At 39.7% G+C, this 461373-nt stretch carries 391 protein-coding genes and 1 tRNA gene (1 of these 392 only partly in view); 231 read left to right on the top strand and 161 right to left on the bottom strand.

The genetic code is table 11. The annotated features are described in order from the left end of the window. From FBD94_RS09115 to FBD94_RS09085, 7 genes are all read left to right on the top strand, one after another. A protein-coding gene (locus FBD94_RS09115; RefSeq protein ID WP_169472259.1) for a SusC/RagA family TonB-linked outer membrane protein crosses the window boundary here: on the top strand, window positions 1-3225 show its 3' portion. Its footprint begins 129 nt before the window's first position; 3225 of the gene's 3354 nt are visible here — the last part of the coding sequence; its start codon lies beyond the left edge, outside the window; the stop codon is at window positions 3223-3225. A 13-nt stretch (window positions 3226-3238) separates the two neighbouring features. After that, window positions 3239-4891 (top strand): RagB/SusD family nutrient uptake outer membrane protein, encoded by a 1653-nt coding sequence (locus FBD94_RS09110; RefSeq protein WP_136879971.1) that lies wholly within the window; start codon window positions 3239-3241, stop codon window positions 4889-4891. A gap of 129 nt (window positions 4892-5020) precedes the next feature. Continuing rightward, window positions 5021-7834: a SusC/RagA family TonB-linked outer membrane protein gene (locus FBD94_RS09105; RefSeq protein WP_136879970.1), complete on the top strand. Its 2814-nt coding sequence runs from the start codon at window positions 5021-5023 to the stop codon at window positions 7832-7834. Window positions 7835-7845: 11 nt separating this feature from the next. After that, window positions 7846-9507, top strand: a complete 1662-nt coding sequence (locus FBD94_RS09100) for a RagB/SusD family nutrient uptake outer membrane protein (protein WP_136879969.1) — start codon at window positions 7846-7848, stop codon at window positions 9505-9507. A gap of 25 nt (window positions 9508-9532) precedes the next feature. Beyond that, the gene (locus FBD94_RS09095; protein WP_136879968.1) at window positions 9533-12664 is read left to right on the top strand and encodes a SusC/RagA family TonB-linked outer membrane protein; all 3132 of its coding nucleotides are present in this window, start codon (window positions 9533-9535) and stop codon (window positions 12662-12664) included. A 6-nt stretch (window positions 12665-12670) separates the two neighbouring features. After that, entirely contained in the window at window positions 12671-14443 is a 1773-nt protein-coding gene (locus FBD94_RS09090) for a RagB/SusD family nutrient uptake outer membrane protein (protein ID WP_136879967.1), read from the top strand. 20 nt (window positions 14444-14463) lie between these two features. Continuing rightward, window positions 14464-15903 (top strand): arylsulfatase, encoded by a 1440-nt coding sequence (locus tag FBD94_RS09085; RefSeq protein ID WP_235884417.1) that lies wholly within the window; start codon window positions 14464-14466, stop codon window positions 15901-15903. A 49-nt stretch (window positions 15904-15952) separates the two neighbouring features. On the opposite strand, the gene pafA is transcribed toward FBD94_RS09085, so the two are convergent. The 8 genes from pafA to FBD94_RS09045 form a co-directional block, all read right to left on the bottom strand. Next, window positions 15953-17611 carry an alkaline phosphatase PafA gene (pafA, locus tag FBD94_RS09080; protein ID WP_136879966.1) on the bottom strand — a complete coding sequence of 553 codons (1659 nt, stop codon included), beginning with the start codon at window positions 17609-17611 and terminating at the stop codon, window positions 15953-15955. A gap of 19 nt (window positions 17612-17630) precedes the next feature. Continuing rightward, the gene (locus FBD94_RS09075) at window positions 17631-19580 is read right to left on the bottom strand and encodes a phosphodiester glycosidase family protein (RefSeq protein WP_136879965.1); all 1950 of its coding nucleotides are present in this window, start codon (window positions 19578-19580) and stop codon (window positions 17631-17633) included. Window positions 19581-19604: 24 nt separating this feature from the next. Then, window positions 19605-20924, bottom strand: a complete 1320-nt coding sequence (locus FBD94_RS09070) for an IPT/TIG domain-containing protein (protein WP_136879964.1) — start codon at window positions 20922-20924, stop codon at window positions 19605-19607. 19 nt (window positions 20925-20943) lie between these two features. After that, window positions 20944-21882, bottom strand: coding sequence for a phosphodiester glycosidase family protein (locus FBD94_RS09065; protein WP_235884415.1), 939 nt, complete (start codon window positions 21880-21882; stop codon window positions 20944-20946). Between the two features lie 30 nt (window positions 21883-21912). Further along, complete coding sequence (locus FBD94_RS09060; protein ID WP_136879963.1) at window positions 21913-23193, bottom strand: RagB/SusD family nutrient uptake outer membrane protein; 1281 nt, start codon at window positions 23191-23193, stop codon at window positions 21913-21915. 18 nt (window positions 23194-23211) lie between these two features. After that, window positions 23212-26499 (bottom strand): SusC/RagA family TonB-linked outer membrane protein, encoded by a 3288-nt coding sequence (locus tag FBD94_RS09055; protein WP_235884414.1) that lies wholly within the window; start codon window positions 26497-26499, stop codon window positions 23212-23214. A gap of 240 nt (window positions 26500-26739) precedes the next feature. Beyond that, on the bottom strand, window positions 26740-27858 hold the full coding sequence (locus tag FBD94_RS09050) for a FecR family protein (protein WP_136879961.1): 1119 nt from the start codon (window positions 27856-27858) through the stop codon (window positions 26740-26742). Window positions 27859-27933: 75 nt separating this feature from the next. Continuing rightward, complete coding sequence (locus FBD94_RS09045; RefSeq protein WP_136879960.1) at window positions 27934-28506, bottom strand: RNA polymerase sigma-70 factor; 573 nt, start codon at window positions 28504-28506, stop codon at window positions 27934-27936. 186 nt (window positions 28507-28692) lie between these two features. On the opposite strand from FBD94_RS09045, the gene FBD94_RS09040 reads away from it, so the two are divergent. Further along, the gene (locus FBD94_RS09040; RefSeq protein WP_136879959.1) at window positions 28693-29736 is read left to right on the top strand and encodes an NAD(P)-dependent alcohol dehydrogenase; all 1044 of its coding nucleotides are present in this window, start codon (window positions 28693-28695) and stop codon (window positions 29734-29736) included. Between the two features lie 105 nt (window positions 29737-29841). Here FBD94_RS09040 and FBD94_RS09035 read toward each other — a convergent pair whose 3' ends face one another. The 4 genes from FBD94_RS09035 to FBD94_RS09020 form a co-directional block, all read right to left on the bottom strand. Then, window positions 29842-30729: a hypothetical protein gene (locus FBD94_RS09035; protein ID WP_136879958.1), complete on the bottom strand. Its 888-nt coding sequence runs from the start codon at window positions 30727-30729 to the stop codon at window positions 29842-29844. Between the two features lie 166 nt (window positions 30730-30895). Continuing rightward, the gene (locus tag FBD94_RS09030; RefSeq protein ID WP_136879957.1) at window positions 30896-31813 is read right to left on the bottom strand and encodes a bestrophin family protein; all 918 of its coding nucleotides are present in this window, start codon (window positions 31811-31813) and stop codon (window positions 30896-30898) included. Window positions 31814-31873: 60 nt separating this feature from the next. After that, window positions 31874-32221: a DUF4180 domain-containing protein gene (locus FBD94_RS09025; protein ID WP_136879956.1), complete on the bottom strand. Its 348-nt coding sequence runs from the start codon at window positions 32219-32221 to the stop codon at window positions 31874-31876. A gap of 31 nt (window positions 32222-32252) precedes the next feature. Next, window positions 32253-32894, bottom strand: a complete 642-nt coding sequence (locus FBD94_RS09020; RefSeq protein ID WP_136879955.1) for a DUF6266 family protein — start codon at window positions 32892-32894, stop codon at window positions 32253-32255. A 438-nt stretch (window positions 32895-33332) separates the two neighbouring features. On the opposite strand from FBD94_RS09020, the gene FBD94_RS09015 reads away from it, so the two are divergent. Together FBD94_RS09015 and FBD94_RS09010 are read left to right on the top strand one after the other, a co-directional pair. Next, window positions 33333-34079 carry a hypothetical protein gene (locus tag FBD94_RS09015; RefSeq protein ID WP_136879954.1) on the top strand — a complete coding sequence of 249 codons (747 nt, stop codon included), beginning with the start codon at window positions 33333-33335 and terminating at the stop codon, window positions 34077-34079. Window positions 34080-34095: 16 nt separating this feature from the next. Beyond that, window positions 34096-34971, top strand: a complete 876-nt coding sequence (locus tag FBD94_RS09010; RefSeq protein ID WP_136879953.1) for a DUF808 domain-containing protein — start codon at window positions 34096-34098, stop codon at window positions 34969-34971. A gap of 48 nt (window positions 34972-35019) precedes the next feature. Here the strand turns inward: FBD94_RS09010 and FBD94_RS09005 are convergent, their stop codons facing one another. Further along, the gene (locus FBD94_RS09005; protein ID WP_136879952.1) at window positions 35020-35280 is read right to left on the bottom strand and encodes a hypothetical protein; all 261 of its coding nucleotides are present in this window, start codon (window positions 35278-35280) and stop codon (window positions 35020-35022) included. A gap of 281 nt (window positions 35281-35561) precedes the next feature. Here FBD94_RS09005 and FBD94_RS09000 point away from each other — a divergent pair, with 281 nt between their 5' ends. Then, a complete protein-coding gene (locus FBD94_RS09000) occupies window positions 35562-37037 on the top strand; it encodes a tetratricopeptide repeat protein (RefSeq protein WP_136879951.1) in 1476 nt (491 codons plus the stop codon). On the opposite strand, the gene FBD94_RS08995 is transcribed toward FBD94_RS09000, so the two are convergent. Next, window positions 37030-37698, bottom strand: a complete 669-nt coding sequence (locus FBD94_RS08995) for a 1-acyl-sn-glycerol-3-phosphate acyltransferase (RefSeq protein WP_136879950.1) — start codon at window positions 37696-37698, stop codon at window positions 37030-37032. The two genes, FBD94_RS09000 and FBD94_RS08995, sit on opposite strands and share 8 nt — an antisense overlap. Further along, complete coding sequence (locus FBD94_RS08990; RefSeq protein WP_136879949.1) at window positions 37695-38516, bottom strand: alpha/beta hydrolase; 822 nt, start codon at window positions 38514-38516, stop codon at window positions 37695-37697. Before FBD94_RS08990 ends, FBD94_RS08995 begins: the two co-directional genes overlap by 4 nt. 307 nt (window positions 38517-38823) lie before the next feature. On the opposite strand from FBD94_RS08990, the gene FBD94_RS08985 reads away from it, so the two are divergent. After that, window positions 38824-39270 (top strand): DinB family protein, encoded by a 447-nt coding sequence (locus tag FBD94_RS08985; protein ID WP_205945864.1) that lies wholly within the window; start codon window positions 38824-38826, stop codon window positions 39268-39270. Window positions 39271-39306: 36 nt separating this feature from the next. Here the strand turns inward: FBD94_RS08985 and FBD94_RS08980 are convergent, their stop codons facing one another. Next, complete coding sequence (locus FBD94_RS08980; protein ID WP_136879947.1) at window positions 39307-41115, bottom strand: serine hydrolase; 1809 nt, start codon at window positions 41113-41115, stop codon at window positions 39307-39309. A 167-nt stretch (window positions 41116-41282) separates the two neighbouring features. On the opposite strand from FBD94_RS08980, the gene FBD94_RS08975 reads away from it, so the two are divergent. Beyond that, on the top strand, window positions 41283-41588 hold the full coding sequence (locus FBD94_RS08975; protein ID WP_136879946.1) for an ArsR/SmtB family transcription factor: 306 nt from the start codon (window positions 41283-41285) through the stop codon (window positions 41586-41588). Between the two features lie 15 nt (window positions 41589-41603). Further along, window positions 41604-42710: an NADH:flavin oxidoreductase gene (locus tag FBD94_RS08970; RefSeq protein ID WP_136879945.1), complete on the top strand. Its 1107-nt coding sequence runs from the start codon at window positions 41604-41606 to the stop codon at window positions 42708-42710. A gap of 65 nt (window positions 42711-42775) precedes the next feature. Here the strand turns inward: FBD94_RS08970 and FBD94_RS08965 are convergent, their stop codons facing one another. The 5 genes from FBD94_RS08965 to FBD94_RS08945 all read right to left on the bottom strand — a co-directional run bounded on the left by FBD94_RS08965 (window position 42776) and on the right by FBD94_RS08945 (window position 49266). Continuing rightward, window positions 42776-44569: a cytochrome-c peroxidase gene (locus FBD94_RS08965; protein WP_136879944.1), complete on the bottom strand. Its 1794-nt coding sequence runs from the start codon at window positions 44567-44569 to the stop codon at window positions 42776-42778. Between the two features lie 71 nt (window positions 44570-44640). Further along, window positions 44641-46122, bottom strand: coding sequence for an alkaline phosphatase PhoX (locus FBD94_RS08960; protein ID WP_136879943.1), 1482 nt, complete (start codon window positions 46120-46122; stop codon window positions 44641-44643). 97 nt (window positions 46123-46219) lie between these two features. After that, the gene (locus FBD94_RS08955; RefSeq protein WP_136879942.1) at window positions 46220-47740 is read right to left on the bottom strand and encodes a hybrid sensor histidine kinase/response regulator; all 1521 of its coding nucleotides are present in this window, start codon (window positions 47738-47740) and stop codon (window positions 46220-46222) included. Window positions 47741-47755: 15 nt separating this feature from the next. Further along, complete coding sequence (locus tag FBD94_RS08950; RefSeq protein ID WP_136879941.1) at window positions 47756-48196, bottom strand: response regulator; 441 nt, start codon at window positions 48194-48196, stop codon at window positions 47756-47758. A gap of 17 nt (window positions 48197-48213) precedes the next feature. Continuing rightward, window positions 48214-49266 (bottom strand): sensor histidine kinase, encoded by a 1053-nt coding sequence (locus FBD94_RS08945; RefSeq protein WP_136879940.1) that lies wholly within the window; start codon window positions 49264-49266, stop codon window positions 48214-48216. 220 nt (window positions 49267-49486) lie between these two features. On the opposite strand from FBD94_RS08945, the gene FBD94_RS08940 reads away from it, so the two are divergent. From FBD94_RS08940 to FBD94_RS08900, 9 genes are all read left to right on the top strand, one after another. After that, complete coding sequence (locus tag FBD94_RS08940) at window positions 49487-50035, top strand: RNA polymerase sigma factor (protein WP_136879939.1); 549 nt, start codon at window positions 49487-49489, stop codon at window positions 50033-50035. Between the two features lie 165 nt (window positions 50036-50200). Then, window positions 50201-51010, top strand: a complete 810-nt coding sequence (locus FBD94_RS08935) for an SDR family oxidoreductase (protein WP_136879938.1) — start codon at window positions 50201-50203, stop codon at window positions 51008-51010. Between the two features lie 4 nt (window positions 51011-51014). Further along, on the top strand, window positions 51015-51932 hold the full coding sequence (locus FBD94_RS08930) for a helix-turn-helix domain-containing protein (protein ID WP_136879937.1): 918 nt from the start codon (window positions 51015-51017) through the stop codon (window positions 51930-51932). A 10-nt stretch (window positions 51933-51942) separates the two neighbouring features. Continuing rightward, entirely contained in the window at window positions 51943-52275 is a 333-nt protein-coding gene (locus tag FBD94_RS08925) for a nuclear transport factor 2 family protein (protein ID WP_136879936.1), read from the top strand. Between the two features lie 177 nt (window positions 52276-52452). Further along, window positions 52453-53478, top strand: coding sequence for a FecR family protein (locus FBD94_RS08920; RefSeq protein WP_136879935.1), 1026 nt, complete (start codon window positions 52453-52455; stop codon window positions 53476-53478). Between the two features lie 90 nt (window positions 53479-53568). Then, on the top strand, window positions 53569-56859 hold the full coding sequence (locus FBD94_RS08915; RefSeq protein WP_136879934.1) for a SusC/RagA family TonB-linked outer membrane protein: 3291 nt from the start codon (window positions 53569-53571) through the stop codon (window positions 56857-56859). Window positions 56860-56869: 10 nt separating this feature from the next. Further along, window positions 56870-58237: a RagB/SusD family nutrient uptake outer membrane protein gene (locus FBD94_RS08910; protein ID WP_136879933.1), complete on the top strand. Its 1368-nt coding sequence runs from the start codon at window positions 56870-56872 to the stop codon at window positions 58235-58237. An 83-nt stretch (window positions 58238-58320) separates the two neighbouring features. Then, on the top strand, window positions 58321-59571 hold the full coding sequence (locus FBD94_RS08905) for a YdcF family protein (RefSeq protein WP_136879932.1): 1251 nt from the start codon (window positions 58321-58323) through the stop codon (window positions 59569-59571). 70 nt (window positions 59572-59641) lie between these two features. After that, the gene (locus FBD94_RS08900; protein WP_136879931.1) at window positions 59642-60544 is read left to right on the top strand and encodes a DUF5996 family protein; all 903 of its coding nucleotides are present in this window, start codon (window positions 59642-59644) and stop codon (window positions 60542-60544) included. Between the two features lies 1 nt (window position 60545). Here the strand turns inward: FBD94_RS08900 and FBD94_RS08895 are convergent, their stop codons facing one another. The 6 genes from FBD94_RS08895 to FBD94_RS08870 all read right to left on the bottom strand — a co-directional run bounded on the left by FBD94_RS08895 (window position 60546) and on the right by FBD94_RS08870 (window position 67646). After that, the gene (locus tag FBD94_RS08895; protein WP_131610390.1) at window positions 60546-60818 is read right to left on the bottom strand and encodes a UBP-type zinc finger domain-containing protein; all 273 of its coding nucleotides are present in this window, start codon (window positions 60816-60818) and stop codon (window positions 60546-60548) included. 163 nt (window positions 60819-60981) lie between these two features. After that, complete coding sequence (locus tag FBD94_RS08890; RefSeq protein WP_131610391.1) at window positions 60982-61392, bottom strand: response regulator; 411 nt, start codon at window positions 61390-61392, stop codon at window positions 60982-60984. Beyond that, window positions 61382-62461 carry a hybrid sensor histidine kinase/response regulator gene (locus FBD94_RS08885; RefSeq protein ID WP_131610392.1) on the bottom strand — a complete coding sequence of 360 codons (1080 nt, stop codon included), beginning with the start codon at window positions 62459-62461 and terminating at the stop codon, window positions 61382-61384. The genes FBD94_RS08890 and FBD94_RS08885 overlap by 11 nt, the downstream gene beginning before the upstream one ends. Window positions 62462-62474: 13 nt before the next feature. Then, a complete protein-coding gene (locus FBD94_RS08880; protein ID WP_136879930.1) occupies window positions 62475-64631 on the bottom strand; it encodes a sensor histidine kinase in 2157 nt (718 codons plus the stop codon). Then, window positions 64628-65344: a hypothetical protein gene (locus FBD94_RS08875; protein ID WP_131610394.1), complete on the bottom strand. Its 717-nt coding sequence runs from the start codon at window positions 65342-65344 to the stop codon at window positions 64628-64630. The genes FBD94_RS08880 and FBD94_RS08875 overlap by 4 nt, the downstream gene beginning before the upstream one ends. After that, the gene (locus FBD94_RS08870) at window positions 65331-67646 is read right to left on the bottom strand and encodes an Rv1355c family protein (RefSeq protein ID WP_131610395.1); all 2316 of its coding nucleotides are present in this window, start codon (window positions 67644-67646) and stop codon (window positions 65331-65333) included. The genes FBD94_RS08875 and FBD94_RS08870 overlap by 14 nt, the downstream gene beginning before the upstream one ends. A gap of 118 nt (window positions 67647-67764) precedes the next feature. Here FBD94_RS08870 and FBD94_RS08865 point away from each other — a divergent pair, with 118 nt between their 5' ends. The 3 genes from FBD94_RS08865 to FBD94_RS08855 are packed head-to-tail and all read left to right on the top strand — an operon-like array spanning window position 67765 to window position 72783. Next, entirely contained in the window at window positions 67765-68220 is a 456-nt protein-coding gene (locus FBD94_RS08865; RefSeq protein WP_169472257.1) for a response regulator, read from the top strand. A 59-nt stretch (window positions 68221-68279) separates the two neighbouring features. After that, window positions 68280-71762: a PKD domain-containing protein gene (locus FBD94_RS08860; RefSeq protein ID WP_169472256.1), complete on the top strand. Its 3483-nt coding sequence runs from the start codon at window positions 68280-68282 to the stop codon at window positions 71760-71762. A 1-nt stretch (window position 71763) separates the two neighbouring features. Continuing rightward, window positions 71764-72783, top strand: a complete 1020-nt coding sequence (locus FBD94_RS08855; RefSeq protein ID WP_136879928.1) for a PorP/SprF family type IX secretion system membrane protein — start codon at window positions 71764-71766, stop codon at window positions 72781-72783. Window positions 72784-72793: 10 nt separating this feature from the next. On the opposite strand, the gene rpoN is transcribed toward FBD94_RS08855, so the two are convergent. Further along, a complete protein-coding gene (gene rpoN / locus FBD94_RS08850; protein WP_131610398.1) occupies window positions 72794-74266 on the bottom strand; it encodes an RNA polymerase factor sigma-54 in 1473 nt (490 codons plus the stop codon). Window positions 74267-74616: 350 nt separating this feature from the next. Here rpoN and mscL point away from each other — a divergent pair, with 350 nt between their 5' ends. From mscL to tsaB, 9 genes are all read left to right on the top strand, one after another. Continuing rightward, window positions 74617-75048, top strand: a complete 432-nt coding sequence (gene mscL, locus FBD94_RS08845; protein WP_136879927.1) for a large conductance mechanosensitive channel protein MscL — start codon at window positions 74617-74619, stop codon at window positions 75046-75048. Window positions 75049-75269: 221 nt separating this feature from the next. Further along, a complete protein-coding gene (locus tag FBD94_RS08840) occupies window positions 75270-76043 on the top strand; it encodes a LiaF transmembrane domain-containing protein (RefSeq protein WP_131610400.1) in 774 nt (257 codons plus the stop codon). 11 nt (window positions 76044-76054) lie between these two features. Continuing rightward, window positions 76055-76420 (top strand): DUF4288 domain-containing protein, encoded by a 366-nt coding sequence (locus tag FBD94_RS08835; protein WP_131610401.1) that lies wholly within the window; start codon window positions 76055-76057, stop codon window positions 76418-76420. After that, complete coding sequence (locus tag FBD94_RS08830; RefSeq protein WP_235884413.1) at window positions 76417-77463, top strand: sensor histidine kinase; 1047 nt, start codon at window positions 76417-76419, stop codon at window positions 77461-77463. Before FBD94_RS08835 ends, FBD94_RS08830 begins: the two co-directional genes overlap by 4 nt. Then, on the top strand, window positions 77456-78193 hold the full coding sequence (locus tag FBD94_RS08825; RefSeq protein WP_131610402.1) for a LytR/AlgR family response regulator transcription factor: 738 nt from the start codon (window positions 77456-77458) through the stop codon (window positions 78191-78193). The genes FBD94_RS08830 and FBD94_RS08825 overlap by 8 nt, the downstream gene beginning before the upstream one ends. Before the next feature lie 112 nt (window positions 78194-78305). Then, on the top strand, window positions 78306-78464 hold the full coding sequence (rpmH, locus tag FBD94_RS08820) for a 50S ribosomal protein L34 (protein WP_015807371.1): 159 nt from the start codon (window positions 78306-78308) through the stop codon (window positions 78462-78464). 63 nt (window positions 78465-78527) lie between these two features. Next, window positions 78528-78941 (top strand): ribonuclease P protein component, encoded by a 414-nt coding sequence (locus tag FBD94_RS08815; protein WP_136879926.1) that lies wholly within the window; start codon window positions 78528-78530, stop codon window positions 78939-78941. Next, window positions 78928-79158 carry a membrane protein insertion efficiency factor YidD gene (yidD, locus tag FBD94_RS08810; RefSeq protein ID WP_131610404.1) on the top strand — a complete coding sequence of 77 codons (231 nt, stop codon included), beginning with the start codon at window positions 78928-78930 and terminating at the stop codon, window positions 79156-79158. Before FBD94_RS08815 ends, yidD begins: the two co-directional genes overlap by 14 nt. A 37-nt stretch (window positions 79159-79195) precedes the next feature. Further along, window positions 79196-79882 carry a tRNA (adenosine(37)-N6)-threonylcarbamoyltransferase complex dimerization subunit type 1 TsaB gene (tsaB, locus tag FBD94_RS08805; protein WP_136879925.1) on the top strand — a complete coding sequence of 229 codons (687 nt, stop codon included), beginning with the start codon at window positions 79196-79198 and terminating at the stop codon, window positions 79880-79882. On the opposite strand, the gene FBD94_RS08800 is transcribed toward tsaB, so the two are convergent. Both FBD94_RS08800 and FBD94_RS08795 read right to left on the bottom strand, forming a co-directional pair. Then, window positions 79883-81325, bottom strand: a complete 1443-nt coding sequence (locus FBD94_RS08800; protein ID WP_136879924.1) for a DUF5723 family protein — start codon at window positions 81323-81325, stop codon at window positions 79883-79885. Between the two features lie 14 nt (window positions 81326-81339). Next, window positions 81340-82914 (bottom strand): hypothetical protein, encoded by a 1575-nt coding sequence (locus tag FBD94_RS08795; protein ID WP_136879923.1) that lies wholly within the window; start codon window positions 82912-82914, stop codon window positions 81340-81342. Between the two features lie 109 nt (window positions 82915-83023). Between FBD94_RS08795 and FBD94_RS08790 the strand changes: the two genes are divergently transcribed. The 3 genes from FBD94_RS08790 (at window position 83024) to FBD94_RS08780 (ending at window position 86644) form a co-directional block, all read left to right on the top strand. Then, on the top strand, window positions 83024-83410 hold the full coding sequence (locus FBD94_RS08790; protein WP_131610408.1) for a DUF423 domain-containing protein: 387 nt from the start codon (window positions 83024-83026) through the stop codon (window positions 83408-83410). A gap of 2 nt (window positions 83411-83412) precedes the next feature. Beyond that, complete coding sequence (priA, locus tag FBD94_RS08785) at window positions 83413-85887, top strand: replication restart helicase PriA (protein ID WP_136879922.1); 2475 nt, start codon at window positions 83413-83415, stop codon at window positions 85885-85887. A 100-nt stretch (window positions 85888-85987) separates the two neighbouring features. Further along, window positions 85988-86644 carry a protein-L-isoaspartate(D-aspartate) O-methyltransferase gene (locus FBD94_RS08780; RefSeq protein ID WP_131610410.1) on the top strand — a complete coding sequence of 219 codons (657 nt, stop codon included), beginning with the start codon at window positions 85988-85990 and terminating at the stop codon, window positions 86642-86644. A gap of 7 nt (window positions 86645-86651) precedes the next feature. On the opposite strand, the gene smpB is transcribed toward FBD94_RS08780, so the two are convergent. Genes smpB through FBD94_RS08765 form a run of 3 tightly spaced genes read right to left on the bottom strand, consistent with a single transcriptional unit; the run spans window position 86652 to window position 89651 of the window. Beyond that, on the bottom strand, window positions 86652-87101 hold the full coding sequence (smpB, locus tag FBD94_RS08775) for an SsrA-binding protein SmpB (RefSeq protein WP_169472255.1): 450 nt from the start codon (window positions 87099-87101) through the stop codon (window positions 86652-86654). A 23-nt stretch (window positions 87102-87124) separates the two neighbouring features. After that, complete coding sequence (locus tag FBD94_RS08770) at window positions 87125-88996, bottom strand: Nramp family divalent metal transporter (protein WP_136879921.1); 1872 nt, start codon at window positions 88994-88996, stop codon at window positions 87125-87127. A gap of 1 nt (window position 88997) precedes the next feature. Beyond that, window positions 88998-89651, bottom strand: coding sequence for a metal-dependent transcriptional regulator (locus tag FBD94_RS08765; protein WP_131610413.1), 654 nt, complete (start codon window positions 89649-89651; stop codon window positions 88998-89000). 137 nt (window positions 89652-89788) lie between these two features. Between FBD94_RS08765 and FBD94_RS08760 the strand changes: the two genes are divergently transcribed. Then, window positions 89789-90259, top strand: a complete 471-nt coding sequence (locus tag FBD94_RS08760; RefSeq protein WP_015807383.1) for an Lrp/AsnC family transcriptional regulator — start codon at window positions 89789-89791, stop codon at window positions 90257-90259. A gap of 166 nt (window positions 90260-90425) precedes the next feature. Here the strand turns inward: FBD94_RS08760 and ung are convergent, their stop codons facing one another. After that, window positions 90426-91103, bottom strand: coding sequence for a uracil-DNA glycosylase (ung, locus tag FBD94_RS08755; protein WP_131610414.1), 678 nt, complete (start codon window positions 91101-91103; stop codon window positions 90426-90428). A 90-nt stretch (window positions 91104-91193) separates the two neighbouring features. Between ung and FBD94_RS08750 the strand changes: the two genes are divergently transcribed. Beyond that, complete coding sequence (locus FBD94_RS08750; RefSeq protein ID WP_131610415.1) at window positions 91194-91733, top strand: DUF2892 domain-containing protein; 540 nt, start codon at window positions 91194-91196, stop codon at window positions 91731-91733. 44 nt (window positions 91734-91777) lie between these two features. Here FBD94_RS08750 and FBD94_RS08745 read toward each other — a convergent pair whose 3' ends face one another. The 6 genes from FBD94_RS08745 to FBD94_RS08720 all read right to left on the bottom strand — a co-directional run bounded on the left by FBD94_RS08745 (window position 91778) and on the right by FBD94_RS08720 (window position 98001). Next, window positions 91778-91993 (bottom strand): hypothetical protein, encoded by a 216-nt coding sequence (locus FBD94_RS08745; protein WP_131610416.1) that lies wholly within the window; start codon window positions 91991-91993, stop codon window positions 91778-91780. A gap of 86 nt (window positions 91994-92079) precedes the next feature. Then, a complete protein-coding gene (gene lysS, locus FBD94_RS08740) occupies window positions 92080-93801 on the bottom strand; it encodes a lysine--tRNA ligase (protein WP_136879920.1) in 1722 nt (573 codons plus the stop codon). A 127-nt stretch (window positions 93802-93928) separates the two neighbouring features. After that, on the bottom strand, window positions 93929-95842 hold the full coding sequence (locus FBD94_RS08735; protein WP_136879919.1) for an AMP-dependent synthetase/ligase: 1914 nt from the start codon (window positions 95840-95842) through the stop codon (window positions 93929-93931). Between the two features lie 80 nt (window positions 95843-95922). Then, window positions 95923-96249, bottom strand: a complete 327-nt coding sequence (locus tag FBD94_RS08730) for a HesB/IscA family protein (RefSeq protein WP_131610419.1) — start codon at window positions 96247-96249, stop codon at window positions 95923-95925. A 68-nt stretch (window positions 96250-96317) separates the two neighbouring features. Further along, complete coding sequence (gene iscU, locus FBD94_RS08725; RefSeq protein WP_131610420.1) at window positions 96318-96731, bottom strand: Fe-S cluster assembly scaffold IscU; 414 nt, start codon at window positions 96729-96731, stop codon at window positions 96318-96320. Window positions 96732-96789: 58 nt separating this feature from the next. Then, the gene (locus tag FBD94_RS08720) at window positions 96790-98001 is read right to left on the bottom strand and encodes an IscS subfamily cysteine desulfurase (protein ID WP_136879918.1); all 1212 of its coding nucleotides are present in this window, start codon (window positions 97999-98001) and stop codon (window positions 96790-96792) included. A 124-nt stretch (window positions 98002-98125) separates the two neighbouring features. Between FBD94_RS08720 and mce the strand changes: the two genes are divergently transcribed. The 8 genes from mce (at window position 98126) to FBD94_RS08680 (ending at window position 103805) form a co-directional block, all read left to right on the top strand. Continuing rightward, window positions 98126-98530, top strand: coding sequence for a methylmalonyl-CoA epimerase (gene mce / locus FBD94_RS08715; protein ID WP_131610422.1), 405 nt, complete (start codon window positions 98126-98128; stop codon window positions 98528-98530). Between the two features lie 3 nt (window positions 98531-98533). Beyond that, window positions 98534-98821: a hypothetical protein gene (locus FBD94_RS08710; RefSeq protein ID WP_131610423.1), complete on the top strand. Its 288-nt coding sequence runs from the start codon at window positions 98534-98536 to the stop codon at window positions 98819-98821. Window positions 98822-98916: 95 nt separating this feature from the next. Continuing rightward, window positions 98917-99165, top strand: a complete 249-nt coding sequence (locus tag FBD94_RS08705; protein WP_084292318.1) for a type B 50S ribosomal protein L31 — start codon at window positions 98917-98919, stop codon at window positions 99163-99165. A gap of 70 nt (window positions 99166-99235) precedes the next feature. Continuing rightward, window positions 99236-100411, top strand: coding sequence for a GlmU family protein (locus tag FBD94_RS08700; RefSeq protein ID WP_136879917.1), 1176 nt, complete (start codon window positions 99236-99238; stop codon window positions 100409-100411). Window positions 100412-100464: 53 nt separating this feature from the next. Further along, a complete protein-coding gene (gene tpiA, locus FBD94_RS08695) occupies window positions 100465-101226 on the top strand; it encodes a triose-phosphate isomerase (RefSeq protein ID WP_131610425.1) in 762 nt (253 codons plus the stop codon). Beyond that, window positions 101226-102065 (top strand): 50S ribosomal protein L11 methyltransferase, encoded by an 840-nt coding sequence (prmA, locus tag FBD94_RS08690; protein WP_131610426.1) that lies wholly within the window; start codon window positions 101226-101228, stop codon window positions 102063-102065. The genes tpiA and prmA overlap by 1 nt, the downstream gene beginning before the upstream one ends. A gap of 13 nt (window positions 102066-102078) precedes the next feature. Beyond that, window positions 102079-103446 (top strand): UDP-N-acetylmuramate--L-alanine ligase, encoded by a 1368-nt coding sequence (locus FBD94_RS08685; protein WP_136879916.1) that lies wholly within the window; start codon window positions 102079-102081, stop codon window positions 103444-103446. 29 nt (window positions 103447-103475) lie between these two features. Then, complete coding sequence (locus FBD94_RS08680; RefSeq protein ID WP_090786203.1) at window positions 103476-103805, top strand: helix-turn-helix domain-containing protein; 330 nt, start codon at window positions 103476-103478, stop codon at window positions 103803-103805. Window positions 103806-103807: 2 nt separating this feature from the next. Here the strand turns inward: FBD94_RS08680 and FBD94_RS08675 are convergent, their stop codons facing one another. From FBD94_RS08675 to FBD94_RS08660, 4 genes are all read right to left on the bottom strand, one after another. Beyond that, window positions 103808-104956, bottom strand: coding sequence for a GNAT family N-acetyltransferase (locus tag FBD94_RS08675; protein WP_394347784.1), 1149 nt, complete (start codon window positions 104954-104956; stop codon window positions 103808-103810). Window positions 104957-104997: 41 nt separating this feature from the next. Next, window positions 104998-105192 carry a hypothetical protein gene (locus FBD94_RS08670; protein ID WP_090786207.1) on the bottom strand — a complete coding sequence of 65 codons (195 nt, stop codon included), beginning with the start codon at window positions 105190-105192 and terminating at the stop codon, window positions 104998-105000. Between the two features lie 401 nt (window positions 105193-105593). After that, on the bottom strand, window positions 105594-108551 hold the full coding sequence (locus FBD94_RS08665; protein WP_235884412.1) for a ligand-binding sensor domain-containing protein: 2958 nt from the start codon (window positions 108549-108551) through the stop codon (window positions 105594-105596). After that, on the bottom strand, window positions 108535-109314 hold the full coding sequence (locus FBD94_RS08660; protein WP_136879914.1) for a LytR/AlgR family response regulator transcription factor: 780 nt from the start codon (window positions 109312-109314) through the stop codon (window positions 108535-108537). Before FBD94_RS08660 ends, FBD94_RS08665 begins: the two co-directional genes overlap by 17 nt. A gap of 194 nt (window positions 109315-109508) precedes the next feature. On the opposite strand from FBD94_RS08660, the gene FBD94_RS08655 reads away from it, so the two are divergent. Next, entirely contained in the window at window positions 109509-110240 is a 732-nt protein-coding gene (locus tag FBD94_RS08655; protein ID WP_136879913.1) for a ferritin-like domain-containing protein, read from the top strand. Between the two features lie 17 nt (window positions 110241-110257). Further along, window positions 110258-111109: a ferritin-like domain-containing protein gene (locus FBD94_RS08650; protein WP_136879912.1), complete on the top strand. Its 852-nt coding sequence runs from the start codon at window positions 110258-110260 to the stop codon at window positions 111107-111109. A gap of 46 nt (window positions 111110-111155) precedes the next feature. Here FBD94_RS08650 and FBD94_RS08645 read toward each other — a convergent pair whose 3' ends face one another. The 3 genes from FBD94_RS08645 to mqnC form a co-directional block, all read right to left on the bottom strand. Continuing rightward, window positions 111156-111770, bottom strand: a complete 615-nt coding sequence (locus tag FBD94_RS08645; RefSeq protein ID WP_136879911.1) for a putative toxin-antitoxin system toxin component, PIN family — start codon at window positions 111768-111770, stop codon at window positions 111156-111158. Beyond that, window positions 111757-111927 (bottom strand): hypothetical protein, encoded by a 171-nt coding sequence (locus FBD94_RS25910; RefSeq protein WP_169472254.1) that lies wholly within the window; start codon window positions 111925-111927, stop codon window positions 111757-111759. Before FBD94_RS25910 ends, FBD94_RS08645 begins: the two co-directional genes overlap by 14 nt. 140 nt (window positions 111928-112067) lie before the next feature. After that, on the bottom strand, window positions 112068-113192 hold the full coding sequence (gene mqnC / locus FBD94_RS08640; RefSeq protein WP_131611960.1) for a cyclic dehypoxanthinyl futalosine synthase: 1125 nt from the start codon (window positions 113190-113192) through the stop codon (window positions 112068-112070). 114 nt (window positions 113193-113306) lie between these two features. On the opposite strand from mqnC, the gene FBD94_RS08635 reads away from it, so the two are divergent. Beyond that, complete coding sequence (locus FBD94_RS08635; protein WP_131611944.1) at window positions 113307-114551, top strand: M16 family metallopeptidase; 1245 nt, start codon at window positions 113307-113309, stop codon at window positions 114549-114551. After that, window positions 114544-115818, top strand: a complete 1275-nt coding sequence (locus tag FBD94_RS08630) for a M16 family metallopeptidase (RefSeq protein ID WP_136879910.1) — start codon at window positions 114544-114546, stop codon at window positions 115816-115818. The genes FBD94_RS08635 and FBD94_RS08630 overlap by 8 nt, the downstream gene beginning before the upstream one ends. A gap of 12 nt (window positions 115819-115830) precedes the next feature. On the opposite strand, the gene FBD94_RS08625 is transcribed toward FBD94_RS08630, so the two are convergent. The 3 genes from FBD94_RS08625 to FBD94_RS08615 are packed head-to-tail and all read right to left on the bottom strand — an operon-like array spanning window position 115831 to window position 121620. Continuing rightward, entirely contained in the window at window positions 115831-117726 is a 1896-nt protein-coding gene (locus FBD94_RS08625) for a DUF3857 domain-containing protein (protein WP_136879909.1), read from the bottom strand. After that, entirely contained in the window at window positions 117726-119726 is a 2001-nt protein-coding gene (locus tag FBD94_RS08620) for a DUF3857 domain-containing protein (RefSeq protein WP_131611937.1), read from the bottom strand. The genes FBD94_RS08625 and FBD94_RS08620 overlap by 1 nt, the downstream gene beginning before the upstream one ends. 58 nt (window positions 119727-119784) lie before the next feature. Beyond that, entirely contained in the window at window positions 119785-121620 is a 1836-nt protein-coding gene (locus FBD94_RS08615; protein WP_131611935.1) for an outer membrane protein assembly factor BamB family protein, read from the bottom strand. 313 nt (window positions 121621-121933) lie between these two features. On the opposite strand from FBD94_RS08615, the gene guaB reads away from it, so the two are divergent. Next, a complete protein-coding gene (gene guaB, locus FBD94_RS08610) occupies window positions 121934-123403 on the top strand; it encodes an IMP dehydrogenase (RefSeq protein ID WP_131611933.1) in 1470 nt (489 codons plus the stop codon). 56 nt (window positions 123404-123459) lie between these two features. Here the strand turns inward: guaB and FBD94_RS08605 are convergent, their stop codons facing one another. From FBD94_RS08605 to FBD94_RS08590, 4 genes are all read right to left on the bottom strand, one after another. Beyond that, entirely contained in the window at window positions 123460-124173 is a 714-nt protein-coding gene (locus FBD94_RS08605) for a hypothetical protein (protein ID WP_131611931.1), read from the bottom strand. Window positions 124174-124215: 42 nt separating this feature from the next. Further along, window positions 124216-126093: a sensor histidine kinase gene (locus tag FBD94_RS08600; RefSeq protein ID WP_262710987.1), complete on the bottom strand. Its 1878-nt coding sequence runs from the start codon at window positions 126091-126093 to the stop codon at window positions 124216-124218. Window positions 126094-126377: 284 nt separating this feature from the next. After that, a complete protein-coding gene (locus FBD94_RS08595; RefSeq protein ID WP_136879907.1) occupies window positions 126378-127151 on the bottom strand; it encodes an HAD-IIA family hydrolase in 774 nt (257 codons plus the stop codon). Between the two features lie 72 nt (window positions 127152-127223). Further along, a complete protein-coding gene (locus FBD94_RS08590; RefSeq protein WP_136879906.1) occupies window positions 127224-128126 on the bottom strand; it encodes an aldo/keto reductase in 903 nt (300 codons plus the stop codon). Between the two features lie 141 nt (window positions 128127-128267). Here FBD94_RS08590 and FBD94_RS08585 point away from each other — a divergent pair, with 141 nt between their 5' ends. Together FBD94_RS08585 and FBD94_RS08580 are read left to right on the top strand one after the other, a co-directional pair. Then, window positions 128268-128924, top strand: a complete 657-nt coding sequence (locus tag FBD94_RS08585) for a FadR/GntR family transcriptional regulator (RefSeq protein WP_131611924.1) — start codon at window positions 128268-128270, stop codon at window positions 128922-128924. 3 nt (window positions 128925-128927) lie between these two features. Next, entirely contained in the window at window positions 128928-130154 is a 1227-nt protein-coding gene (locus FBD94_RS08580; protein ID WP_136879905.1) for an MFS transporter, read from the top strand. A gap of 25 nt (window positions 130155-130179) precedes the next feature. Here FBD94_RS08580 and FBD94_RS08575 read toward each other — a convergent pair whose 3' ends face one another. Then, window positions 130180-130689 (bottom strand): Lrp/AsnC family transcriptional regulator, encoded by a 510-nt coding sequence (locus FBD94_RS08575; protein ID WP_449415942.1) that lies wholly within the window; start codon window positions 130687-130689, stop codon window positions 130180-130182. A 126-nt stretch (window positions 130690-130815) separates the two neighbouring features. Between FBD94_RS08575 and FBD94_RS08570 the strand changes: the two genes are divergently transcribed. The 7 genes from FBD94_RS08570 (at window position 130816) to FBD94_RS08540 (ending at window position 140749) form a co-directional block, all read left to right on the top strand. After that, window positions 130816-131865: a PLP-dependent cysteine synthase family protein gene (locus FBD94_RS08570; protein ID WP_136879904.1), complete on the top strand. Its 1050-nt coding sequence runs from the start codon at window positions 130816-130818 to the stop codon at window positions 131863-131865. 30 nt (window positions 131866-131895) lie between these two features. Then, window positions 131896-133605, top strand: coding sequence for a protein-disulfide reductase DsbD family protein (locus FBD94_RS08565; RefSeq protein ID WP_136879903.1), 1710 nt, complete (start codon window positions 131896-131898; stop codon window positions 133603-133605). 344 nt (window positions 133606-133949) lie between these two features. Further along, entirely contained in the window at window positions 133950-135203 is a 1254-nt protein-coding gene (gene fabF / locus FBD94_RS08560) for a beta-ketoacyl-ACP synthase II (protein WP_136879902.1), read from the top strand. Window positions 135204-135358: 155 nt separating this feature from the next. Continuing rightward, window positions 135359-136987 carry an acyl-CoA carboxylase subunit beta gene (locus tag FBD94_RS08555; protein WP_136879901.1) on the top strand — a complete coding sequence of 543 codons (1629 nt, stop codon included), beginning with the start codon at window positions 135359-135361 and terminating at the stop codon, window positions 136985-136987. A 101-nt stretch (window positions 136988-137088) separates the two neighbouring features. Next, window positions 137089-138051 carry a thioredoxin-disulfide reductase gene (gene trxB, locus FBD94_RS08550; protein WP_131611911.1) on the top strand — a complete coding sequence of 321 codons (963 nt, stop codon included), beginning with the start codon at window positions 137089-137091 and terminating at the stop codon, window positions 138049-138051. 147 nt (window positions 138052-138198) lie between these two features. Further along, entirely contained in the window at window positions 138199-140103 is a 1905-nt protein-coding gene (locus FBD94_RS08545) for a beta-N-acetylhexosaminidase (RefSeq protein WP_136879900.1), read from the top strand. A gap of 22 nt (window positions 140104-140125) precedes the next feature. Continuing rightward, a complete protein-coding gene (locus FBD94_RS08540; protein ID WP_136879899.1) occupies window positions 140126-140749 on the top strand; it encodes a hypothetical protein in 624 nt (207 codons plus the stop codon). A 22-nt stretch (window positions 140750-140771) separates the two neighbouring features. Here the strand turns inward: FBD94_RS08540 and FBD94_RS08535 are convergent, their stop codons facing one another. Both FBD94_RS08535 and FBD94_RS08530 read right to left on the bottom strand, forming a co-directional pair. Further along, window positions 140772-141404 carry a response regulator gene (locus tag FBD94_RS08535; RefSeq protein ID WP_136879898.1) on the bottom strand — a complete coding sequence of 211 codons (633 nt, stop codon included), beginning with the start codon at window positions 141402-141404 and terminating at the stop codon, window positions 140772-140774. Window positions 141405-141415: 11 nt separating this feature from the next. Further along, window positions 141416-144316, bottom strand: a complete 2901-nt coding sequence (locus FBD94_RS08530) for a ligand-binding sensor domain-containing protein (RefSeq protein ID WP_235884411.1) — start codon at window positions 144314-144316, stop codon at window positions 141416-141418. A gap of 177 nt (window positions 144317-144493) precedes the next feature. Between FBD94_RS08530 and FBD94_RS08525 the strand changes: the two genes are divergently transcribed. Next, entirely contained in the window at window positions 144494-144856 is a 363-nt protein-coding gene (locus FBD94_RS08525) for a VOC family protein (protein WP_136879897.1), read from the top strand. Window positions 144857-144875: 19 nt separating this feature from the next. Then, window positions 144876-145733: a helix-turn-helix transcriptional regulator gene (locus FBD94_RS08520; RefSeq protein WP_131611901.1), complete on the top strand. Its 858-nt coding sequence runs from the start codon at window positions 144876-144878 to the stop codon at window positions 145731-145733. Between the two features lie 151 nt (window positions 145734-145884). Here FBD94_RS08520 and FBD94_RS08515 read toward each other — a convergent pair whose 3' ends face one another. Both FBD94_RS08515 and FBD94_RS08510 read right to left on the bottom strand, forming a co-directional pair. After that, window positions 145885-146481: an NRT1/PTR family MFS transporter gene (locus tag FBD94_RS08515; RefSeq protein WP_136879896.1), complete on the bottom strand. Its 597-nt coding sequence runs from the start codon at window positions 146479-146481 to the stop codon at window positions 145885-145887. Next, on the bottom strand, window positions 146468-146965 hold the full coding sequence (locus FBD94_RS08510; protein ID WP_131611897.1) for an RNA polymerase sigma factor: 498 nt from the start codon (window positions 146963-146965) through the stop codon (window positions 146468-146470). The genes FBD94_RS08515 and FBD94_RS08510 overlap by 14 nt, the downstream gene beginning before the upstream one ends. A 147-nt stretch (window positions 146966-147112) precedes the next feature. On the opposite strand from FBD94_RS08510, the gene FBD94_RS08505 reads away from it, so the two are divergent. The 4 genes from FBD94_RS08505 (at window position 147113) to rpmA (ending at window position 149905) form a co-directional block, all read left to right on the top strand. Further along, window positions 147113-148498 (top strand): dicarboxylate/amino acid:cation symporter, encoded by a 1386-nt coding sequence (locus FBD94_RS08505; protein ID WP_136879895.1) that lies wholly within the window; start codon window positions 147113-147115, stop codon window positions 148496-148498. Window positions 148499-148543: 45 nt separating this feature from the next. Next, window positions 148544-149068, top strand: coding sequence for a hypothetical protein (locus tag FBD94_RS08500; RefSeq protein WP_131611893.1), 525 nt, complete (start codon window positions 148544-148546; stop codon window positions 149066-149068). An 82-nt stretch (window positions 149069-149150) separates the two neighbouring features. Next, a complete protein-coding gene (rplU, locus tag FBD94_RS08495; protein WP_090780463.1) occupies window positions 149151-149462 on the top strand; it encodes a 50S ribosomal protein L21 in 312 nt (103 codons plus the stop codon). Between the two features lie 56 nt (window positions 149463-149518). After that, window positions 149519-149905, top strand: a complete 387-nt coding sequence (gene rpmA, locus FBD94_RS08490) for a 50S ribosomal protein L27 (protein WP_131611891.1) — start codon at window positions 149519-149521, stop codon at window positions 149903-149905. Between the two features lie 197 nt (window positions 149906-150102). Here the strand turns inward: rpmA and FBD94_RS08485 are convergent, their stop codons facing one another. Next, entirely contained in the window at window positions 150103-150471 is a 369-nt protein-coding gene (locus tag FBD94_RS08485; protein WP_136879894.1) for a helix-turn-helix domain-containing protein, read from the bottom strand. A gap of 207 nt (window positions 150472-150678) precedes the next feature. On the opposite strand from FBD94_RS08485, the gene FBD94_RS08480 reads away from it, so the two are divergent. Next, window positions 150679-151641 (top strand): response regulator, encoded by a 963-nt coding sequence (locus FBD94_RS08480; protein ID WP_136879893.1) that lies wholly within the window; start codon window positions 150679-150681, stop codon window positions 151639-151641. Window positions 151642-151644: 3 nt separating this feature from the next. On the opposite strand, the gene FBD94_RS08475 is transcribed toward FBD94_RS08480, so the two are convergent. Next, entirely contained in the window at window positions 151645-152613 is a 969-nt protein-coding gene (locus FBD94_RS08475; RefSeq protein ID WP_136879892.1) for a polyprenyl synthetase family protein, read from the bottom strand. Window positions 152614-152644: 31 nt separating this feature from the next. Further along, complete coding sequence (rnr, locus tag FBD94_RS08470; RefSeq protein WP_136879891.1) at window positions 152645-154777, bottom strand: ribonuclease R; 2133 nt, start codon at window positions 154775-154777, stop codon at window positions 152645-152647. Window positions 154778-154878: 101 nt separating this feature from the next. On the opposite strand from rnr, the gene FBD94_RS08465 reads away from it, so the two are divergent. Further along, complete coding sequence (locus tag FBD94_RS08465) at window positions 154879-155757, top strand: mechanosensitive ion channel family protein (protein WP_136879890.1); 879 nt, start codon at window positions 154879-154881, stop codon at window positions 155755-155757. Here FBD94_RS08465 and FBD94_RS08460 read toward each other — a convergent pair. After that, window positions 155754-157454: an ABC transporter ATP-binding protein gene (locus FBD94_RS08460; RefSeq protein ID WP_136879889.1), complete on the bottom strand. Its 1701-nt coding sequence runs from the start codon at window positions 157452-157454 to the stop codon at window positions 155754-155756. The genes FBD94_RS08465 and FBD94_RS08460 overlap by 4 nt on opposite strands. Before the next feature lie 87 nt (window positions 157455-157541). Between FBD94_RS08460 and FBD94_RS08455 the strand changes: the two genes are divergently transcribed. Continuing rightward, complete coding sequence (locus tag FBD94_RS08455) at window positions 157542-158852, top strand: nicotinamide mononucleotide adenylyltransferase (RefSeq protein ID WP_136879888.1); 1311 nt, start codon at window positions 157542-157544, stop codon at window positions 158850-158852. Here the strand turns inward: FBD94_RS08455 and FBD94_RS08450 are convergent. Together FBD94_RS08450 and FBD94_RS08445 are read right to left on the bottom strand one after the other, a co-directional pair. Then, entirely contained in the window at window positions 158849-159292 is a 444-nt protein-coding gene (locus FBD94_RS08450) for a GNAT family N-acetyltransferase (protein WP_136879887.1), read from the bottom strand. The two genes, FBD94_RS08455 and FBD94_RS08450, sit on opposite strands and share 4 nt — an antisense overlap. Beyond that, on the bottom strand, window positions 159292-159783 hold the full coding sequence (locus FBD94_RS08445) for a YajQ family cyclic di-GMP-binding protein (protein ID WP_090780478.1): 492 nt from the start codon (window positions 159781-159783) through the stop codon (window positions 159292-159294). The genes FBD94_RS08450 and FBD94_RS08445 overlap by 1 nt, the downstream gene beginning before the upstream one ends. 98 nt (window positions 159784-159881) lie before the next feature. On the opposite strand from FBD94_RS08445, the gene FBD94_RS08440 reads away from it, so the two are divergent. The 9 genes from FBD94_RS08440 to FBD94_RS08400 all read left to right on the top strand — a co-directional run bounded on the left by FBD94_RS08440 (window position 159882) and on the right by FBD94_RS08400 (window position 172429). Beyond that, the gene (locus tag FBD94_RS08440; protein ID WP_136879886.1) at window positions 159882-160640 is read left to right on the top strand and encodes a histone H1; all 759 of its coding nucleotides are present in this window, start codon (window positions 159882-159884) and stop codon (window positions 160638-160640) included. A gap of 112 nt (window positions 160641-160752) precedes the next feature. Beyond that, complete coding sequence (gene ppk1, locus FBD94_RS08435) at window positions 160753-162810, top strand: polyphosphate kinase 1 (RefSeq protein WP_136879885.1); 2058 nt, start codon at window positions 160753-160755, stop codon at window positions 162808-162810. A gap of 5 nt (window positions 162811-162815) precedes the next feature. Beyond that, window positions 162816-163697, top strand: coding sequence for a Ppx/GppA phosphatase family protein (locus tag FBD94_RS08430; RefSeq protein ID WP_131611870.1), 882 nt, complete (start codon window positions 162816-162818; stop codon window positions 163695-163697). Window positions 163698-163766: 69 nt separating this feature from the next. Further along, entirely contained in the window at window positions 163767-164336 is a 570-nt protein-coding gene (locus FBD94_RS08425) for an RNA polymerase sigma factor (protein ID WP_090780486.1), read from the top strand. A gap of 68 nt (window positions 164337-164404) precedes the next feature. Then, window positions 164405-165595 (top strand): FecR family protein, encoded by a 1191-nt coding sequence (locus FBD94_RS08420; protein WP_136879884.1) that lies wholly within the window; start codon window positions 164405-164407, stop codon window positions 165593-165595. Between the two features lie 75 nt (window positions 165596-165670). Then, complete coding sequence (locus FBD94_RS08415) at window positions 165671-169051, top strand: SusC/RagA family TonB-linked outer membrane protein (protein WP_136879883.1); 3381 nt, start codon at window positions 165671-165673, stop codon at window positions 169049-169051. Window positions 169052-169066: 15 nt separating this feature from the next. Then, window positions 169067-170491 carry a RagB/SusD family nutrient uptake outer membrane protein gene (locus FBD94_RS08410; RefSeq protein ID WP_169472253.1) on the top strand — a complete coding sequence of 475 codons (1425 nt, stop codon included), beginning with the start codon at window positions 169067-169069 and terminating at the stop codon, window positions 170489-170491. A gap of 3 nt (window positions 170492-170494) precedes the next feature. Next, complete coding sequence (locus FBD94_RS08405; protein ID WP_136879881.1) at window positions 170495-171259, top strand: DUF4465 domain-containing protein; 765 nt, start codon at window positions 170495-170497, stop codon at window positions 171257-171259. A gap of 6 nt (window positions 171260-171265) precedes the next feature. Further along, window positions 171266-172429: a thioredoxin family protein gene (locus FBD94_RS08400; RefSeq protein WP_136879880.1), complete on the top strand. Its 1164-nt coding sequence runs from the start codon at window positions 171266-171268 to the stop codon at window positions 172427-172429. Window positions 172430-172544: 115 nt separating this feature from the next. Here the strand turns inward: FBD94_RS08400 and FBD94_RS08395 are convergent, their stop codons facing one another. Beyond that, window positions 172545-173840: an epoxide hydrolase family protein gene (locus FBD94_RS08395; protein ID WP_136879879.1), complete on the bottom strand. Its 1296-nt coding sequence runs from the start codon at window positions 173838-173840 to the stop codon at window positions 172545-172547. A gap of 368 nt (window positions 173841-174208) precedes the next feature. On the opposite strand from FBD94_RS08395, the gene FBD94_RS08390 reads away from it, so the two are divergent. From FBD94_RS08390 to FBD94_RS08380, 3 genes are all read left to right on the top strand, one after another. Further along, window positions 174209-175480 (top strand): epoxide hydrolase family protein, encoded by a 1272-nt coding sequence (locus tag FBD94_RS08390; RefSeq protein ID WP_136879878.1) that lies wholly within the window; start codon window positions 174209-174211, stop codon window positions 175478-175480. A 27-nt stretch (window positions 175481-175507) separates the two neighbouring features. After that, window positions 175508-176224, top strand: a complete 717-nt coding sequence (locus FBD94_RS08385) for a hypothetical protein (RefSeq protein WP_136879877.1) — start codon at window positions 175508-175510, stop codon at window positions 176222-176224. 85 nt (window positions 176225-176309) lie between these two features. After that, window positions 176310-177272 (top strand): alpha/beta fold hydrolase, encoded by a 963-nt coding sequence (locus FBD94_RS08380; protein WP_205945863.1) that lies wholly within the window; start codon window positions 176310-176312, stop codon window positions 177270-177272. A gap of 25 nt (window positions 177273-177297) precedes the next feature. On the opposite strand, the gene FBD94_RS08375 is transcribed toward FBD94_RS08380, so the two are convergent. Then, window positions 177298-177741, bottom strand: a complete 444-nt coding sequence (locus FBD94_RS08375) for a LytR/AlgR family response regulator transcription factor (RefSeq protein WP_136879875.1) — start codon at window positions 177739-177741, stop codon at window positions 177298-177300. 349 nt (window positions 177742-178090) lie between these two features. Between FBD94_RS08375 and FBD94_RS08370 the strand changes: the two genes are divergently transcribed. Next, a complete protein-coding gene (locus FBD94_RS08370; RefSeq protein WP_136879874.1) occupies window positions 178091-179482 on the top strand; it encodes a sigma-54-dependent transcriptional regulator in 1392 nt (463 codons plus the stop codon). A 4-nt stretch (window positions 179483-179486) separates the two neighbouring features. Here FBD94_RS08370 and FBD94_RS08365 read toward each other — a convergent pair whose 3' ends face one another. The 10 genes from FBD94_RS08365 to FBD94_RS08320 all read right to left on the bottom strand — a co-directional run bounded on the left by FBD94_RS08365 (window position 179487) and on the right by FBD94_RS08320 (window position 187891). Continuing rightward, entirely contained in the window at window positions 179487-180401 is a 915-nt protein-coding gene (locus FBD94_RS08365; protein WP_136879873.1) for an alpha/beta fold hydrolase, read from the bottom strand. Between the two features lie 145 nt (window positions 180402-180546). Then, window positions 180547-181308: a LytR/AlgR family response regulator transcription factor gene (locus tag FBD94_RS08360; protein ID WP_136879872.1), complete on the bottom strand. Its 762-nt coding sequence runs from the start codon at window positions 181306-181308 to the stop codon at window positions 180547-180549. Continuing rightward, window positions 181289-182308 carry a sensor histidine kinase gene (locus tag FBD94_RS08355; protein WP_136879871.1) on the bottom strand — a complete coding sequence of 340 codons (1020 nt, stop codon included), beginning with the start codon at window positions 182306-182308 and terminating at the stop codon, window positions 181289-181291. Before FBD94_RS08355 ends, FBD94_RS08360 begins: the two co-directional genes overlap by 20 nt. A gap of 104 nt (window positions 182309-182412) precedes the next feature. Beyond that, window positions 182413-182883, bottom strand: coding sequence for a 4'-phosphopantetheinyl transferase family protein (locus tag FBD94_RS08350; protein WP_131611849.1), 471 nt, complete (start codon window positions 182881-182883; stop codon window positions 182413-182415). Next, window positions 182870-183133: an acyl carrier protein gene (locus FBD94_RS08345; RefSeq protein ID WP_131611847.1), complete on the bottom strand. Its 264-nt coding sequence runs from the start codon at window positions 183131-183133 to the stop codon at window positions 182870-182872. The genes FBD94_RS08350 and FBD94_RS08345 overlap by 14 nt, the downstream gene beginning before the upstream one ends. Beyond that, a complete protein-coding gene (locus FBD94_RS08340) occupies window positions 183126-184403 on the bottom strand; it encodes a beta-ketoacyl-[acyl-carrier-protein] synthase family protein (RefSeq protein WP_136879870.1) in 1278 nt (425 codons plus the stop codon). Before FBD94_RS08340 ends, FBD94_RS08345 begins: the two co-directional genes overlap by 8 nt. Next, on the bottom strand, window positions 184396-184842 hold the full coding sequence (locus FBD94_RS08335; protein WP_131611843.1) for a 3-hydroxyacyl-ACP dehydratase FabZ family protein: 447 nt from the start codon (window positions 184840-184842) through the stop codon (window positions 184396-184398). The genes FBD94_RS08340 and FBD94_RS08335 overlap by 8 nt, the downstream gene beginning before the upstream one ends. A 150-nt stretch (window positions 184843-184992) precedes the next feature. Further along, window positions 184993-186045 carry a type III polyketide synthase gene (locus FBD94_RS08330; RefSeq protein ID WP_136879869.1) on the bottom strand — a complete coding sequence of 351 codons (1053 nt, stop codon included), beginning with the start codon at window positions 186043-186045 and terminating at the stop codon, window positions 184993-184995. Continuing rightward, window positions 186042-186758: a methyltransferase domain-containing protein gene (locus FBD94_RS08325; protein ID WP_136879868.1), complete on the bottom strand. Its 717-nt coding sequence runs from the start codon at window positions 186756-186758 to the stop codon at window positions 186042-186044. Before FBD94_RS08325 ends, FBD94_RS08330 begins: the two co-directional genes overlap by 4 nt. Further along, window positions 186752-187891: an NAD(P)/FAD-dependent oxidoreductase gene (locus tag FBD94_RS08320; protein ID WP_136879867.1), complete on the bottom strand. Its 1140-nt coding sequence runs from the start codon at window positions 187889-187891 to the stop codon at window positions 186752-186754. Before FBD94_RS08320 ends, FBD94_RS08325 begins: the two co-directional genes overlap by 7 nt. 324 nt (window positions 187892-188215) lie before the next feature. Here FBD94_RS08320 and FBD94_RS08315 point away from each other — a divergent pair, with 324 nt between their 5' ends. Both FBD94_RS08315 and FBD94_RS08310 read left to right on the top strand, forming a co-directional pair. Continuing rightward, a complete protein-coding gene (locus tag FBD94_RS08315; protein ID WP_136879866.1) occupies window positions 188216-188452 on the top strand; it encodes a hypothetical protein in 237 nt (78 codons plus the stop codon). A 26-nt stretch (window positions 188453-188478) separates the two neighbouring features. Beyond that, window positions 188479-189639: an ATP-binding protein gene (locus FBD94_RS08310; RefSeq protein ID WP_136879865.1), complete on the top strand. Its 1161-nt coding sequence runs from the start codon at window positions 188479-188481 to the stop codon at window positions 189637-189639. Window positions 189640-189656: 17 nt separating this feature from the next. Here FBD94_RS08310 and FBD94_RS08305 read toward each other — a convergent pair whose 3' ends face one another. From FBD94_RS08305 to FBD94_RS08285, 5 genes are all read right to left on the bottom strand, one after another. Continuing rightward, window positions 189657-190640: a PorP/SprF family type IX secretion system membrane protein gene (locus FBD94_RS08305; RefSeq protein WP_136879864.1), complete on the bottom strand. Its 984-nt coding sequence runs from the start codon at window positions 190638-190640 to the stop codon at window positions 189657-189659. A gap of 1 nt (window position 190641) precedes the next feature. Continuing rightward, window positions 190642-191592: a T9SS type B sorting domain-containing protein gene (locus tag FBD94_RS08300; protein ID WP_136879863.1), complete on the bottom strand. Its 951-nt coding sequence runs from the start codon at window positions 191590-191592 to the stop codon at window positions 190642-190644. 18 nt (window positions 191593-191610) lie between these two features. Then, window positions 191611-192375 carry a hypothetical protein gene (locus tag FBD94_RS08295; protein ID WP_136879862.1) on the bottom strand — a complete coding sequence of 255 codons (765 nt, stop codon included), beginning with the start codon at window positions 192373-192375 and terminating at the stop codon, window positions 191611-191613. 27 nt (window positions 192376-192402) lie between these two features. Beyond that, window positions 192403-194073 carry an immunoglobulin domain-containing protein gene (locus tag FBD94_RS08290; RefSeq protein ID WP_169472252.1) on the bottom strand — a complete coding sequence of 557 codons (1671 nt, stop codon included), beginning with the start codon at window positions 194071-194073 and terminating at the stop codon, window positions 192403-192405. Between the two features lie 403 nt (window positions 194074-194476). Then, window positions 194477-195943: an aminotransferase-like domain-containing protein gene (locus tag FBD94_RS08285; RefSeq protein WP_136879860.1), complete on the bottom strand. Its 1467-nt coding sequence runs from the start codon at window positions 195941-195943 to the stop codon at window positions 194477-194479. A 141-nt stretch (window positions 195944-196084) separates the two neighbouring features. Here FBD94_RS08285 and FBD94_RS26590 point away from each other — a divergent pair, with 141 nt between their 5' ends. From FBD94_RS26590 to FBD94_RS08245, 8 genes are all read left to right on the top strand, one after another. Next, window positions 196085-196567, top strand: coding sequence for a MauE/DoxX family redox-associated membrane protein (locus FBD94_RS26590; protein ID WP_136879859.1), 483 nt, complete (start codon window positions 196085-196087; stop codon window positions 196565-196567). Further along, window positions 196521-197501, top strand: coding sequence for a helix-turn-helix transcriptional regulator (locus tag FBD94_RS08275; protein ID WP_136879858.1), 981 nt, complete (start codon window positions 196521-196523; stop codon window positions 197499-197501). Before FBD94_RS26590 ends, FBD94_RS08275 begins: the two co-directional genes overlap by 47 nt. A 160-nt stretch (window positions 197502-197661) precedes the next feature. Further along, complete coding sequence (locus FBD94_RS08270; protein WP_136879857.1) at window positions 197662-198312, top strand: Crp/Fnr family transcriptional regulator; 651 nt, start codon at window positions 197662-197664, stop codon at window positions 198310-198312. A 104-nt stretch (window positions 198313-198416) separates the two neighbouring features. Then, the gene (locus tag FBD94_RS08265; protein WP_136879856.1) at window positions 198417-198776 is read left to right on the top strand and encodes a hypothetical protein; all 360 of its coding nucleotides are present in this window, start codon (window positions 198417-198419) and stop codon (window positions 198774-198776) included. Between the two features lie 150 nt (window positions 198777-198926). Beyond that, a complete protein-coding gene (locus tag FBD94_RS08260) occupies window positions 198927-199415 on the top strand; it encodes a MauE/DoxX family redox-associated membrane protein (protein ID WP_136879855.1) in 489 nt (162 codons plus the stop codon). Between the two features lie 93 nt (window positions 199416-199508). Further along, entirely contained in the window at window positions 199509-199736 is a 228-nt protein-coding gene (locus tag FBD94_RS08255; protein WP_136879854.1) for a hypothetical protein, read from the top strand. A gap of 62 nt (window positions 199737-199798) precedes the next feature. After that, the gene (locus FBD94_RS08250) at window positions 199799-200032 is read left to right on the top strand and encodes a hypothetical protein (RefSeq protein ID WP_136879853.1); all 234 of its coding nucleotides are present in this window, start codon (window positions 199799-199801) and stop codon (window positions 200030-200032) included. A 49-nt stretch (window positions 200033-200081) separates the two neighbouring features. After that, window positions 200082-201140 carry a hypothetical protein gene (locus tag FBD94_RS08245; RefSeq protein ID WP_136879852.1) on the top strand — a complete coding sequence of 353 codons (1059 nt, stop codon included), beginning with the start codon at window positions 200082-200084 and terminating at the stop codon, window positions 201138-201140. Here the strand turns inward: FBD94_RS08245 and FBD94_RS08240 are convergent. The 5 genes from FBD94_RS08240 to FBD94_RS08220 all read right to left on the bottom strand — a co-directional run bounded on the left by FBD94_RS08240 (window position 201132) and on the right by FBD94_RS08220 (window position 209528). Then, complete coding sequence (locus tag FBD94_RS08240) at window positions 201132-202640, bottom strand: TlpA family protein disulfide reductase (protein ID WP_136879851.1); 1509 nt, start codon at window positions 202638-202640, stop codon at window positions 201132-201134. The two genes, FBD94_RS08245 and FBD94_RS08240, sit on opposite strands and share 9 nt — an antisense overlap. 220 nt (window positions 202641-202860) lie before the next feature. Further along, complete coding sequence (locus FBD94_RS08235) at window positions 202861-204240, bottom strand: RagB/SusD family nutrient uptake outer membrane protein (protein WP_136879850.1); 1380 nt, start codon at window positions 204238-204240, stop codon at window positions 202861-202863. A gap of 10 nt (window positions 204241-204250) precedes the next feature. After that, window positions 204251-207556, bottom strand: coding sequence for a SusC/RagA family TonB-linked outer membrane protein (locus FBD94_RS08230; protein WP_136879849.1), 3306 nt, complete (start codon window positions 207554-207556; stop codon window positions 204251-204253). A gap of 207 nt (window positions 207557-207763) precedes the next feature. After that, window positions 207764-208870, bottom strand: a complete 1107-nt coding sequence (locus FBD94_RS08225; RefSeq protein WP_136879848.1) for a FecR family protein — start codon at window positions 208868-208870, stop codon at window positions 207764-207766. A gap of 61 nt (window positions 208871-208931) precedes the next feature. Continuing rightward, window positions 208932-209528: an RNA polymerase sigma-70 factor gene (locus tag FBD94_RS08220; RefSeq protein WP_136879847.1), complete on the bottom strand. Its 597-nt coding sequence runs from the start codon at window positions 209526-209528 to the stop codon at window positions 208932-208934. Between the two features lie 639 nt (window positions 209529-210167). Here FBD94_RS08220 and FBD94_RS08215 point away from each other — a divergent pair. Continuing rightward, the gene (locus FBD94_RS08215) at window positions 210168-210530 is read left to right on the top strand and encodes a helix-turn-helix transcriptional regulator (protein WP_136879846.1); all 363 of its coding nucleotides are present in this window, start codon (window positions 210168-210170) and stop codon (window positions 210528-210530) included. 54 nt (window positions 210531-210584) lie between these two features. Here FBD94_RS08215 and FBD94_RS08210 read toward each other — a convergent pair whose 3' ends face one another. Both FBD94_RS08210 and FBD94_RS08205 read right to left on the bottom strand, forming a co-directional pair. Then, on the bottom strand, window positions 210585-211808 hold the full coding sequence (locus FBD94_RS08210; protein WP_136879845.1) for a FecR family protein: 1224 nt from the start codon (window positions 211806-211808) through the stop codon (window positions 210585-210587). A 48-nt stretch (window positions 211809-211856) separates the two neighbouring features. Next, window positions 211857-212432: an RNA polymerase sigma factor gene (locus FBD94_RS08205; RefSeq protein ID WP_136879844.1), complete on the bottom strand. Its 576-nt coding sequence runs from the start codon at window positions 212430-212432 to the stop codon at window positions 211857-211859. Window positions 212433-212660: 228 nt separating this feature from the next. Here FBD94_RS08205 and FBD94_RS25905 point away from each other — a divergent pair, with 228 nt between their 5' ends. Next, complete coding sequence (locus FBD94_RS25905; RefSeq protein WP_169472250.1) at window positions 212661-212837, top strand: hypothetical protein; 177 nt, start codon at window positions 212661-212663, stop codon at window positions 212835-212837. A gap of 45 nt (window positions 212838-212882) precedes the next feature. Further along, complete coding sequence (locus tag FBD94_RS08200; protein ID WP_136879843.1) at window positions 212883-213332, top strand: DinB family protein; 450 nt, start codon at window positions 212883-212885, stop codon at window positions 213330-213332. A gap of 29 nt (window positions 213333-213361) precedes the next feature. Here FBD94_RS08200 and pgl read toward each other — a convergent pair whose 3' ends face one another. The 6 genes from pgl to FBD94_RS08170 form a co-directional block, all read right to left on the bottom strand. Then, window positions 213362-214087 carry a 6-phosphogluconolactonase gene (gene pgl, locus FBD94_RS08195; protein WP_136879842.1) on the bottom strand — a complete coding sequence of 242 codons (726 nt, stop codon included), beginning with the start codon at window positions 214085-214087 and terminating at the stop codon, window positions 213362-213364. Beyond that, window positions 214087-215598 (bottom strand): glucose-6-phosphate dehydrogenase, encoded by a 1512-nt coding sequence (gene zwf / locus FBD94_RS08190; RefSeq protein ID WP_136879841.1) that lies wholly within the window; start codon window positions 215596-215598, stop codon window positions 214087-214089. Before zwf ends, pgl begins: the two co-directional genes overlap by 1 nt. Before the next feature lie 12 nt (window positions 215599-215610). After that, window positions 215611-217026, bottom strand: coding sequence for an NADP-dependent phosphogluconate dehydrogenase (gene gndA / locus FBD94_RS08185; RefSeq protein ID WP_136879840.1), 1416 nt, complete (start codon window positions 217024-217026; stop codon window positions 215611-215613). 3 nt (window positions 217027-217029) lie between these two features. Next, a complete protein-coding gene (locus tag FBD94_RS08180) occupies window positions 217030-217794 on the bottom strand; it encodes an ROK family protein (protein WP_136879839.1) in 765 nt (254 codons plus the stop codon). Between the two features lie 575 nt (window positions 217795-218369). Further along, a complete protein-coding gene (locus tag FBD94_RS08175; protein ID WP_131611507.1) occupies window positions 218370-218567 on the bottom strand; it encodes a hypothetical protein in 198 nt (65 codons plus the stop codon). A 43-nt stretch (window positions 218568-218610) separates the two neighbouring features. Further along, the gene (locus tag FBD94_RS08170; protein ID WP_136879838.1) at window positions 218611-219003 is read right to left on the bottom strand and encodes a hypothetical protein; all 393 of its coding nucleotides are present in this window, start codon (window positions 219001-219003) and stop codon (window positions 218611-218613) included. A gap of 90 nt (window positions 219004-219093) precedes the next feature. Here FBD94_RS08170 and FBD94_RS08165 point away from each other — a divergent pair, with 90 nt between their 5' ends. Beyond that, window positions 219094-219630: an NADPH-dependent FMN reductase gene (locus FBD94_RS08165; RefSeq protein WP_136879837.1), complete on the top strand. Its 537-nt coding sequence runs from the start codon at window positions 219094-219096 to the stop codon at window positions 219628-219630. Here FBD94_RS08165 and FBD94_RS08160 read toward each other — a convergent pair. From FBD94_RS08160 to FBD94_RS08150, 3 genes are read right to left on the bottom strand one after another with little or no spacing between them, the layout of a single operon-like run. Further along, on the bottom strand, window positions 219627-220628 hold the full coding sequence (locus tag FBD94_RS08160) for a 2-hydroxyacid dehydrogenase (RefSeq protein WP_136879836.1): 1002 nt from the start codon (window positions 220626-220628) through the stop codon (window positions 219627-219629). The two genes, FBD94_RS08165 and FBD94_RS08160, sit on opposite strands and share 4 nt — an antisense overlap. Window positions 220629-220663: 35 nt before the next feature. Continuing rightward, window positions 220664-221284, bottom strand: coding sequence for an alpha/beta hydrolase (locus tag FBD94_RS08155; RefSeq protein WP_136879835.1), 621 nt, complete (start codon window positions 221282-221284; stop codon window positions 220664-220666). 15 nt (window positions 221285-221299) lie between these two features. Next, the gene (locus FBD94_RS08150) at window positions 221300-222235 is read right to left on the bottom strand and encodes a ring-cleaving dioxygenase (RefSeq protein ID WP_136879834.1); all 936 of its coding nucleotides are present in this window, start codon (window positions 222233-222235) and stop codon (window positions 221300-221302) included. A 70-nt stretch (window positions 222236-222305) separates the two neighbouring features. Here FBD94_RS08150 and FBD94_RS08145 point away from each other — a divergent pair, with 70 nt between their 5' ends. The 8 genes from FBD94_RS08145 (at window position 222306) to FBD94_RS08110 (ending at window position 235994) form a co-directional block, all read left to right on the top strand. Beyond that, window positions 222306-224843, top strand: a complete 2538-nt coding sequence (locus FBD94_RS08145) for a BamA/TamA family outer membrane protein (RefSeq protein WP_136879833.1) — start codon at window positions 222306-222308, stop codon at window positions 224841-224843. A gap of 93 nt (window positions 224844-224936) precedes the next feature. Further along, window positions 224937-225551, top strand: a complete 615-nt coding sequence (locus FBD94_RS08140) for a sterol desaturase family protein (RefSeq protein WP_136879832.1) — start codon at window positions 224937-224939, stop codon at window positions 225549-225551. A gap of 67 nt (window positions 225552-225618) precedes the next feature. Further along, window positions 225619-225969 (top strand): c-type cytochrome, encoded by a 351-nt coding sequence (locus FBD94_RS08135; RefSeq protein WP_131611529.1) that lies wholly within the window; start codon window positions 225619-225621, stop codon window positions 225967-225969. A gap of 199 nt (window positions 225970-226168) precedes the next feature. Then, window positions 226169-226732: an RNA polymerase sigma-70 factor gene (locus tag FBD94_RS08130; RefSeq protein WP_136879831.1), complete on the top strand. Its 564-nt coding sequence runs from the start codon at window positions 226169-226171 to the stop codon at window positions 226730-226732. 69 nt (window positions 226733-226801) lie between these two features. Next, entirely contained in the window at window positions 226802-227941 is a 1140-nt protein-coding gene (locus FBD94_RS08125; RefSeq protein ID WP_136879830.1) for a FecR family protein, read from the top strand. A 216-nt stretch (window positions 227942-228157) separates the two neighbouring features. After that, a complete protein-coding gene (locus tag FBD94_RS08120) occupies window positions 228158-231637 on the top strand; it encodes a SusC/RagA family TonB-linked outer membrane protein (RefSeq protein WP_169472249.1) in 3480 nt (1159 codons plus the stop codon). A gap of 11 nt (window positions 231638-231648) precedes the next feature. Next, complete coding sequence (locus FBD94_RS08115; RefSeq protein ID WP_136879828.1) at window positions 231649-233082, top strand: RagB/SusD family nutrient uptake outer membrane protein; 1434 nt, start codon at window positions 231649-231651, stop codon at window positions 233080-233082. Between the two features lie 101 nt (window positions 233083-233183). Next, window positions 233184-235994 (top strand): M16 family metallopeptidase, encoded by a 2811-nt coding sequence (locus FBD94_RS08110; protein WP_136879827.1) that lies wholly within the window; start codon window positions 233184-233186, stop codon window positions 235992-235994. Window positions 235995-236055: 61 nt separating this feature from the next. On the opposite strand, the gene FBD94_RS08105 is transcribed toward FBD94_RS08110, so the two are convergent. The 4 genes from FBD94_RS08105 to FBD94_RS08090 all read right to left on the bottom strand — a co-directional run bounded on the left by FBD94_RS08105 (window position 236056) and on the right by FBD94_RS08090 (window position 239158). After that, entirely contained in the window at window positions 236056-236553 is a 498-nt protein-coding gene (locus FBD94_RS08105; RefSeq protein ID WP_136879826.1) for a hypothetical protein, read from the bottom strand. Between the two features lie 145 nt (window positions 236554-236698). Next, window positions 236699-236989, bottom strand: a complete 291-nt coding sequence (locus FBD94_RS08100; RefSeq protein ID WP_136879825.1) for a chaperone modulator CbpM — start codon at window positions 236987-236989, stop codon at window positions 236699-236701. An 11-nt stretch (window positions 236990-237000) separates the two neighbouring features. Next, window positions 237001-237939 carry a DnaJ C-terminal domain-containing protein gene (locus tag FBD94_RS08095; RefSeq protein ID WP_136879824.1) on the bottom strand — a complete coding sequence of 313 codons (939 nt, stop codon included), beginning with the start codon at window positions 237937-237939 and terminating at the stop codon, window positions 237001-237003. Window positions 237940-238018: 79 nt separating this feature from the next. Next, on the bottom strand, window positions 238019-239158 hold the full coding sequence (locus FBD94_RS08090) for an ROK family protein (protein WP_205945333.1): 1140 nt from the start codon (window positions 239156-239158) through the stop codon (window positions 238019-238021). A 217-nt stretch (window positions 239159-239375) separates the two neighbouring features. Here FBD94_RS08090 and FBD94_RS08085 point away from each other — a divergent pair, with 217 nt between their 5' ends. The 15 genes from FBD94_RS08085 (at window position 239376) to FBD94_RS08015 (ending at window position 258651) form a co-directional block, all read left to right on the top strand. After that, the gene (locus FBD94_RS08085; protein ID WP_235884410.1) at window positions 239376-240758 is read left to right on the top strand and encodes a Gfo/Idh/MocA family oxidoreductase; all 1383 of its coding nucleotides are present in this window, start codon (window positions 239376-239378) and stop codon (window positions 240756-240758) included. Between the two features lie 49 nt (window positions 240759-240807). Next, window positions 240808-244236, top strand: coding sequence for a DUF1080 domain-containing protein (locus FBD94_RS08080; RefSeq protein WP_136879823.1), 3429 nt, complete (start codon window positions 240808-240810; stop codon window positions 244234-244236). A 2-nt stretch (window positions 244237-244238) separates the two neighbouring features. Beyond that, window positions 244239-245714, top strand: coding sequence for a Gfo/Idh/MocA family protein (locus FBD94_RS08075; protein WP_235884409.1), 1476 nt, complete (start codon window positions 244239-244241; stop codon window positions 245712-245714). A gap of 15 nt (window positions 245715-245729) precedes the next feature. Then, the gene (locus FBD94_RS08070; protein WP_131611551.1) at window positions 245730-246815 is read left to right on the top strand and encodes a Gfo/Idh/MocA family protein; all 1086 of its coding nucleotides are present in this window, start codon (window positions 245730-245732) and stop codon (window positions 246813-246815) included. 173 nt (window positions 246816-246988) lie between these two features. Next, complete coding sequence (locus FBD94_RS08065; RefSeq protein ID WP_131611553.1) at window positions 246989-247558, top strand: RNA polymerase sigma factor; 570 nt, start codon at window positions 246989-246991, stop codon at window positions 247556-247558. A 55-nt stretch (window positions 247559-247613) separates the two neighbouring features. Beyond that, window positions 247614-248645 carry a FecR family protein gene (locus tag FBD94_RS08060; protein ID WP_136879822.1) on the top strand — a complete coding sequence of 344 codons (1032 nt, stop codon included), beginning with the start codon at window positions 247614-247616 and terminating at the stop codon, window positions 248643-248645. 156 nt (window positions 248646-248801) lie between these two features. Further along, window positions 248802-251987, top strand: a complete 3186-nt coding sequence (locus tag FBD94_RS08055) for a TonB-dependent receptor (RefSeq protein ID WP_235884408.1) — start codon at window positions 248802-248804, stop codon at window positions 251985-251987. Between the two features lie 10 nt (window positions 251988-251997). Continuing rightward, complete coding sequence (locus FBD94_RS08050) at window positions 251998-253584, top strand: RagB/SusD family nutrient uptake outer membrane protein (RefSeq protein WP_131611559.1); 1587 nt, start codon at window positions 251998-252000, stop codon at window positions 253582-253584. A gap of 3 nt (window positions 253585-253587) precedes the next feature. Further along, window positions 253588-254409 carry an endonuclease/exonuclease/phosphatase family protein gene (locus FBD94_RS08045; protein ID WP_136879820.1) on the top strand — a complete coding sequence of 274 codons (822 nt, stop codon included), beginning with the start codon at window positions 253588-253590 and terminating at the stop codon, window positions 254407-254409. Between the two features lie 400 nt (window positions 254410-254809). Then, window positions 254810-255670, top strand: coding sequence for a sigma-70 family RNA polymerase sigma factor (locus FBD94_RS08040; protein WP_136879819.1), 861 nt, complete (start codon window positions 254810-254812; stop codon window positions 255668-255670). A gap of 105 nt (window positions 255671-255775) precedes the next feature. Further along, window positions 255776-255952, top strand: a complete 177-nt coding sequence (locus tag FBD94_RS08035) for a histone H1 (RefSeq protein WP_131611565.1) — start codon at window positions 255776-255778, stop codon at window positions 255950-255952. A 59-nt stretch (window positions 255953-256011) separates the two neighbouring features. After that, window positions 256012-257115: a DNA polymerase IV gene (gene dinB, locus FBD94_RS08030; RefSeq protein ID WP_136879818.1), complete on the top strand. Its 1104-nt coding sequence runs from the start codon at window positions 256012-256014 to the stop codon at window positions 257113-257115. 58 nt (window positions 257116-257173) lie between these two features. Beyond that, window positions 257174-257395, top strand: coding sequence for a hypothetical protein (locus FBD94_RS08025; RefSeq protein ID WP_235884407.1), 222 nt, complete (start codon window positions 257174-257176; stop codon window positions 257393-257395). A 127-nt stretch (window positions 257396-257522) separates the two neighbouring features. Next, window positions 257523-258173 (top strand): hypothetical protein, encoded by a 651-nt coding sequence (locus FBD94_RS08020; RefSeq protein ID WP_136879816.1) that lies wholly within the window; start codon window positions 257523-257525, stop codon window positions 258171-258173. 76 nt (window positions 258174-258249) lie between these two features. Further along, window positions 258250-258651 carry an OsmC family protein gene (locus FBD94_RS08015; RefSeq protein WP_136879815.1) on the top strand — a complete coding sequence of 134 codons (402 nt, stop codon included), beginning with the start codon at window positions 258250-258252 and terminating at the stop codon, window positions 258649-258651. A gap of 63 nt (window positions 258652-258714) precedes the next feature. On the opposite strand, the gene FBD94_RS08010 is transcribed toward FBD94_RS08015, so the two are convergent. Further along, on the bottom strand, window positions 258715-259080 hold the full coding sequence (locus FBD94_RS08010; protein ID WP_131611575.1) for a response regulator transcription factor: 366 nt from the start codon (window positions 259078-259080) through the stop codon (window positions 258715-258717). A 150-nt stretch (window positions 259081-259230) separates the two neighbouring features. Between FBD94_RS08010 and FBD94_RS08005 the strand changes: the two genes are divergently transcribed. Together FBD94_RS08005 and FBD94_RS08000 are read left to right on the top strand one after the other, a co-directional pair. Then, window positions 259231-260601, top strand: a complete 1371-nt coding sequence (locus tag FBD94_RS08005; protein WP_136879814.1) for an exonuclease domain-containing protein — start codon at window positions 259231-259233, stop codon at window positions 260599-260601. An 86-nt stretch (window positions 260602-260687) separates the two neighbouring features. Then, window positions 260688-260761: transfer RNA gene (locus FBD94_RS08000), tRNA-Arg, on the top strand. A gap of 200 nt (window positions 260762-260961) precedes the next feature. Here the strand turns inward: FBD94_RS08000 and FBD94_RS07995 are convergent. Then, window positions 260962-262641, bottom strand: coding sequence for a recombinase family protein (locus FBD94_RS07995; RefSeq protein ID WP_169472248.1), 1680 nt, complete (start codon window positions 262639-262641; stop codon window positions 260962-260964). Window positions 262642-262961: 320 nt separating this feature from the next. On the opposite strand from FBD94_RS07995, the gene FBD94_RS07990 reads away from it, so the two are divergent. The 8 genes from FBD94_RS07990 (at window position 262962) to FBD94_RS25900 (ending at window position 275958) form a co-directional block, all read left to right on the top strand. Continuing rightward, a complete protein-coding gene (locus tag FBD94_RS07990; RefSeq protein WP_136879812.1) occupies window positions 262962-264191 on the top strand; it encodes a hypothetical protein in 1230 nt (409 codons plus the stop codon). Further along, complete coding sequence (locus FBD94_RS07985; RefSeq protein ID WP_136879811.1) at window positions 264188-264640, top strand: three component ABC system middle component; 453 nt, start codon at window positions 264188-264190, stop codon at window positions 264638-264640. Before FBD94_RS07990 ends, FBD94_RS07985 begins: the two co-directional genes overlap by 4 nt. Further along, window positions 264637-266511 (top strand): DUF3732 domain-containing protein, encoded by a 1875-nt coding sequence (locus FBD94_RS07980; protein WP_136879810.1) that lies wholly within the window; start codon window positions 264637-264639, stop codon window positions 266509-266511. The genes FBD94_RS07985 and FBD94_RS07980 overlap by 4 nt, the downstream gene beginning before the upstream one ends. A 315-nt stretch (window positions 266512-266826) precedes the next feature. Further along, entirely contained in the window at window positions 266827-267276 is a 450-nt protein-coding gene (locus FBD94_RS07975; RefSeq protein ID WP_136879809.1) for a hypothetical protein, read from the top strand. 82 nt (window positions 267277-267358) lie between these two features. Beyond that, complete coding sequence (locus FBD94_RS07970; protein WP_136879808.1) at window positions 267359-269395, top strand: McrB family protein; 2037 nt, start codon at window positions 267359-267361, stop codon at window positions 269393-269395. After that, window positions 269395-270666 (top strand): McrC family protein, encoded by a 1272-nt coding sequence (locus FBD94_RS07965; protein ID WP_136879807.1) that lies wholly within the window; start codon window positions 269395-269397, stop codon window positions 270664-270666. Before FBD94_RS07970 ends, FBD94_RS07965 begins: the two co-directional genes overlap by 1 nt. A gap of 207 nt (window positions 270667-270873) precedes the next feature. Next, window positions 270874-275637 carry an AAA domain-containing protein gene (locus tag FBD94_RS07960; protein WP_136879806.1) on the top strand — a complete coding sequence of 1588 codons (4764 nt, stop codon included), beginning with the start codon at window positions 270874-270876 and terminating at the stop codon, window positions 275635-275637. A gap of 156 nt (window positions 275638-275793) precedes the next feature. Then, entirely contained in the window at window positions 275794-275958 is a 165-nt protein-coding gene (locus tag FBD94_RS25900) for a hypothetical protein (RefSeq protein WP_169472247.1), read from the top strand. Window positions 275959-276133: 175 nt separating this feature from the next. Here FBD94_RS25900 and FBD94_RS07955 read toward each other — a convergent pair whose 3' ends face one another. Next, window positions 276134-277033: a DUF2971 domain-containing protein gene (locus tag FBD94_RS07955; protein WP_136879805.1), complete on the bottom strand. Its 900-nt coding sequence runs from the start codon at window positions 277031-277033 to the stop codon at window positions 276134-276136. Window positions 277034-277281: 248 nt separating this feature from the next. On the opposite strand from FBD94_RS07955, the gene FBD94_RS07950 reads away from it, so the two are divergent. After that, complete coding sequence (locus FBD94_RS07950; RefSeq protein WP_136879804.1) at window positions 277282-277467, top strand: helix-turn-helix domain-containing protein; 186 nt, start codon at window positions 277282-277284, stop codon at window positions 277465-277467. A gap of 1392 nt (window positions 277468-278859) precedes the next feature. Here FBD94_RS07950 and FBD94_RS25895 read toward each other — a convergent pair. After that, the gene (locus tag FBD94_RS25895; RefSeq protein WP_165503649.1) at window positions 278860-279024 is read right to left on the bottom strand and encodes an alpha/beta fold hydrolase; all 165 of its coding nucleotides are present in this window, start codon (window positions 279022-279024) and stop codon (window positions 278860-278862) included. Window positions 279025-279043: 19 nt separating this feature from the next. Here FBD94_RS25895 and FBD94_RS07940 point away from each other — a divergent pair, with 19 nt between their 5' ends. The 4 genes from FBD94_RS07940 (at window position 279044) to FBD94_RS07925 (ending at window position 284588) form a co-directional block, all read left to right on the top strand. Beyond that, window positions 279044-279310: a hypothetical protein gene (locus tag FBD94_RS07940; RefSeq protein WP_136879803.1), complete on the top strand. Its 267-nt coding sequence runs from the start codon at window positions 279044-279046 to the stop codon at window positions 279308-279310. Between the two features lie 203 nt (window positions 279311-279513). Beyond that, window positions 279514-280842, top strand: coding sequence for a serine/threonine protein kinase (locus tag FBD94_RS07935; protein WP_136879802.1), 1329 nt, complete (start codon window positions 279514-279516; stop codon window positions 280840-280842). 229 nt (window positions 280843-281071) lie between these two features. Next, the gene (locus tag FBD94_RS07930) at window positions 281072-284308 is read left to right on the top strand and encodes a CheR family methyltransferase (RefSeq protein WP_136879801.1); all 3237 of its coding nucleotides are present in this window, start codon (window positions 281072-281074) and stop codon (window positions 284306-284308) included. Window positions 284309-284402: 94 nt separating this feature from the next. After that, a complete protein-coding gene (locus FBD94_RS07925; RefSeq protein ID WP_131610438.1) occupies window positions 284403-284588 on the top strand; it encodes a CsbD family protein in 186 nt (61 codons plus the stop codon). Window positions 284589-284620: 32 nt separating this feature from the next. On the opposite strand, the gene FBD94_RS07920 is transcribed toward FBD94_RS07925, so the two are convergent. Continuing rightward, on the bottom strand, window positions 284621-285913 hold the full coding sequence (locus tag FBD94_RS07920) for a paraquat-inducible protein A (protein ID WP_131610439.1): 1293 nt from the start codon (window positions 285911-285913) through the stop codon (window positions 284621-284623). Continuing rightward, on the bottom strand, window positions 285903-287219 hold the full coding sequence (locus tag FBD94_RS07915; protein WP_131610440.1) for a paraquat-inducible protein A: 1317 nt from the start codon (window positions 287217-287219) through the stop codon (window positions 285903-285905). The genes FBD94_RS07920 and FBD94_RS07915 overlap by 11 nt, the downstream gene beginning before the upstream one ends. A gap of 117 nt (window positions 287220-287336) precedes the next feature. On the opposite strand from FBD94_RS07915, the gene FBD94_RS07910 reads away from it, so the two are divergent. Continuing rightward, window positions 287337-288068, top strand: coding sequence for a DUF421 domain-containing protein (locus tag FBD94_RS07910; RefSeq protein ID WP_235884406.1), 732 nt, complete (start codon window positions 287337-287339; stop codon window positions 288066-288068). 6 nt (window positions 288069-288074) lie between these two features. On the opposite strand, the gene FBD94_RS26585 is transcribed toward FBD94_RS07910, so the two are convergent. From FBD94_RS26585 to FBD94_RS07885, 5 genes are read right to left on the bottom strand one after another with little or no spacing between them, the layout of a single operon-like run. Then, window positions 288075-288161: a hypothetical protein gene (locus tag FBD94_RS26585; RefSeq protein WP_394347786.1), complete on the bottom strand. Its 87-nt coding sequence runs from the start codon at window positions 288159-288161 to the stop codon at window positions 288075-288077. Window positions 288162-288194: 33 nt separating this feature from the next. Next, window positions 288195-291149: an FAD-binding and (Fe-S)-binding domain-containing protein gene (locus FBD94_RS07900; RefSeq protein ID WP_136879800.1), complete on the bottom strand. Its 2955-nt coding sequence runs from the start codon at window positions 291147-291149 to the stop codon at window positions 288195-288197. A 32-nt stretch (window positions 291150-291181) separates the two neighbouring features. After that, window positions 291182-292711 carry an L-piperidine-6-carboxylate dehydrogenase gene (amaB, locus tag FBD94_RS07895; RefSeq protein WP_136879799.1) on the bottom strand — a complete coding sequence of 510 codons (1530 nt, stop codon included), beginning with the start codon at window positions 292709-292711 and terminating at the stop codon, window positions 291182-291184. A 14-nt stretch (window positions 292712-292725) separates the two neighbouring features. Then, on the bottom strand, window positions 292726-293631 hold the full coding sequence (locus tag FBD94_RS07890; RefSeq protein ID WP_136879798.1) for a DUF1338 domain-containing protein: 906 nt from the start codon (window positions 293629-293631) through the stop codon (window positions 292726-292728). A gap of 7 nt (window positions 293632-293638) precedes the next feature. Next, window positions 293639-294700, bottom strand: coding sequence for a saccharopine dehydrogenase family protein (locus FBD94_RS07885; RefSeq protein ID WP_131610445.1), 1062 nt, complete (start codon window positions 294698-294700; stop codon window positions 293639-293641). A 76-nt stretch (window positions 294701-294776) separates the two neighbouring features. Here FBD94_RS07885 and FBD94_RS07880 point away from each other — a divergent pair, with 76 nt between their 5' ends. Continuing rightward, a complete protein-coding gene (locus FBD94_RS07880; RefSeq protein WP_136879797.1) occupies window positions 294777-295673 on the top strand; it encodes a LysR family transcriptional regulator in 897 nt (298 codons plus the stop codon). A gap of 89 nt (window positions 295674-295762) precedes the next feature. On the opposite strand, the gene FBD94_RS07875 is transcribed toward FBD94_RS07880, so the two are convergent. Continuing rightward, window positions 295763-295972 (bottom strand): hypothetical protein, encoded by a 210-nt coding sequence (locus FBD94_RS07875; RefSeq protein ID WP_136879796.1) that lies wholly within the window; start codon window positions 295970-295972, stop codon window positions 295763-295765. A 30-nt stretch (window positions 295973-296002) separates the two neighbouring features. Here FBD94_RS07875 and FBD94_RS07870 point away from each other — a divergent pair, with 30 nt between their 5' ends. Next, on the top strand, window positions 296003-296590 hold the full coding sequence (locus FBD94_RS07870) for an exodeoxyribonuclease III (protein ID WP_205945862.1): 588 nt from the start codon (window positions 296003-296005) through the stop codon (window positions 296588-296590). A gap of 33 nt (window positions 296591-296623) precedes the next feature. On the opposite strand, the gene FBD94_RS07865 is transcribed toward FBD94_RS07870, so the two are convergent. The 3 genes from FBD94_RS07865 to FBD94_RS07855 all read right to left on the bottom strand — a co-directional run bounded on the left by FBD94_RS07865 (window position 296624) and on the right by FBD94_RS07855 (window position 298541). Then, window positions 296624-297058, bottom strand: a complete 435-nt coding sequence (locus tag FBD94_RS07865) for a DUF1810 domain-containing protein (protein ID WP_136879795.1) — start codon at window positions 297056-297058, stop codon at window positions 296624-296626. Window positions 297059-297109: 51 nt separating this feature from the next. Beyond that, window positions 297110-297952 carry a biotin/lipoyl-containing protein gene (locus FBD94_RS07860; protein WP_136879794.1) on the bottom strand — a complete coding sequence of 281 codons (843 nt, stop codon included), beginning with the start codon at window positions 297950-297952 and terminating at the stop codon, window positions 297110-297112. 136 nt (window positions 297953-298088) lie between these two features. Beyond that, window positions 298089-298541 (bottom strand): Lrp/AsnC family transcriptional regulator, encoded by a 453-nt coding sequence (locus FBD94_RS07855; protein WP_136879793.1) that lies wholly within the window; start codon window positions 298539-298541, stop codon window positions 298089-298091. Window positions 298542-298688: 147 nt separating this feature from the next. Here FBD94_RS07855 and rocD point away from each other — a divergent pair, with 147 nt between their 5' ends. The 9 genes from rocD (at window position 298689) to FBD94_RS07810 (ending at window position 307901) form a co-directional block, all read left to right on the top strand. Next, complete coding sequence (gene rocD, locus FBD94_RS07850) at window positions 298689-299948, top strand: ornithine--oxo-acid transaminase (RefSeq protein ID WP_136879792.1); 1260 nt, start codon at window positions 298689-298691, stop codon at window positions 299946-299948. A gap of 6 nt (window positions 299949-299954) precedes the next feature. Then, window positions 299955-300932 (top strand): arginase, encoded by a 978-nt coding sequence (locus tag FBD94_RS07845; RefSeq protein ID WP_136879791.1) that lies wholly within the window; start codon window positions 299955-299957, stop codon window positions 300930-300932. A gap of 189 nt (window positions 300933-301121) precedes the next feature. Further along, entirely contained in the window at window positions 301122-302408 is a 1287-nt protein-coding gene (gene kynU, locus FBD94_RS07840) for a kynureninase (RefSeq protein WP_136879790.1), read from the top strand. Window positions 302409-302433: 25 nt separating this feature from the next. Next, the gene (locus FBD94_RS07835; RefSeq protein WP_235884404.1) at window positions 302434-303411 is read left to right on the top strand and encodes a tryptophan 2,3-dioxygenase family protein; all 978 of its coding nucleotides are present in this window, start codon (window positions 302434-302436) and stop codon (window positions 303409-303411) included. Window positions 303412-303661: 250 nt separating this feature from the next. After that, window positions 303662-304033 (top strand): hypothetical protein, encoded by a 372-nt coding sequence (locus tag FBD94_RS07830; RefSeq protein ID WP_136879789.1) that lies wholly within the window; start codon window positions 303662-303664, stop codon window positions 304031-304033. A gap of 52 nt (window positions 304034-304085) precedes the next feature. Next, the gene (locus FBD94_RS07825; RefSeq protein WP_235884403.1) at window positions 304086-304334 is read left to right on the top strand and encodes a hypothetical protein; all 249 of its coding nucleotides are present in this window, start codon (window positions 304086-304088) and stop codon (window positions 304332-304334) included. A 203-nt stretch (window positions 304335-304537) separates the two neighbouring features. Then, complete coding sequence (locus FBD94_RS07820; RefSeq protein WP_136879788.1) at window positions 304538-305164, top strand: YceI family protein; 627 nt, start codon at window positions 304538-304540, stop codon at window positions 305162-305164. Between the two features lie 30 nt (window positions 305165-305194). Further along, on the top strand, window positions 305195-306574 hold the full coding sequence (locus FBD94_RS07815) for a hypothetical protein (protein ID WP_235884402.1): 1380 nt from the start codon (window positions 305195-305197) through the stop codon (window positions 306572-306574). Window positions 306575-306626: 52 nt separating this feature from the next. Further along, on the top strand, window positions 306627-307901 hold the full coding sequence (locus FBD94_RS07810) for an acetyl-CoA hydrolase/transferase family protein (RefSeq protein ID WP_136879787.1): 1275 nt from the start codon (window positions 306627-306629) through the stop codon (window positions 307899-307901). A 42-nt stretch (window positions 307902-307943) separates the two neighbouring features. Here FBD94_RS07810 and FBD94_RS07805 read toward each other — a convergent pair whose 3' ends face one another. Beyond that, window positions 307944-308996: a response regulator gene (locus FBD94_RS07805; protein WP_136879786.1), complete on the bottom strand. Its 1053-nt coding sequence runs from the start codon at window positions 308994-308996 to the stop codon at window positions 307944-307946. Next, entirely contained in the window at window positions 308993-310243 is a 1251-nt protein-coding gene (locus FBD94_RS07800; RefSeq protein ID WP_136879785.1) for a PAS domain-containing sensor histidine kinase, read from the bottom strand. The genes FBD94_RS07805 and FBD94_RS07800 overlap by 4 nt, the downstream gene beginning before the upstream one ends. Before the next feature lie 174 nt (window positions 310244-310417). Between FBD94_RS07800 and FBD94_RS07795 the strand changes: the two genes are divergently transcribed. The 3 genes from FBD94_RS07795 to FBD94_RS07785 all read left to right on the top strand — a co-directional run bounded on the left by FBD94_RS07795 (window position 310418) and on the right by FBD94_RS07785 (window position 315570). Continuing rightward, complete coding sequence (locus FBD94_RS07795) at window positions 310418-311800, top strand: NAD-dependent succinate-semialdehyde dehydrogenase (protein ID WP_131610459.1); 1383 nt, start codon at window positions 310418-310420, stop codon at window positions 311798-311800. Window positions 311801-311979: 179 nt separating this feature from the next. Next, window positions 311980-314643 (top strand): ATP-binding protein, encoded by a 2664-nt coding sequence (locus tag FBD94_RS07790; protein WP_136879784.1) that lies wholly within the window; start codon window positions 311980-311982, stop codon window positions 314641-314643. Between the two features lie 39 nt (window positions 314644-314682). Beyond that, a complete protein-coding gene (locus FBD94_RS07785) occupies window positions 314683-315570 on the top strand; it encodes a universal stress protein (protein WP_136879783.1) in 888 nt (295 codons plus the stop codon). A gap of 54 nt (window positions 315571-315624) precedes the next feature. Here FBD94_RS07785 and FBD94_RS07780 read toward each other — a convergent pair whose 3' ends face one another. From FBD94_RS07780 to FBD94_RS26240, 3 genes are all read right to left on the bottom strand, one after another. Beyond that, window positions 315625-316413 carry a DUF6920 family protein gene (locus FBD94_RS07780; protein ID WP_136879782.1) on the bottom strand — a complete coding sequence of 263 codons (789 nt, stop codon included), beginning with the start codon at window positions 316411-316413 and terminating at the stop codon, window positions 315625-315627. 20 nt (window positions 316414-316433) lie between these two features. Continuing rightward, entirely contained in the window at window positions 316434-316931 is a 498-nt protein-coding gene (locus FBD94_RS07775; protein WP_136879781.1) for a universal stress protein, read from the bottom strand. A 180-nt stretch (window positions 316932-317111) separates the two neighbouring features. Then, on the bottom strand, window positions 317112-318398 hold the full coding sequence (locus FBD94_RS26240) for a DUF6266 family protein (protein ID WP_235884401.1): 1287 nt from the start codon (window positions 318396-318398) through the stop codon (window positions 317112-317114). Window positions 318399-318727: 329 nt separating this feature from the next. Between FBD94_RS26240 and FBD94_RS26440 the strand changes: the two genes are divergently transcribed. Further along, the gene (locus FBD94_RS26440; RefSeq protein ID WP_262710967.1) at window positions 318728-318850 is read left to right on the top strand and encodes a hypothetical protein; all 123 of its coding nucleotides are present in this window, start codon (window positions 318728-318730) and stop codon (window positions 318848-318850) included. 109 nt (window positions 318851-318959) lie between these two features. Here the strand turns inward: FBD94_RS26440 and FBD94_RS07765 are convergent, their stop codons facing one another. Beyond that, the gene (locus FBD94_RS07765) at window positions 318960-320408 is read right to left on the bottom strand and encodes a sensor histidine kinase (protein WP_136879780.1); all 1449 of its coding nucleotides are present in this window, start codon (window positions 320406-320408) and stop codon (window positions 318960-318962) included. A gap of 202 nt (window positions 320409-320610) precedes the next feature. On the opposite strand from FBD94_RS07765, the gene FBD94_RS07760 reads away from it, so the two are divergent. Beyond that, window positions 320611-321294 (top strand): potassium channel family protein, encoded by a 684-nt coding sequence (locus FBD94_RS07760; RefSeq protein WP_205945295.1) that lies wholly within the window; start codon window positions 320611-320613, stop codon window positions 321292-321294. Here FBD94_RS07760 and FBD94_RS07755 read toward each other — a convergent pair. After that, window positions 321291-324059: a hybrid sensor histidine kinase/response regulator transcription factor gene (locus tag FBD94_RS07755; RefSeq protein WP_136879779.1), complete on the bottom strand. Its 2769-nt coding sequence runs from the start codon at window positions 324057-324059 to the stop codon at window positions 321291-321293. The genes FBD94_RS07760 and FBD94_RS07755 overlap by 4 nt on opposite strands. 336 nt (window positions 324060-324395) lie before the next feature. Between FBD94_RS07755 and FBD94_RS07750 the strand changes: the two genes are divergently transcribed. From FBD94_RS07750 to FBD94_RS07720, 8 genes are all read left to right on the top strand, one after another. Further along, window positions 324396-325724 carry a sugar porter family MFS transporter gene (locus FBD94_RS07750; protein WP_136879778.1) on the top strand — a complete coding sequence of 443 codons (1329 nt, stop codon included), beginning with the start codon at window positions 324396-324398 and terminating at the stop codon, window positions 325722-325724. Between the two features lie 12 nt (window positions 325725-325736). Further along, window positions 325737-326648, top strand: a complete 912-nt coding sequence (locus FBD94_RS07745) for a carbohydrate kinase family protein (RefSeq protein WP_169472246.1) — start codon at window positions 325737-325739, stop codon at window positions 326646-326648. Window positions 326649-326823: 175 nt separating this feature from the next. Next, window positions 326824-327081, top strand: a complete 258-nt coding sequence (locus tag FBD94_RS26110) for a carboxypeptidase-like regulatory domain-containing protein (protein WP_205945861.1) — start codon at window positions 326824-326826, stop codon at window positions 327079-327081. Next, window positions 327036-329855, top strand: coding sequence for a SusC/RagA family TonB-linked outer membrane protein (locus FBD94_RS07740; protein WP_205945860.1), 2820 nt, complete (start codon window positions 327036-327038; stop codon window positions 329853-329855). Before FBD94_RS26110 ends, FBD94_RS07740 begins: the two co-directional genes overlap by 46 nt. Before the next feature lie 24 nt (window positions 329856-329879). Further along, window positions 329880-331631, top strand: a complete 1752-nt coding sequence (locus tag FBD94_RS07735; RefSeq protein ID WP_136879776.1) for a RagB/SusD family nutrient uptake outer membrane protein — start codon at window positions 329880-329882, stop codon at window positions 331629-331631. 69 nt (window positions 331632-331700) lie between these two features. Further along, window positions 331701-333866, top strand: coding sequence for a glycoside hydrolase family 32 protein (locus FBD94_RS07730; protein ID WP_205945859.1), 2166 nt, complete (start codon window positions 331701-331703; stop codon window positions 333864-333866). A 10-nt stretch (window positions 333867-333876) separates the two neighbouring features. Then, on the top strand, window positions 333877-335364 hold the full coding sequence (locus tag FBD94_RS07725) for a glycoside hydrolase family 32 protein (RefSeq protein ID WP_136879775.1): 1488 nt from the start codon (window positions 333877-333879) through the stop codon (window positions 335362-335364). 37 nt (window positions 335365-335401) lie between these two features. Beyond that, the gene (locus tag FBD94_RS07720) at window positions 335402-336937 is read left to right on the top strand and encodes a glycoside hydrolase family 32 protein (RefSeq protein ID WP_136879774.1); all 1536 of its coding nucleotides are present in this window, start codon (window positions 335402-335404) and stop codon (window positions 336935-336937) included. Between the two features lie 389 nt (window positions 336938-337326). On the opposite strand, the gene FBD94_RS07715 is transcribed toward FBD94_RS07720, so the two are convergent. Then, the gene (locus tag FBD94_RS07715; RefSeq protein ID WP_169472245.1) at window positions 337327-338349 is read right to left on the bottom strand and encodes a serine hydrolase domain-containing protein; all 1023 of its coding nucleotides are present in this window, start codon (window positions 338347-338349) and stop codon (window positions 337327-337329) included. A gap of 241 nt (window positions 338350-338590) precedes the next feature. On the opposite strand from FBD94_RS07715, the gene budA reads away from it, so the two are divergent. Then, on the top strand, window positions 338591-339391 hold the full coding sequence (gene budA, locus FBD94_RS07710) for an acetolactate decarboxylase (RefSeq protein WP_136879772.1): 801 nt from the start codon (window positions 338591-338593) through the stop codon (window positions 339389-339391). On the opposite strand, the gene FBD94_RS07705 is transcribed toward budA, so the two are convergent. From FBD94_RS07705 to FBD94_RS07695, 3 genes are all read right to left on the bottom strand, one after another. After that, on the bottom strand, window positions 339388-340221 hold the full coding sequence (locus FBD94_RS07705) for a helix-turn-helix domain-containing protein (RefSeq protein WP_136879771.1): 834 nt from the start codon (window positions 340219-340221) through the stop codon (window positions 339388-339390). The two genes, budA and FBD94_RS07705, sit on opposite strands and share 4 nt — an antisense overlap. Before the next feature lie 68 nt (window positions 340222-340289). Continuing rightward, window positions 340290-341303 carry an SDR family NAD(P)-dependent oxidoreductase gene (locus FBD94_RS07700; protein ID WP_136879770.1) on the bottom strand — a complete coding sequence of 338 codons (1014 nt, stop codon included), beginning with the start codon at window positions 341301-341303 and terminating at the stop codon, window positions 340290-340292. Between the two features lie 30 nt (window positions 341304-341333). Continuing rightward, window positions 341334-342497 (bottom strand): adenylate/guanylate cyclase domain-containing protein, encoded by a 1164-nt coding sequence (locus FBD94_RS07695; RefSeq protein ID WP_136879769.1) that lies wholly within the window; start codon window positions 342495-342497, stop codon window positions 341334-341336. A gap of 185 nt (window positions 342498-342682) precedes the next feature. On the opposite strand from FBD94_RS07695, the gene FBD94_RS07690 reads away from it, so the two are divergent. Both FBD94_RS07690 and FBD94_RS07685 read left to right on the top strand, forming a co-directional pair. Next, window positions 342683-343561 (top strand): helix-turn-helix domain-containing protein, encoded by an 879-nt coding sequence (locus FBD94_RS07690; RefSeq protein WP_136879768.1) that lies wholly within the window; start codon window positions 342683-342685, stop codon window positions 343559-343561. A gap of 74 nt (window positions 343562-343635) precedes the next feature. Then, a complete protein-coding gene (locus FBD94_RS07685) occupies window positions 343636-344418 on the top strand; it encodes an alpha/beta hydrolase (protein WP_136879767.1) in 783 nt (260 codons plus the stop codon). Between the two features lie 76 nt (window positions 344419-344494). Here FBD94_RS07685 and FBD94_RS07680 read toward each other — a convergent pair whose 3' ends face one another. From FBD94_RS07680 to FBD94_RS07665, 4 genes are all read right to left on the bottom strand, one after another. After that, entirely contained in the window at window positions 344495-345148 is a 654-nt protein-coding gene (locus FBD94_RS07680) for a hydrolase (protein ID WP_131610470.1), read from the bottom strand. Between the two features lie 65 nt (window positions 345149-345213). After that, window positions 345214-345681 (bottom strand): nuclear transport factor 2 family protein, encoded by a 468-nt coding sequence (locus tag FBD94_RS07675; RefSeq protein ID WP_131610471.1) that lies wholly within the window; start codon window positions 345679-345681, stop codon window positions 345214-345216. A gap of 10 nt (window positions 345682-345691) precedes the next feature. Continuing rightward, a complete protein-coding gene (locus tag FBD94_RS07670) occupies window positions 345692-346396 on the bottom strand; it encodes an NADPH-dependent F420 reductase (RefSeq protein WP_225874764.1) in 705 nt (234 codons plus the stop codon). Window positions 346397-346456: 60 nt separating this feature from the next. After that, complete coding sequence (locus FBD94_RS07665; protein ID WP_136879766.1) at window positions 346457-347056, bottom strand: Crp/Fnr family transcriptional regulator; 600 nt, start codon at window positions 347054-347056, stop codon at window positions 346457-346459. Window positions 347057-347195: 139 nt separating this feature from the next. Between FBD94_RS07665 and FBD94_RS07660 the strand changes: the two genes are divergently transcribed. Next, window positions 347196-347714, top strand: a complete 519-nt coding sequence (locus FBD94_RS07660; protein ID WP_136879765.1) for a GNAT family N-acetyltransferase — start codon at window positions 347196-347198, stop codon at window positions 347712-347714. Between the two features lie 73 nt (window positions 347715-347787). Here FBD94_RS07660 and FBD94_RS07655 read toward each other — a convergent pair whose 3' ends face one another. Genes FBD94_RS07655 through FBD94_RS07640 form a run of 4 tightly spaced genes read right to left on the bottom strand, consistent with a single transcriptional unit; the run spans window position 347788 to window position 350429 of the window. Continuing rightward, a complete protein-coding gene (locus FBD94_RS07655) occupies window positions 347788-348339 on the bottom strand; it encodes a dihydrofolate reductase family protein (RefSeq protein WP_136879764.1) in 552 nt (183 codons plus the stop codon). A gap of 15 nt (window positions 348340-348354) precedes the next feature. Then, window positions 348355-349584: an exo-beta-N-acetylmuramidase NamZ family protein gene (locus FBD94_RS07650; protein WP_136879763.1), complete on the bottom strand. Its 1230-nt coding sequence runs from the start codon at window positions 349582-349584 to the stop codon at window positions 348355-348357. Window positions 349585-349604: 20 nt separating this feature from the next. Then, the gene (locus FBD94_RS07645; RefSeq protein ID WP_136879762.1) at window positions 349605-349961 is read right to left on the bottom strand and encodes a VOC family protein; all 357 of its coding nucleotides are present in this window, start codon (window positions 349959-349961) and stop codon (window positions 349605-349607) included. A 42-nt stretch (window positions 349962-350003) separates the two neighbouring features. Next, window positions 350004-350429: a DUF1801 domain-containing protein gene (locus FBD94_RS07640; RefSeq protein WP_136879761.1), complete on the bottom strand. Its 426-nt coding sequence runs from the start codon at window positions 350427-350429 to the stop codon at window positions 350004-350006. 75 nt (window positions 350430-350504) lie between these two features. Between FBD94_RS07640 and FBD94_RS25890 the strand changes: the two genes are divergently transcribed. The 6 genes from FBD94_RS25890 to FBD94_RS07615 all read left to right on the top strand — a co-directional run bounded on the left by FBD94_RS25890 (window position 350505) and on the right by FBD94_RS07615 (window position 355286). Further along, the gene (locus FBD94_RS25890; RefSeq protein WP_169472244.1) at window positions 350505-350654 is read left to right on the top strand and encodes a hypothetical protein; all 150 of its coding nucleotides are present in this window, start codon (window positions 350505-350507) and stop codon (window positions 350652-350654) included. 22 nt (window positions 350655-350676) lie between these two features. After that, window positions 350677-351546, top strand: coding sequence for an ATP-grasp domain-containing protein (locus FBD94_RS07635; protein WP_136879760.1), 870 nt, complete (start codon window positions 350677-350679; stop codon window positions 351544-351546). Between the two features lie 188 nt (window positions 351547-351734). Beyond that, entirely contained in the window at window positions 351735-352007 is a 273-nt protein-coding gene (locus tag FBD94_RS07630) for a cupin domain-containing protein (RefSeq protein ID WP_205945858.1), read from the top strand. A 422-nt stretch (window positions 352008-352429) separates the two neighbouring features. Then, on the top strand, window positions 352430-352741 hold the full coding sequence (locus FBD94_RS07625) for a hypothetical protein (protein ID WP_136879759.1): 312 nt from the start codon (window positions 352430-352432) through the stop codon (window positions 352739-352741). An 11-nt stretch (window positions 352742-352752) separates the two neighbouring features. Next, window positions 352753-353985 carry an epoxide hydrolase family protein gene (locus tag FBD94_RS07620; protein WP_205945857.1) on the top strand — a complete coding sequence of 411 codons (1233 nt, stop codon included), beginning with the start codon at window positions 352753-352755 and terminating at the stop codon, window positions 353983-353985. Window positions 353986-354071: 86 nt separating this feature from the next. After that, window positions 354072-355286, top strand: coding sequence for an epoxide hydrolase family protein (locus tag FBD94_RS07615; protein WP_136879757.1), 1215 nt, complete (start codon window positions 354072-354074; stop codon window positions 355284-355286). A 65-nt stretch (window positions 355287-355351) separates the two neighbouring features. Here FBD94_RS07615 and FBD94_RS07610 read toward each other — a convergent pair whose 3' ends face one another. Together FBD94_RS07610 and FBD94_RS07605 are read right to left on the bottom strand one after the other, a co-directional pair. After that, complete coding sequence (locus FBD94_RS07610) at window positions 355352-355975, bottom strand: FMN-dependent NADH-azoreductase (RefSeq protein WP_136879756.1); 624 nt, start codon at window positions 355973-355975, stop codon at window positions 355352-355354. Between the two features lie 12 nt (window positions 355976-355987). Beyond that, on the bottom strand, window positions 355988-356365 hold the full coding sequence (locus tag FBD94_RS07605; RefSeq protein ID WP_136879755.1) for a DoxX family protein: 378 nt from the start codon (window positions 356363-356365) through the stop codon (window positions 355988-355990). 115 nt (window positions 356366-356480) lie between these two features. Between FBD94_RS07605 and FBD94_RS07600 the strand changes: the two genes are divergently transcribed. The 5 genes from FBD94_RS07600 to FBD94_RS07580 all read left to right on the top strand — a co-directional run bounded on the left by FBD94_RS07600 (window position 356481) and on the right by FBD94_RS07580 (window position 361838). Next, window positions 356481-356849 carry a winged helix-turn-helix transcriptional regulator gene (locus FBD94_RS07600; RefSeq protein ID WP_136879754.1) on the top strand — a complete coding sequence of 123 codons (369 nt, stop codon included), beginning with the start codon at window positions 356481-356483 and terminating at the stop codon, window positions 356847-356849. Window position 356850: 1 nt separating this feature from the next. Further along, window positions 356851-357714, top strand: a complete 864-nt coding sequence (locus FBD94_RS07595; protein ID WP_136879753.1) for a helix-turn-helix domain-containing protein — start codon at window positions 356851-356853, stop codon at window positions 357712-357714. Window positions 357715-357821: 107 nt separating this feature from the next. After that, window positions 357822-359183: a TolC family protein gene (locus tag FBD94_RS07590; RefSeq protein ID WP_205945855.1), complete on the top strand. Its 1362-nt coding sequence runs from the start codon at window positions 357822-357824 to the stop codon at window positions 359181-359183. 16 nt (window positions 359184-359199) lie between these two features. Further along, window positions 359200-360249, top strand: coding sequence for an HlyD family secretion protein (locus FBD94_RS07585; protein ID WP_136879752.1), 1050 nt, complete (start codon window positions 359200-359202; stop codon window positions 360247-360249). After that, complete coding sequence (locus tag FBD94_RS07580) at window positions 360246-361838, top strand: MFS transporter (RefSeq protein WP_136879751.1); 1593 nt, start codon at window positions 360246-360248, stop codon at window positions 361836-361838. Before FBD94_RS07585 ends, FBD94_RS07580 begins: the two co-directional genes overlap by 4 nt. On the opposite strand, the gene mug is transcribed toward FBD94_RS07580, so the two are convergent. The 3 genes from mug to FBD94_RS07565 all read right to left on the bottom strand — a co-directional run bounded on the left by mug (window position 361828) and on the right by FBD94_RS07565 (window position 363746). Continuing rightward, on the bottom strand, window positions 361828-362340 hold the full coding sequence (gene mug, locus FBD94_RS07575; protein ID WP_136879750.1) for a G/U mismatch-specific DNA glycosylase: 513 nt from the start codon (window positions 362338-362340) through the stop codon (window positions 361828-361830). The two genes, FBD94_RS07580 and mug, sit on opposite strands and share 11 nt — an antisense overlap. Next, on the bottom strand, window positions 362330-363289 hold the full coding sequence (locus FBD94_RS07570) for an aldo/keto reductase (RefSeq protein WP_205945854.1): 960 nt from the start codon (window positions 363287-363289) through the stop codon (window positions 362330-362332). Before FBD94_RS07570 ends, mug begins: the two co-directional genes overlap by 11 nt. Before the next feature lie 106 nt (window positions 363290-363395). After that, window positions 363396-363746, bottom strand: coding sequence for a VOC family protein (locus tag FBD94_RS07565; RefSeq protein WP_136879749.1), 351 nt, complete (start codon window positions 363744-363746; stop codon window positions 363396-363398). Between the two features lie 71 nt (window positions 363747-363817). Between FBD94_RS07565 and FBD94_RS07560 the strand changes: the two genes are divergently transcribed. From FBD94_RS07560 to FBD94_RS07520, 9 genes are all read left to right on the top strand, one after another. Then, on the top strand, window positions 363818-364384 hold the full coding sequence (locus FBD94_RS07560; RefSeq protein WP_136879748.1) for an RNA polymerase sigma factor: 567 nt from the start codon (window positions 363818-363820) through the stop codon (window positions 364382-364384). An 84-nt stretch (window positions 364385-364468) separates the two neighbouring features. Then, window positions 364469-365569: a FecR family protein gene (locus FBD94_RS07555; protein ID WP_131610490.1), complete on the top strand. Its 1101-nt coding sequence runs from the start codon at window positions 364469-364471 to the stop codon at window positions 365567-365569. Window positions 365570-365685: 116 nt separating this feature from the next. Continuing rightward, complete coding sequence (locus tag FBD94_RS07550) at window positions 365686-369087, top strand: SusC/RagA family TonB-linked outer membrane protein (RefSeq protein ID WP_136879747.1); 3402 nt, start codon at window positions 365686-365688, stop codon at window positions 369085-369087. Between the two features lie 12 nt (window positions 369088-369099). Continuing rightward, a complete protein-coding gene (locus FBD94_RS07545; RefSeq protein WP_136879746.1) occupies window positions 369100-370599 on the top strand; it encodes a RagB/SusD family nutrient uptake outer membrane protein in 1500 nt (499 codons plus the stop codon). A gap of 11 nt (window positions 370600-370610) precedes the next feature. Next, entirely contained in the window at window positions 370611-371324 is a 714-nt protein-coding gene (locus FBD94_RS07540; RefSeq protein ID WP_136879745.1) for a DUF4843 domain-containing protein, read from the top strand. Between the two features lie 12 nt (window positions 371325-371336). Continuing rightward, window positions 371337-372893, top strand: coding sequence for a PKD-like family lipoprotein (locus FBD94_RS07535; protein ID WP_136879744.1), 1557 nt, complete (start codon window positions 371337-371339; stop codon window positions 372891-372893). 84 nt (window positions 372894-372977) lie between these two features. Beyond that, on the top strand, window positions 372978-374018 hold the full coding sequence (locus FBD94_RS07530; protein WP_394347785.1) for a redoxin domain-containing protein: 1041 nt from the start codon (window positions 372978-372980) through the stop codon (window positions 374016-374018). Between the two features lie 12 nt (window positions 374019-374030). Continuing rightward, window positions 374031-375323 (top strand): TlpA disulfide reductase family protein, encoded by a 1293-nt coding sequence (locus tag FBD94_RS07525; protein WP_136879742.1) that lies wholly within the window; start codon window positions 374031-374033, stop codon window positions 375321-375323. Between the two features lie 257 nt (window positions 375324-375580). Further along, on the top strand, window positions 375581-377239 hold the full coding sequence (locus tag FBD94_RS07520; RefSeq protein WP_136879741.1) for a glycoside hydrolase family 43 protein: 1659 nt from the start codon (window positions 375581-375583) through the stop codon (window positions 377237-377239). A 45-nt stretch (window positions 377240-377284) separates the two neighbouring features. Here the strand turns inward: FBD94_RS07520 and FBD94_RS07515 are convergent, their stop codons facing one another. Together FBD94_RS07515 and FBD94_RS07510 are read right to left on the bottom strand one after the other, a co-directional pair. Continuing rightward, complete coding sequence (locus FBD94_RS07515) at window positions 377285-378058, bottom strand: response regulator transcription factor (protein ID WP_136879740.1); 774 nt, start codon at window positions 378056-378058, stop codon at window positions 377285-377287. A 1-nt stretch (window position 378059) separates the two neighbouring features. Further along, the gene (locus FBD94_RS07510; RefSeq protein ID WP_205945853.1) at window positions 378060-381209 is read right to left on the bottom strand and encodes a ligand-binding sensor domain-containing protein; all 3150 of its coding nucleotides are present in this window, start codon (window positions 381207-381209) and stop codon (window positions 378060-378062) included. A 325-nt stretch (window positions 381210-381534) separates the two neighbouring features. Here FBD94_RS07510 and FBD94_RS07505 point away from each other — a divergent pair, with 325 nt between their 5' ends. The 14 genes from FBD94_RS07505 to FBD94_RS07440 all read left to right on the top strand — a co-directional run bounded on the left by FBD94_RS07505 (window position 381535) and on the right by FBD94_RS07440 (window position 405694). Beyond that, a complete protein-coding gene (locus FBD94_RS07505) occupies window positions 381535-383103 on the top strand; it encodes a family 43 glycosylhydrolase (protein WP_136879738.1) in 1569 nt (522 codons plus the stop codon). Window positions 383104-383109: 6 nt separating this feature from the next. After that, window positions 383110-384300, top strand: a complete 1191-nt coding sequence (locus FBD94_RS07500; protein WP_136879737.1) for a glycoside hydrolase family 130 protein — start codon at window positions 383110-383112, stop codon at window positions 384298-384300. Further along, window positions 384297-385529: a glycoside hydrolase family 88/105 protein gene (locus FBD94_RS07495; protein ID WP_131610502.1), complete on the top strand. Its 1233-nt coding sequence runs from the start codon at window positions 384297-384299 to the stop codon at window positions 385527-385529. The genes FBD94_RS07500 and FBD94_RS07495 overlap by 4 nt, the downstream gene beginning before the upstream one ends. Before the next feature lie 36 nt (window positions 385530-385565). Then, on the top strand, window positions 385566-386702 hold the full coding sequence (locus FBD94_RS07490) for an aldose epimerase family protein (RefSeq protein ID WP_136879736.1): 1137 nt from the start codon (window positions 385566-385568) through the stop codon (window positions 386700-386702). 442 nt (window positions 386703-387144) lie between these two features. After that, window positions 387145-388524 (top strand): IPT/TIG domain-containing protein, encoded by a 1380-nt coding sequence (locus FBD94_RS07485; protein WP_136879735.1) that lies wholly within the window; start codon window positions 387145-387147, stop codon window positions 388522-388524. A 24-nt stretch (window positions 388525-388548) separates the two neighbouring features. After that, a complete protein-coding gene (locus tag FBD94_RS07480; protein ID WP_136879734.1) occupies window positions 388549-391608 on the top strand; it encodes a SusC/RagA family TonB-linked outer membrane protein in 3060 nt (1019 codons plus the stop codon). Between the two features lie 11 nt (window positions 391609-391619). Next, window positions 391620-393698, top strand: a complete 2079-nt coding sequence (locus FBD94_RS07475) for a RagB/SusD family nutrient uptake outer membrane protein (RefSeq protein ID WP_136879733.1) — start codon at window positions 391620-391622, stop codon at window positions 393696-393698. Between the two features lie 19 nt (window positions 393699-393717). Continuing rightward, on the top strand, window positions 393718-394725 hold the full coding sequence (locus FBD94_RS07470; protein WP_136879732.1) for a DUF4973 domain-containing protein: 1008 nt from the start codon (window positions 393718-393720) through the stop codon (window positions 394723-394725). Window position 394726: 1 nt separating this feature from the next. Further along, window positions 394727-395728, top strand: a complete 1002-nt coding sequence (locus FBD94_RS07465; protein WP_205945852.1) for a glycoside hydrolase family 43 protein — start codon at window positions 394727-394729, stop codon at window positions 395726-395728. Between the two features lie 31 nt (window positions 395729-395759). Beyond that, window positions 395760-398207, top strand: coding sequence for a glutaminase family protein (locus tag FBD94_RS07460; protein WP_136879731.1), 2448 nt, complete (start codon window positions 395760-395762; stop codon window positions 398205-398207). Between the two features lie 8 nt (window positions 398208-398215). Continuing rightward, window positions 398216-401548, top strand: a complete 3333-nt coding sequence (locus tag FBD94_RS07455; RefSeq protein ID WP_136879730.1) for a SusC/RagA family TonB-linked outer membrane protein — start codon at window positions 398216-398218, stop codon at window positions 401546-401548. 11 nt (window positions 401549-401559) lie between these two features. After that, complete coding sequence (locus FBD94_RS07450) at window positions 401560-403488, top strand: RagB/SusD family nutrient uptake outer membrane protein (protein ID WP_136879729.1); 1929 nt, start codon at window positions 401560-401562, stop codon at window positions 403486-403488. Between the two features lie 20 nt (window positions 403489-403508). Beyond that, entirely contained in the window at window positions 403509-404615 is a 1107-nt protein-coding gene (locus FBD94_RS07445; protein WP_136879728.1) for a glycoside hydrolase family 88/105 protein, read from the top strand. Window positions 404616-404626: 11 nt separating this feature from the next. Then, complete coding sequence (locus FBD94_RS07440) at window positions 404627-405694, top strand: glycoside hydrolase family 43 protein (RefSeq protein ID WP_205945851.1); 1068 nt, start codon at window positions 404627-404629, stop codon at window positions 405692-405694. 5 nt (window positions 405695-405699) lie between these two features. Here FBD94_RS07440 and FBD94_RS07435 read toward each other — a convergent pair whose 3' ends face one another. Beyond that, window positions 405700-407055 (bottom strand): sulfatase-like hydrolase/transferase, encoded by a 1356-nt coding sequence (locus FBD94_RS07435; protein WP_136879727.1) that lies wholly within the window; start codon window positions 407053-407055, stop codon window positions 405700-405702. A gap of 229 nt (window positions 407056-407284) precedes the next feature. Here FBD94_RS07435 and FBD94_RS07430 point away from each other — a divergent pair, with 229 nt between their 5' ends. Both FBD94_RS07430 and FBD94_RS07425 read left to right on the top strand, forming a co-directional pair. Continuing rightward, window positions 407285-407824: a discoidin domain-containing protein gene (locus FBD94_RS07430; RefSeq protein WP_136879726.1), complete on the top strand. Its 540-nt coding sequence runs from the start codon at window positions 407285-407287 to the stop codon at window positions 407822-407824. 33 nt (window positions 407825-407857) lie between these two features. Then, window positions 407858-410077 (top strand): PVC-type heme-binding CxxCH protein, encoded by a 2220-nt coding sequence (locus FBD94_RS07425; protein ID WP_136879725.1) that lies wholly within the window; start codon window positions 407858-407860, stop codon window positions 410075-410077. Between the two features lie 21 nt (window positions 410078-410098). Here FBD94_RS07425 and metQ read toward each other — a convergent pair whose 3' ends face one another. The 3 genes from metQ to FBD94_RS07410 are packed head-to-tail and all read right to left on the bottom strand — an operon-like array spanning window position 410099 to window position 412318. Next, window positions 410099-410917 carry a methionine ABC transporter substrate-binding lipoprotein MetQ gene (metQ, locus tag FBD94_RS07420; protein ID WP_317131564.1) on the bottom strand — a complete coding sequence of 273 codons (819 nt, stop codon included), beginning with the start codon at window positions 410915-410917 and terminating at the stop codon, window positions 410099-410101. 14 nt (window positions 410918-410931) lie between these two features. Beyond that, on the bottom strand, window positions 410932-411588 hold the full coding sequence (gene metI, locus FBD94_RS07415) for a methionine ABC transporter permease MetI (RefSeq protein ID WP_136879724.1): 657 nt from the start codon (window positions 411586-411588) through the stop codon (window positions 410932-410934). Further along, complete coding sequence (locus FBD94_RS07410; RefSeq protein WP_136879723.1) at window positions 411581-412318, bottom strand: methionine ABC transporter ATP-binding protein; 738 nt, start codon at window positions 412316-412318, stop codon at window positions 411581-411583. Before FBD94_RS07410 ends, metI begins: the two co-directional genes overlap by 8 nt. 287 nt (window positions 412319-412605) lie before the next feature. On the opposite strand from FBD94_RS07410, the gene FBD94_RS07405 reads away from it, so the two are divergent. Both FBD94_RS07405 and FBD94_RS07400 read left to right on the top strand, forming a co-directional pair. Then, window positions 412606-413166, top strand: a complete 561-nt coding sequence (locus FBD94_RS07405; RefSeq protein WP_136879722.1) for an STM3941 family protein — start codon at window positions 412606-412608, stop codon at window positions 413164-413166. Beyond that, a complete protein-coding gene (locus FBD94_RS07400; RefSeq protein ID WP_136879721.1) occupies window positions 413150-413470 on the top strand; it encodes a peroxiredoxin family protein in 321 nt (106 codons plus the stop codon). The genes FBD94_RS07405 and FBD94_RS07400 overlap by 17 nt, the downstream gene beginning before the upstream one ends. 62 nt (window positions 413471-413532) lie before the next feature. Here FBD94_RS07400 and FBD94_RS07395 read toward each other — a convergent pair whose 3' ends face one another. Continuing rightward, window positions 413533-413976, bottom strand: coding sequence for an SRPBCC family protein (locus FBD94_RS07395; protein WP_136879720.1), 444 nt, complete (start codon window positions 413974-413976; stop codon window positions 413533-413535). Window positions 413977-413986: 10 nt separating this feature from the next. After that, entirely contained in the window at window positions 413987-414268 is a 282-nt protein-coding gene (locus FBD94_RS07390) for a hypothetical protein (RefSeq protein ID WP_136879719.1), read from the bottom strand. A 171-nt stretch (window positions 414269-414439) separates the two neighbouring features. On the opposite strand from FBD94_RS07390, the gene FBD94_RS07385 reads away from it, so the two are divergent. Both FBD94_RS07385 and FBD94_RS07380 read left to right on the top strand, forming a co-directional pair. Continuing rightward, on the top strand, window positions 414440-415309 hold the full coding sequence (locus tag FBD94_RS07385; RefSeq protein WP_136879718.1) for a universal stress protein: 870 nt from the start codon (window positions 414440-414442) through the stop codon (window positions 415307-415309). Next, window positions 415302-415952, top strand: coding sequence for a phosphoribosyltransferase (locus tag FBD94_RS07380; protein ID WP_136879717.1), 651 nt, complete (start codon window positions 415302-415304; stop codon window positions 415950-415952). Before FBD94_RS07385 ends, FBD94_RS07380 begins: the two co-directional genes overlap by 8 nt. 164 nt (window positions 415953-416116) lie before the next feature. On the opposite strand, the gene FBD94_RS07375 is transcribed toward FBD94_RS07380, so the two are convergent. Continuing rightward, window positions 416117-416641: a YciE/YciF ferroxidase family protein gene (locus FBD94_RS07375; protein WP_136879716.1), complete on the bottom strand. Its 525-nt coding sequence runs from the start codon at window positions 416639-416641 to the stop codon at window positions 416117-416119. 180 nt (window positions 416642-416821) lie between these two features. Between FBD94_RS07375 and FBD94_RS07370 the strand changes: the two genes are divergently transcribed. Next, window positions 416822-417079 (top strand): hypothetical protein, encoded by a 258-nt coding sequence (locus FBD94_RS07370; protein WP_136879715.1) that lies wholly within the window; start codon window positions 416822-416824, stop codon window positions 417077-417079. A 5-nt stretch (window positions 417080-417084) separates the two neighbouring features. Beyond that, window positions 417085-417375 carry a hypothetical protein gene (locus FBD94_RS07365; protein ID WP_136879714.1) on the top strand — a complete coding sequence of 97 codons (291 nt, stop codon included), beginning with the start codon at window positions 417085-417087 and terminating at the stop codon, window positions 417373-417375. Here the strand turns inward: FBD94_RS07365 and FBD94_RS07360 are convergent. From FBD94_RS07360 to FBD94_RS07340, 5 genes are all read right to left on the bottom strand, one after another. Further along, complete coding sequence (locus FBD94_RS07360; RefSeq protein ID WP_131610525.1) at window positions 417372-417521, bottom strand: lmo0937 family membrane protein; 150 nt, start codon at window positions 417519-417521, stop codon at window positions 417372-417374. The genes FBD94_RS07365 and FBD94_RS07360 overlap by 4 nt on opposite strands. A gap of 56 nt (window positions 417522-417577) precedes the next feature. Beyond that, window positions 417578-417781: a KTSC domain-containing protein gene (locus FBD94_RS07355; protein ID WP_136879713.1), complete on the bottom strand. Its 204-nt coding sequence runs from the start codon at window positions 417779-417781 to the stop codon at window positions 417578-417580. 43 nt (window positions 417782-417824) lie between these two features. Continuing rightward, window positions 417825-418070: an Ada metal-binding domain-containing protein gene (locus tag FBD94_RS26435; RefSeq protein WP_136879712.1), complete on the bottom strand. Its 246-nt coding sequence runs from the start codon at window positions 418068-418070 to the stop codon at window positions 417825-417827. Between the two features lies 1 nt (window position 418071). Next, on the bottom strand, window positions 418072-418797 hold the full coding sequence (locus FBD94_RS07345; RefSeq protein ID WP_136879711.1) for a 2OG-Fe(II) oxygenase: 726 nt from the start codon (window positions 418795-418797) through the stop codon (window positions 418072-418074). A gap of 103 nt (window positions 418798-418900) precedes the next feature. Then, a complete protein-coding gene (locus FBD94_RS07340) occupies window positions 418901-419101 on the bottom strand; it encodes a hypothetical protein (protein WP_136879710.1) in 201 nt (66 codons plus the stop codon). A gap of 140 nt (window positions 419102-419241) precedes the next feature. On the opposite strand from FBD94_RS07340, the gene FBD94_RS07335 reads away from it, so the two are divergent. The 11 genes from FBD94_RS07335 to FBD94_RS07285 all read left to right on the top strand — a co-directional run bounded on the left by FBD94_RS07335 (window position 419242) and on the right by FBD94_RS07285 (window position 434892). Next, window positions 419242-419445, top strand: coding sequence for a hypothetical protein (locus FBD94_RS07335; RefSeq protein ID WP_131610530.1), 204 nt, complete (start codon window positions 419242-419244; stop codon window positions 419443-419445). Between the two features lie 80 nt (window positions 419446-419525). Then, window positions 419526-420131, top strand: a complete 606-nt coding sequence (locus FBD94_RS07330; RefSeq protein ID WP_136879709.1) for an RNA polymerase sigma factor — start codon at window positions 419526-419528, stop codon at window positions 420129-420131. 50 nt (window positions 420132-420181) lie between these two features. Further along, window positions 420182-421387, top strand: a complete 1206-nt coding sequence (locus FBD94_RS07325; RefSeq protein WP_136879708.1) for a FecR family protein — start codon at window positions 420182-420184, stop codon at window positions 421385-421387. A gap of 195 nt (window positions 421388-421582) precedes the next feature. Next, a complete protein-coding gene (locus tag FBD94_RS07320) occupies window positions 421583-424960 on the top strand; it encodes a SusC/RagA family TonB-linked outer membrane protein (RefSeq protein WP_169472243.1) in 3378 nt (1125 codons plus the stop codon). A gap of 4 nt (window positions 424961-424964) precedes the next feature. Further along, on the top strand, window positions 424965-426608 hold the full coding sequence (locus FBD94_RS07315; protein ID WP_136879706.1) for a RagB/SusD family nutrient uptake outer membrane protein: 1644 nt from the start codon (window positions 424965-424967) through the stop codon (window positions 426606-426608). Window positions 426609-426620: 12 nt separating this feature from the next. Continuing rightward, entirely contained in the window at window positions 426621-427994 is a 1374-nt protein-coding gene (locus FBD94_RS07310; RefSeq protein ID WP_136879705.1) for a glycoside hydrolase family 28 protein, read from the top strand. Between the two features lie 13 nt (window positions 427995-428007). Beyond that, window positions 428008-430197: a GH92 family glycosyl hydrolase gene (locus FBD94_RS07305; protein ID WP_169472242.1), complete on the top strand. Its 2190-nt coding sequence runs from the start codon at window positions 428008-428010 to the stop codon at window positions 430195-430197. A 1-nt stretch (window position 430198) separates the two neighbouring features. After that, on the top strand, window positions 430199-430888 hold the full coding sequence (locus tag FBD94_RS07300) for an SGNH/GDSL hydrolase family protein (RefSeq protein ID WP_136879703.1): 690 nt from the start codon (window positions 430199-430201) through the stop codon (window positions 430886-430888). Window positions 430889-430906: 18 nt separating this feature from the next. Beyond that, window positions 430907-432901 (top strand): FAD-dependent oxidoreductase, encoded by a 1995-nt coding sequence (locus tag FBD94_RS07295; protein ID WP_136879702.1) that lies wholly within the window; start codon window positions 430907-430909, stop codon window positions 432899-432901. A 58-nt stretch (window positions 432902-432959) separates the two neighbouring features. Continuing rightward, the gene (locus FBD94_RS07290) at window positions 432960-434165 is read left to right on the top strand and encodes a DUF763 domain-containing protein (protein ID WP_136879701.1); all 1206 of its coding nucleotides are present in this window, start codon (window positions 432960-432962) and stop codon (window positions 434163-434165) included. Window positions 434166-434319: 154 nt separating this feature from the next. Further along, on the top strand, window positions 434320-434892 hold the full coding sequence (locus tag FBD94_RS07285; RefSeq protein WP_136879700.1) for a hypothetical protein: 573 nt from the start codon (window positions 434320-434322) through the stop codon (window positions 434890-434892). Window positions 434893-434896: 4 nt separating this feature from the next. Here FBD94_RS07285 and FBD94_RS07280 read toward each other — a convergent pair whose 3' ends face one another. Next, window positions 434897-435256, bottom strand: coding sequence for a winged helix-turn-helix transcriptional regulator (locus FBD94_RS07280; RefSeq protein WP_136879699.1), 360 nt, complete (start codon window positions 435254-435256; stop codon window positions 434897-434899). Between the two features lie 81 nt (window positions 435257-435337). Between FBD94_RS07280 and FBD94_RS07275 the strand changes: the two genes are divergently transcribed. The 4 genes from FBD94_RS07275 to FBD94_RS07260 all read left to right on the top strand — a co-directional run bounded on the left by FBD94_RS07275 (window position 435338) and on the right by FBD94_RS07260 (window position 439272). Then, on the top strand, window positions 435338-436216 hold the full coding sequence (locus FBD94_RS07275) for an NAD(P)H-binding protein (RefSeq protein WP_136879698.1): 879 nt from the start codon (window positions 435338-435340) through the stop codon (window positions 436214-436216). Window positions 436217-436357: 141 nt separating this feature from the next. Beyond that, the gene (locus FBD94_RS07270; protein ID WP_136879697.1) at window positions 436358-438094 is read left to right on the top strand and encodes a GMC family oxidoreductase; all 1737 of its coding nucleotides are present in this window, start codon (window positions 436358-436360) and stop codon (window positions 438092-438094) included. Between the two features lie 15 nt (window positions 438095-438109). Continuing rightward, entirely contained in the window at window positions 438110-438727 is a 618-nt protein-coding gene (locus FBD94_RS07265; protein WP_136879696.1) for a gluconate 2-dehydrogenase subunit 3 family protein, read from the top strand. A 104-nt stretch (window positions 438728-438831) separates the two neighbouring features. Continuing rightward, entirely contained in the window at window positions 438832-439272 is a 441-nt protein-coding gene (locus FBD94_RS07260; RefSeq protein ID WP_131610545.1) for an SRPBCC family protein, read from the top strand. Window positions 439273-439405: 133 nt separating this feature from the next. On the opposite strand, the gene FBD94_RS07255 is transcribed toward FBD94_RS07260, so the two are convergent. Continuing rightward, entirely contained in the window at window positions 439406-440359 is a 954-nt protein-coding gene (locus FBD94_RS07255; RefSeq protein WP_136879695.1) for a bifunctional helix-turn-helix transcriptional regulator/GNAT family N-acetyltransferase, read from the bottom strand. 132 nt (window positions 440360-440491) lie between these two features. Between FBD94_RS07255 and egtB the strand changes: the two genes are divergently transcribed. Continuing rightward, on the top strand, window positions 440492-441643 hold the full coding sequence (gene egtB / locus FBD94_RS07250) for an ergothioneine biosynthesis protein EgtB (RefSeq protein ID WP_136879694.1): 1152 nt from the start codon (window positions 440492-440494) through the stop codon (window positions 441641-441643). 8 nt (window positions 441644-441651) lie between these two features. Then, window positions 441652-442623 (top strand): L-histidine N(alpha)-methyltransferase, encoded by a 972-nt coding sequence (locus tag FBD94_RS07245; protein ID WP_131610548.1) that lies wholly within the window; start codon window positions 441652-441654, stop codon window positions 442621-442623. 12 nt (window positions 442624-442635) lie between these two features. Here the strand turns inward: FBD94_RS07245 and FBD94_RS07240 are convergent, their stop codons facing one another. Both FBD94_RS07240 and FBD94_RS07235 read right to left on the bottom strand, forming a co-directional pair. After that, window positions 442636-443226: a pentapeptide repeat-containing protein gene (locus FBD94_RS07240; RefSeq protein WP_136879693.1), complete on the bottom strand. Its 591-nt coding sequence runs from the start codon at window positions 443224-443226 to the stop codon at window positions 442636-442638. Between the two features lie 3 nt (window positions 443227-443229). Continuing rightward, entirely contained in the window at window positions 443230-443778 is a 549-nt protein-coding gene (locus FBD94_RS07235) for a TetR/AcrR family transcriptional regulator (protein ID WP_131610550.1), read from the bottom strand. A gap of 73 nt (window positions 443779-443851) precedes the next feature. Here FBD94_RS07235 and FBD94_RS07230 point away from each other — a divergent pair, with 73 nt between their 5' ends. From FBD94_RS07230 to FBD94_RS07215, 4 genes are read left to right on the top strand one after another with little or no spacing between them, the layout of a single operon-like run. After that, a complete protein-coding gene (locus FBD94_RS07230) occupies window positions 443852-444109 on the top strand; it encodes a hypothetical protein (RefSeq protein WP_136879692.1) in 258 nt (85 codons plus the stop codon). A 46-nt stretch (window positions 444110-444155) separates the two neighbouring features. Then, window positions 444156-444593, top strand: coding sequence for an RrF2 family transcriptional regulator (locus FBD94_RS07225; RefSeq protein ID WP_131610552.1), 438 nt, complete (start codon window positions 444156-444158; stop codon window positions 444591-444593). Between the two features lie 45 nt (window positions 444594-444638). Further along, the gene (gene hmpA / locus FBD94_RS07220) at window positions 444639-445850 is read left to right on the top strand and encodes an NO-inducible flavohemoprotein (protein WP_136879691.1); all 1212 of its coding nucleotides are present in this window, start codon (window positions 444639-444641) and stop codon (window positions 445848-445850) included. A gap of 11 nt (window positions 445851-445861) precedes the next feature. Further along, the gene (locus FBD94_RS07215; RefSeq protein WP_136879690.1) at window positions 445862-446254 is read left to right on the top strand and encodes a group III truncated hemoglobin; all 393 of its coding nucleotides are present in this window, start codon (window positions 445862-445864) and stop codon (window positions 446252-446254) included. A 69-nt stretch (window positions 446255-446323) separates the two neighbouring features. Here the strand turns inward: FBD94_RS07215 and FBD94_RS07210 are convergent, their stop codons facing one another. Together FBD94_RS07210 and abc-f are read right to left on the bottom strand one after the other, a co-directional pair. Next, window positions 446324-447196 (bottom strand): pirin family protein, encoded by an 873-nt coding sequence (locus FBD94_RS07210; protein WP_136879689.1) that lies wholly within the window; start codon window positions 447194-447196, stop codon window positions 446324-446326. 90 nt (window positions 447197-447286) lie between these two features. Further along, window positions 447287-448882, bottom strand: a complete 1596-nt coding sequence (gene abc-f, locus FBD94_RS07205) for a ribosomal protection-like ABC-F family protein (RefSeq protein WP_136879688.1) — start codon at window positions 448880-448882, stop codon at window positions 447287-447289. Window positions 448883-449111: 229 nt separating this feature from the next. Between abc-f and FBD94_RS07200 the strand changes: the two genes are divergently transcribed. The 3 genes from FBD94_RS07200 to FBD94_RS07190 form a co-directional block, all read left to right on the top strand. Next, the gene (locus tag FBD94_RS07200; protein ID WP_136879687.1) at window positions 449112-450524 is read left to right on the top strand and encodes a L,D-transpeptidase family protein; all 1413 of its coding nucleotides are present in this window, start codon (window positions 449112-449114) and stop codon (window positions 450522-450524) included. Between the two features lie 155 nt (window positions 450525-450679). Continuing rightward, window positions 450680-451792: a family 20 glycosylhydrolase gene (locus tag FBD94_RS07195; protein WP_136879686.1), complete on the top strand. Its 1113-nt coding sequence runs from the start codon at window positions 450680-450682 to the stop codon at window positions 451790-451792. 552 nt (window positions 451793-452344) lie between these two features. Then, window positions 452345-461373, top strand: a 9029-nt coding sequence (locus FBD94_RS07190; RefSeq protein ID WP_169472241.1) for a Calx-beta domain-containing protein, incomplete at its 3' end; no start/stop codon positions are given.

Here is a 461373-nt window from a genome sequence, read left to right as displayed (position 1 = left end):
CAGAAGGAGACTAAGTTCTCATTTGATATTAAAAAGATAAAATTATCTAAGGCACTCGAAAGGATCGAGGTAGCCAGTGACTACCGTTTTTTTTATAATGCCGGGCAGATTCCATTAGATAAAATGGTTGCGCTGATCACAAATGGCAATAAGGGTATTTCAGAGATTCTTCATTCCATGCTGCAGCCTGTAAATTTGCGGTACCAGATTTTACCTAATAATGTAATTGCTTTAACGACATCGGGTGACCTCAAATTTCTTACTGTAAATGGATTTGTGAAAGACAGTAAAGGTGAGGGACTTCCCGGTGTTTCCGTAAAAGTAAAAGGAACAAATACAGGAACTGTAACAGATAGTAATGGCAAGTTCAGGATTGATGCGCCTGATAATTCAACTCTGGTAATTACCTATATAGGATTCCAGACTCAGGAATTGCCTTTGAAGGGCAGAAATAATTTGGACATAACCTTATTGGATGAGTTAAAAAGCCTTACTGAAGTGATTGTTGTTGGATATGGTACCCAGAAAAAGACATCGACAACAGCAGCGGTATCGACACTCAAAGGAGAGACAATCGCTCAGAACCCCGTTGCAAGTATCAATAATAGTATTGCAGGCCGTGTTTCCGGAGTTATTGCTTTTCAAGGCAGCGGAGAGCCGGGAGTTGATAAGGCAACAATCCAGGTAAGGGGCATCGGAACTAAAGGTAATAGTGATGCATTAACTGTGGTAGACGGGATTCCAAGAAGCTTTTCAGAGCTGAACCCTAATGAGATTGAGAGTATAACGATATTGAAAGATGCGGCAGCGATCGCGCCCTTTGGATTAGCCGGAGCAAACGGGGTAATTTTGGTTACAACAAAAAGAGGTAAAGAAGGCAAAGTTTCATTAGGTTTTAGTTCCTGGTATGGTGTGCAACGGCCAACTCAATATCCTGATTATTTAAATTCATTTGATTTTGCCTCTACTTTAAATATAGCCAATAAAAATGCAGGATTAAAACCAGCATATACAGATGCTGAATTGCAGAAATTTAAAGATGGCTCTGATCCGGATCATTATCCTGATGTAGATTGGATGAGAGAGGTTATTGATTTTGGTGCACCGATGGCCAATCAGAATCTGACATTCTCTGGTGGATCGGATAAAGTCAGGTTTTTTAGCTCTTTAGGTTATTTGTATCAGCAAGGTTCAGTTAAAACCATAAACTATTCAAAATATAACCTATCATCAAATGTGGATATTAATGCGACAAAGTCGACCATCATATCCCTTGATTTGAAAGGCAGACTTGAAATCACGAAGAACCCAGGTTCAAATTCAGGAAATGGCATTTATACATCAGTCACAAAAAATGCACCCTTGCTTTTAGCACCTGTAAAGTTTAGCAATGGCTTACCTGGCAATTCTTTATTACCCTCTATTTACGACAGCGGATATAAGAGAGATAGCAACAACACTTTATTCTCACAGTTATCTGTTGAACAAAAAATCCCTTTTATCCCTGGACTCTCATTGAAGGTGGTTGCTGCATATGATAAAAGTTATGGAACAGATAAACAATGGCAAATACCATATAGCTTCTATACCTTAGATGCGAAGGGGCTATTTGTAGAAAAAAAGGGAGGAGTAACTGCTCCATCTTTATCTCAGGAGTTTAACGAATCTGTAAACACTACGCTACAGGGGTACATTACTTATTGCAATACCTTTGGTAAGCACAGTATAAATGCATTGTTAGTGGCCGAACAGCGTGAAGGCAATGACAATAAGTTCTCCGCATCACGATTAAATTATCAGGTGAATTTGGATGAGCTTTCTTCAGGTAGCTCATCAAAAGCTGATCTGGACAATGCGGGTTCTTCATCGAGGAGCAAACAAGGTGGTCTCGTGTATAGATTGGGTTATGATTTTTCTCAAAAATACCTTGCCGAATTTTCCGGAAGGTATGATGGTCATTACTTTTTTGCTCCGGGCAAAAGGTTTGCCTTCTTCCCGGCAGCTTCTTTAGGATGGAGATTGTCTGAGGAAAACTTCATAAAAGACAATTTTAAATGGATAAACAATCTGAAATTAAGAGGGTCATATGGCGTATCCGGAAATCTTGCAGGTCTCCCTTTTCAATATTTAAGTTCATATGGTTTAAACAGCAGCTACGGTTTTGGCGGTACACAGTATTCACAGGTGCAGGGCGTTTTTGAAAGAAGTGAGCCGAACATTAACATTACCTGGGAAACCGCTAAGAAAGCTGATATTGGCTTAGAAGGCCAATTTTTTAATGGGAAATTGGGCTTCGAATTGGATTTCTTCAAAGAAAGACGTTCTGATATGCTGATTCAACCCACTGCAGTGGTTCCGATAGAGTATGGTATAGGAATTTCGGAGGTCAACGGCGGGATCATGGACAATAAGGGGTTTGATTTGTCGCTAAACACTGCCCATACATTTTCTAATGGTTTGAGTATAGATGGAGGGATGACGTTTACCTATGCGAAGAATAAGGTGATCCAGACTTTTGAAAATGCTGATACTTATAATAATCCCGAAAGACGCCTCACCGGACGTCCGCTGGATACACAATTTGGATTAAGGGCATTGGGTCTTTTTCAAACTCAGGAGGAGATCGATGCGTCGGCAACACAATTTGGTAAGCTTATGCCGGGAGACATTAAATATGATGATGTAAACGGAGATGGAAAGATAGATAACAATGACCTGGTAGTTATAGGGAAACCTGCTTTCCCTCAAATGATATTCGGAGCCACAGTAAATGTAAAATTCAAAGGTTTTGATTTGGGAATGTTATGGCAGGGTGCTGCGCAAAGTAGCTTTCAGCTGACCAATGAGGCCTCAAATGCTTTCTTTAACGGTGCTAAGATCTTTAGGCAGCAATTGGATTACTGGACCCCGGATAACAGGGATGCAACTTACCCTGTAATTCTTCCATCACCTAATACCAATAGCCAGCAGGTATCTTCATTCTGGCAGAGAGATGGAAGTTATTTGCGACTAAAAAACCTTGAAATCGGATACTCTATTCCTCAAAGTATCATGAATAAGCTGAAAATATCTTCCATCAGGGTCTTTGGCTCCGCACAAAATTTACTGACATTCTCGGCAGAGAAATTTCTTGATCCGGAAATCGGTGTCAGCAGCGCCAGTAAACGTGCCAGGTATTATTTCCAGCAAAAAGTATTTACAGTTGGACTAAGCGCAAACTTTTAGAATAAATAAACAGATGAAAATTTTACAGAAATTATATCTATTGTCATTTTTAATGCTTTTCGCTGCCTGCAGTGATAAGTCATTCGACATACAACCAACAGATCAGTTAACGGACGCTTTAGTTTGGCAAACTCCTGCAAATGCCGGCTTGTTCTTAAATGATATCTATAACAGCCTTACCCCCGGACCGCAATCTGAGGCATTTACCAATCTTCCAACAGAAATCAGTAATGATCCTTTAGATAATTTTTCTGACAATAGCTTCAGTTCTTCGGTCCTCTCTACCATACCATCTTTTTCCACATTTGCACCTGGTTCTTACAGTCCGTCGGTACCCATGTTTACCCCGCATTGGAAAAATATGTATGCCAGCATTCGTAAATGTAATATTTTTATTGAAAATGTAGCTGCGGCAGATTTTGATGCCGAGGCTAAAAAACCGTTATTGGCGCAAGCTAAATTTCTGAGGGCGTATTTTTATAAATCTCTTATGGATCTTTACGGTGGCGTACCGATCATTACTAAGGCATTGAACCAGGATAAAGATGGTGCAGCCATTTTTAACGCTCGTAATACTTATGAAGAATGTGTCGCATTTATTCAGAAGGAATGTGGAGAAGCAGCCGCAGATCTACCTTTAAAAGTGGAAGCAAAAGATGCGGGGCGGGCAACAAAAGGGGCCGCGCTGGCTTTGAAAGGTGAGACCGAATTATATGCCGGTAAATGGCCGGAAGCGGCAGCTACTAACCTGGCAATTATGCAGTCTGGTGCAGGCTATAGCTTATTCTCTGACTATGCCGCGCAGTTTTACGGTGCAAATGAAAATAATAGTGAGGTCATCTTTGATATACAGTATGCAGCTAACGTAAAGGATCAGGACCACATTAAAGAACAATATTTTAGTCCGTTGATGGTTTCTGAAGGCAAGGGCTGGGGGGCTGTTTTACCAACACAGGAGTTGGTTGACTGTTATGAATTCTTAGATGGTAAAACAGAAGCAGAGGGCTCTGCGCTATTTGATCCCGCTAACCCATATCTTAACCGCGATAAGCGCTTTTATGCTTCTATTATTTACGATGGCTCCACATGGAGAAAGGATGTGATTTATACCCGCCTTGGCATACCAAATAATGGCAATGAGCTTGCCGGAAGTGGTGTTGCTGGGAAAGGACGTACGGGTTATTTCTTCAGGAAATTAATTGATCCTTCGGTGGTACCTGGCACCAGTAGCGGTGTTAATGTGATTATTTTCCGTTATGCTGAGGTTTTATTGAATTATGCCGAGGCTAAGAATGAAGCTTCTGGACCAGATGAATCTGTGTACGACGCGGTAAAACTAGTCAGGGAAAGGGCCGGATTGAAAGGTCTTCCGGAAGGCCTTAACAAAGACCAGATGCGTACGAGGATCAGGCGTGAAAGAAGGGTTGAACTTGCTTTTGAAGGGAAAAGACTATTTGACTTGTGGAGATGGAGAATTGCTGAGGAGGTATTTAGTCAGCCTTTACATGGTATGAAAATTACCGTAGTTAACGGAAAGCCTGTTTATGAAAGAATTAATGTAAACAATGGAAAGATTAAATTCGACCCTTCGAAAAACTATCTCTTCCCGATTCCTCAATCTATTATTGCACAAAATCCAAAAATTATTCAGAATCCGAACTATTAAGTAAACAAGCTTAAATATAGGTCTTTATCAGCACCAGGTCAGTATTACTATGACCTGGGTTGACTGGTATTGCCCATGAAAGCATAAACATTTTCAATACAATCTATAATCTTTTTAAAAGAAAATTCAATGAGAAAACGTTTACTACCCTGTTTCAGATACTTCATGCTATGCTGTGTTCTATCAGGAACTATTCAGGGAAAACTTCATGCAGCCAATGTTTTTCAGGACACTGCCGGTATTGATACCTCCAGGGCTTCAGACAGATTACATGTATATCAGCTTCCTTCCAAAGTAAATGTTTTGTATGGAGCGCAAGCTAAAGACAATCTGGTTCAATCCATCGGTTACCTGAATGGTAAAAGGCTGGAAAGTGTTCCTGCCACGCTGTTAAGCAATGCTTTTGCCGGACATTTAGCTGGCTTAAACGTGAGTCAATCGAATGGGGCACCGCGTTACGATAACCCATCCCTGAACCTCAGGGGGGGCAGTCCGCTGATTATAATTGATGGGGTGCCGCGTTACAGTACAGTATACGATGAACTTGCCCTCAATCCTGAACAGATAGAGTCTGTTACCTTATTAAAAGACGGTTTATCTGCTGTGATGCTTGGAAATCGTGCGATGAACGGGGTATTATTGATCACAACCAGAAAGCAAGGTACAGCTCCGGGCTCTTTTGTTTCCTTTACCGCACAGGGGGGGGTACAAACTGCAATTGGGATGCGTCAAGCTTTATCTTCTTCAGCATATGCAAGCCTATATAATGAAGCAAGGGTAAATTCAGGTTTATCCCCTGTTTACACGCAAGATCAGCTAGCTGCATATGATAATGGAACGGATTCGTATGTATATCCGGATGTGGATTGGCAAAAAACAATAATGAAGGATAATGCACCAATGATGCGCTATAATTTAAATGCCGGGGGTAAATACAAAAATATGAGGTATTTCGTTTCCTTAGATTATCAGAACCAATCTGGTTTATTTAAAGAAGATGTGGCTAGCCCTTATGCTACTAATATTAACTACAGCAGGTACATTTTTCGGTCAAACCTTGAGTTTGACATAGATAAGAATTTATCTGCTTTTTTCCATCTGCAGGGAAATATCCAGGATTTTATTCAGCCGGGTTCAGGTTATGCTTCTATATTCTCCAGTTTGCTGACTACGCCTAATAATGCGACACCAGCTATGAACTTTCGCGGTACTTTTGCAGGGACTCGTGATTATCCTAATAATCCATACGCTCAAACTGTGGGGACAGGTTATTTGAAAAATAATATGCAGGCTGCCGCAGTAAATATTGGTCTCAAGGAAAAAATGGATCAGCTGATAAAGGGGTCATGGATCAAGCTGTTATTGTCGTACGCTCCTTCTTATGAACAAAAGATCGACAGGTCGAAAGGTTATAATGCTTATAATTATCCGGTTACTGGCGATACAACGAATTATTTGCGGGTAAGTACGATTTCAGAACAGCCAAATACGGATGCAGTACCGGCACGTTTCCAGCAAACCTATGTAGAGTTATCTACGGGTATGGAGCGCAGCTGGAATAAGCATGATTTCACAGGCTTGATATTAGCCAGTTACGACAACAGTCAGGAAAATAATTTACTAAACCAGGTTTACAAGGGAATCTCCGGACGTTTTACTTATAGTTTTGACAAAAGATTTAATCTTGAGTTCGCCGGAGCCTATAGCGGCAACAACAGGTTTGTACCCGGTAAACAATATGATTTCTATCCCGGTGCTGGCGCCAGCTGGAACTTGCATAATGAGCAGTTTTTAAAGGGAAATACTTTTCTTAACGAATTTAAGCTGCGCGTTTCCTATGCTAAGGTTGGGAATGCAGATCCAGGATACTACCTATGGAGGCAGAGTTATGCAGCAGGTTCTGCCTATATCTTTGGTACCGGAGCAACCAGCACGCCTTCTATTGCACAAGGTGCCATCGCAAGTCCAGATCGGGTAACCGAGAAGGCTAAAAAATTTAATGCGGGTTTTGATCTTGCTTTTAGCAATAACAGGGGATGGTTCAGTGCCGATTATTACAACAGCAGTCAGTACGACCTGCTTCAGATCAGGGGAAATTCATCGCTCTTGTTTGGGAATGATTATCCGCTGGAAAATATAGGTAAAAACCGCTATTCAGGTGTAGAACTCAGTGCAGGATGGTCGGCCAACTTAGGCAAGCTTCGGTATACAATCGCCGGTAATATATCTACCGCCAGTAGTCGTGTCGTTTTCAACGATGAGCCCGCACAGGCTTATTCTTATCTGGCAAAAACTGGTCAGCCGGTCAACCAAATCCGCGGATATGTTGCTGATGGCTTTTTTGGCCCTGGAAATCTTTCTTCGGCAACGCTTGAAGGCTTCGTCCCTTCAGCCGGGGATGTTAAATATAAGGACTTAAATGGTGATGGGAAAATCAATGTTGAGGATCAAACCATTATTGGGAATGACAAACCGTTAGTGTATTTCGGAGCCGGTCTAGGTCTCCAGTTCTTGGGCTTCGACATGAACATCCTTTTTCAGGGTGTAGAGAACAGGGATATTTTAACTATGGGCAACTATCAGTTTCCATTTAATAACAATGGGATAGGACAGGCTTATGCTTACAATTTAAATCGTTATACACCTGCCACAGCTTCAACTGCAACACTGCCCCGGGTAACCATTCATAACGAAGTGAATAACTATCAAACTTCTTCTCTTTATGTCCGGGATGCCAGCTATATCCGCCTGAAGAATGTTGAGATCGGATATACTTTTAACAGTAAGATTCTACCATCAGCTTTAATAAAAGGATTAAGGGTATTTGTGAATGGTTTGAATCTGGCCACATTCTCTAAGTATAAAGATGCTGATCCTGAAAATTACACTGGCTTATATCCTATTCAACGCATTATTAATGGTGGTTTATCATTAAAATTATAAGGAGATCAAACATGTTCATTAGAAAAAATTATAAATTTTATATCGTACTTTTTATTTTCGGGACGATTCAGCTTGCCTGTAAAAAGTTTGAAACTGTACCTGTTGAGGCAAAAAATGAAGATCTTATATATGACCCCGGTGATGTTAACGGTTTTTACGCTGACCAGGCCATTACTAATCTGTATACCTTTCTTCCACGGGGATATGCAAGGATTGACGGATCGTTTTTAGATGCGGCTACGGATGATGGGGTAGCCTCACAGGTTTCCAGTGAAATTGAATTGTTGTCAAAAGGTCTTCAAAGCGCATCGCGATCTGTAGATGATTCATTTGAAGCTAATTATCAGGCTATTTACAGGACAAACAAATTTCTTGCGAATGTAGATGTGGTGCCGGTTCTTGCCTTGACCCTGCAACACTGGAAGGCAGAAGCCAGGTTCATCCGTGCGATGAGTTATTTCGAACTGATCAAACGATATGGGGGTGTTCCCTTATTGGGTGATAAAATTCTCATGCTGAATGATGATACCCGCATGCCTAGAAATACTTATACTGAATGTGTTCAGTATATTGTAAAGGAGTGTGACGCTATCAGTGGTTTGCTGTTGAAAGAGCCAATATCAATTACAGAAGTAGGTAGGATTACCCAAGGGGCCGCGCTTGCATTGAAGGCAAGGGTACTGCTCTATGCAGCTAGTCCGTTAAATAATATTTCCAATGACCTTAGTCGCTGGCAGACAGCTGCAGATGCGGCTAAAGCCATTATAGATCTGAATTATTATGCCTTAAATCCAAGCTTTGTTTCCGCTTTTATCAATCGCAGTGATAAAGAGGTGATCCTTGCCTTTCAGCAAGCCAAGAATCAGGACCTTGAAAAGGCTAATTCTCCAGCCGGATACGTATCCGACCTGTATTCAAGCAGGGGGGCTACGAGTCCTACGCAAGAACTCGCAGATGCATTTCCGATGCTCAGCGGTTTGGCCATTACCGATCCGGCTTCAGGTTATGATAGCAGCAATCCTTATATAAACAGGGATCCCAGGTTTACAGCAACCATTTTTTATAATGGATCACGCTGGTTAGGCCGCGCTGTTGAGACATTTGAAGGCGGGAAAGACAAGCCAAACACGGCGTTGATGCAAACGAAAACCGGTTATTACCTCCGTAAATTTTTGCCTAATCTTGAAACCGCGACTAACTACGGGGCAATTGATCATAACTTCATCATTTTTAGGTATGCCGAGGTTCTGCTTAATTATGCAGAAGCGATAAATGAGGCAACCAATTCTACTGCCAATCGAGCGCTTGCTTATACCCAGCTGACAAATATCAGGAAACGGGCAGGTATCACTGCAGGTCCAGGATCACTATATGGGTTAAAGGCTAGCATGAGCCAGTCTGAAATGCGTGAAGCCATAAGGCTTGAACGCCGTGTCGAGATGGCATTTGAAGAGCAGCGCTTTTGGGATGTACGTCGCTGGAAAACTGCAGAGACCGACTTCAATAAAACACTTCATGGTATGAAGATTACCAGGGATTCATCAGGAAACCTGAGCTATCAGACCGTCAATATTGAGTCTGTTGCCTTTATTGCCCCTAAAATGTACCTATACCCGATTCCTTATGCTGAATTGCAGGCCAATGGTGCATTGATACAAAATACAGGATGGTAAAATTAACTCAGATAAAACTAATCGCATGAAGAATATATATAAAATAGTAGCCTTCACTATCCTGATGTATGTTTCCCTATATGCCCAGGCGCAAAACCGGGTAATATCGGGGAGCGTTGCTGATGCGGCAGGATCATTGCCAGGTATTACTGTTGTAGAAAAAGATGCCCCTTCAAATGGGGTCAGTACCAATGGAACAGGACAATTTAAAATAACCCTGCATGGTAAGGGTAATGTGCTCGTCTTTAGGGGAATTGGTTATCTTCCCAAAGAAGTACATGTAGGCAGCAGTTCTGATATGAATGTTATTCTTGAACCGGATTTAAAGAACCTTGATGAGGTGGTCGTGGTAGGTTTTGGGACACAGAGAAAAATCAATGTAATAGGATCTGTAAGTACTGTGAGTAGGGATGAAATTCAACAAACACCTTCGGCCAGCATTCAGAATACGCTGACCGGGAAATTGCCGGGCTTCTTTTCGCAGCAAAGGGGGGGAAGACCAGGAGACGACGGTGCAGATTTTGTAATTCGTGGTGTAAGTACCTATGCAAGTAATGTACGTCCGCTTATCTTGGTCGACGATATAGAATTTAGCTATGAAGACTTTTCAAATATTGATGTAAATGAGGTAGAATCCATAAGTGTACTTAAAGATGCTGGGTCTACCGCTGTTTATGGAATCAAAGGTGCTAATGGGGTAATACTTGTGACTACCCGAAGAGGAAAGAATGGTAAGCCACAGATAAATTTCAGGGCAGAATACGGGCTGCAGAGGCCAACGCATATCCCGAAGGTATTGGGTTCTGCAGATATGGCCATATTACGTAATGAGGCGCTTAAGAATGATACATTTATTTCTGGGGGTGAATATAAACCTGATTTTACGGATGAAGATATAGAATTGTTCCGGAATGGAAGTGACCCTTACGGACACCCGGATGTAGATTGGTATAAGACATTATTTAAAGAAACTGCACCGACAGCCAGAACGACTATCGATATGTCTGGTGGAACTGATAATATTCAGTACTTTGTATCATTAGGTCTTGAAAACCAAAGCGGCCTCCTCCGTGATTTTAAATCGGATGATGTAGATAATAACTATCGGTTTAACCGCTATAATTTCCGATCCAATCTGGATGTTAAAGCAACTAAATCACTGAACTTTCGCCTGGATATTTCCGGTAATAATACGGTAACAAATCAACCACAAGTTGGAAGCGGACCTTTCGGCGAGATTTATAGCTATGAAGGTTTAGCACCTTTTGTTTACCCGGTATATAATCCAGATGGAAGTTATGGTTTTGCAGATCCGCTGAAACCTGCCCCGGGGAATAATATCGTTGGTAGAATTAAGACTGGAGGATATAACAGAGATCGTCAGAACCTGATTAACGTGAATCTTTCGGCCATACAAAAACTGGATGTAATTACACCTGGCTTACAGGTTAAAGTAACCATGTCTGTATCAAATTCAACCCAGGCCAGAAGGTCTTTAACAAGTACAAATTTTCCCTCATTCTATTATAATCCAACCAACAGTACTTATACGCCAAGGAATATTACTATTTACCGTACTGATCCTTATAGCCTTGGTTATACTGCCGGGACGCCAAAACGCCAAACAGGTATACAGGGAACACTTAACTATCAGAGGAGTTTTAATGACCATAATTTAAGCGGGTTAGTTGTGCTGAATCAATACTCAAAACAGATACATGATGATGACAATAGTAAGAACTATATACCTTTCAATACAAGGGGAGTTGCAAGTCGTTTAAGCTATAACTATAAAAGCAAATACATGGTAGAGGCTACCGGTGCTTATAATGGTTCTGATAGGTTTGCATCATCCAAACGATTTGGTTTTTTCCCCGCAGGTTTGCTGGGATGGGTAGTTTCTGAAGAAAACTTTATGAAAGCGCATCTGCCTGTAATGAGTTTGCTCAAATTCAGAGCCTCATACGGACTCACGGGAAGTGATGACCTGGGTGGTAGAAAAAATTCATATGAAGAAGTTTATGGAAGGGGGCCTGTTGTGTCGTTTGGAGAGAGCAATACAGATGTGACTTCAATTGTTCCAGGATCATTGGCTAATGAAGCGGTTACCTGGGAGAAAGAACGTAAATTTGATGTGGCCATGGAGTTTGGGTTCTTCTCCAACAAATTATCCGGTTCCATTAATCTTTTCGACAACCGACGCTATGATATTTTGTCCGAAAGGAAGACTGTCCCAAGATATTTTGGAATACCTGCCGGACAGTTACCCCCGCTTAACCTCGGGATTGTAAGTAATGCCGGTTATGAATTGGAGCTTTCTTATAATGGCAAGATCGGAAAGGATTTTGGCGTTAATATAAAAGGAAATTACGCTTATGCACATAATAAATATGTTGAATTTGATGAGGTACCCCAAAAATATCCTTGGAAAATCCAGACAGGACAATCGATAGGTGAGCAGATGGGATTTATCTGGGACGGTTATTATTCTGTGGCTGAAGCCGCAGATCCTTCTGTGCCAAAATATATCGGATCTACAACTGCTGCGGGTGGGCCGGGGACAACATTGCCCGGATTCCTGAAGTACCGCGACCTGAATGGAGACGGGGTAATTTCTGATGATGACAGGGGCTTCTTTGGCAAAACAAATCTGCCTACTACCAACATCGGACTTTCCACAGGCTTTACTTATAAGAACTGGTCTTTCAATTTTATGCTGCAGTCTGCACTTAATTCTGATGTTCAGATTGGTTACGATTTTTCTGTGCCCTTTCAGGGGAACCTGCAGCAAATCCACTTAAACCGATGGACGCCAGAAACTGCAGAAACAGCAACCTTCCCATCACTGGTCAGTAATTTCCATGGAACTTATATGACCACAGGAAGTAATTCAAGTTTTTGGGCCATAAGCGGAGATTACCTGAGGATAAAATCAGTAGAAATCGGCTATCGTCTGCCCTCAGAATTTGTGAAAAAAATCGGTTTGAAAGGGGTTAAAGTGTATGCCAGCGGGTATAATCTGTATACCTGGTCTGCCTCATTTAATCGTTATGGAGTGGATCCGGAAGTTATCCGTGAATCTGCCGTTTCTAATGCCTCTCTTTCTTATCCTTCTCAGGCCATTTTCAATTTAGGCGTTAATATATCTGTAAAATAATAGTATATGGCAAAAAGATTATTTTTAACGGGGCTACTTATTGTGATAATAGCAGCCGTTTCATGCACGAAAAACAATTTCCTGGATACCAAGACTAATGCGAGTATTAATTCACAGGTAACTTTTGCGGATAGTGCCAATACCATGGACTACCTGGCGGGTTTATATGTTGACCTGGCCTATAATTTCCAGGTAGAAAACCCTCATAACCTGTATGATTATTCCAAACTGGCCGATGAAGGGGAGGGAAGGTATCCAGCATTGGGTAACTTTGATAAAGTCTTTACCGCAGGAACATTTGCTGATGGTTATTTTAACCACATGGCTGATCAGTGGGCATTGTTTTACAAACTGATCCGTTATTCAAATATTTTCCTGGAGAATGTCGATAAATCGCCATTGTCGGCCCCTAAAAAGATCCGTCTGAAGGCCGAAGCACGGTTTATACGCACACTGCATTACTTTCATTTACTAAGGGCATTTGGTGGTATTCCGATTGTGGGTGATAAGGTCTTTTTAAGTACTGATAAGGGGACCTTAACCAGAAATACTTATGAGGAATGCGTTAATTATATTGTCGCTGAACTAGATGCGATAGCACCTGATCTTCCACTGGATTACGTTGGTCTGGATTATGGAAGAATTACCCGAGGTGCCTGTTTAGGCTTAAAATCAAGAATGCTTTTATATGCAGCAAGTCCTTTGTACAATGGTGCTGAAGCGAGCAACCCTGAACTTCAGAAATTATTAGGTTATCCTACGGCCGACCCTAACCGCTGGGAGAAAGCACGCCTTGCAGCTAAAGCCGTAATGGATATGGGAATCTATTCGCTTTATACCGATAATACGGTAAAATGGAGTGGGTCAACATCAGGCCTTGGATATGGCTTTTATAAAGTTTTCCTTACACGAAAAAATCCTGAGTTTATTTTAGCTAAAGTTATTGCTCCCGGCAAGCAGATCGAGAGGGGAATAATCCCAAAATCAAGAGGCGGAGCAAACTTTTATTGTTACCCTTCACAGGAACTGGTCGATATGTTTCCTACAATTAATGGAAAACCAATTACTGAGGATTTGAAAAGCGGCAGTAATCCTACTGGTTTTGATGCAGGAAACCCTTATGTGAACCGAGACCCCCGCTTGTCGGCTACCGTAATTTACAATGGCGGCCTGTATTTTATCAATACGACAAAAGCGTTGGCTCCGGTAAATACTTATGTAGGTGCTCCTCAAGACGGGATCGTAGCTATATCTTCTAATACTGCAACCATCACAGGTTATTATATCCGGAAAATGGCTGATGATAATGCTGCAATTACGGGTGGAAATAACGTAGACAGGAGTATTCCTCTTATCCGTTATGCCGAAATTCTGTTGAACTATGCTGAAGCCACAAATGAAATGGGTAATGCCACTGAGGCTGTAAATACACTCAAACAGCTGCGCAGCAGGGCTGGTATTACCGCCGGGCCCGATGGGATGTATGGGTTGCCTGCTACTCCGTCAAAAGAGGAAGCCAGAGCGCTGATCCAAAATGAGCGCGCGATAGAGCTTGCTTTTGAACAGCATAGGATCTGGGATATTAGAAGGTGGAAGATCGGCGCATTGCTGGATGGGAAATTCCTTCATGGAATGCAGATCAGTAAAACCGGAAATAATTATACCTATATGAAGATCAATGTCCGTACACGGTATTTTAAAGATCTTTATTATTACTTCCCGATTCCAAAGGATGAAGTGACTCTAAACTCCGCATTATTGCAGAATCCAGGATATTGACAATCAATCATAACATGCTCATGAAAACTAAACGTACTTTTTACCTTGCATTCATTGTAATGGTTTCCCTGATGGCTTTTAAAAGCCACGATGTTCCTGGTACTCATCTTAAAAAAGCTGCGGTTAAAAAACCAAACATTATTTACATCATGGCCGATGATCTGGGCTATGGAGATGTTGGGTTTAACGGACAGGTAAAAATCAAAACACCTAATCTTGATCGAATGGCTGGCGAAGGTATGATCTTTAATCAGCATTATTCCGGTACAGCGGTTTGCGGGCCCTCAAGGGCATCCTTAATGACCGGAACAAATACTGCTCACGGACATATCCGTGAACTCTCCGCATGGACCGCCAGTGGTAAGCCTGTTGATCTTTTGAAAGAGGAGGTAACCGTTGCAGAAGAACTGAAACGGGCCGGGTACAAAACCGGCATCATTGGGAAATGGGGATTGGAAGAAGGAGCCGGAACGGGAGCCCCCAACGGCCAGGGTTTTGATTATTTCTATGGTTACAAGACCCATATGGAGGCGCATCATTATTATCCGGAATATATCTGGCAGAATGGTCAGAAGATCGTCCTGAAAGATAATAATCCTGCACAAAAGAAGGGAACCTATTCCAATGATGCTTTTACGTCTAAAGCAATAGGCTTTATAAAGGAGAATAAAAATAAGCCATTTTTTCTGTACCTGCCTTTTACTGCTCCTCATAATGAGATCACCGTGCCTGAAGATTCAAAAAAACAGTACGAAAACCTGGGATGGACCAAACGTCCTATGACTGCGGGGCACTATTATCACGATGCTGAAGGTAATACTACTTATGCAGGCATGGTTTCCCGTCTGGATCGTTATGTAGGTCAGATACTTGCGGCCTTAAAGGAACAAGGCCTTGATGACAATACACTTGTAATATTTACAAGCGATAACGGACCCGGTTTTGATAATGGTTTTTTCAATAGCAACGGGTCACTAAAAGGAAGGAAACTCAATTTATATGAAGGAGGAATTCGTGTTCCATTTGCGGCGCGCTGGCCAGGGACAATAAAAGCAGGCAGCAAAACAACTCTTGCATCTGCTTTCTGGGACTTTTTGCCAACAGCCTGTGAAATAGCAGGGATAAAACCTTCCAGTAAGATTGACGGTATTTCTTATCTGCCAATATTAACCGGTAAAGAAGCAAACCAGAAGAAGCATGATTTTCTTTATTGGGAGATAAATGAGAACCAGGGACCGTGGCAGGCAATCAGAATGGGTAAATGGAAGGGAATCCTTGCGTACGAAAAGCCATTTGAATTGTATGACCTGGATGCTGACCCGGCTGAATCTACAAATGTTGCAGGTAGTAATCCAGAAATGGTTAAAAAGATAAGGGAAACAATGGTATCTACACGTACCGAGAGTTTGGAATTTCCTTTAACTAAAAGGAAATCTCATTACGGAAACGATGCTAATTGATAAATTTTATATACCTGATGGGATACCAATCCCATCAGGTATATAAAGTTTATTTCAATACTTCTTCAATGACTTTTCCAATTGATCCACTGGGTGGCTGTATGCTCAGTAAAGCTGCAATTGTGGGGGCAATATCTGTCATATAATACTGTTTATTGGATTTGCCATGTTTTATTCCCCAGCCCATCCATACCAAGGGGATGTGTGCGTCGTAGGGGTTCCATGCACCATGTGTAGTACCTGTTTTGGAGGTCCCAGTATACCATCCCGATTGCAGGATCAGTTGAATCGTGCCGCTCCGCTCCCTGTTGTAACCATTTATGATCCTTTCTTTAATTTCTGCAGGGATGCTGCTGGTCTGGATTTTCTCCATGTCTACAGCCCATGCAATGCCTTCCTGTTTCTGGAAAAATGAAATACAGTCCTTTTTAATCGCTTCTGTATCCAGTTTCTGCTGCTCAATGAGGGGGTTGTTCAGGTGTACCTGGTTATTTATCAGGGTTAATACCAAATTGTCCCTGCCGTATTTTTCTTTCAGGATACCATTGATCTGTTTCAGACAATGGCTTGCATTCCAGAGGTCACCCGGCAGTTTATGGTCCTGCAGAAAAATCGGATTATGAGCACCGCCATGGTCTGCACTCAGGAAAACAGTATAATTGCCTTTCCCGAGTTTATCGTCTAAAAATTTAAAAAAATCTGCCAAATCTTGGTCCAGGCGCAGGTAGGTATCTTCAAGCTCAATAGAATTGATGCCGAATTGGTGACCGATGTAATCGGTTGAGGACAGACTTACCGCCAGGAAATCCGTATCACTGTTTTTTCCCATTTGTTCATGCTCAATGGTTGCCCTGGCCATATTTAAAGTTAAAGTATTGCCAAATGGGGTAGTCCTGATGAGCGCGGGACCTATTTTTTTTTCTAGTTCAGTAAGTTTAACTGGAAATACCGGGCCGCTGGCATCTTTAAATTTCCCTTCATACTTGCTGTTGTCTTTATCACTTTGTACATAAGTACTGATGGGATACAAGGTATTCCAGTCCTGGTTCAGGTATTTTTGAATTTGTTTCTCCGCATTAAGTGTCCTTACCCAGGCAGGGAGTTCTTTCATATAAAATGTGCTGGTGATCCAGTTACCGGTAGCATCATCCAACCAGTATGCCGCATTAGCAGCGTGCCCGGCTGGTAAAATGCCGCCCCGGTCTTTTAAAGCCAGACCAATGACTTTAGAGCGGAAATTGGTGGCCAGCTTCAGTTCATCGGTAACGGTGGTGGACAGCATATTACGTGGCGACATTTTTCCGGCAGGGCTGATACTACCCACTGTCTGCTCGGTGCTGTCGCCGGTACAGTACATGGATTGCCCCGTTCGCTGGTCAATGAAATCATTACCCGCAATACCATGAATGGCGGGGACAGAACCTGTGTATATGGAGGTATGGCCGATGGCGGTGTAAGTTGGCAAGTGATTGATCATCGTATTTTCGCAGGTAAAGCCTTCGTTCAGCATTCTGCGGAAGCCACTGCTTCCATAACGGTTATAAAACCGGTACAGGTAATCCCAGCGCATTTGGTCTACTACAATACCAATAACCAGTTTGGGTCTTGGTACTGTGGATTTGGTCGGGGGAGTCTGCCGGGCAAAAACTGTTGAGGAAAGCAGCAGTAAGGTGGACAGCAAAAGATGTTTATATTTGATTTGAAACATGATTTCTTTTTATGGATAATTAATTGATCAGTTTAACCAGGCGGATTTTGTTGTTGGTATGGTCTGCTACGTAGATGTTTGATGTGCCATCAATAACCAGGTCAGTAGGCTGGTTAAACCTGGCTACTGTACTGGTGCCATTCTTGTCTCCGGGTATACTTCCGGCTAAAGTAGTTACCTGACCTGAACTTATTTTTCGGATACGTGAGCTGATCAGGTCGGCCACATACACGTTTCCGGATGCATCAACCGTAATTCCGTAAGGATCAGAAAATTTCGCCGAAGCGGCTGCGGCGTCTGTTGTACCAGAAGTACCGTTGCCGGCTAAAGAACTGACTACGCCTGCAGTAGTAATTTTTCTGATGCGGAAATTTAAGCGGTCTGCCACATAAATATTGCCCGAAGCATCGACGGCGACACCCGATGGGTTTTTAAATTGTGCAGCTGTGCCTGTTCCGTTTACATAGCCTGCAGTTCCATTCCCTGCAACTGTAGTCACAACGCCTGCAGGTGTTACCTTGCGGATTCGGTGACTGGTATTGTCGGCTACAATGACATTGCCAGATGGATCTACAGCCACATCTAGTGGCTGCATAAACTTAGCGGCGCTTCCGGTACCATCTGCATATCCCGCTGTGCTTCCGGCAAGCGTACTCACTACACCCGAAGACGTGATCTTCCTAATCTTAAAATTGTCCCTGTCTGCCACATACACATTGCCCGAGCCATCAACAGCAACTTTCCAGGGACTGTTGAATTTAGCAGAACTGCCAGCTCCATCAGCAAAGCCGGCAACTCCGGTGCCTGCAAAGGTGCTTACTGTTCCGGCAGAGCTTATCTTCCGGATCACATGGTTGTTTTTATCGGCGATGTACATATTACCTGAGGCATCTATGGCCAAACCTTCCGGGCTGTCGAAACGCGCACTTGCTTTCGCCCCGTTTACCAGGCCGGCGGTTCCGGTACCCGCGTAGTTGCTGGCCATGACCTTGCTGATGTAAACCAGCCAGGCATTGGCAACTGTACGGGCGGTCCCATCCGAAGGCTGGTTTCTCACCTGTAAAACATTCGTCAGCGGGTTCCTCGTCATAAAAGTAGAAGAACCGCCGCCGTCAAGGTTCACCGCGTTTTTCACATCAAAGGCCATAAAAACACTGGTTAGCTGTGCATAGTTTATTCCGTTGGAATAAGGTACATTCCGCCCGTCTACCACCACAAAATATACGAACCCATTGTCATCATAGCCAACAGAGGTTCTCGGATCAAATACGTTATAGGGTTGTGATACAGGAAGGTAGTTGTTTACCAGCAGCACACCACTGCCGGTGCCGTTGTAAAGCTGGCTGCTGAAAGCAGAATAGCCAGTTTTAAGATCGATAAATGGGGCATTGTTTTCTGTTACGCCAAAAAAACTGACTGCTTGCTGGGGTTTTAAGGTATTGTCGTTGAATGTGCTTTTGATGACATCACCGTTTTTATGCACAACACCCATTGGGATGCCAGTACTGGTATCAAAAAAATCACCGTTAATGCCTGCAATCACCTTGTGGGTTGCGGTATCAACTTCAGCAGCCTGTGCCGGAACTGTTTGCCTGGTAAAGGCCGGGAGGTTAAAAGGCGTAGATACCTCCATGTATACCTGTGGCTCGTTCAGGTCAACCTTCAGGATAAAAAGGTGCATAGCCTTTCCTGCGGTATCGGTATAATGTATGTCTGTTTCTACAACACCAGGTGCTATGCTGATTTCATCATCTGAAATCACGGTGTCAATAAATCCCGACTCATCTAAAAGTTTTTGGGTCAGGTCAGAATAAGCCATGCTGCTGCTGGTCATGGCTACTTGGCCACGCTGCGCTCCCTGCTTCAGTAAAGCCTCTTCAACCTGTTTTGTACATTGGATTTGGATGCTGCCCAGAACGAAAAGTCCAGACAATATTATCCCCCTGGCATTAAAATTAATTCCTTTCATATTCGTGATATTTTTAAATTCCTGTTATTTGATTAAACGGATCATCCTGATTCTGTGATTGGTTACTTCGGCCACATAAATATTCCCTTTTGTATCTACATCCAGATCGGTTGGCTGGTTAAATTTTGCATTCACACTTAATCCATCTGCGAAACCGGCCGAACTCCCCGCAAGTGTATTAACCTGCCCTGCGGGAGTAATTTTACGGATCCTGGCATTGGTCAGTTCGGCTACGAGGATGTTTCCATTTGCATCAACGACAACACCGTAAGGGTCGGCGAATTTCGCAGTAAGGACGTCTCCATCCAACAGGCCGGTAGTTCCGGCACCAGCAACTGTAGTAACTATGCCCCCAGGGGTAATTTTACGGATGCGATGGTTGAGCCTGTCGGCAACAATGATATTGCCTTGTTGATCGAGTGTAAGCCCTGATGGGTTTCTGAATTTGGTCTGTGTGCCCGTTCCATCCAGGAACCCGGCTGTGCCATCACCTGCAAGTGTGGTTACCATACCAGAGGGGGTAACTTTTCGGATACGGTGCGAGGTATTGTCTGCCACATAAACATTTCCCTGCGCATCTGCCACAACATCCAGGGGCTGCATAAATTTCGCAGCACTTCCGCTACCATCTGCAAAGCCAGCAGTACTGCCTGCAAGAGTACTTACTGTACCATCAGGGGCAATCTTTCTGATCTTAAAATTGTCGCGGTCAGCCACAATAATATTTCCCTGCAGGTCCACAGCCACTTTCCAGGGGGAACTGAATTTTGCTGCGGTTCCAACTCCATCAGCATAACCTGCGGTTCCATCACCAGCAATGGTAGTGACCTGCCCCGCCTGTGTAATCTTCCTGATGGTATGGTTCTGGCGGTCGACCACAATCAGGTTGCCTTGTGCATCCACGGCAACACCCTCCGGGTTTCTGAACTGGGCATCAGCGGCAGCACCGTTCAGCAGGCCGGCAGTGCCATCTCCGGCAAATGTACTTACAATATATTCGGATGCCGGGGCTTCTTTATAAGTGAAGACCGGACCATCTGCAGATTGCCCGTTTAGGCTAATGGTTACCTTTCCATTTCCTGCGTTTTCGGGGCTCACTACTTGTAACTGTGTAGATGAGGCTTCAATGACTACTGCGTTTACGCCGTTAAATTTTACAATGTTGGCTGCTGGCTCTGTGCTGAAGTTTTTTCCGTTAATGGTTACAATCATAGCAGCCTGGCCATTATCCGGCCATAAAGAATTAATCTTAAGTGCTGTAGAGGTAACTGGGGCTTTACTGTCTTTTTTACAGGATGTAACAGCCAGCATAGCCAGTATAATGAAGAAGAATATTCTTTTCATGACTTGTTGTTTAAGGACTTTATGGTTTTGTTTTGGATACGATTAACCAGGAATTGGCAAGCGCACGGGGCGCACCGTCGGCGGGCTGGTTGCGCACCTGCCATATATCTGCCCGGGGGTGTTTGATCATGAAAGTAGAAGAACCACCGCCATCGAGGTTCACCGCGTCCTTAACACCGAAGGCATACATAATTTTACCCATTTCCTGGTAGTTGATCCCATTGGAATGGTAAAAACTCCTGCCGTCAACCACTATAAAGTAAACCACATCATCATCTGTTATCCCAACGCCGGTACGAGGATCAACTGTAGGAATGGTCTGTGTTACTTTTTTATGGTCCCTGACCAGGAATACGCCTGCGCCCAATGCTTCTTTCAACTGGTTTTTTATTGCAGGATAATCGGTGTCTTTGTCACCGATATAAGGCTTGCCATTGGCCAGTATGCCCAGGAAGCTTAAGCCCTGCTGGGGCTTATCTGTATTGTCGGTAAAAGCGGATTTAACAGCAACACCTTTTTTATACACGATACCAAGCGGTACATAGCTGCTGGTATTGAAAAAATCACCATTTATCCCTGCCAGTACCCGGTTGTTTGCAGCGTCTATGTATTTGGCCATATCAGGTACAGTTTGCGATGCAGAACCCGGCGCGTCATAAGGAGTTGCGGCTTGAAGCTTTACATCCGGGTTTTTGAGGTCAAGTTTTAAAATAAAGATTCTGGTGCTCAGCCCTCCGCTTTGGCTAAGGTAATGGATATCCGTTTCCTCAATTCCTGGTTGAAGCTGGAAAGTGGTATCTGAAAAAACATTCGCCATCACATCAGAGTTAGCTATAATCTTTTGTGTAAGCAGACTAAATGTCCTGGGATCGGTTTGCTGGCTTTGTTCTTTTTTACAAGCCGTAGACACCAGGAAAAAGAACATCAGCATTAACGTATATATATTTTTTGTGATCATGATCATCATATTTAATTATTGAAAGGTCAGTTAATTTCCGTATCCTGGGTTTGGCTCGAGCAGGTTATTTAGCACCAGTTCTTTTTCGGGAATAGGTAGTTTAAGCTGGGCGTCGCTTATACCCAGGTCTGTTTTTGCTTTTCCAAGACGTACGAGATCGTACCACCTGAAGCCTTCAGCCAGGAGTTCCCGTCTGCGCTCCAGCAGCACAGCATTAAGATAAGCTGCATCACCAACAGGGGATATGCTGGGCAGGCCACGGGTATTTCTCAGGTCATTTAGCCGGCCAAGTCCAGTTATGCCCTGCGCTTCGGCACTGATCAGGTACATTTCTGCCAGCCGGGTAACGATGATCGGGTCGGTTCCCGATTGTCCACTTGGGTATTTATTGATCACATTGTCGCTTCCATAAACATCTATAGACATGGCTTTCCTTTTGTCTCCATCCTCAAATAGCTGCATTACATCATTTGCCGGTGCATAGGCATAACTGCCTTTTACAGGGTGTGCATAGGTATAAAAAAGGGTGCTGATGGTGATAGTGGATTCTGCTGTCAGATTTTTAAAAGCAAAGATCTCTTCAGTATTTTGCTGATTGCGGAAGATTTTTTCAAAGCTGTCCAGCTTGAAATTGCTGCCTGTAATAAGTTGTTCCGCTAGGGCTGCAGCTTCCGGCATTTTCCCTTGTGCAAGTTTTACCCTGGCCATTAAGGCTTTTGCAGCATCTTTGGATACATAGTAATAATTACTATAGTTTGGCGCCTGGTTAATGGCAAGGTTAAGCTCTGATTCGATGAATGCCCAAACTTCTGCTTCGGAATTCCGGGCTATATTTTCGGTAGTGTTCTTTTGTAGCACTGGTACACCACCCCAGCGTGAAACGAGGTTGTAATAAATATATCCCCTGAAAAAATGTGCAGCGCCCAGGATTTCATCCTTTCTGGACGAAGCTTCCATTGAGCTCGCTGATTCCAGGAGTACATTTACCTGGTAAAGTGCATTATAGTAACCGTTCCATGAAGTGCTGATCATGGCCTGTTCTGGACGGAGCAAACTGTTGATCAGCTGAATTGGGCCACCGGTGCCTCTGGCAGTGATTAGGTTCCCGCCAATCAGGTCGGAGAAGATATAAGATTCCCGTCCAGGTGCATTTTGTACTTTGTTGTATACCCCATTGAGGAAAAGTTCAACGTCTTTGGCCGAAAGGTTGGTCGATGAGGCTGCGGAGTGGGGGTACAGGTCAAGCTGCTTCTGGCAGGAGAGGCCTGTAATGCTGATGATGGCAAGTAAAATAAATATTCTGATGTTCATGACTTGAAATTTTAAATGCTAAAAGGTAAGGTTGAAGCCGATATTGAACGACCTGAGCTGTGGCATGACGAGGTTATCATCACCCAGAAATTTAGGGTCAGTATTGTCATTCACTTCAGGGTCGATGCCCGAATATCTGGTCAATAGAAATAGGTTGTCGGCCTGTGCATAAACGCGTAGCCTTTCCAGTTTAAACTTTGCCAGCAGTTTTTTCGGCAGGTTATAGCCTATACTCAGGTTCCTTAACCTCAAGTAAGAACCATCTTCCAGAAAACGAGTTGAATTGTAGGTGTTATAGGTATTGCCGCTGATTGCTCTTGGCACATTATTACTAGTTCCCGGACCTGTCCATCTGTTGTTGGCTTCGCTCTCCAGGAATGGGAAGTATGTTCCGGCAAGCCTGGATACATTGATGCGCCATGGAGCATACACTTCTGCCCCGTAAGAATAAGTTACAGAAAAGTTAAGATCGAAATTGCCATAGCTGAAGGAGTTGTCCCAGCCCCCAAAGAAATCGGGGTTGGAAGAGCCGACAATCAGCCTGTCATTGATGTCAATTGCGCCATTGTTGTCTACATCTTCATATTTCACATCTCCAGCTCTGATTCCTGCATCGTATAACGGTTTTGGAACTTCAGTATCACTCTGGAAAATGCCGGTCTGTCTGTAAATGTAAAAGCTGCCTACTTCGCTGCCAACTCTTAATACCCTGTTGGCACCAATCAATAGGTCTTGATTGCCCAACAAAGAGCTGAGCTTGTTCCTGATAAAGGAAATGTTGAAGTTCGAGTTCCACAGTAGCTGGCCAAACTGATAATTGGTATTGATGCCCAGTTCCAGCCCCCTGTTTTTCATTGAACCGATATTGCTGGTCAGGCTGGTGAAACCAGTAGTGGCAGCAGTCGGCTTTTCGTAAAGTAAGTTGGTCGTGTTTTTTATAAAATAATCGGCAGTGATATTGACCTTACCATTAAACAGGCCCAGGTCAAATCCTGTATTGAACTGATTAGCAGATTCCCAGGTAAGCTGATCATTGCCGAAGCCGGTAATGGCAAGTCCGCTGGCATTGTTGTAATTGTAGCCTCCGCCTGCAAGCGCCTGGTAGGCATAGTTCCCGATCCCCTCTTGGTTCCCGGTATTACCGTAGCTGGCCCTTAACTTAAGATCTACGTCTTTAGGTTTCCAGAAGCTTTCTTTGGAAAGCTCCCAACCGGCAGAAACAGAAGGGAAATAACCATATCTTTTTTGCTTGGCGAAACGGGACGAACCGTCTGCACGCATTGAAACCGATAGGAGGTATTTGTCTGCGTAAGCCAGGTTAGCCCGGCTGAAATAGGATTCCAATGCATTTTCTGAAAGGCCGGTTGAAGCTGCAGTAATAGTTGAAGCTACAGAATTGACGTCAAATGAGGCAGAGGGGAAGCCGCTTCCGTCGACCGAATTATCGGATGCCCCGATCTTTTGGAAAGAATGCCCGGCAAGCAATGCCAGGTCCAGTTCACCAAATTTATGGTTATAGTTTAAGGTATTTTCAAATACAATATTGGTATTTAAGCGGGTATTGTCTATTAACCTTCCTGAACCAGTTCCATAGGGATGGTTTTCATTGTAGTAAACATAATCGTGGGTATAGATCAGGTCTGTTCCTATAGATGATTTGAACTTCAGGTCTTTTGTAAAGCTGACCTCGCCAAAGAAGTTCCCTAAAAAACGATAGTTGTCCAGGTATGCCTTTTGTTCGTTCAGGATCTGCAGGGAATTGTTTCTCAGCAACTCTGAAGTACCACCCACATAATAACTTCCATCTGGTTTATAAGGGCGGTCGAATGGTCTTTGCTCTAGCCCACGTGCGAGTACTGTTGAACCAAGGTTTGAACCCGGTACCCTATTGTTGTGAGAATAGCTCATATTGGTATTGGCACCAACTTTTAACCATGCGAATACATTTTGACTGAGGTTGATCTTGGCTGTGTATTTTTTCAGGCTGTTTGTTTTGACGGCTCCCTGCTGGTCAAGATAACTCCCGGAAATAAAATAGGTGCCCTTATCTGAACCTCCTGAAAAGGAAAGATTGACACTATTGGTATTTGCGGTTTGCAATACCAGGTCGAGCCAGTCCGTATCTGGCAGGCCAGGGTAGGGATTCTGGATATAGGGAACAAAGTTGCCTATACCAGGTGCATAACCATACTGAAGGTTGTAATTGTCTATCCCCTCATTGATGACCGCCACATAGGTTTTGGAATCGGCCATCTTTAGCTTGCTGAGGTATGGAACCTGTTGTATACCTGAAAAGGCATCAATATTCATTTTTGATTTTCCTATTTTGCCGGATTTGGTGGTAATCAGGATGACACCATTGGTAGCCCTTGATCCGTAAATGGCGGCTGAGGCTGCATCCTTTAACACATCAACCGATTCGATGTCATTTGGATTGAGTTCAGCAAGAGGATTCATGTCTTCCCCGAAATTGAACAGGGCAGCGTTGTGCGATCTTACCGGTACACCGTCTATTACATAGAGGGGCTCATTACTGGCACTTAAAGAGCCAATCCCCCTGATGCTTACACGATTTGCGCCGCCCAGATTACCAGAACCGGAGGAAACCATTACACCGGCCATTTTTCCTTGTATAAGTTGGTCCGGGCCCAATACTGGTCTGGAGTTCTTTTCAGTAGGTTTAAAAGAGCTGATGGCACTTGTGACTTGACTGCGTTTCTGTGTGCCGTATCCTACAACTACAACTTCATTCAAACCTTTTGTACTTTCCTTAAGCACGATGTTTAGTGTTTTTTTTCCGGTAAGGGGAACTTCCTGTGTAATAAAGCTGAGGTAAGAAATGATCAGGACGGCATTTTCATCAATATTCCTGAAAGAAAAGTTTCCGTTCGCATCTGTTGAAGCAGCTAGGCTGGTGTTCTTAACCTGTACAGAAGCACCCGATAGCGGGCTTCCGATCTCGTCTGTAACCCTTCCAGTCAGGTCTATCCCCTTTAGAGGTTCAGCAACCGGAATTTTTGTTGGCGCTCTTTCTTCTTTGCGCTGAATAATTATGGTTTTATTTTTAATGGTGTAAGAAACGTCCTTTGCAGAAAAGAAGGTGTTTAGCACATCATCTATAGATGACTGTTTGTAATTGATGTCATTTGTGCCTGCCATTTTGATAATGTCCATCTGGCATAATACCCGGTAACCGGTTTGCCGGGTTATTTCTTCAAATACAGTTTCGATACTGGCAGATTTTTTAGACAAGGTGATCTTTTGCCCGAATCCGGCTGCGCTAACCTGGAGCAAAACTGTTGTCATTAGCAAAATAGTTAATTTCATAACCAGAGGAATGGGGATACGGCACTTGGGCCAACACAGATTTTTAGTATAAATTTTATACATTTGAGTAGTTTGAATTGTAAATGATAAGTTGTCGATAATTTATTACCTGAAATTCGAACCTTTGCCAGAAGTGTTTCCCGCACTTCTGGCTTTTTATCGAATTTATCCAGGGACAGCTTAGGGTACTTTTTCTTGTCTTTTCATGGATTAATTGGTTTATGGGTTAACATTGTTTTGTTTCATTACAATAATTTTATTGCCTTCAATTTTAAAGCTGGCAGCACCAGTTAGCGAAATCATATCCAGTACTTCGGAGACATTACTATACCTGTTAATGGTTCCCCATACAGCCTTTTCAGAAAGGTCATCGCGATAGACAACCTCTACGTTGTACCATCTGGAAATTGCCCGCATAATGCTCGACAGCCGCTCGTCCCGAAAGATAAATTCTCCATTTTTCCAGGATACTGCTGCTGAGGTATTGACTGAAGTCACTTTGATGCCCTGGCTTACAGCTGCCTGTTGGCCGGGTTTTAATATCATTTGTTCAGACTTCGCATTCATATGGCTGGTCGTAACAATCCTAACACTTCCCTCAAGTAGGGTTGTTTTTACTACGGGTTCATCTGCATAGCTATTGATGTTAAAATGAGTACCAAGTACTTCCACTACCTGTCTGCTTCCTTTTACATGAAAAGGAAGTGATTTATTATGGGTCACTTCAAAATAAGCTTCTCCATTCAGCATAACTGTTCGTGAACTCCCTTCAAACCTGGAAGGAAAGCTAAGGGAAGAGGCCGCATTCAGCCAGACACGGGTCCCATCAGGAAGGACTACCTGGTAAGTGCCACCTTTTGGTGTACGCATGGTCAGGTTGGTAGCGGCTTTTAAATCCGTCCGGTCCGGCAATGCTGTCCCGTCATCATAAATTAAGGTGCTGGCATTGGTAATTAATCCGCTTTTTGCATCGCTCAGTGTAATAGTCTTACCACTAGCAAGGGTTAAAGTTGCCGTGTTTTTGCCGGCTACAATCGAGTAGGTGTCCGTCGGACGCAGGTCAGGCTTTTGGAGAAAATAAATGGTCAGACTAGCCACCAGGATAACTGCTGCCGCTGCTGCTATTTTAGACAAGTGCTTTTTAAGCGGGTGCTGTTTTTTTAAATATAGGTTTGTGCTGATCTGCTTCAGGTTTTTGTCCAGGTCTTCTTCGCTTATGGTGTACGGGCTGTCGTTTATCTGCCTGATGTACCAGCTTTCCAGGAAGGCTTTTTCATCCGCATTCAGTGCTCCGGTTTTATACTTTTCGAGAAGTGTTTTTATTTCTTTGTCGTTCATATTGCAGGATTGTTATCCTTTTATATGACTAAGACGGGATGACTGGTAAAAGGTTGTAGATGAAAATTGAAAATTTTAGAAAAAAGGGAAAAATGCAAGTATGAAGTTTATTTTTAGCCTTAATATCCGCACTGCATTATAGACCTGCCGCTTAACGGTTTTGTCTGATATTTCCAGGTGTTCCCCAATCTGTTTATAGGTCAGATCCGTAAATCTGCTCATGTCGAAAACTTCTCGCATTTTAACAGGGAGGGCAGAAATTTCTTTTTCGATGATGGCATTTAATTCTTTTTCCCTGATGGTATTATCTGTAATGTATTGGCCTTGATCGGCGAAATCACGTAGAGAATCGAGATACTTGTTTGCCACTTTTTGGTGGGCAATGAAATCAAAAATCCTGTTTCGGATAGCCTGGTATAAATAGGCTGAAAGGGAGGTGCTTAGTACGATTGTTCCTTTTTTTTGCCAGAGCGTCAGAAATAATTCCTGGATGATGTCGCTTACTTCTTCTTGATCGTTGATGATGCGAATGGCATGTCGGTACAATACAGCTTTATAGCGTTCAAATATTTCTGAATGGGCAAGCTGGTCACCATTATTGAGCATAGCTACCAGTTCAGGATCAGTAAAATTGCTATACTTGGCCATTTTTTATATTATCCCCCAATTGCAATGTCGTAATTATTTGCAAATAAGCGCATAAATTATGAGAGGTATATTATGCATTTGTTAAGTTTATAATTTTGGGGTAGCAATTATGCAAAAAATCGTCATAGTATATTCAAATATTTGAATTGCCATTAGCATACTTTAACAATTATCTATCTTTATAATATGATAGAAACAAAAGGATACGCAGCGCAAAGCGTAGATACAGATTTAGCTCCATGGGCTTTTGAACGCCGCGAAGTCGGCCCGCATGATGTACAGTTTGATATCTTATTTTGTGGGGTTTGTCACTCAGATCTGCATCAGATTAAAAACGACTGGTTTCCAGGTATATTTCCAATGGTTCCCGGACATGAGATTGTTGGCCGTGTAGTTAAAATTGGCGACCATGTGAAAAATTTCAAAGTAGGTGATCTTGCCGGTACTGGATGTATGGTAGACTCTTGCCAGGTTTGCGAAAACTGTAAGAAAGACTTGGAACAGTATTGTTTAGAAGGTAATACGGGTACCTATAACAGTTTAGAGAGAGACGGTAAAACACCAACCTATGGCGGTTATTCCAATACCATAGTGGTTAGGGAAGAATTTGTACTGCATGTATCAGACAAATTAAACTTGGCTGCTGTAGCGCCTCTATTGTGTGCAGGTATTACTACTTATTCTCCTTTAAGACATTGGAAAGTTGGTAAGGGGCATAAACTTGCCGTATTAGGCCTTGGTGGATTGGGACATATGGCTGTTAAATTTGGCGTAGCCTTTGGTGCTGAAGTAACTGTGCTAAGCACGTCACCTAAAAAGGAAGAAGATGCAAAAAAATTGGGCGCCCACGGTTTTGTAGTTACTACCGATGAAGCACAGGTTAAGGCTGCAATGGGCACATTCGACTTTATCCTGGATACTGTTTCAGCAGAGCATGATTTTAAAATGTATTTATCTTTACTGAAAACCGATGGTACGCTGATCTGTGTGGGTGTTCCATCTAAACCAGCAGAAATCCCGGCTTTTAGTTTATTAGGCGGCAGGAAAAGTGTTGCTGGTTCTGGTATAGGAGGCATTGCTGAAACTCAGGAAATGCTTGATTTTTGTGCAGCGCATAATATTGTTTCTGAGATAGAAATGATTGATATGAAAGATATTCATACTGCTTATGAACGCATGGAAAAAGGCGACGTACGCTACAGGTTTGTAATTGATATGGCAACGCTATAATTGATTATTAATTTGTAATATATAGTTTCATTTTTAAAATTATCTTAAAAAAGCATTCAAAGAGCGCGCGCCTTTTTGAATGCTTTGGTTATTCCTATAGCTAAACTATGGGCAAGTAGCGCTTCCTTCTGCAATGCAAAAATTAGCAAAGCGAACGTCTTCATCCCTCAATTGGGAAGGATTATTCAGACTGCGGTAAATTCCCCATTTTGGTCGGCAAAAAGTTGTACCTGTTCTCCATAAGTCCATATTGGAATTGCTATAGGACATCAAACTTGTACCATCACTTACTTTATTGATCGCGATGTTATAAGTTCCGGAAGAACCAAATTTAATGGTTTCTACAACTTGTACCCAATTGCCTTTGAAAGGTGCCAGGTTAACAATTTTAACTTTAGTGGTTGTACCTGAAGAGTTGACGTGAATAAGCTCCATTTTGTCTGTATTATTAGCTCCATAGCGTGGCGTAATGGTGATTAGAGGAGCGTCTGCATCACCATCACCGGCTTTGATCTGGTGAAGGTGGGTAAAGCTGGAAGAAGCTTTAAAACCGGCATCTATCTTAAATTTCCAGCGATACGTAACGGTTTCACCATTAGAGGCTTTAAGGTTCGCCGGAGACGAGCCGTAAGTTTTAATTTCCGTACGCTGACGATCGGTGGCCACACATCTGTCATCGTCTAATACAACATGTGCGGAAAATACAAATACATTGGTATTGAGTGCGGAATCAAACACCTCACTGATGTGGTTCTGGGCATGCCCACAATCAGGTACTTCATAGGCTGTTCCGCCCAGTACGCTATTGAGTAAACTGTAGGTACTTCCCGGGCCATCGGCATTTAAAGTCACACCAACTGCTAAGATGGAAATATCAGAAGTGGTTTTAGTGGTTAACTGCAGGGATGCCGGATTTTCGGAATTTTGGATACCTCTTTCACAAGAACTAAAAATAACTCCTGTCAGCAATAAGCTTAAACATTTAACTTTCATTGAGAATTAATTTAAAATTATGGTTTACAAATAGTTAATTTGTGAATCGGCCAATTACACCATATAAATTTTATGATTTAATTTTAAATTATCAATAACTTAATGAAATTTATTTAATCAATAATATAAGCATTTTATTAAACCTAAATAGCATTTAGTTAACAAATTAATCAATGATACCACCATTTTGAGGTTCAATTTTGGGTAGTCTTTCACCAGCCAATTCTAATAATGTAGTTTCTATCATTAAACACATTGAATTAAGAGCAAGGTCATTTGCTTCGGTTCCAAATGGTTGTTCGATCTCATCGGCAATGGCCTCAAAGGCTACAAACGTATAAGCTATAAAAACGACGATAAGGGGTGTGAGCCATTGTAGACTATCTACTAAGCCAAAAGGCAATAGAAAACAGTATAAATAAACTGTACGATGTAATAAAACACGATAACTATACGGTATAGGAGTAGATATAATTCTTTCACAACCACCTACTATATCCGATAGCTTGTCCAGATTTTCGTCAAATCGGGCTTGCTGAATGGAATCGATTTTATTATCATTTTTAATATTTTTTATCCATTCGGCCATGAGTTTCATGAGCATGACTGGTTTAAATTTTGTTGGTGCTATGATCTTAAATTGTTCTTCGCTAAGGCGGGTTTTTAAATCTAGGCTGGCGTCGGTGTCCCTCAGTTGATGTTTTAATGCGTAAGTAAAAGATATCAGTAACTGAATGAAGTTAGTACTGAGCTTATTATCTGCCGTAATATTGGGTAGGGTTATAGCTTGACGCGCTAACGATCGGGTATCATTTAACAAAGCTCCCCAAAGTTTTCGACCTTCCCAAAAACGATCATAACTAACATTGTTGCGAAAACCAAGGAACAGTGCAAGTACGAATCCAAATAAAGTTAATGGGACCGGATTTAGGGGGATCTTGAATGAAAAAATGGTTCCACGAAGCCATACTACACATATGGATATGATAAGTAGCAAAATTAGTCGCGGGAGAACTGTTGGTAGTACAGATCCGTGCCATATAAAGAGCATTTTAAACCAGTGTTCCTTCTTTCTTATTATCATTTGGTAAATTGTTTACTAAGCAAAGGTAGGTCTCTGGTCGCATCTTTACTTTATAAATGGTCAATAATGGCTTTCTGAAAATGAAGCAAGAAAGTTTATTTGTTTGCCTTTGTTGCTTTCATATATGAAATCTTTAAGGCTTTGCCCTGGGTATTTGCTAAAATCGCCGACAATGATAAGCCGCATTTTATAGTTGATAAACTTTTGCAGGATTTCTCCCGCCAGGCGGGTTTTGAGATCAAAAAAATCTGGTGTTACATTCTTTTCAAAAAGTAAAATCCGATCGAAACCTTGATAGTATATGTCAACAATTAGCTGTAGGGTATCCTCAGCATTAACAATCAACAAATCATCGCTGATGATCTCTGCGGTTTTAAGGTGCGCTGTCTGGTGGCTGATGATTCTCATGGTTGGCATAAGCGAAAATAAAAACTATTTGTTATATAACAAGGTTACCAAGATATATACTGTTGCTTATGCTTCTTCTATCATCTGCAACAAAAGACATGTAGGCATGAAGTTGCAAGCCTTTTATTTCTGTGGGCATTTCTAAAAAATCTGTCTCTTCTGTGATTCTGGCACCAGTAAATTGGTAAAATGATTCTCTTGTCTCTTCGACATAAACCAATACCATTACTCGTGCTCCTCTGTTGCTCCAGTTTAATGCGGTGTTGTAAGTCCAGTTAAAACGAACGCCGTTGCCTTCGGCTGTTGCTTCTGGGTTTAAGGGCAGCTCAATGATTCCTTGAGTTAAGCGCACTGCTGGGTAATTAATGCTGATGTCTGGATATTCGCCATGGAGTGCATGTAACAGTTGATAGGATTTGGCAGCATTGTTGGGCGAGAAGGGCCGACCTTCAGCTGCTGCTTCAAAACCTATTCGAACATAATCCGTCATACTGTTGATGAAATTATTCACTACTTTCATTCTCTTTCTTTGAATTTTTTCTCTTGGGGTTGGGGGAGTTGTACGTTTTCTTTTCTTCCCCCTAATATAGGCTTCCCCGTATCTTACATAACCCTCTACTGGACCTGCATTACCATGAAAACCACCCAAAATACCATTATTAATTCTTGCCATAATTTTTTGTTTTTTTTCCTAATGTATGCACTAAGATGCTGATTGTCAATTTGCATGCTTTTAGCTGATTGTACTTTGAGGTAATTTAATTCACGATATATTAAGGGATGTTACGCGGCTGTTAACCGGACACTACCCGGATCCAGCCAAGTAGTGTCCGGCTAATGTCCGAGTAACGTCCGGGTAATGTCCGGGTAAATAGGGGTTGCAGACTGCCCTTTTAGAGTTAACTATAAAGAAACTTTTAGTGTGAAATTATTTGAATGTAACATCCTGATTACAGAGCAGAAAGTCTGTTTTTTTTAACAATTGTTAACTATTCTGATTGATGTGGGTGTCATAAAAGCATCGATGTTTGGACGGTCTTTAAATTAGTAAAGGTTATTGATGGGCTGAAACTAATGCGTTATCTTTATGATCTTAGAATTTTGTTATACTATGAAAAGATATCTTTTACTACTTCTATTATTCACGACATTATCGGGATATGCTCAAAACACGATCAACAACTACAAATATGTATTGGTGCCGGAGCAATACAGTTTTTTTAAAGAGGCACACCAGTATGGCCTAAACAACCTAACTAAGATCCTGTTGGAAGAAAAGGGTTTTACGGTTTATTTTGATAATAAGGATTTGCCGACCGAGCTAGCTAATAATAAGTGTAAGGCATTGAATGCCAATGTTACCGAGAAAAAAGGAATGTTTACCACCACACTTACACTGATATTAAAAGACTGCCAAGGTAATGTGATTTTTAAAGGGAAAGAAGGTAAAAGCAGAGAAAAGGAATTTAATGCTTCTTATAATGAAGCTTTAAGAAACGCCTTTGTTTCTTTAAATGAGCTTCCTTATACTTTTACTGCCGAAGCGGGAAAGGTTGAAAGTGTAAAAGCTGTGGAAGTTGGTGTAGCACCTCCAAATCAACCACCGGTGGTAGCAGCAGCCGCTGAAAGTACCGAACCTTCAGGAACATTATATGCCCAGGCAACAGCAAATGGCTTTCAGCTGATAGATACCACGCCCAAAAAAGTGATGACTCTTTTTAAAACCTCAGTACAGGATTGTTTTATAGCTGACAATGGTCAATCTAAAGGAGTGGTACTGAAAAAAGATGGGAAATGGTTTTTTGAATATTACAATAATGATAAACTGATTTCTGAAGGCTTATTGATTAAGTTTTAGTGTTGATCGTATAAATATGGCTTCAGGTTTTTTTGCAATTTTAGATGATATAGCTGCTTTAATGGATGATGTCGCGGTGACAGCTAAAGTGGCGACGAGAAAAACCGCAGGTATTTTGGGTGATGATTTAGCCGTGAATGCAGAAAAAGCTACAGGTTTTCTCTCTTCACGGGAATTGCCTGTACTTTGGTCAATTACTAAAGGTTCTTTAATTAACAAGCTTATTATTGTTCCTATTGCATTATTACTAAATGTATTTTTTCCTATTGCTATTAAAGTTATCTTGGTTTTAGGTGGATTTTATTTGGCCTATGAGGGTGTTGAAAAGATAGTCGAGTACTTTTTTCATCGCCCAAAAGCAGGTCATCAGGTGATCGCGGAAGTTAAACAAGATGGGAATGATGCCGAAAAAGCAAAGATTAAATCTGCTGTAACAACCGATTTTATTCTGTCTGTAGAGATCGTAATTATTGCATTGGGAACTGTTTTGGAAAAAAGTTTAATGTTACAGATTTTAACTGTTTCCATTGTTGCACTATTGGCGACAATTGGTGTTTATGGCATTGTTGCACTTATTGTAAGAATGGATGATGTTGGCCACAAATTAATTAAACGTTCCAATGATAAGGGTTTATTCGCAGGTATGGGGCTTCTATTGGTTAAATCGCTGCCTGTTATTATCAGGATGCTAAGTGTCGTAGGAACAATTGCATTGATCTTGGTTTCAGGTGGAATTTTTGTTCACAACATCGAATATTTGCACCACCTACTTCCTAATGTAGCTTCGATAATTAAAGAGTTTGCGATTGGAATGGCCGCTGGATTAATTGTGGTTGCAATTTTAACGATTGGTAAAAAAATACGCTCCTTATTTAAGCGTGATGTTGCTTAAATAAGGATAAATTTTTATTAAAATATGCCGGAAATATACTGATTGAAACTAATAAGTAGGCTTCCAGATTTTAAATTTATTCTCGTTTGTTCCTCCGATTTCTCGAATAACAAGACATAGGTGATCTTCTCTTTGAGGGAAGTATTTGTCAATAATAAGCTGCGTTTGTTGTATTAACTGACCGAGATGCTGTTCAAAATCTATATTCTTAACGTTTAAGATAACCTGGTTCATTCTGGCAGAGATGGTGCATTCGAAGGTGAATTCTTTTTTGAGCGCTTTTACTACTTTTGATCTCAGTTTTTTCATTGAATTCGGATTATTATTATAGGGTTAATATATCGAACTATTATCAACTTTAACGCTACCTGCTTCGAATAATTGTGTAGGGAAATGTCATTCTTTAATGTTGGTATGCGTATTAGCAATGTTTCCAAAATAGGAAAAATTCACGAGAAGAAATGTAAGTGCTTGATTCATTTCGTGTAACAAATTTGGGGTGATCCCCTAATCGTGAATACCAGTTGTTATTGTGAATAACTTGTATATTCGTATAGTTTAAATCCTTAATCATTTTTACTAAGATTTTCATGTCCCGTAAATTCTTCTTTCTACTTTTCTTTGCCTTTTGCCATCTTTCTTTAAAAGCCAATTTCGTATTCAATGCCAACGCCGCAGAGGCCTATAAAGCAATATTTGATCTGAGATTAAACGATGCTAGAAGGTACATCGCAGAGGAGAAAAGAAGTAACCCACAAAATGGTATCTCGGTTCTTTTGGACAATTACGTTGATTATTTTCATTTGCTGACTTCAGAAAATAAAGCAGATTATATCAAGTTTAAAGAGCGACGGGCACAAAGGATAGATGCTTTGGAGGATAATGACGAGCAATCGCCATATTATTTGTTTGCGCAGGCAGAAGTATACCTACAGTGGGGATTGATCAAAGCAAAGTTTGGAGATTATACTGCTTCGACGATGGATTTAAAGAAAGCGCAGAATCTGCTTAAAAAGAACAATGAAAAATTCGGCACCTTTCTCCCCAATCAGAAAAGTATGGGACTGATAGAAGTCGTATTTGGGGCCATTCCATCTAACGTAAAAGGAATAGCAGATTTTTTAGGTGTTAGAGGAAATATTTCGACAGGGATAAAGCGATTGGAGACGTTTAAATCAAATATTAAGGGAACTAAATATAGTTTCTATAATGATGAAGCGATTTTCTTATTATGCTTTATGGATATAGATATCTTACACAGGAGGGACAGCTATACGAAGCTTAATTCTTTTTTAGATGACATGGGTGACAAAAGTTTACTAAGGGCATACCTGCAAGGTTATGTTGCATTTAAAACAGGGAAAAATGATAAAGCGATTTCATATCTGGAGAACATTCCAAAATCGAACCTGTATACGCCAATGCCAACTATCCAGTATTTATTGGGAAATGCCAAATTATGCAGAATGGATAAAGATGCTCCTGTTTTTCTGACCAATTATTTAAAAGAGTACAATGGCACGAATTACATTAAAGACACTTATTTAAAGCTGGCCTATTATTACCTTTTAAAAGGAGATATGTTAGGGTATACAAATTATCTTAAACTGGTTCGTACGAAGGGATATGCGACTGATGAGAAAGACAAGCAGGCATTGAAGGAAGCAAATGAGGCCAAGCCAGATGTTGATCTTCTAAAAGCCAGGCTTTATTTTGATGGCGGTTATTACAATAAGGCTTTAGAACAAATTAAAGATAAGTCGAAAGATGAGCTGAAGTCCCTACGTGACCAGATAGAACTTTATTATAGGATGGCAAGGATATATGATCGCTTGGATATTTTTGGTCAGGCTGTGTTGAACTACCAGAAAGCAATCAATTTAGGTAAGAAAGAAACATTTTACTTCGCAGCCAATTCTGCTTTATTTTTAGGGATCCTTTATGAGCAGAAAAATGACGATGCTAAAGCTAAGTATTATTACAACATGACCTTGGGTATGAAAGGCCATGAATATCAGAATAGTATTGATACCCAGGCCAAGGAGGGACTCGCAAGAATTAAGTAGTCCCGTAGGACATAGGCTCTTTAGTAAACCTGATGTTCTTCTCTATAGACGCCCGGTGATGCTGATTTACTTGTTGCTTTAAAGATTCAAAATCAAATGCTTCACCAGTACCGCAATCCAGCAAATTGTAATATAGGGATGGCTTGGTGCTTTCAAAATATTCAATCAGATTACTACTCCAGATGAGTTGGCATTTTCCTTTTACTTTTGGAATAATCTGTTTTAAGCCATCCTGAAACTGAATGTGTCTTACCTGACTACTTTCCAGATTTCCCTGAGGGTAGAATAGTAACACGTTACCCGGTTTAGACAGGATTTCAGCGGCATAGTCGAAACTTTCCTTAATAGAGCGTTTTCCGGGGTCAACAGAGAAACTGCCACAGTACCTGAGCCATTTGTTTTTCTCCATTTGTTTTTTCAACGACATGATATAAAGCTGCTTCATCCCATTTTTTTTCCGAAGGGCCTTATCACACAAATGATAGGCAATAAGTCCATCAAGAAAGCTAAAATGATTGCACATCAGGAGGTAGGAGTGGTCTGGTTTGATGTCAATATTCCTAAGAATAATCTTGTTGAAACGTCTTTTAAAGAGCCAGCTAATGATCTTAGTTCCACACTTAAAAAAAAATGGATTTAAGGGTTTTGCTTTAATAATCATAATAGGGAAGCTACTAATTGATTTACAAAATTCTGATTGATCATTTCATGACTTTCATCTAATATCAACACCTTCCCAAGTTTGTATTTGGCAAAGAATGCCTTTCCAATAGTAGGCAAATACATTTTATCATACCTGCCAAATATAAATATACTTTTGATCTTGTGTGTCGTCAATGATTTAATCAGTTGCGCTTCATTAGTCTCCAGAAGGCGTAGATAGGTGAAACAGGCATATAAAGCAAACCTTAGCTCATAGGTAACTACTTCCTGATGAAGAATATCGCGGCTTTTAGGATCAATAAGTCTAATTCGTGTACAAAAATCAATGATATTAATCATTGCCTTTTCACTGAGCATTAGCTTTTCCAGGATCATATTACCAGCTTTGGTTTTCCCAAAAAATCGGACTAGTAGACCGGGATTTATGGAAGATGGTGCGGCTACAATATATTCTTTGACCATTGCCGGCAGTTCCTCAACAATTGTTGTCGCATAGTGGGAGCCCATTGAATATCCGATCACCGAAAAGGATTCAATTCCTTCCTGCTTACAGAAGGCACTGATCATTGCAGCAAGTTCCTTTTTTTGCAACCCTTTTTTTATGGTAGCCAGGCTCTGGTCTTTCAGTTGAGTTTCTTTATGGAAAAAGAGATCAAAACTCCAGAAAGTATACTGATGCCCAAGTTGATTGGCTATCAGTTTAAACTGTCGTCCATGCATTCCAAGTCCATGAAAGCACAGCATATGTTGTGTTCCGGAACCAAACTTATAGAAGTGTAGTTTTACGAATGGATTTTCAAAGTAATTTTCAGTCATATCAGCTCAGCAATTGCCATGGCATAATCTCCATCAAGTGAAAACGGTGAACTAACTCAAAAAAGATTTTTTAGTTGTCGAGTAGCGTTTTTTGTGTAATGATTACACTATGAATCTTTACATACAGATACATAGGGCGCGATTATGGCCAAATATGCTTATTTTTTTTGAAGATTTATATTTCCTCATAAAATAAACTAAAAGCCTTATCTAAGTTAAAATTTTATTTGTTTCCTTTATATTTAAATCCCAATAGAATCTATAAAACCAAAAAGAGCAAGAGAAGTTTAAAAAATAAAAAATGACTATGTTAAGCAAATTCTGTAAATACAACAATTGGGCAAATTCATTTTTATTAGATACGCTAATTGCCAATTCTAGCTCACTTCCCGAATCATGTATTTCGCTGTTCAGTCACATTGTAAATGCGCAAACAATATGGGTTTCTAGAATTAATGGTATCACACCAAGTGTAAATGTTTGGCAAGTAAACGATTTGGAGACTTGTAAAGTGCTGCTTGAGGAAAGTGTAAAGGCATTATCCCAAATAGACTACTCGGAAGTGACAGCGTTGCCGATTATAAAGTACACAACCACAACTGGTGATTATTACGAAACAGCCATTTCTGATATTTTGCTCCATGTTTTTAACCATGGTACTTATCACCGCGCGCAGATCGCTAAAGAAATGAAATTGAATAATATTAAACCTGTTAATACAGACTATATCCAGTTTGTGAGATTAAAATCATGAGCTCATATTTTGAGCAGTTTAAGAAAAATTTAATAATTATTCATTTTTCCGAGTTGCTTTGAAAGTTCCATTCGGTTGAATAAAATAAATGGCTTCAGCTTTTCCCTCAGCATTGAGTTCAAACCTCACACTAAAGCCTTTCATGGTCTTTAAATCAAAGTTGTGATTTCCCAAAGCAATCGTTTCATACTCTGGTTGTCCCGGTAAATAAACATAGAGTACCTTTTCTCTAACCGACACCTTGACTTGTGTAGTTACGAGCGTGTAATCTCCAACATATTGTTCAAGTGTTTTAGCATCCAAATAAACCACTTTAGGTTTCAAGGAAAAAATTGCAGGCTTCATGCCAGGCTCAATTGAAGCGGATAGGTTTTCTATTTTGCCATCTACATTTGTGCTGAAATTAAGTTTTAAGCTGTTTTCGGATGTATCTGTCTTTCCATACTTATCGATCAATTTCCAATCAAAAGTATCATAATGATAATGCTTTAACCAAACGTTACGCTTCCCCACTTTTGCTAGCAAGGAATCATTTTTTAAAGAAATATCTACCAAGCCATATGCCGGATTGGTAAATACACCAGTGTATTCTGTTAATGGATGTGACGGTTTGGTATTTAGAACTTGCATTAAATCTGTCTCTTTTTTAGTCGTATTGATTTCCTTAGCCTTTAATTTCGCTTTAATCACCTTTCCGTTCCAATCAATAGGTTTTAATTTAAATAACTTATCAACGATGCTATTCAATACAATTGTTGGAACCTGAGATGTGTTTTGATTCGTTAGTACAACAACGCCGAGTTTATCGGTTGGGAAAAAGGAGACGCTAGCGCTAAAGCCATCTATATTTCCACCGTGTTCTACCTTATAATGCCCTCTATAAGAGCTGATGATCCAGCCTAAACCGTAATTGGCCATATAAATGTCCTTCTCTGTTGTGGGCAACCCGCTGCCAATAACCATCTGGGAACTTGCTGCTTCAGTAATATATGCAGGTGACAAAATCTCTTTGCCTTTATAATTACCTTTAGCTATCCATAGCTTTATCCAATTGGCCATGTCGTCAGCACTACTGTTAATAGCCCCGGCCGGCCCCATACCACTTATATCATAGTAATCCATTTTTTTAATCTGATTATCTTCCAGCTTATACGGCAGGGAAGCAATGGAATCATTCTGAAATTCAACTATTGAAGTATTTGAACGTTTCATTTCCAGCGGTACAAAAAAACGATCTTTTATGTTCTGTTCCCAGGTTTTACCAGTTAACTTTTCTGCAATCATACCTTGCGCCAAATACATGAAATTATTGTATTGCCACTTTTCCCGCAGTCCAACATTAGGTTCCATATACTGCACTCTACGGATCATGCTATCGCGACTACTAGTATTAAAGAGATACCAGGATAAATCATAACGAGATAAACCTGTACGGTGTGTCATCATATCACGTATAGTAATCTGGTTATTCATATTTTCGTTAAAAAAACGCAACTGTGGAAGATAAGATACTGCATTGCCATCAAGAGACAGCTTTCCTTCTTTTTGCAACATTCCCAGTAATGCAGCCGTAAATGCTTTGGAACTTGAACCTATTGCAAAAAGTGTATTTGATGTGACAGGTTTCTTGTTCTCTAAATCCCTATAACCAAATCCCTTACTATAAATAACCGAATCTCCATCCACTACAGCCACAGAAAAGCCTGCAATTTGTTGATCTTTTAAAACTTTATTTAATAAAGAATCGATTCCCGCTAAACGAGTATCTGTTGATTTAATCTGTTCCTGTGCAATAGTCTCTAAACTAATGCATGATAATAGGAATAAGGTAAGGATGTATTTCATAGTCTGAACGTTAGAAATAAGAAAATTTATTTTTTCTCCCTAATATAAATATACGATATTTCCAGATAATATTAATTGGCGCATCGGGAATATCCGATATTATCATGATGGCGTCATCTCTTCTTTCTAAATAGGGATATCGGAAAAAGTCGATATATATTTGTGCTATGAATTCGAAACAGTTAGAAATATTTAAGGCACTTTCCAATAAGACGAGGTTGGAGATCTTGCAATGGTTAAAAGATCCTGAAGCAAGCTTTCCAGCACAAGTTCATGCGGGCTTCGAAGTTGGGGTTTGTGTAGGGGAGATCCAAAGAAAAGCAGGACTTACCCAATCTACTGTTTCCGAATACTTATCTATTCTTCAACGTGCTGGCCTGGTAGAATCTACCAGGGTAGGGCAATGGACCTATTACAAACGTAACGAGGTCGCTTTTGGGGAGTTGAGCAAAATTATCCAATCTGATATTTAAAACAAAATAATAAATATGAATACTGACAACTTATTCAGACCCTTTAGTCTGAAATCATTGAATATAAAAAACAGAATTGTAATGGCCCCTATGACGCGGTCATTCTCACCAAATGGAATACCTACTTCAGATGTAGCCGCTTATTATCAGAAAAGAGCGGAAGGTGAAGTTGGCCTAATTCTTTCTGAAGGAACAGTGATTGATCGTGTTGCTTCTTCTAACGATGCTAATGTTCCTCATTTTCATGGAACAGCGGCCTTATCGGGTTGGGAGAACGTAATTAAAAGCGTTCATGCAGCAGGAGGTAAGATGGGGCCTCAGATCTGGCATATGGGGATTATGGATAACCACCATTCTGGATGGGTACCGTCTGAACCATTTGAAGGTCCTTCAGGCATAAACAGACCAGGCTTCAACAATGGAAATACCATGACAGAAAGCGACATCACTGAAGCAATTTTGGCCTATGGCCGTGCAGCAGCAGATGCGAAACGTTTGGGATTTGATACTGTTGAGATTCATGGTGCCCATGGTTACCTGATCGATCAGTTCTTCTGGGAAGGTACAAATTTACGTACAGATGGTTATGGTGGTCAAACCTTGCCAGAACGTAGTCGTTTTGCGATTGAAGTGATCAAGGAAGTACGGAGACAGGTAGGAGAAGATTTCGCAGTCATCCTTCGTTTGTCACAATGGAAACCTGCCGATTATACCAACCAAATGGCAAAAACACCGGAAGAACTGGAAGCATGGTTAAATCCTATGGCTGATGCGGGTGTAGATATTTTCCATTGTTCCCAACGTCGCTTCTGGGAACCAGAGTTTGACGGTTCTGACCTGAACTTTGCTGGATGGGCAAAAAAGGTAACTGGAAAGGCAACAATTACGGTAGGTTCTGTAGGCTTGAACGGTGAATTTTTAGCTGCTTTTGCTGGCGAAAGTTCTGAACCAAGTTCTTTAGAGGAGTTGATGCGTCGTATGGATAGAGGAGATTTTGACCTTGTAGCTGTTGGAAGACCGTTGTTATCGGATCCAAACTGGGTAAGGAAAATCAGAGAAGGAAATACTGGAGCGTTGAAAGGCTTTACAAAAGCTGCACTTAGCGAGCTGGTTTTAGATTAATCAATACTTTCTTGAAATAGAAAAGGCCTGGCATAAGAAATTATGATCAGGCCTTTTTATTTTATCTATTGATCATCTAGTGTTTTTAGAAAAGAGATGATCTCATGGATCTCTTTTTTGCTAAGGTTCAGTGGGCTCGGAGATAAAGTCTGGTTATCCAGCGCTATGCCGATTCCTGCTCCACCGCCACGATTGTAAAAATCCAAAACTTCTTCTAATGTCTTGTAAATACCATTGTGCATGTATGGAGCTGTTTTAGCAACATTGCGTAGGGTTGTGGTTTTAAAAGCATATTTGTACTGGGGGTAAGGACTTAATGTAAAACGCCCAAGGTCTTTATCTATTTGTGCGTTTGCGGTATCAGCATGTGCTGGTACGCCTAATACTTCAGCCTCGCTTTTAAGAAATAAGGGCGCTTGGGTACCATTGAATAATGGAGCAAAGTGGCAGCTCCCGCATTTTGCTTTGCCCATAAATAGGTTGAAACCGGCTTTTTCTTCAGGATTAAGTTGCTTTTTGTCACCCTGCATATATTTGTCAAACCTCGACGAAAAAGGTGTCAATGAACGTATATAGGATGCCAAAGCATGTTGAATTTTCCAGGGATTTGCTGTCCTTGTACTGTCATTAAAAGCGATATTAAATGCTTTTAGATAGGTTTTGTTATTGTTTATGCGTTTGGTGGCTTCGGTTAATGAACCGTCCATTTCGTCTTTATGATGCACTACATCTAATGCCTGATCCTCTAATGAACCAGCTTTAAGGTCGTAGAAGAAACCGCGTTGTAAGCCAGCATAGGTTAAAGTTGGCGTATTTCTTAGTAAGAACTTATTACCATTCAAGCCTGGGGCAGCAGTAAGGCCATCTGTAAATGCTTTTCCTTCATGGTGACAGCTTGCACAGCTTCTGTTTCCCCCATTTGATAGGATAGTACTGTTGAAAAGTAATTTGCCCAAAGCGATTTTCTCTTTAGAGATGTACTCGGTGTAATTGCCCACAAATTTATTAATGTTAAATGCATCTTTTTGGAACAGACTGGTGGCATTATCATGTAATGCAGAGCCACTGCTAGTCGTACTGACATTAAGTTTTTTACGCAATTGAGCTATGCCATTGCTTATAGGTTGTAAATGGTCGGTAATGAAGGCCATACGATCCAGGCTATTGAAATCAGTAGTTTTGTTTAAATGTATTATCGCCGTTTTAACCGGTGTTAGCAATTCCGCTGTGGCGTTGTAGTTTTTTAATACCTCTTGTATACCTGTTAAAGCTGCTGCGGCCTCAGGTAAAGATTGTAACGCAGAAGGGGTGTCAAAACCGGTAATACCCAGACTGGTAATTCGAAAAATCTCCAATCTTATGGCATCAAATATTTGTGCATCGGTTATTTCATATTGTTCATTGAATCTTGCAACGCGTTTAAGATTTATCTGCATTTTTCTTACTTCATTCAATAAATGATGATAACTTTCCGGACTTGGGCTGGTATAGATCAGCTCTTCCATAACCTGGAAGCCAGTAGGTTCCTCAATCAAGTTTTCACCGAGTTCAATCTCATCAATTGGAGCTCCATTTAGTAATGAAGAAGTTGAGGGAAAGAAATATTCAATATAGTATTCCATCTTTTTATATTCAGCTCTGGATAGAAGAAAGCTGGCTTTTATGGCTTTTTCATCCTTTTTCTCTACTGCGGGTAAAAGGTTATGGTCTACTACTGACTGTAATTTTAACAACTGGGTATCGAAGCTGGATTTAACCTCTTCTGAGGGAATAGGCTTTTTTACTGTGCAAAAGATAGATAGAATGGTAGTGATGGTTATTAAAACAGAAAATATAATGAGTTTAGAATTGCGGATCATGTGGCGGTGTTGTTAAACAAAATATCCCTCCTCGGGATTTAGCCGGGAGGGATGGTATGAATTAGAGATGATTATTTTGCTACTCCGCGAACGATAACTACTTGTCCACCTTCGCTGTTGCTGGTCAGACGAGCTGTTCCACCATCCGCATTAGTAAATTTTGTATTTGTCCAGGTATGGGGATGCAGGTTAACAATAAAACTATCTGGAATTCCGATAAGCGCAGATACATCATACATTGCACCATATTCCCAAGAACTTAATAGTGTGCTGTTTGAAGGGTTGTATTTAGCATTAAATGCCGTTTCATTTCTGCGGTGGTTCATTTGTAACATCGGTTTTAATGATTTGCTAGCCATGCTAAACTGCCAGATGGTACCATCATGATCATTGTTTTTATAAAATGAATCTCCATCCTCTTGAATGTAAACATAGTTTTCAGTTACACATAGGTTATCAGGGTTTACGATACTGCTTCCAGGATTATCGCCACCGTCTACCGCAACCTGAAGTTTACCTTTCAGCGGGTTGTCGGCATCTAAAACCAGTTTGTATACACGGCCCCACATTGTTTTTCCACTTACTGGTGTTATTTTATCGGCCTGACTTACTCCGGTAGCCGTAAAGTAAACTTCACGTCCGTTAGCAGCGCTACCTTTTCTGTAATCGATATCTTCAACACGGGCAAGCATTAATGCCTTTTTATCCACAGTTTGTTGTTGTAATTGTACTCCTGTACTGGTTTGCACATTGTCAAGTTCTACAAACTCAACATCGTAAGTAGTTCCTTTATACATACTGGTTTCTACCGGGTCGTTATTTGTGCGTTTTAGCACATATACTTTTCCGTTGTTCAGGTCACCTTGTGTATTGGATAGATACATCGCCAGCTGTCCGTCTGTTTCATCTTCGCCAATCAAGATCACTGTCTTACCAGGATAGGCTCCTTTTGGAAGTGGTACCGCATTTTCAGCACTCCATCTGCCAAGGGCTTTCACTGTTCTCTGTTGATTTTTCTTATCTGGAGTGGCTAAAGGATCAATGGCATGAATCATAGATTCAGAACCACTTTCTCCAGCCGTTAGGAAGGTCGGTTTAGCAAAGCCATGTTCCTCTGGAGTAGCCATTGTTGCAGAACATAGACGAGTCATCCCACCATCAGAATCAACAATGTATTCACCTTTGATCGGCTTAAAGTTTTTATCAAGATAAACTCGCGATACGGATTGCAAAATCTCATGATTGTTGATCATGATGAAGCCTTCACCTGAAGGATTTTTTATAACTCCAGCGCCATCAGGCTGAGCCCCGAAGATGAAATTTGGAGATTCTGGCAATACATCATCACTGCTGATCAATGTTGTGATCTTAAGGTTCTCGAATCCAGACATGGTTTTCAACAACGAAGGTGTTACAGAATAATCTTTAAGCAAGTCAGGAATTTCCTCTATCACTTTTTTATCCTTTTTACAAGCTGTTACTGCAACCGCTGCGGCAACAAAACCAGCTATGGCAAATGCCAGTGTTTTTCTTTTGAGTAGATTTTTAGTCATAGTTTGTTTTTGTTTTCTATAGCAAACCTACGTGACTAATATTGTGAGAGCTTTAAGGTTATGTTAATTAAAAAGATATGATGAATTTGCGCTGTGCCTAAAGCGGTAAGGTAAACCAAAAAGAGCTTCCTTTATCTAACTCACTTTCCACACCAATTTGTCCATTGTGCTTATTGATGATTTCTGCGCAAATGTACAGCCCTAGTCCTAAGCCAGTATAGTGGCTTTCACTATTTTTTGCACGGTAATAACGGTCAAAGAGATAGCCTAATTTTTCCGGAGAGATGCCCGGACCATTGTCAATAACCGATACTTTGACCATATCATTTACTTCCTCAATTGAAATGATAATTTCTTTTGATTTTGGCGCGTATTTTATGGCATTATTGATGAAGTTAATCACGATCTGTCCAATTCGAACGACATCTGCATGCACTTTAACTTGCATGTCTCCTTCGATTTTGATGGTATATACACCTTCAACTTGGATATCATGGCAACACTCTTTGATCGTTTCAGATAGAACAAAATGTTGTTGATTGATGTGAAGCTGCCCTTGACTCGCCATACTTGAGTTTAATAGATCTTCAATAAGCGAATCTACTTTACTCAAACTCTTATTCGCGTATCCAATGAGTTTGGATAGCGTGGGTGAGGGAGGGTTATCCTTTATTTTGTCCAAAAACTGAAGAGATGCCTTTAAGCTGGTTATTGGCGTTTTGAGCTCATGACTGGCGATAATGATGAAATCATCTTTATGTTGTTGCAACAATTTAATTTCCTGAATATCTGTAGCGGTGCCCACCCAAAGTTGCATTTTGCCCTGTTGGTCGGTAATCGGCATTAAGCGGATCAGATGCCACATATAAAGTCCATCCATACGCTTTACGCGGATTTGGAACTCGCCGCCATCATTCGTCCTCAAGATTGATCTGAACTGCTTAAAACCCGTCTTAAGGTCGTCAGGGTGGACTACAGTTTTAAATCCCCCTAACTGAGTTTGCCCATTGTCCAATCCCGTATAATTATACCATCGCTGATTGTAAAAGACAACCTTACCACCAACAGTGTTGGTCCATGCAATTTGAGGAATGGTTTCCATCATGCTTCGAAACCTACTTTCACTTTCTACCAGCGCTTTTGTACGATGAACTACCCGGGCTTCCAGCTCCTGATTTAGGTCCAGAAGCTCTTGGTTAAGGAGCTTTAACTTTTCATCAGTTAGTATTTTTTCTTTCCTGATCTTGGCATCATTTAGTGCCCGGTCAATTTTAGTCGACAGCGTAAATAATTTATTCTTTGATACATAATCGGTAACGCCAGCTTTAATCAGCTCAACGGCATTTTCTTCTCCAATAATACCAGAAACTATAATAAATGGGATATGTGGATGCTTATCCTGCTTGATTCGGAAAGCTTCAACTGCGTCAAAAGAGGGGAGCGAATAATCAGATAATATGAGATCTGGATTAAAGCTATGGAGGGCATGCTCAAATGCTATACGTGTCTGGACAACTTCAGCGGTAAAACTTAATCCTGATTTTTTCAATTCACGGTTAAGTAGATCAGCGTCACTTTCATTGTCTTCGAGAATAAGTATTTTAAGTTCTGGTGCCATTGCTTTATTCAAATGTTAATGTGGAGGTTGGTTTAATATCATCCAGTACAATCCAATCTCTTTTACTGCATGGAAAAAATTATCGCTATCAACAGGTTTTACGATATAACTGTTTGCACCTAGCGCGAAGCATTTTTCGATATCCAGCCCTTCATTAGATGAAGTTAACATCACTATTGGAATTGATTTAAGATCAGGATCAGATTTTAATTTTTCAAGTACTTGTAGGCCAGATACCTTTGGCATCTTCAAATCCAACAAGATCAGTTTAGGGTATTCTTTACTACTCCTTAAAGCATAGTCTCCTCGGCAATATATAAAATCCAGTGCTTCAACACCGTTAATTACATGATGAAGTTTGTTGGTAAACCCACTCTTTTTTAATGCACGAATGGTGAGTGCAGCATCATCTGTACTGTCTTCAACAAATAATATTTCAACGTTATGATAGCTCATTTTTTTGTTTTAATGGTTTATGCGAGTAGGCTAAAATAGAAGCAAGAACCCTCGTTTATTTTTGATTCGGCCCAAACGGTTCCATTGTGCCTGTGTATTATTTTTTGCACAATGGCCAGACCAATGCCAGTACCCTCAAATTCTTCCTGGGAATGTAGTCGCTGAAAAACCCCGAAAAGTTTATCATAATATTGCATGTCAAATCCAGCTCCGCCATCTTTTACATAATATACAACGAGATTGTCTTTTTGATAAGCACCAATCTCGATACTCGTTTTTTCTTTATGCCTTGAATATTTAACGGCATTGGAAATTAGGTTGATCCATACCTGTTTAATCAATGATTTATCTCCCTTAGCGCATGGAAGTATACCTACACTAAATTTAGGTATGTTTTCGTATTCCTCAAATGATAATTCTTCCCATACGATGTTTACAAGTTCGGCCATATCGATTTCTGAAACTGTTACCTGTTTTCTTCCTAGTTTGGAGAAAGCAAGTAAGTCATCAATCAATTCACCCATTTTTTTTGAATTGTTAATAATGGATTGAAGGGTTTTTAGTCCATCCGCATCGAGTTTTTCGGCATAATCTTCTACCAAAATCCTTGTATAGCCGTTGATTGCCCTGATTGGAGCACGTAAATCATGGGATACAGAATAAGAAAAGGATTCTAATTCCTTATTAACCGATTCTAATTGAGCAGTTCGTTCAACTACTTTCTGCTCTAATTCATCATTTAATTTACGAATATCATCTTCCGCATTTTTTAGCTCCCTGTTGGCAATGATTAGCTCTTCAGCTCTCTTTTCCTTCTCCTCATTTTGAAAAGCCAGCTCTTTATTTGCGATGATTAGCTCTTCAGCTCTCTTTTCCTTCTCTTCATTTTGGAAAACCAGCTCTTTATTGGCAATGACTAACTCCTCAGCCCTTTTTTCTTTCTCTTCATTTTGGAAAACCAGCTCTTTATTCGCGATGACTAATTCTGCTGCCCGATCTTCCTTTTCCTGATGTTGAAAAGCAATTTCTCTATTGGCAATGATTAATTCATCAGAATCGTTTTTTTTCATATCCTTAATAAAAGACTGTATTTTTAAAATGGTGGAAATAAGCAAAGGGTAATTGGGGTAGGAATGAAGGTGTTTTCCCCTTTGTATTTGCTAAAGCTACCATAATAATGCGGAACCTGTGTAAATGCGGGTATAAATCGTACAGCGTTTTTTATTTTTTGATTAGAATTAACACTATATTTAGATTTAGCTAACATATAGCAAATAGTTTTGTGCAGTCATGTTAAACTATATCCAAAATATAAAAGAAGGGGATCATACATCTTTTGAAATAGTTTTTAAACTATGTCACAAAAAGGTGTATGCTTATTTTTTGAAAAAGACGGCTTCCGAAGATCTGGCTCAGGAATTAACTCAGCTTGCTTTTATAAAGTTGTGGAATTTTAAACATACGCTATCGGAAGCGCATGAACTTGACCATCAATTGTTCCGAATAGCAAAGACTACACTGCTGGATTATTTTAAAAAGCTGGCAAATGATGAGCGGAATCTTAAGCTTTACTATAACCGAATTTCTGAAGAGGCAGACGACCAGAATCAAAATTTTGAAACCAATCAGCGATTGGAAGTCGCTTTAAATCTGCTACCACCTACACGCAAAAAAGTTTTCATTTTAAATCGCTTACAAGGGTATTCCTATAAAGAAATCTCTGAGCAGCTTTCTATTTCCCCCAGAACGGTAGAAAAGCACATTTCACTGGCCGTAAAGCAGCTTGATGGTTATGCTTATCTCCCTATGTTTATCCTTCTGGTGAAATTTCTCCGGTAATTCTAATTAACATCATTTTAGTAATCCACTTTTACATTGCTTAATGGCCTACTGTAGAAGCGGGTCCAACTTCTCGTCATTTTGGCTACTAGAAACCTCAATACGGCCACATATAGCCTGTAGCTTTTGCTGACTTTTGTGTGGTAACATTTAGACAAAAACAAAATGAAAAAGACAATCTTCATCACAGGAGCATCCTCAGGCTTAGGAAAAGCAGCTGCCAAATTATTTCAAAGTAACGGATGGAACGTTATCGCTACGATGCGTAATCCAGACAAGGAAACGGAATTGAATACACTAGAAAATGTAACCTTACTTCCATTAGACGTTACCAATGTAGAACAAATTCAGAACACAGTAAAAGAAGCAATAGCAAAGCATGATATCGATGTGGTGTTGAACAATGCCGGCTACGGATTGGTAGGCGCACTCGAAGCTTTTTCTGATGAGCAGCTGGTGAAACAAATCGATACCAATTTACTGGGGGTTATCCGCGTTACCAAAGCTTTTGTGCCTTATTTCAGGCAAAAGAAAAGTGGGCTGTTTCTTACCACAACTTCTATTGGCGGTCTGGTAACTTTTCCTTTGGATTGTATTTATCATGCTACAAAATGGGCACTGGAAGGCTGGAGCGAAAGCATGTCATTTGAATTAGGTCTTCACAATATTGACATCAAAACCATTGCGCCGGGGGGCATTAAAACTAATTTTGCAGGAGAATCTTTGGCTATTGCTCAACATCCTGCTTACGAAGAAGGGTTAGGAAAATTATTTGAACTGATGAACCCTGATAATTTTGATCCTGTAGAGTTAATTGCCAAAGTTGTGTACGAAGCCGCTACCGATGGCAAGAGCCAACTGCGATATGTTGCCGGAGAATTTGCCAATCAGCTGTATGCAAGACGTCTGGAAATTGGTTCCGAAGCAGCAGTAAAGGAGATGAGTAAAATGGTCTTCGGGGAATTAGTAAATTAGCAAAATGAAGAAAGAAGCCAACAGCCCTTTTAGAATAAATTCTATTTCGGAGCTGCACCGGATGCTGGGGTTACCTAAACCCTTGCATCCGCTGATAAGCCTTATAGACAACACTACAATGGTGCTGGATGAAACTTATTTTAATGCGTCCTTTTTATTCAATTTCTATAAAATTTCCTTTAAAAAAACGCTGAAAGGCGTAATTGGCTACGGACAGGGCTATTATGATTTTGATGAGGGCGGCTTGATGTTTACCGCTCCCAATCAATTGATCTCCATTATTGGCGACGATAAACAGTATGAAGGGTTTTCATTACTTCTCCATCCTGATTTTATCAGAAACTATCCCTTGAGCAAAAATATAAAGTCGTACGGATTTTTCTCTTACGAGGCCAATGAAGCATTGCACCTATCAGATAAAGAAAAGACGATTATTTTGGGTGTTCTGGATAATATTCAGCAAGAATTAAACGGGGCTATTGATGATTTCAGTCAGGATCTAATGATTTCTTATATCGAAGTGCTGCTGAATTACAGTAACCGGTTTTATAAAAGACAATTCATTACCCGCAAAGCGGTAAACAATGATTTGCTGGTGAAAATGGAAGATGTGCTAAGCAATTATTTCGACAAAGAGGAACCATTGGACAAGGGATTACTTACTGTGGAGTATCTCGCGCAGCATTTAAATGTTTCGCCAAGGTATCTTAGTGATATGCTCCGTTCGCTTACCGGACAAAATGCCCAGCAGCATATACACGAAAAGTTGATTGAAAAAGCAAAGGAATTTCTGTCGACATCACATTTAACTGTGGCAGAAATAGCCTGTCAACTAGGTTTCGAACATCCACAATCGTTCAGTAAAATTTTTAAAAAGAAAACAAATGTCACGCCCCTGGAATTCAGGGCTTCGTTCAATTAAAAAATCAATAATGAACATCACATCTTTTATATCAGAATGGATTAGACTCAGCAATGCATTCGATACTGAAGCATATCTGAAAAAATACAGCGAAGACGCGATCCTGGACGACCCTTCAGTCGGAAGAAAATTTATTGGACATGAGGGGGTCCGGGATTATTTCACAAGCTACTTTATCGGGTATAAAACAAAGAGCCGGTTAGTCAAACTGGATATTCATGAAAACCAGGCCCATATGGAAGTAGAATTTACAGGGAGTTTTCCCGAGGGGAAAATCGGAGGCACGTTTGATATTACTTTTAAAGATGGAAAGATAGCCGCGGTAATAGCAGATTTAATGTAAATATTCAAAAGAGAAGGAAGCGACAATTTTGACAAAATCATAGAACGTTCTTTAACGCAGGGCAGGAAGTTTATTCCTGCTTTTTTTATTAAAATAGAAAAACAGCAGTTATTCAATAATTTAAAAAATATTTTTTGTCCGTTACGGGTTTATGCCTAATTCAATCGTATTAGTAGTATGAGTGTATCTGATCAGTTGTTAGATAAATATTTTAAAGGACAGTGTAGCCCTGAAGAAAAGCTGCAGGTGTTAGACTATTTGAACAAAGTTGATGAGCTGCCAGCGCATTTATTAAGCAAAGATGAATGGGACCAAACGGATGATGCTACAATAGATGAGCTAAAAACTGAGGAGATGTTTAATGCAATAAAAAGGCAGACCATAACTAAAGTTTATCGCTTAAAATGGATAAAAATTATAGCAGCCGCGGCGGTTGTTCTGGCGATACTGGGAGTTGCTCTTTTAAATTTAAACAGAACTGGCCCTAATACAGAACTGGCTACAAACAAGATTTTAAGTGTTGATAAAACAAGCCCGATAAACTGGAAGTCAGTAACAAATTATACAGAACACAACCAGTTATTTACGCTGCCAGATAGTTCTGTTGTTAAAATATATCCGGGAGCAGAATTGACATATGCTATTCCATTTGGGAAAAATAAGCGAGAAGTGTATCTAAACGGCAAAAGCTTTTTTGAGGTTACAAAAGACAAGAAACATCCATTTGTGGTGTATGCTAAAGGAATTTCTACAACTGCCTTGGGAACATCTTTTACCATTACAGCTTTAGAGAAGAGCAAGTTTATAAAGGTACAGCTGCATACAGGTAAGGTTTGGGTGAAAAACGTGGATTCCATGCATCAAATTTTAGCATTTAGTAAGATTCTGTTACCTGGAAAAGAGTTGGTATACAGTAGCTTAATCAATAAAGTGAAAGTCTCCGATTTCAAGACTTTATCGATCAAGACAGAAAATGCCATGAAGGAACTAAATTTTACGCAGGCGCCTTTAGTTGATGTTTTTGCTAAGCTCGAAAAACAATATAAAGTTAAGATTATTTACGATCAGGCTGATTTAGCTGAGATGTCATTTACAGGAAGTTTAAAATTAACGCAATCAATAGATACTATACTAGAAGAAGTTGCCGAATTGAATAAACTAAATCAAATTAAAACGACTGAAGGTTACCTGATTAGAAAGTAAATCCAGAACCATATTAAAATAAAATAACCTGCGAATAAAAGCGGGAAGGGGATCCTTTTGCCAAAAACAAACAACCAAATTAAATAGATTATGCTTAGAAAACTTACTACACATTTGTTCTTTTGTCTACTGATGTTATCAGTCTCGGCAAAGACCTGGGCTCAAACATCAGAGATCACAGGGATTGTAAAAGATGAAGCTGGCCAACCATTACTTGGGGCCTCCATACTTTTACTCAATACAAAAACCAACGAAAAGAAGGGGATAATGGTGAACGGAGAAGGCAAATTTTCAATAAAGGGCCTTTCTGCCAACGTACCCTACAGTATTAGTGCTTCGTTCATTGGTTATGTTACAAAAACTATTGATAATTATGTGCTTAAAGCGGGAGAACAGGCAACCCTGCTGATTCAACTCAACCCTGCTTCAACTACCTTAACAGATGTGGTTGTTGTAGGATATGGCAGTCAGAAAAAGAAGGATGTAACCACTTCCATCGCCAGCATCAAAGCTGCCGATCTGGAGAACCAACCCATTAGTAATGCGGCTGAGGCCATGGTTGGAAAAATGGCTGGTGTGCAGGTTTCACAGGGATCAGGAACTCCTGGCGGTGCATTATCTATCAAAGTTCGTGGGGTTGGTACCATAACCGCAGGTTCCAGTCCTTTGTATGTAATTGACGGTGTACCCATTTCAAACGATAACATCAACAACTTAAATACAAATGATATTGCTTCAATTGAAGTATTAAAAGATGCATCCTCTGCAGCGATTTATGGTTCGAGGGGGTCAAATGGGGTTGTACTGATCACCACCAAACAGGGGAAAAACGGCATTTCTACAATTAACGTAAACAGCTATACGGGCTGGCAGAGCCTTGCACATAAAATTGATATGATGGACGCGTATCAATACTCACAAATGGTGCTTGATTCCAGAAATAATACCTATGCTGATGCGATGCAGGCCATAAACAGGAAAAACGTTGCTTTAAATTTGCCAACTATAAATTATAGCTTAAGCGACAATAATTCAATCCGTTTGGCAAATGCTGGTGCCGGTAATACAAGTGCTGTAATACCGCTCGAAATTTTACCTTACTTACAGGGACAACAAGGTCTGACCAATACAGACTGGCAGGACGAAATTTTTAGAACCGCGCCAATCCAAAATCACTCTATCTCTGCTTCCGGAGGTAGTGAAAACTTTAAGTATTATGCCTCAATGGAGTACTTTGATCAGGATGGTATCATCTTAAACAGCGGCTTTAAACGTTACAGTGGCAGGTTAAATCTTGAAGCCAACAAAGGTGTATTCAGGTACGGGGTAAATTTAACGCCATCAGTAATTAAAGAAAACAGAGTGAACGCAACCGGACCATATACTGCAAGTGGTATTGTAGCCTCGGCATTGCATTATTCCCCAATATGGCCGGTATACAATAATGACGGGACTTTCAATTTTTCCCAGAATTCATGGAGTCCGGGTACAATTACCACACTGCCTAATAACACTACGGTAAGCGGTAATGGAGAAACCCAGGCCTGGAACCCTGTTGCTTTAGCTATGCTTCAGAAGGACGATGTAGGTGCAAACAGGTTAACAGGTAATGCCTTTATCGAAGTTGGTGTATTAAAAGACCTGAAATACAAGATACAGTTAGGTGTGGACTTATTTAACAGCTCCGAGGATACTTTTCGCCCCTCAATTATACCACAATCAAATACGATAGGTAACCCGCTTTCTGATGCTTCGGGTACGTCCAGAAGCATAAAAGAAACCAACTGGTTGCTGGAACAAACTTTAAACTACGTAAAAACTGTAGGGGATCATAGTTTTAATGCGCTATTGGGCTGGTCTACTCAAAAGGATGACCTGAGTGGAAATTATGCTGTGGCATCAAAAGGTTTTATCAGTGACCAGGTTGAATATTTAAGTGCAGGACTGGTAACCAGTGGAAATTCCACACGTTCTCAGTGGGACCTTACATCAGGTATCGCCAGGTTACAATACAACTATAAAGGTAAATATTTACTTACCGGATCAATGCGTGCCGATGGCTCATCCAGATTTGGCTCAGACAATAAATGGGGTTATTTTCCCTCAGTTTCGGCAGGATGGAGAGTATCTGATGAGGCCTTCCTGAAAAGTATAGAAACCATATCTGATTTAAAGCTGAGGGTAAGTTATGGTCTTACAGGAAACTTTAAGATCGGGGATTATACTGCCCAAGGCATCATTAATAACTTTGGTTACGTATTTGGTGGCACAACACCAGTTGTGGTTAATGGTGCCGCACCTGTTGCAAAACCGAATGATAAATTACGTTGGGAAAAAACGGCGCAGCTTAACTTTGGTTTTGACGTCGCATTATTTAAAAACCAGTTGACATTATCAGTAGACGTTTACAATAGTGATACAAAAGATCTATTGCTGAACGTTCCTGTTCCGCTTTCAACAGGATTTTCTTCTGAACTGATTAACATCGGTAAAGTAAACAACAAGGGAATTGACCTCAACTTAGGTACACAGCAGCAGTTCGGTCAGCTGAAATGGACTGCAAGTGGAAATTTCTCCAAAAACAAAAATAAGGTGGTGGAGTTAGGGCCGGGAAATGCAGATATTATCAAAACAGGATCGGTGGCCAATGCTTATTTTCTAACCAGGGTAGGTGAACCCATCGGTTCCTATTACCTGCCGGTAGTTTTAGGTGTATTTAAAAACCAGGCGGAGCTTGATGCTTATCCGCATTATACAGATACACAAGGGAACTATGATCTCAATACCGCTAAGCCAGGAGATTTTAAGTTTAAAGATGTAGATGGTGATGGCGTTATTGACCTGACAAAGGATCGTGAGCTAGTAGGTAACTATCTTCCTAAGTTTACTTACGGCTTCGCAACTTCTTTCGAATATAAAAACATTGATTTAAGTGCTGCTATGCAGGGCGTTTATGGAAACAAGATCCTGAATCTTTCCCGCAGGTATTTCGCGAACAAAGAAGGTAACATGAACAATATGATCAGCTCGCTGGATAGGTTTATTTCAGAAAGTAACCCTGGTAGCGGAAATGACGTGAGGGCTAACCGTGTAGCTAAGGGAAGTAATGGGACTACTTCAACCTGGCATGTGGAGAACGGATCCTATTTAAGGATCAGAAACATAGCACTAGGTTATACATTACCGGAGAAACTGGCTAAAAAAATAGCAATGTCCAAAGTCAGACTATATGTTGCCATGCAAAATCCATTTACATTCACTAAATATTCGGGATATAATCCAGAGGTGACCAACCGATCGGAAGCCACAACAAATGGTGAAGACTATGGCGTATACCCAACCGCAAAAACAACTTCAATAGGTATTAACATCACTTTATAAAATTAGGATCATGAAAAAATATATTATATCCATTTTTGCTTTTGGCATCCTTATGTCGGCAGTATCATGTAAGAAATTCCTGGATCTGAAGCCATTGGATTCTTATACCGAGAATACGTTTTATGTGGATGAAAAAGGACTACAGGGAGGGCTGGTCAGCTGCTACGATGCCTTGCAGACAGACAGTATTTATGGTAACCACATGCTTACTCTGGGTGAAATCAGGGGAGACAACGTTACCGATAATGATCCGGGATCGGGGGCAGGAGTAAGGAACCAGATCGAGGTATTCTCTGAAACACCCGCAAATAATATCCTTTCCGGTGCATGGCAGGCACATTACAGGGCAATTTATCGTTGCAATATCATTCTCGATAGAGCGCCTGCAATAAGTATGAATGAGACGACTAAAAATCAGATCATCGGACAGGCGAAATTTATCCGGGCGTTAAGTTATTTTAACTTAACACGTTTATGGGGAAATGTTCCTTTGATTCTCACTGTTCAGAAAACCGAAGAAGCCAGGGCGAATACGCGTGCGACTTCAGCACAGGTATATCAGCAGGTGATTAAGGATCTTAGTGATGCTGCAGGTGTATTGCCGTCTACATGGACTGAAAGGGGGAGGGCAACCAACTACGCAGCTTCGGCATTATTGGGCAAGGTATATCTTTATCAAAAAAGATATGATCTGGTGGCTTCTACGTTGCAACCTGTTGTCGCTGCCATTTATGCAGGAACGATATTAAGTACCGTTCCGCAAACGACGACTTTCCCCAGCGGTTTAAAAACAAGTAAAGACGTTATTTTCGCCATCCAATACCTTGCAGGTGGTGTAAAAGAATTTGTAAATCAGGACAACCGTTATAGAAATAACAACAATACCAATACGATAACGATACCCCAAAGCATATTTGAGAATGCAGATAACCGCAAAGCTTTAGTTGCACCAACAGGAGTTGGTATCCGCCCGGCTAAATTTAACAGCCCTGTTTCACCTAATCCCGAAACCAGCAGCGATTTCCCTGTTATCCGGTGTGCAGACGTATTGCTGATGTATGCTGAAGCACTAAATGAAACACTTTATGGAAATGCTGAAGCTTTTAAAGCTTTAAATGCGGTTCGGACGAATGCAAATGTTAGTGCCAAAACTGCTTTGACGCTTACGTCTCAGCCAGAATTCAGAACCGCCGTATATTTAGAAAGAAGATTGGAACTTGCTTTGGAGGCAGACAGGTGGTTTGATATCGTTAGAACAGGTCAGATGGGAACTGTTTTTCTAGGGATTCCTTCATTCAGAAGTATTTATCCGGTTCCTCAGGCTGAGATAGACAACATTAACAATAAAAATGGCTGGCAAAATACGGGCTATAATTAACCCTGTTTACCAATTTTGGCCGGTACCCTGACGTACCGGCCTTTTATTTTTAATATTTTTGAATGGATTATAAAACACCATATATGAAATCTTTTTTCTTTTTGATTTGCTACTGCTTCTGCACCATGACTGTATGGGCACAAAATCAGGGGCCAAATAAGCAGTATGTCCTCCAAAGCACCCATAACGCTGTGCAGTATAAAAACTACTATCTGCTTACCTTGTTGCAACAGGATCAGGGTGTAAAAAAGCTTGTTCAAAATGATCCTGTGATGAGAGACTTGTTTAAAGCCAGAGAAGCCAAAATAAAAGAAGCGCTTAAAAGTTGTCAGAATAATATAGCCTGTTTCACAGCTGCTTTTAGGTTTACAGAAGATGATATTGCAGCTGTAAGTAACCGTTTAAGTTTCCTTTTTAAAGAAAATAATGTACTAGGTGCTATCGTAAGGAGCCAGGTTATTCCTTCAGGCTGCTATAGTATGTATGGAAATTTGAAACCGGTCGATATTCTGCTTAAAGCATGGGAACAAGATGCCAAGGCAATTAACTTTACCATTGGGGTATATGTAGAGGGATCAAAACCTAACTATCCGAAAATAGATTCGATAGGGTTCAATGTGAAAGATAAAAGCTACCCTGAACTGGTTAATACCAATGCCTTATTGAGTTTGAATACTAAAAATAAGCTGTTTTTTGAGCCCTCAATGCAGTTTGCTTTGGTTGCTCTGGAGATTAATGAGCGGAATGATGCAGCAGATTATGAACCCATGATGAGCACTGTAAACAAATCAAGCCTTTTGGCCATAAAAAAGACAAACTTTGGAGCCTATAAGTATAGCCTGATATTGGTGCCGGGTGAAGGGCCTGAAGAACGTGATACTGAATTAAGTGCCGGTGGGATGTTGCGCTGTCGACTGGCTGCAGAAGAGTACCGCATTGGAGTAGCACCTTTTATTATGGTTTCGGGAGGTAGGGTCCATCCTTATAAAACCAAATACAGTGAGGCTCATGAAATGAAAAAGTTTTTAATACAAAGCCTACAGATTCCCGAAAGTGCAATTATTATGGAACCTCATGCTAGGCATACAACCACAAATATGCGTAATGCGGCCAGAATCATGTTCCGCTATGGTATGCCTATGGATAAGAAAGCGCTTACCGTAACGGTTAAGTCACAAAGTATGTATATCAGCGATGTTATGCCTAAACGTTGTATTAAAGAACTTGGCTATGAACCCTATCGGATGGGAAATCGTTTATCAGATACTATGCTTGAATTTTATCCAAATGTAATGTCCTTACAAATTGATTATGATGAACCTATGGATCCATAGGTTCATCATATTAAAACAATTGTAGCAATGGTTTGTAGTTACATATTTAGAGAACTAAAGCCCTCTTACTATGGAACAGAATTGGCCAATACTTTCTTATGAAAAGGGAAAGTCTACCTATGAAACTGTGCAACTATGGTCGCAGATTGTTGGAAAAATAAAACTTGCAGTTCTTCCCTGGGTAAATCATTCCTGGCATATTGCCCTGCAGATTACTGCTACTGGCTTAACCACAGGGTCGATGCGGTATAATGATCAAAACTTTCAGATAGATTTTGATTTTACTGTACATCAGTTAAAAATTACAACCAGCAACGGGGAAACCCGACAATTTGATTTACATGGAATTTCTGTTGCTGGTTTTTATAAGAAAATTTTCGAAGCGCTAACAGATTTGAAAATCGATGTAACGATCAAACCTATTCCTGTTGAACTTGTTGATCCTATTCCTTTCGAACTGGATACTATTCATGCTAGTTATGAGGAAGAGCAGGTCACAGCTTTTCATAAAGCTTTGCTAAATATACAGGATGTTTTTATGAAGTTCAGAGCTGAATTTAGAGGGAAGTGTAGCCCTATTCATTTTTTTTGGGGGAGTTTTGATTTAGCATTATCTTTTTTTTCTGGTCGTACAGCACCAAAACATCCAGGGGGAGTACCCGGTATGCCTAATTGGGTTGCAGAAGATGCATATTGTAGAGAGGTAAGTAGTTTTGGCTTTTGGACGGGTGGAGGAGGTTTGAATGAAGCCGCTTTCTATTGTTATTTATATCCTGAACCTGAAGGATACAAGAATGCAAGAGTTAAACCCGACGAAGCCTACTATCACCAAACGTTAGGCGAATTTATTTTGCCTTATTCAGCAGTGCAAAGGGCCGGAAAGCCAGAGGACAAACTAATTGAATTCTTGCACAGTACTTATGGTATTGGTGCCGATTTAGCAAAATGGGATAAAGAGTCGTTGGAATATTAATTTAATAATCTGCAAAAACTTCATCTTTATAACACCATAACCACCTTTCGCCAGGCATAGCGGAGCTCACAACTGGATGTTGTGTGGCATGGTAATGCTTTGTCATGTGCGTATTGGGGGAGTCGTCACAGCATAATGTCATACCACAAGTTTGACAAGTTCGTAAATGAACCCAAGTGCTATTTGTTTTAATGCATTCTTCGCAAATGAGTTCTTTGGGCAACTTTAACGCTTTAATATCCTTGATATGTTCGCAAATTTGATCGTTTTCCATGATAAGACTACAACTTTCATAACACTATGTTTTGAGGTTGTGTTAGTTGTAAACTTATTTTACAGTTTGAATCCACGATGAAAACAATCATATTATTCCAACTTACAAGCGTTATTGCATGGACTTTGAGCCAGTAGGTTTGGGGAAATAGCTGTAAAGCGCTCTATGAAGGTAAATGTTTCTTCAAAACTTCCGCAAGTTCTTTAGGTAATAGGGGTTTCTTTAGCAATTTAACAACATGTTGACTTGCTTCAGCTCTTTTGATATCTCCAAAATCAAGTGTCGAAGAAAGCATCGCAATTGTGCAATTTCCCGTTAGCCGCTTGGGAAGATTCTTGTAAACTTCTAAAAATTCGAAGCCATCCATATCCGGCATTTGTATATCCAGCAATATAAAATCCGGTAATTTACCATCATTGTTTAAGGTTTGTTGAAGGTAATTCAGCGCCTCATCTGCCGATAGACAAGTAACGATTTCCTCAAAGAAGTTCGATATTTTTATGATTTTAGAATTGATCTTTAAATCAACATCGTTGTCATCTATTAATAAAACTGTTTTGTGACTATTTAGCATTGGGAATGGTTATTTTAAAGGTGGTGCCTTCAGCTGGATCAGAACTTACAGTGATTTTTCCATTAATCTTATTCAACGCCTCTTTGACAATAAATAAGCCTAATCCGCTGCCCTGATTCACTTTACTCTTGAAGAATTGAGTGAAAATCTTTTCCAGGTGCTCATTCAAAATACCCATCCCATTATCAATGATGGAGATTTCAACTTGCTCTCTTCTAACATTAACATTCACACTTACCCTTTTGTTTACTTCGGTTTCTTTCTGATATTTTATTGCATTGGAGATCAGGTTACCCAAGATCACCTCAATTCTAAAAACATCGCCATAAAACTCTTCGTTCTGATGAATATCTACACTAAAGGTGGTTTCGTGATCAGCATAAGTATATAATTCAACCAATTCAGGTACCAACTTATGAAAGTCAATGGCCGTGTTTTCTGAAATGGTTTTATTGTTTTTATAGTATTGAAGCGTTTTCTGAATGTAGTAATCCAACTTATTAGAGCAGGTTTCTATTAAGCTCCAATATTCACCACTGGAGTTGTAAAGCCCTTCCATTTTAACTAGATTAACAATACCCATGGACGAAACAAGGGGAGCCCTTAATTCATGGGAAATACTATATATAAATCTGTTCAGTTCATCATTGGTCTTTTCCAGCTCAGCAACTTTGTTTCTAAGGTCAATTTTGGCCTTATAAGCATCGTAAGCATTTTTGATGGAATTGTGCAGTTCCAGATCATTCCAAGGCTTGGTGATATACCTGTAGATATCGCCATGGTTAATCGCATCAGCAAGCGCTTCAATATCAGTATAACCAGTGAGCAATATCCTTATTGGATCAGGGTAGGTGTCTGTAATGCTTTTAAAAAACTCTACACCCGTAGTCCCCGGCATTTTTTGATCGGCCAGAATAACTTGTATCGAAATGTTTTGTAATACTTTTAAACCTTCAGCGGCTGATATGGCCGTATAGATTTCATACTGTCGCCTAAAACTCGCTTTAAAAGCCTGAAGATTATTTTCCTCATCATCAATATATAGAACTCTTACATTGGGTGCACTCATAGTACGCTTTTGCTTATTGTGTATTAACAGGTAATGTAATGATGAATTCTGTTCCTTTATCTACTTCGGATATCACATCGATATGACCTTTATGTTTCTCAATTATACTAAAAACAATTGATAAACCTAAACCCGTTCCTTCTCCAACTTCTTTGGTGGTAAAAAAAGGTTCAAATATCTTGTGTTTAACCTCATCGGTCATACCCGTACCGGTATCTTTGATGCTAATTTTAACCCCGGCATCCTCGTACCAGGTTTTTATGGTGAGTTGCTCTTCTTTCCGGTCTTTTCCGTTAGATTTAATCGCTTGTATAGCGTTGGATATCAGGTTCATGAATACCTGGTTTATTTTACCTGGCAGACATTCAATTTTAGGTAAATTCCCAAATTCTCTGTATACCTTAAGGTTATCCGGCATTGTATTTTTTACCAAAACCAAGGTAGATTGTAAGCCTTCATTTAGGTCAATCGGTTTTAAATCATCTTCGTCCAAACGGCTAAAGTTTCTTAAACTTCTGATGATTTCTGCTGTTCTTTTCGCCCCATCAGAAATACCGGTCAACAGCGATTCGATCTCATTGTTTATAAAGGCGAGGTCAATTTGGTTTTTAAAAGCATCAATTTCTTTAATTTGCTCAACCACATCCAACGAATAATCGATCTGCTCATAACGATTGATGATTTCTTTTAAATCGTCTATATCAAGCTGTAATGGCTTAATGTTTGACGTTACAAAGTTAATCGGGTTGTTGATCTCGTGTGCAATACCGGCCGTTAACTGTCCCAATGCAGCCATCTTCTCAGCATCTACCAACTGCGACTGTGCAGCCTTCAGGTTACTCAAAGCATGATTAAGATTGGCATTGGTTTCTTGTAAGGCTTCAGTTCTTTCATTTACTTTTTTCTCCAATTCAATGTTTTGTTGGAGTATCAGTTGCTCATTTTCTTTAGAGATCAGGAGTGCACGTTTCTGAGCAATCTCGTTCTCTTTCTTAAAGAAGTTAATCTTATCTGCCAGGGCAAAAGAAAGAAGCATAACCTCTATTACAGAAGTAAATTGAACAGAATAATTGGTGTATGTATTGTAGGGTAATACCTCGTAATCCTTAAGGATGAAAATCATCATTCCAAAAAATAAGAACGACCAGGATGCCAGATAGTATCCTGCCGGTTTAAATTTTTTATGAAAAAAAGACTGGTAGGCTGTGTAAGTTCCAATGATAGACCCTGCCAAAATAAGCACCTGCATACCTGTAAAAGAGGTGTGTTTAAATCCGAACAACAGAATAACCGTGTTGATTACGGACAGTGTGAGCAGGATGTTGATGATGCGATGACTTTTTGGTGCATTTACCCTCGTGTTGAGAAACGACTGCGTAAAAAGTATAGACGCAATAAGCCCCAGATTGGCAAAAAGGATAACCGCGATATTGTCAAACCAGGCATAATCTATTAAAAAATACTTGGTGAAATAGCCTTGTAAGGTCACCTGAGTTGCCCAGGTAAAGATGATGCAAAAAATATAGTTGAGGTAACTACTGTCCTTAATACTAAAGTACAGAAATAGGTTATAAGCAAACATGATGATCATGATGCCCGTATATATTCCAAAGAATATATCTCTTTTTGCAAAAATGTTATCAAATTCAATTTTTGCGGCTACGTAAACTGGAGCAATAATAACTTCATCAGAATACAATTTGATGTATATTTCAGGATCCAGATCAACCACTGATCGTGGTATAACATAACTTCTGGTATTTCCTGGGAAATCAAAACTGGCAACGGTACTATGCTTCTGACCTGCAATTTGATGAATGACATGGTTGTCCTTCACAAAGTAGATGTCGGCAATTTCCAATCTCGCCTGATCGATCAAAATACTCGGATCAGCAACAGATTTCTTGATGTTTGGGAAGTTAGCTTTTAGCCAGACAGTTTTATCTATTTTACCAAAATTGATAAAGGGAGCATCTAATCTCTTAAACTCTCCCTGCGCCTTCATCACCCAATTTATAGTGGCCTTGTCTGGGAAATTAATTAAAATACTAGCGTGTTCCGTTAAATTAAATAAAGAATCTCTGCTGTCTCTAAACGAGGCCTTGGTAAAAAAAGTACAGCATAAAAAGAAAATAAGGAAAACTAATTTCTTGCAAGTACTTTTTATCATAAAACTATATCAATATGCATGTCAATAAAGCCATCATTTGTTTTGTTTGGGATAGGGATGGTTTGTTTTGGATTCTTTCTCAAAGCCATTACAAAATCATGAGAATCCTGAGTTGCAGTCGGTAAGGTATCTAATTCGTCATTCAAAACAACGGTAGCGGTAAGATCCTCTTTAGGATAATAAAACTTCCCATTGATACCAATCTCCTTAACTACCCTAAAACCACCTCTAACAGCATTTCTGTAGGTCGCAGGAGCGGTGAGGCCAAATAATGATTGTAAACCGATCAGGCTTGATAAGGCAACAGTAATTTGGCTCAACACCCAACTACCAACACCCAATCCTGCAATTTCCCATGAGTTCCATACGCCGCAAAGCTCTCCGGTTCCTTTGGCAACCCTGTCGGCCACCATACCATATATCCGGTCATCCATATCGCCAACAGCGCCCTCAATAGGAAGTGGGGTAATTCCATCAGCAACATGAACCCTACTGCCAGCTAATGCTTTTCCATCCTCCTCAGCACTTACAATAACTACATAAACACCCGGGTTAAGTACCCAGTCTATTTTTGCAGAGGTAATTTTCGTAATTCCAAATATTTCTAATACATGCGTGTGCCCTTCAATAAATTTCATACAAGCCGCACGATTATCTACGGCTCTAAACGCTTTAAAATAAAGCTTGGTGATCTGCGGTCTATGCTGTTCCAATGGATAAAGTTTTATTTAAGGGTTTTCTAATTGTACGTTGAGGTGATGATTCTGCTTTAAATATTCTAAACATGAATATTTCTGCAATATTATCAGTTATTTTAAATAAATGCTTTAATTTTTGATGTAAATTGAAAATTTGCTTTCTACTTTCTTCAGGAAGGTCATTTAATTCCTGAATATTATTCTTGTAAAAGAAAATTAAAGGAACATTTACGGGGTGAATTTGATAGCCTAATGCTGTGGCGGCGAGCCACAGTTTTTCAACCGCCATGCCTCCTTTTAAGTAATCGAGGGGACTGTGTTGCGGTAAAGTAATTAAGCCAATAGCGGGGGATGATTGGAATTGCTTTAAGGCAAGGTATTTAAAGGCGTTACCGCCTTTTATCTTTTTTAGAAATTCAACAGCTCTTTCGTCTTTCATCAGCCTTAAACCAATCTGATCCTGATTGCTTAAGTCGAGGGTATTTATTCCAATACCATCCGCTGTTTCCAGAATTTGCTCTTGATTCCAGCGCATTTCTTTTTTTATAAAATCTTCGTGTGCCGCGGGAGTAAACATACGTAGTAGATCGGCTTGGCCTGATATATCACCCAATACAGTTTTATCTTCAGCAGCAGTAAGCCAATGTAAACCAATTTCTTTGGTCTCAATAATCGCTTTTAGCTGGTCCAGATCAGCAATGTTCGCTTCCTGTGCCATACCAAGCTTTCTGTTGGTATGTCTTTCTGATATTTGTGCAGCAAGGTTTTTCTCGCCCTCGCTCAGCACATGCTTTCCTTTAAAATTGAAAAAGGCAATATGATCAGGGAAAAGCTCAGGTGTAAAACTCCATTCCACACCCAGTTCATTTACAGCAGCCTCCAATAGTAAGTTTTCTATAGAAGCACCTAAAGAAGCATAAGAAGAAATGTAATCAGGGTCTAAATAGGCGCCAGATACTCCTTTATTTAAAAACAGGTGTAAAGTTCCGTTTTTATAATGCCAGTGCCATGGCTGATTATTTCCTCCTGAAGGTGCTTTACCTGCTGAAGCGATCAATTTATGAATGAGCACATCTGAGATGGGATCACCTTTCGTATCCTCACCAATTTGATGAGTTGATAAATAAGTATTCAGCTCCGAAGGATCTAACTGCTTATTGCGAGGCTCTTCGATTGGTTCTGGGCTAGGTACCTCATCTGCAATTAATTCATCTATATCAATGAAAAATCTGCCTGATATTTTTAAGCTACCTAATAAAATTTTTCTGGAAAGGTCGGCCGTAATTCCACCACCGTAAGTAACGGCACTGGCCAGCTGAGGCCAGGTAGATATGGTGCTCATAATTTCAACCGCTGAAGCTTTCATTCTTGGAGATAAAGTTTCAATTCCAGTTACCGGAGCAATATAGGGTACTTTCTCATCCAGTGTTTTAAGCGTTTTAAAAACGCTCATATCTATATGTTCTACGAATCCATGTAAAACAGGTCTTTCAGGCTCAAGGTCAAATCTTTCAATATCAATCGTACATCTGTCGCTACCCTCCATTAAAACGGGAATACCTAATGCTTTAGCTTTTTCTCTCGCACTGATCTTTACATCAAAACTATCACACTCATCAATTAAAAGATCAAGTGTCCCATTTTCAGTTAGGAAAGCATCAATGTTTTCATCAGTAATGCCCTCATGGAAACAAATTACTTTTAAAAAAGGGTCAAGCTCGGCAATTTCTCTGGCCACGATAACCGTCTTTTGCAACTGTATATTATGGATGCCAGTTCTGATGCGGTTTAAATTGGAAAGATCAAGCTCATCAAAGTCGGCAATACGCAATTCTCCGAAACCCCGCTCTATGGCTAAGGTTAAAGAAACCGACTGTCCAACCGACAATCCCATAACACCTATTTTCTTTTGCGAAAGTAGCGTTTGTTCTTCTGCCGTAATCTTATGCTTATTTCTATTGGTACGTACAACCACAAATTCCTCTTCATCAAGAAGGTGAACTAATTTTTCGGCCCATGGATAATAGACCCATATTCCGTAATCAAATAATGGGGTTGAGCCGCGGTGATTTTCAGCTACTTTTTTCAGTTCAGTAGGGGGGATTCCGGGCTTTAAACATTTAATGAGTTCTTCGATTTGAGACTCAATACAATCAAAAATCTGAATATGTGGTTTATTAGCTAAAAGATCAGCTAAATTTTGTTTTTCGGTACTGTTTTTGGTGTTAAATAATACAGGCTTGTAGAGAGTGTTTAATTGTTTCGTATTGTTAATTTGGGCTTCAAAATTTAAAATAGGATGAGCTTGAGACTGCATTTTTTTAATATATGTATGCTATAAAAATAAAAAAAAATAGGTAAATTATTGAAAGAACTAAAAATAGGCTTTTAAGAGTAATAATAAAAAAGTATTTTTAACTTTTATTTCCAGACAAATGAATGTGAATATCCTGTATGTTGATGACGAACCTCATAATTTAAGTGCGTTTAAGGCCACTTATAGAAGGTTGTATAATATTTTTACCGCGGAATCTGCAGATGAAGGCAGAGTTATTTTAGATAAGGAAGAAATTCATGTGATCATTACCGACCAGAGGATGCCTAAAACTACTGGGGTTGAGTTTTTGGCTTCCATTTTAGAGAAGCATCCCGACCCAATTCGGATGATCCTTACTGGATATACAGACATTGATGCCGTAATTGATGCCATTAATAAAGGACAGGTATATCGCTATATTCAGAAACCCTGGATGGAAGCGGATTTAAAGATCAATATCGAAAAAGCGTATGAAATATATATGCTTAGAAAAGAGAATAGAGATCTTACTGCAAAATTATTATTGGCAAATCAACAACTTGAATTTTTATTAAGGCAAAATCTGTTATCTTAGTTATCCTAAAGGGGTAACTAAGTAATATGTATAGATGGGTTTTAATAATATGGGCGCTCTTGTGCTTTCCATTTGTTAATGCGGAAGCTCAGAATATATCAAATGAAGGAACAGATTTCTGGGCCGTATTTCCAACGCATGACCCTTCGAGAAACAATAACGGGACTGTTAATTTAGCCAATGTTCGGATTTATATTACCACAAAGACGAGTTCAGAAGTAACGGTTACTTGTGGTAGTTTTAATTCTGGGCCGGTAAACATACCCGGTAATACGGCAGTGTGGGTTGATGTACCCCGAGCAGATTCCTATATAATTGTAGGTGATGCGAACAGTATAATTGCGAACAAAGGTATTCATGTACAAGTTACACCCGGGCGTGATAAGGTCGCTGTATTTGAACATATTTATGCAGGGGCACGGTCTGCCGCTTCACTTATTCTCCCCCGAGAGGCGCTGGGGAGAGAATATTACTCCATGAATTATATTCAGGATGTTAGCAATGGAGAAGTAAATAGAAATTTTTTAGTCCTTGTTGCTGCTGATGCAAATACTACACTTATAGTTCATAAAAAGGACGGAAGTTCATTTAAGGTAGATTTTGCGAATGCAGGAGATGTATATGAGTATGCACCTCCGAATCAGGAGGATCTTACCGGGATGTATGTAGAGGTGGACAAAACATCTCCCGATAATTGCAATAAACGTTTTGCTGCTTATTCAGGTAGTACTTCACTTAAAATTGCTTGTAATGGATCACGTGATCCACTTTTTCAGCAGCTTTATCCGACAGGGAGCTGGGGAAAGAGTTACGGGGTTGTACCTTTCATTAACAGACGCCATATTATAAGAATACTGGCGCAGGAAGACAATACCACTGTACAATTTGAAGGCAATGTTATTCCGCTTAATAAAGGTGACTTTTATACGAGTGGCGAGCTGACCAATAGTGCCCTGGTTACAGCAGATAAAAGAATAAGTGTTGCACAATATTCTTTAACTCAAGCTTGCTCATCTGCCGGAGGAACCGAAATCTTTGGTGATCCCGAAATGGTGCTCCTTAATCCGATCGAATTCAACGTGAAATCTACGACGCTCTTTTCGTCCGACAAGGAACGCATCACTGAGCGATACATTAATGTCTTGATAAAAACATCCGCTACCTCTACTTTTAAAATTGATGGAACACCCGTGAATACAATGTGGACTCCAGTTCCGTCAAATCCTGAATATAGTTTTACCCAAATTCAAATTAATGCTGCAAGTTCTTATCTGACAGCGAATGAAGGTTTTAATGCCATAGCTTACGGTTTTGGGGATCATGAATCTTATGCTTATTCGGCAGGTACCAATCTTGCAGCTACTACTTATTTCCTCGTCACCAATAAAATTACGCAACGCGATGCGCAGAATGCGTGCGTAGGGCAGGAATCTGATTTTAAGATTATCCTTCCTTATCTGGTGGCTAAAATTACATGGAAACTCGATGATGGTCCCGAGGAACCTGGCTCCTTAGACCATGTAATTATTCCTGCGGCGGATGGAACATTAACTTACGAATACAAATTCGGTAGATCGGAAACGTTTACTGAACTCCGGTCGCATCGGATCACTATAAAGATAGAGTTGCCAAATGATGGTACGGGTTGCCTTAGTGGAGAGGCAGAGTTCAGTTATACATTTGATGTGTATCCCTTGCCTACAGTCGATTTTCAGTTTCCAAATGAAAACTGTGCAGACACGGAAATTCAGTTTACTGATGCGGGGTTATCTAATATACCAGGTAAACCTTTAAACAAGTGGCTCTGGGATTTTGGTGATGGAACATTTTCTACTGAACAAAACCCTAAGCATATTTTTAGTGCATCGGGACCTTTTGTAGTGAAGCTATCAGTTGGTCTTGATGAAGGTTGTATGTCTGATGTAATGCCTAAAACGATAACTATAGGACCTAAAATAACAACAGGTTTTGCAGCAGATTTGGTAGGTTGTATCAATAAACCACACACCTTCGAGGACAAGTCTATTGTTGAGGCTGGTGCGACTATTGTAAAATGGCATTGGGATTTTGGCGATAATACACCAATACCAACGGATCAAACTCTTTCGGTTGTTCAGCACACTTATACATCATTAGGTAAGTTTAAAGTTACCCTGGTTACAGAAAGTGCAACTGGTTGCGTGAGCTTACTTTATTCAAAAGAAATTACCATTACTGCTTTACCTATACCAAAGTTTACCTTACCTAAAATATGCTCTTCGGATAATATTGCCGAGTTTAAAAATCTTTCCGTTGATGGCGATGGAACTACGGCATCTTTAGCAAGTTATTTATGGGATTTTGGTGATTTAGGTAGTGTTGGGAATGCATCTAATGCTGTTGATGGTACACATAAATATAATCAACCTGGGTTGTATACCGTTAAACTTACAGTTACTAATGCGAATGGGTGTTCAGATTTTATCACAAGCGATTTTACAGTGAACGGTCCAGATGTTGAGGCTAAGTTTGACGTTGTGAATAAGGATAATCTTTGCAGTAACAAAAAAGTGGAAATCATAAATACTTCTACAGTACATTCTGTTGGTACTGTTATCAAGTTGCGTATATATTTTGATGCTGTAAATAAGCCAGGTGAATTTATTGAAGATGACGATCCTGTGCTCAATGAATCATACGAACATACTTATCCTGCGATGATAACTGCTGATCCAAAACCTTTTACCATAAAAATGGTCGCCTATTCTGGAGAAAGCTGTTCTAATACTTACCCTCAGGTTATTTTGTTGAATCCCTCGCCAATAATCTCTTTTAATAATATTCCTGCAGTGTGTATCAATGTAGGTAAAATTCAGCTTACACAAGCTTCGGAAACGCTTGGCATAGCAGGTGATTCTAAATATACAGGGCTAGGTATTACCGAAGATGGCTGGTTCGATCCGAGCGTAGCTGGGGTAGGGCGGCATGATATTACTTATACTTTTACTGCTCATAACGGGGGATGCGAGGAATCTCTGACCAAACCTATTGTTGTTGATCCGATTCCAATAGTCACGCTGCCTTCAGATCTTTATATTCTTGAAGGAGGAGAAAAGCAAATAGATGTGAGTGTCAGCAGTTCTGGAAATACTTACGAATGGAGTCCTTCGGAGGGAATAAGCAGAAATAATGTATTGAGCCCTACTTTTTTTGCGACCAGCGATAGGGTATATACACTTACAGTCACAACTGCAACAGGCTGTTCTACTTCAGAACGTGTTTTTGTTCATGTTATAAAAAGCATAGAACCTACTAATGCATTTAGTCCCAATGGAGACGGTGTAAATGATGTATGGGTCATCAAATATATTGAAACGTACGTAGCCGCTACTGTAGATATTTTTAACCGATATGGAGAAAAAGTTTTTTTTAGTCAGGGATATTCAATACCTTTTGATGGCAATTATCAAGGGATACAATTGCCTGTAGGTACCTATTATTATATCATCAATCCAAAGAATGGAAAGAAAACAATTACTGGCTCATTAACTTTGATCAGATAAAATGAGACGCTCAATATATTTAGTTATTATCCAATTGCTATTGGGACTTTGCTGTTTTGCACAGCAACGGCCACAGTATACGCAATATGTGCTCAATAATTACCTCTTAAATCCAGCAATTAGTGGTATAGAGAATTATACAGATATAAAAGTTGGCTACAGAAAACAATGGGCCGGAATTGATAATGCGCCTCAAACTTCTTTTGTAACCGCAAACTGGAATCTTGGATCGGGGTATCTATGGAAAAACGCCTTATCCTTACCTGATAAAGGCGATGACCCAATGGATCGGAATTATATGCAGAACTATACCTCATCGCCCGCACACCATGGTATGGGGGTTATTGCAGTTTACGATAAATTAGGGCCACTCTCCAGACTCGACGCGAGTTTAACCTATGCGTATCACCTTCAACTAAGCAATACCTATAATTTGTCTGTTGGTGTTGCTGCGGGGGTAAGTAGGGTAGCGCTGGATATTAATGCTTTAACTTTTGAAGACCAAACTCGTGTTGACCCCTCCATTTCGAATGGTATCCCAAGTCAACTAAAACCCGACCTGAGTTTAGGGGTATGGCTATACAGTGGAAGGCTCTTTGCAGGCGCATCCGTACAGCAAATTTTGCAACAAAAGCTGTCGTTTACCAGCGATCCCAATTACAACATGGGGAAAGAGGTGCCACATTTTTTTATTACAGCTGGTTATAAGTTATACATTGATGATGAAGTTTCTGCAACCCCTTCAATTATGGTTAAACAGGTAAGTCCGGTGCCCGTATCGGTTGATGTGAACCTAAAGGTATCATTTAGAGACAGGCTTTGGCTGGGTGGTAGTTACCGTAAAGACGATTCGTTTTCGGCCATGGCTGGAATCAACATCAGCAAGTTGCTTAACTTAACTTATGCTTACGATTTTACGACATCAGGATTGAACCAGGTAAGCAATGGCAGTCACGAAATTGTATTGGGCTTGCAACTTAACAATGTTTACGAAGTCTTTAGCGGTGGAAGAATGTGGTAAAATGAGCTGATTAAAGCTCTTTTCTTAATCTGGCAACCGGAATATTCATTTGCTCTCTGTATTTAGCAACCGTTCTCCTTGCAATGTTGTAGCCTCTTTCTTTCAGAATTTCTGTAAGCTTCTCATCAGCTAAAGGTTTGCGCTTGTCTTCATTACCGATACAATCTTCCAGAATTTTCTTCACCTCTTTATTAGAAACTTCCTCACCACTTTCTGTTTGTATCGCCTCCGAGAAGAAGGATTTTAACAAGAAAGTGCCAAATTCAGTCTGTACATATTTAGAGTTGGCCACACGTGAAACGGTGGAAATATCCATATCTATTTTATCAGCAATATCCTTTAGGATCATCGGACGCATTTTGCGCTCATCACCTGTTAATAAATACTCATATTGATATTGCATAATGGCATTCATGGTTTTAAGCAAGGTTTGTTGTCTTTGCTTAATGGCATCAATAAACCATTTTGCAGAGTCCAATTTTTGCTTTACAAATTGTACCGCTTCTTTTAGTTTTTTATCCTTTTGAGCTGCTTTATCATAATGGTCAAACATATCAATGTACGACCTGCTTACCCTCAGTTCTGGTGCATTTTTTGAGTTTAACGTCAGGATGAGCACCCCATCATTATTAGAGACATGGAAATCTGGGATGATCTGTAACTGTTTTGTGGTTACCTGATTAGAATCGCCTGGTTTAGGGTTTAACCTTAATATTTCTGCGATAATTTCTTTTAAATCCTCACTGTTTAGGTTAAGGGCCTTTTCGAGTTTGTCGTAATGTTTTCTTGTAAATTCGTCGAGATAATTCTCAACGATAAGGATGGCTTTTACAATGATAGGATTGCTAAGGTCTTTACGTTTTAACTGTAAAGTAAGGCACTCTTGTAAGTCTCTTGCTGCGATGCCTGGGGGATCAAAATTTTGTATAACCCTGAGCATGTCAAGAACGTCCTCTTCTTCAACCATAACATTTTGAGAAAATGCAAGGTCATCAATCATGGAGGTAATAGGTCTTCTTAGGTAGCCATCATCATCTAAACTGCCTATAATTTGTTTTCCAATAATAAAATCCTGATCGGAGAGGGGAACAAGGTCTAGTTGCTCTTGTAAGCTTTCAAAAAAGGTGCTTTCAATAGCTATTGGTGTTTCCTTTTTTTCCTCATCATCATCATTGTTATTGTAGGAGGTACTGTAATCATTTACATCGTCATCTTGTAAATAATCATCAACATTAAATTCATCCGTATTTTCTTCCTTTGCGCCAGCATCATATTCTTCCGGCGTATCGTTCAGGTCGTCATATTCACTTTTAGGCTCCTCAGCTATCATTAAACTTGGATCTTCCAGTGCTGGATTTTCTTCCAATTCTTCTTTTATGCGAGTATCTAAAGCAACTGTCGGTACTTGCAACAGCTTTATAAACTGAATCTGCTGCGGAGATAGCTTTTGAAGTAATTTTTGTTGTAGATGTTGTTTTAGCATAAAATGATAACTAGGTATTTATGTACCCGCTCCAAAAATACACATTTCGTATTGATAAAAGTACTTACTGAAATATAAATCAGGAACGGTACTGATAAACAGGTGTGAATATTTTAATTTTCAAGCCGATTTAAAATCAATCAGGAGTTATCAATATGGGTATCGCATCTGTGCTATCTCATAAATAGAAGAATGGCTATGTGTAAGGTCGCACATTAATCGTAGAATATAACCAGCTGGCATTAAAGGGAACAGCAAAATAATTTAAAATAAAAGTAAATTTCAGCCTTATAAATCCCTTGATTTTCGAGGAAAGTTGTTAATTTTATTATATAAATAAATTTATACCTATGGGATTTGTAAAAGAATTTAAAGAATTTGCTGTTAAAGGTAGTGTGATGGACCTTGCTGTCGGTGTAATCATCGGTGGTGCATTCGGTAAAATTATCGATAGCGCTGTGAAAGATTTAATTATGCCATTAATATCTGCGGTTATTGGTTCGGTCGACTTTAGTAACCTGTACGTGGTGCTGAAGGGTACAGTTGCGGCTAATTTACCTTTAGAGGAAGCTAGAAAAGTGCCAGAAGCAGTAGTTTTTGCTTATGGTAACTTTATCAGTGTAGGCATTAACTTCCTTTTATTGGCAATGGCTGTTTTCTTGTTGGTAAAAGGTATCAATTCATTAAAACGTAAAGAAGAAGCTGCTCCTGCTGCACCTGTTGCTCCTACACCTGGTGAAGCATTGCTTACTGAGATCAGAGATTTACTAAAAAATAAATAGTTTTTAGCTCAGCTATTGGCACATATATAAGGTGCTTATTCGGAAAAATTATTTTTCGGCTAAGCACCTTTTGCATTTAAAGTATTTTGTTTACCGACAAAATGCTGCAGTTTACCGGTGATTTGATGGCATATAAGGCCTGGTTATTTGTAGCCTTTCAATTGTGCCTAAATTTGAAACAAATAAAGATTTAGTATTCTAAATTTTAATAAAAGAACAAGATGGATAAGTGGAACAAAAGTAGTAGTTCGAGCAGGATATGTAGTGGTTTGGTTATTTTGGTGATAGGACTAGTATTCCTTTTAAGGAACTTTGGATTGTATATTCCTGGTTGGATCTTTACCTGGCCGATGTTACTCATTGCAATTGGTTTGCTTATAGGTTTTAAGCGTAATTTTAATGGGGTAGGTTGGTTGGTCATGGTATTGATTGGCGGATCTTTCCTTGTAGGTGACATTTGGGGACAAGAGGTTTCGAAGTATTACTTTGGAGGAGCACTTATAGTTGCTGGATTGTATATGATCTTGGGTCCAAAAAGTGTTGATTGCAAGGGTAAAGGCTTTAGTAAACGCTGGGAACGTAAGTTCGAAAAAAAGGCTGATTGGAAAGCTGCGGAAAAGGAGTCTTATGCTGCTTCATATGCAAACGCAGATAAAAATGATATTCTGGAGTCGGTAAGTGTATTTGGTGGTAGTCATCAACACATTCATTCAAAAAACTTTAAGGGAGGTGAAGCTATAGCTGTTTTCGGAGGCTGTGATGTGAATTTGACACAAGCGGATTTTGAAGGTACCATTGAATTAGATGTGGTGGCTTTATTTGGTGGAGTGAAAATTATTGTTCCCCCAAGTTGGGAAGTGAAGTCGGAAGTGGTGGCAATTTTTGGCGGACTGGATGATAAAAGGTCGCTAGGTCCCGTGAGTACAGAGCCACGAAAAATACTTAAAATTCAAGGGGTGACCATATTTGGAGGGGTAGAGATTAGAAACTTTTAAAATTCAAGATCATGAAATGGTTTGTAGTAAGATATATTTATCAGATAATTACCGGAGAAGGTGAGCATTCGCCTCAATTTGATGAGCAGTTAAGGCTAACTGTGGCTGCAGATTGTGATGAGGCGCTAGCTAAGGCCGAGCGACAGGCCGAAGATTTTCATCGTCCTTTTAGGAATTGCAATGGAGAGATGGTAAGCTGGAATTTTATCTGTGTAGCCGATCTATATGAAATTGAATCTCCTACGGATGGAGCTGAAGTGGCTTCAGTGCTGCATGAGCCTGAAGATGTAAGTTCATTTTTAGATCATGTGAATAAACATAGAACATTTTTGCAACAGTTGTTGCCATTTTCAACTCCTTCAATTAAGTTGTTTTGATAAACAGACCATTATCCATCACCAGGGTTAAAAAGGTTGGCTCAGTTATATTTTTGGGCTGGGTGTTGGTGTTTGTTTTGCTTTTTTATTTTACACTTAATTTTAGTTGGAGCATAGCTATTGCCGATAGTGTAATTACAAATGGCCTACTCGCGCTAGCCTGTATGCTGATGAGTAATTTACTAGGTTATTATCAGCCTAAAAATGAAACTATTATTTTTGTGTTGGCGCTTACCTTTATCATGGCACTGTTTATCACTTTTATGAGCAAGTTTTTATTAGTTTTGTTGTTCTCTGAGCAACAGACTTATATCAACTTTCTTAACATTTCGCTTACGGTACGCTTTCTGATTATGTTTGTGTTTATAGCCTGGTGTGCGCTTGCGAATGTTTTATGGTACAGGCTTGAAGAGCAATCGGCTACACAGGAGCGCTTGCTTGCTGCACAAAATCTTTCAAAAGAAGCCGAATTAAATAAATTACGCCATCAGCTGCAACCTCACTTTTTGTTTAACAGTCTAAATTCTGTTTATGCCCTAACGATTGTAAATCCTAAAGAAGCTGGTACCATGATCACTAAGCTGGCTGCTTTTTTAAGGGGGACATTAAAAAGGGATGATGAAGTTTGGGTAAGTGTGGCCGAGGAGATGGAATACATTGGGCTGTATCTGGATATAGAAAAGGTACGTTTTAGTCACAGGTTAAATATTGAGCTTCAAATAGCTGAAGAAACCTTAAATTTACGCTTGCCTGGGACACTTTTACAACCTATTGTAGAGAATGCCATTAAATTTGGGTTATACAATACTGCAGCTGCGATTACCATATCAGTATTCGTAAAGCTGGAGCAGAACCATTTGGTGATTGTGGTGCAGAACCCTTATGATCCAGAGATGAAGGCAACAGAAGGGACAGGATTTGGTTTGACGGCTATCAGACGAAGGTTATATCTATTGTTTGCGGATGAAAGGTTATTGCAAACAGATGTAAGTACAGAAAATAGGTTTGAAACTACGCTTAAAATACCTCAACAAAATGATTAGAACGATATTAATTGATGATGAGCCTTTGGCCAGGGATGTGGTGAAGCATTACCTGAGCAATTTTCCTGACGTTGAGGTAGTAGCCGAATGTAATGATGGTTTTGAAGGAATAAAAGCCATTGCAGGGTATCAGCCGGATCTGATTTTTCTAGATATACAAATGCCTAAAATCAGTGGTTTTGAAATGCTGGAGCTGATAGATAAGCATCCGGCAGTTATATTTACTACTGCTTTTGATGAGTATGCGATTAAGGCCTTTGAGGTAAATGCTATTGATTACTTACTGAAACCGATAGAGCAGAGTCGATTTGAGCTGGCCATGCAAAAACTACCAGCTAGATTGAATAATATAGATGCTGTTGCGAAGGAGTTGCTGGATGTAGCAGGGCTAAGTCCGGCTCAAAGTAATAGGGTAGTAGTTAAAAAGAATGGCGTAATTAAAATTATTGCAGTCGTTGATATTCATTACCTGGAGGCTGACGATGATTATGTGAAACTGAGTACCTCGGAAGGGATTTTTCAGAAGAATAAAACGATGAGTTTTTTCGAAAGAACACTAGAAAGTAGTCAGTTTATTCGGATTCATCGATCATATATCATAAATTTGGCCCAGGTTACACGTATAGAGCTGAAAGAAAAAGATAGCTATGTAGTGCTTTTAAAATCGGATATATGGCTGCCAGTGAGCAAAACAGGCTACATAAAACTGAAAGCTGCCCTAGGATTGTAACAGAATTACAGAGAAAATGAAAACTATAGGTGAAATGTATTTGCAATTAAATAAAAATCGCCCTATATTTGCACCTCTTATTTAAAAATAATAGTCAAGATATAATACAGTTATGAAAAGAACATTCCAACCTTCGCAAAGAAAGAGAAGAAACAAACACGGCTTCCGCGAAAGAATGGCTACAGCAAACGGTAGAAGAGTATTAGCTTCACGTCGCGCAAAAGGAAGAAAAAGATTAACGGTTTCAAGCGAAGGCCGCCACAAAGCATAATTTTTGATTGCAGCACAATTAGTGTTAGCAGATCAGGATGTCTGCAAATTTGCGATCAAAAAGATGAACACATTTAATAAAGAAGAACGGTTATGTAGCAGGAAATTTTTAGACCTGCTATTTAAGAACGGTTCTTCTTTTTTGTTATATCCGTTTCGGGTATCATATATGTATGTTCCGGTTGAACATGAGTTCCCGGCGCAGATAGTAATTAATGTCGCTAAGAAAAGGTACAAAAGGGCGGTAGACAGGAATCTGATCAAACGCCGCAGTCGCGAGGCTTACCGATTACAAAAGGAGCTGGAGCTTTATGCACTATTGCTGGAATCTGATGAGTTATTGCTGCTTTCCCTACAGTTTGTTGGTAAAAAGATTTACGATTTTTCTTTTTTTGAGAAAAAAATGGCTGCTGCTTTGAAGCGGTTGATTGCAAATCTGGAAGCTAAAAATACCACAGGAAAAGATGGGAGTAATTAAGCAGGTTGTCGGTTGGTTCTTTTTAGCGCTTATTAAGCTTTATCAATGGTTTATATCTCCCTTGTTGGGTGCAAATTGTAGGTTTACACCTACCTGTTCGCAATATGGAATAGAAGCCATCAAAAAACATGGTCCTTTTAAAGGGGGCTGGCTAACTTTGAAACGCATTGGCCGTTGTCACCCTTGGGGCAGTCATGGTCATGATCCTGTTCCTTAATTAATTTTATCTTCCATTATCCTTAAATTCCAATACTATGGCCACCATCCTTCAAATTGAAACAGCTACCCAAGTTTGTTCTGCTGCAATTTCTGTAAATGGCAAAACCATTGCCTTAAAAGAAGAGATGGCCAGTAACATTCATGCAGGCAGTTTGACTTTGTTTATTAAGGAGGTGATGGATATGGCAGGCTTACAGTTTGCTGATCTGGATGCTGTAGCGGTGAGTAAAGGTCCTGGTTCTTATACAGGGTTACGTATTGGGGTTTCGACTGCCAAAGGTCTGTGTTTTGCACTGGATAAACCACTTATTGCGGTAGATACTTTGCAGATGATGACCGCTGGCTTTTTAATGCAGCAGAAGGACTGTGAAGGGTTGATCTGTGCAATGATAGATGCACGTAGGATGGAAGTCTTTACAGCAATGTTTGATAGGGATTTAAACTACGTGTTGCCTACTGAAGCGAAAATTATCGATGAAAATAGTTTTGCAACTGAACTGGCAGTAGGTAAGGTTACCTTTATTGGTGATGGTGCTATGAAATGTGCGGAGGTATTGCAAAATGAACATGCTGCTTTTTCTGACCTTAATTTTAATTCTGCAGCTCATATGAGCCAATTGGCTTATAAAGCCTTTACAGCTGCTCAATTTGAGGATGTAGCGTATTTTGAGCCATTCTACTTGAAGGACTTTGTGTTGACTACACCCAAGAAAAAGGTTTAATTATCTTTTTTTAGAAAAAACGCTAAACAGGCGTTTGAAAAAACTACTTTCTTTATCGTCTATACCCGGCATCGTACTGCTATTTTGCGGGTGATTTACAATGTCTCCGAACTTTATTCCCAGTCCCATATAAAATGATGCACCGTTGTAGCCAGTTCCAATGGTACGGTCTTGCTTGATTACACCATTAATTTGTGTAACTGTTTTTAAGAGGTTATCCGAGCCTAGAAAGACTTCAAAGTTGGGTGTTTGGTACATGCCTTGCATTCCTACTAGAAACAGGTTGTTTAAATTATAAGCAGGGATAACGCTTAAGGATAGCTCTCCGTATTTGATTTTATTGACAAATGCTACGTCTCCACCTTTGTAAAACAAGTTTTTAGACGCGATAAGGCTGGGGGTATAAGTAAGCGGGTAGCTTATGGCAAAGGCCTTAGAAACCATAAAATCTACTTTAGCATTGGTTGGGGTAAGGAAACTTTTATTGGTTTCGTTATCTGTCGCAATACTTGAAATCTTTTTATCGATACTAGATGCATTCATTTCGGGATCGTCAATGATTAAAGGATCATTGAGGTTATTAAATTTGTTGTAGTACGAACTACTAGCCCATCTGATGAAGCCAAGGTCTTTTAAATTGGCCATTATAAATACACCGCTTTTTGCAGTATAGCTAGTTCCGACTGAAACGGAAAGCCCTGGGTTTTTAAAGGTAGGGATTACATCTTTACTGGAGAAGTCGTCTGCATCAAGGAAACTGGCTTTATAGGTTCCACTTAGTGAGGCGACAAGTGGTTGTGTTGATGAGCCAGGATTGAAATTAGACTCAACAATGCTTAGTTTATTATAAGCAATACCGCTTAATAGGCTCAGTTTAGCACCGAAGGCCAGTCTTTTGTTGTAGTTTTCGCGGTAGCTAAAACTAAATTGATGGTAAGACTGCTCGTATCCGTTGTTGTTAAAAGCGTTTGTAAAGTCTTGGTTTTGATAACCCAAAAACCTTTTGTAATTATCTAAGATAGCCAGAGTTTCGTTAGTGTAATCCAGATGGGCATCACTACGTATTTGCCATGCAAAGCCTATTTCTTTTTGATACTTATATGATTTAAATATTCTTAAAGTGAGTACGTAGATGTTTGTATTTTGATGTACGGTATTGATATCTCCGGTTCCTAGCTTAAGATCTGTGGCATTGTATTTCCCCTCGTTGATGATTTTACGGATGAAATCTGAATTTCCTTTATTGGCGGCATTGATTCCAAAATAGGGTAAGAAGAAATTAGATGAAAATTTCCGGGACGAATCTAAGACAAAGGTTTTCTGAGCAGGATTCTCAAACCCATCGAACATCGTTTTTGTATTAAATAATCCGTATTGCTGCGCCTTTATAAATGTGGCATTACAGCTTAAAACAAAGCATAGAATGATGTACTTTTTCAACATAGGAGTGATTGGTGCTATAAAGCTAAAGAATCTTTTTGTAAAACATCAGGCTGTTTGTTGATTAAGATGTTAGTTTGGAATTTACCATTATCACCACTCAATTGATAAGTGAAAGAATCGTATTTTTTTAATCCCTTGTCGGACCGTAAATGTCTGTCATAAGGCAGGTAGATAGTTTTGCTGAAAATATCGGTAGAGTTGGCGTGATCTATATAGAAAATAATGCTCGAATTGCCCGGAAGTTGATTGTTTGCACTGATGTAATTAGGGCTGTTAATTAAAAGGCGGTTACTGTTATAATTATTTAAGAATGAGGTAAGCGTACTTGCATTATTTGCGAATATCATGTAATTATCAAGGATGATGTAGAAAGGTCTTTTAAAATCTTCAAGTGGCAGCCCGAAATAAGCATATAGTATATCAGCTTCCTTTAATAGTTTAATTTCGTCGGTATAATCTACGCTCAAGTCTATCAAAAGTTGCATGAGTTTATCGCCATTGGTTAAATTTATAGCCCCAATTTTTTCTGTTGTATTCAGCTGAAACGTGATCAACTGGTCTTTAAAGAATTTGGGGAAAATATCGTCCAGATTAAGGTGGTGTTTTGCGTTGATATCTGTGATCAATTTGGTTACTTTTTTATCCTCTTTTTTGCTTAAAAACCATTGATTTAATTTTTTTCTCCAGGGAAGGTAGCTGTCTATCGCAAAAATCGTGTAAGCAGCAGTATTGATGGGTAGGATGTTCTGGATACTGATCTTTTGCGGATGAAGATCAGAAAATAGGTTGTAATAATTGTTTGGATCGTTAGCTACAGTAGTACCTGTCAGTAGGATTTTGTCGTTGCTGTAATTATAAGTTAAAGCTGCAAATGAGTTTTGGTTGTTTAGGCTGGATAATTCTCCATTTAACTTACCGGAAACTATGTTTTTTAACAGTGCAGGAAGTATATTGAAATTAATATATAGTTGAGCAAGGTTGTTTTTATTGAAGCGGTTACTGGCCTGGATGTATTCAGCAAATTTATCTGTTTTGTCTTTTAAAGTTTTAGCTAAAACAGCGGTTACCTGCTGCTGGGAATTAGAAAGGGCAACAAGATTTCCTTTTATGCCTAGATAAAATATGGTGCTGTCTGCCAGTGTTAGCTTTTTGAGGTTGTTAAGGTCTTCTAATTGGGTTCCACTGACTTTTATAGAATGGATGAGCTGTGGAATATGGTTTGGGTTATTAAGTTGAGTAAGACATAAGAAGTCTATTTTCTGATTGCTTCCAGGAACAAGACAGAAGTATATGTTTTGGTTGTCTATGGCCTGACTTACTTTTGATAGGCTGAGCAGGTACTTTTTTAAGGAGCTCAGTTGCTGATATTTTTTATCGCCCAGAATTTCATTGAATAGATGTTGTTCTTTTAAGATATCGGTAATACCTTTTTCATTTTCAAAAGAAAATATAAAACCTGAGCTGGAGGTGGCGGCATACAAGCCAATGTCTGAAGTGTTGTGGTCGGCGTTTAGCTTGGAAAAATATAAATAAGCCATCGCAACAATGGCAATAAGCAATAGGATGATACTAATTAGAATCTTTTTCATGTGTTACTACAAATTTAACTGAATAGTTTGACTATTTAATTTAATCGTAGTGATTACTGGGGAAATGCTGTCAAGTTTGTTAATTTTGTGGTATAAAAGCCGATCTATCATGAGCAGACGTATTATCTTGACCGCATCTTTATTTGGTGCAATAGCCGTAATGTTTGGTGCCTTTGGTGCACATACTTTAAAGAATGTTTTAAGCGCGGGTAGTTTAGACATTTGGGCCAAAGGGGTTGAGTACCAGTTTTATCATACGTTGGCCTTGCTTTTTCTTTCGCAGCTTGCTATGAGGAATGAGAAACTGGTAAAATGGTCATATATCTTCTTTACACTTGGCATATTGCTTTTTTCAGGCTCGCTGTATTTGCTTGCGACAAGAGATATTTTAAACATAGGTTTTGTAAATTATATAGGTCCGATTACTCCAATAGGCGGTTTATGCTTTATCCTTGGATGGGCATTATTATTTGTTAGTGCATTAAAAAAGAATTAACAATGGATGATGGGCTACTGGAATTTAAAGAGCGGGAAACACTTTTCGTAGAGGTTGTTTTACCTTTATCTTTATCTAAAAACTACATGTATCGTGTTCCGTTTGAATTGAACGAACACATCGCTGTTGGAAAACGCGTGGTCGTGCAGTTTGGGAAGAATAAAATTTATACGGCACTTGTTAAAAGTATTAGTCAAACGGCTCCTGAACATTATCAGGCGAAGTATATCATTGATGTAGTAGACGAACATCCGATAATTACTCAAAATCAATTGCAGTTGTGGGATTGGATGACTGGTTATTACCTGTGTAATGAGGGAGATGTGATGTCGGCCGCATTGCCTACAGGTTTAAAGTTAGCAAGTGAGACAATTATTGTAAGGAAGGATGATGCGCCGGTTGAGGAGGTGTTGACGGATAAGGAAACCATTCTGATCAATGCATTAAATAACCATAAGCGTTTAACCATTGACGATGTCTCTGCTTTGCTTGGACAAAAAACGGTGTACCCGATTATCAATTCGTTGCTCGAAAAGGACTTAATTTATATTGCCGAAGAGGTTGTAGAAAAGTATAGGCCTTTATTAAAATCGTTTGTTTCTCTTAATTCCTTTTATCAGGAAGAGGAAAACCTCAAACAACTGTTTGAGATTTTAGAAAGAGCACCGAAGCAGTTGAATGCATTGCTGTCCTATATTAAGCTTTATAGGCAGATGAATTTAATTCCTAAGCATCAACTACTGGAAGATAGTGGTTGTGGACAGGCGGCCTTTAAAACGCTGGTGGATAAAGGGATATTTAAAGTTGATAAGCTGCCGGTAAGTAGGCTAAAAGAAAATGATGATGATTTTGTGTTAAATTTTGAATTGAGCGAAGCTCAGCACAAAGCTTTAACACAGGTTGAAACTGAGTTTGAGCAGAAGGATGTGGTGCTATTGCACGGGATTACAGCTTCTGGTAAAACTCAGATTTATATTAAGTTAATTGAAAAGGCAATTGAAAAAGGTGGACAGGTTTTATTCTTGTTGCCGGAAATTGCTTTAACTACTCAGATTGTACAAAGGATTCAGCGCTATTTTGGCGATGCTATTGGCGTATACCACTCTAAATTTAACAACAATGAAAGGGTTGAGATTTGGAATAAGGTGCTGAATGGTAAGTATAGGGTTGTTTTAGGTGCCAGATCTGCCGTGTTTCTGCCTTTTAAAGAGCTGAAACTGATTGTGGTGGATGAGGAACATGAATCTTCTTTTAAACAGCAGGAACCATCGCCGAGGTATCAGGCAAGGGATGTGGCTGTTTATCTGGCGCATTTACATCAGGCAAAGGCCGTACTGGGTTCTGCTACGCCTTCGTTGGAAAGTTATTATAATGCGGTTAACCATAAGTATGGATTGGTAACTGTAAATGAGCGTTTTGGTGGAGTAGAATTACCACTGCATGAGGTGGTGAGTATCTCTGAAGAAACGAAGAAGAAAAAGATGGTTTCTTATTTTTCTGCTAAGTTGATTGATGGAATCGCGGATACGATAGCGCAAAAGGAACAGGTGATCTTGTTTCAGAATCGCCGTGGTTATGCCACTATTCTGATTTGTGCCACCTGTGGCTTTGCACCTAAATGTGTAAACTGTGATGTAAGTTTAACGTACCATAAAACCAGTGGTAAGCTACATTGCCATTATTGTGGGTATCATCAAAGTAGTATTAATGTATGTCCGGCTTGTGGTTCGGTACACATCGAGCAAAAAGGTTTTGGAACGGAAAGAGTGGAAGAGGAGTTAAGTCTGGTTTTTCCGGATGCCAAAATTGCACGATTGGATGTGGATAGTACCAGAACCAAGAATGGCTTACAGCAGATCATCTCTGATTTTCAGGAAAAGAAGACGGATATTTTGATTGGTACGCAGATGGTTGCCAAAGGTTTGGATTTTGATAACGTGACGCTGATTGGGGTAATTAATGCTGATACGCTATTCAATTATCCTGATTTCAGGGCATTTGAGCGGAGTTATCAGCTGCTTGCTCAGGTTGCTGGCCGTGCCGGAAGAAGGAATAAGCAGGGTAAGGTAATTATACAGGCTTACGATGATTCGCATCGGATCATTAAGCAGGTGATAGAAAACAAGTATCTTGAAATGTATAATGAGGAGCTTGCTGAGCGTAAAATGTTCCATTATCCTCCTTTTACCAGGTTGATATTTATCAATATTAAGCATAAGGACCAGGATCTTTTAAATGTTGCAGCTCAACGTTTTGCTTCGACCTTAAGGGCGCAGTTGGGGAAACGGGTATTGGGACCAGAGCAGCCTATTGTAGCGCGGGTAAGGAATTATTACATCAAACAGGTGATCATCAAAAGTGATAAAGATACTTCCATCCAGAAAGTTAAATCCATTCTGAAAGATACCATCTTACAATTTCAAAGCGAAAAGGATTACAGGAGTGTAAACATACAGGTTGATGTTGATCCTTACTAGATTTTATTGGGATTGATCCTGTGTCAATTAGACTTCGTTAGCGTATTTAGGCCCTAAAAGATTGAGTTATTAGTTTTCAAATCGTTAAATTTGGGGTGAAATGGCATACAAGTTTGTTGATAATTACAGAGAGCAGGGGGCGAGGAAACGTTTGGTAGTTCATCTCGAGTCGAGAGGGATAGCAGATAAGAGAGTACTTAAGGCTATAGGGAAAATACCACGACATTTCTTTTTTGATGAAACCTTTTGGAATCAGGCTTATAAGGACATCGCGTTCCCTATAGGTGATGGACAAACTATTTCTCAGCCATATACTGTCGCTTATCAAAGCGAGTTGCTTCATATTAAAAAAGGCGATAAGGTTTTGGAAATTGGAACAGGTTCCGGTTATCAAACTTGCGTGTTGATGGAGTTAGGTGCAAATGTTTATACGATAGAGCGTCAGGAAAGCATATACCGACACACCATACGGGTTTTACCAGGAATGGGTTATAATGCGCATTTCTTTTTTGGTGATGGATCTAAAGGAATTGCTGAGCATGCTCCTTATGATAAGATTATTGTAACTGCTGGTGCTCCGTTTGTACCTGAGACATTACTGAAACAGCTTAAAATTGGCGGAATATTGGTGATCCCGGTAGGTGATGAGAATTCGCAAAAAATGGTAACGGTAATCCGAATCAATGAAACAGATTATGACAGGATTGAACTGGATACTTTTAGGTTTGTACCGTTAGTGGGTGACCAGGCTTGGTAAAGGCTGATTAAGCCTTCATTGCCCGGTCCATTTCTCTTTTAGATTCCCTGTCTTTGATACTGTCTCTTTTGTCGAACTCTTTTTTGCCTTGTGCCAGTGCTATTTCTAGCTTAGCAAAACCTCTTTCATTGGTGAATATTCGCAAAGGGACTATGGTATAGCCCTTTTCCTCACTTTTTGCCTTCAGCTTTTTAAGTTCTTTTTTATGGAGTAGCAGGATACGGTCGCGCTTAATTTCATGGTGATGAAAAGAGCTGTGACTATATTCTGATACATGTAGGTTTCTTATATAAAGGACGTTGCCAATAAACATGCAGAAAGCATCTGTCATATTGGCCTTACCTTGTCTTATCGCTTTTATTTCGGTACCTAAAAGGGCTATTCCGGCATTATATTTTTCAATAATGTGGAAGTCGAAAAAGGCTCTTTTATTTTTTATCTGGACGTCGTTCTTCATAACAATCCGCTAATATCTCAATTTTATCTTACAATAAGGACAGGAATGGATACTTTATGGCGAACGGAATTAACTGTAGTGCCTAGGATTAAATCTTTTAAGCCTTTATGACCGTGTGCCCCCATCACTAACAGTTGCAGCTCGTTTTCGTTTGTAATGGCCACAATTGCTTTTACAGTGCCCCCGTAACCGATGTGAGGGCTGGATTTATAACCCAATTCGGCCAGGTTATCACAGTATTTTTGAAGATTTTCGGTATCACTCACTGTTTCGTGATCTAATGCTGACTCTCCGTAATACTGTGCAGCGGCTGTTTCTACTACGTGTATCAGGTAATAATGCGCTCGTTTTCCTCCCTGTATAAGGGCGTGACGTATGGTATTGCGATCGTTTTTGGAGAAATCTACCGTGATACCTATGCGGGTGTAATCGATCTTTTCAACGTTTTCAATGTCCAGCGCCTCCCCATGTGGCACGTTGTTGTCGCTTTTTCTTAAGCGGACTACCAATGGATATACAAAGACATATAGTAAGAGTAAGCCTATTAATATTGCTACAGGAACTACCAGGGCATAAACGTACCAGTCTCCAGTAGATCCCCATGTTTTTATTTCTTCAATCACAAGTTTAACATTTAGGGATACAATGACAATAGCGCTTACCCAGGCCAAAACTTTTACCCATAGCTTTATGGCAAAGCCTTTCATTAACTTTTTATCTGATGTGAAGTGAATTAACGGGATGACCGCAAAGCCAAGCTGTAAGCTTAAAACGACCTGGCTTAAAATGAGTAGTCCGCCCAATGCGTCGTCTCCGTACCATAGTATAGTTAGAAATGCAGGGATAATCGCGAGCAAACGGGTTATTAATCGGCGTAGCCATGGTTGTATGCGTAAATTAAGATGGCCCTCCATTACAATTTGTCCAGCTAAAGTCCCGGTAATGGTAGAGCTTTGACCTGCGGCAATTAAGGCGATGGCGAAAAGGGCAGGGGCTACATTACCAAATATATGTTGAAGGAGTTTATAGGCATCTTGTATCTCGGCGACTTCGTGTAAGCCATTCTTGTAAAATGCAGCTGCAGCAAGGATGAGTATAGCGGCATTGACAAAAAATGCAAGGTTTAAAGCGACTGCAGTATCAATGAAATTGAATTTTATAGCTTCTTTGATGCCCTTTTCGTCGCGTTCAAATTTACGGGTCTGTACCAGCGATGAGTGTAGGTATAGGTTATGTGGCATTACGGTAGCTCCAATGATACCTATTGCAATGTATAGTGCTTCCCCAGATAGCATAGAAGGTTCAAACCCACGTGCTATTTCTTTAAGTGAGGGCTCTACGATAAACATTTCGACTAGAAAGGATATGCCGACGATAAATACCATGGAAACAATAAACGCTTCCATTTTACGCATGCCTTTGTTGAGCAGAAAAAGGAGTAAAACGGTGTCGAATATGGTAATGCTGATACCCCAGATTAAGGGTAAGCCGAAGAGTAGATTTAATCCAATGGCCATCCCTATGATTTCGGCTAGGTCGCAAGCTACAATTGCCGTTTGGGCTAATCCAAACAAAGGTATGTTGATCCATTTTGGATAAGCATTTCTGGAAGCCTGAGCAAGATCGAGCCCTCTCACAATTCCTAAACGGGCACTGAGCGATTGCAATAGTAGCGCGATAAGGTTTGACATGAGTAGTACCCAGATTAACTGGTAACCAAATTTACTACCTCCGGCAATATCTGTTGCCCAGTTGCCGGGGTCCATATAACCAACACTTACTAAGTAGGCTGGTCCAATAAAAGAAAGAATGCGTTTCCAGCCGGTACGTTTGCTTGTATCTACACTCTGATGTACTTCGCTTAAGGATTGGGGGGCTTTATGTTCGGCTTTCATGTTATAGTTTAATGAGGATATGTTTGGCAACTTCTCGACTTACACTGATTCTTTTTTCTTCTAACATCAATTCCACAGAGCCATCAAAATCAGTGATTTCTTCTATTATAAGTTTTTTTCCTAGGGTTAGCCCTAGCTTTTCAAGATGCTTTAAAAATATAGATGAATGTTCACTAACACCCATAATTAAACCTTGTTCACCTGGTTTGAGTTTGTTCAGTTTTGTAAATGGGATGGAATCAAATTGTCCGTTTTTATCGGGAATAGGATCGCCATGCGGGTCGCTTTTGGGGAATGCCAGAAATTCATCCAGTCGTTCGATCAGCTCAACAGATTGAATGTGTTCCAGGTCTTCGGCAATATCGTGGACTTCGTCCCACTTAAAGTTTAGTTTTTCTACCAGGAAAACTTCCCATAAACGATGTTTCCTTACAATATTAATAGCGGCTGATTTGCCAGTTGGTGTTAGTTTAACACCTTGATATTTTTTATAGTCGATCAATTGCTTATCTGCCAGTTTTTTTATCATATCGGTAACAGAGGCAGCTTTGGTCTGCATTTTTTCTGCAATTGCATTTGTTTGCACGGCTTCGTCGGTGTTTTGCGACAAATGGTATATGATTTTCAGGTAGTTCTCTTCTGTGAATGACTGCATTTTTGTTCGACTAACTATATGTTTAGACAAATCTAAAAAAATAGAAGAGAAATAAACTATAAATAATGGGTTTTTTTTTAGAATAAAATTTGGTGTGTAATACATTCTTATTCTATCTTTGGATATACTTTAAAATAATGGCGACAGAACTAGATAAAACGGATTTTAAGATTCTTAAATTGTTACAGGAAAATGGTAGGATGACCAACCTGCTTTTATCTCAGGAGATTGGACTTTCACCGGCCCCAACATTGGAAAGAGTAAGGAAACTGGAGGTTTCGGGTTTTATTAAAAGTTATCATGCCTTAGTTGATGAAGAGAAACTAGGCTTAGGAATAAAAACCTTTATCCAGGTTCAACTGGATTTTCATAAGAACAATACCATTCAGATTTTTCTGGATGAGGTAAATCAGATTAAAGAGATTACGGAATGTCACCATGTGACAGGGCAGGCTGACTTTTTATTGAAGGTGTATGTGAATGATATTAAAGCTTACGAGCGTTTGATTATGGATAAAATCAGTAAAATATCTGTAGTGAAAACTTTTCAGACGATGATGATCATGTCTACAACCAAGAAAGAACCTATCGTTCCTTTGGAATACTAGATTTAAGAATTAGACAAAAGCGCCTGTATCAAATATGATGCTGGCGCTTTTGTTTTATATGCACTTCGTCATCCTGAATTTATTTCAGGACCTCTCACCTGCAAAGTAACCCATCTCTTGCGAGGTCCTGAAATAAATTCAGGATGACGACCGGCTAAGCATGACGTTAATCAATTTGCCAGTTGATTGGACTTTGTCCTTGTTCAAATAATTTAGCATTGGTTTTTGAAAAGGGGCCAGTCCCCAAAAAGCCATTGTAGGCTGAAAAGGGGGAGGGGTGTGCTGCAGCAATGATCGTGTGTTTACTTTGATCAATTAATGCCGACTTATTTTGTGCATATCTTCCCCATAATAGAAAGATCAACCCTGTTCTTTTTTCAGACAGTTCACTAATAATTTTATCTGTAAAATTTTCCCAGCCTTGCTTTTGATGAGAGCCAGCTTCATGAGCTCTCACTGTTAATGTTGCATTTAATAATAAAACGCCCTCATCTGCCCATTGTGTTAGGTTGCCATGATTGGGAACCGTAAATCCCGGAATATCTGTTGCTAATTCTTTATAAATGTTTTTTAAAGATGGCGGTACCGTAATACCTTTTTGAACGGAAAAGGATAAACCATGTGCCTGTCCGGTACCATGATATGGGTCTTGCCCCAAAATAACTACTTTAACTTTGTCAAAAGGAGTATGGTTTAGTGCATTAAATATATCTTCACCTTTAGGGTAAATGGCATACCCTTTTTGTTTTTCTTCAAGCAAAAAGGTTTTTAGTGTTTTCATATAAGGTTTTTCAAACTCATCGCTCAATACCTTTAACCAGCTTTCTTCTATGGAAACGGACATCTGTTATTTCTTTTTTTTGCTGAAATTATCAATTAAATCTGATTTTTGGTATTTAAACACGATATTTGCAGAAAAAAAATACAATAGAATATGCCAAATGTAGTTCGTCTTATTTTAGGTTTCGCAGTGTTGGGTGGCGCAATAGCGCTTATGATCTTCGGTTTTTGGGGATGGGGCATTTTGGCCATCTTGATAAGCATCTTAATTATAGTTACTTATTTCTTTAATGAGAATATGTTATTGGCTCAGTGGTTTCTGAGAAAAGATAATATGGGTAAAGCTGAGGCTTACTTAAATAGAATAACCAATTACGAAAAGCAATTGATTAGAGTACAACACGGTTATTACAATTTATTGATTGGTTTGATTGAATCAAGAAAAGCACCAATGCAGTCAGAGAAATACTTTAAGAAAGCACTTTCTTTAGGAATGCATATGGATCATAACGTTGCACTGGCAAAGTTAAGCCTTGCAGGAATTGCAATGGCTAAAAGAAATAAACGCGAAGCGACAATGTATTTATCTGAAGCGAAGAAAGCAGATAAGAGTAAGTTGCTAGCTGACCAGATTAAACAAATGAAAGATCAGCTGGGAATGATGGATAGACAACAGCAAGTAAGATACAGGTAATTAGATTATGAAATATAGTAAAGGCCACATGCAAATGTGGCCTTTTATTTTTCACTCAATCTATCAAAGTTTTCGTTCTCTTCATAGTAAGATCCTCTGCTGATGATATCGTCTTCCATCTCATTTTTGGCTCTGCTAAAGAACAATTGCTCCGATTGTATCCTTGTGATCAACTGACGGATTAAAGTCAGGTCAAAGGCTTCTTTGTTTAGTTTTATACAGTATTCGTTCTCTGTGATTTCTAGGATTGAACTGTTCATATATTTATAATTTTAATATATGTAAAAATAAAAAAAAGCCTGCTACAGTTGTTGTAGCAGGCTTTTAAGTTATTGTTATCTTTATGTTAAGCGAACCAGGCTGTCACATCTTCTTTCGAAGGCATGGTTAATTCCAGTTTCAGCTTTTTACGCATTCCACCCAAATCATTAAATACCTTGTTCGGGTTTGCTGCTTTCAGTTCTTCTATCGTATTGATGTTCATTTTTCTGATCACCTGAACCCATTCGGCAGGAATACCAGCATTTACAAAATCTTCATCGGTTGTTACTTTAGCTTTCTTCTCTGGTCTCATTTGAGGGAAGAACAATACTTCTTGTATGGTCGACTGGTTGGTCATTAGCATCACCAAACGGTCAATACCTATACCTAAGCCTGAAGTAGGAGGCATGCCATATTCCAACGAGCGAATAAAATCTTCGTCCATAGCCATTGCTTCATCATCGCCTCTTTCTGCAAGTTTTAACTGTTCTACTAAACGCTCACGTTGATCAATAGGATCGTTTAACTCCGAGTAAGCATTACCAATTTCTTTACCCATTACGAATAACTCAAAACGCTCGACTAAGCCTTCTTTGCTCCTGTGTTTTTTAGCAAGTGGGGTCATTTCAATCGGATAATCTGTAATGTATGTTGGCTGGATCAGATTGGCTTCAACTTTTTCACTGAAAAGTTCATCAACAAGCTTTCCTTTACCCATGGTCGCATCGGTTTCAATGTTCAGGCTTTTGCAGGTTGCTTGAAGTTCTTCCTCTGTCATGTTGGATACATCAATACCAGTATATTTCTGGATCGATTCGTACATGGTTAGTTTTTCGTAAGGGCCTTCAAAATTGATTTCATGGTCACCAACTTTTACTACAGACGTTCCGTGGATGGCTAAAGCAACTTTTTCCAGACATTCTTCTACCATTCCCATCATCCAGATATAGTCTTTATAAGCTACATAGATTTCCATAGAAGTAAACTCAGGGTTATGGGTTCTGTCCATCCCTTCATTTCTGAACATCTTTCCGAACTCATAAACACCATCAAAGCCCGCAACGATTAGTCTTTTTAAGTACAATTCGTTCGCTATGCGCAGGTAAAGTGGCATATCCAGTGTATTGTGATGCGTAGCGAAAGGACGTGCAGCAGCACCACCATGGATAGGCTGAAGAATTGGAGTTTCCACTTCCATCCATCCCTGGTTATCAAAATAGTTACGCATGGTGTTGATCACCTTAGAGCGGTTGATGAAGATCTGCTTAAAGCCTGGATTTACAGTAAGATCCACATAACGCTGTCTGTAGCGCATTTCCGGATCAGTAAAGCCATCATATATATTACCATCTTCATCGCGTTTAACAACTGGAAGGGGTTTTAATGCTTTAGACAATAAGGTCAGTTCTGTAACGTGAATAGAGATCTCGCCAGTTTGTGTAGTAAATACATAACCTTTAACACCAATAAAATCACCCAGATCCATTAGTTTTTTAAATACGGTATTGTACAGGGTCTTATCTTCATCAGGACAAAGGTCATCTCTCTTTAAATAAACCTGTATTCTGCCTGTTGAATCTTGTAGTTCTACAAAGGAAGCACTACCCATAATACGACGGCTCATGATACGACCAGCGATACTGATGTTCTTATAGGCTGTTTTATCCCGTTCGTAGTTCGCTAATATGTCTGCAGCATTGGCATTGATTTCAAATGCTTCGGCAGGGTAGGGATTGATCCCAAGCTCACGTAATTGGTTTAACGAATTACGGCGCAATACTTCTAGTTCTGATAGTCCTGTACTCATATATTTTTTGTATCTGGCATCAAGCCTGATAGCTGATTTTTTAAAAATTAAAATTAGGCAAAAATAGGGATTTACCTCAGTTCTTTATGTCGATTGGACTAAGAAACGTAAAATATTTTAAAGCCGCTTAATCTGCATCAATGGCCTCTGCATACATTTCATTGATCGGTCCGGCATACCTTGCTTCAATAATTTTGCGTTTTGGCTTCAAGGTTGGTGTAATTTCACCCTCTTCAAGGCTAAAAGGATTTCGTTTGATCTTAAAGTTTTTAATGCGTTCAAACTTGGCCAGTTCGTTGGAAAGTTTCCTGATGTCTTGCCCAATCCAGTCGAGGATTTCTTTTTCATCGATAAATATTTCAGGTTTTTGGAAGAAAGATTCAGGTAATTTGAATACCTCCTGCAGGTTTTCCTTATTCGGGATGATGATTGCAGTCAGGTATTCGCGTTTATCACCTATTAGAAAAACCTGATCAACCTTTAGGCTTTTCATATAAATACTTTCTACCGGTGTAGGATAAACATTCTTACCATAAGCATTTACAATCATGTTTTTTAAACGATCTGTAATTTGCAGGTTTCCTTTGTAAAAACGGCCGATATCGCCAGTGTGGAACCAATTGTCTTTGTCAATGGCCTCAGCAGTCTCGGCAGGTTTGTTAAAGTAGCCCTTCATTACACAGTGACCTCTGACAATAATTTCGCCTTCTTCACATTCAAAATTTTCCTGAAAGGTTTCATGAGTTTGAATACTGATTATTTTCTTTGATTCCACATTCTGAATACCAATTTCAATACCAGGGATTACTCTTCCAACGGTACCATAAACTTGTCTGTGGAATTCTGTAACGGCCATTACAGGCGATGTTTCTGTTAAGCCGAAACCTTCAAGTATTTTAATGCCCAGATTTCCGAAGAATTCACCCACGTTTTTAGGCAGTGCAGCTCCTCCAGAGATCATGAATTTTAATCTGCCTCCTGTTTTTTCTTTGATTTTGCTAAAAACCAATTGCTCAGCCAATGCTTTCTTTGCACTGAGTATCATTCCTGGATTTTTGCCCGCTTCTTTGATTCTTCGATATTCCTGACCTATTTCTAGCGCCCAAAGGAATATTTTGGCTTTTAGTCCGCCACCTGCTGTACCACTTTTAATGGCTTTATCGTGAATCTTTTCTAGTAGTCTGGGTACACAACTCATTACCGTTGGTCTGATCTCAGCCATGTTTTTAGCCAAAAGTTCCAGGCTTTGCGCATAAGCTATTTTACAACCCTGTGCACAGCAAACATGGTAAGTTGCGGTACGTTCAAATACGTGTGATAAGGGGAGGAAAGAAAGAAAAGTTTCTGTTTCGTCTATTACGGGGATTTGCTGTAGGCACACTTTTACATTTTCAACGAAGTTACTGTGTGTTAGCATTACGCCCTTGGGAGTGCCAGTAGTGCCAGAAGTATAGATTAGGGAAGAAACATCGGCAGGACGTACACTATTGCGGATTTTGTCGATTTCTTCAAGCTGATCTGGGCTTAGTTTTGTTGCAGTAGCAAGTAGCACATCAAAGCTGACCACCTGAGCCTTTAAATCTTCTGGTACAGCAACTTTTGTATATTCTGGGAAAGCGGGTATAATGTATTCCAGATGCCTGCAATTATCTGCTATTTTGAGTATCTTTTTATACAGAAATGTATTGCCTATAAGGATAGCCCGCATACCCGAATCGTTTACGATATAAGCAACTTCTTGTTCGGATAGGGTAGGATAAATAGAGACATTGATAGCGCCTATCTGCTGAATTCCCTGATCGTAATAGACATATTCGGGAGAGTTCTCAATCATCAGGCCCATTCTATCACCTTTGGTGATGCCTTTGGCTAGGAAAAATGCGGAGATAGCATCAGCACAATCCAGGGTATGTTTATAAGAAATCTCTTCCCATTCTGTATTGTTTTTATGGATGAGGAAGGTTTCTTCTGGTTTGTGAATGTTTGCGACTACGTTTCTCAATAAACTTGGGATCGTAGAGTGCTCATTAAATAATTCCATAGGTATAGGTTTGGTTGCTCATAAAAATAGGCCGGTACAGATTAAACTGTACCGGCCTATGTAAATATAATAATTGTATTTTAAACGGAGAAACTCTCGCCGCAACCGCAGGAGCGACTTGCATTGGGATTATTAAAGTTAAACCCCTTTCCATTTAAACCATCAGAAAAATCAAGCTCAGTTCCTGCCAAATAAAGGAAGGATTTCATGTCAAGCGCAATTCTGATGCCTCTATCTTCAAAAAACTGATCTCCAGAATTTTCTTCGTTATCAAAGTCGAGATTGTAGGATAATCCTGAACATCCTCCGCCTTTGACAGATACACGTAAAAAATAGCTGGCATCCATTCCCGACTCTTGCATTAACTGGTCGATTTTGCTTTTTGCTTTATCAGTGATCGTAATCATTTTCTTAGAGATTTATTTGAAATATGAGATAGGAAACCAGATGCCTCCAATCTCATACTTCAATCTAATTAATGGTGTGACTTAGGCATTTCAATTGGTGCCATGCCATTTTTAACACGGTAATCGTTGATTGCAGATTTAATTGCATCCTCTGCTAATACTGAGCAGTGAATTTTTACCGGTGGTAAAGCTAATTCTTCAACGATATCCATGTTGTCTATTGTTAAAGCTTCATCAATACTTTTACCTTTTAACCATTCTGTAGCTAATGACGAAGATGCAATTGCAGATCCGCAACCAAAGGTTTTGAATTTAGCATCGGTAATCATGTTGTTTTCATCAACTTCGATTTGCAAACGCATGACGTCACCGCACTCTGGTGCGCCAACAAGGCCAGTACCTACTGATTTGCTGTCTTTATTTAAAGTACCAACGTTTCTTGGATTGGTATAATGTTCTATAACTTTTTCTGAGTATGCCATTTTGTTTTTTTCTTAAACCTTTATATCAGGGTTAGTATAATATTTATTGGTGTGCAGACTAGTGTTCTGCCCACTCAATTTTGCTTAAATCAATTCCTTCTTTAAACATTTCCCAAAGTGGAGAAAGGTCTCTCAGGTGATTTACTGCTTTCTTAGTGTTCTCTATTGCGTAATCTATTTCTTCTTCGGTAGTAAAACGACCTAATCCGTAACGGATAGAAGAGTGTGCAAGATCATCTGATAAACCAAGACTTTTTAATACATAAGAAGGCTCTAATGAAGCAGAAGTACAGGCCGAGCCCGATGATACTGCTAAATCTTTCATCGCCATCATTAAGCCTTCACCTTCAACATATTTGAAAGAGATGTTAGCTACATGTGGTAAACGGTGTTGTGTATTGCCATTTACATAGCTTTCTTCAAGCTCAGTAAGTGCATTTTCTAGTTTATCTCTTAAAGCTGATAAGCGTTTAGCTTCTTCATCCATTTCTATACGGCACAGTTCGCAAGCTTTTCCTAAACCTACAATACCCGGTACGTTTAAGGTGCCAGAACGCATACCACGCTCATGACCACCACCATCAATTTGTGCAGTTACTTTAACCCTTGGGTTTTTACGACGTACATATAATACACCAACACCTTTAGGACCATACATTTTGTGTGCAGAGAAAGCCATTAAGTCAATTCCGTCAGCATTTACATCTACAGGTATTTTACCTACAGCCTGTGTAGCATCAGTCATAAACAATGCACCAAATTTGTGTGCAATAGCAGCGATTTCTTTTACTGGTTGAATAACGCCAATTTCGTTGTTTCCATACATGATGGTAACCAGGATAGTTTGTTCAGTCATGGCAGCTTCTAGCTCCTGAAGATCAATTAATCCATCCTCTTTTACTTTTAGATAGGTAACTTTTGCACCTAGTTTCTCTAAATGTTTACAGGTATCTAAAACTGCTTTATGCTCAGTTGTAGCGGTAATGATGTGGTTACCTTTTTCCTGGTACATTTCGAATACACCTTTAATGCCCAAGTTATCAGCTTCTGTAGCTCCTGAAGTGAAGATTACTTCTTTTTCAGTACAGCCAATTAATTTAGCAACTTGTTCACGGGCGTAGTCGACACCTTCTTCAGCAACCCATCCAAATGCATGGTTACGACTTGCAGCGTTACCGAATTTGTTGGTGAAATAGGGCAACATCGCTTCCAGCACTCTAGGATCAAGAGGCGTAGTTGCGTTATTATCTAAGTAAATAGGAAGTTCCATTGTATATATTTGTTCTTTATAATAGACAAAGGTACGAAAAAAGATTGCCAACAATTATAAATAATAGCTATGACGGTATAGTTAAAACATGCATTTTTACATTTTTTTAACGTTTCAGAGAGATATGAATAAAATAGAGCATATAGGTATTGCGGTTAAAGACATGGAATTTTCTTGTTCGCTTTATGAACGTTTGTTGGGGGCAACCTGCTATAAAAAGGAAGAAGTAGTGTCTGAGGGGGTTAATACAGCCTTTTTTAAAACGGGCGTTAATAAGATTGAGTTGCTAACGGCAACTACTACTGATAGCCCCATTGCGAAATTTCTGGAGAAGAAGGGGGAGGGAATTCATCATATTGCTTTTGATGTGGATGATATTGTCGCAGAGATGGCCCGATTAAAAGCAGAGGGCTTTGTGTTGTTAAATGAAGAGCCGAAGTTTGGAGCTGATAATAAATTGGTTTGTTTTGTGCACCCGAAAGGGACAAATGGTGTTTTGGTAGAATTGTGTCAGGAGCTGAAAAGTTAGGTTATGGATGATTTTAAATCGTTAAGCAGAATAGTCAATACAGATTTTGAGATTGAGGATATTACCTCAGAAACTTTGCTGCGGGAGCGACTGGTGGAAGCTTTTGCTTATTTGCTGGATAATGATATTTCTAAAATGATGAATATACTTTATCGTACGGATGTTAATGAAGAAAAATTAAAAGGACTTTTAATCAGTAATTCTAATTTACCCTCTGCAGAGGTTATTGCTGACGCCTATATCAGTAGACAAAAGGAGAAAGTTGAGACCAGAAAAAAGTATAGTCGATAATTTTTCCACACATACTTGCTATTGAGAAATAAATTATTGATATTTGCATCCTTAAAAATAAGCGACAAATAAGTATATAATAATATAATATTAACATGAAAAAAGATCTGCATCCATCAAACTATAGATTTGTAGTATTTAAAGATATGTCAAACGAATATTCTTTTTTAACTAAATCTTGTGTAGATACTAAAGAAACTATCAAATGGGAAGATGGCAACGAGTATCCTTTATATAAATTAGAGATTTCTCATACTTCTCACCCTTTCTATACTGGAAAAATGAAATTGGTTGATACTGCTGGTCGTATCGATAAATTCAAAACTCGTTACGCTAAAAAGTAATTATACACAAATAAGAAATTATTTAAGTCCCGATGCGTTTGCTTCGGGACTTTTTTTATTTTTGTAGCTTATGATGATCAATTTATTTGATGACAACGCCTGGCAGTCCCTGCGGCCATTGTCTTTTACAAGGCCGGTTGCGGATCTTCGTGTAGGGATTTTAACTATAGCCGAAAAATGGCAGAAGCACCTGGCCGCTAAATGTGGTTTTGTTACTGAACCATATCTTTCTGTAAAATATCCTCCACTTATTGGGGCCGACTTGTATATCAATGGCTCAATATGCCCGGATGAAGCTCTGCTTGAAGCCATTACGGCGCTTCAAGTTGGTGAAGCACTTGAAAGGAACGAGGTGCTTATCGCTTATAAGATAAACGCAGGCGAAGTATACTATCCGGAAATTCATAAGCAGTTGCATACTAAAGTTTATCGGGGGACTTTTGTAAGGATCGTTGTCCCAGAAGATATTTTTAGATGTAATGATGTAGAGCTCAGGAGAGATTTTGACTTGCTTACCAAGGGGAGAACGAGTGTACAATTAAGCGGAACCAATACTTTTTTAGGGGATGATATTTTTGTGGAAGCTGGGGCCGAGGCTGAATGTTCTACGTTTAATAGTTTGAAAGGCCCTATTTATATAGGCGAAAATTCACAGGTGTGGGAGGGTTGTCATATTAGAGGCTCTTTTGCATTGTGTAACAATTCGCAGATTAAAATGGGCGCAAAAATATATGGACAAACGACCATTGGTCCTTTTAGTCGTGTTGGTGGGGAGATCAATAATGCCGTAATCTGGGGTTATTCTTCTAAAGGACATGAAGGTTATTTGGGTAACGCGGTGATGGGACAATGGTGTAACATTGGCGCTGATAGCAATAATTCTAATCTGAAGAATAATTATGCTCCTGTTAAATTATGGGATTACGAGTTGGAGAGCTTTCGCGAAACTGGTTTGCAATTTTGTGGTTTAATTATGGCTGATCATGGAAAGTGCGGGATCAATACCATGTTTAATACAGGTACAGTTGCCGGGGTTAGTGCCAATGTTTTTGGTGATGGCTTCCCTAGAAATTTTATTCCTGATTTTGCATGGGGTGGAGCAAGTGGATTTGATGTGTATAATCTTCAAAAAATGTTTGAAACAGCGGATAAGGTTTATGAACGCAGAAATATGGAGTTTGACCAAACGGAAAAGGATATCTTATCGGCGATTTTCGAGATGACAAGTAAATACAGACCCTTTTAATCTTTAAATCAATCATACCAATTAATATAAAACCTACTAAATAACAATATATAATGAGAAAAAAAATAGTTGCAGGAAACTGGAAAATGAATCTGGATTATGCCAGTGGTATATCTTTATTTTCAGAAATAGTTAATATGGTAAGAGACGAAAAAAAGGGCGATCAGATCGCAATTATTTGCTCGCCATATATTCATTTAAACAGCCTTGCTAAATTAGGTGGGGAAGTGGTTAAGATCGGTGCGCAGAATTGTCACCAAAATGATAGTGGTGCATTTACAGGAGAGATTTCTGCTGGAATGATCAAGTCTGTTGGTTGTGAGTATGTGATCATAGGTCACTCAGAAAGACGTCAGTATTTTGCTGAAAGCAATGAATTGCTTGCTGAGAAAACCATTAAGGTACTGGAAAATGAACTTACTCCAATTTTCTGTATTGGTGAGACATTAGAAGAAAGAAATGGCAACATTTATTTTGAAGTGCTTAAAGCTCAATTAGAGCAGGGTGTTTTTGGATTAAGCACAGCTGATTTCTCTAAAATTGTTATCGCTTATGAACCTGTTTGGGCAATTGGCACAGGTTTAACTGCTAGTTCTGAGCAAGCTCAGGAAGTTCATGCTTTCATTAGAAATGAGATTGCGAACAAGTATACTGCTGAAGTAGCCGAAAATACAACTATTTTATATGGTGGAAGTTGCAATCCGAAAAATGCTGCCGAGCTTTTTGCTCAGAAAGATATAGATGGTGGTCTGATTGGTGGAGCATCACTAAAATCAAGAGATTTTGTTGACATTGTTAAAGCTTTTAATTCTTAATGAAGTATATACAGGTAACGTTCAGTTTTAATGCCATTGAGGAGTATCAGCAAGATCTTTTGATCGCTGATTTAGCCGATATAGGTTTTAATACTTTCGAAGAGATAGAGAATGATTTTGTTGCATTTATAGAGTTCAACACTTATAGTGAGGATACCCTTAAAGATGTGCTGAATCAATATGAGGGTGAGTTTCAATGCAGTTATGTAGTTGCAGAAATTGAAGGGAAGAACTGGAACGAAGAATGGGAGAAGAACTTTGAACCACTGATTATTGATGATCAGTGCTACGTTCGGGCTACCTTTCATGAGGCTAAACCCACATATGCTTATGAAATTATCATAGACCCAAAGATGGCCTTTGGTACGGGGCATCATCAAACAACTACCATGATGATGCAGTACATTCTGGCAACTGATGTTAAGGGTAAAGAAATTCTTGATATGGGTTGTGGTACAGCAATACTTGCCATACTCGCGGCTAAGAAGGGGGCATCAAAACTGGTTGCTATAGATAATGATGAAGTTTGTTACGAAAGTAGTATAGAAAATGCGGCATTAAACGGAATAGGTAATCTGGAAGCAATTTGCGGTGGGAAGGAAGTTATTCCTAACATCCAGTTTGATATCATTTTGGCCAATATCAATAGGAATATTCTGTTGGATCAGATTCCAACCTATGACACCGTATTGAAGTCGGATGGAAGTATTTTCTTCAGCGGATTTTATGAGTCTCCGGATCTGGAGATGATTAAGCAGGCCTGTGAACCTTTTGGAATTAGATATGTTAATCATAAGAAGATTGGGGAATGGGTAGCGGCTTATTTTAAAAAAGATTAATTGGTAATAGCGTATGCGTATACATTTTATAGCTATCGGCGGAAGTGCTATGCACAACTTGGCGATAGCTTTACACAAAAAAGGATACCAGGTAACAGGCTCAGATGATGTTATTTTTGAGCCATCCAGCAGCAGACTGGCGAAGCATGGTATTTTGCCAAAAGAAATGGGCTGGAATGAAGCTAATATTACGGCAGATTTGGATGCTGTGATTTTGGGAATGCACGCTTTGACTGATAATCCAGAGCTGTTAAAGGCTCAGCAATTGGGGCTGAAGATATATTCTTATCCTGAATACATCTATGAGCAGACGAAGGACAAATTAAGAGTAGTAATCGGAGGAAGTCATGGTAAAACAACCATTACTTCTATGATACTACATGTACTTAATTTTTACGAAAGGGATTTTGATTATTTGGTTGGAGCTCAGCTTGCTGGTTTTGATACCATGGTTAAGATTACTCATGAGGCACCTGTGATCATTATTGAAGGAGATGAATATTTGGCTTCTCCTATAGATAGAAGACCGAAATTTCATCTGTATAAGGCCAATCTGGCTGTAATAAGTGGTATCGCATGGGATCATATCAATGTATTTAAAACTTATGAGGATTATACCAGGCAATTTGAATTGTTTATTGATACCATTCAGCCGGGCGGAAAACTAATTTATTGCAATGCTGATCAAGATCTGAATAAGATCGTAGAGGAATCCACTGCCGATATTGAGAAGATTGGCTACGGAATTCCTGAACATATCGTAAAGGATGGCATCACTTATTTATTGCCGGACGAAATGCCACTTAAGGTATTCGGAGATCACAATTTAATGAATCTTAACGCAGCTAAATTAATTTGCGCGCAACTTGGTATCAATAGTGATGCATTTGATCAGGCTATTGCTTCATTTACAGGCGCAGCTAAGCGTTTAGAGGGCTTATTAAGCATTGGGGAGACTAACGTTTATAAGGATTTCGCGCATTCGCCTTCTAAATTAAAGGCTACCATTGAGGCTGTAAAGGCTCAATTTCCAAATAGGAAATTAGTAGCATGTATAGAGTTACATACATTTAGTAGTTTAAATAAAAACTTTTTAGTTCAATATGCGGATACAATGAAAGCTGCGGATACGGCAATTGTATATATTGATGAAAAAACTTTTCAGCATAAAAAACTTGAACCTTTTAGCAAAAAAGAGGTTCAAACAGCTTTTGAAAACGATGAATTGCACTTTTTTAATAATTCAGAGCTGCTTAGACAGTACCTGGTTAGTGTAAATTTTTATCGTACGAACTTACTTTTGATGAGTTCGGGGAATTTCGGGGGAGTCGATCTCGTTAAATTGGCACGTGAGTTGAACACAGTTGAGCAAGGAATTTAATTACAAGATTACACACCTAAATTTATAATATGAATATCATTGGAAAAAACATTAGACAACTACGCCAAAAAAATGGCTGGAGCCAAGGGGAAGTGGCTAAACGTCTAAATATTTCAATCCCAGCATTCTCGAAAATCGAGACGGGTATCACAGATATTAACATCTCAAGACTTGCACAGATCGCTAACCTTTTTGAGGTTTCGACAATGGATATTATCTCCAAAGAAGGAGAAAACCCTCAGTCGCTTAATTTTGAAGAAATCAATAATTTGAAAGAAAAATTAGCACTAAGAGAAGAAGAGATCATTAAACTTCAAAAGAAGGTTATTGATCTTTACGAAGAAATAAGAGAAAAATAGATCTAAAAGATCTTACGCATAGTCAGGTGTCGCTTTCCAAAAGTGGCACCTGTTGCTTGATGAATAGAAAGCATCTTATCATTGAAATCACCAACCCAGGAAAGTTCGAGTTCATCATACTGATTCATTGGCAAAACATATTCTTTAAGTTTAATAAATAAGGCTGATTCTAAGCCATGCTTTTGATAAGCAGATTTGGTACCCATCACGATAGCCCGCATTCTGTTTACACCTTTCCAGCGTCGGTATACAAATTTAAGTTTTTCTATCAGTCCTAATTTTCCGTTAAATCCTTTGATCATCTGGTTGGCATCGGGAATAATAACGACAAATGAAGTTGGTTCTCCGTTGATGTAAGCAAACCAAATTAGTTTTTCATCCATGATGGTCTGCATCTTTTCAAAGCTCTCTTCCAGCGTCTCTTTTTTAATAGGTACAAAATTTTCAAAGTCTTTCCAGGCATCGTTGTAAACTTCCATCAGATCTGCCACATATTTTGCTGCATTCTTTTTTGAGAAATGCTCAAAAGTATATCCTGGTTTATTAGCTACCCAATTGGCAATTTTAGTAAATCGCTCCGGAAAGGGATTTCTTACCGCTAAATGATTGGTGATTTGTTGATACTCTGTTTTAAAGCCATAATCAGTAAAAAAGCTATGGTAGTAGGGGTGATGGTAATTCATGCCATATGAGGGCTGCGTAAAGCCTTCTACAAGCAATCCCCAGAAAGAATCATTCTCTCCAAAATTGATAGGACCATCCATGGCCTTCATTCCTTGCTCTTGTAACCAGGATTTGGCCGTGTCGAAAAGTAAAAAAGCCGCTCCTTTATCGTTTATGCATTCAAAAAAGCCCATGCCTCCGGTGGGTTGTTCGTATTGGTATGCTTTTTTATCATTTATAAAGGCTGCAATTCTTCCTATATAATTTCCATTGTCGTCCTGCAGTAGCCACCTGGTACATTTCCCATGTTGGAAAAATGGGTTTTTATTATTGTCAAATATATTTTCAATATCCTGATCCAGTGGGCAGATCCAATTCTTGTCATCTTGATATATAAAACGGGCAGTGGCTAAAAAATCTTTTCTGGAACGCTTTCCGGATACGGTGGTTATTTGCATTTTTCCTAATGGAATTAAAATAAAAAGCATCCCTTTAGAGGGATGCTTTATCAATAATTATTGTTTACCTGTTAATAGGTGTCGTCATCATCATCATCCGAACCAAAACTATCAAAGTTGTCCAGATCATCTAATGGCATGTCGAGGTCGTCATCTTCATCATCGTCGTATGATTTCTTTTTAGTTGTTTCTTCATACGAATCGTCCAGATCATTTTCTGGATCTTCTGCTTTGCTTTTGTTAATTGGTTTTTTTGGAGTTTTCATTACAAAAAATATAATTCCGTAAGGTTTTTATTTGATAAGTTAAATTTACTAAAAATCTTTTTAAATCAAAAGAACGATGTTTTTTTTAAATTTTTAGCTCCTCAAAAGTAAGACAAAAAGGAATTCTGCAAAGAATTTTTTATAAAATAATCGAAAAAGATAAGCTGCGATATAAGGTAAAAAAAAATGGTAAAGCTATGAACTTTACCATTTTTTAACACACAAATGAAACCTGAATTGAGATATAGTTTTAGGTTAGGTAAAAATATCTTTGATCAATCCTATAAGAACGCTTTTTACAAACTTCTGTTTGTTTTAATATCTATAACAAGTTTAATGCTAATTTTATAATGATTAATGTAAACTTAGTAAGTGGTATAGATAATTGAGTAAACGGTAAATTAGCTGTTTAATGGGATCAAAATGGATACAAAAGTACCCGAAATACCGTTTTGTTTAATGTCTATCTGTATCGGATTTGGCTCAACTTGATTTAAAAGGTTGATGCGTTCGCGGGTAAGGCTCATACCTTTACTGATATGATGACCTTTTTTACTTTTCAAAGAATTATCGATACCAACGCCATCGTCAATGATTTCGATGACCAGGTGCTCCTCACCCTTTAGTTCGATGCGTATATCAAGTTTACCACCATCTTCTTTAGGCATTAACCCATGCCATATCGCATTTTCTATATAGGGCTGAAGGATCATCGATGGTATTAAAGTCTCTTCTTTATCAATTGCGTTATTTACGTGAATGTGGTATTTAAACTTTTCACCAAATCTTTTTTTCTCCAGACTAAGGTATAATTCAAGGTATTCGAGTTCCTCATCCAGACTGATGAAGCTTTTTGTACAGATCTCCAGGTTCTTTCTAATTAGCTTAGCAAAGCCTGTTAAGATCTTATTTGCCGAATTGGTATCTTTTGTATTGATATAATGCTGAATGGAGTTCATTACATTAAAAACAAAATGGGGATTCATCATCGCCTGTAATGCACGTTGTTCGAGCATTAAGATTTTATTTTTTAAAAGCAATTGTTGTTGTTCCTTGTTCTTCTGAATCTTTGTAACTACTACTGCTACCTTGTAAAAAGCAAAGCCGGCCAATAGAAAAATGCCAACCAAAAATAAATTTGTTTGCCAAAAGTGTTTTTTCAAGGAGAAGTTAATTCTGGTAGGCGTGCTCCAGTTGCTATTGTTTGATTTCGCACTGATCTCAAATGTGTAATCTCCAGGCTCTAATGAGGGGAATTCGAGTCGTCGACTCTTAGTTTCTGTCCAATTGGCCTCTGTTTTTAGTCGATAGCGATAAGTGATGCTTTTATTTTGAAAGTCAATTACGCTGTAGGTAAAGGTGATGCTATTGTTGGATGGGGCTAGGGTATGCATCGCAGTATTAAGTGCTAGCTTAGTTTTATTATTTACTATAGAAGATATTAAAACCTTTGGCGCTTCATGCTGGGCATTTTCCTTATGGTAAGGGAAGTAGATAAGGCCATTGTTGGTTGCGAAATATGCGTAGTGGTCATCAATAAATAAATCATTTATATCATCGGCCAGCAAGGTATTGGTATATTCAAACGATTCTACCGATAGCTGTTTATCGCTTAGAGCAATCCTGTTAATGCCATTATTGGTAATGATCCATATATAATTGTCCTTTACAAATAGGCGTTTGCAGATATTGTTGGCAAGCCCATCTTTTCTGGTAATTACTTTAATAACTTTTTTATTTTTAAGGAATATAATCCCATAACCATCAGTGGCTAAAACAATAGTCCCGTCATCTAATTTCTGAATATCATTAATCCTTTTTGTGAGGAGTAAATTCTCTCCGAAGTAATTATATAAAATGCCTTTTGAGTATTCTGATAGACCGGTGATGTTAGAAAACCATAGGTTCTGCTCCTTGTCATAAAACACACGGTAAGCTCTATTGGTAAAAAAATCTGCGCCCTGTTTAAAATGCGACAATGTAAACTCTAGTTTATTAACCTGGTAAGGTAAAATATATACTCCAGAGGAGAGCGCAATTGCCAACGTCCGGTCATTACCTAAACTCAAGCTTTTAATTACAAACATCCTATTGTTTGTTTCTTTTAGGTAATCGATATTACGGGTGTTATAAATGTTGTTGATTCTTCCAAGACCATAATCCGAGGCGAAGTACATCGTTTGTTTAAGGGTATCATAAAGCAAGTGCTTTATAACATTATATCTTTTTTTATCCTTTAACTGGATCTCTGAGGTCTTAAAGGTGTTTAAATCAAGAATGTTAATATTTCCTTCATCCATCCCTAACCATAACTTGTCGTGATTATCTTTAACTATACTTTTTACCAGATCACTACCTAAACCATTTGTTTTATTGACAACATAGAGGCGTTCGGCTTTCTGGGGAAGCATATAGATGCCGCTGGTGGTAGTAAACCACATATTATTTTTTGCGTCTTTGATGATCTGACTAGATGATATGTTTTTTAGATACTGCGTTGTTTTTCCTGAAGGTTCTACATGATAAATACCATTACTATTACTGAGCCATAAATCATCCTTTTTATTTAGAAAAAAATAGCCGGGATCATTATTCAATAGGGCAGTATCAATCTTTAACAAGAGCCGTTGGTTGTCACCATTTCTTATGTTAAGTCCTTTTTTATCAAGATAGCCCAATGTTTTATTGGGCAGGTTTAATATGGTTTTGTAAGATAGGGGGAGCGTGCCATGTGATGAAATCTTGAAAGTCTTGTTGTTGAAAATACGGACACATTCGTTGCTAAAAGCCCATATCGTTCCCAATTTATCTTCATGTATAAATGTACTTACATATGGGTGTTGCAGATCGGCAGAAATAAATTTCATAATTGTTTTTCCGTCCCACATCACCAATATATTTTTATTCGTGCCAAACCATATTCTTCCTTTACTGTCTTCAAAGAAAGAGACAATTACTGCGTTAAATTTTAGCAGTTTAAGTAGTTTTTCATTGGTTTCGTTGTATATTTTACCATTAAAAAAATAGCTTAGCTGTCCATTTAGTGCTAAAAACCAGATTCTGCCGCTTTTGTCTTCTTTTAGTTGCAAGATCTGATTATCGGGTAATCCATCATCAATAGAGAAATTCTCAAATATTTTGCCGTCAAACCTACTTACACCAGCATCTGTAGCTACCCAGATATAGCCTTTAGAATCCTGTAATGTATAATAACAATTGTTGCTTGGTAGTCCGTTTTTGGTGCTAAAGTGTTGTAGATTTGTGGTTTGTGAATAGCTGTTGGAGCTGATGGTCAACAACAGAATCATAAGGAATACAAATCTTCCTGTTAAGTTTAGCTGTTTATTTATCGCTGTCAAAACTAGTATATGATTTAATTTTGTCAAGGAAATCACTTGCGCGTCTTCTTGATACTGCAATTTTTTCTCCATTCTTAAGGATGACTTCAAGCCCATTTTTTGAATTGTATTCTTTTACATAATTCAAATTTACAATACTCGATTTATGGATCCTTATAAATTGGTTGTCAGGTAATATTTCTTCATATTCTTTTAGCACTTTGGAAACAGTGATTTTGTCCTTGTTTGATAAGTAAAAAATAGAATAATTACTATCTGCAGCAATATGAATAATATCGTCAATATTTACGAGGCTATAGCCTTGACCATTTGGCAAACTGATTTTACGAATCTCATTTCTTTCTGAAAGGCTTGCGGCAAGATTTTGCATACTCTCTGCACGACTGTTGTCGTTTTTGTTTAAGGCAATAAACTTCGCAGCTTTATCAACAGCAACTTTCAATTCATCGATATCGATAGGTTTTAATAGATAATCGAGCGCATTTGCTTTAATTGCTTTTAAGGCATATTGATCGTATGCTGTTGTAAAAATAACATGAGCTTTACTTGATTGTGCATAGGGGATTAGTTCGAAACCATTTTCTCCGGGCATCGCGATATCAAGAAAAATCAAATCAATAGTATGCTGCGAAAGTAGAAGGCGTGCTTCGACTACGGACTTAGCAATTCCGGATATGTGGATGCTTTCGCAATTCTCCTGTAAAAGAAAGTATAATGAAGAACGGGCAAATTCCTCATCGTCTACAATAATAGTATTTAGCACGGCTTTAATTTAATAGTGTGAATTTATTAAAAAAATGGCACAACAGGGCGCTTTTAATAAATATAAGCCGGACTGAAAACCGCTAGTCTCCTTCTTTCGTAAGTGAATCTGTAAAACGTCTTACTGAAAACCAATAATTTAACGATTATGAATCATGCGACGGCAAGGTCATAGTTACTGAAAAACTAAAGACTATGAAAAACTTACAGAAAAATGAACAGCTTGATGTGTTGCAAGAAGAAAGCAATATATTTAATGCCCGCTTGCAACGTCGTTCCTTTTTGCAATATGCAGGAGCCGGAGCAGCAGGAATTGCTTTAATTGCAGCTGGCTGCAAAAAAAAGTATCAGGATGATGACATGATGCCTACGGGTGTAACTTTAGATTTTAAGGATGATTTCGGGGTGTTAAACTATGCCTATGCTTTGGAACAATTGGAAGCTGCCTTTTATATCCAGGTAGCCTCCAATCCACCCTCTACATTTAGTGCCGCAGAAAAAACCTATTTCCAGGACATTCAATTTCATGAAATTGCACATAGAGAATTTTTTAAGAAAGCACTAGGACCTGCAGCTATTACTGGTTTAGAAGTCGATTTTTCGAGTATAAACTTTACCGATCGCTTGAGCGTTCTGGGGGCCGCCAAAGCTTTTGAAGATTTAGGGGTTGCCGCTTACAATGGTGCTGGTGTGCGACTAAAAAGTGATACCTATTTAATTTTAGCTGGACAGATTGTTTCGGTCGAAGCTCGTCATGCTGCATACATAAGGGATCTAATTTCGAACGGAAGTTTTGCCGATTTAACCAGTCTAACCGCACTTGGTTCAAATGACGCTGGTGGGCTAGACGGAGCTCTAGCACCTGATAAAGTGCTTGGAATAGCCGGAAAATACATCAAAACGAAAATTAACGTAATTAATCTTTAACCTTAAAATCAGAAATCATGAATATCGTAAATATATTAGAGGAAATTGAAAAGGTTGATGGAGAGATTTATGAGCGTTTAAATCCAAGAAGGGCTGCCATGAAGGATTTTTTTAACATGGGTAAAAAAATCTCTTTAGCTGCCTTACCGTTGGCAATGGGATCTATGTTTCAGAAAGCTTATGGGCAAACTACCCCAAGCACCGTTACAGATGTTTTGAACTTTGCTTTAGCATTAGAGTATTTGGAGTATCATTATTATAATCATGCGCTGGTTGCCGCTCCAACATTAGTTCCGGCAGGTGCACCAACAGCAGCAATTACTACCATTCGTAACCATGAAGATGCGCATGTAAAGTTACTAAAAGGTGCATTGGGTGCTGGAGCAAGAGCTGAAATCACTTACGCAATGACTGATTTTACTGCTGGAGGGATATTTACTGGTGTATATACAGATTACGTTACCTTTTTAAAAGTAGCATTGGGATTTGAAGATACGGGAGTTAGGGCTTATAAAGGTCAGGCTACCTTACTGAAAGGGAATGCAGTATTGACAACTGCTTTGCAAATTCACTCTGTAGAAGCGCGCCATGCGTCGCATATTCGTCAAATGCTTGCAGCAAATGGTGCAACAGGTTTAAAACCATGGATTAGTTTAGGGCCTGGTGGTATCTCAAATGATACTGGCGTTACGCAGGTAGATGCTGTTTATGCGCGTGAAAATAATGATGTACAGGCAGGGATTACCATTACAGGTATTGCAACCGGTGTAACTAAAGCAGCGGCAGTGGAAAGTTTTGATGAAACATTATCAAAAGCTGAAGTTGTTGCGATTGCTAACTTATTCTTGAGAACAGGATTTAAATTATAGTTTGTTTAAGTTTAAGGTGGGGAAGGGGGAAAGACCTCTTCCCTTTTTAATCAGCCTCCCTAAGCAGTCTCTCGAGTATCTCTTGAGTTAATCCATTTCTAGCGGCTTCCTCTTGAAGTTTTGTAATTGACCTCATGATTTCGGGTATTTCGGCAATTGCCCTTTTTGGATGTTCGATCAGCTCTTTTTCACGAGGACTAGTGTATGCTACTTTTGGTTCATTAATCACTAACGAATCATCAAAGTCATTAAAATAGCTTAAAAATTCTATAGGTGTTAATATTGGAATATTCTCAAAAGGGTTTAAAACTAATAAATCTTGATCGCCAGTTACAATACAACATGTATTGTGGTCTGTAGCAAGGTTAAGAAGCATATTGTCATTGTTGTCGCGACAAATTTTAAAATCAGATTTAACTTTCTTGAACTGCGCTTCTTGAGAAAATCTGTAAAGTATTTGTGTTCTTTCTAGTTTGGAAACATACTTATCAAATTTAGGTCTTAATAATACGCGTTCAAATTCAAAGAATGTTTCCTCAGAAAATAACAATATGCCATTGTAAATACAATACGCTAAAACTTTAGCAGAAATGGAGCTTCTAATAATGAAAGCACTAATTAATATATTAGTATCTAATACAAAACCCTTAGTCCTTACCATTCAATATCTCACTTAGAATTTCCTCGGTAAGCCCTCTTTTTTCTGCTGTATTTTGAACTTTCCTTATGAATTTAAGAAAATCTGCTGCTCTTTTTTGCGTGTAGGTAGACTTTAGTCCTTGTCCTTTTCTATCGGCTTCAATTGTTATTCTTTTCACGATATTCGATTTTGTTAAACATTAAACTAATCAAATATACTAAAGTATTTTTAAACTATTGTTATTTTCATTAAATTTAACTATTGGTTGTTTTTAGAAAAAAAGCACTAATAGTTAAATAAAATTTGATGGAAGAGTTTTTAATAATTTATTACCTGTTCTTCTAAATGATCCGGTAAATCGCGGTAGTTGTATTGTTGTCCACGTAACTGTGGTTCAAAACCCGCTTCCCTGATCGCATCCTGAATCCCTTTTGCTGTAAAACGATGCGGTGCACCAGCAGCAGAAACTACATTTTCTTCGATCATGATAGAACCAAAATCGTTGGCACCAGCATGTAAACAAAGTTCCGCTACGTTTTTACCAACGGTAAGCCATGAAGCTTGTATATTTTTAATGTTAGGTAGCATAATGCGACTTAAAGCCAACATTCTGATGTATTCATCACCAGAAACATTATTGCTGATACCCCTTAATCTCTTTAATAAAGTACCATCATCCTGAAAAGGCCAAGGTATAAAGGCCAGAAAACCTTTAGCATCAGCAGGTTTTTCACTCTGCACTTCTCTTATCCATACCAGGTGTTCAAAACGCTCATCAATGGTTTCAACATGGCCAAACATCATGGTTGCAGATGTGGTGATATCTAATTGATGAGCAGCTCTCATTACATCAAGCCATTCCTTTCCACCACATTTACCTTTTGATATCAATCGTCTAACCCTGTCATTCAATATCTCGGCACCAGCACCAGGCAACGAATCCATTCCAGCTTCTTTTAAAGCAGATAAGACTTCAGTATGAGAAAGTCCTTCCAATTTAGCTACGTGAGCAATTTCGGGTGGACCTAAAGCGTGAAGTTTTAAATCAGGGTATAGTTCCTTAAGGCGTCTAAATAAATCGGCATAAAACTTTAGGCCTAGATCTGGATGATGACCACCTTGTAACAACAACTGATCGCCACCTAATCTAAATGTTTCTTCTATTTTTTGTTTATAGGTTTCTATATCCGTGATGTAGCTTTCATCATGACCAGGTCTTCTAAAAAAATTACAGAATTTACAGTTGGCGATACATACATTGGTTGTATTTACATTCCTATCTATCTGCCAGGTTACCTTGCCACTTGGCACTTGTTTTTTTCTCAGTTCATTGGCTACATAAGCCAGTTCAGCAGTTGCTGCATGATGATATAAAAATACACCCTCTTCCTTTGTTAAAAAGTCGAAATGCAAGGCCCTGTGTAATAATTCGGCAGTATTCATACCACAAATATACCATAAGTTGTTTTTATCAATATAATTTGTTTGTCCTTTATTAAAAAGGATGATATTTCGGCTGCCCATTATTCCTATATTTGGCCCAATTATTTTCAATATATGGTAGATTTTAACCGTTTTACATTAGCCAATGGCTTGCGTGTTTTAGTGCACGAAGATGATACTACGCCTATGGCGGTGTTAAACATTTTATATGATGTTGGCGCCAGAGACGAAGAGCGAGACAAAACAGGTTTCGCGCACTTATTTGAGCACCTCATGTTTGGCGGATCAGTAAACATTCCAAGTTACGATGAACCTTTGCAAAGGGTAGGGGGCGAAAACAACGCTTTTACCAGCAATGACATTACGAACTATTACATCACTTTACCAGCGGTAAATATAGAAACTGCTTTCTGGTTGGAGAGCGATCGGATGTTGAGCCTAGCTTTTTCCGAAAAGAGCTTGGAGACTCAGCGTAATGTGGTATGCGAAGAGTTTAAACAGCGTTACCTTAACCAACCTTATGGTGATGTATGGTTAAAACTAAGACCCTTAGCTTATTCAACCCATCCTTATCGCTGGGCCACAATAGGTCAGGATTTAAAACAAATTGAAGATGCTAAAATGGAAGATGTTAAGGCATTTTTCCAAAAGCACTACAACCCGAAAAATGCCATAATGGTAGTGGGCGGAAATGTTAAAACTGAAGATGTAAGAGCGCTTGCAGAAAAATGGTTTGCCCCAATTCCTGCCGGAGAAAGATATCTTAGGGATCTGCCTCAAGAACCGGTGCAGACAGCTGAAAGAAGAGAAGTGGTACGTGCAGATGTTCCTTTGAACGCCATTTATATAGCCTTTAAAATGCCTGCAAGAAACGATAATGCATACCAAACATACGATCTGATGTCGGATGTGCTTTCACAAGGGCAATCTTCCAGATTGTATAACAGTCTGTTAAAAGATCAGCAGTTGTTTAGCGATGTTCATGCTTACATCACTAGTAGTATCGATGAAGGGTTATTTGTAATTGAAGGTAAGTTGGTCGAAGGCGTTAGCATAGAAACGGCAGAGGCAGCTATCTGGGCTGAACTCAACAAGCTTGTTGAAGCCGAGGTTACTGATGTGGAGATTACGAAGGTGAAAAACAAGTCAGAATCTATCATGGTATTTGCTGAAATGAGTTTGCTAGATAAAGCGATGAACCTTGCATATTATGAATTATTAGGAGATGCTGATGGTCTGAATACTGAAATCAACAAGTATCTTGCTGTAACACCTGCAGCTATTCAGCAGGCCGCAAAAGCTACCTTCAAGAAAGAACAATGCTCAACTTTACACTATTTAACTGCCCAAGATGCTTAATCGTACACTAGCCCCAGAATCGAAACTGGTTGATGAAATTAGTTTTATTGAACCTTTAAAACAAGTACTGGATAATGGTATACCGGTTTTTACCATCAATGCAGGTAAACAAGAGCTTGTTCGTATAGAATTTATATTTGAAAATGTAAATTGGAATGCCTCAAAACCACTCGAAGCAATTGCAGTCAGCCATTTAATAAACAATGGTACCAGTACGCTTAGCGCTAAGGAAATTGCCGATAAGGTAGATTATTATGGTGCTTTCCTCCAAACAGAGTATGGCGCAGATCAAACTTGTATTAAACTTTATACACTAAATAAACACTTGCAATCGGTGTTGCCAATTCTGCGCTCGATTTTAAATGAAAGTATCTTTCCTGAGCAGGAACTGGCTATTTTTATCCAGAATCAAAAGCAATCCCTACAGGTTAGCTTGCAAAAGAATGATTTCCTGGCAAGGAAAAGTTTTGCTAATGCACTCTTTGGCGAAACACCTTATGGTTCCAATATTCAGCCTTTGCACTATGATGATTTAAAAAGAGAAGATCTTTTAAATTATTTTAAAGCAGCATATAAACCTAAAAACTGTACTGTTTTTGTAGCTGGTAAGTTTGAAGAAGCAGAATTTAATATTCTGAATAGTATTATAGGTAAAGATTGGGATAACGATGCACCATCGATAACCAATAAGTTTAGTTTTACGAGTATTCACCAGGGAGAGATTTTTGTTGAAAAACCAGATGCCATTCAATCGGCAATCAGAATGGGTGCACTAGCCATTACCAGAAATCATCCTGATTTTCCCGGTTTTCAAGTGTTAAACTGTTTGCTAGGTGGTTATTTTGGTTCCAGGTTAATGGCTAATATTCGCGAAGATAAAGGTTATACATACGGTATTGGTTCAGCAGTAGCCTCTTTAAAAGACGCGGGTTATTTCTTTATTGCTACAGAAGTCGGCGTAGATGTATGCAGCAATACCCTTGCAGAAATTGAAAAGGAAATCAGTATCCTTAAGACTGATCTGGTACAAGATGGCGAGCTGGCTTTAGTCAGAAATTATATGTTAGGATCCATGTTAGGCAGCCTTGAAAATGCATTCTCCCATGCAGATAAGTTTAAGAATGTTTATTTCTCTGGACTGGACTACAGTTACTATGAAAACTACATTAAAACAGTAAAGTCAATTACTGCTGGAGATTTAAAAAATCTGGCAAATAAATACCTCAATACCGACAGCTTTACCAAAGTTGTTGTGGGTAAGAAATAAAATATATCCTGGCTAATCTATTTTAGCCAGGATACCTTTTTGTTTATCAGCTTGATATATTTTTTTATAAAAGGCAACAAGATCATTGTATTTTTCTGGCGGATAAATCGCATTTACCATCAGCTGTGTCCGGGTATATACTAGCGTATTATCCTTTGCAACTACCTTCGCCGTATACTTTCCAAATTCTGATTCAATAGCAATATCTTTAGGCATAAATTCTACTTTATATCCTTTTGGTATGGTGTAAATGATCTCATCCTCATCTTTATAGCCATATTTAATGCTGAAAAAGGTTTTGCGCGCTTCCAAAGCCGTTACCGTATTTTCTTGTCTGTTTAACAGATTTAGCGTTAAAAATAGCTTATCGCCACCTTTGGTCAGCAATTGCGAAGATTTTAACTCGATTTGTTCATGAAGTATAGGGCTGTCTTTATCTGGTTGAGTAATGTTCAATGTTGCAATCTGCACATTTGGGATGCTTAAAGTGTTCATTACCCTTTTTCTCCGGTCCGTAGGTTCCATCAATAGTAGGCCAATATGATCTTCGTACTGTGCATTTTTATATTGAGTTTCAATATTGATATTTGCAGAACCTTCTTCATCTAACATTACTTTTGCATTGCGATGTTGAAGGTTACTAGATGGAGTATATGTAGGCGTTTGAACCAGTTTACCACCCTCTTCTGTAACTAATAAAACAGTCCTGTTCGAATTGTCGTTTCCAATAAAACCTGCAGGTGTGTATGGACTGGTGCATTCCAGCCAGGTAGTGTCTTTTTCAAGAGGAACGCAAAGGATCATGTGGTTAGCCTGATTCATACTGGCATAGTTCTTATTTAAAGAAGGTAAACCATTACCAATAACAACAAGGTTGGATTTTATGCCTGCTTCCTGTAACAAAGCCTTCATGTAGTTAGACAAGCCTTTGCAGTCGCTATAATTCACAGCCGATACTCTCTCAGCTGTAATTGGTTTAAAACCTCCAATGCCCAGTTGTACACCTACATACCTGGTATTCGATTGCAGATAGTTGTACAATATTTTTATTTTTTCTTTGGGCGTTTTTGCATCTTTAACTAAGGATTGGATTTTAGCTTTTGCCACCTCAGGCAACACTTGCCCTCCATTACTCAGGTTGAAAATCCATGAGCCAAGGTTTTTCCAGTTTTCGATGTTGGCTTTCGAGTGGTCAAATTCAAACTCATTAGGGGCCACATTTACCCAAGGCATAATATTTCTTAAGCCAATACTCATGGCTTCAAACTCTGCCGCAGGGATATTTTCGCAGTTCCATTTGTAGTTTATTTTGTCTTTTACCTTTAACGAATCCGTATTTAGTCCTTTACTTTTCATGTATTTAAAAGTCATGGTCTCAGGAATCTTAAAGGTATAATTTGATTTTTCTATAGCAATATCCCATGTGCTTGCCGGATACCATGTTGGATAATTGAGAATCCCATTATAATCCACCGTGTAACTAAACTCTATCGTATATGGAAAGCTGGTATGTAAAAAATCAAGGTACTTGATCCTGTCATCCTGATACAGGGTACCATCAGAAACTGCACTCTTGTCTTTGAAATCCGCATTTTTATAATCTTTTATTTTATTGCCTTTTTCATCATATAGTGAAGCTTTTAAATTGGAAATACTCGAAAATTTATCATAATATTCACTCATTCTTGAGGAGCTCTCACCATTTTTATTTAAAATGGTCATGGCCGTTTTATAAGTTTGTACGGCAGTTCCCTGGTCCTTTACCTCATAAATTAGTTCTTCATTTCTAATAATCACAGATGCATTATGAGTTAAATTTGCTGGAATTTTGCTCACATCATAGATTCCTTGTGCTGTAACCTTTGCAAAAGCAAACAAGGCGGTTATAAAAAGTATAGATCTTCTCATTAGCTTTTCTTAAACACAATTTGTTCGGCCTGTTTTCTAACAATGTTTTTAAAAAGTTCTTTTAAATCATAATACTCTTCAGGAGAGAAAGTCGCTTTTTTAATAGATATTTTGCTGGTGATCATAATTTTGTTTTCCTCAGCCGCAAAGATGAATGTGAAGGATGCAACATCATTAGGCACTATTATTTTTTCATTTTTGGGAGTTTTGTCAAGTTGATAGCCTTTAGGGAAATCAACTGTAATGCGATAGTTCTCTTCAGTAGGAAAGGCAAAATCAACAGGGAACTTTCTTTCCTCCAATTTAAATGGATTCTCTTTAGTTCTTTCGAAAAGTAAGGGGGTGAAATAGGCTAGATTTCCCGCTTCTTCTACATTATCTTCTAGCATAACATCCATGGTCTCAATCAGCGGAGCATTAAGGTTATCAAGATCTTGAACTTTGTAATTTTGTATGCCAAGTCCTGGTTTATCAGTTTTATAACTTTTTAGAAAATCGGTTTCATTAGTTGCCGACCGATATTTGTCTCTACGGTTTAAGGCCTCATAGTGGGTAGATGCTAAATAAAGCTTTCCACTGAGTTTGTTCTCCTTACTTAGCGTAAGCATTAGATTTATGTTTCTTTTACTCAGTCTGTTCTCCTCAGTAGATATCCACGTTGCATTTTCATCTTTTAGATTTACTTTAAGTCCCTGATGGTTCAGGTTATTATATGCGATCAGGTCAGTGGTATGGTCCTTATCTGTAGCATCCAAAAGGATCATTTTATCTCCAATTTCGGCCTGAATAATAACATTGTTAAATTCGGTAAGCATAGGCATTCCAGGGTGTGCTCCATTTCCTCGAGTGCTCAATAATACTGGAGAAGCAGTAATATTCGCTTCGGTTAGCAGGTTAAGTAAACAAAGGTTAATATCTGCGGTATTTCCTGTTTTCTTTTCAAATATAGTTTTAGGATTCGTTTCCGAAGTATACATATTATAATCATCATTCCATTTGATGTTATTTTTGACATAGTCAAAAATAAGCTGCATTACAGTATCAGGCTTCGTTTCCCCTTTTAATATGTCTTTTAATATGGTTTTGCTATGGCCTCTTTTATTAATAAAGCTTCCAAAATTCTCCTCATCTTTTAATCCTTTAACAATTTTAGGCCATGACGAGGTAAACTCTCTATATACTTGACCAGGAATGGTAATCGAACTCAACTCAAAACCTACCTTGCTCACATAATCCTCCATGGTAGTGATGTAGTTCTCCTGTTTTAATCCGGGGATATTTTCTGCCTGATAATGAAGATGTACTGATTGTAAGTTTATCGCTTGGCCGTTAATGAAAAACGATTGATTGGTAATGTCTCTTGTGGGATTTAAATATACATACCCAGCTGCGTTTACTTTGTATTTGTAATATTCAGGAATGGTGATGTCATATTCAGAATATAAGGTCGGAATGGCTCTTTGGAAATACCATGACCTTAGTGTGAAAATAAAATCAGAAGATATTCTGTATTTATATTCAACAATCGATCCTTCTTTTACATTTGGGAGTGCAAATTTTTTAAGGGTATAGTTTTTATCCTGTTTTTCCGAAAACTTGGCATCTTTACTTAATTTACTAGGCACTATTTTGCCGCCTTCAAGGTTATAGGTGGCGGCCTCCATATAGTCTAATTTCGTTTCGTCAGTGTTTTGTTTGTAAAACTGAAGCTCCAGATTGGCATAATCATACCCAGTTTTATTAATGATTTTGTAGCGCGTATGTCGTTCAAAAACGTAGACGAAATCACCTGTTTTAGGGCTGAGTTCAAAATAACCTTTACCTACATCAAATAATGCTATAGCGGAAGCTGCAGAATCTACACCACTTACTTTGGTGTCAAATTCTTCAAGGCTTATTTTGCCATACTTAAATGTTTTTGGCTTAGTTGGTTTTTCTTGTGCGAATGAAAATGTACCTATTACAAGTAGGCACAGCATTAGTGCGGTTCTTTTATTCATGAAGGCGATAATTTGTCTATACAATTATACCGTATATCACGAAAAGAAAAGAATTTATTTACTTAATTTTTAGTAGAGTAACTACACCATCCATTGTTGCAACCAAAACTGCATTTTTACTCAATACATTTACGGTATTAACCATTGAGTTATCGATTTTGTGTGCCCATAAAGTTTTACGCAATTCAGGATCAAAAGCATAAACTACACCGTTTCTTGTGCCGAAGAATACCTGCTTATCTTTTGCAATTAGCATAGAAGGAGCATGTTCATAACCAAAGTTCATATTCAATCTCCAGGCTACGCCCGGATCGGTTGTTTGCGTCTTATAAGCTACAATGTCGTTATTCATGGTTTTACCAAAGATCATGGAACCATCTTCAGATATACCTATAGATTCCCTTACAGTAGCGTCTTTGTTTTTCCACAGAGAAGTACCTGTATTGGCATCTATGGCATTCAGCACCCGGTCAGGAGTAGCTACATAAATGATGCCCTTGTGCGCTACAGGTGTACACATTGCTGGCGAAAACATGCGGTTTGCATGACCATTATTCCATTTCCATAACAAAGCTCCGTTGCGTTGATTTAAGGCATATAAATGCCTGCCCCATGACCCAAAGACCACTTTGCCTTCGTATAATAAAGGTTTGCCAACAATGGTTCCCTCAACACCTTTGAAAGCCCATAGTTGTTTCCCTGTCTTGATATTGATGGCCCTGAAGTGGTGGTCGGTTCCTCCAATATAAACTATATCGCGGTCAATTATAGCTGAACCCAAAACGGCAGCTCCCGTCTTCAATTTCCAAATCCGCTGACCAGTATTAACGTTAAGCCCATAAATGTGGCCATCTCCTGATCCAATTACCACGATATCATCAGCTATTGCTGCTGAAGAATAAATAGCCCCATTTGTTTTGAAAGTCCACTTTTTGCTGCCATCTTCTATATTTAAGGCCTCTACTTCGCCAATGCTGTTTCCAAATATGACCAGCTTGCCGTCTGTTGCTGGGGTAAGCACCACATTGGCAGGAGCATGGTAAGTCCAGACTTTTGTAACTTCTGGATAAATGGTATTTAGCAAGTAAGAAGGTCTTTCAACATTAGCTGTGCCTGTTGCCCTAAATTTTCCCAATGCAATTTTTCTCCATGGCTTTTCTATCGTTATTCCAGGTTTTTTAACCGCAAATAATACTGAGTCGTCCCGCATAGTTACAATATTATAGCCGCCTAGTGTATCCTTCGCCCTTAGGTTAGAACGCCCCATGGTTCCTGGTACTCCTTCAAAATTAAGTGCCTGATTAGAATGGCCATGTCCACATATGGCGTATTGAATGTTATAATCTTTTATCCTGTCTATAGCTTCATACCAGTTGTCTAAACTATTGTCAATAGGGTAGTGGTTAATAAAAACCAGAGGCATGGTCGCTGGCGTATTTTTTAGTACTTTATCTAACCAAACAACGGCATCTCTGGGAATGTGACCGTCAGACATTCTTACATATGGTCCGGAGGCGCAGGCAATAAAACGATAGCCATTATGATCAAACGTAAACTTATCATCGCCAAATGATTTAATAAAATCAACACCACCCGATTCCGACCATCCTGTATCATGATTGCCAGGGATCACATGATATGGTTTTTTTAATCCACTTAAAATTCTCTTAGCCAGCTTAATCTCTAATTTAGTTCCCATTTCGGTTACATCACCAGTAACGACTATAAAATCAAGATCAGTTTGTTTGTTGATATCATGTACAGTTCTTCTTAAATCCTCTTCAGCAGTAGCAGTTCCAATGTGGGTGTCAGTAACAAATGCATATTTAAAAGTCTGGGCATTTACACTAAAAAAGAAGGTGATAAAAATGAGGAGAGAGGAAAGCTGCTTCATGTTTCAGTTAGATTTGTATTGGGTCAATTTACATCTTTTTGATAACAATGGGAGTCATTATATACATTGGTTTCTGATAAGGTGTTGCTGGCTCAGAATAGGGAAGACCATTTTATTTGATTAGCGTTTAACTATAATGCTAAAAAATAAAAGGACAGCTCAAAAAAGGTTAACAATCTTTAACATTGGCAGATGGATAGTTAATTTGATTGTAATCTTTTGGTTCAATCAGACTATATTCTAGAAACTGTTGCGTAATCACAACAATAATAGTATCTTTGCCCGGCAAATAGTAACTCTTAAATTATTTGCTATGCAACTCGATCCCAATAAATTTATTGCCGAAGGACTAACGTACGATGACGTATTATTAGTACCAGCTTATTCTGAAGTTTTGCCACGCGATGTGGATACCGGAAGTTTCTTAACCAAAAAAATACGTATTAATGTTCCTATAGTTTCTGCTGCTATGGATACTGTAACCGAAGCTGGTTTGGCTATTGCCATTGCCCAGGCTGGTGGTATCGGTATGCTGCACAAGAATATGAGCATTGAACGTCAGGCAGAGGAGGTAAGAAAAGTAAAGCGCTCAGAAAGTGGAATGATCCAGGATCCGGTTACTTTAAATGCAAATGCTAAAGTTGCTGATGCGTTCCAGATCATGAAAGACTTTAAGATCGGTGGAATTCCTGTTATCGATGCCGATAACAAACTGGTAGGTATCATTACCAATAGAGATCTGCGTTTCCAGAAAGATATGCAGCGCAAAGTTTCTGAAGTGATGACCAAAGAAAATCTGATTACTGCTGCTGAAGGTACAACCCTTTTGCAAGCTGAAGAGATTTTACAGGATTATAAAATTGAAAAACTGCCTGTTATTGATAAAGAAGGTCGTCTTGCCGGATTGATCACTTTTAAAGACATTCAGAAATATAAAAATTACCCTAAAGCTTGTAAAGATGAGCGCGGGCGTTTACGCGTTGGTGCTGCTGTAGGTGTTGCCGCAGATAATATTGATCGTGTAGCAGCACTAGTGCAGGCTGGAGTTGACGTAGTAACGGTAGATACCGCCCACGGTCATTCTAAAGGTGTAATTGATATGGTGAAAGCCATTAAAGAAAGATGGCCTGAATTGCAGGTAATTGCAGGTAATATTGCTACAGCTGATGCCGCACTTGCTTTGGCAGCTGCTGGTGCTGATGCCGTTAAAGTTGGTATTGGTCCAGGTTCTATCTGTACTACAAGGATCATAGCAGGGGTAGGTGTACCTCAGTTGTATGCTGTATTTGAATGTGCTAAAGCACTTGAAGGAACAGGGATCCCAGTTATTGCCGATGGTGGTATCAAGCAAACAGGAGATATTGTTAAAGCTTTAGCAGCTGGTGCAAGTGCAATCATGGCAGGTTCATTATTTGCAGGTGTAGAGGAATCACCAGGTGAGACCATCATTTACGAAGGTCGTAAGTTTAAATCTTACCGTGGTATGGGTTCTGTAGAAGCGATGCAACAAGGATCTAAAGATCGTTATTTCCAGGATGAGACTGACGTAGTTACTAAATTGGTACCAGAAGGTATTGTAGGTCGCGTACCTTACAAAGGAACATTAGCCGAAGTAATTTATCAATATGTTGGTGGTTTAAGAGCCGGAATGCACTACTGTGGTGCAGCTACAGTTGAAGATTTACAGAAAGCTAAATTTGTTCGTATCACTGCTGCAGGGATGAGAGAAAGTCATCCACACGATATTTCAATTACTAAAGAAGCACCTAATTACTCACGTTAGTAATTAGTGATAACTAGAAAAGGGCTGTTAAATAATTTTTTTAACAGCCCTTTTTTTTATAAAAATTCGTCCTTTTTAATCTCCCAGGTCCAGGGCTTTTTAAAGCTGTTAAAAGTGCGTAGCGTTTTTATCGTTAATGGCTGATCAAAAATGTTGTCTTTCAGCGTGCTATCGTTCATCGTTCCAGTTACCACTTTTCGCGTTTTATTTATAAAATCATATCGCTTGTCATTCATTTCTCCCGAACCAGAATGATAGGCAAGATTGTTAGCCTGGACTAACTGCCAGTCTTTATCTAAATATTTAAAGCTATAATTTAATTTCCAGCGCCAGTTTCCGCCACCCTCAAAAGATAATAAAAGTTGGTTAGCCTGAATGTGCATGGGCCGTAAGGGATCGCCCATGGCTCCTCCTTCTTCCGATCTTAGCATGAAATTGTTGTTTTGAGTGGCTAGTCTGTATGCGCCGTTAGTAGATTTTTTAAAGTAAATGGCCAGTATTCTGGGTTTTTGTACCTCTGTTATGAGCTCCGTATCGTTATCCCCATAAGCTCTGCTCTCCTTCACTGGTCTGTAAAATTCAACTACAAAGGCCATGTCTTTTATGTTGTCGTTATTTAGGTCCCCATATACACTGTCTATTACTTTCCAATTGGAAGGGGTAAGAGATGCCAGCGATTTTCCGGAAGCTGGAAGTTCAGGAAATATAAAAGGTTGAGCATATATAGCTGTATGGCAAAGCAAAAAAAAGAGGATTAGTTTGATCTTCATTCGTTGGTATTTGTTTTTTTCGTCACAAACTATAAACGATAATTATGCCACAATAGTGTTTTGGAGATTAGGCAATGGCAGCTCAAAGCAAAATGAAACTAACCTGCCACTTAGCTTTACGCTTAATTCACTTCCATTTCCTTTAATATATTCCCTGCACAAATGGAGTCCCAGACCTATGCCTTTTTCATGACCAGTGCCATAAGTGGCTTCAAAAGCCCCAGGGTTGGTAATGCTCTCGATATTTAGCGAATTTGTTTTAGAAATGGTGTTGTTTACACAGATTTTTATAGCAGATTCATGAGGGCTTAAAGTAATGTCAATTCCGTGAGAAGAGGGGGTAAACTTTATGGCATTATCGATGAGGTTACGAAGCACCAATTGGATCTGATTCTCATCCGCGAATACCATAGATTGATCGGCTGCATGCAAATTGATGGTGATTCCCTTTGATTGTATAAGTGGTGAATAAACTAGCGCAAGATCTTCAATAAGTTGTTTGATGTTGAAGGCTGTCGGAACGGTTTTAACGCCCTCCATTTGGCTTTGTGCCCAATACAAAAGATTATTGAGTGTGTTGTGTATGGTATCTATATTTTTCCGGTTTTCATTCAATAGTATTTTAAGCTCATCCAGCGAAAGCAGATCCATGTCTTTTAAGGCGAAAATGCTGATTAAGCTACTAAAAGGACTTCTCAAGTCATGGGCAATGATGGAAAACAACTTGTTTTTCACCCCATTCGAAGCCTCCAATTGCGCAATAGTTTCACTAAGCCTCAAGGTTCGCTCTTCTACTAGCTTCTCCAGTCGTTGATTTTGTGTTTGTATTAAAGAAAAATTCTCATCTCTCACCTGTTGTTCGCTTCTTATTATGGTCCGGTAACGATCACCAAGGGCAAAAGCAAGTAGCAGCAGTTCAATAGTAGAACCTATAGGAACAAATTCAAAGGTGTAGTCATGATAAGTGAGCACTCCGGCTAGACTTAATACGACTGCAATAACGGTTACCGTGATAAATGACCAAGCTAAAATGTAATATTTTGCAGGTTTATGCCCCTTTTTATAAGCAATAAGTCCGGAGGTCCATAAAATGACGGCGCCGGCCATAGTAACCACCTGCGCCATATGTGAGGCAATGCTTTTAAATCCGGCAATGCTCGCACATAACATTACAATACTGCATAAAAGGAGGAAATTACAGGCATGAACCAATAATTTAGATACGTTTTTGAGGTTTAGGAATTTTTTAGAAAATAGTATGGATGCTATAATGGATATGGCGAGGAAAGCATGAGGGTAGTGGTTAAGTAAAATTCGTGCATCTTGGCCAAATAAATAGCTGTACCCTCTTAAATACATGACCATATAAATGCCCAGCGAAAAAACATATAAACTGTAATATAAGTAGGTGCTGTCTTTTAAACTGAAATAGAGAAAAAAGTTAAATAGCAATAGGGTAAGCAATATGCCCAGGTATATAATTTGAAGGTTGTTCTTTATTGATTTTCCAGGTATAAAATTATCGGAACTAACGATCTTAATAGGTACAATAAGTATGTTATTGGTCTTTAGCTTAAGCCATAACTTGGTTATTGTATGGCTTTGGGGAGGTAAATCGAAAATGTAATTATTGGTTGCAATTACTCCAGGTATTGATCGAACAATTGAACCGGCAGTCCTATATACTATCCCTGTCTCAGTGTGCGTATAAAAATCAATATGGTCAATATTAGGAATATCCAAGACTAAATAATCTCTGTTGGTGGCACTGCTGATATAATCTATCTTGATCCAGAAAGCAGATTTCGTATTTCCGAAATTTAGGATCTCAGTTTGCCCTTTTTTAAATTGCCCTTTTTTTAATAAAATCTGGATCTGATCAAGCGTAAGCTGGGCACTTTTGTCCTCAAAATAAGAGATGTGCTTGCCTAGGTTACAGTCCCTTAGATTGCTATCTAAATGGATAACTTGTTCTGAACCATAACCGTTAAAGTGCCCGAAAAGAATAAATAATAAGATGAGAACCGCATAAAACTTAATAAGGACTACTCTAATGTAAACAAATTGCCGTACAAATTAAATTTAAGTAATAGAATTACACTGTATTTCGTATGAGGTAGATTGTCTCATCAAAAAAGCCGTATGAGTGGATAACCACTCGTACGGCTTCGATGTGAATATGTTGTGGCTAAAGGTTAACCGAATTACCACCATTTTAATGGAAGCTCAATCTGAGCAACCGAACTAACTATTAAATCAGGCTTAAAGGCATAATTAGTTAATTTTTCCTTTTTTGCGATGCCAGAGAGTACCAATATGGTTTTATAGCCCATTTGTACACCACCTTGAATATCTGTTTCCATCGTATCACCAATTACAGTCGTTTCTGCAGTTTCCAGACCTAAATATTTACGAGCTGACCGCATCATCACCGGACTAGGCTTACCAATTACAAAAGCTTTTCGGCCTGTTGCTTCTTCAATCATAGCAGTCGTTGCTGCAATTCCTAAGTTACTCCATCCCGGTTTTTTTGGCGAAGGGTCTCTGTTGGTGGTGATGAATTTTGCACCTGCCAGAATCATGTCTACCGCGCGCTGAACCATTTCTAAAGTAAAGTTTCTGCCTTCTCCCAAAACAACAAATTCTGGATCAGTATTAACCAGGTTGATGCCGTTTTCATGTAAGCTGGTTAATAAGCCACCTTCACCCAAAACATAAGCAGTACCATGCTTGCCTTGGTCGCCCAAAAACTTACCTGTAGCCATCGCACTAGTGTAAATATGGTTTTCAGTAACTTCAATGCCAAGGAGTTTGAGTTTTCGTACCGAATCGAGTCTTGTGCGCTGACTGTTATTCGTCATAAAGGTAAAGGGGATATCATTTTTAATCAAGCCATTGATGAACTTATCTGCGCCTTCAATTAAAGTTTCACCGCTATAAATAACTCCATCCATGTCTATCAAAAGTCCGTGTTTCATATGTTTCTTGCTATGCGTTTTAAAAGTAAAAATGATAAAAAAAAATCTCGTTTAGGCACAGCAAATATAGTATTATGAAAGCAAACTCGGATGCGCTACCGATACATTATACAGGTCATACCAGTCTTGATGATCCAAGTCTATCGTAAAGGCATTCGCTGCATTTCTAATCCTTTGCTCATTGGTGGTACCAATAAGTGGCAATGCTCCTAATTTTACCAACCAGGCTACTGCAAGAGATTCAATATTAGCACTGTACTTTACGCTCAGTTCTTCCAGTTTCTCACGAACCTTTACCGCCTGCGGATCAGTGCCAGCAGCAATTCTACCTTCGGCAAGTGGGGCATAAGCCAATGGACGCATGTAGCGTTGCTTAATGTAGTCAAGCTGACCATTGTCTAAAGCCTGAGTGCTGAGTAAGTTCAGTTCAATATGATTGGTCACAATTGGTTTGGTTAAATAAGAAGCCAGTAGCTGATGTTGAAAAACAGAGAAATTCGCTACCCCAATACTCTTAATTTTTCCAGAGTCTTTTAGCTTCTCCAAAGTTAAAGCCGTTTCTTCAAGGTTTGAAATCGGGTCAAGCTTATCCAATAAAAAGATATCTAGATAATCCGTTCTCAGTTTCTTTAATGATGATTCTACACTTTTAGTGATGTGTGCAGCCGAAGTGTCATAATGTTTAACCCTGATATCTGGGTTTTGTGCATCCGGTACCCTTAATCCACATTTACTAAATAGAACCACTTCTTCTCTTTTAAACAAGCCTTCTTTAAGCAAATCGCCAAATAGCGATTCACATTGGTAAGAACCATAGTTGTCACCATGTTCAAAAGTGTTGATCCCTAGTTCTAAGCAAAGCTGCACCGTTTTTTTTAAAACATTAGCAGTATCTTTTACTTCATTCCATCTGTAAAAACCGTAAACCGCAGGAGAAACTTTGGGGCCTGCATCACCCATATATATTTTTTGCATGTGCTGATCTATTTAATTGAGCTCAATGTCGCTTTTTTACCGAACATATCAAATAGAAAATTGGCTTTCTTTTTTAAACTACCAAAGAAATTTATACCTTTGAAATTCATCTGATGATATGATGAATTTAACCTAAGTAATTTGATTAAGAGAAAATCACTTGCAGACGAAGTTGCCTCCAAAATACAGGAGCAAATTTCTTTTGGGAAATATAAGGTAAATGAAAAACTGCCTATTGAACCAGAATTGATGAAAGGCTTCGGTGTGGGCCGATCTACCATTAGGGAGGCCATAAAGATATTGGCCAATTCCGGCCTGCTTAGGGTACAACAGGGGATAGGTACCTTTGTGGAGCAGTCTACCAGCAACCGGGAGCCCATGGAGCAGCGACTGAAGCGCGCCAATGTTCAGGACTTAGATGAAGTGCGGCAACTACTGGAGATGAAAATTGCAGAGAAGGCCGCCATGAACAGAACAGATTCAGATATCATTGCCATCAAAGCACATTTAGAAAACAGGAAGAAATCTGCTGCTGCAGGTTTGATAGAAGATTGCATTGAAGCTGATGTGCAATTTCATATTGCCATAGCCGAGGCTTCTAAAAATGAGATTCTGGCCGATCTTTATCGGTCTACGTCTATACATCTCAAAAATTGGTTTCTACAGATTTACCCTGATACCGCAGTATTTGAAGAGACTTATGCGCTCCACGAACAATTGTTAAAAAGTATTATCGCAGGTGATGCCAAAAAAGCATGGAGCATCGCAGCAAAAATAATCGGACACGTATCCCAATAAAACATGAAAGAAACAGCTACTACCGCTACTATTGATCCTAAACAACTGGCCCAGCAAACGGTCTTTTCTATTTTATTTACCATCAGTTTTTCCCATCTGATCAACGATATGCTACAGGCTGTAATTCCAGCTGTGTATCCAATATTGAAAGATAAATTTAGCCTTAACTTTACTCAAATCGGACTGATTACCTTAACCTATCAGCTTACTGCCTCTATTTTACAACCATTTATTGGCTTTTATACCGATAAAAGGCCAAGACCATATTCTTTGGCTATTGCTATGGCCTTTACCCTTGTTGGTCTGGTTGCCGTATCTTTTGCCTCTAGCTTTATAAATATATTGCTGGCTGTAAGTTTAATCGGTATAGGCTCGTCAATATTCCATCCCGAAGCATCAAGAGTAGCTCATTTGGCTTCTGGCGGCAAAAAAGGATTGGCCCAATCTATTTTTCAGTTGGGTGGAAATGCAGGAAGTGCAATTGGTCCTTTACTTGCCGCAATAATTGTAGTGCCTCATGGACAATTCTATATCATTTGGTTTTCATTGGTCGCCATTATTGGCATGGTAATCCTCTCCAGAATTGCGCAATGGTATCAGCAACAGCTCGCCTTTAAAGCAAAAAATAAAGGCGTCGTTACTGAAGAAATCAAACATACATTTACAAAGAAACGTGTGGCGTTTTCGATGGGGATTTTATTGATGTTGATCTTCTCAAAGTACTTCTATATGGCCAGTATGACCAGTTATTATACTTTTTATCTGATTGATAAGTTCCATGTTTCAGTACAGGAATCGCAGATTTATCTATTCGCATTTTTAGGTGCGGTGGCAGCGGGAACGCTAATCGGTGGACCACTGGGTGATCGTTTTGGAAGGAAATATATCATTTGGATTTCTATACTTGGTGCTGCACCATTTACTTTGTTACTGCCATTTGTCTCTTTATTCTGGACGGGCGTGCTCTCCGTTATCATTGGTGTAATCATTGCATCGGCCTTTTCGGCCATCCTGGTTTACGCTACAGAGCTAGTTCCTGGAAAAGTAGGAATGATTGCCGGGCTGTTTTTTGGCTTTGCCTTTGGTATGGGGGGATTAGGCTCAGCCTTTTTGGGCAAACTGGCAGATCAGACCAGTATTACCTACGTGTTTCAAATCTGTGCTTTCCTTCCATTAATAGGTATAATTACAGGCTTCCTACCTAATATTGAAGGTAAGAAGAAACGATAGCTATCGGTAAATCGCAAATAGGTTATTATAAAGGATAAGCGGTGTCACTCTTCGTTTCTGAAAGTACAAAAAAGCTTTGTACCGTACTTACGTTGGGTAGAGTGGCCAGCTTATTCCTCAAAAAAAGATGATAGGCATCCATGTCGCTCGTTGCAATACGCAGGATAAAGTCATACGCACCGGTCATCTGAAAGCATTCCATCACCTCGCTAAACTTAGCCACTTCAGTCTCAAATTCTACTAAAGTCTCCGCAGTATGCGCCTTCAAAAATACGTGGGAAAACGCAATGAGATTCCTGTTGATTTTCTTTCTGTCCAGGATGGCAACAATACGTTGGATGTATCCCTGTTCCTTTAAACGCCTGATCCTTTCGTGCACCGTTGCAATAGATTTGTTGAGCTTAAATGCTAGCTCTTTATTGTTTAATGTGGCATCTTTCTGTAAAAGACGTAGAATTTCTAGATCAATTGGGTCTAAAACGTTTTGCATATTAACTTGCTGAAATGAAAAAAAAACAGTCTGCCTTGGTAAAATTTAGGGTAGACTGAAAGAAATTACTATTAATCGTTATTTTTCTGTAAAATTTCTGGAAATAAAGGTAAGCATTGTTATTATAACTTGTGTTATTGATTTTTACCGAATAATTATTTAATCAAAAACATGTTAGTCGAAACTAAAGAGCAGGCTTGTTTAACTGCTGATCTTACCAATAAATTTGAGCACTTATGGCACCTTGTAGGAAATACACCGATGCTGGAATTGCAATATGTGTACAAAGGAAAGCCGGGAAAAGTTTATGTTAAGTGCGAGCACTATAACCTTACAGGAAGCGTTAAAGATAGAATGGCATTGAACATTATGTTCGAAGCTTATAAATCATGTGCGATTAAGCCAGGCGATACCATTATCGAGGCTACTAGTGGTAACACTGGAATTGCTTTTGCAGCTATAGGTAGAGCTTTAGGACATCCGGTTAAGATCATTATGCCAAACTGGTTAAGTAAAGAGCGTATTGATATCATCAGAAGTATGGGCGCAGAGGTTATCCTGATCAGCAAAGAAGAAGGTGGCTTTTTAGGAAGTATTAAAATGTGCGAAGAACTTGCTGAAGCAGGAAACGTGTTTTTGCCAAGACAGTTTGAAAACCGCTACAATGAAGAAGCTCACGAGAAAACTACAGGAATGGAGATCTGGGAGCAATTGAAATTAAATGGTTTAACACCTGATGCTTTTGTAGCTGGAGTTGGAACTGGTGGTACTGTAATGGGTGTTGGTAGAGGATTAAAATCTAAAAATCCAGCAATTAAAATTCACCCTTTGGAGCCTGCTGAAAGTCCGACTTTAACAACAGGATATAAAGTGGGTAGTCACCGTATTCAGGGTATCTCTGATGAATTTATTCCGGAAATTGTAAAGCTGGATGAATTGGATGAGGTGATTCAGGCTAATGATGGTGATGCAATTATCATGGCACAAAAACTAGCTAAAGAGCTTGGTTTGGCTGTAGGTATTTCATCAGGTGCAAATGTGATCGGTGCAATTAAGCTAAGAGAAAAAATGGGTGATGCTGCAGTAGTAGTAACCATCTTAAGTGATAGCAATAAGAAATACCTGAGCACTGATTTGGTGAAAGAAGAAACGATTAAAGATTCATTCATCTCTACCGATACCGTGTTTACAGGATATCAGCCAATTTGCCGTTTAAAATAGTATAGTATTCAACTTTAAAATAGTTTTTTAATGCGACTAAACCACAACATATTAATTAGTTTACGTGTACTCATCGTAGGTCTTTTTATATTTTTCGGCACTGCGGGTACTGTGTTTGCACAGGAAGCAGACACTTCGACTGCTGATCTTGAATTTACTGAGATTGCGCCCGAAGAAGCTCCTAAAGTTGATACGGCTGTAGTTGCTCCGGCAACAACGGTAAGCGATACCACCAAAACAGCAGCGGCAGCAACTACAAAGACCGATGCAAAAGCTAATAAAGCAGAAAAGGAAAAAACCTTATGGGAAACCTTTATTGCAGGATTAGTAGGTGGGTTTTTAGCATTTTTGATGCCTTGTATCTTTCCAATGGTTCCATTAACCATTAGTTACTTTACAAAAAGAGCCGGAAGTAAAAGCAAGGGCATTGGTCAGGCTTTAATTTATGGACTATCTATTATTGTCATCTACGTAGCTTTTGGCTTGTTGATTACCGTAATATTTGGCTCTGCAGGGTTAAATGCTTTAAGCGCCAGTGGCTTATTTAATTTCTTATTCTTCATCCTACTCGTAGTGTTTGCCATCTCCTTCTTTGGAGCGTTTGAAATCACCCTACCTAGCTCTATTGTAAACAAAATAGACAACAAAGCAGACAACAGTAAAGGGCTTGGCGGTATTTTCTTTATGGCCGCTTCTTTAGCTTTGGTATCTTTCTCTTGTACAGGACCTATTATCGGTACCTTATTGGTACAGGCAAGTTCTAAAGGTGAATTACTGGCACCAGCAATCGGGATGTTCGGATTTGCGCTTGCTTTAGCTTTACCGTTTACTTTATCAGCGATATTCCCTGGATTTTTAAGTAGTATGCCTAAATCAGGTGGTTGGTTAAACAGCGTAAAGGTATGCCTGGGTTTCCTGGAACTGGCTTTAGCTTTAAAATTCCTTTCCTCAGCTGATTTGGCCTGGCATTGGGAATGGTTTGACAGAGAGATCTTCTTAGTCCTGTGGATCGTGATTTTCACTCTAATGGGAATTTATCTCCTTGGAAAGATCAAGTTTTCACACGATAGCGATGTTCCTTTTGTGTCTGTACCTAGGTTATTCTTCGCCATTCTATCGTTTTCATTCGCGATGTACATGGTTCCTGGTTTATGGGGAGCGCCAGTAAGCGTACTGAGTGGATTGGCTCCGCCGATGAATACACAGGATTTTATTTTAAGTGGAAATGGATCGTCAGGTGGTTCAAGTGCAGCATCAGCTGACTTCCCTGCTAAAGTAAAATATAGCGAATCGTTGAAACCACCTGTAGGCTTCCACCCATTCTTTGATTTAGATGAAGGTTTGGAATATGCGAAGAAGGTAGGTAAACCTGTTTTGCTTGACTTTACCGGACACACTTGTGTAAACTGCAGAAGGATGGAAGATCTGGTTTGGGTTGACAATGAAGTTGCCCGTCTGATCAATGAAGAATATGTATTGATCCAGTTATATGCTGATGATCGTAACATTAAAATGCCAGCAGAGAAAGTTCATTACTCGGACATTTTGAAACGCAAGACGGATGATTTAGGTTATTGGAACCTGGATTTCCAGGCGACAAGATATGGATCAAATGCTCAGCCATTATATGTATTGGCCGGTCATGATTTGAATCCCCTGGTACCTGCTCAAGGCGCCATCTTTGATGCTAAAGAATACGCAACTTATCTTAAAAGTGGCCTTGCTAATTTTAAGAAATAAGTCAACAATACTATCCATAAAAAAACGAAAATAGGTAGTTAATAATTAAGCAAAGGCCGGTGGATACCGGCCTTGTTTATTTTATTTTTTTGCATAATAAAACTTCTTCTTTAATATTTTGTATATTCTTTAGGGCTTGATAATTAATTATTTTCGTCTTTTATCCTTAATAAAACATAGTTAAAGTGCTTAAAATGAACTTGAAAGATATAAGGAGTAAAGTCGTAATAGCTTTAATGCCGAAAAACATCTATTTTTGGCGCAGGAAAGAGTAGTGTCGATTATTAATAATAAGATAAATTGTTCAAAACAACTTTTGTTTTGATATAAAGTAACAAGTAAATATGAAAAGAGTAGTAGTGACAGGTTTAGGTGCTGTAACCCCGGTGGGAAATACAGTAAAAGAATTTTGGGATAACATTGTAGCCGGTAAAAGCGGTGTAGCAGCTATCACAAAATTCGACACTTCAAAATTCAAGACTAATTTTGCTGCCGAAGTTAAAGACTTTGATGCAGAAGCTTATGTCGACAAAAAGGAGCTAAAAAAGTACGATCTATATACTCAGTATGCTATTGCTGCGAGTGATCAGGCCATCAAAGACTCAGGATTGAATTTTGAGACTATGCCTGAAGTGGAAAGATACGAAGTTGGCGTAATCTGGGCTTCTGGTAATGGCGGTATCACCACTTTTGAGCAACAATTGAAAGAATACCATTTGGGTGATGGTACACCAAGGTTCAGCCCTTACTTCATTCCTAAAATGATTGTTGACATTGCTGCGGGGGTAATCTCTATCAGAAATAAACTTCATGGACCAAACTACGCTACGGTATCTGCCTGTGCTTCTTCAAATACAGCCATTATCAGCGCGTTTGATACCATCCGTTTAGGTAAAGCAAACGTTATGGTTGCTGGTGGATCTGAAGCTGCAATTACAGAGTCATCTGTGGGTGGATTTAATTCAGCTCACGCTTTGTCGAAAAGAAATGACGATCATGCAACTGCATCCCGTCCTTTTGATGTAGATAGAGATGGCTTTGTTATTGGTGAAGGTGCTGGTGCATTAATTCTGGAAGAGTACGAACATGCGATTGCAAGAGGTGCACACATTTATGCCGAAATGGTAGGTGGTGGTATGGCAGCTGATGCTTATCACTTAACTGGTACGCCACCGGATGGTCTGGGTGCTTCATTAGGTATTTCTAAAGCTTTGGCTGATGCTGGAATCTCTGCTGATAAAATTGATTACATCAATGCACACGCTACCTCAACAGGATTGGGTGATGTTGGTGAGTTAAACGGTATCAAAAAGATCTTTGGTGATTTGCCTGTAGCAATTAGTGCAACAAAGTCTATGACTGGTCACTTGCTTGGTGGAGCTGGTGCAATCGAAAGTATCATCAGTATCATGTCTGTAAAAAATGACATCATTCCTGGAACGATCAATACGAAAGTATTAGATCCGGAGATTCCACAAGGATTAAACATCATTCTTGGCAAATCTATCCATAAGGAGGTTAATTACGTATTAAACAATACTTTTGGCTTTGGCGGCCATACTGCAACTTCAATATTTAAAAAGTATACTGCAGAGTAGTAATTCATAAATCCTGGCCTTCGCCGGGATGACAATTTCGATGGGTTCGGTTGTTTTTAAAAAAATAACCGGGCCCATTCTTGCGTTTAGGGGTTTTGTACCAAAGCCCGAAACGGACTTTTGTTCTCGATAAAAATATAATTTAACTTGGCCCGATGAATATAGAATTCAATAAAAATGAGGATGTGAATAAGCAATCGGTTTTTGAACTAAAAACCAGGCTTAAGAAGATATATAAAGGCGGTGGGGATAAGAGTGCGGCGAAACAAAAAGAGAAAGGGAAGCTGTTGGCTAGAGAGCGTATTGCTTACTTAATTGATAAGGAATCGGACTTTCTGGAGATCGGCGCCTTTGCTGCGGATGACATGTATGCTGAGCAGGGCGGTTGCCCTTCGGCAGGCGTGGTATGCGGCATTGGCTATGTATCGGGTAGACAATGTATGATCGTAGCGAATGATGCTACCGTTAAAGCTGGTGCCTGGTTTCCTATGACCGCTAAAAAGAATTTAAGGGCGCAGGAGATTGCCATGGAAAACAGGCTTCCTGTAATTTATCTGGTAGATAGTGCAGGTGTCTATCTGCCGATGCAGGATGAGATTTTTCCCGACAAAGAACATTTTGGAAGGATGTTTAGAAACAACGCCCTGATGTCCTCTGATGGCATTGTACAGATTGCAGCAATCATGGGTTCTTGCGTAGCAGGTGGTGCTTATTTGCCCATCATGAGTGATGAGGCTATGATTGTTGAGGGTACGGGCTCTGTGTTTTTAGCCGGATCGTATTTGGTTAAATCGGCTATAGGTGAGGATGTGGATAATGAGACCCTCGGCGGTGCAACAATGCACTGCGAAATATCAGGCGTAACCGATTATAAGCACCCTAATGATGAAGCTTGTTTAGATAGCATTCGTAACATCATGAATAAGCTGGGTGCCCCACAAGTGGCCGGGTTTGATCGGATTAAGCCGGCACTGCCAAAGCTGGATATGGACGAGATTTATGGCATATTGCCCGAAAACAGGGAAAAGCCTTATGATATGCGTGATATTCTTCAGCGATTGCTGGATGATTCTGAATTGGAAGAATACAAGGAATTATACGGACAGAGCATTATATGCGGATTGGGTAGAATTGATGGTTGGGCTGTGGGCATTGTTGCCAATCAGCGTAAGGTTGTTAAATCTAAAAAAGGAGAGATGCAGTTTGGCGGGGTTATTTATTCCGACAGTGCAGATAAGGCTACACGGTTTATCATGAACTGCAATCAGAAAAAGATACCGCTGGTGTTTTTACAGGATGTGACTGGTTTTATGGTGGGTAGTCGATCAGAACAAGGTGGTATCATCAAAGACGGCGCAAAAATGGTAAATGCAGTCGCCAATTCTGTAGTTCCAAAGTTCACCATCGTAATCGGAAATTCTTACGGCGCAGGCAACTATGCGATGTGTGGTAAATCATACGATCCAAGGTTAATCTATGCCTGGCCAAGTGCTAAGATTGCCGTAATGGGTGGTTCGCAGGCAGCTAAGGTATTGCTGCAAATTAAAGAGGCTTCGCTAAAAGCAAAAGGAGAGGAGATTACCCCAGAAAAAGAAGCGGAATTGCTCAAAGAAATTACCGATAGGTACAATAGTCAGACTACCCCTTATTATGCCGCTGCAAGGTTATGGGTAGATGGAATTATTGATCCAAAAGAAACGCGGAAAGTGATCTCTATGGGCATAGAAGCAGCCAATCAATCACCCATTAAAAAGCAGTTTAACGTAGGTATTATCCAAACCTAGGCCGAATTATAATCTATATATCACAATGTTGCATTTGTTACAAAATTGCTATTTGTGTATAGCGGGATAAAGCGTAATTTTGCATTACAATATAAAAATATATGTCACAAGAAGTAGAACACGTTGAATGTTTAATTATAGGTTCAGGGCCTGCAGGTTATACTGCTGCAATTTATGCAGCTCGTGCAGATCTTAAACCGGTTATGTATACAGGCATGGAGCCAGGTGGTCAGTTAACACAAACCACTGAGGTAGATAATTTCCCAGGATATCCTAATGGAATAACTGGTCCTGAAATGATGGAAGATTTTCGTAAACAAGCTGAGCGTTTCGGAACAGATGTACGTTTCGGTTATGTAAGTTCTGTTGATTTCTCTTCATTGCCACATAAAGTTGTCGTGGATGATATCAAAACAATTACTGCTGATACAGTAATTATTTCTACAGGCGCTACTGCAAAGTGGTTAGGCCTTCCAAGTGAGCAAAAATACAATGGCTTTGGCGTTTCAGCCTGTGCCGTTTGTGATGGTTTCTTTTTCAAAGGACAAGATGTTGCAATAGTTGGTGCAGGAGATACAGCTGCTGAAGAAGCAACTTACCTGGCTAAACTTTGTAAAAAAGTATATATGCTGGTTCGTAGAGACGAATTCAGAGCTTCAAAAGCAATGGTTCACAGGGTGATGAATACCCCAAATATTGAGGTGATCTACAATACCGAAACTAAAGAGATCCTAGGTAACGGTAAGAACGTTACTGGGGTTAAAGTGGTAAACAATCAAACTGGTGCAGAAACAGATATACCTGTTGAAGGATTCTTCGTTGCAATTGGTCATAAACCAAATACAGATATCTTTAAAGGTTGGTTAGATATGGATGATACTGGTTATTTGAAAACAGTTCCAGGATCGACATTAACCAATGTTGAAGGTGTTTTTGCTAGTGGAGATGTACAGGACAGCTATTACCGTCAGGCAGTGACTGCCGCGGGTTCTGGATGTATGGCCGCATTGGATGCGGAACGTTATTTAGCAGCTAAAGAACATGATGTAAAAGTGGTCTCTTAATTACTAATAAAAAATACAAAGGGCAGGATCATTTTTATGGTCCTGCCTTTTTTTTGTACGGTCGTCATCCTGAATTTATTTCAGGATCTCGTTTATAATTAGGATTTTTTTATCTTAGTCATAGAAACAACGTAATTATTAACCCTAATGATGAAAAAACTCCTATCAATTGTATTATTGGCATTCGTTTATGTCAACGGTTTTGCTCAGAACGACATTAACGTTGGGATCATCCCCGCACCCGTATCCGTAAAAAAGAACTCAGGAAGTTTTAAACTGGATAAGACGGTTGTGCTGGTTTCCAGCGATGTAAAAGACACAAAATCGGCCGATTTATTAAATACCTATATCGTTGCTAAAGGAGGTTTTGCATTAAGGCTAGCTAAAACTGCTGCTGCTAACACGCGCAGTATCATACTTAGCACTTCAGGTGCTGATCAATTGCCTGCCGAAGGTTATAAAATTAAGATTACTCCTAAAAATATTACGGTTACCGGTAAAGATGCCGGCTTGTTTTATGGTGTACAGTCTTTAATACAAATGATGCCCGAAGTAGCAGGGGATGGGATGACCATAAATGCTGTTGAAATTAATGACTATCCGCGTTTTAAATATAGAGGATTACATTTAGATGTAGGACGTCATATGTTCCCGGTTTCCTTTCTTAAAAAATACATCGACATGATGGCTCAGTATAAGTTAAATAACTTTCACTGGCATTTAACTGAAGATCAAGGCTGGAGAATTGAGATTAAGAAATATCCAAAATTAACTACTGTTGGCGCCAGCAGAAATGGAACGATTATAGGTCACCACCCGGGAGTAAATACGGATGGTACACCTTATAAAGGCTTTTATACCCAAAATGAGGTGAAGGAAGTAGTCGCTTATGCAGCTGCTAAATTTATCAACGTCATTCCTGAGATTGAATTACCTGGCCATAGCTCTGCCGCAATTGCCGCTTATCCTGAATTAAGCTGTTTCCCAGAACGGGATACTTTTATAAGTGATAAAACGCCATGGACGGGCTCCCGTAAAGGCAAACAAGTACAACAAACCTGGGGCGTATTTGACGATGTATTTGTACCCACAGAGCAGACATTTAAGTTTTTAGAAGATGTACTTGATGAAGTGATCGCACTTTTCCCTTCTAAATACATCCACATTGGTGGCGATGAAAGTCCTAAAGCCTACTGGAAAGAAAGTGCGTTTTGCCAGCAATTAATCAAAAAACTGAATCTGAAAGATGAGCATGAATTGCAAAGTTATTTCATCCAAAGGATTGAGAAATACATCAATAGTAAAGGCCGTAGAATTATAGGCTGGGATGAAATATTAGAAGGCGGATTAGCACCAGATGCTACCGTTATGTCCTGGAGAGGGGTAAAAGGTGGTATCGCAGCTGCTCAACAAAAGCATGATGTGATCATGACCCCTAATGCCGGTGGTCTTTATTTTGATCATAAGCAGTCTGAATCAGCTGATGAACCTACAAACATTGGCGGTTTAGCGCCTTATGCTAAGTCTTATGCCTATAACCCTGTTCCTACAGAACTTACAGCAGATGAACAAAAATATATTATTGGTGTTCAGGCGAATGTTTGGACAGAGTATATTCAAACATCATCAAAAGTAGAGTACTTCTTGCTGCCAAGGTTATTCTCTCTGTCGGAGATCGCCTGGACTCAGGATTCACGGAAGGATTTTAAGAACTTTTCGGAAGAACGTCTTCCGCTACACCTGGCTAGATTGGATAAAACAAATACGAATTATTGGGTACCAACACCATTTGGTCAGGATAAGAAAGTGCTGAATGGCGAGGACTTTAACATAGCATTAAAAGAACCTGTTCTAGGCTCTAAAATCTATTATACGTTTGATCTTACCCGTCCTTCAGAAATTGGTACTTTATATACCACACCTATTAAAATTACCGTTCTTAAAGGTCAGAAGCAAATCCTCAAAACAATTGTGGTTACTGCTGGCGGAAAGAGGAGTGTCGTAACCGAGACGATATTGAACAACGCTGCACCGGATGTTAAAACAAAATAAGCGATAAAACAATTATATAATAATGAAACAAATAACCAATTTATTCCCACACGCCCTGTTATTGGCAGGAACACTTTTATTGGCATCATGCGGTCCTCAAACCAATGAAAAAGTAGCACCTGCAAAGGAAGATGCTGCTGCCATTACAAAAGCTACCGGTCAATTCCGGTTTTATAAAGATTTGAGTGTAAAGCCGGGACTGAATTTTGAAGTGGTAAGCTGGGGTAAGGGGGTAGACAGCATTGGTGGATTTTTGGTACTGATGTCTGATTCTGTAAGAAACAATTATAAGACTTTGTCAGGCGAGCGTAGGGGAGTTATTACAGATGCCTGGAATATGGATATGGACAATGATGGAAATCCCGAGATTTATATCGAACTGCTGAGTAAGAAAAATGTACTGGATCTGAACGTTTATGAATACGCAGGTGGTGATTTCAGGAAAATCAGTTTTCCACCCTTGAGCAGCAATTCGAAGAAAAGCTATGCGGGCAACGATAAGTTTATCATTAAGAACGGTGATTTATTCCGCACTTTCCCGCTCGTAAATCCAAAAGATACCACCATTAAAGCTGGTGATATTAAAACACTGGTATACCACTTAAGCGGAAATAGTTTCTCTGTAAACGAAGTAAAAGTAGAGTAATTAAAAACAACAGGCTGGTACCTTATACCAGCCTGTTGTTTCTAGCAACTTTTATAGCATCAGCCTTAGAGTTTACGTTCAGTTTAAGGTAGATGTTTTTAATGTGTGTTTTTACGGTTTCTGTTTCAATAAACAACTCCGTAGCAATTTGCGAACGATCCTTTCCTCTTGTAATCAGGTTAAGTATTTGAGTTTCCCTTTTCGTAAGCGGCGAATCTGGATTTTTCTGCAGTGAGGTAATCACTTTTTTGGCTACATTCGGACTCATCGGACCACCACCTTGCATCACATCTTTAACGGCCTCGATGATTTTTGAAGAAGGGGTGTTTTTAGTGAAATAACCCGAAGCCCCGTTTGCCAACGCTTCTAAAATGATCTTTTCCGTTTCGTGCACGGTCAGCATAATGATATACACATTTGGCAACAGCTTTTTCAACAAGGGTAGTGCATCTATTCCATTGGTGCCCGGTAGTTGTATATCCAGAATAATCACATCCGGATTGTCTTTTGTGATCTTTAGTTTGGCCTCATCAAAAGATGCATAGGTATTCACCACCTGGTAAGGAGAGGTATTGTTCACCAGATAGGTATAGCCCTCTCTGATGGTCTCATCATCTTCAATGATCACGATTCTTGCTGCTGCTGGCTCATTCATTTTTTTATGCTTTAAAATTTAACCGAGAGCGCTATGGTTGTACCATTATGGTTTGAAGTTATGTTTAAGTTTCCTTTAATTCGGCTGGCCCTTACCTGCATATTGTTTATGCCGTGACCATTTTTTGCTGATTCTAAGTTAAATCCTCTTCCGTTATCAGTAAGCGTGATTTCCAAAAGATTATCATTCATTTTTGCTGTAAAATTAATGCAATCAGCATTCGAATATTTTAAAGCATTATTGATGGCTTCCTTAAAAATCATCAGGATATTTCTGCTCATTTCCAACGAGAGCCGCCTGTCACTATCGTTTATCGTGGTTTCCTCTTCAAAATGAATTGGGGTATCATTAAACATTTCATACCCAAATTCCTTAATGTAGTTTAACAATTCTCCGATCGTGTCGTGTTTTGGATCTAAAGACCAAAGAATATCTTTTGTTCCGGTATACAATTCGTTTACATTGGTTTTTATCTTTTGTATAATGCTTCTTTTTTCCAGATCATTTTCGTCTGTCATACTACTCAGTACTTCAGATAAGACTGATATTCTGGTCAGTTTGTTACCAAGATCGTCATGAAAATCTTCCGCAGTTTGTTTTCTGATTTTAAATTGCTCTTCCAGTTTTATTTTGAGCCTTAACTTACGTTTACGTTCGTTTAGATTAAGGATCACATATACCGAAAATAGGATCAGCAATAGAATAAGGACAATAATAAATACTTTAAAAATGGTGGTTTGATAGTAAGGTGGCGTAATCTCAAAATTAAAAGTCGCTGTATTGAGTGATGATATGCCCGACGAGGTAACCGCCTTCACCTGGAAGCTATATTGGCCAGGGGGTAGGGCAGTGTAATTAACAGAGGTGTTACTGTTAAGTGAACTGTATTTATCATCCAATCCGATCAATCTGTATTTATACAATACAGATTTAGGGTTGGTTAGATAAATCCCCGTAAAATTGATGTTCAGGTGATTGTGTTGGTAAGTTAATTTTACTTTTTTATTTAATTCATGGCCTTTGTAGGTGACTTGTAGATTGTTTGGTGTTCCTTTTTTGTTTTGCGCCAATATACTGGCCGAATTGATGAAAATGTAAGGCCTGTTTAAAGTAGCCGTTTCTGTATTGTTATCGTATACCACAACGCCTTTGGTGGTGCCGATCCAGATTTTTCCATTACTTTCCAGTATCGCATTTTGATTGCATTCCACCAATGGGACATTTTCATTGGTATTGGTTGTGATACTGAAGTCTTTAGGGCTTAATTTATTGATGCCTCGTCCAGTTCCTATCCATATTACTCCTTTTTTATCCAACAGCAAGCTGTAAACATGGTCAGAAGATAAACCATCCTTTGTACTCAGCTGCTTAATTTTTCCGGTACTAAAATTCCATATAATGACACCATTATCAGCCGTTCCAAATAACACGTAGCTCCCGTATTTGAGCATAGATAAGATGCTCGATCCAGCAAGTGGTTTAAAATTTAAGGGTTTGATGTCCTTTTTGTTTCGGATCAGGTAGGCTCCATTTTGTGTACCCGTTATGATCAAATTGTTTCCTATTTCCAGTAAACTGGTTTCAAAGTTTTTGCTAATCCATTGGATCTTTCCCGCCCTGGGTATCAACATAAAACAGCCTAAATTTGTGGATATCCAGATGTTTTTATACCTGTCCTCCATAATCGCATTCGAGGTAATGGCACTATTTCCGCCATCTACACGTTTAAAAGTTCCCTTACTATAAATCCATAAACCACCGCCAACTGTTCCTATCCAAATGTTATGACTGCTGTCTTTAAACAAAAAGTTAATGCGCTTGGTGTCTTCATTTTCCGAAGGGATGTTTATCCGCTTGATCTGGTTGTTTTTGTGTACAAAGATGCCATCGTAAGTCCCAAGCCATATTTCATCAGGGCCAGGGCCATTGATTATGCTCATTACAATGCTATTCTGTAAACCCTGAGATTCATCAAAAGTCACATAATTTTTGCTGTTGAATTTAAAAATGCCGGAACCATCGGTCCCCAGCCAGATGTTGTTTTCGGCATCCCTGAATATCTGGCTAACCACATTGTCGGTAAAGCCATTCTGCGCATTGAAATGAATCCGCTGATGTTTAGAAATATACCAGGCACCTCGGTTCGTACCCAGCCATATATTTCCTCTTTCATCCTGATTAATCGCCGTAGCTTTTTTTATGATATCAGCATATGCAGGTTTTAAGGTCCCATTTTCGGCTACAAATACGCCTGTTGTGGTCAGAAACCATACTTTATCTTTCTCAAACTGGTCTACCATCATATCGGTGATGATTAAATCACCCAATTCCTCATAACGTAGTTTTTGATGCCATTTTTCAGCTTTGAGGTAGTACAATCCATGGCGGAAAACGGTGGCCCAGATCTGGTGTTTATGATCCGTTTTTAAGGTGGTCACAATTTCAGAAGTATCACCAGTTATGCTGATGTGTTCGGCCTTTGGACCATTTAGTTTAAAAACGTTTTTACCCGATATGCCATATACTATTCCAGATGGACTGGTGTTTAGCCGGTCTACCCAATCATTTTTCCCTTTAAAGTTGTGAAAACGGCCCTCTTTATAGGTAGATAAACCTCTTTCTGTGCCGATCAAAAGGTTGACTTGCTGATCTAAAGCCAGGGAAAGTATAAAGTTACTATTCAGGCCATTGGTTTTACCCATGTTGATGAACTGGTTCCCGTTAAAGCAGCTTAAGCCCCCAAGTGTAGCAATCCACAATCTCCGCTCTTTATCCTGGGTTATCGCGGTAACCTGCGATTGCACAAGCCCATCCCTGATATCATATTGCTCAAAGTTATAACGTTGTGCAAAACCTTCAATGCCAGAAATTAGCAGTAGGAGGGTGATAAATATGGGTTTTAGGTAAAGCACAAATTGTTGTTTTTTTGGTTCGATTGAATATAGCTAAAATCAATAATAACTAAAGGACGTGTAAATATAATGTTAAAATAAAAATACCCCTTAAAGGGTTACTATTTTTTTATTGCATTATATTAAATTTGTTTAATCTACAGTTATTAGGGATAACTGTCATGTCACATTAAATGTATGGACTTTAATCAGGTATATCAGGTTGTTTTTGTGAAATGTGAGGAAAGTTCCTTAAGTTTTTTTTGCAACATACCCGGCTTTACCATCGCAGAAAAAATTGAGATACAAGGTAAAGAATGTCCCATCCTACAATCGGGCAATGGCGATTTGATCATGCTTGTTGAAAAGGAAACTATAGAGGCAGATACGATTGTCTTAAAGACGGATGATTGTGTCAGAGACTACTATTTATTTAACCAGAAAAATATTCCAGGCTTAACAAAACCAAGATATGTAGCCCATGGCATGGAGCTTTGCTTCTTAGATCCGTCAGGTAATCGTTTTATCCTGACAGAAGAGCGAGATTACTCAGAAGCTTGAAAAGATAAAAACTAAAGAAATGAAGTATAATAGGGTATTGGTGGATAAAAATGAGGTCATAAGTGAAAGCACTTATAGCGCTTATTATCCTAAAAATACCGGTAAATATGCTTTAAATGTAGTGCTCAGTGGTCAAGCCAACTACACCATAGAAAAGCGGGAAATTACCCTTGTGCCAGGGAGCTTCATCTTCTTAAACCACGATACCTCTTATAGCAATAGCATCGAATCGAAAGTCGAAGTGAATACTTTTTCCGTATTATTTGATCCTGATTTTGTAGCTGATTTCGAATATTCTAATTTACTACAGGACCATGTCCTATTAGATCAACCCTTAAGATTTAAAGAAAGAGAGCGCCGGTTTGTAGAATCGATTCATCCATTAAAGGGAAATATTAAGTTTAATCTGCAGCACCTTGCCAAACACGTCGAAAATGGAGTGAATGACGAATTGCTTTTAAGTGAATACTTAAACCATTGTCTGGCTAATTATTATAAACTCTACCACTCAGAAATTATTAAAAGAGAAGCTTCTTTGCAATTTTTAAATGGGACTACCAAAGTCGAGATCTTGAAGCGCTTAACTGTGGCAAGAGATTTCATGATCAGCAACCACAATAAACGGATTCGTTTGGAAGAAGTTGCACAGGTAGCCTGTTTGTCTGTAAATCATTTGCTACGAACCTTTAAACAAGCTTATCAGCAATCACCACATCAGTTTTTAACTGGCGTCAGACTTCAGCAAGCCAAGCATTTTTTAAGAAATACCGATTATCCGATCAATGAAATTGTGGATATCGTTGGTTTTGAATGTCCAAGCTCCTTTATTCGATTGTTTAGGAACTCTTTTCAAATCACACCAGGACAGTATAGGTAAGGTTAGTATACAGTTTGGTGAGATTCGCACACTACTAAATGGGTATGTTAAGCTAAATTTGAAGCAGGAAACCCACTATATAGATTTGGATGAATTTAATTTGGGTTAGTTAATAATAGGACCTGGTCATAGATTATGATCAGGCCCTTTTTTATAACTCCTTAAATTGTTTTCCCAGGCGTTCAAATTTCTCTATAAGTAACGCTATTCGCTCTTTTTCCTTTTTTATAACCGCTTTACGTACCAGGGTCGAACAGAATATGATCCATCCGAAGGTCAACACGACAATCAGGCCTTGTGCCCATAAGTCGAAATAGCTTAGAATCTCGAAGAAGTATAAAACAATACCCAGACTTAAAGCAAAGGCATAAAACCAATATAATTTGCTGTACAGACTAAACCTGCTCAATTGATATTGTTTTAGGTTATTTAAAAACTCATTGGGGTCAGTGGTGAAGTCGTGCTTAGCCAACAGCTGGTGACTTTTATACAGCATAAATGTAGATACCGCAATTGCACTCAGAAAAATCGTCAAGCCTAGCTGGGGTACCCAGGAGTTAAAGTCGTAGAACAACCATAACATAGCCATTGCAACAAAGGAGAGCAGCATTCCAATGATATTAAAAAGAGATTTGTTGCGGATTGTGTTAACTTCTTTTTTTGCTTGCTGCAGCATTTGCTCTGATGAGATTTTAACCTCAACCGAATGCGATTGCCAAAGCGATTGTATATGATCAAATTCTTGCATGCTGATTGTATAATTCGGTAAGTTTTAATTTAATACGGTGTATTTTAACCCTTAGGTTACCTTCACTAATTCCTGATATGTCTGCAATTTCATTGTAAGGCAGTTCATCCAGTACCATGGTGATAATGAGGCGGTCATTTTCTTCTAATTTTGAGATGGACTTATAAAGGAGGGCTACCTGCTCATTCTTTTCAGAAAACTCTTCAGGCTGGTTCTCAATAATGTTGTCCGTCAGCTCATCTTTCGATTGTCTTTTTTCAGATCTTAAATAGGTTAAACAAGTATTTACAGCAATTCTGTAAATCCAGGTTGATATCAGCGATTTGTTTCTGAACTTATCCAGATTCTGCCAAACCTTTAAAAAGGTTTCCTGAAGCAAATCATTCGCAGCATCCTCATCGCCCGTATAACCATAGCATAAATGAAATATCTTTTTAGAATTTGTATCGAAAATCTGCTTAAATAATAGATCCTTTTTTTCCAATTGAACTCGTTTTATTCCTTAATTAGATAGTGTTACACCTATTTTGTTACGCTGTGAAGTTATATAAATAAGTACGTGATGAACAATTTTAGAGAATAATTTAATTATTGTAGTTTTACACCCTTAAAAACCATTAAAATAAGATAGATGTCGAAAAAAAACAGGTTAACCTTTTTTATCTTTCTGGCCCTGGTTCTGGGGATAGCATTAGGATATTATCTAAATGTAAAAACATTTAGTATTTATAATGAGAAAATCGCCCAGGCGGATACCAGGGTAAAAGAGCTGGATGCACAGATTCTAAAAATTCAAGATACCACAGCTGTTTCTTATATAGCGCTAAAAGCAGAAAAGAAAGCAACGGAGAAATCACGTCATGAAACTGAAGTGATCCGCGAAAAAAAGCTAGAACCTTTAACCTTATTGAGTGACATCTTTCTTCGTCTGATTAAAATGATTGTAGCCCCCCTGGTGTTTAGTACACTTGTAGTTGGTGTGGCAAAAGTGGGCGACGTTAAAGCGGTGGGTAGGATAGGTGGTAAAACCATGCTTTGGTTTTTAAGTGCCTCTCTATTGTCGCTGGTACTAGGTCTCATCATGGTTAATATTTTCAAACCAGGCTTAGCCATGAACTTGCCTTTGCCTCCGAGCAACATTGACACAGGTATCCATAAAGTATCACTTTCTCTTAAGGAGTTCATTTCCCACATTGTGCCAAAAAGTATGGCCGAGGCGATGGCCACCAATGAGATCCTTCAAATTGTTGTTTTCTCCTTGTTTTTCGGTGTAGCTACAGCTGCCATTGGCGAAAAAGGGAAGATCATCATCAGTTTCTTTGATTCAGTGGCTCATGTGATTTTAAAAGTAACCGGATATGTCATGAATTTTGCGCCGTTTGCTGTATTTGGAGCGATGGGGGCCATTGTAGCCAAACAGGGACTGAGTGTATTGTCAACCTATGCTTTATTCATTGGGGAGTTTTATTCTACCATGTTGCTGCTATGGATTATTCTGATTGCTATTGGTTTTATGATTTTGAAATCAAGAGTATTCAACCTGATGAGCAGAATGAAAGAGCCGGTAATTTTGGCTTTTAGTACGGCGAGTAGTGAAGCCGCTTATCCTAAAACTATGTTGCAGCTGGAGCGCTTCGGTTGTAAAGATAAGATCGTTAGTTTTGTACTGCCTTTGGGATATTCCTTTAACCTTGACGGTTCCATGTTGTACATGACCTTCGCCTCTTTGTTTATCGCACAGTCATACGGCATTCACTTGTCTTTCGAGCAACAGGTTACCATGCTATTGATCCTGATGTTGACCAGTAAAGGGATTGCAGGCGTGCCAAGAGCCTCTCTGGTTGTTATTGCGGGTACCATAGCTACTTTCAATATTCCTGAGGCAGGTTTAGCCTTATTGATTGGTATTGATCCATTATTGGATATGGGTAGATCTGCAACCAATGTAATTGGAAATAGTTTAGCTACGGCGGTAGTGAGTAAATGGGAAGGTGACCTTACCGATCCGCTGGATTAAAAGGTTTTTAAGATTAAAATTTCAAATAAATAATAATAAAATAGAATGAGTGATAAAGGAAAAAAAATATTTTTAGCCTTGACTATCGTGGTTCCTTTTCTGATCTATTGTGTGGTTTATTACACGCCAATGTTCAAGAATGCACCATTTAAGCTAAAAGAATTTGAGTCCATCGATTTAAAGTGGGGTATGGGGAATAATCTGGAGAATTCGTACAACTCGGCTACGGGCGACTATCAGTATGTAAACGGTCAGGATTCTTTGATTAAAACGAATGTGAAATTAAGAAAGGATGATATTCTGTATCTGCATTCAAAAGCGAGCGAATTGGGCTTCTGGAATTTCCCTGATGTGCTGGCCAATCGCGGAACCAACGTAGATTCTTCGAAGGTACTTCGCTATGTGATCCAGTTTAATTACAAAAAGAAGTCTAAAACAGTAATTTACCTAACTGATTACAACGAAATACCAAAGCTTAAAGGGCTTGCAGAGCAGATGAAAACCCTTTTGCAGCAGAGTATTAACGATGCAGAAGAGCGGTATGGAAAACAAGCTGGATCAAAAAACTAAATCATTTGTGTATTTAGAAAATAAAGTTCTATATTTGCACCTCGATAAAAATAAACAATTTAAAAATAATAACTAATTAACAATGTACGCAATAGTAAATATAGCAGGACAGCAATTCAAAGTTGCAAAAGACCAGCACCTTTTTGTACACCGTTTGCAAGGAGATGAAGGCGCTAGTATTGAATTTGACAATGTATTGTTGGTTGAAGATGGTGGTAAAATCTCTGTAGGAGCTCCTACATTGAAAGGTGCATCGGTTTCAGCTAAAATCGTGTCTCATTTAAAAGGTGATAAAGTAATCGTTTTCAAAAAGAAACGTAGAAAAGGATACAAAAAGAAAAACGGACACCGTCAGTATTTCACCAAGATCCAGATCTCTGGTATCAATTTATAATTATTGTTGAACAAAAAATACCGTTCATTTCGGTAGTTAATAAAATATAAAACAAGATGGCACATAAAAAAGGAGCCGGTAGTTCCAGGAACGGACGTGAATCGCATAGTAAACGCCTTGGTATTAAGATCTTTGGTGGACAGGCTGCAATCTCTGGAAACATCATAGTACGCCAACGCGGTACAAAACATCATCCTGATAAAGGAGTAGGTATTGGAAAAGACCATACTTTATTCGCTTTAGTTGATGGTACTGTGGTTTTCAAAAAGAAACAAGATAACAAATCATATGTTTCTATTCTTCCTTTCCCAGTAGTACTTACTGAAGAAGAAGTAGTAGCGCCTGCAAAAGCTGTTAAAGCTGATGCTCCAGCTGTAGAAGAAAAAGCACCTGCTAAAAAAGCCCCTGCTAAGAAAGCAGCTAAAGCTGAAACAGCAGAGTAATTAAAATATACGCTATAAAAAAAAGGGCTGATCATTTGATCAGCCCTTTTTTTTATTGGTTTAGTTTAGTGTAATTTCGATTTATGCGTATCGTCATCCTGAATTTATTTCAGGATCTCGCACCTGCTTTGCCGTCTTTCTCTTTCGGGGTCCTGAAATAAATTCAGGATGACGAATGCCTTATGATAAACTCTTTTTTAATGTAATTTCGATTTATATTTCTTAGCCCTAATATGGTTCAGCTCATGCTCCAGCTTTTTTAATGAATTTGTAAAGCTCTTAAATGCGTTTTCCAGATCGCTTAAAATTAAGCTAATCTTCGCTGGGGCTTCAGGCGTCGGTTCTGCACTGTCGCCGTGTAACAACCAATCGTAAGTTTTACTGTAGTACCTTGCTATTTCATGCAAGGTATTGAAAGAGGGGTACTGGTTACCAAGTTCTATCTGCGAATAGTTACTCCTCGACAAGCTCAATATATTAGCTATAAATGCCTGTGAGAGGCCGCTATTCACTCGTAATTCTTTTATACGTTCTCCGATCTCTTTCTTGGATAGAATTTCTTGCATAATTAATAATTATTTCGTTGATTTGTCCTCATTGGGATGATTAATTGCTTGAAAAACAAGACAATTTTAGCTCCATAAAATTTAATAGGGTGTCAATTTACTTAAGGGGATGAACAGGGTTGATGCTAAAAACAGTGCGATTTAGTCGGGTTAGGATATACCTATGTCGGCCAAATATGCCTTATAGCGCTTAAAACAAGTTAAACAATGCCACATAGAAACAATTGCGAAGGTGCCTCAGGTTCATTTTTTTTGATCAATAAAAAGTATGAGCTCTCATTTTTTAAGATCAATTCATTAAGCGACCTGGGTAGTTTTTTTGAGAAAAATCCCGTAGTTGGGGAGTCAATTGTGGAAATCATTGCACAGAAATATAAAAAAAACTTTGGCCGTTTATTGGCAAGAAGCTTCGATGGCCATTGTTTTAGTATAGAACAACGCCTCTCCGTATTCAAATCCACAGACCTTGTCTTTCATATCGTTTTTACGCCCTTAACGATCAATGGCGTAACAGATGGGGTAGTTTGTAGCATCATGGATGTAAGTAGCGCTAAAGGGCTAATTAGCATGATTAGGGAGTATTCGCACATGGCCTCTCATCAGTTGCGGGCGCCCATTACCAATATCTTAAGTCTTTCTACTATAACTAATTATAGCCAGTTGGAGAGCTACGATGTGCTCAAAATTACACAGCTGCTTGGTGATATCAATACGCAAGCTGTAAAGCTGGATGAGATCATTAAAATGCTAAACGAAGTACTCAATAAGCGCGAGAACGTTGCACTCTTTGATAAATTTGGTGCCAAATCAGCACATCAGCATATTGTGTTGGTCGATGACGATGTGATCACCAATAAAATGCACAAGATGTTGATCCGAAAGCATCCGAGCGAAAAGAGGATCGTCGTATTTGACAATCCCCAAAAGGCATTGATCTATATTCAAGAGCATGCACCAGATCTTATTTTATTAGATCTGCATATGCCCAATATTGATGGCTGGAGGTTTCTGGAAATGATGGAAGAGCTCGATATTTTCATTGATGTGGTTATCGTATCCTCCTCAATTGATCCAAGCGAACATTCTAAAGCGAAATCATTCCTATGTGTGAAGGATTTTTATACCAAACCTTTAACCATAGAGAAAGTAAATCAATTACTCGATTATTAAGCCCTAATACTCCCTGTTCATTAACAGAGCAGCCAGTTTAAACAACTCCATCTTACGCTCCTCATCAACTTTTAAAGAGGTTAACGCGCTAAAAGCCTTGTCAGAGTAATTTCTCATCTCCACATTTGCCAGCTCTCTGATGTTGTAATCATCATAAAGCGCAGTCGTGTTTCTAATTTTATCTGTATGATCTTTGTTAATGCTTTGCTGCTCCAACTCCATTAAATCACTTTCATTAGCCAGCTCTTTTAATTTGAGCAGCAATAAGGTCTTTTTATTGGCAATGATATCGCCGCCTACCTGTTTCCCAAACTTCTCCGGGTCGCCGTATACATCTAAAATATCATCCTGCAATTGGAAAGCTATACCCAGGTTTTCGCCAAACTCGTACATCTGCTCGGCATCAGTCACACTGGCTCCGGCCACTTGTGCGCCTAGCTTCATGGCACCCCCTAAAAGAACAGCTGTCTTTAGGCGAATCATGTTAATATAGTCGGTAATGCTTACAACTTGCTGCTCTTCAAACTCCATATCCAATTGCTGACCTTCACACACACCTTGAGCAGTAGTGTTAAAAGTGTTCAGCGCGTCTTTTAAAACCGCACTGTCCAGCATAGACAGTTGTTTATTGGCTTCCACCATCATCACATCGCCACTTAAAATGGCATTGTTAACACCCCATTTTTCATGTACCGTTTGTTTACCCCGTCTTAGTGGCGCATTGTCCATAATGTCATCATGGATCAAGGTAAAATTATGAAAGGTTTCAATGGCCAATGCGGCAGGCATTGCAGTCTGTATATCCCCATTAAACAAATCTGCAGCCATCAAAGTCAATACAGGTCTTATTCTTTTGCCCCCTAAGCTCATAATGTAACGTATGGGCTCATAAAGTCTTTCAGGATGTGCAGGATAATTAATGTTTTGAACAGCGTTTTCTATAACTTCTTGTAATTGATTAGGAGTATACATTTTTTGCAAAGGAATTTACCGGAATCTTATTTTATTGTTGAATTAATGAGAAATCTATCTGACGTTTAGATAAGTCTACTTTTTTTACTTTTACCATCACCTCATCGCCCAACTGGTATTTTTTATGTTTACGCTGACCAACAATACAATAGTTTTTTTCGTCTAGTACATAAAAATCATCGGTAATGTCACGCAGTCGGATCATGCCCTCACATTTGTTTGCGGTGAGTTCTACATACATTCCCCATTCTGTAACACCCGATATGATGCCAGCAAAGAGATTACCTACATTTTCTTCCAGGTATTCAGCTTGTTTGTATTTGATGGATGCACGTTCAGCATCAGCCGCACGTTTTTCCATGGCCGATGAATGCGATGCTGCAACTTCATATTCTTCCTCATTAGCCGATTTCTCATTGTTTAAATAAGCAGCAAGCAGTCGGTGTACCATCACATCGGGGTAACGACGGATAGGAGAGGTGAAGTGGGTATAATGGTCAAATGCCAATCCGTAATGACTGGTTTTTTTAGTCGTATAAATGGCTTTTGCCATCGATCTAATGGCCAGCTGTGTCAATACGTTTTGTTCTTTTTTGCCTTCCACATCTTCCATCAGGTAATTTAAAGATTTTGCAATCTCTCTATCTGATTTGGTATTGATTTTATACCCAAAGCGGGCGGCAAATAAAGCAAAAGTGTTTAGGTTTTCCAGGTTTGGCGAATCGTGAGAACGGTATACAAAAGTATATTTCTCTTTGCCTTTTCCTTTTTTAGCGATAAACTCAGCCACCTTCTTATTGGCCAATAGCATAAAGTCTTCTATCAGCTTATGGGCATCCTTACGTTCTTTTACATAAACACCAACGGGTTTACCATTTTCATCCAGATGAAACTTTACTTCAGTACTTTCAAAGCTGATGGCACCGTTTTTAAACTTTTTGTCGCGTAATATATAAGCCAGTTCATTTAGCTTGAGGATTTCAGCAGCATAATCACCGGCTTTATTTTCAATCACTTCCTGCGCTTCTTCATAGCTAAAACGCCTGTCCGAGTGGATCACCGTACGTCCAAACCATTCTGTAATGATATCGGCTTTATCGTTCAGTTCAAATACAGCTGCAAAACAAAGTTTATCTTCATTTGGGCGAAGCGAGCAAACACCGTTGCTCAAACGCTCAGGTAACATCGGGATCACGCGATCAACCAGGTATACTGAAGTCGCCCTCGAATAGGCTTCTTTATCCAGGTAGCTATTGGGTTGTACATAATGCGAAACATCAGCAATGTGTACCCCGATCTCATAATTGCCGTTCTCTAATGTTTTAAAAGAAATAGCGTCATCAAAATCTTTGGCATCAGCAGGATCAATGGTAAACGTAACCGTATCTCTAAAGTCCTTGCGGCCTTTTATTTCAGCCTCAGATACCTGCTCGGGGATGGAATTTGCTTCGTTTTCTACCTCGCCAGGGAAACTTAGCGGAAAGCCATACTGCGCAAGGATGGCGTTCATTTCGGTATTATTCTCGCCCTGTGTACCTAAAATGTTGATGATGCGGCCAATTGGGTTTTTAGCCCCTTCAGGCCATTCCGTAATGGTTACCTGTACTTTTTGTCCATTTGTAGCGCCGTTGATGTCGCTCAAAGGAACAAAAATGTCATGCAGCATTTTACGGTCGTCGATATTTACGAAAGCGTAACGGTCAGAAATTCTGATCACACCAATAAAATCGGTCTTCGCACGCGTAATGATCTCTACAACTTCACCTTCATTCTTGCGCCCACTCTTTTTGGCGTATATATATACTTTTACCTTATCGCCATGCAGTGCATTGTGCAGCTTTCTGGCGGATACAAAAATGTCTTTTTCAAACTCATCATCAGGAATCACAAATGCAGAACCATCCGCGGTCATATCGACCTTTCCAGTCAAGAATGTTTTCAGGTCTTTTAACTTAAACTTTCCTTTCTCAGGTTCCAAAAATACACCCTTTTTTGACTGCTCTTTTAGTACGTCCAGTATGGTGTCCCGGGATGCCGCATCCGTAATATTTAATTTAGCCGAAATCTGCTTATAATTCAGGGCTTCGTTGTTGCTCTTTTCCAGCACATCGCTAATCAATTGGATTAAAACGAGTTCCAGATGAGACGATTTCTTTTTTGCCATAGTCTATGTATGAATCACCCGAAGGTAACAATTTGAACCGAGTATTGTTGGATTTTGTATCTTTGATTACACGCAGATTGCCGAACTTAAAACGATTTAAAATGATTGAAGACAGAGAACGAAAAACAGGGAAAGAGCTTTTTATGCTTGGGATCAAAGCAGTTGTTTGTTTATTTCTGGTCTATTTGTTTGTCAATAAACCCATTTTATTTACCCAATACCCGCGTATAGAGAAGCTTGCAGGTGCAGTAGTGGTCTTCCTTGGTCCCAGTTTGGTAGTTTCTGTTTTGCGATTGATCATCATTTACTGGTATATCCGTAAACATCGTTTTAAAAGCAATATCAAGGATAACTTCATTCTTGGTATCAACCGGATTACCTCTATTCTCAACGTGGTGTTTTTTGGTCTTGCTGTTGTGTCTTTGTTAGAAGTAAAGCTGGTTGATCTTGTGTTTAGCGTATCCATCGTTGCGGCGGCTGTAGCTTTAACTTTTAAAGACTATGTAACCAATATGATCAACGGCTTAATCATCATGTTCTCAGATCGTTTATCCCTTGGAGATCACATCAAAATGGGGGAGCATGATGGGAAAATTCTTGACATTACGCTGATCAATATGATCCTGCAAAATGAAGACAGTGATATGGTGATCATTCCCAATTCTGTAGTATTCAGCTCTGTCATCATCAACCAATCTAAACAGAACATTAAAAAGCTAAGTATTGAGTTCGATATGTCCATTGCCAATGGGTATACCCCAGAGTATATAGAGAACCATCTGAACAAAATTATCGAGCCCTATTCGGAGAATGTGGTAGAGGGTGGGTTGACGGTTAAAACGATCTCCATTAATAAAGATGTGGTGATATTTAAGGCGATGATCTTATTAAAAAGATACGATAAAATTAAAGAAAGAGAGATCAGAAGAGCCGTGAATACTGGTTTAATCCGACTTTCAGCTACGCTTATAAAAGATTAGCCTGGTATTGCTGCAATTAGTTTCTTGGTGTACTCCGCTTGCGGGTTGTTGTAAATATCTTCCGGGAAACCTTGCTCTTCAATTTTACCTTTATTCATCACAATCATGCGGTCCGACAAGTGTTTTACCACTGCCAGATCATGAGAAATGAATATATAAGTTAGTCCAAATTCCTGCTGCAGTTCGCGTAGCAAATTCAATACCTGAGCCTGAACCGATACATCCAGCGCCGATACAGATTCATCACAAATGATGAATTTCGGCTGTAAAGCCAAGGCTCTGGCGATCACAATCCGCTGCCTTTGTCCACCAGAAAACTCGTGCGGATACCTGTTAAAATGCTCAGGTTTTAAATCTACCCGGTTCAATAAATTCATTACATGCGCCTTACGTTGCTCATCATTATCGAACATTTTATGTACTTGCAAAGGCTCCATCAAGGCATTTCCTACTGTTAAACGTGGGTTTAACGAAGAGTAGGGGTCTTGAAAGATAATCTGCACATCCCGTCTCATTTTTCTCAGCTCCGCTGTTTTCAGCGAAGTAATATCGCTTCCATCAAATAGAATGCTGCCCGATGTCGGTTCGACTAAGCGAATGATGCTCCGCCCTAAAGTCGTCTTTCCACATCCCGATTCGCCTACCAGCCCCAGCGTTTCGCCCGGAAACACGTCAAAAGTGATATCATCTACCGCTTTAACGTAGTCCTTTGCCTTACCAAACAAACCTTTACTGATGGGATACCAGGTGCAAAGCTGTTTTACTTGTAGCAAAGGAGCTGTGCTGTACAGCTTTTGTCTGCGTGCAGCAATTTCCTCAGGGGTATAACTATTTATCTCCAGCAGGTGGGCGACAGCCATATCCTTGTTCTCATTTAAAAAATCAGCCACTACAGGCAGTTTTTTTAGCAATCGCTGTGGACTAGGTCTGCAAGCCAGTAAGCCTTTAGTATAAGGGTGTTTCGGTGTTTCAAATAAGACTTTTGCCGGGCCTTGTTCTACAATTTCTCCTTTGTACATCACGGCCACTTCATCGGCAATCTCCCTTACTACTGCTAAGTCGTGCGATATGAAAATCATGGCCATGCCACGCTCGGTTTTTAGCTTTAATAACAGCTCCAGTATTGTTTTTTGTACCGTTACATCTAATGCCGTGGTAGGCTCGTCAGCAATCAACAATTCCGGGTTACAGCTCAAAGCCATAGCAATCATTACCCGTTGTTTTTGTCCGCCCGACAACTGGTGTGGGTAACTGTCAAAAATATTCTCGGGACGAGGCAATTGCACTTCCTTAAACAAAGCGATGGTTTGTGCCTTGGCTGTATGTTTATCTACTTTTTGGTGCAGCATAATGGCCTCTTTCACCTGGTAACCACAAGTAAATACTGGGTTGAGTGAAGTCATGGGTTCCTGAAATATCATGGCGATTTTGTGTCCGCGATATTTCCTGATTTCCTCGGACGATAAATTGAGGAGGTTGATTTGTTGAAAATCAATTTCACCACCAATTTTGGTGCTTTGCGGATCGTGCAAGCGCATAATAGAAAACGAAGTAACAGATTTTCCAGAGCCCGATTCACCAACAATGCCCAATACTTTTCCCTTTTCAATACTGAAACTGACATCGTTAACTGCTTTAAGCCAGGTGTTGTCTTCCTTATTGAGGAATTGTATGTCGAGATTTTTAACGTTTAGCATTATTAAGATACGATCTTGATAAGAGAAAATTGAGATCAAGGTAGTTATTTTATCGTCCAAATTCGGCAGTTTGCTTAATTTTGCGCTATGGAAAGAGAAATCCTTGATACTAAGCGTAAAGCTTTAAAGATTAACTTAAACCCTAAAATTTACGGGACTTTCGCTGAGATTGGGGCAGGACAAGAAGTAGCTCGTAACTTTTTTACCGCAGGTGCTGCTTCTGGTACAGTTGCCAAAACCATGTCTGCTTACGACATGACTTTTAGTGATGCAATTTATGGGGTAGAAGCGTCTGGCAGGTACGTAAGTCAGTCGAGGTTATTAAAGATGCTCAACCACGAGTTTAGCTTGTTAACGGAGCGTTTAAGTGGCGAAAAATACGACGACCGTACTTTCTTCGCTTTTGCAGATACGGTTACTACACTAAACTATAATAAGTCTAACGATCCGCATGGCTGGATTGGCATACGTTTTCAGGCCGAACCTGATGGCGAACCAAATGAGATATTTTTCCATGTGCGTTTACTCGATACTGATGCTGCATTACAGCAAAATGTTTTGGGTATCATCGGCGTTAACCTCGTGTATGCTGCATTTTATTACATGAACGACCATAAGGCGATGATTGAATCGCTGGCCGACAATTTAACTGTTGGTTCTGTAGAGATTGATTTGATTTCTGTAAATGGTCCTGCGTTTCAGGGTGTAGACAATATCTTGTTAAATTTATACCTGATTGTAAAAGACTTTTCGGATGCTGCCATCTTTGATGCACAAGGCAGTCCATGTTTACCAAAAGATTTATTGTACAAAAAGGACATCATGATTTTGCGTACTAAGTATGAACAGAAATCTAATCCTAACTTTAGTATGTTAAATAAAGCTGTTGATCAGTTTGTAAGAACAGAACATGTAAAGGAGGAAAACCTGAGTGTATTGATTGAGGTATTGATGTCTAATGTTTTATCAGCAGATGATGTAGCCCCTGAGATCGACCTTATAGCAGTTGCAAAAAGGGCCGAGGAGATGTGTAAAACAGGTAATAGAGTAATTGTATCCAATTTTACACGTCACAATAAACTGGCTAAATATCTGGATCGTTGTCGCCCTAAAAGCGTGGGGATATCCACCAACATCAACAACTTAAAGTTTGTATTCAACTCCACCAACTTCGGCGAAAATTACACCAGTCAGCTGCTCAGTTATGTGAGCGATATGTTTAGTAAAAACGTGAAGCTTTTTGCTTATCCGTACCTCGATAAAAAGACCAATCAAGTGATCACCAGCATCAATATGCCGGTAACGGCTGATGCAAAGCCATTGTTCGATTTCTTAATCATCAACGGTTACATTACGGACATTGAAGAGTACAGTGAGAGCGATGTAAAAACCGTTTAATCCTCGTTTTTATAAGGATTAGAAATTACAATAGCCATCATTCTTTCGGGATGTTCGATGGCCTTAAAACCGAACTGGGCATATAAACCATGTGCGTCTACTGTGCCCAGTACGTATCTTCTTAAACCCTGCAAGTCTTTGTGGAACATCATTAACGATAACAGCTTTTTAGAAAGCCCTTGCCCCCGGTATTTTTCCTCCACATAAACATCCGCCAGATAGCCGAAGGTAGCCTTATCGGTTACCCACCTGGCAAAACCTATCTGTTGTTTGTCTTTATAGATACCAAAGCATAAGGAATTGTCTATAGATCGCTGTACAACTTCGAACGGAATGTCCTTTGCCCAGTACGATTGTGTACTTAAATAATGGTGAATGGCAACAACATCTATCTTTTGTTTGTCGTCAGAGAAGACAAAACCCTTATCTTCGATTTCCATTAGTTACGCATGTTGATGAACTGCAAAGGTTGACCAAAATCTTCGCCTCTGCAAAGCGAAATTACCGCCTGTAGGTCATCAATACTTTTGCTTTGTACCCTAACCTGATCGTCCATCATCGACGGTTGTACTTTTAAGCCACTTGCTTTTATTTTAGCTACGATCTTTTTAGCTGTTTCCTTGTCAATACCTTCTTTAATGGATATTTCTTTCCTGATCATGTTGCCAGAAGCATAAACTTCTTTACCAAAATCAAGACATTTCGAATCCAGATTCTGCTTCACCATACGTGAAATGATGGCATCTTGAATCGCTTTTAAACGCATATCGTCCTCAGTAACAATCGTAATTACATTGGTTTTTTTATCGTGATCAATGGTGCTTTTAGAAGTACTGAAATCATAACGGTTCAGGATTTCTTTTTTAGCATTGTTCATCGCGTTGTCAAGTGTTTGCGCGTCTACTTTGCTTACTATATCGAAAGTGGGCATGATTATTATGGCTTTAGTATAAAAAATAGATTAGATTTAGTTAATTATTTGGGCGTCAATTCTACACAACAAATATAAAACAATTAAAGTTAATGCATATGAAAACCAGTAAGTCAAAAGTGCAAAAAAAAGTGGCAAAAAAGGATGTTAAAAAACAATTCGAAAAAAGCCTGGCAGAGAAAATTCTTGAATCTGTTAAGCAGCTAGGGCAAGATGCAGAGAAGATTGGGGATGACATCGCTTTAGTAAGTAAGTTTGTGGCCAAGAAACTGTCAAAAAGGTTTCAAGATGTTAAATTAGTGGTAGAGCGTAACATTGATGAAGCGAGAAAGGCCAATAAGAAAACGATCAAAAAAGCCAAAAAGAAAGCGGAAGCCATTCAAAAGGAAGTGAAGAAAGAGGTTTCTAAAGACGTTAAAAAAGCTAAAAAGGCAGTTAAAGCGGCGACAGCAGCAGTTAAGCCAGTCGTGCAAAGCGTTAAAGTTGCAGCCATTGCTACCGAAGAGAAAGCAGCAAATGCAATTGCTAAGCCTATCGCAAAAGCAGTTGTGGAAGCCGTTAAATCTGCGCCAACACCAGCAGCAAAAGCTCCTGTTAAAAAAGCAAGTCCGGCAGCAAAACCTGCAGCTAAAGCGGCTCCAAAACCTGCGGCAAGTAAAGTAGCTCCAGCAGCAAGCAAAGCGGCGACAGCAAAAGCTCCAGTTAAAAAGGCAGCTCCTGCAAGTAAAGCGCCTGCAGCTAAAGCTCCTGAAACTAAAGCAGCCCCAGCAGTAAATAAGCCCGCTGAACCAGCAGCTACAACTACTGCTAATGGTATTGACGCAACACCTTTAAAGACCGATTCAGAAAGCAAATAAGGATGCGTTAAGAAAAAATTGGATAATTGCTTGATAATTAACAATTACTTAACAATAGAATTCGCAGTTTTGAGCATCCCTGTTTTGAACAGGGATTTTTTTGATTTAATACATGACGAAGAAAAAGGCTCCATTTCTAAATAGAGAGATCAGTTGGTTGTACTTTAATGAACGGGTTTTACAGGAAGCCGCCGATGATACTGTTCCTTTAATAGAACGGATAAGGTTCCTATCCATTTTCTCTTCTAATCTGGAGGAGTTTTATCGGGTAAGGGTAGCCACTTTAAGTCGACTGGCCAATCTAAATGAGAAAGCCAAGGCCTTGCTGGGTTTTAACCCTAAAAAGATCTTAAATGAAATTAAAAATACCGTTGTAAAGCAAGAACGTAAGTTCGAGCAATTGTTTAGAGCTACGCTGATCAACGAACTGGCTCAAAACCGGATCTTTATATTAAATGATACCCAGCTAAACGTGGCCCGGGGCGAGTTTGTAAGAAACCATTTCAGAGACAAAATTCTGTCTAACCTGGTGCCGATCATGATCGATTTGGACAGGCCTTTTCCGGAACTTAAAAACCGGTACCTGTACTTTTTTGTCCGCCTTTCTAAAAATACGGCAGGTAAGAATGAAAAATATGCACTGATCGAGCTGCCGACTGATTTGCCAAGGTTCCTGGTGCTACCCGAAACCAATGGCTTAAAATTCATTATCCTTGCCGAAGATATCATTAAGTATTGCATGGACGATATCTTTTATGTCTTCAATTACGATAACAGGGAAGCGTATTCCATCCAGCTGACCAGAGATGCCGAACTGGATATTGATAAAAATGTAAGCGGTAAATTCATTGAAGAACTAAAAACCAGTCTCGATAAGCGCAAAAAAGGTAAACCTATGCGTTTATTATACGATACGGAAATGCCCTTCGAGATGCTGACCGTATTGATCAATAAAATGAAAATTGAGGCCGAAAGTCTTATTCCCGGCAATCAATACCATCGGTTTGGCGATTTTATAGCCTTCCCAAATGTGGGGAGTCCCGATTTGGAATATAAACCCAATGTCCCCTTAAAGGTACGTGGTCTACATCGCACCGAAAGCATCTTTAATAAACTTCAGGGTAAGGACTTTTTAATTAACCTCCCTTATCAATCCTACGATTATATCATTCTTTTCCTTCGTGAAGCTGCCATTGATCCAAAGGTTACCGAAATCAACATCACTTTGTACCGATTGGCAGAGAACTCCAGGGTAATCAATGCCCTGATCAATGCCGCTAAAAACGGGAAAAAGGTCAACTGCCTGGTCGAGTTAAAAGCCCGGTTTGATGAAAGGGCAAATATTGCCTGGACCAGCCGATTAGAAGAAGAGGGCGTAAACGTAAATTACGGACTAACCGATTATAAGGTACATTCTAAAATTTGCCTGGTCAAAAGAATGGAAAAGGGCAGAGCGGTTTATTATGCCAACCTGGCCACAGGGAATTTCAACGAAAAGACGGCCAGAATTTATTGCGATCACAGTATTTTTACGGCTAAAAAGGAAATTACGACAGACCTGGTTAAGCTCTTCAAAGCCTTAAACAACAAGACGGTCATGAAGGGATTTAAGCACCTGATTGTGTCGCCACTCGAATCCAGAGATAAGTTTTACCAATTGATAGACCGTGAAATCAAGTTTGCCAAACTCGGTAAGCCAGCCTACCTGATCTTAAAAGTAAACAGTCTGGCGGATGAAGGCATCGTTGAAAAGCTATATGAGGCCAGCAATGCCGGTGTGCTCATTAAGCTCATTGTTCGAGGTATTTGCACCCTTGTTCCAGGTATTAAAGATTTTAGTGAAAACATTACGGTCATCAGTATTGTCGATAAGTTTCTGGAGCATGCCCGGGTATTTATTTATGGCAACAATGGCAAAGAGGAAATGTACCTTTCTTCGGGCGATTTAATGAGTCGCAACTTTGAGCATCGGGTAGAAGTCGGCTTTCCAGTGCTGGATAAAGATGCCAAACAAGAAATTCGGGACATCATCGAGTTTCAATTGCAAGACAATGTAAAAGCTCGGGATATTACGCGCTTAAACAACAATAAGTACCATAAAAACAACCTGAAAACAAAAATCAGGGCACAGGTACAAACCTACAATTACTTAAAAAATAAACACCAGTAAATCCAATGTTAAGATACGCTGCCATAGATATCGGTTCCAATGCGGTTAGATTGTTAATTGCTGACATCTCTCAAAATGATACCGGTTTTAGTTTCAAGAAGAACACCTTAGTTCGGGTTCCATTACGGTTGGGGGATGATGCATTTTTAGATCGTCGCATTTCCGATCGTAAAGTTGAAGAGCTGTTGAAAACCATGTCGGCATTTAAAAACTTGATGGATGTATACCATGTATCCGCTTACTTAGCTTGTGCCACTTCGGCCATGCGCGAAGCAGAGAATGGTGCAGCCATCATTAAAAAGGTAAAGGAATTAACGGATGTAGATCTGGAGATTATCGAGGGACAAAGGGAGGCGAATATCATTTATGCCAATCACATAGAAGAAAACCTGGACATCAAAAAAAGTTATCTATACATCGATGTGGGTGGGGGGAGTACCGAACTTTCTGTATTTGTAAATAGAGTACCCATTGCTTCTAAATCCTTTGACATTGGAACGATTCGGATCCTTGATAACCAGGATAAAGATGAAACCTGGGAAGAGATGAGAAACTGGGTAAAAGAAAATACAAAATCTTTAAAAAACCTTGCCGGTATTGGTACTGGCGGCAATATCAATAAGCTTTTCCGCATGTCGGATGAGAAAGATGGGAATCCTTTAACTTTCTTAAAGCTAAAGGCGCTTTACAACCAGCTCAATTCACATTCATTGAAAGAGCGGATCAGTGTTTTTGGCTTAAATCCAGATCGGGCGGACGTAATTATACCAGCTTGCGAAATTTACATTACGCTATTGAAATGGACGGGAATCAAGCAAATCTATGTGCCTAAAGTAGGTCTTGTTGATGGAATCATCAGTTTGCTGATCGAAGAGAATCTAAGCTAAGGGCATAGATAGCGTGGATTTTGTGAGCTGTAAGTTTCGTACTTACGGAATTTATCAATATTTTAGGCCATGGAACGGCATCAGAAGAAGGTAGAAGAGCTCAACTTCGAAACACTAGAAGTGCTTTTCCGCAAGAACCACAAATTTCTTTGCATGATTGCAGTCAACCATGTAAAAGATCCTTTTATAGCTGAAGATATTGTACAGGAGTTTTTTATTAACTTCTGGGAGCGGCAGGATAAAATTAAACTTCATACCAGTTTTGAAGCCTATGCCTGCAGATCAATTAAGTATAAAAGTATTTCCTGGCTTCGCAGTCAGGAAACGGTTATTAAACGAATCAGCGAGTACGATTATCCAAGTTACGAAGATCCTATGGAAGCCGCATTCAAGGCTGCCGATGAGGAGGGGTTAGAACTTAAAATATTGAAGTTGATTGATGAATTGCCGACCGAGCGTAAGCGAATATTATTGCTCAGCACCACCGGTAATTATACCTACGCCCAAATTGCAGAGATGCTTGGCATTTCTATCAACACCGTAAAAAGCCAAATGGTAAAAGCCTATGCTTCACTTCGTTTAAAAGCTGGGCCAATACTCTTTTCAATGATTTTAAATTACTTATTGTTAGGTGTTTAGTTGATTGTTTCGTTTTTTTTGATTTTCCAGTAACCCTATAAGTCATTCCTTGCGACTTATAGTTGAACATGGATAAAAACTATTTTGAAAACCAATCCCAATGGGAAAAGGTTTTGGCTATACTTAATCAGGAACAGGACCAACAGGTTGATCATACCGATCTCAGTCCAGAAGAACGTGATCTGCTTATAGAACTTCGCCAAATTAAGGCCTTAAGCGAAAGCTATACAGAAATTCATGATTTCAATACGGATGCCAAATGGCATGAACTCCGGCTACAGCTCCAACCTTCCAAAACCATTAAAAAACTATGGGATGTTACATGGATTAAATATGCGGCCGCTATTTTAATCTTTCTTAGCGCGTTGATCTATTTAAAAGTACATAGGGACAAGACCGGATTCAATACCTCAACGGCTCAGAAGGACTTTCAGCCTGGTGGAAATAAAGCCATCCTTACATTGGCCAATGGAAAAAAAATCAGTCTCACAGATGCTCAAAATGGTCAGCTGACCAAAGAATCGGATATCATCATCACCAAATCTAAAGATGGACAACTGGTTTATACCATGGCCCCTTCTGTCATTCCTAATAAAACGGCCCAACTCAATTTCAACACTATTGAAACTCCTAAAGGTGGACAATATCAAGTCAACCTGCCCGACGGCACAAAAGTCTGGCTAAATGCATCTTCTTCCTTAAAATTCCCGTCCAGCTTTGCTTCGGCCCAGGAGCGGACAGTAGCCCTCAATGGGGAAGCCTATTTTGAAGTTGTACACCTTAACAACAAACCTTTCAAAGTAAAAATGAAAGGTTACGATGTTAAAGTTCTGGGCACTTCATTTAACATCTCCAATTATGAGAACGATGGCTTTATTGCGACCAGCCTCTTAACCGGAAGCGTGATGGTGGATGCTAAAAAGAATGGGGGTGTCGTTCTGGTGCCCGGACAGCAGGCTTATCTGGATGCCAAAGGCGGAGGCCTACAAGTCAATACCATTGATGTAAATAACGCGGTCGCCTGGAAAAACGGTGATTTTGTGTTCGAAAAAGCACACCTCTTTTCCATCATGAAAAAGATAGAAAGATGGTATGATATCGACGTCATTTACGAAGGGAGCTTTAAAGGGTTCAATTATTCCGGACAGGTATCCAGGCAGCAAAGTTTAATTACTGTATTAGACATGTTGGCCGCTACCGGTAGGATGAAGTATAAGATCAACGTAGAAAGAAAGGAGGTGATCTTGATGGAGAACTAATACAAAAACTTACCATACCTATAGATCTGAACGGTCGGCCAACTAAACCAATTTTGATATTTAACCCACAATGAAATGACTATTAAGAAGGTAATTCTATTGTCCTTAATGGGCCTCATACTAACTTTTAATACCGTAAATGCACATAGTCAATCTATTTCTTTAATAAAAAAAGGCAGCAGCCTCAATGATATTTTAAAGGACCTTAGAGTAACATACGGTTATGATTTCTTTTATCCTGAAGGATTAATTAACAATACCAATAGATTTGATATTTCTATAAAAAACGCCAGTATAAACGAGGTACTGGATAAAGTACTCAAAGCAAACGCACTTGATTATTCCATCACTAAAAACATCGTAGTGATTAAACCTGGGCCAACTTTTCGTCAGCAAAGCCTGATCCAGGGAAAAGTTATAGATGAAACAGGAAATCCGATAGCCGGAGCAACTGTAACCCATGTCGACAGTAAGTCTACGACCACTACCGATGGTCAGGGATTTTTTAAGCTGGTAAACCTGCCTATAAAAGGAAAAATATTAATCTCCTATCTGGGCTACGAAAAGAGAGAAATATCAGCTGCAGCAAACCTAGGCAATATTGTCCTAAAAGCATCTAGTGCCGAACTCGAAGCCGTAGAAATTAACATCGGTTATGGTCGTAGAAAGGCGATAGATTTAACAGGATCTGTAACCAGGGTCACAGAAGCGGAATTAGAGGGCGCACCACCACATGCGGATATCGCATCTATGATTCAAGGCAAGGCTGCTGGTGTAAATGTGATGATCGCCAATGGTGCCCCCGGTGCCGGTGTTTCGGTCATGATCAGGGGCAATACCTCCCTAACGGGAAATAGTCAGCCGCTTTGGGTAATTGATGGTGTACCACAATACAACGTAAACAACAATGATATTGGCCAGCTCCTGTACGATTACAACATCAACGATATTGAATCTGTCGACATTCTCAAAGATGCTTCCTCTACCGCAATTTATGGTTCCAGGGCAGCCAATGGAGTGATCATTGTAACTACCAAAAGCGGCAAGAAGTTTAAAAAGCCACAGATTGATGTATCCTATAATCAGGGTATTCAGGTACAGCGGGATAACTTCAGAACATTGAACAGCGATGAGTTTAAAGCTGTGGTGACTGATGCAGCAAGAAACTTCTTTGCCAGCTCAGGCATAAAAGGAACTGGTGCAATGTTAACCCTCATTGATGAAACGAAAGTTGTGCCAGGTGTAGAAATAGATTATTTTTCTGCTCCGCTTTTAGCTACCGCATTTTTTGACGGACAAACCAATTGGTGGAAGGAAATGACAAGAAATGCAGTAGAAAGAAAATTGGATGTCTCTTTAAGAGGGGGTAGCGACGCCAGCAATTACTACATTTCTGTTGGATTACCCCAACAGGATGGGATCATAAAAGGAAGTAGCAGAAGAGGCTTTTCCGGGAGAATAAATCTGGATTCAAAGATTGCCAACAACTTTTTAGTCGGGCTGATGGTGAATGGTTCAAACTCGGATCTAAACAATAAAGATAATATGATCGATAAAATCTGGAATTTCAGACCTGATTTTCCGATGTATGCTGCCGATGGAAAAATATTTGATCCGGGATATAATGAAGAAAGTCCACTAACAGCGCTTAAAAATAGGGATCTGTCGTCCAGAAGAGGGTTAAATGGTTCCTCTTTTATTCAGTTCACACCAAATAAAAATTTGGTGTTTAAATCCAGTGTATCTATCAATTACAATTTAACGGTTACTGATCGTTTTGCCAGGGAAGGTACTGTTAACTCTACCCATAAAGGGCAGGCCAATATCTCACAAAGTGAATCGAGTAATTGGGCATTTGAAAATACAGTAAAATATAACAGGTTGTTTAATAACATCCATGACCTGGATTTATTAGGTGGTTTTTCTATGGAACGTGGGAACTTTAAAACTTTTGCCACAGGCGTTCAGAACTTTCCTGATCAGGATATCATGACGAATTTAACCAGTGGTACGACTCCATTAAAGCCAACCTCTAATAATTATTCAACAGCGCTGGTATCTGCATTTACCCGATTGAACTATAAGCTATATGATAAATACCTGGCTACTTTTACTTTCAGGGCTGATGGTTCTTCCAGGTTTGGGCCTGACAAACGATGGGGTTTATTCCCTTCGGCTGCAGTAGCCTGGATATTGAGTAAGGAAGGTTTCATGAAAAACCTGAATGCTGATGTGTTTAACCTGCTTAAGTTAAGAGGTTCATATGGTGTATCGGGATCCCAGGTATTGGGAAATAATGATTGGAGAACACTTTATGGTGCTGCACAATTTGAAGAACAACCTGGATTTGCACCTAACCAGCTGGGGAATGCAGACTTAAGATGGGAAGAAACATTGACCAAAGAGATTGCTTTTGATTATGGTTTTTTCAAAAATAAGCTCTCTGGTTCCATTGGCTTTTATGATAAGCTGACCAGCGATATTATTTACAATAAAAGCATTCCTTCCAGTAGTGCATTTATTTCCGTTAAGCAAAATATAGCGACTATACAAAACCGGGGAATGGAGTTTTTTATTGATTACAATGTTTTCAGGAAAAAAGACATGAGCCTCTCTATTAATTTTAATATTGCGCACAATAAATCTACTGTTGAAAAAATTAACGGAGTGGATAAATTCCTCGACCTGTATGCTGGTAATGCGTTGGCGATCAGGATGGAGGAAGGACAGCCAATGGGGCAATGGTATGGGTTTAAATGGACTGGGCGCTATTACCAGTCGATGGAAGAGTATAACCTCTTGTCTTCTATGAATCCAACAACCGGAGCAAAGATATGGTATCAGAATGGACTGGGTAGTATCAGACCTGGCGATTTGAAGTTTGAAGATGTGAATAAAGATGGCATTGTAAACAACGACGATATGATGCCATTAGGCACATCGCAGCCTAATTATTTTGGTGGTTTTGGTACCAACTTCAGAAAGGGAAATCTGAGTTTAACGTTAAACTTTACTTATAGTACAGGAAGCTTAAGGTACTGGTTTACCAATTCACAGAATTGGTATGGTAATGGATTGTATCTGAGAAACTATCCTGATTATGTGCTGGATAGCTGGTCGCCTGATAACCGCCAGTCTCAATGGCCGAGAATGTCATATGGACAGGGCTCTTCTAATATATTTTCTGACTATTGGCTTTCAAAAGCAGATTACCTGAAACTTTCCCAGATAAGAATCAATTATAGACTGCCTGATAAATGGGCTCAACGGAACCTTAAGGGAGGCCTGGACTTCTCCGGATCTGTGTCTAATGTGTTTGTCCTGACCAATTATAACGGTATTGATCCGGAGGGAAATTTTCGTTTAGCGGGTGGTGCAACAGGAATGGGGACCGATTTTGGAACTTACCCTACCATCAGGTCTTTTAATTTAAGTGTTAGGTATTCATTAAAATAAAACAAACCGATGAACATGAAAAGATATTTATACATAGGGATTTTGATGTTTACCCTAAGCGGCTGCGAAAAATTCATTACCCAGGAGCCCCAGTACTTACTTACGCCGGAAGTGGCTGTAACTGACGAGGCTTCGGCAAAAGGTTTACTTAATGGTGCTTATGCTGGCATTAGCACCAACGACTGGACTGCCCGGTTTACAGGAGGATTTAGCTCAATGTTAGGGATCATTAATTATAACAATGGTGCTTATACTTTTAATATGACTTCGACGGGTGATAATGAAGCCCTTTGGAAAGCATTTTATATTGCAGCGAATAATGCAAATGCTGCTATTGAAGGAATAGGGAATTTGCCCGTTGAACAATTTAAAAATAGCCATGTAAAACCTGAATTATTAGGTGAAGCGCATGGATTACGGGCATTTACTCATCTCTATACTTTTTGGTTTTTTGGAAGATGGTTTGATCAGCCCGATTCGAAATTTGGCATCATTTATAAAAGCGAGTTGTCGACTTTAAGCAATGTTTACCAGGAGCGTCTGGATGTAAAAACCAGTTATGAAAAGCTGATTGAAGATCTGGATTTTGCGATTGTAAATGCACCCACATTTTATTCCAATAAACGTTTTTCTAAACAGCTGGCGAAAGCATTGAAAGCGAAATTGCTGCTGAACAGGGGCTGGGCCGGTGATTATGCCGCGGCCTTGATATTAGTGAACCAGGCGATTACAGAAAGCGAAGCTGCGGGGGCTAAACTGGAGCCATCACTGACGGCATTATATACAAATAGCTGGGATTCTAAGGAGTTGTTGTTTTGCCGTTACCGGGAAAAAACAGATGATATTGTAGCCGCTTATAATTTCACTTATGGCTATAATTATGCAACGCTGGGTATTACGCCACAAGGAAATGTGGTGATTGGAACAGATCCCAGACATCCGGAAGGATGGGGAAATGTGAAGTCGCCAATAACAGGAAACAACACCCTCAAATGGGCACCTAAAAAACTATGCAGGTTAGGGCGTCAGGTAGGGGGCGATAATGACAAGTATACTACTTATCATTTAAGGCTTACCGAACTGTATCTGATGAAGGCCGAACTGCTTCAAAAAACTGGGGCTACCCTGGTACAAAGTATGGAACCTATCAATTTCATCAGAGATAGATCTCATCTGCTGCCACTTTCAGCTATTGATAAAGTAGATTTCGAAAAAAAGCTTTTTACAGAGATGCTCAATGAACTAAACCTGGAGAATGATGCCGATTGGATGTCTTCACTGCGCTTGAAAGATGCAAGCGGAAATCCATTGTTACTGCAATTCAGAGGTACATCTGTAGTTGTGGATATGAATAGAATTATATGGCCAATCCCTTCTTCAGAAATGAAGTTCAATAAATTAATCAGTCAGAATACAGGCTACGAACAACTTATTTATTAAGCTATGAAAAGAATATTATATCTCTATACGCTCCTAATTATGGCATTTGTTTCCTGCAAAAAGGATGGCAAGTTGATTGATGATGTGATTTTGTTACCAACTGACTTACTTTTTGAAGATTTTAAGATCGGCAGATTTACGCATAAAATCCCTGCTGAAAGTTTTACAAGTGCTATTGCGACCTTCAATGTAAAGCACGAAAATAACGATTGGAGCGGTTTCGCCATATCCAACAGGAACTACAAAAACTTTGTCATTGCAGCTAATCTGGTAGATTCCACGCGGTTTAGTGTTTACACCCTTACACCACACGCGGGCGGGAATTTTTTGGTCGTACGGCCAAAAGGTGATGATGCCTTTGTTCAATTGTCGCGTCCGATACAGATTGATAAGATTTTAGTGGGCAATACTGTTCAGGTGTATCAAACAATTATGTATGGACCTGGCAATTCAACTGTCGGTAATACTTTTGCCCCTGGTACTACCATCATGAGCGTAGCGAGAAAAGACAATCTGAAGATTACCATAAAAGGTTTTTTGAACAATGTGGAGACGGGTACGGTAGACTTTCTACTGGCAGACAGAAGCTCTGACGCTTTAAAAAGAAGTTTTACGGTTACCGATTGGATGCCTGTTTCATTGCTGTCGCTCGGAAAAGTCAACAAAATCGTGTTCTACCTGGAGTCGACGGATAAAACCGCTGGAGTGATGAATACCCCAAATTATTTTTGCCTGGACGGCATAAGATTTACAGAAAACATAAATTAATACAAAATGAACAATTATTTTAAAACCTCAAAAATTATTGGCCTCGTGTTATTTTTAACATGGAGTATGAGTAACATGGCTTATGCTCAAAACAGGAGAGTAGATCTCAAAGAAAACCTGGCCTTCGACGATGTACTGAAAATGGCGAAAGAGAAGAATAAATTGATCTTCCTTGATTTTGGTTCTATCACTTGTAAGCCTTGTTTGTATATTAAAAAAGAAGTACTCACACTAGATAGCGTGGCGGATTTCATCAATGAAAGATTTGTGAGCGTGGATTATAATGTGGGCAAGGAAAAAGACCGTTTAAGAAAGTTGTATAGGGTAGAAGGGGAGCCGGTATTGCTAATCATGGATCAAAATGGGGTGTTGATGCACAGGATGGCGGGTAAAGTTGACGGACAGCAATTGATGCAAAGATTTAAACAAGGGCTGGATCCTAAAAACAATTTTGTAGCCTTAAGCAAGTCCTATGCGGAGGGCAACAGAGAAGCTAAGTTTGTACTGAAATATCTGGAGGCCCTACATAATGCCAGTGAAACAGAGAAGATGAACCAGGTCGTATCAAAGTTTTTGGAAGGTCCTGTGGAGCGGATCAAAGACCCTGATGTATGGAAGGTTTTTCATAGGTTTAATCAAGATTTAGCGAGTAGGGAAATGATGTATATGTTCGACAACAGGCTGGAATTCTACAAGTTGTTTGGCCAGAGTATGGTGGATGGAAAGATCAATAAATTATATAGCGAAAAGTCAATTTTCTATTTATACGGCCATAAGCCGCCTATTGATGATCCTAAGTTCTCTATCATATTGAACTATGCGCGCAAAACCGACTATCCTAAGGCCAGTGAATGGTTGTGTTACCTGGTTCCGGCAGAACATAAATATAAAGACTGGACTAAGGTAGGGCAGGAAGTAGATCAGATCTATTCTTTTAACATCCTTAAAGGACGTGCGGGCAGCAGCTTTAAAGACATGATGGTTACGCAGTTTATCATGTATTGTAATGATGGGAAAGCCTTACAATATCCGATCAGGTGGTGTGACGAGCTTATTGCGGAACGTCCTGTGGAATCAGAGCAAAAACGTCTGCGGGAACATAAGAAAAGTCTGCAGGAAAGAGCCCTAAATCCGGAGAAGGATAAGCTGAACTGGACCGATATGAATTAAGCTTAGGCCGGATTGGTGCTACTGAGAATCTAAGCTCCATTCAATGATCAATACTTGGTCATTGAATGGAGCAATTTTTATTTCTTCGATTAGGTATTGAAACTAATTTCTGAATTTATTTGCGCATTGATTTGAAAGCGGCTCTTAGTTCTTTGCTGAAGGTCTCAGGCTGTTCCCAAGCCGCAAAGTGACCTCCTTTTTCTAATTTATTAAAGTAAAGAAGATTAGGGTATGCTTTTTCTGCCCAAGTACGTGGTGTCGAATAGATTTCATCAGGAAAGACACTCACTGCAACCGGGATTTTAACGTTCTTTGGAGCAAAAAAGGCAAGCTTGTTTTCCCAATACAGACGAGATGAAGATACCGCAGTATTGGTTAACCAATAAAGTGTGATGTTGTCAAGAATATCGTCTTTTGTCAGTCCTTCATCTTTTCCCGCAAATACACGTGAGATAAGCTCAAGGCTTCTTGCATCATGATCAAGTATCCATGAGGCTAAACCTATTGGTGAATCTTCAATTGCATATAACGTTTGTGGGCGGTTCCCCATTTCCTGTGCGTATGCCAGACCATGTTTATAGAAGAAAGCAAGCTGACCATAAGCTTTCTTTTCATCGGTTGAAAGGTTAGCTGGTTCGGGAGCACCGGTAAAAGCAGCTGCATCTATTTCAAGGGGTACTGCTCCGGCCATATTAGTGTGTATAGCAATAAGTTCAGGGGCAGCCTGTACCCCCATCATGTCAGTGATAAGGGCACCCCAGTCACCTCCCTGCGCCACAAACTTCTGATAACCAAGACGCTTCATTAAGGTCACCCATGTTTTTCCGATGCGCTCAGGACCCCAACCTAGTTCAGTTGGTTTCTCTGAAAAACCATATCCAGGAATCGAAGGGATAATCACGTCAAAAGCATCTTCGGTTTTTCCACCGTAGGCAGTAGGATCAGTTAGTGGACCAATAATCTTCAGCTGCTCAATAACAGAACCTGGCCATCCGTGAGTAATGATGATTGGCAGTGCATTTTTATGTTTAGATTTTATATGAATGAAGTGGATATCCACCCCATCAATAGTAGTGATGAAATTGGGGTAAGAATTGATTTTCTTTTCTATTTTACGCCAATCGTATTCGTTTGCCCAATATTTGGCAAGTGCTTGTATAGTCGCTTGAGGTACCCCTTGTGTATGATCACTAACGAGTTCCTTATCGGGCCATTTTGTGTTTTGGATTCTCTGTTTTAAATCATCAAGCTGCGTTTGATCAGCATGATATTCGAAAGGTCGGATGGAATCTGAGGAATTATTAACTGTTGGTTTAATCTGTGTAAAACCAGCAGCTGTCATCAGGATTAGTGCCGCGGTAGTTAGAATACCTTTAATGCTTCGTTTTTTTTGTTGTCTAATCGCTTCCATTGTATTTTAAATTATATGATTATTTTAGATTTCTGAGACGAAGGTATGGAGACAGTACAGCCTGTACAATCAGCGTATAGGTTAAACGGACGAAGAGGGGATTGAATCAGGCAATTTAAAAGCTGAAATGCTTCCTGATTTGATAATAGGTTTAATTATTCTATTCGCTGTGTCGGGCATGAGTATATAGAAAAGCCAAATCGTTCTAAATGGGAAAAGGAATCAGCATGTTAACGCATCCTCAATTCGCTATCAAATATGACTGGTTCAGCAACGACATTGCCTGCTTTGCCTATTTGGTCGTGGTGCAGTATAAGGTACGCCACTACTTTTGAGTAAATAATTTTAAAAACTCAAACTGTAAAACAATGAAAACGAAACTGACCACTTTTGTGGGCAAAACATTTATAGGAGCATTGCTATTATCTGCCGCACCTGTTTTTGCCCAAATTATTCCGGGCAATGAGGCATCCACCTCCATACGTCCATACCATGTCAATGTTCCTGAAGAGGCCGTAGCTGATCTCCGACAGCGTGTATTAAATACCAGGTGGGCCGAAAAAGAAACGGTTACTGACCGTTCTCAAGGTGCGCAGTTAGCAAAAGTTCAAGCGTTGGTAAAATATTGGGGTGATGGCTACGATTGGCGAAAAGCAGAAGCTAAGCTAAACGATTTACCCCAATTTATTACAAATATCGATGGGTTAGATATTCATTTTATCCATGTAAGGTCTAAAAATCCAAAGTCGCTACCAATGGTAATCACTCACGGCTGGCCGGGTTCAGTATTTGAATTGATGAAGATCATTGGTCCACTTACCGACCCAGAAGCTTATGGGGGCAAAGCGGAAGATGCTTTTGATGTTGTTATTCCTTCCATGCCTGGATATGGATTCTCCGGTAAACCGGTAGGTACTGGTTGGGGTGCCGACCGAATTGGTCGTGCCTGGGATGTTTTGATGAAACGTTTAGGCTATAAAACTTATGTGTCAAGTGGTGGAGACTGGGGGTCTGTAGTAACCAACCGGATGGCGGCACAAAAACCGGAAGGCTTAATAGGTATTCACGTTAACATGCCGGCAACCGTTCCTCCAGATATAGCAAAACTGCTGGCCAGCGGTAGCCCTGCTCCGGCAAACCTTTCGGTTAAGGAAAAAGCCGCTTATGAGTCCTTAAATTATTTATATACAAAAGGTGCTGGTTACGCAGGTATTTTGGTAACCCGTCCGCAAACAATTGGCTATAGCTTATCTGATTCACCGGTAGGGCTCGCCGCTTTTTTCTATGATAAATTTGCCGATTGGACATTTAGCGGCGGCGACCCTGAAAAATCACTTACTAAAGATGAAATGCTGGATGATATATCCTTATACTGGTTAACTAACACTGCTACATCAGCAGCACAGCTTTATTGGGAGAATAATGCTAACAATTTCAACGCAGTTGACATCTCCATTCCTGCTGCAATAACCGTATTTCCGGGTGAGATTTACCAGGCGCCAAAAAGCTGGGCGGAAAAAAGCTATCATAAGCTTATCTATTTTAACGAAGTAAGTAAAGGTGGCCATTTTGCACAATGGGAGGAGCCTCAATTATTCGCTGAAGAATTGCGCGCTGCATTCAAATCATTAAGACGATAGAACAAAAAACGATAGATAATTAATATCATGAACGAATTATTAAAATTAGCTATTGAAGCCCAAGGAGGCCTTGACCAATGGCGCAAATTCAATACATTCACCGCCAAATTTATAAATAGTGGTGAGTTGTGGGCCATGAAAGGGCATGGCGGCACTATTGATGAGGTAGGCGTAAAAGTTAACCTTTTAGAACAGAAAACCTCTCATATTCCTAACGATCAGTGGCATACTGCCTATACACCTGATCGGATAGCGATTGAATCTGCGGATGGCAATACGATTGCCGAATTATACAATCCCCGGGCATCTTTTTCTGACCATGTTTGGGAAACAGAATGGACACCACTACAATTGGCTTATTTTACTGGCTATGCCACCTGGAACTACATTAACACGCCTTACCAGTTCACCCGTCCCGGTTTTGAGCTAAATGAAGGCGAATTGTGGGAAGAAAATGGAGAAGTGTTACGTACGCTGAAAGTAAAGTGGCCAAAAGATATTCATACCCATTGTCCCGAGCAAACCTTTTACATCAACAGTGAAGGATTTATTAAGCGTTTGGATTATCGGGTAGATGTGGCCGGAAGCGTGCCCTGCGCACATTACCTTTCTGATTACAAGGAGTATCAAGGAATTAAGCTAGCTACCAAACGCGTGGTATACCTGGTTGACGAGGAAAACAGACCAAAGCCAGATAATAAAATTATTGTTTCTATAGATCTTAGAGATATTAAATTCCAATAGTTACCTAAAAATGAAAAAGTATATCAACAATAGCAACCGTCGCTTTTTTAGCGTGGTTCCTTTTTTTATCATCGCAATGTTTTTCATGACGGCCCAATTAGCTTTCGCTCAGGATAATGATGATATCAAAAAGGCTGTAACAATCAATTCTAAGCTAGGGACCCTTAAGCAAATAAATGCAGGGGTATTGAATGTGGGGTATGCCGAATCCGGCCCAGCTAATGGGCCTGTGATTATCTTGCTACACGGCTGGCCTTATGACATCCACAGTTATGAAGACGTGGCACCCATTCTGGTTAAAGCAGGGTATAGGGTTATTATTCCTTACTTGCGTGGTTTTGGCACTACACGTTTCCTCTCCCCTAAAACGCCGCGTAACGGACAGCAAGCCGCCATCGCTTCGGATATTGTGGCTTTAATGGATGCACTCAAAATTTCAAAGGCAACATTCGGAGGCTTTGACTGGGGGGCGCGTACTGCTGATATTATAGCCGCATTATGGCCTGAGCGATGCAAAGCGCTGGTTGCTGTAAGTGGTTATATCATCACCAACAGAGTGGCCACGCTGCAGCCCTTAGCTCCAAAGGCAGAACTCGGCTGGTGGTATCAATATTACTTCTCAACTGAGCGCGGTAAGGCCGGTTATAGTGCAAACACGCACGATTTTAATAAGCTCATCTGGCAAATTGCTTCACCTAAATGGAATTTCGACGATGCAACCTACAACCGCAGTGCGACCGCATTTGACAACCCCGACCATGTAGCAATTGTAATACACAATTATCGCTGGCGCTTAAGTTTGGCTGAAGGTGAAGTAAAATATGATGAACTCGAAAAACTTCTTGCTGCAGGCCCGCTGATCAAAGTACCCAGTATTACCATCGGCAGCGATTTCGATGGGGCGGCAGCTAATGGTGCGATGTATGCTAAAAAATTCGTAGGGCCATATAAGCATATCGTACTTGAGGACATTGGGCACAATGTACCGCAGGAGGCACCGAAAGCATTCGCAGATGTGATCATAGAAGTTAATGGCTTACAAAAATAACTCGAACAATTATACCAAACACGGTTTATCTGTTTTCAAGCCAATGCAAAAAACAGGTCACCTTTTCTTTGGATACAATAAGCTTTTCTTGTGTGGTAATGGAAAGCCTTACAAATAATTTTCGACCGAAATAATGTTCTGCTTCCTTCACCGCGTAAAAATTTATCAAATATTGGCGGTTTAACCGAAAGAAGAATTGCTGCGCCAAAAGACTTTGGATCTGCTCGAGGGAATGATCCACGGTATATTCTTGCCCATCAAAGCAAGTAATGATTGTACAGTCATATTTAAGATGGAAAAAAGCAATATTTTTTGTAGCTATAGTGAAATACTTATTGTGTTTAAACACGAGGAAACTTTGTTTGCCGATGGAAAAGGAAAGCTTTGTCAGTAGGTCTGTTAACTGATCAGCTATTTCAGGGCCAGGTAGCGAAATTGATAGCCCGGCTATTTGTTGATATGAATCCATTGTGAATTGATTTTTCGGTCATATTTGAATAACTCAATTCAACACTCGTGCCATAACTTATATCGCTTGTAGTTAGCTTGTTATGTGTAGATAGCTTCTGTTGAATAGTTAAATGTAACGATTGGTTGATATGAGCTGTGGGATATCATAATAAGAAGAGTGCTTTGATCAGGTTACTTTTTCTTTATATGTAGAAATTTTGGTAAATTTATTTAAATCATTCCTTTTTATTTGCAATTTTAGATAGGGGTAAGGCTATTAACGCCCTATTTTAAAGGATACTTTTCTGGCTATAATTATTCTATCATCGATTGCATATTAAATGAACCAATAAGCAGGAGGAGTAATTATGAAAACCAGGATACTCATTGTTGAGGACCAATTTATTAAAGCAAATAATCTTAGGATCATACTTTCCAAAGCCGGCTATCATGTTTGTACAATTGCGTGTTCGGTAAACGAAGCGCTGAAAATCGTAGAGCGTGAAAAACCCGATCTTGTTTTATTGGATATACGCCTGCAAGGGAGGCTTACGGGCATAGACCTTGCTAAAAGTTTAAAAGAAAAGAATATCGGATTCGTTTATCTTTCAGCTAACTCTGATAAAAAGACCTTAGATGCAGCGAAGGAAACTAGCCCCTATGGCTTTATTGCAAAACCATTTCGCGCGAAAGATGTCTTGGTTATGCTTGATGTGGCCTGGTACCTTCATCAGCAAAATCATCCCGCGGTTTCAAAGGAATTAACAGATCGCTACAGGCAAGCAGGCATTAAGGAAATTATAACTTCCAGTGAAAAAATGCTTACGCTAATTAATCATCTCAAGATCGCCGGAACATCGGATATATCGGTACTGATATTGGGAGAAAGTGGTACGGGAAAGGAACTGGCGGCACAATATATCCACATCAATTCGCTCCGTAGTACTAAGCCCTTTGTTGTCGTGAACTGTGGTGCCTTGCCTGCTAATCTTATTGAGTCGGAGTTGTTTGGTCATGAAAAAGGCTCGTTTACTGGAGCTAACGAAAAGCGAATAGGTAAATTTGAGCAGGCTAACGATGGCACTGTTTTCCTGGACGAAATAGGAGAATTGCCTTTAGATCTCCAGGTAAAGCTGTTAAGAGTGTTGCAGGAGCGCGAGGTTGAGCCAATAGGCGGTAAAAAAAGAACGATCGATGTGCGGATTATAGCCGCTTCAAACCGTATGCTGGAAGAAGAAGTTGCCGCTGGGCGTTTTAGGCTGGATCTGTATTACCGGCTAAATGTATTTCCTGTACTAATACCACCACTACGTGAACGTAAACAAGATTTGAAACCCTTGGCCGATCACTTTTTGAAATTTTATGCCAAAAAAGAAAATAAAAATGTTTCCGGTATATCTGACGCCGTTTTCAGATCCATGCAAGAATATTCCTGGCCGGGAAATATCCGCGAACTTGAAAATATGATTGCCAGAAGTGTATTACTCACTAACGGAAATACCATTACCTCACTGCAATTGCCCAGTCAGCCTAGTTCGCCCTTGCCAATGGCAATCACAAATGGCCGGATCAAAACCATGGCCGAAACCGAACACGACCATATTTTGATCGCCCTGGAAAGTTGTGGCTGGAAAATTCATGGTAGAGGCGGAGCTGCAGAACTACTGGATTTAAATGCTTCTACATTAATATCGAGGATGAAAAAATTGGGGATTGCAAAAAGTATTTCTTTTAAAAAAGCAGGTCAAAAAAAAATATAATTCCTCATTCAGCTTTTAGAAACGGGATGGCTTCCGCCAAAAAGAGGTCGGCGTATTCAAAAATTGCCCCATGCCCCGAATCTGGATATAGGCTAAGCTTGGCATTGGGTATATTCTGGAAAAGGATGTAGGAATTAATTGTAGGTACAACAATATCATTATTGCCATTTACTACTAAAACAGGTTGTTTGATTTTTTTCAATTGGGTTATGGAATTCTCATCGGTCATTGCCCAGCCCAAAATTGATTTCAGCTGCGATTGTATGGAAGCCAATTTCGTGTCCGGATCACGGTCAATTTGTCGTCTATTGATCCTTTTTAATGACTGCTGCCCCGAAGCCTGGCTTGTTTGGGAAGGGCTGTAGAACATAAATAGCTTTTGCTCATCGGGGCTCATATTGGCAGACTCCTCCAGGTCCTTCACGAGCACAGTTAAATTCTCGCCGCCTTTGTGGCTTGTTCCGGCAAGTATCAGCTTATTCACCAGCTTGGGTTCTTTAAAGACGATTTGTTGGGCAATAAAGCCACCCATTGAAAAGCCTAAAATGTTTATTTTTTCATAACCCAAAGCATTTATAAAAGAAATAGCATCCTTTGCCATAGCTTCAATATTATCCGGAGTTTGACCACCTGAGCCACCAATACCTTTATTATCAAATAAGATGACATGGAAGTATTTTGCAAGTCCATTTGTCAATGTCGGGTCCCAGTTGTCCATGGTACCAGTGAAATGCTGGAACAATACAATTGGTATACCTTTTTTCCGGCCGAAGGAACGGTAAGCATACTTGTTACCGCTGGCCTCAATAAATTTAGTAACTGCGGTTTGATGCGGATTATTCTGATGTAAAGAGGCTTCGGCGTCGATCTCAGATGACGCTACAGCAATAGTATTAGCATTGGTGAGCATACTTTTCATGTTTTATGTTGACTAGATTGTATAGCAAACTTATTGCAATTACTGGCGGGCAGGTAGTGTAATTAAGTTGAGGCAGGCAAAATGGGCGACGAAGCGGCGAATTTAAAACACGAAGAACTGAGTGTCTTCTACTCTATTGTTACAGTTAGCGGTTTTCGAGCCAATTCAAAAAGATAGTGGTCTTCTCTTTCCCAATTAATAGTTTATCTGGACTGGGGATGACCAGCTTTACGAAGAGTTTCCTGTCAAAGTAGTGTTCTACCTCTTTAATTGCGCTAAAGTTAACGAGATACTGTCTGTTTAGTCTAAAAAACTGTTTAGTTGATAATATGCTTTGCAATTGATCCAGTGATTGCATCAGGGTATATTCTTGCTCCTGAAAGGTCATGAGTGTCGGAGCCTCATTTCTGATATAGAAAAAGGCTATATCCTCAGTTTTAACAGTGGTGTATTTGTTGTTTTTGAATACTAAAAAGCTTTTTTTCCCTTCATCCTGTCCGATCTTTTTCAGTAATTCTTCCATATCTGGTTGTGTATTTTGCTGGAAAAAGTTTTTGAAGTTGTCTACTTTTTCAAAAGCTTTCTGCAGTTCTTCTTTTGAAAAAGGCTTAAGCAGGTAATCAATTCCATTTGCTTTAATGGCATCCATGGTATATTCTCCATAAGCAGTACAAAATATAACAGGGCATTGGATGCTTACTGATTTAAAAATTTCGAAACATAGCCCATCAGAAAGCTGAATATCCATAAAGATAAGATCAGGAGCTTCGTTTTCAGAAAGGTAGTCAATAGCACTTTCTATACTTTGCAGTTGAGCGGTGATTTTCGCCGATGGTTTTATCTTTAGAATGAGGTTTTCAAGTGACTTTGCCGCTTTAAGCTCGTCTTCAATGATTAAGATTTTCATGAATGATCGGGAGTTTGATGGTAAATAATGTTTCAGTGGTAAAGATTTCGATTTGCTTGCCAGAAAGGTGCAGATACCGCTGATTAATGTTTTCCAGCCCCAAGCCTGTAGAAGCTTCTGGAGTTCTTTTTACCTGAAGTTTATTTTCGACAATGATGAAATCTTTTTCTGAATATAGGTGGATGTGTAGCGGACGATCTATGGATACCACATTGTGTTTAATGCAGTTTTCTATCAGCAGTTGCAGTGTAAATGGTGGTATTAGCGATTGATAATGTTGCTGTTCTATATGTATAGAAAGATCAATACCATCTTCAAAGCGCGCTTTTAACAGGAAAACGTAAGCATTAAGTATCTCTAGTTCTTCAGCAAGCTTGATTAGATCCAGCTTGCGGCTTTCGAGTGTGAAACGGTAAAAATCGGATAGTTTTAGAATGAAATCTACGGCATGGGGGTCATTGCTTTCCACCATATATTTTAAAGTATTCAAACTGTTAAACAGGAAATGGGGGTTTACCTGCTGTTTAAGTAATTCATATTGTGCACCAAGGTTATCTGCTTTAGTACGCTCCAGTTCTATGCCTACCTGTTGATTCTGATAACTCTGATACAAAAGGTGAAGAAACATATAAAAGGTAATGTTAACAAGAATCCCCCGCACTTCGAACATCAGCACTACAGGTCCAAAATTTAGGTGGGATAACAAATATTGTTGGATAGAAGCCAAAATAAACATAAGACCAATCCCGAAAAAAAGGCCTTTAAGCAGTCGTTTAACCGAAAATCCATGGGCAACCTCTCTTGAAGAATAGGCCGGAAGCATTAGAATGTTGTAATACCAGATCAGCACGGCAAATAGAAAGGTGACGGTCGAATCAACCAGCGCTTCGTAGGGGTTAAAATGCTGTTCTGCTATTTTAGGAACGGAGGTAAGCACCCCAAGAAAAAAGGAGCTTAGCCATATTATTTTATTTGAAATCTTAAATGTTTTCTTGTTCATATCCGCAATCAAATATAGTACATTATACAGCTACACTAAGTTAGTATTTAGATAGGAGTAAATCCGGATAAGGATAAGCTGAACTGGACCGATATGAATTAAGCTTACAAGTAAATAAGTGCGAGGTAATTGCCGTGGTGACTTACAGAAGCCGGATTGGTGCTTCTGTAAGCGCTATCGGATTCGTCATAATCGCTTATTTTAAGCTGCAGACTACTCAGTACCTTAGTTTTTTCACTTGCAATGGTATGAATGTAAGCCTCAGATAGTGTGCTTTGCGTATAATACATTTTTCCTTGATAAAACACATTGCCAGTCGCCAATGTTGGATGTACGACTACGTTAGTACAGCAGAGGAGTGTTGGGGCAAAGGTCCTTATTTTTGTTTCCTTTGCGTGTGCTTTATAGGCAGACTCCTTCATGGTCCATAGTAGCCATACCATGACTTCCGGGTCTTTGGCAACGTGAATCAGGAACCTTTCGGCCATAGTAAATAGCTTCTCCAGGTATCCTGTCCTTTTCCAGTTGCTTTCTTTTGCGGCCTGGCTTAAATCAACAATGTCATTTCCTATCAAGTGCTTTTAGTTTATCTTCAATAATTGTGACAGTTTCCCCTACATTTAGCATTCGTGCCATCTCCAGGTTGTCAATTTCAATATCAAATTCTTCTTCTACGTCTAAAATTACATCCACCAGGTTGGCCGAATTAATTTTAAGGTCTTTAATGAAATCTGTGGATGGGCTAATGGTTGCTAAAGCATCTTTGTCATGGGTGTAAGGAGCAACAATTTCTTTCAATTTTGTTAAGAGTTCTTCTTTATCCATTTTCGTACTTTTTAAAGATAATGCAGGCGTTGACATCACCAAACCCAAAGCTTGCTTTAGCTAATATATTAATGTTTTGATACATTATTTGATTTGTAACCTTATTTTTATTTACCAGTTCTGCGATTTCTGGATTTAGGTCTTCACAGTTGATCGAAGGAAAAATAAAACCCTGTTGCAGCTGCAATACCGAGGCGATACATTCTATGCTTCCTGCAGCACTTAAACAGTGTCCAATCATGGCTTTTAAGCTGTTGATATATGGGAAGTGTTCAGGCGTACGATTCAGAGCAATGGCCCAATTTTGTACTTCCAGGGCATCTTTACTGGTCGCGGTAAGGTGACCGTTTATCGCGTCAACGGCATCGGGCCTGATGTCTGCGTTATGCAAGGCGGCTTGAATACAGCGCTGCACCGCAATCGCATTTGGCGCAGTCATGCTGCCGCTGCCGCGTTGTCCGCCCGAATTGATGTTGCCCCCCAATATTTCCGCATAGATCTTTGCGCCACGGGCGAGGGCAGAATCCAATGACTCTAAAACCAAGGCTCCGGCGCCGGAGCCAGGTACAAAACCACTGGCATTGGCGCTCATTGGTCTCGATCCTTTTTCTGGTTCCTGGTTGTGTTTAAAGGTGCAGACTTTCATGGCGTCAAAGCCGCCCCATATATAAGGCCCACTGTCGCTCGTGCTGCCGGCAAGCATTCTGCTCGCTTGTCCGGTTTTTATGCGCTCATAAGCCATTAAAATGCTTTCTGTGCCAGTTGTGCAGGCTGATGAGTTGCTGCTCACCTGATTGCCCAAGCCAAGCTTGCCCCCAAGGTAAGCGCTAATGCCGCTGGCCATGGTTTGCACTACGACTGTGCTGCCCAGTTTGCGTACCTGCAGGTCATCTACCTTGTAAATGGCTTCTCTAAATTTTTCAATGCCCGATGTGCCGGTGCCAAATATAGTTCCGCTGTCCCAGTCGGGCTCATCGGCATTGGAGATTGGCAGGTTGGCATCCTGCCAAGCGTCCATGCCGGCGATAATCCCGTATAAAATTCCACTGCTGTTAAAATTTCGGCGTTCTAAATCGCTGAGGTATTTGGCAACCAGCTCATCGGACAATTCAGGTTTTCCTGCAATCTGGCAAGAAAACTGAAGTCTTTCTAATTCTGGATCGTGTTTAATACCCGAGATGCCTTGTTTAATAGCATTTGTAAATGCAGTTAAACCAACTCCATTTGGTGCTACAACACCCATCCCGGTTATGACAACACGTTTAGCCATTCATTTTATTGGTTACCATTCCAGCAATTGTTCCCTTGCAAACCACTTCTCCAGCTGCATTGGTCATTTGTACCGTACAATTTAATTTTTTGAAACGGAAATATACCTTTTGAGCGGTTACCGTCACTTTTTCACCTGGAAAAACAGGTTTCATAAAATCGATCGCAGTTGATGTTAACATCACATGGCCGGGCATGCCGCCTTCGGCGCTGCCAGATAGGTATATACCAAGGCATACCAATCCGATTTGTGCCATGGTTTCGGTTAAGATTACACCAGGAGTTACCGGATTGTCTTTAAAATGGCCTTTATAAAAATCAAGACCAGCATCGAAGGTATAAGAACCTTTAGCTCCATTTTCGTCGATCTCTTCTAGTTCGTCTACAAATAAAAATGGTTTCGAGTAAGGTAAGTGTGCTAAGATCTCTGCTTTGTTCATGTTATGTTTAATTGTTGTTATGTTTAATTCTTGTTTTTTGCACCCCGTCATCCTGAATTTATTTCAGGACCTCGCACCTGCATGGCTTCCTTTCTCTTGCGAGATCCTGAAATAAATTCAGGATGACGAAGCGCTTAATTAGCGGAATCCTCACCACTTCAATAGCATCCGTTGTGCCGAAAACCCTGGTCCAAAGCTGAGCATTAAGCCCAGTTCTCCGCTGCCCAATGGCCTCTCCATATAGCGGTCCAGTACATACAATACTGTGGCGCTCGACATGTTCCCGTATTCTTTTAAAATGTTTTTAGTCTCGTTTATATTTTTGCCTAATTTACCAAATAACGCTTCAACTGTATCAATAATTTTTTTTCCACCGGGATGAAATATCAAATGATCAATGTTTTCAATCCTCAATCCATACTTTTCTAAAAATGGATGAATGATGTCCGGGAAATGCTGTTCAATATTTTCGGGCACTGCCACATCTAATACCATTTGTAACCCTTTATTGGTCAAGTTAAATCCCATCATAGGTATGGAATCATAAAAATGGTACATTTCTTCCCCAATAATTTCCGGTCCTTCATCTTCTTCCTTTGAGGAGAGTAATACACAAGCCGCGCCATCTCCAAAAATCGCTGCACTTACAATATTGACCATCGAAAAATCATCCAACTGAAAAGTCGCCGTAGGCGATTCAATCGCAATCACTGCCGCGCGCTTTCCCGGATTTGCTTTTAAAAAGTTCTTCGCATAAATCATCCCCGAAATCCCTGCTGCACAGCCCATCTCGGTTACCGGAAGTCGCACAATATCCTGTCGCAGGTTTAGTGTATTGATCAAGTAAGCATCCAAGGATGGAATCATAATCCCTGTGCAACTTACCGTAATGATATAATCCAGATCCTGGGGTTGCCATCCGGCTTTTTCTAAAGCTTGCTTTAAACAGCTCGTCGTCAGTTTAATACCTTCTTTGATATAAATATTGTTCTTTTCTTCAAATGATGACGGTCTAAACACTTCTTCCGGCGACATGATCGAATACCTTTTGTCGACCGCCGCCTGTTCAAATATCTTTTTTACTTTTTTAATAAACCGAGGCTCCTGGTCTTTCAACCAGACATCCAGATAGGGGAGTATCTCTGCAGTGCTTCTCGAATATTGTGGGGCTAGCTTGGAAACAGTCTTAATTTTTACGCTCATATCGTTCTAATTATCCATTGGTAACGGAATGCCCACTTCCATTTTAAAATGTAATCGTTAAAGCGCAATTGTTCAGACAAATCATGCAACTCCTGTCTTTTAAAACCCCTTAATATAGATACCAGTCCATCATTTTTAGACATGTGATTGAGCCTAAAAACAAAGCAAATGCTTACAAATAAGTAATAAGCCAGCGCATTTCTGTGTAGGTCATTTACCACAATTCCCAATGTCGACTGCTCTTCTAAGCCTTTCATAAGTGTGATGATTTCGTCATCTTTAAAATGATGCAATGTCAATGTACACAGAATAACATCGTAAAGTCTTTCTTGTTTAATTTCTTCAAAAATATCTGCGCATACATAGCTGATATTTGGATGTTTTTTTGATAATTGTTCCGCATGTTTGATGGTGAAATAGTTCGCATCTATTCCAGTCAGTTTAAGTTTTATGCGTTTCTTTTTGGCATACTTGGCCAAGGTCCTGAGCATGTCGCCATTTCCACAACCCACATCCAAAATGCGGAGTTCAGACCTGTATACTGGTTTTGATTTAAGCAAACATTTTACCCCTTGTAAGGTAACTTTATTGCCACCCAGCAACCTGTTTATGCTTGCTATTTTATCTAGCGCATTACTTAAAATATCCCCTTCTAATAAAAAATCATCCATTAATTCAGGGGCATCACTTCTGCGGTTGGTATCTACTAACATAAGATCGGTTTTCCGTGAGTCATTTTAACGATTAAGGGTAAGGCTGAGGGGAAATTAACCAATAGCTGTTGCATTGGCCCAAATAATTTTTCTTTCCTGATCATTTCAGATAGAAACCTACCCATTAGCAATCTTGTTTTAAAATTTTTGTTCCATGCTTTTACATAATCCTGCTCCAGCAAAACTCGGCTGTGAATCTTGTTATTTAGGTAAGCTATAATGAGTTCCGCACAAATTTTTGCACTATGAATAGCCATTGCCATTCCGTTGCCGCAAAGTGGATGAATTAAACCGGCTGTATCACCAATCATTAAAATATGTTCGTGCAGGGCTTCTTTTTTCTCAAAAGAAATCTGGCTTATAGTTAGGGGATGCTCAAATAGGGCCGTGCTGTTGTCAAATATTTTACGAAGATGGGGATTCTTGCAAAGCACATTTTCCTGAAAATCCTGAATGTTTTTATAGGCTTTAAAGCTATTGTAATCTGCGAGATAACAGATGTTGATGCGGTTGTGCTCTACCTTAGATACGCCACAATAGCCACCTTTGAAATTATGAAGCGCAACCAGATCATCTGGGAAATCACCAGTATAATGCGCCTTTACAGCCAACCATGGCGATTTTTTCGAAATAAAGGGACGAGATAGTTTTTGGTCTATGGCCGATCTTTTACCATAGGCGCCAATTACGATATGGCTTTTTAAGATACCGTGTGTATCGGTACTTACTTCAAAATTGTTGTCTTTAAAAGTGATGTCGGTCACCCGATCTGTAATTAAGTTGCAGCCATTTTGCAGCGCCTTTTGGTATAGCAAATTGTCCAGTTCATATCTGCTTAAGCCGAAACCGCCGAGCGGCAAATCACAGGCAATGGTTTTGCCTGTATTTGAGGAGACCACCAGTTTTTTTATGAGGGCTGGTTTCATTGTCAGTGGATCTACATCCAGCCATTGTAAATAGGGTAGGACTTCATTAGAAATGTATTCGCCGCAAACTTTATGGTGAGGATCTTTAGTTTTTTCAATTAAAGTAACCTCAAAACCTGCTTTTCGTAAATGGAGGGCGCATGATAGTCCAGCAAGGCCGCCACCTACAATGATGATCATATTTTTGTGTTCAATTTTTTGTATCATTTCAGGTAAAAAGACCATTCTAAGATAACGATAAAAAAGCGGCAATATAGAAACTACCTACCATGCTATTCTTTATGCGCTTCGTCCTTAGCGGTCGTCATGCCGGCGAAGGCCGGTATCTCGCAAGAGAAAGACAATCCTTCTATTGCGAGATCCTGATACCGGCCTACGCCGGCATGACGAACTCAGGATGACGATTGTATTAATAATATACCTTATTTCTAAACCCTGTTTTACTTATTTTAAATATTTTATATTAAAATTTGTTACAAGTAGTTATTTATAAAAATTAAATAGTGATTTTTGTTTATCAAAAAGATAATTATGAAAGAATTACTAGAAACACTCCAGAGAATGGAAGGGCGGCTTACACGGATAGACGAAAGGCTAGATTTGATCGAAGAAAGATTGGATCATTTGGATGCAAGAGGGGATGACTTCTTATTTAAGCTCACAGAAATATCCTGCAATATCATAGCTATATTTTTAAAGCTCAAAAAGATAAGCGCTACCACACCCTACGAAGGTGAATACCAGAATCTAAAAATCATAGTATCCTAATTACATAGTAATAAATTTATTGTCAAATGAAAAATAGTTTAGGAAATCCCGCCAGAGGTGAGGCTTTTTACCCTCGTGAGAAAGAAATTAGAAAGATTTATCGTGTATTGAATGCTGGAACCAGTATTTACCTCTCCGCTCCTCGTAGGGTAGGTAAAACTTCAATACTTAGATATATAGAGGAGTTTCCTGAAGAAAATTTCCATTCCATATATGTCATAACTGAAGATCTTGAATCGCAAAACGACTTTTTTAAAGTGATTTTTGAAGAATTAATAAAGAGTGAGGCGATAAATCGTCTTGCCAAGGTGTCTGCCGCCGTTAAAGATACGATAGCTAGTATTTTAGGGAGGGTAAAACAATTTTACAATGTTGAGCTGAGGGATGGATGTGAAACTGATTATTATGAAATTCTTACTGAATTATTTTCCAGTATAAAAAAGGAGCCAGGAAATCTAGTGATATTGATAGATGAATTTCCTCAAACAATTCAGAATATTCTGAATAAGGAAGGTGTTCGACCCGCCGAGCAATTTATCCAGAAAAATAGAGTATTGCGTCATCACAAGCATGTACTGGATAAGGTAAGGTTTATTTATACTGGTTCATTGTCATTGTATCCTATAATTGAGAAGGTAACTTCACTAACAGCTGTAAATGATCTTATGACTGTGGAAGTTGAGCCTTTGCCATACGAACAGGCTATCGATTTTATGTCCAGACTTTTGGAAACTGATGGAGTCAATATTGAAAGAAGTTTATTGGATTATATTTTAAATAAAATAGGTTGGCTTATTCCTTTTCATTTGCAATTGATTGAACGAGAGATTGTAGATATTTACAAATCAAATGGAAACGTTGTAGACGAAAAGTCTATTGATCTGGCATTTGATCAGGTCGTGCATATAAAAAACAAATCGCAATTTAAACCCTATTTTGAACGATTGGCTAGATTATTTAGGGGGAATGAATACGAATTTGTTTCTGAGATATTGCAGTATGTTGCTGTTAATGATTTGATTAATCTTGATGTATTGAATGGTAAAGCCCTAAAATACAACCTGGATATTGTAGACAAAACTATGGAGATGTTGGAAGGCGATGGTTATTTATTAAAATCTAAAGACGAGTATCGCTACGCTTCTCCAATGTTAAAGTTATGGTGGCAAAAGCACATTTGTAAATAGTTCGTATGATGGAGAATCTAAAAATCATAGCACCTTAACCCCCTGTTTCTTCTCGAGTCTTTACGGTTGATGTAAAATCCAGCGGATATTTCATGGCTGCCGGAATTGTAATCGCGTAACTTGTTAAGCGAGTAATCGTAGGCGTAACCGATCCGGATATTTTGACTGGTGTAAACCTCCAGAATTGCGCCAATTGCATTTTGCTTCGTCAAGCCAGTTTGTAAGTAGTCTTTTTTGTAAAAGTCAAAGGAAGTTCTGTAAAAGCCACCAATCCAAACCCTTTCTTTGAGCAATACAAAAGCATTCAAATCTACAGACGAAGGACCATTGGTGTCATCTTTAACCAATAATACCGGTTTTAGGCGCACATCCTCACTTAAAGGAAACATGGCTCCTGCGGTAAAGTAGAAGTGTGGCTGCGGAACCGGCACCATCATATTCTGCGTATTCGTTTTTGCCATATATTTTGCCAGCACATTGGTTACCGATAAACCAGCGAAATAGGTTTTATTGGTATAATAAATTCCAAAACGTGCATCAGGTACCGTATTGGTTTGTGAACCTACAGGAATCAGCTCATCACCCGGTCGATAACCTTCCAGCTTATTGCCATCCAGTCCAAGTTGCAGCAATCCAGCTGCTATTCCGAAAGCAAGTTGAGAAGCTTCATCGTCGCCCAGCCTGATGCGGTAGGCATAGTTTGCATAAGCTGTGAGGTAACTTTGAGCACCCAGCTGATCATTAGCGAGGATCAGACCTAAGCCTACTCTGCCGTCATTAAAAGCGCCATCAGCAGCAACCGAAAAACTTTTGGGTGCACCATTAATACCATCCCATTGAGATCGGTAAAAAGACTGGATGTAAATATCATCCTTATACCCCGCATAAGCAGGGTTAATGTGTAGGCCATTAAACAGGTACTGGGTAAACTGACTGTCCTGTTGTGCCTTTGCACTAAATAGGAAGCTGGAAATAAAAAGCAGGAGTATAATTTTCTTCATATTATTTGCTTCTAAGCATCGTGACAAATCCTTTATACACTTCCCATTTGTTGCCTGCTGTTTTTACTTTTAGCAAGTAGAAATAGGTGCCCTCGGTAAGCCCTGTAGCTGCCCAATCGCCCTGGTAACCTTTCTTTTCGTAAACCGTACCACCCCAGCGATTCACTATAGTCAACTCGTTGGCCTCATAAAACTCTAGTCCCGGTATGACGAAGGTGTCATTTAAGCCATCTCCGTTAGGCGTAAACACATTGGGTACAATGATACCTACAATTGATTTGCTGTCGGTAGAAGTGTTGTTTTGCAGGTTAGGATCAGTTTCCTGTGCGGTTACCGTAGCCGTATTTCTGATGATGCCAGATTTTATGGCTTTTACTTTGATCTTCAGGTCGGCCATTTGCCCATTATTTAACTGATCGATTTCCCATAAAATGGTCTTCGTACCCAGGTTATATCGCGCCAATCCCAATAGCGGATTCATCATCTCCTCGAAAATGAGTTCCTCAGGTAAAACATCCTGTACTTTTAAAAGTGTAGCATCGCCAACTCCATTATTTTTAACCTGTATCAGGTATTCGAAAGTTTGGTTGATGGTTATAGATCTGGACTCCGAGTTTTTATTGATCATCAGATCAGCGGTCAGCAAGGATGTGGGGGAGATGTTTACGATTACCGGATCGGAGATGTCCGACGCGCAGCCGGCAGCATTAAACGACACTACTTTGTAAGTTCCTGCAAGTAATATTGTGTAATCAGCAGAAGTAGCGCCAGTAATGGCAACATCATCTTTTAACCATTGATAGGAAACCGCATTAACAGAATTGGCTTTAGCTTTAAGTGAAGCTCCACGCGGGAGGTTTACTGTTTGGCTCGAACCATTGGATTGCGCAAAGCCTGCCGTTGCGCTAAGCAACAGCAGACTGGTTACGAAACCTTGTTTTCTGTTAAACATGAATACGTTTTAATCTTTTTAGTTAAATGTGATGGTCGGTGTAGCCGGTTTAGGTGAAACAGTAATCGCCGACGACGCTCCTGATGATTTTACACAACCTAGCGCATCTCCGGATTTTAATTGCCCGGCAGCAACAGCGTATTTAATGGAAGCTGTTAATACATACGAACCTGCAGTAGCAAGGTTGTTTAGTGTAAACGTATTTGCAGTTTGAGTCCCGATAGTTGTGATATCCGCTACCGCAACCGTATTTTTTGTCGCTGTCCAGCTGTACACATAGCTCACGTCAGTCAGTAAAGCATTAATGGTTGTTGCAGTTGCCGTTAGTGTCGAAGCTTGGATCGTTGGATGTGAGCCGCCCTCGCAGAAGGTACTTTGCGAAGGACTTCCCAATGTTACTGATGCATCTGGTAAATTATAGAGGGCAAGTGCTGGCGATACATCTCCAGAACAGCTTGCAGTTGCTGTTTTTATAAAAACTTTATAACGATGTTCACCATCACTTAAACCTGATCCGCCTACTTGAAAATCAGGTGCAATGCCATCTGTTACGACCGTAAGTTCTGTTGCCGTATTCATTGGCGCATCTGCTGTTGAAAATTCTTGCCAAACAACCTTATCTCCGGCTTTTAATGTTCCTGTAGTTGTTGCATCAGGTTTTAAGATGGCTGTTCCATCCCCGCAGAGATAAAGCGGGAATGTTTGTGCCCATGCGCCGATAGGTAATACAAACAATACGAATGCGATGGTTAACAGTCTGAAAGTGGTAATTTTCGTTTTCATAATTTAAGGTTTAAGAGTTTTATTTAATTAGTTTATGGATACAAAAGGAGTTGGAGGTTTGGGATGGAGGGTGATCACAATTTCATTGCTATTTGCTGTGCAGCTTACTCCATTAAGGGTAGTTGTTGCTATTCGTTTGTAATAAGTATTTTGGTTGAGGTTTGCACTTTCGGTAAAAGTGGCGCCTGTTGCACCGCTGATATTGGCGTAATGGGTATTGTCGTTGGATGATTTTTGCCACTGATAAGTAATGACCGCTCCTATAGCGGTAGAGGTCGCAGCTACACCGGTAAAAGCCGCGGGTTGAGTTCCAGAACAGATGGTTTGTCCGGCAGCAATGCTTCCTGGGACTATGGTATTGACAACAACTGTAGCGGGGACCCTTTCTGATTCTCCAGCGCAGCCAATTATAGCCTGGGCTACATAAATCGTATCTGGGGCAGTTAGATTGGCTGTGGTGTATGAATTTCCTGGTACCCAGGTTCCACCGGTAGCATTTTTGTACCACCTAAGTTCATTTCCTGAGGCTGGGGCATTAGGTGTGAAAGTTGCGGTGTTGCCGGAGCAAATGGTGATATTTTGGAGGGAAGGGGCTGTGAAGGTAGGTTTAGCAGGAGTGATCTGAACCTCATAGAGATTTAGTGATCCAGAAACATTTAAGAGTGAGCCCATTGATACGTTAATACGGTCAAACTGTCCTCCGGGTGGCAGAAAGGTTAGCGTAGATATTTTTCCGGATTGCAGTAGGCCGAGGAGATCTGTACCCTGAAGTAAGGCACTTACACTAATTGCACCAACTGAAGTAGCTCCGTTAAAAGCCTCTATCTGAAGGTTTCCTAATAGACCGACAGCGACTAAAGCCTGTGGTACGGATAAGGTAACTGTGGCAGCTTCTCCAACTTTCGAAAGATGATATAGATTGATGGACTCTATTAGTGTTGCACCGAGGCCAATTCCTGCATTAAAGCTTGAATATGTGGATAGGTTTCCATCAATGGCATTATCTGGATTATTGATAGAACTCAGTAATGATACCCCAGTAAAGTTTATTGCGGTTGATTTGGCTGGATTACATGTTGGATCAAACATATAAACATCGTATACGTCTGCTTGTGTAGTTGCAGGATTTCCCGTGGCTAAACCAGTATCACCTGTTGTTACCAGAATTTTTATGGATGTAAAATCAGCTGTAACAGGAAATACATAATAGCCATCAGCATTAGTTGCTAATGTTGACAATGCGAATGCGGAACCCGCAGATGTGGCCCCATTAAAACCTTGTATGGTTACCTGTGATTTAGGGTCGGCTCCTACTAAGACTACAGAGTTTGAAGGGCTGATTTTTAAAAAGACCTGATCACCTATTTTAGGCGAAATTGTTCCTGTAAAATTTAAGGTTAAGTAAGAAGTACTTGATTTACCAGCTCCCCCACCAATCCCTGTTCCGTTGGTACCACTTGCAGCCTTAACAGCAGCAAAATTCGTAGTGTAATTTGTATCGTTAAGGTCAGCCGGAGTGGATGTGCTATGGGTTCCCAGGGCTCCTTGACTGCCTCCAATGCCAGCTGTACCAGCAGCTCCATTAGTACCACCTGTGTTGGCCGGATATGGGCCAACATATTCCGCTCTAACTTTAGCATACTGCCCCTTAACCTGTCCCATACCGGCAACCATTACTATCAAGATCAATAGTAGCATCGCGCAGCTGGCGGATATTTGGTTGAGTCTGAACGAGAGCCTGGACATAACGTTAAAGCTAGGCTGATCAGAACCCTTTCAGTCCGTTCATCTTGTTCAGTCTTTAGCTGAAGCTCCGATTCTAGTCAAAGGTAATCTATTTCACCTCTAATTAACAGCTGTTAACCGGACGTTACCCGGATACTACGCGGCTCCACCCGAGTAGTGTCCGAGTAATGTCCGAGTAACGTCCGGGTAATGTCCGGGTATATGGAGGTAGCTAACTGCTTTTATGCAGTTAACTAAAAAGAAAACTTTAGCATTGCCTCGGTCGTCATCCTGCGCACACGAAAAAGCCGTGTCATACAAATGATACGGCTCTCTTAAGAAAAAAATATGATGACGAACGCCTAAACAAAATCGGTTATTTCGGGTGTAAACCCGAAATGATCTGCCCAAGCAAGGTTGCCCCGCCTAAGGCTTCATCGATGTCAAAAGCGCCAAAGCCCAACATCATATGATTTAGTTTCTCTTTGGTTTTCTGATGGTTTGGATGGTAAGGAACAGGAACACCCATTTCCTCTAGTTTATCCAGCACCATATTCAGGTCAATTACCTCATCAAACTTCAGCCAAAAGGTTAAGCCATTTTGAGGGACCTGGTACTCGATATGTTTTTCCAAATGGTCCTTAAGGATCTTGTGTAACTGATCCCGATAAACCCTCGATTTTAGTCTGATGTCACGGGCGTACTCTAACATATCGCCATTGGTGATCATTTTGGCGATCGCCCGCTCTCTAATCACATCCCTATGCTCGATAGATTGCTTGGGTAGCAATTGCATGTCAGCAATAAACTGAGTAGGTGCTACAACCAACCTAAGCGCACTTGTTTCCGGACTGGCTTTACTTAAGGCGCCCATATAAATTACAAAACCACCATGGCGGCGGCTCGCCAATGCTCTAAAAGGATACTTACCGTACCAAAACTCATGATCGTCTTCCTCTTCAATAAGGCATATCTTGTATTTCTTTGCCAATTCAATTAGCCTATTACAAGCTGATTCGCTTAATGAATAGCTTTCTGGATAGCTGCATTGTGGACGAATGTGTATCGCCCTTACTTTTGTGTTTTGAAGCAATTGTTCCAGCCTTTCTAAAAAGTCGTCATGCTTACGATCTATGATCTGAACCTTTGCACCGCATTTCTCCAGGGCTATCGCCAGTTTTAAATCGAAAGGAGCAGTGTTTACCACCACATCGCCGGGGGTAATGAGGCATTTGAATACGCGGTCCAGACTGCTTTTTCTGCCATGAATAACCGTCAGCATGTCTTGGTTTAAACCAAAGCCTCGCTTACGGTTTAAATTGTCTATCACCGCTGCTCTTAATTCTTTACTGTCAAAAGCAGCAAAAAACTCGGCCTGAGTCAAACCTTTGCTTTCTACCAGCAAAGGAACATAATAGGATAATAATTTTTCATCAGGGAAGGAGGCCGGACTTGGAAAGTCGGAGCCGACCCCACTAAAGGGTTCCGCGATTTTTTTCGGCTCCGCATTTTTATTTTTAACAGGCATACCTGCCGAAAAGCGTTCTGTGAAACCAGATTCTTCGTGGATAAGATTTTCGGTAGGATTGTGCTTTGAAATGGAAGTTGCCGAACCAGGATTACTGGTTAGCCAATAGGTATCTACAAGCTTGGTGTAGGCTCTTCTCACAGAGCTTTCGCCAACCTTGTTTAGCTTGGCCAGCGCCCGGTAGGAGGGAATAAAATCCCCTGCCATCAGATCACCTGAGGTAACGGCCTGAATAATGAAATCTATAATTTGGCTAGTACATTTGGTCTTATCTAAACCCGGAATAAGCCAATCAATGGAATATTTATTTTTCATGGTTTGAAAGCGTTTTTAAGAGCGTATTTGGTTGTTAAACAAATGTAAACTAAAAGATTATAAAAAAGAAGAACAAAAGTGAGTTCAGTAAAAATCGTATAAGTGAGTTCATATAATTTCATTTTCACTCCTGATCTTTATATGGTTTTTAAATTTCCAGACATTATGAATCACTATAACAAGACTACCCAATTGGTTGCCTATCTTTTTGGATTGCTCTTTATGCTAATAGCAGAGATCCAATTTATGCATATGGATAAATTCGAGGCTCAGCTTGCGGAGTTTCCCATTTTGTCTTCTTTTTCTTTAGCATTATCCTGGCTTATTCCTATAATTGAAATTGCCATTGCTGTATTGTTGTTTAGGCGAAAAACGAAGCTGCTCGGACTTTATATCACGAGCTTTTGGTTTGTATTTTTTTCTTTTTATATTATGTTTTTATTAAATGCCAGCACCTATATCCCTTGTGCTTGTGGTCATTCATTTCTTACTATGAGCTGGGTAAACCAGTTATTGTTTAATACAGTCTGCATATTGATTTCTGCAGCTGCTCTCGCTTTTAATAAACCTAATACCTATGCACTCTCATGTCAAACTCGATTTACAACCCATTATCACAATTGATTTATCTTCAGATGGGCTACAAAAATTAAGCGCTTTCCCATTAAAGCTGGGCGACGCTAGTTATTTAACCTTGGATGAGGGCACCTTGCTCATTCAATCTATGGATCATTACCTGGTTCATATTCACTTATATGAATATAAAATAGAAAAACATGCATTGGTAGATGTAGAAGTTACCGCGCCTTCTTTTTTTATGGTTGCTTCGCTGGACGGCTGTTCTATACTTTACAACGAGGACGACGAAGTGATCTCAGAAGTTTTTGGTAACTCCTGCAGATTGGTTTACCTCAAAGCAGGCAAATATAAATGCAGTATCATGTGTGGCGAACACCAGGTACAGGTTTTAAACATCTGGCCAGAATGGCTAATTAAGAAATACGGTGCACTCGAAGAGTTGCGCGAGCTTATTACCAGTTATAACGAGGGCGAATTGGAATGCCTTAGCTTACCCGGGTTTAGTATCGGACATCAGGTATATACTGGCCTCAGGACATTGAATAAAGGAATTGGGGTAAGAGATTTAGATAATGACATGCATACTTTTGTAAATGACTGCATCAGCAGATATCTGGTCAAATTACATGATAGCATTCGCCAGGCAAAAAGCCAGGAGCTTAAGGCCAGGGAAATTGGTGAATTTGTAACTGCAAATTTTGCCAATAAAATTGTTGGCGATGAGCCCGCTCTGGCCAGCCACTTTATGATCTCTACGACGATGTTGGTCCGGCTGGCCAAACTTTACTTCGGCAGACCCTTACATCAACAGGTGATAGAGTTGCGTGCGCACCATGGTTTAAAAATGCTTTTAGCCACTCAACTTACCGTACAAGAGATCGCTGTAAGCGTTGGTTACGAGGACGCAAATTATTTTAGTCGTGCTTTTAAAAAGAGATTTGGCATTACGCCAAATGAAGTCCGAATTTGTGTGATATAGCTCAGGGAGGAGTAGCATTTTTCTTGCACGAGGGGTAGCTTAAAATTACTGCATTTTGCCAGAAAAATCCAGATGAACTTAAAAGAATAGTCACGAATTTTGAGTTATTACGATATTTTGGTTACCAGTAGTTTATTGAAATCTTTTTAATCAGGAATATATGATACCATTTCAGAATGAATCAAACAAAGACAGATTAGAACGGATCATCAGGAATGAAATTCTACCTAAATTAGAATCAATTGTTGGCGCTCAACTCTCAGAATTTGTCGATTTACTGTTGCAAAGCAGTAAATTAAAAAACTTTGCTAAAGATCAATACCTCGAAGAAAGCAGATCTTTCGAAGATGGGAAATTGTTCTACATTATTAGCGGCATTGCCCGCACCTTTTATTATGATACTTCTAGCGATAAACCGATCATTTCCAGAATCTGGAAAAAGCATGATGTAATATTTGATGTCAACAGTTTTCAGAATGAAGAGGAACGTGTGGAAACTGTTCAGATGCTGGAGGAAGGGGAGCTACTAACTATAGATTATTACAGCTTAAAAAACTTATTGAATACTTTCCCAAAAATGATTTCCTGTGTGCTGTGTCTTCAGGCAGAACGTGAAAAGTATGCGATGTTCTATCAGCGCTTGTTAAAGTTGAGTGTGGAAGATCGGGTTCGCTTGTATCTCAATGATAATCCTACCTTAAGTAATAGGATTAGTCAGGATTGTATTGCTACACATCTTGGAGTTTCCAGGTGTAAGTTTAGTAATGCTTATGCATTATATAAACAGCATAGAAACAGGCAGCTAGCCTAATGTTTTAAATGTTACAATTGTAACACTAGTTTGTTACAATTGTAACAAACTATCCTTCAAAAGCCCCTTACATTTGGTATAACAAAACGCTAATACTCAAAACTATGAACGCTGATAAAACGATCCATTTCCAGAAGCCAAATAGCTGTGATGTGATGGATGAGCAGCAGAGTTCGTATTACATTACACTTGAACAAACGAGTACTACGCCGAGAGATATTTTTATGTGTGAATACCACAATGATGAAGAAGATATTAAAAACGAAGAACACAACATTTGCTTTTATGGTGGAGCAGAGAGTTATCATGGTTTGTTTATTTCGAAGGTATTTGCAGATACGGAGGCACAGGCTTTGAAAAGAGCAATTAAAATAAGGAATGAGGCGATTGCAAAAGGAGAGTGGGGCTTGGCTTGGGAAAGACATAAGTTACAGCAATCGCGATTCAATAAAAAAAGTAGCTAATACAAATGAAACCAAATTATATACAGTTTTTACTCTAAGAAAGGCCGTGGGCTAATCTGATGGACTATTAGTCCAGGTCTTTTCTTCGATTCTGAGATTGACGTTAGGGAAAGATGGATGACGAAGCGTTTGAATAATTAAAATTTACAAATGACTAAGATTCTAAAAATGGAAACAACGATGAACAAAAAATCAAAAGGTTGGTTTTCGGATAAAACTAAAAGAACTATTGTTGACATAATAATCTATTTGTATGTACTCCTGTTTTTGTATGCCGCAACAAGTAAGCTAATGGAGTATGATAAATTCCAACTTCAGATAAGTAAATCGCCAATCATCACAGACTATGCGTATATATTGGTTTGGATGGTTCCAGCCCTGGAAATTATCATCTCTATTATGCTGATCATTAATAGAACAGTGATGCTGGGATTATATGCTGCTTTTGGCTTGATGTCTTTATTTACCGCTTATATCTATACGATTTTAAACTTTACCGATTCTATTCCCTGCAGTTGTGGCGGTGTATTGGAAAAGCTTGGCTGGACAGAGCATTTAATATTCAACATCGCATTTATAGCCCTAGCATTAATTGGAATTTTAATGCAAGCAAAAATTATAGAAAAAAAGGCGACATAAGCCTTACAAAAATATTCATTGGCCAATAGAATCAGGGAAAGCCGAAATCCTGTAACCGAAATAGTAGGCATTAAATTTTCAAAATATAAAATTATGAAAAAATTATTCTTTACCGCTTTAGTAGCTGTAGTAGCTGTAAGCGGAGCTCATGCAACAAGTCTTTGGTTAGATAATAGCCAAGGAGCCGCTGACTTTATTTGTGATGGTGGTATTCCTGATTGCTCAGCTAAATTTGGAAGTCAGACTGTTTACACGCAACCAGGTGCTTCTGGAAGCCAAGGCACATCAACTCAGATTTCTATTTACAACTATTCATTGTAATCAAGGGGAATGGGTCAAGCAATTATACTTGGCCCATTTCTTTAATCAGAAAAATAAATAAAATGAAAAAATTATTCTTTACCGCTTTAGTAGCTTTAGTAGCTATAAGCGGAGCTCATGCAACAAGTCTTTGGTTATCTGGAAATTGGTATCCAACTCCTGACTTTATTTGTGAGGGTGGGATTCCTGATTGCTCAATTAAAAATGGTGGAGATGTCTTCATTTACGAAATGCCAGGCGGCGCTGGATGGCAAGGTCCTGGAAAAATGCTTTCTGAATACTCTTTTCAGCTTTAATTAAGGGGAATATCACTTGTTCTCAATTAACTACCTAGCATATTAGAAAATGAAAAAGAATCTCCTTTATATTTTGGCAGTCATCATAGTGTCTTTTACAATCATTCTATCCATTCATGGTTTCAATCAAAACAATGAAAACAATGGGTTCACTAGAATAATTAAAGAACAGCATATAAAGTTCACAAAAGCCTATCAACTGCCTCCTACGGTATTCTATTTTGCGGGTATTTCACCAACAGAATTACATCTTAAAAATTTGAATGATCCTTCGGGTCTGTATTTAATTGACTTTGCTCTTTCAAAATTAAAGTGGAGAAACTTAAAGTTATCGACAGGTCTAAAAGCTGCACCTAAACAAGTAACCATTAGCGTAAGGGACACCACAATAGCCGTTACTGATGATCTATCAGGAAACTTAACACTCATTTCTAAAATTACAGGAAAAGGCCGAAAATTCAAAGGTCCTGAAATCTGGATAAACCAGACCAGTTTAATTTCAGGATCTTCTTTAATTGGTAAAAATCTTTTAATAAAAGGAGAGCAGCCTCAAAGGCAATTGGTTAAAATTAACTATCTTAAAGGTAAAGTGAAATCTACCTATCAGATTGAAAAACAAACAGATGGATTCTTTTGCACTGACGGATATCTACAATTTGACCAAATGCATTCAAAGTTGTTTTACATGTATTTTTACCGTGGAGAATTCCTTTGCCTGGACACTAACATGAAACTGCTTTATAAAAGTAAAACCATTGATACGGTAACCACTGCAGTTGTTAAGGCAGCCAAAGTCACTAAAAATAAAGTAAATACCTTTACTCAGTCCACGCCTCCAAATGCAGTTAACCGAGTTTATACCTTATGCAAAAACGAATTATACATTGCTTCATTATTAAAAGCAGATAATGAGCAAACATCTAATTTTAAAGAAAATCAGATTATTGACGTCTACAATATGGATAGCGGAAAATACCAGTACAGTTTTTATCTCCCAAAATACAATGGCGTTAAACTAAGAGATTTTAGAATAAGTGGAAATTTAATATTTGCTATTTATGGCACTTTGATAGTCAGATATGAATTAGATCCGTTACTATTAACGTAGTGCAGAATTTTCTTTTGATTTAAATGGAGTTTGCTTTAATGCGATTCTGATTTGATCCAGCAGATCTTTGAGGTCAGGTGACTCTCTAAAAAAGACTTTACCATTTTTATCCATACCCATTATAAAAGGGAGACCTTGTATGTCATAAAATTTAGCAAAAGGATGGTCTAAGCTTAAATTCCCCGTGCTTACATTAAGATATTCCGGTGAGGTATACAACCCACTATTTATGCCATCCTGCCATTTTTCCTTAGTCTTATCGGTACCTATAGAAAGATAAACAAAATCTTTCTCATCTTTTAAAAAAGGTAAAATTTCTTTTTTAAATCTTTTATGAAAGTCTGCACAGAATCCGCATCCTATATTCCACATATCAATTAATACTACCTTCCCTTTTAAAGACGAAAGACTTACGGTTTTGCCATTTAAATCTATAAATGAAGCTTCAAACACCTTTTCACCAACCACCATTCTAAGCCGATAATGAAATCGTTTTTTTAATTCGGGACTAACTACAAGTTTTTCTCCCTCACGCATTAAAGAATCAAAGCTGGAATTATCAAATTGCATACCCTTGATCAATCCCCTGCGCCCCAGAAATAGATTAGTTAATAAAATATCTCTAATATGACCCGAATAATTATTTTTTAATATATGATAGAATGATTCCAGCGTAAAAACAGGTGAATTAATCTCCATACCTCTTGCTAGTAGACCAGGCAATTCTAACAAATACACAGAGCATAAATCCATTACCGGGTCTACCGGATGACTAAATTCCAGCCGATTCCTATTAAAACTTTCTTTTAAAATTTGACGAGACTGATCATCCTTAGCCCAACCTAGTTCTGCATGATGCTCAAGTACCCATGAAGAATAAATTTGCCCATTTTCATATTTAACTAATTTTTGCATTTTTTGATCCAATCCAGAATTTTCAATTAAATGGATCTGTTTTCTTTCAAAGTCCCTTGTAAGCTTTTCAATGTAAATAAGTCTTGTTCTTAAATCATTGTAAACTTTGCGTGATTTTATATATTCATCAGTATATTCCTTGTGTATTTTGTCCAGCTGATTCGCTATATTATATTTTTCTGAACCATAACCGGAAAAGACTGCAGTACTATAGCCCTCGCCTTTAAAAAGGTTAATATAAATGGAATCAAAAGGTTCAAAAAATCGGTGATCAAATATCATTTCGTTTTGATTTTTCCGACGTATATATATCCGGAACAGGGAAGGCTTGGTGTATTTTGGCAAATTGAAACTAAAATTCCCATGCTCATCCGTTACTAATCGTATAGCTCCTGCAGCTGAACTTCCTCCGGTAAAAGAGGGCGCCCAATAGGTGATAAGCAAAGAATCAAAACTGCTCTTGAAATTCCCAGGTAATTTCACAGATCCACGAAAGGTAGGGTGTCCATCTTTTGATTGTGCAAATGCATTTGCCGATATAGCGAAAAATATAGCTATTATTATGATTTTTTTAAGATTTTTCATCAATATATAATTGTTTTTTAATGGTGATGAAGCTATCGTGATTTATGATTGCGCTTTGATAATCCTGATGGCTTCCTATTGAATTACATTTAAATTAATGGGCGGCACTAATACTTAACTATTGGAAAAACACTAGGCATTGGTACCGGTGGTTGTTACTAAAAGCCCTTTAATTGCTAATGTTAAACTTTAAAACGTGCTAATGCAACTGTTACATTGCCTAATAACCACTATTTGGTGTGATATTTCGGTTACGACTAATTTCCACATACGGGATTGGATAAAGCACATAATCAGGCTTCCAATTAGGCTTTATCGGAGCTAAAACGGCAGTCGATTTACCATTACGTTTTAGATCAAGCCAGCGATCTCCCCATTCTGAGAACAGCTCAACCCTACGTTCTTTTTGAATGGCGATGAGTAAATTTTCCTTACTGATTCCAGGGTTAATTACTTTCATTAGTGGAATACCAGCCCTATTTCTAATGGCATCCAGATCATCTATGGCAGCTATGAGGTTATTTTGTCGAGCTCTTGCCTCAGATCTGATCAGAAACTGTTCGGCTAAACGAAATACGGTGGTATATTCTGATACAGTTGCAGACGACTTCACTTTATATTTAAAAGGATAATAGTAAGTTGTACCATTGGCTAAAATACTTTTCACCCATGCAGGCTTTCTTGCATCATTCGATTCAAAAGCTTGCTCAGCAAAATCAGCCCTTAAGGATACAAATGTGGGTGGAACAACTCCTGTAAGTATTAAAAAAGCTCCAGCTGGCGTATTTGTACCGGCTGCTGGCATCAGTTGCCAGATCGTCTCCAGGCTGTTGCTTAAAAAAATCTGATCAAGACCAACCAATTTATAGGCGCTGTTTTTTTCAAGAATAAATGTTGAATACTTTTCAGCGTTCGCCCAATCTCCTAAATATAAATAAGTTCTGGCCAATAATGCATGTACTGTTGCTTTGTTGGGTCTTACCCTGCCAGTACTTGCATAGTTATCCTGTAAACATAATTCAGCCGCTTTAAGATCTTTAATGATCTGATCATAAATTTCATTTACTGGCCTCCGCACAGCTTTGCTGTTCAATTGATAATCAGTTGAAAGATGCAACGGAACAGGGCCATAAAGATTCACTAAATAGAAATAATTAAATGCTCTGATAAAATAGGCTTCTCCTTGAAGTTGAATCTTTACAGGCGGGGTTATTCCGCCTTCTAGCTCCAAGCCTTCAAGTATAGCGTTCGCATCATAAATTCGCTTATATGATGAAGTCCACAAGTCATTGGTTATGGAAACTTCGGGACTGATTTGATTTTCAAATACCAACTTAAGATTGGTCTGGTATCCGATGAATTCATCAGCACTTAGAGCACATATAGTTGAAATACTTCCTGCATCCCCTGAAGCGAAACCTAGTGCTGCCATTTGTTGATAAATACCCAATATAGCGGAGGTTGCCAGATCATTACTTTTAAAAACTGTCGCAGGAATCAGACTGTTTTTAGGAGGATCTATTTCAATAAACTTTTTGCAGGAAAATAAAGTTCCTAAACCAGTGACCATTACAATCACAAAAAAATAAATGCGTTTCATATGTCTAAGTTTATATTGTCAGTTTTATTCCCAGCATAAATGTCCTAAGCGGCGGAAGTCTCAATAGTATCTGATTTTCGGGGTCAAGTCCCTTATACTTGGTTAAAGTAAATACATTTTGCCCCTGGAGATTAATCTGCACATCCTTAATTTTAATTTTAGAAAGCCATTGTTTTGGGACACTATAGCTTAAGGATATACTTTTAAGCCGGGCAAATGAATTATCTGAAAATCTTTGGCTGCCAAAATCACCAAGGCTAGTATTTGAACTATTAACAGTGCTGAATTTTGGGAAAGCCATCTGATCTCCAGGTTTTTGCCAACGATCTAATACTACCGTAGGGTTATTAGCACCTAAACCACCTGTAAATATTCCTCCCGGTTTAGTTATTACACTTGTACCGGTTTGCTTAGTAAATGAAATCAAAAAATCTAGATTCAATTGTTTGTAACGAACATTACTGGTTAATCCTCCATAGAAAATTTGTCCTAAAAATTTATTTAAATACAAATCAGCATCATTTCTTAAACCATTCCCATCCCTATCTTCGTAAGTATAGGAGCCGGTTTGCTTGTCAACCATCACATTATAATATCTGTACACAGAGAGCGGTTGTCCTATAACCAGTGTTGAATTACCAGAATTAGCAAAATCAGGATATGAAACCAATTTATTTTTAGGTATGCTGAGATTAAAACCCAGTGTCCAATTCCAATCGTTTTGGTTTAATATCTTGCATGAAGCTTCAAATTCCCAACCCCTATTTAGAACCGTTGCAGGCAAATTAGCCTGTATAGAGCTAGCACCCACACTTGGCGGCAACGGACTCGATAACAACTGATTAGAGGATACATTTCTGAAATAAGCAATTTCTACATTAATCCTATCTTTCAAAAATCCTAGCTGAAGTGCCACCTCAGCCTTTTTATTGGTTTCCCAACCATAATCCGAGTTCGCTATCCTTGATGTAATAATTGATGGGCTTCCCTGATAGCTTGAATTACTTAAATACAATTGCAAATACCCATAATCAAGTATCTGATCGTTCCCGGTTATACCATAACTCCCCCTCAACTTACCGAAACTTAAAAAAGATAAATTATTTTTGAGAAACTTTTCCTCTGAAAATATCCAGGCCGCTCCTATAGCCCCAAAATTAGCAAACTGCTTTCCTGGCCCAAACTTACTTGAAGCATCTCTTCTGCCTGTTACATTAAGAATATACTTATCAAGTAAATTATAGTTAAGCCTTGCTAATAATGCTGCATATTTATATGTTGTAAAAGTTGATTCAGGAATGCTAAATGTAGTAGCAGATTGAATATTTTCCATGACCTCATCACTACTAAAATTTGAGGCAGTAATATTGCGAATTTCGGCAGTATTTTCCTGAAAGCTCATGCCCGCTAAAGCATTCAAACTTCCGCCGCCTAATTTTATCCTATAATTTAGCTGTGGTTCAACTATCCAACTATTGTTAAAGGTATTTCCAAATTGGGTTGATCGGCTGGTAGAAGCAGGATTTGTAGCAGGATTAAGCAGTGTGATTGGGCGTTTAGCTAACTCTTCCCTTTTTATAGTAGTATAGCCCATGGAAGTTTTTAAAACCAGGTTCTTTAAGATGCGATAACTTAGATTTGCATTAGCGACCATATTAGCTGTAGTTGCATCGATTGTTCCTAACAAAACAGCCCCTGGATTTAGAATTAAGGTCCCATTGTTAAAAGTCCAACTTAAATTCCCATATTGGTCATATAAATCCGGAGCGTTAGGTGCATAAGAAATAAAGCTTGTCAGTTCTGATGTTGTAAGGTTACTAGTCGATTGAGAATAGTTTGCTGTGAAACTTGCATTAAACCGACTTTCTGGTGTTCCAAAATTGATATTGGCATGAGCTCCGCCTCTTTTAAAGCCAAGATCACCTGGAAAAACCGTTCCTTCATTATAATAATTCCCACCAATTATATAATTGCTTGACTTATTCCCGCCGGAAATATTTAAACCTGCACTGGTTATATCTGCTTTACCCCCAATAAATACTTCCTGCCAATCTGTGTACTTATTTTGATCCCATATTCCATTTAAATCATAATCTGTTGCGCTTGGTGTTAGTCCATCATTTTTAAAGGCTTCCCTGCGCATATTAAGGTATTGCTCTGTGTTCATTTGCTCCAACTGGTGGCCAACCTCGCTAAAGCCGTGTGAAACATTCGCATTTACCTTGACGTCTCCCTGCGATCCTTTTTTTGTCGTAATTAGTATTACACCATTTGCTCCTCTTGATCCGTATATTGCCGTCGCATCCGCATCTTTTAGGACTTCAATACTTTCAATATCATTAGGATTAATCATACTTAAAGGATTTACCCCTTGAGTGATGGCCTGAGAATTTTGTGTATTGATGCGAATGGACGGAAACGGGACTCCATCAACAATATAAAACGGATCATTGCCAATCGCAGAGGAAACACTATTTCTTCCTCTTATCTGAACCTTAAAGCCACCACCTGGAATGCCAGTTAGCTGGGTAATTTCCAACCCCGGAACTCTATTTTGCAAAGCCATCAAGGGATTGTTAATAGCTTGTTTTTCTATTGTTGAACTTGTAACTCTAGATATTGATCCAGTACGCTCTCTTTCTGTTACTCTATAATATCCCGCATTAATTTCTACCTCCTTCAACTTATCTGTGCTGGGCGTTAATTTAATAGTTGCTATATTTTTAGCGGCGTTTACTTCCCGGGTCTCGTAACCTAAAAAAGAGATAACTAGGGTAGCATTTTCATCCACATTTTTTAACAGAAATTCTCCATTAGAATTGGTAGGGGTGGAGGCAGAGCCGCCTTTTACTTTTACAACCGCGCCCACCAGAGGCGTGTTATTTTCATCAAGCACACGGCCACGCACATCAATTGTAGCCAGAGTGCTAATAACCTTATCACGAAAGGCAGGCTCACCCGCTTTAACAACAATGGCCTTTCCTATAATTTGGTAGGTTACGGCGCGTCCATCTAAAACATTATCCATCACTTTATCAAGTGGCGTATTGTAAAAATTTACATCAATAGGCATGTGGGAATTAAGTTTACCTTCGTACCAGATCACATTGTATCCGGTTTGGCGTTTGATTTCTTTAAAGATTTCGCTAATGGTGGCGTTATTTTTATTATAAGTTAGCTTTTGTCCATTCGAGTCTTTTGCACTCAATTGGATTGCTGCTATTAAAATTATAATAATGGTTAGCCGCATTATGAAGAATGTTTTGAGGATGCCGTTCATGAGAGCATCCCTGTTCATGAAATTGATCTTATACATTTCATCGGTTTTATGACAAACGTAGCTTACGATGATTTAAATTTAATTTTGATGATTAAATAAAATTCGCTAAATTCGTTTGTCTGTTTAGTTGATAGTTCGATACTTTTGATTGAATACAGGCTATCGTCGTTTGTGTTTCGTAGACATAAGCGACTTTTTTTTGCCTTATCCGCGCGCGCGTACGCGTACTGAATGGTTGTTTTTTTACTTCATAACAGTGATTCTCCTCCCATTAATTTTAAATTTCACCTCCCCGGTTGCCTCTAAAAGGCATAATACCTGGGAGACTTTTTCGTATTTAGATATAGCCCCACTGAAGGGCTTATCTCCAACTTGTTTATCCGTATATACTACCTCAACATCATACCAGCGTGAGATTTTCTTCATGATACTTTCCAGGCTTTCGCTTGCAAAGCTGAACGATCCATTTTTCCAGTCAATAACATCATCCGCATAAACTGCATGTACAGTAATGCCATTTGCGTCAAATTCAGATTGTTGATTAGGCTTTAGTATTATTTCTTTCCTTACAGCACTTGTAGTAAGAGGGGCAACCTTAACGCTGCCCTCCAACAGGGTTGTGCTTACTGCGAGATCATCGTTATAGGCAGATACATTAAAGTGGGTACCTAGTACCTCAACCCTTTGTTTATCTGTGGTAACAACGAAAGGGTGGTTTTTATCTTTAGCTACCTCGAAATATGCTTCGCCGGATAGTTTAACACTTCGGTATTTTTCTTGCCCTTTTAATGCGGCGTTATAAGTTATACTGGATGAGGCATTAAGCCATGCCTTTGAACCGTCTGGAAGTTGCACTTGATAGGTGCCACCACGAGGAGTGGAGACGGTAAAGGATTGGGCCTGCTCGTTGTTAATGAATGTCCCGTCATTATAGGTCAATTTTGAGGCATCGATGATAATACCGCTTTTTGCATCGCTGAGTTGAATCGTTTTACCGTTTTGCAGCGTTAAAGTTGCCTTGTTGCCACCTGGGTTAATATCGGTAGCAAATTGTATAGGCGCAGGATCAGCTTTTTTAAAGAGGAGCGTAGCAGCAGTACCAATAATTGCTATTGCTGCCGCAGTAAGGAGAATGTTGAGCGGCCAGTTCATTCTTCTGACAATGAGCGCTGTTGAGAGACGTTTAGCTATTTCTCGATTTTGATACCCAAGGTTTCTAGGTCCGTCATCATCATCGTCATTTTCTCTGATGAATTGGTTGTACCACTTTTCAAAAAGGATTTTTTCCCTTCTTGTACAGGTACCTTCTAGGTAATTGTCATACAGCTTTTCAGCTTCTTTTCTTTCCATAATTACAAAAAATAACAATTGGTCTTAGTATAAGGCAATTTGTAATGCCCTTGGTGTACTATTAAGAATAAAAAAAATGAAGAAGGGGGATTAGAAAGGTTGAAATCGTCGCTAACCTGGTTTTGATCATTTTAAGTGCCCTATTGATTTGCTTTTTTATTGTGTTTTCAGAGATCTCCAATTCTTCAGAAATTAGCTTATGAGAAAGATTCGTTTTTCTACTCAATTCAAATACGGTTCTCATTTTTTTCGGAAGCTGATGTATGGCGTCTTCAATGCGCGTAGCCAACTCTTTTGCGATTAAATCTTCGCTCGAGTCAGGATCTGTTTCTTCAAACGCCATTAAAGAGTCTATGTATTTCTCTCTAAGCTTACTTCGCTTGATAACATTTAATATCTTATGCCTAACTGATGAATACAAGTAGGCAGATAAAGTTGATGTGATGGTTATTTCGTCGATCCTGTTCCAGAGATAAATAAATACCTCCTGAACAACATCTCTTGCTTCTTCCTCATCTTTAACCATCTTTCGGGCATGACTAAATAATAAAGCCCAATATCTATCGTAAATAGTTGTAAATGCGAGCCGATCTGCTTCTCTTAAAAGAATAACGAGATCAGCGTCAGAAAGTTGCTTGTAATCGGTCGCCTGGCCCATGTCTTTGAGTCTTTAAATGTGTGTAATACTAGAATGTAATATCCCTATGTTGATATTTAAATCAATAAACCGAATAATAGAAGATTTGGATTCTGTTCATTTTGTTCATTTTGTTCAGGCCGAAACTTTGTTCAAAATAAGAAAGAAAGGGGTAGCTATCTTGGTGTCGATATTCCGCTGATTTCTAAATTAAAGTCGTGTTAAATGCCTGTTAGGTTATTGTTAAGGCAGTTTTGTTCCTGAGTGTTTTTCGCCTTGTTGGCCCTTTAAATGATCGGTCTTTTTGTGCTTGAACAGCGCTTAGCCGCTGCCGTATTGTTCAATAAAGACCTTATCACTATTTAGATTGATTAAACAGTAGTAAAAACATCTATTTCTTTTTAAATGGGATAAAAGCGGTTCTTGGGCAGTTTTCATGGGTTTTTTAGGTAGATTTTCTTCTACAAAACTGTTGTTCATTTTGTGCAATAATGAACAACAGTTGTACCTCGGGGTAAGCTAGAACAGCTTAGAGGTACATGTTGACATAGAACAAATGTAAACATTTAATCTTACATTGGCAAAAATAACTTCATAAAAAATAAAAATAATTACTTTGTAATAGGTGTATATGTTATTTTTTATACAAATATTTGTTTTATGAAGAATAAATTTAAATTATTTGGAGAATTCGTAAGAGAGATTGCCGAAAGAAATAACCTTAGGCCTTCTGACCTTAGTGAATTGATTAATTGCACCAAACAGAACGTTTCGGATATTTATAAACGTAGAAGTATAGACTCTGAGCTGATGTTGATATTGAGCAGAGTGCTGAACTATGACCTTTTTTCCTATTATAATGATGCGGAGCCAATTGCCAGCTTTCGCCAGGCAGAGGCATTAGCGCATCAGGCAGCACTGGATAAGCTGACCGCTGAATTGATGCACAGCACTGAGCTGCTAAAGCAGCAGGATGAAGTCATCAGATTACTAAAGGAGAAAGAGGAGTTCTTGAGAAAATAAAGCCCTGGATCTCCATCCAAGGCCGTATCAACTTTCCCATTTTTCAATTATAACTTATTTCATAACCGTAACCGTTTTTCCATGAACCTTAAATTTGATTGCACCTGTGAGCTGCAGTAAATTCAATACTTCAGAGATATTCGCGTATTTTGTGATGATACCACTAAAAGGCTTACTGCCGAGATTTGGATCAGTATACACTACTTTTACGTCGTACCATCTTGCAATTTTTTTCATAACCTCACTTAAATTATCACTGTCGAAGTTAAACTCGCCATTTTTCCAAGCTAGATCTGCTGCTACATCAGTCTTTTCTACCCTGATAACAGTACCTGAACTGTAGGCTGCTTGTCCTGGTTTAATAGTCACATTTTCTGATGGCGTAGAAACCTTGACCAGCCCCTGGGCTAAAGTTGTTTTGATCAATCCGTCCTCATCGTAACTGTTGATGTTGAAGCGCGTGCCCAATACCGTTATTTCTTGTGTATTGGTTTGTACGATGAACGGTACTTTTCGCGCTCTGCGTTTCATATTTAAAACAGATTGGATTTGCCTAACTTCAAAGTAAGCCTCACCTGATAAATAAACCCGGCGCTCTGGCATATCCTCGAATGTGGAAGGGAACTTAAGTGTTGACCCGGCATTTACCCAAACCTGGGTGCCATCTGGTAAAACGATATTGTATTGTCCCCCAGATGGAGTCATGATGACATTTAAACCTGGGTGGTCTTTTGCATAACTTATTTTGCCTGTAATCTTTGAGGGTAGGGAGTCCATTTTGCCTGTTGCCGAAACCGGATCAGGATTAAATAGGTAAAGGAGTTGCCCATCTGCCTTCTTTATAATTTTTACGTTCTGCTCGCTGGCGATTTCGCCTTCTTTAGCATCAGCTAAATCAATGGTCTTACCATTTGGCAAGGTAAGGGTAGCTTTATTGGAGCCTGGTTTTATATCGTTGACAAGCGCCGCTGTTTTTGTATCTGTTTTTGGAACAATTTCTTCTTTTAAGAAGTAATGAATACCGTATATAAGTGTACAAGCTGCAGCAACACCTGTAAGTGGTTTAAGCCAAGGCATTAATATTTTCTTAACTGACTTTTTCGGCTGCGGCAATAGGCTAAGAACCTCCAGCCTTGCTGCTTCAACTTCTTCAAATGAAATATCGGCTACATCTGTATTGTAGCTAGCATACCAATCGTCGACTAGGCGCTTCTCCTCCTCACTACAAGTGCCTGAAGTGTATTTGAGGAGTAAGTCTTTCGGGTCTTTGTCGTCCATTTTTTATTGTTGTTGTCTTATTGATTAACGTTAAAACGAGGAGGGGTATTAAAATAGGAAGAGGAAATGAAAAAAAATGCTTAATTTTTTTTTAAGTAACCTAATTCCATTGTTTACCTGCTTAGAAACATTGTTTTCGTTGGTGTTTAGCTTCTCGGCGATCTCTGTATAAGTGAGCTGTTCTCTTCTGCTCAATACAAATATGGCCCGCATTTTTTTTGGCATGGCATCGATTTCTTTATTGATCAGGGCATTGAGGTCATTCTCTCTTACCAAGGCATCGGTGCGACTGGTACTCCATATAGTCATGTAGTTTTTTAAGGAGTCCATATACCTTGCTTTCACTTTTTGATGAGAGAAATGATCGAGTATGCGGTTTCTTGTTAAAGTGAACAAGTAGCCGGTCAGGTTCTCGGCGGTTAGCGGCCATTCGCGTCTAACCCAAAGTTTGGTAAAAAGCTCGTGAAGGAGATCTTTAGCCAGGTCCTCATCCTGAAGCTTTTTAACTGCGTGTACATATAGTAGATAAAAATACCTGTTGTAAATTTCGGTGAAAGCTGCATGGTCGGAGGTTTTTAAAAGCCTGACCAGCTCTACATCCGGATATTTTGTATAATCGCTCATATTTATGCTTAGGATTAAATACTAAACCGTTTTGTATGGTGGTAAAACTATAGGAATCGTAACTTTTGCTTTTTGTTCATTGTGTTCATTTTTTAAGCGTAACACCAATGAAATTAATTGTTTAATATATTTGGAAAGTTGATAAATATTGTTGTAAATTAATGAACAATATGAATGTTTGATGTGTTTGACGCTTTCGCCATTTTTACTATAACTAATTTAAAGTATATGGAAAAAAAAGTACTAAACCAAAAGAATCTTCTAGAAAGGATTCAAACAGAAGTAGATGTATTTAAAGGCATCATCGACAAAAGGACGTTGATTGAAGAGAAGTTTAATCAGGTAAATGTAAAGCTTGATGAGTTGAAAGCTGAAGCTGATAGATTGTTCGGTCCCAAGAAATAGTAATATTGATTTTTCTGTTTACTTTTAGTCGATAACTATTTTATTATGCTAAAAGAATCTTTAAAATCACTTTTTACGCGAGATCTGAATAAACTAAAGTCTGAAATTGAACAATACCAGAAAGAGGAGAATTTATGGATTGTAGACAAGGGAATCGCTAATTCTGCGGGTAACCTATGTTTGCACCTGGTTGGAAATTTGAATACGTTTATTGGTGCCGAGCTAGGGAAAACAGGATATGTTAGAAACAGAGAACTGGAGTTCTCTTTAAAGGATGTTCCGAGAGCAGAGTTGCTGGTGAAAGTTGAGGATACGATTAAGGCGGTAAATACGACGCTGGATGGATTATCTGAGGAAGACCTGAGTGGAGATTATCCTTTGGTTAAAATTGTAGCAGGAGGGAGTTCTGTGGGTTTTATGCTGGTGCATTTGAGTATACACTTGGGATATCACCTTGGGCAAATCAATTACCATCGGAGATTACTGGATATTTAAAAGAAAAAGGGGGCCAGAGGCCCCCTTTTTTAGTTTTCTAGTAAACTTGCTGCGGCTTCGTCTAAGAACCACGTTACGCTGCCATCAATTGGTTGGATCAATTGAGTAGGGTACAAGCTCGTATTCTTGTGCTCGTCTTCAATCACATGTTTTACTGCTTTCGCTTTATTCTCGCCAAAAACAAGGAAGGCTATATTCTTTGCCTTATTGATTAATGGTGCGGTAAAAGTAATACGGTAAGTAGATAACTTATCTACATACACAGAATCAATTTCAACGTTCTCATTTTTTAAGATACTGGTTCCTGGGAACAACGATGCCGTATGTGCATCATCACCCATACCCAATAAAATCAGATCGAAGATCAAATCAGCACCATCAAAGTGCTTTACAATAGCTTTATTGTATTCTATCGCTGCTTTTTCTGGTGCCAGGGTAGTATCTACATAAAAGATCTGTGCTGCAGGAATATTCAAGGGATCCAGGATGGCATTTTTTGCCATCAGGCCATTATAGCTTTCATGCGTAGGCATCACATTACGCTCATCGCCAAAAAAGAAAAACACTTTGGTCCAGTCTATTTTGTCCTTATAGGTAGTAGCCAACATTTCGTACAAAGCCTTGGGCGAATTGCCACCAGTCAGTACGAAATTAAAGCGACCCTGCTCATCAATTGCCTTATTGGCTATTTTGATGATATAGGCTGCAAGATCTTCTAATAATTCGTTTTGTGTTTTATAGATCAATAAATTCATTAGTCTTTGCTCAAAGGTAAAGTGAACCAGTGAAAACCATCTCTGGCAATCAATGCTTCGGCATCTTCTGGTCCCCATGAACCAGCAGTATAGTTAGGGAAGCTCAACGATTTTTTAGTTTCCCATGCATTGACTACAGGCATCAACAACTCCCATGCAATTTCAACCTGGTCAGCACGCATAAACTGCGTTTGATCACCAGTCATTACATCTAGTAACAACGTTTCGTATGCTTCTGGAGATTCAGTTGTGTAAGTTCCTTTGTAATCAAATACCATGTCAACAGGGTTCAGTATCATGTCCAGTCCAGGTCTTTTGCCCTGAACCTGCAAACGGATACTCATTTCTGGCTGTATACTTATGATCAATCTGTTTTGCTGCCAATGCTCCGCCGCCCCTCCCGGGAATACGTGATGAGGAACATCTCTAAATTGAATGGTGATCAAAGAAGAAGTTTGTGCTAAGTGTTTTCCGGTACGTACATAAAACGGTACGCCTTTCCAACGCCAGTTGTCAACAAAGAATTTAATAGCTGCAAAGGTTTCTGTGTTAGACTCATCTGCAACATCTTTCTCCGAACGGTAACCTACAACCTCATCCCCTTTAATCCAGCCTTTGGCATATTGTCCACGTACCGTATTGAAACGGATATCTTCGGCAGAGAAAGTGCGCATCGCCTTCAATACATCTACCTTTTTATCCCTGATTTCATCCGCATCTAGATTAATTGGAGTTTCCATACCAATGATACATAGCAATTGTAACAAATGGTTCTGAATCATGTCGCGTAAAGCACCAGAGCCATCATAATAACCACCACGATCGCCTACACCCAATTGTTCTGTTACCGAAATCTGGACGTGGTCGATATAGTTTCTGTTCCAAAGCGGTTCGAGAAATGAATTGGCAAAACGGAAGGCCATAATGTTCTGAACAGTTTCCTTACCAAGGTAGTGGTCAATTCTATAGATCTGTTTTTCTGTAAAGCGGCATTTCAATAGCTCATTTAATTCACGGGCAGTATCCAGATCTTTACCGAATGGTTTTTCGACTACAATACGGCAGTTATCTTCATTTTCTGCCATCTTAAATTTAGCCAGGCGTTTGGCTATTGATGGGAAAAGATCAGGTGATACAGCCAGGTAAAACACGATTTGTGTGCCTGCACCGAATTCATCTTTAAATTTATCTATGGTAACTTTAAGGTTGTCAAAAGATGCTGAATCCTTAACATCAACCGAGTTGTAATGAATATTCTCTGAAAAAGTTCCCCATTTATCCTTATCCACTTTACCCGTACGTGAGAAGCTGTTTACGCCCGCCATCAGTGTCCCTCTGAACTGTTCGTCGTTAAGTGGCTTTCTTGCCGTACCAATAATGGCAAATTTTTCGGGCATATAGCCCTCAGCATAAAGGTTGTAAAGAGCAGGCGCCAATTTGCGCAGATTTAAATCACCGGTACCACCAAAAATTACGATAATGGTTGGGCTAAGGTTGATACTTGTCTTCATTATATGGAGTTTTTACAAATTATTAGAATTCCAGTCGGCATGGAAAATACCGTCTTCATCTGTACGTTCGAAAGTATGGGCGCCAAAGAAATCTCTCTGTGCCTGAGTTAAATTAAGTGGAGACTTATCCGTTCTTAATGAGTCATAATAAGTCAATGCCGAAGCAAAAGCAGGTACAGCCAAGCCATTTTGAATGGCCGAACCGATTACTTTTCTAGTGCCCGGAATAATCTCTTTTAACAATTCCTGAATGCCTGCATCCGCATAAAGGTGCGCCAGATCAGGTTGTTTTTTATAGGCCTGGTATATGTTTTCTAGCAAGGTCGCTCTGATGATACATCCACCGCGCCAGATCTGAGAGATCTCTTGCAGGTTCAGCTCATACTTAAATTCTGCAGATGCTTGTGTAAGCAGGTGTAAACCTTGGGCATAACAAGTGATCATAGAGAAGTAAAGAGACTGCTCCAGTTGAACTTCAAATTCAGCAACATTCTCAATTTTCTCAGCAGTATGCGGTAGGGCAGCAGCTAGTGCTACACGCAATTGTTTAAATTTAGAAAGGTCTCTGCAGCTTACCGACTCATTGATGGTCGGGATAGGCAATTGCAGATCCATAGAAACCTGTGAAGTCCATTTACCGGTACCTTTGGATTTGGCTTCATCTTTAATCACATCGATTAAATAACCGCCAGACTTTTCGTCTTTAACTTTAAAAATATCTCTGGTTACTTCCATCAGGAAACATTGTAACCTGCCTTCGTTCCACTTTTTAAAGGTGTTGTAGATTTGCTCATTGTCGTAACCCATACCGTTTTTAAGCAGGTAATAGGTTTCGGCAAGGATCTGCATCATGGCATATTCGATACCATTGTGTACCATTTTAACGAAGTGACCAGAAGCGCCCGGACCGATATAGGCCACACAAGGATCGCCTTTTACTTTAGCCGATACGGCTTCCAGGATAGGTTTTACTGCGGTATAAGCCGCTTTATCACCACCAGGCATCATGCTAGGACCGAAACGTGCACCTTCTTCACCACCAGAGATACCCATTCCGAAGAAGTGAATACCTTCTTTGGCAAGCGCAGTAGCTCTTCTGTCGGTATCGGTAAAGTGTGAGTTTCCACTGTCGATGATCATGTCGCCCTTATCCAATAAAGGAATAAGCTCCTGAATTACACTGTCTACAATTTGCCCTGCAGGAACCAATAACATGACTCTTCTTGGCAATTCTAATGACTGGACAAAATCTGATAAAATGGCAAAACCTTGTAAATTGTGGGCTTTACCATCTTCCTTCAATTTTTGCAGCATCTTGACGCTTTTGTCGTAACCTGTTACGGCAAAACCATTATCGGCCATGTTGAGCAATAAATTGCGGCCCATGGTGCCAAGGCCGATCATTCCTAAAGTATATTTGTTGTTCATTGTCTAATTTTTATTAGGGTGGTTGGTAAATACATGATATTTTTCTTCCAGATCCCAAAGTTTCGCACCGCCCTTAATTCCGTCTTTATTGGAAACGAGTTTGATGTTGTGATCGAGCGTTAAAGTAATTTCTTTGGAGTTGCCCCCTCCAATATAAAGGGTATCGTAATTGAATACTGTTTTGTAGATTTCGATAATGCGTTGCAAGCGCTCATTCCATTTCTCCTTACCGATTTTTTGGAAGGCCTTGTCGCCAATATAATCATCGTAGTCCTTGGTTTTGGTAATCGGCAAGTGTGCCAGCTCCAGGTGTGGAAGCAGGTCGCCATCAAATACCAATGCTGTACCGAAGCCAGTACCGACCGTAAATACAATTTCAAATCCTTTGCCGGATACAATGCCTAAGGCTTGTTGGTCGGCATCGTTGACTAAGCGTACTTGTCGGCCAAAGATATCGCTTACCTGTTGGGCAAGGTCTATATCGATCCATTTGTCTGCAGCCAGGTTAACCGCCGTCTGCACTCTACCACATTTTACATATCCAGGAAAGCCTATAGAGATCTTGTCGAAATCTTTGCTTAAAGTATTGGCCAGCTCCTGGATGCAACTTAATACGTCATGCGGAGTGGCCTTGTTTGGTGTAGGTACCTTTTTGAACTCGGAAATAAGATCACCTTTAGCGTTTAAAATGCAGGCCTTAATGCTAGTGCCACCAATATCAATCGATAAAATGTTATGGTTGTTCTCTTTTTTCTCTGTAACTGGCATGTTTTGATTTTTGATAAAAAATGGCCTGTTCTTTATTGTTCTTCAAAATAACAAAATAAAGCGCAATAATCTTGTATATTAAGGATGAAAATTAGCCATTCTCCTCAAGAGCTGCATTATTCGCTGAAAAAGCGAAAAACGCTAGGCTCTTTCTGAGAAGGCAAATTTTCTCCTCACAGGGGTGTTAGCATAGTTGGAGTCGGTTTTATTGGATTGTTTGTTAATGGTTTACTGCAGGGGTATTAGCTGTTGGTGTGTTAGTACGTGCTATATGCTCCTCGTCATCCTGAATTTCGTCATGCCGGCGCAGGCCGGTATCAGGATCTCGCAATTGATAAATATTTTTGCTTTATGTGCACTTTATGTTTTCTTAAAAATAAAATGTAATAGTTTTTTATACAAAATATTTTTCTTGAAAAATTATTAAATGTATATTTGCATATAAAGTGTTGAAAAACATAAAGATCTCATGGGTCTATCCATGAAAATATATACTTAAAAAACTATATAACGAAAGCTTCCTAATTTTTGGGAAGCTTTTTCTTTTTAGAGCAATTAGTGTATTTGCGACAAGGCTATTCTTTTTCTGGGGGTAACTGCTTGTTTTTTTCTATTTTATTTGAGGTTATTTCTGCAACTGACTCGGTGTCTGCAAATAATTTCCTGTCACGGGATAGTGTTGGTGGAACGCCGGTGATACCTATTCCTACCAAAGCCAATACCATAAAAAGAAATAATGTACAGAACCGCATCAGCTTTTTGAGCTGTTTCATGGGCTGTTTTTAAAATGAAATGATTGTTTAGATGCTTATGTGATTAGCATTTAAGGTCATCATCATCATTTTTGGAAACGGTGATTGTTGTTTGATAGGAGAGGATATTTTGTTGGGTGGAGAGATTTGGTTTATTGTGCGCTGTAAATACCAGGTTAAAAAGTAGGGTGTGGTATGCAGCTAAGTAGTTTGGATCCGTTGCGAGAAAGGAACTTTGATACTTTAGGTGGTTTAGCTGGTTAAGCGCACTTTTATAACTGAGGCTTTTTATTGGTTTACGTTGGGTATTTCCTAATCGGCCGGTTTGTTGGCTATCGGTTTTAACTTGAACGGGAGCAATGGAAAAGCCAGAGAAATTGAAGATAGTAAGGAGCAAAACAACTGCGAACAGGTATTGTAAAAAGGGGTTTTGATATTGGATTGCCTTAGTATTCATTTAGATACAAAGATAAATAAAAATGCTAATATTGTACCATTGTTTAGCATGAGTGGTCATAAGCAAGCTTTTTTAAAGCTATAAGAATCAATGAAGAAGAACATTTTTGCAATTATTGGAAGTGCGAGTAAGCAATCCTCAAACTTGAGGTTGGTAGAGAAAATTGCAGCATTGGCTGATGATGATTTTAATTTCATCATTTTCGATCGTTTAGCTGAGATGCCTCATTTCAATCCAGAATTGTCTCTTGAAAATACGCCACAGGAAGTTTTAAATTTCAGGGAAGCTGTCTTAAAGGCCGATGGGGTATTGATCTGTACTCCAGAGTATATTTTTAGTATCCCCAGTGGGTTAAAAAATGCCATTGAATGGTGTGTCGCTACCGTTGTTTTCGTGGGCAAGCCGCTCGGTATAATCACTGCTTCTGCCAGCGGCGTAAAGGGGCATGAGGAGCTTCAGCTGATCATGAGCACACTGGAAACAACCTATAATGAAAGTACCCTGTTGCTGATCCAAGGGATTAAAGGAAAGTTTGATGCAGCTGGAAATATAACAGACCAGAAAACAGAACAGCAGCTTGTGGCTTTTGTAAAAGCGTTCCAGGAATTGGTAACGATATTGCCTTAAGCAAGCAATACCGATTGATCTTCTGGTACGGTACCTTTAATAAGGTGATCGACACTGTTTAAGGTAATCGATGCGATTTGTGACAGGGCTTCTTCAGTGAAAAAAGCCTGGTGACCCGTTACCAATACGTTAGAGAAACTCATTAAACGTTGGATTTCGTCATTCTCGATGATGGATCCGGAAAGGTCTTTGAAGAATAGTTTTTCTTCCTGCTCGTACACATCAATTCCCAAATAAGCGATATGTCCGGATTTTAAAGCTTGAATCACATCGTGTGTATTGATTAATCCGCCGCGACTGGTGTTGATCAGTGTTACCCCTTTTTTCATATTGGCAATGGTGCTTTCATTGATCAGGTAATGGTTTTCGATAGTAAGCGGGCAATGGAGAGAAAGGATATCCGAATGTGCCAATACCTCGTCAAAAGGTAAATATTGAACGCCTATTGCTGTTAAGCTATCATCCTCAAAAATATCATAGGCTAGTATTTTGCAGCCAAAGCCAAGCATGATTTTGATAAAAGCCTTGCCTATTTTTCCTGTTCCTATGATCCCTACCGTACGACCATGAAGGTTAAAGCCTAAAAGCCCATTTAAGGAGAAATTCTGCTCACGTACACGGTTGTAAGCTTTGTGGGTTTTTCTGTTTAAGGTAAGCAACATGGCTACCGCATGTTCTGCAACCGCTTCGGGAGAGTATGCTGGAACCCTGCAAATCCTGATGCCATGTTTTTTTGCGGTTTCAAGATGCACATTGTTGAAGCCTGCACAGCGCAAGGCGATCACTTTAACACCTTTGGCAGCCATGATGTCGATAACCTCTTCGGTAAGCTTATCATTTACAAATACGCATACGACTTCGGTACCTTCAGTAATTGCATTTACGATATGTGGCCCAAGGTGTGTTTCCCAGAACTCCAATTCGAAGCCATATGTTTCATTATACTTGTTGAAAAAGGTCTTGTCGTATGGCTTCGTAGAGAAAAATGCTATTTTCATAAATGAGTTGTTATTTTAGGCGCTTCGGTACTGGCCTAAAATACTAACTTTTTTGCTAACTCTATTTCTGTTTTTGAAATGGTATGCAGTCTGCTTGGATATATTTTTACCGTCACATTTGCATTCATCTTTTTCATAATGCCTTCGCTCACCTCAACTCTTGAAACCGGTACATGCGGATCTGGGTCGCCAGTAGTGATCAGTACCGGTGTTTTTTTAAAGTCGCCTTTGTAATTTTGCATGTTCAGCTCTTTGCCGATCAATCCGCCAGTAAAGGCTACTGCACCTCCATATTTACCTGCATTTCTAGTGATGTATTCCAAAGCTAAACAAGCGCCTTGGGAGAAACCTACAAAATAGATCTTCTCCTGCGGGATACCTGCGTTTTTAAGCTCAGCTACCATATTTTTTAGGAGGGCTAATGCGGAATCTAATGCCGGTTGGTTTTCCATAACAGGAGCGAGAAAGCTATACGGGTACCAGCTATGGTGGGTAGCCTGGGGAGCGAAGAGCGCCGCATCATCTATTTGCAGGTGATCATTTAGGGAGAGGATGTCTGCTGCAGACGCTCCTCTTCCATGAATAAAGATAATGGCCTTTTTGGCGTCCGCTATAGGGACGCCGGCAGTGATGATATCTTTTTGATGTGTGTACATATTAAGTTAAATTTGTTACGTTAATTTTGGTAAAATATCTTCTATTTCTTCTCGGATACTTTCATATTGTGTAGGTAATTTTAAGTTCTGACCTAGTTCTTCTAATGGTTCATCAATGGTAAAGCCTGGATTATCCGTCGCCAATTCGAAAAGCACGCCACCCGGTTCGCGGAAATACAAAGAGTAGAAGTAATTGCGGTCTATCTTTTCGGTGATGTTTAAGCCCATTTCCACTATTTTATCCCTGAAGTACATCAATGTAGCTTCATCTTTTACCCTGAAGGCCACATGGTGCACTGACCCACCGGCCACATGACCGATAGTTTCACCCGGAGCTTCAACCAGGTCGACAATATTCGCCTGCTCAACAGCATCAGTCAAAAACCTTGAACGGTTAACTTCTGTTTCAGCTAATTTATAACCAAAGACATGCGTTAAGACGGCAGCTGTAGCCTCCATTTTATTGGTGGTAATGGTAATGTGGTGAAAACCATGAACCGCATTTTCTTTGGTCACTTCTTTTGTTTCCCATTGTGGGCGGCTATCTTTTGCTTTAGCTTCCGTCAACTCAAATTTCAATCCATCGGGATCCAAAAAAGTAAGGTAACGCTCGCCAAATTTCACAGCAGGTTTGTTGTAAATGACGTTGTGTAGCTCAAAGCGGTTTTGCCAAAAGTCTAAACTTCCAGCAGGAACGCTATAGCCAATTTCGGTCACCTGTTTGGTGCCTCTTCTGCCAGCTTGTATGCCTTCCCATGGGAAGAATGTTAAAATGCTTCCTGGTGTTCCTTTTTCATCTCCATAATAGAAGTGGTAGGTATGTGGGTCATCAAAGTTTACAGTCTTTTTTATCAACCTTAATCCTAGTATTTTTGTGTAAAAATCATAGTTCTTTTTTGCATTGCCAGCTATTGCAGTAATGTGGTGTATTCCTAAAATTTCGTTCTTCATTTTGCTTTATTTAAATTACAACACAAAATTACCTTTTCAATGTTTTACAAATCTTACCATAGATTAAGAAATGACTAAACTTCTCCTCTCTTTCATTTTATTTCTTGCCGGCTACACTGTACTCCATGCGCAAGATTCTGTTAGTGTACGCATTTATCCTCAATACGATAATGTAAAGCGATTTCATCGGATTTTGTTTGGAGAAAATTACAGAAAAGAGTATTCGTTACCGGTAAAGGTGCCAATTATTCGAATTTCAGTGATTAAAGGCGGTCTTACGCCAACACAACGGGGTGGCGGCAACCAGTCGCATTCTTTAAGATTGGTAGATCAAAAGGGAAAAGAATGGGTGCTGAGGAGTGTAGAGAAGTTTCCGGAGATACTTTTACCGCCGATATTGCGAAAAACATTTGCCGGTGTAGTGGTGAAAGACAATATGTCGGCCCAGAACCCTTTCTCGGCCTTGGTGGTGCCTGATATTGCGAAAGCCGTAAATGTACCACACAGTGATCCCATGATTGGTTGGGTAGTACCCGATGAAAAATTAGGAGAATATACTAAAGTATTTGCCAATACCTTGTGTTTGCTCGAAGAAAGAGAGCCTGCCGGAGATACGGATAACTCCTTAAAAATGATGCGCAAGCTAAATGACAACAGCGACAATGGTTACGATGCCCCTTTGTTGTTAAGGGCAAAGGCCTTGGATGCTTTGTTGGGCGACTGGGACAGGCACGAGGACCAATGGCGCTGGAAACCGGTAAAACGTGCGGATGGAACGACGGAATATCAGGCGATTCCCCGTGATCGGGACCAGGTTTTTTACTTGACAGAAGGCATTATCCCAAAATATGCCCAAGCATCCTGGCTTTTGCCGATGATTCAGGGCTATGAAAGAAACCTGCACAACATCAATTGGTTTTTTTGGGAGGGTAGGGAGATCTATAGCAAGTGGTTTGCGCAGCTGACCGAGGAAGAATGGACAAAGATTGTAAATGACTTTTGTAACGAGGTAACAGATGAGGTGATGGAAAAGGCCTTAAGGAAATTGCCGGAACCTGGATATTCATTAAGGCATGATCAGCTGCTGGCGCAGATGAAAGAAAGGCGGGCAAGATTGCCGAAAATGATGAATGAATATTATCATTTTATAAATCGCATTGTGGATGTACAGGCGACCAACAAAAATGAATTGGTTAAGATTACCGATGCGCCTGGTAAGGCGCTTACTGTTACTATTCATAAAATAGCAAAGGATGGTGGGGTTAAGGATGTTATTTTTAACCGGACATTTGATCCGGCAGTGACCAAAGAAATCAGGCTGTATGTGAAGGATGGTAATGACAGCTTAATCTTGAATAACAACAGCTCAACGATTAAATTGAGGATTATAGGAGCGGAGGGGCAAAAGGTATATCAGATAGAAAACGCCTATAGAAAAGTTCAGGTTTATGGCAAGGCTGACAATGTTACGTTTAGCGGAAATACAGGCAGGGCGTATAAAAAACTAGATAATGATACCTCGAATACCCATTTTGTCCCAACAGATTTGTATACCCGATATACCTTGCTTTTAAATGCTGGATACAACATCGACGATCGGGTATTGTTGGGTCTTTCTTGTAAAATTGTGCAGCCAGGCTTCCGTAAGCTGCCCTATGGAAGTACACATTCCTTTTCTTTTTTACATTCTTTTGCGACTTCGGGCTTTAGGTTTAATTACAAGGCTGAGTTGTTTAAAGTCTTAGGTAAGGCTGATATTGTTTTGCAGGCTGATGTTTTAGCTCCAGAAAATTCCCAGAACTTTTATGGCTTGGGCAATGAAAGTACTTTTAACAACACAGGAGATTTTGTGCGCTATTACCGGGCAAGGTTTAGCATATACCAGCTGGATCCGGCATTAAGGTGGTCATGGTCTAATTCATCATTAAGTGTTGGTCCTTCTTTTCAATATTATAGTTACGACAAGAAGGACAACGAAGGAAGGTTTATTACCCAGGTTCAGGAATTGAACTCACCAGATAGTGCAACCATAACAAAAGATAAACTTTATGCTGGCTTGGTTGTTAATTACGTTAACAATACCCGAAATAGTGATATTTTACCTTCTGCCGGCACTTATTTGGAAGCACGTATGGCTGCATATAAAGGTTTAAATAACTTTTCTAACTCTATTGGTCAACTTACAGCGGCTTTTTCCATTTACAAAGACCTAAGCAAGGGGCGAAAAGTAGTACTTACTGATCGCATTGGTGCTGGTCTTACCATTGGTCAGCAGGCTTTTTACCAATCACAGTTTATAGGTGGACAAGGGAATTTGTTGGGATATAGGGAATTTAGGTTTGGTGGACAGCATAGCCTTTATAATAATTTGGAGCTGCGGGTTAAGGTTGCTGATTTTATAAACTATATCCTGCCGGGGCAATTTGGATTGATGGCTTTTCATGATGTGGGTAGGGTTTGGTTAAAAGGCGAAAAGTCGGATGTATGGCACCAGGGCTATGGTGGAGGCCTTTATTTTGCGCCAGCATCATTAGGCGTATTTCGTTTTGTGATGGGCCATTCTAATGAAGGTTGGTACCCGTATGTGTCCTTGAGGTTCAGATATTAAATTATGACTTATAATTAATAATTGCCATTTTTAGAATGAAAGAAAAGCTGTAATTTAGCGCCTCATTTTATCAGATAACAGGATTCGTTAATCATGAAGAAAAATTTTATATCCAATTCGCGGGAGTCGATAAGGATGTTCAAGAACCCCTTGTTCGAAGCATTGTCTAAAGTACCTTATTATGTGCCGCTAATAGTTTTTATACCTATTATTGGTTATTTTCTGTGGGCAGCAATTGTAGCCTATGGGGTTTTGGCGCTTTTGCTCAATTTTTTTATGGGCCTAATCGTTTGGACGTTAGTAGAGTATATCATGCATCGCTTTGTTTTTCATTTTTATCCCTCGTCTACATGGGGTAAACGCATCCATTTTATATTTCATGGGGTACACCACGATTATCCAAATGATGCCCAAAGATTAGTTTTGCCACCTTCGGCAAGTATTCCTTTGGCCACAGTATTCTATTTTCTCTTTAGATTGTTATTGCCAGTTGATATGTTAAATGGTTTCTTTGCCGGTTTTATATCTGGTTATCTTTTTTATGATATTGTCCATTATATGTTGCACCACGCTAATTTTAAAAATGGGCTATGGAAAAAAATTAAGCATCACCATATGTTACATCATTATGATGACTCTACAAGAGGGTATGGGGTGACGTCTGCTTTATGGGATAAAATTTTCGGTTCAGATTTTCTGAAAAAATAAATTGCTTTAATTAGGGGAATATTTTACTTTTAGCAGCAACACACAACCCCTAATTATTACACAAGAAATGAAAAGAACCTTAATTTTTTCAAGCTGCCTTGCTATCGGCTTGTTAAGCAGCGAATTAGCGAAGAGTCAAGCACCGAAAGACGTAGAAGCAGGTAAATTATTGATTTCAAAATCAGATTGCTTTGCTTGTCATAAACCAGAAGGCAAGTTGGTAGGACCATCTTATGCAGATATTGCTAAAAAATATACCCCTACAGAAGCTAATGTTACCAAATTATCAGCAAAAGTACTTAAAGGTGGTAGCGGCGTTTGGGGTGCAATCCCTATGGCTGGCCACCCGAATGTGAGTCAGGCTGATGCAAAAAAGATGGTAAAATATATTTTGTCTTTAGCACCAGCAAAGAAATAAGGCCATCGTCATCCTGAATTTATTTCAGGACCTCGCACCAATTATTCAAACCTTGTAGGTGCGAGGTCCTGAAATAAATTCAGGATGACGACCGTACAAAAAAGACGACCGTACAAAAAAGACGGCAGCATAAAAAAAAGGTGTGTCATCATGATACACCTTTTTAGATTTACCGCATTAACCCCTCGAATTTTGAATTATGGGATTATACAGCAATCTTACAGATCAAGAGCTGTCGGGCTTGTTAAAGTCGGGCAACCCAGCTGTATTTGCTGAGATTTATAACAGGTACAAGGCAGTGCTGTACTTGCATGCCTATCGAATGATTCAGAATAGGGAAGAAGCAAAGGATGTTGTTCAGGAACTTTTTGCTGCCATCTGGACAAATCATGAAAAGTTGATCATTAAAACCACCTTATCTGCCTACCTCTATGGCGCGATCAGAAACCGCATTCTCGATGTGATTGCCCATCAAAAGATTGTTTTAAAATACACCGATACCTTGCAAAGCTTTTTAGAAGCTGGAGAATCTGTTACAGATGATCAAATCAGGGAAAAGGAGCTGACGGCGATCATTGAAACGGAAATCAGTTTGATGCCTCCAAAGATGAGGGAGGTTTTTGAGCTGAGCCGGCAGCAAGATCTATCTCATAAACAAATTGCTGCTCAATTGAATATTTCTGATAAGACGGTGAAAAAGCAGGTGAGTAAGGCAATTAAGCTCTTACGCCTGAAAATAAATTTATTGTTAACTTTTTTTTAAGTTACAGTACTACCAGTAGTATACTTGTCCGTCTTACGTGTATAAAGGGATTAATTTTCTTTTAACCGTATGAAGAACAATAAAGCAAAAGCACTTTTAGCACAATATAAAAAAGGTAAGGTTAGTCCGCAGGAACGGGCTGAACTCGAAACCTGGTATAACCAACAGGCAGTACAAAATCCATCTTTAAAGGATCACCATGATTTTGCTGGGGCCTTAAATGAACTGGATGAGGCGTTCCCTTTTCAAACCATTACTAAACCAGTTAAGATCTATCGTTGGACGCTGATCGCTTCGGCAGCAGCTGTGATTTTCTGTTTAAGTATTGGACTTTATTTTTATATGGATAAAGCTGGTGCCGGCAAACAACTACAATTTGCAAACGATATCAAGCCGGGAGGAAATAAAGCATTTTTAACATTGGCTGATGGTTCAAAGATATCCCTTACCGATGCCCTTGATGGAGCGGTTGCTGAACAAGCAGGGGTTAGCATTACTAAAACTAAAGATGGGCAGCTGATTTACACAGTAGCACAACAGGATGGGGCTGTAGATAGGAATGCCGGATTTAATACCATCGAAACACCCAGAGGCGGACAATATCAGATTAAACTTCCTGACGGTACGCAAGTATGGCTCAACGCATCTTCGTCTTTAAAATATCCAGCGGTATTTACTGGAACTACGCGTACTGTAGAATTAAAAGGGGAGGCTTATTTTGAAGTAGCGAAGGATAAACACAGGCCATTTAAGTTGCGCTCGGGCAAGCAGGAGTTAAAGGTTTTGGGTACACATTTTAATGTTAGCGCCTATGCCGATGACAGTCAGGTTAAAACCACCTTATTGGAAGGATCGGTGCAAGTTACTGGGGCTGAAGGCTCCTTGCCAGGAAAGGATCTGATCCTTAAGCCTGGTCAGCAATCACAATTTTCGGCTGCAGGCTTAACCGTTAAAATGGCTGATACCGAAGAGGCTGTAGCCTGGAAGAACGGCTATTTCAAATTTAATGATGAGGATATTGCAACGATTTTAAAGAAAGTATCGCGGTGGTACGATGTAGATATACAGTATGAAGGGAAAATGACGGATAAGATTTTTAACGGGAAAGTTTCACGTTATGGTAATGTTTCGGAAGTACTTCAGATTTTACAATTAACAGGGGCTATTCAATTTAAAATAGAAGGAAGGAGGATCATCGCTATGCCATAATCTTTACAAACAGAGCGGTGAAGCAGAAATAAAAATAATCAGGAACCGACGGCGAATCGGAACCTGATCTATATCTGGCTTTACTCAAATTATAGCTTGAACTAATAAATCGATTGATCAACCAGACCAAACAAAAGTATGAATTTTTATATTCAAACCTCCTTGTGCTACGATAAGAAATCGGAGCCTTGGATAAAATGCACCAGGAAGATAATTATGCGAATTAACCTAATCGCTTTTTTCATTGCCTTGGCCTGTTTTCAGGTTTCGGCTTCCAGTTTTGCACAAAAGATTACGCTTAAGCAAAAGAATGCTGCTCTTACTGATGCCCTTCGCGTCATAGAAGCACAGAGCGGTTATTACATCTTTTACAATACGCCTATGCTGCGCGATGCAGCCCCCGTGAATGTGAACCTTAAAAATGCAAGTTTAGATCAAGCGCTTAAGGCTTTGCTGGACGGACAGTTGTTTACGTATGCGATTATTGACCGTACCGTGGTGATACAGCGTAAGGAAAGAGTGTTGATGGATGTGCTACGGGATTATTTTAGAGCCATCAATATCCGGGGGCGAGTATTGGATGAGGGCGGTCAGCCCTTGGCTGGCGCGTCCGTAAAAATTAAAGGCAGCAATAGGGTGGTGATGACCAATGGCGAAGGGGTGTTTGAGCTGAGGGGGGTAGATGAAAAAGCCATTATTGTGATCTCTTTTATAGGCTATGAACCGAAAGAGCTACGAGCGGATAGTGATTTGACCAACATTAAGCTAATTCTTACCAGTAGTAAACTGGAAGAAGTAATGGTGAGCACAGGTTATCAAACCTTACCAAAGGAACGCGCAACAGGATCATTTAGCGTGGTACCCAGAGAAACTTTAAAGAGAAGGATGGAAACCAATTTGCTGGATAGGATTGAAGGTTCGGTACCAGGCCTCTTTATGAAAAACGGCGACATTAATATTCGCGGGGTATCTACCTTGTATGGCAACCGCGCTCCGCTTTATGTGGTTGACGGATTTCCTTACGAAGGAAGTACCAATTATTTAATTAATGATGATATAGCAGATATTTATGTGCTAAAAGATGCTGCGGCAGCTTCTATATATGGTAGTCGCGCTGCAAACGGGGTAATCGTGATTACCACCAAAAAAGGATCACCGGGAAAGACGAGGATCAGTTACAGCAACAGCTTTTTCATTACACCACTTCCTGATGTGTCCTACTTCAATTTTATGAATGCGAAGGAAACGGTGGATTTGCAACAAGAATTGTTTAATCTGACCCACCACGATTACTCGGATTACATCAAGCGCAGCGCTCAGCCTAAAGCCATTGAAGCCTTATACCTAAATAAATATGAGGGCTTATCCAATGATCAGTTAAATGCAACATTGAACAAATTAAGAGGTTTGGACAATAGATCGCAGTTAGAAGGCTTATTGATGCAGAAGCAATTTAAACAACAGCATAATTTCTCCGTTTCGGGAGGGAATGAAGTGCATGAGTTTAGACTTTCTGCGAATTATACCCGCAATAGCGGATATAATATTGGCAGCAATAGCAATGAGATCAATTTGAACCTAAATGAGAACGTTAGAATTTCAAAATGGTTAACTGCGGGTGTAAATATGACGACTTATTTTAGTGACAATAAATTTTCGCCAATTAATGCTTTAGGGTATTACAGATCGGCAATGCCTTATGAAATGCTGCAGGATGAAAATGGAGAGAATTTACGTTGGAATTACCGCAAGTCATCCTATGAGATTGAACGCTTAATAGGATTGGGCTTGCATGATGAGTCTTTTAACCCCTTAAACGAGCTGGATAAATTTGATGGTTTGGGGAAGTCTAACTACGTAAGACTGAATGGAAATGTAAACGCTAAAATTATAAAAGGACTCTCTTTGGATTTAAAATATCAGATCGAAAAAGGGGGCAATTATAGCAAAAGCTATTACAAGAAAACAGCATATGCGGTAAAAAACATGGTCAATGATGCGACAAAGATGGAAAATGGAGTAGCAGAATTGAACGTGCCTAATGGTGGACAGATTTATGAAGGTAGGGGAGATTCCCGTAGTTATACTGCGCGTGCTCAGCTAAACTTTGATCGTCAGATCGCGCCTAAGCACCATACTACATCATTAATTGGTATGGAGCAGAGAAGTGTAATGGGCTCCTCAACTAATACCCATCGGATGGGTTATGATGACAATAACCTGAGGTATGTTCCTGTAAATGCAGTGGATCTGGCCAAAATACCGGGTACAGAGTCGGTAAATGACGAATTTAGTTACGATGAAACTCAAAACAATAATTTTGGTGCTTATGAAGATCGATTTGTATCTGTATATGCCAATGTAGGGCATACTTATAACGATAGATACAACATCACTGGTAGTGTACGTATTGATGATTCGAACTTATTTGGCGCAGACCCAAAATATCGTCACCAACCTCTATGGAGTGTAGGTGCAAGCTGGCAATTGAGCAAAGAGTCGTTTATGAAAAATATACGTTGGCTGAATAATCTGAGTTTGCGTGCTACTTATGGTTTAAATGGTAATGTGGCTCAAGGTGTTGGTCCTTATTTACAGGCCACAACGATTTATAATATGGAAGCCGAAGCAATGGCCACGCTAATTACAAATCCGCCGAATAAATCTTTAAGGTGGGAAAGTACAGCAGTAACCAATATTGGGCTTGATTTCTCGATTCTTAACGACCGCATATCTGGATCAATTGATTTGTATGGTAGAAAGAGTACCGATTTATTGGGCGAAAGAGAGACCGATCCAACCAACGCTTTTGGAACTGCATTGGTCAATTACGGGAGTCTATACAATCGTGGAATTGAATTGGGATTAAACTCAACGATCATTAGGAACGATAATTTTAGCTGGAATACCAATGTAAGTTTGAGTTTCAACAAAAACAGAATGACCGAGATTAGTACCAGACACGAGACGGTGTATGGTTATACGGATGGTGGCGGAATAGAAAAGGTGGGTTATCCGATGAGTAGCTTGTTTAACTTTAAGTGGGCAGGTTTAGATCCTACCAACGGCACCGTGATGGTGTATGATAAGGACGGAAATGTGGTTAAGAATTATGATGCTCAAGGTGGCTATGTTGCAAATATGACTGATGTTAATGGCTTGGAATATGCAGGTACTTTGCGCCCTACTTATACCATCGGTTTTAACAATTCATTTAGGTATAAGCAATTTAGTGTGGCCATACAGTTGATTGCCAACGGTGGAAATGTGATGCGTGATGCTACGCCATCCATCTTGTCGAAGAATAATCTTTCGCAGAATGTAGATCGCCGTGTGATGAACTTCTGGAGAAAGGCGGGTGATGAAAAAATACCTGGAGTAATGCCGGCACCCGATCTGAACAATACCGGTAATTCTTATTTCGCTTCTTTATGGTATGCCGCAAACATCAATACCCTAAAAGCAGATTATATTAAGATTAGAAGCATCAACTTTACTTATGATTTAACAACTGCACTTTTCAAAAAAAGGAAGGATGTAAATGCGTTGTTAAGTTTTCAGGTGCGGGATCCTTATAAATGGTTTAGAAATGATAAAGACCTTGACCCGGAAGCCTATGCGCAATCGAGTATTTATGCCGAAAGAACCATGCCCGTTACGCCTGTTTATAGCCTTGGTGCCAGTGTTAACTTTTAACCCTACAGAACATGAAATCTAAATATTTATTAATCCTATTGATCCTGATCTCATTTAGTGGATGTAAGGATTATCTGGACATTGTGCCAAAAGGAAAACTGATTCCTACCACGGTAGAGGATTATGAAAACATGCTAAACGATATGACCGTTGTTAGTTATGGCGATTATTTTAATGACTTGCTGACTGATGATGTTTTTTTTCCTGAGGAGAATCCTGGAGCGCTTTTCAGCAGACAGCCCTTGCATGCCAGAAGGATTTATACTTTTAAAAAGCAAGTTTTTGACCCGGGATCCAATGACTTTTTATGGACCGAAACTTATAAACGTATCTTCTATTTTAATAGTGTAGTTAACGACATTATGAAGGCGGTAGATGGAACTGAAAGCAATAAAAAAAGTGTAAGAGCAGAGGCGCTATTCGGAAGGGCTTTGGAACATTTACTGCTGGTAAATGTATATGCAAGGCATTATGATCCTGCGACTGCAGCTACTGATCCGGGCGTGCCATTGGTATTGGTTGCCGATATTAGTGCAAAGCACCGCCGGAATACCGTAAAAGAGGTATACGACCAGATTATTCTGGATCTGGAAGAAGCCGTTAAATCACTGCCGGCAAACAGCAAGATTACCAAATTTAGAACCAATAAAGCGGCAGGCTATGCCTTGTTAAGTCGCGTGTATTTGTACATGGGCGATTACGCTAAAGCACTTGATTATGCCAATCAGACCCTGGCCTTGTACAGTACATTGGTGGATATGAATACTTTTAAAATAGTTACTCCGGGGCCCTTTCCTAATGTTCCCGGTTCTCCGGTAGGTTGGACAGATATTCCAGATGGAAAAAAACATCCTGAAGCTATTGTTGCCCGCCATTTTTTGCGCCCTTTTGGTTTAGGAAATGTGGTTTGTGCATCACCAGAGTTGTCGGCCTTATTTGACAACAATGATCAGCGATGGACACTATATTATGCCAATGCCTGGCCACCATTACCGCCGCCTGTAGATTACTGGACCCGCTATAAGGTAAGAATTTACTTACGTGGTGATTACTATAACAATGCTTTGGGCACGCCAGAGGTTTACCTTACCCGTGCCGAATGTAAAGCCAGGGCAAATGACAAGCAGGGCGCATTGGATGATGTAAATAAGCTAAGAAAGAATAGGATTGTACCTGCAGCTTACAGGGACTTTACGTTGGCTGATTTTAACAATGATCAGGAAAAGGTATTGCGGTTTGTGCTGGACGAAAGACGTAGGGAACTGGCTTTTATGGGGACAAGGGTAGCCGATTTAAAACGGTTAAACAAAGATCCAAAGTTCGCTAAGGTGATCAAACATACTGCAGAAGGGAAGGAATACGTTTTACAACCAAATACTGATGATTATTTGCGTCAGATTTATCCTGATGCTGCTAAGTTTAACCCAGATTGGGTACTTAATTAATGATATAGCGCCTGTGTCATCGTGTAATCTTTTAAATTCCCCTAAGATGTTGATGCAGGCGCTTTCTAACCTAAAAATTCAATTTAAAAAACACTAAAAAAATGAAATCAATTTTAGCACTGCTACTCATCACCATGAGTGGCCTGGGCACTTATGCTCAAATTAAACCTGACGCAGCACTGCCTACAGACCCGAAACTTAGGGTTGGAAAGCTGCCGAACGGTCTGACTTATTACATCCGTCATAATAATTATCCTAAGGGACTTGCTGATTTTCAAATCTTCCATGCTGTTGGGGCCATGCAGGAAGAAGACAATCAGAATGGACTGGCTCACTTTTTAGAGCATCAGGCTTTTAAAGGACTGGCACACTTCCCTGGTAAATCCATGACCAATTACATGGAGAAAATAGGGGTGAAGTTTGGAGAAAACCTGAATGCTGCTACGACCACTGATTATACTCGCTATATGATTAACCAGGTGCCGATTAGCCGACAAGGAATTATTGATACTTGTTTGCTGGTCTTGTCTGACTGGTCGGGTTCTATTACCGCCAATAAGGAAGCCGTAGATTCTGAACGTGGTGTAATCAAGGAAGAATGGCGGATGCGTGGTGGGGTAGATTACCGCATCAATCAGGGCCTTTCTCCCTACTTTTTTAAAGGTTCAAAGTATGCGATCAGAAATGTAATTGGTGACATGAAGATCATTGAAAGCTTTAAACAACAGGAGCTGTTGGACTTTTACCACAAATGGTACAGACCAGATTTGCAGGCAGTAGCCATTGTAGGTGATTTTGATGTGGACGCCATGGAGGCTGCTGTTAAAAAGCTGTTCTCGAAATTGCCAAAAGCAGTAAACCCTACAGCGAAAACTGCTTATCCATTGTCTGATAACAAGGAATTGATTTACGGAACATACAGCGATAAAGAGGCCTCGTCATCATCCATAAGCTTAATGTTTAAACATCCACAGCAAAAGTGGGCGGACAGGCAAAAACCAAGTACTTACACATTGGGTTACCAGTATGCCATCATTACCTCAATGATGAACAGTCGCTGGGAAGAACTATCCCATAAAAAGGATTTTGCAATTAAGGGGTTGCAGTATGGTTTTGGCTCTTTTGTAGCGGATAAGGATGTTTTTAGCGTGTCTGCAGATGTTAAGCCAGGGGTAGCCAATATTATGCCGGCATTTGACATGATGCTATCGGAAACGGAACGGTTTAAACGATATGGCTTTACAAAAGGGGAATTGGACTTGGTGAAGGCCAATTTTAAACGCAGACTAGAACGCTCGTATCTGGAAAGAGATAAAAAACCGAACAACAACTTTATAGAAAGTTATATGAATAACTTTTTGGAGAATACGCCGATGATCAGTGCTGAGGTGTCCTATAAGTTATTTACCCAGGTGTTGGATAATTTTACCCTGGCACAGGCTAATGCGATGTTGAAGGGCCTCTTTACAGCGCAGAATGTGATTGCAACTGTAGTGACTTCGACTGAAGATGCGGCAGGCATTCCTTCGCGCGAGCTGGTTGTTAAAAAGCTTGCTGGTATGTCGGCCTTGCCTGTTGAAATTTATAAAGATAAAGCGCTGGTTAAGTTAGAGCCGAAAACGGCCCCAAAACCGGGTAAAGTCATCAGCGAGCAAAAGGTTGACTTTGGCGCTACTTTATGGACTTTAGCTAACGGTGCAAAAGTATACTTGTTGCCAACGCCACATAAAAAGGATGAGCTGATGATGACGGCCTATAGTAAAGGAGGCCATTCTGTAATGAATGATAAAGACTACTTCTCGGCAAGGTTGCTGACTTCGGCCATGCTGACTTCGGGAGTAGGTAATTTGAGTTCGACAGAGCTGAGCAATGCTTTAGCTGGTAAAATTGTATATGTAACTCCTTTTTTATCGGAGTTGTCGGAGAGCATTGATTGTTCAACTACGCCATCGGATGCGGAAACGATGTTGAAATTGGTTTATATGTATTTTACAGAGCCCCGCTTTGATGAAGCTGCTTTTAAAATGGATATGAAAAAGACGAAAGAGAACCTTGTCTCCCGTAAAAAGAATCCGTTTTCTGCTTTGCAGGATAGTGTGACTTACATTAGAAGCAATCATCATTATAGGTCTAGCAATTTGATTTTGGATGCCAATGATATTGATAAAGTAGATTTTAGCAAGATGAAAGACATTCATAAGCAAGCCTTTGGTAATCCTGCAGATTTTGTTTTCGTTTTCACTGGAGCGATTGACCTGGTTAAGGTAAAACCTATGATTGAGGAGTATATTGGTGGCCTTACTGGTACGCATCGCAACGATGAATGGCGCGATGTAGGTAAAAGGAGTCCTAAAGGACCTGTGAGCATTGAAATTAAGCAGAAAATGGAAACGCCAAAGTCGACCACCTTTATTGAATATACGCGTGAGGCTCCATATTCTTTCAGACGCGCAATAACGATGCAGCTTTTGCAGGGCATTATAGACATCCGTTTTAACAAATTGCTTAGGGATGAACGTTCTGGAGTTTATTCGACGATGTCTGAAGCTTCTATAGTGCAGGACCCGCTTTCCAAATTGCAGCTGATTGTGTCTTTTGAGACAGATCCTAAGTTAATGGATGAGCTGACAAAGGTGGTTCATCAGGAGTTGAAAAGGTTATCGGTTGAAGGCGTAGATGCTGCAGATCTTGCCAAAGGTCGTGAGTTTATGAATAAAAGCCGGATACAGCGGGCAACAAATAATGGCTACTGGCACCATATTTTGTACACTTATGCGACCAAGAACGGTGTAAATAATGACAAGGACGCGGAGAAGGTATTGAATGAAATAGATGCGAAGGAAGTGAAGGCGATTTTAACAGAGATATTGGAGCCTAATAATGTGGTTACGGTAACGATGAGGCCTGAATAGTATTTTTTTTGACGATAGCGTACAAAAAAGGTGTATCATAATGATACACCTTTTTTTTCTTTTACTTTTTCTGAATGTTTTTCAGTTCTTGTTTTAACTCTTGGATTTCCTGTTTCACTTGCCTGGTTTCCAGGTAATAGTAAATGGCAAAGGCCAGGAATATTTTCCCTAGTACAAAAATTGCCCCGAGTACCCAGCGCCACAATTTATGAACGCGCATATGGCTGGATGGGCCTTGCACTTCAACAAATTCTCCGGCATTTTCTTTTTTATCATTGTCATTAATTGAAGGTGCCTTGGTTATTTTTAAACCAGTGAAATTTTGCCTCCTGGTAATTTCATTAATCTCAGTTTCTATTTTGCTCCAGGTTTTCGGTGGTGGAGTGATCGCTCCATGTTGTGCAATCCGCTCCAGATCTTCTTCTAGTTGCGTCAAAGCATCCTGTAGTTGTGGATGTCTGTCTTTTAACATCAACAATTCACTGATTTCCTTTTCGGAGGCCGAACCCAATAAATAGGCCTCCAGGGCTCCACTCTCTATATATTCGTTAATTTCCACTGCCTGTTTTGATTATTTGAAAGCCCATCTTAAAGTTAACATCTTCAGAGATTTAGCGAGTAAGAATGGTTAATTTAAAACTAAAATATAGAATATTTATAATATTTTACGTTTCTTTTTTTTTAATCGGTTTAAAAAGAAACATTTAGGGTTGATGGAGCTGCAATTGTTTTTTTAACTCATGGATTTCATGTTGCATCAGGCTGACTTTTTCAAGTAAATGCCGGATGGCATCAATACCTTCTATATTGATCAGCAGATCATAGTGGAAGTGGATGTATCGGTCTATTTCTGTAAGTTGAGCGCTACTGATATATTTTTCTTCGCCAATATTGGTTAGGACAATGATTCCCGATTCTTCGAGTGAACTGATAAAAGAAGGCTCGATATCGTATTTAATACAGTATTCGGTGATGGCAATTAGTTCTTTTTCCATGGTTCCAGATTTTAAGCAAGGTTTTGTAATTCCTCAAATAACTCTTTTTGTCTATCGGTAAGTGCTGTAGGTATTTTTACAATGTAGCTGACAAACAGGTTGCCAAAATCGCCCTCCTTTTTGTAAAGGGGGAAACCCTTGTTTTTTAGCCTTACTTTAGTGCCATTTTGGGTACCCGCTGCAACTTTTAGTTTTACTTTACCATCAAGGGTGTCGACCATTACCTCGCCACCTAAGACCGCCGTATATAGGTCAATTTCTTTATTGATATAAATATCGTCGTTTAATCTTTTAAAAACCGGGTGCTCAGTTACGTTAATCGTAATGTAAAGATCGCCATTTGGACCGCCATTGGTACCAGGACCGCCCTGTCCTTTTAATTTGATGACTTGTCCATCTGCAATACCCGCAGGGATGGTGATGCGTAGGGTTTTATCATTTACCGTTATGGTTTGTTTATGGGTTTTGTAGGCATCCAATAAATTGAGTTTTAACTCGGCCTGATAGTCATGTCCTTTGTACTTTACCTGACTGCGGCCTTGCCTGCCAGTTGCGCCACCAAACATGGATTCGAAAAAATCAGAGAAATCGCCACTACCAAAATCTTCAGCAGTATAGCCGCCAGCAGTATAGCCGCCAGCAGAAGATCTCCCATAAGGATTTCCAGAGCCTTGATAGGCTTGTTGTCTTCCTCGCGATTGCTTAGCCTGCTCAAATTGGTCAGCATTTTTCCAATGCTCCCCATATTCGTCATATTTTTTACGCTTTTCGGGATCACTTAGAGCTTCATTCGCCTCATTGATCTGTTGAAATAGTTTATTCGCCTCTTTATCATTTGGATTTAGATCAGGATGATATTTCCTGGCGAGTTTTCTATAGGCTTTTTTAATGTCCTCTGATGATGCAGTCTTATTAACGCCTAGAATTTTATAATAATCGATGAATGCCATGTATGTCTTTTGCTATTACAATTTAATAACAAAGTAAAATATAAAATGATTGCTTATACTAATAATAAGCTAATAATCATTACGACATCTGAGGTTTTGGCTTTGACTTTCCGATTTTCTTAATGTAGGTGTCCAGAAAATGATCGATGCCTGTTGTGGCATAGCCCAAAAGTCTCGAATTTTCACCAAGCTCGGAAGAGACAATTGTTGTTCGCTCTCTGATCTGGGTCATGCAATAGGTATTGATGGCTTGTTGCATCGGTAGGGTAATGTATTGCTTCGCTTCGGCAATTTTTCCGCTTAAAATGATCAGTTCCGGGTTGAAGAGCTGGATCAGCATAGCGATTCCTTTTCCCATATGCGTGCCGATATTGGAGAGCAGCTGAATGGCATATTGATCGCCTTTATTTGCAGCTTCGATGATGACAGCGGGTTCAATTCTTTGCAGTTCCTCTTTGCTGAGTTTGTTCAGCATCGAATTTTTGCCGGAGAGAATGCCTTCTTTTGCCATTTCTGATAAAGCATTGCCTGAAGCGATGGTTTCCAGGCAGCCGTGTTTTCCGCAATAACACAAGGCTCCGTTCTCTACAAAGGGGATGTGTCCGAGTTCCCCCGAAAAACCACAGGCACCTTTTCTTAATTTTCCATCCATAATAATTCCTAGTCCAACACCCAGATCCATCAAGAGGATCAGGACGTTTTGCTTGCCTTTTGCCATCCCATGTGTAAATTCTGCCATGGATGATCCGTTTACATCGTTTTGGATCACAACAGGGAGTTTCAGCATTTTTTCAAATTCAGCTGTTAGGGAAGTGTCTGCTATATCGCTAAGAAAATAACTGTAGCTTTTGCCTTTTTCGGAATCAATCAGGCCTGGCATACCTACGCTACAACCGATTAACTGGTCGCTGGTGATGCCACAATCTTTTAAAATGTTCTGGATATGGCTGCTTAAAATATGGAAGAAATCGGATCCTGTGCTTTTTGAGATCGGCAAGGCAATGGTTTGAGCTTCGACAATGTAATTGTAATTATTGTCTACTATGGCTATTTTGGTGTGGAACAATGCGATATCAATACAGAGGATCAGAATTTTTTTATCCTTTAAGCTATACAGATCGGGTTTTCTGCCACCAATAGATACGCCATAGCCTTTCTTTTCGACCCAGTCTTCGTCAATTAAACTGTTAATCAGTTTTAAAATACTAGGTGAACTCATGTTCATAGTATGACATAAAGTAGAAACTGAACATGGACCTGAATTAAAAAGATGTTTTACAAGCTGGTATTTATGGGTCAGCTGTTTATCATGCGTTGGTCCTGTTATGTTATTTAATAGACGAAGATTCATTAGTTTGATTGCTCTGCTTTGCTAAATGTAGGAAACTTATATTAAAAAATAATAAAAGTATTTTTATTATATAAATAATTAACATATGTTTTGTGTTTTCGACAATTTCTCCCTAATATTAACCATGCAATTGTCTGATGTAATGAACGTTGGGGATGGCATGAAGATGAATTCAACACACATTGATATGAAACCGGAAGAACCACAACAACCAAACACAAGAAGAGATTTTATTAAAAAAGCTGCGGTAGGAGTAGCCGCATTTACCATTGTGCCCCGATATGTTTTGGGTGGACAAGGATTTATTGCTCCAAGTGATAAATTAACCAAAGCCGTTATAGGTGTTGGTGGGATGGGCAGGAACCATTTTCCATATGATGGAACTCAGGTAGTTGCCATCTGCGATGTCGATAAAAGACACATTGCCAAAGCATTACCCATGTTGGATAAAGGGGTTAAAACCTTTAGCGACTACAGGGAATTGATTAAGCTACCAGAAGTGGATATTGTACACATTGCCACGCCGCCACACTGGCACGGCATTATGGCTGTAGATGCAGCCAATGCGGGGAAGGATATTTGGTGTGAAAAACCAATGACCCATACCATAGGTGAAGGAAAAAGGGTGATGGAAGCTGTAAAACAAAATGGCAGCATCTTTAGGTTAAATACCTGGTTCCGCTTTAAAGATAATTTTTACGGTTTAGGGACTACGGTTAAACCGGTTAAGAAACTAGTGGATAGCGGTTTGCTGGGCTGGCCTCTAAAGGTAACCGTAAGCAGACATACAGGCTATGACTGGAAGTTTTTCTGGGTAGGTAAAGACAATTTGCCACCTGAGCCGGTTCCGGCTGAGTTGGATTATGATTCGTGGTTAGGTCCGGCACCTTACAAACCATATAGTACACATCGTGTTCATTCCACTTTCCGTGGCTATTGGGATTATGATGGTGGTGGTTTGAGTGATATGGGCCAACATTACCTGGATCCGATACAATACTTTTTAGGTAAAGATGATACCAATCCGATTTCTGTTGAAATCGATGCTCCTCAGCAACATACCGATGCAGTAGGGATTTGGAGAAGAATAACATATACTTATGCTGACGGTTGTCAGATTATTTTAGATGGCGAGGCTAAAGATGCCAATGTGCCTTATATTGAAGGACCAAAAGGAAAGCTATACCCAGGTTTTAAATCAGATATTCCTGATTTGGATCGTAAACTAGCCGCTTTCCCTGATCCTGCTCCGCAAATGACGGATTTCTCTGAAGCCGTTAGGACCAGGCAACAATTTGCTTTAAATGAGCAAAACGGACACCGTTCATGTAACATCATTAACATTGGATTGGCTGCATTGCGTTTAGGAAGGAACTTGAAATTTGATCCGGTTAAGCAGGAATTTGTGGATGATGAAGGAGCAAACAGGTTGATCAACCCAGTAATGCGTGCACCATTTACCATCTAATCATTTTCATCCTTAAAATAATTTAAACGAACATTTTACTCATACTATAATGATAAAAAAGATATGTTTTATCCTGCTAGCGGTTGTCCTATTACAGAGCAATGTTTTTGCACAAGCACAGGGGAATAAAGACGAGCGTACGATCACTACGCGTATCGCAGATTTGTTGGCACAATTGCCTGCAAAGGATGCTAAACAACTAAAAGGAAACATGCAGGAAATTGCACAGTTAGGGGAGGATGGTTATCTGACCCTAATTACTGGATTAACTGCTCCGGGAAAAGGCAACAATGCTTTGCTGGAATATGCCATTGGCGGATTTTCTGCTTATGTAAGTCAGCCTGGGCAGGAAAGCTGGAGAAAAATGAGTGTAAACGCCTATGTTAAAGCCTTAGATAAGTTGTCTGATAAACAAAATAAATCATTTGTCATCAGTCAACTGGAGTTGGTTGGTAAAGATGATGCTGTAGCTAGTTTAGGTGCTTATTTAACGGATGCACAACTGGCAGATCCAGCCGCAAGAGCATTGGTGAAAATTAACTCTCAGGCTTCAAAAGCAGCTTTATTGACTGGATTGGCTAAAGCGAAGGGTGCTGCAAAGCTTTCTGTTGTGGAAACTTTGGGCGACAGTCGTACCAAAGAAGCTGCGAAAGCAATTGCTGAATTGACTACTGGAGATGAGCGCCTGGCTAAAATGTCATTGTATGCTTTGGCAAACATAGCTGATCCTTCTTCTGAAGCTGTTTTGGCTGCTACTGCTGAAAAAGCAGGTTTTAAATACGAAAATACCAATGCTGTTGCTTCCTATTTGCTATATGCCGAAAGGTTAATGAGCAATGGAAATAAGGTAGAAGCAAACAATATCGCTAAGAAAATACTTGGAAAAGCAGTGGCAGACGATCAGGTACACATCCGTATTGCGGCCCTTAAATTGGTTTCTGATTTTAGTAAAGCACAAAGTGATGAGTATTTATTAGCTGCAATGAGTGATACGCAATTTAAATACCGTGCTGCGGCATTGAAATTAGCCTTGCCAACTATTACGCCTGTAACTGCTAACCTTTGGATTAAAAAGATTAAAAATGCTGATCCTGTTACGCAAGTAGCTATTGTGGACATGCTTGGAGATAGTAAAGTTAAGTCAATCCTTCCTGCTGTTTCGGCTTTATATAAAAGTAAAGATCAGAACGTAAGGTCTGCCGCTATAGCTGCAGCTGGTAAAATTGGCGCAGAGGAAGCATTGGCGGGCTTGCTTAAAATAGCTGGTAAAGGTGATTCTACGGATGTAGTAGCGGTTTCTAATGCGATCTTAAGAATGAAAGGTGATGGAGTTGTAGCTAAGGTTGCTGCTTTTATTCCTAAAGCCAAACCAGAAGTTCAGGTTGCTTTAATTAACGTGTTGGCTGCTAGAGCTGCAAATTCGCAGTTAAATACGATATATAGTCAGCTTAAAAATAAAAATACGGCGGTTAAAAATGCGGCATTTGCTGCGCTTAAGCAAACCGTAACCAGTGAGAACCTTCCGCAATTGTTTACGTTGCTAAAAGAAAGTTCGGATCCTTCTGAATTAACAAAAGTGCAGGATGCGATTATTGCTGCAATAAAAGATAGCGATAATAAAGATCAGCAGGTGGATATGGTGTTGCAACAAATGGCTGCTGCATCGGAAGATAAAAAAGTGCTTTTTTATAAAATGCTGGCCAGTTTAGGTGGGGAAAAATCATTAAAAGCTGTTTCTGATGCCTTTAATACAGGTGATGCAGTTACTAAAAAAGCGACTGTGGCGGCTTTATCATCTTGGGCTGATGCTGGTGCTGTAGGAGAATTGATCAAAATTGCTCGTCAGCCAGCTAATGCGGCCTATGTTAACCAGGCTGTTGATGGGTATTTACGTTTGGTGAGAGTGGCCAAATATCCGGCTGAACAAAGGTTGTTGTTACTGCGGGAGGCTATGGGGGTATCCAAAAAAGCGGCTCAGCAACAACAAATTCTTAAAGACCTGGAGCAGGCAAAATGCTTAAACTCTTTATTGTTTGCTGGTAGATATCTTGATCAGGCATCAACACAGCAAGCTGCGGCTATGGCGGTTATGAACATCGCATTGGCAGACAAATCGTACAATGGTGATTTAGTAAAAGGCTTGTTAAATAAAACAATTAGCGCAATTAAAGGTGCTGATAGCGAGTATCAACAAGAAGCAATGCGTAAATATCTTGCTGAAATGCCGAAGGGTGACGGTTTCGTATCTATGTTTAATGGTATCGACCTTACTGGTTGGAAGGGTTTGGTTGGCGATCCACTAAAAAGAGCGAAGATGGATGCCAAAACTTTGGCTGCTGCTCAGGAAAAAGCGGATGCTGAGGCCCTTGATAGCTGGAAGCCAGTAAATGGCGAACTTCAATTTATGAGCCATGGAAACAACCTGGCTACCGTAAAAAAATATGGTGATTTTGAAATGTTGGTTGACTGGAAAATCATTGATGATAAAAAAGGTGAGGGGGATGCTGGTATCTATCTACGTGGTACACCGCAAGTACAGATCTGGGACAATGCCCGTGTAAAAGTAGGCGCTCAGGTAGGTTCTGGTGGTTTGTACAACAATAAATCAAATCCAAGTAAACCGCTTACAGTTGCCGACAATAAGTTAGATGAATGGAATACCTTCCGCATTTTGATGAAGGGGGATCGTGTTACGGTTTACTTAAATGGTGTACTGGTAACTGACAATGTAATCCTTGAAAACTTCTGGGACAGGACCTTGCCGATTTTTGCAGAAGAGCAGATTGAGTTACAGGCACATGGGTCGCCAGTTGCTTACCGTGACTTGTACATCAGAGAAATTCCTCGTGTAAAACCTTTTGAGCTAAGTGCGGCCGAAAAGAAAGAAGGCTATAAGGTATTGTTTGATGGTACGAATATGCACAACTGGACAGGAAATACGACTGATTATATCATTGAAGATGGCAACATTGCGATTCGCCCGAAACCTGGAAAAGGTTCTGGTGGTAATTTATTCAGCAAAGAAGAATATAGTGATTTTGTATTCCGTTTTGAATTTCAGTTAACTCCCGGTGCAAACAATGGTTTGGGCATCAGAGCACCTTTAACTGGTGATGCTGCTTATCAAGGAATGGAATTACAAATTATCGATAATGAAGCCCCAATTTATAGTAAACTTCATGTTTATCAGTACCATGGTTCAGTTTACGGTACGATTCCAGCAAAAAGAGGTTTCTTAAAACCTGTAGGCGAATGGAATTACCAGGAGGTGATTGTTAAAGGTCCTAAAATTAAAGTGATCTTAAATGGTACGGAGATTCTTGATGCCGACATCACTGAGGCTAGAAAGAATGGTGCTGCTGATGGTAAACCACATCCTGGATTATTGCGTGAAAGCGGCCATGTTGGTTTCCTTGGTCATGGTTCTCCGGTTCAATTTAAAAATATCAGAATTAAAGACTTGAGTAAAACGAAATAAAAATGATAAAGGGATCAGAAATGACGGAAGAGAAGAAAGCTTCAGGAACGGATAATTCAAGAAGAAATTTTATTAAAAACACAGCACTGGCGGCCGCAGGATTTATGATCGTGCCCCGCCATGTATTGGGCGGTAGGGGCTTTTTAGCACCAAGTGATCGTTTGATGGTGGCTGCCGTAGGTGCAGGTGGAAAAGGACAAAGTAATATTGCCAATATTTATAAAGGTGGTAAATCTGAAATTGCATTTTTATGTGATGTAGATGATAGGAGAGCCGCAAATTCTGTAAAAAGCTTTCCGAAAGCAAAATACTACAGAGATTACCGTGAAATGCTGGATAAGGATGGTAAAAACTTTGATGCGGTAGTGATTTCTACTCCGGATCATAACCATGCGATGATCACAATGGCTGCGATGCAGTTGGGTAAACATGTATATGTAGAAAAACCATTAACCCATGATATTTATGAGGCCCGTAAATTAACAGAAGCTGCCAATCGTTATCAGGTGGTTACGCAAATGGGTAACCAGGGCTCCTCTGGTGATGGTGTGCGTCAGTTACAAGATTGGATTGATGCAGGTGTAATTGGTAAAGTGGAGAATGTGTATTGCTGGACAGATCGTCCATCCTGGCCTCAGGGGATTTTATGGCCATCCACAAATGGCGAAATCCCTAAAGAGCTGGATTGGGACTTATGGTTGGGTAGTGCGCCTTACAAGCCTTATATCGAGAAACTGGTTCCTTTTAACTGGAGAGGCTGGTGGGATTATGGTACCGGTGCAATAGGCGATATGGGCTGTCATTTGGTTGAACCTCCTTTTAGAGTATTAGGTTTGGATACACCAATTGATGTGCAATGTAGCGTAGGTAGTATTTATGTGGATGAATTTAAAAGAGGATATTTCCCTGATAGCTGTCCGCCTTCGAGCCATGTAATCATGACCTTTGAGAAAACTAAAAAGACCAAAGGCAATTTACAGATTCACTGGATGGATGGTGGTATAAAACCTGCCCGTCCGGAAGAGTTATTGCCTAATGAACCTTTTGGTGCTAACGGCGTGCTTTTTGAAGGGACAAGAGGGAAAATGATGTGTGATACCTATGGGGCTAACCCTCGTTTATTACCCCTGACTAAAAATGCGGAAGACCGTACTAAAAAACGTGTGGAGCGTGTGCCAGGTGGAGTCGATGGTCATTATTGGCAATGGGCAGAGGCTGCTATTGCGGGTTATGGCAAAATGAAGTTGAGTTCTCCATTCGAAATTGCAGGTCCGCTTACCGAAACACTTTTAATTGCTAATCTGGCCATTCGTGGTACAGATGTACAGAAAGCAAAAGAGAATGGTAAGGGCTTTACATATCCGGGAAGAGATATCAAATTACTTTGGGATAAGGAAAATCTAAGGGTGACAAACTTTGATGATGTGAATCAGTTTGTGAAACGCGAATACCGTAAAGGTTGGAGCTTAGGCGTATAATTTTAATCAGAAAACATGTCGTTAGGAACAAAAAATCTTAGGGTACTGGTGGTTGGCTGCGGTAATATGGGTTCGGCTCATGCTACTGCTTACCATACCCTGGATGGTTTTGAAATATCTGGTCTCGTCTCCACTGGTAACAGTAAGGTCGTGTTGAATGAAAAGCTGGGGGGTGGTTATGCCTTGTTTAATGATTATTACGAAGCATTGGAACAGACCAAGCCCGATGCCGTCTGCATTTCGACTTACCCGGATACGCATGAGGCTTTTGCCATCAAAGCAATGGAAAGCGGAGCCCATGTGTTTATAGAAAAGCCATTGGCGGATTCTGTTGAAGGGGCAGAACGTGTTGCGGATGCAGCTAGGCGGTATGGTAAGAAATTGTTGGTCGGTTATATTTTACGCTATCACCCATCCTGGGAACGTTTTATCGAATTATCATCAGATATGGGCAGACCATTGGTGATGCGAATGAACCTGAACCAGCAGAGTCAGGGTGCAAAATGGACCGTACACCGCAACCTGATGAAAAGTCTGAGCCCAATCGTAGATTGTGGGGTTCATTATATTGATGTGATGTGCCAGATGACGCGTTCGAAACCTTTACAGGTAAGCGCCATTGGCGCAAGACTGAGCGATGACGTACCTGTGGGGAACTATAACTACGGACAGCTTCAAATTCGTTTTGAAGACGGTTCTGTGGGTTGGTATGAAGCGGGCTGGGGACCAATGATGAGTGAAACAGCTTTCTTTGTGAAAGATGTGATCGGTCCAAAAGGCTCGGTATCTATAGTGGCCAAAGCAGCCAGTGCTGCTGGTAAATCTGATGAGGTAGACGCGCATACTAAAACCGAGTCGATCAAGGTACATTATGCTGATCTGGATGGAAATGATAAATTCTCAAGGCCGGATACCTGGATTGACCTTAAGGATGAACCGGATCATCAGGAACTTTGTAATCGCGAACAACGTCATTTTTTAAAGGCCATTTTGGAGGATATTGATTTAACGAATCCTACCGATGATGCCATAAACAGTTTGAGAATTGCTTTTGCATGCGATGAATCGGTTAAAACAGGGCAGATTGTTCAACTTTCCTGATTGAAAAACTCAATTAAATAGCATCCCCGGTTTTATATTAAAGCCGGGGATTTTATTTGAAATTTAATGTATTCATAACAGGGAGTTGCACTATATATTATATGCTAAGATTAGGTTTGTAGGATTGAAATTCGTTATTTAGTAGTAGCGGCTGGTTTACATGGACTGGATGAATGATGTTTAAAAACACAGATAAAGATTTATGGGCTTCATTCATTAATGGAGATGACAATGCTTTAAAATTGCTGTATGAGCAATTTGTGGACCTACTGTATGCCTTTGGATTAAGGTTTACAGATGACACTGATATGGTTAAGGATGGCATTCAAGACTTGTTTGTTGATCTTTATAAGTATCGAAAGAAATTGGCGACTGAAGTTAATGTAAAATCATATCTATTTACCTCCTTAAAGCGTAAGATTTGCCTCGTACTAAAAAAGAACGCAGCAACTGTAAAGCATAGCTTTGAACTCCCTTTTTTATTGTCGCCCAGTATTGAAGAGCAGATTACCAATGATGAGTATGAAGCGGAACTCTTACAGAAATTGAATACGGAGTTAGCCTTATTGCCAGCCAGGCAAAAGGAAGCTTTGTATTTGCGCTACAACTCCGAACTTGAATATGAGCAGATCTCTGAGATTATGGATGTTTCTTTAGCAACCTGTCGTACTTTGGTATATCGTGGAGTGAAGCAGTTGAAAGAACAAATGCTAGCCAATTATGCTTACAAAATATTAGCGTAAGGGGAGTCTATAAAGTACAAGTTCTTTACTCTGGTAAGTACTAGTAAAAGTACAAATGGATTCAAAGAACAATAGCGAGCATAGCGAACGTGAATTTGCTGGCGAGATCAAGCAGGTTTTAAATCATGTAGGGAATGAGAAATTATCCCCATTAGCAAAGGATGAGTTATGGGAAAAGATTGCGCTCCGGTCCGTCAATAAACCTTTTTTATCTAGCTGGAAGCTGTATTTGCAGGTTGCTGCAATACTATTCATCGTATCAGGTATTGGGATTTGGCTGTATCAGCAAAATACACCTACTCATAAGCTACTGGATTTTGCAGCTACGCAAGTAGGTAAAAAGAGCGGTACCGGTCAACATCAGGCCTTAAAGCCAAACACTGATGCTTCAGCATCCTCAGCTCATGAGGCGGAAAATATTACCACTACAAATGATTTTAATACACTGGTTGTAGGTAATGGACAGCGTTCGGTTATCAAACTTCCTGATGGTACTAAAGTTTGGTTAAATTCTGATTCAAGGTTAATTTATCCGGTTGCATTTTCAGGAGATGCGAGGGAAGTTTATTTAGAGGGAGAAGCCTACTTTGATGTCAGTCATGATAAAAAGCATCCATTTTATGTGCATGCCAATAAAATGGATATTAAAGTGTTAGGTACAGAGTTTTATGTGAGTTCTAGCGCAAATAGTGATCGTAATTATGCGGTTTTGGTTGAGGGGAGTATTGCCTTCTCAACGGGTAGCTGGTTAAATAAAATAGAACGCCAACTGGTATCGGGGCAGCGGATCAATTACGACCTGAAAGAGAACAAACTTTTGATATCGGAGGTTAAAACAGCCGAATTTCAGTCCTGGAAGGAGGGATTTGTTGATGTGAACAGTGAGTCCTTGGATCTCATTATACAGCGGATTGCTAAATATTATAACATAGAGATCAGCACACAGCAGTTGGATCTGTCTAATGAAAAATTCTCGGGTAGGCTGGATTTTCAGCGTAGCGCCGATGACGTATTGAATATTTTATGCGCAGGAACACCATACGTTTACAATGGTGTAGAAAGGAGGCTGGAACTGAGAAAACGCTAACTATTGAATAAAAAAAAAAGGAGGTGCGCTAACACCTCCTTCCAACAATAACTAATTCAAGCTACTATTTAACTCATTAACAAAAATATGAAAAAACTTCATGTATGTGAACCTCATGCATTTTATTTAAGGCTCAAAACTAGAATAATAAGAACTATGAAAGTAACAATGGTTTTATTATGGATGGGGATGATGACCACTTATGCCAATACATCTGCTCAGCTTAAGATGAACATAGACCTTGTAAGAGGTAATTTACCAGAATTATTTCAGCAAATTCAAAAGCAAAGTGATTACCAGATCCTTTATAAAGACGATTTTATTAAATTAAATAAGTACGAAGAGCTAAACCTGAAACTGAACAATAAAACAGTTAAAGAGATTCTGGATAAAGCGCTAAAAGATAGCGGACTTACTTACACGATTTCGGGTAGGCAGATTGTCATCTTATCCAAAGAAAGAGCGCGGGGTGTTGTGCAAGATAGTTTGGTAACACTTCGTGGACGGGTATATGATACGCACGAACCGCCTAGTGTATTGCCCGGCGTTAGTATCAGAATAAAAGGTTCGACAACCGGAACTACGACAGATGGGGATGGTTATTTTACGATTAAAGCCAAAAAGAATGATGTTTTGGTTTTCTCCATGATCAGTTACCTAAGCTTTGAGTATACGGTTTTGAGAGCCGATAAAAGTTTGAATGTTTCTCTGAAAGAGAACATTTCTGCCTTGAATGAGATCGTCGTAGTTGGCTTATCTGAGCAGCAGAAGAAACACATTGCCAGTTCTATCGCTTCGCTGGATGTGAACTCGCAGATTGTAGGAAAGCCGATTACTTCGCTATCGCAAGCCCTTCAGGGTGGGGTAACCGGAATCAATGTGACACAGAACTCTGGTTTGCCCGGTGGTGATGCAGCAACGATAAAAATAAGGGGGATTAGTACGTTGGGGAACTCTAATCCGCTGGTTTTGGTGGATGGGATTCCTATGGATATGAACTATATTGATCCGGTTACGGTAGAAAGTGTTACCGTATTGAAGGATGCTGCAGCAGCGGCAATTTATGGCGCAAGGGCAGCAAATGGGGTTATTCTGGTAACGACTAAACGAGGCGTGCCGGGTAAGGTTAGAGTGGCCTATGATAGTTATTTTGGCCTGGCTTCGCCTTCTTATTTACCAAATACGGTTGATGCACCTACCTATATGAATATGTATAATGAAGGGCAGTTAAATGCAGGCAAGCCTTTGTTTTATTCGGAAGAAGATATTCAGAATACCATCAATAATGTGGATCCTGTTAAATACCCAAATACAAATTGGGGGGATCTGATCATCGACAGGTCGGCCGAAATTACTAGTCATTCTGTTTCTGTAAGTGGTGGTAACAATACGAGTAGGTTTGCCCTTAGTGGCAATTACCTTTATCAAAAGGGAATGTTGCCAGTAAATGATGCCAATCGCATCACCATCAGGGCAAATACTTCTACTTCATTGAGTAAGAATTTTCTGGTAAACCTGGATATGCTGGCCATAAAAAGAAATACCACACAGCCAAACAGACCAAGTGGGAGCAATGGAAATAGGTTGTTGCAGGATATTTACCGTACGCCGCCAACTGTTTTACCTAAATATCCAGAAAAGGATGGTGTGCCTACTATTTATGGAAGGTACGTGGATATTGTAAACCCACTGGCCTATGCCGAAAGAGGAGGTGTTAGAAATTTTGAAAGTGGGCAGACCAGCATCAATTTGCAACCTAAATGGGAAGTGTTTAAGAATTTTAACGTTAAAGGTCAGTTTAGTTTTAGGTTAAACAGTGATGCTACGCGGGACGTAAGAGATGCTTATAATTTCTTCGATTATTATAATGGTCAGCTCTTACAATCCTGGACTGCTCAAAGAGATGCTGGCATGGCCAGAACAACCTATTATTATATCGGCGGTAATGTAGATTATACATTGAAGGTTAAAGATCATTATTTGTTTGCGATGGCGGGTTATTCTCAGGAGGAAACGAATAGTGGAGAGTGGGATATATATTCGATGGTATCTGGTTATGCTAAATTAAACTATTCCTATAAGGATAAGTATCTGTTGGAAGGTACTGTTCGTACCGATGGTTCTTCCCGCTTTGGTCCGGGAAATAAGTTTGGCTTCTTTCCATCCGGCGCTGTGGGCTGGAATGTTCACAATGAGGGATTTATGAAAGGGATGAAGGCTATTAATAGTTTGAAATTAAGGGCTTCTTATGGGCAGCTGGGTAATGAAAATATAGGTTTGTATAAATATCAGACCTTAATTAGTAGTAGCAACGGGCAGGAAGCAACCTATGGGAACGCAGATGTATCCTGGGAAACGGTGAACATGTTGGATATTGGTATGGATTTATCGCTCTTTAAAAATAACAAACTCGGGCTGACCTTCGATTATTACGACAAAGTTACTGATGGGATCATTTTGAACCCACAATTGCCCTTGATTGGCGGTTTTGAAGGTGTGGTGCCGATTAACGCTGGAAAGGTTAAAAACAGAGGTCTTGAGCTGTCTTTTAATTATAATGAGCGTTTTGGACAACATGTAGATTTTTCATTCTCTCCGGGAGTTACTTATAATAAAAACACTATTTTATCATTAAAGGGCGGACCTTATCTAACTACGACTACTATTAATGAGGAGAGCGGAAGTATCGGTAGTTTTTATGGTTACCGCACAAATGGATTGTTGCAAAGCAGTGATTATGATAACAATGGTACGCCATTGGTGCCCATGCTTAAAGATGCAAAGCCTGGGGATATTAAGTATCTTGATTTGAATAGGAATGGTATTATTGATGCTGATGACCAAACAAATATTGGTAATCCAACCCCTGAATTGGATTATTTCGCAAATTTTAGAATTGCTTATAAAAAGATAAATCTGGAGTTTTTACTGCAGGGTACAGGGAAGAGTGATGCCCCCTTGTTAAATGAATTTGCATTTCCATTGGATATGAGTGGGAATGGTGGGGTGCCCACAGTATATTATGCCAATAATTACTGGACGCCGCAACGTACCGATGCCCGTTATCCACGGATCTCAACTGCACCATCTAATAACAGGTTGTCATCCGATTTCTGGTTTCAGAACGCCGCTTATTTAAGGGTTAAGTTTATTCAGTTAGGTTATGATCTGGATAATTCATTTGTGAAGCAGATGGGCATCAGCGCTATCCGTTTTTATGTGAATGCCCAAAATCCAGTTACGTTCTCCTCTTTAAAAATAACTGATCCGGAAAGTCGGGGGGACGAATGGACATACGGAATTATGAAAACATACACATTTGGTTTAAACGTTCAATTTTAATAGGCTACAGATGAAAAAGGGATTTTATTTTATCATAGGCATGATGTTGATCACATTCACATCCTGCGAAAAGTTTCTGACACATGATCATCCACAGAGTATTTCGGATGAAGAATTTTGGAAAACACAAACTGATGCGACAAATGCGCTAAACACAGCATATGTTGGTATACCGGATGGAGCTTCGGGTAGACAAATACTGTTTTTGTCTGCCATGGCGGATGAGAATGTTTCACGTCAGGGTGCTGCAAGAGGCGATTACGAGTCTTATGTAAAAGGATTGCAGAATGGTACTTGGGGGGTAGGATTAGGTATATGGAGAGATGATTATAAGACGATTAGACGTGCGAACCGCTTTTTAGAAAATGTAGACAATTGCTATATGGATGAAGAGTTGAAAACCAGGTATAAGTATGAAGCCAGAGCATTAAGGGCGTATTATCATATGGAGCTATTGTTGTTTTTTGGTGGGGTTCCATTGATGACCAATTCTGTGGTTCCGGATGCGAGTTACCTGAAAAGGAATACCGAAAAGGAAGTTTATGATTTTGTACTGGCTGAGTTAACGGAATGCGCCGGTCAATTGCCTAAGGAATACACCAATGCAGAGATTAAACGCATTACTTCTGGGGTATGCTGGGCACTGATTACCAGATTGGCCACTTTTTATAAGCACTATGAAGTCGCTAAAAATGCGGCAAAGGAGGTCATTAAATTGGATGTTTATGCTTTATACAAAAGTGCAAATGTAAAGAATAGCTATGCAGATTTATTTCTTTATACAGGGGAGTTAAATAAGGAAAGGATCTTTTTTAGGGAAAATGGATGCTCGGGGGCTTGGTCAACTTTTGCGCCTCAGGGTGTAGGTGGTAAAACGGTATTGTCGCCAACTTCAGATATGATCAATAGTTATGAAACCAAACAGGGGAAAACGATTTACGAGCTGGGGCCTGATTCGTTGGCTATTTATTTAAAAGAACCGAAATACAAGAACAATAGGGATCCAAGGCTGGCAGCTTCAGTATTGTTTCCTGACCAGACTTATGCTGCGTTGGTATTGAAGCCTTTTGACCTGAATCCTGCTAATAATGATAAAATTGGTGCGCAGAATTCTACTGCGACTGGATACTGGCAGAACAAGTATCTTGATCCAAAAGATAAAACAGGGACGAAAACCCTTGACTTTATGATCATCAGATATGCCGAGGTTTTACTGACTTATGTTGAAGCACTTATTGAGACGGATGACTTTGCTAATCCTGATGTGGTTAAATATTTAAACGAAATTAGAAACCGCGCCGGCATGCCAAATGTAAATGTGGCGGTGTATAACACGAAGGACAAATTACGGGAGCTGGTTAGACGTGAGCGTAGGGTGGAACTTGCATTTGAAGGTGTAAGGTATTATGATATCAGGCGTTGGGGGATATTTGAAGAGGTGATGAATGGAGCCGTTACCGGGGCTATTGACCCGCTGACAGGTATCGCAGTGCCAGTAGAAACGCAATCGGCCAAGGCAAACAGAGATTTCTTATGGCCAATCCCACAATTAGAAATACAAGCGAATCCAGGTATTACTCAAAATCCTAATTATTAAAATATGAAGCATCTATTTATCTGTTTTATTGCCGGTACTTGTTTTCTGTTATCATCTTGTTCAGAAAAGAAGCATTTGGCTAAACCTGGAGATAAAGATCAGGAAACAATTAAAGTCATGTCCTACAATGTTCACCACTGTAATCCCCCGGCAAAGCCTGAAGTGATAGACTTAAATGCAATTGCTGCGGTAATTAATGCGGCAAAGCCAGATTTGGTTGGGTTACAAGAGATCGATGTGAATACTATACGCTCCGGCAAAGAGATTAACCAGGCAAAGGAACTTGCGGCAAAAACCAATATGCATTATTACTTCGCTAAAGCGATCGATTACCAGGGTGGAGGATATGGTGTTGCGATTTTAAGTAAGTATGAGCTCAGCGAGGCTCAGGTTTATCCTTTAAGTTCTGATCCCTCAACAAATGCGGAGCCGCGTGTATTGGTTACGGCCAAGGTAGTTTTACCCTCAGGTAAGGTGATTCGTTTTGCAAATACACATTTGGATGCAACAAGTAATCCTACAAATAGGAGTCTGCAAATTAAGGAGATCAATGCAATTGCATTAAAGGAGCGTACTCCATTTATTATTACAGGAGATTTTAATGCGGTGCCGGGCAGCGAGGTGATTGTGGCTATGGATGAGGTTTTTACGAGAACTTGTTTCACTTGTGGACCGACGATACCTGCCAATAAACCCACTAAATGTATTGATTTTGTAGGTTATACGACAAAGAAACCAATGACGGTTCAGGCGCATCAAGTGATTTCGGCTCCTGAGGCTTCTGATCATTTACCTGTTTTTGCTGTACTTGGGTTTAAGCCTTAATTACGCGATCGTCATCCTGAATTCGTCATGCCGGCGCAGACCGGTATCAGGATCCACTAACATGGTTCTATTAATACGGTCGTCATCCCGGTGGAGACCGGGATCTCGCAAGAGAAAGACCACCCTTGCTAGTGCGAGGTCCTGAGATAAACTCAGGATGACGGGGAGCATATAAACAAAACTGTTATTACCAACAGACAACCTATTTAGGGTTGTCTGTTGTATTTACGCTGCACAATTATATTTTATTTGAGAAGACTGGAAATCTCTTAAACCTAATATTGTACGGTGATTTGCTCATAACACGGTTGAAACCGCTGTATTTGGGTTGAGGTAAAGATAATTCCATTTTAGCTTTTGAGCTTTGCTGAAATGTTGTTAAACTTTATTGAGATTAGGCATGAAACAGTTTAGAGTAATACGATCTATTACCCGAAGGGATTCTGATTCGGTAGAGCGGTATTTAAATGATATAGGTAAAATAGATCTGCTTAGTGTTGAGGATGAAATTAGTTTGGCGGCCAGGATACGCAAAGGAGATATTGGCGCATTACAGCAGTTGGTTAAAGGTAATTTGCGTTTTGTGGTTTCGGTGGCGAAGAAATATCAGGAGCGGGGATTGAAGTTGAGTGATTTAATCAGTGAGGGCAATATTGGTCTGATCAAGGCAGCAAGCCGTTTTGACGATACCAAAGGGTTTAAATTTATCTCGTTTGCAGTGTGGTGGATTCGGCAGTCTATTTTGCTGGCTATTGCAGAGCAGAAGCGGCTGGTGCGTTTGCCGATTAACCAGGTGCTGGCTATTGAAACGATTAATAGGGCAATTATCGAATTGGAGCAAAAGCTGGAAAGGACGCCAACAGTTGAAGAACTGGTAGCACATACTACGCTGAGTACGGATAAGATTGCTTGTTATTTAAATAGTACAGTAAGGCCTTATTCATTAGACCACATTGCTGATGAAAAGAATGGCTTTACTTTGTTAGATATCATTGGCGACAAAAGCATCCCAGGGAGTGACCACCTTACCTTTAACACCTCTTTGCTGGTGGATCTGAATAGGTCCTTGAGTATCTTGCCCAAAAGGGAACAAAAGATATTGATGTTGTTTTATGGCATCAATGGTTACCCGAAAACGAGTCTGGATGACATGGAGCCAATCTTTAATTTGGGGCGGGATCGGATCCGAAAGTTGAGAGATAAAGCGCATAAAACACTTAACTTAAAATGCTGTAATACCCTGTCAGATTACTTCAATTAGGTGAAAAATGACCTTTTTGATAAAAAATCATTTGGTGAAAATCCAATAATTATATACTTTAGAGCGTTATATCATATATTTTAAAATCTTAAACGAAAGAAAAACATGGAAAAATTTTCAAAACTTAAAGAATTAATCGCTGGCGTAGAGGCTGATGCGGACAAATTTTATAATTCAGGTAACGGTGCTGCTGGTACCAGAGTACGTAAAGCAATGCAAGATTTAAAAGGCTTAGCACAAGAAATTCGTACTGAAGTAACTGAAAAAAAGAATGTAAAATAATATTCTTTGAATTATTACAAGAAAGGCCCGCAGATTGTGGGCCTTTCTTGTTTTAGCTTATGGATGATCATATAGAGAAAAAGCAATACCGTAAAATAATTCATATTGATATGGATTCATTTTATGCTTCTGTAGAGCAAAGGGACAACCCTGAGCTGCTGGGGAAGGCTATTGCAGTGGGTGGCTCTCCTGAAGGAAGAGGTGGCGTGGTGGCGACAGCAAGCTACGAAGCCCGGAAGTATGGCGTGCACTCGGCCATGTCATCTAAACAAGCGCTAAAATTATGTCCACATCTTATCTTTGTTTACCCCAGATTTGCGGCTTATAAAGAAGTATCCAGACATATCCGTGAAATTTTTCATCGTTATACTGACTTGATACAACCTTTATCATTAGATGAGGCTTATCTGGATGTTACAGACGATAAGCTCGGCATAGGCTCTGCAATTGACATTGCCAAAGAAATTAAACAAGCTATCAAGGAAGAACTTCAGCTAACTGCCTCGGCAGGCGTCTCGGTAAATAAGTTTGTCGCGAAAATAGCTTCTGATATGAATAAACCTGATGGCTTAACCTTTATTGGGCCGTCGAAGGTTGAAAAATTTATTGAGCAGTTGCCTGTCGAAAAATTTTATGGAGTAGGGAAGGTGACGGCGGCAAAAATGAAATTGAGGGGATTGCATTATGGTGCGGATTTAAAAAGGTTATCCGAAACGGAATTGGCCAATCTGTTTGGGAAAAGTGGACTGTTCTTTTACAAGATTGTAAGAGGAATCGATAACAGGCCTGTTGAGCCTAATCAGGAAACTAAATCCGTTGGTGCCGAAGATACCTTTTCCTATGATTTAACTGAATTGGCCGAAATGAACGGCGAATTGGAAAAGATTAGCCAATTGGTATTCAACCGAATTAAACTATATCATTTGTCTGGCCGGACGGTAACAGTGAAAGTTAAGTTTAGTGATTTTAAGCAAATCACACGAAGTAAATCCTTTGCAGAAGGAGTGACGACTTTTGAGTTGATTTTTGATATTTCGAAGAGCTTATTGGCGGCTATAGATTTTACAGATAGGCGGGTGAGATTGCTTGGTATTTCTATCTCGAATTTTGAAAATTCGTCAGGAAATGAGAGAGATATTTATCAACCGCGGTTGTTTCCCTGAGCTTATAATTTATTTTAACTTACCTTTGTAACCTAGAGATAAGATTATGGGGCTGCCAATGCGTATTACATATAAGGATACAGACTACATTTATGAGATATTAAATAGTTCTGCTATCAATAAGGAGACAACCGAGCTTCACATCAATTTTGATGGACAGGATATTGTTCTGGTGAAGGATGAGAAAAATGTGTGGGTTCAGAATGGTGGAGCGTTTAAAGTTGAGCCAGAGCTTGCCCAAGCGCTGGGAAGGTCTGTATCTCTGAGATTTAGAATGTAGTTTAATGAAATTAAGTTAGTGTTAAATAATACATTTTTTTTATAAATTCGACAAAATACCCTAAATTGTATAAGGTTACCTGACAAGGTAACAAGTCGTTTTTTAGAAATCAGATTATTTAAACACTATGAAAAAGTTATTTTCCTTGATTGCTATGTTGGGTTTATGTGTAAACTTAAGCATGGCGCAAACAGCTGCAGTATCTACAGCTCAACAGCAGACAGCTAAAACCAAAGCTGCCGCTAAAAAAGAAGCAGCTAAGGCTAAAGCTGATGCTAAAAAAGAATCGGCAAAAGTTAAAGCATCCACAAAAGCTGCTGCAGAGAAACCAGCTGCCGCTGCTGTAAAGCTTAAAAAAGACGGTACACCTGACATGCGCTCTGCAGGGGCTAAAGCAGCAGCAGCAAAAGAAGCAACAAAAGCTGAAACTAAAAAAGCAACTGCTGCAAGCAAAAAAGCTGCCGCTGAAGGAGCTGCTGCAACAGCAACGGTACCTGGAATGAAAAAAGATGGTACGCCTGATAAACGTTACAAAGGAGCTAAGGAGACCGCAACTGCACCTGCAACTGCAGCCGCTACAAAAGCCACCACTAAAACAACAACTACAGCGAGAAAAGCAACTACTACTGCGAGTTCAACTGCTAAAGAATATGTACCAACTATTGATAGGAGTTTAAAAGGCCCGAACGGTGAGGAGATCTTAACTGGTCCGCGTGGTGGAAAATACTACATTAACAAAAATGGTAATAAAACGTATGTGAAAAGAGAAGCTGAATGATTTCTTTTTTAATATAAAACAACAAAGGCTGGATTTTTCCGGCCTTTGTTGTATTTTGGATTTTATACTTTTAATTATGGCAAGCAATCAAATTACAGCAATTACGGAGTTAGATAAATCTCATTACAAAACCAAAGTGTACGCTGGTGGACATTTTATATATGCTGATGAACCAGAGGAAATTGGTGGTACAGACGAAGGGATGCCTCCTGGTGCATTATTGTTGGCTAGTTTAGGTAGTTGTACCGCCATCACCATAAGGATGTATGCAGACCGAAAAAACTATAATCTGGATGCGATCAAAATAGAACTGGCTATTTGTAAAGAAGAAGAAATGAATAAGGAAACCAGGATAACGAGGAAGATTGAGTTTTCTGGGGATTTAACTGAGGACGAACGTCAACGTTTATTGGTGATCGCGGATAAATGTCCGATACATAAAATGCTAAGTAATCCTATAAAAATTGAAACAAGTTAAGCTTGTTTTAAACGATCATATACAATTTAGTACTATAAATTCTATAATTAGTACACTTTTAGCTCAGGTAGGAAGCTGAGCTCTAACCATGCTTACAAGATGATCTATGTCGAATGGTTTGGAGAGGAAGTCGTTTGGAGAGCCTGGTAGTTTTAACAGATTTTGTAAATTGTGGCTTGCAGATATCATAACGATAGGAATATATTTAAATATGGCGTGAGATTTTATGGATTTGCATATTTCCCTGCCATCCATTCCCCCTAGCATCACGTCTAACAGAATAAGGTCGGGCCTGAGCGATGATATTACATTTAATACATTTTTTCCATTTGTAAGCGTGGAAACTTCATAACCTTCATCTTCTAATATGATCTTGATGACCTCAACGATCTCCGTATCATCATCAACTGCTAATATTTTTTTAGACATTATTGTATCCCATTTGTTATTTAATGGTATACTATTTTAATGCCATATATCAAATTTGGGAAATAAAAACTGATGACAATTGAAATATTTACATTTTGAATGCTAAAATTATTAGCATATTTGCGTTATTAATCGTTTAATGAAAGTTTAATGTTATATGCTGTTGTAGATATTGAGACTACTGGTGGGTTTGCATCGGGAAATGGAATTACAGAGATTTCTATTTTGGTGCATGATGGTCAAGAGGTTGTTGATGTTTTTGAAACATTGATTAATCCTGAGCAAGATATTCCACCCTATATAGAATCACTTACCGGAATTAGCAACGATATGGTGATGGCGGCTCCTGTATTTAAGGATGTGGCTGCTCAGATCTATGAATTGCTACATGATAAGATCTTTGTAGCGCATAATGTGAATTTCGATTTTTCTTTCATCAGGCACCAACTGATGCAGAGTGGTTATGAATTGAATAGCAGGAAGCTGTGTACAGTTCGGTTAAGTAGAAAAATATTGCCTGGGCACAAATCTTACAGCCTCGGTAAACTTTGTGCTGCTTTGAACATTTCTGTGAGCAATAGGCACCGTGCCGGTGGAGATGCAGCAGCTACAGCGATATTGTTAACGAGGTTGATTACTGAGGATGCTGAAAATATCATTGCGCAAACACTTCATAAGTTTTCGAAAGAACAAGCGTTACCACCTAATTTGTCGAGAAGCCAGATAGACCGCTTACCTTCTGTGCCTGGGGTTTATTATTTTAAAGACCAGAAAGGGAAGGTGATCTATATTGGTAAAGCCAAAAACATTAAAAAGCGGGTGTGTACTCATTTTACAGGGAATAACATCAGTAAACAGCGTCAGGATTTTCTTCAGCACATTTATACGGTAGATTTTGAGGTTTGTGGAACCGAATTGATGGCCTTTATTTTGGAAGCTACAGAGATTAAGCGTTTATGGCCTGAAAATAACCGTGCATTAAAGCGTCATGAGCAGAAATATGGTTTGTATGTTTTCGAAGACCAAAAGGGCTATATGCGACTCATGGTTGATAAGTATAAAAAGCAGTCGCCTGCATTGTATAGTTTCAATACGCAATTGGAGGGCTATGATTTACTAAGGCTTTTGATCAAGGAGCATTTGCTTTGCGAGAAGTTGTGTTTTATTCAGAAGAATCGGATTGCCTGTACCCATCATGAAGAAGGGAAGTGTAGTGGGGCTTGTGTAGGTAAAGAGTCTGCCGCCGCTTACAATGTGAGGGTGAAGTATGCAATTGAGTATTTAAAAACCATACTTCCGACCTTTGTAGTGATGGGTGAGGGGCGAAATGAGGATGAAAAAAGCTGTCTTTTGGTTGAACAGGGAAAGTTTTATGGTATGGGATATATTTCTCCGAATACTGATGTTGAGGGAGCAGAAATGCTGAAGTCGGTGTTGCAACCTTACCCTTCTGATGATTATATTCTAAATTTGATTATTAGTCATATTCAGCAATTCCCACAGAGAAAGGTAGTTATCTAAAAAGTACATTTATTCTAATAAAAATTGCAAATAGATTTGTGTGTTTACATCCAAAATTCTATCTTTGCGTTCCCTAACGGGGAGATGCCTTGGTAGCTCAGCTGGATAGAGCGTCGGTTTTCTAAACCGAGGGTCAGGGGTTCGAGTCCCTTCCAGGGTACATTATCTAAAGCCTTAACAGATTGTCTGTTAAGGCTTTGTGTTTTTAAAATAAAGTGAAAAATCAATACTTTTAGGTTGTTTTAAGCTAATTTAATCTTTTATTTAATCCTTAATTAACTGTTTTCTAACTATTTAGAAAAATTAGTTTTTTAACGTTTTTATCGATACTTTTGTTGTTTATCTTTGACTGTCAGTCTGTTATGTTGGTTTGTGTTCTGGCTGTTCGTTTTGGATATCAGATTTTATGATTTCCGCTACTAACTGAGTTATCAGATCAATGAACTGAGATTCTTTTTCAATTTCCTCGGGCTTTCTTTTTTGATCTGTTGTTCTCCTTGCTCTTCTCATTTGTGGTTTAGTTAATCCGAATTCCTCCTTGTTTATTACTTCTGCTGTTAATGATTTAAGCTCTGTAACGGACAATAAAACCTTTACGCTATTTTTTTGAAGGTTGAATTGAAGGCATTCGTTAAAATACGATGAGGTAAATAAACCGGCGTCCCATGTAAGGTTATTTCTGAAGATTATACGAACTAGCATGTGTTTTTGAAATACAGTAGATACATTATAAATCTTATAAAGATTAATTCTGCCAGAACTGAACTTCTTAATCAGGTTTTCAAGGTTTTTCTTCTTATTTAGGTTTTCCTGAAATGTCTTTTCTATAGCTGCTCTTTCTGATTTTGTTCTTAATGACCAATCCCTGTATGTTGCAATAGAAATTTGGTCAGTTATGAACTTATTCTCCAACTTTGCCATTCTTTTGTTTAAAATCTCAATAGATTTCGACTTTTCTTTTTTGAGATCATATTTCTTATTTGATAATTCATTCAATAGCACTGATAAACTATCATTTAATGATTCTACAAGACTTTTTTGAAGCGTTATAAGCTTTAATAAATCTTCAAATTTTCCATGGATTTCTTTGCCAGGTATATTGGTGCCAGGATGATCAGGGCATTTATAGTATAAATAGTATTTACTTTTTCCTTTTGTCCATCCTGCATTTAGGTTTTGACCGCATAGACATTTTATAACTCCTCTTAACGGGAATTCCTCATTTTCTCTTACACGCTCTGTACGTTTGTTTTTCAGTAATTTCTGAACTCGCCAAAAGTCAACCTCCGAAATAATAGGTGGGTGTAGGGCCTTGACATATTTCGTAGGGAGATTTTTGTATGCCGGAACCTTTATCAATCCAGCATAAACGCAATTTTCCAGAATATTCCTTATAGTGCTATTCCCTGTATTTTTGAAGCCTAAGGCTAATATGTTTTTATGTATCAGATTTGGAGGGATTCCAAGATCATAATCTCTAAATATTTTTGCTATTATAAAAGATTGAGACTCTTCAACCTCTATTGTGGTGCCGTTACATGAGTTTTTAAGATTTCGGTAACCAAATGGAGCTTTGCCTAGATGTCTACCATTTTCTTTAGCATTTCGAATTCCTTGCCTTGTCCGATTTCTAATGGTAAGAAGTTCACGATTAGCTACAAGATAATCAAATGCCCGTTTCATAAAAACATCAGGATCTGAGGTGTCTAAATCAATAGGTTCGTTGGTTGAAATCACTTTTACATTGTGTTTTCGCTCTAGTTCTGCAATTTTTGTTAAAGCTTCAGGGAGGTTTCTACTGAAGCGATCGTGATCAAGGACAATCAAGTATTGACATTTTCCTTTGTGCTTTTTTATGAATTTCTCTAATTCGAGGTAATTACGTCGATCAAAGGTATCACTGCTTTCACCATTGTCTTTGAAGATTTCAAGAATTGTCAACTTGTTTCTTTTACAATAATCCCGAATAATCGATTCTTGATATTCTAAAGATTTAGATTGATCTTTTGTACTTAATCTTAAGTAGCCTACTGCATTCATGTTTAATATTTTTAATGAATGCGCAATTGACAAAGAAGAGCAAATGATTTTTATAATTACTTTAAGAATGAAAGAATATAATGATTTTAACATTATTTACAGCCACTTTTTCATTGATCAACGAAGTTTTGAAGGGTCGATTATAATCTGCCATTATTTATTTCAATGCAAGGTCATTTTCATTCATTAGGTGAATATGCGTCATAATACCAGAAATTACATAAAGAATAAGGCTTTTAATAATCAATTCTTATACATTAGCGTTTGACTCACGTTTTATAATATATTTGTTTAAACAAATCCTAAATTAATTATCTCATATGTCTAACAGTAATTCGATTCAAGAACAGCACACCGCTGGTCCAAGTGCAATAGGGTTCGACTATCAGTTTTATTACTTTATATATTTGATTCTCGACATTTCTCATGGAGACACAATTGGTTTTGAGGTTAAGGACGATGTTCACATCAAAAGGCATGATGGGTCAACAATCCTTTTTCAAGGTAAACATTCTGTACAAACCAATGCCTCTGGAGAAATACAGAATCTAACAGCTCTTGATGAAGATCTATGGAAAACGGTTAGCAATTGGGTCAGTATGGTTAAGGGAGAAAGTGACAGTAAGGAGTTTTTGTCTAAATATTCATTTGTTCTATTTACCAACAAAAATGAGCATTTTAATGAATTCATCACTACTTTATCTACTTATCAGTTGGATGGAAATATCAAAGATGTTGTAACTAAGTTAAGGGAGTTTAAAAGACGTACAAATAATAAAACGATCGAAAATTATTTGACGCAAATCCTTAACCTTAATATAAAAGATTTAAAAGTCTTTTTATTAAAGTTGAAGATTGATACGGGAGTAGACGACTTGATATCAGGGATTAAAAATAAGCTGATGAAAACAGCCAGACGTGAGGTGATTATGGAGGCTATTTTTGAATCTTTATTTACGGCTTTGCATACTGCTAAATATTTGGAAATTAAAGATAGAAAGCCATTTGAAATCTCATTTGAAGATTTTAATAATCGTTTTGGAAGATGTTTCTCGATCGCCTTCCAGGAACGGCCATTACCAAGAAGGGAATTACCTGTTCTTCTTCCTGAAGATCTGGAAGCACAAACGTTCATTAAGCAATTGATTGATATTGGCGAAATCACTCCAGGCTCAAAAAAAATATTAAAATATACCGAGCAAATGTTAAAAGTATTAAATCAATTCATTTATTGGTTAGACAATGATCTTTTGTTTCCCCATGAAAGTGGAAAATGTGATGAAAACGCGATACTCATTTGGGAGAATAAATTTTCTGCAAAGTATCGGTCGATTAATACAAAGCTTGCTTCAGGCATCCCTGTGGATGATCTGGAAGAAGATATCTGTTGTGCTGCACTTGATATTGTTGATTATTTGCGAGAGCAGGATTTGGATATTTTAGAAGGAAAATTGGGTGTAGAATTTAGTAATGGACATTTTTATACACTATCTGATAAATTACGTTTAGGTTGGCATTTGAACTGGGAAAATAAATATGCTCAAGAATGAAAGAAATCTATTATACTTATAATAATGAGGCTATAGCTAGTTGCGTGTTCCTTTCAGTAATGAAAGAAATTCAAACTTGGGATATTGCGAGATCATGTCTTATTTTGCCATTTTTATTGGATGATAAAACAGTTAAGTGGTTAAAAAATTATGATCCATCAGAATATGGAATTTACGAGGTTTTCAAATCGCGGGAGAGATTATTCATGTCCTTTAATAAACGTTATTTAGCGTTACTTCCGGTTTCCATAAACGCTTTATTGCTATTAAGTAAAAGTCAGCAAATATCAATTGGTAAAGACATCCGATATTCCTCTAAGCTTGAGTTTATCGGTGTGGATTTTGGAGAGAGATTCGTTGCGATACAGGAAGTAATTCCTAATTTTTTAGCGCTGATTGAAAACCTAAGTACAGTTAGCCTTTATCAACTATTAAAAGTTCAATTATGAAGTTTGTTCTACATGAAATTAGACTGTGGTTCCGGGAAGAAGGGGCGAGTCCAAAAAGTTATGTTTTTCTTCCAAATAAAGTAAATGTGATTACTGGGGGAGCGACGACTGGGAAGACTAGTTTCTGGCGCATAATGGATTATTGCCTTTTATCTGGCAAGATCTCTATTGCCAATACTATTGTTGAAAATGTATCTTGGTTCGGGATATCTTTTACGATCAATAATAAAAGAATTTCCATTGCAAGACAGTCTCCTGCACAGGGGGCTTCTTCTTCTGTGGTTTGCTTTAATGAGGGCGATTTTCCAGATGCTTTGGTGGCTAATATGGAGATACCTACAGCAAAGACTATCTTAGATAAGGAGTTTGGAATCACTGACGCATTGAGGTTTCCACATGGAAAAGCTCAGGGTGGAACCAGCTTCAATTTATCTTACCGCTATTTTCTGCTTTTTAATGGACTTACAGAAGATATTATTGGAACTTCCAGAACTTATTTTGATACAACATTTTATGGGAAAGATGAATATGAAAAGGCTTTGTCTCATATTTTTGATCTGATAATTGGTGTCAATGATATGGATAATATTAAAGCCAGAGAGAGATTAGTGAAGATCAATAGTGAACTGAAGAAAATAGAAAAAGATATTAAGAGTAACGCAGCTACTGAACAGAATTTTGCAGCACAGACCAGTTTGCTATTTGCAAAGTCAAAAGAATTTGGGTTTGTAGCTTATGATGAGGAACCTCAGTCAATTGAATCTACATTAGATATTTTGAATTCAATTGTGGCTGAAAGTAAAAAGGTTGTTGATAATACAGCTGTTTTTGCCGAAATAGATAGACTTAATAGAGAGAAAGGAGATGTGAAAGCCCGTTTGGCAGCAATAAGCAGGTATCAACGGGAATTTGAATATTATAAAAGAAATCTAAAAAAATGTGCAGATAGCCTACAACCTATCGTATATCTTAATGAAAACCTTTCAGAACAACTAGTCCAATCTTATGAAACAAAGCTTTTTGTTGATTCCTTAGAAACGTCTCTTCTGAAAATTCGCGACAATCTTTCGAAACGTGTTGAGGAACCTGTTAAAGTTTCGGGTGACATGAAAGTATTAAATGAAGAGTTGAAAGTGTTAGAAACAAGAATTAACAAGTTGAGTTTAATCAATAAAGAGATTCCTTCTGAAGCTAAAAGATTTATTCGTCTTGGAGAACTTAAAAATGCTTACGAGCAACTCCTTAAAAGGCCAAATCCTAAACCTATTGATTCGATTTTATTCAATCAGTTGAATGATGAAAAACTCGATTTGGAAAGGGTTCCATCGGATACTCAAGAAATCAAGTTGAATATGAAAGAGCAGCTTAATGCAAGCATACAACGCAATTATAATCAACTAAGTTCGCTTCCTTCATACGGCAATGCAAGAACTACTTTTAATAGCAGAGAAATGGTTCTTCAGTTAACTCCAGAAGGTCAAATTTTCCCATTGGATAACGTTGGTAGCAAATCAAACTATATGATGATGCATCTTTGTTTTTACCTTGGTCTCCATGAACATATGATTGCTGTAGGGCAAGAACATGTACCGCAATTCCTTTTTATTGATCAACCAAGTATCCCTTACTATGCAGATGGAGATAATGTTGGCAATGCTGACAAGACAAAATTACTTGATGCATTTTCGTTGATAAACTCATTTGTAAAAAATGTAGTGGAACAGAAAAAGAATACTTTTCAAGTTTTTATGGTAGAACATGCACCTGAATCTTACTGGACGGGAGAGAATAACCTAGAGTATTTTCACACAGTAGACAAATTTGTAGACGGTGAAGGTTTAATTCCGAGTAATATTTATAAAGAGGAATAATTAAAATATTTCAAACCGACTACGGTATTAGGCAATTGAAGCTAATGTTTTCTTGCTACTTTTTCTTTTGTGTGATTTTGAATTAATTTTAGATAGTGTAAACCAGTTTAAAAACGTTTTAAATAGTACAATTCCACTACAAAGTGAAGAAGATCCGAATTCAACGGAACTTCCAATTATGGTCTTGCAAAGGAGCTAAAAACTGGTTTTTCATGAAATCATTATTAGGGCTTCTTGAAAAATGAAGCGTTAATTATTATGATCATTATTTCATTTTTAATTCTTAGTTTTCCCAAATACTAAATTGTTGACAAAATGTCTCTCCTTAATTATTTTAAAGAAATCACTATTGGCTGGAAGCTATCGCTTTTTCTTGTTGTGTTTTGTGTTTGGCCAATTAGCGCTTACCTGATTTTTCATTTCGATCCTCTTTTGTTTACTAATTTGGACTTAGCTAAGTTGACGCTGTTATCCAGTGCAATCGCTTCCCCATTTTTGGTGGTGAATACCGGTGTCAGTTTCCTGCTTACTGATCCTAAAGACAAAGATTTGAAGTGGGGGAGTACACCTGATCAGCTTTTATCAGGGACAATACTAGTGGGGATTGGGATTTCCCTATGGGTACTTTCTTTCGGTGCCGTAGCTGCTCTGATGGATTGTTCTCTTCTGACAGTAAAGTTAATTATGATTTGTATTGAAGTTGCTGCTTTGGTGATTATTTTCTGGTCAAAGTTGATAGAGGATAAACGATTTAAAATTAAATAGTTAGCGGAGATGTCACTAGCTGAATAATCGATTCCTTGAATGATAGGAATGGAGTTACCTTAATAGATATAAGACGCATTATATGATTGAATATAAACAAGAATGGATCACCTGCATAATAGAAAGCGCAACGCATTTTAAGGATAATACTTGGGAACCTAAGCATAATAGCACGGGATATGAATTTGTCTATGATGGACAATGTTATCCTCCTAAACGGATTTTTTCTTATTCACATGATTTGATGCATGATAAGTTTCCTCATTTGAAGCTGCCTAATCTGGCTGGAGGCGAGGATACTAATAACTTTTTAAGGGGACTTGGATTTGAAGTGATTGAGAAAAAGTTTTTTACTGTTGCTAGTCTTTCTTTTATAGGACTTTTAGGTAGAGTTCGAGATGCATTGATTAGTCGCGGCTATGGTGAGAAGTTAATTTTGGATAAATCTGTCCAAACTCATTATTATGCCTGGTTTGGCGATGATTCTGGTTTGATAGGTAGTCAATTTGCTCATTATGAGTTGATCAGACGTAGAGCTAATTCCAAGAGCATTTACATAGAAGCGCATTTTGAAGACGATACCTCACGTGGTTTTATAAAACAGCTTTTTGCACAAGACCTGAGTTATGAAGTATTGCAGATTAAACATGATACTACTGATGGACTACGTTTAGATGCAGTTTTTGATATGGATGCCCCTAATGTCGCTGAGCAGATCGCAGAAGGATTGATTAGGTTCGATGAGTTGGTTGGAGACCAAATCCGTGCACTGGTGAGCCGTCGTCCAACTTTTGTAAGTTTTTTTTCGGATGAAGATGACAGTGTACCTTCACCAATAGAGCATAATCAGATTTTGTTTGGGCCTCCGGGGACGGGTAAAACTTATCATACCATTAATGAAGCATTGAGAATTGTTGATCCACAGTTTTACAAAAATGTATGCCAGAGTGGTGTAAAACCGCAGGAAAAACGCAAGGTGATGACTAGAAGATTTAAGGAGCTTCTGATCAAAGACTGGAAAAATCCAGGCAAGGGCCAGATCGTGTTTACTACCTTTCATCAAAGCTTGGCCTATGAGGATTTTATTGAAGGTATCAAACCCCAAAAGGACGATGATAACCAGGTTTATTATGAAATTGAAGATGGTAATTTTAAACGACTGTGTTTGTTAGCCGGGGAAAAAATCAGTGCGAGTAATTTCGAGGAGGCTTATGCTAAATTCGCAGAAGAAGTTATTGAAAAGGGGAGTATGGAGTTCACCACTTTCGAGCAGAAGAAAAAATTTGATGTGGAAATCAATAAGAATATGACTGCCGTCGCTATTCCAAAGACCAATAAAGGTACGCGGATGAGTGTCACTAAGGATATGATTAGGGCACACATATTGACTGGTGAAATCAAGGACTGGAAGCCCTATATCACCGCAATTGGCAGTTATATTAAAGAGCAATATAAAGTTAATGTTCAGGAAAGTACCAATCAAAAAAAGAATTTTGTAATCATCATTGATGAGATCAATCGCGGGAATGTTTCTTCCATATTTGGAGAATTGATTACATTGATCGAGCCTAGTAAGCGTAGAGGAAGAGCTGAAGAATTGGAAGTGATTTTGCCCTATTCCAAAAAAGTGTTCTCAGTACCGGATAATGTCTTTTTAATTGGAACTATGAATACGGCTGACCGGTCTGTTGAAGCTCTAGACACGGCATTAAGACGACGATTTAGTTTTACTGAAATGATGCCTGATCCTGGGACGCTCTCAGGAACAGTGGTAGATGGAGTACAACTCGATGTTATTTTGGAAACGATCAATGCACGGCTTGCCAAGTTAATTGATAAGGACCATCAGATCGGTCATGCTTATTTTATTGGCATTAAGACACGTGAACAGCTTTTGAGTTGTTTTCAAAATAAGATAATTCCGTTACTTGGTGAATATTTTTATGGTGAAATAGGTAAGGTTGGACTCGTTTTGGGTACTTCTTTTGTTGAAAAAGACGGTAGTACTGTGAAATTTGCAATTTTTAATGATTATGATTCCTCGGAAGCAAGTGATTTGGCATCAAGAGTATCTTATAAAATTACTCCATCTGCTCAGTGGAATTTTTCTGATATCTAATGAAACGGATGGTTCGGGTTTTTGAGCATCAGATTTTGGATAAATTCAGTCTTTGCACTGATAAGGAACCATTGGGAGTGGAGGCCATTGATGCGCTCTGGAAATTCAACGATGCTAATGGACAAAAATATTTTATTGGTACCCGACATGGAGTGCGGTTTAAGCAGTTTGTAGGCGTACTACAGGTGGGGAATGTTACCATTGAAATCTTGCCAAAGGCCGATTTAAATGAGTCAGAGGAGTATGATAGATGGCAGGATATACTGCTGAAGATGTTGAAATACTGTAAGTGGATTAGTGTTGATAGTTTAACAACGGCATCACTCCGGATAAAGAATAATTCACTTCTGGATTTGTATTTTGAACTGTATTTAAAGGAGCTGGAATCGTTGATCCATCAGGGCTTATTTAAAAAGTATAAACCGGTAGAGGACAATGTCACTGCTTTGAAAGGTAGTTTGCGCTTTAGTAAACATATTCAGCAAAACCTAGTGAACAAAGCTAGGTTTTACACTGCGCACCAGGTATATTCTCAAGATCACCTGTTGCACCAGATCCTGCTCTATGCTTTGCAGATTTTGAAGAAAATTAATTGCAATCATCAACTGACAGATCGGATTAACCGGGTGCTATTTTCTTTGCCCGAAATCTCCTGGCGTAGCATAACTGCGAGTCATTTTAAACAGATTGTGGAGAGCCGTAAAACCAAACCTTATAAGCAGGCGCTTCAAATTGCCAAAATGCTGATTTTGAATTATTCTCCGGATATAAAGCAAGGGAAGGAGGATATGATCGCCATCCTATTTGATATGAACCGTTTGTGGGAAGAGTTTGTTTATCGTGTATTATCTAATAATCTGGACGCAGAGCGTTACCGGTTAAGTTTTCAAAACAAACAGGATTTTTGGGATAATAAGACCATTCGACCTGATATTTATATGGAAGTTTTGGAAGACTTAAAGGTCGTTAATGGCTACATCATAGATACCAAATGGAAAATTGTTGCAGACCATAGCCCGTCTGATGAAGATCTGAGACAAATCTTTGCCTATAATGCGCATTGGGACTGCGAAAACAGCTTACTTTTGTACCCGAGTTCTATTCCAACGCATAGACACAGCACGGGAAAATATCACTTTTTATTTAATGGTAAAACACATCATTGTAGTTTGGGATTTATTGGGGTGAACGATGGCCGAGGTGGTGTGAATATCAAATTTCATAATAAAGTTTTAGATATGCTTTTGACAAAGTCAGCGACAGATATGTAAGGTGGAAGTTAGTATTTATGAGATTGCCTCAATTGGATGTTACTGCTGATTTTTGAAACGATTATATTCGAGACATGGGAAGAACATTTAACCAAGGCTTTAGAAATACATTGTTTTTTAATCAAAGACTGGTATCACTTTTCCAACCGAATATTAATTATCTTAGGCTCTTATTCAGTTTTTAACGGTATCTCTAATCAATTGTAAATGGAACTTACTTCAAAATTATTAAATGAACTTCAAAGAAGGCTAAAGGTAGGTAATCGACGTGGAGTGCATTTAAATGCAATTCCGGCCAATTCTAGATATAAGTTTGACCTTCATCGACTTTCATTTATCGAAAAATCACTTCCTGTAAACTTTATTGAGGCGTTATTAACAGAGATACCATTAAAATTTAGAATAAGCTGGAAAAATAACGTTCCTGATCTCAATTCTCTTTTTGAAGACGATCAGAGTCAGCTAATCAGAATAACAAAGTCTTTTGAAAATCTGATTAACCAGACAGAAGCTATTGAATCAGAAAAAGGTATAAATACCTTTGGATTTGGTTTTCCATTGTTGGTAAGAAGGGACCAGATAGACAATAAACTCACGGTAGCACCTGTATTGATATGGTCACTTAGGGTTCGCAGAACAAAGGAATTTAACACTTGGGAAATCACACGTTCCGAAGAAGATCCAATATATATTAATGAGGTTTTGATTAACCATTTGTATAGTGATGCAAAAGTTGAGATTAAACAGATACCATCTGAAATATTGGATGACGGTCTAATTGATAAAACCGAATTGATAAACCTATGTGTTGACCTAGTTTCTGCTGTTAATACCCAGACAGCTTCTGATATTAAAGAAACTTTTAAGACAAAACTTTCGAATATTCAGGCGATTAAGGATAAGAAACATTATGAGTCATTGCCTTTAACTTCAAATAATGCATTTATTGATTTTGCAGGAATATTTTCAATTTTTGAAGTTCAGAAACAGAATATCATTGAAGATTATGAAGAACTCCTCGATTTAGAGGGTTCAATGATTGATCTGGAAGATTTAGAGGGGCATGGGTTTCAGCCACTGTCTTCAGTTGAAACGGATCCTTCCCAACAAGGTATCCTAAATGCACTAGGCACAACTAGAAATTTATTGATACAGGGGCCTCCAGGAACAGGCAAAAGTCAGTCGCTTACAGCAGTCCTTGTGAATGCTTTGGAGAATAACCGCAAAACTATAGTGGTATGTGAAAAAAGGACAGCTTTAGAGGTTTTGCATAAAGCCCTTAGTGAAAAAGGGCTGGGTTTTCATAGTGTGTTAATTAAGGATATCGTTAAAGACAGAAGAACAGTTGTGGATTCTGTAAGAGATCGTGTAGATGATTCAGGATATCGGAGATACAGATATAATTTTTCCAAAGAAAGTCTTGATCAGTTGATAACGTTGACTAAATCTCTAACAACTACCATTAATGCAGGTCATAAAAAACTTGATCAAAAACTCATTGGTTCTAATTCTTGGACAGATGTTGTTGGTATATTGTTAAAAGAGCTTAATACATCTTCAGTAGAAAAATTAGATTTTGAGGGCTGGACGTTTAGTTATACGCTAGCTGAAATGACTGAACTGACACAGATAGTCGATAAAGCACAGCAACTTTATAAAGCCTTTTTACCTTTCGAAAATCAGTCCTTTTTGAATCAAGAAAAACTCGTTGGAGATAATCCTTTTCAGATTGAACAGTCGATTAATAATTGTTTCAAATCATACCGCATACTGAAACAGAGATTTGATCAGATAATCGATGCATACAGATTGGCTTTCCTCGCCAAGCGTCATGAAGAATTCTATGTACAGAAAAATCGGATTGTAGCTCTGATAGATGTAAAGAAAACAAGTGATAACATTTATGAAGCATTTGAAAGTTTTAAAGCTGTTTTTTATACTATTGAAGCAAACTTAATTGCCCAGGAGAATTCATTGGTAGAGATTGAGATTGCCGAAATTCTTAAAAAAGTACAAGAATATTCCATCGATCCTGATTTCCTGGATGAGGAGAAGACAGAGAGGTTCTTCTATAAACTGGTTCATTTCTTCGGCAATAAGAGGAAGCAATTGGTTGAAAATCGGAAAGATTTAAGATCAGATTTTGAAAAACTCTCCAGATTTTTAACAGAAAAACGATATCTAAATGTTTTTAAATTTGGTCATTTGGCAGCAACTAATTTAGAGGAGTTGGCGCGACTGGAAAAACATTTGACCAATGTATGGTCAACTAAAGATGTTCTGATCGAGGAGAAATTCAATAGTCTTAACTTGCTTGAACCCATTGCTGATAGAGATATTTCTCCCGAACTGGAAGCAATAAAAAAATACAAAGATCAATTATTGGCAACAATTCCAGGGATTAAGCATCACCTAGAAATAAAGACAGCAGTACAGACTTTCATTTCTAGTGAGTTGAATGGATTAAAAGATCTGAAATTAAAAACTACCGCTGAAGATGTTTTTGATTCATTGGAAATTTTTGATTTTGAGAAATGCTATTCTGATTTCAGTGAGAGGGCTGTCTCTGAATTCGAAGGGATTAATCTATTATCTGCAAATGAGAATAGATTCAAACTTGAAGAAGGTGAAGAATTAGCGAATCTGGCCACTGAACTACAATTGAAAATTAAAGAAGATGGCTGGATCAGTCATGTTTTATCTAAGAATCATCACACTGATTTTATTAAAGATATCGATCATTTACTTGATCAAAAGGAAGATTACTTCCAACATGAACACGATCCATTTGTTAAGGAATGTAATTGGTTTTCATTCTATCATAATTTACAACCACATCACAAAACCTTAGTTGATACTCTAAAAGCACATCAGGATTGGCAAAAAACATTTTTGATTTCTTACTTAGACTCCTTGTTAATTAGAAACGGCAATAGTGATTTGCCGACCAATGATCTGAGCCATGGAGAACTTAACGAACATTTGAAAGGGTTTAAAAAAGAACAAATTACTTACATCAAGCAATACTGGTATTCCAAACAGATTGATGCATCTAGAGTATTTGAGGTAAACAATCCCGCACTTTCTGTCGAAAATCTGTATAATAAACGAAGCAGCAATCGATTTGCAAGGCTTTCTTTAAGACAGATTGTACAATACGATCCGGATCTATTCACGACCTTTTTTCCGATCATTTTGACTACCCCAGATGTTTGTAGCAACCTGTTCAAGGGTATGAACGGTTATTTTGATATTGTCATGTTTGATGAAGCAAGTCAGCTTAGATTAGAGGATAATCTTCCGGCAATCTTGAAAGGAAAACAAATTGTGGTTGCTGGAGATGAACATCAAATGCCTCCATCGAATTATTTTAGTAAAATATTTGATGGCTCAATTGAGGATGAAGAAGACATTGAAGATGAAGTTAAGGTTGTTATAGATAAAGATAACCTGCTGCTTTCTTGTGAATCTCTTTTGGATTTCGCAACGGAACTAAATTTTGATAAGAAACACCTTGATTTTCATTATCGTTCCAGGCATCCATTTTTGATCGATTTCTCTAATCATGCTTTCTACAATCAACGTCTGAAGCCGTTACCTAATACATTTGAATATATACCGATTAAATATGTACGGGTAGATGGTACATTTTCAGAGCATACGAATGAAATGGAGGCTGAAGCCGTACTTTCTGTGTTGGAACATAATATCCAAAGGCTTCCTGATGGTAGCTATCCAACTGTAGGTATTGCAACATTTAATATTGCACAAAGAAATCTAATCAAGAGTAAAATTATTGAACGACAGAAGTTTAGTAAATATCAGGATTTTAATGAAAAGATACAGGAGCTGGGACTGGACGATCTTAATAGCAATAAAGGGTTCATTAAAAATTTGGAGAATATACAAGGTGATGAAACAGACGTGCTGATTCTTTCGACGACCTATGGTATTGGCAAGGATGGCAAATTTGCACAGCGCTTTGGGCCTGTAAATCATTCTAAAGGCTACAAATTGCTAAATGTTATCATAACCCGTGCGAAGTACAAAGTTTATTTGTGTACTTCTATTCCAGAAGAAGTCTTTCTCAATTATCAAAATCACCTGGTTACGGAGGGGGCAAATAATAAAAAGGCCGTACTATTTGCATACCTGGCCTATGCAAAAGCTGTTAGTGAAGGTGATCATATAGCACGAAAATGTGTATTGGAGGCGCTTGGACAAAACTCCAATGCCACTCGGAAATTGGATAATTTCAATGCCGATCTTGAATCACCATTTGAAGAAGAGGTTTACCATGAACTTTTAAAGCATTTTGACGAAGATAAATTGATTACCCAGCATCAGTTTGCTGGCTTCAGAATTGATATGGTATATAATTCACGAATTTCTGGCAAGCCTCCTATAGCTATTGAGTGTGATGGTGCGAAATATCATAGTAGTGAAGAAGCTTATTTACATGATTTATACAGGCAGAAGATACTTGAGCAGCATGGTTTTGTATTTCATAGAATTTGGAGCACTAACTGGTGGCGTAACCCTCAGCGTGAACTTAATAAACTATTGATGTTTATTAAGGAGGTAGAATCCGGTGAGCAGATTTTTGATAATCAGGAATTACTGAATGCTGATTTTTTTTCTCATAATCTGCCAGTTAATCTATTTGCGAGGGCTGATGCTGAAGATGAAATCATAACGGAGGGGTTCAGTGATGAGGATTTCTTGACAGGCTCTACTGAGGATCTTTTAGTTTCCGTGGTTGTTGAAGTTGGGAGTGTTGTGAAAGTGAAATATATCAATGCTGATAAAATTGTAACGGTTCAGGTAGGGGGAGGTAGTAAGACTTCTAGTACAGAACAGGTAATCAAAGAGGATTCACCTTTAGCAGTAGCATTGCTGGGAGCAGCTAAAGGGGATATAAGGAAAATCGGTAATCTTGATAATTATGTGGAGATTTTGGAAGTGGTTTAACAATTGCGTGATTAGATAATAACACCAAGGATAAAAGAATTCTACAATGTATTGGTCAAGAGGGGTAATCAAAAACGTTTGCCCAATTGCTTACTCAATGCTTGTTAATTACAAACGTTTTACGTAAAATTGATAGAGTTTTAAGATCAATATTTAATGGACAAAAGTAAACAAACATTTGATCAGGCTGAATTGGAACTTTTAAAAGAAGGTCTAAAACGCAGTTATAAAGAACGTTTTGAAATGGCTACTCGTTTGTATAAAATACAACAGACCATGAGTAGAGCTTCTATATCCCATATAACATTTATCAACAAATAATTTGTGGATGTTTTTGATGAATATATATAATTTTTGGAGAGGTCTTTAGGAATATAATGTCCAATATATTATGGTTGGTAGTTATAAAGCGTTTTAATTACATAATTGGGCCAGTGAAAACGGATGATTTGGCAAAATCTCAGGTTATTTTATATACCCCTTATTAAATATCATTTTATATTAGTTCTAATTTACTTTTTCGAATCTGATTGGAATTCTGTAAAATAATTATCTCAAATAGCTCTATTTCTGTGTGTCCTGAAGATTTTAACAAATCAATATATTCTTTGCGTTTCGAATCAGGACATTTTAATCCAAATACTAATTCTCTTAATTTACCAGGGTATGCATACGAACCTGCTAATTCTTCTACATATCGCCATTCCTTTTCGTAATTCCAGCAACTCGGTTTGGTTGATATTGCCGCTTGCATTGTGGGATCATGAAAAACAATCTTTTGAGTATTAGTACCACGTCGAACGATTGAAGACTCAATAAGAAAACCTTCACCTGAGAATGCTGGAAGCTCATCGGAGTAGTTTACTTTTAAACAATTAGTTTTTGAAGCAAGCTTCGAATTTTCAGTTACTTCAAATCCCAATGCTATTCCTTTTGATTGTTCAGCATAATGTGCCCACATAAGTTGATTTTCAGGGTCTTCAGTTAAACTAAATATTCCTACATCGTTTAATTGGTTATCAAAATTAGCGTAGGTTTTTTCTGGATCAGATGTGTAATTGCCAGTTTTTCGATGGATAAACTCTCTCGATGCCCTATGCTGTTCTGCAATAGTTTTTCGAGCTTTTAATTTTCCTAAATATTCTTTAGTTTGCTTTGGCGTTAAGCCGTAAAAATCAGTTTTATTTTTGATGGAAGTTAAAGCAGATTGGAGAAACCCCATAACATGCCCCATCTTCATCTGTTCAATCTGCTCTTCAATAAACTCTTTTGCAATTTCTTGAATTGTGCATTCAAAGGGATCATTTAGAGTTGTAGCGTTGGCTAGCCATACTTTTTTTTCTGTAAGGATTGAGTCCGTAAAATGAGAATTACCTCTGTATTTGTATAGAATCATGGAGTAATTTGTGAAAAGGTAAATTTATGTTTTTTAACGATATATCCCAATTTGTTACAAAATTGGAGATTTCGTGGCTGCTGATAACCTCATTCCGAAATTCCTTGACCAATCATTCCAGGTGAATTTGACCAATCAAAATTGCCTTTAAAGTCTTAATAGATCTTGTTTTTCTATAACTATCATAAATAACAGTGTTGGTCAAAATAGCACGGAATCTCCTGGTCTGAGCTAACGGAATTTCCAGTTTGAGTGCCAAACAACACATCCAAAACCAATTAATAGAAAAGTCTAAAGAACTTTCTGCAACCACAGAAATGACGGCTGTAGAAATTGCCTACTTGTTAAGTTTCGGCTTTCCGCAGTCCTTTAATAAACTTTTTAAAAGTAAAACCAATGTTTCACCATTGCAATTCAGACCTACAATGAATTAAAGATATAGTTTCGCAAAAAACTACTCTACTAGAGATAAACTCATTTTTGCATATCCCTAGTAGAGATGAAATTTGATTTTCATACACATCAAAAACACCCCATTATAGATGAAATCGGAGTTAAATTAAATTATTATTTATTATAATTTTTAAGTGTATTTCTCATTTTAATGTGGTTTAAAGGCTTGTTTTAATCATTTTTCTTATTACAGTTCCGCCTATATTTTAGTTTAAAATCTCTACTAAGGGGTTCACTCAAAACTAGTTGTTCTAAATCAGCTATTTTCTTCAAATCATCATAAAACTTTTTTAATTTTGGTCCGTAGATGAGTACTTCAAAAAGCTTCTAGTGAAAACTAGAAGCTTTTTTTATTAGAGAGTCAAATTTATCTTTCCATCCTGCGGTTAAGTTTTGTCCACATGGGCATTTTATGACTCCTCTTAATGGGAAGTCCTCATTTTCTCTTACACGCTCTGTTGGTTTGTTTTTAAGTAATTTCTGAATTCGCCAAAAATCAACCGCCGAAATAATAGGTGGGTGTAGGGCCTTGACATATTTCTCTGGGAGATTTTTGAATGCCGGAACCTTTATCAATCCATCATACACACTGTCTTCTAAAATATTTCTTACGACGCTATTCTTTGTGTTTTTGAACCCTAATGGGAGTTTCGGCAAAGGTGCCCCCCTTCGTTCTACAATTAAACTGACACCTAATTCCGCTCCAAAATGGCTCTTATTTTGGAGAAAAATGGTCTTTTTGAGCTACCAGGGTGCTTTTTTCAGTCACAATCCATCTAATTATCGTTGCGCTCAGGGGCTGAATTATAGCCGTCAGGCTCTGATGTATCCTATGGATGGGTAGTAAGCCCATATTGGTGTCTGAATCGTTTATAGAAGTTTATTAGAGTTGGACTAAAAAAATGCAGGGCTAAAGGATCTAGATGGTTTATCTTCTCATTCTGAAAATGTGGTTTGCATGATGCAGGCTGGATACAGCTACTTTGAGTCAGCAGCACATCAATGGTCGGAAGGAATTAATTATATTTGATCAAAGTTGAGGCGCATTTTATACCACGCTCGGCAGCTAAATAGGCGGCCACTTTGCCCGAAACAGAGGGGGTACTATTACAGAAATATACAGTCATAAGCGCATTTTGAAGAGCTTAATAAGCAAGTCCCAAATTTGGTTTTATTTTTTGAATAGTGTTGTGATTTTGTTGGTGAAGTTCTGTTAAAATCTGTCTAATTATATATCAATGTTAAAAGGGGTATAGCCTTGATGTTCCAGTCCCATAAAAGTAATATGTTCTACAAACGGTAGGTTCTTATAAATGTATTGCGCAAGTTTTTTTAGGCGGGGAATGGACTGCTGATGTAAGACGATTCTGATTTCAGATATTTCCGGCTATCGAATGCCCGATTAATATCACATTTGTTAGCCCCAGCTTTTTGATCAGGAAAATGAGATCATCAGCGAATCCCTGGATTTTCCAGTCTTTTCGGTTTCGTCCAGATTTGTCATGGCCCGGCAAGTCCAGCAACGGCAATGGCTTCATTTAATAAATTAGGTTTGGCATGGAAGGGGTAGTTGTAAAATCAAATAACGTGTACTTCATTAAGTTGGCTAACCAAGAACAATTACAAGAACAAATGGCCGATCTGTATTTAAAAACAGGCATGTTTTTGCACGGGGCCGGAGGGTATTATTACCCTGAACCGATTGAAAATAATAAGCAAGAAGAAAAGTGGAAAGAATTGATTACTGCGCCTGCTTCTGTAGCCCGTATGGTGATAGGTATTGCCAACAATTGCAATATGTTAGCCAACAGATTTGTACTATAAGTGAGTGATAGGCCAGAACTCCTTAAAAATGGTACGAAATTGGTTATGATTCTGCATATGCTGCACTTATGCGTAGCTATATGATAAAGAGAAGATGATCATGATATTCAATTTATTAAACATCAGGCAAGAAGTAGAAGAGGGCGACCAAATTATTTTGGGCGAATCGGTAGTATTAGCATTTAGTTATCAGGAACTCGAAAATGAGTAAAGTATTTACAATTGCAGACGGACTTCAAAATCTTGGTGCCTTAAAAACAGGAGGCCAAGGTTCGGTGTATAAAGGGAAAAGAATGGGTGCAATTTATTCGGCCATCAAATTGATGCCTACGCCTATACATACTGAAGACGAGACTGACAGAAATTATCGGAATTTTAAGAATGAAGTAACTAAGCTCCAAAAAGTAAACGAAAATCCATGTCCCAATGTAGTGAAGATAATGAGTTGGGGCATTACCGATAGCGGTTCTTTTCCGTATATAGAAATGGAATATATAGAGGGGCCAGACCTCTCTGAACTTTTACAACCCCCGAACCCACGAGCTTTCGCTATTAAAGAGCTGGTTAAAGTTGCCGATCAGCTGGCCAGCGCCATTGCACATTGCCATCAAGTTGGCGTAAAGCATGGCGATATCAAGAGTAATAATGTAAAGTACAATGTGTATACAGGCAATTATGTGCTACTTGATTTTGGTTTGGCCATTATGAGCGAAGAGCAGCGTAGAACCAGTATCCGCCATGCGGGAGCCGTCGAATTTATGGCGCCAGAGCAGCATGAAGGGAAGATGTTACTGCAAACTGACATTTACAGCTACGGGATCATTTTATATGAACTTTTAACAGGTCAGGTGCCATTTCCTTTAAATGGGGATGGCGATACCGGTCGTAATTCGGTAATGCTGGGTCACATGGAAGGGCAAATTCCAGATGTAATTAAATTAAGGAAAAAAAATCTGGAAAGCACCTTGTCAAAGGAGGACTTAAATATCGGGCTACAAGTACCTGCTTGGTTATTAGCCGTGATTTATAAATGCCTCGAGAAAGATCCGGCACAACGGTATGCCAATGGTGTTGAACTAGCAGCCGCCATTACCCATGGAATAGTGGTCTCTGTGCAGCAACATCCTGAGGGGGGCATAATTGATAATGCTAAACTGATCGCATTGGTGAATTTAAATAAACCGCTTGCCCATGAGGTAACAAAGAAGCACGCATATGGAAATGAAGTGCGTTTGTCGAAAAAAATCATAGTTGGTTTAGCTGTAGCGATTGCACTTTTAACGACCTTTTTGTCTTATCTGTTTTTACCAAAAGAGAAAGTGATGGTAAGTTATGCAGTAGCCAATGCGAAAGCCTTTGAACCACCCTTTTTATTCTATAATAGCCTGTATTTGGAACGAATATTGAAAGAGAGGGAAGATAGTATTCGTTTAGCAAAACTTAACCGCTCCGAAAAATCGAATCTGGCAAAGGGAATAAAAATGCAGGATGAGAAGAAAAAAAAGAGGAAAAAATTTTTAGGTATATTTTGAGCCCTACACATTAATCTTTAATCAATTTCAATAGCAAAAGATTGAAAGCCGAATTGTGTATATTTATTTATTGCTACCGATAACAAAACGTATTGTTAATGCTTGGATAAGAAGATCTGGACTTCTTTTGGAATGTCTAAATGCTTGAAAATAAATAAATTATTACGTTCGAATAGCTTTATATTTAAATACTTCTTTCTCGTTTATACTCAACTAAATCATCTACCTCATGACTAAAATTGACGATCGACAATACATTATAGCCATCGGAGCATCGGCTGGGGGCTTGGAAGCCATATCCGTGTTCTTTGATTATACCCCATTGGATTCCGTATCCTATATCCTGATACAGCATTTTTCCGCTGATTTTAAAAGTCAGATGGTGCAGATCCTGGCGCAGCATAGTAAATTGCAAGTGGTGGAGGCCACCGACAATGTAGAGATTAAATCAAATACGGTTTATCTAATCCCGACTTCGAAGTTCATGTCAATAGAAAAAGGGAGACTGATTCTTTTAGACAAAAAAGACCAGCCATGCCCGCACATGACCATTGATTACTTTTTCAGGTCTCTAGCAAAGGAACGCGGAAACAAAGCCATTGGTGTCGTTTTATCCGGCACTGGCGATGATGGTTCCAAAGGGATCGAAGCCATTAAAAATGCCGGGGGTATTACGCTAGTTCAGGATCCAGTTACGGCAAGCTTTAGTAGTATGCCCCTGGCAGCCATTGCGACGGGTTGTGCCGACAGGGTCATTTCACCTGAAGCCATGCCACAGGTCATTGATGATTATGTCGTGAATGGTATCCTAAACCAGTTGCCAGACGAACCTTCGGCGGACATCGGTGAGGAAGTGATTGGACAAATATTAACGCTAATCAAAGGTAACCTGCCATTGGATTTTAGCGACTATAAGCGTCCGACGATTATCAGGCGGATTAAAAGACAGATGGAGAAGCATCACCTGAATGAGGTTGGTCAGTACTACAAATTACTAACAGAGAATACCGCAGAGGTCACTTTACTCGCCAATGAGTTCCTGATTAGTGTAACCTCCTTTTTTCGCGACCAGGAAGCTTTTAAAATCATTGAAGAAACCGTTATCCCGGCCATCATCAAAAATAATAATACCGAAGTGTTGAAGATATGGGTGGCTGGCTGCGCTACTGGAGAGGAAGCTTATTCCATAGCTATACTGATCCAAGAATATTTAAATAAATATCCTAAAAATATTGAGGTCAAAATCTTCGCTTCGGATATCAGTAAAGCGGCACTGGATATCGCCTCAAAAGGCGTTTACCCCGAAAGTATTGTTAAAACCGTATCTAAGGATAGGCTTCAGCAATTTTTTACCAAAGAAGGGGCAAGCTATAAAGTCAAACACGACATACGCAAGATGCTGATCTTTGCTCAGCATGACCTGACCAAGAACACGCCGTATTGTAATATGGATCTGATCAGCTGTCGTAACCTGTTGATATATCTGAATGTGACTTTACAGCAAAAGATATTTGCCCTGCTGCATTTTGGATTGAAAGAGGGTGGCTATCTCTTTTTGGGGCCAAGTGAGAGCGCTTCTGTTATTAAAGATGGCTTCAACGTGGTTAGCGGCAAATGGAACATCCTGAAAAGCAATAAAACAGGTCGTGTTATCCATTCTGATACCTTTTCGTCCCATAGGATCGGAGAATTCCAGACGATAGAAGTAACCAAAAAGCAAGCCGTGCCGGTATCAAAAAGCGAACTCGCCGACCTGGTCAATTCAGCCTTGTTAAAGGAACTAGCTTTTAACGGTGTCTGTACCGATGAAAACCTGTATGTGGTTCAGTCATTTGGAGATACCAAATCTTATTTAAAAAGTATTAATTTTAACTATAACCTGATTGATCTTTTACCGGATCATATTTGCACGCTCTTTAAAGCTACCGCCTGGAAATCGCTAAAGCTGAACCAAAGGTTCGTGCTTAATGGGCTTAGCCTGGGCGACGCCGGCAAGAAAAAAAATAAGCTGATTGATATTGTCATCAGCCCATTTTATATTGCAGGGTCGGAAGAAAGGCTGCTGTTGGTCTTGTTTACAGAGCGTCAAGCGGGGACCATAGAGAGAAATGTGATCCATACTGAAGATATCAACGAAGTGACGCGTGAGCATGTCATCAGCCTTGAAGAGGAGGTGGCGCAGCTGAGACATACTGTAACTATAGCGCATGAGCTTATTGCCTCCTCCAATGAGAATATGCAATCTTTTAATGAAGAACTGCAGTCTGCCAACGAGGAAATGCAATCTGCTAATGAAGAAATGCAAAGCACCAATGAAGAACTGCAAACGGTCAATAAGAACCATGAACTTACCATTGACCAATTGACGGACCTGAATGACGATCTGAATAATTACTTCAGGAGTAATATAAATGGTCAGTTATTTGTTGACAGGGACTTGCTGCTGAAAAGATATTCGCCGGGAGCAGTGAAGCACATTAACATTCGAGAAAGTGATATTGGCCGGCCACTTAGCAATATAACAACCAATATCAAATTTGAAACGTTGATCGCTGATATAAAAAAAGTAATTCAGAATGAGGAACACATTACACGGGAAGCAGAAGGGCCGAATGGAAAGGTCTATCAGGTGATGACCATGCCTTACCTGAAGGAGAACAGCAAAAAAGCCGACGGAGCCGTTATCAGTTTTTACGACATCAGCGAACTGAAGGAACTATTGCGGAAGCTGGATATGAGCAATAAAAGTCTGGACATCAGTAACCACAGCCTTGATGAAAGTAATAAAAGCTTACTGAGAATTAACGCTGACCTGAACAACTTTGTTTTTGGTGCTTCACACGACCTCAATGCGCCAATTGTGAACATTGAAATGTTGCTGGAGATACTGAATGAAAAGCTAGATACCCAAGACCCTGAGGTCATGGAATTATCCGGAATGATGAATAAAGCGGTTACCAATTTTAAATCTATAATCAGCGATCTGGCCAGGATTGGTCACTTGGAATCGGAAGATGATGATCACCCTCAGGAAAGCTTCCCGAATTTATTTGACGAGATAAAAGAGATCATGTCGGAACATATTAAGGTGTCTAAAGCCATTTTTCACACCGATTTTCGTGAAAAAAAGGTTCGGTTTGCCAAAAAGAACTTGAGAAGCGTGATGCTGAACCTCGTCACGAATGCGATCAAGTTCAGCCACCCAGACCGCTTGCCAGAGATCAGTATCAAAACCGAAAAAAAAGCTCAGTTTATCCTATTGACGATAACCGATAATGGTATTGGTATAACGAAAGAAGAGGTCGATCATATCTTCAAAAAATATAAGCGGGTAAACATAACAGCAGAAGGTACCGGTATCGGACTGTACCTCATCCGAAAGATCGTCAATGCCTCAGGTGGCAAAATCGAAGTGGAGTGCACAATAGATAAAGGCTGTACTTTTAAGATTTTTTTTAAAATATAACAGTAGCGAATTTCTGCTGATTTTTATGCACCTTTTATAAAAAACTAAAGTCGCACTCTCTTTGTTCTTTATTTAAACTATTAAATTAAATATTATGGATAAGTTAGAAATTAAAGGAAAGTGGAATGAGCTAAAAGGTAAAATAAAACAAACTTATGGAGATCTTACCGATGATGACTTGACTTACGAAGAAGGGAAAGACGATGAGATGTTGGGAAAACTGCAGCAAAAAACGGGAAAGAAACGAGATGAGTTAGTTAAATGGATAAATAGTTTGTAATTCTTTAACCGCTAACAAAACGAGCAAATGATTCATTTGCTCGTTTTGTGTTTTAATATTATTGATAATACCGAAGCATAGACCACGTATGCTAAAAAAATATAATAACCTGGTTGTAATGAGGTATTATTTTCGGTTACAGTAGAAAGCAACTCCTCTTTAATATTTAAGCTAGAAAGTTGACTTTTTATGATCCCATTTAGACCTATATATGTCATCGCAATACCAACAACCATAACATCGGCCATGTCCCATTTACTTAAATCAAAAGCTAAAAATCTGACAATCTTATTCTCTGCGTATTTATCTTTGCCCCATATCAGAATGCCCTTGCCAACCATACGCAGCACAGGCAGGATAACAACGAAGAGTAGGATGAGTATACCAACAAGTATCGCATCGAATTTAGGCTGTGCAATTAATGACTCAATGATGCCAGTTATGCTCTTACTCTGAAAAAATAATACCTGGTTCGTAAAAGCTAACTTTTCGCTTAGCAGCGTAAAGTTTAGTGATTGGATGCGTGCATCAACTTCTATGACAGTAGCTGTGATACCTACTAGTAAAAGGACAAAAGCGAACAAAAGAGAAAGGATGTATAACGTGTTATGAAGGCCTACTTGCTTTCTCATTAGCAACCATACACAAAGCACCAGCAATACGCAACCAATCATTGCATAAGTGTAATTATATAGGACTGATTGTATGCTAGATAATTGCAAATTGATCGTTTTTTCAAAAGCTTCAGTACTCGCTACTCCGTATTTTTTGTATATATGCCTGGTTACTGTAACGCTGGCAGGCTCGGTATTGTCGAAAGTTTGCTTTTCCAACTGATCAACTTTACTGGTGACGATACTTTTGAGTCTTTTCTTACTTTCCGGTTTGTTGATCCTGTTAACAATTGTCGCAGCAAAAACAGGTACTTCCGACTTGATTTCCTCGGGATCAACTAAAGCATTAAAAGCAAGTTTTTTGAGTTTTCCACCAATACCTTTTTGCGGTTTATTCATTTCAGCTATTGCCTGGTCAACAAGATGGTACAATTGTTTTTCAACTTTCTTTTGCAGGTCCTTTTTCTGTGTGGCCGTCATGGTGAAATCATTGACTTTTCCATCCACCACATTTGCCATTTTTTCACGCCACTGATCAACAGATAATATGCCGAAAGTGATGTTGTTTACAACACTATAATCTGTTTTTATTTCTTCCTGCTGATTCGAAAGTTTCGATATTCGGTATCCAAACCATGCCTCTGCGCAAAGTAGTAGACTTAGGCAAACAATTAGCAAGATATTAGGAAGGACTATTTTTCTAATGTTCATAAGGAGAAATGAATTTCAATATGGTCGACAAAATAAGCCCGTACAATACAAAGCTGATAAAAATGATAAAACCTGGCTGTAATGCGGTATTATTTGTTGTAATTACATTTAAGTCATCACTTTTTATATTCAAACTCTTTAACTGGCTGTCTAATAAACCATTTAAGCCGATATACACCATCAGGATTGCTATAACTATAACATCTGCCATGCTCCACTTGCCTGACTGAAATGCAAAATATCTTATGATTTTGTTCTTTGCAATTTCCCTTTTGCTAAGCAGATGGATGCCTGTTGCACTAAGTTTCATGATTGGAAAGAGTATGCTGAACACCAATATCAGAATGCCGACTAAAACCGAATCAATACCAGATTGACTGATCAGTATTTTTACTACTTCCAAAATACTTTTACTCTGGAAGAATAATACCTGGTTCTCGAAAATCACATGTTCGCCCAATAGCACAAAGTCCAGCGCTTTAATACGCGCATCGACCTCGATCATAGAGGCAGTCAAACCGATAAAGAGAAGAATAAATGCGAACATCAATGACATAATGAAAAGTGTCCCATGTAATTCAACCCGTTTTCTGAATATCCACCAAAGCCCCAATACGATGACGATGCAACCTAACATGGCGAATGAATAATTATAGGTTGCAGTTCTGATATGGGACAACGAGGAAATCAGTTTATAGTTTAATTCTTCCGCTGTGGATACTTGATATTTTTTATATACCTTATCGGTGGCAGCCTTCGTGGCAGCTCCAGCACTATCCAGGTATTCTGCACGTTCAAGTGCATCAAACTTGTCCATTGCGATTTTACTTAAGTGCTTCTTATTAGTGGGATTATAAACTTTGTCAACAATCTCTTTCGCGAATGAAGGAGCTTTCTGCTTTATATCATCTGTGTTTACAAAGGTTTTAAACAGGAACTTCTTAATTTTTCCATCAATAGTTTTTTTCGGTTTATTTATTAGAACTTCAGCCTTGTCAATCAGTGTGCGGACTATTTTCTCAACTTCCTTCTGAAGTTCATTTTTTTGTTTTGGAGTAAGCGTAAAATCTCGTATCTGACGACTAATAATCGCCGATACCTTATCTCGCCACTGCTCAATAGAGAATAACCCTGAGCTAATGTTGTTAACATTCGAGTAATCCTCCTTAATTTCTTCCTGTTGGTCAGACAGCTGGTATAACTGGTAACCAAAATACCCTTCAAAGGATAATAAAATGGAGAGCCCGCAAATTAGTAAGAGTCTTGCAACAATCAGTTTCTTGTTAGAATTAGGGATTTCATGCATAGGCTTCGATCGATCATGTAATTTTAGTTTAATTCTTTTTGTTCAACAAATTAGAATTGAGATTTGTTTTCGTTTCTGAAACAATATTCACGCTATAGGTGTTAAAAATATTTATCTATGAAACTATTTATGATGGCATTGGTATTTCACTTAACTATGACTTCAATTAACTGGACTAGCTTTTTTATAGGGGAAGAAGATTGGATATTTTTATTGGAGATATCTCTCCGCACTATAATAATGTATTTTATCATTCTTATTGGTTTGAGACTTTTAGGGAAACGAGGAGTGAGGCAGCTTTCTGTTTTTGAACTCGTCGTTATCATTAGTCTCGGTTCTGCCGCCGGAGATCCAATGTTTTACAAAGAGATAGGGTTGTTGTTTCCAGTTGTTATTTTCGGAATCATTGTAGGTGCCTACAGACTCACAACTTATTTTATGGCAAAGAGTAAAAAATTTGATGACTTGGTTGAAGGAAAGTGCGTTTATTTAATTGTGGAAGGTGAATTTTCTATAGATGGGTTTAACAAAGAAAGCCTGGCTCAAGATGAATTCTTTTCAGAACTTCGCCAACAGAGTGTATCTCATCTGGGACAAGTTGAAACTGCTATATTAGAGACATCCGGTAATTTAAGTATATTCTTTTATCCCGATGAAAAAGTGAAATACGGTCTACCAATAATGCCAGCTCTGTTTGAAAAAGCGAATGAGCGGGTTTTTGAGCTCGGGAAGTATGCCTGTACGCATTGCGGAAATATTTTACATCTACAGCCTTCAATTGAACATTATTGTGATAAGTGCGGACACAAAAAATGGATTAAAGCTCTAAAAACCTGTAGGGTAAGGTAATTTTAGCTATCCGTGAACCGGAAGTGTAAACCAGAAAGTGCTGCCCTGGCCAGGTTGACTGTTAACACCAATATCTCCGCCATGTTGTTTAATGATCTCCGCTGAGAAACTAGGAGCTTTTTTATTTTAGCCCAAGTCAATTTTGTTTTTTTGGGGGTGTCTAACCAATGCACTGAACAAGATTTCGACTGGATGAAGTGCTTTTCTTGATGTGCCATCTTTGATCTGATGTCGGCAACTGGTTCCTGTGGCTGCTATAATTACTTCTTCAGTTTGTTTTCTAACATCCGGGAACAATACAAGTTCGCCAATCTGCATGGATAGCTCGTAATGTTCCTTTTCATATCCAAATGAGCCTGCCATACCGCAACACCCCGAAGGAATGGTTTGTACCGTGTAATTTTCAGGAAAAGAGAGTATTTGTTCAGTAGCTCCCAGGGCATTAAAAGCTTTCTGCTGGCAATGGCCATGCAATTTGATGGATTGGGATGCAGTAGTAAATTGCGACTTCAAAATATTTCCTTTTTGGATCTCTTTGGCTAAAAACTCATCAATCAGAAATACGTTTGCTGAGAGGTTTTTTGCAGCTTCCAGCTGTTCTTCATTCACCAGATCCGGATATTCATCTCTGAAGGTCAGAATTGCGGAAGGCTCAATGCCCACAAGTGGTGTTTCAGCTGTGATCAGCTTACTTAAGCACCATACATTGTGCTGTGCAATTTTCTTCGCTTTTCGCAATAGCCCTTTAGAAATGGATGCTCTGCCGCTTTCCAAATGCTTAGGTATGACGACTTCATAACCTAAGGCTTCAAGTAGCAGGATTGCCTTGATGCCAATTTCTGTGTCCTGGTAATTGGTAAATTCATCACAAAAAAGATAAACCTTCCTATTGAAGTTTTTTAGCGGTTTAGAGGTGCGCTGATGTTTATTAAACCAGTTTTTTAGGGTTGTATGATACATTTCCGGCATGCTGCGCTGAAGCGCAAAACCTGCCATTTTTTTTACCGTAGCACTTAAAAATGAGCTTGTCACGGTCCAGTTGTATAATGATGGGATTACTGAGCCCAGACCTGCAATGCGGCTAAAATTAGCGATTAAGCGCGATCTTAAAGGGATGCCGTTCGCATCCTGGTAATGCTGTAAAAATTCGGCCTTCAACTTGGCCATATCTACATTAGAAGGGCATTCTGATTTACATCCCTTACAACTCAGACAAAGATCGAGTACTTCTTTAATCTCTTGGTGATCAAACTTATTGATCTGGTCAGAATGTGTCAAAAAGTTCCTCAGGATATTCGCCCGTGCTCTTGTTGTATCTTTTTCGTCGTGAGTAGCCATGTAGGAGGGACACATCGTTCCGCCGGCCAAATGCGATTTTCTGCAATCACCTGAACCGTTACATTGTTCTACATGTTGCAACATGTTTTGTCCCGCATAGCGGAATATGGTTTTAAAGGTAAAGTCTTTTTGACCAGGCGTATACCTCAGCATGGTGTCCATTGGAGGCGTATCGATGATTTTACCGGGGTTAAAGATTTGTTTCGGATCCCAGGTATGTTTCACTGCTTTGAGTAATGCATAATTCTTTGATCCGATCATCTGCTCAATAAACTCCCCCCTTAACCGGCCATCTCCATGCTCACCACTTAATGAGCCCTTATATTTTTTTACCAGGGCAGCTATTTCCTCAGCAATGGTGCGAAACATTTTGTTGCCCTCTGCTGATTTGAGGTTCAGGATGGGACGTAAATGCAATTCTCCAGAGCCTGCATGTGCATAATGCACGGAGTACAAGCCATGTTTTCTAAGTATTTCATTAAAATCACGAATATAAGCTGGCAGATCCTGTACATCTACAGCGGTGTCTTCGATTACCGGTACTGCCTTTTCATCACCAGGTAAATTGCTCAATAAGCCAAGACCGGCTTTTCTGAGCGACCATATCTTTTTGGTGTCGCTTCCAAATAACAAAGGGAAATGGTAGCCTAAACCTAGTTCACGTAGCTCAGCTTCAACTTTTTTCGCAATTTCTTTTACCTCATTTTGGGTATCCCTCGCATATTCAATCACCAGTAAAGCTGCCGGCTCTCCCTGAACAAAGAAGTTGTTTTCCCGCTGTTCGATGTTATCTCTGGTACATTCTAAAATATAATGGTCAATCAATTCAACAGCATTCGGCTGGTGTTTCAGGGCTATTAAATTTGCCCTTAAAGCTTCTTCCAAAGTATGGAAATGCACGCAGAGCAAACCGGAATGTTCGGGTGGGAGCGGTTCCAGATTCAGCTTGATCTCTGTAATGAAGGCCAGGGTGCCTTCTGATCCTGCAATCAGCTTACAAAAGTTAAAATCTTCTCCACCAGCTGTAAAAGGGGCACTGTCGAGCAAAATGTCGATTGCATATCCTGTATTGCGCCGTTCTACGCTTGGTTTTGGAAATTCCTTCCTGATTTCCTGCTGATTTTTATAATCCCCTAGTAAGGTTCTGATGGATCGGTATAAGGATGCCTCTAAGGTGTTTCCTTCACCTTTAGCGATGAAATCATCAAAGCTAAGCGCCTTAAATATAACTTCAGAGCCATCGCTTAGTAGCGCTGTGATTTCAAGGGTATGTTCTCTTGTACTTTTGTAAACGATGGAGTTGGAGCCACAGGAGTTGTTACCAACCATGCCGCCAATCATGGCACGGTTGGCTGTTGAAGTTTCAGGACCAAAAAACAATCCAGCGCTTTTCAGGTAACTGTTTAATTCATCTCTTACTACCCCTGGCTGTACCTTTACCCAACGTTCTGTGGTATTGAGTTCCAGAATCTTATTGAAGTGTCGGGATACATCTACTACAATGCCGCTACCTACTACCTGGCCAGCAAGTGATGTCCCGGCAGTACGGGGAATCAATGAAGTACCTTCTCGATCGGCAAAATTGATGAGTTGCTTAAGGTCGGCCACAGAATGGGGTATGGCTACCGCAAGCGGCATCTCCGAATAAGCAGATGCGTCAGTAGCATACAATACCCTGGTCATTTCATCTGTATAAAATTCGCCATCCATCGATCTGGCCAGTAACTCAAGCTGCTCTTTCATCAGTTAATTTCGGGTAATAAGGTAAGGATGACTTACAAATCAAATTTTATTCCTTGCGCCAATGGTAAGGTATTGGAATAGTTGATGGTATTGGTTTGTCTGCGCATGTAACCTTTCCATGCATCCGATCCACTTTCTCTTCCACCACCAGTTTCTTTTTCACCGCCAAATGCTCCGCCTATTTCAGCACCAGAAGTACCAATGTTCACATTGGCAATACCGCAGTCCGAACCATTTGCTGATAAAAATTGCTCAGCTTCACGCAGGTTTAAAGTCATGATAGCCGAAGACAATCCTTGTGGTACATTGTTCTGCATATTTATTGCTTCTTCAATGTCGCTATATTTCATCACATACAGTATCGGTGCAAAGGTTTCTTCCTGTACAATTTCGTAGTGATTTTCGACTTCTGCAATACATGGTTTAACATAGCAGCCGGATTCAAAACCTAGACCATTAAGTACACCGCCTTCAACCAGGAAGCGTCCGGATTGTTGTTTTATCTTTTCAATACAACTCAGATAAGTAGCTACTGCATCTTTATCAATTACTGGGCCTACATGGTTATTTTCATCCAGTGGATCTCCGATCTTAAGCTGACCATAGGCCTTTACCAGTCTTGCGGTAAAATCGTTATATACATCTTTATGGATGATCAGTCTGCGTGTAGAAGTGCAACGTTGTCCCGCAGTTCCTACTGCACCGAATAAAGCGCCAATTACCGACATTTCCAGATCTGCATCTTTGGATATAATGATGGCATTGTTACCACCAAGTTCCAGTATCGTTTTTCCGAATCTGCCAGCTACAGCAGCGGCAACCAATCTCCCAACTCTTGTTGAACCGGTGAAGGAAATAAGTGGAATACGTTTGTCCTGATTCATCAGGCTACCACAAGGATTTCCGGTGATTAGACTGCTGATCCCTTCAGGCAGGTCGTTTGCCTTTAAAACTTTTGCCATGATATGCTGACAGGCAACCGCACATAAAGGTGTTTTTGAAGAAGGTTTCCATACGCAGACATTACCACATACTAAGGCTAAGGCCGTATTCCATGCCCAAACAGCTACAGGGAAGTTAAAGGCAGAAATGATACTTACAATCCCCATTGGGTGCCATTGCTCATACATGCGGTGGTTTGGTCTTTCAGAATGCATGGTTAAGCCATATAGCTGGCGGGATAAACCTACTGCGAAATCACAAATGTCTATCATTTCCTGTACCTCGCCCAATCCTTCCTGTAGACTTTTACCCATTTCATAGGAAACTAAAGCGCCCAGATCGGCCTTATACTCACGTAAAGCATCTCCGAACTGACGTACGATGTCGCCACGTTTTGGTGCTGGTACATTTCTCCACTGTAAAAAAGCCTGTTGTGCCTGTTGCATTACCGCTTCATAAGCATGCTCATCTGTGGTTTGTACTGTTCCTATTACCGCTCCGTTTACAGGAGAATAGGAGGTAACCACCGGACCCTGTGCAGGTAGCCATTTTGTCCCTGTCGAAGTACCTGAATTGTTTGCTTCAATACCCAGCCTGGTTAATATATCTTTAAGGTGCATATGTTCTAAATTGGTTAATCTTTTGTTTGTTTGATGTAGGTACTTTCAAATATTTTATCTGCATTGTCCGTCTCGAAGCCTTCACGTCTGTGTTCCTGCTTAATTGCCGCCAGGGGTAGGTCCTTAAACTCCGGCAGAACCAGGCGCTCAGAAAACTCCACATAACTACCTGCAATAGGCATGGTTTCAGCTTCTATAAAGATAGCTTCTTTCATTTCTGCAACCGTACTGCTCTGGCGTAATAAGCCATCCGGACTAACCTTAATGATTCCACCCGAACTGTTTAATTTCAATCCCAGGGATTCCACAAAGCGGTTAAAATCTTCAAGTGTATTGTAACCCGCTTTCAGATCATGTACACTTATGGTATAATGGTTCAGGTAATAACGGTTGTAGATTACCCAGGCAGCATATTCACTTTCTTCCAATAAAATCCGGTAATCTTCTATAGAAGGCAATGTCCATAAGGGCTGATGGAAAAATTCGCCAATCTCCTGGCCATTATCCAGATCAAGTGCATCTACAGGATCCTGATGGATGTTGCGGGTGTAGTTGTGAATTATTTCCTGCGCTTTTTCCGATAGATCGTTTACAATCAGCTCGCTCATAAATATCCGGGGATACTCAGGCGATGGGGGAGCATACCAGTAAGCATTTAGCTTTTTTCCTTCAAAATGGTAGTAATCCATCTTTTTGTAACCTTGATGCAAAAAGATCTTTTCGAAAGAAGCAATGCCCAAATGCCGAACACCCAATGTTCTGAAGGCGATATGGTCGTTCACAATATCCTGCTGCCTCGCAATCACACCTGATGAAATTAAAGCATTGGTAATCATTCTGACTGCAGGAACCTGTTGTTCATAACGCTCAAAGAGTATGTTGAGAAAAGTATCCAGGGGTTTTTCTTTATCAAAATTCATAATTTGTTTATTTAAACAGGCTGCCGGTTTTTGTATTTAGCAAGGCCTCAAGTGAAATTTCTTCCTGCTTAATAAAGCCTTTTGAAGGAAGCGATCCATTGGCTACCATTTCAATTACAGCTACAAGACTTGCTGCGGTAGTCCAGGAAATTGCCCTCCAGCTTTGGCCATCAATATCAATAGGTTTGCATGACTTGTAAAACTCGTTGCGTTTTAATTCACCGTCTTTCCATCCTTCAGAAACGGCATAAATTAACACTACATCTTCTTCTACTACTGGTTTAGCATTTTTAAGTATGTTTTCCAGTTGTGCTTTATCATTTTTCATATGCAGCTCATGAATCAGGAAATTCATCAGGTAGCAATGCCCCGGATAACGGATCGTTTTATAATCCAGTTTATCTACTTTTCCATCATAAGTTTCGCACATGGTCCCCAGACCACCAGATGTATAGAAAGCCTCATAAGCAGCACCTTCTATATTGATGCTTTCCTTACCCTGTAAAGAGATAACCTGTTTGCGTTTGCCATCGTGTATAGCTTCTGCGTCGTTGATGTATTCGTTCACTACACCTGTGGCCGACCAGGTAAAAGAATAGCCCATTTCACCGTTAGGGTATTTAGGTAGTGCACCTACTCTCATTTCTATGGACCGGATCTTTTCGAACTCCTTACTTAGGTGTGCACCGATTATTCCAATAATTCCGGGCGCAAGTCCGCATTGTGGTGCCATTACCGATGTAGCCGTTTCACTCAAACCCCTGATATAGGTAGTTGTCTCTACATCCTCTGTCAGATCAAAATAATGACAACCTTGTTGTTGTGCGATAAGAGCAATGGTTTTATTTAAAAAATAGGGTAGGGCCGACACCACTGCGTCGTGCTCGGAAATCAGTTTAGTCATCAATTCAACATCGGCCACATCACCAGTAATTACGTTAAACGGAAGGGTATATGGATAATGAGGCTTCGTTTTATCCATTCCGGTTACTTCGAACTGTTTGCTGAGCAGTACTCCAACCAGGGTGCCAACCTTACCTAGTCCGAGTGTTAATACTTTTTTAATCATGTTTATATTTGGTTTGTCGTTTTTATTCAAATATCTCTATATTTATCATTAGTGAACGATATATATTAATTAACTAATGATAAGTATTGCTAATCAAATAGAGCTACGTCACCTCCATTATTTCAAGGTACTGGCTGCTGAACTGCACTATCGTAAAGCTTCCGAGTTATTGTTTATTTCCCAGTCGGCTTTAAGTCAGCAGATCAAACAATTGGAGCAGATCCTTAAAGTTTCCCTCTTAGATCGGAGCAATAAAAAAGTCACTTTAACAGATGCCGGGATTATATTCTATCGGGACGTACAGCAGGTGCTGAATAAAGTAGAAAGTGCGGTTATCCATTTAAAATTATATAAGGAGGGGAATACCGGTCAAATAGGTATTGGCTTTGTGGCTTCGGCTATGGAATCCATATTGCCGGATTTGCTTAAAAAGTTCAATAGTGATTGTCCGAATATCAAATTTCAACTGGATGAATTGAGTAACAGTGAGCAGCTTGTGGCACTGCAAAATGAATCTCTAGACCTTGGTTTTATGCGGAGCAACACTGTCCCAGAGGGCTTTGCCAGTAAAAAGGTCTTTACAGAAACCTTTTCTGTTGTACTTCCGGCGTATCATCCCATGGTTTCGGCGAAATTTAAGCATATGGGACAATTCAAGGACGAATCTTTTATCCTGTTTCCAAATGAGCAAAGTCAGTTTTATTATCAACAGATCATTAATCTGTGTGCCGATCAGGGATTTGTTCCAAAAGTAGCACATCGGTCTATTCATGCGCCTACTATTTTCCGACTGGTAGAAAATGGAATGGGACTTAGCATTATACCTACTTCATTGGCTTCAACGGATAACCCTAATATTAAATTTATAGAGCTGAAGGAGATACCTCAGCAAACAGCTTTGTATGCGGTCTGGAAAACTGACAGCAGCAATCCAGCGTTGCCTTATTTATTGGAAATGCTTCCAAAAGGATAAAACCAAGAGGGTATAGCAACATAGGAGGCATATTCCCGAGCAGTAAAGACCCGGGAATATGCCATTAAATGGATTTGCATTTGAAAAGCTTACTTGAAAAGGATATGCGGTCTGCTGAGCGCGTTTTGCTGTTTTGGCTTTTCCTGTTCTTCCGTTGTTTTTTGAGCAGGTTGTCCGGCTGAATTTGAAATTCTGGCTGCGCTGTCCGGATCACTGTTTTGGGACTTTTTTCCTTTCTTTTCCATGGGATGATCAGTTAAGTTAAAATAGAATGCCTTAGAAATAAATAAACAATCCATGGACAGCTTTGTTTAGCGCTATGGAGAATTATGAAGATCGCGATCCTATCCAGATACGGGGAAATTCAGGAGACTCGTAGAGGGCTCGTAGGAGATCCAGAAGATCTGCACAGCCGGTATATTGCGGCTTTTATCAACGGTGTAGTCATTGGTTGTCTGTATTTGCCTAATGGCAATCCTTTTCCCGGACCGAAATTCGATTATAAGTTGAAATGGATCAATAGGTTAACTGCCCATTCGGAAAAATTAAAGGGTTTTAATATGCCTGTTGCTTTAATAGGAGATTATAACATTATGCCTACTGAAATGGATACCTATAAGCCGGAGAAATATGTCAATAATGCCCTTTTTCGTCCTGAGGCCAGGAAGCTTTTTCAGGCATTGATCGCTCAGGGCTGGACTGATGCTATTCGCAAATTATATCCCCATGAGCGCATCTATACCTTCTGGGATTACCTGCGAAATGCTTATGGAAGAGATGCAGGCTTGAGGTTGGATCATTTCCTGTTGAATGCGGATCTGGCGGACCATCTTGACTCTGCTGGAGTAGACAAGCATGTGCGTGGCTGGGCGCATTCCAGTGACCATGCTCCGGTATGGATCAACATTAAAGTTTGATCCATGGGGGATATGGCGATTGATTTTCCTGTTTTAGTTTTGGCTTTGCAGGTTCAGGATCTTTAGGGTGATGTGGTCTTTCAGGCCGTTGAAGAATTTTTTAAGGACGAGGCCGAAAACGGGGTCTGTGCCGGGTACCTGGGAAAATAAGGTCATGCAGGATTTTAGTTTGAGATCGTCGGGACTTCCGAATATTTTATGGGCATCGCTGGTTTCCAACCCAAGTAGGACACGGCTCAGTAGGATCAATCTTGGGCCGAGCATGCGGTGCTCGAGGTATTCGGCTGCTTCATCCAGGTCCTGGATGGCGTAGCGTTTGGAGATCTCGGTATAGCCGAGCCCCTGGATTTGCGGGAAGATGTACCACATCCAGTGGCTTTGTTTTTTTCCGGCCTTTAGTTCATTCAATGCAGTCTGATACACTGATTTTTGTGCGGCGATGAATCTTTCCAGGTTATGACTTTTCATGGGGGCTGGGGTTTAGGGTATTTAAGCAAAGTTGTGCTGTACAAATATCGCTTAACTAACGGGTAATTGTGCTGTAGGGCTGTCCAAAAAATGCGGATCAAGTAAGGCAATACAGGTTGAAAATTTAAATGCAATACCTTCTTCCAATAACCATACAAGCCGGCCTGTTTTGGGGGCAACAATTTCCACTGAAACTTTGTCAGTATTTACCTCGCAAATTACTTCATCTTTCATAACGATCTCATCTAATTCAATTCTCCAATGGCTAATGACAGCTTCAGATTGGCTGTAGGTTAATGAATCATCTTCGTTAAATAATACTTCTGAGCTAAGCGGAAACTTTTCTTTAGTAATGCTATATGTTGATAACAACGGGCGAAATTTTCGCCAGACAGGCTCTCCAAAGGGTGTGTCAATTTTCTGATATCCCTCAGCAATTTTTCTTGCTGACTCGGCTTGCTCGGCTTTCCATGCATTTTCTTTTTTTTGCTTTCTCGATACTTCCTGTTGATAAAAAAAAGTGGTGTCACCGGTTAGAATATCTGCAGCATAGGTCATTAGATAATGAGCATAGCCGTAAAGTTGATCAATCTGATTGCCATCAACGACCAGTTCCGGTTTTCGTTCTCTTATGAGCTGTAGGATGCTATACAAGTAACTATCCTTGGTATTAACCCCAAATTGAACAGCCGTATTCATGCCCCAGTTAACTCCTTCCACCACGATTCGGACTTTATTATTCGAAAATGTTAGCTGAAAAAGATTATCAGTATCTTTTAAGATCATATTTTCTTCCTGCAAACCGAAGCTACTGCAGATACTAGCAAAGGCTTTTCGTGCTTCATCTTTGAAGTGGTCAAGCGCATCAGCATATAGTTTATAATATTCTTGCATACTTGTTGATTATCGAAGATAGAGATTATTTGCCAATGGCTAGACAACGGGTTGAAAATGATAAAAAATACGGTTTTTCAGTTCGCTGCATTAAGAACTAATTAATCCCTAACCCTAAATATTACATCATAAAGTTCTATAAAATGAGATTTCTTTTAAAGGCACACCCCAGTTCAATAATAGAATCTGTTTTGGCAATACCGGAGATATTATCAATTTTTTCATAAAGCACCTTCCTCATGTGTTCATGATTTTTAGCAACGATCTTAATATATAGCGTATAATTACCAGTAATGTAATAACACTCCGTAACTTCTGGGATTTTCTTTAGTTCTTCGATAATGCGATTTGAATCGTGATCTTTTTCCAGTGTTATTCCCGTAAAAGCAGCCCAGTCATAACCAATCTTTTTTTCGTCTAAAACGGGTTTGATGCCTGTTAAAATGCCTTGCTCCGTCAACCTCGATATCCTTTGATGTACCATGGTATTGGATACACCCAGGGTCGTCGCAATCGCTGAATACGCCATTCGCCCATCCTTTTCAAGTTCTTTCAAAATTTGAATATCAAAATCGTCAACACCATTCATGTTTTTTGTAGTTTAATGCACGATTCAAATATCGAATATTTTAAGTTAAATTCACTTTTTACGTGTAGTAAATAAGTTAATAAAACTTTATTTTGCGTGTTAATATGAAATGTTGCTAACTTCGCTTCAGCTGACAAGTATTCGACAATGGAAAATTTAATAGAAAATAGCACTACTGAAATGTTAATCGCCAAGGAAGATAAGTATGGTGCGCACAATTATCATCCGCTACCAGTTGTATTAACCAGGGGAAAAGGCGTTTACGTGTGGGATGTAGAGGAAATGAAATATTTCGATTTCCTATCAGCCTATTCAGCTGTAAATCAGGGACACTGTCATCCTCGAATTATTGATGCCCTGAAAGACCAGGCAGAGCAACTCACGCTGACTTCAAGAGCCTTTTACAGCGATAAATTGGGGGACTTCGAAGAGTTTGTCTGTAACTTATTCGGTTATGATAAGGCACTGATTATGAATTCTGGCGTTGAGGCTGTGGAAACAGCCATGAAGCTTTGTCGGAAATGGGCATACCAGATCAAAGGAATCCCAGCAAATCAGGCTAAAATTGTTTTTGCCGATGGGAATTTCCATGGCAGGACCATTTCAGTGATCTCAGCCTCTAACGATGAAAGTGCAAGAAAAGATTTTGGACCATTCGTATCTGGGATAACACATGTTCCCTATAATGATGTAGATGCTTTTGAAGCATTGTTGAAAACTGATAAAAATATTGCTGGTTTTATTGTCGAACCGATACAAGGAGAAGCTGGTGTTGTTGTGCCCGATAGTGATTATCTAAAACGCATTAAAGCACTTTGTCAGACCTACAACGTACTCTTTATTGCAGATGAAATCCAAACGGGAATTGCCCGCACCGGAAGTATGTTGGCTTCATACGATATCAATACGGAGGAAAAAAGCGGCCAACCTGATATTTTAATACTGGGGAAAGCCATCTCAGGAGGTGTGTTGCCTGTTTCAGCCGTTTTGGCCAATGACGAGATTATGCTGACCATCAAACCTGGCGAGCATGGTTCAACCTATGGCGGAAATCCATTAGCTTGCGCCGTGGCAAAGGAAGCTTTGCAGGTAGTCATTGATGAAAACTTAGCTGAAAATGCCTATAAACTTGGCGAACAATTCCGGTCCGGGCTTCAAGCCATTGCTAAAAAAACAGATTTAATTCAATTGGTGAGAGGAAAGGGGCTGCTCAACGCAATCGTAATCAACAGTAGCGAAGAATCTGACATGGCCTGGGACATTTGTATGAAATTTAAAGAGAATGGTTTACTGGCCAAACCTACCCATGGCAATAAAATCCGCTTCGCTCCTCCGCTGGTGATCACAGCAGCACAAATTACTGAAAGTCTGGCCATCATCGAAAAATCTTTACTAGACTTTGCTTAGAAATTTATGAAGAGACTGATCAGGCTCATAAAAAACAGATCTGATATTGGGGCAGGAACCCGGGGATCTGATATGGGGATAGATGCTATTGAAATTGCGGCCATCAACAAGGGGAGCGAATACTTTAACAATTTTCCTTTTGTGGATGTAGAAACACATAATGAAACGATCTATAACAAAGACCGGAATTCTTTTGCCAAAAGAATTGAGCATGTATTACAGCAGTGCTCCCGTGTAGCCAAAACGGTTGAAAATACTTTGCTGGATAATTACTTTCCATTGGTGCTTTCAGGCGATCATTCCTCTGCTTTGGGGACCATTAGCGGAATCAAAACTGCATATCCTGATAAAACCCTTGGTGTAATCTGGATAGATGCACATGCCGATTTGCACTCGCCTTATACTTCTCCTTCGGGAAACATACATGGAATGCCGCTTGCTGCTGCTTTGGCTAACGATAATTTAGGCTGCCAGGTTAATCAGGTTGAGGGAGAGACCTTATCTTTCTGGGATAAATTAAAAACAATCGGAACCACTCAGTACAAACTGAATCCAGAACATTTAATCTATTTTGGAGTTCGAGATACGGAAGAAGCTGAAGATCTTCAAATCCGGAATTTGGAGATTAAAAACTATAAGGTAGAAGAAGTACGTTTCAGAGGATTAGAAATCTGTGTGCAGGAAGCACTGGAAAAATTATCAGATTGTGATTTGATCTATGTTTCGTTTGATGTGGACAGTATGGATTGCGATCTGATCTCTCATGGAACCGGAACCCCCGTTTCAAAAGGATTTGACCAGCATGAAATTGTTGCTATTGTAAAAAAAATCATTGTCTCTCAAAAAGTGATATGCTTTGAAGTAGTCGAGGTCAATCCATTGCTTGATAACAAAGGAAATAAAATGGCTGAAACTGCTTTTGAAGTATTGGAACAGGTAACTCCGTGTTTAGAATCTTATCTAATTTGCGGAATCAATATTTAATGCTACTTTAGCGTCTGTAAAATACATATGGTAAATATTCTAAAAAATATCATCAACAGACCATCTTAATTCAGGCCATTCCTGAATCTTCCCGTATTTACGTCATTACGAAAACACTTCACGTTTAATTCAATTACATCCCTCGGCATAAGCATGTGGTGTAATTTATATTTGATTAATCTTTTAAAAATGATTTTTGAAAATAATCTGGCATATGCCCGGCAGTTGGATCAGCAGGATCCACTCCGTGAACTTAGAAATGAGTTTTTATTTCCACAACAAAAAGGAAAACCTTTCATTTACCTCTGTGGTAATTCACTCGGCCTGCAGCCTAAAACGGCCAGACAGCACATTGATGAGCAACTGGGAAACTGGCATAACCTGGCTGTCGAAGGCTGGTTTGAAGGCGAGAAACCTTGGATGTTTTACCATAAGGCACTCAAAGAACTGATGGCGCCTCTTGTTGGTGCTAATCCAAAAGAAGTTTGCCCAATGAATACACTTACCGTGAATCTTCATTTGTTGATGGTTAGTTTTTATCGCCCATCAGGTAAGCGGTTTAAAATTATAATGGAATCAGGAGCTTTCCCTTCCGATCAATATGCGATGGAAAGTCAGGTCCGCTTTCATGGCTATGACCCTAAAGAGGCCATTATTGAAGTGGCGCCGAGAGCAGGCGAGCATACACTACGTACAGCAGATATCCTTACTGCCATAGCTGATCAGGGAGATGAAATTGCCCTTGTACTATTCGGTGGTGTCAATTATTTTACCGGCCAGTGGTTCGATATGCCGGCGATTACGAAAGCTGGACATGCGGCAGGAGCAATCGTAGGCTTCGACCTTGCTCATGCTGCAGGTAATGTACCGTTACAATTACACGATTGGGATGTCGATTTCGCCTGCTGGTGTTCCTATAAATACCAAAACTCTGGTCCGGGTGGAATCAGTGGCATCTTTGTTCATGAAAAACATTTTCAGGACAAAACTATCAACCGCTTTGCCGGATGGTGGGGGTATCAGGAGCAGGAACGTTTCAAAATGGCAAAGGGTTTTGTTCCCGAAGCAGGGGCGGACGGCTGGCAGGTGAGCTGTACACAGGTGATCCCTATGTCGCTGTATTATGCTTCGCTACGCATTTTCGAAAAGGCGGGATTCATTGAGCCACTTCGTGAGAAAAGTGAAAAACTAACGGCTTACCTTTTTTATGTGATCGACCAGGTGAATCGCAGTTTAGGTGAAGAACAATATCAGATCATCACACCTGCTACAGCAGCCGACAGGGGTGCCCAGGTTTCTATCATTGCCAAACACAAACCTAAAGAAATCTTCAATGCGCTGATGGCCAATAATATTTTGGGCGACTGGCGTGAACCGAATGTCATCCGCTTAAGTCCGGTCCCATTATACAACAATTTTGAAGATGTATTTATCACCGGTGAACAGCTGATGAAAATCAGTAAAGAATTGGTGTAAACCAGAACTGAATAAAATTAATTTAATGATCAAAGATCAAGAGATGGAAATTACACCAGAAATTACCGACCGCCTTTCCAAACTTCAGGAAAAATTTGCGGCCATGGGCCAGGATATCAACGCTTATCTGGACGGTTTGCTTTATGCAGATTATCTGACCTATTGGGACTATATACATTTAGATACTTTATTGAGTCTTCAGACTCCGAAAACACCTTTTCCTGACGAAGAGATTTTTATCATGTATCACCAGATTACCGAGCTGTACTTTAAGCTGACCCTGCATGAATGCAGGCAAATCAGTGGACATGCAGCATTAACATCCGGTTTTTTTGTCGAAAGGTTAAAACGAATCAATGCTTACTTTACGGCTTTGGTTTCTTCGTTTGACATTATGGTAGATGGAATGGACAAATCACAGTTCTTGAAATTCAGGATGTCGTTGCTTCCCGCGAGTGGTTTCCAATCCGGACAGTACCGCATGATCGAAATCTATGCTGCAGATCTCATCCGGCTGGTTGACAAAAGCAAGCGGGAAGAATTGACAGCATCTACTGTTGAGGAACAGTTTGAATACCTGTACTGGAAATTTGGTGCCTCAGAATTGTCGACCGGAAAGCAAACCCTGACCCTGCAGCAGTTCATTGCCAAGTATGCCGCTGGGTTCCTGCAGTTAGCAAACGATTGTGTCCAAACGAATTTTGCAGCACTTTACAGGAAGCTGGTTAGAGAAGGCCAGGATGTGACCGAAGTGGAAAACGAACTGCGCAAACTCGACCTATTTGTGAATGTAGAATGGCCGTTGTCTCACTATAAGTCCGCTGTGCGCTACCTGGAAAAAGACCCAGTAGACATTGCGGCCACAGGAGGTACCAATTGGCAAAAATACCTGCCTCCACGCTTTCAAAAAAGAATCTTCTTCCCCTTTTTGTGGACTGAGGAACAACTGGAAGAGTGGGGTAAAACATGGGTAATGAATATATTAAAGAGTTATAAAATATAATGAAATGCAAAGGAGATTCCTCAGGAATCTCCTTTGCATTTTAGTTCGTGGGCAGGGCTGGACTATTTATTGAAAAAACTATAGCTGCTGCCGAGCTCGTAATCGCCGATGGTATAACCTTGTAACGGTGATGTATTGGTGGTGTACAGGCATGATGAGTATCATCATAAAGCCTGTTCTCCGTCAATTAAATAAGGAAATATTAGTCCAAGATTTACAGGGTATTTCATCGCCATGCTATTGCTGTAAAATGATTAAGATCCGAATTGCTACAAATCTTCTGAAAAGGCCATTTCTCTTGCTGTTTTTATTCATGTGGCCAATTTTTAGTTTTAAAAATATTAGCGCAGATCTTGAGAAATGGATTTTAACAAAACAATGCACACTTAAAGTAAACGGTAGCACCAATATCAACAAATTCAGCTGTATCATTCCTGAGTATACTCAACCGGATACCCTGGTGTTTTATAAGAGGAATAAGAATGAGCTGATGAAGATTACAGGATCAATGGCCCTTGAGGTCCAAAAGTTTGACTGCAAGAATGCGATGATGACTAGTGATTTGAGAAAGACGCTTAAAGCTAAGGTCTATCCGAAGATCATTATAGTGAAGCGTTTTTAGGTATAATAATCCCCTGTTTAATTCAGATGGAAACAGAGATATACTTTTCTATTTGCACGCCTTTGTAATCAGTTTTGCCTTATCCTGGTTTTGGGATCGCTTTAAGGGGCTATTCAATGGAGCCTTTATCTTAAGAGGGCTGGAATTCGGTTCTGTATACGCACTAGTCGCTTTACTGCCCGTGATGTGGATCACATTTAGTGCGATGGATATTACTGCATTGATGGTCCTCAGTTGGTTTCTTTATGGTTTCGCCCAGGCAATCATTGCCGGTATTTTATTTGCAAAGTTCAATCCTTAAGGGTTACTTTTTTTAGGAACTGCTGTAACTGGTTTTCTCTCATTCATCAGTATTCGTTTTTATTTCTTTTTGAGAAAACTACATGGTTGGTTTCTTTGGAATTTAAAGGGTTTATGATGATGATCATTATTTTGAATGTTTGAAATCATCGTAGGAGGAAAATCTTCATTGTAATTTTGGTTAAATTATTTAATTAGAATGTTATGAAAAAGATGTTGTGCACTACGCTTCAACCTATCCGTTTTAAATACCTGATCGTTCTCATTTTTATCGGTGTTGGGATCAGCAATAGCTTACAAGCACAGGTTGTATATAAACTAAATGGCGCTAAAGAAAATATCGTAAAGATCGCAGGCAAGTCAAACATCCATGATTGGACGATGACGGCGGAAAATTTAGCATGTGATGCAAATTTCGGTCCCGTTTCCGGAGCGGCTGGGGTACCTAAAAAACTGATTTCACTAAATTTTAGTGTGAAGTCTAAAAACTTAAAGAGCGAAAGTGAGTCTATGAATAACCGCACTTATAAAGTCATTAAGGCTGATGCCTATCCCGATATTGACTTTAAGCTCCGTGAAGCAACTATTTCACCGCTGCAGAAAAATAAATTTTCAGTTGATGCAACCGGTACACTTACGATTGCGGGAGTTTCCAAGATCATTACTTTACACGTAAATGGGGAAGTGAATGCTGATAATACCATTTTATGCACTGGTCAGCAAAAAATAAAGCTAACCGATTATGGCATACAGCCTCCCAGCTATATGCTCGGTGCCATGAAGGTGGGTAATGAACTGACCATCTTATTTACGCTCAATTTTAAAAAGTAACCCGTTAAAAATAACTATAAATAAAAAAACATGAGACTTAAAAATACCCAACGCTTAGTGCCCATAACTGTGTTCATGTGGATTTGCTTTATTCCGCTTAGTCAAGCGCAGTTTCAAAAAATAGACAATTTGAGACCCTATGACAAAACCGGTATCAATGTATTTGAAGATCCGAAAGATACGGTCACCACATTTGACGGATTAAAATTGAAATTTGGAGCTGGTTTTACACAGCAGTTTCAAAACCTGAAACATAAAAACCCAGACGCTTTGAACAACACAATAGGGTCATTTAATCCTCTTGTGGCAGGTAATAGGTTAAAAGTAATTACCCCCGGGTTTCAAACCGCCCAGGCCAACCTATATATGGACGTGCAATTGTCCGACGGGATTAGGTTAAACATTACCAGTTACCTTTCTACGAAGCATCACAATGAGAACTGGGTCAAAGGCGGATACATCCAGTTTGATAAGCTCCCTTTTAAAGGTCAGATCTGGGACGACATCATGAAAATCGCAACCCTTAAGATCGGACACTTTGAGGTAGACTACGGTGATCAGCACTTTCGTAGAAGTGACGGAGGAAACGCGATTTATAATCCATTTATGGAGGGGAATATTGTCGATGAGTTTGCAACAGAGATTGGTGGACAGGTCATGTTAAGGAAAAATGGTTTTTTTGGATTGCTTGGTGCAACCAATGGTATGATAAAAGGCAATATAGATTCATTGTATGCAGCCTCAAATCCTGATGGCGACTACCATAAATCCCCATCAATACTGTTGAAAGCTGGATTTGACAAGCAAATCATGAAAGATGTGCGGGTAAGGGTTAGCGGATCTTATTATGGCAATCAAAGTTCCGGTGGAAATACCATTTTTGGCGGTGACCGCTCCGGATCTAATTATCAGTATGTGATGGAGCTAAATTCTGCCAATCCTAGCAGTACAACAGGTGCAGGTACCCCATTGGCATTCTCCGGCCGTTTTAACCCCGGGTTCAATAAAAAAGTAAACACGATTATGCTCAACGGTTTTTTAAAAGTAAAAGGGTTTGAATTGTTTGGAACCTTAGAAACTGCTTCTGGAAGAACAGCTAAAGAAACAGACACCAGGAAAATGAAACAATTTGCAGCCGATGCGGTCTACCGATTCGGAAAAACCGAGAACTTTTTTATCGGTGCCAAATACAATACAGTTACTGCGCGTTTAGCCAATTCTGCAGCGATCACCTATACCGACGACGTGAAAGTTGAGCGCATTGCCGGAGCAGCGGGCTGGTTTTTAACTAGAAATATCCTTCTAAAAGGAGAGTACGTAGTCCAGAAATATAAAGATTTTCCTATTCAGGATTATCGCTCGGGAGGCAAATTTAATGGATATGTGATAGAAGCAGTGGTTGGTTTTTAATGTAACTTGAAAAATAATTTAGCAAGAAAGATTTATAGAAATTAAGGCATTTATGGAGTTAAAGCATACTGAAGCTGCAGAGGCAGTCAAATTAATTACATCGGGAAACAGGGTTTTTATTCATGGTGGCGCAGCTACCCCTGTCTTTCTGGTTAAAGCGATGCAGAATAGGCATACAGATCTTGAGAATGTCGAGCTGGTAAGCATTACGACTTTGGGAGATGTTGATTTCGATACTGACATATATCGCAAGTCATTCTTCTTCAATTCTTTATTCGTTTCTGCGGCAACCCGCGCCGTCGCCAATAGCAGCCGTGGTGATTATGTGCCTATCTTCCTGAGTCAGATTCCACAGTTGTTTTATGGGAATATTTTGCCAATTGATGTAGCTCTTGTTCAGGTATCTCCTCCAGACAAACATGGTTACTGTTCTTTGGGAACTTCTGTTGATATTGCAAAGGCTGCTGTTGATACGGCTAAGATTGTAATCGCCCAGGTAAACGACAGAATGCCAAGAACCCACGGGGAAAGCTTTATTCATATAGACAAATTAGCAGCTTTAGTTTACCATAATGCCGAATTGCCAGAAGTAGATTATTCCTTTGCAGTTAATGATATTGTTGGTAAGATTGGATACAATGTGGCCTCGCTTGTTGAAGATGGAGCCACGTTGCAACTAGGAATTGGAAGCATTCCTGATCAGGTCCTCAAAAATCTTTGTGGACATAAAGATCTTGGGCTACATACCGAGATGTTTTCTGACGGGATCATTGACCTGATCCATAAAGGGGTGATCAATAACAGCCTAAAGAAGTTGAATCGTGGCAGATCTGTCACTTCATTTATCACAGGTACCCGAAAACTTTACGATTTTGTTGATGACAATCCCTCGATTCGTGTGATGAACATCAGTTATGTGAATGACACCAGTATCATCAGGCAAAATGCAAAAGCAACAGCGATAAATAGCGCAATAGAATTGGATCTCACTGGTCAGGTGTGTGCTGATTCTATAGGAACCTATCAATATTCCGGTATAGGTGGTCAAATGGATTTTATGCGTGGTGCATCTTTATCTGAGGGTGGAAAGCCGATCATCGCACTGCCTTCTCAAACACAGAAAGGCATTAGCCGAATTGTTCCGTTTCTTAAAGAAGGAGCGGGGGTGGTTACCACAAGGGGACATGTTCATTGGGTTGTGACCGAATATGGAATGGTAAATTTGTTTGGTAAATCTCTAAAGCAAAGGGCAAAGGCATTGATTGAAATCGCACACCCCAATCATCGTGAGATGCTAGACAAGGCATACTTTAGCCGGTTTGACTGATAAAAAGAGACATTCTTCCTGGATGGGGGAGTAATTGCTTAATCAGTTCTTCATTTTTGCAAGTCTTTCCAGATCTAGTACAGTAATGGTTATGCCTTCACGATCAATTAATTTTTCATTGTGGAAATCTGATAGAGTTCTACTTACCGTTTCGGTAGCCATACAGGCCATGGCTGCTAAGTCTTCCCTGGCAATGCTGAAAAAATCTTTTTTTACAATTTGCTGGTGATACAGGCGAAGAATGGCTCCGGCCATTTTTTTTCTGACTGAATCATAGGCCAGTTCTAGTAGTTGTTCTTCTTTTTCCTGGTTGTCACGAGATAAAAGATGAATGAACTTTCTTGCTACTTCGGGATAAAGGTTGATTAGCTTTTCAATTTCGTCTATGGGGATCAGGCAAAGTATACTATCTTCTATTGTGGTAGCAGTATCGGTATAGGCGCTTTTGCTTAAAATGGCACTGATGCCGAGGTAATCCCCTGTGCTATACATTCCGGTCATGAGTTCACGTCCATCCTGTGAAAGTTTAATGGTTTTAACCTTACCTTGAGTGATCAGGTACAAACCTCTACCATGATCTCCCTCATAGTAAAGCACGTGGTTTTTCCTGAATTCATGGCCTTTATGACCTGCTATGATCTTGGCAAATTCTGCCAGCCCGTCTGTTTTGGAAACCAATACTTTGAACTCCTCTGTTGTGTCTTTATTCTGAAGTTTCTGGTAGGCTTGTTTTCTCAGTCTAACATCGATAGCATTGAGCAGTTCAATGTCATCAAAAGGTTTGGTCAGGTAATCGTCTGCGCCCATCTCCATTCCTTTGCGCAAGTCGTTGTGCTCAGCTTTGGCTGTTAAAAAAATAAAAGGAATGGAGGCTGTTTCTACATATCTGTTGAGCATATATAATACCCCGTACCCGTCAAGTTCAGGCATCATGATATCGCAAAGAATGATGTCTGGAATATGTTTTAAAGCCATTTCTACACCAACCTTGCCATTGTCAGCCTCAAAAACAGTGTATTTAGCCATTTCCAGGATCTCAACTATGTTCCCTCTTATGCCATCGTGATCTTCAATGATCAATATTTTTTTGTTCATGATTGTGGAAATGTGAGGGTAAAAAGCGTACCTCGGTTAATTCTGCTTTTGAAATCTACTTTACCATTCATCAGGTCGGTATATCTGGAAAGTATGCTTAATCCAAGTCCGTTACCAGAGATCTTTCCCGTATTGTGGGCTCGGAAAAATGGTTCACAAAGATGTTTCTGATCTTCAATAGGTATTCCGATGCCATTGTCACAAATTCGGATGGTGCAGTTGTTTTCATTGATTTTGGTGTAGAATTGTATGGAACTTTCTTCGCCAGAGTATTTTATAGCGTTATCAATGAGTATAACGATGCAGTTTTTTAAGAGTGTTTGGTCTAGTGTGATCATCAATTCCGAGCCTCTATGCACGAAAACTATTTTCTGTCTCCCATTTAATGCGATCTGCATCTCCTCAATAATTTCTGCAGCGAATTCCGCCAAATTAAAATGGCTGAATTTGGCCTGTACTTTCCCTGTATCCAATTTTTCGAGGGAAAGGAAATCATTCAGAATTGCAGTAACATTCTGTACAGCATCTTTTATCTTGCTTACATGTTTACCGATATTGGGACTGTCAAAAGGAAGCGCATAGCGTTCAATAAGTGAAGCAGAAAGCTGTACCATACTCAAAGGTGTACGGAATTCATGTGATGCAATGGAAACGAACCGACTTTTAAGCTTACCCAATTCCTGTTCTTTTGCCAGTGATAAGCTCAATTCCTGTTGTGTTTGTTCCAAGGTAAAAACTGTATTATGTAAATTTTCAATAGAGAGGTTCAATTCAGCTTTTGTCTGCTCTAAGGCATCAACGGTTTCCCGAAGGGAAACCGTACGCTCTTGTACCTGATCTTCCAGCGACGTTGCATAATCCTGAAGTTGTGATTCGGCTTCTTTTTCCCTACTCAAGTCATGAATAAAACCAGCATAAACGACCCTTCCAGAGTACCTGACTTCACTGACACCCAATCTAAAAGGAAACTGACTTCCATTTTTTCTCATGCCGGTCAATTCTCTTCCAATACCAATAATGCTGGCGTCACCAGTTTTTTTATAACGAAACAGGTAACCGTCATGATACCCCCGATCAGGTTGTGGCATTAGCATAGATATATTTTTTCCAAGTACTTCTTGCTCGGTATAGTTGAAAAGTTTGCAGGCAGAGGGATTAATGGATTCAATTACCCCTTGGTCATCTATGGTGATCAGACCGTCTATCGCATTGTCGATAATCGCTTTCAGCAAAACGGAATTTTCCATAAAATAGGGTTACAGATCATACTAATCTGTTCTATACCTACAATCTGTAGGCGGTTTTGTTTTAATTATATGGGATGATGATGAGTATCTTCTCTGTAGATGATTCCCATCATTTCCCAGGTTGGCAATTACACGGACCTTTATGCTTTATCTACCAAATAAACAATCCACATTATGGCTATACAAACCGTTAATCCTTTTAGTAACGAACTTATTAAAAGTTTCAAGGAAATGTCTCCGGAAGTGGTGGCGGTCGAAATTTCTATTGCTGATGAAACTTTTCAAAGCTGGCGTAAAACCACTTATGCAGAACGGGCAGATCTCCTACACGGTGTCGCAAAATTGATGCGGGAGCAAAGAGATCAACTATCTAAATTGATTACATTGGAGATGGGTAAATTAATCGCTCAAAGCTATGGAGAGATCGCCCTTAGCGCCGATATTATAGACTATTATGCTACAAATGGGGAAGCCTTCCTAAGTGACCAAAAGTTGGAAACTGAATATGGTGAAGCTTATATTAAGAGCACTCCAATTGGTGTGCTACTTGGAGTTGAACCTTGGAATTTTCCTTTTTATCAGGTCGCTCGTTTTGCTGCACCTAACATTATGGCAGGTAATGTTGTGTTAGTTAAACATGCTTCGAATGTTCCGCAATGTGCATTGGCAATTCAGGAGTTGTTTGCACAGGCTGGTGCACCAAAAGGTCTATATACAAATTTATTTGTCAGCGGAAGCCTTATAGATGATGTAGTAGCTGATCCACGGATTAAAGGCGTTTCTCTTACCGGAAGCGAAACTGCTGGTGCAAGTATTGCCGCTGCTGCAGGAAAATTTCTAAAGAAATCGGTGCTTGAACTTGGCGGTAGCGATGCCTTCATTGTTTTGGAAGATGCGGATCTGGATAAAGCGGTGGATTGGGCCGTTATAGGACGCATGAACAATACGGGCCAATGCTGTGTGGCTTCAAAAAGGATTATTGTACTGGAAGCAGTTGCTGATGAGTTTTTGGATAAATTCAAGGCTAAACTAACTGGGTTAAAGGTTGGAGATCCAATGGATGAGGACACAGAATTAGGCCCTTTAAGCTCAGAAGGAGCAGTTATACAGTTGATTGAACAGGTACAGCGAAGTGTGAGGGCTGGTGCAAAGGTATTGTTAGGTGGTAAACTGATTGATCGAAAAGGTGCATTTATAGAGGCTACCATATTAGGTAATGTTAAACCTGGCATGGCAGCGTATCATGAAGAATTATTCGGACCGGTGGCTTCGTTTTACAGAGTTAAAAATGAGCAGGAGGCGATTGATCTGGCAAACGACTCATCTTTTGGTTTGGGTGGGAGTATTTTTACCAATGATATCGAGCGTGGAAAACGCTTGGCTGAACAGATTGATACCGGTATGGTGTTTATCAATCATCCGACCTGGACCCAGCCTGATCTGCCTTTTGGCGGAACTAAGGGGTCCGGCTATGGAAGGGAATTGTCCAGCCTAGGCATACAGGAATTTGTCAATAAAAAACTGATTCGGATCAGTAATTTAACAGACCCTTTTTAGTCGGCCGGGGTTTTTAAATCTCTGCAGATGATCTATATCATAACAACTGATGATAGCGATCATTAGAAAAGTAAGGATGATGCCTCATCTTTGGATAAATGGCGCGTATGCCACGCTGATGATCACGTATATAACTGATTAAACAATCGATTAACATATTTTTTTAGCACTCAAGATATATGTCATTTACAATAGATAATTTTGATCTTTCTGTTTTTTTTAAGGAGATACCTTGTGTCGTTTTTAGAATTCATGAAGATGAAGGCCGTTTTTCTTTTTCATTTGTCAGCGCTGCAATTGAACGGGAATTGGAATTGAATCCAATTTTATTGATTAACGATATTGAAATATTGTTGGATCTCTTGTCCCAAAAGCATAGGGAATCATTTCTAAGTTCATTGGAAAGCGCAGTACGTCGGTCAATCCCCTGGAAATGGGAAGGCTATTTTAATTTACCTTCAGGTAAGAAAAAATGGATACAAGGTTTGGGCGAAATAAGCCGTTCAAGTAAAACTACTATTGATTGTTTTTTTAAGGATATTACGGCAGAGAAGCACATCTTCGATATGTTTACTGAAACGAGTAAACTCACTAAAACGGGGTCTTGGGAGCTGGATTTACTTACGAATCACCTTTTCTGGTCTGATGAGGTATATGTAATCCATGAGGTTGAACCGAAAATAGTACCGGAGTTAGATCATGCACTTAGTTTCTATTCTGCTGAAGGCAGGGAAATGATCATCAATTTAATCGGAAACGCGGTAAAAAGTGGAGAGTCCTGGGATGTTGAAGTTTCTTTTGTTACCGCCAGAGGTAATGACAGGTGGGTTCGGACATCAGGGAAAGTTGTGTTCGAAAATGGAATTGCAGTTAAACTGCATGGGATAATTCAGGATATCACAGAAAAGCGTCTTTCTGAAGAAATCTTCAGTGTGATCTTTAAATATTCAACTGATGCTCATTTTTTGTTTGGAATAAAAGGGATAATTGACTGTAACGATGCGGCTATTGCGATGTTGAACTGTAGCAATAAAGCGGAATTACTCGCTTGTCATCCGGCAGATTTTTCTCCTAAGTATCAGCCAGATGGTAGGCTTTCAAGTGAAAAGTCTTTGGAAATGGACAACCTGGCCTACAAAAATGGCTATAATCAATTTGAATGGCTGCATAAGCGGGTTAACGGAGAGACTTTTACAGTACTGGTAACATTAAAACCTGTGAACATAAATAGTAAAACTGTACTGTTAACAGTATGGCACGATATTACAGAACAGAAATACCGGACAGAATTAATCAAGCTCAACCAGATATTACTTTCCGAGACCCAGGAATTGACACATAGCGGGAGCTGGGAAGCTGATCTGGTTACGGGCAAGAACTATTGGTCTGATGAAGCCTTCCGTATTTTTGGATTGATTCCAGAAAAGGAAGGACCAAATACCCTGAGTTTTGGAAGAATGATCCATCCTGATGATAAGGAAACTTATAAGAGGGTAGTTCAAAATACAATTGATGATCGAGTGATGTCTGATTTTAATTTGCGTATCATTTTATCTGACGGACAAATCAGGTATATCCGTGCCATAGGTAAGCCGCTTATTAATGAATCTGGAGAAGTGACTAAACTGTACGGTGCTATAGTCGACATAACAGCCCAGAAAAATGCAGAGAATGAGTTGATTATGGCAAAAGATCTCGCTGAACAAGCTGCTACTGCAAAATCCCAATTCCTGGCTACCATGAGTCACGAAATCAGGACCCCTATGAATGCTGTAATTGGTTTTACCAATTTGCTTTTGTTGAAAGATCCCAATCCTGAGCAACTGGAATACTTGAAAGTATTAAAATTTTCAGGCGACAATTTATTGGTATTAATCAACGATATTCTTGATTTTAGCAAAATGGAAGAAGGTAGGGTAACCTTTGAGATGATTGATTTCAGTATACCGGAATTGCTGAAAAATATCCGCCTCTCTTTATTGGAAAAAGCTAAGGAGAAAGGGCTGGAGTTGAAGCTGTCCATAGACGAGGAGTTATCAGAGGCCGTTATGGGCGATCCTGTTCGTCTGGGACAAATCTTAACTAATCTGATCAACAACGCGATTAAATTTACATCTAAAGGCAAGGTCAGCATTTCTGCTTTTTTTGTTAGCAGAAACAAGGTTCAAACCATCATTGATTTTGAGGTGACGGATACTGGTATTGGTATACCGAAAGATAAAATGGAATTCATCTTTGAAAGATTTACACAGGCAAATGCGGATACCAACAGGAAATATGGTGGAACCGGCCTGGGACTAGCTATTACAAAGAGACTTATTGAGCTACAGGGCGGGAATATACAGGTAGAGAGTACGCCTGAGGTTGGTTCCAGTTTTAAATTCGGTTTGAGCTTTAGAAATGGTAGTAATGAGTCAATTATGGCGGGGGAATCAATTCCGGTAAAAGCTTTGAAAAATTTAAAGGGAATTAAAGTACTGATGGCCGAGGACAATGAAATTAATGTAATTTTAGTAAAGCAGTTTATGAAATTCTGGCAGGTAGAATGTGATGTGGTAGGAAATGGTTTGCTTGCCTTACAACAGGTACAACTAAGGGATTATGATATGGTCTTTATGGATCTGCAGATGCCCATTATGGATGGATACCAGTCTGCAACAGCCATCAGAGCCTTGTCCGGAGACAAATTTAAGAGGCTACCAATAATAGCGCTGACTGCTTCAGCCATGTTGGATGTTCAATACAAAGCATTTGATTCGGGTATGAATGATTACATCAGCAAGCCATTCAAGCCCGAAGAACTTTACCATAAGATAGAAATTTACGGCTATGAACCGAAATAACTAACAGATAAACCAGTTGAAACTCCTATTCCTGAACTTATGAAAACACTACTTTTATTAACCGATTTTTCAACTGCTGGAAACCATTCGGCTGAATATGGCTATAACCTTGCAAAAGTTTTGAATGCCAATGTTATTCTATGCAATGCTGTTACTATTCCCGCCCAGCTTTCTGAAGTTGGCGACATAGATTGGCCATTGATTGGATACGATGGCGTTATTGACGATAGTGATGAGGAGCTCAAAAAGTTAAAGAAACATTTTGAACATACAGATCGCAGCTCAGGCTTCCATCCACAGATCAGCACCTTCAACCAAACAGGAAGGCTGGCAGATGTGGTGGAAAATGTAATGCAGAGTTGCAATGCAGACATGGTCGTAATGGGTACTCACAGAAAAGGGATTGCTCATTTTTTGTTGGACAATAATTGTAGAAATATGATTAATGCAACCTCCTGCCCACTGCTCCTGATTCCTCCGCACGCAGTTTTTCGTGACTTTGGTAAAATAGCTTTCGCTACAAATTTTGAATATCCACAGCAAGATATTGAGGATATTTGTAAGCTAATACGGATAGCCAATATATTTCGTTCGGATATTTTGGTAACCCATATACATGCAGCGCATCCTCAAAGTGTAGACCATCAACATATAGTAGATAAACTGCTTACGGGCATCTTTAATAAAGCAAATTATCCAAATATTTTCTATAAATCTGCTGAAAATGAACATATCGGGACGGGACTGAATTTGTTTTGTGAAGACCAGCAGATTGGTTTATTGGTCATGGTCCATCGACCGCATGATTTTTTAGATATTATTTTGAAAGGTAGTCATACACAACAAATGGCGGCAAATATTACCATTCCACTACTTGTTTTACCAGACGGCAACAAATCACCAGCTTGCAAGGCTAGTACTACTTGATCTCTAAGATCTTCATCAGTTTTCATGGGGATGGTGATTTTGGTAGGATTATTTTCAGATGCCGGAAAATTCAGTTTTATTAAGCTCAACAGATTTGATACTACCTTTAAAGTATTCGTAGTCGCCATTGTCTGTATGCCAGGTTGCGCTAAACTTAGTTGGGAATCTGATCCCCTTTTTTAAGATATAATCATTAGCCGTTGCCGTCCATGGGGTCTTTTGATATTTGTTGTTTTTTTTTGCCCGATACCTATCCTGTGTTGTAAATTGTGTGCAGTCACCATGCTCGTTGAAATGAAAAATACCACTTGCCGAAATGCCATTATGATGGATGATTCCTTTTATATTTGAAGGATCAATAACTTCCCAGGTGATGTATTTTTGCAAGGCATAATGTGGGATAATCATGGTTTCGGCGAGAATAGTCACCAGCTCGGCAGCATCCATTTCTTTTCCTTTTGCGTTACTGATGGGAATCATTTTTAGTAGCTTAACCAGCATTTGTCCTTGTGCGTCTTTATAAATATCAACGGCCTCTAATGGAAATAAACCATACCATTTGATACTCATGTATACTAACCTTACAGGTTCGCTTAGAAAATTCAGCTGGTAACAGCGCATAGAACTCCAATTTGCCTGGGGGCTGAGCCTAAGTATGGTGTCGTTCCATTTAATGTGGGCACATTCTATCTTTTCCTGCCCTGTATAGCCACAACGATGGAAAAATTTTTGCAGCAATTCCGGTAAAGTATTAAAATCGTTTGAAAGGGCAGGGGCTGCATATGCAGAATATTGACCTGCTGAATTGACTGCTTTTAAAAATGTGTGCCTAAGGTTTTCCATTGGAAACAGTTTTTTATGGTTTAAAGTCTAAGAAAATCCATTTCAGGGACGATGACTACAGGACATCTGGCTTTCTTTACCACTTCTTTGATTTCTGTTCCAAAAAGAAAATCATCGTTATTCCTTGCTTTAAATCCGCTCATAACCAACATGAAAATGTCCTTTTTTTCTTCAATAACGCGACATACATTTTCCGATATACCACCACCTTCGCTCAAATAGTCAATTTCAGGTCTGAAATTAGTGGTAGATGTTTTAATACTGTTATTCAAACTATTCAAACGATTCATCTCTTTTTCCAAGTTTGATTTACTAGTTTGTGCTAATGATTGGTAATCATTGATCTGCAGGGACTCAAGTTCTGAGACAGAAATATAGTAGGAGTGAAACAACAGTATATTTGTCTTTAATTGTACCGCTAAAAATAAGGCGTAGTCTGCTGCATTTAATGCGCTTTTTGTAAAGTCAGTGAGTACAATAACTGTTTTTGTATGATCTAAATCTTTCGCAGTTTTCATGGGACACTTATTTTAGTTAAGATGAATGGGGTTTCACAGTAATGAATTGTAGATCAGCAGCCATGGTTTTAGATTTATATACAAAGATTCTGGTAATATTTTGTTATAACCTTGATGGCTATCAGGCTTTTGGATGATGTTCGTCATCAAGACAGTGAAAATAATTAATCCATAAACTATTTATTGAATTTTATCTAAAACGATAAATACTTCTGAACCTGCTCTTGCTGCAATGCTGTTATAGCATTTTTCCATTGTCTTAATGTCAAAATAAGGGCTGAAAATAGCTTTGTACTCAGGACTGGAGCCACCAAATGGAGGACCTTCTCGTTCAAATATTTTATCAAAAAGTAACCCGATTATTTTTCCTTTTTCATGGAGTAATGACGCTGTTTTTTTAGCATATTTTTTTATTTTGTCTGGTAGAATCGCACAAAAAAATGTTTGCTCGATGATTAGATCATATTGTCCTTTATGCCGAAAAAAATCTTCAGCCAATACCTTTATTTGTGAATTGTGCTCAAATTTATGGCGTATTTTTTTAACAGCTTCCGGTGATATATCAATTAAGGTAATATTCGTGAATCCACTCTTTACTAAGTATTCCGCTTCATATGCATTGCCACAACCAGGTATTAATATAGAAGCATTCTTATTGGGATATTGGTCCAGATATTGGCAAATGGCAGGTGAAGCATAACCAATATCCCAGCCAATTGTATTGCTTTGCCATTTCGCATCCCAATATTGTTTGCCGGATAGTTTATCTTGAGATTGTTCAGAATCCTGTTCTGTTGATATGCCCATTGTGTTTAAATCTAATGTTTCAATAACAAGGTTGCCAAGATAAATACTGTTGCTTAAACTTCTTCTATCATCTGCAATAAAAGACATATAGATCTGAAGTTGCATGCCTTTTACTTCTGCAGGCAATTCTAAAAAATCTGTCTCTTCTGTCATGCGTGCGCCAGAAAATAGGTAATATGATTTTCCTGTTTCTTGGGCATAAACCAACAACATTACCCGTGCGCCTCTGTCGCTCCAGTTTAATGAGGTGTTGTAGCTCCAGTTAAAACGAACACCGTTGCCTTCAGCAATCGCCTCTGGATTTAAAGGCAGCTCGATGGTTCCTTGAGTTAAACGTGCTGCAGCGTAGTTAATGCTGATGTCGGGATATTCGCCTTGAACTGCATGTAATAGTTGATAGGATTTAGCTGCATTGTTGGGCGAAATGGGTTTGCCCTGGGCAGCTTCTTCAAAGCCTATTCGAACATAATCCGTCATACTGTTGACGAAATTATTCACTACTTCCATTCTCTTCCTTTGGATTTTTTCTCTTGGGGTTGGGGGAGTGGTACGCTTTCTTTTCTTTGTCCTAACATAAGCTATTCCATATCTTACATAACCCTCTACTGGACCGAGATTACCATTAAAGCCACCCAAAATACCATTCTCAATTCTTGCCATAGTTTTTTGTTTTTTCTAAAAGTATGCACTAAGCTATTGATTGTCAATTCGCATGCTTTTGACTGCTTGCACTTTAAGGCAATTTAATTCACAGTATGTTAACGGATGTTAAGCGGATGCTACTCGGCTCCAGCCGGGCAGTGTCCGAGTAATGTCCGGGTAAATGCCGGGTATAGGCCGGGTTTAAAGGGTTAACTGAAAAGAAACTTTTGAGCTGAAATCCTTAGTTGTAACATTCTTGTTGTGAAACAAAAAGTCTGTTTTTTTTAACAAATGTTAACTTTTTTGATTGGTTGATTTTCTTGTTTTTTGTAAATCACCCTAATGTATTGGCTTTAATCACTTTTAATGATGTGTTGCTGACCATTCATCCCGACGATATTGATTTTGTTGCTAATGCAGAAGTATTTATTGGCAAGTTTTTCTCTGAGCGGATTACCTGGGAAAAATAACTGAGTTATAAAATGAATTATAGTTTCAGGAGCAGGATGAAAAATGGGGAATATGCATTACTGAATCATCAGGCGTTTTTTTTATAAAATATGATATGAGGTCATGTATTTAGATGGCACTTAGATCAAAATAGAATATAGAACCGTTTTCCCCGTCACTGATGATGCCAATATGACTCTGATGTGCTTTGATAATCTCTTGAGAAAGATATAAGCCCATGCCAAAACCGTCTATATTTCGTGCTTTTGTATGATTTGTTCTTGAAAAACGTTTGAACAACCCTTGTTGATTTAGCGGGGAAATACCTATGCCATAGTCCTGGACCGATAGTCGTACATTTTTTTTGCTTTCATCTAATTGTAAGCTGAGGCGAATGGTGTCCGCATCAGGTGAATACTTTGCGGCATTGCTCATCAGGTTGGTTATCGCCTGTGCGATACGTACCCGATCTGCTAATACCCTGACATCGCTTATTTCCTCTAAGATAATTTTATGCTTTGTATTTTCAGTTATTCCAGCCACAATCTCCAGTACGAGTTCTAACAATACAAAAGGTTCTTTGTTTAGGCTAATATTTCCGGCATTGAAGGCGGAGACATCCAGCAGTAGGGAAGTTAGCTTATTCAGTTGGTCAGATTGATGAAGAATGCGTTTGAGAATTTTGTTAACCCGATCACTGCTTTTGCCGTTGAGTTCCAAGCCTAGCAATTGTGTATAAGACCTGATCACGGAAATGGGCGTTTTGAGCTCATGGCTGGCAATGTTCATAAAGTCTTCTTTCGCCTGTTCCAGTTTACGTGCAAAGGTAACGTCCTCAAATGTGAGTAGAAATTGGCCGATCGATTTGAAAGTTTGAAAAACCTTCCGGCTGGAAACTAGTAAAATATGTTCTTCATCGTTTTCTTTTTGAGGGTATATCAGTTCGAGGTTCTCGAAACTGTCATAGCTTTGCATCTGCTGTTTTAGGACTTGAGGATCGAGCGATCGAGAGAGAACCTCGAATAGGTTTATATTTTCAACTTCATGTTTGTCTAGATTAAACAGGTTAAAAAATGACTTACTGGCTGAATTAATACTCAAATCCGCATTTAAAATGAGAATAGGTTCTTTAGAGGTCTCGACAATACTTTGTGCATATTTTCGGGCTTCTAGAAGCTCTTCTTCTGCTTGCTTGCGGTTACTCAGGTTTCTAAGGATCTTGGTAAAACCAATGTGTTTCTGATCATTGTCATATAAAGGAAAAACCAGTCCGCTGGCCCAAAATAAGGTTCCATCTTTTCTTTGATGATAACGTTCATCTTGTCCTCTTCCTTTTTCCATAGCCTCTGTAAATTCATGCTCTGGAATTTCATTTTTGCGATCCTCATCAGTGAAAATGATCCTGGCAGATTGTCCGCATATTTCCTCTTCGATATAGCCCAGTACATTTTCGGCTCCTTTGTTCCAGCTGGTCACAATTCCTTCTTTATCAGTGGTAAATACCCCATAATCTTCGAGGCTCTCCAAAACATTTTTATAAAAATCATAGCTGAAAGGCTGGTAGTTTAATGAGCTCATAGTTGTTTTTTATCAGCGGTATGAAGTGAATGGCCAAAAAATTGTCGATGAAGCGGCAAAATTACCATTTTTATTTGATTTTTTCGGTGAAGCGGAGGTTAGGGTCTTGTAATCTGGATTTCAGTTTATGACAAAATCATTTGACAGTTTGATGTTAAGTTGCAGTAAATGTTTAATTTAGTTTGTTTAAACCCTATTGCCATTGAAACGGATCATCAATAAAGTAAAGGATTATTGGCACTCAGACACCAGCTTTATCACATTATTGGTAATGCTCTTTTTTATGGTATTTATTATGCCTGTTTTGTTGGAGGGAGCTGTAGTAGACATTTTGTTTTTGAATATTTTATTTTTGACACTCTATTTTATTGGCATTTTTTCAAGCGAAGACAAGTGGAATATATATGTATCGTCATTTCTGTTCTTAGCCCATTTGATTTTGCTGATGATTAGATTTGACGATACGCCTAAAGAATACTATTTGCTAGAGCGTTTAGTTGGACTTGTTAATATGAGTTTGTTCATTTTTATTAATGTTAGGTTGTTATTTCGAAATGCAGAACGTAATATTTTCAGAGTGATAGGGGCTGTAAATGTTTATCTCTTATTTGCCTTAATGGGCGCTTTTGCTTTTGAGATTTTAAAAATCCAAACCGGTAAATCGATAGCCGGAAATATTAGTTTGCAAAATAACGATACTGATTATGCAGCTTATATTTATTATAGCTTGGTATCGTTAACTACTGTCGGCTATGGTGATATTTACCCTGATGGAATGGCGTCACGTATGCTTTCAGTTTTGCTTTCGGCAGTTGGTATCCTATATCCTGCTGTAGTTATTGCGAGGTTGGTTACCAATAACATTGTAAGTAACAAAGAGCTTTAATGTTGTTGATTTTTTTTAAATTCACTGGGACGCATTCCATATTTTGATTTGAAGACAGTTGAAAAATAATTAGGAGAAGAAAATCCTACCATATAGGTGATCTCTGCTATGCTATATCTTTCATTGATTAACAAGTATTTTGCTTTCTTCAACCTCCTGTTCATGATGTAGTCCGTTACGCTGCAGTCTAACAGTGCTTTCACTTTTCTATACAACTGTACTCTGGAAATCCCTATTTCCTTACTGATTTCATCTACACTAAAATTTTCATTGGAAAGGTTCTGCTCTACGATTCCCGAAAAGTCATTTATGAATTTTTTGTCCAGACTTTTTGAAATGGGCTGTTTCCCAAAACTGCTGATATCGCTAACATAATGGCTTTTGAGCAGAAAGCGGTTCTTTAACAGACTCTTTACCGTTGCTACTAGATAATCGTAATTAAATGGCTTTACAATATAAGCATCAGCCATACTTTCCATGCCATTAATTTGCTGCTCCAGGCTACCATGAGCGGATAATAGTATAATTGGAATATGTGAGGTCCGAATGTCGGATTTTAGTCTTTCAGTGAGTGAACGTCCCGACGATCCGGGAAGAACCAAATCTGATATGATCAGGTCTGGTACCTGTTCGTATGCCGAAGCTATACCTTTTTCACCTGTGTCTGCTAAGAAAACTTCATAGTCCTCCTCAAACTTATTACCCAGATAATTCAACAGATCATGATTATCCTCAATAATTAATACCGATTGCTGTTTTATGGTGCTCAATGAATCCGGATTTTTAATCTCAGGTGTATCATTTAGCCCGGTTGTATAGATTTTGGCATCTTCATAAAGCACGTCTTTATTAGACTTTCCTCTCAGTTTTTCCTGCTCCGTAAAGTGAGCATCTCCCAATTGAAGACGGATACTGAACTTCGTTCCTTGAGATTTTGTGCTTTCAACGTTAATATTACCATGATGAAGGACCATCAGTTCTTTGGATAAGGATAAACCAAGTCCCGAGCCTTTTGCAGCATTCGTCTGTGCCTGGTAAAAATGCTCGAATACATGTTCAATCTCCTCTGCGGCGATTCCTGGCCCGTTGTCCTTTATAGAGAGAATTACTGATGCTGAATCATGAGTGATATCCACGTAAATGACCCCATTGGCCGGAGTGAATTTTAAAGCATTAGACAATAGATTGAATATTACTTTGTCCAGCATGTTAACATCAAACCATACCTTGATTGTCTGAGCATCTGTAATTAGCCGTATGTCAATATTCTTCTTTTTTGCGCTATACTGGAAGCTTTCCAGAATGTCATTTACAAAACTGACAATATTGTTCTGAGAAACACTCAGGAGCATTTTATCATGTTCAATCTTACGATAATCGATGAGCTGATTGATGAGTCTAAGCAATCGATAAACATTTTTGTGAATAAGATTCAGGTTTTTTTCTGCCGCCGGCTTAATCTTTTCGTTTTGTATAAGATCTTCGAGAGGGGATAAGATAAGCGTAAGTGGAGTGCGGAATTCATGAGACATATTAGTGAAAAAGTTCAGCTTTGCCTCTGTAGCGGCCTCTGCTTTACTCGACATCTCTATCAGTTGGTTACGCTGATTTAATATTTCAATATTATTTGCCTCCAGGTTTTTATTGATTTTCCTGTTTTCTAACAATGCGTAGAGTGCAAGGCCACCAAAAACCACCGAAAGTACAAGGGTGATTACGATTATATTAAGTACGATCTGCTGGTTTTTAAAGAGTATCTTTTGTTCTTCCAATAAACTTCCCTGACGTTCAATATCTTTCTGCTGGCTGCTGAATTTGTTCCATTGGAGTTTCATAAGATCAACATTTGTTGAATCGATGACGAGGGACTGCAAAATATTTTCTTTCGAAAAAGAATCCTTGTTTAGGATCTTAAATGCGGTGGTAATGGCCTCTTTACCTCCGGTCGGATAAAGCACACTAGCCGTTAAAATTTTACTGCTTACCATCTCCAAACCTCCTCCTTTCCCCGGTAATGCATCAATCCCGATTACTTTGATCCGTTTTTTCAACTGAAGGGTATTCAAAATTTTCCTACTTCCTGAGGCCATCTGGTCATTATGTGCAAAAACGGCATCTACATTTATCAAAGAACTTTTGATTTTAGTTAACTGCTCCTCCGTATCTTTTTTTAGCCAGTTTCCATAAACCTGATTTGTAATGCTAATGCCCGGATACTTTTTTAATCCCTCAATGAATCCCCGTTGCCGCTCAATTGTAGGAGAGGAACCAGGAAGTCCCATAACCTCAACTATGTTTCCTTTCCCTTTAAGGGCTTCTCCCGCGTACTCGCCTGCCATTTTTCCGATCTGGAAATTGTCTGCACCCACATAAGCGGTATAAGCTGAAGAGGCTGTCTTCCTGTCAATGATAATTACAGGGATACCCTTGTTGTATGCTTCTTCTACGATGGGGGTTAGGGGCTGCGCCTCATTTGGGGATATAATCAAAATATCAATCCCTTTATTGATCATTTCTCGTGCCTGTTTTTCCTGAACTTTACTATTGCCATTCGCATCCGTATAGGTCAGTTTCGCCCCCGGATGCAAAGACAGCTCCATTTTTATTTCTTCGAGCATGGTTTTTCGCCATAAGTCCGAGCCAATGCATTGAGAGAAGCCAATAGTATATATAGGATTTTCCTTCTGTTTTTCACAGCCTGAAAGTGTGAAGGCCAAAAGAAAAAGTAGGATAAAGCCTTTAAGCGGACAAAATGTGGTTTTCATGGTACTATTTCAAATTCCAGAGCAGAATAGCAGAATTAAGCAATTGGTTAATGATTCTGCGTAGAGAATTAATTTAAATATATAGAAAAGGCTGCGATAACTAAAATTCGCTCAAGCCTGATCTGGTTAACGTTCAATTATTCATGTATCAAAACCATAGTTTTTCTGTTTCAAAATTGAAAGTGTAGGAATTTTAAGTGTAATCATTATTTGTAACTACTTGATTTTTAACATATTGATGTGTTTCTGAAATTTGTAGTTTTTAGAAACGATTTTGATGTTTTTCTTTTTCTGATTGATCTAATTTGCAATCGTTAACCAATATAAACTTTGAGTATGAAAAAATATTCCGTCCTGGCTTGGTCCATGGTCGTAGCCCTCGGAGGCTTTCTTTTTGGATTCGATACCGCAGTTATTTCCGGAGCGGAAAAATCAATCCAGCAATTTTGGCAATTATCATCTTTTGAACATGGTTTTACCATTTCTATAGCACTTATAGGAACAGTAATTGGTTCTCTTATTGGCTCAAGGCCTTCTGATCATTTTGGTCGTAAAAACACTTTGTATTTTGTTGCCATCACTTATTTACTTTCTTCTATAGGTACTGCATTGGCAGGTGATTGGTCTGTTTTTCTTACATTCAGATTTCTTGGTGGACTGGGTGTTGGCATATCGTCCGTGACCGCACCTATATATATATCTGAAATCTCTCCTGCACATAAAAGAGGACGACTTGTTGGTTTATTTCAGTTCAACGTTGTTTTGGGGATTCTGATTTCTTATTTGTCAAACTATCTGATTAGTCAGGGTGGTGAGTCATCCTGGAGATGGATGCTTGGCGTGCAGGCATTTCCTTCCTTGCTCTTTTTTGTGCTGATCTATTTTATACCGGAAAGCCCAAGATGGTTGGTATTAAAAAAGGGAGCTACTGAAAGTGCTTTAAAAATACTTAAGGTTATCAATCCACTCAATTGTGAAGAGGAACTCGCCGCTATTCAAAATTCTGCCCTTAAATCTTCTTCAGGAAACGACGAAAGTCTTTTCACCAAAAAATATAGTACTCCTGTAATGCTGGCGATACTTTTTGCATTTTTTAACCAGGTTTCTGGGATTAACGCAATCATATATTATGCACCAAGGATTTTTGAAATGGCAGGACTTGGAGCTCACTCTTCCTTGCTTTCAACAGTAGGGATTGGTATGATCAATTTTATTTTTACTTTGATTGCCATCAATTTTATCGACAGAATTGGCAGAAGGGTACTCATGCTGGTAGGCTCCTTTGGATTGATTGCTTCTCTTTTCCTTGTTGGATTTACCTTTTATACCGAGAATTTTTCGGGCTTTGCAATCCCCGCTTATATTATGCTATTTATCGCATTTTTCGCTTTTTCACAGGGAGCTGTCATCTGGGTTTTCATCTCCGAGATTTTTCCGAATTCTGTTCGTGCAAAAGGTCAGACGCTTGGTAGCTCTACGCACTGGATCATGGCGGCAATTATCGCATTTTGTTTTCCATACCTGGCAGAAACACTGGGCGGGGCAACAACGTTCTTCTTCTTCGCAGCCATGATGCTACTTCAGTTGCTTTTTGTTTGGAAGCTAATGCCGGAAACCAAAGGCAAATCATTAGAACAGATAGGTACTAATTTAGTCATGCATTAATTAGATATGGGTATGAACTTTTCAGAAATAAAATCGGTGGTATGTTTTGGCGAGATTCTTTGGGATAATCTCCCGGATGGAAAAAGGCCGGGAGGTGCTCCGATGAATGTGGCCTACCACCTGCACAAGTTAGGCTTGCAAAGTCATTTGATCAGTAGTATCGGAAATGACGAGGCTGGGAAAGCGCTATTGGACTTCTTAAACAGGATAGGTGTAGGATCCAATTGGGTACAAATCGATGATAACCATGAAACCAGTCAGGTACTGGCCTCCATCAACGAGGAAAATGAAGTGAGTTATGAGATTGTAGCACCGGTCGCTTGGGATTATATCAAGTGGGAAGAAAAAATGCAGGAATTGATCAAAAAATCTGATGCATTTGTGTTTGGAAGTCTTGGTTCCAGAAATGAGGCTTCTCGCGCTACATTATTTAGAATGTTGGATCATGCCCGGTACAAGGTTTTTGATGTGAACTTAAGAGCACCACATTACAGTCCTGAATTTGTGTCGGATTTACTTAAACGCGCTGACATGGTCAAAATAAATTCAGCGGAACTCGGCATGATTGCGGAATGGAACGGCATTTCTTATTCAAAGGAGTTGGACTGTATTGAATCCATTTTCAGCAAGTTCGGAATGAATGAAATTCTGATCACCAAGGGACCCCATGGTGCAACTTATTATAATAAAAACCTGACCTATGAATATCCTGCTTATAGTATCAGTGTGGCAGATACCATAGGAAGTGGTGATTCTTTCCTTGCTGCATTTCTAGCCATGAAGCTGGCAGGGGAACCATTGGAGGTTGCTTTAGATTATGCCGTAGCAATGGGTGCATTTATTACAGCGCAATCAGGAGCCTGTCCGGAATATTCAAAATTTGATTTTGACAGATTTCTCTGGAAGCGGAAATGGTGTGCATGAGAAAATTTTTAGCATAAAAAAATAAACCAATTATAAATTTAAACCGATATTATGAACAAAAAAGGTACTTCGCTACCCTAACAGCAGGGAAATTTTCGCGCTCAAACTAACCAAATAGGGATATGGCGTTGCTATAACTGTCACATCTTACCATTCACAACTAATTAACAAGGAAATGAAAATAAGATATTTTCTAATACTCCTGATGACCTGCCTCTTTTATCAGAACCTGAGCGCACAAAACAATATAACGGTTACCGGAACGGTAACAGACAACAAAGGCGAGACATTGATTGGTGTCGGCGTTTTACTCAAAGGGACCAAAACCGCTACCAGCACAAACAACCAGGGCCAGTATTCGCTTCCATCTCAGGAAACAATCCCGTATTGGTCATCTCTTACCTTGGATTTACAAGCCAGGAAATTACAGTAAACAATAGAACAAAAATTGATGTGACTTTGGAACCGGATTCAAAAAATCTTGAAGAAGTTGTAGTGACGGGATATCAGACGCAGAGGAAGAAGGATTTAACAGGTGCGGTCTCTGTAGTTAACATGAAAGATGTTGAAAATATCCCAACGGGGAACATCATTTCAACGTTGCAGGGGCGGGTACCAGGTGTTAATGTAACCAATAATGGAACGCCCGGAGGCGTGGGTACAGGAATTGGCATCCGCGGGATCACGACTATTAACAATGGTACGCCATTGTATGTGATTGATGGTGTTCAGACGCGTGATAACATCGCGACCTTACTGAATCCCAATGATGTGGAGTCTATCCAGATTCTGAAAGATGCAGCTTCAGCTTCAATTTACGGTACTCAGGCAGCCAATGGGGTAATCATAATTACGACTAAAAAAGGTAAAAAAGATCAGCTGACGGTCGATTTTGACGCCCAGCGAACTACCCAGACCTATCATACGGGGATAAAAATGTTGAATGCCCAGCAATGGGGTGAAAGCTATTGGACCGCCTATAAAAATGATGGTGTCAAGCCAAACCATGATTTATATGGAAACGGTGATGTTCCAGTAATTCCCGAGTTTATTGATCAAAAGAAAACCATCCGTTCCGGCGACACGAATTGGGCAGATCAGGTTTACAAAACTGCGGTTTTGCAAAGCTATAATTTAACGGTGGCAAAAGGTTCCAAAAACGGTGCTTCCATTTTTTCAATGAACTATTTCGATCAGGATGGATTGATCAAATACACGAATTTTACACGTATCAATGGGCGCTTGAATTCTGACTACAACTTTCTGGATAACCGCTTAAGAATCGGACAGAACCTAAACTTGAGTAAATGGAATGAAAAAATTAAACCCGGTGGTATTGAAGAACTCGCCATCGCGCAACACCCGATCATTCCCGTGTATGATATTAACGGGGGCTACGCAGGTCCGACCCAGGGCATAGGGGATAAACCCAACCCTGTTAGACTCCTGGATCAGATCCGGGACAACAGGAGTCAGCAGTGGCGTATTTTCGGAAACGTGTACATTGAGGCTGAACCAATTAAAAATTTGATCCTGAGGTCTAATTATAGCATTAATTACAGAAACGGTTTTGGTTCCAGTTTTGAACCAAAATGGAGGGAAGGCGATCGCGCGGTTGATAAAAATATACTAAATACCTCGTCAGACTATAATCAGGACTGGATATGGTCGAATACCGCCAATTATACCCTTGTTATAGACAAACACAACATTAATGCGCTGGCAGGTATTGAATCCAAGGAGAGCATCAATGAATCACTAGGGGCAAAAAGAGAGAATTTTATTATCGAAGCCTTAGATTATCGTTACATCAGTGCAGGAGACGGTGCCCAGACCAATGCTGGTATTGCATCACGTACGGCTACAAATTCTGTTTTTGCTAAACTGAATTATGCTTACAATGATCGCTACCTGCTTTCCGGTACCGTAAGAAGGGATGCTTCTTCCAGGTTCGGTAAGAACAACAATGCTGCGGTTTTTCCTGCTGTATCGGCAGGATGGAGAGTTAGTGAGGAAGGTTTCATGAAGAAGCAAAGCCTGATATCCGATCTTAAACTGCGGGTAAGCTGGGGCCAGAATGGCAATGACCTGTTAGATAATGAAGCCACTTATACTAAATATTCTACAAACCTGAACATGGGGGGCTATGATATATCCGGTATCAACCGGGGGACAATTCCAAATGGGATTATTAAGGATAGAACAGGAAATCCAAATATAAAATGGGAAGTAACTACCCAGACTAATTTTGGTATGGACCTGGCGATGTTAAAGAGCCGATTGAACCTGACATTAGATTATTATATCAAAAAAACCGATGACATGCTGATTGACCGTCCTTACATCGGTATTATTGGAGAAGGTGGTGCTATGGCCTATAACGGCGCTTCTTTGAGTAATAAAGGCTTTGAAGCGATTGTAAACTGGAGAGATGAAATAGGGAAAGATTTTAATTATAGCCTGACATTCACAGCAACGGCTTATAAAAACAAAGTGACCGCTGTACCTGATGACATTTACTATACTTATGGTGGCGGAAACGGACAGGACAAGACGATCGTGGGACAGCCCTTGGGCTCATGGCTGGGTTTTAAGACAAACGGAATTTATCGTACACAGGAAGAACTTAATGACGGCATTAACAAACCGGGAAAAGGTTTGGGACGGATACGTTATGTAGATACCAATGGTGATCATTTGATCAACGATAAGGATATGGAGTGGTTGGGCTCAGATCAGCCTAAGTTTATTGGGGGATTGAATGTTGCCCTGGGTTACAAGGCCTTTGATTTTTCTTTCTTTGTTAACGGAATGGTGAGGGATGCTTACAACAACTCAAAATTCTATACGGATTTCTTCCAGTTATGGACAGGTAACCATGGTACAAGGCTATTGGAAGCATGGAACCCTACCAATAACTTCAATTCGGATATTCCCGCTTTAACAGCTGTAAACTTAAATGATGAGGCCAGAACTTCTCAATATTTCATAGAGAACGGTTCTTACCTGAAACTGAAAAATGTTCAGTTGGGTTATACACTGCCTAAAGCATTGGCTGATAAGGTAAAACTAAGAAACCTGCGTATGTACATCCAGGGGCAGGATCTGGTTACAATTACGAAATATAAGGGCGCTGACCCTGAGGGTCTTGGTTATCCATATCCATTGCCAAGGACCTTTACTTTAGGATTGAACTTTGGATTTTAACCGATCAACTTAACCTTAAAAATCATGAAATTTAAATACATAATATTTGCGGTGCTGGTTGTATTGACCTCTTGCAAAAAAGATTTTCTGGATAGCAAACCGAAAGGAAAGCTAAGCGATGAGTTACTGAATTCACCAAGTGGGATTGAAGCCCTTTGTATTTCTGCTTATGCCGCCCTCGCAGGTCCGGAAGGAAGCGATGGAACTTTTCTCTCGCCTACAACTAACTGGGTGTATGGCGATGTGCGCGCAGAGACTGCCTATAAAGGGGGCGGGGGAATTGGTGATATCAGCGAATTTAACCAGTTTGAAACTTTTACAGCAGTATATGCTTCGAACGGATTATTAGACCGTAAGTGGTTTAGTCTTTACCGGAGTGTACAGCGTGCCAACAATGCAATCCGCAGGTTAAATGCCGTAACTGAAGCCGAAGTCCCACTAAAGAACGTGAGGCTGGGAGAAATGCGCTTCTTAAGGGCACACTTCTTTTTTGAACTCAGCCGTCTGTTTAATAAGATCCCTTACTTTGATGAAAATGTAGATATCGCAGATTACCCTAAAATATCTAATGTACAATTTACCCGGGACCAGATCCTGGAGAAAATTGCTGCTGAGTTTGCTGCAGCCGCTGCATTGCTTCCACCAAAGCAAACAGAGGCAGGGAGGGCTACTAAATATGCTGCATTTGCTTACCAGGCCAAAGTAAACCTATACCGGGCTTATAAACAGAATCCCGACAATACGGTTGCGAGCGTTGATCAGAACCTATTGAATGATGTGGTTACCCAATGTGATGAAGCGATTTCTAAGGGAGGTTACGATCTGCTCCAGGACTTTCAGCAGCTTTCTATGGGGGAATTTGACAATAGTGTGGAATCTGTTTTCGCTGTTCAATATTCAATCGCAGATGGTACCGATCTTGGCCGTATCAACTGGAGTAATCTGCTGAATGTCCCACGTGGACCGGCATATGGTGGTGATGGATTTTTTCAACCAAGCCAGAATTTAGTGAATTCCTTTAAAACTGATAGTAAAGGTGTTCCTATACCAGACACTTATAACAATACAAATCTGATGACCGTGGCAGACGGTTTGGCGATGAACGTAGACCCACGACTGGATTTTTCGGTGGGACGTTTGGGTATTCGCTGGAAAAATTATGCGGTAGCACCTTATGGTCCTGATTGGGTGCGTGAGCCTGCTACCTATGGTTATTATTCCAATAAAAAGGCGCTAGTTTCTCCCGAATCTCCATATATGGTCAAAGGATTTCCATGGGGAGGTTCATCACTCAATTTTCATATTATCAGGTTCGCCGATGTGTTGTTATGGAAGGCTGAAGCCCTGATTGAACTGAATCGTCAGGATGAAGCACTACCATTGATCAACAGGGTAAGGGCAAGGGCTAAAAATAGTAAGTATGTAACTGCGTTCAACTCGGCAAATCCAGCTGATTACGCCGCTAAATATACCATCGATACCTATAAACCTGGGGAGAACTGTACCTGGACAAACGCTTATGCCCGTACTGCTTTGCGGTTTGAACGCAAACTTGAACTGGCCCTTGAAGGGGAGCGTTTCTTTGACCTGGTACGTTGGGGAAATGCGGATCAGGTGTTGAATACGGAGTATTTTGCAAAGGAAAAATTATTGCGTACTTACCTGCAAAACGCACAATTTGTAAAAGGTAGAGATGAATATTTCCCGATCCCACAAGCTCAGATCAATTTTTCGGCAGGGCTTTATAAACAAAATCCGGGTTACGCCCCACAGTAGTATTTCAATAGCCATGCAGATCGTCTCTAAACATCTGCATGGTTTTATTCTTAACTCAAAAAAATGAATATGAAATTTAAGCTGTATTGCTGGTTTAGACTGATGGTCTGTGCTACATGTTTTCTTTGTACAGGTTTGCAGGCATCGGCACAACACTGGAGCTTTGACGGGGAAAACCCTTTAAAAGCGGATAAAAAAAATGATGTACTGGAATTGAAAAATGTTAGGAATCAGATCGAATTAACTGCCGGGGTTATTGGCAAGGGTTTAAGAACTGATGGTTATAGCACTTCATTACGAACAGAGATCAGACCGAACCAAAATGTCTCGGCCTGCTCCGGCTGGTTCGCGCTTGAATCATTCCCGACAGATACGGCAGCCTTTTTTGCCTTAAAAGACCGTCGGACCGGGATTTCTATTTCCGTTGGCGTAAATAGGTTCGGCGAAATTGTAATTGGTAAGGGAAACGGCAAGGACTTTTCTTATCTGCCTACCGGACATTTTGTTAAAAAGTTCAGCTGGCTCAACATTGCATTAGGTATGGGATCAGCAGACCGTGGGGTCTGGATAAACGGGCAGAAACTCAAAATCAATATGTCCCTAATCAATTTTCCAGCTAAGGCCGGTGAAATTTTGATAGGAAAAGACTTTCGGGAAAACCTATTGGGGCAGATGGATTTGACGGCGATTAATGGAATAATAGATGAACTGAGGCTTTGGAACAAACCGCTTCCCATTAAAGAACTTCAAAACGAAATTGCTGTTTTAGCAAAGAAAGTTCCTGTACTGGCCATTCCAGCGGAACGTTTTAAAGATGATTTTAGCCGTCCAAAGTATCATTTAATGCCTGCTGCGAATTGGACTAACGAGACCCATGGCTTGATTTTCTATAAAGGCAGATACCATATCTTTAACCAAAAAAACGCTTCAAATCTTGCACTTAGACAAATCAACTGGGGACATTTTAGTAGTCCGGATCTGGTTAACTGGACCGAACATAAACCTGCGTTAAGTCCTGAAAGAGGGTATGATGAAAACGGGATATGGTCTGGGCATGTCATTCTTGATGATAAGGGAATCCCGATGATCAGTTATACGGCGGGAGGGCCAAAAATGGGGATCGCCCTTGCTTTTCCAAAAGATTCTACCCTTAACGATTGGATAAAGTATAAGCAGAACCCGGTTATTCCAGGTCAGCCTGATGGGTATGGCAGGACGGATCTAAGGGATACCTATGTGTGGAAAGAAGGGAATAAGTGGTATATGGTTGTTGGCTTCGGTGTAAAAAAGGATGACGTAGAAAAGGGAGCTTTGCTCTTATACAGTTCACCCGACCTGAAAAACTGGAATTTTCTGCATACCCTTTTCGAGGGTAATCCGGATTTGGACAATTCCGGGATCTTCTGGGAAATGCCTGTATTTAAGAAAATAGGTGATAAATATGTACTGCTGGTTAACAAAGTTCCTCATAAGGGTGTTCCAGCCAGAGCACTTTACTGGGTAGGTAGTTTCGTAAATGAACGTTTTGTTCCGGACAACCCAATGCCTAAGAATTTAGAGGTAATCAACAGATTACTTTCGCCTTCTGTAACTGAGGATAAAGACGGAAGGATCTGTGCAATTGCTATCATACCTGATGAGATCAGTGGAGAGGCAGCATACAATCAGGGATGGTCACATCTTTATAGTTTACCAAGGGTTTGGAATTTAACGGATGGAACATTAAACCAGTCGCCGCATCCGGCACTCCGGTCTCTGAGAGTAGCTAACAGTAATTTTTTTGACGCTACGGTCGCTAACCATCAGTCGGTTAAGCTCTATTCGGGCCATCAACAATACGAAGTAGTGGCACAGGTTAGGCCAAACAAGTCGAAACAATTTGGTTTTGTTTTGCATAAAAATCCTGATGGTTCGGAGTATACAAAGATATATTATGATGTAGATGCAAAAGAGCTGGTTGTGGATCAGCGTCATTCCAGTACTAAAAAAGGAATACCATTACGCATCAAAAAAGATGCTTTCGCGCTGGATACAAGCAAACCCGTCGGGTTCCATGTTTTTGTTGATGGCTCTGTAGTGGAAATTTTTATCAACGATCAACATGCATTAACCACGAGGATATTCCCATCTAAAGAGCAAAGTAACCAGGCCGAAATTTTTTCTGAGGGAGATAGCATTCAGATAAAGGCCGAAGTATGGGCAATCAGGCCTGCAGTAATAAATACGGATTTCTAAGAATAATCAGATGAAAGAAATAATCAAAAAATATTTATTGCCGTTATCAGGTTATATGCTTTTCCTGCTTTATGGAGGAATTGCTACAGCCCAAAATAATGGAACGACTACTTATTCAGAACCCTACCGTCCGCAATTTCATTTTAGTCCACAAAAAGGATGGATAGGAGATCCCTGCGGATTTACCTATTATCAGGGTAAATACCAGATGTATTGGTGGGGAAAGGTGATTTCTGATGACCTGGTTCATTATAAAGAAATATCTCCAAAAGTAATGACAGGCGATGATGGCAGCATCGGTTATTTTACCGGCTCTACACTCATAGATAAAGAGAATACTGCTGGTTTCGGCCCGAATGCTTACGTTGCGGCTTACACCATTTTTAATAAGCAAAGTAAAAACCAATCGCAGGGGATTTCCTATAGCAAGGATGGTGAGACCTTTCATTATTATAAAGGTAATCCGGTGTTGGATATTGGCAGTACTGAGTTTCGTGACCCGACGGTTTTCTGGCATGCCTCATCTAAACAATGGGTGATGGTTGTTGCGAAAGCACTGGAGAAAAAGATTAAGTTTTATGGATCAAAAGATTTAAAATCATGGAACTGGTTAAGTGATTTTGGCCCTGCCGGCGCTCAGGAAAAAGCTTGGGAATGCCCCGATTTATTTCAATTACCGGTTGATGGGAATGGTAAGGATAAAAGGTGGGTAATGGTTGTTTCTATTGACTGGGCACGAGAACAATACTTTATAGGTGATTTTGATGGTAAAACTTTTACGCTGGCAGCCGATCATCCAAAAGAGGCTTTGTATGTAGACCAAGGGCTGGATTTTTATGCATCAAGAACTTTTCAGGATTACGACGGAACCTTGAAGACTACACCTTCCATGGGCTGGATAGCTACCTGGGATTATGCGCAGCTTGTGCCCTCCACCTGGGGCAAGGGATTTTGGTCTATTGCTCGTAACCTGGAACTTAAAACCTATCCAGAGGGGCTGCGGTTAGTACAACAACCAATTGATGCCCTTAAACAGCTTAGGGGCAAAATTCATTCCTCTGTCTATCAGCTCCCGGAAGGAACCAAGCCACTAAAGGTTTTTAAACCTTCCGAAAATGTTTACGAACTAGAAGCCGTTTTTAATACCAGTATGCCCAATGTATTCGGTTTAAACCTCTGCGTTGGAGAAGGTCGAAAGTTAGGTGTATCTTATGATACCGAAACAGGCCTGTTAACGATAGACCGAACAAACTGTGCTAAAGAGAAAATTGAAAAATTTGCCAGAAGGACCAGCGCGAAAGTCGTGCCTGTAAATGGTAAGTTGCGTATGCATTTTTACGTAGACAAATCAAGTATTGAACTATTTACCAATGATGGAAAAGAAGTGTTTACACTGTTGACTTATCCAGGAGAAATGCAGACAGGCATCGAGACTTTTGCCAGAAATGGAGGTACTGAGGTAAACCTGAAAGCATGGAGCCTAAAATCGGTATGGTAATGAAAGATCATAGGAGTAAAAATTAACACACATCAATATGAACCGTAAAATTTTAATGATAGCTTTTTTAAGTGTACTAACGATAGGAAGTTCTCTCCGAAACGTAGTAAAAGCCCAGCAGCAAATAGTTGTAGGAGCTGAACAACACCGTCCGCAATTCCATTTTTCTCCGAAGGAGCATTGGATGAACGATCCAAATGGAATGGTTTATTATAAGGGTGTCTACCACCTTTTTTATCAATATTATCCCAAAGGCACGGTATGGGGTCCAATGCACTGGGGGCATGCAACCACCAAAGACTTTTTCCATTGGCAGGAAAAACCCATTGCACTGTTTCCCGATAGCCTGGGTTATATTTTCTCGGGAAGTATTGTAGTGGATGAACAAAATACTTCTGGACTTGGTAAAAACGGAAAAGTACCTCTGGTTGCCATATTTACACATCACGATCCTAAGTTGGAAGCGAAAAAGGTAAATACATTTCAGAACCAAAGTATTGCTTACAGTTTGGATGAAGGTAATACCTGGGAGAAGTATTCAGGAAATCCAGTTCTTCCCAATCCTGGTATCACAGATTTTAGAGATCCTAAGGTGATGTGGTACGAGGCAGGAAAGAAATGGATAATGACCCTGGCAACAAAAGACCGCATTACCTTTTATTCCTCTAAAAACCTAAAGGAATGGAAGAAAGAGAGTGAGTTTGGGAATGATTTGGGTGCCCACGGTGGGGTATGGGAATGCCCTGATCTTTTTCCGATGGAGCATAATGGTAAAACTGTTTGGGTACTGCTGGTGAGTATTAATCCTGGAGGACCAAATGGAGGTTCTGCAACTCAATATTTTACCGGTAATTTTGATGGCAGTACGTTTATACCAAACTCAAAAGCAGAAAAATGGCTGGATTATGGCACTGATAATTATGCTGGTGTAACCTGGTCAAATACGGGTAAAAGAAAAGTATTTATAGGCTGGATGAATAATTGGCAGTATGCAAATCAGGTACCTACAAAAAAATGGAGAGGAGCTGCTACAATCGCCAGAGATTTGGTATTAGATCAGATAGCAGGAGATTTTTATGTGCGTTCTGTTCCGGTAAAAGAAATGAATGCATATCTCAAACCAGTTTCTAAAAAACAGGCTTTAACGCTTAATAAAGAAATTGATCTGTCTGCTTATACTAAAGATCTAAATGGACGGATAAAGCTGGATTTCGGTTTCAATACGCTGAACAGTATGGAAATTGCCCTGAGCAACAAAGAAGGGAATAAACTCTTAGTCGGATACGACACTAAAACGAAAACGTATTATATTGATAGAACCAATTCGGGTGCATCTGATTTTGAAAAAGGATTTGCTAAAAAGCACACCGCACCGAGAATAGCCAAATCTGAGTCTGGCAAAATCAGTTTGATACTCGACGTTGCATCTGCCGAACTTTTTGCTGATGATGGTTTAACAGTCATGACGGACATCTTTTTTCCAGAGCGTCCGATTGACCGTATAAAAATATCAGGAGCGGGAAAGCAAAAGTTAACCAACCTGGCAATTTCATCAATCCCGAGCTTTAAATAAAAAATCAAAAACACCCAAAATCTCTACTAAGGGGAGCATTCGAAACAAATTGATCTAAATCAGCTATTTTCTTCAAATCATCATAAAAATTTTTTGAGTTCAGTCCATTTGCGCTTCAAAAAGCTTCTAGTGAAAACTAGGAGCTTTTTTGATTTTAGGCCTATTCCTTAATAGCAATAATTGCGGATCAATCCAAAAATTTATGAACCCTAAGGATATTATGCTTTTATGTATCAGATTTGGAGGACTCCAAGTTCATAGTCAATAAGAAGCTTATGATATGTCCCAGTTCAAGAGGGGGATGGTTGCTGTTAATGATAGGATAACTTGGATTTTGAAAATGGTAAAATTGGGTCAATGAAACTGTTTTTTTAGTATACTCGATAATTTCAATTCGAAATTCCAGTTTGTTTTGCATTTATTGACTTTACCCAATTCTGATAAATAGGAAACCAAACACGGTCCCCATTTGAACCATTGCAAAGCATTATTATGCCACTTTTGGTAGATAAATGCATAAACATTGCGGCACTCCAACCTATGTTTTCACCAGTGTGTCCAATTGTTCGAAAACCTTCATAATTCATGAAACGATATCCAAGACCACTTTCTCCTTCGTTAGAAAATGGTAGAACAGGTTGTTCCATTAGTTGTATAGTTTCTGGCTTCAAAACTTTATTTAATTGCGAGGGATTCTTTGTAATAGATAACTCGGCGAAATGAGCTAAGTCTAAAACAGTTGTTTGTAGCCCTGCAGCAGCCTGCTCTGTAAATATTCTATTCTTTATTGGAGATCCTATGGTATCATAAGCAGTTGCAGAATTAGACATCATTTCTTCTGTCCATTCATAATTAGTATGCATTAAGCCTAGAGGTTTGAAGACATATTTTTTCATATATGCTGCAAAGTTTTTCTTCGTATTCTCTTCAAGTAGTAATTGGGCAAGCGTGTAACCACCACCAGAATATTCCCATTTCGTTCCTGGCTCGTTTATCAGGCGTACACTTTCCCCATTCCTCTTAGTTTTCCCTTCGAGAGATTCTTCTAAAGTCAGCAATTTGGTTCCTTGCTCAAAGCCTCCATAGCCATGCACCGAAAGACCAGCTGTATGACTGAGAATGCGTCGCAATGTAACTTTTGATAGGTTATATGGGGATGGTGGGATTGTCCAACGCGTTAAAGATTGATTAACGGGAGTATCTAAATTGATGAGCCCTCTTTCAGTCAATTGCATAAGCCCCCATGCAGATACTACTTTTGAAACAGAGCCAATATTAAAAATTGTATGTACTGTTACAGGTTTCTTATTTGCCACATCAGCATATCCGATACATTGTATCCATGCAATTTTTCCATTTCGGATAACTGCTACGGCTAACCCAGGAACAGTTTCCTTTTTGGTTAATTCCACACCCAACCTTTCAATTTCTTTATAAAGGAAGTCGGATTTTTCAGGTGTATTATTTGCTTTTATTGCCAGTGTTCCATTTTTTGTTGATGAACACGAAAAAAGAATCGGCTCATTCGAGTTTTATTTTTAGCCTTTAATCAGAGCCAAATTAATAAAAAAAAGCTTGAGTTAGCGCGAGACAAATCCTATTTAAAGAAATTAGTAGTTATTTATTTTATATTTAAGGAAATATGTTTAAATAATGAATAAGATATATTACTGTCTGGTAGGTTTTGTTTGCTTGGGTAGCTGGACTGCAAATGCTCAGCTAAAATCTGATCGTAAAAATAATACGTTATATACAGCCGGCCACGCTGGCGCTTTTATCGGGGGATTGTATGATGCATTTGCTCCCTACAACAAATTAATGAAACATGGTGATTTTGGCTTGGGTGCTCCTGATAAGCTAGATGGAGAGCTGCTCATTCTCCATGGGAAAATATATCAGACACAATCCAATGGTAAAACTTTCGAGATACCTGATACTGGTAGTACACCATTTTCGGTGGTTAATTTTTTTCATGCAGACAAGGTTCTAAAGGCCTCTGTTCCTATGGATAAGATGCAGTTTTATGCTTATTTGGATAGTGTAATGCCTAACCAAAATGGAATATATGCCATTCGCATCAAAGGTGTATTTAATAGTATAAAAACCAGAGCCTTTCCTCCGGTTACGAATAAACCCTACGCGCCTTTAGCACAGCTATTATCTTTACAACAGTTTTTTAACTTTAGTCATATTAGTGGAGATTTAGTTGGATACCGTATTCCAGCATACATGGAAGGACCCAATATTACCGGGTATCATTTTCACTTCTTATCAGATGATAAAAAAGGGGGAGGTCATATTATCGATCTCCTGACAGGAAATGTTACTATTGAGATTGATGAGTTGGATAGCTTTACGGTGGACATTCCGCAAACCAAAGAATTCAATAGTTTTGATTTCAAAAAAGACCGCCGTGAGGAAGTTCGACAGGTTGAAAACGGAAAGTCTAATTAAAGGCTTTTTGCATATATCAGTAGATTCGACGGAAGGCGATTTGGCGATACCCCATATTTCTTTTTGAAAACAAAAGAAAAATGGGAAAGGTCCTCAAAGCCTACTTCAAGGTAAACCTCTGTTGGCTTTTTCCTTTTTTCAGCTAAATGATAGTAGGCTAGTTCAAGTCTTTTATCAATCAGCCATTTTTGAGGGGTAGTATTGAAAAGTTTCTTAAAATCCCTGTTAAACGTTGATAGACTGCGCCCGGTTAAGTAGCCTAGTTTTTCCAATGACATATTGAACATAAAATTTCGCTGCATAAAATTGACTAAATCAATCTTGCCGGGAGCATCAAAGTTTGCTAGTACACGATCAACTCCGGGGTCAATTATCCGTAAAATATTGATTGCCTCGTCAATTTTTAACGAGGCAAGGCTTTCCGGGAATTCTCCTTCTACATTAAAATAGGGTATAAGGGAAGTCAGGCAGCTTTCCAAAAGGGGATGATTATGGAAACTATATATTTTTTGTTCAGGCTGTATTTTTTTCCTTACATCAATTTTCTCATAAAACTTCCTTAAGCGTTCAGTAGTTAAGTGCATAACCACTGTTTTATGGGGTAAACCATTTTTGGGATAATTGATGATCGTTGCCGGTTGATTCCTTGGAATTAGGAAAATATCACCGGTTTTAAAATGAAAAGTGGCATCCGCCTGTATAATTTTTGTTTCACCGGAGATGAACCAAACCAGCATATGATCATCAAACATCAGATCTGATTTGAACAGTTTATCTTCATAGCTTGAAAGCTTGATGTCTTTCGTTAAGTATTTGGATATATGCTCCATTGCAATAAAGTTATTTATTTCTTTTAAGATTGATATTATTTTTTTAGATGGATTGCACCTGCTTTATTCTAATTAACCTCGAATACAATACCGGTCATTTCCTCGCTTAGATCCCAGAGTTTTTTAGCATTATTTTCATTTAGCGAGTAGGGTTGTACGCCTCGTGTTCCCAGTCCATTGTCCTGTTCAAAATTTCCAAGGTCTAATTCAGCAACATCTCCATCTTCACAATACACTCCGCCGATATTATTGAGCAGTGGACTGGTCGCACACCATACTGTAGTCGCAGCACCCTGAGGAATAGTTTTCAGACTTGCAAGGATTTCCGGACGCATATGGCCATGCTCATCAAAGAAACCCATTTGTTTGAACAGTTCCATATCCGCATCTCTGGCCAGTTCCGTACCGGCGATTGAGCCCGGATGTAAGGAGTACGCTCTTACGTTAAATGATTTGGCACGATTATCCAGTTCGAGGGCAAACAGGTTACTGGCTGTTTTTGACTGTCCATATCCCAAAAGTGTTTGGTATTCCCTATGCTCGAAATTGGGGTCTTCGAAATCGAAGGGGGCCATTTGGTGACCATAAGAAGATACATTAACGACTCTTGCACCATTGGCTTTTTTAAGTGCAGGCCACAACCTTGCTACAAGCTGATACTGTCCCAAATAATTGGTAGCCAGTTGTGATTCGATCCCACGGCTATCTCTTTGTAATGGAACCCACATGATACCGGCATTATTGATCAGCAGATGTAGTGGTCTGCCTGAATCAATGAATTTTCCAGTAAATGCATCAATAGTTTCAGGCCGGGTCAGATCCATTGCCTCAATTTCTACATTTGGAATGCCATCTAAATTTTTCTTTGCTTTTTCAATATCCCTTGCCGGTACGATCACAGTTGCGCCTGCTGCTGCAAGCACTCTAGTAGTCTCCAGACCGATGCCTGCATTTCCACCTGTTACGATTGCGATTTTTCCGGTCAGGTTAATGCCTTTGATAACTTCTGTTGCTGTTGAGGCGACATTAAATCCTGATCCTATTGGATGTTGTAACGCACCTTGATAATTGTTCCTTTCCATTTTGTTTTTGATTAAATGTATAGAACAAATTTAGGTGGATGTGGAGTCGTGGGTTTTGTTGAGCGTGTCAGGTTGAATACCTTCTACACTGAGAATCCCCACCTTTGTTGATTTACCCTTTAACAAGATCATACCGATATTTTCTGTTTTGATGTTATGGTTTGGTGCTAAGGACTCCAACAAGTATGCTGAAATAAGAAAGTTTTTATGGTGTTCATTACAGACGCTTTGAATCCTTGCAGCAGTATTCAAAGTGTCGCCATGATAGGCAATATCCCTTTTGATATCTCCGATTTCTACGGCAGTAACTTTTCCCATGTGGAGTCCTGCTTTAAAGTGGGGTAATAAACCATAGTTTGTCATGTAGTAATTGGCTCTGTCTTGAAACTGCTTTTCACAACCAAAGAAAAATCGAATACAAGAGAGGTCTCTCAGTCCATCAGGTACCCTCCAGGTTACCACAATTTCATCCCCCACATATTGGTAAACCTCTGCATTAAATCGCAAAAGAATTTGGTTGATGTCCATGAAACTATCTCTGATAAATGAACTGTACTTTATGTGCCCCAGCTTTTCTGCAATAGTTGTGGAGGATTTTAAATCCATAAACATAAAAATCCGTTCCTCTTCCTGTGGGTATTTATACTTTCCAAGTAACAAGGGGACTAAAACACCCGGGCCATATTTTCTGTTTACCTGGTTGATAAAGCTTATGATCAGTGTCATAACGAAATAGTAGATCGCCAGAATATAAAAAAGGTATTTCCATGATTTGTCGTTTGCCTTCAGGTTGTCTCCAAAGTTTGAGGTAGTAATAAAAAAATCAAGGAAGGTATACCGGATCAAAATCAATGTAAGTACAATAAGAATGAGGGAGATGGTAGATTTGACTAGAATTATTCTACCCATAGAGTGCTTTTCGTGAAGATTCTTATCGAGGTATTGGTCGGTTAAGCCAAGTATGATACCATAAAAGAATCCAAACATTATAGACAATGCTAAGGTGTTGTCAAATCTGGTAGGGGAGCTGAGTTGGGAAGTTTCGCTTATGGAAAGGGCTTGTAAATGTAGGAGGATACTCAGAAAAATACTGGCTATAATCCAGAAATTGATTTGTATTCCCAAATAACTTAGAACCGGAAACTTAGCGGAGAATTTCTGTGCAGTACTTGTGTAATCCCATTTTTTGGACATCTTATTCAGTTTTTAGTTAAACTAAATTTTCGAATATCTATACAAGATAATGTAATCTATTCATATTTCAGATAGATGTTAATTTTCCATACTTTCTGATGTTTAAGGCAATTGTGTTTCATCGATTTTTAATTGAAATAATTGCATAAATTTAGATGTTGACTTTGATTGTGATTCGCTGAAAAATGAAACTATTGCTTACAGATGCAAATTCCGGCGGTCATCTTCTGCTTCTGAATGATGAACAGCATTTTGATCATTTTTTTTATGGCAGGGATGGCACCAATAAATATTTCACAATTGTATGGAATCGTGGTGATCAGCAAAGGATTACCATTGATGGGGAACAATTTGATTTTCCTCAGCAGACTATATTACCACTCATGTTTAATCAATCCTTTTCCTTTGAGCGGAGTTCGGATTTAACAGCCTGGCAGTTTAACCGGGAATTCTACTGCATTATTGATCATGACTCGGAAGTGAGTTGTGTTGGATTTTTATTTGGGATTGGTACCAATCTTTTTATTAACCTAGATGAGGCTTCACAGCAGAAGCTATTATTGTTGCTCAATATGTTTGTTTCTGAATTGAATACATCAGATCATATGCAAAATGATATGCTGGTGATGCTGTTGAAGAGGTTAATCATTACCGTGACCCAATTGGCCAAATCTGAATATATACCTGACATGCGGCAACAGAACGAGCGGTTCAATATCATCCGTAAATTCAATTTATTGGTAGAGGGAAATTTTCACAATGAGCATTCGGTGAATTTTTATGCACAGAAACTCAACAAATCTCCAAAGACACTTTCCAATTTATTTGCCTTATTTGACCAGAAAACTCCGATCCAGCTGATCCAGGAGCGGATCATTATTGAAGCCAAGAGACTCTTGTACTATACCGACAAGTCTGCTAAGGAAATAACTTATGATTTGGGCTTTGAAGATCCGGCCTATTTCTGCAATTTCTTCAAAAAACACACTTCCTTTTCGCCCATCGGCTACAGAAATAAAAAGGAAACTGAAAAAAGGGAAGAAATTACAATATCGGGGGAATAATCTCTATTATTCGAGGCTCTGTTTCGGGCCATCTTTGTATCGTTGACTCAAACAAAATATCAACGGCAAAGAAAATGAAAACTCTAAATCTAAAAAACAAAATCAAAGGTGGCGTTTTAGCTACAACATTAGTATTGACTACAATTGCAGGCCAGGTGAATGTGGCAAATGCACAATCGGTTAAAAATGTAGTATTGGTGCACGGCGCTTTTGCTGATGGTTCAGGATACAAGGCACTATATTCCGTGCTTACCAAAAAAGGATATCATGTAACTGTTGTACAAAATCCATTGACTTCTCTGGAAGATGATGTAAAGGCAACTCAAGTAGCTTTAGACAAACAGGACGGGCCTGCAATATTGGTCGGACATTCCTGGGGCGGCGCAGTAATTACAGAAGCAGGAAATCACCCTAAAGTAGCCGCTCTTGTCTACATCGCAGCATTCCAGCCAGATAATGGTGAATCTGCTTTGCAATGGCTTCAGACAGCTCCACCGGCAGCAGAGAATGGGGTTCTTCCTCCTGATGATAAGGGAATAGTTTATTATGACAAGGCTAAATATCATGCTGGGTTCTGTGCGGATATCAGCAAGGAAGAATCAGATTTTATGTATGCTTCTCAGGGTGCATTCTATGCTAAAGGTTTCGTAACACCTATCACTCATGCCGCCTGGAGAGATAAACCAACCTATGCCTTGGTTGCCACTGAAGATAAAAGTATTGCTCCTGAAATTCAGCGTGCGATGTACAAACGCTCTAATACCAAAGTTACCGATGTTAAAGGGAGCCATGTGATATTCATGTCCCAGCCTGAAAAAGTAGCGGCTGTTGTGATGCAGGCTGCTCAGGGAAAATAATTGTACCGAATCTTAGGGGCTTAAAAAAGGTGTTTACCAAGTTTGGTGAACACCTTTTTGCATGAAATGGTATCTTTTATGATGTTGGCGGAGTCTGCAGCAATTGTAACTCCCATCTGAGGCTGGTACCTACATTTCCCATATAGTCAAAAATCATTTCCGAGACTGCCGGAACCGTTTCTGTACGTGCCCAATCACGTTGCAATTCTGATCCGAACACAGTCCATGTAATCGGTACTGCACCGGCCTGAACCATACGCATGACGGCCATTTCATGTGCTTCCAGGCTTACTCCGCCTGATGCATCTGTTACGATGTAGACTTCATAACCTTCGCCAAGGGCCTGTATAACTGGCATGGCCAGACAGATCTCTGTCCATAAGGCTGCCATTACTATTTTTTTCTTGCCGGTGGATTTTACCCAGTCTGTAACACGGGTATCTTCCCAGGTATTGATAAATGTACGGTCAATTGGCTTCTGATCTGGAAAAATATCCTGAAGTTGTTTTAGTAGATAGCCACCTCTTTGCTCAACTACAGTGGTGAAAAGGGTAGGGACGTTAAAAGCCCTGGCAGCTTTGGTGAGTCCGACAACGTTGTTAATTATGGTTTGTGTGTCGTGGCTGCGCAGTCCGGCAAACTGGAATGGTTGATGGTCAATTAAAATCAGTGCACAATTGTTTGGTGTTAACAAGGCACCGAGGCCTGTTTTAATGTTCGAATTTTCCATTTTTTTGAAGTTTATAAAAGATTTTAAGTTTTAATTGATAAGATGAGTGTCTTATTGAAACCGGTTCAGTTGAACATTGATGAAGGATCGACGGTGAGCGGGATTTCCTGTATAATGTCCCAGTGCTCGGCTATTTTCCCATTTTTTACCCTGAATATATCCATGGACATTTTACCATGGTCTTTAGGGGTATCTTGAGTGTAGCATTGAATCCAGACAAGATCGCCTTCGGCTGCGATCCGTTTTATACTTACAGTAAATTCCGGGAACTTTCCAAACAGGAATTTGTTAACCGCTGCGATGGTCTCCTCAGCTCCTTTTCCCGAATGGGGATGGTGATTGATCATGTCTGGAAGCATCATTGTTCTGGCCTTATCCATGTTTTTCTCATTATAAAAGGTGTAGAAAAATTCTGTAACAAATTTCTTATTTGCTTCTTCCTGTTTGAGATCTCTCATTTTTTGTGCATTAACTGCCTGTAAAAAACAAGCTGTGCTGAATAGGATGGTTAACTTTAATTTTAGCGTGTTCATGGCTATACATTTAACTGATTTGGATCAGATTCAATGTTGCAACAGCGCCCTTAGCCTGCTGAAGTTTACTGCCATAGGCAAGTGAGCCCAGATCTATCACGGCAAATCCTAGATCTTTTATAACTTCAGCTACCTCTTTTTTTGCCATTGGTTCGTCTCCGGAAACAAATAGGACACGATTTCCATTAGCCACTTTAGGATCAGCAGCCAGGATTTTAAAGAAAAGTGTATTGAAAGCTTTCACAATTCGCGCAGCCGGCAGCCATTGGGCAACTATTTCACTGGAAGCCTTTCCGTCAAGATCAGCTACCTCGAAGTCTGGGTAATAAGTAATAAAGTGATTGGTTGCATCGATGACGATGCGGTTGGTCCAGTCTCTTAAAGTTGTTAGTGAAGGGACTTCTGACCAAGGAAGAGCCAGGACAACAATATCAGCCTGGGCTGCTTCGGCAGTGGTTCCTGCTTTAGCCCCTGCACCTAGCTCTGCAATAGTCGCGGAGAGTGATTCGGCTCCGGTATGATTGCTTAGTGTCACCTGGTAGCCCGCTTTTAACAAATGTCCGGCAACCGCTTTGCCTATGTTTCCTGAACCAATTATTCCAAATGTCTGTTTCATGATATTTAATTTTATATGTCGTTTTGTTTGAGTAAAGTTAGATCTACTCAGCCTGGGGACAGATGATATATAACATGAAATCTGCTTGATATTTGTCAAGCGAGCTTGCTAAGCTGTTGATATTTGGCAGGGAATACGGATGATAATTATCAAGCCGAGCTAGCGTGATGATTTGTTTTGCAGGGTAACCTGTTTACGGATCCTGCTGAGCGTTTCAGGAGTAATGCCTAGATAAGAGGCTAGCATCGCCTGAGGTATTCGCTGGATAAAAACAGGATAAGTATTCATTAGATGCAGAAATCTTTCTTCTGCTGTGTAACTGATCATCGCCTGAATTCTTTCCTGAGAGGCACTAAAGTGTTTTTCATCAAGATTCTGGCACATTTTATTGAAATGTACAGAAGTAGCACGGAGGTTAATTAGCTTTTCATTAGTAGTAACAAGCAACTCGGTATCTTCCAATGCATCAATGCAATATTTGGTGGGGGTAAGATTGATAAAACTGTCCCGGTCACTGATCCACCAGTTTTCTATGCCAAAACGAACAATATGTTCATTGCCCTTCTGATCAATAGTATATTGACGCATGGTTCCCTTAACAATAAAAGACATGTATTTACAAACCATTCCTTCGTGAAGCAGAAACTGTTTTTTCTTAACTGTCTTGGGAGTAAAAGCTTGTTCTACCAGTTTAAATTCTTCATCGGAAATGATGGAAGAAGTACCATTGTTAATGTATGCTCTGAGTTGTTCGTACATAAGATGGTGATTGATAAGCAGTTTTTTTAATTCTAATAAAAATAAGAAATGCATAATAATTATCAAATTGTAAATTCTTTATTGTAGATGGTTCGGGAGGTAATTGAGTAACTTTGGCAAAACCAAAATAGATTGGATAATGGAATACATACAGGTTAGAAAAGCTACAATAGACGATTTAAGTACCCTTCAGCAAATCGGTAGAGAAACTTTTTTTGAAACATTTGCCGAAAGCAATACTGAGGATGACATGAATAAGTACCTTGAAGATAGTTTTAATGCCGATAAAGTGACTGTTGAGGTGAGTAATCCAGATTCGTTGTTTTATATTGCCTGGGAAGATGAAAGTCCTGTTGGCTACCTAAAGGTAAATACTGGAATCGCACAGACGGAGCAGCTGGATGAAAAGGCTTTGGAAATCGAGCGGATTTATGTAAAAAGTAGCCATCATGGTAAAAAAGTTGGTCAGCTCCTTTATGAAAAAGCTTTAGAGGTAGCTCAGCAATATCATAATTCCTATTTATGGTTGGGTGTTTGGGAAAAAAATCCACGTGCAATAAGGTTCTATGAAAAGAATGGGTTTATTGCTTTTGACAAGCATATATTTAAGATGGGCGACGATGAACAGCTTGATATTATGATGAAGAAAGTGTTATAAATGGCGGGCCATGACAGATGGCTGCTATTGGTTTTCCTGAATAGTGATTCAGGCGCTCCTGTCTCAGTTTTTTTTACTGTTTCAAGTAATGTAGTGCTACAGCTCCTGATTCAAGCACTTTCGACTCTACTAGTTTCAAGTTTAACCGATCCCGAAGTTGGGTATCAGCTAACAGTCGTCTTCCTTCGCCAGCAATGACAGGATGAATGACAAAGTGAAATTCATCAACCAAGTCAAGTGCTATTAATTGCGAAGGCAGGTCTACACCACCAATTGAAATTTTCTTACCTGTTTGCTGTTTCAGTTTTAAAAATTCCTCTGCAAGGTTCTCACGAATAATCCTTGTATTCCCATCAGCACTGTCTAATGATTTGGAAAAAACAATTTTGTCGATCGCATCGAATGTTTCTGCAAATTCATTCTCTAATTTTGTCCCGGACTGGCTTTTAGCTACATCAGGCCAATAGGGGACCATCAGTTCATAGGTTTTGCGGCCGTAGACGATCAGATCAACGTCCTTCATGAGCGCTGTAAAATATTCATGAATATCTGCTGTACCATTTCCTTTGGTATGGTCGCAGCAGCCATCTGTAGTCAGATTAATTCCATAGATAACCTTTCTCATTTGAATAGTTTTTAATTACGGATATAGGAGATACTTGGCGCGTATAGCCTTAAATTTTTGCAATCCAGGTTCCCAGCTTTTTCTGATGTCGGCTTCCGATACTCCTGCTATGATTTGTTTTCTTAATTGATCGGTACCTATGCGCAGATCGAAAGCTGATATATCTTGGTTCGCTCTTCCAGGGGTAAAGAACTTAGCTTTATCCGGATAGGCATTGTACAATTCAATTAACCATGATAGATCAATTTGGCGACTCTTTCGAAGCTTGTTAATATCATAATTGCGAAGGTCAAGACCATAACAAACAGCGTCTTTGTGATTTGGTCGCTCACTCATTCCCGGAATACTTATTGGTTTGTAGGAGAATGAATATTTGCCTTTCAATGCGGGTGCTCCCAATATCGTAAATGGCATATGAGTTCCCCGACCTTCATTGATAGCTGTTCCTTCAAACATACATAAGCTCGGGAAAAGCATTACAGCTTGTTGTGTATTTAGATTCGGTGAAGGATTTATCGGTAATACATAAGGCAAGTCATGATTGTAATTGGCAACTTTTATAATATTTATTTTGCATTGTTTTTTCAAATATCCTTCACCGTTAAGGTATTGTGCAAATTCAGCGATCGTCATGCCGTGTGTCATGGGTGTATAATGGATCCCTATGGCAGATTTATATTTATCATCAGTCATTACCGGTCCGTCTACTACATATCCGTTAGGATTAGGCCTGTCAAGAATTAGCAGTTCTTTATTGTTTTCTGCACAAGCATCCATCACATACTCAAGCGTATTGATATTGGTATAGTAGCGACAGCCCACATCCTGAATATCAAAGACCATCAGGTCGATATCTGCCAGCTGTTCTTTTGTTGGTTTTTCGTTTTTGCCATATAAAGAGATGATTGGAATGCCAGTTTTGGCATCTTTTTCATTACCTACAACGGCTCCATTACTGGCATTGCCTCTAAAACCATGCTCAGGTCCAAACACTTTTACTATTTTAATTCCAAGGCGCAATAAACTGTCCACGCTGCTTTTTTTGCCGATAATAGAACTCTGATTTGCAACCAGGCCAATTCGTTTTCCTTTTAGATAAGGCAAATATTTTTCAGTCTGGTCGGCGCCTGTAATAATTCCTGGCTTATTGGATTTATTGTGGTTTGAGGATGCAGTTTGCGCGGTACATTTAACATTACTGATCACCAGAAGCGCTAAAAAAAGTTTTGAAATAAATCTCATCATTTTTAGAGGGTTAATAAGGGTTATACGGGCTGCTGAAATATAATGCAAACCGTAGTTGGATCAAGAGTAGCAAATTCCTTAAGCCCCCAGGGTTTATGGCTCACTACTTTGGAATTGGGATGTAAGATTTCTGGTGCGCGGTCTTTGATCTCCTGGTAGATGGCTTCAATATTATCGGTCGCTATTCTGATTTCAGGACGATCTCCTTCTGCAAATTCTTTACTATCTACCAATAGAAAAGTGATGTCATCCCGATTGACAATGTATAAGGAATCGTCATGATACCCGAGGGTAAATCCCATACCGTCAATGAAAAATTTTAGGCCTACATTGATATCAGAATAAAATACTTTCGGAAGAATCTGTTTAAGCGCCATAATTGAATCTATTTATGTTCGTCTTTTTAGCTATTTGCCAGCTCATTGCTTACCCCATTTTGCCTCAAGGAAATCAATTGTTCCGCTGATCATTTCTTTAAGTACATCGGTGTTAATGTCCTCCAGTTTTTTTACATAAATGCAACCTTTTCCCATGGTGAACTTTCCCAATCGCTTAAGCAGTTCTTCTTGACCTGGGGCAGCACTATAAACATACAAAGATATAGCCGCTTTTCGAGGTGAAAATCCGACCAAAGGCCAATCTCCTTCCTGTTTGCTCCTGTCTGATTTATAATGATATAAGCCGAAACCGATTATCGATGCCCCCCACATTTTAGGATCATAACCTGTATGTTCTTTCATCAATTTCAATAGTTCGAAGCCGTCTTGCTTTTTCTGCGGCGTTGCTGCAAAGTCATTGATGAAATCTTCGACGCTGGTCTCTGTTTGGGTGGTTTTAATGGTCATGTTGCTAATGGTTTTAACTCATAACAATATAGTAAACATAACTGTTTTTTGCCAGCAATTTCATGCTTGGTTGTTATGCCACCAATTTGCATAGTTACCTTGCATAGAGTAGGTGAAATTTGGTATAAAGGATTGGCACAGGGCGGAACTGCAATCATTGGTATGGTGGTTGTTACAGTTGGGGTAATTATGTGTGTGGCAGGAACAAAGAAATTTGCTAAATAAGATTTAACTAAAATAGAGAAGAATGAAAATAGCAATAGTTAGTTACAATAAACAGGAAAAGTTTTCACAGGGCATTGCCAATGATGAAGATGCAGACCTTATCAGGTTTTTGACAGGTAAAGGATTGAATGTTGTTCCTACAATTTGGAATGATGAAAATGTAGATTGGAACAGCTTTAATGTAGCTATCATTAAATCCCCTTGGGACTATCACAATCATTTAACCGAGTTTTTGAATTGGTTGAATGAATTGGAAAAATTAAATGTTAAAGTATTAAACCCTGTGGAAATTATTAAATGGAACAGCCACAAAAAATATTTGAAAGACATTGCCAATAAAGGACTTCCTGTAATTCCTACCGAATACCTTGCAAAAGGAGCTACCTTGGATCACCGTTTCTTTGACCTATTCGGTACAAATAAATTGGTTGTAAAACCTTGTGTAAGTGCAGGAGCACAAAATACGATAACCGTAGATCTAAATAATTATCAGAAACGTATAGAAGAAATTGGACAACTTTTAAAAGTAGAAGATTACATTGTACAACCTTTTGTAGAAGAAATTAAAAATGGTGAGTGGTCCTTTCTGTTTTTTAATGGCAAATACAGCCATTGTTCATTAAAGACTCCTAAACAAGGCGATTTTAGGGTGCAACATTATCACGGTGGCAGTATCAGCTATCCTACGCCTAATCCCTTGCATATAGAACAGGCCGAAATATACGTAAAGAGCTTACCAGTAGCTACGCTTTATGCAAGGGTTGATGGTGTAGTCATAAATGATTCATTTGAATTAATGGAATTGGAATTAATCGAACCGTATTTGTTCCTTAATGGCGATTTCAATTTATTGGAAAACTATTACCGGGCATTGATGGCTTTGATTTCATAAATCTTGAGGTCTACTTGATCTAACATCAATTTTTCAAGCAAAACCTTAAATAACGTTATATTAATAAATTAATGCAGGCGGTATTCTTTATTACAATATTTACCGTCGCCTGCAATACAAAAACAGAAACAACAATGGACAGAACATAAATTTTTCCAAGAGGGCAGCCTCTTCCAAAGGAGTGGTTTGTGGGCGATGCTTTTTTGACTCCGCTGGTAGCAAAGGATCACAATAATAATTTTTCAGCAGGTAGCGTAATGTTTGAACCTGGAGCACGTACGAACTGGCATACCCATCCCAGTGGTCAGGTTTTACTGGTCATTGAAGGGAATGGAATTTACCAGGAGAAAGGTAAACAGGCCCAGGCGATTAAAAAGGGAGATGTAGTAAATATCCCTGAAGATATAGAACATTGGGATGGAGCAACTGCTTCCAGCGCATTAATCTGTCGAAAACTTTGAATATCTCCATTGGTCAATAGCCAGAAAACACAAGGCCCATTATGATTTTGTAATGGGCCTTGTGTTTTCTGGTTTGCGCATGTAGACATTATGACTTTTGTTCGGTGTATATAGCGATTAAACGTGATTTACAAAATCTCTTTCTAAAATAATTGTCGTTTTTTTTGTAGCAGAATAATTTCTTGTTATTGCAATTATTCTACATTATTATTTACCGATTATAAAATATAAATCGTATATTTAATATCGGTAACCATTGATAGTTAAGTACTTATTGGTTATATCTGCACGTTACTAATGTTCACTTTTCTGAGAATATAGTCTACCTAGACTATTCCGTATTTCCTGTTTATATAGCATCTATTATAAAAACCTCTTTAATTGGGAATTTAAAATAATTATTTATTTAAAAATTTAAATAAATGGAAACTGCTAAAAAACATAGACCCAGCCTAATCGGTATACTAACTAACACTGCGATTTCCGGGTATCGTCCCTATTGGGAGAATAAACATCCTTTTGTAGCTCCATTTGGTGTCAAAATCCCTGTTGTCGTGAGTGCTTTTCCTGACGAGCTCTATCAAGCTCCAAAAAGTTGGGCAGAGAAAGCGTATCCTAAGATGATCTATTACAAAAAGCATAACAATGGCGGGCATTTTGCTGCCTGGGAACAACCTGAACTTCTAGTTAATGATCTCCGAGAAGGGTTCAAATCACTCCGAAATATAGACTAGAAATAATTACAGTGGAAAACACAAATGACAATATTGATCCAACTGAATCCACACAAATAATCCGTCCGTTTCAATTTCAGGCGGCACAAGCTGATCTCGATGATTTGAAACGCCGTATTTTAGCGGCAAAGTTTCCTGAAAAAGAAACTGTCACTGATAATTCACAGGGTGTGCCGCTAGTTACGATTGAGGCAATCGCCACTTATTGGGCAAATAATTACGATTGGCATAAGATTGAGGCAAAATTGAATTCTTATTCCCAATTTATTACAGAAATTGACGGGCTGGATATTCATTTCATACACGTGAAATCGAAACATGAAAATGCGTTGCCAGTGATTATTACGCACGGCTGGCCCGGCACCATCATGCACAATTTGAAGATCATCGATCCACTTACCAATCCCACTGCCTATGGAGGGAAAGCGGAGGACGCTTTTCATGTGGTTATTCCTTCTTTACCAGGTTTCGGATTTTCAGGAAAGCCGACCACTACTGGGTGGGGACCCGACCGTATCGGACGTGCCTGGGTGACACTGATGAATCGGCTTGGATATGATAAATTCTTTGCGCAGGGTGGAGATTGGGGTGCAATCATCACTGAGATAATGGCTGCTGAATCACCTGATAAGTTGCTCGGCATCCACACCAATATGCCTAACGCAGTTCCGGCCGACCTTGATACGGCGGCATTTTCCGGTGCACCAACACCATCAGGTCTCTCTGCTGAGGAAAAAGGAGCGTACGAGCGATTGAGCTTTACATACAAAAACGTTAATTATGCGTACTATATGAGGTCACGACCGCAAACACTGGTCGGACTGGCGGATTCACCTGTCGGCATGGTCGCCTTTATGGTCGACTTCGATCCGCGTGGCCTGTTGCTTATCGAACGCTTGTTTGCCGGAGTGTCAGAAGGACTTTCACGAGACGATGTTCTCGATAATTTCACACTCTTTTGGTTGACTAATACGGCGGTTTCTGCGGCCAGAATCTACTGGGAAAATAAGTTTTCCTTTTTCGTTCCAAAAGGGGTTAGCATACCGGTCGCCGTGAGTGTCTATCCGGATGAAATTTATCCGGCACCGAGGACTTGGGTAGAGAAGGCGTATTTCAACCTGATCTACTACAACAAGGTTCCAAAGGGTGGCCACTTTCCAGCCTGGGAGCAACCTAAACTCTTCATTGAGGAACTCAGAGCAGCTTTTAAATCACTACGAAAGGAAATTAAAAAAGCAATCTAATAATTTAATCTGCTCAATCTATCCGGTGCCTGGTTGCAGGTTGGAATAGACAATAATTCTTACAAAGCACTTAAATTTTAAAAGTAATGAAAAACAATGAAAATGCTGTTGCTCCGGCAATGGAATCCACAGAAACAATTCGCGCTTTCCAATTTCACGCTCCACAAGCCGATCTTGATGACTTACATCGTCGCATTTTAGCTACAAGGTGGCCTGAAAAGGAACCAGTAAATGATAATTCTCAGGGTGTGCCGCTTGCTGTAGTACAGGCCCTTGCTAAATATTGGGCCGATAATTATGATTGGCGTAAGGTTGAGGCAAAAATAAATTCTTATCCGAATTTCATCACAACAATTGACGGACTGGACATCCATTTCATTCACGTTCGCTCAAAACATGAAAATGCGTTGCCAATACTCATTACACACGGGTGGCCCGGTTCGATTATTGAACAAATGAAAATTATTGATCCGCTTACTAATCCGACAGCATATGGTGGAAAAGCGGAGGATGCTTTTCATGTGGTAATCCCTTCAATCCCTGGATACGGGTTCTCAGGCAGACCGGCTGAAACCGGATGGGGTCCTGAGCGTATTGGGAAAGCCTGGGTAGAACTGATGAAACGTCTTGGATACGATAAATTCTTAGCACAGGGTGGCGATTGGGGTGGACTGATCACGGATGTAATGGCCGTCCAGTCACCCGATAATTTACTGGGTATGGCCACAAATTTCCCTTGCACAGTTCCACCTGAAGTCAATAATGCGGCTTTTTCTGGATTACCTGCACCAGATGGGCTCTCTGGGGAGGAAAAAGAGGCGTACGACCAATTGAGCTTTGCATACAAGTATGTTTCCTATGCCTTCATTATGGGATCGCGGCCACAAACATTACTAGCAACGGCGGATTCGCCTGTTGGTCTCGCCACTATGTTTCTTGACCACGACCAAAAGAGTTTGGAACTCATCTCACGTGTATTTGCCGGGGAATCTGAAGGGCTCACACGGGATGATGTTCTCGATAATATCACACTGTGCTGGTTAACTAACACTGCGATTTCCGGGTACCGTCTCTATTGGGAGAATAAGTATCCTTTTGTAGCTCCATTTGGTGTCAAAGTCCCTGTTGTTGTGAGTGCTTTTCCTGACGAGCTCTATCAAGCTCCAAAAAGTTGGGCAGAGAAAGCATATCCTAAGATGATCTATTACAAAAAACATAACAAGGGCGGGCACTTTGCAGCCTGGGAACAACCCGAACTCCTGGTTGAAGATCTTCGTGAAGGATTCAAATCATTACGATAATTATAAAAAAAACCCGATTCACAGAAGGTGAATCGGGGGTTTTCATTATCACATTGATAAAGGAATTAAGCTAAGCTACGCTCTTCTTCTGGGAATGCGACGCTATTAATTGCTTTTTCTAAAGCCAAATCTTGTATACCTGGTATAGCTGTCCCTTCTGCACGAAAAACCGAAATATCTGTCATGCCCAAGAAGCTTAAAACTGTTTTTAAATAAGGCGCTACAAAATCGTAGGCTTGCATTGCGCCTTCTGTGTAAATACCACCAGAGGCCATAGCAATATAAACTTTTTTACCTTTAACCAATCCTTCGGGACCATTTTCGCCATACCTAAAAGTAATTCCAGCTCTAGCGATATGGTCAATCCAGGCTTTTAAAGAGGAATGGATTCCAAAATTATAAAGCGCTGCACCGATAACAATAATATCGGCATTCATAATTTCAGCAATAGCTTGATCCGAGTGCTGAATTGCAATTAAATTTTCAGGTGTACGGTTTTCTGCCGGAGTAAAAAATGAAGTCAGATGTGCTTCTTCTAAATGTGGGAAGACTTCTGTAACCAGATTTTTTTCTTTTACAGTACTGCCAGGATAAGCAGTCTGAATTTTTTCGATAATGGCATTACCTAATTTAATACTAAAGGAAGCTCCGGATCTTGGACTTGAAATGATGTGCAATATTTTTTTCATGATGATATGTTTTTACTTTTTATGGTTTTGCGTTTTTTGCCATTTGTGATAGGTGATATAAGACACGGCTAGTAAGACAAAAAAGATAGCTGGAGCAGCGGCTATCGAACCAGGATCGCCAGCAGAAGTGTGAGCAATAAATGCCGACACAAAAGTAATCGTAAAGCCAGCGTAGGCCCATTCTTTTATCCTGCCCTGAATAGGCGCAAGTAACGCGATAACACCCAGTATTTTTATCACCGCCAGCTCAATTCTGAAATAATCCGGGTAGCCCAGGTGATGAAAGGCCTGTTTCATGGCATCCTGCGTTAAATAAGCATAGGCAGAATATGTCATCATTAATGCAATGATGGCGGTTGTAACGTAATAAGTGATCTTAATTGTTTTCATTTCTTTTTCCATTATTATAAAACTTATAAGGCAAAAGTATTTATATTTGATTGCAAAAAGTTAGTAGTATACAAAAGGTAAGTAGTTGCCTTTTGGTTAGTTAATAAGAAATAATATGGATTTTATTCAACCGGAAACAAAAATTACTGAACAACAATGTAATGCCAGTCTTGTTGCATTGGAAGATGCTCTATATGTAATTGGCGGTAAATGGAAACTAAAAGTTATCATCGCTCTACGAGAGGGTGGAAGCAAACGCTTTAATGATCTTCAAAGGACAATAACTGGTATTTCGGCCAAGGTATTATCCAATGAATTAAAAGAGTTGGAAATGAATGGTTTTGTAAAGAGGAACGTTTATCCGCTAACCCCTGTAGTCATAGAATATGAGCTTACCAATTACAGCGATTCACTTGATGAAGTTTTACGCACTTTAGTTGAATGGGGAATGAAGCACCGGGATAAGATCAAAAGCCTCAGATAGTATGAAGACCTTTTCGCTTTCAAGGCACAGCCGGCTATTCTCTGTACCGGACAATAGTAGGGAATATCTTTTTATAAGCTCTGGTGACCATCCCTATCATGAAGAGCCCTACAGGGCTGAAAGCTATGCCATCGCTTACATTAAAGAAGGTGGCGTGCGGTTGAATGTCGGCCTCTCCTCATGGGATGTAGATGCACCAGCAGTAATTACCCTGGGGCCATCTGTTATCCGCTATTTCAGTAAGCGCAGCGACCTGTTGAAAATGGATGTTATATTCTTTAAGGACAAGTTTTTAATGGAGCGCTATGCGGATCTGTTTTTCCTTTTTAAGTACGATTTTTTTGATAACAGCGATCGGATTGTCTTACCGCTGAAAGACTCCAGCTTTATTAAGATCAATAAAATATTTGAGCTCATCCAGTTAACACAAGCAGCAGGCGGCTTTCATATCGAGGAACTTGTCAGGAGTTACATTTTTGCACTGGTCTACGAGATTGACGCCTATTACCGGATGCATATCCCGGATGCAGCAGCTTCCTTAAAAGGTCATCTTTTATTTACAAAATTCAGGCAATTACTGAGCAAGAACTATATGCGCGAACATAAGCTTGATTTTTATGCCAGTCAGCTTTATCTATTGCCCAAGTCTCTTTCAGCTGCTATAAAAAAGCAGACCGGAAGACCTGCGGGGAAATGGATTGATGATGCAGTTATGCTGGAAGCTAAGGTTTTGCTGCAAAACAAAACACTCACAGTATCGCAGATCAGCGGTATGCTGAACTTTTCAGAACCGTCCGTTTTTGGTAAGTTTTTCCGAGCAAACTCGGGGATGTCCCCGGTTGAATACCGGAAACAGTTTAGCTGAACTCCTTCTGATGAGGAATTACGCTATTTCGACTATTATTGAGGTAATCTGACCGAACACAACCGCATATTTTATAGGAAATTTGTCTAATTAAAAGACAATGAGCCATGTATAAATATGCTTATGACGGCAAAAGGATGTTTTTAACATTTGCCGTTTTATCACTGACTATTTTTTTATTAAATCCAATAAATGGAATAGCCCAGGCGCGGGGAAGCTATGGCTACAAACTTAGCCTCACTGAAGCCGTACAGTTTGCGAAAAGCCAGAACAAATGGGTATTGGCTGCCAATATCGGAGAGGATGCTGCAGCTGAAGATCGTAAAGATGGATACCATAACGCGCTGCCAACGGTTAATGCCAGTGGTTCCTATCAGCGTTTCTCGGGACTGACGCTTTTTACAGAAGGGCTTGGCCACTCCTCTACGGGGCCAAGGAAACCTACAGCCAACAGTGCCGCTTTAGGTGTCGACGCTTTATTTAATATTTATAGCGGCGGTAAGCAACGGGCGTTGGAGCGCGAATTGGATTCACGCTTGAACCTTGCCAGGTTAAATACAAGAGAGGAGTCCGGAAATATTGCTTTGCAGACTGCTAACCAATACCTGGACCTGCTCAGGCTGAATGAACTGCAAAAATTCATCCTTGATCAGCTTAAACGCGCCCAGACGAGACTAAGCAACATCAATTCACTTTACAGAAATCAGAAAGTGACAAGAAGCGACGTACTGCGTGCGGAAGTGGCTTTGTCCAACGTTGAACTTGCTCTCGAGCAGAATGAAAACGATATTGCAATTACCAACCAGAAATTCGATGTTTTGATAAATGTGCCGGATTCAGTGGTGATCCTGCCTGCTGATTCGGCTGCGATGCCCAAACCCGAAATGGCTTCCATACTGCCACTTGTGGCAACAGGAGAGGCTTCGTCTTATGTCGTTCAAAAAGCAATTGAAAGTGTTGAACGACAGAAAGCAAGACTTAAGGGAACACAAAGCGGTAATTTGCCAAGCCTTGGGCTTTATGCGGCTTATGGGTTGAATTACCCGAACTATCTTTTCTCTCCAGCCGTAGATCAGGCCTATTCGATCGGTTTTGTTGGACTGAAGGTGCAGTACAGTATCTCGTCAATATACCATAACAAAAGTAAGGTGACGGCGGACAGACTGAGGGTAAAAGAACTTGAACTTCGGCAGGAGGCCTATAGTGACAATGTGCGGACGGAGATAAAGGCTTATTATATCAAGTATGCTGAGGCGCTCAGGAGGATTTCGGTCAATGAACACTCAGTAGTGCAGGCAAAAACCAATTACAAGATCGTAAATACCAAGTATCTAAATCAGTTGTCACTGTTAACGGATCTGCTGGATGCGGATAATCTCTATCAGGAATCCAGATTCAATCTGGTGAAGGCGCAAACTGACGCGCTCGCTATTTATTACCACATCCTTTATACCACTGGGCATTTATAAATAAACAATTAAAAAAATGAAAAAAGAGAATCATAAAGTTCATCCGGTAAATATTGTGATCACGGTTGTGGGGATCGTACTGATCCTTGCGGGCGCAGTATATTTTTTTAGGTATTGGCAATATAGCAATGGCTATGAAGAAACGAACGATGCGCAGGTCGAGTCGTATATCAATCCGATTTCGGCCAGGGCGGGGGGATATATTCAGCAGATACGCTTTAACGAGCATCAGGTAGTTAAAAAGGGCGATACACTGGTTGTTTTGGATGATAGGGAGTATCGCGCCCAGCTCCAGGCTGCTGAGGCAGCAATGGAGGACGCGCAGGCTCAGCTGACCGTACTTAGTGCAGGCATCAGTTCGGCCGAAACAGGTACACATGTCAATCGGGACCAGATTAAGGCTGCAAAGGCGAGATACGTGCAACAAGAGCAAGACATCAGGAGGTATGTTAATCTAGTAAAAGAAGAAGCCGCAACAGGTGCTGATCTTGAACAGGCCAAAGCACGTTACGATATAGCAGAAAGCGATTATAGCGGAGCGCAAAACGGACTCAGGACGAGTCATGCACGGATTGCAGAACTTAAAACACATTTCGCACTTCTACAGGCTGATATTAAGCGAAAACAGGCTGCACTGGAACTGGCAAGGCTTAATTTGTCTTATACAGTTATCCGAGCGCCTTATACTGGCAGACTCGGACGAAAAACCATCATGGCAGGTCAGCAGATACAGAGTGGGCAGCCATTGGTGAGTATTATAAACGAAGGGGAAAAATGGATTACAGCGAACTATAAGGAAACCCAGGTGGGGGGGATGTACATCGGACAGCCGGTCGAGATAAGGGTGGATGCGATAGACGGTAGGGTATTTAAAGGTCGGATCATAGCTATCGCGGGTTCTACCGGTTCTCGCTTCACACTTTTGCCTCCTGACAATTCCACGGGAAATTTCGTTAAGATTATCCAACGGGTCCCCGTAAAAATCGGGTTTGAGGATGGTGGGGCAGGGAAAGTAATCCCTGGTATGAACGTAAATGTTGCTGTTAAAAAAAGACCACAATCATGAAGCCTGTTTATTTTAAAGATTGGATAACAGATTGGCATTGGGGGGTACGCATTGCGTTGTTCCTTTTGTTGCTCTCCTCGCTATCACAACTGGGCATGTTTGTACTGACCCAGAATTATATGGTTGGTTATCTTGGCGCCCAGCCGGAGGATATTTCCTTTGCGGTGATGTCGACTTATGCAGGTATCATTACGGTGATACCGTTGCAGTTCCGTTTTTTCAGGTATTTTCAGGCCCGAGGTTATTTATTGGTCAACCTGATGCTAGCCATAATGCTAAACGCACTTTGTATCCATTGTAAGGATATCCACCTGTTTTTAGTGATCAGGTTTTTCCAGGGTATTTTAACAGGGAACGTCCTTGTATTTACATTGCTCCTGATCTTTACCAGGGTACCCGCAGAACGCGTGAAAACTATTGCTCCTGCGGTATTTTATGGAACGATATTGAGTAATACGGTATTGATTGGCTTGGTTGCAGGCCTGGTGGTGGAATCTGCGGACTGGAAAGTAAGCTATTATTACCTGATTATGTTCCAACTGGTGATGTTGGTGATTGTCTTGCTGATGCTGAAACGGTCATCGGGGCATAAGCCTTATCCGCTCTATCAGATTGATTGGAGCGGAATGGTAATATTCGCTTGTACTGCCCTGGCGCTGGCGTACACGATTCTGTATGGTTCGAAGTATTATTGGTTCGCTGATAGGCGCATATGTTACAGTATGTTGGTTGCTGCAATCGGGGCCTGTATGTTTTTGTACAGACAGCGTATGGTCAAAAGATCAGTGCTGCATCTTAAGGTGTTCAGATCGCGCAGTTTTATGGTCGGGATTTGTCTTTTAGCGGTTTACTATGGGAGTAAGGATAGTGTGAACCTGATCTATAACTATGCAGGAGGGGTGCTCAAATGGAGTACACTTGAGGTAATTGAGCTGGGATTGTGTAATCTTGTTGGAATGGTGGGCCTGCTGGTTATTTCCATCCGTCTGCTGCTTGCCAACAAGGTTAAATTTAAAGTGCTTTTTGCGATTGGATTTGGATTGATGGGGGCAGTTAACCTATGGATGTGTTTTTTTCTGACACAGGACCTGTCTTTCGCAGAGCTGTTTGTTCCTGTATTTATGCAGGGTGCTGCCTCTGGGGTATTGTTCGTCCCCCTGATGATATATGTACTGTCTTCAGTTTCGGCGGATACTGGTGCAAGCGGCCTGATCATTGCTGCCTGCACCCGCTTTACCGCGACCCTGAATTCTTTTGCCGGATTTTATAATCTGCAGTTGTACTTTAACCAGAAATTCAAGGAAGGATTTCTTGGTTATTTAACCCCGGAAAACCAGAACATGATGGCGCGGTTGAATTTTTATCAGGGATTATATGCTTCGAAAGGATTCACTGCCGATCAGTCATCAGCTCTGGCGAATTCAGCGATATGGCAGAATGTAACCCAACAAGCTCAGTTGCTGACCAACCGTGCGGTGTTTATGTTCTTTGGTCTAATATTAATCTGTATTGCGCTGCTGATCATTCTTGTTCCCGCTGTGTCAAAAACATATACCTGGGCAAAAAGGAGCTTTGCCGCTAGTCTTTAGCCAATTTAGGAAATTTCCGGTATAACTCATTGTAGTGAATTACAAGATCATTAAGTCTGAATCCACGGTTTAGCCCACTTGGGTTAGGCAATATCCAGACAGATGCCCCACAGAATTTTTCCTCCTGGGGGCCCCATGGAACCTGTTTTTTTCCAGAAAAGGCGATATAGGCAGCTTTGCCAAGGAAGGCGATATATTCTGGCTGGTAATAATCTATTTTATTTTTAAAGGCTTCAACCGCAGTTTCAAACTCGGCTTTAGAAAGTTCATCTGCGCGGGCTGTTGCCCTATCTACTGCTGTAGTCAGGCCATACCCAAAATTGAGGATGCTTGCATCGTTTATAGGTTCGATTTCGTAGGGGGTGAAGCCAGCTTGGTGAAGGGCCTTCCAAAAACGGTTACCCCGTCCGGAAAAATGATGCCCCTCCCATGCAGATTTTAGTCCAGGGTTAATTCCACAAAAAATTATTCTTAGGTCTTTGTCAATGAGGTCAGTTAACATCGCTGATATTGTTTGGGATGAAACCTGGGACACCAGTCTTCACTACTCCATTAAATCTCTGCCTGGTTTGAATACGGTTGATTTCATCAAAAGCGTCTTCCGGCAGGGGAGATATGTCAAAATTTTCTCTTGCGCGTGCTGGAGTTTTGGGTGTAGTGAGCAAAGCTGTGCCACGTTGGATCGCCCAGGCTAATAGCACCTGTGCTGGTGTCTTTCCTACAGATGAGGCAATCTTCAAAATAACCGGATCTTCGAGCAATCCGGGCCTTATTCCGTGGCCCAATGGTGCGAAAGCCAAAAAAACAATCCCCTTCTCTTTGCAGAATTCCAGAAGTTCGGTTTCGGGCAGATATGGATGTGCTTCGACCTGGACTACCGCTGGCTTGATTCTCGCTGATTCATAGATTGGCAACAGTTCCTTCAAACTGATATCCGACAGGCCGATAGCCCGGCATTTGCCACTGTCCACCAGAGATTCCATCGCCTTCCAGGTATCGAGCAAAGTCACGCCTTTGTCGTAGATCACATTGCCTTTTTCGTCCCTAGGATCCTGATCTTCTCCCGCTTGAAACGCAAACGGAGTGTGGATGAGGTACAGATCGATGTAGTCAAGCTGGAGTCTCTGCAGGCTCGCTTCGAATGCCGCTTCTACGCGTTCCGGACGATGATTGGTATTCCACAACTTTGTGGTCACAAAGATTTCTTCACGGGTAATGCCGCCAGCTGCAAGTCCAGACTGTAGTGCTTCGCCGACCTCTCGCTCGTTCCCGTATCGTTCGGCACAGTCGAAATGCCTAAATCCGGCTTCCAGCGCGTCCCTGGTTGCACTTATCGTTGTAGCTGCGTCGGGAATCAACGTTCCAAACCCGAGGCTTGGCATACCGCTGCTCATATTTGTTTGATTCATTTGTAGGCTATTTTTAATATTCTTAACAATGTCATATCTCATATGTTCTAAAATTTATAATTGCCTAAATTTCCGATTAGGGAACAATTAAAAGTAGACAGAATTGCTTCAGTGTTGGTCGAAATAGCCTGGATAGGTTTCCAGTAGATTACAGGTGGCTGAGGATATTGATTAGTTTTCCAAAAGGATCCCTAACATAAAATCTCCTTACACCCCAAGGTTCGTCTACAGGCCCATATTCAATGCCAAAGCCTGCGTTGGTAAACTTTTCCCATGCTTCATTTACATCATCGACCTCAATGGAAAGGTCAGGGACAGCAGTGCCTGATCCGCCTTCACTTGCAAAACTAAGTTGCACAGTCATTAATTCGGACGATCCATAGGTACGAATCCAGCCATGATCCATCAATAGGTCAAGATTCAGAATATCTCTGTAGAAAACATCAGCTGCATTCAAATCGGGCGTAAAGACATCGCTTACAATTCTTTTAACTTTCATGTCTAAAGATAAATAATTTAGTTTGGGTGGGTTCTGGCATTAATTCTATATTTGGTGAATTAGGGGAATTTATGGGTGCATTTGCTGCATATTCTGATGAATTTTTGTTTGATCTTGTAAAAACGGGTGATAGAAATGCCTATTCGGAAATTTATGACCGATATAAGGGGATTCTTTATGTTCATGCCTGTCGTATGTTGAAAGATAACGATGAGGCAGAAGATGTTATTCATGATCTTTTTGCCGTATTATGGGCCAGAAGGGAAACGATAGTGATCCATAAAGAATTTAGATACTACCTGTATTCGGCGCTTCGGAATAGAATTTTTAAAATGATGTCCAATCGGAAACGGGATGATAACTACAGAGCCTCCCTGCCAGATGCTATGGATGAAACGGAGAGCAATGCGGATCATCTTGTACGTCAAAACCTACTGTCGATGCTGATCGAGAAAGAGATCAGCTGCTTACCCAGAAAAATGCGCGAAGTATTTGAACTGAGCCGTAAATCAAACCTTTCTCACCGCGAGATTGCCGAACAGCTGGAGATTTCTGAACAAACCGTGAGAAAGCACATTCAGCACTCGCTGAAGATACTCCGGGTTAAAATAAAGCTGTTGTCCGTCCTTTTTTATTAGTTTATAAAAATAATTCATTTTTTTTTACCCCCAAAGTCTGACTTCTGAGTCTTTTAATTACAGCGCATCTTACTGGGCTTGTTTATGAAAGAAAAAGACATCACAGCACTACTGTTAAAGTTTGAGAAGGAGGAATGTACGCCTGAAGAAATTGCGGCACTTGAAACCTGGTATATCCAATATGGTATAGATAGCAGGTTTGAGTTGGCACCGAATCAGGTTCAGGATGCGACAGACAGGATCTGGGCAAGATTGGAAGCACCTCTTATCCCGCGCCGACCTGTTTTATGGCTTAGAATAGCGGTTGCAGCTTCAATAGTGCTCGCACTATCCGTAGGATTATTCTTTTACTTTGATCAGCATACCCGCAGTACCGCAGTTGCAGGGAATGACATTGTTGCTGGCAGTAGCAAGGCAATCCTGACACTCTCAGACGGGACTAAGGTATCATTAAATACTGCCGTAAAAGGTCAGATTGCCGACCAATCTGGCGTGATGATCAGCAAGGAAGCGGATGGTCAGCTCGTTTACAGTCGCGATGGGGCAGAAGCTGCTGAGCCAGTCTACAATACCGTAGAAACCCCTAAAGGGGGAGAATATGAGGTAACCCTTCCGGATGGCAGCCATGTTTGGCTTAATGCCGCTACCCGATTAAAATTTCCGGCTTCCTTTAAAAATCTAAAAGAACGGAGGGTAGAGATTGATGGTGAAGGGTATTTTGAGGTTGCTAAAAATAAAGATGTTCCTTTTAAGGTTATTAGTAAAGGGCAGGAAGTGGAAGTGACAGGAACACATTTCAATGTGAACAGTTATACAGATGAGCCGGTAACAAAAACCACGTTGCTGGAAGGCCGTGTACAGGTAAATGGACGAGTACTGGCCCCAGGGCAGCAGTCTGTATTGAATGCCGGTACGCTTAGCATTGTAACGGTAGATGGGGATGCGGAAACGGCATGGAAAAACGGCGAGTTCGTTTTTAGTGGCGACGACATGCAAAGCGTGATGCGCAAGATCGCCCGCTGGTACGACGTAGAAGTGATCTATCCGGAAAAATTGAATAATGCAGGACATTTTGATGGGGAATTCTCGAGAAAAAAGAAACTGTCTGACATCTTAAAAATGCTCGAATCAACAGGTAATTTGAAATTTAAAATAGAAGGAAGGAGGGTCACTTTGATTAGATAGATACTAACCAGATTGATTTTAATAGAGCCGGGTATGCGTCTAACACACCCGGCAGATGATTGGAATCAGGACATACCGTTTTAGAATAGATTATCAACCAAAACCAACCATTTCAAATGTATAAAATTTTTACCAAGAAATTAGGTAACCCGCCAGGCTATGCCACTAAATTCCTGCTCATTATGAAATTAATAGTCGTTATTCTTTTTACAACGATTCTGCAGACCAGCGCTATAACCTATGCGCAAAGAATATCAATTAATGAAAAAAACGTACCGCTGAAGAGTATTCTGAAAAAGATCAAAGTACAGAGTGGTTACGGTTTCTTTTATAATAAAGACCTCATCAGCAATTATGATAAGGTGAGTTTGACCATTACCAATGGGACCATCGAACAGGCTTTACAGCAATGTTTGACGGGCCGACCCTTAAGCTTTTCCATCGATAACATGATTGTTGTGATCAAGTTAAAAGGAGAGGAGATACTGCCGCGAACCCTCAAAGCTGATACCGTCATTTCAGGAACAGTAACCGATGCCAAAACTGCGCAGAAGATCACCGGGGCTACGGTAAGCATTAAAAATAAGAAAGCAGTCACTTTTACCGATCAGGGTGGCAATTTCAGGATCATGGCCAATACCGGGGATAAACTCATCATATCTTATATCGGCTATGAAAGACAAGAAGTTGCTATTACCCAGGCGACTACCCGTATCATTGTAAAACTAAAAGAAGCTGCACAGTCGTTGAAAGACGTGGTGGTTACAGGTTTATTTGAGCGTCCAGCAGAGACTTATACTGGCGCCGCTTCTTCTTTTACGGCTGAGGATATTGCTAAAGTATCAAACAACAATATAATTACTGCTTTAAGGGCACTTGATCCCTCATTTCAGCTGACAGAAAATATCAATGCCGGTTCTAATCCCAATGTATTGCCTAATGTTTCTATACGGGGAGGAAATAGTTTGCCTGACTTAAACAGTACGCCGGCAACCAACCTGTTTAATTATAACGCAGGGCTTAATGCCCCCTTATTTATTCTGGATGGGTTTGAAACTACATTACAAAGAGTGGTTGACCTGGACGTGACCAGGATTGCAAGAGTAGACATCCTGAAAGATGCTCCAGCTACTGCCATTTATGGTTCACGTGCGGCTAATGGGGTAGTTGTTATTGAAACCATACGTCCGAAGGGCGGTCAGTTGACCGTAAATTACAACGCCAACTTTACCTTTGAAACTCCTGATCTCTCTGATTATAATCTGCTAAATGCAAGAGAGAAACTTGAACTGGAAAGGTCAATCGGTGTGTATAATTCTTCAAGTAATGCCACCAATCAGGATCTTCAGTACTATTATAACCATAGACTTTCAGAAATTAACAAGGGGGTAAATACAGATTGGATGGCTATTCCACTAAGAAATTCCTACAATCAGCGCCATAACCTGTTTCTGGAATCTGGCTCAAACGGCGTCACCTACGGTATTGGTGCTTCTATCAACAATACCCTAGGTGTTATGAAAGGATCAGACCGGGTAAATGGGAGCGCAAATTCCTATATTGCCTATCGGGTCAACAAACTTCAGTTTAAGAATGATTTTACTGTAAGTCTGAACAAGGCCAGTAATTCTGCATATGGTTCTTTCTCCCAATACGTGAGGATGAATCCCTATTTAACTCCTTATGATGCAGAAGGCCATCTGAAACAGGAATTGGAACGGGTACTCAATAGTACCGGTGGGGTCCTGAATCTTACTTCTGTGGCGAGCCCTGCGAACCCATTGTTTAATCCTTCACTCAATGTGGTCGACCATAATCAGTACGTTTCATTTACCAATAATTTCTCCGCAAAATACCAGGCTAACCGCTGGCTGCGGCTGTCGTCGCAATTATCGGTAGGAAGGCAAAATGATGAGTCCGATCAGTTCCTTCCGGCCCAACATACTTCTTTCCTCAATACACCGACTTTTGAAAAGGGAAGCTATACCAAGGGGTATGGAAAAAACACGAACCTTCAAGGATCCATTTCTGCGGATATTAACAAAAGTATTGGCAAGCACCTGTTCTTTTCAACGCTTAACGCCAACATCATCGAAAGAAAATTCGATGTTCAGTCTTACCGTGTGCAGGGCTTCCCGAATTCAAGACTGGACCAGATCGTTTTGGGAAACAGCTATCCGGTGGGGAGTAAACCCAGTGGCACAGAAAATATCACCCGCATGTCTGGGCTGCTGGCCAATTTGAGTTACTCCTATGACAGTCGTTACCTGTTTGACTTTTCATACAAACTGGATGGCTCCTCGCAATTCGGAACCAATGAACGTTTTGCCCCCTTTTGGTCTACAGGTTTTGGCTGGAATGTCCATCAGGAAACTTTTATGAAAAAAATATCAGCTGTAGACCGGCTTAAGTTAAGGTACTCTTACGGAAGTACGGGTTCACAGAATTTCAATTCATTTCTGGGGATTTCTACTTCAAGCTACTATACCGATAAGGAGTACAATGGCTTGGTTAGTACTTCTCTACTGGGATATGGAAATCCTGACCTGAAATGGCAGATTACGAACAAACACAACCTTGGGATTGAGCTTACGCTCTTTAAAAGACTGGACCTGTTCGGTAATTATTTCATCGAAAAAACCATCGGAAGTCTGGCCTCTATTTCTACACCACCTTCTGTAGGCTTCCTCAGTTATAGTGAGAACGTGGGTGATCTGACAGGAAAAGGCTGGGAACTGAATGCTTCCTATAGGATTATTTCCAAACCAGCTTCCAGAGATTATTGGTCGGTGGCTTTAAGGACATTTAGTGTAAACCGTAGGGTAGATAAGGTCTCGGATAATATCAAACAGATCAACAGGCGTAACGAATCGGTAAGATCTTCTACTCCTGTCACCATCTATTCTGAAGGGCAGTCATTAACCGCTATCTGGGCTTTGAAATCTTACGGAATTGATCCTTCTACTGGCTTGGAGATATTTCGTAATAGAGATGGAGGTTATACCAATACCTACGACCCCCTGCAAAAGGTAGTAGTGGGCAACAAGCAGGCAGACCTGGAAGGTAGCATCAGCTCTAACCTCGAGGTAAAAGGCATCGGAATGAATGTTTACCTGCGCTTTCGTATCGGGGGACAGGCCTATAACCAAACACTCATCGATCGGGTAGAGAATGTAAACGTAGTAGGCGGAAATGTGGACAGAAGGGTATTGGAAGAGCGCTGGAGGAAACCGGGCGATGTGGCTTTCTTTAAAGGTATAGTGAATGCCGGCGGTGTTTCTAATACGCAGACCCTGTCTTCTTCCCGTTTTGTGCAGAATGATAACCTGCTGAACCTGGAGAGTCTTTCCGTATACTATCGCTTTTCTGATAAATGGAACAAAAAGATGCACCTGAACAATACAAAGCTGTCCTTCTTTACAGCCAATATATTTACCCTGTCATCTATTAAAAGGGAAAGAGGACTCGACTATCCTTTCAGCCAGACGTATTCGCTACAATTACAGACTTCATTCTAAACCTATACTGATATGAAACCAGATCTTAAAAAATATAGTCAGTACTTCCTTGTTTGTCTAACGGGGATGGTATTGTGTTGCTCTTCCTGCAAAAAATGGCTCGATGTGAGCCCTAAAATCCAACTGAAGGAAAGCGAACAGTTCTCGACCCAGGAAGGGTTTGTTGATGCCCTTTTCGGAATTTATCAGAAAGTATCAGACGAAAGCCTGTATGGAGGGCAGCTCGCTTACGGCTTACTGGACATTCTTGCCCAGCGTTATGAAAGTAAAACATCAACAGCAGAATATTACAGCCAGATTACCAGGTACAATTACACACCTGGAGTAGCCACCTATCCTGCAAGTACAATTATTGACCGCATTTGGGCAAATAGTTACGCTGCGATTGCACAATGCAATTATATCCTTGCTAACGTAGATAAAAGACGTGATGTATTGTCTACACAAGCCTACTCGATTGTTAAAGGGGAGGCCCTGGGGATGCGCGCGTTCTTACATTTTGACCTGCTGAGAATGTTTGCTCCAGCCTATTTGGATGGTGCGAATGCGAATAAGATCGCAATCCCCTATATGAGTGCTTACCAGGTAAAACCGCAAGATCGGTTGACGATGGCGGCTGTTTTTGAAAAATGCGAGGCCGACTTAAAGGAGGCAGAACAATTGCTGTCTGTGTATCCAAATATTGACCAGATTGCCGGTAATCAAGGTAGTACCTCTTCAAATCTTTTTCTGGCTTTCAGACAGAACCACCTGAACTATTGGGCCGCTAAGGCTACACTTGCCCGTTTGTACCTGTACAAGGGCGATAAGGTGCAGGCACTGAAATATGCAAAGGAAGTGATCGCAGCCCCCAGCTTCAGGTTCATCGAAAGGACACAGCTCAATAATGATCCTGAATCTACGGTTTCCGATATGACCTTTACTCCTGAGCATATTTTTTCGGTATACGTGAAAAATTTAAGAACAGCTTCAGATCAGTTGTTTAAATCTAATGGAGGTGTCACGGGTGAAGAACAGGATCTTTTTACGACACTTCCAAAACTGACTGCGCTATATGAAGTGACTAATGTCGGTTATTCATCTGATCTCCGCGGCCCGGACGCAGCTGTCCCTTTCTGGGACAAAGAAAACCCAGCCGCTGTTTATAGTAAGAAATACCACGTAAGTGCAAATACGGTCAGTGTGCGTCAGTCGCGCGTACCTGCAATCCGTCTTTCTGAAATGTATTACATCGCAGCAGAGGCAGAATCGGACAGTCAGCTCGCATTGGGTTATTTGAATGGAGTTAGGGTCGCGAGGTTCCTGCCGGCAATCAATCCACCAACGCCTGCAGAATTCCAGAACGAACTCTTTAAGGAGTATAGAAAAGAATTCTTTGCTGAAGGACAATTGTGGTTTTACTATAAAAGAAAAAACACAGCCCAAATACCTAACAGTCCCGATGCTGCAGCAATGACTCAGGCAAAGTATGTATTCCCATTACCTGTTGCTGAAATAGAATTCGGCAAGTAAAAATCTAACTCATGAAAATAAATATATATATCATACTAGCGCTGTTCTCTTCGCTGTTAAGCCTGAACGGTTGCAAGGAAAAAAGACTGATGTTTGAAGAAGCACCAGCCGTTTATTTCACAAAATTTATTGTTGATCCCGATAGTGTCAATTATTCTTTCGGCATCAGGCCTGTAGAGATTGTTACTGATACCGTTTATCTGACGATGCGCATTATGGGTAATTCGACACCGGCCGATAGGGAGATTAAGTTAGATGTTGTTGGTAGCTCGACAGCTAAAGCGGGCTACCATTATGCTTTGGGACCATTGGTGATGCCTGCCAATATGTTCCAGACCAGGATCCCGGTATATTTGTTTCGCAGACCAGGTATGAAGGATAGTATTATTTCGCTGAATTTCAAGGTCGCTGAATCCAAAGATTTTAAACCAGGATATGGGGATATCGCTTATGTGAAGACCCGACTTGAATACAAGATCAATATTGATGACCAGATTCTAAAACCCTCGAACTGGGAAAGCAGTCTGGCCAAGACTTTCGGGAATTTTTCGGTCGTTAAGTTTAGGTTCCTCATCGAGGTTACCGGGAGGAAGATTTGGACAGGCCTTATCGGTGATGGAGAGCGGGCCAATTATGTAACCGATGTCAAATTTGCATTGTACAATTATGAAAAACTACATGGTCCCATGTTAGATGAAAATGGACTGGCAGTTACTTTCCCTTAAATAATTATAATCATGAAGAATATTCAATCCATATATAAAACTAAATGGTTCCAGGTTTTTTCAATCTTGATGATCCTGAGCCTTGCTGCCTGCAGAAAGTATGCTTCTGAATTTGAGTATCACGCTATCAATGAAATATCCTTGCGTGATACTTCGGTTACTGCTGCGATAAGTGTTAAGATTGGCGATACCCTTCGTTTGAATCCCCAGATCTCTCAGACTGAGCTTAACGAGGAGGCAAACCTGGAGTTTCTCTGGACCAGTTATGAATCAGGGGCCGCGATCAATGCGCCCATAAGCGAAATTTCTAAACAACGGAACCTTAAAATGCCTGTTGGATTTCCATTTGCCCTCGGAAAAAGTTACCTGATCAATTATAAGGTGACAGATAAAACGACAGGTATAAGCCGGTTTAAACAATATACGGTGACCGTAGTGAATGACCTGGTGGAGGGTTGGATCATTACTGAAGATGGTCCTGATGGTGCCGATTTCTCTATGTTGCTTCCAGACGGCCGGGTGGTCCATAATCTTTACTCTACCATTAACGGACCACTAAAAGATAAGGCGATCAGAACCGAAATGTCTTCAGTGGCAATCGATGACGGAATTTCTCCAAATAGGAGGAAAATCTATTTTATGACAGAAAATGCCGCTACTGAGCTGGATTATCTGACCTTAACAAAGACCTATGATTATAAGTCTCTCTTCTTTAGCCCTCCGGCAGTGATTAAACCTACGTATATGAACTGGTATTCTTTGGCAGGTGGTTTTATAGGCTCCATTATCAATGATGGTAAGCTACACATCAGTGTTACCGGTGGATTTCCCGGTTCAAAAAAATGGGCGGGTCAATTGGTAGCTCCAGAAGTGGGCTTAAATTATAAATTGGCCCCATTTGTAGCAAATGGTAGGTCAGCACTAACTACACCGATTACCAATACCAGCGCACAATACTATCAGGAATTGGTATATGATCAACTCAACAAAAGATTCTTTGCAGGGATTTCTCCAATTACCGCATTGATCGCACTTCCTGCAAATAAAAGTACCTTGTTCGACATGAACAATGTGGGCATGGAGATGTTGCATATGGATGCCGGTGGCATGACTTACCAATACAATATGGTCATGAAAGATGACCTGAATGATAGGTATTTTATGCAGATCAGAACCACTTATTCCATCGCAAGTCCTTCGCTTACGCTTGTGAAAAGAAAAATGGATGCTCCTGACATTCAGAACATGACTTCGGTATCAACTTCGTTTATTTCCCAGCATATGTTTTATGGTGCCGGAAACAAAGTATACCGTTACGAGCCTTCTTCGAATACCACCAAATTACAACATACGTTTTCCGGAAATGAGCAGGTCGTACAAGTAAGGTGTGTCCGCCCGGTCGGCGCGGCCGGATTTACGATTGGGGTAGCCACATGGGATGGTACACAGGGAAAACTGTATTTGTTCCCTATCGCCATGTCTGGCGCAAATGTAGAGGGCATCAGTGAATATTCAGCCAGCTATGCAGGGTTTAAAAATATTGTAGATATCCAATATAAAGCGAGGTAATAAAAAAAGAAAAATATGAATAGAATTAATCAACGGAACTACCTGAAATTGTTCCTGGTCACCCTTATGGTCTTTACCTAAGGGATTGCTTTAGCACAAAATGATAAAATAGAACTGAATATTGAGATTAAAGGGCTCGGAAACGGAAAGGTGATGATTCGCCAGGCAAATCCGGAAGGCGCTAAATTTGATTCCCTGAATGCACAAAATGACATCCTGCAATTTAAAAGTATAGCAAAAGGGCCGCTCTTGTACAATCTTTCCTTTCCGGCAGGTAAATACCTCAGCTTCTTTGCTGCCCCTAATGAAAAAATAACGGTAAAAGGAGCGCTCGATAATCTGAAGTCGGTGAAAATAGCAGGAAGTATACATCAACCTGCATGGCAGGCATGGAGTAGTATGTGGGACCATCTGCATCTCTATGCGGGTACCATTTTTAAGAAGTTGGACAGTATAGGAAAGGCGAAGGGAGATCAGCCTTTTTACATGGACAAGCTGAAAGACTGGGATAGGATTATGGTGGACAGTGTGGATGCTTTCGTTAAAAAATTTCCTGCATCACCGGTAACTCCCTGGGTGATCGACAGCCGTTTTGTTGTATATCCTTATCCTGATAAGGCAGAATTGTACTATGGTATGCTTACAGATCAGGCGAAAAAAAGCCCTTATGGCATTGCATTGGGCAGATCGGTAGCGATAAATTCGAAGACCAGTATCGGGAAAAGGCCCGATTTCATTCAGCCCGACACAGCTGGAAAGCTGTTTAAACTGTCATCATTGAAAGGAAAGGTGGTGCTGGTTGATTTCTGGGCCAGTTGGTGCGGCCCCTGTAGAAAGGAAAACCCGAACCTGGTAAAGGCCTATGCTGCTTACCATAATCAAGGCTTTGAAATTGTGGGTGTTTCCCTGGATGATAAAAAACAAAATTGGCTGAAAGCAATAGCCTCGGATAAATTGACCTGGCAGCATGTTTCTGACCTTAAGGGCTGGAAAAATGAACTCGCCATTGCTTATGGCATTAAGTCCGTACCAACCAGCTTTCTGATAGATGCTTCGGGTAAGATCATCGCTAAAGACCTCAGGGGAGAGGCATTGGAAAACAAATTGAAAGAATTATTCAAATAAGTAAAAACTCAAATGAAATTAAAAAATATAGGAATTTTGATGTTTGCAGTTATGCTGCTGGTATCAACAAAACAGCAGGCTACAGCGCAAACACAAAATGCAGCAACAGATAGTCTAATTAAGCAGCGCAGCGCTGCTGTAGATGCGATTTTTAAAGGGGATGACCCTTTTGAAAAAGAAAAAAGGTTTAAAGCCTGGATTGCTAAATATCCGCCCGAAAACTTTCCAGGGATACGCATCCCTTACGATTATGTGCGTTCGGGCATTGGCAGAGGATTCGCTAAAGTGAAACAATTTGACAAGGCGGTTGAATATGCGAATCAGATGGAAACTCCCTTCTGGCGTGGGGAAGGGATGGCTGGAATTGCTTACGAGCTGTTGAAACAAGGTGATACGGCTCGAGCCGGTATTCTGATCCGTCAGGCCCTGGATAGTTCCTCTCCTTTTTTAAATCCTGCTCCTAACGATAACCAGGCACAATTTGCGGCGACAGGATATCCCGGTTATGCAACTACTTATGCAGAGCTGATGTACAAAGCTGGAAAATATGACGAGTCCCTGAAATATATGAAAGAGGCAGATAAGTACAGTAAGATGAAGAATGCTGCTTTTTACCTGACCTACGCCAATGTCTTGAAGCTGAGGGGGAAAAAGGAGGAGAGCAGGCTTCAGCTAGAGACCGCTGTAAAAGAAGGTCTTGCAGATGTTAAAATACTGGAAGCTTTAAAAGCAGTCTATGTCGGGACCAACAAAGGGGAGAAGGGATACCAGGCTTATCTGGATGGTCTTAAAAAAGCCATGGTGGAAAAAATCAGGGCTCGCGTTGCTAAGGAGATCATCTCTGAACCCGCCGCGGCATTCAGCTTAAAAGACCTGGACGGAAAAGTAGTTTCTTTAGCCGATCTGAAAGGAAAAATAGTAGTCCTTGATTTTTGGGCTACCTGGTGTGGCCCTTGTATACGCTCATTTCCCGCCATGCAGCGTGCTGCTAATTTGTATGAGAAAAATCCTAATGTTAAGTTCCTGTTTATAGATACCTATGAAACTGCCGCAAATCATGAAACACTGGTCAGATCATTCCTGGAGAAAAATAAATACAGATTCTCTGTATTATTTGATACTAAAGATAGTGCTACTGATAAACCCAAGGTAGCAGGGGCTTATAATGTATCTAGTATCCCGGCCAAGTTTGTGATTGACGGTAGTGGTAAGATCAGGTTTAAACTTACTGGGTTTATCGGAGCTGAAGATGCTGCCGTCGCCGAATTGGTTGCGATGATTGATATCCTCGCGCAAGGACGATGAGGATTTATGCCGGTGTTTATCAATTCGAAATTTTCTAAGATTCAAATCGCAACGATTTTCATCGTGTTTACCTCGATATTCGGGGTAAACACGATGCTACCGTCGAGACCTTAGTGCAGTTTGTATTGTTGCAATTGTACAATGGGTTAATTGAGACAATTCGACAAAAAGATGAATAAAATTTGCTGTATTTATTGCCTTACTTCAATTCCCAAGAGTAATCACAAAAAGCAGCGTTTAACGCTTCATCAACAATTATGAACACCAGACTACTATATCTATTACTTTGTTTAACACTATTTTCCTGTGGCCTTAATAAAAAGGACGCCTCAAAAACAACAAGTATCCCTGTTAATACACCTTTTTTCAACCCAGCTTTACCCGGAGATAATCCTGATCCTTCCATCATAAGGGTAGGGAAGGTGTATTATGCTACCTCTACCACAAACGAATGGGCACCCTACTTCACCATCTATAAATCTACCAATCTCAAAGATTGGAAATTGGTCAATCACGTATTCCCTGATGGCTTCAAAGATATGAAGAACCAATGGGGAGAAAATAATTTCTGGGCATCAGAACTGGCTTATGATGCGAAACAAGACCGGATTTATGTTTATTATTCTGCGCATAACCGTGAAGTAAAAGGGAATCCCGGCCTGCAATGTGGTATTGCCTGGATAGATGCGGATCAAATTGAAACCGGAAAATTTAGCGATAATGGTCCTGTGATCATAGAAGACGATTGCGGTGCTATAGATGCGTTTGAATTGCAGGACAATGGGAAGATTTATGCCTTCTGGAAAAACGATGGCAACGGTTGCGGAAAAGAAAGTTGGATATGGATGCAGGAAATTAATGAAAGCCGTACAAAGTTATTAGGTCAGAAAAGGAAGGCTTATACCAATAGCCAGCCATGGGAAACAGCCTTGGTAGAAGGCGCCTGCTTTTTCAGAATGGGAGATTACATCTATAGTCTTTATGCGGTTGGTGGCTGCTGCGATGCCCGCTGTAATTACAAAACAGGAATTGCAAGAACCAAAAGTCTGGAGAATGGAACCTGGGAGAAATATGATAAAAACCCGATAATGGTAAGCAATGATAAGTGGAGGTGTCCTGGTCATGGTACTGTGGTTCAATCCTCCGACAACAGACTATTTATGCTCTATCATGCCTTTAATCAAAACTACGATGTTTTTGTTGGTCGTGAAGGTATCATAGAAGAATTAAAGCAGGGTGCAGACGGATGGCCAGTGCTTCATAATGCAATAGTTGCCAACCGTCCAAAAGCAGAGCTCGATTTTTTTGAAGATTTTCAAAAGGATAAAAAGCTAAATCTGGTTTGGCAATGGCCGTCTAAACTGCAAAGGCCAGCAATGACTTTTGAAAGCGGACTGAACCTGACTGCCTCAAAGGATAATCATGAGCTGGGTACTTTTCTGGGGCAATACATTAAAACTGTAGATTTTGACATCATTGCAGAAGTTGAAACTAGCGCCGCAAATACAGGAATCTGTTTAGGGGGCGCTATACTGAAAAGTAAGTGGCCGGGTGAGTTGGGGGGAATTGGTATTACAGCTTCCAAACAAGGATATACTGTTTTTAGTAACTTAGAAGGAAAGTATACTGTGCTCAAGCAAGCAAATGAGTCATTGTCGGGCTCCATAAAACTAAAAATGAAAATTAGCAAAGGAGGAAAGTTAATCGACCTGTTTTACAAAAATGGGGAATCAGATTGGCTGAAGTTTTACACCTTGCAATTTGACGCAGCCAAATATGTCCCCTGGGGGATGGGCTACAGGGCTGGTATTGTGGTTAAAGGTAAGCCTTCTGAAAAAGGAGTTTTTAAAAGTTTTGAACTAAAGAATAATGAATCCGAGGGTGGCGAACTGAGACGAATCGACGGTGCCAAATAAGCTACCTACCTGTAGAAGGAACAGGGATTTGTACATCGATCATTTTTAAAGGCTTACGTCTTTAGTCAAGGAGTTGATATATTCCAAAGGAGTGACATTAAAATACTTTTGGAAATTCTTATTAAAGAGACTCTGGCTGCTATAACCTACTGTTTTAGCGATCTCGAACAAGGTAAATTCATTTTGCGCCATTAGTCGTGTCGCTTTTTTAAGGCGGGTAATGTCAATCAGTTCCTTTGGTGACAATGAGGAGAGCGACTTTATTTTGCGATAAAACGTAGGGCGACTCATGTGCATATGTTCAGCAAGCTGATCAATATCAATATTTGGATCTTTAATGTTTTTACGGATGTATTCGTCCAATTTTTTCAGAAAGGCTTCATCTGTTTTTGAATGTGCCATTACACGGACATCTTCAAAGGGTGAGCTCGCAAAATGAGTTTTTATATGTAAGCGATTTTTTAGCAGGTTAGCGATTTGGAGCTGTAATAACTCAGGAGAAAACGGTTTTTGGATATAAAGGTCGGCACCAACTTCCAGGCTCTCAATGTGGGCCTGATAGGTGTTTTTAGCGGTCAATAGCACTACTGGGATATGGCAATATTCAACGTTTGATTTAACTAGCCGACAAACCTCGAAACCATCTATCCCAGGCATCATGATGTCTGATATGATCAGGTCAACGACCTCAGCATTTAAGATATCTTGCGCAATTTCGCCATTTTCGGCCAGATGCAATTTATAGGTGTCCTCCAGAACTTCTGATAAAAATTCTAAAATATCCTCATTGTCATCTATAATTAGAATGCTATCGATCATACTATTTTATCTTTTTCCAACTGCTTAACTTAAATTCGAATTTTTGATGTACAGGTAAAGTTAATTCGAAAACTATCCTATTCGTCTGGCCAGACACTAATTTTAATGAACCATTGTGTAATTCTGTCAGGGATTTGGCCAGTGAAAGTCCAATTCCGGTTCCTGGTTTATCTTTGCTATACAATCTGAAAAAAGGTTCAAATATTTTATCCCTGAATTCATCAGGTATGCCTTTACCATCGTTGCTAAAGCTAATGGTAAATTGCTCGTCTGTAGGCTCTACTGCAGCCAAACTAACTGTGGCTGTACCTGCAGCATATTTGATGGCATTTGAGATCAGGTTACTGCAGATCTTTACCAAAGCTTCTGTATCGGCGAAAACGATAACAGGATTTTTGGGCAATTCAATGTGTAGAGAAATGTTGTTTTTTTCGGCCTCTTGTCTAAACGCCGAAATTTGTTCATTTAGTAAATGGTTGATGTCTGTATTGACAAAGTTTAATCCAAATTGATTCATTTCCGTTTTGCGGAAATCAAGGAGCTGGCTGGTCAGTTCTGCCAAACGTTTAGCATTTTTTTCAACCATCAGCAAGCTTTTTCGGATGCCCATATGTTCATCTGCTTTTTTTAGCATTCGTTCCACCGGACCTACAATTAATGTTAAAGGCGTTTGTATCTCATGTGCGATATTGGTGAAAAATTCAATTTTGGCCTGGTAAATCTCTTTTTCCTTTTCGTGTTCAAAAAGCTGGAGTTTATTCAGATTTCTACGCTCCAAATAACGATGATAGTAGCGTATTGACCAGAATAGGCTGATCGCCAATGCAAGTAAGTAGCAGAAATAAGCCATGTAACTTTTCCAGAAGGGGGGCAGAATTTTAATGAAAAGAAGACGCTCTTTACCTGTCCAGCTACCTATATTACTTTTGGCCCGAACCGTAAATGTATAATCGCCGGCGGATAAATCTGTAAAATAAGCTTTGCGGTTACTGCTGAGATAGGTTCGGTTTTTATCGAGGCCCTGCATTAAATATTCATATCGGGTAACCTCTGGGGAGGAGTAGTTTAGTGCAGCAAACTCTATGCTGAAATTATTTTGGTCGTGCTTGAGTACTATAGTGTCAGTATATAAAATAGATTTGTGAAGCGGACTATTATCCATATTGGGCATGATCTCTTTATTGTTGATCTGAAAGCCGGTGATGTAAGTCGATGGGCCAGTTTCTTTTTGTTCAAAAGTTTTCGGGTCAAAAGCAATCATCCCTTTCACAGATCCAAAATACATTTTGCCATTGCCATCTTTATAAGCCGAGTTGAAATTGAACTGATCGGTAATCAGCCCGTTCGATTGCGTATAAATTTTGAATTGTTCTGTCTGCATATCAAAACAAATCAATCCCTTTAATGAGCTGATCCATAGATGTTTTGAGTCGTCTTCCAACATGCGGAATAAGACATTGCTAGGCAGGCCATTTTCAGTGGTGAACTTTTTAATGGTCTTCCCATCTGGACTTAACCTGATCATACCACCGCCTTCGGTAGTAAACCACATGGCATGGTTGCTGTCTTCCAGTATCCCATATACAGGGAACTCGTTTACGATTTTATTTTTGACTTTGTTGCCAAAGCGGATATTACCATGTTTGCCAGTTTTAGGGTGGTAATAAAATGCACCCTGGGCTACGCTACCGGTCCAGATATTCCCTTTTTGGTCCTCTTTGATGTCAAAAACATACGAGTTATAAGGGATTTGTTTAATGCGGGTAAATGTTTTGTGCTTCCTGTCATAGGTAAATAGACCAGAACCGTTATAGGCTGTACCAACAAGTAAGGTGCTATCCTTTGTAAGATAAATGCAGAGGACAAAATCACTAACCTGGTCGCCCTTACCACCGATGATCTTATGACGTTCGGCTATTAAGCCAGTACGAATATCCATGATTTCCAGGCCATGCAAAAATGGCCCTATGAACAATTGATTACCTAAGGCTAGTAAACCATGTATATTGGGATAGGATACATCTCCTTTTTTTCCTGTCGAAGTATAATTGGTAAACTGTCCTGTTTTTACGTTGAATTTATTAAATCCAGCGTCTTCGGTTCCAATCCATAAGTTACCCTTATTGTCTGCACAAATTTCCCGCACGGCACTGCCTGATATGGAGTTTGCCCCCAGTAAGGGATAGTATTTTTCGAATCTTGCATTCTCCTTTGAATAGTAGTTTAATCCTCCAAAAAAGGTACCGGCCCACATTCCACCCTTGTTATCTTTGCATACTGTATAAACGGCGTTATCTGCAATAGAATAAGGATCGCCGTACCTTTTGCGTAAATTTTGACTGGTGTTTGTTACTGAATTGTAGATATAAATACCGGATTCGGTAGCTATCCAGTATTCCTGATTATTGGCAGCGGTAATATCGCGTACATATATATCGGTATTGTCTTTATTATGCAGGGCTAAGGATCTGATTAGCCCGGTTTTGGTATTATAGCTTTTCAAGCCCTGTTTAAAGCAGCCTATTAATATTTCATGATTTCCGGTAAGGAATATTTTGCTGATAGAACGCAAATTAGCAGGGATGTGCTGATCAATGATTCTAACACTGGTAGTTTGTTTATTTCGGAGATTATACTTTATGATCAAGCCGTCATCATTACCTATCCATAAATTCATGTTACTGTCAATGGCCAGGCAGGATGCTCCTATTTTCAAATCCACAACCTTATCTTCTTTTTGGATGTACTGGTACAGTTTCCTTTCTGCTAAAAAAAACAAGTTATTTTGATCAGCTATTAAAATATTGTTGATGTAAGTTGTTGGTGCTTTTTCGAATGGAGTAAAGACTTCTTTATAAGGGTCGTACTTAAAGATTCCTCTGCCAGTACCAATCCACAGCATGCCATTTTTATTTTCAACAATATTGGTGATCAGATCATCACCTATGTTGCCAAATTTGTTTTTTTCATTTTTGTACACTTTAAAAGTGTAACCATCAAAACGGTTCAATCCACCTCGGGTACCAACCCAGATCATGCCTTTCTTATCCTGGATGATTGAGGTCACCGAATTATGTGTTAAGCCATCATCGGCCTGATAATGTTTAAAGTAATGAAATTGCCCTTTGCAGATAACTGCAAAAAATAGCATCACTTGAAAAAAAACAAATGAAAATATGAGCCGCATAATTTGGTTTGTTCAAATATATATAAATAGGTGGGTTATATCATTTCTGTTTAATAAGGAACTCGTTTTTTTGTCTCTTGTTTTGTTTGTTAGTTATTGATTTTCAGTTTTTTAACTCTGTATTTGTGAGACGGAAAGGCTGTGGATTTGAGACAAATCGACAAAAAAATGATCAAATATTACAGACATCATTCCTTTACTTTGAGATAATTAACCAAATATAAACCATACTGCGAATTCTCTTTTCCCGGCAAATGAACGTGCCTACGCAGTACCAGATTTTGTTTTTATGAAAATTAAATCACTCACTAAACTGACTGCCGCCATGTTGTTATTGCTAACAGCTTGTCAAAAAGAAGTATCAAAAGTTGTGATCGATGCTGATAGTAAGACTGCAAATAATGTAGATATGGTCATTGCTGCGGCCCCACCATTGGGCACGCTGGTTGATGGGGCTACTTACCGCATTAGAGGCGCATCATCTTTGCCTAACGGTCCGGTTGTTGAGGTAACAGGTAATTCAACAGCAGAAAATGCAAAAATTCAGCAATGGTCCTGGTTTCCTAACAACGGACAGAAATGGAAATTGCTGAAAATTGATGCGACCTATTATAAACTAGTCAACGCGACCAGCGCCAAATGCCTGGAATCGCCTTCCTCAACTTCAGGTGACATTTTACAGCAGGCTACTGATGACGGAAGCGATGCTCAATCCTGGTCGATTGGCTATTCTGGGAGTAACAATGTGTTCTCGCTAACGAACAAAGCTACGGGGATGAAAATGGTGGTCGATCCTGAAAACAATACCCCCGGTACAAAAATCAGGCAAAAGAGTACGGTCTCTGGTACGCAGGACCTATTCAATTTCCATAATGTAAATTTTCAAAACCCATTGATTGAAGCCAGTAGGCCAGACCCTTATGTTGCAGAAAAAGATGGTTATTATTATTTCATGTACACCAGGGGGAATAAGATCGGCCTTAGAAAAACCACTTCAATGTCCTTGCTCTCTACGGCTACAGAAAGCGTAGTCTGGACTCCGCCTACTGGCACAGCATATTCTTCGAATATATGGGCACCCGAGTTGCATTTCCTTTCCGGAAAATGGTACATCTATTTTGCAGCCAATGATGGTACCGGAGATACCCATCGCATGTATGTATTAGAAAATGCGAATGCAGACCCGATGACTGGAACCTGGACCTTTAAAGGTAAGATATTTGACTCTAGTGATCAGTGGGCTATTGATGGTTCGATCCTGACTATAGGATCAACCAATTATTTCATCTGGTCGGGATGGGACAGTACAGCCAGCAGGTATAAACAATATCTTTATCTAGCCACCATGTCAAATCCATGGACCATCAGTGGCCCGAGGATCAAAATATCATCACCTACTAACACCTGGGAGAAACATGAACCGAGTTCTATAGGTGCAGGTGTGAATGAAGGGCCGATCATGTTGCAGAAAGATGCCAGCAGCCCAGTATTTATCATCTATTCTGCCAGTCGGTATAGCAGCGATGATTATTGCCTGGCACAGATACAGTTGAAAAGCGGAGGTGATCCTACAGTAGTTGCAGACTGGATCAATAAGAAACAGGTTTTCGTAAGAAATGATGCTAACGCTGTTTACGGGCCAGGGCACAACGGCTTTTTTACCAGCAGTTATACTGATCCTAACGGGGTACTCAAAAAAGAAAACTGGTTTATATACCATGCGAGGAGTGTCCCTAATGTGACCAACGGAAGCCGAAGCCCAAGGATGCAGAAGATTAGCTGGAATGCTGACGGTTCGCCGAATTTCGGCCTTGCCACCGCAACCGGGGTCGATATTGCTGTTCCTGTAGGTGAATGATAAAATATGAAAAATAGATACCTTTTTTTATTAAGCCTGATATTGACCTGCTGTGTCGGTATCAATAGTTCAGCACAAAATAAAAACATCCTTCCCGATTGGGCGCTTGGGGGCTTTGTAAGGCCCAATGGGGTAAACCCAATAATTTCTGCAGACTCGAGTACAGTGTTTATGGATCCGATGACAAATTCCAGGATTCAATGGCAGGCTAACGATACCTTTAACCCGGCAGCTGCAGTCAAAGATGGAAAAATTGTTGTCCTTTATCGATCTGAAGACAAAAGCGGGATTAAAATTGGTCGCCGGACCTCGAGATTGGGCTATGCCATTAGTAAAGATGGCCTGAATTTTACGCGCAAAACTGAACCTGTTCTTTACCCTGATCATGATGATCAAAAAGAGTTTGAATGGCCAGGGGGATGTGAAGATCCTCGGGTAGCAGTAACTGAAGATGGAACTTACGTGATGTTGTATACCCAATGGAACCGAAAGGTACCAAGATTGGGAGTTGCAACTTCAAAGGACCTTATCCATTGGACAAAGCATGGCCCAATATTTCAGGATGCTTATGAAGGGAAGTTTCTTAACATTCCTACAAAATCGGCGTCTATTTTAACACAAGTTAAGGGCCGCAGACAAGTTATTGTTAAATCGAATGGCCAATATTTTATGTACTGGGGGGAAAGGCATGTATATGCTGCAACGTCATCAAATCTGCTGGACTGGAAACCCTTAGTAGATGCAGAGGGCGCATTATTGAAACTGGCCTCACCACGAACAGGTTTTTTCGATAGCGATATGACCGAATGTGGCCCTCCAGCTGTAATGACCGAAAAGGGAATTGTTCTGCTTTATAATGGTAGAAACAATCCTGGTGAAAGGGGTGATAAGCGGTTCAACGGAGGCGCATATTGTGCAGGTCAGATGCTGTTTGACAAAACTGACCCTACCAAATTAGTGGACCGCCTTGACGTTCCTTTCTTCAGACCTATGGAATCCTTTGAAAAAAGCGGACAATACGCTAATGGTACCGTATTTATTGAAGGGATGGCGTGGTTTAAAGAAAAATGGTTTCTCTATTATGGCTGCGCCGATTCAAGAGTTGGCGTCGCCATATATAATCCAGCCAAACGAGTTGAGCCTGATCCAATTATTGATACCCAAAAAATTAATACACCAATAAATAAACCAATATGAAAAAAACCTCACTATCAATTCTTTTAACCATTTGCGCACTTTTTAGTCAAGCCCAACCCAGTAGTCAACCCGAAGATGTGATACGCCGTGTAGCAAATAATGTGATCGACAATACATCATTTCAGTTTAAAAATATAAAAACAGGAGTTAAGTATCCCTCTACAAAAGGGCTGGAAAGTACGCCTGATCTGAGGGCTGAAAGTCCTTACAATAAATGGTATTACCCTATGGGGGTATTGGCCATCAGTATGGTACAGCTAAGCAATCTTACCGGCGAAGCCAAGTATGCTGAATATGCTGCACGTAACTATGATTTTGTATTTAGCAACAGTGCCTACTTTGAAAAGCTTTATAAGGAAAAGCAGAGGACGGAATGGGCGCCGCTTTTTGCGATGAATGAATTGGATGCCTGCGGAGCAATGGCAGCCGGTTTGGCCGATGTAAATATGACCGAAAAACGTGCAGATTATACGGCATACTTAAAACGTGCAACTGACTATGTCAGCGCGAAACAACTGAGATTGGCAGATAAAACCTTAGTACGTCCAAGTTCAAGGAAAATGACTTTATGGGCTGATGACTTATATATGAGTGTTCCGCTACTGGCACGCATGGGAAAAATTACCGGCGATAAAAAATATTTTGACGATGCCATTATGCAGGTTGATAATTTTAATAGTTACCTCTACGATAATGCTACCGGTCTTTATATTCACTGTTATTATGCCGACGTAAATCAGCAAGGTGTAGCGCGTTGGGGCCGTTGCAATGGATGGCTTGCCTTGGCGCAAACAGATTTAATTGCTGCACTACCTGCAGACCATCCAAAACGTAAACATTTGATTGACCTGCTGTTGCGCCAGATCGTTGGCTTTGCACGTTACCAGGATGTATCTGGCTTATGGAATCAAGTATTGGACAAAAAAGATTCTTATCTCGAGACTTCAGCTACAGCGATGTTTACCTATGCCGTAGCCAAGGCTGTAAATGAGGGTTGGATACCTAAATCATACATCAGCATTGCGAAAGAAGGCTGGAAAGGTGTAGCCTCTAAAGTAGACCAACAGGGTGGGATTTTTGATATCTGTATTGGTACAGGGATCTCGGATGCGGTGAGTTTTTATTACAAAAGGCCGGTTCCTTATAATGATGTACATGGCATTGGCCCGGTAATTATGGCTGGAGCCGAAATGGTAAAATACAATAAGGCTAGTAGTCTGGCTAAATAAAAATAACCCTATTAGAAATAAATGATCTGAATTATAATGAGAAAAAGAATATTTACGTTGAGTTATGGCCTGATCCTGCTTGCAAGTGGCTGTGCTATGAAGAATAAAAGCAATGATAATTTGTTGCCTGATTCAGCGAATTTTAAGCAGGTGGTAGCAGGGAAGCCAGTCGAATTGTATGTTTTAAAAAATAGCGCAGGTATGTGTGCTGCAATAACCAATTATGGCGGGCGACTGGTTTCACTATTAGTCCCAGATAAAAAAAAGGATTTAACGAATGTTGTGGTTGGATTTGACAGTCTGTCGGGCTATATCAATAGTGCTGAACCTTATTTTGGGGCAACGATTGGCCGTTATGGAAACCGAATAGCAAGAGGGAATTTTTCATTGGAGGGGAAGGAGTACCAGTTGTCAGTCAATAATGGACCGAATACTTTACACGGAGGGAAAGCGGGCTTTCAATACAAAGTATGGGATGCGGTGAAACAAGGTGATTCGGTTTTGACCCTTACTTATCGTTCCGTAAATGGAGAGCAAGGCTTCCCGGGTAATTTACAGGCAAGCGTGACTTATACGCTAACCAGCGACAATCGTTTGAAATTAGATTACCGTGCGGTAACTGACCAGACCACAGTACTGAACCTGACCAATCACGCTTTCTTCAACCTAAACGGAGAGGGATCAGGAACTATTAACCATCATTTATTGAGAATTAACGCCTCACGTTACACTCCTGTGGATGCTACTTTAATTCCTACCGGGCAATTGGAGCCGGTAAAGGATACTCCATTTGACTTTAGCACTCCTGTTACCATTGGCGAGCGTGTGGATATCAAAAATGAACAACTTCGTTTTGGTAAAGGCTACGATCATAATTATGTATTGAATGCTTCCGGGCTGGATGTGCTCGCTGCCGAAGTTGAAGGAGAAAAAACTGGGATTGTGATGCGGGTTTATACCACAGAGCCCGGTCTTCAATTTTATGGAGGCAATTTTATGCAAGGCAAGAACAAGCTACGTAAAGGAATGGATGATTTCAGAACTGCATTTTGCCTGGAAACACAACATTTTCCTGATAGTCCTAATCAGCCTACTTTTCCAACAACAATTTTAAAGCCCGGACAAGTGTATGAAAGCCATTCGGTGTATGCGTTTACCTCAAAAATAAAGTAATAATAGATCGCGATAATGGTTTAATAGTAAAAGGGGAATCCAAAAGGTTCCCTTTTTTGGTAGCCCATTGTTCCTCTTTTTTCGGCTGAATTTTATGTTTGCACTCCTATAAATTGAGATAATTCGACAAAAAGTTGAACAAATTATACAAATCGTAATCGTTTAATTTGATTAATAATCAACCAAATATAAACCAACTGCATGCACTCTTCTGGCTATAGCACTTATAGTAATTGCAGTATAATAACCATTCTATGAACAAAAATTTACATTTCTTATTTATGACCACGATGATTACTCAGGCCAGCGTGTATGGCAAAGTCAAACAGTAATCCGCTTACCCAATATTATTTCTCAGTACGGCTTTCTGGACACCCAGATAGTTAGTTAATTAATTAAATGTAGTGTAACCCGACGCTCGTCGGATAAAAGCAATATGTATATGAAAATAAAAAACAATGTTAGGCGCTGGCAAATCCATTGGATGTTGCTCGGCTTGATTGTTCTTAGCTTAACGCATTGTAAACAAGATGAAGTAAAGCAAGAAGCCGGGTTCGATCCGTCTAAACCGGTAGTGGTTACAGATTTCTATCCTAAGGAAGGGGGAGCAGGAAACAATCTGGTTATTTACGGGGAGAATTTTGGCACTGACCCATCCAAGATCAAAGTAATGATTGGTGGAAAAGTTGCTGTAGTAGTGGGTGTCAAAAATAACAGCTTATATTGCCTCGTTCCGGCGCAAGCCTACGACGGAGATATTAAGGTATTCGTTGTTGACGGTGACAATAAGGAGATCGCCAATGCAGCAGCCAAAGAGGTGCTGGCCTACACCAGGAAATGGCTGGTCTCGACATTTCTCGGGAAGTATTACGAAGTTGCTTCCGCTTTTCAGGAGAAAGAAGGTCCGTTTGACGACTGCGGAGCATTTAAAGGTATACAGTGGTTATCCTTTGATCCTAAAAATCCCAACCGTCTTTATTTTACAGCCGGTACCAGTAGTAGTCGGTTGATTGATTTCGAAAACAAATATGTAAGCTATTTTAGAACTGGCCTTGACGATGCATCTGTGATGACCTGGAAGATTGATGGGAACCAGGATATGATCGTTTCTCACAACCATGCCAGCGATACCAAATACGGTAATTATATATTTAGCCGCCAATCAAACTTTGTTCAGAAGCAAGCCATTGAAGTGTACTCCCGTGGAGTGCGGGGAACATTAATTCATCCGCAAAATGGAGAATTGTATTATTCCAGATTCAGAGCAGGGGATGTTCGAAGGTATGACTTTAATACCAAGGAAGATAAACCGGTATTTACAAATCCATATAGTGGTATTGCCATTTACATGGTCATGCATCCCACTGGGGATTATGCTTACCTGCTGGAGTATGATAAGCATTTCATCATGCGTACCGATTACGATCGGGTCAACAAAACCTTTAAAATTCCATACACAATTTGTGGGGAGGCCGGTATTGCAGGTTATGCAGATGGAATTGGAACGAATGCAAGGTTAAATTTTCCTGTACAGGGTGTATTTGTCAAAAATCCGGATTATGAAGCAGCGGGAGGGGATCAGTATGATTTTTACTTCTGCGACAAGAGTAATCATGCTATCCGTACGCTCACGCCGCAGGGAAGGGTAGGCACATTTGCCGGACGTGGAAATAATGGTACAAGCGGGTATGCGAACGGTGATTTACGTACTGAGGCTCGTTTCAATAGTCCGCAGGCAATTGCGTATGATGAGCTGAAGAAATGTTTTTATATCGGTGACTCCGGCAATTGGCTGATTCGAAAAATAGCAAAAGAAGAATAGAAAACTAACACTCAAATATAAAAGATGAAATTTATTTTACTAACATGCATAGTCTTGATGGGGATGTTCTTTAACGTTCGGGCCCAGGAGGAGATAACTGTGAAAGGAGTTGTTCTCGACGAGCAAAATTTACCTCTTATAGGTGTAAGTATAGCTGTGAGCAATATGCCCGGATTGGGAACCACTACTGTGACCGATGGAAAATACAGCATAAAAATGCGTCCTTTTCAAACTTTGATCTTCAGCTATATTGGTTATCAGAAAAAAGAGGTATTGGTGAAAGACCAGCGTACCATCAATGTCACAATGAAAGAAAATGACGACAGTAAGCTTAATGAAGTCGTTATTACCGCTACTGGTGCGGAGAAAAGGATTGCTGTGACGGGCGCGATCACAACAGTAGATGTGGAACGATTGAAGTCAAACCCATCTACTTCTATGGCAGATGCCTTAGCGGGCGTCGTGCCTGGTATTCAGGCCATGCAAAGCTCCGGCAGGCCGGGGAGTGTGTCTGAATTCTGGATCAGGAGTATATCTACATTCGGAGCAAACAATTCTGCATTGGTATTGATAGACGGCTTTGAACGGGATATGAATGAAATCAATGTGGAGGATGTGGCGTCATTTTCAGTTCTGAAAGATGCTTCGGCAACGGCTATTTATGGTAGCAGAGGTGCGAATGGGGTTATTTTGATTACGACAAAAAGAGGCAAGGAGGGCAAAGTTGAGATCAATGCGAAAATAGAAGGATTTTATAATACCGCTACTAAACTTCCTGATTTTGCAGATGGATACACCTATGCTTCACTCGCCAACGAAGCCAAGACTACCCGAAATTTGCAACCACTGTATTCCGCTTCAGAAATGGAAATATTGCGTCTGGGCTTGGACCCTGATCTTTTTCCCAACGTGGACTGGATGGATGTTTTGCTTCGCGATGGAGCAAAGAGCCAGCGTAGTATATTGAATTTAAGCGGGGGTGGAAAAACAGCACGTTATTTTGTATCTGGGGGATATCAGAATCAACAGGGAATGTACAAAGTGGATGAGGCAATTGGTGATTACAATACCAATACCAATTTTAAAAAATATACCTATCGCTTAAATGTCGATATGGACATCACCAAATCTACCTTATTAAAGGTGGGCGTTTCCGGGTCCTTGAGGCAGCAGAATGATCCAGGTGTTGGAACAAATGCCATTTGGACTACACTTATGGGATATAACCCAATCATGATGCCGATGCAATATTCGAATGGGAAAATTCCCTCATGGACAGGAAAAGATGACAACCTCAATCCCTGGGTACAAGGAACAATGACAGGATACAACGAAAGCTGGACAAATAATATTCAGACCACGTTAAACTTAGAGCAGAAACTGGATTTTATCACTAACGGACTTAAGTTTATTGGAAGGTATGGATATGATACCAATAATGATAATTACGTTAAGCGATTCAAGCGTCCTGAATTGTGGAATGCAGCCCGTTATCGTAATGCAGATGGGACATTGGTGTTCACTCGGGTAGCCGAAGAACAAAAAATGACCCAAACTTCTGGCTCGGACGGCGACCGCAGGGACTTCTTTGAATGGGATCTCTTATACAACAAAGATTTAGGAAACCATCATTTTGGAGCGATTACAAAATATACACAGTCGTCTAAAGTGTTTACCCAGAATATTGGCACAGATCTTAAAAATGGAATAGCCCGTCGGAACCAGGGCATTGCAGGCCGAGTGAATTACAATTGGAACAACCGATATTATATCGACTTTAACTTCGGTTATACAGGTTCTGAGAATTTCCATAAAGATTACCGATTCGGATTCTTTCCAGCCATTTCAGGTGCCTGGAATATTGGTGAGGAGTCTTTCCTCAAAAAACTGGGATGGGTGAATATGTTTAAAGTGCGTTATTCGTATGGAAAAGCCGGAAATGACAATATGGGGGACATCAGATTTCCTTATTTGTACACTGTTGAACAAATGACTGGTGGAGGATATAATTTCGGTGGTTATGATAGTAATAATCCATGGAATGGAATCCGCTATTCTTCCATAGCCTCTCCAAATGTTACCTGGGAAATTGCGACTAAACAGGATCTAGGACTCGATTATTCGTTTTTTGGCGATAAGATCAATGGTGCTTTCGACCTGTTTAGTGAACTTCGGGAGGGAATTTACATGCGGCGTGAATATCTTCCAGGATTCGCTGGACTAGAAAGTGATCCTTCGGCCAACGTAGGTATTGTAAAAGTACGTGGATTCGATGGAAATATTGCGGTCACTCAGAAGCTTTTTAATGTGGATCTGACTTTCCGCGCAAATGTTACCTATAGTAAAAATGAGATCATTGAACGCGATGAAGAAAATACGATTTATGAATATAGACTGCAAGAAGGCCATCGCATTAATCAAGCGAGAGGATTGGTTTCTTTAGGCTTGTTTAAAGATTATGACGATATCAGAAATAGTCCGCAGCAGACCTTTGGCACGGTTATGCCAGGCGACATCAAATACAAAGATGTGAACGGTGACGGTAAGGTAGATGGAAATGATGTTGTAGCGATAGGGGCAACAACCAGACCCAATTTAACCTATGGATTTGGCCTTTCTGCCCGCTGGAAAGGGTTGGACATCAACATGCATTTTCAAGGCGTAGGCAAATCAAGTTATTTTATCAGTGGAAGTTCAGTTTTTATGTTCTCAGGTGGAGATGGATGGGGGAATGTATTGACTTCGCTCGCGAACAGTAACCGCTGGATTCTTGGTACAAACGAGGATCCGAATGCCGAGTATCCACGACTGACCTACGGAAACAACAGCAACAATTATCAGAGATCTTCATTCTGGCTTAGGGATGGATCGTATCTGCGTTTGAAAACATTAGATGTTGGCTATCAGATCCCAAAATCATTGGTGAATAGGGTCCGGATAAGCAATGCCCGTATATTTTTTGTCGGCACCAATCTGTACACATTTTCGAAATTTAAGTTATGGGATCCGGAGTTGGGAAATCCAGACGGAAAAGTTTATCCGCTGAGCAGAACCTTTTCATTGGGATTATCTGTCGGTTTATAAGAAAAAGAAATATGAAAAAAATAGCTATAATTTTAATCTTTGCTGCATCTGTTTTGGTGATTGGCGGGTGTAAAAAATACCTGGATTCGGATTATCTGTTCGATGAAAGAATGACTACGGAGGACGTATTTACTAATTCCGACTATGCTAACAGATGGTTGGCACGTGCGTATTATTTTTTGGGAACCAACGTGATGCAAGATGTTGCCAGTAAAAAGGTGATACCTTTTAATTTCGCTGATGATATGTTTTACGGAGATGAAAACGATGAGTATAAACGCTGGAAAAATGGACAGTACAGTGAAGAAGGTCTGGATGGTGAAAGCAAAACAATCTGGGTAACTGGATATCAGGGAATCCGGCAAGCCTCAATTTTCCTGAATAATATCGATCTCAATAAACAGTTTACCGCACAGGAAATGGGAGATCTTAAGGGACAGGCCCGTTTTTTAAGAGCTTACTTTTATTGGATTCTTCTCCGTACCTATGGTCCGGTACCTATAATTCCAGACGAAGGTATTGACTATACCAAAGAGTATGATGAAATTGCGCAGGCCAGAAATACCTATGCGGAATGCGCAGATTATATTTCCAATGAGCTTGTGGAAGCTGCGAAAGTACTTCCACTTCAAAATGGGGTACAGCAGCTTGCCCGACCTACACGTGGTGCTGCATTGGCCCTTCGGGCTAAAGTATTGTTGTATGCCGCTAGCCCCTTAGCCAATGGTAAAGCGCCAGCTGAGGTAGCTGCATTAATGGTGAATAAAGATAAAAAGCCGCTACTTTCGCTAACTTACGATGAATCCAAATGGGCCCGGGCAGCTGCCGCTGCAAAGGATGTTATAGACCTTGGACAATATCAATTGTTCGTTGCTTATAAGAAGACTGTTGGTGATATCGCCTACCCGGCGACCGTTACGCCACCTTCAGACAATAACTTTTCAAACAGCAACTGGCCTGCCGGTTGGAAAGATATAGACCCGTTTGAATCGTATCGCTCCGTATTTAATGGTGCAGTTTCCGCTTCTGAAAATCGTGAACTTATTTTTACGCGTGGCAGAAATCAGGGTAGCGAATTTATTGGCAATATGGTGGTACATCAATTACCCCGGTTGGAAGGAAAAGGCTATAATTCTCATGGTATGACGTTAAAACAGGCTGATGCGTATTATATGAACGATGGTACTGATATCCCTGGAATGAACAGCATGTATGCTGGACGCCCCGGTTATCAAGACAGGTATAACACACAACAGCGTGCAGCAGGTTTTGTACAGACAGCTGAATCGGCAAATTATCCGGAATTGGGTGCATTGGCTGCTGGTGTAAGTAAACAATTTGCAAAGCGTGAACCTCGCTTCTATGCTTCAGTTTCCTACAATGGTTCGACCTGGAATTTGCTGAATGCAGAAGTGACAAAAGATGAAAAACCTAATGTGCAGATATTTTATTACCGCGGTGATCCCAATGGCTATAAAAATACTACATACTGGACGCGTACAGGGATCGGCATTAAAAAGTATGTTCATCCTGACGATATCAGTAATGTGATACTTACTCCGCTTGACCAAAGTCGCATCAAAGATAAAGTTGATCCGGCAATCCGATATGCAGAAATCCTGCTGATTTATGCGGAAGCTTTAAATGAGTTGAACGGATCATACTCCATCCCTTCCTGGGACGGTAAAGCAACGCATACGATGGGTCGGAATATTTCGGAAATAAAAAGAGGGATCCAGCCAATTCGGATCAGAGCAGGATTAGCCGACTATGCGAATGATGTGTATGCTGATGCGACAAAATTCCGGGTTAAACTAAAAAGAGAACGTCAGATTGAATTATTTGCTGAGGGGCACCGATATTTTGATCTGCGTCGCTGGACAGACGCTCCGGGAGAGGAATCTGCTCCCGTTTATGGATATAATGCTTATGCGACAAAAACGCAGGCAGACCTGTTCCATACCCCGGTTGAAACCCCGTCCTTGCCATCAATATTTACCCTAAAAATGTGGTTCTGGCCGATTCATTTTGATGAGCTCAGACGTAACAAATTTTTAGTGCAGAATCCGGGCTGGACAAATCCTGAATAGTTTATTTTAATTAGCAACAATGAAAAAGAAATTATATATATTATTTTTAATGTTAACAACGGCAAGCTGTTTTGTTTCATGTAAAAATGAGTGGGAGGAGGAACAATTCACCCAAATGGCCTCCTTTAAATCAATAGTTACAGGTCAGGGCGTGTCCTGGAGTTATTTACGTTACAATGCTAACGGTGTAGTGCGATACAATCTTCCAATTGTGATCAGTGGGTCTACTCCAAATAATAAAGCGCGGACCATACACATCGGTTTGGATCCAGACACACTTGCGAGATTAAACCAGGAGCAATACGGCCATCGTCAGGAATTGTATTTTAGACAATTAGATCCAAAATATTATAATCTTCCTACCACGATTACGGTTCCTGAGGGTGTCAGTACAATCTCATTACCCATAGATTTTAAAATGGGCGACCTGGATCAGTCTGATAAGTGGGTATTACCCTTGCAGATTTTAGATGATCCATCTTATGACTACAAAGCAAATCCGAACAAAAGCTATCGTAGAGCAATGTTGCGTGTTATGCCATTTAATAATTATTCCGGGGAGTATGGTGGTACCTTATACAAGATCTTTCTTGATGGTGATACGGAACCGCTAACACTGAACAAACATCGCACGTATGTAGCGGATGACAAAACGATATTTCTATACGCCGGGACCCGGGATATTGATTATTTGGACCGTAAGAACTACAAGGTGCTGATGAAGTTTACTGATGAGAATATAGATGTCCAGAATCGGAAGAAAAAACTGGAAGTTTGGAGTGACAATGCGGTAAATAATAAGTTTAAGCTAGGGACATCCCAGTCTTATTATACAATTGACGAAGAAATGGATGCGAAACTTCCTTATATGAAACATATCTATATCACATTATTTTTATCATACGAGTTTGAGGATTATACAACAATTCCAGGACAACGTTTGAAATACAAGGTGGAAGGAACATTGTCTATGCAACGCGACCTGAATACATTGATACCTAATGAGGATCAGCAAGTTCAATGGTAATATGAGAAGTATTCAAAATAGCTCGGTAATCTGTATTTTATTAATGCTGTTTGCATTCTCCTTATCGTGTGGTGGTAGCGATAGTTTACGAGCTGTTCCAGCTAAAGTGGATGCGCCGATAGTATATGAGATTATTGAAGACAAGTTGCCTATTGCGGATCCATATGTATTGTATCACAATGGTAAATATTATGCTTACGGAACTCGTGTAAACGGTTTTGAAGTCTATATATCAGAAGACCTGAAGCATTGGAAGAGGGGCGACCATCTTGCGTTATCACCGGAAAACTCATGGGGAACCAGGTGGTACTGGGCCCCTGAAGTCTATTATGTTGCATCTAAAAATAGGTTTTATATGTTTTATACTGTTGATGAGCATATTTGTGTGGCTTCGGCTACTACACCCACAGGACCTTTTATACAGGTAGAAAAAAAGCCTATTGTGGCTAATGAAAAAGGGATTGATCCTTCGTTGTTTATAGACGAAGATGGTACTCTTTACCTCTATTTTGTGCGATTTACTTCAGGTAATGTCATCTGGATGGCCGAAATGAATGATGACTTGCAAAGTATAAAAACCAACACGTTGACCAAATGTATTAGTGCTGAAGAGAATTGGGAAAAAATTCAAGGAACGATTGCTGAAGGCCCCTCAGTGTTGAAGAAAGGGGGGACTTATTATTTAATGTATTCAGCAAATCACTTTGAAAGTAAAGATTATGGGGTAGGCTACGCAACCGCGAGTTCCCCAAAAGGGCCATGGAAGAAATATACGGAGAATCCGATTCTACGCAGAGATAAGCCCGCCGCTTCTGGATTGGTTGGTACGGGGCATGGTGCGCCCTTCGTTTGTGCCGATGGAACTTACAAATATATTTACCATGCGCATGCAGATAACAATAGCATTGGGCCACGAAGGTCTTACATTAATAATTTAGGTATATCCGCACAGGGTGTGATAAGTATTAATGCTGAAGTAATCAGACCAGTAGTAGTAAAATAAACAGATCATAAAATACTAAACACAAAAACAAATGAAACGATTCTTTCTTTCCTTAGGCCTGGTTGCTGCAATGCTTAGTGCATCTGCTCAGCAGCGTAAAGCGCCGGCCTATCCACTGATTACGCACGATCCTTATTTTAGTATCTGGTCGTTTTCCGATCATCTTAATGCGGAGCCAACAAAACACTGGACAGGCACAAACCATGCACTATCCGGATTGATTAAAGTTGATCAACAGGTTTACAGTTTTTTAGGTAAAGCCGATAAGCATTTTGAAATGCTTTTACCTACAGCTGAAGGCAAATCCTATACTGCAAAATATTCGGAAAAAGAACCGGCTGCAGGTTGGGAAAAGACTGATTACAATGATCAGAGCTGGAAAGCTGGAAATGCACCATTTGGTGACAGTGATGCCAAGACCCAATGGAAAAGTGATAACCTATGGATGCGTCGTGAGTTTAATCTGGACAATATTGACCTTAAAGGTTTGAATTTAAGAATCAATCATGACGATAATATTGATCTGTTTTTAAACGGTGTTAAAGTTTACAGCTGTAATTGCTGGACCGGTAAATATGTTAATATCCCTATTGATGAAAAGATAAAGGGTGTATTGAGGAAAGGCAAAAATGTTATTGCTGCTCATGTTAAAAATACAGCAGGCGGGCAATGGCTAGATGTCGGCTTAGCTGTCGAAAAGCCAGCAGCCGAATTAAAGTCGGTGCTTATGGCTAAGCAAAACAATGTAACTATAAATGCCACACAAACCATCTATCAATTTAGTGCAGGTAAGGTAGATCTGGAACTTACTTTCACATCGCCTTTGCTGATGGATAACCTCGATCTGGTAGCCAGACCGGTTTCTTATGTGTCGTTTAAGCTTAAGGCCAATGATGGGAAAAAGCACAATGCGCAGGTTTATTTTGGCGCTTCAACGGATATAGCGACCAATAATCCTGCTCAGGAAGTGGAGGCATCAGCTTACAGGAACGGAGCACTTTCGGTGCTTAAAGCTGGTACAACAGCACAGCCGGTTTTGAAAAAAAAGGGGGATGATATCCGTATCGATTGGGGTTATATGTACGTTGCTGTTGCTCAAAATAGCGGGAACCAATATGTTACTTCATCGGCAAATGCGATTTCATCTTTTATAAGTGGAAAAGTCGCTGCTACTCCGGCGAAAGGTAATAGCTTAACATTGGCTACAGTATTGCCTTTTAGTGTAGGCCCAATAGCTACAGAAAAAACAGTATTGATTGGTTATGACGATATAGAGTCTGTTCAATATTTCGGCGAAAACTTAAAACCATGGTGGAACCGCAAAAATAACCAGACCATAGATAAACAGCTTACATTGGCAAACAATGAATACGCTTCGGTTTTACAAAAATGCGATGCATTTAATAAGCAATATTATGCTGCAAACTTAAAAGTAGGCGGTAAAGGATATGCTGATCTTTTAGATCTTTCGTATCGTCAGGCCATCTCTGCACACAAATTAGTGGAAAGTCCGCAGGGCGAGATTTTATTTCTTTCTAAAGAAAACTTTAGTAATGGCTCTATCAATACTGTAGATATTACTTACCCCTCAGCGCCATTGTTTTTGGTATACAATCCTGATTTGTTAAAAGGAATGTTAAATGGGATTTTTTATTACAGCGAAAGCGGAAAGTGGAAAAAACCTTTTCCTGCACACGATATAGGTACTTACCCTTTGGCAAATGGACAAACTTATGGTGAGGATATGCCCGTAGAGGAAGCTGGGAACATGCTTATTCTTACTGCAGCAATTGCTAAGGTTGAAGGTAATGCAGACTATGCTAAAAAACATTGGAAGACGCTTTCTATCTGGGCAGATTATCTGAGTAAAAACGGTTTTGATCCAGCAAATCAGTTGTGTACTGATGATTTTGCTGGTCATCTTGCCCGGAATACGAACTTATCGGTAAAAGCCATTGTAGCTTTAGGCGGTTACGGAATGCTTGCAGCACAATTGGGGGAAAAAGAAGCAGCAGCAAAGTATACGCCGATGGCTAAGGAAATGGCAAAAAAATGGATGGAAATGGCTGATGCGGGTGATCACTATGCTTTAACATTTGATTTGAAAAATACCTGGAGCCAAAAGTATAACCTTGTTTGGGATAAGGTATTGAAGCTTGGTATTTTTCCGGAAACTGTTTATAAAAAGGAGATTGATTTTTATCTGAAAAAGCAAAATGCTTTTGGTTTGCCATTGGACAGCCGTAAAACTTATACTAAATCTGATTGGATTTTGTGGACAGCAACCTTGACCGATAATCGTGCTGATTTTGAGAAATTCTTAAAGCCAATCAATAAATTCGTTCTGGAGTCGCCAAGTAGAGTACCATTAAATGACTGGCATGAAACGACCAATGGTAAGCAGGTGGGCTTTCAAGCACGTAGTGTGGTAGGTGGTTATGCCATTAAATTGTTGGATTACCAGTTAAATAAAAGATAGAGGATTCAATGAATACGTTATACCCTAAACTATGGTTAACCATGCGATTAACCACCGTTATATCAATAGCCTCTCTAATGCATGTAAGTGCTGCTACTTTTGGCCAGCGGATCAATGTTGAGCAGAATCGTCTTGCAATTGATGTCAGGGGCAAGATTCTGGACGAGAACGACCAGCCGCTGATTGGTGCAACTGTAGGTATAAAGGGCAAAGGCAGGTCGGTAATGACCGATCAGAATGGTGCTTTTCATCTGGCAAATGTTGAAGAGCAAGATAAACTGGTGATCAGTTATATCGGCTACGAGCTCGTGGAAGTTAATGTGGCTGCGGATATGGGAAGTATTCGATTGAAGCGAACCGTTGGTGATCTGAATGAAGTGGTGGTAATTGGCTATGGCACCGCCAGGAAGAAAGACCTTACTGGTGCAATTACGCAGCTTAAGCCTGATAAAATTGCCGAGGAAAATCCAAGAACTGTTCAGGATATTCTAAGGGGGACGCCTGGTTTAACTATTGGACTGGATGCATCGGCAAAAAATGGTGGTTCCATCAACATCCGCGGACAGCGTTCTGTTTATACAGATGGTAACCATAATTCCCCATTGCTTATCCTGGACGGGATGATCTTCTATGGCGAGTTATCTGAGATCAATCCTGATGATATTGAACAGATCGATGTACTCAAAGACGCTTCGGCCGCTGCCATTTATGGTGCACAGTCTGCCAACGGCGTCCTTATCATTACCACTAAAAAAGGAAAACCGGGTAAGCCAAGAATTAATTTTACCTCAAACCTGGGGCTGTCAACCATGGGCGCAAATCGGCCTGTCTGGGGAGCCGAGGGATATATGAAATACAGAGAGGACTGGTACATTGCAGGCTCGTATGACCTTAATACGGTTACAGGTAATTATGAGCCATATATGTCGAGCAGTATTGATGCTGTAGTCGCTAAAAATAAACCAGGGTATTACGAAAAGCCAACTCCGGCTATGTTCGCTAAATATGGAATTACTGAGGCCACCTGGAGAGCCTATTCTCCGACCGGTGCGGGCGACTCTGACGAGCGGATCTACGCAACGCGTATCGGAATGGGACACACCGTATTGACCAATTATCTTGCCGGCAAAACTTTCGATTGGTACGACCATAGTTTCCGCGATGGGACTAACCAGGATTATAACCTCAGCGTTTCCGGTGCCAGTGATAGGATCAATTATTACATGTCTGCCGGCTACCTTTCAAATCAAGGAGTTGTTGTGGGTGACAATTACAAAGCTGTACGCGCCAACCTTAAAGTTGATGGCAAAGTAACAGACTGGCTAAACATTGGTGCCAATGTTAACTTTCAGGACCGGTCAGACGGAAATATAGCAACAGACTGGGCTAGTGCAATTATTTTTAACAGTCCTTTCGCTGCTTACCGGGATGGGAGCGGAAACTTAGAGATCTACCCCCAGGGTTCAACCCTGACTGGTCTTGTAAGAGGATATAATTATGATTATAACAGGCAGTTTCAGGATCTTGAAAGCGGCTACAATGTTTTAAACTCTATTTTTACGGCAAAAGTAAAACTGCCTTTTAATATCACTTATTCATTTAACGCTTCGCCTCGGTATCAATGGTTCTATAAACGTTATTTTACCTCATCCTTACATCCTGATTGGAGTCCTGGTTCAAAAAAAGCAGGGGTAAATCGCGATAACAGTAAACGTTTTGACTGGTCGCTCAATAATACCATTAACTGGGAACATACCTTTGCTACAAAACACCGTGTTAATGTAACGTTAGTGCAGGAAGCAGAAGAGCGCCAGTCCTGGAGGGACAATATTCAAGCTTGGGACATATCGCCTACCGATGCCTTAGGTTTTCATGAAACCAAAGGTGGTGACAAGCTGATGAGTGAGTTTGATTCTGAAGACAGTCGCCAAACGGCAGATGGTATGCTTGCCCGTCTCTTCTATTCTTATGATGACAGGTATATGCTGACCACCTCTATACGCCGTGACGGCTACTCGGCATTTGGCACATCCAATCCACGTGCAACGTTCCTGTCTCTTGCTTTAGGCTGGACCTTTACCAACGAAAATTTCTTTAAGTGGAAGCCATTGAGCAATGGTAAGCTGCGCTTGTCTTATGGACAAAATGGAAACCGCTCGCTTGACAACCCATACGTTGCATTGGCCAACCTTGCCAATGGGACGGGTACACAAGGTTATATAGACGCAAGTGGTAAATATGTACAATTCCAATATCTGCGATTAGATCGCATGGCCAATAAAAACCTGCAATGGGAAAAAACAGCCTCTTTCAATGTAGGGTTAGATCTGGGCTTTTTGAATAACCGTATTTCAACGACATTGGATTATTTCCAGATGTCTACTACCGATATGATCATGAATCAGTCCTTACCAGGTTTCTCCGGATTTAGCAGCATCACAACCAATTTAGGTGAGGTACAGAACAAAGGATTTGAAATATCGGTCAACTCGCAGAATATCAAGGCGAAAGATTTTAGTTGGAACACTAGCCTTGGATTCTCAAAATACACCAATAAGATTAAACATCTTTATTACCAGTTTGTAGACGTGCTAGATGCAAGCGGTAATGTGGTGTCAAGTAAAGAGGTGGATGATATTGGAAATAAGTGGTTCATTGGGCAGCCTATCAGCTCCATCTGGGATTACAGGGTAACAGGTATTTGGCAGACCAATGAACTTGATGAAGCGGCCAGACACGGGCAGCGTCCGGGGGATCCTAAAGTGGCCAACAATTACACGGGAGATGATAAAGTTGATGTCAATGGAAAAATTACGCCTGTTTACAATGATAACGACAAGGAGTTTCTGGGTCAAACGCAGGCACCCATCATGTGGTCTTTAAGAAACGATTTTACCTATAAAAACTTCAGTTTTTCCTTTAACCTCTATTCCTACTGGGGGCATAAGCGACTTAACGGGGCTTATCTCAACCAGGATAATGGCACTTCGACCATTAGCCAGGGACTTGCCAATACCTATGAGAAACCATATTGGACACTGGAAGCGCCCAGCGATTTCTGGGCTCGCTTAGAATCAAAAGGTCCTTCAGGACTTAATGCACCTCAGCGGGTATTTGACCGTTCTTTTATCAGGCTAGATAATGTAACCCTGGGCTATACATTGCCGAAAAAACTGACTTCGGCTGCCCATATTGAAAATTTAAAAGTTTTTGGTTCTGTACGTAACCTGGCCGTTTGGAATAAAGATAAGAACTGGCGTTATTGGGATATTGAACTTGAAAATTCACAAATGGGACCTACCCCTAGAATATATACACTTGGGTTAAACCTAAGTTTTTAAACGAATTAAGGATGAAAACGAATAATTTTTATACATCGGCTCTTTTTGTAATAGGTATATGTGCGCTTACTTTCATTTCAGGCTGCAAGAAGGATTTTTTAAAACCGGATCCACTCTCTTTTTACGAGCCTGATATTACATTTTCAAGTCGTGCGGGTCTTGAAGCAACAACTGCGCTGCTGGATAGGCACTTACGTACCTATTGGAGCCATTTGAATACAAGGGATATTTCTGTACCAATCGGTACGGAGTATATGCTGTCGGATGTAGCTGTTTCGGCTAAAACAGACGATGGAAACATCTTTGCCGATGTGGCCACACGCCTTACGCCTACAGATGGTATGTTTGACAATGATGTCAACATGATTTCTTTCTTTTGGGGCGAGACCTATAATGGGATTAAATATGCCAATACCATTACCAGCTTGATTGATAACGTACCTGGTTTGGATCAGGGGACTAAACGGGAGTTTCTTGGCAGGGCTTATTTTCACAGATCTTTTCGGTATCTGGCGCTTTGCTTTCAGTTTAAGGATGTGCCATTGGTCACCAAAATATTAACTGCACCCAAACAAAACTATAAAACTACGAGCCGTGAGGCTATTTTGGAAATGATTACCGCTGATATGGAAAAGGCGGTAGCATGGGTACCTGAGCAATCGAAAATGGCTTATATCGGAATGATCAACAAGGGCGCTTGTCGGCAGCTGCTGACAAAGTGCTATCTGGCCACCGGTCAGTGGGATAAAGCCATTGCCCAGGCCGATACGCTGATTAACCAATCTGGTTACGCTTTGATGAACAACAGCTTTGGTACATTTGACAATCCTTCTCCGGTTAATTGGCCCGTGACCCGTAACGTCATCTGGGATTTGCATCGCCCGGTAAATAAAGCTATCGCCGCCAATAAAGAAGCGATTCTGGTTATGCCTAACCGTGAAGGTACCGATGCGACCATCAGATACAAATCTATGCGCAACTGGGGGCCAATGTGGAACCAGGCAGCATTAAAATCACCCAGTGGAAAGGTGCTCCTGTCGGTGGGTAAAACAGATGCCAAATATAGAGCCGAAAATGATATTAACGGTACCGTAGGAAGAGGTATAGCTATGATTAGACCTACTTATTTTGCCCAGTTCGGTCTTTGGTCTGTAAACGGACAAAACGATGCTACAGATCTGCGCCATAACAGTGCCGTAGGAAACTGGGCCAATATGGAAATGCTGAAGTATAACGATCCAACGGATTCTTTCTACGGCCAGAACTTGAGGCTGTACAATGGTAACACGCTTTTGTGTACAGATACCATACGCAGCTGGTTTAACTGGCCGCATTATAAAATATATATCGAAGATCCTGTATTTCTGGCTACGCCTACCTCGAATAGAAACGATGGGGGAGCGGCCGACTGGTATTGCTATCGTTTGGCAGAAACCTATTTATTAAGGGCAGAAGCGCAATTTTACAAAGGAAATGTTGGAGCGGCAGTGGAAGATGTAAATGTGGTAAGAAGGAGAGCCCAGTGCGCCCAGTTGTACACCACTGTAAACATTGGTGATATTGTGAACGAACGCGCACGTGAGTTGTATATGGAAGAATGGAGGCATATGGAATTGAGCAGGATTTCTTACAGTCTGGCTTTAAGTGGCAAAACAGATGAATGGGGCAATACTTATAATGTAAATACCCTGGCAAACAACAGCTACTGGTATCAGCGCATACAGCATTATAATGATTATTACAATAAAAACAAGGTGAGCGTAAGGAATAGAAATTATACCATCGCGCCAAACAACATCTACTGGCCTATTCCTCAAATTGCAATTAACTCCAACCTATATGGCAAATTGCGTCAAAATTCCGGCTATAGCGGTTATGATGGTGGTATAGAGATGTGGACCAAGTGGCAGGATGCCGTAGCTGATGAGGATACGAATTAAATTTTAAACATAACACTCACATGAATAAGAGACTATTTTTATCGCTGCTCGCAGTATTTGCTTTTCAATTGTTATTAGCCCAGCGCGAAGGGCTGTCCGGTTTTTCTAAAGGATCAACGCCCGACGAGGTGGGCAAGCGTCTGGCTTATCATTTTGTAAACAGCAGACATGATCTTTATGCCGGCAGGTATATTCATTATGCCGGTGTATGCACCTGGAATGGTGCCATTGATTATGCTTTGAAAACGAAGGACCAAAAGTTGATTAAGCTTCTGCAAGATAAATTCGAACCGTTTTTTACCATCGAAAAGCCATTGTTGCCGCCTATGAACCACGTGGATTATAACATGTTTGGCAGTCTGGCGCTGAAACTCTACCAGATCACAAAGGACGAGCGCTATCGTAAAATGGGGCTGGCCTACGCTGATTCACAGTGGGAAGTGCCTAAAAATGCAAACCCAGAGGAGAAAGCCTGGGCTGATAAAGGTTTTTCCTGGCAGACACGCCTCTGGATTGATGATATGTATATGATCACCGTGGTACAAAATGAGGCTTACAAAGTAACTGGTGACCGCAAATATATCGATAGGGCAGCAAAAGAAATGGTACGCTATCTGGATGAGCTGCAACGTCCGAACGGACTTTTCTATCATGCTCCAGATGTTCCATATTATTGGGCGAGGGGAGCGGGCTGGATGGCAGTAGGTATGCCTGATCTACTTCGTGAGTTACCTAAGGACCACAAAGATCGCCCCCGAATTATGCAAGGTTACCTGACCATGATGAAAAGTCTGAAAACTTACCAAAGGCCAAGTGGTATGTGGAATCAGCTTATTGATGAACCTGATTTTTGGCCTGAAACATCTGGTACGGCGATGTTTACTTATGCATTTATTGTTGGTGTTCGGGAAGGATGGCTTGATGCTGCTGATTATGCGCCGGCAGCTCGAAAAGCTTGGTTAGCGATGGTACCATACATTGATCAACGTAACAACGTAACAGAAGTTTGTATTGGTACTGGAAAAAAGAACGATAAACAGCATTATCATGACCGCCCACGCAATGCAGGAGACCTTCACGGGCAGGCGCCTTACCTGTGGTGTGCAGCTGCGCTTTTAGGAAAATAGTAAAACGAATTATGATGAAAAGGATTAAGTGTAGTTTGTTGTGCCTGTTTATGGCTGTTTTAACTGCGAAAGCTCAGTCTATTGGAAATCCATTGCCCATACCTTTTGGAGACCCCTATGTACTATATGATGATAACGGGAAGTACTATATGTATGGTACCGGGGGCGATGTGAAAGAGGGTTTTGGAGCCTATTCATCGACCAATTTAAAGGACTGGGAGTTTGAAGGCCAGGTTTACCATCACGATAATCGGAATGGCTGGGGTATACATTCTTTTTGGGCTCCCGAAGTTTATAAGAAAGATGGTAAATACTATATGTTTTACAGCGCTCAGTGGAAGCAGAATCCCAACAAGGAAAAGGAAAACTTTAAGATTGGGGTAGCCGTTTCAGATCAGCCAACTGGCCCTTTTACAGACTTGAACGACCGCCCGATTTTTGATCCGGGATATCCAATTATAGATGCCAATCTGTGGTTTGAAAATGGTAAAACCTATTTGTACTATTCAAGATGCTGTTATAAGCACCCGGTGGAAAGCGAGGTAGCGCAATGGGCCAGAAAAAATGGATGGTATAATGAAGTGGAAGAAAGTTGGGTATATGGGGTAGAATTGAAACCGGATTTCTCGGGTGTAATTGGGGAGCCTGTTCTATTGCTTCGTCCGCCAGTTAAAATGGGTAAAGAGGACTGGGAAAGTCGTTCGGTAACCGCTAAAGAAGTAAACAGGAGGTGGACAGAAGGCTCTTTTATCTTTAAAAAAGGGAAAATTTATTATATGATGTACTCGGCAAATAACTTCGATGGGCAAAATTATGCGGTAGGTTACGCTACGTCAAAAAGCCCATTAGGACCATTTAAAAAGGCAGATGAAAACCCTGTTTTACAGAAGAATGGAGGGGTTACTGGAACTGGCCATAATAGCATTACTTATAGCCCGGATGGTAAACAAATGCTTTGCGTATATCATGGGCGTACTGAAGCTTCAGGACATCAAAGACTCGTGTTTATCGACAAAATGGAAGTGAATAAAGATGGTAAGTTAGTGGTGCATGGCCCCAGTTTGAAAGAAACTAAATAGGAGGATTATTTATCTGGATATTCATTAAGCAGCTGCTGTAAATGTTGTTGCTCCCCGGCATATTTTGGGTTATCAAATAAATTATAACGCTCTGTTGGATCCCAGCCCAAATTGAACATTTCGTTTACTGTTTTATCATTTTGTTTGGTTGTCCGTAATTTCCAGTCTCCATCTTTAACACCTTCGAGCACATAATTAAAGTAATAAATAGGTTTATGGGCTTTTTGATGGTCTTTTTGTGAAAGTAGTTTGACTACAGATTCACCATCCAATATCCTTTTTGGTAAAGGCGTATTTGTCCACTCAGCAATAGTGGGCAGTATATCAAGATTGGATATTGGTGTCCGTATTACTTGCGGAAGCGTATGGTTTTTGTAATAAACTATAAATGGAACGCGGTGGCCGCCTTCATAAGAAGTAGCCTTAGAACCTTTGAATATTCCGGCTGTTCCCACATGATAAGGCTTCGTAACCCCGTCTTCATACATACGTTGTGGAGCATTTAACCATGGCCCATTGTCACTTGTTAATATGAAAATAGTATTGTCCGCTTGACCGTTGTCTTCAAGGGTTTTCCATAATTTACTCATTTCAGTATCCATTTCTTCGATCACATTTCCTAATTCTCCACCAGCGGATTTTTTACTGTTTTTTCTTACAGCAGTAGCAACTGGTAAATGCGGCATATTGTAAGCCAGATATAAAAAGAATGGTTGTTTTTTAACGCCGGATTCTTTAACGAATTTTATCGCTTCATCGGTATAGGTTTTAGTCAATATGGTGTCGTTAGGACGGTATATTTCTGGCTTTTGATTCCTGAATATTTTCATAACCGTATCTGTTTTTACATAAGGCGCCCTAAAGTCATGACTATACAACATCCCATAGAATAAGTCAAATCCCTGTTTGTTTGGGAGGCCTGTACCGTAATCACCAATGTGCCATTTACCAATGCAGGCTGTACGGTAAGCTGATGTTTTCAGCATTTCAGCTATGGTAACTTCTTCATCAGGAATAGCAGTTTTATCGCCGGGGCCAATAACGCGAGGCATTTTTGATCTGCTGCAATATCTTCCTGTAAGCGTTGAAACCCTTGAGGGAGAACAGGTAGGAGAGGTGGTTACAAAATTAGTTGCCATGATTCCATTATTAGCCATTTTATCAATAAAGGGTGTGCTAAATAAAGGGTTGCCATAACAGGCTAAATCGCCATAGCCCATGTCATCCGTTAATACAACAATCACATTGGGATTTTTTTGCGCAAATGATACCTGATAGGTTAAAAATAGCGTAACGAATAGAACTAATATAGGGGTAGTTGCTTTTATATTAAATGGAAGAATGTTTTGTGAACCAGACATATTTTGCTTTTAATAAAGATTTTGCAATAAATATTTACTTGCAAAGTAAGAAGAAATCCTCTATTTACGATTCTTTGGTGGCTATACACTTTGACCATTTTTTTTTATCTTTTATTTCATAATTAATCATTTATTATGCTTTTATTAATAAAGAAATTGATTTTAGTGAAACAGATCGTCTTAAAACCAATTGGGACGTCTGGTTCAAACTAAATCAAATATAAACATTATGAAAAAAACAATTATTTTATCGGTATTGCTATCCGTAGGTATGTTAGGTGTGAATGCTAACCATGCGAATTTAAGTGTAAAGCCACATTTGAAAAATCCTATTAGTAAGTTTCAGGATGAGGATAAGGAATTAACTAAAGATAGATGGCAATGGTTAGCTACTGCTTCTCTTAATCCTGAAGGAGCAAAAAAAGCTATTGATAATGATCCTGCGACGAGGTGGGAAACTAGAGTTTCTCAGGCTAGTGGTCAATTTTTTATTTTAGACATGAATGCTGCTAACACCGTTAGTAAAATAGTATTAGATGTTACGGCTAGTAAGAATGACTCTCCTAAAGGTTATGAAGTTTATATGTCTAATGACGGAACTAATTGGGGAACTGTATTAGCCAGTGGAGCAGGAGCACAAAACGAAACTGTTATTATTTTTAATAAAAAGACAGCTGGTAGGTATATCAAAGTTATTCAAACAGGTGCCACAGGTAATTACTGGTCTATTCATGAGTTTAGAGTTTTTGGACAGGCAGCTAAAAAGTAAAAAATCGCACAACGATTATACAATATAAAAAAGATGAAATTAAGTAATAAAATTTTTTATTGTGCCTTTATTTTAAGCTTACCAGCCCTATTTTATGCCTGTAGTGCATTAAAAGATACTGTGAAGAGAGACGCTTCGGGAAAGATTGTTGTTAAAACCAATCCAAGCTCTAAATACTTAAGTCCTAAAGAAAGTCTTCAGTCGTTTCATCTTCCAAAAGGATATAGAATGGAACTAGTGGCAAGCGAGCCTATGATTAGTGAGCCAGTAGCGATCACTTTTGATGGGAATGGTAGAATGTTCGTTGCCGAGATGAACACCTATATGAAAGACGTTAAAGGTACTGGGCAAATGGAACCGGTATGTACAGTTAAGAGACTTGAAGATACTAATGGGGACGGAGTGATGGATAAATCTGTTATTTTTATAGATAAGCTTATTCTTCCTCGTCTAATACAAACTTTAGATGACAGGTTGTTAGTAGCGGAAACAAACTCTAACAATATTTATAGTTACAGAGATACAGACGGAGACGGAAAAGCAGATGAGAAAAAACTGGTTTATCGTAATGATGTAGCAAGTACGAACAATTTAGAACACCAAAAAAGTGGTTTAATCTGGAATCTAGACAATAGATTATATGTTACTTATGATAACATTAGGTATCGCTATAATAATGGGGAATTAAAAGCAGAAAAACTGATAAACGGATCAGGTGGTCAGTGGGGTTTGGCGAACGATAACTATGGTCGTTTATTTTATTCTTCAGCAGGAGGGGAAACGCCAGCATTAGATTTTCAGCAAAACCCATATTTCGGTCGCTTAGATATTGGAGGGCAATATGACCAGGAGTTTAGAGCAGTTTGGCCTATTATTTCTACACCGGATGTTCAGGGGGGAGTCAATAGACTAAGAAAAGACAGTACGCTTAATAATTTTACTGCATGTTCAGGGCAATCTGTTTTTAGAGGGAACTCTTTACCCGCTGATATGGTTGGAGATCTTTTAATACCTGAGCCTGTAGGGCGACTGATTAGAAGAGCAAAAGTGACGAATACCGATGGCTTTATTACACTTAAAAATGCTTATAAAGAAGAAGAGTTTCTTGCCTCTACAGATATGAACTTCAGACCTGTTAACAGTTTAACCGGACCTGATGGTTGTTTATATATTGTAGACATGTATCACGGTATCATTCAGGAAAGCAATTGGACAAAAAGTGGGACTTTTTTAGGTGCTCAGATCTTAAGTAAGAAATTTGATAAAAACATTGGTAGAGGACGTATTTATAGATTAGTATATGATGGGATTAAACCGGATAAAACTAAACCAAATACATTAGGTATGCCATCTTCTGAATTGGTACAATACTTATCTCATCCAAATGGTTGGTGGAGAGACAATGCGCAAAAATTAATGGTTATAAAAGGAGATCAGTCAGTAGCTCCGGCATTAAAAGATTTGGTGTTAAATTCTCCCGATCCATTAGCTCGTATCCATGCAATTTGGACTTTAGATGGATTGAAAGCTTTGGATAAATCAACCTTGCAAGCGGCATTAAAGGATAAAGATGCTAATGTGAGAAAAAATGCTGTTTGGGTAGCTGAAGAAGCCATTACAAAAGGAGATGAGGGCTTGATCACATTTTTGGAGCCATTTGTTAATGACGAAAGTGCTGATGTGAGATTTCAGCTTGCTTTATCATTAAGGTTTAGTGAGTCCGAAAAAGCTAAAAGTATTATTAATGAATTGGTAGAGAAATATCCTAAGAATCGTGTGCTAACTGAATCATATCGGAAATATTTTGTTCTTCAAAGAGAACAAAAATTGCATGAAATGGCATCAAAACAATTGGCAGAGGAGGACAGAAAGTTGGTGCTTAAGGGAGCTACGATTTATAGCCAGTTATGTACAACTTGTCATGGTCCTGAAGGTAAAGGAGTGCTAGGTGCTAAAGATTTACCTGCTCCACCATTAGCAGCTAACAAGCAAGTAAATGGAGATCCTGTTAAACTTATTCGTATTCTTTTACAAGGTTTAAAGGGACCAATAGATGGTAAGGTTTATGCAGATGAGATGCCAGCACTAGGGGCGAATGATGACGAATATATTGCTTCTATTTTAAGCTATATCAGAAATGGTATGGGAAATAAAGCTTCGGCAATTAAACCGAATGATGTGAAGAAAGTAAGGGAGCAAACAGTTAATAGAGCACATCCATGGACTTGGGTTGAACTTAATTCATCAAAATAGAATAAGCTATAAATGGCGGAGCTACCAGCCCTTGATAGCTCCGCCTTTAAATGCTATTTCGGCTGCTTTCGCAACCTCATCAGACTGGTACGCCGTTACAAATTTCTTTACATTTTCAGCATCCTTATTGTCTTCCCTCGAAACAATGATGTTAACATAGGGAGATTTCGTGTCTTCCATGAAAATACCGTCCCGCGCGGCAACTAAGCCAACGGGCGTTGCAAAAGTATTGTTAATGATGGCAATCGTAACGTTTTTATCATCCAGTGAACGTGGCAGTTGGGGAGCTTCCAATTCCAGTATTTTAAGATTTTTTACATTTTCTGTGATATCATTTGCTGTAGGCAACAAACCTACGCCCTCCCTTAATTTGATGATTCCACTTTTTTGTAGCAGTAGTAAAGCCCTGCCCAGGTTTGTGGGGTCATTGGGAATGATGATGGTGTTGCCATCCTTCAATTCTGAAACAGATTTAATTTTTTTCGAGTATCCGGCTAGGGGAAAAACAAAGGTATTGCCTTGTATAACAAATTTATATCCACGCTGTTTTGCCTGAACGTCCAGGTATGGCTTGTTTTGAAATACATTGGCATCAATATCTCCCTGATGCAAGGCTTCGTTTGGCATTACATAATCGTTAAACTGTACCAACTCAACCTCCAGACCAAATTTTTCTTTGGCCACCTTTTGCGCTGCTTGTGCCACTGCATACTCCGGTCCGCCTTCAACACCTACTTTAATAAAATTTGGATCGCTTTTTTTATTTGCAGCACCGCAACCCAGTAAAAAGATCTGTGCGGTAAGGATAGAAATTATCAGGAAATTGTATTTCATTTTCATCTTATTATTCGTTTTTATTTTCTGTGATCAACACGCTTAGCGATATAATCACCTGTAAATTGAATGGCAAAAACCAGTGCTACCAATAGCACCAGTACGGTATTCATGACTAAAACATCATAGCCCACATAGCCATATTGATAGCCGATTTGCCCAAGTCCACCAGCACCTACAGCGCCACCCATGGCCGAGTAGCCCACCAGGGTGATCAGTGTGATTGCTGCAGTATTGATAAATGAAGGCAAGGCTTCAGGCAATAAAACTTTGTACACAATCTGAAAAGGTGTAGCCCCCATTGCCCGGGCAGCTTCTATCAGCCCTGAAGGTACTTCCGACAAACTGTTTTCTACCATCCTGGCAATAAATGGAGCTGCTCCAATGCTTAAGGGTACTAATGCAGCCTCTACACCTATAGATGTGCCTACAAGCATTCTGGTAAAGGGGATCATCCAAACAATCAGGATGATAAAGGGGATAGATCTAAATATGGAAACCAATACCGATACGACTGTATTAAGGCTTCGGTGTTCTAAGACCTGTCCTTCTTTGGTCATAAATAGAATTACACCTGTTGGCAGACCCAGCAAAAAACCGAAGAATCCCGATAGGAAGGTCATTAAAATTGTTTCTCCTGTGCCCTTTAACAGGAGCGTGATCATCGCGTCAGACATAGTCTAGTATAAATTCTTTAGTCAGTTCATGTTTTGGATTGCCAAACACTTCGTCCACCGGCCCCTGTTCTATTAATTTGCCTGAGCTGATTACGGCAACCTCATCACAAATGTTTTTAACTACACGCATTTCATGTGTAATGAGCAGAATGGTAATGTTAAGCTGCTGGTTGATGTCTTTTAGCAAAGCGAGTATAGATTTTGTTGTGGCAGGGTCAAGTGCACTGGTCGCCTCGTCGCAAAGTAAGACTCTTGGGTTACTTGCCAGTGTTCTGGCAATAGCAACACGTTGCTTTTGTCCTCCGGATAAGCGGGCAGGGTAGTCCTCTGCTTTATCTGCTAAACCCACTAGGGCCAGTAGCTCATACACCCTTTTGCTGATCTCCTGTTTTGATTGGCCATCGAGTTCCAGGGGAAAAGCAATGTTTTGAAAAACTGTTCTGGACGAAAGGAGATTAAAATGTTGGAAGATCATGCCGATGTGTCTTCTTTCCTTGGCCAGTTCGGAAGGCGAAAGCTTCATTAATGCTTTCCCATTTACTGTTACCGTACCAGATGAAGGCCTTTCCAAAAGATTAACGCAACGGATCAGCGTACTTTTTCCGGCACCAGAAGCACCTATTACACCATAAATTTTTCCCTCAGGTACAGTTAAAGACACATCGTCCAGCGCAACAACCTGCCTGTTTTTGTGATTAAAATGCTTTGTTATGTGTTTTAATTCAATCATTAAGGTATCCTTATTGGATTAAGCCTACAAATGTAGGTATTTTGAAATAAAGTCTATTTATTTACTAGATTTAATGAGAATCAACAGATAATTCTCAAGCAAGGGATTATACCGGTGCGCTCCAAAATTTTTTCTATGCTGTATATGTAGGAGTTACAGCTTTTCTCTTGTGCGTCCTGTGGGTTTTACTAACTTCGCTTGATCTCATTCCATTTATCCAATGAAAAAATCATTTGCACTTGTAGGATTTTCAGGTGTTTTAATATATGTGAATAGGGGAAGGAAATATGAAAGAAGATATTAAATTATACCGAAACACTAAAAAAACCAGAACATTATTATTGTCTTCCTTAGGCGTTTGCATTCTGCTGGCCTTGGTAATATTATACAGCATAGGCCTGTTTGATGGTGAATTTAAAATAAAACCAGCCATTTTTTCTGCGGCGGCATTTCTGATTATGGTCTTTCTAACTTTAAAGACCATACTAGGTTTGAAAGATAAATCTCCATTAATAGAATTGAATGGACATATGTTTGTCGGGAAAACAACTCCAATATCAAAAGCTTTTGGTCAGGTGGATTGGATAGATGTAAGGGATATTCAATTGCAAAAAACTGGAGGGGATACTCTGGTAGTGGTAACAGTTGGTAATACAGATAAGTATGCAGGTAGACTTTCCAAAATGTCATGGAACATGATTTTTGATAAGTCATCACAAGAATTACAATTGATGTATTCTGCTTCTGAAGTTGATATAGATCCAAAATCGCTTTTTGACTTGTTTATAGCCTTTTGGGAAGCTACCATGCAGAAAAGGCAATCCGCATTTAATATCGGTATACAATAAGTACAAAGAAAAAGGACTTGAAATTATTGGCGTGGCAGGCGATGATGGGGCTGCTGCTGCCTGGAAAAAGGCTGTTGAGCAGGATAAAATAGGAGTATGGAGACATATATTGAGCGGTTACAACCGGAACGCCAGCGAAGAAGAAAAATCTCAATTCATTAATGCGCGATATGGTATACACACCTTACCTACAAAAATACTCATAGATAAAAATGGGGTAATTGTTGGCCGTTACGGGGGCGGAGGTGAAGATGATGCCGCAATGGATAAGAAGCTGAAAGAAATTTTTGAGGGTTCCTTATAGTGCAGTGAATTTGATCTTATTGGCATCAATATGGTGCCAATAAGATCAAATTTTATATGGTTTTACTGCTCAGAAAGTCTTTTTACTTCTTCGAGTCCCTTGGTAAAACCCTTGTTCATGGTCTCTTCCCATTCTTCTTCTATTTGGACGGAGGTCTTGAGTTTAGTTATTCCGTCTTTTTCGGAAAGATGGTATTCTTCAAGAGAACCTGACCAGTTTTTTACTTTTTCACTGGTGGTATCTTCCTTTCCATCAATTACTTGACCTTGATGTTCAAATACGATGTCATAAGGTTCATTTTTGGTTTTAATGGTACTGATCATACCATTCCCTTTTCCATCTACGAAGAGGGTTCTGCCGCCAACCTTCCAATCACTTTGTACGGCGGAACCGCCGCCTGGGTTAAAGGCATCTGTCCATTGGGGGTAAGTAGTTTCGTTCCAAAGCGTGTCCCAAACTTTTTGGGCCGGCGCGTCGATCTCTTTTGTAAATTGTAATATTTTCATAGCAATAGTTTTAATCTAATTCATCGTCATCCATATTCAGACTGAGATCATCATCCTGATCATGATTGGGGTCGTAATCATCATCTTCCAGACCTTCTTCTTCCAGGAAGTCATTATCCTCATTTTCATCATCTTCCTCCTCAGGATCAACCGGAGGATCATGCTGCTGAAAGGTAGGATCCAGTTCATCGGTCTCTGCGGTAATGGCAGGATCTATCAGAACAATTTGGTCTTCTCCGTCAACTTGAGGCTGGTGGTAATTTCCTGTTATAATATTTTCTTTGGCTTTCATGGTCTAAAATTTTCCATAGCATTTTATAATTCATTACACTCTTTATAGAGCGAATAGAACAACACCGGGTTTATTTTGTTTATTTTTTCTGAACCATTTTGAATTTGGATTGTTTTTTTTGACATCTGGTTAAGCTCCTGAATTGACAGTATAAAAATAAAGGAGAAAATCATGGAAACATTTTCTGTAAATAAAACGCATACGATAAACGAAATGTTGGTGCTCACTGATTTTTCTAAGGAGGCAGCAAATGCTGCCGCGTATGCCACTGCACTTGCCCATCAGCTGAACACAAGACGTTTGATTTTGTACCATTCTTATGAATCTATTGCAATACCCCCTACAGCATTTGCTCCATATACAGGAGGGTTTGCCGAATCTCATAAGCTCAGTCTGCAAAAAATCACAGAATTGAAGGACGAACTCAAGGATTGGCTTCCCGAAAAAGCCGAAATTGATATCCGATGTGATGAAAGGAACTTGGTGAATGCTGTAATTTCTATTGCTGGAGAAGAACATATCGATCTTGTTGTTATGGGGATTTCCGGTAAAAGTGGGTTTGAAAGGACACTTATGGGCAGTAATACGATTAATATGGCCCATGATACTCCGGCGCCTTTACTCATTGTACCGCCCGTTGCTTCCTTTCAACCCATAAAGACTGTTGTTTTTGCTTGTGATTTAAAGCGGGTAACGGAATCTACGCCAGTGCATGCCATGAAGAATTTTATAGCTGCTCTAGGGGCACGGTTAATTATTTTAAATGTTGATCATGATGGTGCCCATTTTAATCCTGATACGATTAAGGAAATGAAATACCTTCACCAGCTTTGGGATGAGCAACAGCCCGAATATCATTATATTGATCACGAAGATATGGCCAAAGGGATTATGGAATTTGCTGGACAAGAACGTGCCGAGCTGGTCATTACAGTTCCGAAACAATATGGTTTTTTTGAAAGTATCTTTCATCGTAGCATGACAAAAGAACTGGCTTATCATACACATCTACCTTTATTACTTTTTAAAGAGGATGTTTAGCACTGGAAAATACAAACTTTTCGAAGACAGAAGAGATGCTGGGGAGCGCCTGGGTGAGCAGCTGAAAGCAAAATACGAGGGACAAAATCCATTGATTATTGGTATACCTCGAGGAGGCGTGGAGGTTGGCTATTATGTTGCTGCGGCACTGAAAGCTGAGTTTTCGCTGGTTGTTTCCAGGAAATTGCCTTTACCAGGGAATCAGGAACTGGGTTTTGGGGCGGTTACAGAACAATCAGGAGTTTATGTTTCTGGATTTGGCCGGGAAATGCTGGATGAGGGGACTATTGAGGATATTATTGAAGAGCAATTTGTTGAAGTGAAACGCAGAGTTGATCTGTATCGAAATGGCCTGCCATTGCCCGAGATGAAAGGTCGGATAGTGATTCTTGTAGACGACGGCATTGCCATGGGAGTAACATTGGTTCCGGTAATTGCCCTCTGCCGCAACAATGGGGCATCAAAAGTGATTATTGCTGTACCTGTATCAGGTCTGAGTTATGACATTCATCTCAGTCGGGCTGATGCCATAGAGGTATTGTTTCAGCCGGAGGACTTTCAAGGGGTGGGACAGGCATATCGCCATTTTGGAGAGTTTACTGATAACCAGGTATTAAGGTTACTAAGGCTTGGCTTCAAATAATGATTTGTTTTCCATTTTTCATAGAATTGAATTTCGTCTCGGATAGCATTGAGTGTCCGTTAACTTCTACTGCTATTCCGAATTGTTCCATGTTTTAGGTGCTTGTGGGTTTTAACAAGAGCCCCTTAGCCTCTAGCTAAGGGGGGCAGGAATTATGAACCTTGTCATTCAGCTGCTGCCAGCTCGTTGATAGAGTTAACTGCAATTTCGGTCAGGGCCACGTCAGTTGCTTTTTCGTTATCCAGCGTAAATTGTAGTAGCTCGGCTACATCGTTATGTCCCATGTTTTTTGCAAATACAACTAGCGTACCATAGGTCGCAATTTCGTAATGTTCCACTTTTTGGGCAGCAAGGATTAGTCCTGCATCGCGAATCATAGTATCCGCGTCAGTATCCTCAATCACGCCTTCGGCTTCTTTTACCAATCCTTCCATAGCGTCGCATTTTTTACCCTGGGCTTTTTCTTCCAGTAGCTGAAAGACCTGTTCAAGGGTAGCGATGTGGTTATTCGTTTCTTCTGTATGTTTTTCAAAAGCTGCCGCTAGTTCTGGACTAGTCGCTGCTTTTTTCATTTTAGGCAGGGCCTTTGAAAGGTGTTTTTCTGCCCAATAGATGTCTTTGAGTTCATCTACAAAGAATTCATGAAATTCTGAATTCTCCATTTTTCCGCTTTTTCTTGTAGTTGCCATAATTTTAGTTTTTCGTTAGATAATCGTTCTTAATTTTCCAAGTGTTCATCTAACATTGGTGAAAAGTGATTGTTTTAATTTTTTTGTTGAAGTTTTTTTCAATAGGATTTAAAACTTTTTGATAACCGGGATGTTAAAATTACCTGTCTACAAAAGGTCTATTATGAAAGAACTGAAATTATGGGAAAAATAGAAGAAGAATGGGAGCCTTTTGAGATACAGGTAACCATTGAAGGGGAGACCAAGTCTTTGCTGGTAGTTCCTGACAGGGAAGAACCTAAATATGAGATTTTTGACCAGTACACTTCCCTGGGGACGATCTGGCAGGAGACTGATAACACCGGGAAAATCTGGTGTGGCGAAGGCTTGGTTGTTAATGAGCTATTGACACAGCTAGGTATGCAGTTGGAAGATTATTTAAACAATAAACCAGTATAAACAATATGGATCCTTTTAATATTATTATCCGGGTTGGCGGACAGCAAATTGACCTCAATATTCATCCGCAAGAAGCAGGTACTTACAAAATTATATATCACGGTGCCTTGTTGGGTGAAATTTTCAAGGGTAAGGGGGCTGAAAATTGGGAAGCTATGACTGCCGATGATTTGGAACCAGGGGGATTTCCTGTATATGAATATGATGAAACTTCTGGTCATCAGGATATCCTGCTTGATTATAACCTAGTACAAGAAATAGGCAGGGAAATTGCCGCGGATACTGGTTTCCGCTAAGCTCTTCGGATGACACCAAGAATGACCGCTATAATGGCGATAATAATCAGGATGTGAATGATTCCGCCAGTATAGAAACCGCCCAAAAAACTAATGGCCCAAATGATGACCAAAAGGACTGCGATGGTATAAAGTAGATTGTTCATGATTTTTTATTTTATAGGTTAGAATGTTTTTATAACTGAATTGGGTCACTTTTGTTTTATTTTTTTCTCAATTTGGTGTATTTGAAGTGGCCTTTGATAAAATGATTAAAATAGCTACCCTTTGATCCCGCGGCCTTTAACATATTGGCAATATCAATTGGAACGGATTTGTAGGCATAGGTTATGCCTGATACAAAAGTAATGTACAGGATACGTTTTGTAGATTCGTAACTATAATGCTTGATGACAGATGAGGGCATTTTAGTGGGGGTTTATAATCAATGATGATCCGTAATAACAAGGTTACCTATTTGCACTCTTCCATTCTTTGTATTGTTCTTTTCTACAACGACCGCAAGGACGATACCCGTTTTGTAGTGCTTCTTTTTCAGAAATGAAGAAAACCCTGTTTTCTTTTTTCATTTTTTTGCCGGAGGCACATGATAAGGTCCCGTGGATTTTTAGTTTACGGTTTCCTCCAAAACGTATGGTTTGATTTTTGATTTTATTTCGCAAATCTCGGCTCGATATTTCGTTGTGCCGTATCATTCTAGCTTAAAGCATCATGGAATATAATGCCCAGTGTGTAACGCTCTCCCGCCTGTATTTCACTTACACCGTGTTTCATATTTACCCGATAATATCCCTTTGTGCCTTTTACAGGTTTAAAGTTAGTGGTAAAGATCAGCATATCTCCTTTGCCAGGTTTCAATACTATGGCTTTGGATTGCGCCCTGGGAGTTTGTTGGGTTAATATAAATTCTCCGCCTGAAAAGTCTTTGTCGGCTTCGCTTAAAAACAATACGGTTTGGATCGGAAAATAAATATCTCCATATAAATCCTGATGCAGCGTATTGTATCCACCTTTCCCATATTTCAATATCAAAACCGTAGCTTTTCGCTGATCATTTTCATGGCATTGCTGCAAAAGGTCCGTATGATGTAATGGAAATTGTTTGTTAATATTTAATACTTTAAACCATAAATTGGCAATTGGCACCAGCTTAGGATATATGTTTGTTCGGATTTGCTGAATAATGTCCGGTAGCGGGTAGTTGAAATATTTATATTCGCCAATGCCAAAACGGTAACGTTCCATTACTACTGTTTTTCTGAAAGCCTGCGGGTTGTCATACGCTTTAATTAACTCATTGCATTGCTTGTCCATTAAGAATTTAGGGATGATTGCAAAACCTTTTTCGTGCATTTCATCACTAATGAGACTCCAATCGACTTGCTGAGTCAGGGCAATACCTATTTCATGTGTTTCGTTCATTTTTTTTAAATTCTATTGCAAAGGTGGGAATGTTTGAAGCGACAGAAAACCCGAAACTTGCTTAAAAACTTCTGCCTTTATCGGAATGAGCCTTTTGTAAATGTTAATCAAGGCAGTCAATGAAAAGGAAGGATTGTGTACTCTTGATTTTTAAGATGTAGAGGTTTCCCGAAATATAGCCAGCCTTTGCTGAAGCATCCTCTCCATCCTGGTTTTGTTCATGGGTTTTAGGCAGGTTAGGGCCCCCTTGGAATTGTTCTCTGTTGGTGAATTCTTCTCCCGGTAACTGCTTCTTGTTTTTCATAGTGTTATATTTTAGGAAGTTATAACACAATGTTTAGTATTATGTTTCATGAATTTTACCGCGGGGGTCTTTTATTGTCAACGTAGTTCTTTGGAACAATTTGAACTGCTAGTTGTTAAAGTTTTTTAAGATTTGAGGTTATGAAAGGAAAAAAAAATGTGCAGGAAAAAGTAAAGCAGGTAATTAAAACTGGTGTCATTCCAAATGAGCAGCTCAAAGGAAGTGATGCGGATAAAGCATATGACGCTGAAGGGAACTTTTCTCCAAAGCAAAAACCTGAAAATGACAGTCCTCAGAGACTTGATTGTCAGGAAGGATCAGATGCAGATACGGATAATGCTTGATAGAGAGAGGGAGACAATTTTAATATGAATTTTTTATTTGGTAAAATATTTTTATCATTGCTTAAAATCAAAGCTATTGAATGTCTAATCAAAATCAGGAGAAATGTGAAAATGATGTTGAATTATTACACTTGTTAAAACAAGGAGATAATGTAGCTTTTGATAAGATATATAACCTTTATAGTCAGAAAATTTACCATAATATTTTAAGAGTTGTTAAACAAAGTGATTTAGCAGAAGAAATTTTGCAGGAGGTTTTTTTAAAGATCTGGGATAAGAGATCAAGCATTAATGTAGATACCTCTTTTAAATCTTATATTTTTAGAATAGGGCATAACCTGGTAATGGATTTATTTAGAAGAGCAGCCTTTGACCGGAATTTAATTAATAGGCTGGCCATAGAATCGAACTCGGCATTTGACAACAGTACAGAAGATATTATTGATTTTAAGGATACACAGAAATTAATAGACGAGGCTATTGAACTGCTTCCCCCTCAAAGAAGAAATGTCTATTTATTGTGCAAAATAGAGGGGAAAACCTACCAGGAAGTGAGTGAGTTGTTAAACATATCCACCTCAACAGTTAGCGATCATATTGTAAAAGCTACCAAATTAATAAAACATCATATTAAGGATATTCATTATTCAATCTTCATCGCCGCTATCATTTCTAAGATTAATTAGAAAAATATTTTCATACAGAGCAGAGGAAAGTATTTCCCCATGCGTCTTAGATGAAAAACCAATATAAATTGAGCAGGCTACCGTATAAAGAAATACTTCAAAAATATTTGAACAATTCTTCCTCCGCCCAGGAATTAGAATTGTTGATGCTTTATTTTCAGATCGATGATCAAAAGGAATTAGAAAGCCTGGTTTTTGAAGAAATAAGTAAGGAGATTTCAGTCGATATGATTTCTTGTTCAGAAATCATATCGGTTAAAAAAGTTCATCAGAATTTAAAAAAGATTTTATTGGATGATCATTTAAATAAAACTACAATTGTTAAAAGGCTTTGGTTTAAAGCAATCGTAGCAGCCGTAGTTTTAATTGTTTGTTTTATTGGGCTCCGTTACTATTTAAATATAGCGGCTAAGGAAAGCAAATTTGCTACGCATAAAACAATTGTTCCAGGAACAAGATCGGCAACATTAACACTGTCGAACGGACAGCGTATAACTCTTTCTGATGCGATTAATGGTAAGATTGCCCAAGATAATGGGGTTGAAATTATTAAGAACAGTGAAGGGAAATTGATTTATAAAATAAATGATAGTAATGCCGATAGTAAAGGCTTTAATATTTTATCAACCCAAAGAGGTGAAACTTACGATGTGATTCTCCCTGATGGTTCTAAAGTTTTTCTAAATGCAGAGAGTTCAATAAAATACGAAGCCAATTTTAATCACAAACAGAAACGTACTGTAGAATTAACTGGTGAGGCCTATTTTGAAGTTCATAAGAATATTCAAAAGCCTTTTGTTTTGAAATCTAAAACTCAGGAAATAGAGGTTTTAGGAACCCATTTTAATGTGAGTGCTTATAATAATGAAGCTGTAAAAACGACATTACTGGAAGGTTCGGTTAAAGTATCGACAGCTTATACAGGTACAGCAAGTAAAACTTTGATTTTAAAACCTGGACAACTACTCTTAAACTATAAGGACGATTTTAAAATTAAACAGTTGACAAACCCTGATGATGAAATCGCATGGAAGCTTGGGTACTTTGCCTTTGACCATAAAAGTATTGAGGAAGCCATGAATGAAATTGCAAGATGGTATGATGTGGAAATCGAATACGTCGGCAACTTTGATGATGTAGAATTTGGCGGGACAATGTTAAGAGCCAGCAACATCAGGAAACTATTGAATAAAATAGAATTAACCGGTACCGTGAAATTTAAAGTTGAGGGAAGGAGGGTAATGGTGATCAGATAATTTTACACTTACAAAGTTATTAACCCAGGAGCGTTTGTACCGCCCCTAGGTATCAGCTAATTGCTGAGCCAGATAACTAAAATTAATTGTTGCAACAACCAAATATTTATTAACCTAACGAACCAAATGTATAAAAAAAATACTGTAATCAAATGCAGCGCATATTACTTTATTCCATCTAGTTTTTTTCTAAAAATGAAGTTACTTATTGCTATTTGGATGGTTGCTTTAATGCAAGTTTCAGCGGCGAGCATCGCACAAAATGTGAGTTTAAATGTGAAAAATGCGCATATAGAACATGTCTTTCATGAATTAACCAGGCAAACTGGCTTTCACTTTTTTTATGATGTAAAGATCATAAAAGAGGCGAAGCTTTTAACTTTAAAAGCCCGTGATTTACCACTGACTGATGTGCTGTCTATTTGTTTTTTAAATCAACCTTTCACTTATCATTTTGATGGAAAGGATATCATTATCAAATCAAAAATTAAGAACCCATCGACAAATGCGGAGATTAAAATTACGGGAAAAGTAAGCGATGAAACATCCAAACCATTAATTGGAGCTATAGTTCGGGTAAAAGATTCAAAAATTACAACCATAACGGATAAGAATGGAAATTATAGCATAGCTGTCCCTAACGAAGATGCCGTATTGGAGTTCGTTTTTATAGGGTACATCAAACAGGAACTAAAAGTTGGAAACAGGAAAACGCTAAATGTAAATTTAAAGCTTAGCGATACCGGTTTAGATGAAGTGGTGGTAATTGGATATGGCACACAAAACAAATCTGATTTAACAGGTTCCATCGCCTCTATAAAAGCCAAAGATCTGGAAAAATCAAAAGCCGTTTCTTTTGCCGAAGCACTGCAGGGGCGGGTTTCTGGAATTCAGATTACTTCAAACTCTGGTGAACCTGGAGCCGGTGTTGATGTGAACATCCGAGGGGCAAACTCCTTCTCCTCCGGAGTACAACCGCTATATGTTATTGACGGGGTGCAAATAGATATCAATAATGGAGAAGTGTCGGGATCAGGTTATGGAAATACCTCCTCACTTAATCCTCTAGCGAATATTAATCCAGCTGATATTGCATCCATAGAAGTTTTAAAGGACGCTTCGGCGACTGCAATTTTTGGTTCCCGTGGCGCCAATGGAGTCATTATTGTAACCACTAAGGAAGGGGTAGCAAATACTTCAGTCTTAGAGTTGAATACCTATTGGCTATCCTCAAAGGCCACAAAGAAAATAGATTTATTGGGCGCTGCAGATTATACAGCTTACAGGTATGCCATTACACCTCAGGATCCTTTGTGGGCTGATGATATAGATGGGGATGGAATCTATGATAAGATGAAAGACAATACGGGTCTAAAATCATACGATTGGCAGGATTTACTTTTAAGAAGCGGCCTGTCTCAGAATTATAATTTAAACTATAGTGGGGGAACTCAAAAGACAACTTTTTCCAGTTCATTTGGTTACTTAAATCAGCAGGGTTTAGTTAAAAACAATTCCTATGATCGGTATAGTTTAAATCTAAAAGTGAATCATAATGCCACACCTAGATTCAAAATTGGTACAACGATAAATGCATCCTATTCAGAAAGCGAAGGTACAGCTACTAATGGTGGCGATGGTCCTCGGAATTACAATGGTTTAATACAGAATTTATTACTTTATAAACCTGTGAATGTGCCTGAAGAGGGGGATGTTAGTTCTGATCCTGATAACAGTGGACTGGGAAGTCCAGCTGATTTTGTCAACTATTCTGTTAAAAATGTTCCGACCTTAAGGTTGATCGCGAGTGTAAATGCGACGTATAAAATATTTGATAATTTGAGTTTAAACTCCAATACCGGAACTGTACTGACGGACTCAAAAAATAAGGAATGGTATCCTTCTACAACATCATGGGGCTACAATACAAATGGACTAGCGATGTTAAATACAAGTAGTTCTGCAAATTGGTACCATACCAGTACCTTGACTTTCAAACATAAATTCAGTAAAGATCTCAATTTAACGGTTTTAGGTGGTTTTGAACTTAATTCCTATACTTACGAGAGTTTTAGAATGCGTGGGGAGAATTTCGATATTCAGACCATAAATGCGGTGGATAATATTGGCACAGCAAAAATACTTGCTTTCCCGCCTACCACTGATAAGTACAAGTACAATCGTTTATCACAATTTGGGAGGCTGAATTTTAATATAGCCAACAAATACCTGTTTACCGCAACATTAAGGAATGATGGCTCTTCAAAATTTGGGACGAAGAATAAGTATGCATTATTTCCGTCGGGTGCTTTCGCCTGGAAATTGTCTAATGAGAACTTTCTTAAGAACGTAAAAGAAATATCTGAAATAAAAATCAGAACCAGTTACGGTATAACTGGTAACGATCGGATTGCTGCTTATCAATCTTTGTCAGGTACTGTGAATGCTTATTATTCAGGGAACGACGGGAATGCGGTTTTAGGAATTGCGCCCGCTGTATTGGACAATAAGAATTTAAGATGGGAGGCTACACATCAATATGATTTGGGTTTGGATTTAGGGCTATTTAACAACAGAATTGCTTTAACGGTTGACGCTTACTATAAGCAAACTAAAGACTTATTAATCAATACTGATATTGCTGGTCATTCTGGCTTCATTAAGCAATGGCAAAATATAGGTCGGGTCGATAATAAAGGGCTGGAATTTGCCTTAAATACCGTTAATGTAAAAACTAAAAACTTTAACTGGTCGAGTAATTTTAATATATCTTTTAATAGAAACAAGGTTGTTTCCTTAGGGGACGTAGAATACCTTCCTGTAACGGTAAGTGGTAGTTTGATTCGGAATGTGGGTAGAGTGATTGTTGGCCAGCCAATAGGGACGGCTTATGGCTATGTATTTGACGGTATTTATCAAACTGATGATTTTATACAATCGGGTTCTACATTAACCTTAAAACCCGGTGTTGCAGTGATGAGCAGCAGAGCGGCTAAGCCAGGCGATTTTAAGTATAAGGATTTAAATGGAGATGGTGTTGTTGATGATGTAAACGACAGGACGATTATCAGTAATAGCAATCCTAAGCATTTTGGAGGCTTTACGAATTCATTTACTTATAAGAATTTCGATTTGTCGCTACTGTTTCAATGGTCATACGGTAATGATATTTTAAATTCAGGGAAATACAGATATGAGGCTGGCCAGAATTATTATGCAAATGTAACTACCGAGTACTGGAACAATCGCTGGACAAGTACTAATCCCAGTAATACTTATGCCGCATTAACAGGCCTGGGAAAAATAGAGACCTCAAGTTATTATGTTGAAGATGGATCTTATTTAAGATTAAAAAACATCAATCTGGGTTACAATTTTGAGGAGAGCAAGTTAAAGAATTACAAAATAAGAGGGATCCGGTTTTATGTTACAGCGGAGAATTTAGTAACCTGGACCAAATACACGGGTTTTGACCCTGAAATATCTTCTTATACTTCGTTACTGCCGGGTATTGATAATATATCTTATCCACGCGCCAGAACATTCACATTTGGCCTTAATTTAAAATTTTAAGCATATGAAATTAAAATATTTACTATCCTGCAGCATTATTTTGTTGTCAATATTTAATGTAGGTTGCAAAAAGTTTTTAGAAGAAACCCCTTATTCATTTGTAGCTACTGATAACTTTTATAAAACGGCAACCGATGCTGAACTGGCTTTAACGGGTGTATATGATGTGCTGAATGCAAGTACGATACAAGGTGAAGGTGGTTCGAGTACCTGGGGAAGAGGTATGCAATTTTTAACTTCGATGGGCTGCGATGAATTAATTACAGACGCTACAAAAATTACCAGTGATAATAATTTTGTAACGATTGCAAATTATACCTACACCTCCGAAAATACCATACTAAGAAGCAGCTGGTTTTTCCTTTATGCTGGGATTACCCGGGCAAATTTCATCATTGAAAGAGTGCCGGCTATAGCCATGAATGAAACCCGGAAGAAGCAGATTTTAGCTGAAGCCCACTTTTTAAGAGGAATGTATTATGCTTATTTGGGCTGGTTATTTGGTGGGGTACCGGTTGTAAATTCAACCAATGTAAACTTAAATCAGGAAAGATCTACGCTTAAAGAGGTGATGTCACAAGTAGAATCTGATTTTAAAGTTGCTTATCAGGATCTACCAAATCGAAACCCTAAAGTAGGAAGGGTAAATAAATATACTGCAGCAGGTTTTCTGGTTAAATTGTATGTCTATTTAGCCAGCTGTAAAGAAAATAGTGTAGGCGAGGCGTTAAACTTTCCATTAAACAGTTTTGGCTGGGTTGATAAAGATAAATTTTATGCTGAGGCCTTAACCATTTGCCAGGATATTTATACCCAAAGTGGTTATTCGCTAATTCCTTCATTTAATCATTTGTTCCTGTCTGCTACAGAAGAAACTGCCAGAAACGAACAAATGATGTTGGTGCAGGCTGGTGCTGGTGGGAATAACGAATATATTTATTATTTTAATTTAGCCGGACCTACTGGAAACTATTTGACTGTAGGCGGCACAGCAGGCTGGATGCGTCCAATGCGTGAAGCTTATACGCGTTTTAATGTTAATGACAGCCGAAGAAATCTTAGTTTTAGTGGTAACATAGCTGCAGCAGCGACTTCCCAAGTCATCAATGGACGTAAATATTTTACCCCCACTACTGTATCTGCTAGCTTATCTAATATTTGCTTAAACAAATGGAGAGAGGATGATCCTGTAGATAGAGCTGCAAGAGGTATTCCTGCAAATTCTGGTGAAACCGATTATGGTATATTACGTTATGCTGATGTTTTGCTCATGTATGCAGAATGCAAATATAAAGCAGGTGATGAACCTGGAGCTAGAGCGCTTTTAAAAGAAGTTCGAACCAGAGGGAATACCCCGGCAAATTTGAATACGATTACTACCGCCTATTTCAAAGCAAATTTTATGGATGAATTAATTGATGAAAGATCCAGAGAACTTTTGGGAGAGGGTTGGCGAAGATTTGATTTAATCCGCTTTGGTAAACTAAAAGATGTGGTTGCCGCTTTAAATACAAGTATAACTTTTCCAACGGTCAACGTAACGGCGGTAAAAGATAATTTTAAGGATTATAAAATTTGGTATCCCATACCAAGAAGAGAGTTAGACACCAATAAAGAACTAATCCCGAACCCAGGATACACGAATTAACATTATAAAATTATGAGATTAAATAAAAGTATACTGCTTTTAATGGCTCTGTTTTGTCTGACAAAAAGCTATTCAAATGAATATAATATATTGAAATACAATGCGGTAGGCGATGGAAAGACGAATAATACTAAGGCAATACAAAATGCATTGGATGATTGTTCAACACAAGGTGGTGGAACCGTAATTGTGCCTGCAGGAACATTTGTTACCGGGATGATCATATTGAAAAAGAATACAGATTTGCACCTGAAGATGGGGGCTGAGCTTAAGGCGGATGCTGCTGTCCCTATGTTTAAAAGTTTGGTTTTAATACAGAATACGGAAAACGTAAGTATAACTGGATTTGGTGTTTTAAATGGCAACGGGAAAAATTTTGTGATCGAAGAATCTAATCCCAATCGACCTTACATCGTATTTGTAAACAACAGTCGCAACGTCAACATTAGTCAGGTTACCCTGTTAAATTCTCCTTCCTGGTCGTTACGACTGTTTAATAGTGAGAAGATAAAAATACAGCGGGTTACGATATATTCTCATGCGAATTACAATAATGATGGGATTGATATCGATAGTAGGGATGTCGTCATCTCAGATTGTATTGTGGACAGTAGTGACGATGCCTTATGTTTAAAAAGCGATAACCCCAAACGCTTCAGTGAAAATATTACAGTGACAAATAGCATATTTTCTTCCAACTGCAATTTTATAAAAATGGGTACGAGTTCTTTTGGAGGATTTAAAAATGTAACCATCTCTAATTGTGTGCTTAAAAAGGCTTCGGAATCACCATTGCTTGATTGGAGGAAAAAGTCGAATAACTCGATTCTGGATTCTATAACAGGAATTGCGGGTATAGCCTTAGAGATTGTCGACGGCGGGACTATGGATCAAATAAATATTTCTAATATAACGATGACTGGTGTTCAAACGCCAATATTTATTCGTTTGGGAAGTAGAAAGAATCCAACGGGAACTTTAAAAAATGTAATTATCAGTCAGGTTGTAGCTACTGCTGAAAGTAAAATTACAAGCTCTATTACAGCTGTCCCTGGGTTTTATGTAGAAAATGTCATCCTAAAAGACATGATTTTCAATCTGCCTGGTGGAGGAACAAGTAAAGATGCCACTCGAAGTATTCCAGAGATGGAAAAGGGCTATCCAGAAAATAGAATGTTTGGCTGGAGCTTGCCTTCATATGGTTTTTATATCAGGCACGCTAAGAACATTCAGCTCAATAACATTCGGTTTAATTTGAAAAATGAAGACCAAAGGCCAGCTGTTTGGTTAGAGGATGTACACGATTCTTCCCTAAATATTGGCGAGAAGGATGCATCCAATGTGAAGCAAATCAATACCAGCAATGTTAAAATCAATAAACTTTAGTTGCTGCAGCCGTATGAATAAAATACATTTCATCAGTTTGCTTTTGCTAATTTTTAATGCTGAATTATTGCTTGCCCAATCGCTTAACAATGCGAAATACATTAAGCCATTAATTGGTACTGATGGCACAGGGCATACTTTTCCAGGTGCAACAGTTCCATTTGGTTTTGTGCAACTGAGTCCTGATACTGATTTTCAGGGCTGGGATCATTGTGCCGGTTCTCATTATGCGGATACAAGCATTTTGGGATTTTCGCACACGCATCTTAGCGGAACAGGAGGGAAGGATTTAGGTGATATTTTATTGATGCCTTTTACGGGTAAGACAGTCAAGGATAGCTACCGAAGTCGCTTCTCTCATCAAGCTGAAACTGCTGCTGCGGGTTATTATTTTGTAAAGTTACAGAACTATGATGTGGAGGTAGCCTTAACCGCTACACAACGTACAGCTTTCCATCAGTACAAATTTAACTCAGGCGAACAGGCGAAAATACTATTGGATTTAAGGCATGGGTTGGTGCAGAATGAAAAGCGATTGGAATCTCATGTGATCAGTTCGGCCCTTAATTTGGAGGATGCGCATACGATTTCAGGTTATACGATATCCAGCGGTTGGGCAGGTAAACAACATGTTTATTTCAGTATTAAGCTTCAAAAACCAATAATGGCTGTTAAATGGCTTTCTGATTCATTAGCAAAGCAGAATCAAAGAGTTGTTTTAATCTTTAATGAAAAGGAATCCGTACAACAAATAAAGGTTGGACTATCTACCGTTAGCATAGCCAATGCAAAGGATAATCTACTTAGAGAAAGTCCCAGTTGGAATTTTGAGGATCTGAGAAATAATGCGCTAAAACTGTGGGATAATTACTTGAATAAAGTAAATATTGAAGGTTCAAAAAAGCAAAAGGAAATATTTTATACAGCAATGTATCATGCTTTAATTGCGCCAAATAATATAGCCGATTTAAATGGCGATTACAGGGGGGCAGATAATCAGGTTTACAATGCTAAAAGTAAATCCTATTATTCGACGCTTTCGCTTTGGGATACCTATAGGGCATTGCATCCATTGTATACCATTTTGTATCCTAAGATAACCAATGAAATTGTTGAAACTATGCTTGCTCATTTTGATGTGCAGGGATACTTGCCAATTTGGACACTATGGGGGCACGAGAACTATTGTATGATTGGTAATCATGCCATCCCCGTAATTACGGATGCCTATTTGAAAGGTATTCGAAATTACAATGTTGATAAGGCTTTTGAAGCTTTAAAAATAAGCGCAACGGTAAACCATCAAAACTCAAGATGGGACTTGTATCAGCAGTTCGGCTACTTACCAGCTGACAGCATAAAGAAAGAGTCTGTTTCTACAACGTTAGAAAGTGTTTACGATGATTGGTGTATTGCTCAAATGGCTAAAAAAATGGGTAAAGCCAGCGATTATGCCTATTTCGATAACCGATCAAATTTCTACAAGAATTTATTCGATAAAAAGACAGGTTTTATGCGGGCAAAAAATGCAGATGGGAGCTGGGTTGGTGATTTTAATCCATACAAAATATCGCATGCTAGTTCTTCAGGCGGACCTTATACCGAGGCTAATGCATGGCAATATACCTGGCATGTACAGCATGATGTGAATGGCCTTATAGATCTAATGGGCGGTAAAAGGAAATTTGCCGCAAAATTAGATTCCTTGTTTACAATCAGTTCCAATATTGACGCTGAGGGCTCAACAGCAGATATCACTGGTTTAATAGGGCAATATGTTCATGGTAATGAGCCGAGTCATCACGTCGCTTATTTATACAGTTATGTTGATGAAGCCTGGAAAACGCAAAAGCGTGTCAGTCAAATTGTGAAAACGCTGTATAGCGATACGCCTGATGGAATAAGTGGAAATGATGATTGTGGACAGATGAGTGCCTGGTATATATTTAGTACCCTTGGTTTTTATCCTGTAAATCCAGCAAATTCTGAATATGTATTTGGAACGCCAGCGTTTAAATCTGCTGAGTTACAGTTGGGTAGCAAGAAGTTCAAAATTACAGCTGATAACTTATCAGAAACCAATATTTATATACAAAGAATAGAATTAGATGGGAGACCATACGCTAAAAAATATATCTATCACAACGATATCATGAAGGGCGGACATTTAAGATTCTATATGACCAATAAACCTAAAAAATAAGATGAAATACAAATCTATATCAGCAATATGTCTTTTGGCAGTGATATTACTCGCTTTTAAGGCACCGGTAAAGTTTAAACTGTTTGTTTTAGGCGATAGCATATCTCTCCAGTATGGACCGTTTTTAGAACAGAATTTAAAAGAGAAATTTATTTATCAGCGTAAAATTGGTGGTCCAGAAGCCTTTAAAAATTTAGACATTCCAAATGGTGCAAATGGTGGTGATTCTAAAATGGTGTTGAATTATTTGAGACTAAAAGAAAATGATAAATCATTTAATCCGGATGTTATGTTGTTAAACTGTGGTTTGCATGATATCAAACGTGATAAAGACACAAAAGTCATTACTGTTGATTCCGTTACCTACCGAAAAAACCTGATTGAAATTTATAAAATCCTGAATAAGAAGAAAATCAACTTAATATGGGTTAGCAGTACAGATGTTGTGGATGCTATTCATGCTAAGAACAAGAATTTTTATCGCTTTGAAACAGATCTGCTCCAATATAATGAGATTGCGAGACAGGTATTTGAAAGTTTTAAAGTTCCCATCATTGATTTATACAGCTACACTAAAAATTTGGGCGGAAATAGGTTTGTTGATCATGTTCATTACAATGTAGAAACCCAATCACTACAAGCAGGCTACATCGCAGGTTTTCTGTCTTCTTATGTTCAATTCAAAAAATAATCAATTAAAATAAAAGAAATGAAGAAAATAATATTCAGCTGTATGTTTATGGTTTTATTGGCCATAAATGATCTGTCAGCGCAAATCAAAAAATATGATTTAGTGGTTTATGGTGGGACGGCATCGGGGGTAATGGCGGGGTATGCTGCGGCCAAAGAAGGATTGAAAGTCGCTATTTTAACCCAAAATAAACATGTGGGTGGCTTAACTACCAGTGGTTTGGGGAATGTAGATAAAGGGATGGACCAAACCATAGGCGGATATACCCTTGATTTTTTTAAACGGGTTGGGAAAAAATATGGCTCTGATAAGCCAGCCTATAGCTTAACGCCACTAGTTGCAGAACAAACATTTTTAGAGATGATCAAGGAATCTGGAGCAGAAGTGTTTTATGATGCCAGATTAGTCGAAAAAACGGGTGTAGTCTTAAAAGGTAAAAAGATTGAAAAACTGATGCTGGAAAATGGACAGGTTTTTTCAGCTAAAGTTTTTGTTGACGCGACTTATGAGGGTGATTTAATGGCTTGGGCTAAAGTGCCTTATATTGTAGGTAGAGAGAGCAAAGCGAAATATAATGAACCGCAAGCTGGACGGGGCCTGCGTGGTTATAAGCCGATTAAATTGAATAGTGCAGATTTAAATGACATTAAGAAAATTGCCAAAGAATTTCCATTAGACTATATTTTTGCAGCTGTAATACCACAGGGTGAGGGAGACAATAAGACTCAGGCTTATACTTTTCGTTTAACCTTAACCGCTAAGGAGGGGAATAAAGTGCCATTTAAAAAGCCTTCAAGTTATAACCCGCTGAGGTATAAAAGCCTATTAAAAAAGATATTACGTGAAAAGATTGTTTCTTTTGATAAGGTTTGTACAATTTATCCGCTTCCAGATGAAAAAACAGATATTAACCATTTGGACCTGGATAATGCCAGTCACCAATATCCTGATGGTTCGTATTTGCAGCGGGACTACATTTGGCAATACCATAAGGATTACACGGAAGGTTACTTATATTTTGTAGCGAATGATCCGGAAGTACCAGAAGCTTTAAGAAAAGATGCGCAACGCTATGGCCTTGCAAAGGATGAGTTTGTAGATAACGAAAATTGGCCTTATTTACTTTATACACGTGAGGGCAGAAGAATGTTAGGTCCCTATGTAATGGTGCAACAGGATGCCTGGGAAAATGCCAAAAAAGATGATGTAATTGGAATGGGTTCATACTTTTTAGATAGTCATGAAGTGCAAAAAACGGTTACCCCTGATAACTATTTAATAAGTGAAGGTGGTATGTTTTATACTTCATATAAGCCATATCAAATTCCCTACAGAAGTTTAACATCCAAAATAGAAGATTGTGAGAATTTATATGTGACCATTTGTATGTCTGCCTCGCATGTGATTTATGGTTCTTTAAGGATGGAACCGGTTTTTATGATTAATGGGCATGCAGCTGGTGTGGCTGCGGCATTGGCTGTAAAAAATAATGTGCCTGTTCAAAAAATAAATGTAAAACAGTTGCAAAGCAAGTTGGTGGAGCAAAAACAGATTTTTGATGTCCCTTTAAATCCTGATACTTATATTTTGAAAGATAGGTTTACAGGACTTATTGTAGATGATTTTGAAGCAGAAAAAATAGGTAAATGGACATGGGCCAGAAACCAGCGATTGGTGCCTTTTATGCTAGGTGGTTTCCAATTGGCAGAACAAAGCCTAACTGAAACGGCTGCTCATCTCTATCAAACTACATTGCCCAAAACAGGCTCTTATGAGGTTTTTACCATGTATGTACCATCGAAAGATAGAGCTAAAAAAGCAAAAATAATTTTGGGGACTGAGGAGGGCGACAAGGTTGTTTATGTTGATATGACCAAAAAACCGGCAGATGGGTATTGGGAATCTTTAGGCGTTTTCAACTTTAAACAAGGAACATCTTATCGCTTTAAAATATCCAATGAAGGAGAAGGAGGATTGGTTGTTGCGGATGCTTTAAGGTTTGTTATGAAATAAAAAAAGGGCAAACAAAATAGATCGCTGTTCTGGTATTTTATTGCTAATTTTGTTAGTAATGAAAAGATCCGGAACAGCTGATTTACCTTTACATTATGGTTTGGTTCCCAAGTGGCTTGCCGAGCGAATGTCGCGTTTGGGCCTAGCCATTACAGAAGCCATCATTGCAGAGTATGGGACTGCGGAGGTTTTGCGTCGTTTAAGCGACCCTTTCTGGTTTCAAAGTCTGGGTGCTGTAATGGGAATGGACTGGCATTCTTCAGGTATTACCACTTCGGTGATGGGCTCTTTAAAAGCAGCGATCAATCCTTTGTATAAAGAACTGGGCATTTATATCTGTGGGGGCAAGGGGCAGAAATCCCGGAACACTCCTGATGAATTGCTGCGCTTTGGGGAACGAATCGGGCTAGATGGGATGGAATTGGTGCGCTGCAGCAGATTGAGTGCTAAGGTAGATAATACGGCCATACAAGATGGATTTCAGTTATATACCCACAGTTTTGTCGTAAATACTGAAGGTCTTTGGACTGTTGTTCAGCAAGGTATGCAAAATGGTGGTTCAACAGCAAGGAGGTATCATTGGCATTCTGCGGGAATCACTTCTTTTGTAGAAGAACCGCATACTGGGATTTGTGGCAATAACATGGGACAGATTCTAAACCTGACGGCTAGAGCCGCTCAACCTTCCAAAACTGCGATGCTGGCTATGACTAGCGAACATCCAGATCGGATGATTGCTGAAGCGCGTAGATTGATTATACCCAATCATCATGAGGTTAAAGCAAAAGACGTGGATTTGAAAAGATTAGGTGCCATGCTTTGGTTAACCCAGGAAAAACAACCTGCGGACTTTGAAGAATTGCTATTGTTAGAAGGCATGGGGCCAAGGACCTTGCAGTCTATGGCTTTGGTGAGCGAGGTGATTTACGGTACGCCATCTCGTTTTGATGATCCTGCACGCTTTTCCTTTGCTCATGGTGGTAAAGATGGTCACCCTTTTCCCGCACCTATCAAAGTATACGATGAAACCATTAGTGTATTGAGTAAGGCGGTGCAGCAGGCAAAAATAGGGCAGAGCGATAAATTACAAGCCATACAACAATTAGGTATCCTATCCCGCAGGGCAGAAAAAGACTTCATTCCGAATGATAATTTTGATGCCTTAATTGAAAAAGAACGTCGTGATTCCTGGAAGTACGGTGGTAAAACTGTTTTTGGCGATGCTAAGCGGCCTGATGAAGGGCAGCTTCAGCTACAGTTTTAGATTCCTTAGGGAGTGCTAGTATAAAACAAGGAGTTCGAAAGGAATCTCAGAGGAGTTTGAAAGGAGTATTAGTCCTACCAGAGTCCAAACACTCCTTTCAGACTCCTAAAAGGGATACGGCGTTTCCGAAACGGAGAATTAATAGGGAGTCAACATGGAATTGAAAAGGAAAAGCACCGGAGAGACCATCTATCGCCAAACATTCAACATCAACGACAAGCAAAATATTGTTCCCAAATTCTATTTTGACGGAAAAAGGTTCAGTGAGGGCTACACTTACCCGAATCCGCAGGGAGATGAATATATCGCAAATTTTTATTTGGAGCCTTCGGGCGGTGCTACTTATGTAGATATCAACATTGATGTACTAGAGTATTATTACGATAGTACCACGGCCGATCCTCTTGTCGTAGTAAACACTACTACCACCCCAATAGCTGAGCATGTTAAGCCGGGGGAATGGACATCTTATCTGAAGGTTCAAGTAACAATGGTGAGCCCGCAACAAAGTGGTACCGAACTTTATCCGATTGTGGTGGTCAGGGATGCAAAGACCAAAGACTATTATATCAATAAAAACAGGGACGAAAGTACAATTAACATGGAAGTTCCATATGATGGGGTTTCTCCGGGTAAGGTACAGAGCGTGTATCTAAATAGGAAATGGAGTGGAGAAAATAAATTTTATCTGGAGGCATTTGATCTTGTCCAACTGTTCCCAAGTTAAATTTTCATCTTCTTTCTTCCATATCATTTAATCCCCAGATCGCCATCGCATTTAATACTGGCTGGAGTTTTGCTCCAGCTGGTGTTAATGAATAGGTTACAAAAGGAGGAACAACAGGTTCTGCAGTTCTAAGGACCAGGTCATCTTCCTGTAATTGCTTCAAATGTTGGATCAGCATCTTTTCTGTGATTTGAGGAATTGCCCGCTTTAGCTCACTATAGCGCTTGCTGCCATTTGAAAGATGATATAAAATAATAGGCTTCCAATGCCCACCGATCTTGTTCATTACATAGGTAACTGGACAGAAAGTAGCAGAAACCTGTTTATTATAATTACGTGTAGAGTTTTCTTTAATCGCTGTCATAGTTACATACTTTGGGGTAAGTACTTGTATAAAAGTAAGTACAAATATACCTTTGTAATCAACAATTTAAAATATAATATTATGAATTTTACAATCACAGGATCACTCGGTCATATTAGTAAACCATTGGCAGAAACTTTAATTGCTGCGGGACATCAGGTCACTATTATTAGTAGTGATGCAGCTAAAGTTAAAGCTATTGAAGAACTTGGTGCAACAGCCGCCATCGGTTCTGTAGAAGATGTTGCTTTTTTAACCAAAACTTTTTCGGGTAAAGATGCTATCTATACCATGGTTCCACCAAATTTTGGCGCTTCAAATGTCAGGGAATTTATTTCGAGTACTGGTAAAAAGTATGCTGAAGCGATAAAGGCTTCGGGTGTAAAACATGTTGTTAACCTAAGCAGTATTGGTGCACATTTAGCTAGTGGTACAGGACCCATTGCTGGTTTACACGATGTAGAGGAAATTTATAGTGAGCTGGACGGTGTAGCTGTTAAACACCTGCGCCCCGCATATTTCTACATCAATTTCCTGGCAAATATTGATATGATTAAACATGTAGGTATTTTGGGTTCTAATTATGATGGCGAAACGCCATTCGTATTGGTACATCCTAATGATATTGCAGCCGTAGCTGCTGAAGAATTGCAGCAAACATTTGAAGGTAAAAGTATACGATATATCGCTAGCGATGAAAGTACTGCAGCAAATGTGGCAAGTGTATTGGGAGCTGCGATTGGTAAGCCAGAACTTCCATGGGTTGAGTTTACCGATGAAGATGCTTTACAGGGAATGGTACAGGCTGGCTTGCCTGAGCCGATGGCTAAAAGTTATGTAGAAATGGGGGATGCGATAAGGAGTCGTAAATTATTTGTAGACTATTTTAACCATAAACCTTCATCGTTAGGCACAATAAAGCTCGAGGATTTTGCAAAGGAATTTGCGAAGGCATTTTAAAAGAGCTTTGGATTTGATAGCTTAAGCGTCTTCATAAATGACCAGTGATATATAGAATTTGAAATTAAATTCTTGTATATTACTGGTCATTTTGCGTTGTAGCTATATGCTTCGAATAGAATGTGACCAAACCATATATAAATGAACGAATTCGAAATCAAAAAATCGGGCATCGAATATGATGCTATTGTAGTAGGCTCTGGTGCAGGTGGTGGGATGGCTGGATATGTGCTTGCTAATGCGGGTCTAAAGGTTTTAATGCTCGAAGCAGGTGCTTATTTTGATCCCCGTATTGATTCTCAACAATTAAAGTGGCCCTGGGAATCGCCCAGAAGAGGTGCCAAAACAACACGTCCGTTTGGTGATTTTGATGCATCTTATGGGGGCTGGGAATTGGAAGGCGAGCCCTATACCCAAAAGAATGATTCTGAATTTGCATGGTTTCGGTCGAGAATGCTAGGTGGTCGTACTAATCACTGGGGACGTATTTCTTTAAGAATGGGACCGGATGATTTTAAACCGAAAGACGGACTTACGGATGATTGGCCACTTACTTATCAGGAGTTGAAGCCATTTTATGATAAGGTAGACCGAATGATCGGCCTGTATGGCACTGTTGAAGGAATAGAAAGTGAACCTGACGGTATTTTTATGCCCCCGCCGAAGCCAAGGCTTACCGAGCTTTTTATAAAAAAGGCAGCGCAAAAGGTTGGAGTGAAAGTGATACCTGGCAGGGGCTCTGTATTGACTGAGGCTTTACCTAATAATAAAGATCGTGCGCCTTGTTTTTATTGCGGACAATGCGGCCGCTCGTGTAAGGTATATGGCGATTTTTCTTCTTCTTCGTGTCTGGTAATACCGGCAGTTAATACAGGAAATCTGACTGTAATTACCAATGCAATGGTTAGAGAAGTTTTAACGGATAAAAGTGGCTTGGCTACGGGGGTATCTTATGTAGATACGAAGGAACTGCAGGAGCATCAGGTGCGTGGTAAAATTGTTATCCTTGGTGCGAGTGCTTGTGAATCTGCACGTTTATTGCTTAATTCTAAGTCAACCGCTCATCCTGACGGTTTGGCCAATAACAGCGGTGTGGTGGGCAAGTACCTGCATGATTCAACTGGTGCCAGTATGAGTGGCTTTTTGCCACAATTGGTAGACCGGAAAAGGTATAATGAAGATGGTGCAGGCAGTGTACACATCTATTCGCCCTGGTGGCTGGATAATAAGAAACTTGATTTCCCACGTGGTTATCATATAGAATATGGCGGTGGATTTCGAGTACCTGGTTATGCTTTTGGCTGGGGGATGGAAGAGAAAAACGGAACGGTGCCTGGCAAGGATGGAAAGATGAAAGCTGCAGGTGGATATGGTGCTGGTTTAAAAGATGATTATCGTCGTTTTTTTGGAACTGGTGTTTGGATGGCAGGTAGGGGGACGGCTATTGCAAGAGAAAGTAATTATTGTGAAATAGACCCGGAAGTGGTGGATAAATATGGTATCCCGGTACTTCGATTCAATTATAAATGGGCACCGGAGGAAGTGAAGCAGGCTAGACATATGCAGGAAACTTTTAAAGAAATTATGCATGCAATGGGGGCTGTGGCCAGTGAAACTCATGGCGCGGATACTAATTATGGTTTAGAGGCTCCAGGTAAGATTATTCATGAGGTAGGTACGGTAAGGATGGGGGATGACCCCAAAAAATCCGCTTTAAACAAGTGGTGTCAGGCGCACGATTGTAAAAATCTTTTTGTAGTGGATGCGGCTCCTTTTGTCCAACAGGGTGATAAAAACGCAACCTGGACTATTTTGGCGCTGTCTATGCGTACCGCTGAATATATTTTGCAACAAAAAGAAAAATTAAACATTAGCTGATCAAATTAATAAATAATGAACAGACGTGATTCTTTAAAAGCTATAGGCTTAACTGCAATAAGTGCTGGATTGGTTTTAGAAGCCTGTAAACCGGGCAAGGAGAAAATAGTAAAAGTTGAGGAAGAAGCTCAGCCAGGTAGGCAGGACTTTGAAATAGCGCGGGATAAGAAGTTAAATAGCTATAAGTTCTTTAATGATCATGAAATGGCTACAATAACAGTATTAGTCGATATTATTATCCCTAAGGATGATAAATCTGGTAGCGCTTCGGAAGCTAAGGTTCCTGATTTTATCGAGTTTATTGTAAAAGATATGCCTGAGCATCAAACACCTATGCGTGGTGGTTTGAAATGGTTGGACCTGCAGTGTTTAAATAGGTTCGAGAAAACATTTAAAGATGCTTCCCTGAGCCAGCAAATTGAGATGGTGGATGACATTGCTTATCCGGAAAAGGTTAAACCAGGGTTAGCACAAGGGGTTGCATTTTTTAATCTGATGCGTAATCTTACGGCTTCAGGGTTTTATACCACAGAAATTGGTGTAAACGACCTTGGTTATATAGGCAATGTACCAAATCGTTGGGAAGGGGTGCCAGCTGATGTTTTGAAACAGTATGGCATGGAGGGGGTGTAATTATCATGTCGCAATGCACCCTGTTTAATGTCGCTTTTGGACATCATTTATTTAAGATATAACGGCTAACTTTATTCTAAAAGCTAATCTTAAAATAAATTATCATGAAAAAATTAGAATACAGTATTGCAATTAACGCAAGTCCGGAAAGAGTTTGGGAGATCATCGTTGGTAAAGATACTTACGGGCAATGGACAGCACCATTTAGCGAAGATTCAAGTGTGGAAACGGATTGGAAAAAAGGAAGTAAGGCATTGTTCTTGGATGGAAAAGGAAACGGAATGGTTTCTGAGATTGTAGAGAGTATTCCTGGGAAGTTTCTTTCTATTCACCATCTGGGGGAAGTGAAAGACGGGGTAGAAGATCCTACAACTTATCAGGGGGAACAATGGGGGGATGCATTGGAGAATTATACGCTAAAAGAAGTTGACGGTAAAACACTTTGGTTGGTCAATATGGATATGAATGAGGAGTATGTGCAATATATGGATGATGCCTGGCCACTGGCTTTAGCCAAGGTAAAGGAGTTGGCTGAAAAGAACTAATTGCTTATTAATGCTTAAGGCAAACAGGTACCTGTTTGCCTTAAGCATTTTATAAATAATCCTGTCTGATTGGTGTAAATACATCAACAACTTCACCGGGTTCGATGATTTCACAAAATTTTTACTACATTTTTCATAAAATAATTAATTCCATTTGAATATTGCAACGCTCATAAGGTGTGGATCTGCCTACTACTTTTTTGAACCCTAGCTTTTGATAAAGGTTAATTGCGGGCTTTAAGGCCGTATTGCTTTCGAGATAAATTTTGGACGCGCCTAAATCCTTTGCTGCATTTACAACAGCCTGACCAAGTAACCAGCCTATGCTTTTACCTTGGATTTTAGGCGAGACGGCCATTTTTGCCAATTCAAAATCGTAATCAGGATCCTTCATTTTGATCAGTGCACAAACACCCACAGGTTCATTGTTGTATAGTGCTACAAAGATTTTTCCGCCTTTATCCAAAATATAGGATTTAGGGTTGTCCAAAGCCTTGTAATCTGCTTCTTCCATTTGAAAATAGGTAGAGATCCATTCCTCATTCAATGCCCTAAAAGCGTTTTGATATTGATCTTCATAGGGGACAATTTGCACGTCTTTACTTTCTCGCAATTTCTTTTGTTCCTGTACTCTTCTAAGCAAGGACTTTTGATCCAATAGATATTCCCATTCTTCAATAGCTTCCCATAGATTGTGCCTAGCTTCGGAAGTAATACTTTCAATCGCTGCATCCACATCTGCACACTGGACCTTGATTCGCTTTGAAATTGCCGTTCCTTTTTTTGTCAATGCAACAACGTTTCGTCGTTTATCCATTGATTCCCGGTTTTCCTGAACTAAACCTGCTGTGGTCAGTTCCTGAATAATTTTACTAACTGATGGTTGCGAGTGTCCAATTTCGTTGGCGATTTCTGTAATGGTCTTTTCCCCATCTTCAGCAAGCACAAAAAACACCGGGAACCATTTTGGCGAAAATTCTACGTCATATAACTCGTATATCTTCGCCGCGTCATCCGTTATTTTAGCAGTCATTAATCGTAGACGACTGCCTAATGCCATTTTTCCTGTTTTCTCAAAAAAGCTCATAAGTATAATCAATTACATAACTGGTTATGTAAATATAAGGATGATATTGTTAATTCCAAAAAAAATGGACGAAAACAATCGAAAGTACTAGATGTTAATATGATTAGAGAAATGAAAACTACTTAATCATTGATGATATTTTCGGAACAATATATTCAGGTTAGAAAACATTCAGAGCAGATTTGTGAACCCTTACAGACTGAAGATTATGTGGTGCAACCTATTGTAGATGTTAGTCCACCAAAATGGCACCTTGGACACACCACCTGGTTCTTCGAAACCTTTATTTTAAAGCCATTTCATAAGGAATACCGGGTTTACAATTCTGAATACAATTATGTTTTTAACAGCTATTATGAAACTATTGGCAGTCGTGTAATTCGTACGGATAGAGGAAATCTTAGTCGCCCTAGTGTTAGTGATGTTTATGCTTATCGGTCGTATGTAGATATGGCTATGGACGAGTTTTTAAAAAACACACTAACTGAGGAGATGAAAGAATTGTTCTTTTTGGGGCTTAACCACGAGCAGCAGCATCAGGAACTACTGTTGACCGATATCAAATATATATTGGGAAATAATCCGCTGTTTCCTGCCTATCGTACAGATGAAAGTATAACGACTGAATTTGAAACAGTTACATCGGAGATGATTTCCTTTAAAGAGGGCATTTACGAGATTGGTTATTCTGGGGAAGGTTTTTGTTTTGATAATGAACTGGGAAGGCATAAGGTTTACTTACATGACTTTTCCATCAGCTCAAATCTGATTAGCAATGCCGCATATTTGGAGTTTATAGAAGATGGTGGCTACAGGAATTTTGTTTATTGGCATGCTGATGGCTGGGATTGGGTTAATAATAACAAAATCATCGCCCCGATGTATTGGCATTTGGTAGAGGGATCATGGTATACTTACACATTTGAAGGCCTTAAACCGCTTGATATGAAAGCTGCTGTAACACATATCAGTTATTACGAAGCTTATGCATTTGCAAGTTGGTGTAAAATGCGTTTGCCTACTGAATTTGAGTGGGAAGTTGCAGCTAAGCAGTTTAAATGGGGGCTTAGGTGGGAGTGGACAGAGAGCGCATATCTTCCTTATCCGGGCTTTAATAAAGCACCGGGAGCAATAGGCGAATATAATGGCAAGTTTATGGTGAACCAAAAAGTACTCCGTGGAGCGTCTGAAGCTACGCCATCAGGTCATAGCAGAATAACCTATAGGAATTTTTTTCATCCGGATTTGAGATGGCAATTTACCGGAATACGATTAGCTCAATAATATCATATATGTACCCTATTACTACTGGAAATTTAACCACTGTTGAGTCACTGTTTCTTACTGAAACACTAGCTGGACTTCAGGCATGTCCAAAGTTTATGCATGCCAAATATTTTTATGATGAACGTGGAGATTATATATTTCAACAGATCATGGAAATGGATGAGTATTACCTGACCAATGCAGAGATGAATATATTTTCGAATCAGGCTGAGCAGATCGCTGAACTGATTAAGGGGGATACTCCTTTTGATCTGATTGAACTGGGGGCAGGGGATGCCACGAAATCTATTCATTTGTTAAGAGTGCTGGGTAAGCATAATCTGGAATTTAGTTATTTGCCGATTGACATTTCTGCGCATGTAATTAGCGATTTGGAGGATAATTTACCAAAAGAGTTACCAGAATTGGATATAAAGGGACTAAATGGAGATTATTTGCATATGCTGCAGAAAGGAATTACACTTTCTAATCGGAGAAAAGTTGTCTTGTTTATGGGGGCTAATATCGGAAATATGGATCAGGCTGAAGTACAAACTTTTTTAGGCTCAGTAAGAAAACTATTAGCTAAAGGAGATATGTTGATCATTGGTTTCGACTTAAAAAAGAATCCGAAACAAATATTGGCGGCTTATAATGATAGTAAGGGGATTACAAGTGCATTTAATTTGAATTTGCTGGAACGAATTAACAAAGAGCTGGGCGGAGATTTTGAACTTGAAAATTTCGAGCATTATGTTAGCTATGACCCGGAATCTGGAGCTTGTAAAAGCTACCTGATCAGTTTAAAAGATCATATTGTTCATATAGGAGCAGTAACGATTCCTTTTGTTAAGGATGAGTATATTTATATGGAAATCTCACAAAAATATTCGCTGGAAGACATTGAAAGACTTGCATCCAGATCTGGATTTCAATATGAGCATAATTTTTTTGATGTTAACAGATATTTTGTTGATGCGGTATGGACGGTGAGCTGAGGCTAGACTAGTCTAGCCATCATAATCTATATCCAGGTCGTATTGATATAGTAAGCCGGCAAGATTTAGTGAAGAGAATTTGGCTTGTCTTACTTTATTGACCGCTGGATCCAGACTGAAATTTTTTGCAGTACGGAAATCTGTTTTTTCTAAAACAGACCTGACAAAGGTTGCTCCTGTAAGGTCACAGTTATGGAATACGCTGGAAGTTAAATCTGCTTCTTCAAAATCAGTTTCTTTAAGAGAGCAGTCTGTGAATTTAGTTTTCTTGAGTTTTGTGCCGTAAAAGGTTGAATAATCAAGATGACTCTGTTCGAAACTAAAAGAAAATAAGAATTTGTTGCACTTTGAAAAATCAATGCCAAGGATCTTACAACCCGTAAAAGTAGCATCTTTAAATCCGGTACCTGTAACTATAGTGAGCGAGAAATTACATTGTTTAAAATGACAATCCATGAAATCATTGTGGCTCAAATTACTCTTAGAGAAATCACAATTGATGAATTCACAGCTGATAAATTCCCGGTTTTCTAATCGCTTTTCTGCATAATTGATACCGGTAAATGTTTTGCCTTCGTGGATGGTGGTTTCGTTGTTATTCATGGATTACAGACTTAATAGTTTGTTGAGGATTTGCTGTTTCTTTTGTGTAGTGATGTTGTAAACGCCAAGGTTATCTGCGTACCATAATCCATCTGCAACCAGCATAATGATTAGGGTGTTGGTATCCAGATCTGCTAGAGATCCACCAGCGATATGCTGTGTGAACCAATTGTCCCACATCTTCTTGTAATGTTCATTGATTAGTGCCGCCTGTAAAATGACTTTCATTGTTCTTCTGTAATGTAGGTCGTCACTTTTTTTGATGACGAAGCGAAGAAAGGCGATGGGGGCGATGTCATTGCCCGAGGTTCTTTTTTCTTCATCAATCCATTCGGTCAGTTCAACAAGGCTTTGAAGCACGAGTTCTTCCAGCAGTTCTTCTTTATTACGGAAATGATGGATGATACCACCTTTACTCAAACCTGTTTTATCTGCTATAGCTTGAAAAGTAACCTGATGCCAGTCTGCGGTGGCACCGATTTCGGCCGCTGTATTCAAAATTAGCTGCTTACTGGCTTCTGGATCTTTTTTTCTCTTATATGGATTCTCCATTTCTCAAAGATACCGAACGATTGGTTTGTTTGCAAATTTTTTATACATTTGTCACCCTCATTAGATAATTTTTATGTCGAGATATATCATCATCATGTCAACTGTAATCCATACACCGAATGATTTACACCTTGTTTCACTGGTAATAGCGGCTTTCCCTGGTGTCTTGGAATGGTCTGTTGATCTTGAGGATTGTGATCAGATATTAAGGGTGGTGTGCGATGATTGTATTGGCTTGGAATTGTTAAAAAGCCTGGACGAAAAGGGGGTAAATGCTAAAGTGTTGGAGGTTTTTGACAAGGAGGGAATCCCTTTGAATAATAAAAGATAAATTTATCTTTTATTATTCAAAGGGATGTTTTACATTTGCCCAACGAATGGGAATTTTTTCAAAAACATGTGAATATGCAATGCGCTCAGTTTTTTTTATCGCGCATAGAACTGCTTCTGGCAGCAGGGTAGGGATCAAAGAAATTTCTACTGGAATTGATTCTCCTGAACATTTCTTGGCTAAGATTTTACAGGATCTCAGTAAAAGAGGAATAGTGCAATCGGCAAAAGGGCCAAATGGTGGGTTTTACATGGACTCAGCATCTTTGAAAAGACCATTGTCGGATGTGGTAGAAGCGGTTGATGGGAAGAGTTTATTTACCGGATGTGGTTTAGGTTTGGAATACTGTTCAGAGCGTAATCCTTGTCCCTTGCATCATGAATTTAAAGAAATCCGTAATAAAATCCAGCAAATGCTTCAGGATACTTCAATTGCTGATTTTAATGAAGATTTGAATTTAGGGATTACCAAATTGAAGAAATAAAAGATTTGATTAAATAAAAGACAAAAAGGTATTTATATATTTATTATGACTAGTGAACAAAAACAATTGATCAGTGCTACTGTACCTGTGTTAAAAGAAAACGGTGTTTTGTTAACCAAACATTTCTACAACAGGATGTTTACCCACCATCCTGAACTTAAGAATCTGTTTAATATGGGCAATCAGCAAAGTGGGAAGCAGCAAACTGCACTTGCTATGGCTGTTTTGGCTTATGCAGAAAATATCGCGAATCCTGGAGTATTGATGCCTGTTGTAGACAGGATAGGGCATAAGCACGTTAGCCTGGATGTCAGACCTGAGCAATATCAAATTGTAGGACGCCATTTAATTGCTTCCATTCAAGAGGTTTTGGGTGATGCGGGAACGCCAGAAATCATAGATGCCTGGACTGCGGCCTATCAACAGCTTGCTGATCTGATGTCGGGACATGAGGCAACAATTTATCAGGCTAAGACTGTCGCGCAATATGGATGGACAGGTTGGCGTCCATTTAAAGTGAAGGAAAAAGTTAAAGAATCTGAAGAGATTACCTCGTTTTATATTGTTCCGGCAGATGGCGGCCAGATAATGGCACATATACCGGGACAATACATTAGCTTACGTGTGTTTTTACTGGAACTTAACTTATACCAGGCACGTCAGTACAGTATTTCTAGTGTTCCTAGTCAAGCATATTATCGGATTTCTGTTAAGGCCGAAAAGGGAGCTAGTTTAGATACCAATGGTTTAATTAGTAATCATCTTCATGAGTGTATAAAGGTGGGGGATATAATTGATTTAACTGCCCCAGTTGGTGATTTCAGATTGGCGGAAGATTTGACTGCTCCAGTTGTATTTATTAGTGGCGGTGTGGGGTTAACACCGATGATAAGTATGCTTCAGAATTTGGTAGAAAAGAATTTCGACTATCCAATAACTTGGCTACATGGCTGTCGCAATCGATCAGTGCATGCTTTTAAGAACCAGCTGGATGAGATTGTAAATGGGAACGATAGGATTGAACAGTATGTTTTTTATGATACTCCTACAGAAATGGATAAACTGGAAGGGGTGATGGAAGGGTTTTTAGATCTGAGTAAAATAGCTGCTTTACCACAATTTCCAGGAACTAAATATTATGTTTGTGGACCAGCAGTTTTTATTCATAAACAGTATCAGGATCTGATTGCAAGGGGGATTGAAAAGGAGTCTATTTTGTTTGAGGAATTTGGCCCTGCATTGATTCAATTAAATTAATCACAACTCAAATGGAAGCAAAACACGATATTATTGATCTAAATGATATCATTAAATTAGTCAATGGCTTTTATGCTAAGGTGCAGCACGATGAACTTATTGGCCCCATATTTAATGATGTGATTAAAGAATGGGAGCCGCATCTACAAAAAATGTATGCCTTTTGGAACGCGGTACTGTTTGGTGTACCAGGTTTCACAGGGAATCCTTTTGCCAGACATGCACCCTTACCTATTGAACAGGCACATTTTGACCGTTGGCTGGTGTTGTTTAATGAAACGGTAGGTACCTTATTTGCAGGAGAAGTGGCCGATCAAGCCAAGAAAAAGGCAGAGACCATGGCATTGATGTTTTTAAGTAAACTACAACATATGAGGGGATGCCCAGCCAAGGTTATTGTATAAAAAAAAAGTAGGTCCGTTCCTCATAAATTTAAGAGGAATGGACCTATATGATAAAAGCAATATTGGAGCTTAGTCTGCCAACACACCAAATTTTCCCATATTGAAATCCGCAATTGCTTGATGGATTTCTGCTTCGGTATTCATTACAAAAGGGCCGTAACTTACAATCGGCTCATTGATTGGCTCACCGCTCAATAATAAGATTACGCTTTTCTGGTTTGCTTTAATATGAATTTCTTCGCCTTCATTTGCAAACAAGATAAAACTATGTTCAGTTGCCATTTCTCCATTTACCTCCACACTTCCATTAACTACTAATAAAGCCGTATTATGTCCAGCCTGAATTGATGTGTTTATTTCTGCACCTTCGTTCAATTTAATGTCAAACAAGTTTACAGGGCTATAAGTCTTAGCGGGACCTGTAGTTCCGTTAAAGTCTCCAGCGATCACATTTACCACTCCGGCGTCATTCGGTAGGGTTATTTTTCCCATTCCGGCAGCTGTTAATTCCTGGTAATGCGGTGTAACGGATTTATCTTTTTTAGGAAGATTTACCCATAACTGTACCATTTCAAACGGACCACCTTTTTTAGAAAATGCCTCTTCATGGTATTCTTTGTGTAATATCCCATTACCAGCAGTCATCCATTGTACATCGCCAGTACTGATAATTCCATGGCTGCCACTACTGTCATGGTGTGCTACAGATCCTTTGTAAGCAATGGTTACAGTTTCAAAGCCTTTATGTGGGTGAACGCCTACACCACGAAGGTGGTCTGAAGGACCAAAATCATATTCAGGGTTAAAGTCCAATAGTAAAAATGGACTTATTCTCTCTTGAGGAATACCAGCTCCAGGAATGTAGTTAAACACCCTGAAACCATCACCAACCATATGCGGTTTGCCAGAATTTGTCACGATTTTTTCAATTAACTTTTTCATTTTGTTTCTCCTTTTTATAAGATCAATGCGATTCGTTTTGATCGTTTTAATTATTGAATACAAAGATATCTGCGTCTTCTTTGCTTAGCATTAATGTAGGATAAGAAGTATCGAACGTTCGATTTCTATTTGCTTCAAAAAGTACTCGTCGTGGCACACGACTAATAATGTCCCTTTGTATTGGTTAATCGCGGCAGTTAAAATTTCTACATTCATAATGTCAAGGTTATTGGTTGGCTCGTCCAGTACGATGATGTCGGGCGCTTGATTACTTATGGTTAGTGAACAAAGCATCAATCGCATCTTTTCTCCACCACTAAGTGCAGTACATGGCTTTTCCCAATATTCTTTTGTAAATAAAAAGCGGCTTAAACGGATCTTTATTTCATGTTCCTGTAAAGCCCCTGAATTATATCGTTGCACTTGTTCATAAACATTTAAGGTGTTGTCAATTAATGAATAATCCTGATCAATGTAAACAGTTTTTATTTCAGCGCGATCAAGATTTCCTGATAAGGGGGCTAGTTCGCCCAAAATCATTTTTATAAGGGTCGTTTTACCAGAGCCATTTAGCCCCTTTATGGCTATACGTTCGCCGCTCTTGATTTGAAAGTTTAGTCCTTCCTTCCAAAGTAATCGATCTTCATATCCAAAATTCGCATCTCTGGCTGTCATCAATATCTTTCCCTTATGGAGCGTAGAATTATCAAAGTCCATCTTCATTTTATCAATATCAGGTATTGCTTCCCGCAATTGATGAAGTTGCTGAGATATTGCACTTACTTTCTCCGAATGAATGCCCTTCATGCGCGATGTACTGTTCTCTGCATTGTTTCTGAGCGTATTCATGACAATGGTAGGCAGCCCCGCTTTTTCTTGCTTTTTCTTTCCACGCGCGTCCAGTTTTTGCTGTCGTTCTAAAGATTCCTTTTCTGTTTCTTTAGCTTTGCGGAGTGTCTTTTCTTTGATTTTAAGGTCATGAGCCAAAGCATTGCCCTCAATTGCTTTCTGGCTGGTATAGAAATCGTAATTTCCACCATAAGTAGTTATGCCACGCTTGCTGAGCTCATAAACGTTATTAAGGAGGTTTAGTAAAGTCCTGTCATGACTTACTACAACTAGCGTTTGTTTAGTAGATTTTATATAATCATAGAGTATGCTTCTACTGTGGGCATCTAAATGATTACTGGGCTCATCTAGTAAAACGATGTCGGGACGGTGAATTGCGATGCCGGCTAGAAAAACTCTTGTTTTTTGTCCACCGCTTAATGTTCCCATTTTTTGAGTTAAATCTAATTCTTGAAGATGCCAATAGGACAAAGCTTCTTTGTATCGTTCTTCAATTGCCCAGTCATCCTCAAGCAATGCCAAATTTGTATCTGTTAAATGGCCGTCTAAAATTTCTGTTAGAGCCTTTAGTTTATGATCAATACGCAGTGCTTGAGCGACATTGTAATCGTTAAACTGACCAAATAGTTGGGGTATATAATATGGATTCGACTTAGCATTTACTGCTCCGGCCGAAGGGGTTAAATTTCCTGATAAAATGTTTAGAAGTGTAGATTTTCCTACACCATTATTGCCTATTAAAGCAATTTTCTCTTGTTTGTTAATAACGAGATTAAGATCCCAAAACAGTAAATCTCTGTTGGGATGAGTATAAGTAACACCTTGAAGTATAAGCATGTTTCTTTCTTTAAAGCGTAAAAAAATAAAGCCTGGTATACTGGCTCTGTTAATTTTTTCTAAAAGAAAGGAAATCCTACATTATGGTGTCTTTTGATTGTTGTCAACAAAAGTATAAAAAAATACTTGATAACCTTTAATTATGACCTATTAATGAAAAACATTACTATTCAGCGATTGTTGTGATTTTGGTGATGCTATTGCAGCACAAATTTAGACCTCTACCAATATGTTTAGAACCGGTAGCGTTGGGCGTTTTTTATTCTTATGTGGGCTTGTGACGATCAATTTATGGTCGTTGGCATCCGTTTATGGTATTAGTCGACAAAGTGTCCCCGCAGATACCATAGCAATATTTAAAGAAGAATTAAGCGATACCATGTCAACTTTGGAGTATCACGATGAGCTCCTATCATTTTATGAGAAAAATAATTATCAAACTGTACTGTTGAATAGGTTTTTGAGAAATGGTCAGTTAGCATATTTGCTTAGTGATTTGGAAAGTGTAGCTGATCATGGCTTAGATCCCGAAATTTTTAGGGCTAGCGAGTTTCGGTTAATAATGGAGGAAATAAATCGTGAGAAGTGGTTTAGGGACATTGAAACTTATCGTAAAAAGGTGAAATTGGAGTTGCTAACAGCCTATGCAGTGTTGAAATATAGTACGATCATGGAGTTCGGATTGGTAGAGCCTCAGTTTGTAGATTCTAATTATTTTAGTGCTACAGTTACTGCCGATAGTACCTTTGTGACACGGGTTCTTGAACGCAGGGAAGTGAAAAATTATTTGGATAGTATACAACCCAGAGATAGAGTATATAAGGCTTTCCAGTTTGCGCTCAAATCGGATGAATTAGCACCTGGTAAAACACTGGAAGAGACTAAGTCTGTTTTGTCGGTAAATATGGAACGGTTAAGGTGGAAAAACAGGCCGACCGAGCCTAAATATGTAATGGTAAATCTTGCGAATTTTAGTCTGGATGTAATCGACCAGGAGGAATCTGTTCTGAATATGAAGGTTTGTGTAGGGGAACCTGGTAGATGGGCAAGTCCTCAATTGAATAGTAAAATTTATAGCGTGCAGGTAAACCCCGTTTGGAATATTCCGGTTAGTATCGCTAAGTCGGAGACTGTGAGGAACGCAAAGAGAGATCGGTATTATTTGGCCAATAACAATATTGCAGTTTATAAAGACGGAAAGCGCATTGGTAATCCTTCAGCTATTGACTGGACCATTAACAATGCAGAAGATTATGTTTTTAAACAGATGCCCGGAGAATTGAACGCGCTTGGTAAGATTAAGTTCCTTTTTAACAACGATTGTGGCGTTTATTTGCATGATACGCCTTTAAAATCAGCATTTAAAAAGAAGAATAGGGCAATTAGTCATGGATGTATTCGCTTAGAAAAGCCAATGGAACTGGCATTGTTTCTTTTTGGTGAAGGAGCCAAATACGAACAAATAAAAAAGGCAATGTTGAATGGCTACCCACAGGCTAAGTATATTGGTTTACCTCAGTCAGTTCCAATAACACTTACTTATTTTACGGCGTTTACTGATGATAAGGGTGATGTGGTGTATTGTAATGATATTTATGAACTTGATGAGGTTTTGTCAGCTAGACTAATTGCTGGTAGGTGATAAATCTGTTTTCCATCTAATGGGATGATTATTTCTTTAAAGCATAGAAAAAGCCATAGTTTGTTTTAAAAATAATTGAAAGTATTTGATTCTTTTACAGGTATATATGGGAAATTTTCTGTGCAGGATATTTATATAATTTGTATATTTAAAATATGAAAACAAACGCTACTCAACCCCGATTTTCTGTACTGCTTTTGATGTTTTTGCTTGGCTCCTTTGGAATGGTAAAGGGGCAGGAGTTGTTTCCTGTACGAGGATTTTGTATTGCAGCACCTGGCACAGCTCAATTAAGCACTTTTATCAGGTTTATTGACGAAGAGTTAGCCTCACGTAAAGTAAATACTTTGGTGTTGAGGGTCGACTTTAATTATCAGTTTAAAAGTAGATCTGAATTGAGTGAAATAGGCGCTTTGTCTAAAAAAGATGTTCAAAAAATAGTGGAAGTATGTAAAAAGCATGGCATTCGTGTGATACCACAAATCAACTTATTGGGACATCAATCCTGGGCCAATAAAACGGGGAATTTGCTAAAAATTTATCCTGAGTTTGATGAAACGCCCCATGTAAAAATACCCGAAAAATACGAATGGCCAAATGCAGATGGTCTGTATTGCAAAAGTTATTGCCCATTGCATCCAGATGTTCATAAAGTTGTATTTGCTATGGTGGATGAGATTTGTGACGTTTTTGAAGCGGATGCGTTTCACGCGGGAATGGATGAGGTTTTTTATATTGGTGATGATAAATGTCCCCGTTGTTCGGGTCGGGATAAGGCCGAATTGTTTGCAAATGAGGTTAACAAAATAAGCAACCACCTTTCTTTGAAGAAAAGGCAGCTTTGGATTTGGGGTGATCGTTTACTGGATGGTAAAGTTACTGGCTTAGGTGCTTGGGAAGCAAGTATGAACAATACACATCGCGCGGTCGATCTGATTGATAAAGGTGTAATGATTTGTGACTGGCATTATGAGCGACCAGATCAAACTGCTGTATATTTTGCAATGAAGGGTTTATCTGTGATTACTTGCCCTTGGAGGAAGCCGGATAATGCGGTAGCACAAGCTAAGGATTTAGTGAATTCCAGGAAACAGGCTACCCCGGAGTTAAAATCTCGTTTGCAGGGAATGATGCAGACCGTCTGGTCGGGGGCCGACTCATTCCTTGATGAGTTTTACGGAAAAAAAGTAGCAAGTGCAGAGAGCGTGTCTGCTTGTTTTAGAGCGCTTTTTGCTGAAATAAATAATAACCAAATGCCAAAGCCTTAGGTAATCCATTTATTCTCTTTTATTTCTTTTTAGTTTATTCATTATCTGTTCATATTTTATATTGGCTAGTTTTTATTGCATATCCCTGTGCTTTCTGTTCTTTTTGCGCATTTTTCTTGCCTTGTTCGTTAGTTGGCACAATAATTTTATGCAGATATTGATTAATTAGCTCTACATATTGGGTAATTAGTTCCTCAAAATTACACGTCTTTTTATTTTAGTTTTCTGCTTTTGAACGAGTCTTAAAATTATTATATGCCTTTAACTGCTTATTTTAGCCATTTTTATTGGTTTTTATGATTTTTGGCCTAATTATTATTAAAAAGTGGACTTTTCTGTCAGTTATTTTTATAATTGATGGAAATTCTGATTACTTTGGTTGTGGTAAATTTAATTACACTTTAAGTTAATCTATTGTAAAATGACATACGCTCGTAATTTGCGAAATCTGTACGTTAATAAATTTTTATCCACAATTTCTTGTGCTAAACACCTAAAGTCTTAATGCCTATGCTGCTTTTTACATCGAACAGAATTTCTTTGTTTAAATTAATGCCATTCAGGTTATTACTTGTTTATTGCTTTGTCTTTTTTGATTTAGGTATATTCTCAATCCCTGTTTTTGCGGAGGGGAGTAAGGATTTGATTGCGAATGGTGGCAACCGGGCAACATTGACTGCCGCCACAGCTTCTTTCGAAGGTAACTATTTCCCAACAGAAGGTTTAGTCAGGGTGTATGTTAATGCCGGGGAAACAATTTATCTGGGATCAAGTGATACTCATATCGTCCTTATTTCTCCAACGGGTAAATTCTATGAAACAGACGATAATAATATCGGAAGAATAGCAAACACTACTGAAGAAACTAACGGCCCGAGTTATCTTAATGATGGTAATAATGGTACTTACTACGCATATACTCGTACAGCTCCAGCTGGTGAGACTGGTGTCTGGTCGGTATTTTTTCTGGGTGACAATGATTATTTTGATGTTTCTGTATCTGCCTCAGCGACTGCTACAAACAGCGCAGCTTTTATCAAGGGAAGAGCTTATATGAATGTATTCGCCGGAGATTTGGGCGCTTATAATAGAACATTTAAAGGGATATTTTATGTATTAACGAATGATGGCTACACTTACAAGGTTGATCCCAATGAACTTGCAGGTTATCGCTTTACTTTTTTTTCCAACAATAAGGGCTATAAGAACGTGGATGGAACGGCGAGCTATAAAAGTAAAAACAGTACATCAACGGCAGACCTGTACGATCCTCGTTTGTCGGATAATGCTGCTACAAATGATGTAACGCATAAATTATTCTTCAATCAGCCAAATGTTCCGGTAAATGCTGTGGCTCCAATCTGGTTGCTCAATGATTTTACGGATGGTATTGACGATAATGGAACTAATGGAGGTAATGCCACCGGGGGTACTTTAAGTACAACCTGGTTACAGGTTACTCCAACACTTCCGATAATCAATAATTTTACATTTACCGGTAATGAAGGGACAAGTAATCAGGCGGGAACCATTCCTTTGGGAGGTGTTATTGCCTTTAACTCAAATCAGGGTGGAACATACACGATTAAAATCGATGTACCGGGTACAAATGATGTAACAATTACCGGTAACGCCGTTGCCGGAACTAATACCGTTCCATGGGATGGCAAAGATGCTTTGGGTAATAAGGTACAGGGAACGATTGGTACCTCGGCAATTACCATTGAACTAAAAGCAGGGGAAGTACACTTTCCGTACATTGATGTGGAAAATAACTGGAGGGGCATTAAAATTACCCGTTTAGGTGCAGGCGTTGGTAATACAACAGTCTATTGGGACGATACTTCAGCAGCGGGTGGGGCTGATCTTGTTGGAGCCGATAGTCAAAACGGGGCTCATACATGGGGATCATCTGGATATGCCAGCAATGCCTTCGGTGATGGAAAAGGACTGGATACTTGGGCTTATTTATTTAGTAGTGTGCTAAGTCCTGCTGTGCCAATTTCACTACGTGAAGCGGACCTTGAGGTGGTAAGCCTGACTTCAAATAAAACAACCTATTGTATAGGAGAAACAATTACCTATACATTAGCGATTAAAAATAATGGGCCTGATGCGGTAACCGGGGCAAAGCTTGCGTTTACCTTTCCACCTGAGTTGACCATAACCGGCATTACTGCTCCCCCTACTGCGGGGATCACCTTCACCGGAGTTACCAATCATACAGCCCCATTCACTGACGCTCCCATTACAGCTTCAATTAATATTGCGAATCAAGCCGTACTTCTGGTAACTGTAACCGCCACAATAGATAGTAAGCCAACTGGTACCCTGGATGCAAAAGCAAGCATTATGCGCCCGGCAGATGTTACCGATCCGGATGCAACGAATCCGGATAATCTTCCGCCGACGGATCCTGATGCAGAGTGTAATTCAGGTACTGTCGGTTGTAATAATATCAAAACTCATTCTGCCGCTGTTCAAGTCAGTGATATCTCAATAGTGGCTACTTCAGCATCAAAGAGCGAAGGCAATAGTGTTGGTAGTCTCACTGATATGAGCTTCACAGTGTCCCTATCAGCAGCCAATACAGGTTGTCCTGTTACTGTAAATTATGCAATCCAGCATGGTACAAGTAATGCAGGCGATTTTGATTTTACATCGAACCCAGCCAGTGGTACGCTGACCTTTTTAACAGGGGAGACCAGCAAAGTCCTTAGCTTTAAGGTTAAGCATGATTTGATGGTTGAAGGCGATGAAACCTTTTCGGTTGTCCTTTCAAATCCAAGCTCCGGCGGACAGATTACTACGAATTCTGCCCCAGGAACAATAGATAACGATGATACGATTACGCAAATTGGGATCACGAAAGTCGATGGAGCGGAAGGGGGAGTAACTGGCAGCTTTATATTTACCTTCCCTGGCGGCGCAAGTTTTGATGTGGATACTCCTGTTCCATATGTGCTTTCGGGGACTGCGGCAGGTAGCGGAACTGATTATACTGCCGCTGGAACTGTCGGAACTATTACCATTCCTGCCGGATCCAATAGCGTTACACTGAACCTGTCTGTAAATAATGATGGGCTGACAGAGGGCACCGAAACAGTAATCATTACTCCTGGTACAATCGGCAACAAATATAATGCTTCGGTTACGGTTATTACTCCGGTTCCTGTAGTTAATATAACAGATAATGATCCTGCAATCCTAACCATTAGTAATGCCTCGATCACCGAAGGCGACACTGGTACGCAGGACATTACTTTTAATGTAACCTTGAGTAATGCTACAGGCAGCAGTTTTGATGTAAATTACGCTACCGCAAATGGAACAGCTTTAGCAGGTGAGGACTATGTTGCAAAATCTGGCACGCTAAACTTTACTGGTATAGCCGAAACCCAGACGATCACCATCCAGGTGACCGGAGATCAAAAGATTGAACAAAATGAAGCATTTACAATAGCATTATCGGGCCTGACCAAAAATTTCGGGGGACAATTGACAGTTGCTGGCTCACCTGCTACCGGAACGATTACTGATAATGATAATACAGTAGCAAATAATTTAATTACGATCACTCCAACCAATGGCCAGGAACTGGGACCTATACCGGGTGTGTTCACTTTCAGTTTTCCGCCAGGGGTAACTGCGGATCAGCCAACGACAATTGATTTCGGATTCACAGGCACAGCCGGGGCAGTAGATTATACAGGGGGTGTCACATCTGTCACTATCCCCGCTGGTGCCACCAGCGCTACCGTAAGCCTTCCTGTGCTTGGGGATGATGTTTTAGAAGGCCCGGAGTCAGTCATATTGACTACAACTACGGTAACCAATAGCAGGTACACCATCACTGTTGATAATTCGCCTCAGTCGCTAAACATCATAGACGATGATTTTGCCAATATCATAACCGGAAATGTTAACGTACCAGAAGGTAATAACGGTCTGATGGATATGGTCTTTAATGTGCAGCTGGATAAAGCCACAGGGAGCGGTTTTACGATAGGATATACAATTACCAATGGAACTGCGATAGCTCCGGAAGATTATATTGCCCAAACTGGTACCCTTACTTTCTCAGGAGCCGCAGAAACCCAGCAGATCATAGTTAAGGTTAAGGGAGATCAGAAGATTGAGACCAATGAAACACTGATCCTAACACTTGGCACTCCTTCTAACACATTCGGCAATTTTTTAGCGGTTCAGAATTCTCCGGCGACCGGGACTATTACGGATGACGATAATATACCGGCTAATAAAATAATCACTATTACAAAGGCAAATGGGTACGAACTGGTGGGGCCAGATGCGAGCTTTACATTTAGCCTTCCTAATGGGGTAAGCGTTGAATCCGATACAGAAATTTCTTATACGCTTACGGGTACAGCCAGCGGCAGTGCAGTTGACTATACAGGGGCTACTTCGGGAACGATCAGAATCCTGGCAGGTCAGAACAGCGCTACGCTGAATCTACCTGTAGTAGATGATGTTTTGCTGGAAGGTGATGAAACTGTGATTGTAACAGTTAATGGGGTAAGCAATCCTACGTATGATCCTTTTACTGTGAGTAATTCAGGACTTTCACTTGATATTATCGAAAATGACAATACTGTATTGCTTAGCAGTCCTTCAAGCGTTCTTGAAGGTAATAGTGGTACAAAAACGATAGAATTCAAGGTGACGGTTGCCTTGGCCACCAGCCTTCCTTTTACTGTTGATTTTCATACCTCAAACGGAACAGCTATCGCGGGAGAGGATTATGATGCCAAATCCGGGACTATTTCTTTTGAGGCGAATACACCGAACCAGGTCAAATCTATTTTTGTAACGATTAACGGTGACCTGAAGATTGAGAACAATGAAACATTTACGGTAACCCTCGATGGGTTAAGTAATAATTTCGGTAATACTTTATTTTTAAGTCCTCCGGTTACCATGACCATTACTGATGATGACAATATCCCGGCCAACAAGATCATCAGCATTTCCAAAACAGATGGAGCTGAACCGGGAACAACAGATGGTACCTTCACATTAAGCTTGCCAAGTGGAATAACAGTCGATGCAGCTACCACGGTAAACTATATCCTGTCCGGTACTGCTCAGGGTGGAGGAATAGATTATACCGATACACAGCTTACACCGATTACCATTCCTGCGGATCAAAATTCAGTTACCATAAGCATGGTAGATGTTGTTGATGATTACATTATAGAAGCTACCGAATCAGTACTTATGACGATTACTTCTGTAAGCAATCCTAAGTATACCGGATTTGCAGGTAACAGTCCTGTTGCACTGGATATTATAGATAATGATAATACTGCAGCTAATAACATCATAACACTAAGCAAAGAATCTAATGGTGCGGAACCGGGAACAAAAGCCCAGTTTAAGGTTAGTTTCCCAACAACTCCAAATATGATTACTGCCGCTGTACCCACAACTGTAAATTATACCATTTCCGGTACTGCGGTTAACGGTGTTGACTATAATGCTTTGACCGGATCAGTAGTAATTCCGGCAGGCAGTAACGCTGCGGTAATTGATGTATTGGTGATCGATGACCAAATTATTGAAGCCCTGGAGAAAGTAGAATTAACGTTAACTAGCGCGACGAATACAATTTCAACCCTCACTGTAGGACCGGGCATGGTAAGTGCGGATATAGCAGATAACGATAACAATCCTGCTAACAACGTCATTACATTAAGCAAGGTAAAGGATGGTTTGGAACCTGGTACTGATGCACAGTTCAAAGTAAGCTTCCCGGGTGGAATTACCAGTGCTGTGGATACTGAAGTGTCTTATACGACTAGTCCTTCAGGGACAGCATCTTCAGGAACGGATTATACAGCCCTTAGCGGAACAGTGACCATCCCGGCGGGAGATAATTCTGCAGTAATTGATGTTAAAGTGATTGATGACAAAATTATTGAAAATAATGAGACTGTCCTGCTTGCACTTAATTCCGCAACTAATTCGATTTCAACGCTGACTGTGCAGCCGGCTAATCTCGTGGGCGTCAATATAGGGGATGATGATAATACAGTCGGAAATAATATCATTTCCATAAACAGCACTACAAACGCATCAGAACCAGGTACGAACGGATTGTTTACTGTTAGTTATCCAACAGGCATCAGCAGTTCTGAAGCCACTCTGGTAACTTATACCATCAGCGGTACTGCAGTTAACGGTACTGATTACACCACTATACCGGTTACAGTCACCATTCCTGCCTACACTAATTCTGCTAATATTAACATTGCTGTGATTAACGATCAGATTATTGAGCCAACTGAAACCGTTGGCCTGACTTTAACACTTGCAGATAACACAAGTTTTAATCCTACTGTGAATGGCACCCTTGCGGATATTGATATAGCCGATGATGATAATAATCCTGCCAATAACCGTATTATATTAAATGCCGGAACAAATGGAGCCGAACCGGCTAGCCCAGGGCAGTTTACAGTTGGTTTCCCTACCGGTTATACCAGTTCGGAAGAAACTATTGTAAATTATTTAGTTGCTGGCACGGCAACTTCAGGAGCGGATTACACGGCAATAAGCGGAACAGTAATCATTCCTGCAAACTCCGGTCCTGTACCTATTAATATTGCAGTTCTGGATGACAATATTATAGAAGGGACAGAAACGGTAGCCATTACTCTGAATAATGCTACAAACAACATTATTGCCAGTTTGGCAACGCTTCCGAGCGCCGCTGTAAGCATCAATATTGAAGATGATGAAGATGACGATCCCGCAGACAATATTATTACCCTGACAAAGACCGATGGTTCGGAGCCCGGGAGTAATCCGACTTTTATTGTAAGCTATCCAACCGGCATCACCAGTTCTAAGAATACGCTAATAAGTTATACAATAGGAGCGGGGGGAACAGCCACTCCCGGAACGGATTATACCGCATTGAGCGGTACAGCAACAATTCTTGCAGGCAGCAATTTTGCTACCATCTCAGTGCCTGTGATTGATGATAAGATCATAGAACTCACAGAAACCGTAGAACTAACTATAAACGGCGCAAATAATGGTGTTTCTATGTTGACATGGTCGCCTTTAACGGCGCTGAGTACGAATATTGCGGATGACGACAATATTCCAGCCGCCAACACGATTACGTTGAGTCAGGTAACAGACGGATCAGAACCAGGTACCCCAGCGCAGTTTAAGGTGAGCTTCCCTTCAGGCTATACGAGTTCGGCAGCAACCACGGTTACCTATACAGTAGGTGGTACTGCTGTTGTCGGAACCGATTACACGGCCCTTCCTGGTACAGTGACCATCCCGGCAAACACTAATTCCGTCTTGATAGACGTGCCAGTATTAGACGATCAGGTGATCGAGCCGACAGAAACTGTTAGTCTAACTTTAACAGGCGCTACCAACACGAACGCTACGATGGCGATATTGCCGAATGGTTCCTCGGTGACTGCGAATATTACGGATAATGATAATAATAGTTTGAATAACAATATTTATCTCAGTCTGGTAAGGAATGGCACAGAGGGCGGAGATAATCCACAGTTTAAGGTCAGTTTCCCTGCTGGTTATAGCAGCGCCGAACCAACAGTAATTACTTATGCACCAACCGGTATAAATACAGCTATTTTAAATGTGGATTATACTGTGCCGCTCTCGACAGTAACTATTCCTGCTTATGCGAATTCAGCACTCATTGAGATTCCTCTGACTAATGATCTGATATTAGAGCCTACTGAATCATTCGAGCTGGTTTTAACTGGCACCACTAACAGTGTAGCTGCCGGCTTAATATACCAGACCTCTCCAGAGCGTGCGGATATCGTGGATGATGATAATATTGTGGCTAACAATGTTATTTATTTAACTAAAGTTAGTGATGGTATAGAGGCAGGTACTCCTGCCGTGTTCAAAGTGAGCTTCCCATCCGGGTACATTAATTCAGTGCCTACTACCGTGAATTATACTGTCACAGGCGGAACAGCAATCAATGGAACAGATTTTACAGTAAGTGGGCAGGTAATAATTCCGGCTGGCAGTGGCTCGGCCAATTTTGATGTGACTGTGCTTGAAGACCAGATCCTGGAAGCTACAGAAACGGTTCAGTTAACGCTAGCAGATGCCACAAACAGCATATTTATGCCCATAACAGTGAACCTTGCACCAGCAACTGCTAATATTTTAGATGACGACAGTACGATTGCCACAAACAAACTGATTACGATTACCCCTGATGACGGGGCAGAAGTTACGGTTCCGGGAGTTCAGAACCCAGCCGATTTTTCGTTCCAGTTTCCTTCCGGTATCACCTCATCCGCTCCGACAGTAATTAGCTATGTATTAACAGGCGCTGCGGGAGGTAACGGAATAGATTACACTGGTCCAGTTAGCGGAACGATAACTATTCCGGCAAACCAGAATAGTGCGACGCTTACGCTACCGGTTATCGATGATGATATTGTAGAAAATAACGAAACCGTCATACTAACCACTGGCCTTGTGAGCAATATCCACGTCACTGGAATTAGCATTGACAATTCGCCAGCAGTATTAAATATTACCGATAACGATGCAGCAGTATTAACGGTAAACAATGAGACGGTAACGGAAGGGAACAGTGGCGATACTGAAGTTGAATTTACCGTAACGCTGGATAAAGCCACGGGTGGCAGTTTCTCTTTAGGTTATGCCACGGGAGACCTTAGTGCTAAAGTAGCAGATAACGATTATATCGCTCAGTCGGCAAGCCTTAGTTTCGCCGGTAATGCCGGAGAAAGCGTTTCCTTTAAAATACATGTTAACGGGGATAAAAAAATTGAGGCGGATGAGATTTTTAACATTATTTTTTCAGCTCCTACTAATACGTTCGGTGGTCGTTTAACCATGCCGGCACCAACGACAACAGGAACAATATTGAATGATGATTCTGGGACGATTACGATCAGCTCAAGTTCTGGTTCTGAGGGGAATCCTAATCCGAATGGACCTGGCTTTACGTTCAGTTTTCCTCCTGGAGTAACCTCAGATCAGCCAACCACGATTTACTTCGGCTTAAGTGTTGGCAGTACTGCGACTATTACAGATGATTATATTTTTCCTGACTTAACAGGTTCAGGTTCGGTGATTATTCCGGCAGGTGTTAACAGCCAAACGGTTATTCTTCCGGTTGTTGACGATGCAGTAGTAGAGAACACAGAAACGATTACGCTCACTGTTGGTTCAGTAGTGAATGGTACTGTCGCTACAGCTACTGCTACAACCACTATTACGGATAATGATGCGGCGAGTGTATCGCTTTCGACCCCGTTAACAGTCAATGAAGCAGCGGGTACAGCGACCTTTACGGTGACTTTAACGGGGAATGTTCAGGAAGCCTTTACGGTAGATTATGCAACCGCAAATGGTACAGCCGAGTCGCCGGGTGACTATACAGCCATTACTGCCGGAACGGTAAGTTTCCCGGCAGGTTCGGCAAGTGGGGCATTCCAAACCTTTACCGTAGCTATTAATGACGATAACCTGGTAGAGTCGGGCGAAACATTCAGCGCTTCCTTAACCGGTATTACGGG

The sequence above is a fragment of the Pedobacter hiemivivus genome (assembly GCF_005144565.1).
Classification (GTDB): Bacteria; Bacteroidota; Bacteroidia; order Sphingobacteriales; family Sphingobacteriaceae; genus Pedobacter; species Pedobacter hiemivivus.
This window is presented reverse-complemented; position numbering and strand designations above follow the sequence as displayed.

Coding starts and splice junctions, on each gene's coding strand:
- FBD94_RS09110 (WP_136879971.1), top strand. CDS start 3,239: ATGAAAATTTTACAGAAATTATATCTATTGTCATTTTTAATGCTTTTC.
- FBD94_RS09105 (WP_136879970.1), top strand. CDS start 5,021: ATGAGAAAACGTTTACTACCCTGTTTCAGATACTTCATGCTATGCTGT.
- FBD94_RS09100 (WP_136879969.1), top strand. CDS start 7,846: ATGTTCATTAGAAAAAATTATAAATTTTATATCGTACTTTTTATTTTC.
- FBD94_RS09095 (WP_136879968.1), top strand. CDS start 9,533: ATGAAGAATATATATAAAATAGTAGCCTTCACTATCCTGATGTATGTT.
- FBD94_RS09090 (WP_136879967.1), top strand. CDS start 12,671: ATGGCAAAAAGATTATTTTTAACGGGGCTACTTATTGTGATAATAGCA.
- FBD94_RS09085 (WP_235884417.1), top strand. CDS start 14,464: ATGAAAACTAAACGTACTTTTTACCTTGCATTCATTGTAATGGTTTCC.
- pafA (WP_136879966.1), bottom strand. CDS start 17,611: ATGTTTCAAATCAAATATAAACATCTTTTGCTGTCCACCTTACTGCTG.
- FBD94_RS09075 (WP_136879965.1), bottom strand. CDS start 19,580: ATGAAAGGAATTAATTTTAATGCCAGGGGGATAATATTGTCTGGACTT.
- FBD94_RS09070 (WP_136879964.1), bottom strand. CDS start 20,924: ATGAAAAGAATATTCTTCTTCATTATACTGGCTATGCTGGCTGTTACA.
- FBD94_RS09065 (WP_235884415.1), bottom strand. CDS start 21,882: ATGATCACAAAAAATATATATACGTTAATGCTGATGTTCTTTTTCCTG.
- FBD94_RS09060 (WP_136879963.1), bottom strand. CDS start 23,193: ATGAACATCAGAATATTTATTTTACTTGCCATCATCAGCATTACAGGC.
- FBD94_RS09055 (WP_235884414.1), bottom strand. CDS start 26,499: ATGACAACAGTTTTGCTCCAGGTTAGCGCAGCCGGATTCGGGCAAAAG.
- FBD94_RS09050 (WP_136879961.1), bottom strand. CDS start 27,858: ATGAACGACAAAGAAATAAAAACACTTCTCGAAAAGTATAAAACCGGA.
- FBD94_RS09045 (WP_136879960.1), bottom strand. CDS start 28,506: ATGGCCAAGTATAGCAATTTTACTGATCCTGAACTGGTAGCTATGCTC.
- FBD94_RS09040 (WP_136879959.1), top strand. CDS start 28,693: ATGATAGAAACAAAAGGATACGCAGCGCAAAGCGTAGATACAGATTTA.
- FBD94_RS09035 (WP_136879958.1), bottom strand. CDS start 30,729: ATGAAAGTTAAATGTTTAAGCTTATTGCTGACAGGAGTTATTTTTAGT.
- FBD94_RS09030 (WP_136879957.1), bottom strand. CDS start 31,813: ATGATAATAAGAAAGAAGGAACACTGGTTTAAAATGCTCTTTATATGG.
- FBD94_RS09025 (WP_136879956.1), bottom strand. CDS start 32,221: ATGAGAATCATCAGCCACCAGACAGCGCACCTTAAAACCGCAGAGATC.
- FBD94_RS09020 (WP_136879955.1), bottom strand. CDS start 32,894: ATGGCAAGAATTAATAATGGTATTTTGGGTGGTTTTCATGGTAATGCA.
- FBD94_RS09015 (WP_136879954.1), top strand. CDS start 33,333: ATGAAAAGATATCTTTTACTACTTCTATTATTCACGACATTATCGGGA.
- FBD94_RS09010 (WP_136879953.1), top strand. CDS start 34,096: ATGGCTTCAGGTTTTTTTGCAATTTTAGATGATATAGCTGCTTTAATG.
- FBD94_RS09005 (WP_136879952.1), bottom strand. CDS start 35,280: ATGAAAAAACTGAGATCAAAAGTAGTAAAAGCGCTCAAAAAAGAATTC.
- FBD94_RS09000 (WP_136879951.1), top strand. CDS start 35,562: ATGTCCCGTAAATTCTTCTTTCTACTTTTCTTTGCCTTTTGCCATCTT.
- FBD94_RS08995 (WP_136879950.1), bottom strand. CDS start 37,698: ATGATTATTAAAGCAAAACCCTTAAATCCATTTTTTTTTAAGTGTGGA.
- FBD94_RS08990 (WP_136879949.1), bottom strand. CDS start 38,516: ATGACTGAAAATTACTTTGAAAATCCATTCGTAAAACTACACTTCTAT.
- FBD94_RS08985 (WP_205945864.1), top strand. CDS start 38,824: ATGTTAAGCAAATTCTGTAAATACAACAATTGGGCAAATTCATTTTTA.
- FBD94_RS08980 (WP_136879947.1), bottom strand. CDS start 41,115: ATGAAATACATCCTTACCTTATTCCTATTATCATGCATTAGTTTAGAG.
- FBD94_RS08975 (WP_136879946.1), top strand. CDS start 41,283: ATGAATTCGAAACAGTTAGAAATATTTAAGGCACTTTCCAATAAGACG.
- FBD94_RS08970 (WP_136879945.1), top strand. CDS start 41,604: ATGAATACTGACAACTTATTCAGACCCTTTAGTCTGAAATCATTGAAT.
- FBD94_RS08965 (WP_136879944.1), bottom strand. CDS start 44,569: ATGATCCGCAATTCTAAACTCATTATATTTTCTGTTTTAATAACCATC.
- FBD94_RS08960 (WP_136879943.1), bottom strand. CDS start 46,122: ATGACTAAAAATCTACTCAAAAGAAAAACACTGGCATTTGCCATAGCT.
- FBD94_RS08955 (WP_136879942.1), bottom strand. CDS start 47,740: ATGGCACCAGAACTTAAAATACTTATTCTCGAAGACAATGAAAGTGAC.
- FBD94_RS08950 (WP_136879941.1), bottom strand. CDS start 48,196: ATGAGCTATCATAACGTTGAAATATTATTTGTTGAAGACAGTACAGAT.
- FBD94_RS08945 (WP_136879940.1), bottom strand. CDS start 49,266: ATGAAAAAAAACGATTCTGATGAATTAATCATTGCCAATAGAGAAATT.
- FBD94_RS08940 (WP_136879939.1), top strand. CDS start 49,487: ATGTTAAACTATATCCAAAATATAAAAGAAGGGGATCATACATCTTTT.
- FBD94_RS08935 (WP_136879938.1), top strand. CDS start 50,201: ATGAAAAAGACAATCTTCATCACAGGAGCATCCTCAGGCTTAGGAAAA.
- FBD94_RS08930 (WP_136879937.1), top strand. CDS start 51,015: ATGAAGAAAGAAGCCAACAGCCCTTTTAGAATAAATTCTATTTCGGAG.
- FBD94_RS08925 (WP_136879936.1), top strand. CDS start 51,943: ATGAACATCACATCTTTTATATCAGAATGGATTAGACTCAGCAATGCA.
- FBD94_RS08920 (WP_136879935.1), top strand. CDS start 52,453: ATGAGTGTATCTGATCAGTTGTTAGATAAATATTTTAAAGGACAGTGT.
- FBD94_RS08915 (WP_136879934.1), top strand. CDS start 53,569: ATGCTTAGAAAACTTACTACACATTTGTTCTTTTGTCTACTGATGTTA.
- FBD94_RS08910 (WP_136879933.1), top strand. CDS start 56,870: ATGAAAAAATATATTATATCCATTTTTGCTTTTGGCATCCTTATGTCG.
- FBD94_RS08905 (WP_136879932.1), top strand. CDS start 58,321: ATGAAATCTTTTTTCTTTTTGATTTGCTACTGCTTCTGCACCATGACT.
- FBD94_RS08900 (WP_136879931.1), top strand. CDS start 59,642: ATGGAACAGAATTGGCCAATACTTTCTTATGAAAAGGGAAAGTCTACC.
- FBD94_RS08895 (WP_131610390.1), bottom strand. CDS start 60,818: ATGGAAAACGATCAAATTTGCGAACATATCAAGGATATTAAAGCGTTA.
- FBD94_RS08890 (WP_131610391.1), bottom strand. CDS start 61,392: ATGCTAAATAGTCACAAAACAGTTTTATTAATAGATGACAACGATGTT.
- FBD94_RS08885 (WP_131610392.1), bottom strand. CDS start 62,461: ATGAGTGCACCCAATGTAAGAGTTCTATATATTGATGATGAGGAAAAT.
- FBD94_RS08880 (WP_136879930.1), bottom strand. CDS start 64,631: ATGATAAAAAGTACTTGCAAGAAATTAGTTTTCCTTATTTTCTTTTTA.
- FBD94_RS08870 (WP_131610395.1), bottom strand. CDS start 67,646: ATGCAGTCTCAAGCTCATCCTATTTTAAATTTTGAAGCCCAAATTAAC.
- FBD94_RS08865 (WP_169472257.1), top strand. CDS start 67,765: ATGAATGTGAATATCCTGTATGTTGATGACGAACCTCATAATTTAAGT.
- FBD94_RS08855 (WP_136879928.1), top strand. CDS start 71,764: ATGAGACGCTCAATATATTTAGTTATTATCCAATTGCTATTGGGACTT.
- rpoN (WP_131610398.1), bottom strand. CDS start 74,266: ATGCTAAAACAACATCTACAACAAAAATTACTTCAAAAGCTATCTCCG.
- mscL (WP_136879927.1), top strand. CDS start 74,617: ATGGGATTTGTAAAAGAATTTAAAGAATTTGCTGTTAAAGGTAGTGTG.
- FBD94_RS08840 (WP_131610400.1), top strand. CDS start 75,270: ATGGATAAGTGGAACAAAAGTAGTAGTTCGAGCAGGATATGTAGTGGT.
- FBD94_RS08835 (WP_131610401.1), top strand. CDS start 76,055: ATGAAATGGTTTGTAGTAAGATATATTTATCAGATAATTACCGGAGAA.
- FBD94_RS08825 (WP_131610402.1), top strand. CDS start 77,456: ATGATTAGAACGATATTAATTGATGATGAGCCTTTGGCCAGGGATGTG.
- rpmH (WP_015807371.1), top strand. CDS start 78,306: ATGAAAAGAACATTCCAACCTTCGCAAAGAAAGAGAAGAAACAAACAC.
- FBD94_RS08815 (WP_136879926.1), top strand. CDS start 78,528: ATGAACACATTTAATAAAGAAGAACGGTTATGTAGCAGGAAATTTTTA.
- yidD (WP_131610404.1), top strand. CDS start 78,928: ATGGGAGTAATTAAGCAGGTTGTCGGTTGGTTCTTTTTAGCGCTTATT.
- tsaB (WP_136879925.1), top strand. CDS start 79,196: ATGGCCACCATCCTTCAAATTGAAACAGCTACCCAAGTTTGTTCTGCT.
- FBD94_RS08800 (WP_136879924.1), bottom strand. CDS start 81,325: ATGTTGAAAAAGTACATCATTCTATGCTTTGTTTTAAGCTGTAATGCC.
- FBD94_RS08795 (WP_136879923.1), bottom strand. CDS start 82,914: ATGAAAAAGATTCTAATTAGTATCATCCTATTGCTTATTGCCATTGTT.
- FBD94_RS08790 (WP_131610408.1), top strand. CDS start 83,024: ATGAGCAGACGTATTATCTTGACCGCATCTTTATTTGGTGCAATAGCC.
- priA (WP_136879922.1), top strand. CDS start 83,413: ATGGATGATGGGCTACTGGAATTTAAAGAGCGGGAAACACTTTTCGTA.
- FBD94_RS08780 (WP_131610410.1), top strand. CDS start 85,988: ATGGCATACAAGTTTGTTGATAATTACAGAGAGCAGGGGGCGAGGAAA.
- smpB (WP_169472255.1), bottom strand. CDS start 87,101: ATGAAGAACGACGTCCAGATAAAAAATAAAAGAGCCTTTTTCGACTTC.
- FBD94_RS08770 (WP_136879921.1), bottom strand. CDS start 88,996: ATGAAAGCCGAACATAAAGCCCCCCAATCCTTAAGCGAAGTACATCAG.
- FBD94_RS08765 (WP_131610413.1), bottom strand. CDS start 89,651: ATGCAGTCATTCACAGAAGAGAACTACCTGAAAATCATATACCATTTG.
- FBD94_RS08760 (WP_015807383.1), top strand. CDS start 89,789: ATGGCGACAGAACTAGATAAAACGGATTTTAAGATTCTTAAATTGTTA.
- ung (WP_131610414.1), bottom strand. CDS start 91,103: ATGTCCGTTTCCATAGAAGAAAGCTGGTTAAAGGTATTGAGCGATGAG.
- FBD94_RS08750 (WP_131610415.1), top strand. CDS start 91,194: ATGCCAAATGTAGTTCGTCTTATTTTAGGTTTCGCAGTGTTGGGTGGC.
- FBD94_RS08745 (WP_131610416.1), bottom strand. CDS start 91,993: ATGAACAGTTCAATCCTAGAAATCACAGAGAACGAATACTGTATAAAA.
- lysS (WP_136879920.1), bottom strand. CDS start 93,801: ATGAGTACAGGACTATCAGAACTAGAAGTATTGCGCCGTAATTCGTTA.
- FBD94_RS08735 (WP_136879919.1), bottom strand. CDS start 95,842: ATGGAATTATTTAATGAGCACTCTACGATCCCAAGTTTATTGAGAAAC.
- FBD94_RS08730 (WP_131610419.1), bottom strand. CDS start 96,249: ATGATTACGATCACTGATAAAGCAAAAAGCAAAATCGACCAGTTAATG.
- iscU (WP_131610420.1), bottom strand. CDS start 96,731: ATGGCATACTCAGAAAAAGTTATAGAACATTATACCAATCCAAGAAAC.
- FBD94_RS08720 (WP_136879918.1), bottom strand. CDS start 98,001: ATGGAACTTCCTATTTACTTAGATAATAACGCAACTACGCCTCTTGAT.
- mce (WP_131610422.1), top strand. CDS start 98,126: ATGAATAAAATAGAGCATATAGGTATTGCGGTTAAAGACATGGAATTT.
- FBD94_RS08710 (WP_131610423.1), top strand. CDS start 98,534: ATGGATGATTTTAAATCGTTAAGCAGAATAGTCAATACAGATTTTGAG.
- FBD94_RS08705 (WP_084292318.1), top strand. CDS start 98,917: ATGAAAAAAGATCTGCATCCATCAAACTATAGATTTGTAGTATTTAAA.
- FBD94_RS08700 (WP_136879917.1), top strand. CDS start 99,236: ATGATGATCAATTTATTTGATGACAACGCCTGGCAGTCCCTGCGGCCA.
- tpiA (WP_131610425.1), top strand. CDS start 100,465: ATGAGAAAAAAAATAGTTGCAGGAAACTGGAAAATGAATCTGGATTAT.
- prmA (WP_131610426.1), top strand. CDS start 101,226: ATGAAGTATATACAGGTAACGTTCAGTTTTAATGCCATTGAGGAGTAT.
- FBD94_RS08685 (WP_136879916.1), top strand. CDS start 102,079: ATGCGTATACATTTTATAGCTATCGGCGGAAGTGCTATGCACAACTTG.
- FBD94_RS08680 (WP_090786203.1), top strand. CDS start 103,476: ATGAATATCATTGGAAAAAACATTAGACAACTACGCCAAAAAAATGGC.
- FBD94_RS08675 (WP_394347784.1), bottom strand. CDS start 104,956: ATGCTTTTTATTTTAATTCCATTAGGAAAAATGCAAATAACCACCGTA.
- FBD94_RS08670 (WP_090786207.1), bottom strand. CDS start 105,192: ATGAAAACTCCAAAAAAACCAATTAACAAAAGCAAAGCAGAAGATCCA.
- FBD94_RS08655 (WP_136879913.1), top strand. CDS start 109,509: ATGAAAAACTTACAGAAAAATGAACAGCTTGATGTGTTGCAAGAAGAA.
- FBD94_RS08650 (WP_136879912.1), top strand. CDS start 110,258: ATGAATATCGTAAATATATTAGAGGAAATTGAAAAGGTTGATGGAGAG.
- FBD94_RS08645 (WP_136879911.1), bottom strand. CDS start 111,770: ATGGTAAGGACTAAGGGTTTTGTATTAGATACTAATATATTAATTAGT.
- mqnC (WP_131611960.1), bottom strand. CDS start 113,192: ATGAATACTGCCGAATTATTACACAGGGCCTTGCATTTCGACTTTTTA.
- FBD94_RS08635 (WP_131611944.1), top strand. CDS start 113,307: ATGGTAGATTTTAACCGTTTTACATTAGCCAATGGCTTGCGTGTTTTA.
- FBD94_RS08630 (WP_136879910.1), top strand. CDS start 114,544: ATGCTTAATCGTACACTAGCCCCAGAATCGAAACTGGTTGATGAAATT.
- FBD94_RS08625 (WP_136879909.1), bottom strand. CDS start 117,726: ATGAGAAGATCTATACTTTTTATAACCGCCTTGTTTGCTTTTGCAAAG.
- FBD94_RS08620 (WP_131611937.1), bottom strand. CDS start 119,726: ATGAATAAAAGAACCGCACTAATGCTGTGCCTACTTGTAATAGGTACA.
- FBD94_RS08615 (WP_131611935.1), bottom strand. CDS start 121,620: ATGAAGCAGCTTTCCTCTCTCCTCATTTTTATCACCTTCTTTTTTAGT.
- guaB (WP_131611933.1), top strand. CDS start 121,934: ATGCAACTCGATCCCAATAAATTTATTGCCGAAGGACTAACGTACGAT.
- FBD94_RS08605 (WP_131611931.1), bottom strand. CDS start 124,173: ATGAAGATCAAACTAATCCTCTTTTTTTTGCTTTGCCATACAGCTATA.
- FBD94_RS08595 (WP_136879907.1), bottom strand. CDS start 127,151: ATGAAACACGGACTTTTGATAGACATGGATGGAGTTATTTATAGCGGT.
- FBD94_RS08590 (WP_136879906.1), bottom strand. CDS start 128,126: ATGCAAAAAATATATATGGGTGATGCAGGCCCCAAAGTTTCTCCTGCG.
- FBD94_RS08580 (WP_136879905.1), top strand. CDS start 128,928: ATGAAAGAAACAGCTACTACCGCTACTATTGATCCTAAACAACTGGCC.
- FBD94_RS08570 (WP_136879904.1), top strand. CDS start 130,816: ATGTTAGTCGAAACTAAAGAGCAGGCTTGTTTAACTGCTGATCTTACC.
- FBD94_RS08565 (WP_136879903.1), top strand. CDS start 131,896: ATGCGACTAAACCACAACATATTAATTAGTTTACGTGTACTCATCGTA.
- fabF (WP_136879902.1), top strand. CDS start 133,950: ATGAAAAGAGTAGTAGTGACAGGTTTAGGTGCTGTAACCCCGGTGGGA.
- FBD94_RS08555 (WP_136879901.1), top strand. CDS start 135,359: ATGAATATAGAATTCAATAAAAATGAGGATGTGAATAAGCAATCGGTT.
- trxB (WP_131611911.1), top strand. CDS start 137,089: ATGTCACAAGAAGTAGAACACGTTGAATGTTTAATTATAGGTTCAGGG.
- FBD94_RS08545 (WP_136879900.1), top strand. CDS start 138,199: ATGATGAAAAAACTCCTATCAATTGTATTATTGGCATTCGTTTATGTC.
- FBD94_RS08540 (WP_136879899.1), top strand. CDS start 140,126: ATGAAACAAATAACCAATTTATTCCCACACGCCCTGTTATTGGCAGGA.
- FBD94_RS08535 (WP_136879898.1), bottom strand. CDS start 141,404: ATGAATGAGCCAGCAGCAGCAAGAATCGTGATCATTGAAGATGATGAG.
- FBD94_RS08525 (WP_136879897.1), top strand. CDS start 144,494: ATGGACTTTAATCAGGTATATCAGGTTGTTTTTGTGAAATGTGAGGAA.
- FBD94_RS08520 (WP_131611901.1), top strand. CDS start 144,876: ATGAAGTATAATAGGGTATTGGTGGATAAAAATGAGGTCATAAGTGAA.
- FBD94_RS08515 (WP_136879896.1), bottom strand. CDS start 146,481: ATGCAAGAATTTGATCATATACAATCGCTTTGGCAATCGCATTCGGTT.
- FBD94_RS08505 (WP_136879895.1), top strand. CDS start 147,113: ATGTCGAAAAAAAACAGGTTAACCTTTTTTATCTTTCTGGCCCTGGTT.
- FBD94_RS08500 (WP_131611893.1), top strand. CDS start 148,544: ATGAGTGATAAAGGAAAAAAAATATTTTTAGCCTTGACTATCGTGGTT.
- rplU (WP_090780463.1), top strand. CDS start 149,151: ATGTACGCAATAGTAAATATAGCAGGACAGCAATTCAAAGTTGCAAAA.
- rpmA (WP_131611891.1), top strand. CDS start 149,519: ATGGCACATAAAAAAGGAGCCGGTAGTTCCAGGAACGGACGTGAATCG.
- FBD94_RS08485 (WP_136879894.1), bottom strand. CDS start 150,471: ATGCAAGAAATTCTATCCAAGAAAGAGATCGGAGAACGTATAAAAGAA.
- FBD94_RS08480 (WP_136879893.1), top strand. CDS start 150,679: ATGCCACATAGAAACAATTGCGAAGGTGCCTCAGGTTCATTTTTTTTG.
- FBD94_RS08475 (WP_136879892.1), bottom strand. CDS start 152,613: ATGTATACTCCTAATCAATTACAAGAAGTTATAGAAAACGCTGTTCAA.
- rnr (WP_136879891.1), bottom strand. CDS start 154,777: ATGGCAAAAAAGAAATCGTCTCATCTGGAACTCGTTTTAATCCAATTG.
- FBD94_RS08465 (WP_136879890.1), top strand. CDS start 154,879: ATGATTGAAGACAGAGAACGAAAAACAGGGAAAGAGCTTTTTATGCTT.
- FBD94_RS08460 (WP_136879889.1), bottom strand. CDS start 157,454: ATGCTAAACGTTAAAAATCTCGACATACAATTCCTCAATAAGGAAGAC.
- FBD94_RS08455 (WP_136879888.1), top strand. CDS start 157,542: ATGGAAAGAGAAATCCTTGATACTAAGCGTAAAGCTTTAAAGATTAAC.
- FBD94_RS08450 (WP_136879887.1), bottom strand. CDS start 159,292: ATGGAAATCGAAGATAAGGGTTTTGTCTTCTCTGACGACAAACAAAAG.
- FBD94_RS08445 (WP_090780478.1), bottom strand. CDS start 159,783: ATGCCCACTTTCGATATAGTAAGCAAAGTAGACGCGCAAACACTTGAC.
- FBD94_RS08440 (WP_136879886.1), top strand. CDS start 159,882: ATGAAAACCAGTAAGTCAAAAGTGCAAAAAAAAGTGGCAAAAAAGGAT.
- ppk1 (WP_136879885.1), top strand. CDS start 160,753: ATGACGAAGAAAAAGGCTCCATTTCTAAATAGAGAGATCAGTTGGTTG.
- FBD94_RS08430 (WP_131611870.1), top strand. CDS start 162,816: ATGTTAAGATACGCTGCCATAGATATCGGTTCCAATGCGGTTAGATTG.
- FBD94_RS08425 (WP_090780486.1), top strand. CDS start 163,767: ATGGAACGGCATCAGAAGAAGGTAGAAGAGCTCAACTTCGAAACACTA.
- FBD94_RS08420 (WP_136879884.1), top strand. CDS start 164,405: ATGGATAAAAACTATTTTGAAAACCAATCCCAATGGGAAAAGGTTTTG.
- FBD94_RS08415 (WP_136879883.1), top strand. CDS start 165,671: ATGACTATTAAGAAGGTAATTCTATTGTCCTTAATGGGCCTCATACTA.
- FBD94_RS08410 (WP_169472253.1), top strand. CDS start 169,067: ATGAAAAGATATTTATACATAGGGATTTTGATGTTTACCCTAAGCGGC.
- FBD94_RS08405 (WP_136879881.1), top strand. CDS start 170,495: ATGAAAAGAATATTATATCTCTATACGCTCCTAATTATGGCATTTGTT.
- FBD94_RS08400 (WP_136879880.1), top strand. CDS start 171,266: ATGAACAATTATTTTAAAACCTCAAAAATTATTGGCCTCGTGTTATTT.
- FBD94_RS08395 (WP_136879879.1), bottom strand. CDS start 173,840: ATGGAAGCGATTAGACAACAAAAAAAACGAAGCATTAAAGGTATTCTA.
- FBD94_RS08390 (WP_136879878.1), top strand. CDS start 174,209: ATGAAAACGAAACTGACCACTTTTGTGGGCAAAACATTTATAGGAGCA.
- FBD94_RS08385 (WP_136879877.1), top strand. CDS start 175,508: ATGAACGAATTATTAAAATTAGCTATTGAAGCCCAAGGAGGCCTTGAC.
- FBD94_RS08380 (WP_205945863.1), top strand. CDS start 176,310: ATGACGGCCCAATTAGCTTTCGCTCAGGATAATGATGATATCAAAAAG.
- FBD94_RS08375 (WP_136879875.1), bottom strand. CDS start 177,741: ATGGATTCATATCAACAAATAGCCGGGCTATCAATTTCGCTACCTGGC.
- FBD94_RS08370 (WP_136879874.1), top strand. CDS start 178,091: ATGAAAACCAGGATACTCATTGTTGAGGACCAATTTATTAAAGCAAAT.
- FBD94_RS08365 (WP_136879873.1), bottom strand. CDS start 180,401: ATGAAAAGTATGCTCACCAATGCTAATACTATTGCTGTAGCGTCATCT.
- FBD94_RS08360 (WP_136879872.1), bottom strand. CDS start 181,308: ATGAAAATCTTAATCATTGAAGACGAGCTTAAAGCGGCAAAGTCACTT.
- FBD94_RS08355 (WP_136879871.1), bottom strand. CDS start 182,308: ATGAACAAGAAAACATTTAAGATTTCAAATAAAATAATATGGCTAAGC.
- FBD94_RS08345 (WP_131611847.1), bottom strand. CDS start 183,133: ATGGATAAAGAAGAACTCTTAACAAAATTGAAAGAAATTGTTGCTCCT.
- FBD94_RS08340 (WP_136879870.1), bottom strand. CDS start 184,403: ATGGCTAAACGTGTTGTCATAACCGGGATGGGTGTTGTAGCACCAAAT.
- FBD94_RS08335 (WP_131611843.1), bottom strand. CDS start 184,842: ATGAACAAAGCAGAGATCTTAGCACACTTACCTTACTCGAAACCATTT.
- FBD94_RS08330 (WP_136879869.1), bottom strand. CDS start 186,045: ATGAGCGTAAAAATTAAGACTGTTTCCAAGCTAGCCCCACAATATTCG.
- FBD94_RS08325 (WP_136879868.1), bottom strand. CDS start 186,758: ATGTTAGTAGATACCAACCGCAGAAGTGATGCCCCTGAATTAATGGAT.
- FBD94_RS08320 (WP_136879867.1), bottom strand. CDS start 187,891: ATGATACAAAAAATTGAACACAAAAATATGATCATCATTGTAGGTGGC.
- FBD94_RS08315 (WP_136879866.1), top strand. CDS start 188,216: ATGAAAGAATTACTAGAAACACTCCAGAGAATGGAAGGGCGGCTTACA.
- FBD94_RS08310 (WP_136879865.1), top strand. CDS start 188,479: ATGAAAAATAGTTTAGGAAATCCCGCCAGAGGTGAGGCTTTTTACCCT.
- FBD94_RS08305 (WP_136879864.1), bottom strand. CDS start 190,640: ATGAAGAAAATTATACTCCTGCTTTTTATTTCCAGCTTCCTATTTAGT.
- FBD94_RS08300 (WP_136879863.1), bottom strand. CDS start 191,592: ATGTTTAACAGAAAACAAGGTTTCGTAACCAGTCTGCTGTTGCTTAGC.
- FBD94_RS08295 (WP_136879862.1), bottom strand. CDS start 192,375: ATGAAAACGAAAATTACCACTTTCAGACTGTTAACCATCGCATTCGTA.
- FBD94_RS08290 (WP_169472252.1), bottom strand. CDS start 194,073: ATGCTACTATTGATCTTGATAGTAATGGTTGCCGGTATGGGACAGGTT.
- FBD94_RS08285 (WP_136879860.1), bottom strand. CDS start 195,943: ATGAAAAATAAATATTCCATTGATTGGCTTATTCCGGGTTTAGATAAG.
- FBD94_RS26590 (WP_136879859.1), top strand. CDS start 196,085: ATGGTTTTTAAATTTCCAGACATTATGAATCACTATAACAAGACTACC.
- FBD94_RS08275 (WP_136879858.1), top strand. CDS start 196,521: ATGCACTCTCATGTCAAACTCGATTTACAACCCATTATCACAATTGAT.
- FBD94_RS08270 (WP_136879857.1), top strand. CDS start 197,662: ATGATACCATTTCAGAATGAATCAAACAAAGACAGATTAGAACGGATC.
- FBD94_RS08265 (WP_136879856.1), top strand. CDS start 198,417: ATGAACGCTGATAAAACGATCCATTTCCAGAAGCCAAATAGCTGTGAT.
- FBD94_RS08260 (WP_136879855.1), top strand. CDS start 198,927: ATGACTAAGATTCTAAAAATGGAAACAACGATGAACAAAAAATCAAAA.
- FBD94_RS08255 (WP_136879854.1), top strand. CDS start 199,509: ATGAAAAAATTATTCTTTACCGCTTTAGTAGCTGTAGTAGCTGTAAGC.
- FBD94_RS08250 (WP_136879853.1), top strand. CDS start 199,799: ATGAAAAAATTATTCTTTACCGCTTTAGTAGCTTTAGTAGCTATAAGC.
- FBD94_RS08245 (WP_136879852.1), top strand. CDS start 200,082: ATGAAAAAGAATCTCCTTTATATTTTGGCAGTCATCATAGTGTCTTTT.
- FBD94_RS08240 (WP_136879851.1), bottom strand. CDS start 202,640: ATGAAAAATCTTAAAAAAATCATAATAATAGCTATATTTTTCGCTATA.
- FBD94_RS08235 (WP_136879850.1), bottom strand. CDS start 204,240: ATGAAACGCATTTATTTTTTTGTGATTGTAATGGTCACTGGTTTAGGA.
- FBD94_RS08230 (WP_136879849.1), bottom strand. CDS start 207,556: ATGTATAAGATCAATTTCATGAACAGGGATGCTCTCATGAACGGCATC.
- FBD94_RS08225 (WP_136879848.1), bottom strand. CDS start 208,870: ATGGAAAGAAAAGAAGCTGAAAAGCTGTATGACAATTACCTAGAAGGT.
- FBD94_RS08220 (WP_136879847.1), bottom strand. CDS start 209,528: ATGGGCCAGGCGACCGATTACAAGCAACTTTCTGACGCTGATCTCGTT.
- FBD94_RS08215 (WP_136879846.1), top strand. CDS start 210,168: ATGAAGAATAAATTTAAATTATTTGGAGAATTCGTAAGAGAGATTGCC.
- FBD94_RS08210 (WP_136879845.1), bottom strand. CDS start 211,808: ATGGACGACAAAGACCCGAAAGACTTACTCCTCAAATACACTTCAGGC.
- FBD94_RS08205 (WP_136879844.1), bottom strand. CDS start 212,432: ATGAGCGATTATACAAAATATCCGGATGTAGAGCTGGTCAGGCTTTTA.
- FBD94_RS25905 (WP_169472250.1), top strand. CDS start 212,661: ATGGAAAAAAAAGTACTAAACCAAAAGAATCTTCTAGAAAGGATTCAA.
- FBD94_RS08200 (WP_136879843.1), top strand. CDS start 212,883: ATGCTAAAAGAATCTTTAAAATCACTTTTTACGCGAGATCTGAATAAA.
- pgl (WP_136879842.1), bottom strand. CDS start 214,087: ATGAATTTATTGATCTATAAAACACAAAACGAATTATTAGAAGATCTT.
- zwf (WP_136879841.1), bottom strand. CDS start 215,598: ATGAAGACAAGTATCAACCTTAGCCCAACCATTATCGTAATTTTTGGT.
- gndA (WP_136879840.1), bottom strand. CDS start 217,026: ATGAACAACAAATATACTTTAGGAATGATCGGCCTTGGCACCATGGGC.
- FBD94_RS08180 (WP_136879839.1), bottom strand. CDS start 217,794: ATGCCAGTTACAGAGAAAAAAGAGAACAACCATAACATTTTATCGATT.
- FBD94_RS08175 (WP_131611507.1), bottom strand. CDS start 218,567: ATGAAACAGCTCAAAAAGCTGATGCGGTTCTGTACATTATTTCTTTTT.
- FBD94_RS08170 (WP_136879838.1), bottom strand. CDS start 219,003: ATGAATACTAAGGCAATCCAATATCAAAACCCCTTTTTACAATACCTG.
- FBD94_RS08165 (WP_136879837.1), top strand. CDS start 219,094: ATGAAGAAGAACATTTTTGCAATTATTGGAAGTGCGAGTAAGCAATCC.
- FBD94_RS08160 (WP_136879836.1), bottom strand. CDS start 220,628: ATGAAAATAGCATTTTTCTCTACGAAGCCATACGACAAGACCTTTTTC.
- FBD94_RS08155 (WP_136879835.1), bottom strand. CDS start 221,284: ATGTACACACATCAAAAAGATATCATCACTGCCGGCGTCCCTATAGCG.
- FBD94_RS08150 (WP_136879834.1), bottom strand. CDS start 222,235: ATGAAGAACGAAATTTTAGGAATACACCACATTACTGCAATAGCTGGC.
- FBD94_RS08145 (WP_136879833.1), top strand. CDS start 222,306: ATGACTAAACTTCTCCTCTCTTTCATTTTATTTCTTGCCGGCTACACT.
- FBD94_RS08140 (WP_136879832.1), top strand. CDS start 224,937: ATGAAGAAAAATTTTATATCCAATTCGCGGGAGTCGATAAGGATGTTC.
- FBD94_RS08135 (WP_131611529.1), top strand. CDS start 225,619: ATGAAAAGAACCTTAATTTTTTCAAGCTGCCTTGCTATCGGCTTGTTA.
- FBD94_RS08130 (WP_136879831.1), top strand. CDS start 226,169: ATGGGATTATACAGCAATCTTACAGATCAAGAGCTGTCGGGCTTGTTA.
- FBD94_RS08125 (WP_136879830.1), top strand. CDS start 226,802: ATGAAGAACAATAAAGCAAAAGCACTTTTAGCACAATATAAAAAAGGT.
- FBD94_RS08120 (WP_169472249.1), top strand. CDS start 228,158: ATGCGAATTAACCTAATCGCTTTTTTCATTGCCTTGGCCTGTTTTCAG.
- FBD94_RS08115 (WP_136879828.1), top strand. CDS start 231,649: ATGAAATCTAAATATTTATTAATCCTATTGATCCTGATCTCATTTAGT.
- FBD94_RS08110 (WP_136879827.1), top strand. CDS start 233,184: ATGAAATCAATTTTAGCACTGCTACTCATCACCATGAGTGGCCTGGGC.
- FBD94_RS08100 (WP_136879825.1), bottom strand. CDS start 236,989: ATGGAAAAAGAACTAATTGCCATCACCGAATACTGTATTAAATACGAT.
- FBD94_RS08095 (WP_136879824.1), bottom strand. CDS start 237,939: ATGGCATTCATCGATTATTATAAAATTCTAGGCGTTAATAAGACTGCA.
- FBD94_RS08090 (WP_205945333.1), bottom strand. CDS start 239,158: ATGAGTTCACCTAGTATTTTAAAACTGATTAACAGTTTAATTGACGAA.
- FBD94_RS08085 (WP_235884410.1), top strand. CDS start 239,376: ATGTTTTGTGTTTTCGACAATTTCTCCCTAATATTAACCATGCAATTG.
- FBD94_RS08080 (WP_136879823.1), top strand. CDS start 240,808: ATGATAAAAAAGATATGTTTTATCCTGCTAGCGGTTGTCCTATTACAG.
- FBD94_RS08075 (WP_235884409.1), top strand. CDS start 244,239: ATGATAAAGGGATCAGAAATGACGGAAGAGAAGAAAGCTTCAGGAACG.
- FBD94_RS08070 (WP_131611551.1), top strand. CDS start 245,730: ATGTCGTTAGGAACAAAAAATCTTAGGGTACTGGTGGTTGGCTGCGGT.
- FBD94_RS08065 (WP_131611553.1), top strand. CDS start 246,989: ATGATGTTTAAAAACACAGATAAAGATTTATGGGCTTCATTCATTAAT.
- FBD94_RS08060 (WP_136879822.1), top strand. CDS start 247,614: ATGGATTCAAAGAACAATAGCGAGCATAGCGAACGTGAATTTGCTGGC.
- FBD94_RS08055 (WP_235884408.1), top strand. CDS start 248,802: ATGAAAGTAACAATGGTTTTATTATGGATGGGGATGATGACCACTTAT.
- FBD94_RS08050 (WP_131611559.1), top strand. CDS start 251,998: ATGAAAAAGGGATTTTATTTTATCATAGGCATGATGTTGATCACATTC.
- FBD94_RS08045 (WP_136879820.1), top strand. CDS start 253,588: ATGAAGCATCTATTTATCTGTTTTATTGCCGGTACTTGTTTTCTGTTA.
- FBD94_RS08040 (WP_136879819.1), top strand. CDS start 254,810: ATGAAACAGTTTAGAGTAATACGATCTATTACCCGAAGGGATTCTGAT.
- FBD94_RS08035 (WP_131611565.1), top strand. CDS start 255,776: ATGGAAAAATTTTCAAAACTTAAAGAATTAATCGCTGGCGTAGAGGCT.
- dinB (WP_136879818.1), top strand. CDS start 256,012: ATGGATGATCATATAGAGAAAAAGCAATACCGTAAAATAATTCATATT.
- FBD94_RS08025 (WP_235884407.1), top strand. CDS start 257,174: ATGCGTATTACATATAAGGATACAGACTACATTTATGAGATATTAAAT.
- FBD94_RS08020 (WP_136879816.1), top strand. CDS start 257,523: ATGAAAAAGTTATTTTCCTTGATTGCTATGTTGGGTTTATGTGTAAAC.
- FBD94_RS08015 (WP_136879815.1), top strand. CDS start 258,250: ATGGCAAGCAATCAAATTACAGCAATTACGGAGTTAGATAAATCTCAT.
- FBD94_RS08010 (WP_131611575.1), bottom strand. CDS start 259,080: ATGTCTAAAAAAATATTAGCAGTTGATGATGATACGGAGATCGTTGAG.
- FBD94_RS08005 (WP_136879814.1), top strand. CDS start 259,231: ATGTTATATGCTGTTGTAGATATTGAGACTACTGGTGGGTTTGCATCG.
- FBD94_RS07995 (WP_169472248.1), bottom strand. CDS start 262,641: ATGAATGCAGTAGGCTACTTAAGATTAAGTACAAAAGATCAATCTAAA.
- FBD94_RS07990 (WP_136879812.1), top strand. CDS start 262,962: ATGTCTAACAGTAATTCGATTCAAGAACAGCACACCGCTGGTCCAAGT.
- FBD94_RS07985 (WP_136879811.1), top strand. CDS start 264,188: ATGAAAGAAATCTATTATACTTATAATAATGAGGCTATAGCTAGTTGC.
- FBD94_RS07980 (WP_136879810.1), top strand. CDS start 264,637: ATGAAGTTTGTTCTACATGAAATTAGACTGTGGTTCCGGGAAGAAGGG.
- FBD94_RS07975 (WP_136879809.1), top strand. CDS start 266,827: ATGTCTCTCCTTAATTATTTTAAAGAAATCACTATTGGCTGGAAGCTA.
- FBD94_RS07970 (WP_136879808.1), top strand. CDS start 267,359: ATGATTGAATATAAACAAGAATGGATCACCTGCATAATAGAAAGCGCA.
- FBD94_RS07965 (WP_136879807.1), top strand. CDS start 269,395: ATGAAACGGATGGTTCGGGTTTTTGAGCATCAGATTTTGGATAAATTC.
- FBD94_RS07960 (WP_136879806.1), top strand. CDS start 270,874: ATGGAACTTACTTCAAAATTATTAAATGAACTTCAAAGAAGGCTAAAG.
- FBD94_RS25900 (WP_169472247.1), top strand. CDS start 275,794: ATGGACAAAAGTAAACAAACATTTGATCAGGCTGAATTGGAACTTTTA.
- FBD94_RS07955 (WP_136879805.1), bottom strand. CDS start 277,033: ATGATTCTATACAAATACAGAGGTAATTCTCATTTTACGGACTCAATC.
- FBD94_RS25895 (WP_165503649.1), bottom strand. CDS start 279,024: ATGAAGCCATTGCCGTTGCTGGACTTGCCGGGCCATGACAAATCTGGA.
- FBD94_RS07940 (WP_136879803.1), top strand. CDS start 279,044: ATGGAAGGGGTAGTTGTAAAATCAAATAACGTGTACTTCATTAAGTTG.
- FBD94_RS07935 (WP_136879802.1), top strand. CDS start 279,514: ATGAGTAAAGTATTTACAATTGCAGACGGACTTCAAAATCTTGGTGCC.
- FBD94_RS07930 (WP_136879801.1), top strand. CDS start 281,072: ATGACTAAAATTGACGATCGACAATACATTATAGCCATCGGAGCATCG.
- FBD94_RS07925 (WP_131610438.1), top strand. CDS start 284,403: ATGGATAAGTTAGAAATTAAAGGAAAGTGGAATGAGCTAAAAGGTAAA.
- FBD94_RS07920 (WP_131610439.1), bottom strand. CDS start 285,913: ATGAACATTAGAAAAATAGTCCTTCCTAATATCTTGCTAATTGTTTGC.
- FBD94_RS07915 (WP_131610440.1), bottom strand. CDS start 287,219: ATGCATGAAATCCCTAATTCTAACAAGAAACTGATTGTTGCAAGACTC.
- FBD94_RS07910 (WP_235884406.1), top strand. CDS start 287,337: ATGAAACTATTTATGATGGCATTGGTATTTCACTTAACTATGACTTCA.
- FBD94_RS07900 (WP_136879800.1), bottom strand. CDS start 291,149: ATGAAAGAGCAGCTTGAGTTACTGGCCAGATCGATGGATGGCGAATTT.
- amaB (WP_136879799.1), bottom strand. CDS start 292,711: ATGCACCTTAAAGATATATTAACCAGGCTGGGTATTGAAGCAAACAAT.
- FBD94_RS07890 (WP_136879798.1), bottom strand. CDS start 293,631: ATGAATTTTGATAAAGAAAAACCCCTGGATACTTTTCTCAACATACTC.
- FBD94_RS07885 (WP_131610445.1), bottom strand. CDS start 294,700: ATGATTAAAAAAGTATTAACACTCGGACTAGGTAAGGTTGGCACCCTG.
- FBD94_RS07880 (WP_136879797.1), top strand. CDS start 294,777: ATGATAAGTATTGCTAATCAAATAGAGCTACGTCACCTCCATTATTTC.
- FBD94_RS07875 (WP_136879796.1), bottom strand. CDS start 295,972: ATGGATTGTTTATTTATTTCTAAGGCATTCTATTTTAACTTAACTGAT.
- FBD94_RS07870 (WP_205945862.1), top strand. CDS start 296,003: ATGAAGATCGCGATCCTATCCAGATACGGGGAAATTCAGGAGACTCGT.
- FBD94_RS07865 (WP_136879795.1), bottom strand. CDS start 297,058: ATGAAAAGTCATAACCTGGAAAGATTCATCGCCGCACAAAAATCAGTG.
- FBD94_RS07860 (WP_136879794.1), bottom strand. CDS start 297,952: ATGCAAGAATATTATAAACTATATGCTGATGCGCTTGACCACTTCAAA.
- FBD94_RS07855 (WP_136879793.1), bottom strand. CDS start 298,541: ATGAATGGTGTTGACGATTTTGATATTCAAATTTTGAAAGAACTTGAA.
- rocD (WP_136879792.1), top strand. CDS start 298,689: ATGGAAAATTTAATAGAAAATAGCACTACTGAAATGTTAATCGCCAAG.
- FBD94_RS07845 (WP_136879791.1), top strand. CDS start 299,955: ATGAAGAGACTGATCAGGCTCATAAAAAACAGATCTGATATTGGGGCA.
- kynU (WP_136879790.1), top strand. CDS start 301,122: ATGATTTTTGAAAATAATCTGGCATATGCCCGGCAGTTGGATCAGCAG.
- FBD94_RS07835 (WP_235884404.1), top strand. CDS start 302,434: ATGATCAAAGATCAAGAGATGGAAATTACACCAGAAATTACCGACCGC.
- FBD94_RS07830 (WP_136879789.1), top strand. CDS start 303,662: ATGATTAAGATCCGAATTGCTACAAATCTTCTGAAAAGGCCATTTCTC.
- FBD94_RS07820 (WP_136879788.1), top strand. CDS start 304,538: ATGAAAAAGATGTTGTGCACTACGCTTCAACCTATCCGTTTTAAATAC.
- FBD94_RS07815 (WP_235884402.1), top strand. CDS start 305,195: ATGAGACTTAAAAATACCCAACGCTTAGTGCCCATAACTGTGTTCATG.
- FBD94_RS07810 (WP_136879787.1), top strand. CDS start 306,627: ATGGAGTTAAAGCATACTGAAGCTGCAGAGGCAGTCAAATTAATTACA.
- FBD94_RS07805 (WP_136879786.1), bottom strand. CDS start 308,996: ATGAACAAAAAAATATTGATCATTGAAGATCACGATGGCATAAGAGGG.
- FBD94_RS07800 (WP_136879785.1), bottom strand. CDS start 310,243: ATGGAAAATTCCGTTTTGCTGAAAGCGATTATCGACAATGCGATAGAC.
- FBD94_RS07795 (WP_131610459.1), top strand. CDS start 310,418: ATGGCTATACAAACCGTTAATCCTTTTAGTAACGAACTTATTAAAAGT.
- FBD94_RS07790 (WP_136879784.1), top strand. CDS start 311,980: ATGTCATTTACAATAGATAATTTTGATCTTTCTGTTTTTTTTAAGGAG.
- FBD94_RS07785 (WP_136879783.1), top strand. CDS start 314,683: ATGAAAACACTACTTTTATTAACCGATTTTTCAACTGCTGGAAACCAT.
- FBD94_RS07780 (WP_136879782.1), bottom strand. CDS start 316,413: ATGGAAAACCTTAGGCACACATTTTTAAAAGCAGTCAATTCAGCAGGT.
- FBD94_RS07775 (WP_136879781.1), bottom strand. CDS start 316,931: ATGAAAACTGCGAAAGATTTAGATCATACAAAAACAGTTATTGTACTC.
- FBD94_RS26240 (WP_235884401.1), bottom strand. CDS start 318,398: ATGGCAAGAATTGAGAATGGTATTTTGGGTGGCTTTAATGGTAATCTC.
- FBD94_RS07765 (WP_136879780.1), bottom strand. CDS start 320,408: ATGAGCTCATTAAACTACCAGCCTTTCAGCTATGATTTTTATAAAAAT.
- FBD94_RS07755 (WP_136879779.1), bottom strand. CDS start 324,059: ATGAAAACCACATTTTGTCCGCTTAAAGGCTTTATCCTACTTTTTCTT.
- FBD94_RS07750 (WP_136879778.1), top strand. CDS start 324,396: ATGAAAAAATATTCCGTCCTGGCTTGGTCCATGGTCGTAGCCCTCGGA.
- FBD94_RS07745 (WP_169472246.1), top strand. CDS start 325,737: ATGAACTTTTCAGAAATAAAATCGGTGGTATGTTTTGGCGAGATTCTT.
- FBD94_RS26110 (WP_205945861.1), top strand. CDS start 326,824: ATGAAAATAAGATATTTTCTAATACTCCTGATGACCTGCCTCTTTTAT.
- FBD94_RS07735 (WP_136879776.1), top strand. CDS start 329,880: ATGAAATTTAAATACATAATATTTGCGGTGCTGGTTGTATTGACCTCT.
- FBD94_RS07730 (WP_205945859.1), top strand. CDS start 331,701: ATGAAATTTAAGCTGTATTGCTGGTTTAGACTGATGGTCTGTGCTACA.
- FBD94_RS07725 (WP_136879775.1), top strand. CDS start 333,877: ATGAAAGAAATAATCAAAAAATATTTATTGCCGTTATCAGGTTATATG.
- FBD94_RS07720 (WP_136879774.1), top strand. CDS start 335,402: ATGAACCGTAAAATTTTAATGATAGCTTTTTTAAGTGTACTAACGATA.
- budA (WP_136879772.1), top strand. CDS start 338,591: ATGAATAAGATATATTACTGTCTGGTAGGTTTTGTTTGCTTGGGTAGC.
- FBD94_RS07705 (WP_136879771.1), bottom strand. CDS start 340,221: ATGGAGCATATATCCAAATACTTAACGAAAGACATCAAGCTTTCAAGC.
- FBD94_RS07700 (WP_136879770.1), bottom strand. CDS start 341,303: ATGGAAAGGAACAATTATCAAGGTGCGTTACAACATCCAATAGGATCA.
- FBD94_RS07695 (WP_136879769.1), bottom strand. CDS start 342,497: ATGTCCAAAAAATGGGATTACACAAGTACTGCACAGAAATTCTCCGCT.
- FBD94_RS07690 (WP_136879768.1), top strand. CDS start 342,683: ATGAAACTATTGCTTACAGATGCAAATTCCGGCGGTCATCTTCTGCTT.
- FBD94_RS07685 (WP_136879767.1), top strand. CDS start 343,636: ATGAAAACTCTAAATCTAAAAAACAAAATCAAAGGTGGCGTTTTAGCT.
- FBD94_RS07680 (WP_131610470.1), bottom strand. CDS start 345,148: ATGGAAAATTCGAACATTAAAACAGGCCTCGGTGCCTTGTTAACACCA.
- FBD94_RS07675 (WP_131610471.1), bottom strand. CDS start 345,681: ATGAACACGCTAAAATTAAAGTTAACCATCCTATTCAGCACAGCTTGT.
- FBD94_RS07665 (WP_136879766.1), bottom strand. CDS start 347,056: ATGTACGAACAACTCAGAGCATACATTAACAATGGTACTTCTTCCATC.
- FBD94_RS07660 (WP_136879765.1), top strand. CDS start 347,196: ATGGAATACATACAGGTTAGAAAAGCTACAATAGACGATTTAAGTACC.
- FBD94_RS07655 (WP_136879764.1), bottom strand. CDS start 348,339: ATGAGAAAGGTTATCTATGGAATTAATCTGACTACAGATGGCTGCTGC.
- FBD94_RS07650 (WP_136879763.1), bottom strand. CDS start 349,584: ATGATGAGATTTATTTCAAAACTTTTTTTAGCGCTTCTGGTGATCAGT.
- FBD94_RS07645 (WP_136879762.1), bottom strand. CDS start 349,961: ATGGCGCTTAAACAGATTCTTCCGAAAGTATTTTATTCTGATATCAAT.
- FBD94_RS07640 (WP_136879761.1), bottom strand. CDS start 350,429: ATGACCATTAAAACCACCCAAACAGAGACCAGCGTCGAAGATTTCATC.
- FBD94_RS25890 (WP_169472244.1), top strand. CDS start 350,505: ATGCCACCAATTTGCATAGTTACCTTGCATAGAGTAGGTGAAATTTGG.
- FBD94_RS07635 (WP_136879760.1), top strand. CDS start 350,677: ATGAAAATAGCAATAGTTAGTTACAATAAACAGGAAAAGTTTTCACAG.
- FBD94_RS07625 (WP_136879759.1), top strand. CDS start 352,430: ATGGAAACTGCTAAAAAACATAGACCCAGCCTAATCGGTATACTAACT.
- FBD94_RS07615 (WP_136879757.1), top strand. CDS start 354,072: ATGAAAAACAATGAAAATGCTGTTGCTCCGGCAATGGAATCCACAGAA.
- FBD94_RS07610 (WP_136879756.1), bottom strand. CDS start 355,975: ATGAAAAAAATATTGCACATCATTTCAAGTCCAAGATCCGGAGCTTCC.
- FBD94_RS07605 (WP_136879755.1), bottom strand. CDS start 356,365: ATGAAAACAATTAAGATCACTTATTACGTTACAACCGCCATCATTGCA.
- FBD94_RS07600 (WP_136879754.1), top strand. CDS start 356,481: ATGGATTTTATTCAACCGGAAACAAAAATTACTGAACAACAATGTAAT.
- FBD94_RS07595 (WP_136879753.1), top strand. CDS start 356,851: ATGAAGACCTTTTCGCTTTCAAGGCACAGCCGGCTATTCTCTGTACCG.
- FBD94_RS07590 (WP_205945855.1), top strand. CDS start 357,822: ATGTATAAATATGCTTATGACGGCAAAAGGATGTTTTTAACATTTGCC.
- FBD94_RS07585 (WP_136879752.1), top strand. CDS start 359,200: ATGAAAAAAGAGAATCATAAAGTTCATCCGGTAAATATTGTGATCACG.
- FBD94_RS07580 (WP_136879751.1), top strand. CDS start 360,246: ATGAAGCCTGTTTATTTTAAAGATTGGATAACAGATTGGCATTGGGGG.
- mug (WP_136879750.1), bottom strand. CDS start 362,340: ATGTTAACTGACCTCATTGACAAAGACCTAAGAATAATTTTTTGTGGA.
- FBD94_RS07570 (WP_205945854.1), bottom strand. CDS start 363,289: ATGAGATATGACATTGTTAAGAATATTAAAAATAGCCTACAAATGAAT.
- FBD94_RS07565 (WP_136879749.1), bottom strand. CDS start 363,746: ATGAAAGTTAAAAGAATTGTAAGCGATGTCTTTACGCCCGATTTGAAT.
- FBD94_RS07560 (WP_136879748.1), top strand. CDS start 363,818: ATGGGTGCATTTGCTGCATATTCTGATGAATTTTTGTTTGATCTTGTA.
- FBD94_RS07555 (WP_131610490.1), top strand. CDS start 364,469: ATGAAAGAAAAAGACATCACAGCACTACTGTTAAAGTTTGAGAAGGAG.
- FBD94_RS07550 (WP_136879747.1), top strand. CDS start 365,686: ATGTATAAAATTTTTACCAAGAAATTAGGTAACCCGCCAGGCTATGCC.
- FBD94_RS07545 (WP_136879746.1), top strand. CDS start 369,100: ATGAAACCAGATCTTAAAAAATATAGTCAGTACTTCCTTGTTTGTCTA.
- FBD94_RS07540 (WP_136879745.1), top strand. CDS start 370,611: ATGAAAATAAATATATATATCATACTAGCGCTGTTCTCTTCGCTGTTA.
- FBD94_RS07535 (WP_136879744.1), top strand. CDS start 371,337: ATGAAGAATATTCAATCCATATATAAAACTAAATGGTTCCAGGTTTTT.
- FBD94_RS07525 (WP_136879742.1), top strand. CDS start 374,031: ATGAAATTAAAAAATATAGGAATTTTGATGTTTGCAGTTATGCTGCTG.
- FBD94_RS07520 (WP_136879741.1), top strand. CDS start 375,581: ATGAACACCAGACTACTATATCTATTACTTTGTTTAACACTATTTTCC.
- FBD94_RS07515 (WP_136879740.1), bottom strand. CDS start 378,058: ATGATCGATAGCATTCTAATTATAGATGACAATGAGGATATTTTAGAA.
- FBD94_RS07510 (WP_205945853.1), bottom strand. CDS start 381,209: ATGCTATTTTTTGCAGTTATCTGCAAAGGGCAATTTCATTACTTTAAA.
- FBD94_RS07505 (WP_136879738.1), top strand. CDS start 381,535: ATGAAAATTAAATCACTCACTAAACTGACTGCCGCCATGTTGTTATTG.
- FBD94_RS07500 (WP_136879737.1), top strand. CDS start 383,110: ATGAAAAATAGATACCTTTTTTTATTAAGCCTGATATTGACCTGCTGT.
- FBD94_RS07495 (WP_131610502.1), top strand. CDS start 384,297: ATGAAAAAAACCTCACTATCAATTCTTTTAACCATTTGCGCACTTTTT.
- FBD94_RS07490 (WP_136879736.1), top strand. CDS start 385,566: ATGAGAAAAAGAATATTTACGTTGAGTTATGGCCTGATCCTGCTTGCA.
- FBD94_RS07485 (WP_136879735.1), top strand. CDS start 387,145: ATGAAAATAAAAAACAATGTTAGGCGCTGGCAAATCCATTGGATGTTG.
- FBD94_RS07480 (WP_136879734.1), top strand. CDS start 388,549: ATGAAATTTATTTTACTAACATGCATAGTCTTGATGGGGATGTTCTTT.
- FBD94_RS07475 (WP_136879733.1), top strand. CDS start 391,620: ATGAAAAAAATAGCTATAATTTTAATCTTTGCTGCATCTGTTTTGGTG.
- FBD94_RS07470 (WP_136879732.1), top strand. CDS start 393,718: ATGAAAAAGAAATTATATATATTATTTTTAATGTTAACAACGGCAAGC.
- FBD94_RS07465 (WP_205945852.1), top strand. CDS start 394,727: ATGAGAAGTATTCAAAATAGCTCGGTAATCTGTATTTTATTAATGCTG.
- FBD94_RS07460 (WP_136879731.1), top strand. CDS start 395,760: ATGAAACGATTCTTTCTTTCCTTAGGCCTGGTTGCTGCAATGCTTAGT.
- FBD94_RS07455 (WP_136879730.1), top strand. CDS start 398,216: ATGAATACGTTATACCCTAAACTATGGTTAACCATGCGATTAACCACC.
- FBD94_RS07450 (WP_136879729.1), top strand. CDS start 401,560: ATGAAAACGAATAATTTTTATACATCGGCTCTTTTTGTAATAGGTATA.
- FBD94_RS07445 (WP_136879728.1), top strand. CDS start 403,509: ATGAATAAGAGACTATTTTTATCGCTGCTCGCAGTATTTGCTTTTCAA.
- FBD94_RS07440 (WP_205945851.1), top strand. CDS start 404,627: ATGATGAAAAGGATTAAGTGTAGTTTGTTGTGCCTGTTTATGGCTGTT.
- FBD94_RS07435 (WP_136879727.1), bottom strand. CDS start 407,055: ATGTCTGGTTCACAAAACATTCTTCCATTTAATATAAAAGCAACTACC.
- FBD94_RS07430 (WP_136879726.1), top strand. CDS start 407,285: ATGAAAAAAACAATTATTTTATCGGTATTGCTATCCGTAGGTATGTTA.
- FBD94_RS07425 (WP_136879725.1), top strand. CDS start 407,858: ATGAAATTAAGTAATAAAATTTTTTATTGTGCCTTTATTTTAAGCTTA.
- metQ (WP_317131564.1), bottom strand. CDS start 410,917: ATGAAAATGAAATACAATTTCCTGATAATTTCTATCCTTACCGCACAG.
- metI (WP_136879724.1), bottom strand. CDS start 411,588: ATGTCTGACGCGATGATCACGCTCCTGTTAAAGGGCACAGGAGAAACA.
- FBD94_RS07410 (WP_136879723.1), bottom strand. CDS start 412,318: ATGATTGAATTAAAACACATAACAAAGCATTTTAATCACAAAAACAGG.
- FBD94_RS07405 (WP_136879722.1), top strand. CDS start 412,606: ATGAAAGAAGATATTAAATTATACCGAAACACTAAAAAAACCAGAACA.
- FBD94_RS07395 (WP_136879720.1), bottom strand. CDS start 413,976: ATGAAAATATTACAATTTACAAAAGAGATCGACGCGCCGGCCCAAAAA.
- FBD94_RS07390 (WP_136879719.1), bottom strand. CDS start 414,268: ATGAAAGCCAAAGAAAATATTATAACAGGAAATTACCACCAGCCTCAA.
- FBD94_RS07385 (WP_136879718.1), top strand. CDS start 414,440: ATGGAAACATTTTCTGTAAATAAAACGCATACGATAAACGAAATGTTG.
- FBD94_RS07380 (WP_136879717.1), top strand. CDS start 415,302: ATGTTTAGCACTGGAAAATACAAACTTTTCGAAGACAGAAGAGATGCT.
- FBD94_RS07375 (WP_136879716.1), bottom strand. CDS start 416,641: ATGGCAACTACAAGAAAAAGCGGAAAAATGGAGAATTCAGAATTTCAT.
- FBD94_RS07370 (WP_136879715.1), top strand. CDS start 416,822: ATGGGAAAAATAGAAGAAGAATGGGAGCCTTTTGAGATACAGGTAACC.
- FBD94_RS07365 (WP_136879714.1), top strand. CDS start 417,085: ATGGATCCTTTTAATATTATTATCCGGGTTGGCGGACAGCAAATTGAC.
- FBD94_RS07360 (WP_131610525.1), bottom strand. CDS start 417,521: ATGAACAATCTACTTTATACCATCGCAGTCCTTTTGGTCATCATTTGG.
- FBD94_RS07355 (WP_136879713.1), bottom strand. CDS start 417,781: ATGCCCTCATCTGTCATCAAGCATTATAGTTACGAATCTACAAAACGT.
- FBD94_RS26435 (WP_136879712.1), bottom strand. CDS start 418,070: ATGATACGGCACAACGAAATATCGAGCCGAGATTTGCGAAATAAAATC.
- FBD94_RS07345 (WP_136879711.1), bottom strand. CDS start 418,797: ATGAACGAAACACATGAAATAGGTATTGCCCTGACTCAGCAAGTCGAT.
- FBD94_RS07340 (WP_136879710.1), bottom strand. CDS start 419,101: ATGAAAAACAAGAAGCAGTTACCGGGAGAAGAATTCACCAACAGAGAA.
- FBD94_RS07335 (WP_131610530.1), top strand. CDS start 419,242: ATGAAAGGAAAAAAAAATGTGCAGGAAAAAGTAAAGCAGGTAATTAAA.
- FBD94_RS07330 (WP_136879709.1), top strand. CDS start 419,526: ATGTCTAATCAAAATCAGGAGAAATGTGAAAATGATGTTGAATTATTA.
- FBD94_RS07325 (WP_136879708.1), top strand. CDS start 420,182: ATGAAAAACCAATATAAATTGAGCAGGCTACCGTATAAAGAAATACTT.
- FBD94_RS07320 (WP_169472243.1), top strand. CDS start 421,583: ATGAAGTTACTTATTGCTATTTGGATGGTTGCTTTAATGCAAGTTTCA.
- FBD94_RS07315 (WP_136879706.1), top strand. CDS start 424,965: ATGAAATTAAAATATTTACTATCCTGCAGCATTATTTTGTTGTCAATA.
- FBD94_RS07310 (WP_136879705.1), top strand. CDS start 426,621: ATGAGATTAAATAAAAGTATACTGCTTTTAATGGCTCTGTTTTGTCTG.
- FBD94_RS07305 (WP_169472242.1), top strand. CDS start 428,008: ATGAATAAAATACATTTCATCAGTTTGCTTTTGCTAATTTTTAATGCT.
- FBD94_RS07300 (WP_136879703.1), top strand. CDS start 430,199: ATGAAATACAAATCTATATCAGCAATATGTCTTTTGGCAGTGATATTA.
- FBD94_RS07295 (WP_136879702.1), top strand. CDS start 430,907: ATGAAGAAAATAATATTCAGCTGTATGTTTATGGTTTTATTGGCCATA.
- FBD94_RS07290 (WP_136879701.1), top strand. CDS start 432,960: ATGAAAAGATCCGGAACAGCTGATTTACCTTTACATTATGGTTTGGTT.
- FBD94_RS07285 (WP_136879700.1), top strand. CDS start 434,320: ATGGAATTGAAAAGGAAAAGCACCGGAGAGACCATCTATCGCCAAACA.
- FBD94_RS07280 (WP_136879699.1), bottom strand. CDS start 435,256: ATGACAGCGATTAAAGAAAACTCTACACGTAATTATAATAAACAGGTT.
- FBD94_RS07275 (WP_136879698.1), top strand. CDS start 435,338: ATGAATTTTACAATCACAGGATCACTCGGTCATATTAGTAAACCATTG.
- FBD94_RS07270 (WP_136879697.1), top strand. CDS start 436,358: ATGAACGAATTCGAAATCAAAAAATCGGGCATCGAATATGATGCTATT.
- FBD94_RS07265 (WP_136879696.1), top strand. CDS start 438,110: ATGAACAGACGTGATTCTTTAAAAGCTATAGGCTTAACTGCAATAAGT.
- FBD94_RS07260 (WP_131610545.1), top strand. CDS start 438,832: ATGAAAAAATTAGAATACAGTATTGCAATTAACGCAAGTCCGGAAAGA.
- FBD94_RS07255 (WP_136879695.1), bottom strand. CDS start 440,359: ATGAGCTTTTTTGAGAAAACAGGAAAAATGGCATTAGGCAGTCGTCTA.
- egtB (WP_136879694.1), top strand. CDS start 440,492: ATGATATTTTCGGAACAATATATTCAGGTTAGAAAACATTCAGAGCAG.
- FBD94_RS07245 (WP_131610548.1), top strand. CDS start 441,652: ATGTACCCTATTACTACTGGAAATTTAACCACTGTTGAGTCACTGTTT.
- FBD94_RS07240 (WP_136879693.1), bottom strand. CDS start 443,226: ATGAATAACAACGAAACCACCATCCACGAAGGCAAAACATTTACCGGT.
- FBD94_RS07235 (WP_131610550.1), bottom strand. CDS start 443,778: ATGGAGAATCCATATAAGAGAAAAAAAGATCCAGAAGCCAGTAAGCAG.
- FBD94_RS07230 (WP_136879692.1), top strand. CDS start 443,852: ATGTCGAGATATATCATCATCATGTCAACTGTAATCCATACACCGAAT.
- FBD94_RS07225 (WP_131610552.1), top strand. CDS start 444,156: ATGGGAATTTTTTCAAAAACATGTGAATATGCAATGCGCTCAGTTTTT.
- hmpA (WP_136879691.1), top strand. CDS start 444,639: ATGACTAGTGAACAAAAACAATTGATCAGTGCTACTGTACCTGTGTTA.
- FBD94_RS07215 (WP_136879690.1), top strand. CDS start 445,862: ATGGAAGCAAAACACGATATTATTGATCTAAATGATATCATTAAATTA.
- FBD94_RS07210 (WP_136879689.1), bottom strand. CDS start 447,196: ATGAAAAAGTTAATTGAAAAAATCGTGACAAATTCTGGCAAACCGCAT.
- abc-f (WP_136879688.1), bottom strand. CDS start 448,882: ATGCTTATACTTCAAGGTGTTACTTATACTCATCCCAACAGAGATTTA.
- FBD94_RS07200 (WP_136879687.1), top strand. CDS start 449,112: ATGTTTAGAACCGGTAGCGTTGGGCGTTTTTTATTCTTATGTGGGCTT.
- FBD94_RS07195 (WP_136879686.1), top strand. CDS start 450,680: ATGAAAACAAACGCTACTCAACCCCGATTTTCTGTACTGCTTTTGATG.